The organism is Pseudomonas sp. DR48 (assembly GCF_019823085.1).
Lineage (GTDB): Bacteria > Pseudomonadota > Gammaproteobacteria > Pseudomonadales > Pseudomonadaceae > Aquipseudomonas.
This window is the reverse complement of record NZ_CP081946.1, coordinates 5,186,425-5,647,797: the sequence shown is the minus strand read 5'-3', so window position 1 is coordinate 5,647,797 and position 461,373 is coordinate 5,186,425. Positions and strand designations below refer to the sequence as shown.

At 59.0% G+C, this 461,373-nt stretch carries 384 protein-coding genes, 3 tRNA genes, 6 pseudogenes and 2 riboswitches (1 of these 395 only partly in view); of the genes and pseudogenes, 206 read left to right on the top strand and 187 right to left on the bottom strand.

All coding sequences use genetic code 11. The features are described from left to right. The 4 genes from K5K95_RS25510 to K5K95_RS25495 form a co-directional block, all read right to left on the bottom strand. On the bottom strand, positions 1–1,093 hold the 5' portion of the coding sequence (locus K5K95_RS25510) for an outer membrane beta-barrel protein (RefSeq protein WP_222586668.1). It extends 269 nt beyond the left edge of the window; the window shows 1,093 of its 1,362 coding nt (coding positions 1–1,093); it begins with the start codon at positions 1,091–1,093; its stop codon lies off the left edge, out of view. 114 nt (positions 1,094–1,207) lie between these two features. Beyond that, on the bottom strand, positions 1,208–2,827 hold the full coding sequence (locus K5K95_RS25505) for a bifunctional 3-(3-hydroxy-phenyl)propionate/3-hydroxycinnamic acid hydroxylase (RefSeq protein ID WP_222586667.1): 1,620 nt from the start codon (positions 2,825–2,827) through the stop codon (positions 1,208–1,210). Between the two features lie 114 nt (positions 2,828–2,941). Continuing rightward, positions 2,942–3,874, bottom strand: a complete 933-nt coding sequence (locus K5K95_RS25500) for a VOC family protein (RefSeq protein WP_261398069.1) — start codon at positions 3,872–3,874, stop codon at positions 2,942–2,944. A gap of 64 nt (positions 3,875–3,938) precedes the next feature. Further along, a complete protein-coding gene (locus K5K95_RS25495) occupies positions 3,939–4,772 on the bottom strand; it encodes a fumarylacetoacetate hydrolase family protein (protein ID WP_222586666.1) in 834 nt (277 codons plus the stop codon). A gap of 176 nt (positions 4,773–4,948) precedes the next feature. Between K5K95_RS25495 and K5K95_RS25490 the strand changes: the two genes are divergently transcribed. Further along, positions 4,949–5,650 (top strand): FCD domain-containing protein, encoded by a 702-nt coding sequence (locus K5K95_RS25490; protein ID WP_261398067.1) that lies wholly within the window; start codon positions 4,949–4,951, stop codon positions 5,648–5,650. A gap of 102 nt (positions 5,651–5,752) precedes the next feature. On the opposite strand, the gene K5K95_RS25485 is transcribed toward K5K95_RS25490, so the two are convergent. Next, positions 5,753–6,106 (bottom strand): hypothetical protein, encoded by a 354-nt coding sequence (locus K5K95_RS25485; protein WP_261398066.1) that lies wholly within the window; start codon positions 6,104–6,106, stop codon positions 5,753–5,755. A 168-nt stretch (positions 6,107–6,274) separates the two neighbouring features. After that, positions 6,275–6,703 (bottom strand): annotated as a pseudogene (locus K5K95_RS25480) (helix-turn-helix domain-containing protein); the annotation flags it as partial. Between K5K95_RS25480 and K5K95_RS33270 the strand changes: the two are divergent. Both K5K95_RS33270 and K5K95_RS25475 read left to right on the top strand, forming a co-directional pair. Next, positions 6,694–6,909: pseudogene (locus K5K95_RS33270) on the top strand (FAD-dependent oxidoreductase); the annotation flags it as partial. The pseudogenes K5K95_RS25480 and K5K95_RS33270 sit on opposite strands and share 10 nt — an antisense overlap. Positions 6,910–7,221: 312 nt before the next feature. Next, entirely contained in the window at positions 7,222–7,584 is a 363-nt protein-coding gene (locus K5K95_RS25475) for a histone-like nucleoid-structuring protein, MvaT/MvaU family (protein ID WP_222586665.1), read from the top strand. Between the two features lie 658 nt (positions 7,585–8,242). Here the strand turns inward: K5K95_RS25475 and K5K95_RS25470 are convergent. Next, entirely contained in the window at positions 8,243–8,725 is a 483-nt protein-coding gene (locus tag K5K95_RS25470) for a flavin reductase family protein (protein WP_261398062.1), read from the bottom strand. A 58-nt stretch (positions 8,726–8,783) separates the two neighbouring features. Then, positions 8,784–10,001 carry an acyl-CoA dehydrogenase family protein gene (locus K5K95_RS25465; RefSeq protein WP_222586664.1) on the bottom strand — a complete coding sequence of 406 codons (1,218 nt, stop codon included), beginning with the start codon at positions 9,999–10,001 and terminating at the stop codon, positions 8,784–8,786. A gap of 188 nt (positions 10,002–10,189) precedes the next feature. Here K5K95_RS25465 and K5K95_RS25460 point away from each other — a divergent pair, with 188 nt between their 5' ends. Next, positions 10,190–10,876 (top strand): TetR/AcrR family transcriptional regulator, encoded by a 687-nt coding sequence (locus K5K95_RS25460; RefSeq protein ID WP_222586663.1) that lies wholly within the window; start codon positions 10,190–10,192, stop codon positions 10,874–10,876. Between the two features lie 104 nt (positions 10,877–10,980). Here the strand turns inward: K5K95_RS25460 and K5K95_RS25455 are convergent, their stop codons facing one another. The 4 genes from K5K95_RS25455 to K5K95_RS25440 form a co-directional block, all read right to left on the bottom strand. After that, positions 10,981–11,754, bottom strand: coding sequence for an ABC transporter ATP-binding protein (locus K5K95_RS25455; protein ID WP_222586662.1), 774 nt, complete (start codon positions 11,752–11,754; stop codon positions 10,981–10,983). Between the two features lie 32 nt (positions 11,755–11,786). Continuing rightward, positions 11,787–13,397, bottom strand: coding sequence for a methyl-accepting chemotaxis protein (locus tag K5K95_RS25450; RefSeq protein WP_222590421.1), 1,611 nt, complete (start codon positions 13,395–13,397; stop codon positions 11,787–11,789). 293 nt (positions 13,398–13,690) lie between these two features. After that, entirely contained in the window at positions 13,691–14,935 is a 1,245-nt protein-coding gene (locus K5K95_RS25445; protein ID WP_222586661.1) for an MFS transporter, read from the bottom strand. Positions 14,936–15,643: 708 nt separating this feature from the next. After that, positions 15,644–16,663 carry a site-specific integrase gene (locus tag K5K95_RS25440; protein ID WP_222586660.1) on the bottom strand — a complete coding sequence of 340 codons (1,020 nt, stop codon included), beginning with the start codon at positions 16,661–16,663 and terminating at the stop codon, positions 15,644–15,646. 176 nt (positions 16,664–16,839) lie between these two features. On the opposite strand from K5K95_RS25440, the gene K5K95_RS33265 reads away from it, so the two are divergent. Further along, complete coding sequence (locus K5K95_RS33265; protein WP_261398059.1) at positions 16,840–17,067, top strand: DNA-binding protein; 228 nt, start codon at positions 16,840–16,842, stop codon at positions 17,065–17,067. A 5-nt stretch (positions 17,068–17,072) separates the two neighbouring features. After that, positions 17,073–17,846: an integrase gene (locus tag K5K95_RS25435; protein ID WP_261398057.1), complete on the top strand. Its 774-nt coding sequence runs from the start codon at positions 17,073–17,075 to the stop codon at positions 17,844–17,846. A gap of 483 nt (positions 17,847–18,329) precedes the next feature. On the opposite strand, the gene K5K95_RS25430 is transcribed toward K5K95_RS25435, so the two are convergent. The 3 genes from K5K95_RS25430 to K5K95_RS25420 form a co-directional block, all read right to left on the bottom strand. After that, entirely contained in the window at positions 18,330–18,662 is a 333-nt protein-coding gene (locus tag K5K95_RS25430) for a hypothetical protein (protein WP_074876652.1), read from the bottom strand. A 356-nt stretch (positions 18,663–19,018) separates the two neighbouring features. Next, the gene (locus tag K5K95_RS25425; protein ID WP_222586659.1) at positions 19,019–19,231 is read right to left on the bottom strand and encodes a hypothetical protein; all 213 of its coding nucleotides are present in this window, start codon (positions 19,229–19,231) and stop codon (positions 19,019–19,021) included. A gap of 25 nt (positions 19,232–19,256) precedes the next feature. Then, positions 19,257–19,949 carry a hypothetical protein gene (locus tag K5K95_RS25420; RefSeq protein ID WP_222586658.1) on the bottom strand — a complete coding sequence of 231 codons (693 nt, stop codon included), beginning with the start codon at positions 19,947–19,949 and terminating at the stop codon, positions 19,257–19,259. A 483-nt stretch (positions 19,950–20,432) separates the two neighbouring features. On the opposite strand from K5K95_RS25420, the gene K5K95_RS25415 reads away from it, so the two are divergent. Then, entirely contained in the window at positions 20,433–21,728 is a 1,296-nt protein-coding gene (locus K5K95_RS25415) for a S8 family serine peptidase (protein ID WP_222586657.1), read from the top strand. A gap of 1,040 nt (positions 21,729–22,768) precedes the next feature. Here K5K95_RS25415 and K5K95_RS25410 read toward each other — a convergent pair. Further along, positions 22,769–23,566 carry a TRADD-N-associated membrane domain-containing protein gene (locus tag K5K95_RS25410; RefSeq protein ID WP_222586656.1) on the bottom strand — a complete coding sequence of 266 codons (798 nt, stop codon included), beginning with the start codon at positions 23,564–23,566 and terminating at the stop codon, positions 22,769–22,771. 585 nt (positions 23,567–24,151) lie between these two features. Beyond that, positions 24,152–25,072: a hypothetical protein gene (locus K5K95_RS25405; RefSeq protein WP_222586655.1), complete on the bottom strand. Its 921-nt coding sequence runs from the start codon at positions 25,070–25,072 to the stop codon at positions 24,152–24,154. Positions 25,073–25,946: 874 nt separating this feature from the next. Between K5K95_RS25405 and K5K95_RS25400 the strand changes: the two genes are divergently transcribed. After that, the gene (locus K5K95_RS25400) at positions 25,947–27,329 is read left to right on the top strand and encodes a P-loop NTPase fold protein (protein WP_222586654.1); all 1,383 of its coding nucleotides are present in this window, start codon (positions 25,947–25,949) and stop codon (positions 27,327–27,329) included. A gap of 200 nt (positions 27,330–27,529) precedes the next feature. Here the strand turns inward: K5K95_RS25400 and K5K95_RS25395 are convergent, their stop codons facing one another. Continuing rightward, positions 27,530–27,748, bottom strand: a complete 219-nt coding sequence (locus K5K95_RS25395; RefSeq protein ID WP_222586653.1) for a hypothetical protein — start codon at positions 27,746–27,748, stop codon at positions 27,530–27,532. Between the two features lie 500 nt (positions 27,749–28,248). On the opposite strand from K5K95_RS25395, the gene K5K95_RS25390 reads away from it, so the two are divergent. After that, positions 28,249–28,674, top strand: a complete 426-nt coding sequence (locus K5K95_RS25390; protein ID WP_222586652.1) for a bleomycin resistance protein — start codon at positions 28,249–28,251, stop codon at positions 28,672–28,674. 265 nt (positions 28,675–28,939) lie between these two features. On the opposite strand, the gene K5K95_RS25385 is transcribed toward K5K95_RS25390, so the two are convergent. Beyond that, positions 28,940–30,337 (bottom strand): hypothetical protein, encoded by a 1,398-nt coding sequence (locus tag K5K95_RS25385; protein ID WP_222586651.1) that lies wholly within the window; start codon positions 30,335–30,337, stop codon positions 28,940–28,942. Positions 30,338–30,799: 462 nt separating this feature from the next. Here K5K95_RS25385 and K5K95_RS25380 point away from each other — a divergent pair, with 462 nt between their 5' ends. From K5K95_RS25380 to K5K95_RS25360, 5 genes are all read left to right on the top strand, one after another. Next, positions 30,800–31,021 carry a hypothetical protein gene (locus K5K95_RS25380; protein ID WP_222586650.1) on the top strand — a complete coding sequence of 74 codons (222 nt, stop codon included), beginning with the start codon at positions 30,800–30,802 and terminating at the stop codon, positions 31,019–31,021. Positions 31,022–31,284: 263 nt separating this feature from the next. Continuing rightward, positions 31,285–32,274: a LacI family DNA-binding transcriptional regulator gene (locus K5K95_RS25375; RefSeq protein WP_222586649.1), complete on the top strand. Its 990-nt coding sequence runs from the start codon at positions 31,285–31,287 to the stop codon at positions 32,272–32,274. Positions 32,275–32,424: 150 nt separating this feature from the next. Next, positions 32,425–33,258 (top strand): inositol monophosphatase family protein, encoded by an 834-nt coding sequence (locus K5K95_RS25370; RefSeq protein ID WP_222586648.1) that lies wholly within the window; start codon positions 32,425–32,427, stop codon positions 33,256–33,258. Between the two features lie 60 nt (positions 33,259–33,318). Further along, positions 33,319–34,689 (top strand): MFS transporter, encoded by a 1,371-nt coding sequence (locus K5K95_RS25365; RefSeq protein WP_222586647.1) that lies wholly within the window; start codon positions 33,319–33,321, stop codon positions 34,687–34,689. 76 nt (positions 34,690–34,765) lie between these two features. Further along, positions 34,766–36,070: an OprD family porin gene (locus tag K5K95_RS25360; protein ID WP_222586646.1), complete on the top strand. Its 1,305-nt coding sequence runs from the start codon at positions 34,766–34,768 to the stop codon at positions 36,068–36,070. Between the two features lie 330 nt (positions 36,071–36,400). On the opposite strand, the gene K5K95_RS25355 is transcribed toward K5K95_RS25360, so the two are convergent. Then, a complete protein-coding gene (locus K5K95_RS25355; RefSeq protein WP_261398056.1) occupies positions 36,401–36,748 on the bottom strand; it encodes a hypothetical protein in 348 nt (115 codons plus the stop codon). Between the two features lie 471 nt (positions 36,749–37,219). Between K5K95_RS25355 and K5K95_RS25350 the strand changes: the two are divergent. Together K5K95_RS25350 and K5K95_RS25345 are read left to right on the top strand one after the other, a co-directional pair. After that, positions 37,220–38,050, top strand: a pseudogene (locus K5K95_RS25350) (type 1 glutamine amidotransferase domain-containing protein). A 400-nt stretch (positions 38,051–38,450) separates the two neighbouring features. Continuing rightward, positions 38,451–39,071 carry a tyrosine-type recombinase/integrase gene (locus K5K95_RS25345; protein ID WP_222586645.1) on the top strand — a complete coding sequence of 207 codons (621 nt, stop codon included), beginning with the start codon at positions 38,451–38,453 and terminating at the stop codon, positions 39,069–39,071. Positions 39,072–39,251: 180 nt separating this feature from the next. Here the strand turns inward: K5K95_RS25345 and K5K95_RS25340 are convergent, their stop codons facing one another. From K5K95_RS25340 to K5K95_RS25330, 3 genes are read right to left on the bottom strand one after another with little or no spacing between them, the layout of a single operon-like run. Then, complete coding sequence (locus K5K95_RS25340; RefSeq protein WP_222586644.1) at positions 39,252–40,253, bottom strand: NAD(P)H-quinone oxidoreductase; 1,002 nt, start codon at positions 40,251–40,253, stop codon at positions 39,252–39,254. A 1-nt stretch (position 40,254) separates the two neighbouring features. After that, on the bottom strand, positions 40,255–40,587 hold the full coding sequence (locus tag K5K95_RS25335) for a carboxymuconolactone decarboxylase family protein (RefSeq protein WP_222586643.1): 333 nt from the start codon (positions 40,585–40,587) through the stop codon (positions 40,255–40,257). A 12-nt stretch (positions 40,588–40,599) separates the two neighbouring features. Next, entirely contained in the window at positions 40,600–42,036 is a 1,437-nt protein-coding gene (locus tag K5K95_RS25330; protein ID WP_222586642.1) for an NAD-dependent succinate-semialdehyde dehydrogenase, read from the bottom strand. A gap of 243 nt (positions 42,037–42,279) precedes the next feature. On the opposite strand from K5K95_RS25330, the gene K5K95_RS25325 reads away from it, so the two are divergent. Next, entirely contained in the window at positions 42,280–43,206 is a 927-nt protein-coding gene (locus tag K5K95_RS25325) for a LysR family transcriptional regulator (protein WP_222586641.1), read from the top strand. A 77-nt stretch (positions 43,207–43,283) separates the two neighbouring features. On the opposite strand, the gene K5K95_RS25320 is transcribed toward K5K95_RS25325, so the two are convergent. Then, positions 43,284–43,550, bottom strand: a complete 267-nt coding sequence (locus tag K5K95_RS25320) for a DUF2790 domain-containing protein (RefSeq protein ID WP_222586640.1) — start codon at positions 43,548–43,550, stop codon at positions 43,284–43,286. A 459-nt stretch (positions 43,551–44,009) separates the two neighbouring features. Here K5K95_RS25320 and K5K95_RS25315 point away from each other — a divergent pair, with 459 nt between their 5' ends. The 3 genes from K5K95_RS25315 to K5K95_RS25305 all read left to right on the top strand — a co-directional run bounded on the left by K5K95_RS25315 (position 44,010) and on the right by K5K95_RS25305 (position 47,286). After that, positions 44,010–45,440, top strand: a complete 1,431-nt coding sequence (locus K5K95_RS25315) for an IS1182 family transposase (RefSeq protein ID WP_222586639.1) — start codon at positions 44,010–44,012, stop codon at positions 45,438–45,440. 573 nt (positions 45,441–46,013) lie between these two features. Then, positions 46,014–46,154 carry a hypothetical protein gene (locus tag K5K95_RS25310; RefSeq protein ID WP_222586638.1) on the top strand — a complete coding sequence of 47 codons (141 nt, stop codon included), beginning with the start codon at positions 46,014–46,016 and terminating at the stop codon, positions 46,152–46,154. Between the two features lie 319 nt (positions 46,155–46,473). Next, a complete protein-coding gene (locus K5K95_RS25305) occupies positions 46,474–47,286 on the top strand; it encodes an inositol monophosphatase family protein (RefSeq protein WP_074876658.1) in 813 nt (270 codons plus the stop codon). Positions 47,287–47,451: 165 nt separating this feature from the next. Here the strand turns inward: K5K95_RS25305 and K5K95_RS25300 are convergent, their stop codons facing one another. The 4 genes from K5K95_RS25300 to K5K95_RS25290 all read right to left on the bottom strand — a co-directional run bounded on the left by K5K95_RS25300 (position 47,452) and on the right by K5K95_RS25290 (position 49,379). Continuing rightward, positions 47,452–47,949, bottom strand: coding sequence for an antitoxin Xre/MbcA/ParS toxin-binding domain-containing protein (locus K5K95_RS25300; RefSeq protein ID WP_315903115.1), 498 nt, complete (start codon positions 47,947–47,949; stop codon positions 47,452–47,454). A 55-nt stretch (positions 47,950–48,004) separates the two neighbouring features. Further along, positions 48,005–48,229: a BPSL0761 family protein gene (locus K5K95_RS33260; protein ID WP_305729864.1), complete on the bottom strand. Its 225-nt coding sequence runs from the start codon at positions 48,227–48,229 to the stop codon at positions 48,005–48,007. Between the two features lie 5 nt (positions 48,230–48,234). After that, positions 48,235–48,876 carry a DUF6088 family protein gene (locus K5K95_RS25295; RefSeq protein ID WP_222586637.1) on the bottom strand — a complete coding sequence of 214 codons (642 nt, stop codon included), beginning with the start codon at positions 48,874–48,876 and terminating at the stop codon, positions 48,235–48,237. 68 nt (positions 48,877–48,944) lie between these two features. Continuing rightward, positions 48,945–49,379, bottom strand: a complete 435-nt coding sequence (locus K5K95_RS25290; protein ID WP_218473541.1) for a hypothetical protein — start codon at positions 49,377–49,379, stop codon at positions 48,945–48,947. Between the two features lie 90 nt (positions 49,380–49,469). Between K5K95_RS25290 and K5K95_RS25285 the strand changes: the two genes are divergently transcribed. Further along, a complete protein-coding gene (locus K5K95_RS25285) occupies positions 49,470–49,751 on the top strand; it encodes a helix-turn-helix domain-containing protein (protein WP_074876666.1) in 282 nt (93 codons plus the stop codon). Between the two features lie 524 nt (positions 49,752–50,275). Here K5K95_RS25285 and K5K95_RS25280 read toward each other — a convergent pair. After that, a complete protein-coding gene (locus tag K5K95_RS25280) occupies positions 50,276–51,568 on the bottom strand; it encodes a tyrosine-type recombinase/integrase (RefSeq protein ID WP_222586636.1) in 1,293 nt (430 codons plus the stop codon). Between the two features lie 1,777 nt (positions 51,569–53,345). Between K5K95_RS25280 and K5K95_RS25275 the strand changes: the two genes are divergently transcribed. From K5K95_RS25275 to K5K95_RS25270, 3 genes are all read left to right on the top strand, one after another. Continuing rightward, on the top strand, positions 53,346–58,964 hold the full coding sequence (locus K5K95_RS25275) for a putative Ig domain-containing protein (RefSeq protein WP_222586635.1): 5,619 nt from the start codon (positions 53,346–53,348) through the stop codon (positions 58,962–58,964). A 428-nt stretch (positions 58,965–59,392) separates the two neighbouring features. Continuing rightward, positions 59,393–59,698 carry a transposase gene (locus K5K95_RS33255; protein WP_261398055.1) on the top strand — a complete coding sequence of 102 codons (306 nt, stop codon included), beginning with the start codon at positions 59,393–59,395 and terminating at the stop codon, positions 59,696–59,698. After that, positions 59,695–60,531 (top strand): IS3 family transposase, encoded by an 837-nt coding sequence (locus tag K5K95_RS25270; RefSeq protein WP_261398054.1) that lies wholly within the window; start codon positions 59,695–59,697, stop codon positions 60,529–60,531. The genes K5K95_RS33255 and K5K95_RS25270 overlap by 4 nt, the downstream gene beginning before the upstream one ends. A gap of 234 nt (positions 60,532–60,765) precedes the next feature. Here the strand turns inward: K5K95_RS25270 and K5K95_RS25265 are convergent, their stop codons facing one another. The 10 genes from K5K95_RS25265 to K5K95_RS25220 form a co-directional block, all read right to left on the bottom strand. Next, complete coding sequence (locus tag K5K95_RS25265) at positions 60,766–62,115, bottom strand: TolC family outer membrane protein (RefSeq protein WP_222586634.1); 1,350 nt, start codon at positions 62,113–62,115, stop codon at positions 60,766–60,768. A gap of 2 nt (positions 62,116–62,117) precedes the next feature. After that, positions 62,118–63,488, bottom strand: a complete 1,371-nt coding sequence (locus K5K95_RS25260) for an HlyD family type I secretion periplasmic adaptor subunit (protein WP_222586633.1) — start codon at positions 63,486–63,488, stop codon at positions 62,118–62,120. Then, positions 63,481–65,202 (bottom strand): type I secretion system permease/ATPase, encoded by a 1,722-nt coding sequence (locus K5K95_RS25255; RefSeq protein WP_222586632.1) that lies wholly within the window; start codon positions 65,200–65,202, stop codon positions 63,481–63,483. Before K5K95_RS25255 ends, K5K95_RS25260 begins: the two co-directional genes overlap by 8 nt. A 279-nt stretch (positions 65,203–65,481) precedes the next feature. Further along, positions 65,482–66,393 carry a transporter gene (locus tag K5K95_RS25250; protein WP_222586631.1) on the bottom strand — a complete coding sequence of 304 codons (912 nt, stop codon included), beginning with the start codon at positions 66,391–66,393 and terminating at the stop codon, positions 65,482–65,484. A gap of 92 nt (positions 66,394–66,485) precedes the next feature. Beyond that, the gene (locus K5K95_RS25245) at positions 66,486–67,547 is read right to left on the bottom strand and encodes an NADH:ubiquinone reductase (Na(+)-transporting) subunit F (RefSeq protein ID WP_222586630.1); all 1,062 of its coding nucleotides are present in this window, start codon (positions 67,545–67,547) and stop codon (positions 66,486–66,488) included. 10 nt (positions 67,548–67,557) lie between these two features. Then, on the bottom strand, positions 67,558–67,917 hold the full coding sequence (locus tag K5K95_RS25240; RefSeq protein WP_222586629.1) for a phenol hydroxylase subunit P4: 360 nt from the start codon (positions 67,915–67,917) through the stop codon (positions 67,558–67,560). Between the two features lie 64 nt (positions 67,918–67,981). Next, complete coding sequence (locus tag K5K95_RS25235; protein ID WP_222586628.1) at positions 67,982–69,538, bottom strand: aromatic/alkene/methane monooxygenase hydroxylase/oxygenase subunit alpha; 1,557 nt, start codon at positions 69,536–69,538, stop codon at positions 67,982–67,984. Positions 69,539–69,591: 53 nt separating this feature from the next. Beyond that, the gene (locus K5K95_RS25230) at positions 69,592–69,864 is read right to left on the bottom strand and encodes an MmoB/DmpM family protein (RefSeq protein ID WP_222586627.1); all 273 of its coding nucleotides are present in this window, start codon (positions 69,862–69,864) and stop codon (positions 69,592–69,594) included. Next, positions 69,861–70,856, bottom strand: coding sequence for an aromatic/alkene monooxygenase hydroxylase subunit beta (locus K5K95_RS25225; protein ID WP_222586626.1), 996 nt, complete (start codon positions 70,854–70,856; stop codon positions 69,861–69,863). Before K5K95_RS25225 ends, K5K95_RS25230 begins: the two co-directional genes overlap by 4 nt. A gap of 17 nt (positions 70,857–70,873) precedes the next feature. After that, positions 70,874–71,149, bottom strand: coding sequence for a phenol hydroxylase subunit (locus K5K95_RS25220; RefSeq protein ID WP_222586625.1), 276 nt, complete (start codon positions 71,147–71,149; stop codon positions 70,874–70,876). 455 nt (positions 71,150–71,604) lie between these two features. Between K5K95_RS25220 and K5K95_RS25215 the strand changes: the two genes are divergently transcribed. Then, positions 71,605–73,302 carry a sigma-54-dependent Fis family transcriptional regulator gene (locus tag K5K95_RS25215; protein WP_222586624.1) on the top strand — a complete coding sequence of 566 codons (1,698 nt, stop codon included), beginning with the start codon at positions 71,605–71,607 and terminating at the stop codon, positions 73,300–73,302. 90 nt (positions 73,303–73,392) lie between these two features. On the opposite strand, the gene K5K95_RS25210 is transcribed toward K5K95_RS25215, so the two are convergent. The 7 genes from K5K95_RS25210 to K5K95_RS25180 form a co-directional block, all read right to left on the bottom strand. After that, on the bottom strand, positions 73,393–74,694 hold the full coding sequence (locus tag K5K95_RS25210; RefSeq protein WP_222586623.1) for an MSMEG_0569 family flavin-dependent oxidoreductase: 1,302 nt from the start codon (positions 74,692–74,694) through the stop codon (positions 73,393–73,395). Between the two features lie 52 nt (positions 74,695–74,746). After that, positions 74,747–75,082, bottom strand: a complete 336-nt coding sequence (locus K5K95_RS25205; protein WP_222586622.1) for an MSMEG_0570 family nitrogen starvation response protein — start codon at positions 75,080–75,082, stop codon at positions 74,747–74,749. Between the two features lies 1 nt (position 75,083). Further along, on the bottom strand, positions 75,084–76,115 hold the full coding sequence (locus tag K5K95_RS25200) for a sll0787 family AIR synthase-like protein (protein WP_222586621.1): 1,032 nt from the start codon (positions 76,113–76,115) through the stop codon (positions 75,084–75,086). Next, positions 76,108–76,668: an MSMEG_0567/Sll0786 family nitrogen starvation N-acetyltransferase gene (locus K5K95_RS25195; RefSeq protein WP_222586620.1), complete on the bottom strand. Its 561-nt coding sequence runs from the start codon at positions 76,666–76,668 to the stop codon at positions 76,108–76,110. The genes K5K95_RS25200 and K5K95_RS25195 overlap by 8 nt, the downstream gene beginning before the upstream one ends. Positions 76,669–76,682: 14 nt before the next feature. Then, positions 76,683–77,765, bottom strand: coding sequence for an MSMEG_0568 family radical SAM protein (locus K5K95_RS25190; RefSeq protein ID WP_222586619.1), 1,083 nt, complete (start codon positions 77,763–77,765; stop codon positions 76,683–76,685). Continuing rightward, the gene (locus tag K5K95_RS25185) at positions 77,752–78,729 is read right to left on the bottom strand and encodes a Nit6803 family nitrilase (protein WP_222586618.1); all 978 of its coding nucleotides are present in this window, start codon (positions 78,727–78,729) and stop codon (positions 77,752–77,754) included. The genes K5K95_RS25190 and K5K95_RS25185 overlap by 14 nt, the downstream gene beginning before the upstream one ends. 137 nt (positions 78,730–78,866) lie before the next feature. Further along, positions 78,867–79,349, bottom strand: coding sequence for an MSMEG_0572/Sll0783 family nitrogen starvation response protein (locus K5K95_RS25180; protein WP_007969977.1), 483 nt, complete (start codon positions 79,347–79,349; stop codon positions 78,867–78,869). A 242-nt stretch (positions 79,350–79,591) separates the two neighbouring features. On the opposite strand from K5K95_RS25180, the gene K5K95_RS25175 reads away from it, so the two are divergent. Then, a complete protein-coding gene (locus K5K95_RS25175; protein WP_222586617.1) occupies positions 79,592–81,493 on the top strand; it encodes a sigma 54-interacting transcriptional regulator in 1,902 nt (633 codons plus the stop codon). A gap of 90 nt (positions 81,494–81,583) precedes the next feature. On the opposite strand, the gene K5K95_RS25170 is transcribed toward K5K95_RS25175, so the two are convergent. The 5 genes from K5K95_RS25170 to K5K95_RS25150 form a co-directional block, all read right to left on the bottom strand. Then, positions 81,584–82,612: a chemotaxis protein CheB gene (locus K5K95_RS25170; protein WP_261398053.1), complete on the bottom strand. Its 1,029-nt coding sequence runs from the start codon at positions 82,610–82,612 to the stop codon at positions 81,584–81,586. 70 nt (positions 82,613–82,682) lie between these two features. Beyond that, positions 82,683–83,684, bottom strand: a complete 1,002-nt coding sequence (gene cydB, locus K5K95_RS25165) for a cytochrome d ubiquinol oxidase subunit II (RefSeq protein WP_222586615.1) — start codon at positions 83,682–83,684, stop codon at positions 82,683–82,685. 11 nt (positions 83,685–83,695) lie between these two features. Further along, positions 83,696–85,072 carry a cytochrome ubiquinol oxidase subunit I gene (locus K5K95_RS25160; RefSeq protein WP_222586614.1) on the bottom strand — a complete coding sequence of 459 codons (1,377 nt, stop codon included), beginning with the start codon at positions 85,070–85,072 and terminating at the stop codon, positions 83,696–83,698. A 252-nt stretch (positions 85,073–85,324) separates the two neighbouring features. Next, positions 85,325–86,251, bottom strand: a complete 927-nt coding sequence (locus tag K5K95_RS25155) for a Gfo/Idh/MocA family protein (RefSeq protein ID WP_222586613.1) — start codon at positions 86,249–86,251, stop codon at positions 85,325–85,327. Between the two features lie 44 nt (positions 86,252–86,295). Continuing rightward, positions 86,296–87,099: an AraC family transcriptional regulator gene (locus K5K95_RS25150; protein WP_222586612.1), complete on the bottom strand. Its 804-nt coding sequence runs from the start codon at positions 87,097–87,099 to the stop codon at positions 86,296–86,298. Positions 87,100–87,350: 251 nt separating this feature from the next. On the opposite strand from K5K95_RS25150, the gene K5K95_RS25145 reads away from it, so the two are divergent. From K5K95_RS25145 to K5K95_RS25130, 4 genes are all read left to right on the top strand, one after another. Then, positions 87,351–88,277: a 4-hydroxyproline epimerase gene (locus K5K95_RS25145; RefSeq protein WP_222586611.1), complete on the top strand. Its 927-nt coding sequence runs from the start codon at positions 87,351–87,353 to the stop codon at positions 88,275–88,277. 60 nt (positions 88,278–88,337) lie between these two features. Beyond that, positions 88,338–89,285 carry a dihydrodipicolinate synthase family protein gene (locus K5K95_RS25140; RefSeq protein ID WP_222586610.1) on the top strand — a complete coding sequence of 316 codons (948 nt, stop codon included), beginning with the start codon at positions 88,338–88,340 and terminating at the stop codon, positions 89,283–89,285. 75 nt (positions 89,286–89,360) lie between these two features. Beyond that, entirely contained in the window at positions 89,361–90,698 is a 1,338-nt protein-coding gene (locus tag K5K95_RS25135) for an NAD(P)/FAD-dependent oxidoreductase (RefSeq protein WP_222586609.1), read from the top strand. Positions 90,699–90,844: 146 nt separating this feature from the next. Beyond that, positions 90,845–91,492, top strand: coding sequence for an MliC family protein (locus K5K95_RS25130; RefSeq protein WP_222586608.1), 648 nt, complete (start codon positions 90,845–90,847; stop codon positions 91,490–91,492). 10 nt (positions 91,493–91,502) lie between these two features. On the opposite strand, the gene ppk2 is transcribed toward K5K95_RS25130, so the two are convergent. From ppk2 to K5K95_RS25090, 8 genes are all read right to left on the bottom strand, one after another. Next, positions 91,503–92,324: a polyphosphate kinase 2 gene (gene ppk2 / locus K5K95_RS25125; protein WP_222586607.1), complete on the bottom strand. Its 822-nt coding sequence runs from the start codon at positions 92,322–92,324 to the stop codon at positions 91,503–91,505. 56 nt (positions 92,325–92,380) lie between these two features. Then, positions 92,381–94,045, bottom strand: a complete 1,665-nt coding sequence (locus tag K5K95_RS25120) for a fatty acid--CoA ligase (protein WP_222590420.1) — start codon at positions 94,043–94,045, stop codon at positions 92,381–92,383. Between the two features lie 37 nt (positions 94,046–94,082). Continuing rightward, positions 94,083–95,861, bottom strand: coding sequence for an acyl-CoA dehydrogenase C-terminal domain-containing protein (locus K5K95_RS25115; protein ID WP_222586606.1), 1,779 nt, complete (start codon positions 95,859–95,861; stop codon positions 94,083–94,085). Between the two features lie 66 nt (positions 95,862–95,927). Then, complete coding sequence (locus K5K95_RS25110; RefSeq protein WP_222586605.1) at positions 95,928–98,414, bottom strand: efflux RND transporter permease subunit; 2,487 nt, start codon at positions 98,412–98,414, stop codon at positions 95,928–95,930. A gap of 31 nt (positions 98,415–98,445) precedes the next feature. Then, complete coding sequence (locus K5K95_RS25105) at positions 98,446–99,516, bottom strand: WD40/YVTN/BNR-like repeat-containing protein (protein ID WP_222586604.1); 1,071 nt, start codon at positions 99,514–99,516, stop codon at positions 98,446–98,448. Positions 99,517–99,584: 68 nt separating this feature from the next. Next, positions 99,585–100,943, bottom strand: a complete 1,359-nt coding sequence (locus K5K95_RS25100) for a DUF1329 domain-containing protein (protein WP_222586603.1) — start codon at positions 100,941–100,943, stop codon at positions 99,585–99,587. Between the two features lie 39 nt (positions 100,944–100,982). After that, the gene (locus tag K5K95_RS25095; RefSeq protein ID WP_222586602.1) at positions 100,983–102,998 is read right to left on the bottom strand and encodes a DUF1302 domain-containing protein; all 2,016 of its coding nucleotides are present in this window, start codon (positions 102,996–102,998) and stop codon (positions 100,983–100,985) included. 131 nt (positions 102,999–103,129) lie between these two features. Next, complete coding sequence (locus K5K95_RS25090) at positions 103,130–103,711, bottom strand: RBBP9/YdeN family alpha/beta hydrolase (RefSeq protein ID WP_222586601.1); 582 nt, start codon at positions 103,709–103,711, stop codon at positions 103,130–103,132. Between the two features lie 258 nt (positions 103,712–103,969). Between K5K95_RS25090 and K5K95_RS25085 the strand changes: the two genes are divergently transcribed. Continuing rightward, positions 103,970–104,986 (top strand): AraC family transcriptional regulator, encoded by a 1,017-nt coding sequence (locus K5K95_RS25085; protein WP_222586600.1) that lies wholly within the window; start codon positions 103,970–103,972, stop codon positions 104,984–104,986. Between the two features lie 132 nt (positions 104,987–105,118). On the opposite strand, the gene K5K95_RS25080 is transcribed toward K5K95_RS25085, so the two are convergent. From K5K95_RS25080 to K5K95_RS25005, 16 genes are all read right to left on the bottom strand, one after another. Next, the gene (locus K5K95_RS25080; RefSeq protein WP_222586599.1) at positions 105,119–106,129 is read right to left on the bottom strand and encodes a YeiH family protein; all 1,011 of its coding nucleotides are present in this window, start codon (positions 106,127–106,129) and stop codon (positions 105,119–105,121) included. Next, on the bottom strand, positions 106,126–106,452 hold the full coding sequence (locus K5K95_RS25075) for a Rieske (2Fe-2S) protein (RefSeq protein WP_222586598.1): 327 nt from the start codon (positions 106,450–106,452) through the stop codon (positions 106,126–106,128). Before K5K95_RS25075 ends, K5K95_RS25080 begins: the two co-directional genes overlap by 4 nt. Beyond that, entirely contained in the window at positions 106,449–107,111 is a 663-nt protein-coding gene (locus K5K95_RS25070; protein ID WP_222586597.1) for a DsbA family oxidoreductase, read from the bottom strand. Before K5K95_RS25070 ends, K5K95_RS25075 begins: the two co-directional genes overlap by 4 nt. Then, the gene (locus tag K5K95_RS25065; RefSeq protein ID WP_222586596.1) at positions 107,108–108,436 is read right to left on the bottom strand and encodes an MFS transporter; all 1,329 of its coding nucleotides are present in this window, start codon (positions 108,434–108,436) and stop codon (positions 107,108–107,110) included. The genes K5K95_RS25070 and K5K95_RS25065 overlap by 4 nt, the downstream gene beginning before the upstream one ends. Before the next feature lie 89 nt (positions 108,437–108,525). Then, positions 108,526–109,578, bottom strand: coding sequence for a 3-keto-5-aminohexanoate cleavage protein (locus K5K95_RS25060; RefSeq protein WP_222586595.1), 1,053 nt, complete (start codon positions 109,576–109,578; stop codon positions 108,526–108,528). 86 nt (positions 109,579–109,664) lie between these two features. Continuing rightward, complete coding sequence (locus K5K95_RS25055; RefSeq protein ID WP_222586594.1) at positions 109,665–110,513, bottom strand: TauD/TfdA dioxygenase family protein; 849 nt, start codon at positions 110,511–110,513, stop codon at positions 109,665–109,667. 14 nt (positions 110,514–110,527) lie between these two features. Further along, on the bottom strand, positions 110,528–111,508 hold the full coding sequence (locus K5K95_RS25050) for a quinone oxidoreductase family protein (RefSeq protein WP_222586593.1): 981 nt from the start codon (positions 111,506–111,508) through the stop codon (positions 110,528–110,530). Positions 111,509–112,580: 1,072 nt separating this feature from the next. Further along, positions 112,581–112,958: a nitrite reductase small subunit NirD gene (nirD, locus tag K5K95_RS25045; protein WP_222586592.1), complete on the bottom strand. Its 378-nt coding sequence runs from the start codon at positions 112,956–112,958 to the stop codon at positions 112,581–112,583. Then, entirely contained in the window at positions 112,958–115,519 is a 2,562-nt protein-coding gene (gene nirB / locus K5K95_RS25040) for a nitrite reductase large subunit NirB (protein WP_222586591.1), read from the bottom strand. The genes nirD and nirB overlap by 1 nt, the downstream gene beginning before the upstream one ends. Before the next feature lie 350 nt (positions 115,520–115,869). Further along, a complete protein-coding gene (locus K5K95_RS25035; RefSeq protein WP_409999707.1) occupies positions 115,870–117,210 on the bottom strand; it encodes a glutamine synthetase family protein in 1,341 nt (446 codons plus the stop codon). A 20-nt stretch (positions 117,211–117,230) separates the two neighbouring features. After that, positions 117,231–117,785 (bottom strand): helix-turn-helix domain-containing protein, encoded by a 555-nt coding sequence (locus K5K95_RS25030; RefSeq protein ID WP_222586590.1) that lies wholly within the window; start codon positions 117,783–117,785, stop codon positions 117,231–117,233. 25 nt (positions 117,786–117,810) lie between these two features. Next, on the bottom strand, positions 117,811–119,100 hold the full coding sequence (locus K5K95_RS25025; RefSeq protein WP_222586589.1) for an NAD(P)/FAD-dependent oxidoreductase: 1,290 nt from the start codon (positions 119,098–119,100) through the stop codon (positions 117,811–117,813). A 68-nt stretch (positions 119,101–119,168) separates the two neighbouring features. Further along, entirely contained in the window at positions 119,169–120,353 is a 1,185-nt protein-coding gene (locus K5K95_RS25020; RefSeq protein ID WP_261398052.1) for a patatin-like phospholipase family protein, read from the bottom strand. Between the two features lie 99 nt (positions 120,354–120,452). Next, complete coding sequence (locus tag K5K95_RS25015; RefSeq protein WP_222586588.1) at positions 120,453–121,550, bottom strand: AI-2E family transporter; 1,098 nt, start codon at positions 121,548–121,550, stop codon at positions 120,453–120,455. A gap of 78 nt (positions 121,551–121,628) precedes the next feature. Continuing rightward, positions 121,629–122,264 carry a response regulator transcription factor gene (locus K5K95_RS25010; protein ID WP_222586587.1) on the bottom strand — a complete coding sequence of 212 codons (636 nt, stop codon included), beginning with the start codon at positions 122,262–122,264 and terminating at the stop codon, positions 121,629–121,631. A 4-nt stretch (positions 122,265–122,268) separates the two neighbouring features. Beyond that, positions 122,269–124,542: a PAS domain S-box protein gene (locus tag K5K95_RS25005; RefSeq protein WP_222586586.1), complete on the bottom strand. Its 2,274-nt coding sequence runs from the start codon at positions 124,540–124,542 to the stop codon at positions 122,269–122,271. Positions 124,543–124,771: 229 nt separating this feature from the next. Here K5K95_RS25005 and K5K95_RS25000 point away from each other — a divergent pair, with 229 nt between their 5' ends. The 3 genes from K5K95_RS25000 to phaR all read left to right on the top strand — a co-directional run bounded on the left by K5K95_RS25000 (position 124,772) and on the right by phaR (position 128,934). Next, entirely contained in the window at positions 124,772–126,394 is a 1,623-nt protein-coding gene (locus K5K95_RS25000; protein WP_222586585.1) for an acyl-CoA synthetase, read from the top strand. A gap of 77 nt (positions 126,395–126,471) precedes the next feature. Next, positions 126,472–128,244, top strand: coding sequence for an acyl-CoA dehydrogenase C-terminal domain-containing protein (locus K5K95_RS24995; RefSeq protein ID WP_222586584.1), 1,773 nt, complete (start codon positions 126,472–126,474; stop codon positions 128,242–128,244). A 144-nt stretch (positions 128,245–128,388) separates the two neighbouring features. Then, on the top strand, positions 128,389–128,934 hold the full coding sequence (phaR, locus tag K5K95_RS24990) for a polyhydroxyalkanoate synthesis repressor PhaR (protein WP_208668147.1): 546 nt from the start codon (positions 128,389–128,391) through the stop codon (positions 128,932–128,934). 35 nt (positions 128,935–128,969) lie between these two features. On the opposite strand, the gene phaP is transcribed toward phaR, so the two are convergent. Continuing rightward, on the bottom strand, positions 128,970–129,530 hold the full coding sequence (phaP, locus tag K5K95_RS24985) for a TIGR01841 family phasin (RefSeq protein ID WP_222586583.1): 561 nt from the start codon (positions 129,528–129,530) through the stop codon (positions 128,970–128,972). 243 nt (positions 129,531–129,773) lie between these two features. Here phaP and K5K95_RS24980 point away from each other — a divergent pair, with 243 nt between their 5' ends. Further along, entirely contained in the window at positions 129,774–132,200 is a 2,427-nt protein-coding gene (locus K5K95_RS24980; protein ID WP_222586582.1) for a DUF3141 domain-containing protein, read from the top strand. Positions 132,201–132,225: 25 nt separating this feature from the next. On the opposite strand, the gene K5K95_RS24975 is transcribed toward K5K95_RS24980, so the two are convergent. Next, a complete protein-coding gene (locus K5K95_RS24975) occupies positions 132,226–133,263 on the bottom strand; it encodes an AraC family transcriptional regulator (protein ID WP_222586581.1) in 1,038 nt (345 codons plus the stop codon). A gap of 266 nt (positions 133,264–133,529) precedes the next feature. Between K5K95_RS24975 and phbB the strand changes: the two genes are divergently transcribed. The 3 genes from phbB to phaC all read left to right on the top strand — a co-directional run bounded on the left by phbB (position 133,530) and on the right by phaC (position 137,309). Next, complete coding sequence (gene phbB / locus K5K95_RS24970; RefSeq protein WP_208668143.1) at positions 133,530–134,276, top strand: acetoacetyl-CoA reductase; 747 nt, start codon at positions 133,530–133,532, stop codon at positions 134,274–134,276. Between the two features lie 57 nt (positions 134,277–134,333). Next, a complete protein-coding gene (locus K5K95_RS24965) occupies positions 134,334–135,512 on the top strand; it encodes an acetyl-CoA C-acetyltransferase (RefSeq protein ID WP_222586580.1) in 1,179 nt (392 codons plus the stop codon). Between the two features lie 93 nt (positions 135,513–135,605). Beyond that, on the top strand, positions 135,606–137,309 hold the full coding sequence (gene phaC, locus K5K95_RS24960; protein ID WP_222586579.1) for a class I poly(R)-hydroxyalkanoic acid synthase: 1,704 nt from the start codon (positions 135,606–135,608) through the stop codon (positions 137,307–137,309). Between the two features lie 72 nt (positions 137,310–137,381). Here phaC and K5K95_RS24955 read toward each other — a convergent pair whose 3' ends face one another. Further along, positions 137,382–138,287: a LysR family transcriptional regulator gene (locus K5K95_RS24955; protein WP_222586578.1), complete on the bottom strand. Its 906-nt coding sequence runs from the start codon at positions 138,285–138,287 to the stop codon at positions 137,382–137,384. Positions 138,288–138,415: 128 nt separating this feature from the next. On the opposite strand from K5K95_RS24955, the gene K5K95_RS24950 reads away from it, so the two are divergent. Further along, positions 138,416–139,414 carry a zinc-dependent alcohol dehydrogenase family protein gene (locus K5K95_RS24950; RefSeq protein ID WP_222586577.1) on the top strand — a complete coding sequence of 333 codons (999 nt, stop codon included), beginning with the start codon at positions 138,416–138,418 and terminating at the stop codon, positions 139,412–139,414. Between the two features lie 49 nt (positions 139,415–139,463). Here K5K95_RS24950 and K5K95_RS24945 read toward each other — a convergent pair whose 3' ends face one another. Then, complete coding sequence (locus K5K95_RS24945; protein ID WP_315903114.1) at positions 139,464–140,159, bottom strand: tRNA (adenine(22)-N(1))-methyltransferase; 696 nt, start codon at positions 140,157–140,159, stop codon at positions 139,464–139,466. A gap of 100 nt (positions 140,160–140,259) precedes the next feature. Further along, positions 140,260–141,216: an AraC family transcriptional regulator gene (locus tag K5K95_RS24940; RefSeq protein WP_222586576.1), complete on the bottom strand. Its 957-nt coding sequence runs from the start codon at positions 141,214–141,216 to the stop codon at positions 140,260–140,262. Positions 141,217–141,414: 198 nt separating this feature from the next. On the opposite strand from K5K95_RS24940, the gene K5K95_RS24935 reads away from it, so the two are divergent. Continuing rightward, on the top strand, positions 141,415–142,368 hold the full coding sequence (locus K5K95_RS24935; protein WP_222586575.1) for a diiron oxygenase: 954 nt from the start codon (positions 141,415–141,417) through the stop codon (positions 142,366–142,368). Between the two features lie 68 nt (positions 142,369–142,436). On the opposite strand, the gene K5K95_RS24930 is transcribed toward K5K95_RS24935, so the two are convergent. Beyond that, entirely contained in the window at positions 142,437–145,370 is a 2,934-nt protein-coding gene (locus K5K95_RS24930; protein ID WP_222586574.1) for an EAL domain-containing protein, read from the bottom strand. Positions 145,371–145,749: 379 nt separating this feature from the next. Between K5K95_RS24930 and K5K95_RS24925 the strand changes: the two genes are divergently transcribed. From K5K95_RS24925 to K5K95_RS24915, 3 genes are read left to right on the top strand one after another with little or no spacing between them, the layout of a single operon-like run. After that, a complete protein-coding gene (locus K5K95_RS24925) occupies positions 145,750–146,646 on the top strand; it encodes a peptidyl-prolyl cis-trans isomerase (RefSeq protein ID WP_222586573.1) in 897 nt (298 codons plus the stop codon). Continuing rightward, positions 146,646–147,644: a HupE/UreJ family protein gene (locus K5K95_RS24920; RefSeq protein WP_222586572.1), complete on the top strand. Its 999-nt coding sequence runs from the start codon at positions 146,646–146,648 to the stop codon at positions 147,642–147,644. Before K5K95_RS24925 ends, K5K95_RS24920 begins: the two co-directional genes overlap by 1 nt. A gap of 42 nt (positions 147,645–147,686) precedes the next feature. Beyond that, the gene (locus tag K5K95_RS24915) at positions 147,687–149,909 is read left to right on the top strand and encodes a DUF3604 domain-containing protein (RefSeq protein ID WP_222586571.1); all 2,223 of its coding nucleotides are present in this window, start codon (positions 147,687–147,689) and stop codon (positions 149,907–149,909) included. Between the two features lie 10 nt (positions 149,910–149,919). Here K5K95_RS24915 and K5K95_RS24910 read toward each other — a convergent pair whose 3' ends face one another. The 4 genes from K5K95_RS24910 to K5K95_RS24895 form a co-directional block, all read right to left on the bottom strand. Beyond that, on the bottom strand, positions 149,920–150,705 hold the full coding sequence (locus K5K95_RS24910; protein ID WP_259155167.1) for a transporter: 786 nt from the start codon (positions 150,703–150,705) through the stop codon (positions 149,920–149,922). 75 nt (positions 150,706–150,780) lie between these two features. Then, positions 150,781–152,058 (bottom strand): OmpP1/FadL family transporter, encoded by a 1,278-nt coding sequence (locus tag K5K95_RS24905; RefSeq protein WP_222586569.1) that lies wholly within the window; start codon positions 152,056–152,058, stop codon positions 150,781–150,783. 1,163 nt (positions 152,059–153,221) lie between these two features. After that, positions 153,222–153,422: a YbdD/YjiX family protein gene (locus K5K95_RS24900; RefSeq protein WP_038983272.1), complete on the bottom strand. Its 201-nt coding sequence runs from the start codon at positions 153,420–153,422 to the stop codon at positions 153,222–153,224. A gap of 15 nt (positions 153,423–153,437) precedes the next feature. Beyond that, positions 153,438–155,495 (bottom strand): carbon starvation CstA family protein, encoded by a 2,058-nt coding sequence (locus K5K95_RS24895; protein WP_222586568.1) that lies wholly within the window; start codon positions 155,493–155,495, stop codon positions 153,438–153,440. Between the two features lie 377 nt (positions 155,496–155,872). Between K5K95_RS24895 and K5K95_RS24890 the strand changes: the two genes are divergently transcribed. The 5 genes from K5K95_RS24890 to K5K95_RS24870 all read left to right on the top strand — a co-directional run bounded on the left by K5K95_RS24890 (position 155,873) and on the right by K5K95_RS24870 (position 161,729). Then, a complete protein-coding gene (locus K5K95_RS24890; protein ID WP_222586567.1) occupies positions 155,873–157,240 on the top strand; it encodes a cache domain-containing protein in 1,368 nt (455 codons plus the stop codon). Positions 157,241–157,273: 33 nt separating this feature from the next. Continuing rightward, on the top strand, positions 157,274–157,906 hold the full coding sequence (locus K5K95_RS24885) for a response regulator (protein ID WP_090183693.1): 633 nt from the start codon (positions 157,274–157,276) through the stop codon (positions 157,904–157,906). A gap of 154 nt (positions 157,907–158,060) precedes the next feature. Then, positions 158,061–159,599: an efflux transporter outer membrane subunit gene (locus K5K95_RS24880; RefSeq protein ID WP_222586566.1), complete on the top strand. Its 1,539-nt coding sequence runs from the start codon at positions 158,061–158,063 to the stop codon at positions 159,597–159,599. Further along, positions 159,596–160,714, top strand: coding sequence for an HlyD family secretion protein (locus K5K95_RS24875; protein WP_222586565.1), 1,119 nt, complete (start codon positions 159,596–159,598; stop codon positions 160,712–160,714). The genes K5K95_RS24880 and K5K95_RS24875 overlap by 4 nt, the downstream gene beginning before the upstream one ends. Further along, on the top strand, positions 160,704–161,729 hold the full coding sequence (locus tag K5K95_RS24870) for a DUF2955 domain-containing protein (protein ID WP_222586564.1): 1,026 nt from the start codon (positions 160,704–160,706) through the stop codon (positions 161,727–161,729). The genes K5K95_RS24875 and K5K95_RS24870 overlap by 11 nt, the downstream gene beginning before the upstream one ends. Here the strand turns inward: K5K95_RS24870 and K5K95_RS24865 are convergent. Further along, positions 161,714–162,007, bottom strand: coding sequence for a hypothetical protein (locus tag K5K95_RS24865; protein ID WP_222586563.1), 294 nt, complete (start codon positions 162,005–162,007; stop codon positions 161,714–161,716). The genes K5K95_RS24870 and K5K95_RS24865 overlap by 16 nt on opposite strands. A gap of 222 nt (positions 162,008–162,229) precedes the next feature. On the opposite strand from K5K95_RS24865, the gene K5K95_RS24860 reads away from it, so the two are divergent. Continuing rightward, positions 162,230–164,614, top strand: a complete 2,385-nt coding sequence (locus K5K95_RS24860; RefSeq protein WP_222586562.1) for a DUF3772 domain-containing protein — start codon at positions 162,230–162,232, stop codon at positions 164,612–164,614. 23 nt (positions 164,615–164,637) lie between these two features. On the opposite strand, the gene K5K95_RS24855 is transcribed toward K5K95_RS24860, so the two are convergent. Then, on the bottom strand, positions 164,638–165,558 hold the full coding sequence (locus K5K95_RS24855) for a helix-turn-helix domain-containing protein (RefSeq protein ID WP_222586561.1): 921 nt from the start codon (positions 165,556–165,558) through the stop codon (positions 164,638–164,640). 162 nt (positions 165,559–165,720) lie between these two features. Here K5K95_RS24855 and K5K95_RS24850 point away from each other — a divergent pair, with 162 nt between their 5' ends. From K5K95_RS24850 to K5K95_RS24790, 13 genes are all read left to right on the top strand, one after another. Next, a complete protein-coding gene (locus tag K5K95_RS24850) occupies positions 165,721–167,079 on the top strand; it encodes a glutamine synthetase family protein (protein ID WP_222586560.1) in 1,359 nt (452 codons plus the stop codon). Positions 167,080–167,258: 179 nt separating this feature from the next. Further along, on the top strand, positions 167,259–168,347 hold the full coding sequence (locus K5K95_RS24845) for a polyamine ABC transporter substrate-binding protein (protein ID WP_222586559.1): 1,089 nt from the start codon (positions 167,259–167,261) through the stop codon (positions 168,345–168,347). Then, complete coding sequence (locus K5K95_RS24840) at positions 168,344–169,636, top strand: NAD(P)/FAD-dependent oxidoreductase (protein ID WP_222586558.1); 1,293 nt, start codon at positions 168,344–168,346, stop codon at positions 169,634–169,636. The genes K5K95_RS24845 and K5K95_RS24840 overlap by 4 nt, the downstream gene beginning before the upstream one ends. 218 nt (positions 169,637–169,854) lie before the next feature. Beyond that, positions 169,855–170,451, top strand: a complete 597-nt coding sequence (locus K5K95_RS24835) for a paraquat-inducible protein A (protein WP_222586557.1) — start codon at positions 169,855–169,857, stop codon at positions 170,449–170,451. Then, positions 170,448–171,107, top strand: a complete 660-nt coding sequence (locus tag K5K95_RS24830; protein WP_222586556.1) for a paraquat-inducible protein A — start codon at positions 170,448–170,450, stop codon at positions 171,105–171,107. Before K5K95_RS24835 ends, K5K95_RS24830 begins: the two co-directional genes overlap by 4 nt. Further along, a complete protein-coding gene (locus K5K95_RS24825) occupies positions 171,088–172,743 on the top strand; it encodes an intermembrane transport protein PqiB (RefSeq protein ID WP_222586555.1) in 1,656 nt (551 codons plus the stop codon). The genes K5K95_RS24830 and K5K95_RS24825 overlap by 20 nt, the downstream gene beginning before the upstream one ends. Positions 172,744–172,759: 16 nt before the next feature. Then, entirely contained in the window at positions 172,760–173,320 is a 561-nt protein-coding gene (locus tag K5K95_RS24820; protein WP_222586554.1) for a membrane integrity-associated transporter subunit PqiC, read from the top strand. 218 nt (positions 173,321–173,538) lie between these two features. Next, positions 173,539–174,174 carry a histidine phosphatase family protein gene (locus K5K95_RS24815; protein ID WP_222586553.1) on the top strand — a complete coding sequence of 212 codons (636 nt, stop codon included), beginning with the start codon at positions 173,539–173,541 and terminating at the stop codon, positions 174,172–174,174. Between the two features lie 87 nt (positions 174,175–174,261). Further along, entirely contained in the window at positions 174,262–175,962 is a 1,701-nt protein-coding gene (arnT, locus tag K5K95_RS24810; RefSeq protein ID WP_222586552.1) for a lipid IV(A) 4-amino-4-deoxy-L-arabinosyltransferase, read from the top strand. 43 nt (positions 175,963–176,005) lie between these two features. After that, complete coding sequence (locus K5K95_RS24805; RefSeq protein WP_222586551.1) at positions 176,006–177,532, top strand: ArnT family glycosyltransferase; 1,527 nt, start codon at positions 176,006–176,008, stop codon at positions 177,530–177,532. A gap of 187 nt (positions 177,533–177,719) precedes the next feature. After that, positions 177,720–178,733 (top strand): iron ABC transporter substrate-binding protein, encoded by a 1,014-nt coding sequence (locus K5K95_RS24800; RefSeq protein ID WP_222586550.1) that lies wholly within the window; start codon positions 177,720–177,722, stop codon positions 178,731–178,733. A 3-nt stretch (positions 178,734–178,736) separates the two neighbouring features. Next, positions 178,737–180,335: an ABC transporter permease gene (locus K5K95_RS24795; RefSeq protein ID WP_222590416.1), complete on the top strand. Its 1,599-nt coding sequence runs from the start codon at positions 178,737–178,739 to the stop codon at positions 180,333–180,335. Continuing rightward, positions 180,332–181,402, top strand: a complete 1,071-nt coding sequence (locus K5K95_RS24790; protein WP_222586549.1) for an ABC transporter ATP-binding protein — start codon at positions 180,332–180,334, stop codon at positions 181,400–181,402. The genes K5K95_RS24795 and K5K95_RS24790 overlap by 4 nt, the downstream gene beginning before the upstream one ends. A 10-nt stretch (positions 181,403–181,412) precedes the next feature. Here the strand turns inward: K5K95_RS24790 and xerC are convergent, their stop codons facing one another. Further along, on the bottom strand, positions 181,413–182,303 hold the full coding sequence (gene xerC / locus K5K95_RS24785) for a tyrosine recombinase XerC (RefSeq protein WP_222590415.1): 891 nt from the start codon (positions 182,301–182,303) through the stop codon (positions 181,413–181,415). Positions 182,304–182,738: 435 nt separating this feature from the next. Here xerC and arnB point away from each other — a divergent pair, with 435 nt between their 5' ends. The 9 genes from arnB to K5K95_RS24740 are packed head-to-tail and all read left to right on the top strand — an operon-like array spanning position 182,739 to position 193,146. Then, on the top strand, positions 182,739–183,887 hold the full coding sequence (gene arnB / locus K5K95_RS24780; protein WP_222586548.1) for a UDP-4-amino-4-deoxy-L-arabinose aminotransferase: 1,149 nt from the start codon (positions 182,739–182,741) through the stop codon (positions 183,885–183,887). Next, positions 183,884–184,903 carry an undecaprenyl-phosphate 4-deoxy-4-formamido-L-arabinose transferase gene (gene arnC, locus K5K95_RS24775; protein ID WP_222586547.1) on the top strand — a complete coding sequence of 340 codons (1,020 nt, stop codon included), beginning with the start codon at positions 183,884–183,886 and terminating at the stop codon, positions 184,901–184,903. Before arnB ends, arnC begins: the two co-directional genes overlap by 4 nt. Continuing rightward, entirely contained in the window at positions 184,900–186,906 is a 2,007-nt protein-coding gene (arnA, locus tag K5K95_RS24770; RefSeq protein ID WP_222586546.1) for a bifunctional UDP-4-amino-4-deoxy-L-arabinose formyltransferase/UDP-glucuronic acid oxidase ArnA, read from the top strand. Before arnC ends, arnA begins: the two co-directional genes overlap by 4 nt. Continuing rightward, positions 186,906–187,790 carry a 4-deoxy-4-formamido-L-arabinose-phosphoundecaprenol deformylase gene (gene arnD, locus K5K95_RS24765; protein WP_222586545.1) on the top strand — a complete coding sequence of 295 codons (885 nt, stop codon included), beginning with the start codon at positions 186,906–186,908 and terminating at the stop codon, positions 187,788–187,790. Before arnA ends, arnD begins: the two co-directional genes overlap by 1 nt. Further along, positions 187,787–189,436: a lipid IV(A) 4-amino-4-deoxy-L-arabinosyltransferase gene (gene arnT / locus K5K95_RS24760; RefSeq protein WP_222586544.1), complete on the top strand. Its 1,650-nt coding sequence runs from the start codon at positions 187,787–187,789 to the stop codon at positions 189,434–189,436. The genes arnD and arnT (K5K95_RS24760) overlap by 4 nt, the downstream gene beginning before the upstream one ends. After that, complete coding sequence (gene arnE / locus K5K95_RS24755) at positions 189,433–189,777, top strand: 4-amino-4-deoxy-L-arabinose-phosphoundecaprenol flippase subunit ArnE (protein WP_222586543.1); 345 nt, start codon at positions 189,433–189,435, stop codon at positions 189,775–189,777. The genes arnT (K5K95_RS24760) and arnE overlap by 4 nt, the downstream gene beginning before the upstream one ends. Continuing rightward, complete coding sequence (gene arnF / locus K5K95_RS24750) at positions 189,774–190,175, top strand: 4-amino-4-deoxy-L-arabinose-phosphoundecaprenol flippase subunit ArnF (RefSeq protein WP_222586542.1); 402 nt, start codon at positions 189,774–189,776, stop codon at positions 190,173–190,175. The genes arnE and arnF overlap by 4 nt, the downstream gene beginning before the upstream one ends. Next, the gene (locus K5K95_RS24745) at positions 190,172–191,551 is read left to right on the top strand and encodes a UDP-glucose dehydrogenase family protein (protein ID WP_222586541.1); all 1,380 of its coding nucleotides are present in this window, start codon (positions 190,172–190,174) and stop codon (positions 191,549–191,551) included. The genes arnF and K5K95_RS24745 overlap by 4 nt, the downstream gene beginning before the upstream one ends. After that, positions 191,548–193,146, top strand: a complete 1,599-nt coding sequence (locus K5K95_RS24740) for an ArnT family glycosyltransferase (RefSeq protein WP_222586540.1) — start codon at positions 191,548–191,550, stop codon at positions 193,144–193,146. The genes K5K95_RS24745 and K5K95_RS24740 overlap by 4 nt, the downstream gene beginning before the upstream one ends. 51 nt (positions 193,147–193,197) lie before the next feature. Here K5K95_RS24740 and K5K95_RS24735 read toward each other — a convergent pair whose 3' ends face one another. Next, positions 193,198–194,163, bottom strand: a complete 966-nt coding sequence (locus tag K5K95_RS24735) for a LysR family transcriptional regulator (protein WP_222586539.1) — start codon at positions 194,161–194,163, stop codon at positions 193,198–193,200. A gap of 296 nt (positions 194,164–194,459) precedes the next feature. On the opposite strand from K5K95_RS24735, the gene argH reads away from it, so the two are divergent. From argH to K5K95_RS24670, 13 genes are all read left to right on the top strand, one after another. After that, on the top strand, positions 194,460–195,887 hold the full coding sequence (gene argH / locus K5K95_RS24730; RefSeq protein ID WP_222586538.1) for an argininosuccinate lyase: 1,428 nt from the start codon (positions 194,460–194,462) through the stop codon (positions 195,885–195,887). A gap of 150 nt (positions 195,888–196,037) precedes the next feature. Then, positions 196,038–196,916: an amino acid ABC transporter permease gene (locus K5K95_RS24725; RefSeq protein ID WP_222586537.1), complete on the top strand. Its 879-nt coding sequence runs from the start codon at positions 196,038–196,040 to the stop codon at positions 196,914–196,916. 10 nt (positions 196,917–196,926) lie between these two features. Then, a complete protein-coding gene (locus K5K95_RS24720) occupies positions 196,927–197,691 on the top strand; it encodes an amino acid ABC transporter ATP-binding protein (protein WP_208668100.1) in 765 nt (254 codons plus the stop codon). 38 nt (positions 197,692–197,729) lie between these two features. Next, positions 197,730–198,554, top strand: a complete 825-nt coding sequence (locus K5K95_RS24715) for an ABC transporter substrate-binding protein (RefSeq protein ID WP_222586536.1) — start codon at positions 197,730–197,732, stop codon at positions 198,552–198,554. A gap of 150 nt (positions 198,555–198,704) precedes the next feature. After that, complete coding sequence (locus tag K5K95_RS24710) at positions 198,705–199,553, top strand: polysaccharide deacetylase family protein (RefSeq protein WP_222586535.1); 849 nt, start codon at positions 198,705–198,707, stop codon at positions 199,551–199,553. Next, entirely contained in the window at positions 199,546–200,433 is an 888-nt protein-coding gene (locus tag K5K95_RS24705) for a polysaccharide deacetylase family protein (protein WP_222586534.1), read from the top strand. The genes K5K95_RS24710 and K5K95_RS24705 overlap by 8 nt, the downstream gene beginning before the upstream one ends. Next, on the top strand, positions 200,430–201,779 hold the full coding sequence (locus K5K95_RS24700) for an MmgE/PrpD family protein (RefSeq protein ID WP_222586533.1): 1,350 nt from the start codon (positions 200,430–200,432) through the stop codon (positions 201,777–201,779). The genes K5K95_RS24705 and K5K95_RS24700 overlap by 4 nt, the downstream gene beginning before the upstream one ends. Before the next feature lie 178 nt (positions 201,780–201,957). Continuing rightward, positions 201,958–203,136, top strand: coding sequence for an MFS transporter (locus K5K95_RS24695; protein ID WP_090183632.1), 1,179 nt, complete (start codon positions 201,958–201,960; stop codon positions 203,134–203,136). A gap of 158 nt (positions 203,137–203,294) precedes the next feature. Continuing rightward, a complete protein-coding gene (locus K5K95_RS24690; protein WP_222586532.1) occupies positions 203,295–204,002 on the top strand; it encodes an HPP family protein in 708 nt (235 codons plus the stop codon). 365 nt (positions 204,003–204,367) lie between these two features. Beyond that, positions 204,368–205,990, top strand: a complete 1,623-nt coding sequence (locus tag K5K95_RS24685) for an acyl-CoA dehydrogenase family protein (RefSeq protein WP_222586531.1) — start codon at positions 204,368–204,370, stop codon at positions 205,988–205,990. 2 nt (positions 205,991–205,992) lie between these two features. Then, complete coding sequence (locus tag K5K95_RS24680; RefSeq protein ID WP_222586530.1) at positions 205,993–207,225, top strand: cytochrome P450; 1,233 nt, start codon at positions 205,993–205,995, stop codon at positions 207,223–207,225. Beyond that, positions 207,222–207,620 (top strand): Rid family hydrolase, encoded by a 399-nt coding sequence (locus K5K95_RS24675; protein ID WP_222586529.1) that lies wholly within the window; start codon positions 207,222–207,224, stop codon positions 207,618–207,620. The genes K5K95_RS24680 and K5K95_RS24675 overlap by 4 nt, the downstream gene beginning before the upstream one ends. Next, positions 207,617–208,480 (top strand): alpha/beta hydrolase, encoded by an 864-nt coding sequence (locus K5K95_RS24670; RefSeq protein WP_222586528.1) that lies wholly within the window; start codon positions 207,617–207,619, stop codon positions 208,478–208,480. The genes K5K95_RS24675 and K5K95_RS24670 overlap by 4 nt, the downstream gene beginning before the upstream one ends. 89 nt (positions 208,481–208,569) lie before the next feature. Here the strand turns inward: K5K95_RS24670 and K5K95_RS24665 are convergent, their stop codons facing one another. Beyond that, positions 208,570–208,929 (bottom strand): DUF6124 family protein, encoded by a 360-nt coding sequence (locus K5K95_RS24665; protein WP_222586527.1) that lies wholly within the window; start codon positions 208,927–208,929, stop codon positions 208,570–208,572. Between the two features lie 643 nt (positions 208,930–209,572). On the opposite strand from K5K95_RS24665, the gene K5K95_RS24660 reads away from it, so the two are divergent. Then, positions 209,573–209,905, top strand: coding sequence for a hypothetical protein (locus K5K95_RS24660; protein ID WP_222586526.1), 333 nt, complete (start codon positions 209,573–209,575; stop codon positions 209,903–209,905). Between the two features lie 287 nt (positions 209,906–210,192). Here K5K95_RS24660 and K5K95_RS24655 read toward each other — a convergent pair whose 3' ends face one another. Next, complete coding sequence (locus K5K95_RS24655; protein WP_222586525.1) at positions 210,193–210,582, bottom strand: DUF6124 family protein; 390 nt, start codon at positions 210,580–210,582, stop codon at positions 210,193–210,195. Between the two features lie 687 nt (positions 210,583–211,269). Here K5K95_RS24655 and K5K95_RS24650 point away from each other — a divergent pair. Beyond that, complete coding sequence (locus tag K5K95_RS24650) at positions 211,270–212,376, top strand: enoyl-CoA hydratase/isomerase family protein (RefSeq protein WP_222586524.1); 1,107 nt, start codon at positions 211,270–211,272, stop codon at positions 212,374–212,376. Positions 212,377–212,379: 3 nt separating this feature from the next. After that, positions 212,380–213,531, top strand: coding sequence for an acyl-CoA dehydrogenase family protein (locus K5K95_RS24645; protein ID WP_222586523.1), 1,152 nt, complete (start codon positions 212,380–212,382; stop codon positions 213,529–213,531). Between the two features lie 116 nt (positions 213,532–213,647). Here K5K95_RS24645 and K5K95_RS24640 read toward each other — a convergent pair whose 3' ends face one another. From K5K95_RS24640 to K5K95_RS24615, 6 genes are all read right to left on the bottom strand, one after another. Further along, on the bottom strand, positions 213,648–214,421 hold the full coding sequence (locus K5K95_RS24640; protein WP_218394809.1) for an enoyl-CoA hydratase: 774 nt from the start codon (positions 214,419–214,421) through the stop codon (positions 213,648–213,650). Positions 214,422–214,434: 13 nt separating this feature from the next. After that, a complete protein-coding gene (locus tag K5K95_RS24635) occupies positions 214,435–215,562 on the bottom strand; it encodes an acyl-CoA dehydrogenase (protein WP_109631727.1) in 1,128 nt (375 codons plus the stop codon). A 139-nt stretch (positions 215,563–215,701) separates the two neighbouring features. Next, positions 215,702–216,895: an acetyl-CoA C-acyltransferase gene (locus K5K95_RS24630; RefSeq protein ID WP_222586522.1), complete on the bottom strand. Its 1,194-nt coding sequence runs from the start codon at positions 216,893–216,895 to the stop codon at positions 215,702–215,704. 12 nt (positions 216,896–216,907) lie between these two features. Next, a complete protein-coding gene (locus K5K95_RS24625) occupies positions 216,908–217,669 on the bottom strand; it encodes an SDR family NAD(P)-dependent oxidoreductase (RefSeq protein WP_222590414.1) in 762 nt (253 codons plus the stop codon). A gap of 16 nt (positions 217,670–217,685) precedes the next feature. After that, positions 217,686–219,350, bottom strand: a complete 1,665-nt coding sequence (locus tag K5K95_RS24620; RefSeq protein ID WP_222586521.1) for an AMP-binding protein — start codon at positions 219,348–219,350, stop codon at positions 217,686–217,688. A 249-nt stretch (positions 219,351–219,599) separates the two neighbouring features. Further along, positions 219,600–220,616 carry an AraC family transcriptional regulator gene (locus K5K95_RS24615; RefSeq protein ID WP_222586520.1) on the bottom strand — a complete coding sequence of 339 codons (1,017 nt, stop codon included), beginning with the start codon at positions 220,614–220,616 and terminating at the stop codon, positions 219,600–219,602. Positions 220,617–220,812: 196 nt separating this feature from the next. On the opposite strand from K5K95_RS24615, the gene efeU reads away from it, so the two are divergent. The 4 genes from efeU to efeO (K5K95_RS24595) are packed head-to-tail and all read left to right on the top strand — an operon-like array spanning position 220,813 to position 225,025. Beyond that, positions 220,813–221,652 (top strand): iron uptake transporter permease EfeU, encoded by an 840-nt coding sequence (gene efeU / locus K5K95_RS24610; RefSeq protein ID WP_222586519.1) that lies wholly within the window; start codon positions 220,813–220,815, stop codon positions 221,650–221,652. 8 nt (positions 221,653–221,660) lie between these two features. Beyond that, the gene (efeO, locus tag K5K95_RS24605) at positions 221,661–222,881 is read left to right on the top strand and encodes an iron uptake system protein EfeO (protein ID WP_222586518.1); all 1,221 of its coding nucleotides are present in this window, start codon (positions 221,661–221,663) and stop codon (positions 222,879–222,881) included. After that, positions 222,878–224,176, top strand: a complete 1,299-nt coding sequence (efeB, locus tag K5K95_RS24600; RefSeq protein ID WP_222586517.1) for an iron uptake transporter deferrochelatase/peroxidase subunit — start codon at positions 222,878–222,880, stop codon at positions 224,174–224,176. Before efeO (K5K95_RS24605) ends, efeB begins: the two co-directional genes overlap by 4 nt. Positions 224,177–224,200: 24 nt before the next feature. Continuing rightward, entirely contained in the window at positions 224,201–225,025 is an 825-nt protein-coding gene (gene efeO / locus K5K95_RS24595; protein ID WP_222586516.1) for an iron uptake system protein EfeO, read from the top strand. Between the two features lie 136 nt (positions 225,026–225,161). Here the strand turns inward: efeO (K5K95_RS24595) and pssA are convergent, their stop codons facing one another. Next, positions 225,162–226,505: a CDP-diacylglycerol--serine O-phosphatidyltransferase gene (gene pssA / locus K5K95_RS24590; RefSeq protein ID WP_222586515.1), complete on the bottom strand. Its 1,344-nt coding sequence runs from the start codon at positions 226,503–226,505 to the stop codon at positions 225,162–225,164. 243 nt (positions 226,506–226,748) lie between these two features. Between pssA and K5K95_RS24585 the strand changes: the two genes are divergently transcribed. Continuing rightward, positions 226,749–227,312 (top strand): TetR/AcrR family transcriptional regulator, encoded by a 564-nt coding sequence (locus K5K95_RS24585; protein ID WP_222586514.1) that lies wholly within the window; start codon positions 226,749–226,751, stop codon positions 227,310–227,312. Between the two features lie 55 nt (positions 227,313–227,367). After that, entirely contained in the window at positions 227,368–227,844 is a 477-nt protein-coding gene (locus tag K5K95_RS24580) for a DUF1348 family protein (protein WP_222586513.1), read from the top strand. 131 nt (positions 227,845–227,975) lie between these two features. Here K5K95_RS24580 and sfnG read toward each other — a convergent pair whose 3' ends face one another. Beyond that, positions 227,976–229,070, bottom strand: a complete 1,095-nt coding sequence (gene sfnG / locus K5K95_RS24575) for a dimethylsulfone monooxygenase SfnG (protein WP_222586512.1) — start codon at positions 229,068–229,070, stop codon at positions 227,976–227,978. A gap of 358 nt (positions 229,071–229,428) precedes the next feature. Between sfnG and K5K95_RS24570 the strand changes: the two genes are divergently transcribed. Next, positions 229,429–230,667, top strand: coding sequence for an acyl-CoA dehydrogenase family protein (locus tag K5K95_RS24570; RefSeq protein ID WP_222586511.1), 1,239 nt, complete (start codon positions 229,429–229,431; stop codon positions 230,665–230,667). 194 nt (positions 230,668–230,861) lie between these two features. After that, the gene (locus K5K95_RS24565) at positions 230,862–231,641 is read left to right on the top strand and encodes a TSUP family transporter (RefSeq protein WP_222586510.1); all 780 of its coding nucleotides are present in this window, start codon (positions 230,862–230,864) and stop codon (positions 231,639–231,641) included. Here the strand turns inward: K5K95_RS24565 and nudC are convergent. The 3 genes from nudC to K5K95_RS24550 all read right to left on the bottom strand — a co-directional run bounded on the left by nudC (position 231,609) and on the right by K5K95_RS24550 (position 234,249). Beyond that, positions 231,609–232,439: an NAD(+) diphosphatase gene (gene nudC, locus K5K95_RS24560; RefSeq protein ID WP_222586509.1), complete on the bottom strand. Its 831-nt coding sequence runs from the start codon at positions 232,437–232,439 to the stop codon at positions 231,609–231,611. The two genes, K5K95_RS24565 and nudC, sit on opposite strands and share 33 nt — an antisense overlap. Positions 232,440–232,445: 6 nt before the next feature. Further along, on the bottom strand, positions 232,446–233,258 hold the full coding sequence (locus K5K95_RS24555) for a crotonase/enoyl-CoA hydratase family protein (RefSeq protein ID WP_222586508.1): 813 nt from the start codon (positions 233,256–233,258) through the stop codon (positions 232,446–232,448). A gap of 217 nt (positions 233,259–233,475) precedes the next feature. Continuing rightward, positions 233,476–234,249: a class I SAM-dependent methyltransferase gene (locus K5K95_RS24550; RefSeq protein ID WP_222586507.1), complete on the bottom strand. Its 774-nt coding sequence runs from the start codon at positions 234,247–234,249 to the stop codon at positions 233,476–233,478. 194 nt (positions 234,250–234,443) lie between these two features. Between K5K95_RS24550 and K5K95_RS24545 the strand changes: the two genes are divergently transcribed. The 3 genes from K5K95_RS24545 to K5K95_RS24535 all read left to right on the top strand — a co-directional run bounded on the left by K5K95_RS24545 (position 234,444) and on the right by K5K95_RS24535 (position 236,289). Beyond that, positions 234,444–234,974: a tetratricopeptide repeat protein gene (locus K5K95_RS24545; RefSeq protein WP_222586506.1), complete on the top strand. Its 531-nt coding sequence runs from the start codon at positions 234,444–234,446 to the stop codon at positions 234,972–234,974. Between the two features lie 65 nt (positions 234,975–235,039). Further along, positions 235,040–235,525: an RNA polymerase sigma factor gene (locus tag K5K95_RS24540; protein ID WP_261398048.1), complete on the top strand. Its 486-nt coding sequence runs from the start codon at positions 235,040–235,042 to the stop codon at positions 235,523–235,525. Continuing rightward, on the top strand, positions 235,522–236,289 hold the full coding sequence (locus tag K5K95_RS24535) for an anti-sigma factor family protein (RefSeq protein ID WP_222586505.1): 768 nt from the start codon (positions 235,522–235,524) through the stop codon (positions 236,287–236,289). The genes K5K95_RS24540 and K5K95_RS24535 overlap by 4 nt, the downstream gene beginning before the upstream one ends. A gap of 53 nt (positions 236,290–236,342) precedes the next feature. Here the strand turns inward: K5K95_RS24535 and K5K95_RS24530 are convergent, their stop codons facing one another. Together K5K95_RS24530 and K5K95_RS24525 are read right to left on the bottom strand one after the other, a co-directional pair. Further along, positions 236,343–237,644, bottom strand: coding sequence for an ATP-binding protein (locus K5K95_RS24530; RefSeq protein ID WP_222586504.1), 1,302 nt, complete (start codon positions 237,642–237,644; stop codon positions 236,343–236,345). A 4-nt stretch (positions 237,645–237,648) separates the two neighbouring features. Continuing rightward, on the bottom strand, positions 237,649–238,350 hold the full coding sequence (locus K5K95_RS24525) for a response regulator transcription factor (RefSeq protein WP_109631796.1): 702 nt from the start codon (positions 238,348–238,350) through the stop codon (positions 237,649–237,651). Positions 238,351–238,627: 277 nt separating this feature from the next. On the opposite strand from K5K95_RS24525, the gene K5K95_RS24520 reads away from it, so the two are divergent. The 7 genes from K5K95_RS24520 (at position 238,628) to K5K95_RS24490 (ending at position 246,930) form a co-directional block, all read left to right on the top strand. Beyond that, complete coding sequence (locus K5K95_RS24520) at positions 238,628–239,785, top strand: efflux RND transporter periplasmic adaptor subunit (protein ID WP_222586503.1); 1,158 nt, start codon at positions 238,628–238,630, stop codon at positions 239,783–239,785. Positions 239,786–239,799: 14 nt separating this feature from the next. Further along, positions 239,800–242,895, top strand: a complete 3,096-nt coding sequence (locus K5K95_RS24515) for an efflux RND transporter permease subunit (protein ID WP_222586502.1) — start codon at positions 239,800–239,802, stop codon at positions 242,893–242,895. Between the two features lie 200 nt (positions 242,896–243,095). Continuing rightward, on the top strand, positions 243,096–243,995 hold the full coding sequence (locus tag K5K95_RS24510) for a hypothetical protein (RefSeq protein ID WP_222586501.1): 900 nt from the start codon (positions 243,096–243,098) through the stop codon (positions 243,993–243,995). A gap of 98 nt (positions 243,996–244,093) precedes the next feature. After that, complete coding sequence (locus tag K5K95_RS24505) at positions 244,094–244,735, top strand: DUF1345 domain-containing protein (RefSeq protein ID WP_222586500.1); 642 nt, start codon at positions 244,094–244,096, stop codon at positions 244,733–244,735. 76 nt (positions 244,736–244,811) lie between these two features. Further along, positions 244,812–245,651, top strand: coding sequence for an AraC family transcriptional regulator (locus K5K95_RS24500; RefSeq protein WP_222586499.1), 840 nt, complete (start codon positions 244,812–244,814; stop codon positions 245,649–245,651). A 50-nt stretch (positions 245,652–245,701) separates the two neighbouring features. Continuing rightward, positions 245,702–246,316 (top strand): LysE family translocator, encoded by a 615-nt coding sequence (locus K5K95_RS24495; RefSeq protein WP_222586498.1) that lies wholly within the window; start codon positions 245,702–245,704, stop codon positions 246,314–246,316. Between the two features lie 152 nt (positions 246,317–246,468). Continuing rightward, complete coding sequence (locus tag K5K95_RS24490) at positions 246,469–246,930, top strand: hypothetical protein (RefSeq protein WP_222586497.1); 462 nt, start codon at positions 246,469–246,471, stop codon at positions 246,928–246,930. A 52-nt stretch (positions 246,931–246,982) separates the two neighbouring features. On the opposite strand, the gene K5K95_RS24485 is transcribed toward K5K95_RS24490, so the two are convergent. Both K5K95_RS24485 and K5K95_RS24480 read right to left on the bottom strand, forming a co-directional pair. Further along, positions 246,983–249,391 (bottom strand): autotransporter outer membrane beta-barrel domain-containing protein, encoded by a 2,409-nt coding sequence (locus tag K5K95_RS24485; protein ID WP_261398047.1) that lies wholly within the window; start codon positions 249,389–249,391, stop codon positions 246,983–246,985. Between the two features lie 410 nt (positions 249,392–249,801). After that, positions 249,802–252,900: a hypothetical protein gene (locus K5K95_RS24480; RefSeq protein ID WP_222586495.1), complete on the bottom strand. Its 3,099-nt coding sequence runs from the start codon at positions 252,898–252,900 to the stop codon at positions 249,802–249,804. 236 nt (positions 252,901–253,136) lie between these two features. Between K5K95_RS24480 and K5K95_RS24475 the strand changes: the two genes are divergently transcribed. The 5 genes from K5K95_RS24475 (at position 253,137) to K5K95_RS24455 (ending at position 258,490) form a co-directional block, all read left to right on the top strand. Then, the gene (locus tag K5K95_RS24475; protein ID WP_222586494.1) at positions 253,137–254,162 is read left to right on the top strand and encodes a LacI family DNA-binding transcriptional regulator; all 1,026 of its coding nucleotides are present in this window, start codon (positions 253,137–253,139) and stop codon (positions 254,160–254,162) included. Between the two features lie 169 nt (positions 254,163–254,331). Continuing rightward, positions 254,332–255,114 (top strand): sugar phosphate isomerase/epimerase family protein, encoded by a 783-nt coding sequence (locus K5K95_RS24470; RefSeq protein ID WP_222586493.1) that lies wholly within the window; start codon positions 254,332–254,334, stop codon positions 255,112–255,114. After that, on the top strand, positions 255,107–256,093 hold the full coding sequence (locus K5K95_RS24465) for a sugar kinase (protein WP_222586492.1): 987 nt from the start codon (positions 255,107–255,109) through the stop codon (positions 256,091–256,093). Before K5K95_RS24470 ends, K5K95_RS24465 begins: the two co-directional genes overlap by 8 nt. A gap of 105 nt (positions 256,094–256,198) precedes the next feature. Beyond that, entirely contained in the window at positions 256,199–257,488 is a 1,290-nt protein-coding gene (locus tag K5K95_RS24460; RefSeq protein ID WP_222586491.1) for an MFS transporter, read from the top strand. Positions 257,489–257,509: 21 nt separating this feature from the next. After that, positions 257,510–258,490: an NAD(P)-dependent oxidoreductase gene (locus K5K95_RS24455; protein ID WP_222586490.1), complete on the top strand. Its 981-nt coding sequence runs from the start codon at positions 257,510–257,512 to the stop codon at positions 258,488–258,490. A gap of 208 nt (positions 258,491–258,698) precedes the next feature. Here the strand turns inward: K5K95_RS24455 and K5K95_RS24450 are convergent, their stop codons facing one another. The 4 genes from K5K95_RS24450 to K5K95_RS24435 all read right to left on the bottom strand — a co-directional run bounded on the left by K5K95_RS24450 (position 258,699) and on the right by K5K95_RS24435 (position 264,387). Then, complete coding sequence (locus K5K95_RS24450; RefSeq protein ID WP_222586489.1) at positions 258,699–259,886, bottom strand: pyridoxal phosphate-dependent aminotransferase; 1,188 nt, start codon at positions 259,884–259,886, stop codon at positions 258,699–258,701. Positions 259,887–259,929: 43 nt separating this feature from the next. Next, a complete protein-coding gene (locus K5K95_RS24445) occupies positions 259,930–261,555 on the bottom strand; it encodes a methyl-accepting chemotaxis protein (protein ID WP_222586488.1) in 1,626 nt (541 codons plus the stop codon). A gap of 342 nt (positions 261,556–261,897) precedes the next feature. Next, on the bottom strand, positions 261,898–263,040 hold the full coding sequence (locus K5K95_RS24440) for a glycerate kinase (RefSeq protein WP_222586487.1): 1,143 nt from the start codon (positions 263,038–263,040) through the stop codon (positions 261,898–261,900). Positions 263,041–263,262: 222 nt separating this feature from the next. After that, the gene (locus tag K5K95_RS24435; RefSeq protein ID WP_222586486.1) at positions 263,263–264,387 is read right to left on the bottom strand and encodes a sugar diacid recognition domain-containing protein; all 1,125 of its coding nucleotides are present in this window, start codon (positions 264,385–264,387) and stop codon (positions 263,263–263,265) included. A gap of 168 nt (positions 264,388–264,555) precedes the next feature. On the opposite strand from K5K95_RS24435, the gene K5K95_RS24430 reads away from it, so the two are divergent. Next, positions 264,556–265,866: an MFS transporter gene (locus tag K5K95_RS24430; protein WP_222586485.1), complete on the top strand. Its 1,311-nt coding sequence runs from the start codon at positions 264,556–264,558 to the stop codon at positions 265,864–265,866. A 144-nt stretch (positions 265,867–266,010) separates the two neighbouring features. Here K5K95_RS24430 and K5K95_RS24425 read toward each other — a convergent pair whose 3' ends face one another. Beyond that, positions 266,011–266,370, bottom strand: a complete 360-nt coding sequence (locus K5K95_RS24425; protein ID WP_222586484.1) for a DUF6124 family protein — start codon at positions 266,368–266,370, stop codon at positions 266,011–266,013. 421 nt (positions 266,371–266,791) lie between these two features. On the opposite strand from K5K95_RS24425, the gene K5K95_RS24420 reads away from it, so the two are divergent. The 3 genes from K5K95_RS24420 (at position 266,792) to rarD (ending at position 270,004) form a co-directional block, all read left to right on the top strand. Next, entirely contained in the window at positions 266,792–267,691 is a 900-nt protein-coding gene (locus tag K5K95_RS24420) for a LysR family transcriptional regulator (protein ID WP_222586483.1), read from the top strand. Between the two features lie 70 nt (positions 267,692–267,761). Next, entirely contained in the window at positions 267,762–268,775 is a 1,014-nt protein-coding gene (locus K5K95_RS24415; protein ID WP_222586482.1) for an aldo/keto reductase, read from the top strand. A gap of 347 nt (positions 268,776–269,122) precedes the next feature. Further along, entirely contained in the window at positions 269,123–270,004 is an 882-nt protein-coding gene (rarD, locus tag K5K95_RS24410) for an EamA family transporter RarD (RefSeq protein ID WP_222586481.1), read from the top strand. Positions 270,005–270,131: 127 nt separating this feature from the next. On the opposite strand, the gene hppD is transcribed toward rarD, so the two are convergent. Together hppD and K5K95_RS24400 are read right to left on the bottom strand one after the other, a co-directional pair. After that, entirely contained in the window at positions 270,132–271,208 is a 1,077-nt protein-coding gene (gene hppD / locus K5K95_RS24405; protein ID WP_208668048.1) for a 4-hydroxyphenylpyruvate dioxygenase, read from the bottom strand. 250 nt (positions 271,209–271,458) lie between these two features. After that, the gene (locus K5K95_RS24400; protein WP_222586480.1) at positions 271,459–272,397 is read right to left on the bottom strand and encodes a DMT family transporter; all 939 of its coding nucleotides are present in this window, start codon (positions 272,395–272,397) and stop codon (positions 271,459–271,461) included. A 76-nt stretch (positions 272,398–272,473) separates the two neighbouring features. Between K5K95_RS24400 and K5K95_RS24395 the strand changes: the two genes are divergently transcribed. The 4 genes from K5K95_RS24395 to K5K95_RS24380 all read left to right on the top strand — a co-directional run bounded on the left by K5K95_RS24395 (position 272,474) and on the right by K5K95_RS24380 (position 275,599). Further along, positions 272,474–273,346 (top strand): LysR family transcriptional regulator, encoded by an 873-nt coding sequence (locus K5K95_RS24395; protein ID WP_222586479.1) that lies wholly within the window; start codon positions 272,474–272,476, stop codon positions 273,344–273,346. A gap of 114 nt (positions 273,347–273,460) precedes the next feature. After that, a complete protein-coding gene (locus tag K5K95_RS24390; protein WP_222586478.1) occupies positions 273,461–274,999 on the top strand; it encodes an EAL domain-containing protein in 1,539 nt (512 codons plus the stop codon). A gap of 68 nt (positions 275,000–275,067) precedes the next feature. Beyond that, positions 275,068–275,250: a hypothetical protein gene (locus K5K95_RS24385; protein WP_208668044.1), complete on the top strand. Its 183-nt coding sequence runs from the start codon at positions 275,068–275,070 to the stop codon at positions 275,248–275,250. Next, complete coding sequence (locus tag K5K95_RS24380) at positions 275,234–275,599, top strand: histone-like nucleoid-structuring protein, MvaT/MvaU family (protein WP_222586477.1); 366 nt, start codon at positions 275,234–275,236, stop codon at positions 275,597–275,599. Before K5K95_RS24385 ends, K5K95_RS24380 begins: the two co-directional genes overlap by 17 nt. Positions 275,600–275,775: 176 nt before the next feature. Here the strand turns inward: K5K95_RS24380 and K5K95_RS24375 are convergent, their stop codons facing one another. After that, a complete protein-coding gene (locus tag K5K95_RS24375) occupies positions 275,776–276,300 on the bottom strand; it encodes a DUF4946 domain-containing protein (RefSeq protein ID WP_222590412.1) in 525 nt (174 codons plus the stop codon). A 145-nt stretch (positions 276,301–276,445) separates the two neighbouring features. Between K5K95_RS24375 and gloA the strand changes: the two genes are divergently transcribed. Continuing rightward, positions 276,446–276,967 carry a lactoylglutathione lyase gene (gene gloA, locus K5K95_RS24370; protein ID WP_090183543.1) on the top strand — a complete coding sequence of 174 codons (522 nt, stop codon included), beginning with the start codon at positions 276,446–276,448 and terminating at the stop codon, positions 276,965–276,967. Between the two features lie 196 nt (positions 276,968–277,163). Here the strand turns inward: gloA and ahpF are convergent, their stop codons facing one another. The 3 genes from ahpF to K5K95_RS24355 form a co-directional block, all read right to left on the bottom strand. Beyond that, complete coding sequence (ahpF, locus tag K5K95_RS24365) at positions 277,164–278,726, bottom strand: alkyl hydroperoxide reductase subunit F (RefSeq protein ID WP_222586476.1); 1,563 nt, start codon at positions 278,724–278,726, stop codon at positions 277,164–277,166. Positions 278,727–278,853: 127 nt separating this feature from the next. Beyond that, entirely contained in the window at positions 278,854–279,417 is a 564-nt protein-coding gene (gene ahpC / locus K5K95_RS24360) for an alkyl hydroperoxide reductase subunit C (protein ID WP_222586475.1), read from the bottom strand. Between the two features lie 149 nt (positions 279,418–279,566). Further along, positions 279,567–280,505 carry a site-specific integrase gene (locus K5K95_RS24355; RefSeq protein WP_222586474.1) on the bottom strand — a complete coding sequence of 313 codons (939 nt, stop codon included), beginning with the start codon at positions 280,503–280,505 and terminating at the stop codon, positions 279,567–279,569. A 178-nt stretch (positions 280,506–280,683) separates the two neighbouring features. Between K5K95_RS24355 and K5K95_RS24350 the strand changes: the two genes are divergently transcribed. Further along, a complete protein-coding gene (locus K5K95_RS24350; protein WP_222586473.1) occupies positions 280,684–281,703 on the top strand; it encodes a DNA-binding protein in 1,020 nt (339 codons plus the stop codon). On the opposite strand, the gene gorA is transcribed toward K5K95_RS24350, so the two are convergent. Together gorA and galU are read right to left on the bottom strand one after the other, a co-directional pair. Then, complete coding sequence (gorA, locus tag K5K95_RS24345; protein WP_222586472.1) at positions 281,700–283,058, bottom strand: glutathione-disulfide reductase; 1,359 nt, start codon at positions 283,056–283,058, stop codon at positions 281,700–281,702. The genes K5K95_RS24350 and gorA overlap by 4 nt on opposite strands. Positions 283,059–283,189: 131 nt before the next feature. Further along, positions 283,190–284,029, bottom strand: coding sequence for a UTP--glucose-1-phosphate uridylyltransferase GalU (gene galU, locus K5K95_RS24340; RefSeq protein WP_090183531.1), 840 nt, complete (start codon positions 284,027–284,029; stop codon positions 283,190–283,192). A 270-nt stretch (positions 284,030–284,299) separates the two neighbouring features. On the opposite strand from galU, the gene K5K95_RS33250 reads away from it, so the two are divergent. Together K5K95_RS33250 and K5K95_RS24330 are read left to right on the top strand one after the other, a co-directional pair. Beyond that, positions 284,300–284,485: a hypothetical protein gene (locus tag K5K95_RS33250; protein ID WP_259154957.1), complete on the top strand. Its 186-nt coding sequence runs from the start codon at positions 284,300–284,302 to the stop codon at positions 284,483–284,485. Between the two features lie 141 nt (positions 284,486–284,626). Next, a complete protein-coding gene (locus K5K95_RS24330; protein WP_222586470.1) occupies positions 284,627–284,908 on the top strand; it encodes a hypothetical protein in 282 nt (93 codons plus the stop codon). A gap of 11 nt (positions 284,909–284,919) precedes the next feature. Here K5K95_RS24330 and K5K95_RS24325 read toward each other — a convergent pair whose 3' ends face one another. Together K5K95_RS24325 and K5K95_RS24320 are read right to left on the bottom strand one after the other, a co-directional pair. Next, the gene (locus K5K95_RS24325) at positions 284,920–285,150 is read right to left on the bottom strand and encodes a hypothetical protein (RefSeq protein WP_222586469.1); all 231 of its coding nucleotides are present in this window, start codon (positions 285,148–285,150) and stop codon (positions 284,920–284,922) included. A 72-nt stretch (positions 285,151–285,222) separates the two neighbouring features. Then, the gene (locus K5K95_RS24320) at positions 285,223–285,579 is read right to left on the bottom strand and encodes a hypothetical protein (RefSeq protein ID WP_222590411.1); all 357 of its coding nucleotides are present in this window, start codon (positions 285,577–285,579) and stop codon (positions 285,223–285,225) included. Between the two features lie 212 nt (positions 285,580–285,791). Here K5K95_RS24320 and K5K95_RS24315 point away from each other — a divergent pair, with 212 nt between their 5' ends. The 5 genes and pseudogenes from K5K95_RS24315 (at position 285,792) to ada (ending at position 288,316) form a co-directional block, all read left to right on the top strand. Continuing rightward, on the top strand, positions 285,792–286,094 hold the full coding sequence (locus tag K5K95_RS24315; RefSeq protein WP_007900033.1) for a DUF1883 domain-containing protein: 303 nt from the start codon (positions 285,792–285,794) through the stop codon (positions 286,092–286,094). 35 nt (positions 286,095–286,129) lie between these two features. Continuing rightward, entirely contained in the window at positions 286,130–286,300 is a 171-nt protein-coding gene (locus K5K95_RS24310; RefSeq protein WP_090183523.1) for a hypothetical protein, read from the top strand. 116 nt (positions 286,301–286,416) lie between these two features. Next, a pseudogene (locus tag K5K95_RS24305) lies at positions 286,417–286,494 on the top strand (2OG-Fe(II) oxygenase); the annotation flags it as partial. Then, entirely contained in the window at positions 286,484–287,164 is a 681-nt protein-coding gene (gene alkB / locus K5K95_RS24300; protein WP_222586468.1) for a DNA oxidative demethylase AlkB, read from the top strand. The pseudogene K5K95_RS24305 and the gene alkB, both read left to right, overlap by 11 nt. 87 nt (positions 287,165–287,251) lie before the next feature. Further along, positions 287,252–288,316 (top strand): bifunctional DNA-binding transcriptional regulator/O6-methylguanine-DNA methyltransferase Ada, encoded by a 1,065-nt coding sequence (ada, locus tag K5K95_RS24295; protein ID WP_222586467.1) that lies wholly within the window; start codon positions 287,252–287,254, stop codon positions 288,314–288,316. On the opposite strand, the gene K5K95_RS24290 is transcribed toward ada, so the two are convergent. Then, complete coding sequence (locus K5K95_RS24290; RefSeq protein ID WP_222590410.1) at positions 288,317–289,300, bottom strand: MDR family oxidoreductase; 984 nt, start codon at positions 289,298–289,300, stop codon at positions 288,317–288,319. It abuts the gene before it with no gap. A gap of 242 nt (positions 289,301–289,542) precedes the next feature. Between K5K95_RS24290 and K5K95_RS24285 the strand changes: the two genes are divergently transcribed. The 8 genes from K5K95_RS24285 (at position 289,543) to K5K95_RS24250 (ending at position 295,648) form a co-directional block, all read left to right on the top strand. Further along, entirely contained in the window at positions 289,543–290,607 is a 1,065-nt protein-coding gene (locus K5K95_RS24285) for an NAD(P)H-dependent flavin oxidoreductase (RefSeq protein WP_222586466.1), read from the top strand. Positions 290,608–290,765: 158 nt separating this feature from the next. Next, positions 290,766–291,533 (top strand): molybdate ABC transporter substrate-binding protein, encoded by a 768-nt coding sequence (gene modA / locus K5K95_RS24280; protein ID WP_261398046.1) that lies wholly within the window; start codon positions 290,766–290,768, stop codon positions 291,531–291,533. After that, positions 291,534–292,214 carry a molybdate ABC transporter permease subunit gene (modB, locus tag K5K95_RS24275; RefSeq protein WP_222586465.1) on the top strand — a complete coding sequence of 227 codons (681 nt, stop codon included), beginning with the start codon at positions 291,534–291,536 and terminating at the stop codon, positions 292,212–292,214. A 3-nt stretch (positions 292,215–292,217) separates the two neighbouring features. Further along, positions 292,218–293,297 (top strand): molybdenum ABC transporter ATP-binding protein, encoded by a 1,080-nt coding sequence (gene modC / locus K5K95_RS24270; RefSeq protein WP_222586464.1) that lies wholly within the window; start codon positions 292,218–292,220, stop codon positions 293,295–293,297. A gap of 76 nt (positions 293,298–293,373) precedes the next feature. Continuing rightward, positions 293,374–294,414, top strand: coding sequence for a DNA topoisomerase IB (locus tag K5K95_RS24265; protein ID WP_222586463.1), 1,041 nt, complete (start codon positions 293,374–293,376; stop codon positions 294,412–294,414). 71 nt (positions 294,415–294,485) lie between these two features. Beyond that, positions 294,486–294,707 carry a hypothetical protein gene (locus K5K95_RS24260; RefSeq protein ID WP_090188686.1) on the top strand — a complete coding sequence of 74 codons (222 nt, stop codon included), beginning with the start codon at positions 294,486–294,488 and terminating at the stop codon, positions 294,705–294,707. 113 nt (positions 294,708–294,820) lie between these two features. After that, the gene (locus K5K95_RS24255; RefSeq protein WP_090183510.1) at positions 294,821–295,051 is read left to right on the top strand and encodes a hypothetical protein; all 231 of its coding nucleotides are present in this window, start codon (positions 294,821–294,823) and stop codon (positions 295,049–295,051) included. A gap of 312 nt (positions 295,052–295,363) precedes the next feature. Continuing rightward, a complete protein-coding gene (locus K5K95_RS24250; protein ID WP_222586462.1) occupies positions 295,364–295,648 on the top strand; it encodes a hypothetical protein in 285 nt (94 codons plus the stop codon). A 100-nt stretch (positions 295,649–295,748) separates the two neighbouring features. Here the strand turns inward: K5K95_RS24250 and K5K95_RS24245 are convergent, their stop codons facing one another. From K5K95_RS24245 to K5K95_RS24235, 3 genes are read right to left on the bottom strand one after another with little or no spacing between them, the layout of a single operon-like run. Further along, positions 295,749–297,383: a GMC family oxidoreductase gene (locus tag K5K95_RS24245; RefSeq protein WP_222586461.1), complete on the bottom strand. Its 1,635-nt coding sequence runs from the start codon at positions 297,381–297,383 to the stop codon at positions 295,749–295,751. After that, complete coding sequence (locus K5K95_RS24240) at positions 297,380–297,919, bottom strand: sorbitol dehydrogenase family protein (RefSeq protein ID WP_261398044.1); 540 nt, start codon at positions 297,917–297,919, stop codon at positions 297,380–297,382. The genes K5K95_RS24245 and K5K95_RS24240 overlap by 4 nt, the downstream gene beginning before the upstream one ends. A gap of 15 nt (positions 297,920–297,934) precedes the next feature. Continuing rightward, the gene (locus K5K95_RS24235) at positions 297,935–299,308 is read right to left on the bottom strand and encodes a c-type cytochrome (protein WP_261398043.1); all 1,374 of its coding nucleotides are present in this window, start codon (positions 299,306–299,308) and stop codon (positions 297,935–297,937) included. A 608-nt stretch (positions 299,309–299,916) separates the two neighbouring features. Here K5K95_RS24235 and K5K95_RS33675 point away from each other — a divergent pair. Both K5K95_RS33675 and K5K95_RS33670 read left to right on the top strand, forming a co-directional pair. Next, a pseudogene (locus K5K95_RS33675) lies at positions 299,917–300,651 on the top strand (MCP four helix bundle domain-containing protein); the annotation flags it as partial. 42 nt (positions 300,652–300,693) lie between these two features. Further along, a complete protein-coding gene (locus tag K5K95_RS33670) occupies positions 300,694–301,557 on the top strand; it encodes a methyl-accepting chemotaxis protein (RefSeq protein WP_409999736.1) in 864 nt (287 codons plus the stop codon). A 70-nt stretch (positions 301,558–301,627) separates the two neighbouring features. Here the strand turns inward: K5K95_RS33670 and K5K95_RS24225 are convergent. The 9 genes and pseudogenes from K5K95_RS24225 to K5K95_RS24185 all read right to left on the bottom strand — a co-directional run. Further along, positions 301,628–301,830: pseudogene (locus tag K5K95_RS24225) on the bottom strand (helix-turn-helix domain-containing protein); the annotation flags it as partial. Between the two features lie 482 nt (positions 301,831–302,312). After that, positions 302,313–302,399: transfer RNA gene (locus K5K95_RS24220), tRNA-Leu, on the bottom strand. Between the two features lie 195 nt (positions 302,400–302,594). Continuing rightward, positions 302,595–302,668 (bottom strand) — tRNA-Cys (locus K5K95_RS24215). Positions 302,669–302,714: 46 nt separating this feature from the next. Further along, a tRNA-Gly gene (locus K5K95_RS24210) sits at positions 302,715–302,790 on the bottom strand. A 63-nt stretch (positions 302,791–302,853) separates the two neighbouring features. Next, positions 302,854–303,414: a CDP-diacylglycerol--glycerol-3-phosphate 3-phosphatidyltransferase gene (gene pgsA / locus K5K95_RS24205; RefSeq protein WP_090183490.1), complete on the bottom strand. Its 561-nt coding sequence runs from the start codon at positions 303,412–303,414 to the stop codon at positions 302,854–302,856. 32 nt (positions 303,415–303,446) lie between these two features. Beyond that, complete coding sequence (gene uvrC, locus K5K95_RS24200; protein WP_222586457.1) at positions 303,447–305,270, bottom strand: excinuclease ABC subunit UvrC; 1,824 nt, start codon at positions 305,268–305,270, stop codon at positions 303,447–303,449. A gap of 2 nt (positions 305,271–305,272) precedes the next feature. Further along, positions 305,273–305,914 carry a UvrY/SirA/GacA family response regulator transcription factor gene (uvrY, locus tag K5K95_RS24195; RefSeq protein WP_008015884.1) on the bottom strand — a complete coding sequence of 214 codons (642 nt, stop codon included), beginning with the start codon at positions 305,912–305,914 and terminating at the stop codon, positions 305,273–305,275. 127 nt (positions 305,915–306,041) lie between these two features. Beyond that, a complete protein-coding gene (locus K5K95_RS24190) occupies positions 306,042–306,488 on the bottom strand; it encodes a GNAT family N-acetyltransferase (RefSeq protein WP_222586456.1) in 447 nt (148 codons plus the stop codon). Continuing rightward, the gene (locus K5K95_RS24185; RefSeq protein ID WP_222586455.1) at positions 306,485–307,243 is read right to left on the bottom strand and encodes a carbon-nitrogen hydrolase family protein; all 759 of its coding nucleotides are present in this window, start codon (positions 307,241–307,243) and stop codon (positions 306,485–306,487) included. Before K5K95_RS24185 ends, K5K95_RS24190 begins: the two co-directional genes overlap by 4 nt. A 627-nt stretch (positions 307,244–307,870) precedes the next feature. On the opposite strand from K5K95_RS24185, the gene K5K95_RS24180 reads away from it, so the two are divergent. The 11 genes from K5K95_RS24180 to K5K95_RS24130 all read left to right on the top strand — a co-directional run bounded on the left by K5K95_RS24180 (position 307,871) and on the right by K5K95_RS24130 (position 322,304). Continuing rightward, on the top strand, positions 307,871–308,959 hold the full coding sequence (locus tag K5K95_RS24180) for a 3-deoxy-7-phosphoheptulonate synthase (protein ID WP_222586454.1): 1,089 nt from the start codon (positions 307,871–307,873) through the stop codon (positions 308,957–308,959). Between the two features lie 299 nt (positions 308,960–309,258). Further along, positions 309,259–310,140 (top strand): esterase/lipase family protein, encoded by an 882-nt coding sequence (locus tag K5K95_RS24175; RefSeq protein ID WP_222586453.1) that lies wholly within the window; start codon positions 309,259–309,261, stop codon positions 310,138–310,140. 98 nt (positions 310,141–310,238) lie between these two features. Next, complete coding sequence (locus K5K95_RS24170) at positions 310,239–310,520, top strand: peptidylprolyl isomerase (protein ID WP_008150918.1); 282 nt, start codon at positions 310,239–310,241, stop codon at positions 310,518–310,520. A 134-nt stretch (positions 310,521–310,654) separates the two neighbouring features. Next, positions 310,655–312,523 carry an extracellular solute-binding protein gene (locus tag K5K95_RS24165; protein WP_222586452.1) on the top strand — a complete coding sequence of 623 codons (1,869 nt, stop codon included), beginning with the start codon at positions 310,655–310,657 and terminating at the stop codon, positions 312,521–312,523. After that, positions 312,523–313,584 carry a microcin C ABC transporter permease YejB gene (locus K5K95_RS24160; RefSeq protein WP_222586451.1) on the top strand — a complete coding sequence of 354 codons (1,062 nt, stop codon included), beginning with the start codon at positions 312,523–312,525 and terminating at the stop codon, positions 313,582–313,584. The genes K5K95_RS24165 and K5K95_RS24160 overlap by 1 nt, the downstream gene beginning before the upstream one ends. Further along, a complete protein-coding gene (locus K5K95_RS24155; RefSeq protein ID WP_222586450.1) occupies positions 313,584–314,606 on the top strand; it encodes an ABC transporter permease in 1,023 nt (340 codons plus the stop codon). Before K5K95_RS24160 ends, K5K95_RS24155 begins: the two co-directional genes overlap by 1 nt. Before the next feature lie 12 nt (positions 314,607–314,618). Beyond that, positions 314,619–316,193 carry an ABC transporter ATP-binding protein gene (locus tag K5K95_RS24150; RefSeq protein ID WP_222586449.1) on the top strand — a complete coding sequence of 525 codons (1,575 nt, stop codon included), beginning with the start codon at positions 314,619–314,621 and terminating at the stop codon, positions 316,191–316,193. A 124-nt stretch (positions 316,194–316,317) separates the two neighbouring features. Continuing rightward, positions 316,318–317,733, top strand: coding sequence for a sigma-54 interaction domain-containing protein (locus K5K95_RS24145; RefSeq protein ID WP_222586448.1), 1,416 nt, complete (start codon positions 316,318–316,320; stop codon positions 317,731–317,733). Between the two features lie 287 nt (positions 317,734–318,020). Further along, complete coding sequence (locus K5K95_RS24140) at positions 318,021–319,412, top strand: GntP family permease (protein ID WP_222586447.1); 1,392 nt, start codon at positions 318,021–318,023, stop codon at positions 319,410–319,412. Positions 319,413–319,419: 7 nt separating this feature from the next. Further along, the gene (hbdH, locus tag K5K95_RS24135) at positions 319,420–320,193 is read left to right on the top strand and encodes a 3-hydroxybutyrate dehydrogenase (protein ID WP_222586446.1); all 774 of its coding nucleotides are present in this window, start codon (positions 319,420–319,422) and stop codon (positions 320,191–320,193) included. A 155-nt stretch (positions 320,194–320,348) separates the two neighbouring features. Next, on the top strand, positions 320,349–322,304 hold the full coding sequence (locus K5K95_RS24130) for an acetoacetate--CoA ligase (protein WP_222586445.1): 1,956 nt from the start codon (positions 320,349–320,351) through the stop codon (positions 322,302–322,304). Between the two features lie 19 nt (positions 322,305–322,323). Here K5K95_RS24130 and K5K95_RS24125 read toward each other — a convergent pair whose 3' ends face one another. Further along, positions 322,324–323,433, bottom strand: a complete 1,110-nt coding sequence (locus K5K95_RS24125) for a PilT/PilU family type 4a pilus ATPase (RefSeq protein ID WP_222586444.1) — start codon at positions 323,431–323,433, stop codon at positions 322,324–322,326. A 121-nt stretch (positions 323,434–323,554) separates the two neighbouring features. On the opposite strand from K5K95_RS24125, the gene K5K95_RS24120 reads away from it, so the two are divergent. Both K5K95_RS24120 and K5K95_RS24115 read left to right on the top strand, forming a co-directional pair. Then, complete coding sequence (locus K5K95_RS24120) at positions 323,555–326,092, top strand: PAS domain-containing protein (RefSeq protein ID WP_222586443.1); 2,538 nt, start codon at positions 323,555–323,557, stop codon at positions 326,090–326,092. Between the two features lie 66 nt (positions 326,093–326,158). Beyond that, on the top strand, positions 326,159–326,434 hold the full coding sequence (locus K5K95_RS24115; protein WP_007898282.1) for a peptidylprolyl isomerase: 276 nt from the start codon (positions 326,159–326,161) through the stop codon (positions 326,432–326,434). A 143-nt stretch (positions 326,435–326,577) separates the two neighbouring features. Here K5K95_RS24115 and K5K95_RS24110 read toward each other — a convergent pair whose 3' ends face one another. The 8 genes from K5K95_RS24110 to K5K95_RS24075 form a co-directional block, all read right to left on the bottom strand. Further along, positions 326,578–327,510: a sugar kinase gene (locus tag K5K95_RS24110; RefSeq protein ID WP_222586442.1), complete on the bottom strand. Its 933-nt coding sequence runs from the start codon at positions 327,508–327,510 to the stop codon at positions 326,578–326,580. Between the two features lie 129 nt (positions 327,511–327,639). Further along, positions 327,640–328,857 (bottom strand): amino acid deaminase, encoded by a 1,218-nt coding sequence (locus tag K5K95_RS24105; protein ID WP_222586441.1) that lies wholly within the window; start codon positions 328,855–328,857, stop codon positions 327,640–327,642. Between the two features lie 39 nt (positions 328,858–328,896). Then, a complete protein-coding gene (locus K5K95_RS24100; protein WP_222590408.1) occupies positions 328,897–329,661 on the bottom strand; it encodes an IclR family transcriptional regulator in 765 nt (254 codons plus the stop codon). A 162-nt stretch (positions 329,662–329,823) separates the two neighbouring features. Beyond that, positions 329,824–330,213, bottom strand: a complete 390-nt coding sequence (locus K5K95_RS24095) for a RidA family protein (protein WP_222586440.1) — start codon at positions 330,211–330,213, stop codon at positions 329,824–329,826. 44 nt (positions 330,214–330,257) lie between these two features. Next, the gene (locus K5K95_RS24090; RefSeq protein WP_090183459.1) at positions 330,258–331,064 is read right to left on the bottom strand and encodes an amino acid ABC transporter ATP-binding protein; all 807 of its coding nucleotides are present in this window, start codon (positions 331,062–331,064) and stop codon (positions 330,258–330,260) included. Beyond that, on the bottom strand, positions 331,061–331,723 hold the full coding sequence (locus tag K5K95_RS24085) for an amino acid ABC transporter permease (RefSeq protein ID WP_208668001.1): 663 nt from the start codon (positions 331,721–331,723) through the stop codon (positions 331,061–331,063). The genes K5K95_RS24090 and K5K95_RS24085 overlap by 4 nt, the downstream gene beginning before the upstream one ends. Before the next feature lie 9 nt (positions 331,724–331,732). Further along, positions 331,733–332,395, bottom strand: coding sequence for an amino acid ABC transporter permease (locus tag K5K95_RS24080; RefSeq protein WP_008015908.1), 663 nt, complete (start codon positions 332,393–332,395; stop codon positions 331,733–331,735). A gap of 52 nt (positions 332,396–332,447) precedes the next feature. Then, positions 332,448–333,296, bottom strand: a complete 849-nt coding sequence (locus tag K5K95_RS24075) for a transporter substrate-binding domain-containing protein (RefSeq protein ID WP_222586439.1) — start codon at positions 333,294–333,296, stop codon at positions 332,448–332,450. A gap of 344 nt (positions 333,297–333,640) precedes the next feature. On the opposite strand from K5K95_RS24075, the gene K5K95_RS24070 reads away from it, so the two are divergent. Next, positions 333,641–334,084, top strand: a complete 444-nt coding sequence (locus K5K95_RS24070; protein WP_222586438.1) for a thioredoxin family protein — start codon at positions 333,641–333,643, stop codon at positions 334,082–334,084. Between the two features lie 76 nt (positions 334,085–334,160). On the opposite strand, the gene K5K95_RS24065 is transcribed toward K5K95_RS24070, so the two are convergent. Then, complete coding sequence (locus K5K95_RS24065; protein ID WP_222586437.1) at positions 334,161–335,027, bottom strand: LysR family transcriptional regulator; 867 nt, start codon at positions 335,025–335,027, stop codon at positions 334,161–334,163. A 163-nt stretch (positions 335,028–335,190) separates the two neighbouring features. On the opposite strand from K5K95_RS24065, the gene K5K95_RS24060 reads away from it, so the two are divergent. After that, a complete protein-coding gene (locus tag K5K95_RS24060; protein WP_222586436.1) occupies positions 335,191–336,729 on the top strand; it encodes an MFS transporter in 1,539 nt (512 codons plus the stop codon). Positions 336,730–336,792: 63 nt separating this feature from the next. Next, a complete protein-coding gene (locus K5K95_RS24055; RefSeq protein ID WP_222586435.1) occupies positions 336,793–337,050 on the top strand; it encodes a DUF2790 domain-containing protein in 258 nt (85 codons plus the stop codon). Here K5K95_RS24055 and K5K95_RS24050 read toward each other — a convergent pair. Then, positions 337,047–337,451, bottom strand: coding sequence for a MerR family transcriptional regulator (locus K5K95_RS24050; RefSeq protein ID WP_222586434.1), 405 nt, complete (start codon positions 337,449–337,451; stop codon positions 337,047–337,049). The two genes, K5K95_RS24055 and K5K95_RS24050, sit on opposite strands and share 4 nt — an antisense overlap. Positions 337,452–337,528: 77 nt before the next feature. On the opposite strand from K5K95_RS24050, the gene K5K95_RS24045 reads away from it, so the two are divergent. Both K5K95_RS24045 and poxB read left to right on the top strand, forming a co-directional pair. Continuing rightward, positions 337,529–338,752, top strand: a complete 1,224-nt coding sequence (locus tag K5K95_RS24045) for an NADH:flavin oxidoreductase/NADH oxidase family protein (protein ID WP_222586433.1) — start codon at positions 337,529–337,531, stop codon at positions 338,750–338,752. Between the two features lie 84 nt (positions 338,753–338,836). Next, a complete protein-coding gene (gene poxB, locus K5K95_RS24040; RefSeq protein WP_222586432.1) occupies positions 338,837–340,561 on the top strand; it encodes a ubiquinone-dependent pyruvate dehydrogenase in 1,725 nt (574 codons plus the stop codon). Positions 340,562–340,680: 119 nt separating this feature from the next. Here the strand turns inward: poxB and K5K95_RS24035 are convergent, their stop codons facing one another. The 4 genes from K5K95_RS24035 to cobW form a co-directional block, all read right to left on the bottom strand. Beyond that, positions 340,681–341,226, bottom strand: coding sequence for a vWA domain-containing protein (locus K5K95_RS24035; RefSeq protein WP_222586431.1), 546 nt, complete (start codon positions 341,224–341,226; stop codon positions 340,681–340,683). A gap of 119 nt (positions 341,227–341,345) precedes the next feature. Further along, positions 341,346–342,350, bottom strand: coding sequence for an ATP-binding protein (locus K5K95_RS24030; protein WP_222590407.1), 1,005 nt, complete (start codon positions 342,348–342,350; stop codon positions 341,346–341,348). A gap of 160 nt (positions 342,351–342,510) precedes the next feature. After that, the gene (cobN, locus tag K5K95_RS24025; protein WP_222586430.1) at positions 342,511–346,377 is read right to left on the bottom strand and encodes a cobaltochelatase subunit CobN; all 3,867 of its coding nucleotides are present in this window, start codon (positions 346,375–346,377) and stop codon (positions 342,511–342,513) included. Between the two features lie 3 nt (positions 346,378–346,380). Next, a complete protein-coding gene (cobW, locus tag K5K95_RS24020; RefSeq protein ID WP_090183439.1) occupies positions 346,381–347,442 on the bottom strand; it encodes a cobalamin biosynthesis protein CobW in 1,062 nt (353 codons plus the stop codon). A 99-nt stretch (positions 347,443–347,541) separates the two neighbouring features. Further along, positions 347,542–347,754: riboswitch (cobalamin riboswitch) on the bottom strand. Between the two features lie 199 nt (positions 347,755–347,953). After that, positions 347,954–348,182, top strand: a riboswitch (cobalamin riboswitch). A 118-nt stretch (positions 348,183–348,300) separates the two neighbouring features. Between cobW and K5K95_RS24015 the strand changes: the two genes are divergently transcribed. From K5K95_RS24015 to cobM, 4 genes are all read left to right on the top strand, one after another. Next, positions 348,301–348,504, top strand: a complete 204-nt coding sequence (locus K5K95_RS24015) for a CbtB-domain containing protein (RefSeq protein WP_222586429.1) — start codon at positions 348,301–348,303, stop codon at positions 348,502–348,504. Positions 348,505–348,515: 11 nt separating this feature from the next. Further along, positions 348,516–349,220, top strand: a complete 705-nt coding sequence (locus K5K95_RS24010) for a CbtA family protein (protein WP_222586428.1) — start codon at positions 348,516–348,518, stop codon at positions 349,218–349,220. Further along, a complete protein-coding gene (locus K5K95_RS24005) occupies positions 349,217–349,630 on the top strand; it encodes a cobalamin biosynthesis protein (protein ID WP_222586427.1) in 414 nt (137 codons plus the stop codon). The genes K5K95_RS24010 and K5K95_RS24005 overlap by 4 nt, the downstream gene beginning before the upstream one ends. A gap of 82 nt (positions 349,631–349,712) precedes the next feature. Beyond that, positions 349,713–350,459, top strand: a complete 747-nt coding sequence (gene cobM, locus K5K95_RS24000) for a precorrin-4 C(11)-methyltransferase (protein WP_222586426.1) — start codon at positions 349,713–349,715, stop codon at positions 350,457–350,459. Positions 350,460–350,643: 184 nt separating this feature from the next. Here the strand turns inward: cobM and nfuA are convergent, their stop codons facing one another. The 3 genes from nfuA to K5K95_RS23985 form a co-directional block, all read right to left on the bottom strand. Then, on the bottom strand, positions 350,644–351,228 hold the full coding sequence (nfuA, locus tag K5K95_RS23995) for a Fe-S biogenesis protein NfuA (protein WP_007898222.1): 585 nt from the start codon (positions 351,226–351,228) through the stop codon (positions 350,644–350,646). Between the two features lie 57 nt (positions 351,229–351,285). Beyond that, complete coding sequence (locus K5K95_RS23990) at positions 351,286–352,320, bottom strand: acyltransferase family protein (RefSeq protein WP_222586425.1); 1,035 nt, start codon at positions 352,318–352,320, stop codon at positions 351,286–351,288. Positions 352,321–352,417: 97 nt separating this feature from the next. After that, entirely contained in the window at positions 352,418–354,715 is a 2,298-nt protein-coding gene (locus tag K5K95_RS23985; RefSeq protein ID WP_222586424.1) for a fatty acid cis/trans isomerase, read from the bottom strand. 155 nt (positions 354,716–354,870) lie between these two features. Here K5K95_RS23985 and metH point away from each other — a divergent pair, with 155 nt between their 5' ends. Beyond that, positions 354,871–358,581, top strand: coding sequence for a methionine synthase (gene metH, locus K5K95_RS23980; protein ID WP_222586423.1), 3,711 nt, complete (start codon positions 354,871–354,873; stop codon positions 358,579–358,581). Positions 358,582–358,645: 64 nt separating this feature from the next. Here the strand turns inward: metH and K5K95_RS23975 are convergent, their stop codons facing one another. Then, on the bottom strand, positions 358,646–365,635 hold the full coding sequence (locus tag K5K95_RS23975) for an NEL-type E3 ubiquitin ligase domain-containing protein (protein WP_222586422.1): 6,990 nt from the start codon (positions 365,633–365,635) through the stop codon (positions 358,646–358,648). A gap of 139 nt (positions 365,636–365,774) precedes the next feature. Between K5K95_RS23975 and K5K95_RS23970 the strand changes: the two genes are divergently transcribed. Continuing rightward, positions 365,775–365,993, top strand: coding sequence for a DUF2970 domain-containing protein (locus tag K5K95_RS23970; protein WP_222586421.1), 219 nt, complete (start codon positions 365,775–365,777; stop codon positions 365,991–365,993). On the opposite strand, the gene K5K95_RS23965 is transcribed toward K5K95_RS23970, so the two are convergent. Continuing rightward, entirely contained in the window at positions 365,990–367,063 is a 1,074-nt protein-coding gene (locus K5K95_RS23965; protein ID WP_222586420.1) for an ABC transporter substrate-binding protein, read from the bottom strand. The genes K5K95_RS23970 and K5K95_RS23965 overlap by 4 nt on opposite strands. A gap of 525 nt (positions 367,064–367,588) precedes the next feature. On the opposite strand from K5K95_RS23965, the gene K5K95_RS23960 reads away from it, so the two are divergent. Then, positions 367,589–369,247, top strand: coding sequence for a nitrite/sulfite reductase (locus K5K95_RS23960; protein ID WP_090183424.1), 1,659 nt, complete (start codon positions 367,589–367,591; stop codon positions 369,245–369,247). Beyond that, the gene (locus K5K95_RS23955; protein ID WP_090183422.1) at positions 369,231–369,725 is read left to right on the top strand and encodes a DUF934 domain-containing protein; all 495 of its coding nucleotides are present in this window, start codon (positions 369,231–369,233) and stop codon (positions 369,723–369,725) included. Before K5K95_RS23960 ends, K5K95_RS23955 begins: the two co-directional genes overlap by 17 nt. A gap of 43 nt (positions 369,726–369,768) precedes the next feature. Here K5K95_RS23955 and K5K95_RS23950 read toward each other — a convergent pair whose 3' ends face one another. The 3 genes from K5K95_RS23950 to sohB all read right to left on the bottom strand — a co-directional run bounded on the left by K5K95_RS23950 (position 369,769) and on the right by sohB (position 379,656). Further along, positions 369,769–373,635, bottom strand: coding sequence for a dermonecrotic toxin domain-containing protein (locus K5K95_RS23950; protein WP_222586419.1), 3,867 nt, complete (start codon positions 373,633–373,635; stop codon positions 369,769–369,771). Continuing rightward, complete coding sequence (locus K5K95_RS23945) at positions 373,632–378,500, bottom strand: NEL-type E3 ubiquitin ligase domain-containing protein (RefSeq protein ID WP_222586418.1); 4,869 nt, start codon at positions 378,498–378,500, stop codon at positions 373,632–373,634. The genes K5K95_RS23950 and K5K95_RS23945 overlap by 4 nt, the downstream gene beginning before the upstream one ends. 133 nt (positions 378,501–378,633) lie before the next feature. Further along, positions 378,634–379,656, bottom strand: a complete 1,023-nt coding sequence (sohB, locus tag K5K95_RS23940; protein WP_222586417.1) for a protease SohB — start codon at positions 379,654–379,656, stop codon at positions 378,634–378,636. A gap of 204 nt (positions 379,657–379,860) precedes the next feature. Here sohB and K5K95_RS23935 point away from each other — a divergent pair, with 204 nt between their 5' ends. The 6 genes from K5K95_RS23935 (at position 379,861) to K5K95_RS23910 (ending at position 387,321) form a co-directional block, all read left to right on the top strand. After that, entirely contained in the window at positions 379,861–380,571 is a 711-nt protein-coding gene (locus tag K5K95_RS23935; RefSeq protein ID WP_222586416.1) for a histidine phosphatase family protein, read from the top strand. 77 nt (positions 380,572–380,648) lie between these two features. Beyond that, positions 380,649–380,963, top strand: a complete 315-nt coding sequence (locus K5K95_RS23930) for an SCP2 sterol-binding domain-containing protein (RefSeq protein ID WP_007976511.1) — start codon at positions 380,649–380,651, stop codon at positions 380,961–380,963. 293 nt (positions 380,964–381,256) lie between these two features. Beyond that, the gene (locus K5K95_RS23925) at positions 381,257–383,104 is read left to right on the top strand and encodes an amidohydrolase (RefSeq protein WP_222590406.1); all 1,848 of its coding nucleotides are present in this window, start codon (positions 381,257–381,259) and stop codon (positions 383,102–383,104) included. 1,022 nt (positions 383,105–384,126) lie between these two features. Beyond that, on the top strand, positions 384,127–384,990 hold the full coding sequence (locus K5K95_RS23920) for a LysR family transcriptional regulator (protein ID WP_222586415.1): 864 nt from the start codon (positions 384,127–384,129) through the stop codon (positions 384,988–384,990). Between the two features lie 97 nt (positions 384,991–385,087). Further along, on the top strand, positions 385,088–386,233 hold the full coding sequence (locus tag K5K95_RS23915) for a sterol desaturase/SRPBCC family protein (RefSeq protein ID WP_222586414.1): 1,146 nt from the start codon (positions 385,088–385,090) through the stop codon (positions 386,231–386,233). Further along, entirely contained in the window at positions 386,230–387,321 is a 1,092-nt protein-coding gene (locus K5K95_RS23910; RefSeq protein WP_222586413.1) for an SMP-30/gluconolactonase/LRE family protein, read from the top strand. The genes K5K95_RS23915 and K5K95_RS23910 overlap by 4 nt, the downstream gene beginning before the upstream one ends. Positions 387,322–387,444: 123 nt before the next feature. Here the strand turns inward: K5K95_RS23910 and K5K95_RS23905 are convergent, their stop codons facing one another. Both K5K95_RS23905 and K5K95_RS23900 read right to left on the bottom strand, forming a co-directional pair. After that, positions 387,445–387,687, bottom strand: a complete 243-nt coding sequence (locus K5K95_RS23905; protein WP_222586412.1) for a hypothetical protein — start codon at positions 387,685–387,687, stop codon at positions 387,445–387,447. A gap of 112 nt (positions 387,688–387,799) precedes the next feature. Next, positions 387,800–388,042, bottom strand: coding sequence for a DUF465 domain-containing protein (locus K5K95_RS23900; protein ID WP_222586411.1), 243 nt, complete (start codon positions 388,040–388,042; stop codon positions 387,800–387,802). Positions 388,043–388,257: 215 nt separating this feature from the next. On the opposite strand from K5K95_RS23900, the gene K5K95_RS23895 reads away from it, so the two are divergent. Further along, the gene (locus tag K5K95_RS23895; protein ID WP_222586410.1) at positions 388,258–388,779 is read left to right on the top strand and encodes a DUF4142 domain-containing protein; all 522 of its coding nucleotides are present in this window, start codon (positions 388,258–388,260) and stop codon (positions 388,777–388,779) included. Positions 388,780–388,836: 57 nt separating this feature from the next. Here the strand turns inward: K5K95_RS23895 and K5K95_RS23890 are convergent, their stop codons facing one another. Continuing rightward, entirely contained in the window at positions 388,837–389,127 is a 291-nt protein-coding gene (locus K5K95_RS23890; protein WP_405046062.1) for a hypothetical protein, read from the bottom strand. Between the two features lie 264 nt (positions 389,128–389,391). Between K5K95_RS23890 and K5K95_RS23885 the strand changes: the two genes are divergently transcribed. From K5K95_RS23885 to K5K95_RS23860, 6 genes are read left to right on the top strand one after another with little or no spacing between them, the layout of a single operon-like run. After that, positions 389,392–390,243, top strand: a complete 852-nt coding sequence (locus K5K95_RS23885; protein ID WP_222586409.1) for an STAS domain-containing protein — start codon at positions 389,392–389,394, stop codon at positions 390,241–390,243. Between the two features lie 4 nt (positions 390,244–390,247). After that, the gene (locus K5K95_RS23880) at positions 390,248–390,610 is read left to right on the top strand and encodes an STAS domain-containing protein (protein WP_222586408.1); all 363 of its coding nucleotides are present in this window, start codon (positions 390,248–390,250) and stop codon (positions 390,608–390,610) included. Next, entirely contained in the window at positions 390,607–391,011 is a 405-nt protein-coding gene (locus tag K5K95_RS23875; RefSeq protein ID WP_222586407.1) for an anti-sigma regulatory factor, read from the top strand. The genes K5K95_RS23880 and K5K95_RS23875 overlap by 4 nt, the downstream gene beginning before the upstream one ends. Beyond that, positions 391,008–392,018 (top strand): ATP-binding protein, encoded by a 1,011-nt coding sequence (locus tag K5K95_RS23870; protein WP_222590404.1) that lies wholly within the window; start codon positions 391,008–391,010, stop codon positions 392,016–392,018. Before K5K95_RS23875 ends, K5K95_RS23870 begins: the two co-directional genes overlap by 4 nt. Beyond that, positions 392,011–392,886, top strand: coding sequence for a sensor histidine kinase (locus K5K95_RS23865; protein WP_222586406.1), 876 nt, complete (start codon positions 392,011–392,013; stop codon positions 392,884–392,886). Before K5K95_RS23870 ends, K5K95_RS23865 begins: the two co-directional genes overlap by 8 nt. After that, positions 392,876–394,819, top strand: coding sequence for a response regulator (locus tag K5K95_RS23860; protein ID WP_222586405.1), 1,944 nt, complete (start codon positions 392,876–392,878; stop codon positions 394,817–394,819). Before K5K95_RS23865 ends, K5K95_RS23860 begins: the two co-directional genes overlap by 11 nt. A gap of 120 nt (positions 394,820–394,939) precedes the next feature. Here the strand turns inward: K5K95_RS23860 and K5K95_RS23855 are convergent, their stop codons facing one another. The 3 genes from K5K95_RS23855 to K5K95_RS23845 all read right to left on the bottom strand — a co-directional run bounded on the left by K5K95_RS23855 (position 394,940) and on the right by K5K95_RS23845 (position 400,705). Beyond that, positions 394,940–397,576 carry an excinuclease ABC subunit UvrA gene (locus K5K95_RS23855; protein ID WP_222586404.1) on the bottom strand — a complete coding sequence of 879 codons (2,637 nt, stop codon included), beginning with the start codon at positions 397,574–397,576 and terminating at the stop codon, positions 394,940–394,942. Between the two features lie 189 nt (positions 397,577–397,765). Then, complete coding sequence (locus tag K5K95_RS23850) at positions 397,766–399,877, bottom strand: PAS domain-containing sensor histidine kinase (RefSeq protein ID WP_222586403.1); 2,112 nt, start codon at positions 399,875–399,877, stop codon at positions 397,766–397,768. Between the two features lie 138 nt (positions 399,878–400,015). Continuing rightward, positions 400,016–400,705: a GntR family transcriptional regulator gene (locus tag K5K95_RS23845; RefSeq protein WP_222586402.1), complete on the bottom strand. Its 690-nt coding sequence runs from the start codon at positions 400,703–400,705 to the stop codon at positions 400,016–400,018. Between the two features lie 141 nt (positions 400,706–400,846). Between K5K95_RS23845 and K5K95_RS23840 the strand changes: the two genes are divergently transcribed. From K5K95_RS23840 to K5K95_RS23790, 11 genes are all read left to right on the top strand, one after another. Then, a complete protein-coding gene (locus K5K95_RS23840; protein ID WP_222586401.1) occupies positions 400,847–401,932 on the top strand; it encodes an ABC transporter ATP-binding protein in 1,086 nt (361 codons plus the stop codon). A 1-nt stretch (position 401,933) separates the two neighbouring features. Beyond that, positions 401,934–402,851 carry an ABC transporter permease gene (locus tag K5K95_RS23835; RefSeq protein ID WP_222586400.1) on the top strand — a complete coding sequence of 306 codons (918 nt, stop codon included), beginning with the start codon at positions 401,934–401,936 and terminating at the stop codon, positions 402,849–402,851. After that, positions 402,848–403,636: an ABC transporter permease gene (locus tag K5K95_RS23830; RefSeq protein WP_222586399.1), complete on the top strand. Its 789-nt coding sequence runs from the start codon at positions 402,848–402,850 to the stop codon at positions 403,634–403,636. Before K5K95_RS23835 ends, K5K95_RS23830 begins: the two co-directional genes overlap by 4 nt. Positions 403,637–403,653: 17 nt before the next feature. After that, entirely contained in the window at positions 403,654–404,706 is a 1,053-nt protein-coding gene (locus K5K95_RS23825; protein ID WP_222586398.1) for an extracellular solute-binding protein, read from the top strand. 159 nt (positions 404,707–404,865) lie between these two features. Continuing rightward, positions 404,866–406,062 carry an amidohydrolase family protein gene (locus K5K95_RS23820; RefSeq protein WP_222586397.1) on the top strand — a complete coding sequence of 399 codons (1,197 nt, stop codon included), beginning with the start codon at positions 404,866–404,868 and terminating at the stop codon, positions 406,060–406,062. Continuing rightward, the gene (locus tag K5K95_RS23815; protein ID WP_222586396.1) at positions 406,059–407,546 is read left to right on the top strand and encodes an amidohydrolase family protein; all 1,488 of its coding nucleotides are present in this window, start codon (positions 406,059–406,061) and stop codon (positions 407,544–407,546) included. Before K5K95_RS23820 ends, K5K95_RS23815 begins: the two co-directional genes overlap by 4 nt. A gap of 12 nt (positions 407,547–407,558) precedes the next feature. Then, complete coding sequence (locus tag K5K95_RS23810) at positions 407,559–408,221, top strand: flavin reductase family protein (protein ID WP_222586395.1); 663 nt, start codon at positions 407,559–407,561, stop codon at positions 408,219–408,221. 82 nt (positions 408,222–408,303) lie between these two features. After that, on the top strand, positions 408,304–409,068 hold the full coding sequence (locus tag K5K95_RS23805) for a hypothetical protein (protein WP_222586394.1): 765 nt from the start codon (positions 408,304–408,306) through the stop codon (positions 409,066–409,068). A gap of 28 nt (positions 409,069–409,096) precedes the next feature. Further along, complete coding sequence (locus K5K95_RS23800; protein WP_222586393.1) at positions 409,097–409,528, top strand: hypothetical protein; 432 nt, start codon at positions 409,097–409,099, stop codon at positions 409,526–409,528. A gap of 109 nt (positions 409,529–409,637) precedes the next feature. Further along, a complete protein-coding gene (locus tag K5K95_RS23795) occupies positions 409,638–410,303 on the top strand; it encodes a response regulator (RefSeq protein WP_222586392.1) in 666 nt (221 codons plus the stop codon). Beyond that, complete coding sequence (locus tag K5K95_RS23790; RefSeq protein WP_222586391.1) at positions 410,279–411,631, top strand: ATP-binding protein; 1,353 nt, start codon at positions 410,279–410,281, stop codon at positions 411,629–411,631. Before K5K95_RS23795 ends, K5K95_RS23790 begins: the two co-directional genes overlap by 25 nt. 96 nt (positions 411,632–411,727) lie before the next feature. Here K5K95_RS23790 and K5K95_RS23785 read toward each other — a convergent pair whose 3' ends face one another. The 9 genes from K5K95_RS23785 to K5K95_RS23745 form a co-directional block, all read right to left on the bottom strand. Then, positions 411,728–412,387, bottom strand: coding sequence for a DUF799 domain-containing protein (locus K5K95_RS23785; RefSeq protein WP_222586390.1), 660 nt, complete (start codon positions 412,385–412,387; stop codon positions 411,728–411,730). Next, positions 412,384–412,755, bottom strand: coding sequence for a DUF4810 domain-containing protein (locus tag K5K95_RS23780; protein ID WP_222586389.1), 372 nt, complete (start codon positions 412,753–412,755; stop codon positions 412,384–412,386). The genes K5K95_RS23785 and K5K95_RS23780 overlap by 4 nt, the downstream gene beginning before the upstream one ends. Before the next feature lie 31 nt (positions 412,756–412,786). After that, the gene (locus tag K5K95_RS23775) at positions 412,787–413,461 is read right to left on the bottom strand and encodes a CsgG/HfaB family protein (RefSeq protein WP_222590403.1); all 675 of its coding nucleotides are present in this window, start codon (positions 413,459–413,461) and stop codon (positions 412,787–412,789) included. A 330-nt stretch (positions 413,462–413,791) separates the two neighbouring features. Next, positions 413,792–416,890 carry an error-prone DNA polymerase gene (locus K5K95_RS23770; RefSeq protein ID WP_222586388.1) on the bottom strand — a complete coding sequence of 1,033 codons (3,099 nt, stop codon included), beginning with the start codon at positions 416,888–416,890 and terminating at the stop codon, positions 413,792–413,794. Further along, complete coding sequence (locus K5K95_RS23765; protein ID WP_222586387.1) at positions 416,866–418,281, bottom strand: Y-family DNA polymerase; 1,416 nt, start codon at positions 418,279–418,281, stop codon at positions 416,866–416,868. The genes K5K95_RS23770 and K5K95_RS23765 overlap by 25 nt, the downstream gene beginning before the upstream one ends. Before the next feature lie 7 nt (positions 418,282–418,288). Then, entirely contained in the window at positions 418,289–418,906 is a 618-nt protein-coding gene (imuA, locus tag K5K95_RS23760; protein ID WP_090183365.1) for a translesion DNA synthesis-associated protein ImuA, read from the bottom strand. Further along, entirely contained in the window at positions 418,906–419,523 is a 618-nt protein-coding gene (gene lexA / locus K5K95_RS23755) for a transcriptional repressor LexA (RefSeq protein ID WP_222586386.1), read from the bottom strand. Before lexA ends, imuA begins: the two co-directional genes overlap by 1 nt. A 123-nt stretch (positions 419,524–419,646) precedes the next feature. Then, a complete protein-coding gene (locus K5K95_RS23750; protein ID WP_222586385.1) occupies positions 419,647–420,126 on the bottom strand; it encodes a DUF934 domain-containing protein in 480 nt (159 codons plus the stop codon). Continuing rightward, positions 420,123–421,796, bottom strand: coding sequence for a nitrite/sulfite reductase (locus K5K95_RS23745; RefSeq protein WP_222586384.1), 1,674 nt, complete (start codon positions 421,794–421,796; stop codon positions 420,123–420,125). Before K5K95_RS23745 ends, K5K95_RS23750 begins: the two co-directional genes overlap by 4 nt. 380 nt (positions 421,797–422,176) lie before the next feature. On the opposite strand from K5K95_RS23745, the gene ccoN reads away from it, so the two are divergent. Together ccoN and K5K95_RS23735 are read left to right on the top strand one after the other, a co-directional pair. Then, on the top strand, positions 422,177–423,604 hold the full coding sequence (ccoN, locus tag K5K95_RS23740) for a cytochrome-c oxidase, cbb3-type subunit I (protein WP_222586383.1): 1,428 nt from the start codon (positions 422,177–422,179) through the stop codon (positions 423,602–423,604). A 15-nt stretch (positions 423,605–423,619) separates the two neighbouring features. Then, positions 423,620–423,841, top strand: coding sequence for a cbb3-type cytochrome c oxidase subunit 3 (locus K5K95_RS23735; RefSeq protein ID WP_222586382.1), 222 nt, complete (start codon positions 423,620–423,622; stop codon positions 423,839–423,841). A 130-nt stretch (positions 423,842–423,971) separates the two neighbouring features. On the opposite strand, the gene K5K95_RS23730 is transcribed toward K5K95_RS23735, so the two are convergent. Both K5K95_RS23730 and K5K95_RS23725 read right to left on the bottom strand, forming a co-directional pair. Next, positions 423,972–424,466, bottom strand: a complete 495-nt coding sequence (locus K5K95_RS23730) for a hypothetical protein (RefSeq protein ID WP_222586381.1) — start codon at positions 424,464–424,466, stop codon at positions 423,972–423,974. A gap of 70 nt (positions 424,467–424,536) precedes the next feature. Further along, positions 424,537–425,313: a helix-turn-helix domain-containing protein gene (locus K5K95_RS23725; RefSeq protein WP_222586380.1), complete on the bottom strand. Its 777-nt coding sequence runs from the start codon at positions 425,311–425,313 to the stop codon at positions 424,537–424,539. A gap of 79 nt (positions 425,314–425,392) precedes the next feature. On the opposite strand from K5K95_RS23725, the gene K5K95_RS23720 reads away from it, so the two are divergent. Continuing rightward, entirely contained in the window at positions 425,393–426,085 is a 693-nt protein-coding gene (locus K5K95_RS23720; RefSeq protein WP_222586379.1) for an aspartate/glutamate racemase family protein, read from the top strand. Position 426,086: 1 nt separating this feature from the next. On the opposite strand, the gene K5K95_RS23715 is transcribed toward K5K95_RS23720, so the two are convergent. The 3 genes from K5K95_RS23715 to K5K95_RS23705 all read right to left on the bottom strand — a co-directional run bounded on the left by K5K95_RS23715 (position 426,087) and on the right by K5K95_RS23705 (position 429,019). After that, positions 426,087–426,605 carry a GNAT family N-acetyltransferase gene (locus tag K5K95_RS23715; RefSeq protein ID WP_222586378.1) on the bottom strand — a complete coding sequence of 173 codons (519 nt, stop codon included), beginning with the start codon at positions 426,603–426,605 and terminating at the stop codon, positions 426,087–426,089. Positions 426,606–427,570: 965 nt separating this feature from the next. Beyond that, complete coding sequence (locus K5K95_RS23710; protein ID WP_222586377.1) at positions 427,571–428,491, bottom strand: LysR family transcriptional regulator; 921 nt, start codon at positions 428,489–428,491, stop codon at positions 427,571–427,573. Between the two features lie 87 nt (positions 428,492–428,578). Then, positions 428,579–429,019 (bottom strand): carboxymuconolactone decarboxylase family protein, encoded by a 441-nt coding sequence (locus tag K5K95_RS23705; RefSeq protein WP_222586376.1) that lies wholly within the window; start codon positions 429,017–429,019, stop codon positions 428,579–428,581. A gap of 205 nt (positions 429,020–429,224) precedes the next feature. Here K5K95_RS23705 and K5K95_RS23700 point away from each other — a divergent pair, with 205 nt between their 5' ends. The 4 genes from K5K95_RS23700 (at position 429,225) to K5K95_RS23685 (ending at position 432,614) form a co-directional block, all read left to right on the top strand. Continuing rightward, on the top strand, positions 429,225–430,658 hold the full coding sequence (locus K5K95_RS23700; protein WP_222586375.1) for a PLP-dependent aminotransferase family protein: 1,434 nt from the start codon (positions 429,225–429,227) through the stop codon (positions 430,656–430,658). Positions 430,659–430,781: 123 nt separating this feature from the next. Beyond that, the gene (locus K5K95_RS23695) at positions 430,782–431,075 is read left to right on the top strand and encodes a putative quinol monooxygenase (protein WP_222586374.1); all 294 of its coding nucleotides are present in this window, start codon (positions 430,782–430,784) and stop codon (positions 431,073–431,075) included. A 190-nt stretch (positions 431,076–431,265) separates the two neighbouring features. Continuing rightward, positions 431,266–431,676, top strand: coding sequence for a cupin domain-containing protein (locus K5K95_RS23690; protein WP_222586373.1), 411 nt, complete (start codon positions 431,266–431,268; stop codon positions 431,674–431,676). A 227-nt stretch (positions 431,677–431,903) separates the two neighbouring features. Beyond that, positions 431,904–432,614 (top strand): ATPase, encoded by a 711-nt coding sequence (locus K5K95_RS23685; protein ID WP_222586372.1) that lies wholly within the window; start codon positions 431,904–431,906, stop codon positions 432,612–432,614. A gap of 162 nt (positions 432,615–432,776) precedes the next feature. Here the strand turns inward: K5K95_RS23685 and K5K95_RS23680 are convergent, their stop codons facing one another. Then, the gene (locus K5K95_RS23680) at positions 432,777–437,681 is read right to left on the bottom strand and encodes an NAD-glutamate dehydrogenase (RefSeq protein WP_222586371.1); all 4,905 of its coding nucleotides are present in this window, start codon (positions 437,679–437,681) and stop codon (positions 432,777–432,779) included. 503 nt (positions 437,682–438,184) lie between these two features. Here K5K95_RS23680 and K5K95_RS23675 point away from each other — a divergent pair. From K5K95_RS23675 to K5K95_RS23630, 10 genes are all read left to right on the top strand, one after another. Next, entirely contained in the window at positions 438,185–438,538 is a 354-nt protein-coding gene (locus K5K95_RS23675) for a hypothetical protein (RefSeq protein ID WP_208668626.1), read from the top strand. 295 nt (positions 438,539–438,833) lie between these two features. After that, a complete protein-coding gene (locus K5K95_RS23670; protein ID WP_020800601.1) occupies positions 438,834–439,793 on the top strand; it encodes an AAA family ATPase in 960 nt (319 codons plus the stop codon). A 5-nt stretch (positions 439,794–439,798) separates the two neighbouring features. Beyond that, positions 439,799–440,743 carry a DUF58 domain-containing protein gene (locus tag K5K95_RS23665; protein WP_222586370.1) on the top strand — a complete coding sequence of 315 codons (945 nt, stop codon included), beginning with the start codon at positions 439,799–439,801 and terminating at the stop codon, positions 440,741–440,743. Continuing rightward, positions 440,740–441,234, top strand: a complete 495-nt coding sequence (locus K5K95_RS23660) for a DUF4381 domain-containing protein (protein ID WP_090183285.1) — start codon at positions 440,740–440,742, stop codon at positions 441,232–441,234. The genes K5K95_RS23665 and K5K95_RS23660 overlap by 4 nt, the downstream gene beginning before the upstream one ends. Next, a complete protein-coding gene (locus K5K95_RS23655) occupies positions 441,227–442,306 on the top strand; it encodes a vWA domain-containing protein (protein ID WP_222586369.1) in 1,080 nt (359 codons plus the stop codon). Before K5K95_RS23660 ends, K5K95_RS23655 begins: the two co-directional genes overlap by 8 nt. Next, entirely contained in the window at positions 442,303–444,045 is a 1,743-nt protein-coding gene (locus K5K95_RS23650) for a tetratricopeptide repeat protein (RefSeq protein ID WP_222586368.1), read from the top strand. Before K5K95_RS23655 ends, K5K95_RS23650 begins: the two co-directional genes overlap by 4 nt. Continuing rightward, on the top strand, positions 444,042–445,682 hold the full coding sequence (locus tag K5K95_RS23645; RefSeq protein WP_222586367.1) for a BatD family protein: 1,641 nt from the start codon (positions 444,042–444,044) through the stop codon (positions 445,680–445,682). The genes K5K95_RS23650 and K5K95_RS23645 overlap by 4 nt, the downstream gene beginning before the upstream one ends. Positions 445,683–445,910: 228 nt before the next feature. Further along, positions 445,911–447,155: an exonuclease SbcCD subunit D C-terminal domain-containing protein gene (locus tag K5K95_RS23640; RefSeq protein ID WP_222586366.1), complete on the top strand. Its 1,245-nt coding sequence runs from the start codon at positions 445,911–445,913 to the stop codon at positions 447,153–447,155. Then, positions 447,152–450,793 carry an SbcC/MukB-like Walker B domain-containing protein gene (locus K5K95_RS23635; RefSeq protein WP_222586365.1) on the top strand — a complete coding sequence of 1,214 codons (3,642 nt, stop codon included), beginning with the start codon at positions 447,152–447,154 and terminating at the stop codon, positions 450,791–450,793. Before K5K95_RS23640 ends, K5K95_RS23635 begins: the two co-directional genes overlap by 4 nt. Continuing rightward, on the top strand, positions 450,790–451,386 hold the full coding sequence (locus K5K95_RS23630; protein WP_222586364.1) for a glutathione S-transferase: 597 nt from the start codon (positions 450,790–450,792) through the stop codon (positions 451,384–451,386). Before K5K95_RS23635 ends, K5K95_RS23630 begins: the two co-directional genes overlap by 4 nt. A 7-nt stretch (positions 451,387–451,393) precedes the next feature. Here the strand turns inward: K5K95_RS23630 and K5K95_RS23625 are convergent, their stop codons facing one another. The 9 genes from K5K95_RS23625 to K5K95_RS23590 all read right to left on the bottom strand — a co-directional run bounded on the left by K5K95_RS23625 (position 451,394) and on the right by K5K95_RS23590 (position 458,373). Then, complete coding sequence (locus K5K95_RS23625; protein ID WP_222586363.1) at positions 451,394–451,651, bottom strand: hypothetical protein; 258 nt, start codon at positions 451,649–451,651, stop codon at positions 451,394–451,396. Then, complete coding sequence (locus K5K95_RS23620; RefSeq protein WP_222586362.1) at positions 451,648–451,860, bottom strand: hypothetical protein; 213 nt, start codon at positions 451,858–451,860, stop codon at positions 451,648–451,650. Before K5K95_RS23620 ends, K5K95_RS23625 begins: the two co-directional genes overlap by 4 nt. 115 nt (positions 451,861–451,975) lie before the next feature. Further along, positions 451,976–452,101 (bottom strand): hypothetical protein, encoded by a 126-nt coding sequence (locus tag K5K95_RS33245; RefSeq protein WP_259155151.1) that lies wholly within the window; start codon positions 452,099–452,101, stop codon positions 451,976–451,978. A gap of 210 nt (positions 452,102–452,311) precedes the next feature. Further along, positions 452,312–452,491, bottom strand: coding sequence for a hypothetical protein (locus K5K95_RS23615; protein ID WP_222586361.1), 180 nt, complete (start codon positions 452,489–452,491; stop codon positions 452,312–452,314). A 156-nt stretch (positions 452,492–452,647) separates the two neighbouring features. After that, positions 452,648–453,817, bottom strand: coding sequence for a lactonase family protein (locus K5K95_RS23610; protein WP_222590402.1), 1,170 nt, complete (start codon positions 453,815–453,817; stop codon positions 452,648–452,650). Continuing rightward, positions 453,810–454,106: a DUF5629 family protein gene (locus K5K95_RS23605; RefSeq protein ID WP_222586360.1), complete on the bottom strand. Its 297-nt coding sequence runs from the start codon at positions 454,104–454,106 to the stop codon at positions 453,810–453,812. Before K5K95_RS23605 ends, K5K95_RS23610 begins: the two co-directional genes overlap by 8 nt. 203 nt (positions 454,107–454,309) lie before the next feature. Next, positions 454,310–455,890 carry an aldehyde dehydrogenase (NADP(+)) gene (locus K5K95_RS23600; protein WP_222586359.1) on the bottom strand — a complete coding sequence of 527 codons (1,581 nt, stop codon included), beginning with the start codon at positions 455,888–455,890 and terminating at the stop codon, positions 454,310–454,312. A gap of 10 nt (positions 455,891–455,900) precedes the next feature. Then, positions 455,901–456,893 carry an AraD1 family protein gene (gene araD1 / locus K5K95_RS23595; protein ID WP_222586358.1) on the bottom strand — a complete coding sequence of 331 codons (993 nt, stop codon included), beginning with the start codon at positions 456,891–456,893 and terminating at the stop codon, positions 455,901–455,903. 145 nt (positions 456,894–457,038) lie between these two features. Then, a complete protein-coding gene (locus tag K5K95_RS23590; protein ID WP_222586357.1) occupies positions 457,039–458,373 on the bottom strand; it encodes an MFS transporter in 1,335 nt (444 codons plus the stop codon). A gap of 192 nt (positions 458,374–458,565) precedes the next feature. Between K5K95_RS23590 and K5K95_RS23585 the strand changes: the two genes are divergently transcribed. Both K5K95_RS23585 and K5K95_RS23580 read left to right on the top strand, forming a co-directional pair. After that, positions 458,566–460,302 (top strand): IlvD/Edd family dehydratase, encoded by a 1,737-nt coding sequence (locus K5K95_RS23585; RefSeq protein ID WP_090183261.1) that lies wholly within the window; start codon positions 458,566–458,568, stop codon positions 460,300–460,302. Positions 460,303–460,486: 184 nt separating this feature from the next. Then, positions 460,487–461,215, top strand: a complete 729-nt coding sequence (locus K5K95_RS23580) for a FadR/GntR family transcriptional regulator (protein WP_090183259.1) — start codon at positions 460,487–460,489, stop codon at positions 461,213–461,215. The last annotated feature ends 158 nt before the right edge of the window (positions 461,216–461,373 follow it).

Sequence of the window (461,373 nt, the reverse complement as noted above, 5' to 3'; positions counted from 1 at the left end):
TTATGACCGCGTTGGCGCCGTACCACTTCGCACCATCAAAACCAGGGCCGGTAACAATGTCGACTGTAGTGTTTTTGCCATCGCCACTTTGCCGCCCATATGTGAGTTCAGCGCCCATGGACCATTTATCGTCAAATGCATACCACCCGTTTAGCGAGTGCTGCTGCTTGAGTTGTCCATCAGGTGAAACTATCCGCGCGGAAGGAAATTGGCCTCTGGCGAAACTCTTGTTCTGCTCATTACCAGCCACGAATTCATAATCAACCCAGGCTTTCATGTCACTGCTGCGCCACCGGAGGGCTCCGGTGATTGATTGGTCGTCATTGTTATCCTGCATGTTATTCCAACCACGAACGACACCTAGTTCAACACCCAAAATTCCGTTGTCATTATTCATCACACGAGTACCCGCCATCACCCCTGTAAAAGTTCCCGGGTCACTGGCAAACGCATAGGTCTTCGTTGCGAACTGGTTCCTGGAGGCGCGCACGTTCGGTGGAATTTCGTAGCCGATGGCGGTGCCGAATACGCCAGCGATAACGTTGAATCCTGGGCCATAGGGCACATAGACCTGACCGAACATATTGGTCATTGCTAGATAATTTTTCTTATCGCGCCTCGTCTTATCGAGGTCTTTGTCGTTTGCGGCGTTTGGCCCCCAATTCATGTCCCAGCCAAATGTTCTGCCGAACTGTGGGTTGCGGCCGTAGACCAACTCTGCACTGAAGCCGAAGGAAAACTCTTCCGGCTTTGGGCCGGGCAGCGGAGTGATCCGGGGGATCATTGTTGACTTCAATTTTTTGTCGATGAACAGGTGTGAGGTCGCGAGCTCAAATCCCTCGTCGGAATACCAGAGGACGGGCAGGTTAGAGAACCCGGACTCTCTTTCTTCGTGGGTAGAGGTGTTGTTCCGTGAATAACCCATGTCGATCAGGCTCGATACGGTGATCCCGTAGTTTTTTTCAAGACTGTCTCCGAACAGCGATTTGAACAGTGTTCCTTCTCCATGCTCTGGCTCATTGGCAGCCAGAAGCGGGGAGAGTGGAAATCCGAGCAATACGAAGCCGGCGACGACTACATTGAATGTGCGCACAGGAAGTTACCTTTATTGTTATTGTTTTTAATCGTTCAGCGCATTGGCTGATTGGTCATAGAGCTCGTACGTTGAAATTAGATTCGGGGCGTCCTTGCCCGCGGGTCATAAGTGTTACGCGTGACACGTCACCTCGCTAATAATTGCGTTGCTGGGGCGGGTAACGTTCTGCAGTTGTTCGCGTAGCGAATCCAGTAGGTCAGGAAGTGAAGATAACTTCGCCACGCCACCGAAGCAGTAAAAGTCCGGTCGGACGACGACAGCTTGCAGGCCAGCTTCGGTCATGAATTGCAGGTACTTGCCTGAAACGTCGCGATAGATGCCCTTGGCACTGTCAGCCGTTTTGTCGAGTCGGACAACCTTAAGGTTGTAGTCACGAATGAAACTCAGTTGTTCAGGCGCGAGTGATATCAGAGGATCCTGGCCTCCTCGGACAAGCAGGTGGAAGCCGCCTCCGATAACTTCGTCATAACGGCTGACCTTGCCACCGATTTCGATCGAGCCGTGCACCCCAAGAATGCCGCGCAATTGGCCATCCTTTTGTAATAGACCATCGGTTAATCCCGGAAACGGAGGCAGCGGTGCGACATTGCCACTCAAGTACGCCTCATCGCGTTCAGCTGCTTTGACGGGGTCAGACACACAGACGACTTTGCCCATCGCCATAGAGGCTTCGATCACGGCGCGAATTTGTGGTTTACGCTCCAGCGTATAGCTGTCCAGCAGGCTATCGTCCGCCAGGCCACGCAATAGCAGGTCCAGGCGCCAGGAGAGGTTCCATGCATCACGGATTCCCGAGCACATACCTTGGCCCATGAAGGGTGGCATGACGTGGGCAGCATCACCGGCCAACATCACCCGGCCACTGTGCCAGTTCGAGGCGATGCGTGAGCGGAACTGATAGACCGCGTGGCGGACCAGGTCCGCGGTGTCGGGCGTCACCCAGCGCGACAGCAGCGACCAGACCTTGTTGGTGTCTTGCAGGTCTTCGATGCTTTCGTGTGGCAGGCGCATGAACTCCCAACGGCGATAGCCGGGCCCGCCTGGAACCATGGTCGTCGGCCGTGCGGGATTGCACCACTGGCCGATATCGGGCACATCCAGTTCCACACCAGGCTTGGGTTTCAAATCCACCACCAGCCAATCTTCCTGAAAGCCTAAGTCTTGCCATTCAATGCCCAATGCCTGGCGTACGAAGCTGTTCGCGCCGTCGGCGCCCACCACATAGCGAGCACGAACAGTTTGCTGTTTGTCGCCGAGCGAGAAATGGCCGCCTTCGCGAATGATCTGATTGAGGACCATGTCACAGCCCGTGGCATCTTGCGTGAGCGCCGTCGCTTCCCAGCCTTGGTGGACTTGCACGTTGGAGATAGTTTTGGCTTTACGATCCAGTTCAGCTTCAAGCGCCGGCTGGTTGAACAGGTAGCCGAACGGCCCATCGCTGATCGACTCCGCAGACCAATCAATCTCGACCAGAACCTTCCAGTCGGCGTTGAACCACTGGTAACGCGCTGACGGCTGGGAGATTTTTTCCAGCTCATCAGCTAGGCCCATGGCGAGGAATATTCGACGGATCTCATGATCGTAGAACACTGCTCGTGGAAGAGGGTAAAGCGCGGGCCAGCGCTCGAATACGGCAACTGAATAACCCATTTGACCCAACAGTATGGCCAGGGTCTGGCCCACGGGGCCGTAACCGGCAATGGCGACATCGACTGTGGTGTGCTGATTCATGTTCTTTGCCTCATGTACTTCGCAATGATTTCCGGTCATGGCCGGACCTGTTGCACGATGAAAAGACTCGTGCAATTGAGGGATTTCAGGCACGTTGGGGCGGGGGTGAGCGCCTCAAACGGGGGCAGGGAGTTCCGCTTCCGTATTGAAAATGAAGTTGTCCGGCACTGCTGGCCCCCACAGGTACAGGGAGTTTTCCGGCGGGTAATCTCCGGCAGGCCAATCAACACCTTCGGAGATGTAGTCCATGTCTGCCGAGTATTCGCAGAAAGAGCCCCAGGGATCCTGCACGTAATGGAAATAATTCGAGCCCAGGCAATGGCGGCCTGTCCCCCAACCTTTCACGTGTCCGGCGGCAGCCATTTGGGAAGCACCGGCACCGACTTCATCGATGCTGTCGACTTCCCACGCAGCATGATGCCAACCCTTTGCGCTGCTTTTGGCGAAGGCGACCAAATGATGGTCGCACCCATGAGAGGCGTGGCTGAAGGCGATGATATCCATTGATTTGTCCGACAGCTTCAGGCCCAGGGCTTCTTTGTAGAAATGCAGGGCCGCAAGTACGTCCGGCGTGAACAGCAGAACATGGGACAGGCGGCGAGGGCGAATCAGCTTCAGCGCATCGCGGGTGGTCGCACCGCGGCTGTCAGGTGGTGTGCCACCGATAGTGGGGGAGGTTTTCTGATTGGGCATGGTTTTTTCGCCGACCTTTACGTTCAGCAGATTACCGTCCGGGTCGCGAAACCAGATTCCCGGCTCTTGATGGCTCTCAAAGCGTCCGCCGACGGCTTTGATCTGTTGGTGTAACGCGGCGTAATCCTGCTCGTAACAATTGAAGCTCAGGTAAGCGAGGGACTTGGACGTGGCGGGAAAAATTTTCGCCCAGATATGGCCGTCGGCTGCCCGTAAGACGAGCTGATCTGGCTCACGCTCAACATCAAGGCCGAAACTTTCGAAGAACTGACAGGCTTCATCCAGCGATGGAACGTTCAGCGCGTAATGATCGATTGAATGCACACCATGGGACACGCTCATGATTGCCTCCATTTAATTATTCTTATTGTGAGGTGCATGGCGGTGTTCGCCCTGCACCGAGTTCGAATCGATGTAATCAGGCTTCGTCTACGACTGGATTCACCAGTTTGCCGATGCCTTCGATCGACACTTCCACCACATCGCCTGCTTTCAGGTAGACCTTCGGATTCATGCCAAAACCGACGCCTGCCGGAGTGCCGCTGACAATCACATCGCCTGCTTCCAGTGTCACGGCCTCGCTCAGCGTAGAGATGATCGTCGCGACGTCGAACAGCATGTCGTTGGTGTTGGCGGACTGGACGACTTTGCCGTTCACACGTGTTTCCAGGAGCAGGCCTTTGCCGCCTGCTGGCAACTCATCTGCGGTCACCAGTATCGGCCCGAATGCGCCGGTGTCGTCAAAGTTTTTACCAACGGTCCACTGGGGCGAAATGAATTGGTAATCGCGCACCGAGCCTTCGTTGAACAGTGCATATCCGGCGACATGCTTGAGCGCCTCGTCTTTTTTGATATGGCGACCACCGCTTTTCAAGACCACTGCCATCTCACCTTCATAGTCGAGGGTGTCGGAAGCGCGTGGGCGAACCAGCGGCTTGTTGTGAGCTGTCAGGCTCGAGTTCCAGCGAGGGAACAGGGTTGGGTAGGTCGGTTGAGCGTAAGGCGACTCTTTGGTGTGATCGGCGTAATTCAAACCAACGCAAATGATCTTGGTCGGGCACTGCATCAATGGCAGATAGGCGTTTTCCGCGATCTCGACCAGCGCGCCGTTGGCGCCTTCGGCATGGGTGCTCAGGTCGACACCGCGAGCCAGCAGCGACTCAAGAGATTCGGCACCTAGCACGCGAACGCCTTCGGCAGTGACGACGCCCAAGACGGGTTGACCTTGATTGAGGAAGCGGACGTAACGCATGGCTTGTTTCTCTTGTTGGTTTGGGATGCGTCGGTTGTGAGGAGCAGTACCGACGGTGTGAGAACAAGCTAGAATGAATAAAATATAACGTCAATTAAAAAATATATTTTTTATCGAATGTGAGAAATTATTCGATGTGTGTATGATTTGAGGACGAACGAAAAATGGAGTTGACCGTGAATTTCCCCTTGATCCCGTGGCAATCCGTCGACACCGCCGAGAAGCGGACCATGGCGTCGCAGCTCGAAACTAAAATTCGCCAAGACATCATCAATGGCCATTTGGCGCCAGGCAGCCGCTTGCGCCTTAAGGAATTGGCAGAAGCCTATGAGGTGGGAGTGATTCCGCTGCGCGAGGCGTTATCGCGCTTGGCCAACAGTGGATTCGTTTCGGCAGCAGATCAAAAAGGTTTCAGTGTTGGTCGTATCTCGGCATCGGAGATCGCCGACATTACGGCCGCACGCTTACATATTGAGTGCAAGGCTTTGGCCGATTCGATCGATAAGGGTGATGTGGAGTGGGAGAGTCGTGTGCTGGCCGCCCATCACCGACTGGATCGCCTAACCATCGTCGAAGGGCCTGAACGTCTACTGAAACCTGAGTGGGAAAATGCCCATGAAGTCTTTCATCAGGCGTTGATTTCCAGCTGCAATTCTCCGACGTTGCTACGACTATGTGCAGCCTTGCGGGACCAGACGGCGCGCTATCGTTTTCTGTCGATGCATTACGCTGAAAGTTCCGTGCGAGACGTTCCGCTCGAACATCGACAGTTGATGGATGCAGCCCTGGCTAAGGACGCCGAAAAGGCCTGCGAACTGCTATCGAAACATTACCAAGCGACGACTGACTCGGTGCTGAAGCACAGTTTGTTGACATAACCGTTCGTATCTGTGGCTTGAGCGGCGAGTCACCCGCTTCACGGATAAATCACCGCCACATCAACAGTTTCTGTCACGCTTTCATCGCCCTTGGCGTATTGCCTATTCGGGCTGCGCCACGAGACGAGAGCCTTTATGAGTGACCTGCTGGCCTACTGTGAAGCGAGAATTGGGGGAGCGCACGGTATTGCGGTCCCCTTGGCTGTTTTCTACTTCATAGGCAGTGCCGCTCAGGCCTGATGCTTTCTGTACCGAACTCCCCAGCCAGAAGCCGGCACCAGCACCGGCAATCGCCCCCAACGGGCCGCCTGTAGCGGCACCGACCATCATGCCTGTCAGTGCGCCGTAACCTTTGCCAGCAGTGGTTTCGCGCACTTCTCGAATAACTTGATCCGCCATGCTGAAGGTAGGAAGAAGAAAGCAAAAAGAGAGGCAAAGAGAGATGGGATTTCGCATGTTGATTCCTATAGGCCAGTATTTGACGCTTAGGATGTCTCATAAACCATGCCAACTATAAAAGCCTTAATATTCAAAATGTTAGGATTTCAATAGTCAATATGACCCCAATTCTTGATAGTCATTAGGACTATGAATTGAAGTCAATATGACACCACTCTACATACCTCAACTGATATCCAGGCGTTTAAGTCGAGATGCCAATGTCGTGGGTTTGAGGCCCAGCAGTTCGGCTGCGCCACCTTTGCCAAACAGTTTGCCGTCAGCTGCCTTGAGCGCGGCCTGCATTTTGTTGCGCTCCAACTCGCGAATCTGCGCGTCGGTCATGATCGCGGACGAAGGGGAAGGCTGGTGGATGACGGTGGTCTTAGGTTCGTCGGGCAGGTCGAGGTTCAGGTCGGCACCGTTCGAAGTGATCAGTGCGCGTTCGATTACGTTTTGCAGTTCGCGGATATTTCCCGGCCAGGAGTAGCTCTGCAAACGCTCGATATCGCTATTACGCAGGCGCCGCCCGGGCATGTTCAGACGCTTGCCGGTCTGTTTGAGGAAGTGCGCCGCCAGAGGCGCGATATCCATCGGACGTTCACGAAGCGCCGGTCTTCAACGGTCGCGGTCATCCTGGCCACCAACGTGGGGTGACGACACAGCCTGGTTTGTACTTCCTTGGCTTGCCATGGTTGTACGCATGGGGATCGGGGAGTTTTTCGGGGGTGGCGCAGGATGCGCGGTACCTGGTGGACCATATAAGCGCTCTGCAACGCGAGACTCTGGTCCAGGCAAGACGAGCTATTACAAATCGATAGTTAACAGAGGCTCTGAAACAAGGTTAGAACCACCGCTCCGAGCCCGCGTATCGTTTCGGCAAATGGCGGCAGCCATTCACCGTTAGACGAAAGTGTTTCGTTGAACAGAAGTAGCTAAGTTGCCCCAATATGAGCAATTAAAAAAATTAAGCTGGCAGGTCTCATATTTTGAGCGAGCTTATCGGAAGAGCTTCTGTCAATGTATTGGGCGCCAAGGATGCAAGGCTAGGCGGTAGTTTGAGATGTCCGCCCAGGAAGTGCAGTCTGAAAGCGTTCTATCTTTAGTCACTGAAAACCGGTTAGGAGCTACCAATGTCACGTCTTGCTGAATTCCGCAAACTCGAACAACAACTCGCATCACAGCTTGCGGATCTCGAAGCTATGAAGGGGGATGCAGGTCTCAAGAAAGAAATTGAGTTTGAAAGCAAACTACGTGCATTGCTGGCCGAGTATGGTTTTAGCTTGCCAAACGTCATCGATCTTTTAGATCCGCACTCCGGTCGGCGCTCACCTGTCGCAGCGTCAAAAGGGGTGAGAAAGGCCCGCAGCGTGAAGATCTACAAGAACCCGAAAACGGGTGAGTTGATCGAGACTAAAGGTGGTAATCATCGCCAGTTGAAAGAATGGAAGACTGAATTTGGCGCCGATGTTGTCGAATCGTGGCGTACTCAGTAACCCACGTTTTGCTAAAAAAGGGTCCCGCGCGGACCCTTTTTTGTTGGTGCGCGCGTGTAAAAGCAGGTAAAAAATCTGCAAACTCCGGCGAACTGTTTCATGAGTTTTTGTTCAGAGATGATGCGCGATTGACAGCCTATCTTGCGCAGCGTTGATGCCGAAAACGGCCTGACCCGCGCGAATCGATCATCTTACGGCTTGGGCGCTGCAGTCTGGTCTGCTGAAGCTGTTCGGGCGCGAGCGTAGGCAGGGTGCAGGCAGTCAGGTACGGTCGCGAAATTAATCAACACTTGAAGTTCGCCCCCATACTCCTTTAGCCGGAGCGAACAGGCAGGAATCGGCGTGGGGGCGAGCCGGGGTAAGCCATTGAGGTGATGGCCAAGCCCCATAGCAAACCGGACGGTGTTTTTGATAAACAGGTGCAATTTCTTTAGCCGACGCCGGCTTCTGAAATCCCCCAGTGCTGCTTTTGTTTCGTTCACAGCTGTGTTGAGCTAAGAGGCTATTGCTCGTCAGAAACACCTTGGGCGCTATAACCGGCAGCCTTTAGCGCTGAACCTCTAACCACTCGATCGGTAAGCGCCTGTTCGTAGACACGTCATTGATTAGCCCCCCTATACCAGACCTCACGGTGTTTTGAATACACACTCTCTGATTTTCATGCCGCGTTCAATTTTCCGTATTTTCCAGAAAAGAAAAGTAACGGCCGCGCTTGTTCTGCTTCAACAAGTTCGACCACTTCAGCGATGTACAGTTGGTGATCGCCGGCCGCATGGATTTGGACTACCCGAGCAACAATGTGGGCGAGGCTGCCCTCGATGATTGGAACGCCTTGAACTTTGTTCATGACCACGTCCAAGCCTTCAACGGTGCGCCCGGCGAAGTGACCGCTAAGGTGCTCCTGTTGTTCAGTAAGGAAATTCACCCCATAACAGTCGCCTTGCTTGATGTGTTTACAAAATCGTGACTCGTTTTTGATAGATACCAGGATCAGTTGTGGCTCAAGTGACACCGACAAAAACGCGTTGGCCGTCATACCCGCCGGATGGTTTTCTCGTTCGTAGGTCACCACTGTTACACCTGTGGCAAAGCGACCCATTACACGGCGAAACTTCTCGGCATCATGCTGTGCATTATTCATAGTGATACTCCATTCGGTCGCCGCGGCCAGTGGGTTACGCGGCTACCAGATCGCACATTTACACCAGGGGGGTATTGGCTTCTTTGCCGCAAAGGATTCGCCCAAACAACTCGAGATTGGTGGAGGTACACACCACCCCGTGCAAATTAGCGACTCTTGCGTCACGCCACAGCCGGTTGAAAGAGTTGGAACTACCCGCCAGAGAGCCGCCACTGGCCGTAGCCAGAAGATCAACACCTTCCCAAATCAGCTGGCTGGCATAACCGGTGTCGCGGCGAATTCGCGCGCGGGTTTTCCGGTCCATCACTGATCCACTGGCGGCACAAGCATCGATTTCGTCCACGCAGCGCTCAACCACCAGGCGAGCCGCATCGAGCTTGGCTGAGGCCTCACCCACCTGCAGGTGGGTGACTGCCGCCTCGTCCTGTTGGTTGTACCAGGTGTACTGGATGCCACGACCGGGTAGTTTGGCGAGAAAGGTTTCCAATGCCGCCTTGGCAATGCCCAGAGCCGGGAATACCAAGATGATTGCCAATAGCGGGATAAATGCGCCGCGATAAAGCGCTTCACCTTGCAAATGTGTAGACGCGTACTCGCCGGCGATGGCCTTGGACACCGAGGCGATGCGTTCATTGGGTACGAACAGATTTTTTACCGATACCGAAGTGCTGCCGCTTCCTCGCAGTGCCATGGTGTCCCAGTCGTGAAGCAGAGTGATGTCCTGCGTCGAGACAAGCGCCAGGCCCTGATCGACGGTTTCACCTTGTTCGTTGACGATTGGAATCCCAAGCAGGTCCCACTGCGCGTGGTAAACGCCGCTGTTGAATCCCCACAAGCCTTCCTCAATGAGAATGCCGCCGGGTTGGCGTTTGACCTTGGCTTTGCGTGGAGACAGCACACCGCTGCTTCGTACCTTGCCTCCGCTGGCGAAGATGGGGTCGCTGACCGCTTTGGGATACAGCGCAGCGAGCATCCAGTTACAAATATTGATCAGTGCGCAAGTCCAGCCAGCCGATGCATCGCCACGGCCAATCTCGCTGATCACTTCCATGTAAGTTCTGATGCTGGTTTGCAGGCCGCCATACTGGTGCGGGATCATCAGGTCGAAAGCTCCTATGGCGTCGAGCTCAGCCACAGTGCTTTCAGGCAGACGGGCCAGTTCATCGACCTCACGTGTGCGCAAGCGCAAGGTCTCGACCAAGCCGCTGGCTGCGGCAACAAGGTCGCTACTATCAGATTGGGCATCAATATTTGCGTTACGGATGATGGAGTTCATAGCTTTTCCTATTATTGGCATTATTTGGAGGAGCCTGTGTCACAATAGTGACGAATCCGTCACGGTGACGAATTTGATACTAATTAAATATATTTTTACATTCAAGATATATATTATTTATAGAAGGCGGCATTTGGATGCAAAAAGGAATAATGGGAGCGGACCGACCAGCCTTGGAGGGGGGGGCTATGGAGGCACCTCAGGATCACCGCAGCGTGACTGCTCGACGCAAGCGCGAAGCGATGCGCGCCCGAATACTGACGGCGGCTATGGACTTGCTGGCAGACCCTTCAAAGGTTTCGGTGAGCATCGAGGATGTGGCTCGGGTCGCGCAGATTTCCAGAGGAGCGTTCTATAAGCATTTTGCTTCATTGGATGAGGCATTAGCTGCCATAGGCCAGGAAGCCACTGATGGCATGACCCTGCATATTTTGCCCATCTATGACGTGCTGACTCACCCGTTGGAGCGCATCAGCACGGCAATGCGGTTTTTTCTGCTCCGTGCGCACACCGACCGTCGCTGGGCGGCATTTTTTCTCAGGGCGGAGCTGGTGTCGCATCAGTCAATCTTGCTGGAGTATGTATTCAGCGATCTGGAGGCGGGGCGGCGCGCAGGTTTGCTCGACATACCTTCGATGCAAGCAGGCGTTGATGCGCTGATTGGCGCTACGCTGGAAGGGGTCCGCAGTATGACTCAACGCGAAGTGGACGACTCGCAAGCCTATATTGACGCGGTGATTTTGATGGTATTGCGTGGTTTTGGTGTGGCCACCCCCCAGGCTCATGATGCCGTGGCGTTTTCCAGAGCCTATCTGCAGGAGGGAGTGGCATTCGCCTCGGCCCACCAGCGAGCCACCAAAGTAAATGACCTTTGAAGGCTGCCGTTTGGCGTCGATGATCAGTCTGCGGTAAGCGCGATTATGGGACTCGCTTATCAAGACACGTTAGCGTAGAGCGAGCGTTGATTTGAACCGCAACTTCAGTCGTGCCAGCAGCGATACCAACCGTTTTTTTCGGTGATATTCAGTTTGGTTTGATACAGTTCCGACAAATTTTTGCTGGTTAAAATGTCGGCCTTTAGTCCATCAGCAATAACGCGTCCTTGGTTGATCAGGATCACGCGGTCAATGTCAGGAATCACCTCGTCAAGGCGGTGAGTGGTGACGATCAATGCCCGGCCTTCACCGCAAAAACTGCGCAACAGCGCCAGCATGGTCTGGCTGGCGCCCAGGTCCAGGCCATTGGCGGGCTCGTCAAAAATCAACGCTTCGGGTTGATGAACCAGCGCTCTGGCCAGGAGGAGTCGTCGCCTCTGACCTGTGGAAAGTCGTTGAAACAGGCACGCATCATCCTGCGCAATCCCGACTTTGCGCATCGTTTCCCTTGCCCGCTCGACTTGAATATCCGTCGCTTGTAGGTGTTCATGAGCACCTATGGCACCGAAAAAACCGGAAACGACTACCTCTAATGCCGTAGTGAAGGGTGTGTAGTTCTCTTGCAGGTCATGCGACACAAAACCGATTTTTTCCCGCAACTGCCAAAGATGAATGGTCTCGCTGCCAAAAAGCTTCAGGTAACTGCCTTCCTGCGCAACGGGGTATAGCTCCCGGTTTATCAGTTTGAGCAAGGTGCTTTTACCTGCGCCATTGGGTCCCAGAATGGCGACGCGTTCGTACGGCCCGATCCTCAACGACAGTCGGTCGAAGACACGGGTCTGCTGTTGGTAAGCGGTGACTTGGCGGAATTCGATCATGAAGGAAAACCTTACGCGAAAATGCCGAATACTTAGAGGCGAAATCTGTTGATGTGCCCGCGCAGGCCCGTGGCCAAGAGCGACAGGTCTTGGCTGGTCGATTGAATTTGCACAGCGCTCGCTGAGGTTTGCACCGAAAGATCACGAACGTTGATCAAGCTCCGGTCAATTTCCCGAGAAACTTGGGCTTGCTGCTCGGACGCACTGGCAATGACGATATTCATCTGGCTGATCGTTTCAACGGCGACAGTCACCTGTTGCAACGCTAAATCTGCTTCTTTAGCAATGGCCAGAGTCGTGTGAACACGATCGGTGCTGAGTTGCATCGATGACAACGTATGTGTTGCCACACTGCGCAACTCTCCGACCATGTGCTCGATCTCGCCCGTCGATTGTTGCGTTCTGAACGCCAATGCCCGCACCTCCTCGGCGACGACGGCGAAACCTCGACCTGCTTCGCCAGCACGGGCGGCTTCAATCGCCGCGTTCAGCGCCAGTAGGTTGGTCTGTTCAGCGATCGACCGTATGACTTCAAGTACTCGGTTGATTCCGGATACGCTGCTTGCAAGTAATTCGACTCGATCAGCGGTAATCAAAATACCCTCAGCTAATACAGAGAGTGAGTCGAGTGTCTCGGCGACGCGGGCTTTCCCAGTTTGTGCCGCCACATCGGTGGTTTGAGAAGCTTGCGCAGTTGCCGAGGCGTTTCTCGCCACTTCATCGACCGCCGCGGTCATTTCATTCACGGCTGTGGCGGCTTGCTCAATTTCTCTGTTTTGCTCCTGGAGTCCACTCGTTGCGGTCGCGATCACTGCATGAAACTGTTGGGAGGACGAAGCCAGCAGGGTGGAAGTGTCTGCTATACGTAGCACGGTGTCGTGAAGATTGCCCTGCATGGCTTTCAGTGCCCGAAGCAGTGCAGCGGGTTCATCTTTGCCGGTATCTTCGATTACTGAGGTTAAATCACCTCGTGCAATGTTCTCCGCTACCTTGAGAGCGTTAAACAATGGCCGATTGATACTTTTCGTGTAGAGCGTTGCCAGAAATACCGTCAGTAGCGTGGACAGCGCCATTGCTGTAATGACTCCTGTCACGACACGATCACGGGTCTGCTGTTCGTTTTCAGCGGCCTCGTGATAATGCTTCAGATAAAAATCCAACAGTTGATCCGAGCTAGCACCCAGTGCCATGGCAAATTTATCGATAGGGCCATTGAGTATTTCGGTAGCCGCTTGCAGCTTACCCTCTGCTGCCAGTCGAATCACTTCAAGCTGTTCGTGGCGAAACGCTTTTGAGGCGAGCAAGTAACGTTCGAAAATGTCTATCTCTGATTGTTGGTGCAGGTTTGCGGCAAAACTTTCTTGCTGATGTTGAACACTGTCGAGTACTTGCATCAGCGCCGTGTGATTGGCAGCCAAGGCGACCGGGTCCCGTAAAACGACCATCCGGAAGGTCATTATTCCAGCGCGATCTTCCCCTTTATTCAACGCTGCAAGCCCTATGATTCCGGGAACCCATATTTCTCTAATGGCTTCGGACTGCAAGCTCAGTTGTTTGACCATACTCAATGAGAACAGGCCAAGCATGAGGACGACCAAGCCGATCGATCCAAAGCCAACAATTGAGCGGGGTGCCAGCTTCATTTTTCTGAAAAACAACGGATTATTCCTCAAGGAAGGGGATCGCCGCATGCGCATGGATGGACACGTGGATTTGGCGCACTGTCATGGCGAACATGAAATGAGGCGGCACCGGCTTGTGGCCGGCCCGTTACCTCCATGCATCGCTCTAGGAATAAATCAGCGCCGGGCGATCGTGGCGCCTGACGCTGGCACGCTCATCATGTGCGTGGCACGGAGGGCTCTCTTACAAACAAGCATTCCATTCCGACGTCCTGTCGCTCTCCGGGTGGAGAGTGAATTCTGTTAAACGCGGCCTATGCCTTCGATACCTGAATCAGCCGCTTTGCGGGTGCTGTTTCATGTAAACAGATCGCGACTAGCAGTCCCGCCGCCAAAGTACCAAGAGCCAGACACATGGTGTTTTCGATCCCATGATGCTGTGCGATATAGCCCGCAATCGCCGGGGCGACACCACCGCCAAAAATCTCACCAATGCCCACCACCAACCCGGTGGCGGTGGACGTCAGCGCGACCGGCACGGATTCACTGGTGAGTGGCCCGACCGTCATGCAGATCATGCTGAAGTTGAAGAAAATCGTCAGAAAGAGTAGCGCGAACAACTTATTCGGTTCGGCACCAGTGCCCATCAGCAACCATAGAAAGGTGCCAGTGGCGATGTACGATATGAGCACCACAGGTTTACGACCAATGCGGTCAGATACGGCCGGCATGATCAACTGCCCTAAAAAACCACCAAGGCCAATGGCAGACATGACCACGCCCATCTGCTGTACTTCAAGGTGCAGATAGTCCATCAGGTAGTTGGGCATCATCACGCTGATGACGAACAGGCAGGTCAGCATGCAGAACATGCCCACGATGTTCAGCAATACGTTTCGAGTACGCAGAGCATCCAGCCAACGCGGGTGAGCCACCAGGGCATTGGTTTCGGTTTTTTCTGAACTGGCGGCACGTGTTTCCCGCAAGTGACGGTACATTGCCAATGCCAGCAAAAAACCTGGCAGCGAGACGATCACAAACACCCAGCGCCACGAAGGGACGACAAGCAGCAATTGGGTGGCGAGAATGGGCGCAAGACCTAAACCGAGGATCGGAAAAAAAGCCTGCTGAATGCCGATGTTCAAACCGCGTCGCTGTGGGTGCGATGACTCTGCGGTCGCCGCCAACGCCGTCGGGGTGAAAGCGCCTTCAGATACGCCCATGATCGCGCGGATCAGCATCAACCCACCGATGCCGGTCGCCAGCCCGGATAGGCCGGCCAGCAGTGAGAACACCAACACTGCTGGTATCAGGACTTTGCGCCGACCTATGCGATCGGAAAGCCGCCCCATGAAAATCGACGAGATTCCCCAGGCCAAGCCCAGTATCGCTGTCACGTTGCCCAGGTCCTGATAGTCAAGCCCCAAGTCTTTCATCATCACCGGGAATAGCGGCAAGATGATGAACCTGTCCAGGCCGACGAGGCCGAAGCCAAAAGCCATCAGAGCAACCGCTTTGAATTCGTAACGCACATCCCACGCTTGTTTATTTTTATACATGGTTGTTACTCGGAATGAGGATTAACGGCCGTATAAACGCCCGATCGCCAAAGCTTTAGAAACACAACAGCGCTCCACTCGGTCGGTCCAACGCTGTACGTGGCTGGAAGGCAAGTTACGCGTTAGGCCGACCAAAGCGCGCCGTTGCCACCAGCCACAGTTTTTTTTGTCGAGAGTCGGAACCGCATCGGAGGGCGGCATCGGCTGCGCGTGTGCAAAGCTAGAGGCAATAAAATATATCGTCAACAGATAATATATATTTGTTGATATTTTATTGATTTCAGCCTTGAGAAAAACCTGAGGCGGCGACAGACATCACTGCAGCTTGCGCTGAGCTCGCCTTTGGTCTGCTTTCATCCGCCGGAGATTTGCCATTGCGGGTGCTCTGCATCAATACGCGAGGTGCGTACGGGTTTGGCTGCCCGGAGAGCAAGTATGCGAGCGCTCTTGCGACGGTGCGTTGGCGACTTGGCAATTATGTGTCAGACCTAGGTGGCCAGGGATGGGGACTGAATTTTTGCGGCTAGCCAGGGCGCGATTCCCCGAGGCGAAAGGCGTTTTGTGGAGCTACTTCCCGTGATCAAGCCATCAAATGGGTATCCATCCAGCGAACCAACGAGGCCAAACCTGGCCCGGCGAGGGGAGGGCGATCAGCTTTCTGGCTGGGGCGTTTAATCGGACAAGCGGAAAGCCAGTGGTTTGCCCCGCTCAGGCTGGAGGCTCCGTGTTGACCTTGACATGCGCGTCGCTGATTGTTTCAGTCAGTGCCAAGGCAGGAAGCTGGGGCTGTGCCGAGGGTGGGGGCGATTGCACCATCGCCAACTCTCCGAAAGAGTCTGCCGTGTCGATATAGCGCATGGCGGACTTCATGTCCTTCCAGCCGACGTACGTCATCAGGGCTTTGATATCCCAGCCATTCGCTGCGGCCCAGGTGGCGAAGCCGCGACGCAGTGAGTGACTGGTGTACAGATCGCCAGACATGCCCGCGCGATTAAAAATTCGTCGCAGCAGTGGAATCAGGCTGTTGGCATTCAAGCCATCCTCCGCCAAGTGCCCCCAACGATCAATCTTTCTGAAGATAGGACCATGGGCGATGCCGGCGACGGTAATCCAGTTCACGTAGGCTTGCACGGGGCAGAGTTTCTTCAGCGCCGGTGTACGGTATGTCGTGCCGCGGTGCTGGCGGTCGCCCTTGCTGTGCGGCAGATAGAAACTGATGCCGACCCCGCTCTGCACTTGGGTGTGTTCCACCCGCAAGCGCGACAACTCATCCCCGCGAAAACCGCGCCAGAACCCAATCAGTACCAAAGCGATGTCACGCCGGCTGCGTAGCAGGGCGGCCAGGTCCTGGCGGGCGACGGCTTGCTCCGCGTCTTGCTCCAGCCCCTGAACGGCTTGTTCCAGGTGCTGCAGGAGCAGGGGGGGCGCCTGCTTTTCCTGAGCGGGATGCAACGTCCGGATACCTTTGATCATCTGCCGCACGGCCGGTGTCTTGGTCGGATCGGGAAAGCCCTGGGTGAGGTGCCACTGGGCGAGGGCGGCCAGGCGCTGCTTCAGCGTGCTGATGGCGTGCTGGTCGGCGTACTCAGCCAGGTACCGCACGATGCCGTCCCCAGTCGCCGGGAGAAACCCACCCCAGGTCACTTCGAAGTGCTCCACCGCGGCGCGGTAGCTGCGCCGGGTGTTGTCCCCGGTGCCGGCCTGCAGGTAGCGATCCGCCTTGTTCATGTCAGTCCTACGCCAAACGTACTTTTTCAGGGCCAGAAAAGGCAAAAAATCGATCTATGATGCGATAACGCTCCATTATTTTATCAAAGAATCACCCTTATATTGTTCTTTTATAGCAGGAAAGTGATATGTATATACGTGGTATGTAAAACAGTACGAAATCGTAGGAGAGAAAAATGGCACGCGGCGGAATTAACAAGGCGATTGTCCATAAAGCCCGGGAATCGCTGCTTGCTCGGGGAGAGAATCCGAGCATCGACGCCGTGCGCATCGTGCTGGGAAATACCGGCTCAAAAACCACTATTCACCGTTATTTGAAGGAAATAGAAGATTTTGACCCCCGGCCGCGAGCCTCTAGAGAGCGGCTGAGTGATGAATTAACCGAGCTTGTTGCCGGCCTCTAGAGCGAATGACGGAGGAGGGCGGCGAAGCTCTTGCATACGCTCAGGCGCGCTTCGACGAGCAGCGTAGCGAGCTCGAGCAAAAGCTCGACGGCTTGAGTGCCGAACTCACCTCATTGCAGCGTGAAGTGGATAGTCAGAAAGGGGCGTTAGCGCTTCAAGCGGATGAGTTGCAGATTTGTCAGACAAGCCTGCAAGCCGAGCTCACCTGCAATGCTCGCTTGAGCCAAAGCTGTGCTGACCTAGGGGTACGGGTGCATGAGAAAGACGAGCAGATTCGCTCGCTGGAAGAAAAGCACTCGCATGCTCGTGACGCACTTGAGCACTACCGATCGGCCGTAAAGGATCAGCGCGACCAAGAGCAACGTCGTCACGAAGGGCAGGTGCAGCAAGTTCAGGTTGAGCTGCGACAGCTGCAGCAAACGTTGATGCTCAAGCAGGATGAGCTGACTCGACTGAACAGAGATAATGAGCGCCTACTGAGTGAGGCTCGCCAGCAGAGTAAAGTGGTCGCGACGCAGGAAGACGCGGCGCTTCGATTGACCGGTGAGATTACTGCAATGAAGACAGCTGTTGCCAAGGCAGTCGGAGCGAAGGAAGCGTTTCAAGAGCAGCTCGGTACGTCGCGCGCCGAATCTAAGCGACTAGAGGAGGACCTGGCACAGGCAAGCGCGCAATTGGCCGAAGCCCAAAGACTGTCGGAACAATATTCTGCGGAGCTCACTCAGTTGCGGCAAGCCACGGCTCATCCAAACACTGACAATGAAAGCTCCCCACGATAAGGGAAGAGGAGAGCTAACTTGATCAAGTTTGACATGGTGTATAGCATTTTTGTGGCAAGCCCTTCTGACCTCAAACATGCGCATGAGCGCCTGAACCAGATGGTTACCTCGGGCCATTATTCGGGGCCAGTGAAGCGTGCTGGGCGACTGAAGTCTCCAGCGAAGAAGGTGGCGCCCAAAATGGACACGGGGGAGCCTCATGTGTATCAGGGGTGAAGTAACGCCGCTGTGAGCTTCTAGAGATTGTTTTATGTTGCATACCAAAAACACTTCCGCGTTCGCTTGCACAACGCTGTAGCTGTAAACGATCTTCGGATATCAGCGGCGGCAATCGGGGATAAACTGCCGGCATCGACAGACCGTACTAGGTCGATTCCCATCAATGACATCAGGCCTGGATCCCCCATCCTAAAGAGATCGTTCGAGTCATTCGCCAAGTGAAAAGCGTTCCACACCTTGCCCGCAAGCCTTGGGAAAGTTCTCTTACATTGACTTGATCGAAACCACTTCCACAAATCGGAATTTTTTCTTGGCTGCCCTCGTAGCTTCTTGCTCGGCTAAAATGGTACTTAACGTATCGGCCTCATGAACCATCTCGTGCGTCTCGCCTTCAAATTCATTGCCCACTCGAAGCGTGACTCTCAGCCTGGGTGTAAATGTTTTCGCGACTTTCTTTTTCTCGGCCACTTTTGCTGGTTGTCTGATCACGATATCCGAGACGGGCTTCTGCGCTGGGGATTCACTGGATTGCGGAGCTTGCTCGCTACCACCGAACAGCGCGCGGCGCATTTCTTCTTCAGTTAAATCTGGATTCATGCCAATTCTCAAGAGGGGGAGGTTATGAGCAGCGAGTGCATTCTATCAGCATGGCGAGTTTGTCCAGTCGATAGTCCCACCTACTCAGATCCAATTGGGTAATGACACGGACTTGCCCACCCATTTGCATTCGATTTGACCCGTCATTTGCATCGGATTTGACCAGCACAATTCTTGGACATGACCGGCAGAGAACGGCTGAAGCGGACATTCGCAATATAACCCGCCCCTGACTAGCATCCTTACGCAAGCAAGTTTGCGCAATGACCCAAGCAATTTAACGCTCCGTAGTCTGAGCGAATTTAATGGAATGTAGGCAAATCCCCCGTGACAGTGGCCAAAGGGGATCTGGAGGGTCAATCACCGCTATCTGGGGCAAATCGCTTCTTGAGCGCCTCCTTGGCAATCGGACCAAGTGCATCGGTCACAGCCTTGAGTTCTGCCTTACTTCTAGCATCATCCCCTGACAAAGAGCCTGTTTCAGTTATCGCAAACTTCAAGTAAACGTCGGTGCCTTTTGGATAAATAATTGGCTTCGAACCTTGCATGGAGTTATCTGCTTTCGCCATCCCAACGTCTAAGGGACTTCCACTTTCATTTTCCCCATTCTCCTTTACCGCAACCCCCCCCTACTGTTACTGCCTCTCCAGTGCTTTCCTTTAACTCATCACCATCTAGTGAAGCTTGCGCAACCGCAATTGATAGCCCGACCGCCCCCTGCCCTCCACCATCATCTTTGGTCAGCGCAATACTAGTCTTGGATAGTATGAATAATGGGATAACCTGATATGCCTTGCCTCCTTCAAAACTTTTTAAATGAAGAAGAATTACCATCTGGGGATCCGTAAACTCATTCGAAGATTTTTTATATCTAACCAAAGCAACACACTTAGTTGCTTTCACATCTGCAACACTTACCGCCCATGTCGCAGACCAAGTTTTCATTGACTTAGCCTTTATTTCATCTACCTTGCTATTTGCCGCGTTTACTGCAATGTCCCACGCGGCACCACCGATAGCCGCTACCGCTACTCCTGCACCGGCTGCACCTGCATCACTCCCTTTACACAGCCCAACATATTTTTCTGCCCTTCCATCAAACAACCTTGACCAAACACTAGGTTCACCATGGCCTCCATCGCTGAAGGAAGTCAGAGATAGTGGCACAACCGCATTCCATTCACCCTTTGCGTCTGACGGATCAACTTTAGGGGAGAAAATTATCCCCCAAGTGTTACACCCACTTAACATTACCGCCAAAAAACCTAGCACTATTAGATTTCTCATGACGCGGGAGCTCCTTGTTATTTCATTAGACATTTCCTACAAATAGCCATTTGCTATTAGCCAAATTCGGTATAGCTGATGAATTTCAACGTTGCTAGCCAAAGCTAGAAAACAAATCAATGCAGCCATGAAATTGCATGCGACATATTATTATTCGAACCCGGAAGAAAATGCGATTTAAGGCGCTTTTACATCTTCAAAATCAACCGATCCACAGGTCTCCCTGTAATTTCCCTAATGGCACCGTTTCAGTGGCGTCGGCGGCACCTATCGATGGCACGCAGGGATACCCCCGCGCTCCTGGACAAAAGGAGGCAGCTTTACTAATGTCAAGACGCTATCGATCTTAAAAATTAAAACAACACCACGGTTTAGACTCACAGAACCTGCTTGCATCTTTCGTCGCTAGTGTCTAGGCACGCGATCCATAGCATTAGCTATAGCCAACCTTCGCCATCCGCATAACACACTGAGGTATTAGTCATGCCAAGCATAAAATCAGGTGAAATGGACACGACCGGGAGTTTTATCGTTACATTTCGTACGGGAGCTGCCGAAGAAGGTCTTGCATCACTAAAAAAGATGACTGGAATTACAAAGTCAAAGCTTATGTCTAGCTCTGACTTCGGAGTATTAGGTGTCGATTTAGCTCAAACGCCGGAAACTGGGGGAGTTTTATTCCAAAATCTGGGTGTCGCGGTAGTAAATCTAGAGACCGTGAGCGCGATTTCACTGGCTCGAGAGATATCAGGTGGTGGAAGTTCAATTTTAGCAATTGAACCAGAGGGCATAATGCATGCCATCAGCAACTCCTCGATCTCTTCAGAATATCTCCGAGGCTTTAAAGATGCGGCCACTGCTCTATATGAGCAGGCAATTCTTGATGAGTCGAAAAGTATTAATATTGGAGCATTAGAGTTTTATCAAGACACCCCAGCAGTAGCTTGGGGACTATTGGCAACAAAAGCCGGCTTCTCAAGATATTCAGGGTTAGGTATTAAAGTTGCGGTACTAGACACCGGATTAGACCTTTTACATCCAGATTTCTCTGGAAGGAATGTAACGAGCCAGTCGTTTATCACAGGCGTACCTACAGTCCAAGACGGGCATGGTCATGGCACACACTGCGCTGGGACTGCCTGTGGGCCGATGTCTCCTATCCGAGGTGCTCGATATGGCGTAGCTCACGATGCAGAGCTACTCATTGGTAAAGTACTTTCAGATCAAGGTAGCGGCCGCGATAGCGGAATCCTTGCTGCAATTGATTGGGCTATTAGCAATGGTAGTGAAATAATCTCAATGTCTCTAGGAGCTGACATAACGTCAACCTCTACGGCCTATGAGGCCGTAGGGCAGAGAGCACTGGATGCAGGAACTCTAATAGTCGCAGCTGCGGGAAATAATGCAAGACGACAAGTAGGTGAGTTCGGTTTTGTAGGTCGCCCAGCGAATAGCCGAACATTCATGAGTGTCGGTGCCCTGGCGAATCGGCTTCAGACAGCCAATTTTTCTGCAAGGGATACGGTGCTCGCTCCGGGCACGGCCGTTGACATCACAGGCCCCGGCGTTGACATTTACTCGTCTTGGCCATTGCCTGACCAATTCAATGTGATCTCCGGAACCAGTATGGCCACACCACATGTTGCCGGTGTGGCTGCCCTTTGGGCTGAAGCGACAGGAGATCGAGGAGCAACCTTATGGCAGCGAGTGATATCGAACGCAAGGTCTCTTTCTGATCCAGTTATTGATGTCGGCAGAGGATTGGTTCAAGCTCCTTGAACCAATGCTGGTTAGGCTTTGTCAAAAAAGGATCGTGGCGCCTAAAGTCGTTGCGCCACGACACTTGTGTGATCATCTTGTACGAGGATCCCCCCATGCCCGCTCCAAGCGTTTCAGACATTGAGGTCATAATAACCATTCAGGACGCGGATAGAGCTCATATTCACAATATTGCCTCCGAGCTAGAGACCGCAGGTTTACACCTTGAGGGTGTATTATCGGGGGTTGGTGTAGTGACCGGGACCATTCAACCCGACCTGCTAGCGAAACTTCATAGTGTTGAGGGAGTGCTTGCAATTGAAAAGTCTGGCTTAGTACAAATATAGCTATTACAACCATACTTATAGCTAAAAATTATACACCTCATTTTTAGCCCGATTCAATTTTTGTACCCAGCTTTAGCACTCGCCAAGGTAGTAGATGCCAGTATGATAAGCTTATTGAAATCAGTATTGGATCGATAATTAATCTTAATGGCTGGCAGCTATAGGTCGGCAGCCTATTGGTATCCCACTTGATGTGCGGATGTGCTGATAGGGATTCGAACCCCTTCTAGCGTACCTGTAGGCCGCTTCTGCCCCGTAAATTCAACGTTTCAGCACCTTCCCGATGGTCCCTTCACACAGGCCCGTCACGGGCACTACCGGTTTTTTGTTTATCATCTTGGGACGTCGACCCTCACCTGTAAAAGGGCAGTAGGCCATTCCCGTTTATGTTAACCCACGGGAAACCGGTCGTTTAGGTAAGTTTTTCTTTCCCCCCTCTGAAAGCCGCGTAAATCAAAACTTGTAAAGGGCGATACAAAGGAAATTCTGTCAAATCCTCAGGCTTTTGGAAGTAATGTCCGTGGGTGGGTCGGTGCAATGATCATCAAAGCAGGCACTCCAGCCTGGGAAATCCCCGCTCAAGTTGGCGCCGGAATTCTTACCGCAGCCCTCTCAAAATATTACGGACTTTGAGTTCCAAGCCGGCATCGATGTCACTATGGGCGCCGGCTGTTTTCGACTCTACGACTTGCGAACGCATATTGGGTATTTCTTCTATTTGGCGTCCGATGATTGAGGAAAAATAACACCCTGCGAACTCCGCTGAAGCAATGTCATGATGATCTGAGCTCGCAATTGCATTTGTCGATCCTCGGGTAAAACCTGCTCACAGAGGCGAACGGAGAGCATCGTATCCTGCATGCGCACTAACTGCATGAAGAAAAAATTTAATTGCTCCAAACTCTTCCGATAAACATAAAAATATGCCGCTCCAATAAATTCAGCAAGCACCCCAGCAACCGAAGAAATCGCAGTCAACTGAAAATTTGGTGTTTCTTTAAAATAGAACAACCATACACCCCCAATAATGGAGACCAGACCTGAAACAATAGCGAAAACACTGAAGCCGAAGCTAGTGCGTGCTTGGCTTTTATTTATAACATAATACTCACTTAATTGATTAAGATTTAACTGTATCGTATCAATTACATCTTCTGACTTTGGAGCTTCCGATAGTCGTTCCTGAATCGTATTGCGTTCTTCTCGTATCCTCTCCAATTCAATATTGAAAATATCTCCCCCCTTGAGTTGAAGGTCGCTATAGGAAATCCAGACTAGAACTGACAACAAACCAAAGCCAACCATAAACCCCAAAGAGGTATTTACTGCGGCCTGATTAAGTTCCGGAGTATCAATAAAAAAATCCGGAACAGCAAACAATAATAAGACACGAACCACAGCACCTACGATAGCACCACTGAGTGAAATTATGAGCACCAAAGCTCGAGCTTTGGGACTGCGACGCAACGACTCAATGAAAAAATTTAGTATGTCGATTGTGGTTCCAAACATAGTGGGATCGTACCTTCCTGTTCAGGTGAGATGTTCCTACAAGCATGTGGTATCTATCACTAATGCTACGCTGGAGCCATGCTGTATCTCAGTATAGTTCGTGAATCGTTCTGGACGCTCTTTCAGACCACCATATTTTTGGAATGTTTAAAGAGTTACAGATCATCACTCTACCAGGCCCGCATTGTTTCCACTGCTAGCGAAATTCGTCAGAGATCACATTTTTTTGCAGCCATACCGACCATCGCTGTAATCCGACCTTCTTCTCTTTGAAATAATCATATCGGTCGTAATGCTTTGAGCTTACGTCGCTAAATGCATGCCCTTGGATACGGTCCAGCAGCTGCTTGGTTAGACCTGCAACCCCATTAGTGTTTGCATGTATCACTCCCGCCGACAGTGTCTGTCTTGATTGGCTTCCGAAACCGTGTCTCTCCTATAGCCTCAGTCCAGCGGCTTGCCGGCTGGGCTGAGATGTTGCTGGGTCTTTCCGTGCCACATGATTGCTTTTTTATGCGGTGCTCACCTTTGCTGAGCGCATCAGATTGTGCCTAGCAGGGCTGGTCGTTCAGACGCGTGGCGTGATCAAAACGCATTTCCGCCTATTCGCTGACCGTTCGTCATTGTGCAATAACAAGGTGTCCCCATCGGAACCATTGCTGGAGGAATTTGGCATGCACCAAACTGGGTTTGACAAAACCTGACTGGATTCATTACTGGCCCTGATGGTATCGGCACCGGTACTGATGCGTATTGAGTCTGAGGTCGAGGTGCTCCGTTTTGGATAGCTGCCCATATCGGCGCCGTCACCTGGTCTGCTTTAGCGTTCGCAGCGACTTCATAATCGTGCATATCATGTACATCGAAGCGTCCTGTCTTAAGCACATCGAGGCCGACCTTAAGTACATACTCAGCTAAGTACGTACGCTTTCCTCTTTGCTGACATTGAACTGTATGTTCTATTTCGTGAAGAACATGATTAAGCCAAGCTTGGTCTTCCCACACACTGCCATTACCAGCAAAAAATATTCGATCACAATAGGAAACCGACATCCCAGAACCGGTATCGATATTTGTTGAAACCGTTATGCTATGAAGATCAACGCTATAGTACGGTTGCGCCAAAGCAATAAATTCATTTGAAAACGGGAAAGATCTACCTTCAGATTGCCTATACAATCCGTCGATGTAACCCTGCACAGTCAGCGCCAACGGCGCCGATATAATTTCCACTACGCACTTCTGTGCATCACTCAAACAGTTGTTAATTGATTCTGGTGTATTCTGTACTTCCCGACTAACATTAGCAAGCAGCCTCTTACCCTCATCATTTGCTTGCTGTATAGGCGGTGGCAGATCAATTTTTGGAAAGCACTTACAGTCCCTAGCGGTGCCAACAATTAGATTTACACTCCAGCACTGCTCAAACTCCCTATCTGAGCAACCGAATGATTCACCTGCAAACAAGATCAACAAAGGTGCCAAGGCGAGATATTTTAATTTCATGACATAATCCTTTCTTCAAGGAACAAACGTAAAACTGGCCCCCACCCTGCTTCAGAATACATTTAATCTTCGTATTTTTATTCATTATGGTGTAGCTGATGCCCAAAAAAAGCGAAAATAAATAGACACCAAAATATACTTTTTTTCTGCACACAGAAGTAATCGCGATTAAGTGCTGCCTTACTTATTTCGAACTCGCACGGAGAGAAAATCCACTGTTTGCCGACCTGAAACACTCTTGGGTCAGACTATCAGCATTCTGTATTTGAGCTGCTTACTGTAGGCATCAAGGCTGGCGCTAGTATGTATTTGATGGGTTCCCTGGTCTAACTTAGGAGCGAAAGCGCCCCTCTACGACGGCTCAGTTAAGCGCATGGCTGGGTTTGGGCACTGCTGGGTCCTTTCCTACAAATCTGGATCAGGTAACCCGGCAACCAATATTGGACGGTTTGCACGTCACTTTCAGGAGCTCGCGAACAGGTGCCACTGGTAAAGGGCCAAAACGCCGACGCTCGCTAATCGTTCATAGGCGTAGGGCATGAGCCACCTTCCTGTTCACGTGAAACGGCCCGGACGTCAACCAGACTGTCAGGAAATAGTAGACCAGTCCCCGGCGGCGTGGTTTCCGCGCTGCAACAAAAAGGCCCCCACACCAGGCGCAGGTGAGGGGCCGATTGAACATAGGACGGAATTCAATGTACAGGTCGTCAAAAATCGCAATCGGCCAAAAGCGACCCGATCGCTGCCATTGATCCTGTGTTGAAATTGAATCCGGTTATCTTTTTGTTACCCAAGAAGGGTAATGGTCTCCTATAGTGCATTGGAAATACCTACGGGCTCATGAGAGCATTTAACTTACATAAAGAGGGCAGTCATGAGCAAAATGGCATGGAGCGACGACCTATTAGAACGTAAGGTTCGTGCAGACTTTCTATCTAACTATCTGGATGAAGATATCTGTCGAGTACTGAATCTCGATTCTCCTTGGGGCGCCGGAAAAACATATTTTCTAAAAAATTGGAGATTACAGCTATTACAGGAAAACCGGCGACCTGTTGTTTATTTCAATGCTTGGGAAAATGATTTCTTGGGCGACCCTCTCTTGTCACTAGTATCTGTAATTCGCGATCAACTTTCCACCCAGGGTGGAGCGCCTGCCTCAGTAAAGAAGAAAGTGAAAGAATTTACTAAGAGAGCAGGAGAATTAGCTATCGCTATAGCTCCATCGATTATCAAGGCTGCAGCCAAGAAGCATCTTGGCGACGAGTTTCTAGATGTTTTAGACGGAGAAGCCACTGCTGAAGCAGCGGAAAAATTCGTAGAGAAAATTTTAAACAAAAACCACGAAGCACTAAATGCAGTTGAGCACTTTCGGGATTCACTTACTGAGCTGTTCAAATCGGTAAGCAGTAAGAGCAATGGAAAGCCAGTTTTTATTTTCATCGACGAACTGGATCGTTGCCGTCCTACATATGCAATCGAATTGCTTGAGCGTGTTAAACATTTCTTTGCGATCGAAGGATGCAGATTCGTAATAGCGACCGACACGGACCAGTTGGCGCATTCGATTTGTGCTGTCTACGGCACTGGTTTCGCTTCTAAGCGTTATCTTAAAAGATTTTTTGACTCCACTTTCAAACTAGACAACACTCAGCTTGACAACTGGATCGCCACGCATATCAAAAGCGAAATCTGCCCTCCATTTAATAATTATAGGATTTTTGTAAAGAGTCTTGATACGTCTTCGTATGGATCAAAAAATTTCGTAGACACAAACTCAACAACAATACTTAGCGACAAACTAAACTCGCACCAAGTTGTATTTAAAGCACTGACAATTGCCTTCAACTATCAAATACGAGACTTAGAAGCTATCCTTAAAAGAATTCACACTTTCAATGGGTATTTTAATGAAGGCGGCTGGGACTTTTTCTTTTGTGCGTACTTGTTATTTTTGGTTCACTCAGACATTGGAGCTGTCCAACCATACAACTCATACTACGAAGACTCAGAGTTTTGGAATCAGCTGAACACCAAATATCCAGCAAGTAAAACGTTATACACCGGCTTGTCTAATGTATCGGTCCACGACTTAGCAAAAACTTATTTTAGAGCGCTGAGTTTAACCGGCCGAAAACTTATGGATTTAGCAAACGGGGGAGGTTTGCATGCTTCGGTTGCGCTCGATGTAATTCAGAGGCCTAATCTTTACATTCAGTATTTTGATGTCGCCAAGCTTTCCGCTCAACTAACTTAGAGAGACAGCCTCAAATTATCATTGTTCAAATCTACTCTGAGGTTATAGCGCTTTTAACACGTGTATCAAGAAGCAATTCTCTGCAAAAATAGCTAAGCCGAATGTCCGCTTCTCCTCGGAAGCGGATATTCGTAGTCAACAGAAAACGATCCCTCACGATGAAATGCTAGTGGCTGAGTGATACCTACCAAGGCGACTCCCTAAGACTGCCGTAGTCGAATAATCGCAGCTGTAAGAGCTTTCGCATTGGTGTCCAAAGTTTCCATAGCCGCTGCTGCGTTATCTGCAACAGTCTCTACACCATTCTCTGAAAGCCATTTCGTGAACTCATCTATAGCCGCACAAATGGCATGCTGGTTGTGCAGAAGCAATGTCAGCGCATCTGCAGTGGCAATGTTGGAGGCTGAGTTATCGGCCATGGAATCCATCCTGGACTGAGGGGTTAGGAAAGCCTAGCTCATGCGGCCGCAGTAGAGTGGCTGAGAGGCTCACTCATCAGCCTCCTTTTCCGCACCAGAACAATGCACCAGTCCCATATCAGTCCCATATGGCTATTTTTCAGACACCAAAAACCACAAACCCCCGACTTTCTCTAGGAAATATCAATGGCTTGCGTTTTCAGAATTTGGCGATGAAGGAGAGATTCGAACTCTCAACCCGCATTGTTTTTCGCAGTCAATGCGCGCCGAACGCTCCATATGGTTAGCTGCCTAGGAAGTACGTATTGCCTCAACTACTACTATCCTGACTGACCGGTTCTGGCCGATTTCTGCCTTCCACGACCGGCTGAAAACGACCCATAGCGGACTGTCGCAGGGGGGCGACCAAAAGTAGATATCGTGATACAAACCGTACCGAGTGGAGATGGACAGCCCGCCCCACAGTTTGAAGGTGCGTTGTCAACGACAAGGAGTCAGTTATGAAGATGAACACACTGGTGCCAGAGATGATTGTCTCTGACTTAAAACGAAGCTTGGATTTTTACTGCTTGATCCTGGGCTTCCAAATTGAATACGAACGGCCAGAAGACAAATTCGCCTTCCTTTCCTTTCAAGGGAGCCAATTGATGCTAGAGCAGGATGACTTGGAAGAGTCTCCGTGGCGAGTTGGCCCTTTATTATCTCCATATGGCCGAGGGATGAATCTTTCGATTCAGTGCTCTGATACCAAAACTTTGGCTCGGGCCATCGAAGACGCTGGTTTTAAATTACGTCGATGCATTGAAGAATGCTGGTACCGAGATAATGAACGCCTACACGGCGAGCTTAATTTCTTGGTGCTCGATCCAGATGGCTACCTATTGCGGTTCTCTCAAAGCTTGGGTTTCAGAGCCGTCCAGCATTAACAACCTGCACCAGGGATGCTGCACCCCACTATTTTGAGTATTTCAATGACCGCAATTGGCCGTTTTCTGCCCATCACGACAGGAAAGAGCAGGCTCCAAATCCCACCGCAGATGAAAGTCGCTTTCCACCAAGTGAAGTATCTTGATTGCAGGTACGAAATCCAGGGCGATCATAAGCCCACCCTGAAAGCCAAAAAAATCGGCCAAATTCATTTCCGCAATTACACTTCCACTGAAAGACCTGAGTTCAGATCTCCTGCCCTGATCAACGCCCGGGGCACTCCAAGACTTCACCATGGGCAGCGCCGCAACGGATAACATCCCGGACGGCCGGGTTTTTAAAGTAGTCAACGTGGGCGTTCAGGGGACTCTCCATGATCAGGAGCTTCGGTGCATTCTGCACAAATACGTCCGTCACATTAATCCGCGGCCGCCCTCCCGGCGTTGCCTCGGCGTTAGCGTACCAACGGGGTATGTGCCAAGTGAGCAGGTCATTTGTGTCATTGAAAGAGACTATCTGAAGGCCGTCGGTTTGTTTTCCGCTCTTCTTGTCTACGGCAGATTTTAAATCTGCGAGTTCCAAAAGAACGTTACCGTACACTTTCGGCCCTGATGTCGCTTGCGACGGATTCGAGGGGGCATCAAGATCATTTACGGGAAATAACTTCCAGAAAAAAGGATGTGCAACGCTATCACTGGAGCGGGCTTGTGGCGGTACATTGGCCAAACCCAGCAAAGAAAGCTGATTCGCCATCATGTAAAAAGCAGGAGTGTTCGCGATCATGTTTCCGATGAAGCCCTGTGCGCTGCTACGTTCGCGCTCAGGAAAAGGGTTGGTCTTGCTGTCTTTTGTCTGGTCAAGAAGATGGAGGAACATGTCATAAGTCATGCGACTGCCCAGACTGTGGGTCACGAATAAATTCTTGTGCGGTGTTTTGTCACTTTCCTGCGCAGAGGGCCATATACATTTTTTATTCTTGTCCGTAGAGGTGATGGCATGGCAAATCCCCTCTGCAAGTCCTCGCACCATTGTCTGCCCATAGGTTCCCGTATAGAGAATCGCATCGGACAAGTTCCGGTCAAAAACCTGTTCCTTGATTGTTTCGTCAAGCCAAAGCCTTGGGGGCGCCTGTACCGTTGAAGGAATTTTCGGATCGGGAAGTTCAATGCATTGTGCGCGATCTTTATTTGCGAAAACAGAGGGCGAGTCATATCCAAGCTGATTGCTTTTCAGCCATCGGGTCAGGGGGGACCAGGTAATTTCAATCGCCTCTACGCTCACTGTATTCTTCCTGCCAGGCAGGGCCAGTGAGTAATTTCTTTTGAGGACGCTCACCCCTGAGTGCAGGTCTTTTTCTCCTCCCATATAGACGTTCACATTGATAAAATCAGCAGGTTCGATTTCGCCGGACACGGGTTTCAATCCCATCGCAGCAGCGTTTTTATCATTCAACCAGCCATCAGGACCAAGGGCGTAACCAGGACAGTGATCTCCTACACCATGAACAAAAAACAGCCTCACAGGGGTGTTGTCAGGGAGCAGTTCCTGTAACGGCTTTATCAAGCCTGGAGAGTTATCGCTGGAATTGTAGATAAGAGGGGTGGACGAGCAAGCGCTCAAACTCAAAACGATAATTGCGCAGAGCAAGCGGGGGATGTTCATTTTCAGACTCCTTGCCTATCGATGTAGCTATCCACTCATGGGCATTGAAGTCATGCAGATTTGAAGCTGGCAGAGCGCACACAGATGCCCATGTTGAGGTTAGGTGTAAATCCCCTGGCTGCAACCTGCGTTCTGACAATCGATATCAAGCTCGCGGAGGCGACTTGATGAGTTCGTGCGTGATGGGTAACCCTGGGCTCAAAGGCCGGTTGACCGGCCTTTGAGGGGGGTGCGAAATTGCACTCCACTTGACCACCCGCTTGCATTCGACCTGACCAGTCATTTGCATTCGTTCTGACCAACGATTTGCATCGGATTTGACCAGCAGGCTTTGTCACCATGAGCGGCAGAGAACGGCCAATAGCCGACTGACTCAAGAGACCACGTTGCCAACACATTTGTATCAAAAAAAGGGTGAAGCAGGGGTGAACCTATTTGAGGGCTAGGTACGGAGAAGTAACAGTGCTAACCGATCTACAGGCCCGCGTAGCGATCAAAGAACTGATCGAAAAATACCTCAAGGGAAGAGATCCCGAGTGCGACCGTTTGATCGATATCGTTCAGGATCCATCACGGCAAGTCCCGATCAGAGGTGTGCTTGAGGACATTCGACGGTACAACAAAGTGCAGTACACGCGACAAGAGCTTGAGCTGATCGACGACCTTTTGCACATGTATGCGTGAGACCATGCGTATAGGCATCAAACTAACGCTTTAAGTACGATTTTTTTCGATTGATGTCTGTTCAAGCTCGGCGACCGCAACGCAAGCCGTTTGGCTCATTCTGCACGGCCGATTTATCAGCCAGTGACTCTTGGCAGGAACTCTGCTATTCCCACTGACCCGCCAGCGGCTTCGTTCAACTTGGCGTGTTTGGTCGTCGTTGAATTTGAATGAAGACACCTGACGCTGCCAGAATGGTTGCTCAGCCGAGATGAGTGTTCTAAATGCCGCTACCCGATATTGTGACCGCCGAAGCCGTTGCGCTGCACGCAGGCGTATCCCGTTCTGCGGTGTCGAGAACCTTTACCCCTGGCGCCAGCGTGTCGGCGCGCACACGGGAGAAGGTACTTCGGTCCGCTGAGGCGTTGGGTTATCAGGTCAACTTCATTGCGCGAACGATGAACAAGGGCAGCAGCAATTTCGTTGGCGTGATCACGGCAGGATTCGAGAACCCGTTTCTGGCGAGCCTGCTAGGGCCATTGACTCACCATCTGAATGTCCACGGGCTGATGCCATTGTTGATGAACGCCAACGACCCCGAACAACTTGAGCGCTCGATGCATGACTTGCTTAGCTATCAGGTCGTGGGCGTCATTCTCACTTCTTCGGCGGCCTCGGTGGAACAGGTCGAGCGCTATCTGCATCGGCAAGTGCCACTGACCATGATCAACAGCGCCATCTCGGTCAGTGGCGCCAATGCGGTCACCAGCGATCACGTAGAGGGCGGCCGTCTTGCGGCGAAAGAACTGTTGCGAAGCGGAGCGAAACGTCTGGCATTCATTGGGCAAAGTGAAAGTCATTACAGCTCTCGGCAACGCCTTCTGGGGTTCCGACAGGAGTTGCTTGTGAGCGGCATGGAGGCGTTCGTAGAACATTACGAAAGTGCGGGTGGCTACGAGGGCGGACGTCGGGCGGCACTCGCTTTATGGAGCAGGGCTGCCAGGCCAGACGGCATTTTTTGCGCGACAGACATGCTGGCGCTCGGTGTGTTGGACGTTCTGCGAGTGCATAAGCAAGTTCGCGTTCCTCAAGACGTAGCCGTCGTCGGGTTCGACGATATCCCCCAGGCGGCGCAGGATGCGTATGGCTTGACGACTATTCGCCAAGAACCGGATGCGCTGGCGCGTTTAGCGGTTCGAGCCACTTTGGAAGGATGCGACACCCCTTTGGTGGCGCCAGTCGCGCTGACAAAACGTTCCACCACGATGGAATAAATAGTTTAAAAAACTATTGAAAAGAAAATTTATTTCATGTTTTATGAGGGTGACGTTTTTCCTGAAACTCGTCGAAGTGACCTTGTCACTTTTTTTTAATCACGCTTTGCACACGTGTGCAATGCGCTCCGAAAGCGAGGTAGAGAGGTTATGCAGCCACATCGGCAGGCGTCCTGTTTCCTGGATGACCAAGCGCTGCAAGCGCGCTATGCATGTGCGAAAGCGTTGGCCATGGAGGCGGCGCAACGGGCTCTGGGGCCATACCACCAGCGCGATCAACTTGTTGTCGGTCACAAGGGTGATGAGCTTCAGGATTTGGTCAGCGCTGTAGACAAGGATGTTGAAGCATTCATCAAAACGCGCCTGGCAGAGCTTTTTCCCGAAGATGGTTTTCTGGGCGAAGAAACCGGCGGTGCGGCGCTGAATGCCCGTTGCATCTGGGTCGTGGATCCTGTCGACGGCACAAGTTGCTTCGTCAACGGGCTACACAGCTGGTGCGTCTCCATCGGTCTGTTGGTGGATGGCCAGCCCTGGCTTGGCGCAGTCGCCGACGCGGTGCATGACGAGTTGTTTCATGCCCTTGTCGGGCAGGGTGCCTGGGTCAACGATCAGCGTCTTTGCGTGCACAGTGCGGTGGATGTCCGGCACGGTGTCATGGGCGTCGGTACTTCGCATCGTCGTGGCAAGGAGCATTTCATCCCGTTCGTTTCACAGTTGCTGGAGCAGGGAGGCACCTTCATTCGAAATGGATCAGGGGCATTGATGATTGCCTACGTCGCAGCCGGACGGCTGATCGGTTACTACGAAACGCACATCAATAGCTGGGATTGTCTGGCCGGGTTGGTCCTGGTGAGCGAGGCGGGTGGCGTCGCCAACGATTTCCTGCGCAACGACGGCCTGGTCAATGGCAACTCGCTGTTGGTGGCCGCCCCTCGAATCTACGAGCAGGTGGCCTCAATGATAGGTGTATCGCTGGAAGATTAATTAACCCACCCTCTCACCAAGCACGTACAGCAAGCACAATAACAATAGGAACTGTCGGCTATGAAATCACTACTCAGTCTGCTCAAGGCAGCGCCTGCGCGTGCGCAGGACCCCACTCTGGATTCCAAAGCGTTCAAGCGCTTGCGTCTGCAAACCCTGCTCTCAATGTCGCTGAGCTATGCCCTGTTTTATGTTTGTCGTTTGTCCTTCAACGTTGTCAAACCGGCGCTGGTGTCGCAGGACATCCTTAGTCCCAGCGAACTCGGCGTGATCGGCTCGGCGCTTTTTTTCACCTATGCGGTCGGTAAGCTGGTCAACGGCTTTCTGGCCGACTACGCGAACGTTCGTCGCTGCATGATGCTGGGGCTGGCACTCAGTGCGCTGGTCAACGTTTGCATGGGGCTGACCACCAATGCGGTGGTGCTGACGCTGGCCTGGGGTATCAATGGCTGGGCTCAATCGATGGGGGTGGGGCCTTGTGTGGTCTCGCTGGCCAGGTGGTACAGCGATCGCGAGCGCGGCACTTACTATGGCTTCTGGTCTATCGCTCATAACCTGGGGGAGGCGCTGACCTACATCGCCGTGGCGGCGGTGGTGGTTTCCTGGGGCTGGCAGTACGGCTACTGGCTCGCGACGGCCATGGGCATCCTGGGGATCATCCTGGTATTCGGCTTCATGCGGGATTCTCCTGAGAGCGAGGGTTTTGCGCCGGTCAATTCCAAGCCTCAACTCAAGGCCGCCGAAGGCGTGTCCAGCGTCACCTCCACGCAGTGGCTGCTGCTCAAGAGTCCGGCTCTGTGGCTGCTCGCCCTGGCATCCTGCCTGATGTACATCGGTCGCTATGCCATCAATTCCTGGGGCGTGTTCTTTCTGGAGAACGCCAAGCACTACGACACCCTGAGTGCCTCGACGCTGATATCGATCACCAGTGTCTGCGGGATAGTCGGCACCGGCTTGAGCGGCTTTGTCTCCGACCGCTTTTTCTCGGGTCGCCGCCATGGCATGGCCATTGCCCTTGGCCTCATGAACGCTGCAGGTCTGGCGCTGATCCTGTACGTGCCGGCTGATCATTACTGGCTGGACGTTCTGGGCATGATGATTTTCGGCAGTTCACTCGGGGCCTTGCTGTGCTTTCTCGGAGGGTTGATGGCGGTGGACATCGCGGGCAAGGCAGCCGCAGGCGCAGCGCTGGGCATGATTGGTATCGTCAGTTACACCGGTGCCGCCGCCGGTGAAATGCTGACCGGAATCATCATTCAACACAGCACCACTCTCACAGCCTCAGGCACCAAACTCTACGACTTTCATACCCTCTCGCAGTTCTGGGTAGGTGCATCGCTTGCATCGGTCTTGTTCACCTGCCTGCTCGCAAGAGTTTCTGCAACGCGACGCGGTAACGCTCAGCACTCGCCCCTGCACACACACTCCTGACGCCCTGTAGTTGACGCCTCCCGGCGCCAGTCGCCGGGATGGGCAAACTCATGCCTGAAAAACGAGAACAACAACAATGAAACACACGTTAATCGGGGTTTCCCGTTCCAGTCTGGTTGCAGCATTGAGCACTATCATCCTGCTACCCACCGCTTATGCCGAAGGGTTTGTCGACGATGCAAAGGTTGGGCTTACCTTGCGTAACTTTTACATGAGTCGAGATTTTGTCGACAACGGCGCCTCCAAGGCGCTTCCGGGTCCTACCAAAAGGGGAGCCGCGATCGAATGGACTCAGAGCTTCATCCTCGATGCCCGATCCGGCTTTACTGCCGGTACTGTGGGATTCGGTGTGGATGCGCTGGGCATGTATGCGCTCAAGCTGGATGGGGGGCGTGGCACCTATGGCACCCAACTGCTACCCACTCATGATGGTTATCGACCTGCTGATGATTTCGGCCGCCTGGCGATTGCTGGCAAGGCGCGCTTTTCAAGCACTGAGTTGAAGGTGGGGGAGTGGATGCCCGTGCTGCCCATCTTGCGTGCCGACGATGGCCGGTCCCTGCCACAGACGCTGGAAGGTGCTCAGCTCACCTCAAAGGACATCCCCAACATGACCTTGTATGCGGGACAGTTTCAGGGCAACAGTCAGCGCAACGATGCAAGCATGGAAAAGCTGTCGCAAAACGGTGTGGGCGCATCGCTCCATGGCAAGAACAGCATTGAGTCAGACCATTTCAATTTTGTGGGGGCGGAATACGGATTCAACGAAAAACGCACCATGGTCGGTGCCTGGTATGCCCAACTCGAAGATATCTACCATCAACAATTCTTCCAGCTCATTCACTCTCAACCCGTTGGCGGTGTCGTTCTGGGTGCCAATCTCGTGTATTTCAATGGGCAAGAAGACGGATCGGCGCGGGCCGGGAATCAGGACAATCGCACGATGTCGGGCCTGTTCTCGCTCAAGGCAGGCGCCAATGTGTTTTATGTGGGACTGCAACGACTGACAGGAGACAGTGCCTGGCAGAGGGTGGCCGGCGCCAGTGGTGCCACGGTCGCCAATGACAGCTATGGGTCAAGCTACGACAACGCCGGTGAGCGATCCTGGCAAGTACGGCATGACTATGATTTCGCTGCGCAGGGCGTGCCCGGGCTTACGCTGATGAATCGCTATATCAAGGGCACTCATGCTCATACCGGCAGTGTGACCGATGGCAAGGAGGCCGGTCGAGAATCGGAAGTCGGGTACGTGGTGCAGAGTGGCAGCTTCAAATCGTTGTACGTGCGCTGGCGCAATGCGACGGTGCGTCGGGATTACGGAAACACCAACAGCTTCAACGAGAACCGGTTGATCATTTCCTACCCGTTGTCGATTTTCTAGTACGTCATGGGCCCTTGCCGAGTAGCAACATGGTTGGGACCCGGTAGCGAATGCGACGATTCGGCTGATCGCGGAACGATTTAGCCAATCTGTTGCGTCGACCAGTTGAATCCACAACCCATAGCGGCCCTTCATGAAAAGCAGAGATCGGCCGATTCTGTTGAAAAAGTCGGGTTTTCAGCTCGCCTGAACTCGGGCATGACCACCATCGGAGATCAACCTCAATCAAAGCTGCTTTGATGCGTTGGCGATACGCTGGTACTTACGCAGCTGCCGGTTAACGCTGCGGATATCCAGAAAGAATATCTCTGCGCTGCGCCAGAGCAGCATTCACGCGGTGACGGTAACGACTCCCACGGGGATGGTGCCTTCTATGCCCAGCGCCGTGCCTGCCAGCACCAAGGCTAATGAAAAGCCCAGGAGTGTCAGCGCTACCAGCCGCTGGGTGCGAATGTCCCCTCTGAGTTGTTCGCTCTTTTCCGCAAAGGTATTGCTGATTGCTTGCTGCAGACGTTCTCGCTCACCTTCCGGGCAGCGTATCTGCAGGCTCAGCTCTGGGTGGTACCAGGCACTTTCTGACAGGTAGTCCACTAGCTCGGGGCTTAGCTTGGGGTTGTCCGGCGAGGCAAACGGATTGAGGTAATCGTGGCTGATCGTCAGATCGATTTTTTTAGTCATAACGAACCTTTAGCTGTTTGAGTGGTGGACGGAGGCTTTAATGTTCGAGGTAAAGGCTAGTTGCAAGACAGCTGCTCTGCTTGATCAGTAGTCGCACGCGCTTGTGTAGGAGCGGATTTACCCGCGATGCGATGGCTGAATGTATGCCGCGATCATTTCCATCAGAGCTGATGGTTAACACGCTCTGCGTGGTGGACAGCAGGCAGTTGGCGGCGCATGTGAGGAGAAGGGGTAGAGGCAACTTTTGGCCGATTGGTGTCTGTCGCGAAGGGCAGCGTAAGCAGGGCCTGTGGCAGCTATAGCCCGGAGTTTGCACCGTAAAAATTGTAGCGGCGGGCCAGGCGCTTCAGTGAAAGTAAACCCCGACTATTGATTACTCAATGTAATAAGTGAAATTCAATTAATAGGCTCTATCGCTTTCTGCTCTAGTAATAAGATGGCTCCATCAAACCATCCCTACTGGAGAATCGCGTGAAAAAAACCATTATTGCCGCACTGCTAGCCACTGCCGCTAACTATGCCAACGCCGGCACGGTATTGGTTGTATTGTCGGATCAGGCTCAACTGGACCTGAAAGACGGCAAGGTCATGCAAACAGGTTTCTTCCTGAACGAATTAATGCAACCGGTGCAGACCTTCATCGCGGCGGGTCAAACCGTCGTATTTGCCACCCCTAGCGGCAAGGCGCCAACCGCGGACCAGAAATCCAATGATGTGAGCTTCTGGGGCGGCGATGAAAAGGCCCGTCAGTAAAGTCTCGCGCTGCTGGCCACGCTGAAGCTGACCTCGAAGAGCGGCTCGCCGGCAATCAGCTTCGCGCAGGTTAAGAAAATCGGCTACGACAACTTCGATGCCGTATTCGTGCCTGGCGGTCATATCCCGATGCAGGATCTGCTGAAGGACAAGCAACTGGGCCAACTGCTGACCAACTTCCATGAAAAAGGCAAGATCACCGGCTTCACCTGCCACGGCACCATAGCCATGTTGTCGGCGATCCCGGACGCGCACGGTTTTGTCTCCGCGCTGGAATCGGGCAAACAGCCGGCAGCGCCAGCCAACTGGATTTACAAGGGCTACAAAGTCACCGCCTTCACCGACGCGGAAGAGGAGCAGGCCAAAGGTTTCCTCGGCGGCGGCCATATGAAACTGTTCCCGCAGGATGGCCTGACGGCAGCCGGTGCTAATTTCTCCGAAGCCAAGCCGTGGAGCGAGAACGTGATCGAAGACCGCGAAGTCATTTCCGGCCAGAACCCTCAGTCGGCCAAGGCAGTCGCCGTGGCCATATTGGCGAAACTGAAGTAAACCTGAGCGGCCGTTCCGGCCAAGCCGGGTCGTAGGTGCTGCGGGTCGATCTGCTTTGGCTCCAGCACCACCGTCTATTCCGACACGCTGCAAGCTAATGTGTCGAAAGCTGACACCCGCACATTAAGTCCAAGCCCAAGGGTGGCTTCGTAATTCCCTTGTTTAAAGATTTACCGCCCGATAGTTTTTGTTCCCGCCTTCCAACGCGTTGCTTCAAATTCTTGTGCCAACGACGTTATCTCTAGATAGAGCGCCTTGTACAAAGAACCGGATTGGTCCGAGCCGAAGTCAAGGTGTGATCGATTTCTGCCTGTGCTGACAGGCAGCTTAGGGTCGAGTAGCGACCACCACTCTTTCTGACTGATTCACCCTTGTCCTCCCTCAACGTGGAGGACGAGCCATGAACACTATTGCTAGACACAGCCATCAGCCTTGGAACAAGGGAAAGCTTGTCGGGCAGAAAGCCCCGCTCCGAGTTAGAGATATCTGGGCCATTCGGGTCAGACTCCAGCTCGCGGAGAAGACACGTGATTTGGCGCTCTTCAACTTGGCTATCGACAGCAAGCTGCGTGCTTGTGACTTAACCAAGCTGCGAGTTCGAGACATAGCCCATGGGGAGCATGTCTCGTCACGGGCCATCGTGATGCAGCAGAAAACTCAGCACCCTGTGCAATTCGAAATCACTGAGCAAACTCGAACGGTTTTGGAGGCGTGGATGCATCAGGCGTACCTCCGCAGCGAGGACTTCTTGTTTCCAACTCGATTGCACGCTTCAGACCATCTTTCTACCAGGCAATACGCTCGAATAGTCAAAGCTTGGGTGACAGCCATTGGCCTAGACTCAACCATGTACGGCACTCATACACTACGGCGAACCAAAGCATCGCTGATTTATCGCAGGACGAAGAACCTGAGAGCTGTGCATCTACTGCTTGGGCATACAACGCTTGAAAGCACTGTCAGATACCTGGGAATTGAGGTCGATGATGCCTTGGAAATGGCGGAACAAACGGAGGTCTGACAATCTATAGTGACGGTCGATGTTTGACCGTCGCTATCCGACCCAAAGCGGACGATCAAGAGCCAACGCTTCTGGCCGAAAACTGCCCGTTGAAAACGGCCAACGGAGACGGGTTTCCATTAGCAAAAGGTGCTCCTTGGAGGCACCTTTTCATGTGAATCGACGACGATACGGCCCGACTCAAACCAAGTCTTCTGGCTGCATGGTCAAGATAATTTTCCCAACGTTCTCGGACGACTCCATCCGGCGATGGGCATCGGCAGCACGTGACAGCGGGAAAGTGCTATCAACGACCGGCTCCAGGCTTCCTGCGCCATCGAAGCGATCAAGCCAATGCTCGCGGAAGCGCTTGATCATGTCGTGCTTCTCCGGCTGCGTGCGGGACTTCATGACCGTACCGATGATTTGCAAGTGACGGTAGAGGATGTGCTCCAGCTCCACAGTCACCTTGCCGCCACCGCCAAGGATACCGACCTGGATCATGCGGCCACCGTGAGCAAGAGACGCGACGTTGCGTACGAAATAGGGCTCGCCAACAAAGTCGATAACGACATCGACGCCTCGACCATTGGTTTTATCGGCAATGACTTCGGCGAAATCCTTTTTCTTGTAGTCAATAGCGATATCGGCCCCCAAATGCTCCACACGCGATAACTTGCTGCCTTCGGTTGTCGCATACACCGTGGCGCCTGTGGCGTATGCCAATTGCACTGCGGCAGACCCTACGCCTCCAGCGGCAGCATGAATCAATACCGAGTCGCCGGGCTTCAGCCGAGCCAGGTGCATCATCGCTTCATGGGCGGTGACGAAGACCTCGGGAATTGCCGCCGCGTGCACATAGTCGAGCTGTGCAGGGATGAGCATGGCCATGCGATAGTCGATTCGTGCCAGTTCAGCATAGGCGCCGCCTCCGACAACGCCCATCACTCGATCTCCCACCTCGAACCCCGTAACCGCACTACCTTTCTCAATCACCTCACCAGCGATTTCCAACCCGATAATCAGCGAGTCGCCGAAATTCGGATGGCCGTATCCACCGGTTCGATGCGTCAGATCCGCACGGTTCACGCCCGCTGCATAAACGCGCACCAGCAGGTCGGTAGGGCGCACTTCAGGATTGGGAGCATCTGCGAGTTCCAGGACGTCTGCCGCGCCGAATTCTCTGATGTTGATGGCTTTCATCTTAGCTTTGCTCCGATTCGGTAAACGTTGCATTGGCAATAGCAGACGCTGTGATGGCGCCAGGGAAACCCACGTAAAACGCCAGGTGGGTTATTGCCGCCGCAATTTCGTTATGAGTAACCCCATTGCTAACCGCCCGCCGTAGGTGTGCAGGCAACTCTTCTGAGTGACTACCGGCAATCAATGCGGCCACTGTGATCAGACTGCGGTCACGGGGGGACAACGCGGGATCGCTCCAGATCTCCGGATAGAGAGTTGAGTCGACGAATTGCGACAGTTTCGGTGTAAACGCTCGGGCCGCTTCGCGAGGACTGTTGAAATTGATATTGGACATGGGACAGTTTCCTTAAACTTGGCTGATAAATTTGTTGGTGAGATAGTGCTCAATTCCTTCAATGCCGCCTTCCGAGCCATGACCGCTTTCTTTCATTCCGCCGAAAGGCAGCTCGGTGGCGACGATGCGGTATTGGTTGATCCCGATCATCCCGGCCTCCAAGCCGTCAGCGACGTCAATTGCAGTTCGAGCGCTGGAGGTGAACGCGTAGGCTGAAAGCCCGTAGGGCAACCGGTTGGCTTCTTTCAGGCCATCAGTCAGGTTATCGAAAGGCATCAACACGGCGATGGGCCCGAAGGGTTCTTCGTGCATGACGCGGGCGTTCATGGGGACATCTGCCAGAACGGCGGGTTGGAAGAAGAAGCCTTCACCTGGTAAGGCCTCGCCACCGACTAATACCCGAGCACCTTTCTCGACGGCATCGGCTATCAGCTCTTCCATCTTTGCCAGTTGCCTTGGGTTGGCAAGCGGTCCGACCTGAGTCTGCGGATGCAGGCCATTACCGATTCTCAGGGCTTTGGTTGCTGCGACAAAATGATCGACAAACCTCTGATATGCGCCACGCTGGATCAGAAAACGGGTGGACGAGATACATACCTGGCCAGTCCCTCGAAACCGGTTCGCGACACCCTCTACAGCGGCCTTTTCAATGTCTGCGTCTTCAAATACCAGCACGGGTCCGTGGCCACCCAGTTCAAGGGTGATGGGCTTGACGCCTTCGGCAGCTCGGGCCGAGAGCAGCCGTCCGATTGGCACCGAACCGGTGAAAGTCACTTTGCGAATGATCGATGAGGCAATCAAGTGGCTGGATACCTGATCCGGAACGCCGAAGACCACTTGCAGAACGCCTTTAGGTAATCCGGCATCGTCGAGCGCACGAGCCAGGGCCAACGCCGTGGAGGGGCTTTCTTCGCCTGGCTTGAGAATGACGCTGCAACCGGCGGCCAAGGCTGCCGAAAGTTTTCGAGCGGGAGTAATCGCCGGGAAATTCCAAGGTGTGAATGCCGCTACGGGGCCGATTGCCTGGCGTTTAACCATTTGCAGTACGCCTGGGCGATTGGCCGGTACAACACGGCCATCGATACGACGAGCGCTTTCGGCAAACCACTCGAAGTATTCTGCTGCACGGGTAACTTCATCCATGCTTTCACCCAGCGGCTTGCCTTCTTCCAGTGTCATCTGGGCTGCAATGTGAGTAGCGCGTTCCAGGATCAGATCGGCGGCACGCTTCAGGATTTTCGCGCGCTTGTCGGGTACGGTCTGACGCCATTCTTCGAAGCTCAGTCGAGCCACTTCAAGGGCGTTATCAAGGTCGACTGCGGTGGCGAGGGGAACGAGTCCGATTTCACGTCCGGTTGCCGGGTTAACGACAGCGGCAGTATCGCGCCCTTCGGCACTGATCCATTCACCACCGATAAAAAGATAAAGCGGATCGTAGGAAGTATTCATGATTCAGCCTTCAGTTGGTTGTCAGAGATTCGTATGAAGATCGGCGCCTGAGTGGCTATGCCGCAGGGCCTGTTCAGGCGGCCTGTGCAACCAAGTTTATGGACGGTGAGCCATTTGATTTAGTCGGCCAAAAGAGAATCATTGTTGTGCCCAGAAGTAATATCGAGCACAGGGAGGAGCGTGTAGCATCTGGGACAATCGCTCGTTATCACGGGTAATTGTCAGATCTACAGGAGGGTCGGGATGGATAAACTTTCGAACATGTCGGTGTACGTGAAGGTTGTCGAGATGGGCAGTTTCACGGCCGTGGCAAACCATCTGGACTCCACAGTCGGTAACGTATCGCGCGCTGTGTCGGCGCTTGAAAACGTACTCGACGCCCGCCTGTTGCAACGCTCGACTCGGCGTCTCTCGGTGACCGATGCGGGTCGTCGGTTTTATGAGCGGTGCACGAAAATTCTGGCAGACCTTGAGAGTGCGGAAGCCGAAGCCAGCAATGCGGCCCTGAAGCCCAGAGGAACGCTACGTGTGCATTGCGTACCCGGATTGGCTCGGCAACTGGTCACCGGCGCCGTGCTGGAGTACCGCAAGGAATTTGCGGACGTCACTGTGGATTTAATGCTTTCCCAACGGATGCCTAACCTGCTGGAAGACCAACTGGATATCTCGATTCTGATTGCCCGAACGCTGCCGGATTCGGCGTATGTCAGCCAGAAAATCGGTGTCAGCCATTGTGTCTTGGTAGCGTCTCCAGATTATCTGAAGAGGCATGCGGCCCCAGTGACGCCAGAGGATCTGGGTGATCACCAATGCCTGCTGCTGGGCACTGTGGATTATGTGCGGGATGAGTGGCAGCTGAAGAGCAAGTCTGGTGATACGACTTTCCTTCCCAAGGGGCCAAGCTTCAGCGTCAATGATATGGATGCGATGGCGGTTGCCATACGGGAAGGCGCCGGGATCGGCTTGCTGGCAGGATTTACGGCCATCGACGACTTGCGCTCCGGGAAGCTGGTGCGGGTTTTGCCTGACTATCACACGTACGAGCGCAACGTTTATGCCGTCTATACCTCTCGACAGTTTGTCGACGCAAAGATAACTCGCTTTATTGATGTTTTAAAAGATCAGGTTGGCAGTAAGCTAGCAACCACTGCTAAAGAACTCATCGATTGAAAAGTGACTAGTAATAAAGGTACTTGCGCCTCGGTAAGGAAACTATCGGAGGCGCAATTATTGTAAGAACTGGTTGTTCAACCGTTGCTGCAACCGCTGCCCATGATTTCATATTTCAGTACGTGCTGTTTTCCGTTGGAGTCCTGGTACGTCATGCGCATCGGCACAACACCGCAAATATCCGGTACTGGTTCTTCAGACATGACCTTGGCGACGTCAAGGTGGGTGGCGTATGAATATTGCTCGATAGGGGCCTGTTGCCCTTGAGTTTTGATAGTGCCTTCCTGCGCCATAACCACAGAGCTGAAAGCGAAGAGTGCGAGAATTACCATTGGAGCTTTCATAGGAAGATTTCCTTAAGAAGGTGTTGATATTGTTTATCAAAAAATTTGTTCGACAATGCGCGCAGAATTAATCGCGTTAAACGAAATGTTATTTTTGCGATTAGTTAAAGTAACTAAGTCGTCGATTGGGGAGCTGTCGACTATCAGTCGTCTGCCGTGCTGGCAGGACGAACTTTAGGCTTGAGGCTTTTGCGGAAATACGCGCGAATTTGGTAAAGACTTTTATGAATTCCGGCCTCAATCGTGAGATGGACCGTTGCTGGGCGAGATCGACATGTGCATGGCGGCCTGAAATCTTAAATGGAGTTTTGCAGCCCGCGGCAGTGGCGAGCGATGGCGATTTGATGTGAACATGATCAATTTCAGCCTCAGGACTGTCCGCTTTTGGCCCAGAGTGTGTAAAAACGCTTTCGCAAACCCTTGCTATGATTTCTGAGGATTTCATCGCAGGGATCGCCCATGAAGCGCTTTATCCAAGGTGAACATCGAGGCCAAGGAACCTTCCTTCCGGCGAGCCTCGACGATTACGTCACGGATACCAATCCGGTGCGCGTAGTCGACGTCTTTGTCGACGAGCTCGACCTGGTCAAACTGGGTTTCGAGGGCGCCATACCGGCTGATACTGGCCGGCCGGCTTACCATCCCGCGATCCTGCTGAAGATCTACATCTACGGCTATCTCAACCGCATTCCATCGAGCCGGCGTCTTGAACGAGAAGCCCAACGCAACGTCGAGCTGATGTGGCTGACCGGGCGTTTGATGCCCGATTTCAAGACCATCGCCAACTTCCGAAAAGACAACAGCAAGGCCATCCGAGGTGTCTGCCGCCAGTTCGTGATGCTGTGCCAGCAGCTGGGACTGTTCGGAGAAAATCTGATCGCCATCGACGGCAGCAAATTCAAGGCGGTCAACAACCGCGACCGCAATTTCACCAGCGCCAAACTCAGGCGGCGAATGGAAGAAATTGAATCGGGTATCAATCGGTACCTGACTGCGCTCGACGAAGCCGATCGGCAAGAACCCTTGATCGCCCAGCCTAAGGCTACTCGTCTGCAAGAGAAAATCGACAAGCTCAAAGCTCAGATGAAAGAGTTACAGGTCATTGAAACTCAACTCAACGAATCACCGGATAAACAGGTCTCACTGACCGATCCAGACGCTCGTTCCATGATGACGCGCGGCACTGGAATCGTCGGTTACAACGTGCAGACAGCGGTCGATACCCAGCACCATTTGATCGTTGCACATGAGGTGACCAACGTCGGTTCCGACCGCGATCAACTCAGCTCGATGGCTAAGCAGGCCCGCGAGGCGATGGCGTCAGAAACGTTGTCGGTAGTGGCTGATCGAGGTTACTTCAAAAGCGAAGAGATCCTGGCTTGCCACGATGCAGGCATCACTGCCTATGTGCCCAAGCCGATGACCTCTGGAGCCAAAGCGGACGGGCGTTTCAATAACGATGCCTTTATCTATGACGCGGCGAAAAACGAATACAGTTGCCCGGCTGGAGAAGCACTGATCTGGCGCTATACCAACGTTGAAAAAGGCCTGACGCTGCACCGTTACTGGAGCTCGAAATGCAAGGGCTGCGCAATGAAACCGCAGTGCACACCGAGCACGGAACGGCGGGTTCGACGCTGGGAGCATGAAGCCGTACTGGAGGAAATGCAGAACAGGCTGAGCAACGCGCCGGACATGATGCGAGTCCGCAAGCGTACGGTCGAGCATCCCTTCGGGACACTCAAACAATGGATGGGCGCCACGCATTTCCTGACACGAAAGCTGAACGGAGTAAGTGCGGAGATGAGCTTGAACGTCCTCGCCTACAACTTGAAGCGGGTCATGAAAATTCTCGGTACCAGCGGTTTAATGAAGGCGCTGTCGGCCTGAAGAGGTCTGTATTTTGGCCACCCAGCAAGGTAGAAGCGGCGCTAGGGGCTCCCAGACCCTCGTGATGATCCGCAGGACTTGTTGCGAGCAATTACTCAGCTAACAACCGTCAGCGCTGCGCGCCGACAGTGCATCAGCGCGTTTTTACACACTCTGGGCCGTTCACTGCCGTTCATGTTGGCTAAGCGTGTGGGTCAAGTCAGATCCAAATGGCTGGTCAGGTCGATTGCAAATGAGTGGTCGAGTCAGAGCAGTTGCCCAGATATCAGCAGATTGGAAAAGTCCTCCCTCAACCAGCGGTGATTTGATCTATCTGAAACGATCATCCGAATTCAATGCTAGTTGTCCAACCGCCTACGCGATAACCCGCTTGCCACCAAACACTTCATTGAGCGAGTTCCTAGGATTCTACGCACAACTACAGATTTATCTCGATAGCGCCTGGAAATCCAGGTGTAATCGGCCTGCGAGCGCTGTGTCACCCCCCATGTGTTGGGTGGCGCCGTCAGTGCGCTGAGGTAGCAGAATGGAATAACAGGCTACTCTGTCTAAAATCTGGTCAGGGGATCGGCCATGCGCACCACTTACAGCAATAGCCAAGCTCGCCGCCGTATGCTGGTGCTGGTTGCGCAGGGGCAGACGTTCGTCATCACCCAGAAAGGAAAAGCGGCTTTTCTGCTAGTACAGGTCGAAGCAACAGGGCGTACAGATTGAAAAACCTGACTCGCCAATCCTTAACCCAAAACGGACAGCGTCTTAATGGCAGCGAAATCCCTTCACAGCGCGTAGGTTTATCAACCATCAACCATCAACCATCAACCATCAACCATCAACCATCAACAGTCATTGCGGGCGTAGATTGAGTGCGAAGTCCATCGAATCCTGCGGGAAGAGGCAGAAGGGTAAACACAGATTTTGAAAAGCGATGTTTCCAGTTTGGCTGACAGTTTATTAGACGACTAAGGGGCAATTCGCGTCGCCTTATAGTCGAGACCACTGCATTACCTCACCCAACCATAGGGCGTCCCATTTCGTGCGAACCCCAAACCTTGAAAAGCTGCTCAGTCAGACCCTTGAGGTCGTTATTCGTGCCGGGCAACTACTAATTGCCGAGTGGGCGAGAGTTGACGGACCTCGGGGTCAAGGTGACAAGGCCGCCGTAGACGAAGAAATCGAACAGTTCTTACATCAGCATCTACTGAAGCTGCTTCCTTGCGACTTCTGGGGAGAAGAGACCGGACATCTTCTGACCGGCCATCCGTGGTGCTGGGTAGTTGACCCGAACGACGGGACCGCAGATTTTCTCAAGGGGCTCAAAGGCTCATCCCTTTCCATCGGTCTATTGCACAAACAGTCGCCGGTATTAGGTGTTGTGTATGCCCCCGTCACCGTTGAGGGAACGCCTGATTGCATTGCTTGGGCAGAAGGGATGGCCGAGGTGAACCGCAATGGACAGTCGGTCACGTCACGGCTTACGACCAAAACGCTGTCGAGCGACGAGTTCGTGATGGTCAGTGCCGCCGCAATCAATAAGCCTGAACTTAATAGCGAGCTCTGCAGCCCCAGCACTTTTGTAGCAATGCCATCCATTGCCTACAGGCTCGCCAAAGTCGCCGCCGGGGAGGGGGTCTGTGGCGTCTCTCTTTATCCGGTTTCAGCACATGACGTTGTCGCGGGCCACGCACTCTTGATAGGAGCGGGCGGCGTTTTATTTGATGAGCGAGGCGAAGTGATTACCTACGTTACCGAAGCCAATATGCAAACGGTTTCACAACGGTGCTTCGGTGGTTCAGTGGCCGCGTGCCGGGTCTTGCTGGCTCGTGAATGGGATCTTATTTTCACTTAATACCCAACCAACCCGCTGCCCAACTTATTCGAGCAACTGGTATCGTTTGTATTTGACCGATTCAACTGTACACAGCCCGCAAGAGCCCAACCGAAAACCTCTCTAATGAAATCTCCTAAAACCCAGGCGTCGATTAGCGGAACGCTTACGCTCCGAATTTTGAATCTAGGCAGGACCTCCCCATTCCAGCGCTTGAAGTACCCGACGAACCTGCTTGCCTCCAATCTCAGTGCCACAGAGCAGTACTGGCGTATCTCCGCCGAGGGCTTTGTTTGGCTTCGACATCCAGCACGCGGCCATATTTCTATTTTGGAACACCTGTTCAGCCAAATGGCAGACCACGGCAACACGATCTAGCCGTTCTGAAGCGACGGAGTTGAGGGGCTTTTGCTCACGGCTACGTCGCTTGAACGTGGAGATTGACGTGTTGAGGAGTATCTCTAAGCTATGCCCCTGGAGGTCAAAAGCTATGCAAACCACCTGGAAAAGCTCAGCGGAAAACCCTGCTTTGATCTGGAGCAATCGCTCTGAGTCCTTCAGTAAAACGCGATTGGCGCTGAAATCCGAGAATGCGGCGATAGCGGCATCACGCAATTCGCCTTTCTTGTTTAGCTGACGCCGAGCGGTCGTTGGGGTATTCATTGTTTCAGTATGGATGAGCAACGGGAAACCTGGATGGAGCCTTCCGGGAAGGGGGCGGCGAACCGTCACCAAAAAATCATCGCGCAATTGTAGAGCTGAATACGGGCCCCGAAGCTCCGAAAGGCAAAGTGTCGCTATGTTCCTCTATTCGTCCCGCCAAAGCCACGTCATCTCGAGTTGGAAAGTGCCGTAACAAAAACTTGGCATCACGTCTTACCCGATCTGGAAGCGAATTATCTCGGCATAGCTCAACTAAAAATTCGCGAGTCTGCACCACCGCGCGGGAACGCTCGTCTGGCATCGTCATTATTCATCTCCATGAGGACGGATGCGACGCTCCGCTACAGCCTGCTGAGTTGGCCATGAAATAGCATGACGAAGTGCGGCCTGCATCCAGGTAGGAATCTCACAGTCCGCGATTTTCTTGAATTCAGACGGAGCCATTTTAGCTTTGATACTAGCTATGACCGTATCGCTCACGCCATTTTTGCCTAAGTAGAAGAGGGCGCAAAGCGCTAATCCGACGATCGTGCCAGCATGCTGTAGTTTTTGAGAGGCAACGTGGAGCAAACGTATGCGCTTCGCCCCAACTTTCACCTCGCGGCTAGCGCCACTCGTATAATAAACCGGTCTGATCTGCATCTGAGTGCTCAATCCGAAATACCTGACAGCCTCTGCACCATGTACCTGAATAATTTCACGATTATGACTAGCGATTGCTCCTAGGACTGACTTAGTACTTGGTCGCACATAACCAGTGAAGTGGCTCAGCTTTGGTCGCATGTAAATACCACGACTCAGTCGCTCCAGCTCACCTGATGCAGCAAGGCGAGATAAGGCTTTGGCCACAGCCCCTGGCGAACCTAAATTAGCAAAGCGATTGATACTGAAAGGCTGCGCTTTCGGGGTGTACTTGAGGCGTTTGACGATATTGGCGGTAACAGACATGACACACCAGTCTTGAGCGTTTGAGGCGGTGCTGCGACGATTTAGGCATAGCAGCCTTATGGTCGATGTCAGTCGCGCTTTTTTTTGACTGCTGGGAATAGAACCCTAACGCTTTTTAGGTTCACCTCGGTGTTCACCCCCAAGTGCGTGTAGGTGCGATCAGAAACCTTGAACAGCGGAACCCGTTCCCCCTGTGGATTAATCGCCTCACTTGCCTCAAGGAGCGGCTCCATTTTCCAATGACCGGTTTCATTTACGAAACCAGGGGTGACGTACTGAATGGATCGCACCCGAAATGACTCATGTTGGACCTTGAGAATGTCTTTCAGTGCCTCAAATGAGGACACCATGAGCATTTCCCCAACGAATTCCTTACCATATCGAACGTGTGCTTCAAGGTAAAACCAAGGGATCATTACCGTTTGCCGCATGAACGGACGCCCCAGAAAATCAGCATTGAAAAGGCTGGAAATAATAGTCGGCCCTTCATGATCCGTGTTCATCGCTGGTACCTCAGCATCTCGAATGAACAATATATGTTGTAGTCATATATTGCGCAATGTCGCCTTATCGTTCCTTTTGTGAGAAGCAAAATGGAACTGAAAGAAGCATTTGGGGCGACGCTCCGACAGGCTCGCCTTCGGAAAGGCCTGACTCAGGAGCATTTTTCGTTGGTAAGCAGCCGCACAAATGTGAGTTTGCTTGAGCGTGGAGGGACCAGCCCGACGCTTGTAAAGCTCGAGGAGTTGTGCAGCGTTTTGGGAGTTCATCCCGTCAGCCTGGTAACGGCGTGCTATATGCGAAAGGAAAACATCACGGATCTCAAAGCGTTTCTAGCTCAAGTGCGAAAGGATCTGGAAGCCATCGACTCTTGAAAAGCCATTGATCAAAGGCTCAGTGGCTCACCTGATTTTGGTGAAGCAAGAAAAAGAAAAGGTCAATTTGTTCGTGATGGGAAGCTAGAAGGTGTTAAGCGACTCATCGCAACGAAAGACGCATTGCCTCGATAATCTGGATTTTGCGGATGCAGGCGTAAAGCTGAAATGCGCCGGACCAACAGCCAGTCGCGTTGCACGCAATCAGCCGAGGCGCATCAACTCATACAACGTTCGTAAGGGTGCTGCGGGATCAAGTTTCGCACGCTCTGACCCGAGAGCTGGAGCTCGTACAAATTGCGAAAAGTTTCAGATTTGCAGATTTCTTTGCACGACAGTTTCAAATTTACCTTTCATAAGGGGAGCGTTACCGGCATTTCTGATGGAAAAGCTTCAAATTCATGAAGTCACAAGCCCGATAAACCGGAATTTCAGAGGCAACGCTGAACCTGTAATGCGCCGGTGCCGAATCCAAATCGAAGGAGCAGGGCAGGGATGAGCTCATGAACAAAAAAGCCTTTAGGCTATTTGCGCATTTTGAGCTCTTTGACTGAGCGAGCTCTTTGCTCATCAAGGCTGTTGTAGTAAGTATTTTGTGTGGTGCTAAGGCTGTTATGACGCAAATCCGCTTGTAGGTCTTTCATGTCACGAAGTGGCGCGTCAAACGTAGCCGCGGTATGGCGAAGCCAGTGCAGAGACGCTGAGCGAAGCTGGTCGATTTCATCCTCACTCCAACCTTCACACTGCATACGTTGCAGTGCCCGATCAAACACCGTTTGAAGAAGCGATCGTATGTGTCGATCCGACAGTCCGCCGCGTCCTTTGAGCGTCGCAATCAACGGTGTTTTTTCTTGTGGTGAGGGTAGAGGAGACAGTTCCAATGATCGGCGATAACGCACTAGATACTCCTGGATATACTCGTCCCGGACACTGATCTTGGCCCCTTTGTTGCCTTTGCCGACGACGTGAAACCACCAGTTACCCGTCGTGTCTCGTCGAATGTCTCCCATAGTCGGCCGCCAGTTATCACGGCCGACCAGATCAGACACTCGGAGGTACATTGCGAACAGCGTGGCCAGCACAAACAGCGTGCGCTCGTGGCGAGCGTCTTCGTCAGCCATCTGTTCTGCCGTGTCGATTACAAAACTCCACTGAAGCTCAGTGAGCGATCGGGACGCGACGTCCTGTATGTTCCGCTGTTTGTAAATCGACTTCTGTTTGATGGCCCGGAACGGATTAGCCTCTGTAAGGCCTTCATCCATCGCGTGTTGAAAGAAACTACCGCAGACAGCGAAGACCTGAGCCACCGAGCCTTGGGCCATATGGTAAGGACGTGAGGAGAGTTCACTGATCGCCTCATTCCCAAGCTTGCGTTCCCGTTTTGAAACGGTGTAACAGAAAGGCCTCCAATCAGAATTCACGACGTACTCATCTGACTCAAAACGCTTCCGGCCGCCGACGCGCTTGAACCTGGACTTGACTACAGGACCAACCCAGTCCGCCGGCGGGTTAAGACAAAACTCCATAAATTGCTCCGCATCAGTGCGGCGAAGCTCCAACAGCGGTTTCCGCGCCACAATCAGCGACCAGAGCAACAGGCGCTCGACATGTGTCCTGAAAGAATTGAAGGTGGACTGGTTGCCGGCGTACGATTTCAAAAAACTCCGCACGACCAAGTAGCTGTCAACGGCGTGACAATTATCCTCGAAACTCTTGAGATATTGCTGGACGGCTGCACGCTCATTATTAAGTTGGAGAAAGTTGAGCTCGTGGAAGCACTCGAAGGTATCAAACAGCGGTTGAGGGATGCGTGACATGAATGGACCAATACGGTACTGGAATGGCATTAGCTTGGACGGCTAAGCGGAGTTATGCAATATCCGGGTCTGACAGTTATCGGATATTACACCACACCTAATCCTTCTCTCCGCCTCGGGTATGACGCACACCATGTCCACGATGAAGGTAAGTAGAAGCTGACGACAAATTCAATGTTCTGCGCACATCAGAGATTTTAACACCTATCCGGAGGCATCCTCACTTCGAGTGCGGAAACCGTCGGCAAAACAGGTTCAACGATTCCTCGGACATCAATCGTGACGCCGGGATGTAAGATTATGAGCAGTCAGACAACGGAATGAACCTCAGCTATTGTCTGATTTGATGTAGTCATCGACCGGAAAGATGCAAACCATCGATATTTTTTAGAAGGCGTGTTCATACTGGGGGAAATTATTGAAAGGAGCGCACCTAAAGGGTTCCAGGGGAATAGGCACTGAAATGCATAAGTCTAAATCGCCGGAAAAACGACGGAAATCAGCCGGAAAAACGTATTTGGTCAACCAGAGTTGCATCAGTTGTGTCTAAACCCGAGAAATTTATGGGGCCGTTTCCGGAGAACAAGCCCTGGTTAGGGAATCACGACCTATGCAGAAAACTTTTTTTCTTTTTAAAACAGATAGATAGGACGTAGGAGGAAATTCCGGCTAACCATAGTCGCTGACAGCACAAGCACAGGAAGTTCCGCACAGACACATCATTTAACATAATATACATTACACGTAACTAGATATTTCCAATTGGGCCAGGGTTGCGCGCAGATCTTCCTGTCAAAGCGCTCAGTAATAAATCTGTAGACCGATGGTTTTGTTCCCACCTCAAAAAGTACCTCTGCGTTCTAGCCCGTACGGTTCGCCTGAGTTGACGGTACATCACCCGTTTATTCTTCTAATGTCGCCCATATTGACGTGGGCGTTCACCAACCCCGAGTTCGCCATTTCATTTGCTTGATAGAGATGTTTTGGCGCGTGACTGTTCTTTGTGGCTTTACTAACATTCCAGACCTGCCTCCGCGCACGCTGCTGTGTGAAATCTGCAGCGTTCAACACGGCGTTGGTACAGGGATTTCACGGATAGTCATTTCGCGGCAGCGACGAATATCCCCGTATCGACGAATTCATTATCAGATTCCGCTATGAATGGATTAACGCAAAGAGACAATGCCGCTGCTCAAGAATTGGCCTTGGCTAAATTTCGACTTGTTTAACAGCTCGGAAAACAAATTGCCCGGGATCGACGCCCTTGAAATCTAGACAGCTCTTAGCTGCGAGCTCCATGCCCGTGATGGCGTCTGTTTTAGCAACACCGTTGATTGCAAATCGCTACTTCAAGCCTGTCCAAGGTGCAAATTATTTGCTCGAAAACTACAGCTAAACTAAACGTTCATTTAGTAGAGCTATTACTCTAGATATTTCAAAGTAAACCAACTTCAGGCCTTGTCATCGACTTTTAGCCCGCCTCTAACTCCCAGCAAGAAATTCATCCCCCTCCTCTTAAACGGCCTCACAGCCCCGCCGAACTCAAATCATAGCTCCAGCGATCGTCCGCGTTTTCAGCGCATTTCACTTACAGGAAGAGCGTCAAAATAACGTAAATCCGTAAAAACTCTTCACAACCACTGATCAGTAATATCGGTTTATTGACGTATCTCCGATGCACGGTCAAAACTTTTGCGTGTCTCTGGGTCATAACACAGTGGTCGTCGATGGAATATTGGCACCTTCTGCGATTAAAGCCTGATACGGAGATAAGCTCATGATTTTTAACGTACAAAATTTTGGCGCCAAAGGAGATGGCCTCACCGACGACACGGCGGCAATCCAAAGTGCAATTGATGCGGCCGCCGCTGCAGGCGGTGGACAGGTGTATATGCCGACTGGCACGTATATCGTTTCGGGGGGGGTGGAACCCTCCGATGGCTGCCTAATGCTCAAGAGCAACGTCTACCTGTACGGCGACGGCATGGGTACCACCAACGTCAAGGTGGCTGATGGCTCCGACACCAAGATCACGGGGGTTATCCGCTCCGCCTATGGCGAGGAAACCCACGACTTCGGCATCAGCAACCTCACCATCGATGGCAACCGCGATAGCACCACGGGCAAGATCGACGGTTGGTTCAATGGCTTTATTCCCCGCAAAGAAGGCTACGATTCCAACGTCACCCTCGACAGTGTCGAGATCAAGGATTGCTCCGGGTATGGTTTCGATCCCCACGAGCAGACCGTCAACATGGTCATCAAGAACAGCGTGTCCCACGGCAATGGCCTGGACGGCTTCGTCGCTGATTTCCTGAGTGACAGCACGTTTGAAAACAACGTCGCCTACGACAACGACCGGCATGGTTTCAACGTCGTCACCAGTACCCACGACTTCACCCTGACCAATAACGTCGCCTACAACAACGGCGGCAATGGCATCGTGGTGCAGCGCGGCAGCGAGAACATCCCCTCCCCCAGCAACATCACCATCACCGGTGGCGAGGTGTACGGCAACGGTGCCGAAGGGGTGCTGATCAAACTGTCCAGCGATGTGACCGTCAGCGGCCTCGACATTCATGACAATGCCAGCGCCGGTGTCCGCATCTACGGCAGCAACCACGTCGAGATCATCGACAACACGCTCAACAACAATTCCCTGGGCAATCCCGTACCGGAGATCATTCTCCAGTCCTACGACGACACCCTGGGCGTGTCCGGCAAGTACTTCAACGGCAGCGACAACACCATCCAGGGCAACATCATCAGCGGCAGCAACCTGTCGACCTACGGTGTTGCAGAGCGCAACGAAGACGGCACCGATCGCAACGCCATCATCGGCAACACCATCAGTCACATCAGCAAGAGTGCCACGCTGGTCTATGGCGACGGCAGCTACGTCAGCGACACGGTGCCGATGACTACCGTGCAAGGTACGGCTGGCAACGACATCCTTCTGGGCAGCGCCGACAGCGAGATTTTCTTTGGCGGTTCCGGCAACGACACGATCAATGGCGGGGCTGGTAGCGATATTCTGGTGGGCGGTGCAGGCATCGACAAACTCACCGGTGGTACCGGCGCCGATACGTTCCGTTTTGCCGCTCAGTCCGACAGCTACCGCAACGCAACCGCAAGCTTCGATGACACCGTGACCGACTTCGACGTCACCCAGGACAAGATCGACCTCGCCGGTCTCGGTTTCACCGGCCTGGGCAATGGCCGTGGCGGCACCCTGCAGGTCAGCTACAGCGCCAGCAACGATCGCACCTACATCAAGGACTACGACGCCGACGCCAGCGGCAATCGCTTTGAGTTGATTCTCTCGGGCAACCTCGCCAGCACCCTGACCGCCAGTAATTTCATTTTCAATCGGGTGATCACCGGCACCAGCGCCAGCGAATCATTGCTGGGCAGCGACTCGGCTGACACGTTGCTTGGCCTGGCGGGTAACGACAGCCTCAGTGGCGGCGCGGGCGATGACAAGCTCGACGGCGGTGCCGGCATGGACACCCTTTCCGGTGGCGCCGGCGCGGACACGTTTGTGTTCTCCAGTCGCTTGGACAGTTACCGCAACTACAATACTGGCGGCGCCAACCTTAGCGACGTGATCACTGATTTCGATATCAGCGCCGACAAGATCGACCTCTCGGCCATCGGTTTTACCGGCCTGGGAGATGGCAAGAACAACACGGTGTACCTGGCGCTCAACAGTGCCGGCACCAAGACGTACATCAAGTCGCTGAACGCCGATGCCGATGGCAATCGCTTCGAAGTGACGCTGAGCGGCAACTACCTGGACAAACTGACCAGCGCCAACTTCGTCTTCGCCACCACGCCTGCCACGAACCAGGCGCCCGTGCTGGCCACGCCGCTGCTGGATCAGAATGCTACCGAAAGCACGCCATTCAGCTATGTCGTACCGGCCACCAGCTTCACCGATCCGGATAACGACAGCCTCAGCTACACCGCCAAACTGGCCGATGGCAGCGCCCTGCCCGGCTGGCTGACATTCGATGCAGCCACTCGCACGTTCAGCGGCACACCCAGCGACACCGCGTCGGGCACCTACTCCATCCAGGTCTCTGCGAGCGACGGTAGCAACGCCACCGTCAGCGACAGCTTTACTCTCGCCGTGCAGGACGTGCCCGCCTCTCCCACGGTGATCAATGGCACGCCGAACAACGACACGCTGACCGGCACCGCTGCTAACGAACAGCTGTTCGGTGGCGCCGGTAACGACACGCTTAATGGCGGCGCGGGCAACGACATCCTGGTCGGTGGCGCCGGGGCGGATAAGCTCACCGGCGGCGCGGGTGCCGATGTGTTCCGCTACACCTCAACACTCGACAGTTACCGCACCAGCTCTGCCAGCGTCAGTGACCAGATCCTCGATTTCGACGTGACAGCGGACAAGATCGATGTCTCGACGCTCGGCTACACCGGCCTGGGCAATGGCCTGAATGGCACGCTGCAAGTGACTTACAGCGCATCGAGCAACCGCACCTACATCAAGGACCTCACCGCCGACGCCAATGGCAACCGCTTCGAAGTGTCGATGGCGGGCAACCTGGTGAGCAGCCTGACGGCGAGTCATTTTGTCTTCGACACCCACCAAAACATGCCCAGCAATGTCGCGCCGGTGGTGGCCATTCCCCTCCTCGATCAGAACGCCACCGAAAACACCGCGTTCAATTACACGGTGACCCATGACAGCTTCACCGATGCCGATCAGGATGTGTTGGTCTACACCGCGACCCTTGCCGACGGCAGCGCCCTGCCCGCCTGGCTGAGTTTCAACGCCACCAGCCTGACGTTCACCGGTACGCCAATCAGCACGGCATCGGGTAATTACAGCGTATTGGTCAAGGCCACCGATCCTTCTGGGGAGTCGGTCAGTGACAGTTTCGCCCTGGCGGTGGCCGATGCGCCGGCCAACACCATTGCCGGCACCAGTAACGCCGATACCCTTAACGGCACGGCAGATGCGGACCTGATACTCGGCCTCGGTGGTAACGACACGATCAAGGCTGGCGCTGGCGCGGACATCATCGACGGCGGCGCCGGACGCGATTCGCTGTATGGCGGCGACGGGGCCGATACCTTCCGCTACAGCAACTCGCTCGACAGCTACCGCGACTACGACGCCGGCGGCATCACGGCCACCGACACGATTTACGACTTCACCGCCGGCGTCGACAAGATCGATGTGTCGGGCCTGGGCTTTCTCGGCCTCGGCGATGGCAGCAATCACACGCTGTACATGACCCTCAACGCAGCCGGCGACAAGACCTACGTCAAGTCAGCCGATGCGGATGCCGATGGCAACCGTTTTGAAATCGCCCTCAATGGCAACTACCTCAACACCCTGACCGCCAGCGACTTCGTGTTCGGCGAGCGCGCGCAACAAGACATCCTCTACTTGCCCACCCTCGGCCAATCCAATGCGCGTCTGCTGCGCATGACCGAGGACGATAATCAGTCCGGCACATCGATGCTGGTCAATGACCTGGATCGCTACACCACCTATGACGTACGCAGCCAGTTCACCGATGCCGACGGTAACGGCATCGACATCGCGGTGGGTGGCAGTACGGTCAACGGCCTGTCGACCCTGGGCGCCGAGGAGCTCAGTTTGTGCTGGTGGTTGACCGACACCAACCAACCCGGGCCTGCGCTGTTGCGTGCCGTCGCGTTGCTGGGGGACCAGCTCACCGAACTGAAATCGATCGATAACGTCACCATGGGCATCATCTGGGGCCAGGGCGAGGAAGCCGCCCAGGAGATCGGCCGCGCCACGGACAAAGCAGCGGCAGCCGCAGCCTACAAGGCCGCGACCATGAACGTGTTTGATTACCTGCATGCCCAGTTCGGCAACTTCAGCGTGTACATGATGGAAACCGGTCACTACCAGGAAGATGCGGCGAGTGCCCGGGGTTATTCGGCAGAAAAGATTGCTTCGATCGTCGAAGGGGTTGGCTATGTCCGCGCCGTCCAGGAGGAGATCGCCGCCGAGCGCACCGACGTCAAGCTGGCGGTGGACTACACCGACCTGCCCTTGCGCTATGAAGTCGATCCGCTGGTGTATCCCGATGACGTCTGGCACCTGCACGAGGAATCGGCGGAAATCGTTGGCCAGCGCCTGGCCGACTACATCGCCGGTGACCTTGGTTTTCAAGGCAACGCGAACGACAACAACAGCGTGCAGGACATTTTCGACAACGCTCAGAACCAGGGCGGGATGATCTCCGGCACCGACCAGGCCGATACCCTGGTGGGCAGCTCGGGCAACGACACACTGGATGGCGACCTGGGCGCCGACTCCATGACCGGTGGCGATGGCAACGACATCTATGTGGTCGACAACGCGGCCGACAGCGTGGTGGAAACCAACGCCTCGCCTTCGCAGATCGATACGGTGCAAGCCTCGGTCAGCTGGACCCTGGGTGCCAATCTCGAAAATCTGGTACTCACCGGCGTGTCGGACATCAACGGCACCGGCAATGAGCTGCGCAACTTCATCACCGGCAATGCCGCCGCCAACGTGCTCAATGGTGCCGCGGGGGCCGACAGCATGAGCGGCGGCGATGGCAACGACACCTACTATGTCGATAACGCCAACGACACCGTGATCGAGACCAACAGCAATGCAGTGCCGGGAGGGATCGACAGCGTACACAGCAGCTTGGCGGCCTATACCCTCGGCGCCAACGTCGAGAATCTGTACATCGATAGCGCCGGCGCCGCCAATGGCACGGGCAACGCACTGGACAACACGCTGTTCGCCGGAGCAGGCAACAATGTGCTGGACGGGCGCGAGGGTAATGACACCGTGTCTTTTGAACGCGCCCTGTCCGGCGTCACCGTCAGCCTCTCGACGTCAGCGCAACAAGACACCGTGGGCTCCGGGCTCGACACCTTGAAGTTCTTCGAAAACCTGACGGGAAGTGCCTACGCCGACAGTCTGTCGGGCAACAGCGCCGCGAACGTTCTGAACGGTGGTGCGGGCAACGATACGTTGGTAGGTGGCTCGGGCGATGACCGGTTGATCGGCGGTGCAGGCACCGACACTCTCACCGGCGGCACTGGCGCGGACACCTACGCATTTGGTGCGCTGTCGGACATGGGCATCGGTGCTTCACGCGATGTGATCAACGGTTTCAAGAGCATCGAGGGCGACCATCTGGATTTCACCGGCCTGGACGCCAACCCGCTGACCGCCGCTGTTGACGCCTTCACCTTCATCGGCAGCAACGCCTTCGACCCAGCCAACGCCACCGGCCAACTGCGCTTTGCCGACGGCATTCTCTACGGCAGCGTCAACGCCGACGCCACCCCCGAGTTTGAAATTCAACTGGTAGGCGTCAAGGATCTGCACGCCAGCGATTTCACCGCCTGAGTCAATCCACAACCGGAGGGAGCGAGCCGGCCCGCGATGACGGTGGCCTATCCAGCATGGATGCTGACTGACCCACCGCTATCGCGAACAAGCCCGCTCCCACAGGGGTTTGCAGCGTTCGGGAAATCGAGGACAGCCACAGATCAAAATGTGGGAGCGGGCTTGCCCGCGATGACGGCGGCACATCCAGCATGGATGCTGACTGACCCACCGCTATCGCGAGCAAGCCCGCTCCCACAGGGGTTTGCTGCGCTCGGGAAATCGGAGACAACCACAAATCAAAATGTGGGAGTGAGCCTGCTCGCGATGACGGCGGCACATCCAGCGTGGATGCAAGCTGACCCACCGCTATCGCCAGCAGGCTGAACTGGCCTAATAATTCCGGACACCTCTTAAGGGCGATATGATTTCGCCAATTTGGAGGTTCCATGAAAGAAAGAAGAGTCTTTTCCCGCGAGTTCAAACACCGTGCGGCCAACATGGTGATTGATGACAATTGTTCGGTACAGGAAGTCTGCGCGTCGCTGGACATTAGTGCCACAGCCTTACGACGTTGGGTGGATCAGGTTCGCAAGGAACACAAGGGGCAACCGGTTCAAGGCACCAAGGCCATTACCGAAGATCAGCGCCAGATTCAGGATTTGAAAGCCAAAATCAAACGCATGGAAATGGAGGCCGAGATCTTAAAAAAGGCTACCGCTCTCTTGATGTCGGACCCCGATCGTTTTCGATGATCGCGGAGCTAAGAGAGTCATACCCGACCGCCATCTTGTGTCGCGTTTTCGACGTTAAGCGCAGTAGTTTTTATGAATGGGTTCAGCGGTGCACCAAGCCAAGGATCAGACGCGAAGAACTGAGAGGCAAAGTCGTCGAGTTACACAGCGAAAGCCGGGAAGCCATGGGGTCCAGAGCGATCAGCAAGCATCTTCAGGCCCAAAACATAGCGGTAGGCAGAAGCCTGGCTAAAGCACTGATGAGGGAGGCCAACATTGTCAGTAAACAGCGCCAGCCTCACCCATTCAGATCCAAAGGAGTTGAAGCATTTGTCGCGCCCAATCTGCTGAAGCGCAATTTCAAGCCAGCCGCGGTCAACCAAGTCTGGTGTGGCGACGTTACCAGTTTGATGGTGGGTAAGCGCTGGGTTCACCTGGCCATCGTGATCGACTTGTTTGCGCGCCGTGTCATTGGTTGGGCATTTTCCCTGGTTAATGACGCCAACTTGGTTAGCAAAGCGCTACGGATGGCGACAGAGCTTCGAGTGTGCATACCTGGACTGATGTTCCATTCGGATCAAGGCTGTCAGTACACCAGCCGCAAGTTTCAAGAGGAGCTGACGCGTCATGGCATCTTGCAAAGCATGAGTCATCGCGGGCAGTGCTGGGACAACGCTCCAACAGAACGCTTTTTCGGCACTCTGAAGTCAGAATGGGTGCCGCGTGGCGGCTATGGCACGAGCGAAGAAGCACAAACCGACATGGTCCGTTTTTTCATGTACTACAACCGCACCAGGCTCCACAGCTACAACAAATACTTGTCGCCAATAGCTATGGAGCAAAAAGCGGCATAAACACCGTAACCGGTGTCCGGATTTACTTGACCAGTTCAGGCTCGCTCCCACAGGGGTTTGCTGCGCTCGGGAAATCGAGGACAACCACAGATCAAAATGTGGGAGTGAGCCTGCTCGCGATGACGGCGGCACATCCAGCGTGGATACAAGCTGACCCACCGTCTTCGTGAGTAAGCCCGTTTTCAGAGGATTAGGGTCGCAGACCGGCGTCAATCTCTCCCCCCGCTTCATTCCTCAGAACAGATTTTGCACCTGTTCCAGTACCGCACGGTTCATCTGGCCGGTGTGGGTGTGCAGGCTGACATAGCTTTGCAGCATGTCGAGCTTGGTGTTGAGCAAATCTCGACGCGCCTGGAACACCCGCTGCTGTGCATCAAGAATATCCACCGTTGACCGCACTCCCCCCTGGAAACCCTTTTCCGTCGAGGTCAGCGCTCGCTGATTGGACTCCACCGCCCGCAGCATCGCCTTGCTTTTGGCGAATCCGGCCACCACGCCCAGATAATCGGTCTCGATGTCCTCGGCCAATTGTTGGCGTTGTACGTCATAGTCGGACTGGGCACCGGCCACTTGCGCTTCGGCTTTCGCGACCGAGGCGCGTACCGCACCGCCGCGATACAACGGAATTTCCAGCTGAACCCCCACGTAATACGAATCCTGCCGCGGGTCTTGCTCCTGATACTGACGGGTTTCCTGGCGGCTGAGCTGGGTGGTCAGCGACAACGTCGGATAATGCCCGGCGCGCTGGCTGTCGGCCTGCGCTTCGGCGACTTTCACCGCCGCCAGCCGGGCTGCCAGCTCGGGGTTGGCATCATGGGCAATTGCAGTCCAGTACGGCAAATCCCGCTCCGGCGGAATCGGGTTGCCGGTGGGCAGTTCTTCGCGCATCGACTGGATGTCTTCGATGGCCACACTGGCGCGACCGGACAACGCCCGCAACGCAGCCACGCGGCGAGCCTGGGCTTCAGCCTCTTGGGCTTCGACGAGATCGAGCCGCGCCTGGGCTTCATCAATATCGGTGATTGCGCCCTGCCCGCCCTGGTAAAGCTTTTTGCTTTGCGTCACCAACCCATTGATGGCGGTCTTTTGCTGGGCGATCAACTTGATCTCGTTCTCGGCCCGGGCGACATCGAAATAGCCTTTGGCAACCCTGTCGTACAAGGTCTGGCCGGCAACGTCGAATAGCTGCGTACCCAACTGCCCCCGCGCCTTGCCCTCCTGATATGCGGCCCAGCGCCCTTTGTCGTAGAGCGGTTGTTGCGCCGCCAGGGTGACGTTGTTCGCCTGGTAATCGTTACTGTTGACGTAGCTGGTGTCGCTGCCGCCATCGGTACGACCGCCGTAGCCATAGCGCGACGTCAGCGACACTTGCGGATAGAGGCCGCCGCGGCCAATCGCCTCTTCATGCGTCGACGCATCAAAGGCATGGGCGGCCGATTGCACGGTCGGGTCGTTGATGCGCGAGGCATCGTACGCGGCGGTCAGGCTCAGCGCCTCCTGGGTCGCCCCGGCAGAACTGATCGCCCCCCAACCGGTACACAGACTCAGCAACAGGCGGGCGCTATAACGGAACCGTACGGTCATGCTCATTCCTCTTTGAAGGCTGCGAGCAAGCGTTCGCGTAAGGGTTTCATCAGGTAGTTCATCAAGGTCCGTTCCCCCGTGACCACCGTCACATCAGCCAGCATGCCGGGACGCACCAGCAGGCCAGCGGCCTGTAGCGAGGCCACGGTGTCGGCGGGAATTTCGACCTTGGCGGAAAAGTACGGCTGGTGAGTTTGTTCATTGATCAACTGGTCCGCCGACACTGTGGTCACCGTGCCGGTGACGGTCGGGGTATCCACCCGTTGCAGTGCCGTGAAATGCACATGCACCGGCAGCCCCGGACGCAACTTGTTGGCCATCAACGGCTCGAAACGCGCGGTAATCGCCATCGGCGCATCCAGCGGCACCACCTGCATCAGGGTTTGACCGGCCTGCGCAACGCCGCCGACCGTATGAATGCTTACGTCCATGACCTGTCCGGACGCCGGCGCACGGATCGCGCCGTTGTCGACTTCAAACTGAAAAGCATGGATCTGGTCAGCAAAACCTGACGCCTCGGCAGAGACTTCGCTGAGCTGAACTTCGGCGTCGCGGCGAAACTCCTGTTGCGCCTGCAAGGCTTTGAGCCGACTTTCATTGATCGACTGACGAGTCCTGCCGACATCGCCCACCCCGGAGGCAATCTGCCCGGCCAATTGGGCGGCGTTGCGCTCGGCCTCGAAGAGTTTGTTGCGTGGTACGTAGCCCTCGCGCGCCAAATCACGCAGGCCTTCCAGCTCCTGCTGCTGGAAGCGCATCTGCGTGTCGTAGTTGCGTTTGACGCCTTCGTAGCCGAGCAATTGCTGCTGCAATGCCGCGGCTTCGTGTTCGATGATCTGCAAGCGGCTGCCCAGTTCTGCGCGACGGGTCGCAAACAACTGGCTCTGCAATGCCATGGCGGCCTTGACCCTCGGCTCCTCGGCGTGTTCCAGCAGTTCAGCGGGCCATTGGATCTCGGCTGAGCCCAGGCGCTCGGCAATCAAACGAGCCTCGACGCTGCGATCGTTGAGCAGCTTGCCCCGGGTCACGTCCAGTTGTGACTGCGCTTGCACCGTGTTGAGCTGCACCAGCAACTGCCCTTGGGTAACGCGGTCGCCGTCGCTGACCAGCAGTTTTTCCACCACGCCGCCGACCAACGACTGCACCGCTTTGCGTTCGCCCGCCACCACAACGGTGCCGCTGCCCACAACACCTTGGTCGAGCGGCGCCAGACACGCCCAAAGCAGGAAACCGCCGAGCGCCAGGACCAGGAATCCCACGCCATAACGTGCCGCACTCACCGCGTCGGTATTGGCGCCGGGCGGTGTTGCGTTGCCGCGTACGCTTGGCCTCTGCTCGCTGTACGTTGGTTTCCCGGGGGTCAGATCATGCATCTTCGCCAGTCTCCTTGACCGCTGCCGGTTTTGGCCCCGGGATCAATGCCTTGAGCACCCGGTCCCGTGGACCGAATGCGTGTTGAGTGCCGTCCTTGAGTACCAGGATGTGATCGACCACCGCCAGCACATTCGGCCGATGGGTAATCAGCACCACGGTGCTGCCAGCTGCCTTGAGCGCACTGATGGCCTGAACCAGTGCCACTTCGCCTGCTTCATCGAGATTGGAATTGGGCTCATCGAGCACGATCAGCGACGGGAGTCCATAGAGTGCGCGAGCCAGGCCGAGGCGCTGCTTCTGCCCGCCGGACAATCCAAGCCCGCCGGGGCCGAGCGGCGTGTCGTATCCCTTGGGAAATCTCAGGATCATTTCGTGAATGCCCGCGTGACGGCCGGCGGCGATGATCTTGTCGGCGTCCTGTTCACCGAAGCGGGCAATATTGTCGGCCACACTGCCGTCGAACAGCTCGATGTCCTGCGGCAGGTAGCCGAGGTACGGGCCCAAGGCGTCGTGAGACCATTGACTGATCTCGGCGTCGTCGAGGCGCACCGATCCGCCCATGGCCGGCCAGACCCCGACCAGCGCCCTGGCCAGCGTGGATTTGCCGCTGGCGCTGGGGCCGACGACGGCGAGCACGTCACCTTTGACCAGGCTGAAATTGATTCCCCGCAGGATCGGTTGCACGGCTCCGGGCGGCCCAACATGCACCTGCTCCAGACGCACCGCGCCGGTGGGCGGCGGCAACGGCATGCGCAGACGGTCGCGCGGGTGCTGGGCAAGGAGTTGGCTCAGGCGCTGATAACTCTGGCGGCCAGAGTTGAATTGCTTCCACGAGCCGATGGCGATCTCCACGGGGGCCAGGGCGCGCCCCAACAGCAGCGACATGGCGATCATCATGCCCGCTGACAACTGGCCTTCGAGCACCAGCAACGCGCCCAGGCCCAGGGCCAGCGATTGCCCGGAGATGCGCACGAAACGGGTCGCCGAGGTGATACGTGCGCTACGGTCGCTGGCATGGGCCTGGGCGGCAACGATGCGTTGCTGCAGCAGGCTCCAGCGCTGGCGCAATGGTCCGAGCATGCCCAAGGCCTGGATGACTTCGGCATTCTGGAACGTGCTGTTGACGTAAATCGACGACTGCACGCTCAGTCGATTGGCTTCGCCCAGACGCGTTCGGGTCGCCAGTTCGCCCCACAGTGCCAGACCGATCAGCACCAGGGCTAGCACCAGCGTCAGCACGCCGAACCAGGGATGAAAGATGAACGCCACCAACAGAAAGATCGGCAACCACGGTGCATCGAGCAACGCAATCAGGCCCTGGCCGGTGATCAACTGCCGCAGCGTCGCCAGATCGATCAGCACCTGCGCCGGGTTGGCGTTGTGCTCGCGCAGGCTGCGGGCGAAAGCAGCGTCGAAAATCCGCTCGCCCAAGGCATCGTCCAGCCCCGCGCTCATGCGAATCATCACCTCGCCGCGTACCCACTCGATCAGCGCGCTGAACATGAACAGTCCCAGGGCGATCAAGGTGAGCATGAACAAGGTGGTTTCGTTGCGGCTGGTGAGAACCCGGTCGTACACCTGCATCATGTAGAGCGACGGCACCAGCACCAGCAGGTTGATCACACCGCTGAACAGCGCCAACGACCAGAACACCCGGCGATAGCTGAGTAAAGCGGCATCAATGTCATGACGCGGATCAAGAAGCAAACCCATGGAAACTCGCTCGTAAAAGGATTAGTCGGTCCAGGACGCAATCCATCGCGAGCGCTTTGCCAAAAGAGAAATCACTGAATGCAGTCTGACGTGCGGCTATCAGAGACGATCCTCGTCGCTACAGGCGCCAACAACTGACAACGCATCTACGGGTAAGTGCCGGTTCTACGGGCTGGGTATTCAGGCGGGGTGACGGGCGGGAATACAGACGGTTACCTGTTTCTCGTTCAACAGCTCAAGAGTTTGAGGTACCCAGCCCGGTGGGCTGGGCATACAGGGTTAAAAAGGGACGGTCAATTTCATCCAGTAGGCATTACCTTCCGCGCGGTTACGAACCTGGGTCTCCTGCTCCCACTTGGCGGTTAAGAACCAGCCTTTATCGCTCGTATATTTCACCGACGGACCAATTGCGATAGCCCTGCCCTTGTTGTCTTTGACCGTTTCACCGTTTTGTCGGTCGTCCGTGGTCTGGTAATCCACGTAGCCGCCCACGCCGACCACCCAGCCGTTACCCAAGCCCCAACCGACTGCGTAATCGGCGTGCAGCTCGGAACCGGAAAGGTAGTCGGTCGCGTTGTTGCGCTGGTTGAAGTCATACATGATTTTGGCATCGACGTTGAGCCCGTTCGGGTCGACGTAGGACACGGCTGCCACCGGCTCAACGACCCAGTAATTGCGTCCGATGTTCGCCAGGTCGCCGCGATTGTATTCACCCGACGGCGCGATGAAATCCAGGGCGAAAATACTGTGCAACTTGTCGCTGTAATGGTAGCCGAGCGCCGGCCCGAAGATGATGTCGCCCAATCCCTGTTTACTCTGCGACTGACCGTTGAGTTCAACCTTGAGATCCACCAGCGGCACGATGGCATGAAAGGCCAGGCTTCCTCCCAGCACCTGCTGCTCGGTGACCCAGATCAAGCGGGGTGCCACTGAGTTGGCCCTTACCCTGAAGTCCACCGGCACTTTCTCGCCATGATTGCCGCGCAGTGAATCGGCTTCGTAGTGCCCGACGTAGAACTGTGAATACAAGCCCGGTGGCGGCATGGCGCCGGACATGTAGTTTTCTGCCCCCATCGGGTACGAAGATCCACCGCCTTCGGTGGCTTGCACGCCAGCACTGGCCGCTGCCAGCAGGCTCAATCCAGCACGGCACAGATGATTCGCACGCTTTGTTCGCGATACAGCTTTCATAGGTTTTTGACCTTTTGTTGTTTTTTTAGGCAGCCGACGCCCTGCCGACCGTCGGGAGGTCAGCCAGGGTCGGCAGGGTGTTGCGGGTGAACTCAGATGCGTTTGAACAACGCAGAACGGGTGGTTTCGCTGTCACCATCGGCGGCGCTGTAGAAGCGCTCCATGAAGATGTCGCGCTCAAACAGTCGCCCTTGCATCAGGCACGTGATCGCCGAATCGATCATTATCGGCGGACCACACAAGTAGGCTTTACGACTGCTGAAGCGCCCCTCGAAATGCTGTTTTGCGGCGTCATGCACGTAGCCCTTGAAGCCGGTCCACTCGGCATCCTCCACCGCTTGGCTGAGCGCGGGCACATACGTGAAGTTGGCGTGGTCGCGCGCCAACGCCTCGAACAGCTCATGGTTATAGAGCTCGGCCCGGTTGCGCGCGCCCTGGAACAGCACGATCTGGCGGGTATCGCCCGTCTCCAGCAGGTCGAGAATCATCGATTGCGGGCTCGACAAGCCGGAGCCGCCAGCGATGAACATCAAATCGCCGCTTTGCGAGGTGCGCACGAAGAACTGCCCATACGGACCGGACAGCTCCACCGCGTCACCGACCTTCAAGTCATCGTGAACCTTGCCGGTGGCCAGTCCACCCTCGACCCGGCGCACATGCAATTCGACTTCATCGGCGCGGCTCGGCGGGTTGGCCAGCGAAAATGCCCGCGTGCCTTCAACCCCGGGTAATTGCAGATTGATGTACTGCCCGGCCTGGAACGCCATCGGCCGATCAAGCTTGAGGTGCACGCCCTTGATAGTGGGCGACAAATCCACCAGCGCACTGACCACGGCGCGGTAATCCTCGACCGGATGCCCGAGAAAATCCGGGTCGGCGTCGATATCCGCCTCGATCACCATGTCGCTTTGCGGAATCGCACAGCACGCCAGAACCTTGCCTTCGTCACGCTCGATGTCCATCAGCGCAAAAGACGAGGCCGCGCCCAGATCCGCCTCACCTTCAAGAACCTGGACTTTGCAGGTGGCGCAGGTGCCGTGACCGCAGGCGAAGGGCAGCCAGACGCCTTGGCGCAATGCCGCCTGGAGGATGGTCTGGCCCTCCTCCACTTCAATTTGTTCGCCCGTGGGTTCGATGGTTACTTGGTAGCTCATCGCCGTATCCTCAGTTGAAGCTGCCGGCAATGCCGTTCAAGCCAGGGGTATTGAGATGCAGCAAGCTCTTGTGGTCGATGCCGTTGGCAATCAGGCTCGCGCTGTTGTCTGGAGCAAACGGCTGATCGTTCAGGCGCCACACTGCCTGGTTGAAATCAACCTTCGATGCGTCCGGGTGCTGGGAAATCGAGGGTTTGACCACCTGTTCGATGAAGTCGGCGAACGGCATCGAAGGTGGCAGCGGAAAGGTAAACGGCGCACAAAACATCAGGTGTTTTTCCCAGCACAGGTACACCAGTTGCAGGCCATGAAAGTTTTCCTGGCGATCCAGGGGTTGGGCCTCATAGGCCCCGATGGAAGTCACGGGCATGATGTTGTCCTTCTTGTAATGTGGGGTTGAAGCGGACCCACGGGGCCCGCTTGCGCACAAAGCGTCAGCCGGTCTTGAGCAGGTCCGGGTCAACGGGCGTTGAAGGCGCGCTGTTGCGATCGTTCGGGTGCCAGTCCTGCCAGCGTCGATGCTCGGTGGAGCCCAGGTATTCGAAGTTGTCCTGACCGGGGTTGATGTTGTAGTAGTCGCGCACCACCGACTCCACATCGCCGCCTCCGCAGTTGCCTTGCAGAATCTGGTGCACCGGCAACCAGGCCTGGATGTACTTGGTTGGCTCGTACTCGAAAATGTCGCAGCAACCCTGCGAGCAGAAGTGATAGCGCTCGCCTTCGTGCTCGACACTGCGATGGCTGAGCGTGGTCTGGTCATCCGGCTCGCCGAACGACAGCGGGATCTGGCAGATCTGGCACAGCATCGGCAGGGTCGGGTTGTAGAACCGCTCACCCTTCTCTTGCAGCGCACGCCAATGCTCGAAGCGCGGGCGGTAGATCTTGTCGAAGGTGTCCGGGTATTTTTCCGAAAGCCAGTCCAGCTCCTCGTCGGTCGGCATCCAGGTGTGGAAGTTGGTCGCCTGGCTGTACTGGTAGAAAATCGACCAGGCCTGATGACTGACATGATCCTTGGCGATATTGGCTTCTTCGACATGCTTGGGTGGACGAATGCCGTAGCGCTCCAGGTCTTTGAACAGCGCCCCGCCCGCCTCTTCGAAATACACGCCCCAGGCTTCGGACCAGGACATCACTTTGTTGGGCAGCATGTAGTCCATCATCATCCCGACAAGGGTCAGCAGGCGGTAACCGCGCCAGAACCACTTGTCGATCCAGCGCTGGATGATCGGCACGTTGTCTTCGTGCTGCTCCAGAAGGAACTTGATCACCTCCAGCCCCAGGGTCATGTGCCGGGCCTCGTCGGACTGCGCGGAGAAGCCAAAGGTCACCGTGGCCATATCACCATTGAACGCCGCGCCGGACATGAACGGCACGAACAACAAGTTGGTCAGCACATACTCGAACGAAAACGAGATCGCCGTGAGGAACTCGAATGGGCCGGCCGTACGCGCATCTTCGAAGAACGACTTGGGCACCGAGAGAAACCACACGCGGTCGTGCATATGGGCAAAATCATGCAGGCCGTTGAAGTGCTTGTTGTAGTGACTCATCGCATGAATCTGGGTCTGCACATGGCGCAGTTCATCGATCGCCTGCATCTGGCAGGCGATACGCGCGCCAGCACCGCTGAATTGCCGACCGACCCGGGCGAAGCCCTGATAAGCCTGATATTCCAGCGGCGTAACGCCCGACAGGAACAGCTTCAATGCGTTGACGTAACGGGCGTCCGACAGCGTGGTATGGCCGTTGTTTTGCGAGAACGCATCGAAGATCGCGTAGAGCTTTTTCTCTTTCTCGGCCTGGTATTTCCAGTAGGTGTCCATGGTCAGGCGGAACGGATCTTCCCACTTGTCCCAATCGGTAATCTTGATCCCTTCAAAACGTTCGTGCGGGTAGATGTCCTCGTGGGTCTGGTAGCTCGGCTCCCAGTCCAGGTCACGGGTCATGCAGCGGTATTTTTCTTTGGCATTAAGGCGTTTTTTCACGGCCATGATGGCGCTCCCGAATTCTTGTAGTGGATCAAACCCTGGCTTGAAACCGGCGATCAGTTGTTCCAGTAGAGGGAGAAGCTGTCGTCCTCTTCCACGACGTTGCCACCGAGGGTGATGACGTACATCAGCATTTCCTGGATGTCCCAAGTGCTGCCGGTCAGTTGCTCGACGGTTTCGCGATGAATGTCGAGTCGGCCCTTGGCCTCGATGCGGATCATCGACGGCTGGTGCTGGATCTCCGCATGCGGGTTGTCCTGGACGATCGCGTCGACGATCGAGCGCGCGTAGTCGGTGTCTTGCAGGTTCATGTAAACGAGGGAAGTCATGCGTTGGCTCCTGTCAGGCCGATTTTCTTCAGGCGGGCACTGAATTCGGTGCAGACGGCATCCAGCGCCGACGCATCGAGACTCATTGCCGCCAAGGGCTGCAGCGCCTCCACGGAACGGGCACTCCACTGATCAACCCAACCTTGCACGAGGGCCTTGTTGTCGGGGCTTTCGTTGATCACGGTCTTGAGCAAGGCATCGACCCAGCGCTGGCTTTCGGCAAACCACAGACGCATGAACTCGGTCAACATGCCGACCTGGCCGGCACCGTTGGCCGACAGTTGCTCATCAAGTTTGTGGAACAGCAGCGGGTACACCAGGCCGTCGCTGACCAGGTTCTGCGCGACGGTCAATTCGAACCAGTCGCGTACCACCAGGGTGTCTTCGACGTAGCGGCGCAGGCCTTGCCAAGCCGGGTCGTTCAACCACTGTTGCTTGGCCTGGGCCAGCAGCAAGACATCGCCGTCATCGAGCATCAGACCGATCCGCGACAGGTACTGGGCGATGCCCAGCCGGTCCATGGCATGGAACATGTGCATTTGCGTGACGCTGGTACCAAAGCCGTCGGCGGCAATGTTGCTGTTGTTCATGTTGGCGCCCATCTCGGCGTGGCGCAGCGGCAACAACAGCTTGCTGATCAACTCTACGTTCCGGGCGTCAAGGCCGGCGAGCATGTCGCGCTTTTCGCAGAATGCGTAATCATGCTCGGCGTTTTCCTGCATCTTGGCCCGAGCCTGGACGTAGGCGCCGTAGTAGTACTGGCGCGGGTCGGTGACGGCGTACCAGTCAGCCATGACCACCGCGGTGCGCGTTGCGTCGTTGAGCAGTTTGTCCGGCTGCCAGAGCGGCCGGTAATGGAAATTGGTAGCGGACTCCAGGTCGAAACTGGCTTCCTGATAACGGCTGGCAACCTTGTCGCCAAACCGGCGGCGGGTGTGGCTGAAGGTGTTGCGTATCGTCTCGACGGTCGTCGTCTTGATCTCGACACTCATGGCATGGACTCCTGTAATTATTGTTGGGGGTCTTGTACGGCTTCGGCGCCACGGGTTTCGCCGTAACGCCACTTCTGCGCATCGGCGTCGAGGGCCCGGGACATTTGCGCATCCATGTGCTGGACGTGGTGGGCTTCACAGAACTGCTTGAAGGCTTGATGGGGCATAACCAGCTCGACATACAGCTCGGGATAACCGATGGCGAAATCGAATTCGACAAAGGCATCGTCTGGCTCACTGCGGACTCGCACGTACCGCGGCATTTGATCGAAGGTGCTGCCAGATGAATTCATGCTCGGGTACTCCGCTGTTGTTATGCAGGTGTACAGAGCAACAGGAGTGCCAGCGTCGGACAGACAACTGAATAAATTTTTAAAAACCAATTAAAACAATTGGTTAAAAAAGCCGCCGGCACCAGGAAGTGGCCGGGACAGGCATTTTGCAGAGGGGTCGCTTTCGACGATTTGATCATTTGATTAATCCCGGGCGAGCGAATCACGCAAATGACCAATCAGTCACGCACCGTCCGATGGTTCCCCGAATCTGTCATCAGGGTTTTGCCCGGAATCCAAGGAAGACTCGCTGAATATCCAATTGACTTTCAGGTGAAATTCGGGACGTTCTATATAGGAGCTTTCAACGCAAGCAAGCCCTGCGAGCGTTCTGACACGGTGCCTCGATTACGCCCCAGCCTAGGCGCAAGGCCCCCGTCATCCCCACCAACAAAAAAACATAGGGGTGTGTTTGCATGAGCATGAAATACCGGGCCTCTGAGCACTCCGCGCAGCTCAAGGACCTGACCGACCGCGTTCATTTCCTCGGCAGCGAAGGAAAGATCTGGCTTGATGAGCAACGCATGCTGCTGATGCAGGTGTCGTCGATGGCATCGCTTCGTCGGGAAATGATCGAGATGATCGGCGAAGAGCGTGCCAAGGGCTTTTTCCTTCGGCTGGGCTATCAGTCCGGTTTGAAAGACGCGGAGCTGGCGCGAAAGCTACGACCCAACGCCAGTGACATCGATATGTTTCTGATCGGCCCTCAATTGCACTCGCTCAAGGGCATGGTCAATGTCCGTCCGCTGAAGATGGACATCGATATCGAGGCTGGAAAATTTTACGCCGACATCGAGTGGATCGACTCTTTTGAAGTTGAAAACCATCAGAGTGAACAGCTGCATTCAGATCAGCCGATTTGCTGGATGCTCCTGGGCTACGCGATCAGCTACTCATCGTTTTTCATTGGCCGGCAGATTATTTACAAGGAAGTGAGCTGCCGGGGATGTGGTGACAAAATCTGTCGGATCATCGGCAAACCTGCTGAGGAATGGGAGGATGCCGAAGCGTTCATGCGCTACTTCCAGAGTGATTCGATCCTCGACGAATTGCACACCTTGCAGCTTCAAGTCGAGAACATGAACCAGCGTCTGCAGCTCGATGCTGGCCAGTTTTACGGCATCGGTCGCTCGGCGGTTTACCGCAAGACCTGCGAGCTGATCGACAAGGTTGCCCCTGGAAAAGCCTCGGTGTTGCTGCTGGGTGAAACCGGTGTCGGCAAGGAAGTCATCGCTCGCAGTCTGCACCTGCGAAGCGAGCGCGCTGGCGGCCCGTTCATTGCCCTGAACTGCGCAGCCATCTCTCCAGACCTGATTGAAGCAGAGCTGTTTGGCGTCGAAAAAGGTGCCTACACCGGCGCTCAGCAATCGCGCATGGGGCGTTTTGAACGTGCACACGGCGGCACATTGTTTCTCGATGAGATCATCGAACTGACCCCTCGGGCCCAGGCCAGTCTGCTGCGGGTGTTACAGGAGGGTGAGCTTGAACGCGTCGGTGATAACCAGACACGCACGGTCGATGTGCGCGTCATCGGTGCGACTCACGAAGACCTCGGCCAGGCGGTGAAAGAAGGCCGTTTTCGTGCCGACCTTTACTACCGATTGAACGTCTACCCAGTGCGGGTTCCGGCGCTGCGCGATCGTCGCGAAGACATCCCGCTGTTGATCGAGCACTTCCTTGAAAAGCTGCATCTGAGCTATCAGAAAAAAACCCTCGGCCTTTCCGATCGTGCCCTCGAGGCCTGCTTGCGCTACGACTGGCCAGGCAATATCCGCGAGCTGGAGAATCTGATCGAGCGTGGCGTGATCATTACCGATAACAACCAGAGTATTTCTGTCGAGGCACTGTTCCCGCACCAGTCCGACGAGGCTTATAGCATTGGCCTGTCGAGCGAAGGTGAGTTGATCAGCCAGAAGCTGGAGCCCTCGGATGAGTGGGTGCACCGGTTGCTCGATCTCGGGGTGAGCCTGGAAAACATGGAAGAGCAACTCCTGCACGCTGCCATGGAACGTGCCGGGCAAAATGTCTCGGAAGCAGCGCGACTGCTGGGCATGACTCGACCGGCGCTTGCCTACAGGCTCAAGAAGAAGCCGGAGCAACCGCTTTCTACTTGAATGGAACGGCCCTGGAGAGGTGATGACTTTTATATTAGAAATCGCAACCCACCCACCTGTCAGCGCCAGTGGATGGGTTGGTAGCAACGCTTACCCTGCCGCCACACGTCGTTGCGGCAAGCTGCCTTCAACCGCACTGGCGATGATGTGCTGCACCAGATACTCGGCGTCTCGCGCTACGCCTGAGAAACGTCCCGACCCCCAGGTGTATAACCATGGCAGCCCAAGGAAGTACAAACCAGGTTGCGCGGTTATTCCGCGCTGATGACCAGGGTGACCGCGGCCATTGAAAACCGGGGCTTCGACCCAGGTAAAGTCCGGGCTGAAGCCGATGCACCAGATGATGCTGGTGATCCCTTCCTCCTCAAGATCCAGTTCACTGCGCTCCTGCTCCGGCACCCAAACCGGGTTGTAAGGCGCTCCAGCCGGGGCATCAATCGAGTGCTGTTCGATGTACTTGTCGATCGACGTATTGATCCGGTTGTACACCGCATCGGCGCTATCGAGGTTTTCGCCCAGGTTGTTGGCAAACTGCAAGCGAGTGCCCTGTAACCCGTCCAGGCGACCGAACAATTCCATGCCTTCGCGAGCGAAATGGCGCAGGTCGATGTCACGTCCGCCGTCGCGCCCGGTGACGTAATGGTTGGTGTTATCGCGTACGCCTTCACGTAGCGGATGAGTGTCGACGCCAATCTCGTAGTAGCCCATCTGCGCCAGCCAATCGACCACGTCTTTGCCCCGGTAAAAACGCGCACAACGCGGCGCATCACCCACCGCCAGATAGACCTTGCGACCGGCCAGGTGCAAGTCTTCGGCAATTTGCGCGCCCGACTGCCCGGAACCGACCACCAACACATTACCCGCGGGCAAGGCCTGGGGATTGCGGTATTGCTCGGAGTGAAGCTGATGAATGTCTGTCGGCAAGCGTTCGGCAAGGCGCGGGATGATCGGCGTGTGATAACCGCCCGAGGCGACAATCACTTGATCAGCAGTGAACTCGCCTTGTGAGGTGTGCACCTCGAAACCACCGAGGCTGCGGGGAACCACGCGTTGCACTGTGACCCCTTCACGGGCCGGGGCGTTGACCGATTTGACGAAGCCGGCCAGGTATTGATTGATTTCGTCCTTCTTCATGAACCCGTGGGGATCTTTGCCCTTGAAGTCATCGACGTAGGTGTAGCCTGGCAATGCGCATTGCCAGTTGGGCGTCACCAGGCTGAAGGCGTCCCAGCGCTGGTTGCGCCAGGTGTGGGTCAGGCTGTGTTTTTCCAGGACCAGATGATCGATGCCCTGTTGTTGCAAATAGTAGCTTGCGGATAACCCGGCCTGACCGCCGCCGACGACGATCACGCTGTGGTGTGGGGGTTTGATTGAGGTGAGGTGGCTGGTCATGGTGAACTCCGGTACTCGGTGTCGAAAAAGGTTAAGGGGGAAAACCGATGAATCAGAATGAACTCCAGCCGGTGCCGATCACCTGACCGGCGCCTTCGGTGCGCATGCTGAGGATGTTCACTTGCCCGGCGGCATCGCCTGGCTCGACCAGATAGCTGGCCTGGCCCTTGAGGGAACTCAAGGTGTCCATCGCCGAACTGCAGTAGAACCCTTTGACCTGCTTGACCCGCTCTGAAGCATTGTTCAATGCGTGTTCGATGCGTTGCAGAAAGTCCGCCAGCGTGTAACTGGCGCCCTCCTCCAGGTATTCATAAATCACCGTCGAAGGTGAATAACCGGAAGCTTCGCGGCCATTAGGCCAACGGATTTTGAAGTTGACGGCGGGCATGTCAGTGCTCCTGATGCTTGAGGTTTAAAGGGGTCAGATCGAGAGAGTGATAGTTGAAGCCGGTAAATGGCTGCTCGCGCAGGTTCCAGAATTCGCCGCGCTGTTGACCGGACTGGACATTCAGCAGGCCACTGTCGTTGATCCGGCCAATGCGTTCACAGCGCACACCTTCGAAGGCAAACGCCGTCTGTACTTGCGCCCAGTCACGCTCCTCCAGCGTCATCAAAAAACCGTAGCTGGGGAACACTTGCAGCCAACGCGCGAGATCGGCATTCGGCGGGCACGGCAGCGATGCTAGGTCGACGGTCGCGCCACAGCCGGTTGTTTCCAGCAGCATCAATAGACTGCCGAGCACCCCGGCGTTGCTGATGTCTTTGGCGGCATGCAGCAATGCCGCTTCAGCCAGGCGTGGCAGCACTTCAAGCTTGCTGCGCAGGCGCTCGGCCGGCACGCCTTCGAAGGCTTTCCAATAGGTGCTGTCGGCGTGCCAATTGCCTTCCAGGTCCACGGCCATGGCAATGATCTGGCCGGGGGCGACATGCAGGGTCGACAACAATGTTTGCGCTATGCCGGTAATCGCTACGGCCAGCGCAGCCGGATTAGCCGCCGCAAGGCTGGTGTGCCCCCCGGCCAGTAACAAGCCATAGGCCTCGCAGGCAGCACGAATGCCTGCCAGCAATTGCTGCGCGCCAGCGGTGTCGTGATGCCAATACGCGTTGACCACGGCGGTGGCGCGACCGCCCATGGCGGTGATGTCGCTGACATTGGCCATGACCGCCGACCATCCGGCAAACCACGGCGCCGCCTCGACGAAATCCGGCAACATGCCTTCGATGGCCAGCAACTGAAAATGGTCGCCACAGGCAATCGCTGCCGTGTCATCGCCGGGCAAGGCGTAAAGCTGCTCACGAGTCAGGGCCTGTTCAGCACTGCCGATCACGGCCGCCGGTTGCTGGATCGCCTGTTTTGAACGCATTGCCGGCGTGTTGCGCAAGGTGTCGAGCAGCACTGCCAGATCAGGAGCTTTATTCATGACGAGCCACCTTCAGCGCACGCAATGAAACCTGGCGCGGCATCAATGGATAACTCGGCAAATCCGCCTGCATCAGGCAATGCGGCTGACCGAGCAACTCAAGTTGGTCGAGGGTTTGCCAATGCAGGCCATGAAAATAGGTTTCGTTCTGCGCCTGCACCGTGGCGCGAAACACCTCGCAGCCCAGCTCCTTGGCCCGCGACACCGCCTCGTTGACCAGCGCTTTGCCAATCATGCTGTGTCGCCGATACACCGGGGCCACACACAACCGTCCACCAAACCATAGGCCCGGCTCCGGCTGATAAATGCGCACCGCGCCCACCACCTGATCGCAGATCCCGCAATTGCTGGCCAGGGCGACGATGGCGATTGCCTGGAAATCATGGCTGTCCTTGTCCTGCGCGAGCAGTTGTTGCTCATCGGAGAACACCGAACGTCGCAGGGCGAAATAAGCGTGTTTCTCCCAGGGTTCACTGGCGGGCTTGACCAGCAACTCACCGGCGCGAAACGGTTCGAAAGTGCTGTCGACCAAGGCAAAGGCAAGATTCGGCATGGGCGTTCTCCGGTTTATTCGTAGCTTTTCAGGGCCGAGCACGCGCCGCATTTGGCGCAACCGGCGTTGATCTGATCGGAGTGCAAACCGTGACGACGCAGGCTTGCGCCGATCAGCGGATACAGTCGGGCCATCATCGCGCTGTCCGGTTTAGGGTGATGAGCCAAGGGTGTGCCATCGATAGGCACGAACGGCACCACAAACGGGTACACGCCCATCGCGCACAGACGTTCGCTCATCTCGCTGATGGCGGCTTCGCTGTCACCCAGGCCGGCGAGGATGTAAGTGCTGACCTGACCCCGACCGAAGACTTCGACCGCCGCCTTGAAGGCGTCGAAATAACGGCTCAGCGGCACTTCGGCCTTGCCGGGCATGATCCGTTGGCGAACTTCATCGGTGACCGCTTCCAGGTGCATGCCCAGCGACACCACACCGCTGTCGGCCAGGCGCTGGAACCAGCGATCATCGTCAGGCGGTTCACACTGGGCCTGAATCGGCAGATCGACCGCGGCAGTTACCGCAGCGGCTGACTCACACAAAATCGCCGCGCCACGGTCCGGGGTTTGCGGGGTGCCGGTGGTCATCACCATGTGCTTGACGCCATCAAGTTCCACTGCCGCTTTTGCCACTTCCGCCAGTTGTTGCGGACGTTTGCGGGCGATGGTTTTACCCGCCGCCAGCGACTGGCCGATCGCGCAGAACTGGCAGGAACTGCCACGATCATTGAAGCGAATGCAGTGCTGCAACACGGTGGTCGCGAGCACATCACTGCTGTGCAGGGTGGCGATTTTCCAATAGGGAATGCCGTCGGCGGTGCTCAAACCGTAGAACTTCGGCACACCGGGCATTTGCACCTGACCGACCTGCAGGCCTTCGCGAAAGATCAGCGCCTGGCTGCCGTCGGCGCTGGGTTGGGCTTGATAGGGCGAATCTTGCGAGGCCTGATTGAGGATCGGCACCATCATGGTCCGGCTACCGAAACTTAGAGCCTTGTGGTCCGACGGTCCCGCGCCACCTTGCCGGGACAAGCCGTTCTGCGCCGCAGGCCAGCGAACGCCATGGCATTGCAGCTCGGCCAGCAATTCATTGGTTTGCATGATCAAACTCCTCAGTGACAATCGCCGCCAGGTGCGGGCTGCGTTCATGCACATGCGCCGCGGGTGTGCGGTCGATCAACAGGCTGAGCAGTTCCGGACGGCTGTAATGACCGACCGAATCCATCATCCGCTTGCGCTTGTCGATCAAGGCCAGATCGAGGTCGGCAATCACCACGCCTTCCCCCGAACGCAGCGGTTCGCCGAGCAACTTGCCCTCGGGCGACACGATCGCGCTGAAGCAGCCGCCCGAAATCGGGCCGAGGCCACAACCGGTGTCCTGCATGATCTGGCCCTGCTGATCAGCATCCAGCCACGCTGTGGCGTTGACCACGAAACAGCCGGACTCCAGGGCGTGATGACGGATGGTGACTTCAATCTGCTCGGCAAAGATGTCTCCCACCAGAGAACCGGGAAACATCGCGGCATGAATCTGCTCGCCGTCCGCCATCAAGGCGTAACGGGCCAGCGGGTTGTAGTGTTCCCAGCATGCCAGCGAGCCGATGCGTCCGACCGCGCTGTCGATAGCACGCAGGCCGGAGCCATCGCCCTGCCCCCAGACCATGCGCTCGTGGTAGGTCGGCGTGATTTTGCGTCGATGCTGAATCAGGCTGCCGTCGGCATCGAACAACAACTGAGCGTTGTAGATCGTGCCGCCCTCGCGCTCATTGACGCCAATGGAGACGACCATTCCCGCTTGCTTGCAGGCTTCGCCAATCGCCAGGGTCGCGGCGGACGGAACCGTCACGGATTGATCCAGCAGCCTGAGGTGTTGTGCGCCCATGGCAAAGGCAGGCTGCACAAATGAAAAATAGGGGTAGTAAGGCACCACCGTTTCCGGGAACACGGCGAACTGCACGCCTTGTCGACCGAGGGCGATGATCTGTTGGCAGACCTTGTCCACGGTGCCTTCGCGGCTGTAAAGCACCGGGCTGATCTGTACGGCGGCTGCGCGAATGATGGCCATGAGGGGGTCCTGAAGTAAGTTGTGCTCGGAAGATCGACATCGATCCTGTGGGAGCGGGGCTTGCCTGCGATGCGGACGACGCGGTGCATCATTGACACCGATCGCGAGCAGGCTCGCTCCCACAAGGGTTTGTTCGGTCAGGCAGTCCAGGTGTCGATAATCATCGCGCCCTCACGGCGCATCAGCAGGCGCAGGTCCATCACGTCCAGCGGGTTGATCGGGCGAATGCCTTCGATCAGCGCCTTCTCGGTCTGGCCGTACAGGGCTTGCAGGGCAAAGCGGCAGGCGTAGACCTCACCGCCCTCTTCCATGAACTGGATGAGCTGCTTGTTGACTGCCAGATGGCCGGGGAAGGCTTCGGCACCCAGGGTCGGGAAACCCCGCTGCACGCCCAATTGCACGCCAGGTCCATAGAGCAGGATCTTGGTTTCGAAGCCCTTGCGCAGCAGACGCTTGGCCTGAAGCATATTGACCAGGCCGATAGAGCCCTCGAAGGCGATGGTGTGGAAGGTGATCAGGACTTTCTCGCCAGGCTCGGCTTTGATGTCCTCGAAGACTTTCTCTTCATAATTGACCAGGAAGTCGCCGTCTTTGTAATGGGGGATATCCACGGTTGGCATATCGTCGCTCTCCAGTTTTTTCGTGCGTTAACGGCGGCCTGAGTTGGCTGCCGGGTTGCAGGAGATAGAGCGAACGCCGTGCCAGGCTTTGAAATTATTTTTCTCCAAAAGCTATGTAATTGATTCAATTACAAATACTTTTCTGATCCGGTTTTTTCTGATGCATCTGAGGCTATCGGGGAATCACGCATTCCCGTAGAAGTACGAATATTCGTAGCGGCTAATCACGAGATTTCGTAATCATGAACGACGCAGACTCCCTTAGCGGCTGGGCCGACCTGGCTTACTCGTCACGGCACATGGTGTTCGAGCATTGCGCCGAGGCGATCGCGCTGCTCAATCCGTTTTCCGATCGACTGGGCGACTTGAATATCGCGGCCTGCAAGTTGCTCGGCTACCCGCGCCAGGAGTTGCTGGAGCTGCCGGTAAGCAAGCTGTTCGGCCATCAACTGGCGGACCTGATCGTGTTTACCCAAGCGGTGATGGACAAAGGTCGCGGCTGGACCGAAGAACTGAGCTGCAACTGCAAGACCGGCGAGCGTATCGAGCTGGCCATTTCCGCCACGACCTTGCCGATCAAGGGTGAGCAGCATCTTATTCTGGTGCTGCGCGAGCTGAGCCATGAGAAATACCAGCGCGACCAGGCTCATACCGAGCGCACCATGCGCGGCGGGCTGATCGAATGGCGCAACATTCTTAACCTGTTCCAGGAAACCGAGCGCGACAATCAACTGCTGCTCAGTTCGGTAGGCGACGGCATCTACAGCATCAACAGCGAAGGTCTGGCCACCTTCGTCAACCCGGCCGGGGCGCGCATGCTGGGCTGGGAGCCGCAGGACATGATCGGCAAGAACATCCACCGCATCCACCACCACACCCATGCCAACGGCAGCCACTACCCGGTGGAAGACTGCCCGATCTACAAGGCGGTGCGTGACGGCGTGGTCCATGAGGGGCGCCAGGAAGTGTTCTGGCGGCGCGATGGCAGTTCGTTTCCGGTGGAGTTCACCAGCACGCCGGTGATATCGGACGGCCGTATCGTGGGTGCCGTCGTAGTGTTCCGCGACATCACCGAACGACGCAGCACCGAAACCCAGCTGCAAAATGCGCTCGATGAACTCAAAGTACTCAAGGAACGGCTGGAGGAGCAGAACGCCTACTTGCAGGAAGAGATTCATATCGAACACAACTATCGCGAGATCGTCGGTCAGAGCGAACCGATCCTGAAAATCATCAAGCAGATCGACGTAGTCGCCCCCACCGATGCCAGTGTGCTGATCAATGGTGAATCTGGCACTGGCAAGGAGTTGATCGCCCGCGCGATCCATCAGGCCAGCCGCCGCAACGCCAGTCCGCTGATCCGGGTCAACTGCGCGGCGATTCCGACTGAACTGTTTGAAAGCGAGTTCTTCGGGCATATCCGCGGCGCCTTTACCGGCGCCGTCCGCGACCGGGTCGGCCGCTTCGAGCTGGCCGATGGCGGCACGCTGTTTCTCGACGAAATCGGTGAAATCCCGCTAGAGCTGCAAAGCAAACTGCTGCGGGTGTTGCAGGAGGGCCAGTTCGAGCGGGTCGGAGAAGAACGCACCCGCAAGGTTGATGTGCGGATCATTGCCGCGACCAACCGCGACCTGCGCCAGGAAGTCGCGGCGAAACATTTTCGTGAAGACCTGTATTTCCGTCTCAACGTTTTCCCGATCCAGTCGCCGGCACTGCGTGAACGTCCGATGGATATTGCACCGCTGGCGGCGCACTTTCTCAAACAGACCGGCAAACGCCTGAACATGCCCGGGCGGCGCCTGCGCAACACCGATATCGAACGGCTGCAACGTTACTCCTGGCCGGGGAATATCCGAGAACTGCAAAACGTCATCGAGCGCGCCTTGATCACCTCCAACGGCGCCGACTTGAACCTCGACCTGCCCGATGAACCCAGTCTCAGCGTTATCCCAAAGCCCTCTCCCTCATCCGTGATCATGACGGACGCGCAGATTCGCGAGCTCGAGCGCAACAACATGCAGGCTGCGCTCAAAGCCACCGACGGAAAACTGTTTGGCAAAGGGGGGGCCGCCGAACTGTTGGGCCTCAAACCCACGACATTGGCTTCGAGGTTCAAGCGGCTGGAAATCAAGCTGGAGGACTAATCGAAACGGTCTTCGCAGCCCGTTACTCAAGGCGCCTGACCTTGATGATCGCCCCCGGGACCAGGCCAGACATTGAAAACGCTGCCAGCGCTATTTATCGTCATCGTGACCAAAGAGCTTGGGATCAAGCACCCATTCACGTAGTGGCGCCAGGCGTTTTTCAGCCAGATCAGCTTGTCGAGTGCATTCGGCGGCGTCATTGGCAGCGCCTACGCTTGCCGCCTGTTCCGCCATTTGACGCAGCAGCAGGATCCTTTCCTCCACCGCCCTCAATGTGTCCCACAGTCCTGTGTCGATGGCTTCGTTGACCTCACAAATCAAGGATTTCATCGAAAAGGCATGGCCCGTGTGGCAGCGAAATCTGACGATGGTGCCTTCTTCGATTTGCACAAGGACGCCATGGCAATCAGGACAGGTGAATTGGGAAACCTTACCTAAGCCCATGACACCGGCTTCGAGACCGTTTCCTTTCAAGGAGATCACGCTCTCGATCACATGACGGGTTTTTACCTCGTGTGTCGGCTGATCAGCGATGCGGGTGCCGACCGCTTTGGAAAGTGCGGTGGCGAGCACTGACGTCGGGCCGACAAGATCGATCTCCACATGCGCAATGGCACTGTCGGGCATTGAGCTCAGCATGGCTTCGCCAGGGTCCTGAACGTAGGTCAAGCCGCCGCGATCCTTGATCGCCCACATCCCTGCGGTGCCGTCATCCAATGCACCGGACAGAATGACGCCAATGACCCGAGCGCCATAATTGACCGCGGCTGAGCGGAACAGCACATCGACTGCGGGCCGAACACGACATTCCTTCGGCCCGCGCGTCAGGCGTATCCCGTCCTCCGTGACCATCAGGTGCCGATCCGCAACGGCGACATAGACCGTGCCCGCTTCAATGCGTTGTCCCTCCTGGGCCGCCACGACCCGCATGCTCGTCACCCTCGCAAGAATGCTGTGGAGGACGCTGGGTTCATGAGCCGGGATATGCAGTACGACAAGAAAGGCCGCCGGCAGGTCGGCGGGTAGGTTTTCAAACAAGGCGATCAGCGCCTGAACGCCACCTGCCGACGTGCCGATCACGACAATGTTTCGCACACCTGCATCAAGTTGATCAGTCACAAGGCGCCTCCTGTTAAAAATGAGTCCGTCGAGGCAGTCACCCCTGGGACGCGACCGGCGTACCTGCCAGTCATTCATGATTCACTCGAACCTTTCCGCTAAAGACGCTGAAGCCGTAGGTGTTGTAGATGAGCGTTACCGGGATCAGAACTGCGAAGCCGACCAGCATGAACATCTGGCTGTTGCGACTGGAGGCAGCAGCCTGCAACGTCAGTTGCGGCGGAACGATCATTGGAAAGAGCACCCCGATCATCAAGGCAAACGCCAGTACGAACACGCCCAAGGCGCCGATCAGTGGCAGGGACTGACGATGGCTTCGAAAGCCAAGAGCAAAGCCGATCAGCAACGTCATCAACAGCATGACCGCCGGCATCCACACAATCCGTTCTGCAAGCCGTTGCGCATAGCGAGAGTCAAGGGTCGCCGTCCAGGCAACCAACACGATCAACAGTGCCACGGTCACCAGGCCCAGGGTCTTGGCCTGCAGAGCGGAGCGCCGCTGCAGTTCGCCGACCGTACGCCAATAGAGCCAGCAAGCCCCCAACCAGGTGTAACCCACCACGAGCACTGCGCCGCAAAACAGTGGGAACACGTTGAGCCATACCAGGCCATTTCCGTTGTACTGCCCGGCGTTATTCGGCACACCTTGGACAAGAGTCCCCAACACGATTCCCTGTGTTGCGCCGGCGAGCAGTGAACCGCACAACAACAAGCCATCCACCGCGCGTTTGATGGCATCGGTAGGTGCGTAATCACGAAATTCCAACGTCACCGCTCGAAGAATCAACGCCAGGAACATCAAGATAAAAGGCACGTAAAGCGCCGGTAACAGGATGGCGTAGGCCAACGGAAACAGTGCCAATAGGCCGCCACCGCCGAGCACAAGCCACGTTTCATTGGCATCCCAGATCGGCAGGATCGTCACGGCCATGGCCCGGCGATCCTCGCCGCAACGGGTCAACCCCATCAGCACCCCGACGCCCAGATCAGTGCCATCGAGCAGCACATAATTCATCACCGAGAACGCCAGCGCCGCAGCAGAAAGCAGGACGATCCAATCAGTGTCCAACATCGATCATCTCCTCAGGCCTGTCCTGTCTCGTCCGCCAGCGTCGGTTGCGGCCCGGCCTCATCCTTGTGCGGTGGCTCGCGCAGGATTCGCAATAGCACCCAAAGGCCAATGCCGAAGATCAGCAGGTAAAACACCAGGATCGTCCAGGTTGAGCCGATCACCTGCTCGCGCGACACCGATGACAGGCTGTCGGCTGTGCGCAACAAGCCATAGACGGTAAAAGGCTGGCGGCCGACCTCGGTCACCACCCAGCCGCACAGCATCGCGAGGAATCCCGCCGGGGCCATCAATGCACAGCCTCGCAGCATCCAGCGCGCCTCGTACAAACGCTGTCGCCATCGCAACACCAGGCTGGTCAGCCCCTGGGCCACCATCAACAGCCCCAACCCGACCATGAAGCGAAACGCGAAAAACACGATCGGCACGGGTGGAATGTTTTCGGCAGGGAACTCATCGAGCGCGGCGATGGTGCCGCTCAGGTCATGCCGCAAATACAAAGAGGCAACGCGTGGAATCGCCACTTCCCAATGGTTGCGTCGTTCGGCCATGTCGGGAATGGCAAACAGGCGCAACGGTTCCCCCGCGCCCTCAGGCGGACGTGTCCATGAGCCTTCGATGGCCGCGATCTTCTGTGGCTGGAACTTGAGGCTGTGCTGACCGTGCAGGTCACCCACAAGGATTTGCATTGGTGCCAACACCACAATCAGCCACAGCGCCATGGAGAATTGCAGGCGGGTTCGCGGGTTCTGCGGTGAGCGCAAGAGTTGCCATGCGCTGGTTCCGGCGACCAGGGTCGCCGTGCCTAGAAACGCCGCCAGCGTCATGTGGGCCAGCCGATACGGAAACGACGGGTTGAATATGATCGCCCACCAATTCTCGGCAATGAAACGGCCGTCAGCGCCTATGGCGTAACCTGCGGGTGTCTGCATCCAGGAATTAGCGGAAAGAATCCAGAACGCGCTGATCAACGAGCCGACGGCAACCGCGCAAGTGGCGAAGAAATGCAGACGAGGGCCGACCTTCTTCAGACCGAACAGCATGATGCCCAGAAAGCCTGCTTCTAGAAAAAAGGCAGCCAATACTTCATAGAACATCAATGGACCGAGAATATCGCCAGCCTGGGTCGAGAGTCGCGACCAGTTGAGTCCGAACTGATATTCCAGAATCAGACCTGACGCCGTCCCGACCGCCACGTTGAGGGCAAACACCTTGAGCCAGTAAAGGTAGACATCCAGATAGATTTGTCGGCCACGCCACAGCCACAACCCTTCCAGCACCATCAGAAAATTGGCCAGCCCTATCGTGAGCGCGGCCAGCACGATGTGAAAACTGATGGTGATCGCAAACTGGCTACGCGCAGCCATCAATGCCGAATCGATAGCACTCATGCGCTAAGGCTCTTGGCATTGCGCGCTGGATGGGTTTTTGACCGTCTGAGCGGGAATAGACATGGGACTGTTCCGCAAACGTGATGGTCGGTTGACTCCCTTGGCAATAAAACATTCCAACTGAATCGAGCCGTCTCAGGGTGCCCATCACGTAGACATCGCGGGCGTCTTCAACGTGTCGTTGCTGCTTTTACAGAATGACCGGCCACGAAAACCGGTCGGTGTGTTATCGGCGCTGCCCCTGAGCGACCGCTAATCGTAAAACGGCTCGACCGACGCTCGACTGCCGACAAAAAAGCTGTCAGCAACCAGCCGCAATGGCTGCAAGTCCAGGTCACTGGCTTTATCGCTTATCAGCTGTTGAAAATGTCGATACACCGCGGCGTACTCGCCCTCCTCCGATACGGCTTGAGGCACGCCGTCGATGCTCAACAGTGCGCCACCGTTGTCCAGGCGCAAGGTGCCTTCGGTGCAGCGAACCTCGATACTCCAGAGCTCTTCATGGCCGTGGTCGAAATCGAACTCCGCACGGATATCGAGGTGACGCGCGTCGGACATCTTGATGGACGCGGCAATCGGCGACTGGCAATTACTCGGGACGCGCAGTTCGGCAGACTCGACAAACAGCGGCAGCGCCAGCAGATGGGTTGCGATCGACAAGGCATTGATGCCGGGATCGAAGACACCCAGGCCGCCGGGCTGCCAGATCCATGCCTGGCCTGGGTGCCACTTGCGCACGTCTTCCTTCCAATCGATCTGCACGCTTTGCAGGGTGCGGGTGGCCAGCCAGTCACGGGCGGCTTCGATGCCGGGCGCGTAACGTGAGTGCCAGGCGAACAAACCGCTGACGCCCTGCTCCTGCGCCTGACTCACCAACGCCATCGCTTCCCCCAACGTGGCGCACGGCGGTTTTTCTACCAGCACGTGTTTGCCGGCCGCCAGGGCTTGTTGCACCAGCGCGAATCGACCTTGCGGTGGGGTGCAAAAGGCGATCGCATCGACCTGCGGGCCATTTGCAAGCAGCTCACTCAAGGACCGGAAATTCTCGACCCCGGCGCAGGGCTGCCCTTGGGTTGCGACAGACACCAACTGGAACGCGGGGTTGGCGTTGATGGCGGGAACGTGTTGGTCCTGGGCAATCTTGCCATAGCCCACCAGACCGAGACGGATCGGTTGCATCAATGACTCCTGATTTTTCTTGTAGGGGACGCGGATTGGGAAGATTACGTTTGTACAGCGGGGAAGTCATTGCTGACGTGCCGGGTTGCCTGCCGATACTGGCGCGGCGTGAACCCGGTGGATGCCTTGAACTGCCGGGTAAACGCGCTGTGATCGGTGTAGCCGCACTGCAAAGCCACGTCGGTGATGGGAATATCGGTGTGCAACAGACGATGCGCGTGCTCCAGGCGAACCTTTTGGATCATCTGTCGCGGCGTCAGGTGGAACACTCGCCTGCAGTACCTTTCCAGTTGCGCCACTGAAATCCCGGCGATGCGCGTCAGTTCGCCCAAGGTGACACGGCGATTGAAATGCGCGCGGATGTATTGATCGACCGCTGCCAGTCGCTGGTACGCCGGGTGGGTATCGCTGGTGGACTGCAGGTCGACCGAAATCCCTGCCAGGCCAATGATTTCACCGTCGCGGTTGTATAACGGTCGTTTATGCGTCAGGCACCAACCGGGTTCCCGACTGCCGTACAAGTGCAATTCCAGCTGGTCCTCCAGGACAAAGCCTTGCTCCAGTACCCGACGATCCTGTTCGGTATAACCAGGCCCCAATTGTGCAGGAAACACCTCGGCGCTGGTTTTCCCCAGCAACGGTTGCAACTGCTTCAATCCACAGCGCTGGACCAGCGTGCGGTTGGCCATGACATAGCGCGCCTGACGGTCCTTGATAAAGATCGCGGCGTTAGGGATCACATCCAGCATCGGTAACAGAAACGCCACGCCCGCCAGCAATTCATCGAGGGTGTCGGGCCGATTCAGCTCGTTCCCCTGGCACAGGACCGCTAAGGCGTGCTGCGTCATGAATCCTGTTCTCCCTTTCTCTGAATAGACAAAAGCCTTCTTCGCGCAGATTGACCCAAGGCGGGAGCCGTGTCGAGGTGCCCGCGATGTGGTCGTCTTGTGCACGCGCATTGTGCCGATTTCGTCATCCGTGCCCACGCAAAACATCAATCGCAAATGCCCTGACACGCTCACGCTGTGGCCATTGCATGCACACCTGCCGATCCAACAACCCACAAAAAGGCGACGCTATGTCAGGCGAAGGCACGTTCATGAAACGCATCCACGTCATCGATTCCCACACCGGCGGCGAACCGACCCGCCTGGTGATGAAAGGCTTTGCTCAATTGCCCGGCCAGACCATGGCCGAGAAGCGTGATGCCCTGCGCGATCACCACGATCAATGGCGTCGGGCCTGCCTGCTGGAGCCCCGTGGCAACGATGTGTTGGTCGGCGCCCTGTATTGTGAACCGGTCTCGCCGGATGCCACGTGTGGCGTGATTTTCTTCAACAACGCCGGCTACCTCGGCATGTGCGGTCACGGCACCATCGGCCTGGTCAACTCATTGCACTACCTGGGCCACATTGCGCCCGGTGTGCACAAGATCGACACGCCGGTCGGCCCGGTCGACGCCACGCTGCATGAAGACGGCACGGTGACTTTGCGCAACGTGCTCGCCTACCGCTACCGCAAACAAGTCCCGGTCGATGTTCCCGGATACGGCCGCGTGTTCGGCGACATCGCCTGGGGTGGCAACTGGTTCTACCTGGTGTCCGACCACGGCCAGGCGTTGCAACTGGACAATGTCGAAGCCCTCACCGAATACACCTGGGCGATGCTCAAGGCGCTGGAGGCCCAAGGTGTCCATGGCGAAGGCGGCGCGCTGATCGACCATGTCGAACTGTTTGCCGACGATGAGCACGCCGACAGCCGCAACTTCGTCATGTGCCCCGGAAAAGCCTACGACCGCTCGGCCTGCGGCACCGGCACCAGCGCCAAACTGGCGTGCCTGGCCGCCGATGGGAAACTCGCCGCCGGCGAGCGCTGGGTCCAGGCCAGCATCACCGGCAGCCAGTTCGTCGGCAGTTACGAATGGGAAGGCGAGCGCATCCGCCCGTTCATTACCGGCAAGGCGTTCATGACCGCCGACAGCACACTGCTGATCGACGAACAGGATCCCTTCGCGTGGGGCATTTGAAAAACCACGCGGCACTTCACCTTCAAGTCATTTGAATAAACGCGTCAAGGAGCTGAACAAATGAGCGATAGCATTTTCACTGGCTGCATTCCTGCGCTGATGACCCCCTGCACCGCCGAACGCAAACCGGATTTTGATGCGTTGGTGGCCAAGGGTCGCGAACTGGTCGATATCGGCATGAGTGCGGTGGTGTATTGCGGGTCCATGGGTGATTGGCCGCTGTTGACCGAAGCCGAGCGCCAGGAAGGCGTGGCACGTCTGGTCGCCGCAGGTGTTCCGACCATCGTTGGCACCGGCGCCGTCAACAGCCGCGAAGCGATTTCCCACGCGGCCCATGCCGCCAGCGTCGGCGCCCATGGCCTGATGGTGATCCCCCGCGTTCTCTCCCGTGGGGCCTCACCCGCCGCGCAAAAAGCGCACTTTTCAGCGATTTTGCAGGCGGCCCCGCAGTTGCCGTCGGTGATCTACAACAGCCCTTACTATGGCTTTGCCACCCGTGCAGACCTGTTCTTCGAGTTGCGCCGCGCACACCCGAACCTGATCGGCTTCAAAGAGTTTGGCGGTGCTGCCGACCTGCGTTACGCCGCCGAGAACATCACCTCCGCGGACGATAACGTCACCCTGATGGTCGGTGTCGACACCCAAGTGGTCCATGGTTTCGTCAACTGCAACGCCACTGGCGCGATCACTGGCATCGGCAATGCGCTGCCGCGTGAAGTGCTGCAACTGGTGACGCTGAGCAAGCAAGCGGCCAAGGGCGACGCCAAGGCCCGCCGCCTGGCCACCGAACTGGAATCGGCGCTAGCGGTGCTGTCGTCCTTCGACGAGGGCTGTGACCTGGTGCTCTATTACAAGCACCTGATGGTGCTCAATGGCGACAAGGAATACACCCTGCATTTCAACGAAACCGATGTGTTGAGCGATGCCCAACGGCATTATGCCGAGAACCAGTACACGTTGTTCCGCCAGTGGTACAAGCACTGGTCGGCAGAACACAACGTCGCCTGAGTTCAACCTGACCGAGCCCACTGCGTCAGCACCCGGTTTCGCCGCCGGGTCCACCCTTATCGCCAGGAAAGCGCCATGACTGTGACAGGCCAAACGTTGATCGGTGAGCACGCCAACTCCGCTCGCCACCAAGCGAACCGGACGAGCGGCCCCGGCACAGAGCCCCCGGACATTGCCGTGGTTGGCGCCGGCATCATCGGCGTCGCCTGTGCCGTTCGGCTGGCACGCCAAGGTCTGCGAGTGGTGGTCATCGACCAGCAAGACCCTGGCCGGGGCGCCTCGTTCGGCAATGCCGGGCACCTGGCGACCGAACAGGTGTTTCCCATCGCCGACCTGTCCATCCTCAAACGCCTGCCCGGCATGCTCATCGACCCGATGGGCCCGCTGCGTCTGGACTGGAGATACCTGCCGCACGCCCTGCCCTGGTTCACGCGCCTGCTGTTGAATCTGCGCGCAGCGCCTTTCCAACGGACCGTGTCCGGCCTGCGCGCACTTAACGAAAGCAGCCTTGGCGCCTGGCACCGATTGCTGAAGGATATTGCCCACCCCGATCTGCTACGTCAGGACGGTTCATTACTGGTATTCGAACGTCCCGACTCGCGCCAGGCCATCGAAGCGCTGCAGGCGCGGATGCAGCATCAACAGGTGCCGGTCGATTACTGGTCCGCCACCTCGGTGCGCGAGACGGCACCTCAACTCAGCGAGCGTATTCAGGGCGGACTGTTTTTTCCGCAAACGGGTCATTTTCTCGACCCCTACCGGGTTGTCTGTGAACTGGTAGAGGCTGCCAAAACCAGCGGCGTGCATTTCCTCAAGCAACAGGTCCTGAGCGCCCGTCTCCAAGCGGACGGTGTCTCGCTGATCACCGATCAAGGCCTTCTGATGGCGCGCCGGGTACTGATCGCCTGCGGCGCCCACTCGGCAAAGCTGACGGCAGCGCTGACCGGCAAGCAGGTGCCGCTGGACACCGAGCGCGGGTATCACCTGATGTTGCCTCATGAGCAGGAGCGATTACCTTTCGCCGTCACCTCGCTGGAGCGCAAGTTCATCATGACCCCGATGACAGATGGACTGAGACTGGCCGGCACCGTCGAGTTCGCCGGCCTCGAGCGGCCGGCGGCCATGGAGCGCGCCTGGCAATTGCACCGGTTGAGTGCCGGCTTGTTCACCCGGGACTTGAATGCGCAGGCGGCCACGCCCTGGATGGGCTTTCGCCCGTCCTTGCCCGACTCCCTGCCGATCATCGACCGAGTGTGCGACGGCAAGGTGCTGCTGGCTTTCGGTCACCAGCACCTTGGGCTGACGCAGGCGGCGGTGACCGCCGAACTGATCGCGCAACTCGCCTTGCCTGCGAAGCTCCCCCTTACCCATGGGTTGCCGGCCATTGAATCCTACCGACTGGATCGATTCTAAAAAAAAGCACCCGCTGGCGGGCGGGAGTGGCAAGTTTCGAGCACTGACTTACACTGCGATACACCCTATGCAAACGAATGATCGTTCACCGGACAGAGAGGCCCACAGCAATCCGCGCATCACGCAATGATTCGGGTGAAGCCAACATGAAAACGGTCGCGACCCTTTTCACCTGCCTGCTCGCTGCCAGCTTGTGCGCGGCGACGAGCACCTGTGCCAACGCGGCGTCCTTCAAAACCAGTTTCGATTGCGCCACGGCAAAGGCAACCGTCGAAAAGCTGATCTGTCGCGACCCGCTACTGGCGCAGATGGACGTTGAATTGATGCGTCTCTATCGACTGGCGCTCACGGATGAGCGTTCAGTACCGCCGCCAGATAACGTCATCATCGACCAGCAGTTCTGGGTCGACACCCGCAATCGGTGTGCCTCCGACCCAGTGCCCAAATCGTGCGTCATCCGCAGTTATGCCGAGCGTGCGTACCAGTTGCGCCAGGGTTCGGCCATTGTGCGGACCAAGGACCCGGATAGACTGACTGAAGGCCCAGTGGCATTTCGATGTACCGGGTTGAACGTGTTGGTTGCCGCCACCTTTTTCATCACCCAGCCCGGTGTTGTGTACCTGAAATGGGCCAACACCTCGATCACCCTGAACCAGGTGCAGAGTGATGTGGGAATCCGTTACATCGGCAAGGATGCGCTGGGAAGCTACAGCTTCTGGCAAACCGACAATACTGCAGTTTTCCAGAAGCCTGGCTCAGTGGCGATGAGTTGTACGGCCGAACCGGCCGGCTGATTGCACACCCTCAGAACTTCTCGGGCACATGCCGCAACGGATGATCCGGCTCGCGATAGTTGCCGGGTTTCTGCCGTGGGGGCAGCGTCACTTTCTCTCGCGGCACCTTCTTGTAAGGGATACGACTGAGCAAGTCGGTAATGATGTTCAGGCGCGCCCGGCGCTTGTCGTTGGAATTGGCCACAAGCCAGGGGGCGTGTTCGGTGTCGCTCGCCTTGAACATGTCGTCCCGGGCACGCGAATAGTCGTACCAACGGCTGTACGACTTCAGGTCCATGGGTGTCAGCTTCCAGATTTTGCGTCCGTCGTTGATGCGCTCTTCGAGCCGACGGGTTTGTTCCTCGGGACTCACTTCCAGCCAATACTTGAGCAGGATCACCCCCGAATCGACGATCGCGCGCTCCACCAGGGGAATGGCCTTGAGGAAACTTTCAGCCTGCTCCTTGGTGCAAAATCCCATGACTCGCTCGACGCCGGCGCGGTTGTACCAACTGCGGTCGAAAATCACTATTTCGCCCGCCGCAGGCAGATGCGGCAGGTAACGCTGCACATACATCTGGCTTTTTTCGCGGTCGGTCGGTGCAGGCAACGCCACGACCCGAAAGACGCGCGGGCTGACCCGTTCGGTCAGTGCCTTGATGGTCCCGCCCTTGCCCGCGCCATCGCGGCCCTCAAAGACAATACAAACCTTGATGCCTTTGTCCTGCACCCATTCCTGCAACTTCACAAGCTCGACGTGCAGTCGTCGCAGCTCACCCAGGTACTGCTTGTTAGTCATCTTCGGGTGTTCGTCGGCATCACTTTTTTTGCTGCGCTTTTTTTCCTTTGCCATGTCCAAGGCCTCACGCGAGTAAGTCACTGAGCTAACTCGCATGAGTCTAGTCCAGATCAGCCAATTTCCAGTGCTTGCTGGCGCAGTTCGAGTTCCCGGATCAAGCGCTTGTTGATTTTCCCCACACTGGTTTTCGGAATATCGGTCACGACCCTGATCTGCTTGGGAATGGCCCACTTGTTGATATGGCCGCGCTCAACGTACTGATGCAGATGCGCCACCAGCATGTCCGGGGTAATACGCTCTCCCGCCGCACACACCACCAGCGCCATTGGCCGTTCACCCCACTGGACATCAGGAATGCCGACAACCGCCACCGAGGTCACGGCGGGATGCTCGCTGAGAAGGTTTTCCAGTTCCAGTGAGCTGACCCACTCCCCGCCGGTCTTGATGACGTCCTTGATTCGGTCCTTGATCTCGATCACGCCCAAGGCATCGATGGAGGCAATGTCACCGGTATGCATCCAGCCCTCCTCCCACAGTTGCGCACCCTGGTCCGGATCCTTGAGGTAGCCCTGGGTCAGCCAAGGGGCCCGCACCACGATTTCCCCCAGCGCTTCGCCATCCTGAGGCGCGTCATTGCCGCAGGCATCGATGATTTTCAGGTCGACCATCGGCACCGCCACGCCAGTCTTGATGCGTGACGCTACCTGCGCTTGCGCTGGCTGTTCAATCTCGGCGTCACGCAGGTGGGTCACGCACAGCAACGGACAGGTTTCCGACATCCCGTAACCGCTATGCACACGCATGCCCCGCGCTGTGGCCTGGGACGCCAGCCCGTGGGTCAAGGCGCTGCCGCCCAGGAGCATTTTCCAGCCGTTGAAGTCGGTCCGGGTCGCTTCGTCGCACCCCAGGATCATTTGCAGGATCGTGGGCACGCAATGGGAAAAACTGACCTTTTCTTCGCGGTACAGCCTGACCAGTTGATTGGGCTCGTAGCGTCCCGGATACACCTGCTTGATGCCCATCAGCGTCGCGACATAAGGCACGCCCCAGGCATGCACATGAAACATCGGTGTGATGGGCATGTAGACATCGTCGGAACGTAACAGCGGCGCGCCTTGATACACCCCCAACGTGCCGACGGCATTGAGCGTATGCAGCACCAACTGGCGATGACTGAAGTAAACGCCCTTGGGATTTCCGGTGGTGCCAGTGGTGTAGAAGAGAGTCGCCACCGAGTGTTCATCGAAGTCCGGAAAGTCGAAGTGCGGCTCCACCTGCGCCAACAGGTTTTCGTACTCCCCCAGCACCGGCAGCGTGGTCGTTGGCGCGTCGGCGTCGCTGAGCTGAAGGTAGCCGTTGACCGTCGTCAGCTGATCGTGAATCCGCTCCATCAACGGCAGGAAATCATCATGAACCAGCACCAGGTCATCCTCGGCATGGTTCATGGTGTAGAGAATCTGCTCGTCCGAAAGGCGGATATTGACCGTATGCAACACCGCGCCAAGCATCGGCACGGCAAAAAAACACTCCAGGTACCGATGGCTGTCCCAATCGAGCAGCGCCACCGTATCCCCGGCCTTGACGCCCGCCTGGGTCAGCGCGTTGGCCAATTGCTGGATGCGCTGATTCAGCGTTCGGTAGCTGTAGCGCAGCTTGTCCGCGTAGACGATCTCCTGATCGGGCGAGTACCGCGCCCCCGAGAGCAGCAGGCTCTTGATCAGCAACGGATAGGCGTAGGCGCCCGGCGCGGGAGCGATTATTTTTGTCGTTACCACTGTGAGGTCTTCCTGAGTCTGTTGAGTGGCGGTCACGTCAGAATTGCGTTGCATCGAGCAGGTAAAGCGAATCGCTGCCCGCCTTGACCGACGCCGCCAATGACTGGACGCGTGGCAACAGGCGCGCGAAATAGAAACGCGCGGTGCCCATCTTGCTCGCGTAAAAATCGTCCTGTGCTTCCTTGCCGATGGCGGCTTTGGCCATCCGCGCCCACATGTAGGCATAAGCGGTGTAGCCGAAGGCGTGCAGATATTCGACTGACGCCGCGCCGATCTCATTGGGGTTGGATGTGCAGCGGTCCAGCACCCAGGCGGTCAATTCGTCGAGGTTGTCCAGGGCGGCATTGAGTGGTCCGGTGAACGGTGCGAGGTCGGCACAGGCGTTTGCGCTGAAGTGGCGGATCTCGTCGGCAAACAGTTTGTAGAGCGCCCCGCCACTGCCGACGATCTTGCGTCCGACGAGGTCCAGCGCCTGAATGCCGTTGGTGCCTTCGTAGATCTGGGTGATCCGCACATCGCGCACCAGTTGTTCCTGGCCCCATTCGCGAATGTAGCCGTGGCCGCCAAACACCTGCTGGCCATGCACGGTGGATTCCAGCCCCAGATCGGTCAGAAACGCCTTGGCCACTGGCGTCAGCAACGCCACCAGCGCCTCGGCGCGTTTGCGCTTGTCCGGGTTGTCACTGAATTTGGCGATGTCGAGTTGCATCGCCACGTATGTGGAGAACGCACGGCCGCCTTCATTGCAGGCTTTCATGGTCAGCAGCATGCGCCGCACGTCCGGGTGAACGATGATCGGATCGGCCACCTTGTCGCTGACTTGCGGACCGCTCGGCGAACGACTTTGCAAACGATCACGGGCGTAGGCCAGCGCATTTTGATAAGAGCGCTCAGCGGTGGCCAGGCCCTGAATACCGACGCCCAGCCGCTCGTAGTTCATCATGGTGAACATCGCCGCCAGGCCCTTGTTCGGCGCATCGACGATCCAGCCCGTGGCGCCATCGAAGTTCATCACGCAGGTGGCCGAGGCCTTGATCCCCATCTTGTGTTCAATGGAACCACAGGACAGCGCATTTTTCTGCCCGAGGCTGCCATCGGCGTTGACCATGACTTTGGGCACCAGGAACAACGAAATACCCTTGGGACCAGCAGGCGCATCGGGCAGCCTGGCCAGGACCAAGTGGATGATGTTCTCGGTCAGGTCATGCTCGCCGCCGGTGATGAAAATCTTCGTGCCGCTGACCTTGTAGGAACCATCGGCCTGGGGTTCGGCCTTGGTGCGAATGAGCCCAAGGTCGGTGCCGGCATGCGGCTCGGTCAGGCACATGGAACCGGTCCAGAGCCCGGCGTACAGGTTGGGCAAGTACGTGGCTTTCAGCTCGTCACTGGCGTGGGCGTTGATCGCCAGGCAGGCGCCGGCGGTCAACATCGGGTACAGGCCGAACGACAGGTTGGCGCCATTGACCATCTCCTCGACCTGAGCGCCGATTACCTTGGGCATGCCCATGCCGCCATAGTCTGGATCACCACCCACGCCAACCCAGCCCCCTTCCGCAAAGGCCCGATAGGCGACGCCGAAACCGTCTGGGGTAATCACCTCCCCGTCGTTCCAGGAACAGCCCTGCTCGTCGCCGCTGCGATTGAGCGGTGCGATCAGCTCGGCGCTGATCTTGCCCGCTTCCTCCAGGACCGCATTGGCGGTGTCTTCATCCACTACGTCGGCCAGGCGCGGCATGGCAGACCACAATCGGGAAACGTTGAACACTTCATTGAGTACGAAGCGCATGTCACGCAAGGGTGCTTTGTAATCAGACATGATTGAAATCCTCAGGCAAATGCCAGGGCATTGAACCTGCCCTGGTCAATGGAAGTGGCCCCTGGTTCAGGGAGTGCCGATCAGTTCCGCCGTACGTTCGGTGGACATCGTTGGAATGGGGAGAATGTTGCGCAGCAGGAAATGCGACAGCGCCGGGATCAGGATCAGCGCACCGAGCATGTTCCAGAGGAACATGAAGGTCAGCAGGATGCCCATGTCCGCCTGGAACTTGATCGGCGACCAGGCCCAGCACACCACGCCCGCCGCCAGGGTGATGCCGACCAGCCCCACCACGCGGCCGGTGAAGGACACCGCGTTGCGGTAAGCCTGGGCCAATGGCAGGCCCTGGCGCTGGTAGTGCAATTGCACGCTGAGCAAATACAAGGCGTAATCGACGCCGATCCCCACCCCCAGTGCGATCACCGGCAACGTCGCCACCTTCACGCCAATCCCCATGATCACCATCAACGCCTCGCACAGGATCGAGGTCAGCACCAGCGGCAGCAGCGCCACCAGCGTGGCACGCCAGCTGCGGAAGGTAATCAGGCAAAACAGCGTCACCGCCGCGTACACGTAAAGCAGCATCGTGTGGTTGGCTTCACGCACCACGATGTTGGTGGCGGCTTCAATGCCGGCGGTGCCAGCGGCCAGCAGAAACTGGCGATCGGCCGTGCTGTTGTCCTTGGCGAACTTGTCCGCGATGGCCACCACGGCGTCCAGCGTCTGGGCTTTGTGGTCCTTGAGAAAGGCAATGACCGGCATCACCGAACAGTCGGTGTTGAACAGCTCCGGCGCGTTGACCGAGGCCTGTTGTGCCGCGTAGTTCAGCACGTTCTGATTGCGCTGGATGCTGTTGAGCTTGGGGTTGCCTTCGAACGAACCGGCGGTGATCTGGCGCACGGCATTGACCAGCGATGAAGTCGCTTGCACCCCAGGATACTGCTGCAGTTCCCAGGCCAGACGGTCGGCGAGGATCAGGGTCTGGTAGTTGAGGCAGCCTTCGGGCGGCGTCTTGATCATCACCGCGAACAGGTCGCTGGACAGCGCATAGTGGCTGGTGATGTAGGCGTTATCACGGTTGTAACGCGAGTCCGCGCGCAGCTCCGGGGCGCCACTGTCGAGGTCACCGATTTGCAGGTGCTGGCTGACCATGAAGCCCGCGATGCCCAACGCCACGGCCCCGACCACGATGCCCGTGGCCCACTTACGCGTGGTGAAGCGGTCGAGCAAATCCCAGAGCTTGCCGAAGCCTCGGCTCTGCGCCGCGCGGTTGTCGATCTTCAGCGCCCGTTCAGCTGCTTTCGCCCCGACGCCGATGTACGACAGCGCCACCGGCATCAGCAACAATGAGGTGAAGATCAATACGGCGACGCCGATGCTGGCGGTGATCGCCAGGTCCTGGATCACCGGAATGTCGATCAGCATCAACACCGCAAAGCCCACCGCATCCGCCAGCAAGGCAGTGACACCTGCAATAAACAGACGCCGGAAGGTGTACCGCGCCGCCACCAGTTTATGGGTGCCACGGGCGATGTCCTGCATAATGCCGTTCATTTTTTGTGCCGCGTGGGACACACCGATCGCGAAGATCAGGAACGGCACCAGCACCGAATACGGATCGATGGCATACCCCAGCCAGGCGACGATGCCCAGTTGCCAGACCACTGCAGTCAGCGAACAGACAATCACCAGCAGCGTGCTGCGCAGGCAACGGGTGTAGAGGTAAATGATGACGAACGAGGTGACCACTGCCAGGCCGAAAAACATCATCACCTGGATCAGGCCATCGATCAGGTCGCCGATCAGCTTGGCGAAACCGATCACACGGACCTTGTACTTGCCCTTGCCCTCCTCCCCGGCCTTGCGTGCCTGGCTGTCACCGGCAAACTCGATCTTGTCGCGCAGTTGCGTTTCGAGCCGCTGCGCGAAGGCGTAGTAATCGATGCCTTGACCGGTGGCCGAAGCCTTGTCCAGCAACGGCACAATCAACATGCTCGATTTGAAATCGCTGGCCACCAGGCTGCCGACGATGCCGGCGCGATTGATATTCTGGCGCAACTGGTCGATGTCTTCGGGCGAGCCGTGGTACGCGTCGGGCATCACCGGGCCACCCTGGAAGCCCTCCTCGGTCACCTCGTTCCAGCGCACCGCCGGGCTCCACAACGACTTCATCCAGGTCCGGTCAACGCCTTCGGAGAGAAACAAGTCGTCGTTGACCTGTTTGAGCACGGTCAGGTAATCGGGGTCGAAAATATCGCCCTGGGTGTTTTCCACCACCACCCGTACCGAACTACCCAGGCCGCGCAACGATTTGCGGTTCTCCAGAAAATTCTGGATGTAGGGCTGGCTCTGCGGAATCATCTTCTCGAAGCTGGGGCGCAGCTCCAGGCGGGTGGCCGCCATATAGCCCAACAGCAGCGTGACCAGGGTCATGCACAGCATGAACAGCGGACGGTAATTGAAGACCCAGCGCTCCAGCCGGTTGCCCGAGCGCCGATCGAAGTCACGCATGTGGCGGATCACCGGCATGGTGTCTTGCTTGAGGTTGCCCATGTCAGGGTACTCGCTCTAATGAATCCAGTTCTTATTTGACGTTCAGTGCCCGGGCACCACGGCTGCCGACCAACACCAGCGTGCCGTCGGGGGTGCTGATGGCGCCGGCTGACGGGGCCGGATTTTGCTGAGGTATTGACGTCAGTCGCGAATCGCCTGCATCGACCAGCATTTGTCCTGCCTGGCTAAACAGCAGGTAGCGACCCTTGGCGTCCACCGTGGCAGCGGTGATGCTGACTTGCAGGCCGGTGTTGAGCGCGGCCCAGTTCGCGCCACCGTCGACGCTGCGGAACACATGCCCGCGCAGGCCGTAGACCAACACTTCGCCAGGCTTGCCGATCACCCCGAAAAAACTGCCCTGATAAGGCGATTCAAGCGCCACGAAACGCTGCGCGGATTCATTCCATTTGAGCAGCAGGCCTTGTTCGCCAACGATGTAAAGCGCATCGCCGGTGGACGCGATGGCATTGAGGTGCAGGCTTTGCGGGTTATCGGTGCGGTCCTGGAAGGGTGTCCAGTGCTGGCCGCCATCGTCGGTGCGCAGAATCAGGTTGAATGCACCCACCACGTAACCGGTTTTTTCATTGGCGAACCACACGTCGAGCAGCGGCTTATCGGCGCCCTCTTCGATCAGTCGCTGGCCTTCCTCGACGCGGGTGGCCCATTGTTCATTGGCCGGTTCGGCACTGGCCAACGCACCGTAGTGTTTGACCAGCAAGGCGCCGATCTGGCGACCGTCCAGTTGTTTGTTCCATGTCTGGCCGGCATCACTGGTGTGCAACACCACACCGTCATTGCCGACCGCCCAACCTTGCGCCGCCGTGGGAAAACTCACGGCATTCAGGTCGGCACTGACCGGCACGGCAGCCTGCTGCCAGTCTTTGCCGCCATCATCGGAATAGAGAATGTGGCCACGCTGTCCGACAGCAACCAGACGTGCCCCGGCGCGAGCCACGCCCAGCAACGGACTGCGCACTGCCAGGGCGCTGGTCTTGGCCGGCAAGTCCAGCACGTCGATGTAGCTGGCTGCCTGGGTGAAGCCGTGCAACAGGGCAAGGGCCATGCCCAGCGCCAACTGCCGGTACTTTTTGTACGAACACATACGGCGTCCTCATGAAAAAGCTGCGCCGGGAGCACATCGTGTGCAACCCGGCGTTGAAACACGGCGCTTTAGCGAATGCCGGCCCCCGCCAGGGACTCCGGCGACCATTGCGCCTTGGACAGGGAGTCGATGTAACGGATGCCGCCGTACGGGCCCACCACACCGTTGATGTTGTAGGAGCCGCCGACCAGGTCGTAGATCATGAACGGCGTGGAGTCCGGCACCTGCTTGTCATAGCTCTGGCTGAGGAACGCGAAGGAACCACGGTAGAGCTGACCACGGGCGTCATATTGGTCGGAGGCCAGCGCGGCCCAGCTGTCTTCATCGAGGTAGAAGCGACGTTTCTGGTAGACGTGGCGCGCACCCGGCTTGAGGTTGCCCTCCACTACCCACACGCGGTGTTTCTCCCAACGCACGAAGTCCGGCGACAGGTGATTGGGGGTGGTCAGGCTTTTCGGATCCTGGGCGTAGGTCAGTTTGTAGGTGTTGTACGGCACGATCATTTCTTGCTTGCCGACCAGCTTCCAGTCGTAGCGATCCAGTGCGCCGTTGAACACGAACACATCATCGTAAGTGCCCGCACCGGCGGTTCCCGGATTTGGCGTGTCGTAGGCCAGGTTCGGCGCCAGTTTGACGCGACGCTGGCCCGGCAAGTATTGCCAGGCGCGGCGTGGCTGCGCCAGCGGGTTGGCGGCGTCCTTGAGCATGATCGACTCGCCGGCCCGGCGCGCGGGACCGGTGTAATACAGCTTCATCTGGTAGTACACATCGGCGCTGCTGATGGGCTGCGCCATGTTTTCGTAGATCGGGTAGGTGATGAACGCCTGCCCCGTGGTGGCCAGGCTTGGCACGCCGGCCGAGTCAACGTTCCAGGAATCGTACTTGGAGTTGATGTTGACGCCCTGGTAACGCAGCAGGAAATTCCACATCGCCTCGCTGCCCGATTGCGGAATCGGAAACGGCACGCCGGGCAAGACGTTGTCGATGGCCAATCCGCCTTCAAGGGATTTGGCGCCATTGGCGTTCTTCAGGCTGTTGTCCAATACCGGTTGCGGCAAAGCCACGGTGCGATGGGTCGGATAGACATCGACGCGGTAGCTGGGGAAACGCTTGGCCAGTTCTACCGTGGTAGCGCTGAGCAGGTTCTTGTACTGATCAACGTTTTTGCCATTGATGACCAGCAGCGGTTTTTCACTGGCAAAAGGGTCCGGGCGCATGCTGTCGCCCGCTTTGAAGCTGGCCGGAGCCGTGGTCAGTCCGCCAGCGTAGGCGGGAATTGAACCGTCGGCGTTGGCGGCTTTTTCAGCGCCGATCAGGGTCAGGCTGCTCCCGAGCTTGGCCGCGTCCTGCGCCGACACGGCGGCTTGAACTTGAGCGGCAACGGCCAGGGCCAATGAAGCGGCGAGCAGAGTTTGCACGAATTTCATGGGATCAATCTCCTGCTTAGTGTTTAAGCATTGGGTGAATCAGAAGGTGGTTTTCAGCGTCAGGTACAGGGCGCCACGGTCTTCGGTGGTCGCACCGCCACCGGAGAAGGCTGAATAGCCACCGGCGAAGCACGCATAGTTTTCGTTACCGCTGAAGGCGTTCGGCGTGGAGCCGTCGCCACTGCCGGCGTTGGCCGCGCCGGTGCTGTTGCCGCTGACGTTGCACTTGTCAGCCTTGCCGAAAGAGTCGACGTACTTGAGGTCGACGAAGTACTTGTTGTAGATCGCCGCACCGACGCCCAACGCATAGTTGCCGGTGTCTTTCGCGCCACCGCCCGAGACCGGAGAAACACCGTCGAGGCCGACGTTGACGGACATCGGCATGCTCATGTCGACGCCGGGAAACACCTGGTACCAGGTCGGCGTGAAGTTGACCGCGATGCCCCAGTTGTCGCGGGTCGGCGCATCGACACCGCGGTAAGTGCTCTTGCCCTTGTAGAGCGCGGCGTTCTTGTCATCGAGCTTGAGCAGGTTGCTGTAATACAGCTCACCGAGCAGGACGGCCGAGTCGAACACCGGCGTCTTGGGCAAGGTCATCAGGCCGTTGAGCGTCCAGTGCAAGGTTTCGCCGGTGGCGCTCATGCTGTCGCCATCGTGCGGGGTGTCGTAGATGACGCCGGTGGCCGCCGTGCGCGGTGGCAGCAAGCCAAGGCCTTGACCGAGTCCCAGTGGGCTGTTGCTGCTGACGATCGCCGGGATACTGGCCAATGGCATGTTGTGGCGGATGTTCAGGTCGCTGCCGACGCTGACGCCGCCGATGTCCTTGGACAGGCTCAAGCCGAAGATGTCGATCTTGTCCGAATAAGCCAATTGATAAGTGGCGGTGCTCAACGAGTTCAGGGTGTTGACCACCGCTGGCACCTGGCCCGCCGGCCGCGTGCCGTTGGGGTTGGCCGAGGTCAGCCCACGGGCGTCGAGCCAGGCTTGCGGCAAGATGTCCGAGGTCTGGCGGTAGTAGACACCAAGCGTGCCGTCCAGCCAGGCGGGCGACCACTTGGCCATGACGCCCCAATCGCCTGAATTGCGCGGGGTCAGGTCATCGCCACGGCGCACGTTGGTCAGCGCGTTGCAGGGCGCCAGGCCACACCCCAAGGGGCTGCCAGGGGTGATCGAGTTGGTGTTGCCGAGCAGGAACGACTGCGCGCCGAAGCCCACGAGGTCGGAACCGCCGTAATAAGTACCTGCCTCCGGCAGGCGTGCAGCGTCCCAATCAAGGAAATACTGGGCCCCGACGGTCAACTCTGGGTTGATGGTGAAGGTCATCGACACCTGGTTGCGCGGGACGAACAGCTCCTTGGCCTCGGTGCCGGGGGACGCTGCCAGCTTGGCCAGGTCCAGGCCGGACTGGCCGTAGCTGATCGAATGCACCGGGTTGAGGATGGTCTCCCCCCAGAACACGTTGTGTTGCCCGGCCTTGACGCTGAACAGTGACTCCTCCCCTACTTCGGTGCTGTAGAACACGAAGGCATCGAGGATTTCCCCGGAAGGACCGTTGTAGTAGCGCTGGGCGTAGTGGCTTAGATGCGGGCTGCCATTGCCGACATTGTCGCCAGTCACCGCCGCCAGGCGCGGGTCATTGGCGACCAGCCCGGAGGTGTCGCCATTGCCGTTGACGAACGGGTTGGAATTGGAACCGGTGTTCTCATAGGCCTTGTCGTACCAGCTGGCGGCACTGACGCGAGCGCCCATGTGGTCCTTGTAGACCACGTCCATCTCGGTCAGCAGGTCGACCCGGTTGGTGATGTTGGTGCCGGCCCTGCGAAAGTTGTAGTCACCGTCATTGTTGTTCGGCGTCCCGAGCATGCGCTTGTCGGCGTTCTCGGTGCGCACCCCGTAGTTGTACTTGACGGTGTTATCAAAACGCACGGCCCAGTCGGGATTGCCGGTGTCCAGCTCGACGGCGTGGGCGACTGGCATCGATGCCGCCAGAATTGCTAGCGTCAGCAGACTGCGACGTGAAGGAAGTGTGTGGCCGTGACTCTTATTGTTATGCATTACGGTGTCTCCGCCATGTTGTACTTGTTTTTAAGCGCAGCTTTCCTTGCACAGGCCCAGGTGAAAGGGCTTGCGTTGTGTTCACGCGTTAGAGCAATTGCCGGACGTGTGCCGACCGGCCAGGTGCCTGACTAACGATCCAGTTCCAGAATGAGTGCCTCGGCTTGCGGCCAATGGCCGAAACCCGATGCAGGATTGAGGTGGCCGACCTCGCCGAGATTGACCACTTCGCTGCCCCAGTTGCGGGCCATGCAGGTAACGGCTTCGAGGCTGGCCAGGTGATCATTGCTGCTGGCCGCGACGATGCTGGGAAAAGGCAGCGCGCCGGCAGGCAGTGGAGCCCAGCCATGGGTTCGCAGGGTTTCAGGGGATGGATAACCCGACGGCCAGGTGGCATCGAGATCAGGTGGCGCGGCCAGCAGCGCGCCTTTGATTGGAGCGCTGTGCCGAGCCGTGCCATGCAGAGCAGCCCAATGCGCGACCATCAACACACCGGCGCTGTGGGCGACGAGAATCACCGGCCCGTCGATCTGCGCAAGTTCATGCTGGATCGCCCGGACCCGGGCCGCGCAGTCGAGCTTGTCGGTTTCCAGTGGCGGGACGCTGCGTACATTGCTCAGCCGGGCCTCCAGCAGCGTTTGCCAGTGCTCGGCAACATGGTCGCGCAGACCCGGTACGATCAGAACGGTTGCGGCAGTTTGCAGTTTGTCCACTTCAACACCTTCGCCTTCACGATGACTCGACTGGCTGTTTCGCCAGAATCTTTTTGTTGGTCCGACATTAAAGAGCCCGCCACCCGCGCGCTTTTCATTTGACGACAGCGACTTTTCTTTTGATGACAGCGAAACGCCCCCGGATTGACGGTCGTGGGGAAGGCAAAAAGGCGGCTTCAAAAACTTTTCATTTCGTGGTGTGCTGGCTATAGTCGCCCCGCTGATTTCCACCGGGACCACGCCAGGAAAGACCTTTGCATGCCAAAGCTTGTTCGCGCCGCCGTCTTGACCAACTACCTGGAAGTGGCCCACTACCTGGGGCTCAACCCGCACGATTTATTGGCGAACGTCGGCCTGAGCAAGGCCCGACTGCAAGCCCCCGAGCAACGTATCCCGATCGATTCGGCCGTACGTCTGCTGGAGGATTCGGCCGCCGCCACTGGCTGTCAGACCTTCGGCCTGAGCATGGCCGAGTCGCGCCAGCTTTCGGATTTTGGCGTCGTCAGTCTGTTGCTCACCCATCAGCGCACGCTGCGTGATGCGTTGCAGGTGCTGGTGCATTACCGGCACCTGATGAACGACTCGCTGGCGATCTTCGTTGAGGAAGCCGGCAAGATGGTGATCATTCGCGAGGAAGTGGTGACCGAGTCGCCAATGCCCTGTCGCCAGGCAAACGAACTGGCGATCGGCGTGATGTTCCGGCTTTGCGCCGCCCTGCTCGGCGCGCACTGGCACCCTTACAGCGTCAACTTCACGCACCAGCCTCCCGACAACCTGCAACTGCATCGCCGCCTGTTCGGCTGCAACCTGGAGTTCGGCAGCGAGTTCAATGGCATTGTCTGTCCCGATGCCAGCCTCGACATGACCAATCCGCATGCCGACCCGGCCATGGCGCGTTACGCCCAGCGCTATCTCGATTCGCTGCAGAACCACGAAGGGCCGTCGATCCTGTTCGAAGTGCGCAAGGCCATTTACCTGCTGCTGCCCATGGGCCGCGCCACCATCGAACAGATCGCCCAGACCCAGGGCATGAACGTGCGCACCCTGCAACGCCGCCTGAAAGACGATGGCTGCGCTTTCAACGATTTGATCAACGAAGTGCGCCGTGACCTGGTGCTGCGTTACCTGGAGAACCCGAATTACTCGCTGGGCCGCATCGCCGACATGCTCGGCTATTCCATGGCGAGCTCCTTCACCCGCTGGTTCATCTCCCAGTTCGGCATGCCGCCGGCCACCTGGCGCAGCACGCAAAAAACCGACCCCACCAAACGCTGAACACCTGTAGGAGCTGTCGAGTGAAACGAGGCTGCGATCTTTTGACTTTGCTTCTTTAAAAACAAGATCAACAGATCGCAGCCTCGTTTCACTCGACAGCTCCTACAAGGTCTGTTCCGACGATGGGCTGTGTTACATCCCCCAACGCAGCAACAGCAGCACCAGGACAACCAGGAACACGGTCTCCCCCACCATCAACAGAATGGGTTTGATGCCCACGGAAGCAAGCTCCTTGAGCCGGGTTTTCATGCCCAAGGCACTGATGGAAACCACCAGGCACCAGCGCGACAGTTCATTGACCGAACCCTGCACCACCGGGGCGATCCAGCCTGTGCTGTTGATACAGGCCAGTAGCAGAAAACCGACCGCGAACCACGGCAACAGCGGCGGCCGTTTGCCTGTGGGGTCGGCGCCTTGCAGGCGGGTGATCATGGCGGCGCTGACAATCACCGGCAGCAACATGGCCACGCGCATCAACTTGACCACCGTCGCCGTATCGCCCGTTTCGGTGGACATGCTGTAGCCGGCGCCCACGACCTGTGCGACATCGTGGATGGTCGCCCCGAGGAACACGCCGGCCACTTGAGGCGACAACGACAGCCAGTTGGCAATCATCGGATAGACAATCATTGCCAGGGTCGAGAGCGCCGACACCCCAATCACGGTGAACAGCGTGGCCCGCTCTTTCTGCGGATGATTGGGCAACGCAGCGGCCAGCGCCAACGCCGCTGAAGCGCCGCAAATCGCCGTGGCGCCGCCAGTGAGCATGCCGAACAGACGCTGAAACCCCAGCGCCTTGGCCGCGATCACCGAGACGCCAATGGTCACGACCACCAGAATCACCACCAGTGCCACTGGCTTCCAGCCCAGCGCCACCATTTGCTCCAGGGTAATGCGCATGCCCAACAGCGCCACGCCAATGCGCAATACGCTACGGGCAGTGAATTCAATGCCGGCCTTGCACGCGCCATCCGCCGCCAGGAAGTTGAGCGCCATGCCCAGCAACAAGGCGAACAGCATCACTGGCGCACCGTAATGCTCGGACAAAAAGGAAGCGGCCGCCGCGACGATCAGGCTGACGATGAAGCCTGGTGCCAACTCGCGTGTTCGGCTGTGGATTCGGGTGAGAGCAATGGCGCTCATGGCGCGGACTCCTCGGGAGCGATGACGATAAAGACCTGGCCGTCGACCACCTCGACCGGGTAGTTGGCGACCTTGAGTGTGTTGGAATTGAGCAAGTAGCCGCTGGCCAGATCAAAGCGCAATCCATGGGCGCAGCACTGAATCAGTCGTCCATCGAGGCGCCCGCCACAGAGCGAGGCGCCCTGGTGCGGGCAACTGTCGTCGATGGCGAACAACTGCCCGTCGACGTTGAACAACGCCAGACTTTTTTCTTCGAATTCGAACAGCGCACGGGCGCCGACCTGCGGGTGTTTGCCGGCAGGAACGGGAATACGCCTGATCATGCCGGTTGCCGCTCGCGATCACGTTCCTTGAGCGCTTCGTTCATGGCCCCGAGCAGCACCTGAGCGGGTTGTGCACCAACCACGGTCACGCGTCCGTCGAACTGAAAGCCCGGCACGCCACTGGTGGCGCCGGGGGATCCGTCGAAGGGCGTGCCGTCACCCTTCAGGCACTCGAGCACCCTGTCCGTATCGATACCGCACGAACGGGCAATGGCGAGCAACGTTTCACGGCAACCGAGGTTTTCGCCTTTGCGGAAATAGGCGGCAAACAGCCGTTCGAGCAACATTTCACGCTGAATGGCATTGCCCAGCGCACTGGCTCGCTCGAACAAACGATGAGCATCAGCGGTGTTTGGCATCGTCGTGATGCGGCCGAGGTCGATAGTCAGCCCAACTTCACGGGCGGCCTGCTGTACCTGAGCCTGACGCGTGGTTACGGCCTGGGCATTACCCAGACGTTTGCGATAGAAGTCAGCGAAGGGCTCACCCTCTACCGGCAACTGGGGCAGTAACTGCACCCCATGCCACGCGGTGGTGATCTGCACATCCGGATGGCGATTGCGAAACTGTACCTGCGCATGCTCCAGTTGGCGCTTGCCGATCAGGCACCAGGGGCAGATCAAATCGAAAAACACATCAATCTGTAAACGACGACTCACAACTTCACCTCGCACGCCGCTGTACCGGGCACGTCATTGACGCGCTCATCCCTCAAACGAGCGATGTCTTTGTGGTAATGGCACATGGCATAAAAGAACACGCCCGCCGCCAGCACACTGACGAGAGGCACCATTTGGAAAGCGGCGTGCAGACCGATCACATCGGACACGCGACCGGTGATGAACGGCCCCGGCGCCAGCCCCAGCATGTTGTTGGCCAGGGTCAAGGTCGCGAACGCCGTGCCGTGGACCGAGTAATGGGTCAGGTTGGCAACCATTGCCCCGGCGGGACCGGTAGTGCCTGCAGCAATCAACATGCCCAGACAGATCAGCGACAATTGCACGAGGCCAGGCGGCAGCGCGAACGCCACCGACAACAGCATGCAACTGCCCAGGCAATAAGCGATGGCCAGGCCCACCTTGCGCTCCGGGGAATGGCGACACAGGCGGTCACTGAGCATGCCGCACAGGATCATCCCCACCCCGCTGCACAGCACGATGATTGCCGCCATGCCTCCGGCTTTGTCCGTGCCCATGTCGTAGTAACGGTTCAGGTAACTGGGCATCCACACAATCACCGTGCCGCCGACGAATAACTGCAAGCCGCTGCCAACATACGTGGCGATCACCGAGCGGCTGGAAAACAATGTGCGCAACGGGTGTTTGATCTTGGCCGAGGCCTGATTGATCGCGTTGGTCGCACGCTGCGGCGCGATGCGCGCTTCTTTGACGATGATCGGGTAAAGCACCGCCAGCAGCAGACCGAACAGCGACATGCCGGCAAACGACCAGCGCCAGCCCAGCTTGGCCGCTATTGCACCGCCCAGGGCCATGCCCAGGACCGATCCAAACATGCCACCCGCCATGAACGCACTGCTCAACGTTGCGCGCATGTGTTTGGGAAAGACCGAAATCACCACCGCGATGCCAACGCTGCCATACGCAGCCTCGCCGACGCCCACCATGAAACGGGCAATGAACATCTGCGGGTAGTCCTGCGCCAACGCACAGCCCAGTGTGGCCAGGCTCCACAGCAGCGCCATCAGCGCCAGGCTTCTGACCCGACCGAAGCGATCAGCCATCAACGACAGCGGAAACGTCAGCAGCCCGACCATCAACGCTACGATGCCGCTGAGCAAGCCGAGCTGGCCGTCGCTCAGGGCCCACTCGCCCTTGAGCATCGGGAACACCGCGTTCAGTACCTGGCGCGACATGTAATCGGAAATCAACAGGCCGAACGTCAGGGCGAAGACGATCCAGGCGTATGGCCGCGCAACGCTGACAGCAACGTCATCATCGTCTGCGGCGATTGGGTGAAAGGCCATGAAGCCTCCTCGAAACGTTGTTTTTGTTGTTATCGAGCGTTGTGCAATGCAATGGACGGGAGGCCATCGCCCCCCGCCTTTGCTGCCGGTCAACCGCGTTGCGGAACACCTTTTTGCCCAGCCTTGCGGTTGGGGGCCATGCCATTGGCCAACAGGGTTGCTTCGATGCTCGGGTACTGCACGCCGATGCGGTAAATCTCACGGGCTTCTTTGCCGGTGGCGATCTCGCGCCCCAGTTCATGGGCGATGCGCACGGTTTGTTCGATTTGCTGCACCGAGCTGAAGCGCTTGCCCTTGTGATCAATAATAGTGTCTTCAATGCCCACACGCGGGTGCAGCCCCATGGCCAGGGCCATGGTGTTGAACGGCAGCACGTTCTTTAGCAGCGATTCGGCGGTCAGCGTGCAGCCATCCGGCGCCCGATGAATGAAGTTGAAGAAGTTGAACGGGTTGGGACCATCGAAACCACCGCCGATGCCGATCCAGGTCAGGTTCAGCGGGCCCATGTAGACACCTTTGCGCACCAGGCGCTCAAGGGTCTCCATGGCGTGCATGCCGGTCAGCTGGAAGTGCGGCTGAATGCCGTTATCCATCAGGCGCTTGAGGTGCTCGGCAACCCAGGCCGGGCCGGCCGGCACGGTCATCTCGCTGTAGGCCGCCTGATAGGCCGGGTTGGCCAGGGACGTGCCTTCCAGGTATTCCGGGTACAGCAATTCCATGATGTTCATTTGGGTGGTGTTGATCGCCACCGTGACCTGATCCGGCTTGGGCGTCAGCTCCGCCAGCATGTGGCGGGTATCGTCGGACAACCATTTGGCCGCTTCGCCGTCGCTTTCCGGAGCGAAGGAAATCGAGCCACCGACCTGAATGATCATGTCCGGCACGGCTTCACGCACACCGGCGATCAGCTCGTTGAATTTGGACAGGCGCTTGGAGCCTTTGCCATCCAGTTCACGGACGTGCAGGTGCAACACGGTGGCGCCCGCCTCGTAGCAATCGACCGCCTTCTGCACTTGCTCATCCATGGTCAGCGGGATGTCTTCGGGAAAGTCTTCGGGCATCCATTCCGGGCCGTACGGGGCCACGGTGATGACCACCTTTTCCATGTTTTCCGGGTGCAGGGAATCGTCGAAGAATTGCATGAGTTACTCCTGTTTTTATGATTGTCCGCCCAGCCGGAATCGGGCCCGGTGGGCGCAGTGATGAGTGCGAATGCAGTGACGGTCGATCAGTAAGTCTTGTCGCCGATGATCCCGGCGCGTTCCATCTTGCGATGGCACGGCGGGTAATCCATGACGGCGTAATGTTGCGTGCTGCGGTTGTCCCAGATGGCAATGCTGTTGGGCTTCCAGCGCCAGCGCACTTGATACTCGGGGATGTACGCCTGGCTGATCAGGTAGCGCAGCAGCTCGCTGGCGCCGGGGTTGGCGTCCTGGCCGAAACGCACCCTGTCGGGCGTGTGGTAGTTGCTGAAATGGGTGGTGAAGGCGTTGACGAACAGCACCTTCTCGCCGGTTTCCGGGTGGGTGCGCACCACCGGGTGTTCGGCATCCGGATAAAGGGCCTTGAGCGCCAGGCGTTTTTCGATCGGCATGGCCGCGCCGAAACTGGCCTCGATGCTGTGCCGGGCACGCAGGTCGGCAATTTTTGTCTTCACCTCGTCAGGTAACTGCGCGTAGGCCTCGACCATATTCGCCCACATGGTGTCGCCTCCCACCGGCGGGCATTCCACGCAACGCAGCACACAGCCCATGGGCGGCGCGTCGCGCCAGGTGGCGTCGGTGTGCCAGGCGTTTTCGTAGCGGTCCATCGGTTGGTCGGGCTTTTTATAGATCTGCACCAGCCCCGGATGATCCGGGTCACTGCCGGCCACCGGATGGTCCTCCAGTTCGCCGAAGCGACGGGCGAATGCCACGTGCTCGGCACGGCTGATGTCCTGATCGCGCAAGAACACCACCCGGTGCGTCAGCAACTGGGCGCGGATCTCGGCAAAAAGACCGTCGTCATGGATGGCGTCGGCAAGGTTGACGCCAATCAGTTCCGCGCCAATGTTGCTGGTCAGTTGTTCGACTTTCATGGCAGCAGGCTCCCTTAAATGACGAAAATCGACGAGCCGGTGGTCTTGCGTGATTCCAGATCACGGTGCGCCTGTACGGCATCCTGCAAGGCGTAATGCTGGTTGATCTCGATCTTGATTCGACCGTTGCCGACGTGGTCGAACAGCTCACCTGCCAAGGCTGCTTTTTCCGCAGGATCGGCGATGTAGTCGGCCAGCGCCGGACGCGTCAGAAACAGCGAGCCTTTCATGGCCAGCAGGACCGGGTCGAAAGGCGGGATCGGGCCGGAGGCGGTGCCGACGCAGACCATCAGGCCCCGGCGTTTGAGCGAATCGAGCGAGCCCATGAAGGTGTTCTTGCCAACGCTGTCGAACACCACGTTGACGCCGACACCGTCAGTCAGTTCGCGAACGCGTCCGGCAACGTCCTCGTGGCTGTAGTTGATGACGTGGTCACAGCCATGCGCCTTGGCGATTTCAGCTTTGGCTTGGGTGGACACCGTGCCAATGACCGTCAGCCCCAGTAGTTTGGCCCACTGCGAAACGATCAGGCCGACGCCCCCGGCGGCGGCGTGCAGCAGGACCGTGTCGCCGGCCTTGAAGGCGTGAATGCGTCGCATCAGATAGGCCGAGGTCAGCCCGCGCATGGTCATGGCGGCGGCGGTTTCGAAACTGATGGTTTCGGGCAATTTGATCAATGCCGAGGCTGGGATCAGGCGCTCGGTGCTGTAGGCGCCCAGGGTGTTGAGGAATCCGGTATAGGTGACGCGATCGCCGACTTCAAACTGGGTCACGCCTTCGCCGACCGCCTGGACCACACCGGAGGCTTCGACGCCCATGCCGTTTGCCAGCGGGATCGGGTAGGTGCCATTGCGGAAGTAGGTGTCGGCGTAGTTGAGTCCGACAGCCACTTGCCGGAGACGAACCTGGCCCGGGCCTGGGTCGCCGACCTCGATGTCTTCATAACGCAGGACTTCGGGACCACCTGTTTCGTAGAAGCGTACGGCTTTGGCCATGCCTTTTATTCTCCAATCTGCATTTTTATTGGCGTAATGCGCCGATTTGCGTTGATTGGACTGTAGGCCGCGGGCTTATGAATCGCTTCTCATCAGACGACAATGACTTTTCATTTCATGACAAAGGGGGGCTGCTTTCAGGCTGACGCTATTGGGGTTTGGGTTGGGTACATATCCGTTTTTGCGGTAACGGCGGCTATTGGTTCCGCTTTTACAGCGGGTCACTTGGAAGAGCGCCAAGTAACCAAGCGCTTTTGCCCCTGACGTTCGGTGCCTCGCTAAGGCTCGGCATGCCCTCGCTCCGGTCCTGCTCCGTGGGCCCGCCGCCATCGGCCATCCGTGGCCGGGGGCGGCTACCGCGGCATCCCTGCCGCGGTGCCCACTGCGCAGAACCTGCGCTCGGCCTCACGAGGGGGCGTGCAGTGCCAAAGCAAAGCGAGGCGGCCTACGGGCCGACCTGGTTCTTCAACGCTTGCGCGTGGTGATCCTGACCCTGATCGTTCCCACGCTCTGCGTGGGAATGCATCCCGTGACGCTCCGCGTCACCTTGCGCAAGACTCTAGCCTGGTGTCGGCAGCGGAACGCAGAGCGTCCCCGGCGGCATTCCCACGCGGAGCATGGGAACGATCAACACAGCAATAGCAATAGCAACAGCATCGCGAGCAGGCTCACTCCCACATAAAGCAGAGCAGGCCGGCGCAGAGCTTTTGCTTCTCACCACTCATCAGGTCGAGCGTTAGCTCGCCTTGCGCTTTTGATCTTGATCTTGATCTGCCCCATCGGAAGGCCGAACGCAGGTTCTGCGTAGTGGGCAACCCGGCATGGATGCCGGGTTAGCCGCCCCCGGCCATGGATGGCCGATGGCGGCGGGCCCACGGAGCAGGACCGGAGTGAGGGAATGCCGAGCCTAGGCGAGGCACCGTACGTCAGGGGCGCAAGCGCTTGGTTACTTGGCGTCGGGCCGCGCAGGCTTCTCCAAGTAACCCGCCGTCAGGGCGGAACCAATAGCCGCCATGACCGCAGAAACGGATATGCCCCCATCCCAAAACATTCTTAAGTGAACAGCATTACCTCAGGCAACCCCAACTTCCACCAAGCTACCATTCAACCGCACCGGCCAGACACGCAAACGCTGTTGCGGATACTCCAGGCAGCTGCCGTCCTCCAAACGGAAATGCTGCTTGTAGATCGGCGATGCGACAACCATCTCGCCCTTGATATTGCCCACCAGCCCGCGACCGATGACGTTCGCACCGGATTGCGGATCATGGTTGTCAATGGCGTAAAGAGTCCGCCCCTCAGCGCCCGGCAGGTAGAACAGTGCCACCTGCGCCCCGTCGAGCCAAACAACCACACCGGAGTGACTGACCAGATCCCGGTGCTCGCACACGGATTGCCAAACCTCGGCACTTTCCAGCGACGCTAAACGTTGTGCTGTGGACTGGCTCATCAGACGGTTTCCTCAATGACAGGGATAAGGTTGAGTTCGGCCGCCATGATCGGGCGGCGTTGACCGCGTTCCTGGACAAAGTGGATGTCCGGGTCCGGCCGTTTATCGTTGACGAAGGTGCGGAAGCGCTTGAGTTTTTCCGGGTCCTTGAGGGCGTTGGCCCATTCGCATTCATAGCGATTGACCACCAACTGCATCTGCGATTCGAGCTCTTCGCCCAGCCCAAGGCTGTCGTTGATGATCACGTCCTTGAGGTAATCGAGGCCGCCTTCCAGGCTTTCGCGCCACACCGAGGTGCGCTGCAATTTGTCGGCGGTGCGGATGTAGAACATCAGGAAACGGTCGATGTAACGGATCAGGGTTTCATCGTCCAGGTCGGTGGCGAACAGCTCGGCGTGGCGTGGGCGCATGCCGCCGTTGCCGGCGATGTACAGGTTCCAGCCTTTCTCGGTGGCGATGACGCCGACGTCTTTGCTCTGGGCTTCGGCGCACTCGCGGGTGCAACCGGACACCGCGAACTTGAGCTTGTGCGGAGAGCGCAAACCCTTGTAGCGATCCTCGATGGCCAAGGCCATCTTGACGCTGTCCTGTACGCCGTAACGGCACCAGGTGCTGCCCACGCACGACTTCACGGTGCGGGTCGATTTGCCATAGGCATGCCCGGTTTCGAAACCGGCTTCAATCAGCTCGGCCCAGATGTCCGGCAACTCGTGCAATTGCGCGCCGAACAGGTCGATGCGCTGGCCGCCGGTGATCTTGGTGTAGAGGTCGTATTTCTTCGCGACCACGCCAATGGCGATCAACTTGTCAGCGGTAATTTCGCCACCGGGGATGCGAGGCACCACCGAATAGGTGCCGTTTTTCTGCATGTTGGCCATGAAAGTATCGTTGGTGTCCTGCAACGGCACCAGGGAGGCGTCCATGATCGGCTGGTTCCAGCACGAGGCCAGAATCGAGCCCACTGCCGGTTTGCAAACGTCGCAACCGGTGTGGCCACGGCCATGTTTGGCCAACAGTTCTTCGAAGGTGATCACCCCTTCCACCCGCACCAGCGCATAGAGTTCCTGGCGGGTGTAGGCAAAGTGTTCGCACAGGCTCTTGTCGACGCTGACGCCACGGGCAATCAACTCATGCTCGAACACTTGCTTGAGCAGCCCGGCGCAACCGCCACACCCGGTGCAGGCCTTGGTTTGCGCCTTGAGCAGGCCGAGGTCGGTACAACCGCTGTCGATGGCCGAGCAGATGGAACCCTTGGTGACGTTGTGGCAGGAACACACCGTGGCCGACTCGGGCAACGCGCCCGGGCCCAGGGTCGGTGCGCCTGTGGACGACGGTAGAATCAGGCTGGCCGGTTCGGCCGGCAGCGCGATGGCGTTCTGCATGTATTGCAGCAGCGTGTCGTAATAGCTGTTGTCACCGACCAGCACCGCGCCGAGCACGTGTTTGCCGCTGGCGTCCACCACCAGCCGGCGGTAGCTGGCGCTGGTTTCGTCGATGAACTGATAACTGCGCGAGCCCGGTGTGTTGCCGTGAGCGTCGCCGATGGAGCCGACATCGACGCCCAGCAGCTTGAGCTTGGTCGACATGTCCGCGCCCACGAACGGCTCGGTGGATTCATTGCACAACTGCGCGGCCACCGCGCGGGCCATCTGGTAACCGGGCGCGACCAGGCCAAAGACAGTGCCATTCCAAGCAGCGCACTCGCCGATGGCGTAGATGTGCGGGTCGCTACTCTGGCAGTGGTCGTCTATCACGATGCCGCCGCGCGGCCCGACTTCCAGCGAACATTGGCGGGCCAGCGCGTCCTGGGCGCGGATGCCGGCGGAGAACACGATCAGGTCGGTTTCGAGGAACTCGTCATTGGCGAAATTCATCCGGTAGCGGTAGTCCTCACCGGCGCTGATCGATTGGGTGCCACGGGACAAATGCACACCGACGCCGAGCCGCTCGATCTGCGCCTTGAGCGCACGGCCACCCTGCTCGTCCAGTTGCACCGGCATCAGGCGCGGGGCGAATTCCACCACATGCGCTTCCAAGCCCAGGCTTTTCAGGGCATTGGCGGCTTCCAGACCGAGCAAGCCACCGCCGACCACCACGCCGCGTCTGGCGTTGGTCGCAGCGGCACGGATGGCATCGAGGTCTTCGAGGGTGCGATACACCAGGCGCGAATCACCCTCGGCGCCTTCAATCGGCGGCACGAACGGGTAAGAGCCGGTGGCCAGGACCAATGTGTCGTAGGCAACACAACCTTGCGCAGTGATCACCTGACGTCGGACTCGGTCGATTTCCAGCACCGGCACGCCCAAATGCAGGGTCACGCCCGGGGTCTGGTACAGCGCGGCATCACTGAGGGCCAGGGACTCGGCATCACGTCCGGTGAAATACTCGGAAAGGTGCACGCGGTCATAGGCGCGCATCGGCTCCTCGCTGAAGACGTGCAGTCGATAGTGATCAAGGGCGCCGCGCTCGATCAGCTGCTCGACACAATGATGTCCGACCATGCCATTGCCGATCACGATCAGCGTTTGCTGCTTGTTCAACGCGGCCACATTGGTATTCATAAGAAGCACCCGGCTAAAGCCCATCACGATTCAAAAAGCAAAAAAAAACGCCTGAAACCTTACGGTTCCAGGCGTCTTTGCCTGTTCTTTTGCGGTGTTGAAACCAGACGTCTATGCCTGACTCACCGATGTTGCTCACGGATCGATCGTCGTTGACCGAGGGAGCTGCCCCCGACTGCATTCACGGTGGGCCTTGATCGATGTAATGCAGCGTTTGTGCCAAACCCGGATTATCCGGGTCCAGCGGCTTGAACCGGTGCTCACATCCTGCGGTGCGCAGCGCTTTGTGCCTTGGCTTAGTGCATGCCGAAAGGCCCGGGCTTTATAAAAGTGCATTTCCCCCGCCTGGCCTACAGATACCAGCGATACTCCCGGGCACTGATTTCCTGCATGAACGCCAGATGATCCTGACGCTTGTTCTCGCAATACACATCGACGAACTCCGCGCCCAGTCCTTCCCGCAGTTGCGGTTGATGCTGCATGGCGCGCACCGCTTCGAGCATTTCCAGCGGGAAGTCGACCCCACTGCTGCGGTTTTCGTTGAGCGGCGCGATGGGCTCGTTGCCTGATTCCAGGCCATGTTCAAGTCCCACCAGAATCGCCGCCAGCACCAGGTACGGGTTGGCGTCGGCACCGGCCAGGCGATGTTCGATGCGCAGGTTTTTCGCATCCGACTCAGGAATGCGCAGGCACGCGTCGCGATCCTCAAAACCCCAACTCGCCCGCGTGGCGATGTTCGTCGTGCCGCCCAGGCGGCGATAAGCGTTCTGGTTCGGCGCGAAGATCGGCATGCAATGCGGCAGCAGTTCCAGGCAGCCCGCCACGGCATGGCGCAGTGATCGCTGTTGGTTTGCCGCCAGGATGTTGTTGCCTGCCGCGTCGTACAGACTGACGTGCACGTGCATGCCGCTGCCTGGGTGCTGCAAGTAAGGCTTGGCCATGAAGCTGGCGCGGTAGCCGTGTTTCAGGGCCACGCCTCGGCTGCTACGACAGAACAACGCCGCCCAGTCGGCCGCACGCAAGCCATCATCGAGGTGACCGAAATTGATCTCGAACTGCCCCGGGCCGAGTTCGGCGGTGATCACCGTGGTGTCGATGCCTTGCGCCTGCGACGCGGCGACCATGTCATCGAGGACCGGCGCAAAGCGTGACAGGCGCTCGATGTGCATGTTGGGTTGATCATCGGCATCGTCCGTCAGGCCATCCCGAGGAAACTGCGGCAGCCCGTCGCGCAGATTTTTATCGAACAGATAGAACTCCAGCTCGAACGCCACCACCGGATGAATGCCTTTTGCCGCGAGCCTGTCGAGCACCTGCGCCAGTACTTGGCGAGGTTCGAACACGATCGGTTTCTCGGTGCCGTCGGAGGTGATCAGCATCTGCCCCAACGGCTGCGCTTCCCAGGTCACCGGCTTCAGTGTGCCCGGCACCAGCCGGCGCAGCGCGTCCGGGTCACCGTCGTTGAAGCAGTAATCGCCGATCTTGAACAATCCGCCTTGCACACCCAGCAATACGCAGTTTTGCGGCAACTTCAGGGCGCTGCCGGCGGCGACCTTTTCGAGCATTTCCACGGGGTAGCGCTTGCCGTAAAAGTGCCCCGGTATGTCCAGGGAAATCAGGTCGACGTAACGTACGTCAGGGTGGCGTTGGCGAAAGGCACGCACTTCGGCCAGCAGATCAGCGTCCATCATGGTTGGTCCTATTGTGGTTATCAGGTATAGACCCAGAGCACTCGCGTGAGATGCCCGGTCAGGTTGCCGTAACGGCAACGGGTGTGACTGTCGAACTGAAAGCTGTCGCCGGCGAACAAGGTGACCGGGTCGTCATCGCCCAGCCACAGCGTCAACTCGCCCTCGAGCACGTAACCGCCCTGCTCCGAGCTGTCACTCAAGTGCCGGTCGCCACTGCTGGCGCCAGCCTCGAGATGACTTTCGAGCATGGAAAACGAGGCCCGCATCTTCGGCGACACCAGAATGTCGGTAATGCCATTGGCGTAGTACAACGTGCGGCGCTCGTCCGGGCGGGTGACCCATGGCAGCTCCTTGGGTTTGGGCAGGCTGTAGAAATAAGTCGTCGGCACGCCCAGGGTTTCGCTGATCGCGGTCAGGTCGGCAACGGTGGGCCGAGACAAGCCGCGCTCGACCTGTGAGAGAAAGCCGACGGAGCGGCCGATTTTGTCGGCCAGGTCCTTCAGGGTGTATTTCTTGTGCTTGCGCAGATCGTGGATAAGGATCGCCAGCGCGGCGATTTCTTCTTGCTTGTTCATGCCTGCCATTCCGCCAAGTGATTCATCAGATGCTGTCGCGCAGTCGATACCACGCCTTGCCGATGGCTTCCAGCGGTGCCGCCAGGTATTTACCGCCGGGAAAGCTGGCGTTGCTCAAGCCTTGATACAACGCCAGTTCATCCGGCTGACCAAGAATGGCGTCAGCCACGGCGCGGGCGGCGGCCAGTGTCGGCAGCACGCCATGTCCTGAGTAGCCCTGAAGCCAGTAGCGATCACCGTGGCGCCCGATGTCCGGTGTGCGTTTGAGCGTCAGGTCAATGTGCCCGCCCCAGGCGAACTCAAGCTTCACGCCTTTGAGTTGCGGGAATACCCGCTCCAGAAACGGCCGCGTGGCGCCGGCAATGTCCTTGGGCAGTCCGCCCAGATACGTACAGCCTCCGCCAAACAGCAGGCGGTTGTCCGGGGTGCGACGGAAATAGTCGAGGACGAATTGGTTATCGGTGACACAGACGTTGCTCGGCAGCAGTAAGCTGGCCTGCTCGGCGGTCAGCGGCGTCGTGGCGACTTGATACGTCCCCACCGGCAACACGCAACTGGCCAGTTTCGGATCGAGCCGATCTAGGTAGGCATTGCAGGCCAGCACCAGCACATCCGCACGGATCGATCCGCGCTCGGTGTTGACCCGGAACCGACCGCCCTCCTCTTGATAACTCAATGCCTTGCTTTGTTCATGGATGCGCCCGCCGGCCTGCTCTATCGCGGCGGCCAGGCCGAGTGCCAGTTTCAACGGGTTGAGATGCCCGCCCTCAGGGTCATAAAGGCCAGCCTGATAACGCTCGCTGGCGACCCATTGCGGTAACTGCTCACGGCTGATGAACCGCAAGTCATGGTGGCCCCATTTGTGGCTGGCTTCGCGCTGCCACTCGGTGAGCAGACCGACGCGACGGGGCATGACCGAAGTCCACAAATGCCCGGCCCGGTAGTCGCAGTCGAAACCATGGCGAGCCGGTAATTCACGCAGCTCCTGCGCTGCCCAGCGCATGCCATCCCACAACCGTCGCGCGCGTTCGTAGCCCAGCGCTGCTTCCAGCGGCGGCATGTCACACGACCAGCCGAGAATGGCCTGACCACCATTGCGTCCCGAGGCTGCCCACGCCACGCGGCTGGCTTCCAGCAGTGTCACGCGCTTGCCGGCCAAAGCCAGGCGCAGCGCGGTGTGCAAGCCGCTGAAGCCGGCGCCGATGATCACGATCTCGGTGTCTTGTTCGCCGCTCAGTGCAGGTCGGGTGGTCAGGCGATCAGCGCAACTGTGGGCGTAATAGCTGGCGACATGCTGCGTGGACTGCTGAAACATACAAGCCTCATGAAATTATCTTTTTATAATTTCATGAAAAACTACAGCATAAATTTCATTCAGACAACTCACCTGTTCGGCGATTTATGCCACGGATAACCTTTCGCACTGAGTTCGAAGGCGTAATCGAACAGACGCTTCATGTATGCGCCGTCGAATTTCTGATTGCGCGGATGAAGGAAATCGGCGCCGATGTACGCCAGATTGAAGTCCGCCCCGTCCTGCTGGGCGATGCGGTAAATCCGATCGAGGTCACTGATCCCCTGGGTCTGGATCAAGGTGCTGATGGCGCGGCCGCCGATGCTCAAGGTACGGCGCTTGGTGCCGGCCCATTGCGGTTCCAGCTTGCCGTTGCGAATGACATAGAAATGCCGGTCGCGGCGGATACGCGCGCCGCTCACGCTGTTCAGCGCCATCACCGTGCCCGGCGGGTAAAGGAACACCTGCGTGAGCACGCCACCATCGACGTGCATCTCCTGAAACGGTTTTCCGTCCACTTCCACATCGATCATGACCGGTGAGACGGCACCGGGAATGCTCATCGAGGCGACCATGATGTTGCGAAACAGGTCGAGCGCTCCCGGCGCTCCGCTGGCGGCAATGGCGCCCATGTTCCAGGTAACGGGCCGCCCGGCATCGAGGTCGGTGGTCCCGATCATCAGTAGCCGGCCTTTGGCGTACTGCGCAGCGATGGCTGCCAGCACCTCGGCGGTGATGTATTTGGCAATCAGTCGCGCCAGGGGTTTGCTGTCCGCGATGCCATCGCTGGTCAGGCGGGTCAGCACACTTCGCGCATGGAAAACGTCTTTGGGGCCGATTGCGCTGCAGATCCCCAGAATGATCTCGTCGTACTCAGGCCCCAGGTAAGCGAACGGGGCAACCAGTGCGCCTGCGCTGATCCCGGTGACGACCTTGAACGTCGGTCGCGATCCATGCAGGGTCCATCCGGCAATGATGCCTGCGGCGAAGGTGCCGGCGTCGCCGCCCCCTGAAATGGCCAGGTAATAGCCCCGCGGCAACGTGTCGTCGGGCAGTTCTTCGTCGGCGTGCGCCTGGGCCTCGCGATCGTTGGCCAGGGTCGCGTCCGCGATGAACGTCGACAGGTCCCGATCCAGCCAGTAACGCGCATTCGGGATACCTGGGATGACGGCGTGTTCCGTCAGCGCTTGCGGCACAGCCTCGCGGCGTTGCAGGCAGCCTTCGCGCAACATGTTCATCGTCGAGGCGCTGGGCCTGGGCAGAAATGGTTTCAAAACGCCTCCTCCGGTCCCCGCCATCAACAGAGCACGCGCTCGACTCACTGGGCAAGTTGGCCTCGGCGGTCATGCTCGCGGTCAATGCCCATGGCCCCCTCAAACGGGCGGCGGCCTTCCACCTTCCTGCGATGGGTCACGTACCCATTGCCAGAATAATTGATAGCCGACCGCAAGGACCACCGGCCCGATGAACAGCCCGATGATGCCGCTGGTGACCATGCCACCCAGCGCGCCGATCAGCACCACCGGCATCGGTACGTTGACACCGCGCCCCAGCAACAAAGGTTTGAGTACGTTATCTACCAGGCCGGCAACGAACACATAGATGGAGAACACGATGACGGCGGTGGTGGCCCCCTCATTGGCAAACACATAGACAATCACCGGAATGGTGACCAGCGTTGCCGGCAGCTGCATGATGCCCAGCAGCAGGACCGCGATAGCCAGCAAACCAGCGCCGGGAACCCCTTTGACGACAAAACCCAGGCCGACCAGCAGCATCTGGATGAAGGCGATGCCGACCACCCCCAACGCGACCGCACGGATCGTGGCGGTGCACAGGTCGGCGATTGACGGCCCCCGGTCCGGGCCGCTGATGCGCGAGGCGATCTGCACCGCGCTGCGCCTGCCGCTTTCGCCGTAGGCCATGAAGATACCGGCGATGATCAAGGCGAAAATGAAGGTGAGAAACCCCATGCCGACGCCGGCCAGCTTACTCAGCAGGCCCAGGCTTACCTGTTTTATCTGCGGGAGGTACGTTGCCGTCAGCTCGGGGAGATTGGTCGAGGCCTGTAGCCAGAGCGCCGAAACCCTCTTGCCCACGACTGGCCAACTGGCGACCGATTCGCTGGGCGGTGGAATCTGGAAGCCGCCGCCTTTTACCAGTGCCACGGCCTGCGTGACCGAGTCGGCAATCGAGATGCCCAGCAGATAGACCGGCACCATCAGGATGACGATGGAAAACAGGATGATCAGGGTCGCGATTCGTCCCTCTTTCTGCCCCAACGGCCCCTTGAGTCGTTCTTGCAGGGGGTAAAGGGTGATCGCCAGGATCACCGACCACAGCAACAGGTCGCGGAACGGACTGAAGATGTTGAAGCAAAACAGCACCAGGACGGTGATCAGCCCGGCACGAATCAGGACATCGAGCAAAGTATGAGAAAGGGCTTTTTCGGAAATCGGCGCGGGCAACATGCTGCCTCCTTGCAGATTCACTGCACAGGAATGGGGTCGATTAGCCCAGCATAGACGCACAATTACCGACGTGAGAGATCAGCGTAAATTCAGTGGATCGACCATCCCCGCCGCAATGGCCATGCCCACCAGGTCCGGCAAGGTATTAGCCTGCATGCGCTTCATCACCCGCGAGCGATACAGATCGACGGTTTTGGCGCTGACGCCCAATTGCTCGGCGATTTCACGGGTGGTGTAACCCTGCACCAGCGGCAGCAACACATCGCGCTCGCGCGGGGTAAGTGTCAGCAGCCGTGCCTGCAAGGCTTCGTGGCCGCGGTTATCCGTGCGGCTCGCTGCGCATTTGCTGAGCGCCTGTTGCACGCTGTCGAGCAACAATTGCTCGTTGTAGGGTTTCTCGATGAAGTCATGGGCGCCGGCCTTGAACGCGCGAACCACGATAGGTACATCGGCGTGCCCGCTGACGAAAATGATCGGCAGGTTCAACTCACGGGCGCGCATTTCTTCCTGCACGTTCAACCCTCCCATGCCGGGCATGCGCACATCGAGCAGCACACAAGCATAGAGCGTTGCATCACAGGCATTGAGAAACTCGACGCCGCTGGTAAACGGCAATGCCTTGAGCCCGACCGACTCAAGTAACCAGACCGTTGAATCGAGCATGCCCTGGTCATCATCGACCACATACACCACGTGCTCCGTCGCACCTGCCATTACGTCATTCCTGTTGTTGTTTTGTTGGGCCGGCCAGCGGCAATTGGCAGCACATCAGCAGCCCGACCGGTTGACGCCGGGCCTGCAACTCGCCACCGAAGCCTTCAATGATGCTGCGGCTCATGGACAAGCCAAGGCCCAGGCCATCGGCCTTGCTGGTATAGAACGGGGTAAATATCTGCTCCAGTTCGGGCTCGCTGACGCCCGGCCCCTGGTCTTGCACATCGATTTGCACGGTGGCGCCACTGCCCTGCCCGACCGTCATCACGATCAACGAAGGCTGCCCGGGGTGTTGTTCGCGATTGGCGTCGATGGCGTTGCGCAACAGATTGAGCAGCACCTGCTCCAGCAGCACCCGGTCGGCATAAACGGGCGGCAGATTATCCGGCAGGCGATCCTCGATTGTCACTTGGCAATTGCTCGCTTCCCAGGCACACAAACGCACGGCCTCGCGGGCGACATCGGTAAAATTCAGCGCCTGCATGCGCCGCTGGCCTTTGCGCAGAAACCCCCGTAGACGCCTGATCACCTCTGACGCATGCGTGGCGTGATGGGTAATGCGTTCCAGCCCTTGTGCCACTCGGGTAGCGGCCTGAGGATTGGAATCCAGCGTCTGTAAATAGCGCTGGCTCGCGTTGGCATAATTGACCACGGCGGCCAATGGCTGATTGATTTCGTGGGCGATGCCCGAGGCCAGTTCACCCAGGGTGACCAGCCGTGCGGTGTGCGCCAGTTCGTCCTGATGGCGACGCTGTTGCGCTTCACGCAATTCGCGTTCGGTCATGTCCCGCGCCACCAATGAATAGTAGCGCTCGCCACCGGCCGAACGGTGCGCCAACAGCACCAGCGACACAGGGACGGAAGTCCCGCCGGGTGCCTGTAACCGTGCATCGGTGCTCCACACACCCTCGCGTTCGGCGCTGCTCCAGCCGTCATGCTGCAGGCGTGTCAGGTCGGCACTGGCGAACAGTTGCGCCAGCGTCGGCATCGGTTGAGTCTCGCCGATCCCCAGAATGCGTCGTGCGGCCGGGTTGAGGTACGTCACGTGCCCGTCCGGGTCGAGAAACAACACGGGATCGATGTTGGCTTCAACCACTTCGGCCAGGCGCCGCTTGTTCTCTTCCACCTGCACTCGGGCGGTGATGTCCCGCGATACGCTGACCACCTCGACCACTGCGCCGGTGTAGGTTTCACGAATCGCCCGGCAAGCGGTTTCGAACCACAGGTAATGCCCGGCTCGATGACGGATGCGGTAGGTCATCGTGTGATAGCCGTCCTGCTCCAAAGCGTCCTTCGCACGCTGCACCAGGCTGGCGAGGTCCTGACCATGGAACAAACCCTGGGCCATTTGCCCACGCAGCTCTTCAGGCCAGTAGCCGAGCAATGTCCAGGACGCCGGCGAGGCATCGAGAAAACGCCCGTCTGGCGTATGGCGTGAAATCAGGTCTGTGGTGTTCTCGATGATCAGCCGGTACAAGCGGCGTGCCGTGGCCGCTTCACGCTCAGCCAGCACTTGCGTGGTGGCGTCGCGGCAACGGGCGAGCACACGGTTTTCCTGAGGGTCGGGGATAAACGTCCAGATCAGAATCTGCTCCTGGAACTGCGCTTCGACCCCTTCGATAGCCCGTTGCTGATCAAGGCAGGCGCGTACCAGCAACCGGTAATTGCCCGGCAAAAAGCCCGGCACATCGGTCAACGGTTTCTCTGCGAGCAAGGCCAGCAGCGCGGCGTTGAATTCCAGCGGCCGTCCCTGCGCATCCAGCAAGAGACTCGGTTGCGGATCGTGACCCAACAACGGTGAGCCGCGCAGCATTCCGTTAACGCTGCTGAGCAAGGTTGTCAGCAAGTCCTGCACCCAACCCAGCCAGTCAAGACTGATGCCTTCGCACACTTCCACCAGCAATAACCCAGGCTGCCCCGAAGTCAGCGCCAGATCAAACACCTGGCCGTGGCTGATAGCGGCGCGGCGCAATCGACCGGACAACCAGCAATCGAGTTGCCGTACTTGCGCCAGGTCCAGGCGCCCGGCCTCCACCAGTCGATCAAATAGCAACTGATCGCTGGCCAGCGATGGATCACCCAATCCCGGCGGGAAGTGCTGTGCGGCACCCTCATGGCTGTAAATCCCTGCCTGTGGCTGCCAGCTCAGATACACCGCCCGGCGCACCTCTGGACAGTCCTGTAACGCATGGCACAACGCATCGGCCCGGGCGGCCAGAGACACCCCCTCACGTTGCAGGCGCAACCAGCTGTGCAATCGAACGGGCGTCAGGGTCATCACAGGTCCGCTTTGTCGGGGGCGCCAGAATATACCGGCGTTGGCGGCAGGGCCGCATTCATTTAGAAGCAATGGAATCAAATATAGTATAACTACTATACTGCGTAGGTTGTACTTCCATATCCGTGGCGGATTGTTATATAAAGTTGGCCGGACATAAAGGGTGACCGCAACGGCTACGCTGAACAGGTCATCCATAGAGCTAACAATCAGCCACCGAGTACCCGTCATGTCGATTTATGAACAAGGGCTAGCCCCTTCGGCTGTCAATCACATTGCATTGTCGCCTCTGAGCTTCATCGAGCGCACCGCCAGCGTTTACCCTCACTACCCCGCCGTCATCCACGGTTCGATTCGCCGCACCTGGGCGCAGACCTACACCCGGTGCCGACGCCTGGCCTCGGCACTGGCCGGTCGCGGGATCGGTAAGAACGACACGGTGGCCGTGATGCTGCCCAACATTCCCGAGATGCTTGAAGTGCATTTCGGCGTGCCGATGATCGGTGCCGTGCTCAACCCGCTCAACGTACGCCTGGATGCCGAAGCCATTGCGTTCATGCTCCAGCACGGCGAAGCCAAGGTGCTGATTACCGACCGCGAATTCCATGACGTGATTCGCGCGGCCGTCGGCATGCTCGATCACCCACCGCTGGTGATCGACGTCAATGATCCGGAATACGGCGAAGGTCAGGCCGTCAGCGACCTGGACTATGAAGCGTTGCTGGCCGAAGGCGATCCGGCATTCGCCTGGCAATGGCCGGAAAGCGAATGGCAAGCCATCTCGTTGAACTACACCTCAGGCACCACCGGCAACCCCAAAGGCGTGGTTTACCACCATCGCGGCGCGTACCTGAACTCGCTGGGCAACCAGATGACCTGGGCGATGGGCAACCATCCGGTGTACCTCTGGACGCTGCCGATGTTCCACTGCAACGGCTGGTGCTACCCGTGGGTTATCACGGCCATGGCCGGCGTGCATGTGTTCTTGCGCCGGGTCGACCCGCAGAAAATCCTCACCCTGATCCGCGAGCACCAGGTGACGCACTTGTGTGCGGCGCCCATTGTGCTCAATGCTCTGGTCAACATGCCGGAATCGGCAAAAGCGGCCATCGACCACCCGGTCAATGCAATGGTCGCGGGTGCTGCACCGCCGGCCAAAGTGATCGGTGCCGTGGAAGAAATGGGCATCAAGGTCACTCACGTCTACGGCCTGACCGAAACCTATGGCCCCGTGACCCTGTGCGCCTGGCATGCCGAGTGGGACGAGCTGCCGCTCGATGATCGGGCACAGATCAAGTCCCGCCAAGGGGTGCGCTACCCGACGCTGGAAGGCGTGATGGTCGGCGACTCGAAGACCCTGGAACCGACCCCGCGCGACGGCCAGACCATCGGCGAGATCTTCATGCGCGGCAACACCGTGATGAAGGGCTACCTGAAGAATCCGACCGCCACCGCCGAAGCCTTTGAGGGTGGCTGGTTCCATACCGGTGACCTGGCGGTGTGTCATCCCGACGGTTATGTCGAGATCAAGGACCGACTCAAGGACATCATCATTTCTGGTGGCGAGAACATTTCCACCATCGAACTCGAAGGCGTGCTCTATCGCCATCCGGGCGTGATGGAAGCCGCCGTGGTCGCCCGTCCGGATGAAAAATGGGGCGAAACGCCTTGTGCATTCGTCACCTTGAAGGCTGACCATCAGGACGTGCGCGAAGCTGACATCATCAGTTTCTGCCGCGAGCACCTGGCCGGGTACAAAGTGCCGCGCACGGTGATCTTTACGCTGTTGCCGAAAACGTCTACCGGCAAGATCCAGAAATACGTGCTGCGCGACAGGGCCAAAGCGCTCTAGTCCGAACCGATGTTACCGGCACGGTCTGCCGTTGCGGCACCGTGCCCACTGCACAATGTCCTTTTGAGGTTCACCTGATGCCCCAATTCAACGCTCCGCTGCGCGACATGCGCTTTGTGCTGCATGAAGTGTTCGATGCGCCAGCCTTGTGGGCGCGCCTGCCAGCCCTGGCCGACAGCGTCGACGCCGCCACCGCTGATGCCATTCTCGAGGAGGCGGCGAAAGTCACCTCACAGTTGATTGCCCCCTTGAACCGCAGCGGCGACGAGGAAGGCGCGCAGTGGCTGGATGGCCAGGTCAGCACGCCCGCCGGTTTCAAACAGGCTTATGCCACCTACATCGAAGGCGGTTGGGTCGGCCTGTCCGGCAACGCCGAGTTCGGCGGCATGGGCATGCCGAAGATGCTCGCCGTGCAGTTTGAAGAAATGCTCTACGGCGCCAACTCAAGCTTCGCCCTGTATTCGGCATTGAGTTCCGGCGCCTGTCTGGCACTGGATGCCCACGCCAGCGACACCCTGAAAAACCTCTACCTGCCGCCGATGTATGAAGGCCGCTGGGCCGGCTCGATGTGCCTGACCGAAGCCCACGCCGGCACCGACCTGGGGATCATCCGTACCCGCGCCGAACCTCAGGCCGACGGCAGTTACGCCCTCACCGGCAGCAAGATTTTCATCACGGGCGGCGATCAGGACCTGACCGAGAACATCGTGCATCTGGTACTGGCCAAACTGCCGGATGCACCGGCCGGGCCCAAAGGCATCTCGTTGTTTGTCGTGCCTAAAGTGCTGGTCCATGCCGACGGCTCCCTGGGCAATGCCAACGCAGTGAGTTGCGGCTCGATCGAACACAAGATGGGCATCAAGGCCTCGGCCACTTGCGTGATGAACTTCGACGGTGCCAGCGGCTGGCTGGTCGGTGAGGCCAACAAAGGCCTGGCGGCGATGTTCACCATGATGAATTACGAACGCTTGTCCATCGGCATCCAGGGCATCGGGTGCGCTGAAGCGTCCTATCAAAGCGCCGTCGCTTACGCCCGCGAACGTATTCAGAGCCGTGCCCCGACTGGCGTCGTCGCCCCGGACAAAGTGGCCGACCCGATCATCGTTCACCCTGACGTGCGCCGCATGCTGCTCGGCATGAAAGCCATGACCGAAGGTGGCCGTGCCTTTGCCAGTTACGTCGGGCAGCAGCTCGATCTGGCGAAGTTTTCCGATGACGCCCAGGAGCGCGACAATGCGCAAAACCTGGTCGCGCTGCTGACCCCGGTGGCCAAGGCGTTCTTCACCGACACTGGCCTGGAAAGCTGCATCAACGGCCAGCAAGTGTTCGGCGGCCATGGCTACATCCGTGAATGGGGCCAGGAACAATTGGTCCGTGATGTGCGCATTGCGCAGATTTACGAAGGCACCAATGGCATTCAGGCGCTGGACCTTCTCGGTCGCAAAGTGCTGGCCGACAACGGTGTCGCCTTGCGTCAATTCACTGCCCAGATTCGCCACTTCGCCCATCAGCCAGACGCGCCGTACGCCGGGCAGCTGTTCGATGCCGTGCAGCGTCTCGAAAGCCTCAGTGACTGGCTGCAGGACCAGGCCGCGTCCAACCGCAATGAAATCGGCGCGGCGTCGGTCGAGTATCTGCACTTGTTCGGTTACGTCGCCTACGCCTGGCTCTGGGCGCGCATGGCCCAGGTCGCCCGGGCAAAACTTGGCGAAGACGAAGGGTTTTATGGCGCGAAGATCGCCACTGCCGACTTCTACATTCACCGGCTTCTGCCGCGCATCCTGAGTCTGGAGCAATCCATTCGCGCGGGCAGCGCCTCGTTGTACGGCCTGAGCGCCGAGCAGTTCTAACGATTGAACCGTGCGCGAGCGCCCCGCTCCGGAATGCATCAATGGACGCTCTGCGTCCGGTCTTGGGACGCGGAGCGTCCCGGGCTGCATTCCCACGCGGAGCATGGGAACGATCACCCGCGGCAGTGACGATAGTAGGTTAAGATGCCTGCAAACCAGGCTCGCCACGAGACACCCCGCATGCCAGATACGCCCCGTCTGATCAAGAAATACCCCAATCGCCGACTCTATGACACCCACACCAGCAGTCATTTGACGCTGGCGGACATCCGTCAGTTGGTCGTCGATAAAGTGGCGTTTCAGGTGGTCGATGCCAAGAGCGGCGAGGACCTGACGCGCAGCATCCTGCTGCAAGTGATCCTGGAAGCCGAAAGCGGTGGCGAGCCGATTTTCACCAGCGAGATGCTGATGGGGATTATCCAGTTCTACGGCCCCTATCAAGGCGTGCTCGGCAGCTACCTGGATAAAAGCATCCAGACCGTCATCGACATTCAGTCCCAGACCGGTGCGCAATCGTCCGAAGCCTGGAGCGCCTTCATGCATCAACAGGCCCCGGTCATGCAGGATCTGATGCGTCAGTATGTCGACCAGTCCAAGGCGTTGTACCTCAATACCCAGAACCTGTTCGGCATGTTTGGCGCTAAACCCGGCACCGATAACGGGCCGAAAAAAAATGGCGATGGGGAATAATCCCATCGCCATCGGTGCCGCTGGCCTGATTTGACTTACTTGCTAGCCTTGGCGCCCGCTTCTGGAGCGGCCTTGGAAGCTGCAGCAGTCGCTGCGTCGAAATTGCTCTGAGCCACATCGGACGCCTGTTTCACGGCTTTCTGTGCACTTTCAAACGCTGTACCGGCATTCGCCAGGCCCGACTTGAACGCCGCTACCACAGGCTCGGAGCCGGCCGGTGCATTCTTGCTGATCGTTTCAACGAACTCATTCACTTGTTGGGTACCCGCCTCGACCTGACTCGACGTCAGTTTGGCGATGTCCGACTGCGTGCCCACGATCAGCGCTTGAACCTGACGATTGAACTCGGCCAGACGTTCGGTCTGGGCGTTCGGCTGGGTGAAAGATGCCTGCAACTCGGCAAAACCTTGTGGGTCACGCACGGCCAACAGCTTGCGAACGCCTTCAAAGTGCTCTTCGGTGGAGTCGCGCAATGCCTTGAACTGCAACTGGCTCAGCTGTTCAACGCTGGCGAAGACTTTGCCGCTGATTTGCTGCAAGAGGTCGAGGTTGGCTTTCTGTGCGGTTTGCAGTTTTTCCGAATTGAAAAAAGACATGCTTGTATCTCCTGGTACTGAAAGGCCCTGATGGACCTGAGGACGCGACAGCGATCCAGCCAGTTATCGCGTTAGCCTTGATATTGCAGCGCACAAAACTATTTGGCAACGGCTATTTTGTGCAGCGCACAACAAAGTTCACTGCTCCTGCCGTTATTCCCTATACACTCCTGCCAATTGGATGACTGGCCTGGCTTCTATTTATCAGGACAACATTCCCACACATCGCGTCAGGAGTTCACGATGGGTCAGGAAGAAAATATTGCGCTGCAAGACGAAGGGCTGTCGCCGTCGTCCGGTTTGTTCGAGCACCTGAACCATCTTCAGCGCCTCAACACGCGCAACGTCCTCGACGCCCTTCAAGCGCGACAGGCAAACACCTACGCTGCTTCAAGCCTTGGGCAACTCAGGCTGCCGACGCCCACTGACTGGCAGGAATACCTCACCGACCTTGGCCAACGCAGCGTGTTGTTCTGGGACACCTTGCGCCAGCGCGGCGACAACACCCTGGCGCACGAACGCGCCGGGTATCCGCTGCTGCTCAAGTTCAATCATGAAACCCTGGTGGCCGGTGAAGACCTGCCGCGCCCGGTCAACTACTCGCTGCTGCAGATTCTTGCGGGCCCCGGGCAACAACTCGACAGCAAAAAACAGCCGGTCATCATCATTGACCCGCGCGGTGGCCACGGTTCGGGGATTGGCGGTTTCAAGCAGGACTCGGTCATTGGCGAAAGCCTAAGGGCGGGTCACCCGACCTATTTCATCTCGTTCAGCCATTCACCGTGCCCGGGCCAAACCCTCGACGACATCGTTGAAGCCCAGGCACGATTTATCGAAGTGGTCAGCGCCCGACATCACGGCAGCGCCAAACCCGTGGTGATCGGCAATTGCCAAGCAGGTTGGGCATTGATGGGGCTGGCGGCTACACGGCCGGAACTGCCAGGGCTGATCATCGTCAATGGCGCGCCACTGTCGTATTGGGCCGGTGTCAACGGACGCAATCCGATGCGCTACACCGGCGGTTTGCTGGGCGGCGGCTGGATGGCGCGCCTGGGTAGCGACCTGGGCAATGACCGTTTCGACGGCACCTGGCTGGTCAGTAACTTCGAAAGCCTCGACCCGGCCAATACTTACTGGGGCAAGTACTATCACCTGTTCAGTGAAGTCGACAGCGAGGCGGCGCGGTTTCTGGATTTCGAGCGCTGGTGGGGCAGCCCGACCTTGCTCAACGGTGAAGAGATCGAAATGATTGTCGACGACCTGTTCATCGGCAATCAGCTGTCCGGGGGCCTGGGGCGCAAGAGCAGTGGACTTGATCTCAAACGCATCGAAGTGCCGGTGGTGGTGTTCTGTTCCTATGGCGACAACATCACCTCCCCACAACAGGCACTGGACTGGATCGCTGACGTCTATCCCAGCGATCTCGCCCTGCAAGAGGCCGGTCGCACTATCGTTTACTTGCGCCACGCGAGCATCGGTCACTTGGGCATCTTTGTGTCCGGCGATGTCGCCCGGCGAGAGCACCGTGAGTTGCTGGGTGCGGTCGATGCGATCAACCAACTGCCAGGCGGGCTGTATGAAATGCTCATCGATGACCTGCCTGAGAACGCAGACACGGCCTACTCGGTACGTTTCGAGCCACGGCGTATCGCCGACATCCACGGTGAGGCCCCGCCACCCCGTGATGATGATCGCGAATTTGCCCTGGTCGAGCGCGCATCGGTCATCAACAACAGCCTTTACGATGTCTTTGTACGGCCGTGGCTGCGTCAGTTGATCAACGAACCGGCTGCCGAACTGATGCGCAAGACCCATCCGTTCCATCAGCAGCAAGTCATGTGGAACAGTTTGAACCCGGCATTGTGGTGGCTGGCAGGCAGCGCTGCGCAAGTGCGCAAGGATCGCCACCCCACGAGCCCGGACAATCCGTTACTGGCCTGGCAGGCGTTGTTTTCAAACCAGATTCAGGACGCCTTGAACGGCTACCGCGACCTGCGTGATGCCGCTCAGGAAATGTGTTTTTACGGCGTATATGGCGTACTCGACAGCCTCGCCGGCACTGCGCCCGGACGCAATCTCCAGGCGCATGCCGAGCAGCACGATAAGGTCCTGATCGAACGCCTGCAGGACGCCCTGCCCCTGGGTGGTTTGATGGAAGCCCTGGTGCGCATTCTGTTTCTGCTGGAACGCGACAGCGACGAACCCGGCAAGCAAGGCGTCGACAAGTTGATCCAGCAATTGCAGGTGCTGCTCCAGGACCACAGCGCCAAGCCGCTGGACTTGCGCGACACCCTGAATCTGCAAAAGCTGCTGGTTGCTACCCACCCGCAAGCCAGTCTGCTGAGCTTGCCCTTGTTGCTGACCGAGGTCGAAGAGCGCCAGCAAGTGCTGGCGGCCGTCGCTAATTTGCTGCCACACCTGCTGACCAGCGGCGCGAGCCATCCGGTGTGGTGCGAGCTGCACTCGCTGCTCGACGTATCGATGCCCGGTTTCAACCTGGCCCAATCTCCCGGCGCAACCGACATCAAGGAGCAAGTGCCCGTTGTGGCACCGGAGCCGGTCAAACAAAAAGTCGCTGAAGCGCCCCCCGCGCCCATCGTCAGAAATACGGGTCCCGTTCGCAAACCAGCCAAGGACAAAAAAGGCGCGAACAAACCGCCGGTGAAGTAACGCTCAACCACTGACGGACACCGCGTCACACCGGCGCGGTTTCCTCCAGTTGAAACGATTCATCGGACCGATACTGGCCAGGCGTCATGCCGAACCAGCGGCTACAGGCCTTGTTGAAACTGCTGTGGTCATGGAAACCAAGGAGGTACGCCACGTGCTTCATGTTGAAATGAGAATGGCGCAGATAGAAATCGGCCAACTGCCGGCGCACGGCGTTTTGCACGTCCTTGAACTGGGTTCCCTCCTTTTCCAGCGCGCGTTGCAGCGTGCGCTTGCTGATGTTCAATGCCGCCGCAATCGACTCCATGTCGCACTGCCCGTGGCCCTGGCTCAAACGCTCGGTCAGCAGCGCGCGAATCCTGCCGATGATGCAAAACCCGAACAGCAAGTCCAGTTGCGCCTCGGCAAAACTGTCATGCAACACGGCCAAGTCTTCGTTGGCCATGCTCAACGGTCGCATCAGTTCCTGCCCGTCAAACAAAATGCTGTCGTAAGCCGCGCCAAAATGCAGATCGTCGCCAAACAGCCGTCGATGCTCGCGGGTATCTGCGGGCTCCGGATAAGTGAACTCGACGCTCAAGGGGTGGGGTAAGGTCCCGCCCGCCAGCTTGCGGCAGAAACCCAGCAATGAAGCCAGCCCGGCATCGGTGTACTGACGGGGTTTAACCGAGCCGACTTGTTGATGATCGAGCCCGGACAGGCGGTAATTCTGCTGCTCCGATGTAAAGAAAAGGCTGAATCCGGTGCCAATCAACGGACTGAAACGAACCAGCCGTTCAAGGGCTTTTTTCAGGTTCAGGCTGGACATCATCGTGTAGCCGACGATTTGAAAGCTGCCAGGATGGAAACTGCCATAGGCCTTCAGGCCAATGTCCGGATCGTCCGAGGCCTGTGCGGCCAGATCCCATAATCGATAGATCGCCCTTCGCTCGCAAAACGCTCCTGGTTTGTTCGCCAACTCAATATCCAGTCCAGCCTCCTGACACAGACTGGCGACTTCCAGTCCTTGAGCCGAGAGCGTATTTACCAGCACGCTGGCATAGCCTGAACTCATTCTATACATGGCGTCCTCAATGACCTGTGGAACCGAACGTCCTGTCCGGAGCCATAACTGATCTGCTGTGAATCAAAGTCTGACGGGTTTCTCAGTTGGCAATGTTGATCCCAGTATAGGTACTCCTCACTTTTTGCCACCATTCGTCATCCAGATAGCATCAGCCCTTGGCACCGTTGGACACCAGAGCGTCACCTCCCAACACTTCCGCATCCCCCGCCAATACCGAACAATCCTCCCATCTTGCAGCGCAATAATTAAAAGGGAAGAAGTCTATGAAGTCGCTTGGTCGTATTGCGTTAGTCACCGGCGGTATGGGTGGGATCGGCACGGCGATAAGCCAGCGCCTCTACAAGGAAGGATTCAAGGTCATCGTCGGCTGCAGCTCGGATTCGGCGCGCAAGAATGACTGGATTGCCGGCCAGCTGGCGGCGGGTTATCAATTCGAATGCATTTACGGCGACATCACCGATTGGGAGTCAACGCGCAAGGCGTTCGAAATGGCGCGGGAGCAGTTCGGTCCGGTCGATGTGCTGGTCAACAACGCTGGCATCACCCGTGATGCCTCGTTTCGCAAGCTTCAGCCCGAAGACTGGAATGCGGTCATCGGCACCAATCTGACGGGCCTGTTCAACACCACCAAACAGGTGATTGAAGGCATGTTGGCCAAGGGTTGGGGACGGGTGATCAATATCTCGTCGATCAACGGTCAGCGCGGTCAGTTCGGGCAAACCAACTACAGCGCGGCCAAGGCCGGCATCCACGGCTTCACCATGGCCCTGGCGCGGGAAGTGTCCGGCAAGGGCGTGACCGTCAATACCGTTTCTCCCGGCTACATCCAGACCAGTATGACCGCGGCCATCCGCCAGGACATCCTCGACACGATGATCGCCGCGACTCCGGTCGGGCGTCTGGGTCAACCTGAAGAAATCGCCTCGATCGTTGCCTGGCTGGCCTCCGATGAGTCGGGCTACAGCACCGGTGCCGACTTCTCGGTCAACGGCGGCATGAACATGCAGTAGGCCTGTCAGGGCATGGACGCCCTGCTCCCGCTCGACAACATCCTAATGAGGTCTCGCATGAACGAAGTCGTAATCGTTGCCGCAACACGTACCGCCATCGGCAGTTTCCAAGGTGCCCTGTCGGCGATTCCCGCCACCGAGCTGGGGGCGGCGGTGATTCGCAGCCTGCTCGAACAGGCCGGAGTCGACGCCGCCCAGATTGATGAAGTGATCCTCGGCCAGGTCCTCACCGCAGGCTCGGGGCAAAATCCGGCACGCCAGAGCGCTATCAAGGCCGGCCTGCCCTTTACCACCCCTGCCCTGACCCTGAACAAGGTCTGCGGCTCGGGCCTCAAGGCGGTGCAACTGGCCGTCCAGGCGATCCGTTGCGGCGACGCCGAACTGGTGATTGCCGGCGGTCAGGAAAACATGAGCCTGGCGCCCTATGTGCTGCCCAAGGCGCGCGCCGGTTTGCGTCTGGGTCATGCGCAACTGCAAGACAGCGTGATTCAGGACGGTTTGTGGGACGCCTTCAACGACTACCACATGGGCATTACCGCAGAGAACCTGGCCACACAATACAGCCTCAGCCGCGAAGATCAGGACGCCTTCGCCGCCACCTCGCAACAGAAAGCCGCAGCAGCCATCGAAGCAGGTTATTTCAAGCGGGAAATCACCCCGATCCTGATTCCCCAGCGCAAGGGCGAACCGCTGGCGTTCGACACCGATGAACAGCCGCGTCCGGGCAGCACGCTGCAAGCGTTGAGCAATCTCAAACCCGCTTTCCAGAAAGACGGCAGCGTCACCGCCGGCAATTCGTCGACCCTCAACGACGGTGCCGCGGTATTGCTGTTGGCCAGTGCCGCCAAGGCGCTGGAGCTGGGTTTACCGGTGCTGGCGCGTATCAAGGCTTACGCCGGTGCGGGCGTGGACCCATCGATCATGGGCATCGGTCCGGTACCGGCCACCCGCCGGGCATTGACCAAAGCCGGCTGGAGCCTGGACGACCTTGACCTGATCGAAGCCAATGAAGCATTCGCCGCGCAGTCACTGGCGGTTGGCAAGGAACTGGGCTGGGACACCCGCAAGGTCAACGTCAACGGTGGCGCCATTGCACTGGGTCATCCGATCGGCGCATCGGGTGCGCGGATTCTGGTGTCGCTGGTGCATGAGCTGATTCGTCGTGACGGCAAAAAAGGCCTGGCCACGTTGTGCATCGGCGGCGGCCAAGGCGTCAGCCTGCTCATCGAACGATAAAAATAAAAAAGGCTTGGCTGACTACTGACGCGGTGCCGAATGGCGGCACCGCGGTTTTTTCTGCCCGGATTTCCGATGTGGGCAAGGAGCTCCATGGACAATAACGCGCACACTTTCAACACCTTCTGGTCAGGACAGGTCCCGTTCATTGCCTCCTTTGCAGTGCAACAATTACGGTTATGGGTCAGTACCAATCCGTGGTTTACCGGCCAGGACCATAACGAGTGGTTCGAGTTGCCCCGTGCAACCCTGGACAACCTTCAAGCCGATTATCAAGTGCAATGGGGCGATCTGGGCCAGCGGCTGTTGACCGGCCAGCCGTTCAGCTTTGAAGATCGACGTTTCGCCAGCGGCAACTGGAACACTCCGCTGTTCGGTTCGCTGGCCGCGTTCTACCTGCTCAACGCCGGTTTCCTGCTCAAGCTGCTCGACAAGCTGCCCATCAAGGACAAGAAACCACGCCAGCGCCTGCTCTATCTGGTGGAACAAGCCATTGCCGCCGGTGCGCCCAGCAACTTCCTCGCCAGTAACCCGGACGCCTTGCAACGGGTTGTCGATACTCAAGGCGCCAGCCTGCTCACCGGCATGCTGCACCTGGCCAGCGACCTGCAAGAAGGCAAGATGCGCCAATGCGACAGCGGAGCCTTCACGGTCGGCGTCGACCTGGCCAACACGCCCGGCGAAGTGGTGTTCGAGAACGAGCTGTTCCAGTTGATCCAGTACTACCCGCAGAGTGAAACCCAGTACAAGCGCCCGGTATTCATCGTCCCGCCGTCGATCAACAAGTTCTACATCCTCGACCTGCGCCCGGACAACTCGATGGTTCGCCACTTGTTGCAGCAAGGTCACCCGGTGTTCCTGATGTCGTGGCGCAACTTTGATGCGGCGCACGCCGGCACCACCTGGGATGACTTGATCGAAACCGGCATCATCAAAGGCCTGCAAGTCACCCGCGAAATCAGTGGCGAACAGCGTCCCAATTGTGTGGGGTTCTGTATCGGCGGCACGTTGCTGAGCACGGCGCTGGCGGTATTGGCGGCGCGCGGCGACAAAAACATCGCCAGTGTGAGCCTGCTCACCACTTTCCTCGATTACCTGGACACCGGCCCCATCGACATCTTTGTCGACGAGCAATTGGTTGCCTACCGCGAGCGCACCATCGGCGGTCAGGATGGCCCCGTTGGCCTGTTCAAGGGCGAGGACATGGGCAACACTTTCTCGCTGCTGCGCCCTAACGACTTGTGGTGGAACTACAACGTCGACAAATACCTCAAGGGCCAGAAACCCAATGCCCTCGACCTGCTGTTCTGGAACAACGACAGCACCAACTTGCCCGGCCCGATGTATTGCTGGTATCTGCGCCATACCTATTTGCAGAACGACCTGAAATCCGGCGACCTGGACTGCTGCGGGGTCAAGCTGGACCTGCGCGCCATCGACGCGCCGGCCTACATCCTCGCCACCCATGACGATCACATCGTGCCGTGGCGCAGCGCTTACGCCAGTACCCGACTGCTAAGCGGTCCCACGCGTTTCGTGCTCGGTGCCTCAGGGCATATCGCCGGGGTAATCAACCCGCCGGCCAGGGAAAAACGTCATTACTGGACCAACAAGCGGGTCACCAAAAACCCTGAAACCTGGTTCATGAATGCCCAGCAACACCCTGGCAGTTGGTGGAATGACTGGTTCGTCTGGCTGGCCGAACAGGCTGGGGAGCGCCTGCCCTCCGCTCTGCACACCGGCAATGCGCAATTCCCGGCGCTGGAGTCGGCCCCCGGGCGTTACGTAATGCAATGATTGAAAGCCCCGCGCAGGCATCCGACTTGCGTGGGGTCAGCGCGCTGTCTGTTTCATCCAGCCTGCTGTCATTCAATCAATACAAACATCGATATCGATTGCAAAAGCGTCTCTCAAATAATCAGTGAACGCTCGCACCCGCGCTGACCGCCTGCGGTCCGCTGGAGAAACCGCGTGAATAGGCATCGACGACGGTGTGTACCCCTCAAGCAACGCCACCACTCGCCCTGCCTGCACATCCTCACGAAACAACCATGAGGCAGACAGCGAAATGCCCAGGCCACTCAAGACCATTTGCCGAATCGACTCACTGTTGTTGCTGCGCACATTGCCCTTGACCTGCACCTCACTCCATTGGCCGTTGTGCTCGAAACGCCAGGTGTCGGAATGCTTGAGCTGATTGAACACAAGGCAATTGTGGTTGCCCAGTTCATCCGGCGTCGCCGGGACACCGAGTTGTTCGAGATAACCAGGGGCTGCAAATACTCGACGTCGTGTCAGGCCTATCCGTCTGGCGATCAGGCCACTGTCTTTCAACTCGCCAATGCGCACCGCGACATCGATCCCCTCGCTGACCAGGTCAACGTTCTCGTCGCTCAGTTGCAAGTCAATCGACACCTCGGGGTATTGCTGAAGAAAGCCGTGCAATCGAGGCGCAATCTGTATGCGTCCGAAGCTGCCTGAAGAGGCAATGCGCAGCGGGCCCGCCACGCGCTCTTGTCCGGTCTGAAAACTGTGCTCGGCGCTGTCCACCGCGGCCAGAATCTGCCGACAATGTTCGTAGTAGCGTTGCCCCTCATCCGTCAGGCTCAGGTTGCGCGTACTGCGGGCGAACAGCCGGCCGCCAAGCCTTTGCTCCAAGGCGCCAATCTGTTTACTGATGGTTGGCTGACTGAGGCCGGTTTCACGGGCCACCGCTGAAAAGCTGCCTCGCTCCACCACCCGCATAAGAATGGCCATCGCTTCCAACGTGTCCATCGCGACCTCATTTAGCGATCAATTGGCATGAATACTATAGGCATTTGCCCTCTTATCGGAATTCATCGACTGCAGGAAACTGTTGTCATCGCCCAGCGCGAACTGATCCATTTCAAGAGGAATTTCCCATGAACCACAACACCATGAACGCAGCTGTCGCTTTGCAGGCTGGCGCCGCTTTAGAAATTCAGCAGATGCCAGTGCCTGAGGTTGCCGCCGGACAAGTACTGGTCAAGGTCACCGCCAGTGGCGTGAATCCTTTGGATACCAAGATCAGCAAGGGTCAGGGATCGCATGCCCGCCAACCGTTGCCGGCGGTTTTAGGGATGGACCTGGCCGGTGTCGTCGAAGCGGTCGGGACCGGCGTCACTCAGTTCGCCGTCGGTGACGAAGTCTTCGGTATGGCCGGGGGTATCGGTGGTGACCAAGGCTCGCTGGCACAATACATCGCAGTTGACGCCGACCTGCTGGCACGCAAGCCGCAAAACCTGAGCATGCGTGAAGCCGCCGCGCTGCCACTGATCTTCATCACTGCGTGGGAGGGATTGGTCGACCGAGCCAATGTCCGGGCCGGGCAGCGCGTTCTGGTGCACGGCGGTGCCGGTGGTGTCGGACAGATGTCGGTGCAGATCGCCAAGGCGCGCGGGGCAAACGTCTTTGCCACCGGGAGCGCCGCTAGCCTTGAAGCAATCAAAAGCCTGGGGGCGATCGCCATTGATTATCGCGCCCAAAGCCCTGCGGATTATCTTGAGCAATACACCGGCGGCGAAGGTTTTGACATCGTGTATGACACCGTCGGCGGCGCGACACTGGATGCCTCATTCGCCGTAGCAAAAGTGTACACAGGCCACGTCGTCAGTTGCCTCGGCTGGGGTGAGCACTCACTCGCGCCACTATCGTTTCGCGGTGCCACCTATTCCGGTGTGTTTACCTTGCTGCCATTGATTACCGGCAAAGGTCGCAAGCACCACGGCGAAATACTCGCTAAAGCCAGCGCCATGGCTGAAGCAGGACAGTTGCGGGTGCTGCTGGACGAACGACGCTTTACCCTCGGCACTGTCAACGAGGCTCATGCACTGGTTGCTGCAGGCAAGGCTTCGGGCAAAGTAATCGTCGACATTGAATGAATGCCGTCAACGGTCGAAGTGTTTCATGACGGTCATGGCGGGCCCGGATTCAGGCCAGCAGTTCGGTGATCCAGCGGGCCTGCCGTGCGACGTCCTGCACCTTCTCTTCAGGCACGGCCTGCCCCGCACGGGCGAACTCGCTCAGGGTCTTTTGCTTCTGGTGCAGCCGGCGCTGCCACTTGACCAAAAACGCCGGACTACGGGCCTGCATCTGCAACGGGCCGAAGTACAGTTCCTGTTCGCTGTACACCACCGGCCCATCACGCTCAGCGACGATGATTTCATAGTCAAAACGGTTTTCCCGCAGCACTTCCTCGCAGAGAATGCGGTAGCCATTGTCCATCAGCCATTGGCGCAAGGGTTGCTCGCCGCCGTTGGGCTGCAGGATCAAGCGCTCCTGGCCGCTGAGGTGCGCCTTGCCGCGCTCGAGAATGTCACGGATCGTCTCACCCCCCATGCCACAGAGGCTGATCGCGCTGATTGCGTCTTCTGGCTGGATCGCCGCGAGGCCATCGGCAAGGCGCACGGTGATCCGCAGGTCCTGACCGCTCTCGCTGACGGTGCGTTCGGCCGAGAGGAACGGCGTCAATGCAACCTCGCCGGCGACCGCCGCTGTGATGGTTCCACGGCGCATCAACGCGACCGGCAAATAGGCGTGATCCGAGCCAATATCGGCCAGGCGCGCGCCGGCGGGCACATGCGCCGCCACCCGCTCCAGGCGCATGGATAATGTGTGTTCGTTCAACTGCTGGTCCTTTTCACCACGAATGTCCGCCACCTTTGGCAGGAAGTGCGGGCCGCCATGATGCTTGGTGAGGGCGCAAGGGTAAAGCGCCCGCGCCCTCTCATGCTGATTGTTTGCGCCAAGTGCCGGGGGATGTGCCGAACTGGCGCTTGAAGGCGCGACTGAACGCGGCTTCGGATTCGTAGCCCACGGAAAAACCGATCTGCGCCACGTTACCTCGACCTTCGCGCAACTGTTGAGCCGCCACATGCATTCGCCACAGCGTCAGGTATTGCATCGGTGGCTGGCCGACCAATGCGGTGAATCGCTCCGCGAACACCGAGCGCGACATGCCCACTTCCTGCGCCAGGGCTTCTGCCGTCCAGCCTTCGGTTGGACGCGCATGCAGCAGCGCCAGTGCGCGCCCGATATGCGGATCACGCAATCCTGCCAGCCAGCCGCGTCGTTCAGCCGGGAGGCTGGCGACATACTGGCTGACGGCTTCGACGAAGAGCAATTCGGAGAGCTTGGTGATGACCGTTGTCGAGCCCACGCGCCCCGCCGCGATCTCACTCACCGCGAACCGGAATGAGCTTTCGATCCAGGCGCCCAATGCTGTCGAGCGAACGTCCAGTTTCAATAAGGATGGCAACGATGAAAGCAACGGGCTGAAGGGGGTTTCAGACCCGAGGAATCCGCACAACAAATGCGTTGCCTCGCCGCCCCCGCCGCACTTGATTCGTGAAATGCCGCCCACTTCAGGCGGTTGGATAACGTCGCTCGCCGACAGGGGCGCAATGCCCAGGTCGCTGCCAAAGCAATGAAGGTCATTGCGGGGAAGCAGAATGAGTTCGCCCGCCCGCACATCGATGGTCGCCTCCCCGTCGATGCGTAATTGCATGTGCCCCGAGGCGACAAAATGCGACGCAATGATGTGCCTGGGTGCCGCCACGAACGGCTTGCAATCGTCGGCGGAGATTCTTCCGTTGAGGCACCAGGGCGCAGTGAACTCCGCCTCGAGAAAAACCCCTCCCGACAGCCGAATCACACGCAAGACATCAGAAAGCGCATCCAACACTTGCCCGCCCTCTCTTCCGGAGCCTGGAGCATGCAATCAGGCGCCCCGGGCATTCTTCGCCAGAACGGCGAGGCCTAGATTAGCACCAACGCGGACCCGGTGATCAGGCCAGCCCTGAGAGGCTTCACCAACGGTCATGGGCTCCGATGTTGGCTGAAACGCCCCTTTGCTACTTGATCCGGGAAGCAGGAGATCGATATGAACAGCGTCGCAACCGTACCCCGCGCAGATTCGGGCAACGCCGCCCGTTATGCTCAACTCGTCAGATCATCGAAGAAGGCGGAATGGCAGATTGATCGCGATTTGCTGCAAGACCGTCGTTTCGACTTCTCGCGCAAATTCTTGCCCGACGGACTTTCGCAGGTCGACCGCCTGACCTTTCTCGCCCCAGACGAGGCCCGCCTGCTCAGTCAGATTCAGGGCCGGACCTATGCGTATCTCTTTGGCCTGGTGGAGCGTTTCATCAGTGCCAAAATGCTCGATCAAGGTCGGGGCCATGTGTTTGACGATCAACTCGCCCTCGAAGCGCTGGTGCGTTTTTCCAATGACGAGATCAAGCATCAGGAGCTGTTTCGGCGCATGGAGACGATGCTGGGTGCGCATTTGCCCGCCGGATACCGTCAAGTGGCCGACCCAAACGAGGTGGCGCGCTCGGTCCTTGCGGCCAGCACCTGGTCAGTGTTGGCGCTGACCTGTCATATCGAGCTGTTTGTTCAGGCGCATTACGCGCACAGCATCGCCCCGCACGAGGAGTTGTGCCCGCTGTTCAAGGATGTCTTCAAATTCCACTGGAAGGATGAAAGTCGCCACGTCGTGCTCGATGAACTGGAGTGGAAGGCCGAACACGCGAAACTCTCGCCCGTCGAGCGTGACCAGGCAGTGAACGATCTGATTGCGCTGGTGGCCGCCGTCGACGCCATCCTGCAGGCACAAGCGGCGGCCGATGCCGACTACTTCCTGCGCAATGTTTCGCCCTCGTTCAGTGTCGCGCAGACAGCAGAAATCAAGACCTGCCTCTTGAGCGCCTACCGCTGGCAATACATTGTCTCGGGGGTCCGGCATCCACACTTTGGCCGGCTACTGACGGGGATGACAACACCGGCCCAGATGTCGAGGATTCAGGCGGCACTGGCCCCCATCATGGGCGATTGATCGATAACGCGCGACCGACCACGTGTTGGCCGTGCAGCTGTAGAACGATTGAGGATGACGGGAGGAGTTCAGGCTTGGTCGCCGGCGATAGCAGCCTCAACTGCGCTGCCCGGATCAAGCCCCCAAGCCAGTAACGCCTCCAGCCCCATCGGCTTGGCAAAATAATAACCCTGGGCCTGCCCGGCACCCATTTCGCGCAGCAGCGCCAGCGTCTCGGCGTCCTCGACGCCTTCGGCGACCACGCTCAGGTCCAGCGATTCGGCCATCCGCACAATCGCCCGTACGATCGCGCGGCTGCGGGGGCTGGTGGTCAGTTCGAGAATGAACGACTTGTCGATCTTCAAACCGCTGAAGCGGTATTGATGCACATAACTCAGGGAGGAAAACCCGGCGCCGAAGTCATCGAGCACCACCGACATGCCGTTGTCGGCCAATTGCTGCATGGTCAGCCGGGCAATTGCCGGCTCGGCCACCAGTGCTCCTTCGGTCAATTCCAGGCAAATGCGCGACGGCGCGACCCCGTACCGGGCCAACAGCGCAAGCACATCGTTGGCGAAATCCGGGCGTGTCATGCTGTAGCTGGAGCAATTGACGTGCACCGCAGGCCAGTTGGCGTGCTCAGGCTGGGCGAGGATCACTGCAATGCTGGTGAGCATGTACAGGTCCAGCCGGCCGATCAGGCGCAACCCCTCGACATCCGGCAAAAATTCGCCCGGGCCCATCACCCGCCCGCCCGGCTGATGCCAGCGGATCAGCGCTTCAAGGGCCAACAGCTCGCCGGTTTCGACGCTGACAATCGGCTGGAAATACGGCAGCAGTTCGTCGGTGCGTTTGAGCGCATTGCGCAAGGCCCCTTCACGCTCGACCTGATCCGAGACTTCCCGGCGCACTTCCTGGTTGAACACCGCGTAACTGTCGCGACCGGCACTCTTGACCCGATACATCGCGGCATCGGCATCGCGCAGCAAGTCCGCTGGTTCCTGATGGAACTGATGGTCGGCGCTGACAATGCCGATACTGCAGGACGAAAAAACCTCATGGCCATTGATGAAAAACGGCAGATCGAACGCCAGCAGAATCCGTTCGGCGATTTCGATCAAGACGTCCAGCGGCGCCTCGGGTGCGAGCACCGAAAACTCATCGCCCCCCAAGCGCGCCAACATGTCGGTGTCGCGCAGGCAACCGCGCAATCGGTGGGCGGCCTGCATCAACAACAGATCGCCAAAATGGTGGCCGAGGCTGTCGTTGACCAGCTTGAACCGGTCCAGGTCGATGAACATCACCGCCAGGTGCCCGCCTTCACTGCCGAACTGCGACCAGGCCAGATTGAGGCGCTGTTGCAGGTAGGTTCGATTCGGCAGCCCGGTCAGTGCGTCGTGGGAGTTTTCGTGTTGCAACTTGGCATTGGCGTGATCGAGTTCGCGGGTGCGGTTCTGCACCCGCGCTTCCAGCTTGAGGTTGGCGGCATGGATCGCTTCGGCGGCCGTGCGGCGCGACAACGCGGTGTCGATGTGCCGCGACACGAACGTCAGCAGTTCCTGATCCCGCAGGGAATAGCGCACGTGCGAGGTATAGCTTTGCACCGCCAGCACGCCACGCACCACATCGCCATCGAACAAGGGAATGCCCAGCCAGGAATAGGATCGGACATATTCATCGGCCTGCTCGACTTCGCCGTTCGCCGACAAGCGTTCAGCTTCATCGACGTCAATCAGGCACGGTCGACGCTGGCGGATAACGTACTCGGTCAAGCCCCGGCGTCCACGCCGAGCCTGCGGACAGGTCGTCTGCCGCTCATCGACATAATAGGGAAAGGTCACTTCGGTGGTCGCGTCATCGAACAGCGCAATGTAGAAGTTTTGCGCGAACAGCAGATCACCGACGATGCCATGCAAGGTTTGAAACAACTCAGCCATGTCGCCCGGCTGGCTCGACAGTTCAGCAATCTGGAACAGCGCGCTTTGCAGATGTTCGGCGCGCTCGCGTTCTGCGACTTCCTGCCTCAACGCATCGTTGAGCGCCGAAAGCTCCAGGGTGCGGCGCAGCACCGTCTGTTCCAGGTCCTCGCGGTGCAGAATCCGGTCCAGCGCCATGGCCACGTGACGAGCCACCACCAGAAACAGCGCGCGGTCTTCGGCGCTGTAGGCACGGGAAACGTCGTAGACCTGCATCGCCAACATGCCAAACACGTCATCCGAGGCATTTTTCAACGGTGCGCCCATCCAGAATTCCGGACGATCACCCACACAGTAGAAGCGGCCCTCGGCCTCAGCCGCACGAATGCCGGCGGCATCGATCAGCAACGGCTGGCCAGACGTCAGCACTTGGCCGGTCAACGACAAGTGCGATGCGTCAAGGTATTCGTATTGCTCGGACTCCAGGGCATCAACGTCGATGATGTCGACGTAATAGGGGTAGTCAATTTTGCCGGTGTGCGGATCGTACAGCGCGAGATAGAAGTTCTCGGCGTCGATCAGGCTGGCCAGCAGCCGATGAACACCCACCAGAAACACTGAGCGATCGCGGGTCGAGCTGGCCAGGTAAGTAATTTCATACAACACCCGCTGAGTAATCTGTGCCCGGGCAAGGGTATTGGTCTGGACCTCGATGCCCAGGCGCCGGGCAAACTCGGCGAGCGCCGGTTCTCCGGCCTCGGTGACGGGCGCGAGCAGCCAGCCCAGCACACTTTCGCCTTTGCCAGTCGGCCAGCGATGCAAGCGCCGGGTCAGGCAAAAGGCTTCGAAGTCTTCATTGTCGACGCTTGACGGCCACGGCAAGGCTGGATCGCCCTGCCCGATCAAATGCAGTTGTTCGCCGGCACGGTAAACCACCCACGCAGTGGTGTGGGCCCAGTGACGCGCCGAGTCGAGCAATTGTTCGATCGTGTTCTCAATACCCGCGTAAGCCATGCCGACCGTATCCGAATTCCCTGTCAGTTGAGGTGCGACAACGTCGCAGTCGCTTGATTGCTGCGGGGAGTCGGTCAATGGACGAACACTCATCAGCACTCCCTGAGCCAAAACTGGCGAAATTCACCTGCTGATTATTAGCAATGTGCCCGTGTGCCTCCCGTTTAAAGCTTATGCAAGTTTTTATCAATAGCTTTATTCGGTTTAATGCCAACCGCGGCACGAACAACCTGTCATTCAGCCTGTTTAGCCCAGTCAAGTGCTTGGTCGCCATGGCGGTTTTAGCTGGATCCTCGTCAATGTACATCGCCTCAGGCCCCCACGTCGCCGGACTCAAAGGGCTGCGTATTTAATACGATTGCGAATAGAGCTTAGTGCCTATCGTGATTAGCTTCGCTGGAAAGTTTTTAGGCAACGGCAATACTCCAATTCGCACCGCACATTATTCGATTGACGCGTGGGGCAATAAGTCATGAACTTAAAAGTCTCCGATGTAAAACCGGCGAGAGGCTCGTTGATCACGCGTTGCCTTCGTGAGCCATTACTGCACTTTCTGATCGCTGGTTTTGCACTCTTTGCTTTGTACGGTGGTTTGCACCGTTCTACCGTCAATCAAGATCCGCAACGAATCGAAATCACCCCGGACGCTATTCTGCGCATCAAGATTTCCTGGCTCGCGCGATGGCAACGGCCGCCTTCCGACCAGCAACTTCAAGGGCTGCTTGATGAATATGTGAAGGAGGAAATTCTCTATCGCGAAGCACTGAAACTTGGCCTGGATAAAGACGACACGATTATTCGCCGCCGACTGGCGCAAAAAATGGACTTTCTGGCAGAGGATGTCGCCGCACTTCGCGAACCGGCCCCAGGTGTACTTCAAGCCTGGTACAGCGCCCATCAGCAATACTATGCCCCACCGCCACTGGTAACTTTTCATCACCTGTTCTTCGCATCGGACAAACGCGGTACGAATGCCCAGGCACAAGCCCAAGCCGCGCTGGCCACCCTCACCGACAAAAACAGCGGCGAAGGCGATACCTTCGTGTTTAAAAACGCTTATGCCGAGCAATCCCGGGATCAAGTGGCGAAGGACTTCGGTTCAAAGTTCGCCATTACAGTGTTTCAACAAACCCCGGGGCGTTGGGTCGGCCCGATCGAGTCAGGGTTTGGCTGGCATCTGGTGTGGATTGATGAGCTGGCCAAACCAACAGCGCCACCCTTTGAAACCATTGCCCAGCAAGTCAAGTCCGACTGGCTTTCCGAACAGCGTACTGAGTCAAAACGTGCGAATTTCGCAGCGTTGAAGGCCCGCTATCAAGTGATGGTGATGATGCCGGCTATTGCGGCCACTGAAACGGAGCAGCCGTGATGCGCCGTTCGATCTGGCTTGTATTGTGCGTTTTGCTCATGGGGCAAGCGGCCCTGGCTCATGAATCCCGCCCGGCCTACATGGAAATCAACGAAATCACCGCCGGGCGCTACGACGTACTGTGGCGCACGCCAGTGCTTTCAGGGATGCGATTGCCGATCGCACTGAAATTCGCCGAAGGCGTGCAAACGGTGGTTGAACCGGTGGAAAGCCAGCTCAACGACTCGCTGATCGAGCGCCGGGTGATCGATGCCGGCCCCGCAGGACTGGTGGGCAAGCGCATTGAATTTGTCGGCCTGCAAGCCAGCATCACCGATGTGTTGGTCCGCGTCTCGCGCCTGGACGGCACGCTCTCGACAACCCTCGTGCAACCCGCGCAACCCTGGATTGAAATCGCCGCCACACCCGGAGCGTTCTCGGTGGCCGGTGCCTTTCTGGTCCATGGCATCGAGCACATAGTGGGTGGCTTCGATCACTTGATGTTTGTCTTCGGCCTTCTGTTATTGGTGGGTAACGGGTGGATGCTGGTGAAGACCATCACCGCGTTCACCCTCGCCCACTCCATCACCCTGGCACTCGCCACGCTGGGCGCAGTGCACCTGCCCGGCCCTCCGGTGGAAGCGACGATTGCGCTGAGCATCCTGTTGCTGGCAGTGGAAATCGCTCGCAAGAATCGCGGCCAGGCAAGCTTTACCGCCCAATGGCCGTGGGTCGTGGCCTTCTGTTTTGGCTTGTTGCACGGCTTTGGTTTTGCCGGCGCGCTGGCAGAGATCGGCCTGCCACAACGGGACCTGCCCCTGGCGCTGTTTACCTTCAATGTCGGCGTCGAAATCGGCCAGTTGATGTTCGTCGCCTTGGTTTTGAGCCTGCGGGCGCTGCTTCTGCGTTGTCGACTGCCCCAGCCTGCGCACTTGTATGCCCGACCGATGGCATCCTATGGGCTGGGGACGCTGGCGGCCTTCTGGTTTTTCGAACGGATCTCAAGCTTTTGGTCCTGAACTGCACCGTCCTGTCACTGCTGTGTTCCGGAGACGTGGAATATGAAAACCAACACTTGCCTCGGCACATCGTTCTTGTTCAGCTACGCCGCCTTGACCGTGGCTATCAGCACGCTGGTCATGGCGGATGGCAATCCGGACCGCGAGGTCTACTTTGGCCAGACGCACTCGCACACCTCGTGGTCGATCGATGCCTATCTGGTGGGTAACCACGTGGTCGATCCGGAACAGGCTTACAAATTCTCGCTTGGCATGCCGGTGATGCACCCGATGGGCTTTGAAGTGCAGCTCAAGGGCCGTCCGCTGGATTTTCACGGCGTCACCGATCACTCGGAATACGTGGGCGTTATCGCGCTGGCCAACGATCCGAAATCGGACTTCAGCAAAACGCCCATCGCGCAAAAGCTGATCGTCAAATCGCCGGAGGACTTCAATCGGGTCTTCAAATGGATCGCGGGCAGCATGAACCACCCGATCAAGGAACTGATCGATCCGAAGGTTGCCGGTAACATCTGGCAGCAAAACATCGCCATCGCTGACAAGTATTACAAGCCCGGCAAGTTCACCACGTTCGTGGCGTATGAATGGACCTCGGCACCCAACAATCAGAACATGCACCGCAATGTGTTCTTCCGCGATTCGAAAAAGGCACCCGAACTGCCCTTTACCGCTCTCGACTCCAGCAAACCCGAGGACTTATGGGCCTGGATGGACGATCAGCGCAAAAAGGGCAATGAGGTACTGGCGATCTCGCACAACGCCAACCTCAGTAACGGCATGATGTTTCCGGTCGATGTCGATGACCGGGGGCGCCCTATCGATGCCGCGTGGGCCGAGACGCGGATGCGTAACGAGTCCCTCACGGAAATCCATCAGGTCAAGGGCACCTCGGAAACCCACCCCGAGTTGTCACCCACCGATGAATTCGCCAACTACGAAATCATGAGTTTCCTGCTGGGCATGGACAACAGCACCTCAAAACCTAACGGCAGCTACATCCGCCAAGCCTGGCAAAACGGCATGGCCTTGCAGGAGGCTCGTGGCTTTAACCCTTATAAAATGGGCGTGGTCGGTGCCAGCGACTCGCACAATGGGGTAATTCCTTACACGCAGAGCGACAACTTCGGCTCCCACGGCTTTACCGACAGCACACCTCAGGCGCGTATTTCCGGCAAACAGAACTCGGGCATGATAGCCCTGCAAACCAGCACCTCCGGCCTGGCGGGTGTCTGGGCGGAAGAAAACACCCGTGAGTCCATCTTCGATGCGATGAAGCGCAAAGAAGTCTATGGCACCAGCGGCGTGCGGATTCCCGTGCGGTTGTTTGGTGGCTGGGGTTTCGACAGCAACTTGTGGAACGAAAAAGACTGGGTGCACGCCGCCTACGCCAAGGGCGTGCCCATGGGCGGCGACTTGCCGGCAAAACCGGGCAAGGAGGCGCCGAGCTTCGTGGTGTGGGCAGTCAAGGATGCCGATGATGGCAACCTCGACCGGATCCAGATCATCAAGGGCTGGACCAAAAACGGTCAGACCTTCGAGAAGATCTACGACGTCGCCTGGTCCGGTGACCGCACGCCCGACCCCGCCACTGGCAAAATCCCACTGGTGGGTTCCACGGTCGATATTTCCAAGGCCACGTACACCAACACCATTGGCGCCACCGAACTGAAGAAAGTCTGGGTCGACCCGGACTTCGACCCGGCCCAGCATGCGTTTTACTACGCCCGCGTGTTGCAGATCCCGACACCACGCTGGAGTACCTACGACGCCGCCAAGCTGCAGGTGCCGCCACCGGCCAGCGTCTCGGCCGTCGTCCAGGAACGCGCCTGGACGTCACCGATCTGGTACTCGCCGAACGCCGAAGACAGCCAGTCGATGGTGCGGGGCAAAACCGTTGACCAGCTGAAATCCGAAGGCGCCAAGGCGTTGACCAACGAGCAGCTGCAAACCCTGGTGGTGGGCAAAACCGTCAAGGTGCGCAACACGGTCACCGGCCAGACCTTTGAAATTGTCTACGGCACTGATGGCCAGCGCTCTATTACCAGCGTCGACGGCAAACCGGCTGCGCAAGGCGAGTACCTGAACATGTTGCACGGTGGGCAATTCGGCGTGCCGGCCAAATATGAAATCAAGGATGGGCAACTGGTGACCACCCTTGGCGGTTCGCCCTTCGAGGCCACGGTGTTTGAGCAAAACGGCAAATACGTGGCGGCTCGCAGCAATGAGTTCGGCTATGTGAATTATGAGGTGGAAGATGTGAAGTAGCGGGCGCCTTTCATTTAGGAAAGAGCAGCGTGTAGGCCACGCGAAAGCCCCACCCTTGGGCGCCGTCTTTCGGACTGTCGGCCCAATAGCGTGGCCCGACCTGCAGGCTCATGGGCTGCTTGCCGACCTTGAACAGCTGCGTCACGAACAGGTTGATCGGCACGTTCCACTCCTTGGTCTCCCAGTCGTAAGTGGATTCGGTGTTGATGCCAAAACTGGTGTAAGTCGCCGTGGTGTACACCAGGAAGGGTTGCAGAAAGGTTTGATTCACTTTTTCCTTGTCGTCGGCCGGGCTGCTTTCCAGCGACCAGATGTGGTTGGCGAGAATGCCCGTGGTCCAGCCGTGCTCCTGCTTTAGCGCCACGGCCGTCGGTCCCAACCCCCACTGTTCGCTGCTGAGCAAGGTGTTGCTGCCGGTCGGCAACAGCAATGCCGGCCCTACGCCCCAGATCCAGCCACTCTCGGTGGGTTTTTTCGGAGAGAAGAAAAAGCTCTGCGTCGTGTCGCCTACCCCGCTTTTGTCGGCCACACCATCCGGTGCCAGACCGTGCTGATCGATGATTGGCAGGATCGTGCGCGAGATCAGGTTCCAGTCCTCATTCAGACTGAACGGTAATACCGGCTGGATATTGGTCACACTCTGGATGCCGTCACCGGAGGGCCCCATTTTCTGGTTCCAGTTGTACTGGATGGGCAAGCTGTAGAGCGCCGCAACCGGGTTCAATGATTGCTTGGCCAGCTCGGCCTGACTGTCCGTGTCCGCAAAACTGCAGACGGGGACTGCAAGCGTCATCATTGAGAGCGCAGGCAGTTTGATGTACCTGTTCATATCGAACGCTCTCCTTTGCAGTGATCCGGATGGACAGACCCGTCAGTAACGCCAGGTCATGTTGGCCGACAGGGCTTGAAGCCAGGCGTTGTCGAACTCGCCGGACACGCGATTGCCCGACAGGGATTTGGTCTGGTCGACCGGCATGTCACCCATCCAGACCGTGACCCAGCTGAAGTTCAGGTCGGTCTCCTTGTTCAGCGAATACGTGAGGCCGGCGGCGAACCGCCAGGCTGCGCCCATGGGCACGGTGAACGTGCGATTGCCGTCGGAAACCGCCGAGGTGTCGTAGGCGATACCGAAGTCCCAGAGCAAATCGGGGTTCATCTGATACTGCGCGCCCAGAGCCAATTGATAGGTGTCTTTGTAATGCGCATTGATGGTGGTCGCCCGTGCCCCGCCAGCATTGGTATCGACGTCGATGCCGATGTCACCGAACTTGGACCAGTCCTGCCAATTGACCGAGGCCAGAAACGCCCATTGCGGGTCCAGTTGCTGGTACAGGCTGAGGGTGGCGGTTTGCGGGACTTTCAGATCGAGCTTGAGGTTGGTGCCGTCCAGTCGACTGACCAGCGGACCGCTGTTCTTGATATCCAGGCCATCCTCGAAGTTCAGGTCCACTTGGCTGGTGTAGGCCAAGCCGATACGCGTGCCTGCTTGTGGGGCATAGATCACGCCGACATTGGCGCCAAAGCCCCAATCGGTGTCCCTGTATTTGTACTGCCCGTCCGCGCGGTTCGTCAGGCCGAGGGGCGACTGATCGATGGCGGCCTCGGATTTGAGCATGCCGTACATGGCTTTAACGCCAAGCCCCACCGACCACTGATCGTTGAAGCGATACGCCACGCTGGGCACCAGTGACAAACCGGCGATGCTGGCGTTCTGCACGAAATAGCGCCCGGACCAGTCGTTGTCGTAGTTTTCCGCCAGGCCAAAATCGCCATAGGAGCCGAAGCCGACGGACCAATGGTCGTCGAGTTGATGGCTGATAAAAAAACTGCCTCCCGGTATGGGGTCGAGAATATTGCCGCTGCCATTGCCCGGGGTATTGGTCTGTTCGTCCCGATCGAACGACAAATGACCAAAGAGGATCTGCGCACCGGCAGTGATTTGCGTGCCGCTCAAATAGCTCAAGCCAGCGGGGTTACTGGCGATAGTTGAAGGGCCTTGTGCCCTGGCGGCGGCCCCGGCATTGGCCAGGCCGATGTTGTCCGTGCCGATTTCATACAACATCAGGCCACCGGCTGCGCTGCGCTCGCTGGCTAAAAGAGAGAGCGCTCCAAGAACGGAAATACACAATGCACTTTTATTCGACTGCATGATGTCCCTCTCAAATAATGTTTATCACTATTGAACGGATAACAGCGCAGGGCGAACTGAAGTATTGCTGATGATTTGGCATTGTCCATTTGCGGGCACTTAATTGTTCGGCGTGATCGAAGTTCTAACCCAGCTTGGTCAGCCTGATGCTATTTGTTTGAGAAAGTTTTGAGGTTGGGGTTGGGGTTGGGGTTGGGTACATATCCGTTACTTGGGTAACGGCGGATATTGGTTCCGCCCTGACGGCGGGTTACTTGGAGAAGCCTGCGCGGCCCGACGCCAAGTAACCAAGCGCCTGCGCCCCTGACGTACGGTGCCTCGCTAAGGCTCGGCATTCCCTCACTCCGGTCCCGCTCCGTGGGCCCGCCGCCATCGGCCATCCATGGCCGGGGGCGGCTAACCCGGCATCCATGCCGGGTTGCCCACTGCGCAGAACCTGCGTTCGGCCTTCCGATGGGGCAGATCAAGATCAAGATCAAAAGCGCAAGGCGAGCTAACGCTCGACCTGAAGAGTGGTGAGAAGCAAAAGCTCTGCGCCGGTCTGCTCTGCTTTATGTGGGAGTGAGCCTGCTCGCGATGCTGTTGCTGTTGATCGTTCCCACGCTCCGCGTGGGAATGCCGCCGGGGACGCTCTGCGTTCCGCTGTCGACACCAGGCTTGAGTCTTGCGCAAGGTGACGCGGAGCGTCACGGGATGCATTCCCACGCGGAGCGTGGGAACGATCAGGGTCAGGATCAGGACGCGTAAGCGTTGAGCAAACAGGTCGGCCCGCAGGCCGCCTCGCTTTGGCTTTGGCGGTGCACGCCCCCTCGTGAGGCCGAGCGGAGGTTCTGCGCAGTGGGCACCGCGGCAAGGATGCCGCGGTAGCCGCCCCCGGCCATGAATGGCCGATGGCGGCGGGCCCACGGAGCAGGACCGGAGCGAGGGCATGCCGAGCCTTAGCGAGGCACCGAACGTCAGGGGCAAGAGCCCTTTGGTTACTTTGGGGCTTTTCCAAAGTGACCCGCCGTCAGGGCGGAACCAATAGCCGCCGTGACCGCAGCAACGGATATGCCCCCAATCCCCAAACAATCTTAAGTAAACAACATCAGCCAAATCATCCGGCTTTTCTGTTCACTCTATTGCGGTATCAAAGCAACTTCAGCAAAGGCTTCCCCATTCACTCAACAACACCGAGTCTGCCCATTGCCACCGCCGTATCGAGCCTCCTGACGCTCCCGAAAGAACACCTCATAGCTCATCACCGGCTTGTCCGGGTGTTTGGTCTGCATATGCTCGACGTAAGTATCGTAGTCCGGCATGCCCACCATCAAACGCGCAGCCTGACCAAGGTATTTACCAAGACGACTCAAGTCATTGAACATGCTCGCCCTCCTCCATCACACCTGCGGGATCGCCTGATACGGCGCTTCTTTATCCGTACGCTCTTTGCTGCCCCAGGCCGCGATACCGACCTTGAGCGCAAAGAACAGGATACTGAAGACCACGAACAGGAACAGCGCCGTCAACGTGGCGTTGGTATAGGCGTTGTAAATCACGTGCTGCATCTGGTCGATGCTTTTAGCCGGGGCAAGGATCTGACCATTGGCCAGCGCATCGCTGTATTTTTTCGCCAGTGACAGGAAGCCGATCGCCGGGTTGGCGTCGAACAGCTTGATGAAGCCGGCGGTGACGGTACAGATCAGCAGCCACACGGCGGGCAGCATGGTCACCCACACGTAGCGTTGGCGTTTCATTTTGATCAGCACAACGGTGGCCAACATCAGCGCGATACCGGCCAGCATCTGATTCGAGATACCGAACAACGGCCACAAGGTGTTGATGCCGCCCAGTGGATCGATCACGCCCTGATACAGCAAATAGCCCCACATCGCCACGCAACCGGCCGTGGCGATCAGGTTCGCGGGCCAGGAGTCTGTGCGTTTCAGCGATGGCACGAAGGAGCCGAGCAAGTCCTGCAGCATGAAGCGTCCGGCACGGGTCCCGGCGTCCACGGCGGTCAGGATGAACAGCGCTTCGAACAGGATCGCGAAGTGGTACCAGAACGCCATGGTGTTTTCACCTGGCAGGACGTGGTGCAGGATCTGCGCGATACCGACCGCCAGGGTCGGCGCACCACCAGCACGGGCCAGGATGGTGGTTTCACCGATGTCCTTGGCCACCGCTTGCAACGCGTCAGGAGTAATCGCAAAGCCCCAGCTGCTGACAGTTTGAGCCACCGAAACCACATCCGCGCCGACCAGTGCCGCCGGGCTGTTCATGGCGAAATACACGCCTGGCTCGATCACCGAAGCGGCAACCATGGCCATGATGGCGACGAAGGATTCCATCAGCATGCCGCCGTAACCGATGTAACGGGCATGGCCTTCACTGGCGAGCAACTTCGGTGTCGTCCCGGAAGCGATCAGCGCGTGGAAACCCGAGACCGCGCCACAGGCGATGGTGATGAACAGGAACGGGAACAGACCGCCTTTCCACACCGGCCCGGTGCCGTCGATGAACTGGGTCAGGGCCGGCATCTTGAGGTCGGGCATGGTGATCAGGATGCCGATCGCCAGCGCCACGATGGTGCCGATTTTGAGGAAGGTCGACAGGTAGTCGCGCGGCGCGAGGATCAGCCATACCGGCAATACCGCAGCGACAAAGCCGTAGCCAATCAGCATCCAGGTGATCTGAATGCCCGTGAAGGTGAAGGCTTTGGCCCAGACCGGGTCGGCAGCAATCTGCCCGCCCAGCCAGATCGAACCCAGCAGCAACAGCACGCCGACCACGGAGATTTCACCGATGCGGCCCGGGCGGATGTAGCGCATGTAAACGCCCATGAACATCGCGATCGGGATGGTTGCCATCACCGTGAACATGCCCCATGGGCTATCGGCCAGGGCCTTGACCACGATCAGCGCCAGCACCGCGAGGATGATGATCATGATCAGGAAGCAGCCAAACAGCGCGATGGTCCCGGGGATGCGGCCCATTTCTTCACGGACCATGTCGCCCAAAGAGCGGCCGTTGCGGCGGGTGGACATGAACAGGACCATGAAGTCCTGAACCGCGCCGGCCAGCACCACGCCGGCAATCAGCCACAGCGTGCCGGGCAAGTAGCCCATCTGTGCGGCCAATACCGGACCGACTAAAGGCCCCGCGCCGGCGATGGCGGCGAAGTGGTGACCGAAAAGTACGTGTTTGTTGGTCGGCACGTAGTCCAGGCCATCGTTATTGATGACCGCGGGCGTGGCACGATTGGGATCGAGTTGCATCACCTTGGTGGCGATGAAAAGGCTGTAGTAGCGGTATGCGACGAGGTAAATAGCGACTGCTGCGACTACGATCCAGAGGGCGTTGATCGCTTCGCCGCGGCGCAGGGCCACGACACTCAGCGCAAACGCTCCCAGGACAGCCACGGCAAACCAGGCAAGGTGTTTAGCCAGACGGGGCATAGCGTGTCTCCTGCCGACAGCCAGTGACTGCGGCGGTAATTTTTATAATTGTGTCCGCGGTGCGGAGCTGGCCCAATATCTGCGCATGTCGTCTACAAATAAATCCGCGTTACTACGTACGCGGCGTCTACGTAGTTCTACGTAGACAGCGCAGATCCCCTGTAGGAGTGAGCCTGCTCGCGATAGCGGACTGACATTCACCATCAATGTCATCTGACATACCGCTATCGCGAGCAGGCTCGCTCCCACAGGGTTTTGTATTCCAGTTGGCTAACACTAAAGCCGCAGGTCATTCCGTCCTGCCGCGCTACAGGACGCGCGTATCTTTGGCATATGATGCCGGCCTTCGCCTACCCTCCGCCCGGTCAGGAGCCAAGATGCAGCTCAAACACAAAATCGTCGCGCTCGGGATTCTGCCGCTGGTCCTGGCGATTGCGGTGATCTGCGCGCTGGTGATTTCCCTGAACCGTCAACTCGGCGACCAACAGGCGCAACTGATCGAAGACAGCATTCTGGCGAGCAAGCGTGCCGAACTTAAAAACTACGTGGAAATGGCGCAAAGCCTGATCGCGCCGCTGTACGACGACGGCCACGGTGACGAACACGCCCAGCAACAAGTGCTGGAAGAATTGCGCAAGCTCAGCTTCGGCATCAATGGTTACTTCTTCGTCTACGACCGCGAAGGCCGCAGCCTGATGCACGCTCGCCAGTCGGATCTGGTGGGCAAATACCTGTGGGACATGAAGGATCCGCACGGTTTGCCGGTGATCCAGGCGTTGCTCAAAAGTGCGCAATCAGGCGAAGGCTTTCAGCGCTATGCGTGGAAAAAACCCTCCTCCGGCCAGGTGACCGACAAGCTCGCCTACGTGGTGATGCTGGATCGCTGGGGCTGGATGCTCGGCACCGGCATCTACCTTGAGGACGTTGAACGCGCCACCCAGCAAGCGCGCGACGAAGTGGCCCAGGGCATCCGCAAAACCATGCTGGCGATTGCTGTCGTCGCCCTTGTCGCGGTGCTGTTTGTCTTTGCCAGCGGCATGACGCTGAACGTCAGTGAGCATCGACTGGCGGACAAAAAGCTTCAGCGCCTGACCCAGCGGATCGTCAGCCTGCAGGAGGAAGAGCGATCACGGGTGTCCCGTGAACTGCACGACGGCATCAGTCAGCTGCTCGTCTCCATCAAGTTTCAATTCGAACTGGCCAGCCTGCTGCTGGAGAACGGCCCGGCACAAGACAAAGGGTTGAGCACACTCAAAGAGGCCACACAGCGCCTTGGGGATGCGATTGGCGAGGTTCGCAGCCTTTCTCATGATTTGCGTTCCTCGTTGCTTGACACCCTGGGCCTGCCGGCCGCCATCGGCCAACTCGCCACAGAGTTCGAGCAACGCAGCGGTCTGAAAGTGACCTACGACGATAACGAATTCGACTGTGATCTGGTCGATGGCGCGGCGGTTTCGCTGTTTCGGATCGTGCAAGAAGGCCTGACCAATATCGAACGCCACGCCCAGGCTAAACACGTTTCCATTACCCTGCACGGGTCACCGGAATCCGTGCGGCTGACGGTGGTCGATGACGGCGTCGGTTTCAACGTGGCTCAGGTCGAGCGTCGCCACGCGGGCATCGGTTTGCGTAATATCCGTGAGCGCGTCGAACATTTTGGCGGGCGTTTCGACCTGGTATCGATACCCGGAAGAAGTGAGCTGGACGTGCTGCTGCCAATGAAAGCGCCCGGCTCAAACCGCTGACATACACCACTACAACAAGAGTGAATGACCGCAATGAACCTGCCCTGCCCGATCCGCGTCGCCCTGGTCGACGATCACGCCCTGGTCCGCGACGGCATCAAAGCCCTGCTCGCGGTCATGGCGCCGCTGGAGGTGGTGGGCGAAGCCGAAAGTGGCGCAGATGCCATCGAGATGGTCGGACGTTGCCAGCCAGACCTGTTGCTGGTCGACATCAGCCTGCGCGACATGAACGGGCTTGAGCTGACGCGCCTGTTACGCAGTCAGTACCCGTCGCTCAAAGTGCTGGTGCTGAGCATGTACGACAATTATGAATACGTGAGTGAGTCCGTTCGTGCCGGGGCCAGCGGCTATGTGCTGAAGAACTCACCGTCGCGGGAAATCATTGCCGCGATCGAAGCCATTGCCAGTGGCGGTACGTTCTACAGCGCCGAAATCGCCCAGCGGCTGATTGCCGATAAAAGCACCGACAACGAGCTGACGCCGCGCGAGAGCCAGGTGCTGTACAAAATGGCCCAGGGCCTGAACAACAAGGAAATGGCCCGTGAACTGGACATCAGCGTGCGCACGGTGGAAACCCACCGCCTGAGCATCCGGCGCAAACTCAACATCGACAAGCCTGCGGCCCTGGTCAAATACGCCATCGATCACGGGATTATTTCGCCTTAGAGCTTCCTGTATTCAACATGACCTAGGAGGCTGCTTTTTATCGTCGTGCCGTTCAGTGATCGGCGAAGGTTCGAGGGTGCTTGAAAAGCTTGGCAGCCGATGGCCCGATTGGGCGGCTATGCTCCAGTGATCGTCCCTGGCTGGAACCTATGGAATGCCTCCACGTCGATCCCTGCTGATGAGACCGGGCCACCTCATATTGCTGGGTTTTGTGGGGCTGAGCGGCTGCGTGCGGCTGGGACCGGACTTCCAGTCCCCCGCAGAGGCGTGGATCAAACACTGGGACACCCCTGCCCTTACCCACGCCAGCCAGCGCGCACTGACGCCGGACTTGCGGCAATGGTGGAGCGTCTTCAACGACCCGGTCCTTGATCGTCTGATCGCTGAGGCCGATGCGCACAACTCGGACCTGAAAATCGCCGGCCTGCGGGTGATCGAAGCGCGCGCCCAACTGGGCATCGCTCAAAGCACCTTGTACCCGCAGTTGCAACAAGTCAGCGCCGACAGTTTGTACGTCAACCGCCGACAATCGGGCGGCAACAATCCGCAGGACAGCCATTTCTGGCAATACAGTGCCGGGTTCGACATTGGCTGGGAGCTGGATTTCTGGGGGCGCTTCAGTCGAGCCATCGAGTCATCGGATGCCAGCTATTTTGCCGCACAAGCCAACTATGAAGACGTGCTCGTGTTGCTGCGCGCCCAGGTTGCGGACAGCTATTTTTCGTTGCGCACCTCAGAGGCGCGGCTGCGCGTCGCCCGGGAGAACGCCAAACAGCAACTGCGCAACGTCGACATCACCGAAAAACTGTTCAAAAGTGGCCAGAGTGCCGAGCTGGACCTGCAACAGGCCAAGACCCAATACCTGGGCACCCTCAGCACCGTGCCGACGCTCGAAGACCAGATTCAGCGAACCCGCAACGCCTTGTCCGTATTGCTCGGTCAACCGCCCGGTGCCTTGCCGCAACTGGCGGAGAATCCAGGCTTGATCCCGCTGGTCGACCGCGCCGTCCTGCAGGACATACCGGCCAATCTGCTGCTGCGTCGGCCCGACGTGCGCGCCGCCGAGCTGAACGTCGCCGCACAGTCGGCGCTGATCGGTGTCGCCGAAAGCGACTTTTATCCATCGCTGACCTTGCTGGGCAGCATCGTCTGGTCGGCCGATACGCTCAACGGGACGTCCAGGAGCCTGGACTTGATCGGCGGCCCCAGTCTGCGCTGGAACGTGTTCGATTACGGCAGGATCAGCAACAACGTGCGCGTTCAGGATGCACGCTTGCAGCAGCTGATCGAGGCCTATCGCGACAAAGTCCGTCAAGCCGCGCGGGAGGCAGACGATGCCGCCTATGGGGTGATCAAGTCGCTGGAACGCGAGCAAATCCTCGGCCAAGCCGAAGTGACGGCCAAGCGCTCGCTGGTGCTCGCGAGCATCCAATACCGCGAAGGTTATTCGGATTTCCAGCGGGTCCTCGACGCGCAACGCGCGCTGCTCGACCAGCAGGACAACTACCTCGTCGCTCGCAGCAACGCCGTGAGCAATCTGATTGCCCTCTACAAATCCCTGGGCGGCGGTTGGTACAGCGCCCAGCCAATCATCGATCCGGCCACCCGCCAGCAGATGGAACAACGCACCGATTGGGGCGACCTGTTGCACGAAGCCGCCTCCCCTCTGCCCGACAAGGTAAAACAACCATGAGCGAAGCCGCGCAGACCGTACCCGAAACGCCCGCGCCTGATCCGGCGAAAAAAGGCATCAAATGGGTGTTGTTGCTGATTGTCCTGAGCCTGACGTGGTACCTGTTGGCCGACCGCTTCACGCCCTACACGCAACAAGCGCGAGTGGGAGCCTTCGTCATTCCGGTCGCCTCTGAAGTCGCCGGGCGGGTGATCCGCGTCAACGTGCGCAACAATCAGGACGTCAAGGCCGGTGACGTGCTCTTCGAAGTCGATCCGCAGCCGTATCAGATTGCCGTCGACCGGGCTCGCGCAGACCTGGAGTCGACACGTCGGCAGGTAGGCGCCAGCACCGCCGGCATTGCCTCGGCACAAGCCAATTTGCGCGCCGCCCAGGCCAACGAACTCAAGGCCAGGCAAGACAATCAGCGTCTTGAAGGCTTGTATCGCGAAGACCCCGGCACCATTTCCGTACGCGTGCTTGAAGTGTCCCGCGCCAACCGCGAACAGGCCGTCAGCCAGGTCGCTGCCGCCCGTGCCGAAGTCCAGCGTGCGCGCGAGCAGGAAGGCGGCAGCGAGGAAACCAACGCCCTGCTGCGCAGCGCTGCCACGGCGCTGTCGAAAGCCGAACTGGATTTGTCCAACACGCAGATCCGTGCGCGCTCGGCGGGGCTGATCACCGACCTGCGCACCGACGCCGGGCAATTCGCTGCGGCCGGTAGCCCGGTCATGACCTTGATTGCCATCCACGATGTATGGATCAGCGCGGACATGACCGAAAACAACCTGGGCCTGATCAAGCCCGAGACGCCGGTCGCCATCGTGCTGGACGCGCTGCCGGGTGAAATTTTCGAAGGCCAGGTACGCAGTATCGGCTACGGCGTCAGCGTCGGGCAGCCAACCCAGCCGGGGACGTTGCCCAGCGTGCAAAACAGCCGCGACTGGTTGCGGCCGGCACAGCGCTTTCCGGTGATCATCCAGTTCTCCCCGGATTCACTCGCCACGCTGCGTGACAACCGAGCCATCCGTGCCGGTGGGCAGGCGGAAGTCATGGCCTTCCCCACCGAGGGCAATCCGTTGAACCTGCTTGGCCGGTTGTTTGTGGGGTTCATGAGCTGGCTGAGCTATGCCTACTAAGCGCACACCGCGCGAACAACGCGCGCTGCGCCTGGCCACGGGCACTGCGTTGTGCCTGGCCGCCAGTTTCGGCCTGGCCTTGCCGATTCCCTTTTTGGCGCCGGTGTTGTGCCTGATCCTGCTGGCGTCGGTCAATCGGCCGCTGCCGTTGAAGGCGGCCGTGGTGCTCGCCTTCGTCGCGATGCTGACCACCAGTGTCGGCCTGCTATTGATTCCGATACTGCGTTACTACCCCGTCACCGGGGTGCTGGTGATCGGTGTGAGTCTGTTCCTGGTCTTCCGTTTTGGGCTGCGCGGCGGCAATCCGCTGATCGTGACCTTTCTGGTCATCGGCCTGACCATGATCTCCTCGGCAGGCGTTGCCGAATTCGACCTGGCGGCGATGGTCATCGGGGCTCTGGTCAAGGGCTTGCTCCTTGCGGTGTTGGTCGTGGCGATCAGTCACGGATTATTCCCGGACCCGCCCAATGCCCCCTCGCCGCCGCCCGCCGCGCCCCTGCCTGACGAAGAAGTCAGTCGGGTTGCGTTACGCGCCACCCTGATCGTGCTACCGGCGTTCCTCATGGCGCTGATCGACCCGGCAGGTTACTTGCCCATCATCCTCAAGGCCGTCAGCCTCAGCCAGCAAAGCTCCACGACAAACGCCCGCAACGCCGGCCGTGAACTCATAGGTTCAACCTTTTGTGCGGGCCTGCTGGCGATCCTGTTCTGGAGCGCCCTGAGTCTGTTTGTGCACCTGTGGATGTTCTTTCTGTGGATGCTGCTGTTCGGCCTGGTGCTGGCGCGCAAACTGTATGCCCTGAGCCCGACGCGGTTTACCCCCGGGTTCTGGCTCAACACCCTGATCACGCTGATTATCCTGTTGGGCCAGTCGGTGCAGCACAGTATCGCCGGGAAAGACGTGTACACGGCGTTTGCCGTGCGCATGGGGTTGTTCCTGCTCGTGACGCTGTATGCCTGCCTGATGGTTCATCTGCTCGAGGCGCGGCGGGAAAAAACTCAAGGATTGACCTGATAACCCCTCGCCTGCAGGCAATTGACATAGGCCATCTTCGCTTCGTCCTGATCGCCTTCATAAAACTCATCATGCTGACGCCCGTGGGTCTCCGGCGCAACGGTGCCCGAGGGCGGCGGCGTCGGGCTCTGACTGAGCGCCACGTCATGGCAATCATCGATATCGAGCTGGGTTTGTTGCGAGTCCTGTCCCTTCATCGGCACGACGGTTTCGGCCCAGGCCTGGGGGCATGTAACGGCCAATACAGCACACAGACTGATAAACCACACCTTACTCATATAGACCTCCAACGCAGTCCGTTACCCTGCAAGTACACCGGGTGGTTTGGCAGTTCAAGACAGATCACCGACTTATTGAGCAAAAAGGAGTGTAGATCACACACTGTTCGTTCCCCACGCGCAATGGCCCCGAGGGCGCCTGTCCATGATTCTTTTCGATCGTTTTGGCGTGATGGCCTAACCTCATAGGTTAAGCGACCAACAACAGAGCCGGGCACTCCTATGCGCAAGGCATTGAAGTCAATGATTTTCGTCGTGCTCACGCTGCTTGGACCGATTGCCACTGTGCTGTCGGCCGCTGAGCTGTCGCCACCATCGGCTGTTTCAACCACTTCGTCCGTTGCCGTCTCCCAGAGTGATCTGCAAGCGCTACAAGCTCGCCTTGACCGGATCAAGCAGCAGATTTCGCAGGCCAATAACCTCACGCAGATGGTCGGCCTGCAAGATTCCTTGCAGCTGTTTATCAGTGATGTGGACGCCCTGCAGTCTTCCTTGCTGCCCGAACACAAGCAACTGCAAGCCCAACTTGATGTGTTGGGTCCAGTGTCACTCAGCGATATCGCGCCAGAGAAGTCGGAGATTGCGACGCAAAGAGACTATCTGTCCGAGCAAAAGGCCAAAGTCGATTTTAATTTGAAAACCCTGGCGGCGCTGAGAAGCAACGCTGCTGACCTGATCATTCAAATTGCCGGCATTCGACGCAGCCTTCTGGAAACCGAAGTCACGCTGCGCAGCGGCAGTATCCTCTCGCCAGGGTTCTGGGCACCGTTGTTCAATCCGCTGCCGGAGGACCGCCAGCGCTTAGCAGAATTCATCCAGCAGGCCAGCAGTGCGCTCCAGGCTGCCTGGCAGCCCGGCAATCGGCTGTCTGGCGTCACCCTGGTTTTGCTGGCGGCGGCCATTTGGTCCTGGGGCCGAAGAATCGCCGATCGCGGGCTGACCTGGATGTGCATTCATCGAATGCCGGAAGGTCGCTTGCGCCGAAGTTCGCTCGCGCTGGCTTCGGTCGTGGCCACGCTGTTGACCACTGCCTGTGCGATGCAACTGCTGTTTTATGCGCTCACGCGAGGACTGCCTCTGTCGCCCATGATGCAGAGCTTTGCCGATGAATTCGAAAAAGTCATCTATGTCTGCGTCCTGATCACCGGTTTGAGCCGGGCACTGCTGTCGACCCGACATCCGTCCTGGCGCCTGCCCGCCATCGCAGACCCGGTTGCGCTGGCGATCCAGCCGTACCCCAGACTGTTGTCTGTCACGCTGCTGATTCTGGTGGGCCTGGCACAAATCACCAATGTCACCGGCATGAGCGCACCGGCCATCCTCTTTGGCCGGGGACTGATTTCGCTCGTGGTCACATTGATTGTCGGAGCCTTGTTCCGCCGTGCCAGCCAAGTCCGAAGAGCCGTGGTGAACAGTGGTGAGGCGCCCGAATCGAGCACCACCCTGGCCGGCCTGATTTACTCATTCGTCGCCGTTGTAATTGTGGTGGCGCTGCTTGCGCTGCTGATTGGCTATGTCTCCCTGGCAAGGTTCATCACCTATCAACTGGTCTGGGGATTCATCATCCTGTGCGGCTTCTACTTGCTGACGCAGGTGTTCAGGGACAGCTGCGAGTATCTGTTTTCACCCAAGAGCCCCAGCGGCAAGGCGTTCAAGCAGTTGCTCGGGATCGGCGATGTGCGCCTTGAGCAGGTCTCGGTCATTTTGTCTGGCGTGGGGCGTGCCACGTTAATTCTATTGGCGGTCATTTCACTGTTTGTGGGTGGGGTCGGGACCACACTCGGGCAACTGTTCACCCAAATGTTCGCCATCCTCGGCGGCGACGGCTTGCGCAAACTGAACATCATCCCCGACCACCTGCTGAAAGCCGTGCTGGCCCTGTTGATCGGTATCTACCTGATTCGCTCACTGCTCCGATGGCTGGATAACGAGTTCCTGCCCAAGACCGACATGGACCCCGGCATGTGTGCCTCACTGAGCACACTGTCTGCCAACATCGGCTACGCCCTGGTGATCCTGTTGACCTTGTCGTCTTTGGGCATCAAATGGACCAACCTGGCGTGGATCGTCAGCGCATTGTCCGTGGGCATCGGTTTCGGCTTGCAGGAAATCGTCAAGAATTTCGTCTCCGGCCTTATTCTCCTGACCGAGCGCCCGGTCAAGGTGGGCGACCTGATCAGCATCAGCGGCGTCGAAGGCGACATCCGGCGCATCAACGTCAGGGCCACCGAAATACAACTCAGTGACCGCTCGATCGTCATCGTCCCCAACTCGCAACTGATTTCGCAGAACCTGCGCAACGTCACCCTCGGCGGCAGTGCCCAAGGGGTCGCGACACTCGAACTGGTGTTCCCGCTGGACATTGACCCTGAACAAGTGAAAGACCTGCTATACGACACCTATCAAGAACACGAAACCATCCTTGAGAAACCGGCGCCGTTTGTGCGCTTCAGCAAACTGTCTCCCGACGGCATCACGTTGACGGTCACCGGTTACGTCAGCAGCCCGAGAATCGTCGGCACGACCAAAAGCGATCTGTTGTTCGAGATTTTGAAGCGATTGGGGGCGGCGGGTATTCAGCTGGCGAAACCGCCGCCAGCGACCTGACTGAATGCCAACAAACGCCGACGTTAAACCGGGATCCTTTTTGGCGCTGCGCGTTTCAGCGTTTCGCTCGGCAGCTCCTTGAACAGCGCCCGGTAACTGCTGGAAAACCGACCCAAATGCCAGAACGACCAGTTCATCGCCACTTCGGCGACGGTCGTCTCATTCGGTGTTCGGGCCAGCAGTTCGCGGTGTGCGCTGTTGAGTCGGCGCAGGCGCAGCCAATGGGTCGGGGTCATGGCGGTGAACGCCTTGAACGCATGCTGCAATTGACGCAGGGAAACCCCGGCAACCTGGGACAGCTCCAGCAGGTTGAGGGTATCTTCCGGTGAATCAGCCGCCCACTCACCGATGCGTTTCATGATCGCGCGCTCTTCGGTGCGCCGCTGCAGGCCACCGCGGTCCAGGCACACACAGGCGTTATCGAGGATGTAGAGACAATCCTCCAGTAACTGCTGGGTCAGCGCTTCCTTGCTCGGTGGATCGAGCGTCTCTGCCAGCCGGGTCAAGGTGCCGCTCAACCAGCGGCTGAACAAGGCGTTCTGCCCGCAGTTGAGCGGCGACATGAACAAGCCTTCCAGCCGCGCAACGTTCAAACCGTGGCGCTGGACGAACTCGGGGCCGAACACCACGGCGATTTCCTGGTAGTTCTCCGGGGTGATCCAGATGTTGCGGCTTTCGCCATTCAACACGTACAGCGCGTTGTCGCTGCGATCGAAACAAAACGCCAACGCCCCCTGCGGCGCGCTGAAATTCTGCTCGACCCGGGTGTTCATCTGTTCTTCGTAAATCTCCACGCCCTGCAGGTCGAGGTAGCGCACACGCCCGGCGAAATGCCCCGGTGACATCTGTTGATAGTGCTGCACCCAACCCGGTGTGGCACGGATCTGCGCGGCGACATCATCGGTATTGAACGCTTGAACCTGTAACGGACTGGACGCTGACATGGGATGACCTTACGCACTCGTTTGGTGCGTTTTGGTGCTGCTTAAAGTGGATAGATGGAACGACAAGGCTCGCCCAAGATAGTCGTCAACGCGTCACAGGGGAAGTGTGTGGTGGATGAAACCACCCTCCCCGACGTTAATAAAACCAATAACGAGGTCTTTATGAATGTCCCCTTCGATCAGCTGTTCACGTGGCTGAAAGATCACAAGATTACCGAAGTCGAGTGTGTGGTCAGTGACTTGACCGGCATTGCACGCGGCAAAATCGCACCCACCAACAAGTTCCTGCATGAGCGAGGCATGCGCCTGCCGGAAAGTGTGCTGTTGCAAACGGTAACCGGGGACTTTGTCGACGACGACATCTACTACGACCTGCTGGATCCGGCGGACATCGACATGGTCTGCAAGCCGGACGCCGACGCGGTGTACGTGATTCCATGGGCCATCGAACCGACGGCAATCGTGATCCACGACACCTTCGACAAATTCGGCAACCCGATCGAACTGTCGCCGCGCAACGTGTTGAAGAAGGTGTTGCAGCTGTACACCGACAAAGGCTGGCGGCCGATTGTCGCGCCGGAAATGGAGTTCTACCTGACCCAGCGCTGCGAAGACCCGGACTTGCCGCTCAAAGCACCGATGGGCCGTTCGGGGCGCGCTGAAAGTGGTCGCCAGTCGTTTTCCATCGATGCCGCCAACGAATTCGATCCGCTGTTCGAAGACGTCTACGACTGGTGCGAACTGCAAGGCCTGGACCTCGACACGCTGATCCACGAAGACGGCCCGGCGCAGATGGAAATCAACTTCCGTCATGGCAACGCGCTGGACCTGGCCGACCAGATCACCGTGTTCAAGCGGACCATGCGTGAGGCGGCGCTCAAGCACAACGTCGCGGCGACGTTCATGGCCAAACCGATTGGCGATGAACCCGGCAGCGCCATGCACATTCACCAGAGTGTGGTCGACATTGCCACGGGCCAGCCGATCTTCGTCGATGCCGACGGCAACATGAGCGAACTGTTTCTGCACCACATTGGCGGACTGCAAAAATACATCCCCAAAGTGCTGCCGATGTTTGCGCCGAACGTGAACTCGTTCCGCCGCTTCCTGCCGGACACTTCGGCGCCGGTGAACGTCGAATGGGGCGAAGAGAACCGCACCGTCGGCCTGCGCGTGCCGACTTCAAGCCCCGAAGCCATGCGTGTCGAGAACCGATTGCCGGGCGCGGATGCCAACCCTTATCTGGCGATTGCTGCCAGCCTGCTGTGCGGTTACATCGGCATGGTCGAAGGCATCGAACCGAGCGCGGCGGTACAGGGTAGAGCCTACGAGCGGCGCAACCTGCGCTTGCCGATCACCATCGAAGACGCGCTGACGCAAATGGAAGAAAGCGAAACCATCGAACGTTATCTGGGCAACAAATTCGTCAGGGGTTACGTCGCGGTCAAGCGTGCCGAGCACGAAAACTTCAAGCGCGTGATCAGCTCCTGGGAGCGTGAGTTCCTGCTGTTCAGCGTCTAGAAACCTCGTCCCCCCATAGCATCACACATCTCTGTGGGAGCGGGCTTGCCCGCGAAAAGGCCGGCACATTCAACATCTCGGTTGACTGAACGGCCGTCATCGCGAGCAAGCCCGCTCCCACAGGGATAGAGAACACCACCGAAACGCCTGAAAAATTCAAAAACTCAAAGAGGTGTCGAATGCGTCTATTGAAATCCATGGTTCCGGTCGCGCTGACCTTGTTGTTCAGCGCAGTTGCGCAGGCTCAGCCTACCGTCAGCGTCTACAACTGGACCGATTACATCGGCGACACCACCCTGGTCGACTTCCAGGCCAAAACCGGCATCAAAGTGATCTACGACGTATTCGACTCCAACGAAACCCTTGAGGGCAAACTGCTCGCCGGCCGCACCGGGTATGACGTGGTGGTGCCGTCCAACCACTTCCTCGCGCGCCAGGTGAAGGCCGGTGCGTTCCTCAAGCTGGATCGCACGCAGCTGCCCAACTTCAAGAACCTCGACCCGAAACTGCTGGCGCTGCTGGAGAAAAACGATCCGGGTAACGAGCATTCCGTGCCGTACCTGTGGGGCACCAACGGCATCGGCTACAACGTCGACAAGATCAAGCAAGTGCTGGGCGTCGATCACATCGACTCCTGGGCCGTGCTGTTCGAACCGGAAAACATCAAGAAACTCAGCCAGTGCGGTGTGTCGATGATGGATTCGGCCGATGAAGTGTTCCCGGCGATCCTCAATTACATGGGCATGGACCCGCGTAGCGAGAACCCCGAAGACTACAAAAAAGCTGAAGCCAAGCTGCTGAGCATCCGGCCTTACATCACCTATTTCCATTCGTCCAAGTACGTGTCGGACCTGGCCAACGGCGACATCTGCGTAGCCTTTGGTTATTCGGGTGACGTGTTCCAGGCGGCCAACCGCGCCAAGGAAGCCAAGAACGGCGTGAACATCGCCTATGCCATTCCAAAGGAAGGCAGTAATTTGTGGTTTGACCTGCTGGCGATTCCGGCCGATGCCAGCAATCCGAAACAAGCCCATGCCTTCATCAACTACCTGCTGGACCCGCCGGTGATTGCCAAGGTCAGTGCCTCGGTCGGCTACGCCAACCCCAACCCGTCCGCGAAGGCCTTCATGGACGCTGAGTTGGTAAACAACCCTGAGGTGTATCCACCGCAGGCTGTCCTCGACAAGCTCTACATTTCGACCACCCCGCCCCAGGCGATCATGCGTTTGATGACCCGTTCCTGGAGCAAAGTGAAGTCCAACAAATGAACAACGAACACGCACAGTCCTATTACGCCGCGACGGCGCATCACCTGACGCCCTTCCCTGCGTTGACCGAGGATCTGTTCGCCGATGTCTGCGTGATCGGCGGCGGTTTTACCGGGATCAACACCGCCATCGAGCTGGCTCAGCGCGGGCTCTCGGTGATTGTGCTGGAAGGCCGGCGCATCGGCTGGGGCGCCAGTGGGCGCAACGGCGGACAATTGATTCGCGGCATCGGGCATGACGTCAGTGGTTTCAGTCGTTATGTCGGCGAAGAAGGCGTGCGTTATCTGGAGCGTGCGGGCGTCGAGTCGGTGGAATTGGTGGGCAAGCGCATTCGCGATCACGGCATCGATTGCGACTTGCGCTGGGGCTTTTGCGAACTGGCCAACACCCCGGCGCAGTTCGCCGCCTTCAAAGCGGAACAGGCAGGTTTGATCGAGTCGGGTTACGCCCACGAGACGCGATTGGTCGGCCCGGAACAGATCCGTCAGCAGGTGGTGAATTCCGGTGTGTATGCCGGCGGGCTGGTCGACATGGGTTCCGGTCATTTGCATCCACTCAACCTGGTGCTTGGCGAAGCACGGCTGGCGCAATCGCTGGGTGTGCAGATCTTCGAGCAAAGCCCGGTGCTCGAGGTGATTCATGGCAGTACTGTGCAGGTTCGTTGCGCCGCTGGCACGGTGCGCGCCGGCAGCCTGGTGCTGGCGTGCAACGCGCACCTTGAAGACCTCGAACCGACACTCAGCGGCAAGGTGCTCCCGGCGGGCAGCTACATCATTGCCACTGAGCCGTTGACGCCCGAGGTGGCGGCGCAATTGATACCGCAGAATCTGGCGTTGTGCGACCAGAAAGTCGGGCTCGACTACTACCGGCTCTCGGCGGATCGACGCTTGCTGTTCGGCGGCGCCTGCCATTATTCCGGGCGCGATCCAGCGGACATCACCGCCTACATGCGCCCGCAGATGCTCAAGGTTTTTCCGCAACTGGCCGATGTGCGCATTGATTACCAATGGGGCGGCAAGATCGGTATCTCGGCCAATCGCTTCCCGCAGGTCGGGCGCTTGAAACTGCACCCGAACGTGTTCTATGCCCAGGGATATTCCGGGCATGGGCTGAACGTGACCCACTGGTGCGCGAAGCTGTTGGGCGAAGCCATCCATGCCGGACACAGCCAAGGCTTCGACGTGTTCAGCGCCATACCGCACATGACTTTTCCCGGTGGGCCGATGCTGCGTTCACCACTGCTGGCGCTTGGCATGTTCTGGTATCGCCTGCGCGAATTGCTTGGCTGAAGGTCATGATCCTTCCCACGCTCTGCGTGGGAATGCCTCATCGGGCGCTCTGCGCCCGCTTTTGGGACGCAGAGCGTCCCGGGCTGCATTCCCACGCAGAGCGTGGGAACGATCAACACGGTTAATCAGGTGTTTGCGCCTTTCGATTTGCTCTATCGCTAGGCACTTCTATATTGAGGGGGTGCTCTGACTTTCCTGTGTCCTGGCGAATGCGGTCTATGGCTACGACAAACCACCTGATCATCTGCGAGCACTGCGACTGTGTGTACGAAAAAGTCACGCTCGCCAAACATCAAAAAACCCTGTGCATGCGCTGCGGCGGTGTGCTCCAGCGTTACAACGGCTTGACGGTGGAGCAGCGCCTGGCGCTGACTTTCACCGCGCTGATGTTGTGGATTTTCGCCAATTTTTACCCGGTCATGAGCATCAGCCTCAAGGGCCTGAAAAACAGCGCAACCCTCTGGGATTCGGTGCTGGCGCTGAGCCTTGGTCCCATCACCTTCATCGCCCTGGTGGCGGCGATTGCGATGATCATCGCGCCGATTTTTCAACTGGTGCTGCTGATCTGGGTGCTCAGTTACGCCCTCGCCTCCCGGCGCGCGCCGGGTTTCAGGTTTTGCATGCGCTGGCTGGAATCCCTCAGGCCCTGGAGCATGCTGGAGGTCTGCCTCTTGGGCGCGATGGTGGCGGTCATCAAGCTGGCCGGGTTGCTCGACGTGCTGCCCGGCATCGGCCTGTTTGCCCTCGCCATACTCAGCCTGATGATGATCCGCATCGCCGGTCGCGATATCCGTGAGCTGTGGGACGTCTTATGAAAATGCCCCCGGTCGCCAGCGAACTCAACCTGTGCTTGTGCCACAGCTGCGGCTTGGCCTGCGACATGACCCACGAGCCCCACGAATGCGAGCGTTGCGGCGCGCCACTGCACCGGCGCAAAACCAACTCGCTGGCCCGGACCTGGGCCTACATGTTCACGGCCCTGGCTTTTTACGTGCCGGCCAATCTGTTGCCGGTGATGAACACCAAGATGGTCGGTAACGGCGCAGACAGCACGATCATGGGCGGGGTGCTGGATTTCTGGCAACACGGCGCCTGGGACATCGCCCTGATCATTTTCATTGCCAGTATTGCGGTGCCGGGCATCAAGTTCGTCGCCCTGACGCTGCTGCTGGTCACGGTGCATCGCGACAGCGACTGGGCACGCAAGGAGCGCTCAAAACTGTACCGATTCGTCGAGGTCATCGGTTATTGGTCAATGCTCGACGTGATTGTGGTGGCGCTGGTGGCCTCTCTGGTCAAGTTCCAAGCCCTGGCCGATATCGAGCCGCGCCCGGGCATTCTGTTTTTTGGCCTGGTGGTGGTGTTCACCATGCTGTCGGCGATGAGTTTCGACCCTCGACTGATCTGGGATAGCGAGCGGTCGGACACCCCCCAGAATGAGGAGGACATGGATGAAGTCGCAAGCCACTGACGGGCCGCAAGCCCCCGGGCAAGCCCCGGTAAAAACGCGTCGTTTCAGCGTTTCACTGGTCTGGATCGTGCCCATTGTCGCGGTGCTGGTGGGGATTTCCCTGGTGGTCCACAGCCTGATGCAGGAAGGCCCGACCATTACCGTCACCTTCAAAACCGGTGACGGCCTGACCGCGAACAAGACCGAAGTCAAATACCGCAACGTGGTGATCGGCCAAGTCTCGGACGTCGAACTGAGCGACGATCAGAAAAGCGTGAATGCGACGATCAAGCTGGCCAAACAAGCGGAAAGCTTTACCCGCGAAGACTCGAAGTTCTGGGTGGTACGTCCGCGAATCGGGGCCGGTGGGGTATCGGGCATCGATACGCTGTTCTCAGGTGATTACATCGGTGCCGACATTGGCCAGGCCAACGCCCGCTCGAAGCATTTCAAGGGCATTGAAAACCCGCCCGCCATTACGTATGGCGAGCCAGGCAAGCGTTTCACCTTGCACACCGAGGACCTCGGTTCACTGGACATCGGCTCCCCGGTGTACTACCGAAAAATCCCGGTAGGCCAGGTCGTCGCCTACGGCCTGGATCCTGACGGCAAAGGCGTAAACATCGACATCTTCATCCACGCGCCCAACGACGCTTATGTCACCGAAAACACCCGGTTCTGGAACGCCAGCGGCTTTGATGTCAGCGTCGGTGCCAATGGTCTTGCGGTGAAGACCGAGTCGTTGTCCTCGATCCTGGTGGGTGGCATCGCGTTTCGCGCACCCGATTACAGTCCCGATGACAAGTCCGCGCCGGAAGAATATGCCTATGAATTGTTCGAGGACCAGCAGACTGCCCTCGCGCCTCCCAATGGCAAGGCGCAATTCCTTTCCCTGCGTTTCGACCAGGCCCTGCGAGGGTTGAAAGTCGATGCACCGGTGGAGTTTCTCGGGGTGGAAATCGGCAAAGTGGTCTCAGTCAATCTGGATTTTGACGAGAAGAAAAAGAGTTTTCCGGTCAATGTCGGCATCGTGATCTACCCGCAACGTCTGGGCAGGGCTTATCCGAAATTGCTCAAAGCCTACAATCATGATCCTCGCGATGAAGCAGGTGGGGTGCGGCTTATCGGCACCTTTATCGAGAACGGTCTGCGCGCACAGGCACGCAGCGGCAACCTGTTGACCGGTCAGTTGTACATCGCGCTGGATTTCTATCCGAAAGCTGAAAAAGTCGTGTTCGATCCAAGTGTTCGCCCAGTCAGCATTCCGACCGTTCCCGGCAGCCTTGAAGAGCTCCAGGGAAAACTGGAAGCCATCGTCGACAAGCTCAACAAACTGCCGATGGAACGCATCGCCGGCAACCTGGACAGCAACCTCGTCGAATTGCGTAAAGGCCTGGCGCAGTTCAATGCCAAGACCCTGCCCGGTGTGCAGACAACCCTGGCCGATGTCAGTAAGACGTTGCAATCAGCCAGTTCGACCTTGGCCGAGGATTCACCACAACGAGAACAGTTGACCCAGACCCTGGACGAACTGGGACGCATGTCGCGCTCCTTGCGTGAGCTCTCGGATTACCTGGGGCGGCATCCGGAATCGCTGATTCGCGGGCGCCCTAACAACGCCGCGCCGATGGACCTGAAAGCGCCGCCGCGCAACTGACCACAGGAGCAATACCATGGCTTTGAAGCTGAAAATCACCTTGGTCACCGCGCTGTTGCTGCTTGCCGCATGCCGCAGTGATCCGATTCATTTCCACACCCTGATTCCGGCACAGCCAGGAGGAACAGCCAGGGGCAACGCTGCGGATGTCGTGATTGAAAGCATTACCGTGCCGCCGCAAGTCGATCGCCCGCAGATCGTTATCCGTCAGGGCAGCAGTGGGCTGGTCATACTTGAAACCGAATGGTGGGGTGCGAGCCTGTCGGATGAATTGAGCAGCGCGCTGGTGGATCAACTGATCAACAGCAATCTGCAGCACAAAGTGTCCTTGCGCGTGGATGTACAACGCTTTGATTCGATACCCGGCCAATACGCGCTGATCGACGTTAAATGGCGTCTGCGCAATCCCGGCGATACCGACAACACACTGGTGACATGCCGCAGCACCTTTCAGACACCTTCAGGCCTAAGCATCGATGATTTGGTGGTAGCCCATCAGAACAACGTGAAACACCTGATCGCGCTCATCAGCCAAGCGGCCAAAGGCCCCTCGCGGGGTTGCCCTGCTTCACCCTGAACCGACCGCTGCAAGTGAAGCACTCTCAAACTCGACGGTGCGCAAGTTTGTGCGCCTCCGTTTTACGTAAACAACGTAGAAGATAACAGTTTGCAACAATTAATTAATGACGCTGCGGCAACATCTCTGCAATTTTTTCACATTCGTTTCACTCCTCCGCTACCTGGACAGATTTAATTTTAGGCGCATCGTTCCCCACCTTTGATAACGAAGAACTCATGACTTCTCGGTTAATAAAACTGGTGTCTCTCAGCGCAGCCCTCGTCGTGGTTGCACTGGTTTCAGGCTTTGCCTATTGGTCAAGATCGCCAGTCAATCTGGGCGGTGCCAACGCCGAAGACCGATCTCAATTGTTGCGACAATGGCAAGCCGGCGAAGTCGTTGCGCTGGTTCGTCATGCCGAGCGCTGTGACCGTTCCAGCAACCCGTGCTTCGGCCCGGCGGATGGCATAACCAAAGTGGGTAACGATGCCGCCATCGCTGTGGGCCAAGGTTTCATACGGCTGGGCATGGAGCAGGCCGATGTGATAAGCAGCCCGGCCACTCGTACGGCGCAAACGGCGCATGCCATGTTCAGCAAAGATGCGATCGCTCAGGACTGGCTCGCCAGTTGTGGCAAACCCTTGCGTAACGATGTCGTGGCCCATAAACGTGCTCACCATAATCTGGTGCTGGTCACTCACAGTGGCTGCATCAGCGATTTTGAAGCACAGACAGGCTACCCTCATGCGGCAACAAGCGAATATGGCAGTTCCTTGCTCGTCCACATCGACGAGAAAGGGGAACTAAAAATACTTGGGATCGTGAAGGCCGATGACTGGAAATCCTTGCTGCAAGGCAGCAGCGTCCAGTAACGAACTGAAGCGACTACAGCAGCCTCACGCTTTTGATTATTTTCAATATTAAAGTTGCGCTCTCGCGTATAGCGCCAAGGACGAAAAATGACGTCTCGTAACCCCCTGCCCAACACTATTTCCCGTGCGTCCACCCCGCTCGACCGCTGGCTATTGCCCGGCTTGCTGTTGGCATTCGTGATGTTCTACCTGTTACCGATGCTGACCCACGGCCTGTGGATCCCCGACGAAACCCGCTATGCCCAGATCAGTCAGGAAATGCTCCTCAGTGGCAACTGGATTTCTCCGCACTTCATGGGCATTCGCTACTTCGAAAAACCCATCGCCGGTTACTGGATGATCGCCATCGGCCAGGCCGTGTTTGGCGACAACCTGTTCGGCGTGCGTATTGCCTCGGCGGTGAGCACCGGACTGAGTATCTGGCTGACGTATCTGATTGCCCAGCGATTCTGGAACGATCCGCGTAAAAGTTTCGCCTGCGCAATGCTCTACATGAGTTTCGGCCTGATCGCAGGGCAAGCCGGGTACGCCAACCTCGATCCGCAATTCACGCTCTGGGTCAACTTGAGCCTTGTAGCCTTGTGGTTTGCCCTCGATAGCCGGTCTTCACGGGGTAAATTGGGGGCTTGGGCATTGTTGGGCGTTGCCTGTGGCATGGGCTTCATGACCAAAGGCTTTCTTGCCTGGCTGCTGCCTGTGTTGATCGCCCTGCCCTACATGATCTGGCAGCGCCGGATGGGTGAACTGTTGCGTTACGGCCCACTGGCGGTCGTCGTGGCGGCGCTGGTGAGTCTGCCGTGGGTGCTCGCCATTCACCATCAGGAACCTGATTTCTGGCGGTTCTTCTTCTGGAACGAACACGTGCGCCGGTTCTCCGCCGACGATGCCCAGCACGCTCGACCATGGTGGTTTTACTTGCCGTTGCTGCTTGCTTCGAGCCTGCCTTGGGCGGTATTGCTGCCCAATACACTGATTGACGGCTGGAAAAACAAGCGTCAACCGGTCATTGGCTTCCTGCTGCTCTGGATGCTCCTGCCACTGGCCTTCTTCAGTACCAGCAGCGGAAAACTGCCGACCTACATCATGCCGTGCCTCTTGCCTCTGGCCTTGCTGATGGGCCACGCAATCATGGACATGCTGAACCAGGAGCGAGGCAAGCTGATTCGCATCAACGGCGTGGTCAATGTCGTTATCGCTACCGTGACACTGATCGCGCTGCTGTATCTGCAGACCACCAAAGAGATTTACGCAAACACCGAGATGTTCAGTCTGTCACTGATGTTCTTCGCCCTGATCGGCTGGATCATCGCCAACGCCTTGCAAGTTCTGCGTCCCCTGTTGTTCTGGGCCATGCCGGCCCTTGGACTCTGGTTGCTGGTGGCGTTGCTACCGGCAGCGATGCCTTCCCAGATCGTCAATAGCAAGATGCCCGACCAGTTCATCGCCGAGCATCTGGAGGCGCTAAGCCAGACATCCTCCCTGCTCAGTAACGACCTGGGCGCGGCATCGGCCTTGTCCTGGCGGCTGAAGCGGCCGCAGGTCGACCTCTACAACACCATCGGCGAGCTGAAATACGGTCTTGAAGACCCCGCCATGGCATCGCGCAAGGTGACGATGGACACTGTGGGGCAATGGATGACCGAAGCTCGCAAGAAAGGTGCGGTCGGTGTAGTGATGCGGGTCAACAGCGTCCAGGAAGTGCAAGAGGTCGAACTGTTGCCCATCGATGGCAAACGCTATCAACGCGGCAACCTGGAGATTCTGATCTTCCCGCAAAGCCAACCTTGACCAGCTAACGCCACATCAGCGCTTCACCTAAAGGAAACCCTTCATGAAGTTTTGGGCAAGTGACAGGGGCGCATTGGCGCTCCTGCTGGGCGCGTGCGCGCTGATGCTGTTACTGGGGTTGGGGGGGCGGGAGTTGTGGGGGGCTGAAACCCGTTGGGCCAACATCGCGTTGCAGATGCTGCAGAGCGGTGACTATTTCGATCCATACCTCAAGGGCGGTCCGTATTACGACAAACCACTGCCCTCCTACTGGCTGATCACGGCGACCGCATGGCTGATCGGTGGCTTGAACCACTGGTCATTGCGCCTGACCTCGGTCATTGCCGCGTGGCTCACCGTCTGGCTGGTGTACTTGATCGGCGAGCAGCTCTTTCGCAAAGGCACCGGCCTGATTGCCGGCTGGATGCTGGCGACCACCTTCTATTTCATCTTCTGGGCACGCGTCGCCACGGCGGACATCCTCACCGTGTGCGGTGTCGTGGCTGCAGTCTGGTGGTATTGGCGCGGGCCGGATGACACGCGTTTCAGTCGCTACCTGGGCTTTTTCCTGTTGCTGTCCCTGACCTCACTGCTCAAAGGCTTGATCGGGTTCATTCTGCCGGGCCTGGTGTTATTGCCGCATGTCGTGCAGGACGGTCGCTGGAAACGTCACCTCAATCTGCGGATGTGCGCAGCCTTGGTCATCGCCGGGGCGTTCTACATGACGCCGTTCATGTTGTCGCATATCTATGGCGCACCGACTTATGGCGAAAGCGGCCTGGGCCTGGTGTTGCGCGAAAACGTCGTACGGTTTTTCCAGCCGTTCGACAATATCGGACCGATTTACACCTACCTGATTTACCTCCCGGTCTACACCTTGCCGTGGGCGCCTTGCTGGCTGCTGGGGTTGTGGGTAGCGCTGCGCAATTGGCGCAGCATCGAACCCCATACCCGCTGGCTGGTGTGGGGCTTGGGTCTGTTGATGCTGTTTTTCACCGCCAGTGGCAGTCGACGCAGTTATTACGTACTGCCCCTGGTGCCCTTCGCCCAGTTGCTGGGTGCGTGGTGGATCACTCGGCGAATGGCTGAGCGCAACGAGACCGGCAGGTTCAGTCGCAAATTGAAAATCGGTTTCGGCGTGGCCACCGTGTTTTTGGTGTTGGTGGTCGGTGTCGTCTATCCGTGGACCAACGGTGGCGGTGGCGTGATTACATTCGCCGAAACGGTCAAGCTTGAAGCCAGCAAACGTGCGCCTCTGGATAAATGGAACATGGTGATGATCGAGGTGGACAACAAATTGCCGATGTACCTGCAAACCGGCGGCGCTCCCTTCTATTACGTACAGGAAAGCCAGGACTTTCCCCGCAACGGCAATACTGAGGCGCTGATGTCCTGGCTGGACCGCACCAGCGGCAAACACTGGGATCCGCAGCGCACCATTGTCATCGCGCAGTTCCGCAATGGCGATGCGTTACCGTTGAACTACCTGAGTCCAGATCATCAGGTCATCACCACCACACCCACCAACGGCGAACGCATGTTTCATGCCCGTGAGGACCAGAGCGTTGCCTATATCCCTGGCATTCAGTAGCTAATTCACCGGACAATGGTCAGCGGCGCTGCTAATCTGAATGGAAATGACATGTATTAACGGTTTTTTTAACGTTTTTTTCTCATTTGCCCCTCTACATTCGCAGCCATTCAAAAATTGCAAATGATTCGCATTGATACACACGCGAGTCGTTTGCATGACGACCATTACCAGGAGCTGCTACCGAATGACCGCCCGAGTCCCCGCGTTTCTGAAAAAAGCATTATTGGCCACCGCGCTGATCAGCGCCGCCCACGTGTATGCCGCCGATACCGACGGCATCGTGGTTTATAACGCTCAGCACGAGAGCCTGACCAAAGCCTGGATTGACGGCTTTACCAAGGAAACCGGGATCAAGGTTACCGTGCGCAATGGCGACGATACCGAGATGGGTAATCAGATCGTGCAGGAAGGCGCCGCGTCCCCAGCCGACGTGTTCCTGACGGAAAACTCCCCGGCGATGGTGCTGGTCGACAACGCAGGGCTTTTTGCACCGGTTGCACCGGCCACCCTCGAGCAGGTCGGCGAAGCTTATCGTCCGGCTCATGGCAAATGGGTCGGTATCGCCGCACGCTCCACGGTGTTTGTCTATAACCCGAGCAAACTGCCCGAAGCCGAGCTGCCAAAATCGCTGATGGACCTTGCCGGCCCGAACTGGAAAGGCCGCTGGGGAGCATCGCCCGCCGGTGCCGACTTCCAGGCTATCGTCGCGGCAGTGCTGGAACTCAAGGGCGAAGCGGCTACGCTTGAATGGCTCAAAGCGATGAAAACCAATTTCACCGCCTACCGCGGCAACAGCGCCGTGCTCAAGGCGGTCAACGCCGGGCAGGTCGACAGCGGCGTGATCTATCACTACTACAGCTTCGGCGACCAGGCCAAAACGGGCGAGAACAGCAAGAACACCGCCCTGCACTACTTCAAGCACAAGGATCCGGGCGCCTTCGTCAGCGTTTCGGGTGGCGGCGTCCTGGCCTCCAGCCAGCACAAGGAACAGGCTCAAGCGTTCCTGAAATGGGTGACGGGCAAAGACGGCCAGAACATCCTGAAAACCGGCAATTCGTTTGAATACGCCGTAGGCAAAAACGCGCAATCCAATCCAAAACTGGTGCCATTGCAACAGCTCGATGCGCCAGCGGTCGATGCTTCAAAACTCGACAGCAAAAAAGCCGTGGAGCTGATGACTCAAGCGGGGCTGCTCTAATTGATACCTGAAACACTGCCCGCGAACGTACCTGCGTCGATTCCCGACAACCTGCGCAGACGCTCCCGCGGCCTCTTCGCGGGTCGCGGTGGCGCGTGGGTCATCGGTTTGTCGGTGCTGGTTTCGCTGCTGGCACTGATGCCGATTGCCTTTGTCATCGGGGTCTCGATCCAGACCGGCTGGGCAACGCTCGTGCCGCTGGTGTTTCGGCCACGGGTCGGCGAATTGCTGATCAACACCGTGTTGCTGGTGGTGATCACGATTCCCCTGTGCATTGCGCTTGGCCTGGCCCTGGCCTGGCTGACGGAACGCACCAACCTGCCGGGGCGACGTGCCTGGTCGTTACTGGCGACCGCCCCGCTGGCAGTGCCGGCCTTCGTGCACAGTTATGCATGGGTCAGCCTGGTGCCGCCGATACACGGGCTGTTCGCCGGGGTGCTGGTCTCGGTGATTGCCTACTTCCCGTTTCTGTACTTGCCTGTCGCCGCAACGTTGCGGCGGCTCGACCCGGCCATCGAAGACGTGGCCGAATCGATGGGGCTCAAGCCTTGGGCGATCTTTATCCGCGTGGTGCTGCCGCAGCTGCGTCTGGCCATCTGTGGCGGCGCCCTGCTGGTGGGCCTGCACCTGCTGGCCGAATACGGCCTGTACGCGATGATCCGCTTCGACACCTTCACCACGGCGATCTTCGATCAATTCAAATCGACCTTCAACGGGCCCGCTGCGCACATGCTGGCCAGTGTGCTCGCCCTGTGTTGCCTGGCGATGCTGACTGCCGAATCGGCTGCTCGCGGCTCGGCGCGTTACGCCCGGGTCGGTTCCGGCAGCGCGCGTGAGCAACGGGTTGTGCGCCTGGGCGCTGGATCGACCGTACTCGCACTGACCCTGCAAATCAGCACCTGCTTGCTGGCGCTCGGTGTTCCATTGATTACGCTGGGCAAATGGCTGATAGCCGGTGGCGCAGAGGTCTGGGACATGGCCCAGCTGATGCCCGCGCTTGAACAAACGCTGCTGCTGGGGGCCGCTGGCGCGGTGCTCACCACTTGCGCGGCCATCCCGATTGCGTGGCTGTCGATTCGTTCTCCGGGTCGTTTGCAACGCCTGCTGGAAAGCTGCAACTACATCACCAGCTCGTTGCCTGGCATCGTCGTGGCCCTGGCCCTGGTGACTGTGACCATTCATTTCGCCCGACCGATCTACCAGACCACCATCACGGTCCTGCTGGCGTACCTGCTGATGTTCTTGCCGCGCGCCCTGGTCAGTTTGCGCGCAGGAATCGCGCAAGCACCTGTAGAACTGGAAAACATAGCGCGCAGCCTCGGCCGCTCGCCTGCGCAAGCCTTGTGGCTGGTCACCCTGCGCCTGGCTGCCCCCGGTGCAGCCGCCGGCGCCGCGCTGGTGTTTCTGGCGATCACCAACGAGCTGACCGCGACCCTGTTGCTCGCGCCCAATGGCACCCGCACCCTGGCCACCGGCTTCTGGGCGCTGACCAGTGAAATCGACTACGTCGCCGCAGCACCCTATGCCTTGCTGATGATCCTGCTGTCGCTCCCGTTGACCGGACTCCTCTATCACCAATCCAAACGAACGGCTGGCCGATGAACGCTCTTGAACTCCACTCGATCTCCAAGTTCTACGGCTCCCAGCGGGCCTTGGAAAACGTCAGTCTGTCGGTGCCGACTGGCAGCCGAACGGTGATTGTCGGACCCTCTGGCTCGGGCAAAACCACGCTGTTGCGGATGATCGCCGGCTTCGAGTTCCCGGACACCGGCAGCCTCTCGCTGAACGGCCAGACATTGGTCGATGAGACCCACGAGGTCCCGGCGCATCAGCGTTTGATTGGCTACGTCCCCCAGGATGGCGCCCTGTTTCCACACATGACCGTGGCGGCCAACATCGGTTTTGGGCTGTCCACCAAAGGTGAGACAAAGCAGCAACGCATCGCCGAATTGATGGACAGCGTGGCCCTGGACGCAAACATGGCCAATCGTTGGCCCCATGAGCTGTCCGGCGGCCAACAACAGCGAGTGGCGCTGGCACGGGCCCTGGCGCAGCAGCCGCGCCTGATGCTGCTCGACGAGCCATTCTCGGCACTCGATACCGGCCTTCGCGGCGCCATGCGCAAAATGGTTGCGAGATTGCTGAGCGATGCGGGCGTGACCACCATTCTGGTCACCCACGACCAGAGTGAAGCGTTGTCGTTCGCCGATCAGTTGGCCGTCATGCGCGATGGTCGCCTGGTTCAGTCAGGCCATCCGCTGGACCTCTACCGTTATCCCGACGATGAACAGACGGCGCTGTTTCTCGGAGATGCCGTGGTCATGCCCGCCAGAATCGAAGCCGGATGGGCCCATTGCGATCTGGGCCGCATACCGGTCAACAACCACAGGAACAACAACTCGGCGCAGATCATGTTGCGCCCCGAGCAACTGCAACTGATCAGCATACAGCCCAGCCCTGCCGAAGGTCCCGGGTGTCGCGCCGTGGTGACCGACCGGGATTTCAGCGGCAACACCTGCACCTTGACCGTGGAATTGCAGTCTTCAACTGCTGGGGAGCAGCCAGGCCGGTCCCTGATGGTACGCAGCTCCGGCATGTATGCACCGCCTGCCGGCAGTGCAGTTCACGTCTCGACGATTGGCCACGCCCACGTTTTGGGTGAGTCCTGATTTCACCCCGTCAAAGATCGAACCGGTCCACCGCCCGCCGCCGCTCGTTGTCGTCACGCACATCGTAGTTGGCGGTGGTCTGGATGTTGCTGTGGTGCGCAAGTTTCTGCGCGATCGACAGGTCGAACTCTTCAATCACCCGGGTAATGAACGAACGGCGGAAATCATGCGGCATGATTTTCACGCCGACCTGCGCACCGCGTTGCCGGGCGATGTAATAGATCGCATGTTTGGTGATGCGCTCGCGGGTGATGTGACTGCCACGGCGGATTCGGTTGAACAGGAACGGATCGTCCACTTCACCTTCCTTGAGCAGCGAACGGCGCAGCTCCAGCCAGTCCTGCAGCTTGGCAAAGGCCCAGGCCGGTGCGTATTTGATCAATTGCTTGTTGCCCTTGGCCGTGACCCGCAAGCTGCGTTCGGCGAAATCCACCTGTGACAGGTCGAGGTCCACCGACTCGGACTTGCGCATCCCCGAACCATACAAAATCCCGATGATCGCCGCGTCTCTCAACCCTTGTGGACGCGGATCCGCCGCGCAAACCGCCATGAGCTCTTGAATCAGCGAGCGCCTCAAGTTGCGGCCCTGGGACAACCGCGTGCCGGCAATCCCCTTCACCGAACGCATTTTCAGCAAGTGTTCCTGGCTGATAAGGCTCATGCGCCACGCTTCGTTCATCACCCCACGCACTGCGTTGACGTAGAGCGAGGAAGTGTTCGGCGCGTAACCGTCCGCGCGCAATGCCGCCACCAATGCAATGACATTGTCAGGTTGAAGCTGATGCCAGGGAATCTCCTCGACATTCATGTCCTCGAACCCCAAACGGTCGGCTGCATCCTGCAAAACATAGCGCATGGTCAACTGACTGGACGGTGCCAGTCGGGCCAGGTAGACGGTCATCGGGTTGGTTTTTGAAGCGACGGGATCGGTAATAGGTAAGTCAGTCAAACGTAACGGCCTTGATTGGAAACACTTGAATAAAACAACTAAGAGTTGCAACAATATTTATGTAACGCGAGACACTTGCGCAGGTATGGACTTCGAAGAAGCAGGGTGAGCGGTGCAAGCCTGAACAGTGCCTGTATGACTTCCAGATAAACGATTACTCGACTGGCTTTTCATGTTCCTTTCACAAAATCTGGCATACCCTTGGTTGATCTGAAAAAAGTCTGCTCCTCGCCCAAACTGCCGACACAAACGACAAAAGTCAATTGAGGTCGCGCATCGCGATGCTGAGTCAAGTAATTGATGCAGCGCTGATTTTTAGTCTAAGCTTTCGTTGGATCCAACGAATCAGCGCTGAACGTCCGTATTTTTTTCAACCCCGAGGTGCCAATGAGTCAGGCTTTTCTCCCCTTCTCCCGCCCGAGTATCGGCGATGAAGAAATTGCCGCCGTAGAGCAAGTATTGCGCTCTGGCTGGATCACGACCGGGCCGAAAAACCAGGAACTGGAAGAGCAATTTGCCCATTATGTGGGCTGCCGTCATGCCGTGGCACTTTCCTCGGCCACTGGCGCAATGCATATCACGTTGCTGGCGCTGGGAATCGGTCCAGGGGATGAAGTGATCACACCCTCCCAGACTTGGGTGTCCACCGCAAACATGATTTGCCTGCTGGGCGCCACACCCGTATTCGTCGACGTTGACCGCGACACGCTGATGAGCGACGTGGCCAGCATCGAAGCGGCCATCACCCCGCGCACCAAGGCAATCATTCCGGTGCACTACGCCGGCGCCGCATTTGATCTGGACCCGCTTTACGCGCTGGCCGACAAGCACGGCATTCCGGTTATCGAAGACGCTGCTCATGCCGCCGGCACCTTGTATAAAGGCCGCCACGTCGGCGCCCAAGGCACGGCAATTTTCTCGTTCCACGCGATCAAGAACATGACCTGCGCCGAAGGCGCGATGTTCGTCAGTGACGACGAAGCCCTCGCCAATCGAGTGCGCATGCTCAAGTTTCACGGCCTCGGCGTTGATGCCTACGACCGCCTGACCCATGGCAGAAAACCTCAAGCCCAAGTGATTGAGCCGGGTTTCAAATACAACCTGGCCGATATCAACGCTGCCATTGCGCTGGTGCAACTCAAGCGCCTTGACGAGATCAATGCCAAGCGTACCGAACTGGCCCAGACCTACCTGAAGCGTCTGGAAGGCTCGAAGGCACTACCGTTGGTCATGCCGACGTACCCGCAGCAACATGCCTGGCACCTGTTCATCCTGCGCATTGACGCCGAGCGCTGCGGTCTGGATCGCGAAGCCTTCATGAAGGCCTTGCAGGAGCAGAACATCGGCACCGGTATTCATTTCATCGCAACGCACTTGCATACCTACTACCGTCAGCGCTTTCCTGACATCTATCTCCCCAACACCGAATGGAACTCTGCACGCCTGTGCTCGATTCCGTTATTCCCCGACATGACCACCGACGATGTCAATCGTGTCGTCGATGCCATTGAAAACACTCTGGACACACGCCTGTGAAACCGTATCCGATCCATTGCGTGTCGATCGTCATCCCGGTCTACAACGAGCAAGACAGCCTGCCGGAGTTGCTCCGACGCACCGAAGCGGCATGCGAGCAACTGAACCACGACTATGAAATTGTCCTGGTCGATGACGGCAGCCGCGACGACTCCGCGCAAATCCTTGAAGAAGCTGCCCAGCGTGAGTCCAGCAAGGTGGTCGCGGTCATTCTCAACCGCAACTACGGCCAGCACGCCGCAATCATGGCCGGTTTCGAACAGTGCAAAGGCGACGTGATCATCACGCTCGACGCCGACCTACAGAATCCTCCGGAAGAAATTCCGCGCCTGGTCGCCCAGGCCGAACTCGGTTACGACGTCGTCGCCACGGTCCGCAGCAATCGCCAGGACTCGGCCCTGCGCCGCTGGCCTTCGAAGCTGATCAACCTCGCGGTGCAGCGCTCCACCGGCGTTGCCATGAGCGACTACGGCTGCATGCTGCGGGCCTATCGACGGACCATCGTCGACGCCATGCTCGCCTGCCGTGAGCGCAGCACGTTCATCCCGATTCTGGCCAACAGTTTCGCCCGGCACACCACGGAAATCCTGGTGATGCACGCCGAGCGCGAGCACGGCGAGTCCAAGTACAGCCCGATGCGTCTGATCAACCTGATGTTTGACCTGATCACGTGCATGACCACCACGCCGTTGCGGCTGCTGAGCATTGTCGGCTTCGCCATGGCGGCACTCGGCGTGCTGTTTGCCACCGCGCTGATAGTCCTGCGCCTGGCGTTCGGCGCCAGCTGGGCCGGCCACGGCACGTTCGTGCTGTTCGCCGTGTTGTTCGTATTCACCGGCGGGCAATTTATCGGCATGGGACTGTTGGGTGAATACCTGGGCCGCATGTACAGCGATGTCCGCGCGCGCCCACGTTTCTTCATCGAAAAAGTTCTGCGTAGCCAACCCGCCACGCCAGTTTCCGTTGTCACTGTTGACGGCCTCACTTCCACTTCTTCAGATCAGGTTCTCTCATGAGCGCAAAAGCTGTTGTCTTCGCCTATCACGATATTGGCTGTGCCGGCATCGAATCCTTGCTCGACTCGGGTTTCGACATCGCCGCGGTGTTTACCCATGCCGATGATCCGAAGGAAAACGCCTTTTACGGCTCTGTAGCGCAACTGTGCGCGCGCAAAGGCATCCCGGTGCATGCTCCGGAAGACGCCAACCATCCACTGTGGATCGAGCGCATCAGCAAACTCAATCCTGAGTACCTGTTTTCCTTCTACTACCGCAACCTGTTGAGCGAACCGCTGTTGGCCACAGCCAGCAAAGGCGCATTCAACCTGCACGGTTCGTTGCTGCCGCGCTATCGCGGTCGCGCACCGGCCAACTGGGTGCTGGTCAATGGTGAAACCGAAACCGGTGTGACCCTGCACCGCATGGTCAAGCGCGCCGACGCTGGCGCAATCCTGGCCCAGAAAAAAGTTGCGATTGAGCGCAGCGACACCGCACTGACCCTGCACGGCAAATTGCGCCAGGCCGCTTCCGACCTGCTGCACGACACCCTGCCTCAGCTGCTTGCCGGCAAAGCCGTCGAAACGCCGCAGGACGAATCCAAAGCCACCGTTTTCGGTCGCCGCACCCCTGCCGACGGCAAGCTTGAGTGGAAGCGCCCGGCAGAAGAACTGTTCAACCTGGTCCGCGCTGTCACCCAGCCTTACCCGGGCGCATTCTGCGACGTGGGCGAACACAAACTGATCGTCTGGAGCGCAGAAGTCGCCAAGGGCAATGAAGGTCAGAAACCTGGTCGAGTCATCAGCGTCGATCCACTGCGCATCGCTTGTGGCGAAGACTCGCTGGTCATCACCTCCGGCCAGCGCAACGAAACCGGCTTGTACCTGAGCGGCCCGCAACTGGCCAACGAGCTGGGTCTGGTCGACGGCTCCATGCTGCGCGGCGCCGAGTCCGGCCGTGGCCCGCGTCGCACACGAGTGCTGATCCTTGGTGTGAACGGCTTCATCGGCAATCACTTGTCCGAGCGTCTGCTGCGTGACGACCGCTACGAAGTGTACGGCCTGGACATCGGTTCGGACGCCATCGAGCGTCTGCGTAAACACCCGCGCTTCCACTTCGTCGAAGGCGACATCAGCATTCACTCCGAGTGGATCGAATACCACATCAAGAAGTGCGACGTGGTTCTGCCGCTGGTGGCCATTGCCACCCCGATCGAATACACCCGTAACCCGTTGCGCGTGTTCGAGCTCGACTTCGAAGAGAACCTGAAGCTGGTTCGTTACTGCGTCAAGTACAACAAGCGCGTGATCTTCCCGTCGACTTCCGAAGTCTATGGCATGTGCCAGGATCAGAACTTCGACGAAGACACCTCCAACCTCATCGTTGGTCCGATCAACAAGCAGCGCTGGATCTACTCGGTCTCCAAGCAACTGCTGGACCGGGTCATCTGGGCCTATGGCCAGAAAGGCCTGAACTTCACCCTGTTCCGTCCGTTCAACTGGATGGGGCCACGTCTGGACCGTCTGGACTCGGCACGTATCGGCAGCTCGCGTGCGATCACTCAATTGATCCTGAACCTGGTGGAAGGCACGCCGATCCGCTTGTTCGACGGTGGTGAACAAAAACGCTGCTTTACTGACATCGCCGACGGCGTTGAAGCACTGGCGCGGATCATCGACAACGATAACGATGCCTGCAACGGCCAGATCATCAACATCGGTAACCCGGACAACGAAGCCAGCATTCGTCAGTTGGGCGAAGAGCTTCTGCGTCAGTTCGAAGCTCACCCGTTGCGCGACAACTTCCCTCCGTTCGCCGGCTTCCGCGACGTAGAAAGCAAAGCGTTCTACGGCACCGGCTATCAGGACGTGTCCCACCGCAAACCGAGCGTCGCCAACGCCAAGCGCCTGCTGGGCTGGACGCCGACCGTAGAGATGACCGAAACCATCGGCAATACACTGGACTTCTTCCTGCGTGAGGCCATGCTTGAAATCTCGGAGTCCTCCAAAGAAGAATCACGCTGATGCAGGCTGGCCTTCGAATCGATGTCGACACTTACCGAGGCACCCGTGAGGGGGTGCCTCGTCTGCTTGAAATCCTCGATGAAGCGCAGGTCAAGGCAACGTTTTTCTTCAGTGTCGGACCGGACAACATGGGGCGCCATTTATGGCGCCTCATCCGCCCGCAATTCCTCTGGAAAATGTTGCGCTCCAACGCCGCGGGCCTGTATGGCTGGGACATCTTGCTGGCCGGTACGGCCTGGCCTGGCAAACCGATTGGCCGTGATCTCGGCCACTTGATGCGCCAGGCCCAGGCAGCCGGGCATGAAGTTGGCCTGCACGCCTGGGATCACCATGGCTGGCAGGCCAATGCCGGACGCTGGAGCGACGCGCAGCTGATCGAACAGATCCGCCTGGGCGTGGATACCCTCAGCGATATCCTCGGGAAAAAAGTCGAGTGTTCGGCGTCTGCCGGTTGGCGTGCGGATGAACGGGTGATCGAGGCCAAAGAGGCGTTCGGCTTTCGCTATAACAGCGACTGTCGTGGCCAGAGCCTGTTTCGGCCGATCCTGGCCAAGGGTGGTTTGGCTGCCCCGCAAATCCCGGTCGACCTGCCGACTTTCGATGAAGTGGTGGGCCCAATGGTGGCCGCCAAGGATTTCAACGCGTTCATTCTCGATCGATTCAAACCAGAGAACCTCAACGTCTACACTATTCACGCCGAAGTAGAAGGGATTCTGATGGCTAACGATTTCCGTCAATTGCTGGCCGATGCACGCCAGCGTGACATTCGTTTTACTCCCTTGGGCGATCTTTTGCCCGAGACCCTTGCCACCTTGCCAACGGGACGTGTCGTGCGCGGCAACCTTGACGGCCGAGAAGGCTGGCTCGGAGTGCAACACGCATGAGTAACCGCTTTGCATTACCGCTGTTGCTGGGGATTTTCCTGCTGGCCTACTTGTTGCCATTGGGCAGCCACGGTTTATGGATTCCCGATGAAACCCGCTACGCCCAGATCAGTCAGGACATGCTCCTGAGTGGCAACTGGGTGTCGCCGCATTTCATGAGCCTGCGCTATTTCGAAAAACCGGTAGCGGGTTACTGGATGATTGCCGCAAGCCAGGCATTGTTTGGTCAGAACCTGTTCGGCGTGCGCTTCGCCTCGGCCCTGAGCATGGGCCTTAGCGTATTGCTGTGCTTCCTGGTCGCCCGTCGCCTGTGGAACGATCCGCGCAAGAGCTTTGCCTGTGCGCTGCTGTACATGAGTCTGACGGTGATCGCCGCTCAGGCCGGTTACGCCAATCTCGACCCTCAATTCACCTTTTGGGTCAACCTGAGTCTGGTCGCGTTGTGGTTTGCGCTGGACAGCACTGACCGCACCCGGCGCCTGATCGGCTGGGCGGTGTTGGGGCTCGCCTGCGGCATGGGTTTCATGACCAAGGGGTTTCTCGCCTGGTTGCTGCCGGTGCTCGTCGCCCTGCCCTGGATGATCTGGCAAAAACGTTGGCGTGAACTGCTGGTCTACGGTCCGTTGGGGATTGTCGTGGCCATTGCGGTCAGCTTGCCGTGGGTCCTGGCGGTGCACGCGCAAGAACCCGATTACTGGCGCTTCTTCTTCTGGCATGAACACATTCGCCGCTTTGCCGGTGACGATGCCCAGCATGACGCGCCGTGGTGGTTTTATCTGCCGTTGCTGGTTGGCTTCAGTTTGCCATGGGTGGCGTTACTGCCTCCCGCACTGAAGCAGGCGTGGCAAAGCCGCAAGCAGGCCCACATTGGTTTCCTGTTGCTGTGGTTGCTGATGCCGCTGCTGTTTTTCAGCCTGAGCAAAGGCAAATTGCCGAGTTATATCCTGCCGTGCCTGCTGCCATTGGCGTTGCTGCTGGGCAATGCGCTGGCTGACCGGCTCAAGCTGGAACAGGGTCGGGTGATTGGGCTCAACGGTCTGCTCAACCTGATCCTGGGCGTGACCCTCCTGCTCGCATTGGTCTACCTGCAACTGAAAAAGCCGCTGTACGACCATGAATTGCACAATCTGGTATTGGTGTTCATCGGCCTGATCGGCTGGATCATGGCGAACCTGCTGCAAGCTTTCCGCCCCCTGCAATGCTGGGCTGCGCCGGCATTCGGCAGTCTGCTGCTGATCGGACTGTTGCCCGCCGGGCTACCCAATTCGGTGGTGTCGAACAAGACGCCTGACCAGTTCATCCTGCATCACGTCGACGAACTGGCGCAGACCGGCAAATTGTTGAGCAATGACCTGGGCGCTGCTTCGGCCCTGGCCTGGCGCCTGAAACGCCCCGATGTTGCGTTGTACAACACGGTAGGCGAACTCAAATACGGACTTGCCTATCCTGATAGCTCGAAGCAGCGGGTGGACACCGACAGCGTACAAGAATGGATGCGCGAAGCCCGTCGCAACGGTTCTGTCGGCGTGGTGATGCGGGTCAAGGGTGACGATGAATTGCAAGAAATCGAGCTCTTGCCCAAAGACGGCAAACGTTACGAACAAGGCAACCTGGTCATTCTGATCTTCCCTCAAGGTGCGTCATGAGCCTGCTACTGCTCCTGGTCGCGTGCCTGCTGACCTGTCTGGGCCAGATCGCCCAGAAGTACGCCGTCGAGAGTTGGCGCGACAAGCCATCAAGCTGGGGTGAAAAACTGTGTTCGCCCTGGCTTTGGCTGGCACTCGCCTCGTTGGGATCGGGCCTGCTCGTCTGGTTGCTGGTGCTGCAGCACCTTGAAGTCGGCATTGCCTATCCAATGCTGAGTATCAATTTCGTGCTGATCACCCTGGTTGCACGTTTTTTCTTTCACGAAACCATCGACCGTCGCCACTGGCTGGGTGTAGCCCTGGTGATCGGTGGTGTCGTTCTGCTGGGGCAACACGCATGAGCCGGCGCCGTGGAATCACCTTCGCCATGGGCAGTGTGCTGCTCGTGAGCGCGGCCCAGCTGGGCATGCGCTGGAGCATGACGCACCTGCCGTCACCCGATGCCTGGCTCAGCGCCCCCCTTGATAAACTGGCCATCGCCGTGGTGTTTACCGCGATTCTGGCCTACGCGATGTCGATGCTTTGCTGGCTCGCCGCCCTGCGTGATCTGCCGCTGGGCCGGGCCTATTCACTGCTGAGCATCAGCTACGCGCTGGTCTACCTGTTGGCTGCCAGCCTGCCGTTTTTCAACGAAACATTCAGTCTTTCCAAGACACTCGGGGTGGCCTTGGTCATGCTCGGGGTCATCACCATCAACACACGTCCAGTTAGCGCGCCCGAACTCAGGAGTGCATCATGAAAATCAGTGTATTTGGAAGCGGTTATGTAGGTCTGGTGCAGGCAGCCGTTCTGGCTGAGGTTGGCCACGACGTGGTCTGCATGGACATCGACGCAAAGAAAGTCGAACTGCTGAAACAAGGCCATGTAAGCATTTTCGAACCTGGGCTTGCTGCCCTCGTGCGCGAAAGCCTGGAAGCCAAACGCTTGCACTTCACCACCGACGAAAAACTCGCGGTGCAGCATGGACAGGTACTGTTTATCGCGGTCGGTACACCGTCCCAAGAGGACGGGTCGGCGGACTTGAGCTATGTGTTCTCGGTAGGCGAAGCGGTAGCGCGCCATCGTGAGCAACCGGTGATTCTGGTGGAAAAATCCACCGTGCCAGTGGGCACTGGCGACGCCTTGCGGGCACACATCGACAAGTGCCTGGTCAAAATCGACCGCAAGCTGCAGTTCGATATCGTCTCCAACCCCGAGTTTCTGAAAGAAGGCTCGGCAGTCGCCGATTGCCGCCGGCCAGACCGGATCATCGTAGGCTGTGAACGTGATGAAGTGCGCGACGTAATGCGCGACCTGTACTCGCCATTCAACCGCAACCACGACCGCATCATGTTCATGGACCTGCGCAGCGCCGAGCTGACCAAGTACGCCGCCAACTGCATGCTGGCGACCAAGATCAGCTTCATCAACCAGATCGCCGAGCTGGCCGAGCACCTCGGTGCCGACATCGAATCGGTGCGCCTGGGCATCGGCGCCGACTCGCGCATCGGTTACCACTTCATCTACCCCGGCTGCGGTTATGGCGGCTCGTGTTTCCCCAAAGACATGCGCGCGTTGATCCATAGCGCCAAAGAGGCGCATTGCTCCAGCGACCTGCTGCAAGCGGTGGAGGCCATCAACCAACGGCAAAAGAACAAGCTGTTCGATCGCATCAACGCTTTTTACAAAGGCGACCTGGCCGGCAAGACCTTCGCCGTGTGGGGCCTGGCGTTCAAACCGAACACCGACGACATGCGTGATGCGCCGAGCCGGGTTCTTCTGGAATCGCTGTGGGCCGCTGGCGCCAGCGTACGGGCATTCGACCCGGAAGCCATGCAGGAAACCCAGCATCTTTACCCGAACGAGCCGAAGCTGATGCTGATGGGCACTCCGGAATCGGTGCTGTCCGGTGCTGACGCGCTGGTCATCTGTACCGAGTGGCAACAGTTCAAGGCTCCGGATTTCGATCTGATTCAGGAGCGGTTGAATGCGCCGGTCATCTTTGACGGACGCAATCTCTACGATGCCGAACGCCTGGCACGCAGTGGTTTCCTGTACTTCCCGATGGGCCGTGGCGAGTCGCGCAAACTGCCGATTCCTCTGCAGCAGTGGCCCGCTAACCAAGGCGGCGCTTGATCGCCCTATCGCCTCCTGTTCGTCGGCAGTCGCTGGTTCTAGGGCTGCTGGCGCTGCTGTTGTTCATTGCAGGGGTGTATCAGCAGACAGTCATCGGCTTTGATTCGCGGTTCGTCTTGTTTGCCCAAGAGATGCTGCGTCATGGGCCAACGGTTTTTCCGACGTCCTATGGCCAGCCCTACGCAGACTATTCGGCGGTCTCGACGCTCTTCATCTGGCTGCTGTCGTTGCCCTTCGGGCAGATCAATAGCCTCACAGCCTGGTTGCCGAGCGCGATAGCGGCGGCGGTAATTGTCGCGCTGATGTACCGTTTGCTGGCGCCCTACTCCCCTCGTTGGGCGCTGCTAAGCATCGCAATGCTGCTGTTGACGAGTACCTTCATCACCGAAACCCGTGCGGTGTCTCAGGACCTGATCCTCGCCGCCGTGGCTTTTGCCGTTTTTTATCTGGGTTACGCCGCCGATCATTTCGGCGCGCGACGTCGCTGGCTGCTGATCTTTGTACTGTTGCTCCTGGGCTTTGGCGTTCGCGGACCGATCGGCCTGGTGGTGCCAACCGGCATGTTGTGCAGCTATTTCCTGCTCAATCGGCAATGGCAGCGCCTGTTCGGATTCGGCCTGTTAGCGGCGCTTCTGCTGACGGTGTGCGTCGGTGCCGTGTTGTGGCTGGCGGAAGCCATCGGCGGCCCGGACTTCATGCATGAGGTGGTGCGCATGCAGTTCCTGGGGCGTATGGACGGTAGCGAAGGCGTCAGCGGTTCGCTGTATTACTTCACCAGTTCGCTCGGCAACTATGCGATCGCCTATCCAATGGCCCTCCTGGCATTGGCGGCGGTCTGGCTGACGAATCCGCGTCAGGCTGGCCCCGAGTTGCGCTTGTTGCAGTACTGCACGGCAGCGGCGCTGATCGTGATAGTCGGGCTGTCGATCCCCCAGGCGAAGAAAGCCCGCTACCTGCTGCCGATGGTGCCTATGGCGGCGATCATTGCGGCGTATCCCTTCCAGGTGGCACAGGGTCGGATGTTTGCGTGGTTGCGCGGACTGATGCAAGCCGTCTGGTTGCTGATGCCGGTGCTGTTGGGCGTTCTGTTGCTGGTCGCCCATCGGCGTTTCCCCGCGGAACTGCCTTCGATTACCGGCATTTTGATCTTTCTCGCTGCGCTGCAAGCGATTGCCGTGGCGGCATTTTTCAGGCCCCGGTGGCGGGCACAGGTGTTGGCGTTGTGTGCGGTGCTGGCGTTGTGGACGGTTTACATTGTGGTATTCGAACCGGTCGAACGCAGGCTTTATGACACCCAATCCTTTAGCCTTGCAGCCTTAGCGCTCGTACAGAAAGATCCAGCGCCACTGGTGATGCACGGCATGGGCAAGGATGCGAAAGCGATCAAGTTCATGGTCAATATCGACCAGGACCTGCAACCGGTGTTTACCGAGTCGGCACAGGAACTGGAGAGTATTCAGGGACCCGCGTGGCTAATGATGGACAGCCACTATTACAAGGCCTTGAAAGGCACTCCGTTGGGCAACTTGGAACCGGCATTAAGTGGGCGTTTCGATAAAAACGACTTCGTATTGCTGCACTTGCTCAAACCATAAACCCGTCAGCATAAGCACTGGTAGTCGTTGTCCGCTCATCAGTGCTTATCATCAAACCGGCGCCTTCAAATCAACCCCCAATGCCTGCGCAAACGCTTTGACCAGCGGACTGCGCACGGTGTTGTGGCGCAGGATCAGATTGAACGGCGTGACGAGGCTTATCAAGTCCGGACGCACCGCCCGAAGCTGCCCTTGAGCCACCATTGAGGCGGCGTAATGCTGCGGCAGAAAACCAACGAATCGCCCGGTCTTGATCAACAGCGCCACGGCTTCCACCTGAGTGGCTGACGCCGAAAAACTGTCGTAGTGAGCAAAATTCAGCTTGTCGCGATGAATCGCGTAGCGGTGGTTCACACACTCGTGATCCTTGAGCACCTGGCTGCCGATTTCTGCGTCCGGCACCGAAAACAACGGGTGACCGACCGCGCAGTAAACCTCCGAACGTTCTTCATACAGCGCGTAGTAATCAAACTCTTCGCGCTTCTGATAAACCGGTACGATACCGGCCACTAACCTACCTTCTACAACGCCTCGCTCCACTTCATCCAGTTGAGAGGCCTGAAGTTGAAACCTTACTTTCGGCGACGTTTCATTAATGTATCTAAGCGCTGCAACTAAAGGTGAATTAGGATCGGAAATTGTATTGTCGATAACCCCCACACCCAAGTCACCAATAAGTTCATTCTGTGCTGAACTAAGCCGATCGCGAAAGTTGTCGACCGAGGCAAATAAATCGATGGACGCCTGGTACACAAGGCGCCCTTCTTCGGTCAGGTGAAAGCCTTCCCGCCCTCGGGTGCACAAGCGCATGCCAATGCGAATTTCAAGGTCGGAGATCTGTTTGCTGATGGCTGCCAGCCCCACATTCAGCTCGTTCTGAGCCGCACTAAAGCCCCCGGCTTCGACCACGGCCTTGAATACTTTGAGCAATTTGAAATCCAGCCCGCTGAGGGCCAACGGCGCCCGATGTACCGTTTTCGGTGGCGGGTTTCCGGAATTGGAAAGTGGGGTTTCCATAATGCTTATTTACCTCTGGCGCGCTATTCAACAACCTATGTCCAACAACAAAAACATAGCTGGCCAATAATAATGAACACAGAAAACCAGGCTTGGCAACCGCTAATAATTTCCGAACTTCAGTGCCAACTCACTGATTTCGAACCATTAAAAGCTGACACTTCGATCAGCTCTCGCCCTTTCGCAACTGCCCCTTTTGAAACCTGCTTTGGCCCCACCACGCCCGATTGATTCGTGGCGCGATTTCAGGCCCTGGCACACCGATTTCAGTTCGCTTACCGACGAGGAAAACAACAATGTCTCAAACCACCGACCGTCTCTGGGGTGCTCGCTTCAGAAGCGGCCCGTCCGAAGCCCTGGCGGCCCTGTCCCGTTGCCCCGAGCGCTACTTTCGCCTCACCCCTTACGACCTCGCCGGTTCCAAGGCGCATGCCCGTGAACTGCAACGCGCCGGGCTGTTGAGCGAACAGGAAACCCTGACCATGCTCGACGCCCTGCAACGTATCGGCGATGACTTCCGCGCCGGCAGCATCGCGCCGACCCTCGATGACGAAGACGTCCACACGTTTATCGAGCGCCTGCTGACTGAACGCCTCGGCCCACTGGGCGGCAAACTGCGCGCCGGCCGCTCGCGTAACGATCAGACCGCCAACGACCTGCGCCTGTTCCTGCGCGATCACGTACGCACCCTGGCCGTTGAAGTGCTGGCCTTGCAGCAAGCCCTGGTGGAGCAGGCCGAGCAACACATCGAAAGCATCTGCCCCGGCTTCACTCACCTGCAGCAAGCACAGCCGATCGTCTTCGCTCACCATTTGCTGGCTCACGCCCAATCAATGCTGCGTGACGTGCAACGCCTGGTCGACTGGGACGTGCGCACTTCCTTGTCGCCATTGGGTGCCGCAGCCATGGCCGGCTCCGCCATCGCACGCTTGCCGCAGCAGTCGGCCAAGGAAATGGGTTACAGCGGCGTCTGCGAAAACTCCATCGACGCCGTGGCCAGCCGCGATCACGTCGCCGAGTTCCTGTTTATCGCCAGCATGCTGGGGATCAATATTTCCCGCCTTGCCGAAGAGTTTTGCCTGTGGTCGTCGCGCCAGTTCCGCTGGGTCGCGCTGGATGACGCCTATGCCACGGGCAGTTCGATCATGCCGCAGAAGAAAAACCCGGACATCGCCGAACTGGCCCGGGGCAAGGCCGGTCGCCTGATTGGCAACCTGACCGGTTTGCTGTCCACCCTCAAATCCCTGCCGCTGTCGTACAACCGCGACCTGAGCGAAGACAAGAACGGCGTGCTCGACAGCGTCGATACCCTGCTGCTGGTGCTGCCAGCGATGGCCGGGATGGTCGCGACCATGAAGGTCAATGTCGAAGAACTGCGGCGCCAGGCGCCATTGGGCTTCACCCTCGCCACCGAAGTCGCCGACTGGCTGGCCATGCGCGGCGTGCCGTTCAAGGAAGCTCACGAAATCACCGGTGCGCTGGTCCAGGCCTGCGAGAAACACGACCTCGAATTGTGGGAAGCGTCCCCGGCGCTGCTGGCCGAGATCGATCCGCGCCTCACCGCCGAGGTGCGCGACAGCCTGACCCTGGAAGCCGCCATTGCCGCTCGAAGTGGTTGGGGCGGCACGGCGCCGCAACAGGTTCGCGAACAGATCGGCCGCTTGAAAACCGCCCTCGCCGCCCAGCAGGCGTGGACCGAAAACTATCAGGGCTTCCGCCTCTAAAGCAGTACGCAAAACCTGTGGGAGCGGGCTTGCTCGCGATAGCGGTATTACATTCAACATAGATGTCGACTGACCCGCCGCCATCGCGAGCAGGCTCACTCCCACAAGGGAATGTGCTTGACCTGAAATACCAGTGTACGGAGAAACAACATGAGCCAGACTCAGGCAGAACGACTCCAGTCGGAGCGCAAACTGGCGGAAAACCAGTTCGATATCACCCAGTACGATCATGTGCCACGGCGTTACTACGGGCGGATCTTTTTCGCCACGTTGATCGTCATCGCGATCATCGGCCTGGTGCGCGCCTTCGCCGAAGGCAAGATCGAATGGTCGTACATCGGCCAGTTCCTCACCTCCCAGGCCATCATGTGGGGCTTGCTCAACACCATCGTCATGGCGGTGCTGGCGATGGCGCTGGGCATTGTCTTCGGGGTCATTACCGCGATCATGCGCATGTCGGCCAACCCGATCCTGCGCTACGTGGCCGTGACCTACACCTGGCTGTTTCGCGGTACGCCGCTGATCCTGCAACTGCTGTTGTGGTTCAACCTGGCGCTGATCTTTCCCACCATCGGCATCCCCGGCCTGTTCGAGATGGACACCGTGAGCCTGATGACGCCATTCGTGGCCGCCCTCCTCGGCTTGAGCATCAACCAGGGCGCCTACACCGCCGAAGTGGTGCGGGCCGGCCTGCTCTCGGTCGACACCGGTCAGTACGAAGCAGCCAAGTCGATCGGCATGCCGCGCCTGCAAGCGCTGCGTCGGATCATCTTGCCGCAAGCCATGCGGATCATCATTCCGCCGGTCGGTAACGAGTTCATCGGCATGGTGAAAATGACCTCCCTGGCGAGCGTCATCCAGTACTCGGAACTGCTCTACAACGCGCAAAACATCTACTACGCCAACGCCCGGGTCATGGAGTTGCTGATCGTCGCCGGTATCTGGTACCTGGCCACCGTCACCGTGCTGTCCTTTGGTCAAAGTCGTCTGGAGCGTCGTTTCGCTCGTGGCGCCGGCAAGCGTTCTTGAGGAGCCCAACATGAGAAGCATCGTCAAGGCCGTGAGCCTGAACAAGTATTACGACCAGTTCCACGCGCTCAAGGACATCAACATCGAAGTCGAGCAAGGCGAAGTGCTGTGCATCATCGGCCCGTCCGGTTCCGGCAAAAGCACCTTGCTGCGTTGCGTCAACCAACTGGAAAAGATCGACAAGGGCGGCCTCTGGGTCGACGGCGAACTGGTCGGTTACCGCATCGCCGGCAACAAGCTGCATGAACTTAATGAATCGCAAATTGCCCGTCAGCGCCTGGCCACCGGGATGGTGTTCCAGCGTTTCAACCTGTTCCCGCACATGACGGTGCTGCAAAACATCATCGAAGGGCCGTGCCAGGTGCTCAAGCGTTCGCCCAAAGAGGCGACCGAAGAAGCCGTGGAACTGCTCGCTCGCGTCGGCCTGGCCGACAAGCGCAACAGCTACCCGATCGAGCTCTCGGGTGGTCAGCAACAACGTGTCGCCATTGCTCGCGCATTGGCCATGCGACCCAAGCTGATGCTGTTCGATGAACCCACTTCGGCACTCGACCCGGAACTGGTCGGTGAGGTGCTGTCGGTGATGCGCGATCTGGCGCAAACCGGCATGACCATGATCGTCGTCACCCATGAACTGGGCTTCGCCCGTGAAGTTTCCAACCGCATGGTGTTCATGGACGGCGGGCAGATCGTGGAGGCTGGAAGCCCCGAAGAAATACTAATAAGTCCGCAAAACCCACGCACCCAAAGCTTCATTTCTGCCGTTCGAACCTAAGCGCCGGTTGGCGTAACAACACTCATAAGAGAACGACCATGAAGAACTTCGTTATCCCCGCTGTACTCGCAGGCCTGATGGCTTCCAGCTTCACCTTTGCCGCCGAATTGCCGGCCAGCATCAAGGCCAAGGGCGAGATCGTCGTCGCGATCATGCCGAACTACCCGCCGATGGACTTCAAGGACCCGGCCACCAACACCCTCACCGGCCTCGACTATGACCTGGGCAATGCCCTGGCCGAGCGTCTGGGCGTGAAGATCAAATGGCAGGAAACCGGCTTCGAGCAAATGATCAATGCGTTGACCACCGACCGCGTGGACATGGTGCTGTCGGGCATGACCGACACCGCCGAGCGTCAGGCCAGCGTGACCTTCGTCGACTACTTCACCAGCGGTCCGCAGTTCTACACCCTGCAAAAGAACAAGGACTTCAACGAGATCACTGACCTGTGCGGCAAGAAAGTCGGCACCAGCCGTCGCACCACCTTCCCGGCGGAAATCGCCGAGTGGAGCAAGGCCAACTGCGAAGCCGCCGGCAAGCCTGCGATCAACGTGATCGGCACCGAAGGTTCGGCCGATGCCCGTGCGCAACTGCGTCAGAGCCGTATCGATGCCGCGATGCAGGGCAGCGAAACCCTGCCGTACCTCAAGACCCAGGAAAAGGACATGTACAAAACCGTTGGCCTGCCGATCTCGCAGCAGTTCTCCGGCCTTGGCGTGAGCAAGAAAAAGCCTGAGTTGAGCGAAGCCGTGAAGGTCGCGCTGCAAAGCATGATCGACGACGGTACGTACCAGACCATCCTGAAGAAATGGGACCTGGAACTGGGCGCGATCAAAACCGTGACCGTTAACGCCGGCAAATAAGTTAGCAGGCAACCTGGACCAAATGTGGGAGCGGGCTTGCTCGCGAAGGGGCCGTGTCAGTCAGCACTGATGTGAATGACACTGCGCTTTCGCGAGCAAGCCCGCTCCCACAGGGTTGCGTTCTACCGACGAATGAATGGAGCACCACTGATGTCCTCCTCGCCACAACCCACCTGGCCCGACCAGCACAAAGCCTGTCTCGCCCTGGCCTTCGACCTCGACGGCCCCACCGGCGATGCCATGCTCAATGGCTCGATCTGGCGCAAGCCCGAGTATTTCGGCTTCGGCGGTTACGGCCCCTATCGGGCGTTGCCGCGCCTGCTTGATCTGCTCGACGAGTTCCGCATTCCGACGACGTTTTTCGTCCCGGCCTGGGTCGTGGAGAACTGGCCGAAACAATGCCAGGCGATAGTCGAACGCGGGCATGAGGTGGCGTACCACGGCTACAAACACGAATCCTTTTACGCCCTGACGCTGGAACAGCAAAAGGACGTGATGAAACTGTCCCGCGACGTGTTCTGGAAGCACCTGAACATCCGCGCCGAAGGCTTTCGCACGCCATCCGGCGATTGGCGGGCAGAAACTCCGGCCATGCTGGTGGAAGCCGGCGTGACCTATTCAAGCAGCATGCGCGGCGACGACCGACCGTATCTGGTCAACGTCCCGGGCTTCGACACACCGCTGGTGGAAATCCCCGGGCGCTGGGAAATGGACGACTACGCCTCCCTCGCCTACACCCGCGCACCGGACTTCCCTTCGGGCCTGGACCGCACCGCCAGCTACGCGCTGACCCTGGACAACTGGTGCCGCGAGTACGACGGCGCGATGAATGAAGGGCTGTGCCTGACCACCCTGTTCCACCCCAAGATCACCGGCAAGCCGGGGCGCATCCTGCTGCTGGAAAAACTCTTCGAACACATGCGCCAGTGCGATGACGTGTGGTTCGCCACCTGCCGCGATGTCGCCCAGTGGTGGCTGAAGGAGCATCACCATGACTGATTCCACTGTCTGGCCCAAAGGCTACCGCTGCGCCGTGGTCCTGACCGTCGATTACAACGACATCCACGGCATTCTGACCCAGGCGCCGGAAGTCGCCGGGCGCGACAAGACGCTGTCGGTCTGGCGCTACGGCACCCAGCGCGGGGTCGAGCGTTTGCTCGATCTGTTCGCGGAACTCGGGGTGCGCAGCAGCTGGTGCATTCCCGGCATCGTCGCCGAGGAAAATCCACAGCACCTTCAGTCCATTCAAGCCGGCGGACATGAGATCGCCTGCGCAGGCTATCGCCACCAAAACTACGACACACTCAGTCTCGCCGAGCAAAGCGCCGAGATCGCCAAAGGCTGCGACGCCTTGCAAGCGCTGACCGGCGTGCGTCCCACCGGGTTTCGCATCCCGGCCGGCAACGGCGCACCGGGTTTCATCGAGGTCCTGAGGGATCAAGGCATTCGCTGGTCGTCGTCGTGGCGTGGCGATGATTTGCCCTTCGCGCATCCCACGGCTGGGGAAGTGATCGAGTTGCCGCTGCACTATGAACTGGAAGACGAACCCTATTTCGCCTTCAACCTCAGCCCCGCCGTGCCGCCGGCGCAATCGCGAATCGCCTCTTACAGCCACACCTTGGGCAACCTGCAAATGGACTTTGCCGGGTTTCACCGGTTCGGCCTGTGCTACGTGCTGCGCCTGCACCCGGAAATCATTGCCACGCCAGGGCGGATTGGCGTGTTGCGCGAGTTGCTGCAAGGCATCCAGCAATACGATGACGTCTGGATCGCCACGGCCGGTGAGGTCGCGCAATGGTGGGCGGATTCGGCGGCGCCTGTCGCCGACGATCACCCGGCATCCGTGTATGAGCGCCATTATCGGGATTACCTGCTATGACCGAACGCATGCAGCGACTGGCGCAGTTTTGCGTCGATACGCAATTTGAAGACCTGCCACCGGCGCTGGTGGCGCAAGCCAAACGGCACATCCTCGACACCTTCGGCGCGACGCTGGCCGGGGCCGAGAGCGAAGTGGCGCAATTGGCCCGCGAGGTATTTGCCGGTGAGACCGGTAACACCCTGGTCTGGGGCACGGATCTGAAAATGGGTGCCGCGCAGGCGGCGATACTCAACGGCGTCGCCGCCCATGCGCTGGAACTGGACGATACCGGTGGCTGCGACCATTCCGGCGCGGTGGTGCTGCCGGCGGTCATGGCTGCGGTGTCGATGTGTGAGCGGCCGGTGAATGGCCGCGAGCTGATCACGGCCGTCGTTATCGGCTATGACATCGGCCGTCGCGTGCTCGAAGCGTGCGGCAGCTATTCGGCCCACAACGGCGCCGGCTGGCATTCGACCGCCACCTGTGGCGTATTCGGTGCCGCCGCCGCGTGTGCGCGGATTCTTGGTCTGGATGCCACACAAACCGTATCGGCGCTGGGCATTGCCGGCAGCTTCAGCGGCGGTCTGTGGGCCTTCATTCATGACGGTTCGCAAAGCAAGAAACTGCACACGGGCCGTGCCGCGGAAGGCGGATTGCTGGCGGCGCGGTTTGCCCGCCAAGGCATCACCGGGCCGTCAAAATTGTTCGATGATGTCTGGGGCGGTTTTCTCAAGACCCTGGCCGGTGACGCGGCCGTGCCCGAAGCGCTGGACGCCGACCTGGGCGTGGTATGGAAACTCGCCCGCTGCTCGATCAAGCCCTATGCCGCGTGTCGCGGAACCCACTCGGCGATCGATGCATTGGGCCTGTTGCTGGATCAATTGCAGGTGGATGCCAGCCAAGTCGAAGACGTGCAGGTGTCGCTGTGCGGGTTTCTGCAGGACATGTGTGGCGGCCAGAATGTCAGCACGCTGGCGGCGGCGCAGATGAGCCTGCCCTATGCCCTCGCCGCCCGGCTGGTGCATGGCCATTGCCGGCTGCAAGCCTATGACGATCAGCAACGTGGCGATCCGCGCATCGCTCACTGGATGTCGCGCATTCACCTTGAAGTGGACCCGCAACTGTCAGAGGATGGCGAGCCCGTTGTCAGCCTGCGGACCGTGGACGGTCGGCAGGCGAGCCTGTGTGTCGACCCGCCATTGGGTGCGCCGGGGAATCCGTTGAGTGATGCGGCAGTGGAGGAGAAGTTTTTCAGTTTGGCCGGGCGGGTCATGCCGCGGGAGCAAGCTGGGGAGTTGCTCAAACAATTGTGGCGGTTGGATGAGCAGAGATCGATTCGCTCACTGGATCGGTGGCTGACTTGAACATCGCATTGCCGGATCCGGCCTCTTCGCGAGCAAGCCCGCTCCCACAGTTGATCCGGGTGTTCACAGACAGTGTGTCTACATACGATCCAATGTGGGAGCGGGCTTGCTCGCGAATGGCCGCGACTCGGTTCCACGTCGAACACAATAAAATCTGAATAAGGACATTTGCCCCACCGTGGTCACCTACTCGCTTGTTATCCGCCGCCTGATGATCGTTTCGCTGACCATCGTCGTCAGCCGCGCCATCACCAGCCCGCTGCTGACGTTGTTCCTGAGCAACAAACTGGGCCTGAACCAACAGGACGTTGGTTTGCTGCTGGGCATCGCGGTGTTCATCGCCACGCTGCTCGCGCTCTACGGTGGCTATATCATCGACCGGCTCGAAAAGCGCCGGTTGTTGATTCTTGCGATGCTCTCCAGCGCCATCGGTTTTGTCCTGCTGACCTTCGCCGAAAACCTCTACCTGACCACGGCCACGCTGGTCATCACCGAAACCGCCTCGGCGCTGTTCCTCATCGGCTCCAAGGCGATCCTCAGCGAAAACCTGCCCATGGGCCAACGCGCCAAGGCCTTTTCGCTGCGCTACACCCTGACCAACATCGGCTACGCCACCGGCCCGATGCTCGGCGTGGTGATTGCCGGTGTGTACCCGATTGCGCCGTTCCTGATCGCCGGCGGCATCGCGTTTTTCAGCATCTTCCTGATGATCGGGATTCCCAAGGACGCCGCCCCGACACCCGCAATCGGCCAACCGCAAAGTTTTCTGAAAACCCTGGTCACCCTGAAGAACGACCGCACGCTGATCATGTTCACCTGCGGTTGCCTGCTCAGCACCGTGGTGCACGGGCGTTTCACCCTGTACCTGTCGCAATACCTGCTGGTGACCCACGATTCCAAACGTGCCCTGCAAACCATGGCCGCCCTGCTCGCCTGCAATGCCATTAGCGTGATTCTGCTGCAATACCAGATCGGCCGTTTCCTCAACCGCGAACAGCTACGCTACTGGATCGCCGGCGGCACCAGCCTGTTCATTGTTGGCCTGATCGGTTTCAGCCTCGCCGACAGCCTGGTGTCGTGGTGCATTGCCATGTTCATCTTCACCCTTGGCGAAATGATCATTTACCCCGCCGAATTCCTCTTCGTCGACACCCTGGCCCCCGAAGAGCTGCGCGGCAGCTATTACGGCGCGCAGAACCTGGCCGCACTGGGCGGCGCCTTGAGCCCGGTGATCTGCGGTTTCCTGCTGATGCACACGCCAGCGCCCACCATGTTCTATGCCCTGAGCGCACTGACCGCGATGGGCGGATTCCTGTGTTTCATGAGCGGACGTCGCGTCGCTATGCAGCAAAAATAATGCACTGAAGCTGCATTAATATGAATTTGTCAGCATCGGCGATCATCGGCACACTGTGCCCCGTTCCTCCCCCAATAGTTGGAACACCTTCAAGGGCTTTCTGGATATCCCAGCTAAGCCTTTTTTTTTCCTGAGATTTTCATTGGATCGTTAGCCCCATGCTCGCTCGCTGGTTACCCGCCGCCGTCAACACCCGCCCTTCCGAATGGAGCCGTGCCGCCATCGGCATGTCCCTGGGCACGCTGTTCAGCGTCTGGCTTTGCAGCCAGGTGTTCGGCATGGAAGTGGCACAGCATTTAATCGGCCCGCTGGGCGCCTCGGCAGTGTTGCTGTTCGCGGTGTCCTCCGGCGCTCTTGCGCAGCCGTGGTCGATTGTTGGTGGTTACTTGAGCGCCAGCGTCGTGGCGCTGCTGGTTGCTCACGTCCTCGGGCGAACCCTGGGCAGCGCGTGTCTGGCGGCCGGCATGGCGCTGATTCTGATGTGCTGGCTACGTTGCCTGCACCCGCCCGCCGGGGCGTTGGCGCTGTTGTTGGTGCTGGCAGACCCGGCGACCATCGCGATGGACTGGAAAGCCCTCGGCCCGGTCATGCTCAGCGCAATGACCATGCTGGCAAGCGCCCTGGCCTACAACAACCTGACGCGCATTCGCTACCCCAAACGTGCCAGCGAACCGGTGGCGATGGTGCCTGCCGATCATCCCCCGACCGACAGCCAGGCGATCACCGCCCAGGACCTGAAACTCGCGCTGGCGGACATGGAAGCGTTCTTCGACGTCACCCCCGAAGACCTTGAACAACTGATCCATATCAGTGAGTTGCATGCCAAACGTCGCAGTATTGGTGAAGTGTTGTCGCGCCGCGTGTAGCGCGAAGGGAGCGACCAATGGTCAAGGCATCGCCTTGCCAGTCACCGTTCTGTTGCTACAGTCAAAAACGTACCGCATAGAGTTGTCTGCCTTTCACTACGAAGTCTGGCTCGCCGTAACGTCCAGTAGCGATGACACAGAAGTCTGGCTATGGAGAAACACTCACGGTTGTTGAGTGGCGACGCTGCCTTCGCGCTTTGACAGAACCGCACCTCCCCAGGAAAACACTACGCAACCGTCGTGACCGCTGCCATTGGCAAACGCGTGGGTCATGGCGAGTCGATTGTGCTGTTGTCTGCCGCGCCGGCCCTCTGGCTCTGGTGGTTTCGAAACCATTTTTTCGAAATCCAAGAGAGGGATCTTCCATGAGCAATCCACTGCTGGACCTGCTGCGAACTCCCGCGTTCGACGCACGAGCCCGCCACAGCCTGACCTTGCTCGACTACATGGAGCTGACCATCAGCCGCATGCGCCAGATCGTGCAGCCCGGGCTGATCACCAATGACATGTGGTTGGGCCAGCCGCGTCAGTCCGATATGCGCCAGATGTGCAATCACATCGCAATCCTGGGCGCGTACGACTACGCGCTGATGTCCTCGACCGTCGACCACATGATTGCCGGCAACGCGTTGTTCGCCCAAGGCGACGCTCTGCAAGTCGCGCGCTGCCGTCAGGAAGTGATCGAGATGAGTCAGGTCTATGCCTTTGGCTGCACGGAAATCCACAGCGGCTCCGACGTCGCCAACCTGCAAACCACCGTCACCTACGATCGACTCAATGCCTGCCTGATCCTACACACGCCCGCGCCGGACGCCTGCAAATGCTGGATCGGCAACGCGCTGTACGCGGCGCAAGTGGTCATGGTGTTGGCGCGCTTGATCGTCGATGGCAAGGACGAAAGCCTGCACTGGTTCCGGGTACAGATCCGCGAGCAGGAAAACGGTCCACTGTTACCCGGCGTCAAGGTCATTGCCTGCGACCCGAAAGGCGGAATCCATGCCAATCAAGTGGCCGGCCTGCGCTTTTGCGACATGCAGTTGCCGCTGGACGCGATGATGCAGCGCCATGCACGGTTCAGCGATGAAGGCCGATTTATCAGCGATGTGCCCAAGGACAAGCGCGTAACGTGCGCCATGCAGACGTTCATTCAGGAGCGCGTGTTACTGCTGGCAGCGTCCCGGGGTGCAGCGGGCCTTTGCGCTCATCTGGCGTATCGGTTTGTCGGCCATCGACAGGTGAAAAGCGCCGTTGGGCGCGAGCCGCTATTGGCCAAACCGCTCATTCGGCAACGGCTGTACGTCGAGCAGCTGAAGGCCCTCGCCCTGAAACTTCTGGAACAGGCAGTGCTGTCGCGCTTCGAGGCCATGTGGGATCAGCCCGACAAACGCAAGGAGCTGCACATTCTCGCAGCCATCGCCAAGAGCGTTGGCACCTGGGTCGGGCTGGACGTGATGCGCAAGTGCCGCGAGCTGTGTGGTTCCCAGGGTTTTCACCATCACAACCAGATCGTCACGTTGTGCATGGATTGCGAGATCAGCATCACGTTTGCTGGCGACAACAGCGTCATGGCCTACCAAGTGGCCAGGGATGCCGTGACCCGGCCAAGGTTTGCCTCACGTCCCACGGATAACGTTGCTCAGCGGGTTGAAAAGACCATTGTCGAGCGCTGTAACAGCCCCGCTGATGTCTCACATGCCCAGGCGCTGGCCTTGACCCATGCCCGGGCGCTCGACTTGATCATCAGCGAAGTGCAGAGCTCTCACGTGATTTCACCGGAGCTGCTGCATGACGTCATCAACGTGTTCGCCGTGTTCCTGAGCGAAGGCGGTGTCAGTGTTGACCAGGCCGAATTGAACGGCCACACCACCGAAGGCCGGATTTCGCTGCTGGGCGCCTTGCTGCAGCCGCCGCCGGAACTCATCACTGCGCCTATCAATGATCCGGACTACATCCGTCAGTTCACTGCTGCCTTGTACGAGGAGCAATGAACATGGACAGTGAAACGCTGCTCGACTTCACCCATCGTCAAACGGTTCTTGATCCCTACCCCGCCTATGCCTGGCTGCGTGAGCATCAACCGGTGTATTGGTGCCCCCACTTCAAGGCCTGGTTCTTGACCCGGTACAGCGATGTCTTTGCCGCGCAGGCAGACACTGAACGCTATTCCTCGAACCGCATGCAGCAACTGGTCGATGCCCAGGTGCCCCCTGACAAACGCGCGCAACTGGCGACGTTCGTGAAGCTGGCGTCCGAGTGGATGTACTCCAAGGATGGCAAGGCTCACAAGGACTGTCGCCACCTGCTGGGCAAAGCCTTCAACCCTCGTGTCATCGAATCGTTGCGCCAAGACATCGAACAGATCACCGAGGGCGAACTGGACGCGCTCGAACCCCAGACAGACTTGATGACCAAGCTGTTCAATCGCGTTCCGGCGCTGATCCTGGCCAACCTCTATGGCATCCCCCGCGAAGACGCGCTGAAACTCAGGCGCTGGACCGATGACATTCTGATCTTTCTGGTCGGCAGCCTGGACCCGGACAAAGGGCCTGAGCAAGCGCTTAAAGGCGTCGAGGAAATGTACGCGTATTTCGCCGACGTCATCGAGCAGCGGCGAAAACACCCCGCAGATGATCTCGTCAGCCGGGTGCTGGAGGCCTGCAAGGGTGGCGACTCGAGCCTTGACAAGGTGCTCGCGCAGATCGTCTTCATTCTGGTCGCGGGCTACACCACCAGCGCCGACCAGTTATGTATCGGGCTCCTTCATTTGCTCGAGCACCCCGAGCAACATCAGGCCCTCTTGGCCAATCCGGATCGGATCAAAGCAGCCATCGAAGAGATGCTGCGCTTCGACTCCGCCGGCTCCTTCAGCCATCGGGTGCTCAAAGAGGACGTCACGATCGACGGCGTGACAATGAAACAAGGCGACCTGGTCTACCTGATGCGCGGCTCGGCCAATCGCGATCCGGCGAAATTTCCCGACCCCGATCGTTTCGACATTGAGCGCAAACACAACGACCACCTGGCGTTTGGTCGCGGCGAGCATTTCTGCATGGGCACGGCGCTGTTCAGGCTGGAAGCCGAAGTGGTGTTCACCGCGCTGTTCAAGCGCTTTCCCGATCTGCGCCTGATTGCCGACAACCCGGCGATCTGGCGCACCAACAACCTGCAATTTCGTGGACTGAAATCACTGCCCATTGATCTGGGCAAGGGAGTTGAGCAATGAAAATCCAGCGCGTTTACTCGCAAGCTATCTGGGAAAAAATGGCTGGATATTGCCGGGCAATCCGTGTCGGCAAACGCATTTTGATGGGCGGCACCGTGGCGTTTGATGACAAGGGCAAGCCATTCAAGCCCGGAAATGCATACAAACAGACCCTGCGTTGCCTGGAAATCATAGAGACCTCCATCAAGCAGCTTGGCGTAGATCGGCGAAGCATCATCGGGATTCGCATTTATACGACAAGCATGAAGTTCTGGCCGGACATCGCGAGGGCGCACAAGAAATTTTTCAAGGGCCACCCACCGACATTGATGTGTCTGGCGATCAGCGAATTGATCAGCAAAGAATATGTGGTTGAGATGACCACCGAAGCAATCTCCCGCAAGGTGAAATCATGACCGCCAATCAACAGGACTTTGGACCTACCGTAGAAGGCACCAGAACAGCACTTCGCGATTTGCTCGTCGTCAGCGTTCGCGACCTGTCGATCCAAAGTCACGGCCGGCCCCTGCCACTACGGCTTTACACCCCCGCCGGACCCGGGCCCTTTGCGGTGCTGATGTTTTTCCATGGCGGCGGCTGGGTCACCGGCGATCTGGACACCCATGACGGTTTTTGCCGGGTGATGTGTGAATGGGCCGGTTGCGCCGTGGTGGCGGTCGACTACGCGCGGCCGCCCGAGCATGAGTTCCCTGCGGCGGTGGACGATTGCTGCGCGGCGACGCAGTGGGTTGCCGAACAAGGGCAGTCTCTGGGGCTGGATTCTTCGCGGATGGCGGTAGCCGGCGGCGGCTCAGGCGGTGGGCTGGCGGCTGTTATTTGCCAATGGGCTCGAGAGCAAACCCGGCCGCCGATCAGCTTCCAGCTGTTGCTTTACCCCTTGCTGGACTGTCTGGCTCAAAATCCTTCGCACCGAGAATTTGCCGAAGGCTTCGGGCTGACCGGCAAAATGCTTGAGTGGTACATCAATCACTACGTGCCCAATGGCGTCTCGCGCGACGATCCACGCCTTTCTCCCCTGCGCCACCAACACCTGCGTGGCTTGCCGCCTGCGTTGATCATCACCTCTGAACGGGATGTATTGCGCGACGAAGGCCGGGAGTATGTGCGCCGACTGACGGAGGCCGACGTACCGGTTCAACACAAAGAATATTCGGGCATGCTCCACGGTTTTATCAATTACCCGGCGAACTCTGATGATGCCAAGCAGGCACTGCTGCTCTGCGCACAGTCGCTGCAGAAGCACTTTCGCCAATGAAAAATTGATAGGGCCCCGTTGCGAAGCGGCCCCAAAAATGGGGCCGCCGCGCATCTCAACGAACTACCTGCTCACCATGCAGGCCGCACCTACTGGGGCAGATCAATTTTATCCAGCACACGATTAGCGGTGATCTCCGCCATCATGATGCTGTTCGAAATCCCCAAAAGCGCGTAACGCGATTCCCCCTCCAGATGATCCACCAACTGATGGACCATCACATCGACCGAGGCCAGCGTCTCGACCAGATAAACCGCCAGGGTTTCGGCCGTGGCGTCAGGGTCTATGGAAAACAGGGTACTGGGTGTGCGCGGGATGGCTTTGATGTCGGCGTTCGACGGGAAGTGGAAGTCGAGGGCTCGCTCGGCGGCTTCGTTGAATTTTTTGGAATCGGTGGATTCGTAGGGGGAAACGTCGTCTTCGGGTGGGTTGGGTGTTGGTTTGAACATAGGTGAAACTCCTCTCATCGTATATGGGAGCCATCACCCTCGCTACCAAACGACGGGTGGTGACCATGCACAGGTTGGTAGACCGGGATGTGAGGAGACCGGCGCGCCCGAAGACGCCCTGTACATGACCACCATAAAACAGAGACGAAAAAACGCCGCAAATGGTGATGCTTTGCACCTCACATAAAACCCGGGGCTACCAAACCCCCATCGCTGTTCTTCAGCGACGGGGAAACGATAAAACCCAGGCCCAAGGCGCACAAGCCGGCGGATTCTGGCGCAGTCGTAGGTAACGGCGCAAGGATGTGTAGCCTGAGAGAGTTTCTGGAAGTGTCTATTAAACAGAGCCGTTTAATTATCGTAGGGACGGCGCCATCAAGGCTGGACAAAAAACATCATATTGGTTCCCTTTTCGAGTTCATCGGATTGTTGCTTACTATCTTCCATATGCCTGTAGGATCTATCGCCAATTCTTCTGAAAAACTGTTATTTCTTACAGGCGCTCGTTTGTCTGTATGGCTCTATCCTTAGCTGTGTAACAAAGGCAAGGGAGCCTTGTATTAGCAATTTTTTTTGCTTCGTTCTTTTTTCACAAGAGCAACACTTGCCACTTGTTCCATATCCACAATTGGAGATCTCTATCATGCACGATAAAAACATGTGGTCTGATTATAGCTCCTCAGAGGAAGTGTCTTTTGAGGCCCTAGAACCAGAATACATTTTCGAAGGCGACAGCGGGATTGATGAGGCACCATCAAATTCGCTAGCATCAGCTTCAAGCCTGCCCGAACTTTCAAAGGTGGACTATATACTTAGCCAAAGAAACAGCAACCCCGGCCAGGGATATTATTTCCCTCCCGGAATGACAACCGCCGAGGACAGACAGCACGCCGAAGGTATCGCAGACAATATAGGCAATAGCGAACTCTTTCTAAGCAAATTTAATGCTTATAAGAGCGCAAATGGATATCGATAACTAAAAGGGAGACAAAGAAATACAGAGCCATGGATATATCTAGCCCTTAAATAGTTTCACACCTGTTTCATTCCAGCGGCCTGATGTATTTCATAGAGCGTCTTGCATTTAAAAAGACAATAATCAGGGGGCAGGCCTATAACTTCGTTTAGATCTGCCCCCTGATGATGCAGCACGAATTCCCGGACAGAAAATAGATACGCCCCCTTTTTCCCCTGTGGTGAGGGCGCTAGCCCCGTTAGGCTGCGAAGCGGCCCAAAAATGGGACCGCTACACAGCTCAACGAATTACCTGCTCACCATGCAGGCCGCACCTACTGGGGGCAGATCAATTTTATCCAGCACACGATTAGCGGTGATCTCCGCCATCATGATGCTGTTCGAAATCCCCAAAAGCGCGTAACGCGATTCCCCCTCCAGATGATCCACCAACTGATGGACCATCACATCGACCGAGGCCAGCGTCTCGACCAGATAAACCGCCAGGGTTTCGGCCGTGGCGTCAGGGTCTATGGAAAACAGGGTACTGGGTGTGCGCGGGATGGCTTTGATGTCGGCGTTCGACGGGAAGTGGAAGTCGAGGGCTCGCTCGGCGGCTTCGTTGAATTTTTTGGAATCGGTGGATTCGTAGGGGGAAACGTCGTCGGTTTCGGGTGGGTTGGGTGTTGGTTTGAACATAGGTGAAACTCCTCGTGCTACCAAAAAAGGAGCCCTCACCCTCGCTACCAAACGAAAGGTGGTGGCCATACGCAGGTTGGTAGACCGGGCACAAGGAAACCGGCGCATCCGAAGACGCCCTGTGCATGACCACCATAAAAGTCGAGACGAAAAAACGCCTCAATTTATGGTGCTTTGCACCCTTGTGAAAAAACCGGGCTACCAAACCCCATCGCTGTTCTTCAGCGACGGGGAAACGATAAAACCCAGGCCCAAGGCGCACAAGCCGGCGGATTCTGGCGCAGTCGTAGGCAACGACGCAAGGTTGTGTAGTCTGAGAGAGTTTCTGGAGATGTCGATTAAACATCTCCGTTTAATCTCCCCTGGCTAAAACAGAAACGTTCTTCGATGTCGCGCCTGAATAACTCTAACAATTGTTTAATATCAGTATGTTACACGACATACATCACAGTATAGGTGAAGTCTAAGCCAAAGTTTCTGACGTCACACATCCCTGTAGGGACGTGCTTGGTGGTGTGCCAGCAATTCCCTTATTGCTGCGCCCCTGCTAATCCTCATCAGGCATGCAAATGTGCAAATTGCACCTGCACATATCCCGGTTGTACAACACAAATTTGCACTGTTACGATCCGGCATCGCTCGCGCGCGAGCTTGTCTATAAAGAACAATAAAAGCAGGGAGTTACTGATGACTGCTCAGGTTTCATCGAAGGGTATTTCGCCCGTGGATGCCACACAAAACGAAGTGCTGGCCGAGGTTCGCAACCACATCGGTCACTTGACCCTCAACCGCCCTGCCGGCCTCAACGCCCTGACCCTGGACATGGTCCGTCACCTGCACCGTCAGCTCGATGCCTGGGGTCAGGATCCGCAAGTGCACGCGGTGGTTTTGCGCGGTGCCGGCGAAAAAGCCTTCTGTGCTGGCGGCGATATTCGCTCGTTGTATGACAGTTTTAAAAACGGCGAGACCCTGCACGAAGATTTCTTCGTCGAGGAATACGCCCTCGACCTCGCTATTCATCACTACTGCAAACCGGTGCTGGCCCTGATGGACGGTTTTGTCCTCGGCGGCGGCATGGGTCTGGTGCAAGGCGCTGATTTGCGGGTGGTCACCGAGAAAAGCCGTCTGGCGATGCCCGAAGTCGGCATCGGTTATTTCCCGGATGTCGGCGGCAGTTACTTCCTGCCGCGCATCCCCGGTGAACTCGGAATCTACCTGGGCGTCAGCGGCGTGCAGATCCGTGCGGCGGATTCGCTGTATTGCGGGCTGGCCGACTGGTTCCTGGAAAGCGAAAAACTGGCCAAGCTCGATGAGCAGCTTGATCAGCTCCAATGGCACGGGACACCGCTCAAGGACCTGCAAGGCCTGCTGGCCGGTCTCGCGGTGCAACAACTGGCCGATGCGCCATTGGAAGCGCTACGCCCGGCCATCGACCATTTCTTCGCCCTGCCCGATGTGCCGAGTATTGTTGAGCAACTGCGTGAAGTCACGGTCGCCGACAGCCATGAGTGGGCCACGACCACCGCCGACCTGCTGCAAAGCCGTTCGCCGCTGGCAATGGCCGTGACGTTGGAAATGCTGCGTCGTGGTCGCCACTTGAGTATCGAAGACTGCTTCGCCCTTGAGCTGCACCTGGACCGTCAGTGGTTCGAGCGCGGTGACCTGATCGAGGGCGTGCGCGCCTTGCTGATCGACAAAGACAAGACCCCGCGCTGGAACCCGCCGACCTTGCAGGCGCTGGACGCGGCACACGTTGCGAGTTTCTTCACAGGCTTTGACCGGACTGGGAGCTGAGCCATGCACGATATCGAATTGAGCGAAGAACAAGTCATGATCCGCGACATGGCCCGGGACTTTGCCCGCGGCGAAATCGCGCCCCACGCGCAGGCCTGGGAAAAGGCTGGCTGGATCGATGACGGTCTGGTGGCGAAGATGGGTGAACTGGGTTTGCTGGGCATGGTGGTGCCGGAAGAATGGGGAGGCACTTATGTCGACTACGTCGCCTACGCCCTGGCGGTGGAAGAAATCTCCGCAGGTGACGGCGCCACGGGTGCGTTGATGAGCATCCACAACTCCGTGGGCTGCGGGCCGGTGCTCAACTATGGCACTGAAGAACAGAAACAGACCTGGTTGCCGGACCTGGCGAGCGGCCAGGCAATCGGCTGCTTCTGCCTGACCGAGCCGCAAGCCGGCTCCGAAGCCCACAACCTGCGCACCCGCGCCGAACTGCGCGATGGCCAATGGGTAATCAACGGCGCCAAGCAGTTCGTCAGCAACGGTAAACGAGCGAAGCTGGCGATTGTCTTTGCCGTGACCGATCCGGACCTGGGCAAACGCGGCATCTCGGCGTTCCTGGTGCCGACCGATACCGCCGGTTTCATCGTCGATCGCACCGAACACAAAATGGGCATTCGTGCTTCCGACACCTGCGCGGTGACGCTGAACAACTGCACGATTCCCGAGGCGAATCTGCTGGGTGAGCGTGGCAAAGGTCTGGCCATTGCCCTGTCCAACCTCGAAGGCGGCCGCATCGGCATCGCGGCGCAGGCATTGGGCATCGCTCGTGCGGCGTTCGAAGCGGCGTTGGCCTATTCCCGTGATCGGGTGCAGTTCGACAAACCGATCATCGAGCACCAGAGCATCGCCAACATGCTGGCCGACATGCACACCCGGCTCAACGCGGCGCGCTTGTTGATCCTGCACGCAGCGCGGTTACGCAGCGCTGGCAAGCCATGTCTGTCGGAAGCGTCACAGGCCAAGCTGTTTGCATCGGAGATGGCCGAGAAGGTCTGTTCTTCGGCGATGCAGATTCATGGTGGGTATGGGTATCTGGAGGATTACCCGGTGGAGCGTTACTACCGGGATGCGCGGATCACGCAGATTTACGAGGGGTCGAGCGAGATACAGCGGATGGTGATTGCCCGGGAACTGAAAAACTACCAGGTTTAAAACCCTGAAAGCTTCGCGAGCAAGCCCGCTCCCACACTTGACCGCATTTCTCCTGAAGGAACACGGTCGAATGTGGGAGCGAGCTTGCTCGCGATGACGTCAGCTCAGACGCTAAATCACTTCCCCTGGAACTCGGCTTCACGCTTGGCAATAAACGCCGCCATCCCTTCCTTCTGATCCTGCGTCGCAAACGCCGCATGGAACACCCGGCGCTCGAAGCGCACGCCTTCGGACAGGCTCACTTCAAAGGCGCGGTTGACGCTTTCCTTGACCATCATCGCAATCGGCAATGACTTCTTGGCAATCAACGCCGCGACTTTCAGCGCTTCTTCCAACAACTCATCCGCTGGAACGATCCGCGCGACAATCCCGCAACGCTCTGCTTCCACCGCGTCGATCAAGCGCCCGCTCAGGCACATTTCCATGGCCTTGGCCTTGCCCACGGCGCGGGTCAGGCGCTGGGTGCCGCCCATGCCCGGCAGCACGCCGAGGTTGATTTCCGGTTGACCGAATTTTGCATTGTCACCGGCCAGGATGAAGTCGCACATCAGCGCCAGCTCACAACCACCGCCCAAGGCAAAACCGTTGACCGCCGCGATGATCGGCTTACGACGGTTGGCCACGCGATCACTGTCGCTGAACAGGTCGTCGAGGTAGATCTGCGGGTAGGTCAGCTCGGCCATTTCCTTGATGTCGGCACCGGCGGCGAAGGCTTTTTTCGAGCCGGTCAGCACGATGCAACCGATGTTCGAATCGGCTTCCAGGCCATCAAGGGCGTGGTTCAGCTCGCTGACGATCTGCGCGTTCAACGCGTTCAGCGCTTGCGGACGGTTGAGGGTAATCAGGCCGACACGGCCGTGGGTTTCCAACAAAATAGTTTCGTAGTTCACAGGGGACTCCTTCTCAAAGATTGCGCGAAATAACCATGCGTTGAATATCGCTGGTGCCTTCATAGATCTGGCAAACCCGAACGTCGCGGTAGATGCGCTCCAGCGGGAAGTCGTTCAGGTAACCGTAACCGCCGAGGGTTTGCAACGCCGAGGAACAGACCTTCTCGGCCATTTCCGAGGCGAACAGCTTGGCCATGGACGCTTCGACCAGGGCCGGTTTGCCGCTGTCTCTCAAGGCCGCCGCGTAATGCACCATCTGCCGGGCGACGGCAATCTGGGTGGCCATGTCGGCCAGGCGGAACGCTACGGCCTGGTGTTCGATGATCGGCTTGCCGAAGCTCTCGCGCTCACGCGCATAGTCACGGGCCGCTTCAAACGCGGCACGGGCCATGCCCACCGATTGCGAAGCGATGCCGACACGGCCGCCTTCCAGGTTGGCCAGGGCGATCCGGTAACCTTCGCCCTCCTCACCCAGTCGATTGGCGACCGGCACCTTTACGTCTTCAAAGAGAATCTGGCAGGTGTCAGAGGCGTGCTGACCGAGCTTGTCTTCGACCCGGGCGACTTTGTAGCCCGGCGAATCGGTCGGCACGATCAACGCCGTGATGCCACGCTTGCCAGCACTCGGGTCGGTCACCGCGAATACGATCACCACCCCGGCGTTCTGCCCGGAAGTGATGAACTGCTTGCAGCCGTTGAGCACATAGTGATCGCCTTCCAGGCGCGCGCGGGTTTTCAGGCCGCTGGCGTCGGAACCGGCCTGGGGTTCGGTCAGGGCAAACGCCCCGAGCATCGCGCCGCTGGCCAGTGGCTTGAGGAAGCGTTCTTTCTGGTCGTCGTTGCCATACTTGAGGATCGGCACGCAACCCACCGAGTTGTGCACGCTCATGATGGTCGAGCACGCGCCATCGCCGGCAGCGATTTCTTCCAGGGCCATGGCGTAGGCCAGGTAGCCGGTATCACAACCGCCCCACTCTTCCGGCACCAGCATGCCGAAAAAGCCCAGTTCGGCCATTTCGCCGATGGCTTCCTTGGGGAAGCGGTGTTCGCGGTCCCACTCGGCGGCGAACGGTTTCAGCCGTTCCTGGGCGAATTGCCGGGCCGCGTCGCTGATCTGAAGTTGTTCGTCATTGGGAATCATGACCAGTCCTTAACATGGTTGAAATACGGACCCTGTGGGAGCGGGCTTGCCCGCGATAGCGGTGTGTCATCCAACATGTATGTCTATTGACAGGGCCTCATCGCGGGCAAGCCCGCTCCCACAGTAATCGGTGGCGGCTTCAGTAGAGGCATTCCACGGCCATGGCCGTGGCTTCACCGCCGCCGATGCAAATAGCGGCGACTCCGCGTTTCAGGCCTTTCTGGCGCAGGGCCGAGAGCAAGGTCACGAGGATCCGCGCACCAGACGCGCCAATCGGGTGGCCCAAGGCGCACGCGCCGCCGTGAACGTTGATCTTTTCGTGGGGGATTTCCAGTTTGGTCATGGTCACCAGGCTGACGACGGCGAAGGCCTCGTTGACTTCCACCAGATCGACTTCATCCAGCGACCAACCGGTTTTCTTCATCAGCTTCTTGATCGCACCGACCGGGGCCACCGGGAACAGGCCCGGGGTGTCGGCGAATGTCGCGTGGCCGTGAATCACCGCCAGCGGTTTCAGGCCTTGTTTCTCTGCATCGGAACGGCGCATCAGCACCAGCGCCGCCGCACCGTCGGAGATCGAACTGGAGTTCGCCGCCGTCACCGTGCCGCCCTCGCGGAACGCCGGTTTCAGCGAAGCGATCTTGTCCAGCTTGGCCTTCGGCGGCTGTTCGTCGTTGCTGATCAGCACCTGCTCTTTGCCGACCGTCACCGTCAACGGCACGATTTCATCCTTGAAGCTGCCGTCCTTGATCGCCTGCTGCGCGCGGGTGGTCGAGGCAATGGCAAACGCGTCCTGAGCCTCACGGGTAAAGCCGTTGGATTCAGCGCAATCCTCGGCGAAAGTGCCCATCAGGCGGCCCTTGTCGTAGGCGTCTTCCAGACCATCGAGGAACATGTGATCGAGCACACGGCCATGGCCCATGCGGTAACCGCTGCGGGCGCGATCCAGCAGATAGGGCGCGTTGGACATGCTTTCCATGCCCCCCGCGACGACCACGTCGGCGCTACCGGCTACCAGCATGTCGTGGGCCAGAATCGCAGCCTCCATGCCCGAACCGCACATCTTGTTCAGGGTGGTGCAGCGGGTCGATTTATCCAGCCCGGCGCCTAACGCGGCCTGACGCGCCGGGGCCTGGCCGAGGCCTGCGGAGAGCACGCAGCCAAACAGCACTTCTTCGACGGACTCCGGCGCGATACCGGCGCGCTCTACGGCGGCACGAATCGCGGCAGCGCCCAGTTGCGGCGCGGTCAGGCTTTTCAGTTCGCCCTGGAATCCACCCATGGGGGTGCGGACGGCACTGACGATAACGATTGGATCGTTGGCAATAGTCATGACAAATCCTCCTTATTTGGCGGCCATGCGCAAGGCACCGTCGAGACGGATTACCTCGCCATTCAGCATGCTGTTTTCAATGATATGCCTGACCAGCGCGGCATACTCGGCTGGTTTGCCCAGACGCGGCGGAAACGGTACGCCAGCGGCCAGGGATGCGCGGACTTCCGGGGTCATGCCGGCCATCATCGGGGTTTCGAAAATCCCCGGGGCGATGGTCATCACACGGATGCCAAAGCGCGCCAGTTCACGGGCGGCGGGCAAGGTCAGGCTGACGATTGCGCCTTTGGACGCGGCGTAGGCGGCCTGGCCGATCTGGCCGTCATAGGCGGCGGCCGAGGCGGTGTTGATGATCACGCCACGCTCGCCGTCGGCATCCGGTTCGGTTTCGGCGATGGCCGCCGACGCCAGACGCAACATGTTGAAGCTGCCGATCAGGTTGACGTTGATCACCTGGCTGAAACTGGCCAGCGCGTGCGGGCCGTTCTTGCCGAGGATCTTCTCGCCGCGCACGATGCCGGCGCAGTTGACCAGGCCATTGAGGCCACCAAAGGCCTTGACCGTCGCCTGCACCGCCGCTTCCGCCGCCGCTTCGTCACTGATGTCGGCCACCACGCTTTGGGAGCCGAGGCGCTGGGCCTGGGCCGCAACGGCTTCGGCGTTCATGTCCACCAGCATCACCTTGGCACCGGCCGCGACCAGCATTTCAGCGGTCGCCGCACCGAGACCCGATGCACCGCCGGTCACGAGAAAAACCTTGTTTTCGATCTGCATCATTGTTTCCTTCGATTCAAGCAGAAGCTTTGTGAGCCGCGGCCTCTTGAGCCTTGGCGATTTCCTGGTTGCGCAAGATAAAGCGCTGCAATTTGCCGCTTGGGGTTTTCGGCAATTCGCTGACAAATTCGATTTCACGCGGGTATGAATGCGCGGCCAGACGTTTGCGCACGTGCTGGCGCAGTTCTTCTGCCAGCTCCGGCGTCGGGCGGTAATGCTCGCAAATCACCACGAAGGCTTTCACCAGTTCGGTGCGCTCCGGGTCCGGTTTGCCGACGACAGCGGCTTCGGTCACGGCCGGGTGTTCGATCAACGCACTTTCCACGTCGAACGGGCCGACGCGGTAGCCGGAGGTGGTGATCACGTCGTCGCTACGGCCGACAAAACTGATGCTGCCGTCCGGGTTCCACTCGACGGTGTCGCCGCTCAGGTAATAGTTGCCGACGAAGGCCTTGGTCGGCGCGCCTTCGTAACCGTTGAACCAGCACATCGGCGATTGGCTGCGGTCGATGGCCAGGATGCCGGGCTGGCCGACGCCCAGTTCCTTGTATTCATCGTCGAGCACCACGATGCGGTGGCCCGGCGAGGCGAACCCGGCGGCGCCCATGTGGATCGGGTGTTCCAGGCCATGATGATTGCACAGGACCATGCCCAGTTCGGTCTGGCCGTAATGGTCGTGAATGACCACGCCGAGGTTGTCGGCAAACCAGCGGATCACTTCCGGGTTCAGCGGCTCGCCGGCGCTGCTGACGATGCGCAGCTTGCCCTTGATCGACTTGGCAAAATCATCGCCGCCAGCGATCAGCAGGCGATAGGCGGTCGGTGAACCGGTGAGGTTGGTGATCCCGTATTTGTTGATGACCCGGCAGGTGCTTTCGAGGGTGAACGGGCCATCGTAGAAGGTGATCGGATGCCCCATCGACATCGGCCCGGTGACGCCGAAATAGATGCCATAGGCCCAACCCGGATCGGCCAGGTTCCAAAATGCGTCTTCCGGGCGCAAATCCACGGCGTCGCAGGTGTAGCCCTTGAAGGCGACGATGGCCTTGAGTGGCACGTACAGGGCTTTCGACGGGCCGGTGGTGCCCGAGGTGAACATCAGCAGGAACGGGTCTTCGCCGGTCAACAACACCGGTTCACACTTGGCGGAATAATTGGCCAGTTCGGCCCAGAAGCTGTAGTCGCCACGGACGATGCCTTGGCCTTTCGGTCCACCGACGGTAACGGTGGTCGGGCAGTCGGCGACATCAGCGAGTTTCGGTCGATTGACCGCGTCAGTCACCACCACTTTGGCGCCGGAGTTGCTCAAGCGGTGCTCGATGGCTTTCGGGCCGAACGCGGTGAACAGTGGCTGATAGACCGCACCGATGCGCCAGGTGGCGAACACGGTGATCAACAATTCGATATTGCGTGGCAGGAGGCCGGCGACCTTGTCGCCTTTCTTTACGCCTTGGGCCAGGAGGAAGTTGGCGAAACGTGCCGCTTTGTCCTGCAAGTCGCTGAAGGTATACGTCGCGCTGGAGCCATCGCGGCCTTCCCAGAACAGCGCAATGCGCCCCGGCAATGCATGCCGGTCGCAACACTCGACACAGGCGTTGAGGGCTTGCAGATTGCCGGCCAGAGAAGTGTCGACGGTGTGCTGATAGTTGAACTGTGAAGAGGCAGACAAGTAATCGCGCATTGCCAGAATCCCGCTGTTTTTTTATTGGGTTGGGGGAACCGTAAGTAACAGGGAAATACTCGCTCTGGGCGGGGAAAGGGACAATGGTCAAAGCTATCAAGTTGTCTGACTGGTTTGGCCAAAATTTGAATGGTGTGGCGCCTTTGCGGGCCTCATCGCGAGCAGGCTCACTCCCACATTTGGAATGCGTTCCCCTGTGGGAGCGAGCCTGCTCGCGATGGCGTCGGTCCTGTCGACACAGAATCCGGATCAGACAGCTTCGTTAAGAATCAAACTCCGGTAATGCCCCGGATTGGACCCCGACCACTTGCGAAACGCCTTGTAGAACGAGCTGGCATCAGCGAACCCCAGGCGCGCGGCGATTTCGGCGAAACTGATCTGCGGCTCGGCCAGCCAGACGATGGCCAATTCCTTGCGCACGCTGTCCTTGAGCCCTTGATACGTCTGCCCTTCTTCCGCCAGTCGCCGACGCAGGGTCGAAGCCGACATGCACAGTTGTTGCGCCAACGGTTCGGTCTCCGGCCACTGCTCAGCGGGCAACTGGCGCAAATCGTGTTTGATCCGGCTGGCCAGGCTCTGCGGATCACGGTATTTGACCAGGATATTGGCCGGCGCATGGGCCAGGAAACGCTTGAGTTCCTCAGCGCTGCGCTTGATCGGCAGGTCGAGGCACTCGGCCGAGAAAATCATCCGCGTGCGCGGTCGGTCAAAGCGCAGGTTCTCGGAGAACATCACCTGATAGTCATCGCAGAAATCCGGCTCCGCGCAGCGCAGTTCGATGGCCAGAATCGGTATCCGCCGTCCCGCCAGCCAACAGGCGACGCCGTGCACGATCATCCAGTAGGTGAAATAGGTGAAGGCGCGGCGCGGCTCCTGGTCGTCTTCGAGCAGCACGATCTCGGCCAGACTTTGCTGGCGCACCAGTTGCGCGGGCAGGTTTTCGAGCATCAACGACAGGAAATTCAGGCCCGTGGTGAGTCCAGCGGCCAGGCTCGGCTGAACCATCGAACTACGGCACAGAAACGCCAGGCTGCCGGACTTGAGCTTGCGCGGGTCCATGCCAAAGAACTCATCGTCGCCACGCCGGGCCAGCAGACGCCACAAGCGTGCATAGGCGGTGGCCGGGACGCGGGCGTCGTTGCAATGCAGCAGCGCCGGCTCGATGCCGACTTTGTTCAACACCTCATCGGTGGCAGCGCCCGGGGCACAGCTTTGCAGCAGTGCTTCGCGCACCAGTTGAATGGAGATGGTGTCTTTTTCCGACATTGAGCGAGGTGTGCCTTGTTCTTGTTGGGTGCCGGCATCTTAGCGCAGCCTTCAGCTCAATGCAGATCCCACAGGCTCCAGTGTGTTGTTTAAGGTTGTTCAGCTTAGGTTCAGGTAAATGGCAATCAGTTCTATTTGGTAATGAGTGTCATTATGTTACAAATTAGCACCCTATCTAGCTTCGTAACGGTGCTGAATGCTTGTCCCCTTTCTGATCATGCTGCGCGAAGGCATTGAAGCCGCGTTGATCGTTGGCATCATCGCCAGCTACCTGCAGCAGACCGGCCGCGGTCAGTGGATGCCGGCCGTGTGGATTGGCGTGTGCCTCGCCGTTGCGCTGGCATTACTGGTGGGCGGCGGGCTGGAACTGGTCAGTGCCGAATTTCCGCAGAAACAGCAGGAGCTGTTTGAAGGCGTGGTCGGCCTGATCGCCGTCGGCATCCTCAGTTCGATGGTGTTCTGGATGCGCAAAGTGGCGCGTTCGATCAAGCATTCGCTGCACGTCTCCCTCGATCAGGCTTTGACCGGCTCCAGGCACCAGGTCACGGCGCTGATCGCCATGGTGTTTTTCGCCGTGGCTCGCGAAGGCCTGGAAACGGTGTTCTTCCTGCTGGCGGTGTTCCAGCAAAGCGAAGGCCCGGCGGCACCGATTGGCGCCCTGCTCGGCCTGATCCTGGCGATCATCGTCGGTTTCCTGATCTACACCGGCAGCATGCGCCTGAACCTCAGTGCGTTCTTCCGCTGGACCGGGCTGTTCATCCTCGTCGTGGCGGCCGGAATTCTCGCCAACTCGGTGCAAGCGCTGCACGAAGCCGGGGTCTGGAATCACCTGCAAACGGTGCTGTTCGACTTCAGCGCCACGCTGCCCATGGACGGCCCGCTGGGCTCGGTGCTGGCCGGGATGTTCGGTTATCAGGATGCGCCGACCATCAGCACCCTCGGGGCTTATCTGATCTATCTGCTGGTGGCGCTGGTGATGTTTTTTCTCCCCGCGCCGACGCCCGCCATACACCCGTCTTCCGTTTCCAGTCAGTAAGGGCACCCATGCCAAACCAAACCTCTCCCCAGGCCTCCCCTCCCCGCGCCTTGCGCTGGGCGGTGGCCGGTTCGGTGATCGTGATGATCGCCGCCGGTGGCCTGTTCTACTACGCCTCGCAACGGGCCGCAGCCAAGCGTCAGACCCAGCATGACGAAGTGGTCGTGACCATCCACCCGCACAGTTGCGAGCCGAACGCACTGACGGTGCCGGCCGGTCGAGCCAGTTTCCGCATCGTCAACCGCTCGGACCGTGCGGTGGAATGGGAAATCCTCGACGGCGTGCTGGTACTCGAAGAACGGGAAAACATTGCACCCGGCTTGAGCCAGGTGATCAACGCCAACCTGTTGCCCGGCGATTACGCGATCACCTGCGGCCTGCTGAGCAATCCGCGCGGCACCTTGCACGTCACCCCGACGGCCGCGTCAGAAGCTGCCGCCCAGGCCAAACCGTCGATGGTTGCGTTCATCGGGCCATTGTCGGAGTTTCGTGTGTACCTGAGCAGCCAAAGCACGACGCTGATCAAAGCCGTCGGCGCGCTTGAACAAGCCATCGCCGCTGGCGACCTGAGCCAGGCGCAGGCGCTGTATGCACCGGCCCGCGCCGCTTATCAACGGATCGCGCCGGCCGCCCAGCGTCTGGCCGAACTGGACAATGCGATCAACGCCCGCGCCGATTATTTCGAAAAACGCGAGCAGGATCCTGCCTTTGCCGGATTCCACCGCATCGAATACGCGCTGTTCCAGCAACGCACGCTCGTCGATCTGGCGCCGGTTGCCCAGCGGCTAACCCGCGATGTCACCACGCTCAAACAGCAATTGCTCGCGCAGTCGCTGCCACCGGAGCAACTGGTGAGCATCGTCGTGCGCAATCTCAACAGCCTCGCCGAGGTGCGCGCCAGCAGCGGTGAAGAAGAACGCTACAGCCACACCGACCTGAACGGTTTCGCGGCCAACCTCAATGCGACGCGCAAAGTCGTCGACCTGTTACGCCCGCTGCTGAACAAGTCCGCCGTCGAATTGCTGCAGAAAGTCGACAGCGCGATCACCGCCCTCGACGCCGACCTCAACGGCTTCAAGCTCAAGGAAGGCTACGCGAGCTACGACACGGTCAGTGCCGAGCAGCGCAAACAGATCGCCGATAAGGCCAGGACACTGGCCAACGCACTCGATGGCATCGATCCCGCCCTTGGCCTTTCCGGCCTGTCCGCAGAAGACTCAAACCGATGAACGACTCAGAACACTTCAATCTCCAGCGCCGTCGCGTGCTGATGGGCATGGGCGCTGCCGGTGTGGCCCTGGCCGGCACGGCACTCAGTTGCCCGGCGATGGCCGCAAGCCCCGCGCAAGTGACCGAAGCACCGAGCAGCGACAAGACCGAAGACCGCCATGCCTTCCACGGCCAGCACCAGACCGGCATCGTCACCCCGCGTCCGGCGTCCGGCATGCTGGTGTCGTTTGATGTGCTGGCCAGTGACCGCCAGGATCTGGAACGGTTGTTCCGCACCCTCAACGAACGCATCGCGTTCCTGATGAAGGGTGGCCCGGTGACTCAGGTGGACCCGAAACTACCGCCCGTGGATTCAGGGATTCTGGGCCCGGTGGTGACACCCGATAACCTGACCATCACTGTCTCTGTCGGCGAGTCGCTGTTCGATGAGCGCTTCGGTCTGGCCGAGGTCAAGCCCAAGCGGCTGATCCGCATGGTCGGTTTTCCCAACGATGCGCTGGAAGCCGATTGCTGCCACGGCGACCTGAGTTTGCAGTTCTGCGCCAACACCACCGACACCAATATCCACGCCCTGCGCGACATCGTGAAAAACCTGCCGGACCTGCTGCTGGTGCGCTGGAAACAGGAAGGCAGCGTGCCGCCACAGGCCCCGGCGAAACCCGGCGTGCCGGCACAGAGCGCACGCAACTTCCTGGGCTTTCGCGACGGCTCGGCCAATCCCAACTCCAACGACGCCAAGGCCATGGACCGCATCGTCTGGGTCCAGCCGGGCAGCGACGAACCTGCCTGGGCGGCGAATGGCAGTTATCAGGCGGTGCGGATCATCCGCAACTTCGTCGAGCGCTGGGACCGCACGCCGTTGCAGGAACAGGAAAGCATTCTCGGTCGGGTCAAAAGTTCCGGCGCGCCTATGGGCGGCGCCCATGAAACCGAGGTCCCGGACTATGCCAAGGACCCGCAAGGCAAGCTGACCAGGCTCGACGCGCACATCCGTCTGGCCAACCCGCGCACTGCCGCGAGCCAGGCCAACCTGATCCTGCGTCGGCCGTTCAACTACTCCAACGGGGTGAACAAGAACGGTCAGCTGGACATGGGCCTGTTGTTCATCTGCTACCAGGCCGATCTGCAAAAAGGCTTCATCACCGTGCAAACCCGACTCAACGGCGAGCCGCTCGAGGAATACCTCAAACCCGTCGGCGGCGGCTACTTCTTCACCCTGCCGGGTGTGACCGGCGATCAGGACTTCATCGGTCGCTCACTGCTTGACGCCGCTTCTGCAAAAACAACCGCATAAATACTCCCCACACGGAACCGTCCCATGAAAAAGTCACCACTCGCGTTATTGCTGACCCTAGGCTTGCTCAACACTCCGCTTTCGGCTTTCGCAGCGACGGCGCCGATGGATCTGGTGGGGCCGGTTTCGGACTACAAGATCTATGTCACCGAGCAACTGGACGAACTGGCCAGCCACACTAGGCAGTTCACCGAGGCGGTGAAAAAAAGCGACCTGGCCACCGCGCAAAAGCTCTACGCGCCGACCCGGGTTTACTACGAGTCCATCGAGCCGATTGCCGAGCTGTTCAGTGACCTCGACGCCTCCATCGACTCCCGTGTCGACGACCACGAAAAAGGTGTGAAGGCTGAAGATTTCACCGGTTTTCACCGCATCGAATATTCGTTGTTTTCCGAGAAGAGCACCCAGGGCCTGGGCGAACTCGCCGATGGCCTGGACAAGGACGTGAAAGACCTGCAATCCCGCGTAGCCGGCCTGACCTTCCCGCCTGAGAAAGTCGTCGGCGGCGCGGCGGCGTTGCTGGAGGAAGTGGCAGCGACCAAGATCTCCGGCGAAGAAGATCGCTACAGCCACACCGACCTGTATGACTTCCAGGGCAACATCGACGGCGCGAAGAAAATCGTCGACCTGTTCCGTCCGCAGATCGAGAAACAGGACGCAGCGTTTATCGCCAAAGTCGACAAGAACTTCGCCAGCGTGAACAAGGTGCTGGCCAAGTACAAAACCACGGACGGTGGTTTTGAGACCTACGACAAAGTCAAAGAAAACGACCGCAAGGCGCTGGTCGGGCCGGTGAATACGCTGGCTGAGGATTTGTCGACGTTGCGTGGGAAATTGGGTTTGAACTGATTTTTGCAGTGTTTTAGCGGGCCCCTTCGCGGGCAAGCCCGCTCCCACAGGGAATTTGGGTTGGAACCCGATCCAGTGTGGGAGCGGGCTTGCCCGCGAAGGCATTTTTGCAGGCTACACAGATGCCTGCTAATGCTTACAACATCCGGTACAGCAACCGCTCAATCCGCACCCGACTGACACGCTTCAAGAACTTGGCCACCGCCGGCGGATATTCCAGCAAAGTTTCCAGATCCTGATAGCGCTCGATGCGCGTGGTGTTCTGGAAAATCTCTCCCAGCTCCTTGCTGCGCGGCTCCAGCAGTTCACCTTTCGGATCATCGATCAGCAGCGCGTTTTCCAGGTCGAGGCGGAAGGCGCGCGGGTTGAGGTTGTTGCCGGTCAACAAGGTGTAGCGCTTGTCGATCCACATGCCTTTGAGGTGGTAGGTGTTGTCGCCGTCCTTCCACAAATGCAGGTTGAGCTTGCCGCTGTCGATGCTTTCCTGATGCCGTTTGGCAAAGCGTCGCAGGCTGATCTCGTAAAGATACGGCAGCGCCGCGATCACCTTGAACGGCTCGCTCGGCGGGATGTAGAAGTCGTTGGCGGTCTTGTCGCCGACAATGATGTCGATCTTCACACCGCGTGCCAGGGCCCGGTTGATCTCCCGGGTCACCGCCAGCGGCAGGTTGAAGTAAGGCGTGCAGATGGTCAGCTGATGCTGGGCGCTGGCGATCAGCTCGCAAATCACCCGGCTCAACGGATTGTTCTTGCCGACACCGAGCAACGGGCTCACCGACAACCCGGCTTTCTCCGTGGTGCCTGCCGTGGTGTCGTATGTGGCGTGCTTGAGGCGGCTGCGCAAATCGCCGATGTCGTTGCGCAGGCTGCGGGTGGTCGGCAGGTTCGGCAGATCGAGACGATGCACCGCTTTGGAAGCGATCAAACCGTGCTGGATCAGGTGCTGCATCGAGTCGGCCAGCGCTTGATTGTGCAGCAGGTGATAGCGGTCGTAGCGGTACTTGTCGAATTTGTGCAGGTAAACGTTGTTCAGGCTCGCGCCGCTGTAGATCACACAGTCGTCGATCACAAAGCCCTTCAAATGCAACACGCCGAACAGCTCGCGGGTCTGCACCGGCACGCCGTACACCGGCACCTCGCTTTCGTGGGTGCGGGTCGCTTCCTGATACCAGGCCGAGTTGCCCGGTTGCTTGCCAGCACCGATCAAGCCGCGCTGGGCGCGCAGCCAATCAACCACCACGACCACGTCCAGTTGCGGACGTGCCAGTTTGGCGGCGTGCAAGGCATCGAGGATTTCCTGACCGGCTTCGTCCTGTTGCAAATACAGCGCGACGATATAGATGCGCTGAGTGGCACTGGCGATTTTTTCCAGCAGGCAACGTCGAAACTCGGCGGCGCCGGAAAGGATGGTGACGGCATCGGCGGTCAGCGGAAAACTGCGCAGTTTAGGCAGCAGAGAGCGTTTGAAAAGCGACGGCATAGGGCTCGCAAAGGGTCAATTCCGAATAGCCAGAGAGCTTACACCATGGATCCGCCGGGGTCTTGTTACTGCACCGATCGACCGATCGTTCCCACGCTCTGCGTGGGAATGCCGCCATGGACGCTCTGCGTCCGCTTTGAGAGGCGACGCGGAGCGTCGCGGGATGCATTCCCACGCAGAGCGTGGGAACGATCTTCATAAAACCTGTTGACCAAGAAGAACGATCGTTCTACTGTTTGCCACATGAACGAAATCACTAGCAACGACACACGCGACATCATTCTGGATGTCACCGAAAAGTTGATCTACAAAAGTGGCATCGCCGCCACTGGCATGGATCTTCTGGTGAAAACCGCCGGCGTCTCCAGAAAAAGTATCTACCGCTACTTCGCCAACAAGGAGGAGCTGACCGTCGCCGCTTTGCAACGCCGCGATATACGCTGGATGAACTGGTTCAGAACCGCGGTCGATCGGGCTCAAACCCCGGCCGAGCGCCTGCTCAACCTGTTTACCGTACTCAAAGACTGGTTCGACTCGGAAGGTTTTCGCGGCTGCGCATTCATTAATACCAGCGGCGAGACCGGTGATCCGCAAGACCCGGTTCGCCTGGTCGCCAAAGACCACAAACAAAAGCTGCTCGACTACGTGCGCGAGCTCTGCACCGAATATGGCGCAGCCGACCCGGAGATGCTGGCCAGACAGCTGCTGATCCTGATCGACGGTGCCATTACCGTAGCGCTTGTGATGGGTGATCACAGTGCCGCCGATAATGCGCAATGCATGGCGCGAAAGTTATTGGACCTGTAACACTTAAATAAGCCCGACAACTTGCTTGAACTTTAATTTGAAAGGGAGACTTTAAATGTCTAACGCTGAAGTTCGTCCGCCATTGCCGCCGTTTACCCGTGAATCGGCGATCGAAAAAGTTCGCCTGGCCGAAGACGGCTGGAATTCCCGCGACCCGGAACGCGTATCGCTGGCCTACACCCTGGACACCAAATGGCGTAACCGCGCCGAGTTTGCCTACAACCGCGAAGAAGCCAAGGGTTTCCTGACCCGCAAATGGGCCAAGGAACTGGATTACCGCCTGATCAAGGAACTCTGGGCCTTCACCGGCAACCGCATCGCCGTGCGTTACGCCTATGAATGGCACGACGACTCGGGCAACTGGTTCCGTTCCTACGGCAACGAAAACTGGGAGTTCGATGAAAACGGCTTGATGGCCAACCGGTTTGCCTGCATCAACGACCTGCCGATCAAGGAAAGCGAGCGCAAGTTCCACTGGCCGCTGGGTCGCCGTCCTGACGACCACCCGGGCCTGTCCGACCTGGGCCTGTAAACACTGATCCCTGACTGATCGTTCCCACGCTCTGCGTGGGAATGCCTCACCGGACGCTCCGCGTCCGCTTCAGGGACGCGGAGCGTCCCGGGCTGCATGCCCACGCAGAGCGTGGGAACGATCATGGGTGTTCAGGCAACTGCGGTCTGGGGCTTGGCTGCTGCTTTGGCCTCCAACTCACGCACCAACGGCAACACCCGCTTGCCGAAGTACTCCACTTCTTCCTGAAAATGCAGAAAGCCCGCCAGCACCAGGTCCACGCCCACCGCCTTCAACGCCACGATGCGCTCGGCAATCTGTTGCGGCGTGCCGATCAGGTTGGTCTTGAAGCCATCGTTGTACTGCACCAGATCCTCGAAGGTCGACTTGGCCCAGTTGCCCTCACCCTCTGGCGATGCCCTGCCCGCTTGCTTCGCCGCGTCACCAAACGCATTCACCGCTTCCGGATCGGCCTGATCGATGATCTGCGCCAGTACCGCTCGCGCCTCTTCTTCGGTGTCGCGGGCGATGACAAACGCGTTGACGCCGACTTTCACCGAATGGTTGTTGGCCGCCGCCTTGATGCGAATATCGTCGACCTGGGCCTTGATTCCTTCCGGGGTGTTGCCGTTGGTGAAGTACCAGTCCGAAACCCGCGCCGCCATGTCCCGTGCCGCGCGCGAGCTGCCGCCCTGGAAGATTTCCGGCTGGCCCAGAGGCTTGGGCTTGAGGCTGTAATTGTCGAAGCGGTAGAAGTCACCACGGAACGTGAAGTTGTCCTGGCTCCAGACGCCTTTGAGTGTGCGGATGAACTCTTCGGAGCGACGATAACGCTCATCGTGTTCCAGCCAGTGTTCGCCAATCGCTTGAAACTCACCCTTGAACCAGCCACTGACAATGTTCACCGCGATCCGGCCATTGGTCAGTTGATCGATGGTCGCCAGTTGCTTGGCCGCCAACGCCGGTTGCCAAGGGCCTGGCAGGATCGCGGCGATGACTTTGAGCTTGGTGGTCGCGGCCAGCAACGCATGGCTGAAGGCGACGGATTCATGCTGGAACTCGGCGCCATAACCGGCAGTGAAGCGAATCTGCGTCAGGGCATATTCGAAGCCGGCCTCTTCAGCCAGTTGCGCCAGTTTGCGGTTGTAGTCGATGCCCCAGTGGGTACGTTGTTCGATCTTGCTGACCACCAGTCCGCCGCTGACGTTCGGCACCCAGTAGGCAAATTTGACGGCTTGCTGACTCATTGGTTTGTCCTCGGGACTTTGGGGAAGTCCTTGGGTCAGAGCAGCAACCGTGCCAGCGCTGAATCGCAACTGGAGACACGACCGTCTTGAGCCCAGCGAAATCCCTGTGGGAGCGGGCTTGCCCGCGAATGCGGTGTATCAGCTAACGAAGATGTTGAATGTCAGATCGCTTTCGCGAGCAAGCCCGCTCCCACAGGGATCCGCGTGTTTGTCCGGGCAATTTGCTGATGGACTGTTGCTGCGGCAACAGTTGCGATGGCTCAAAACCCGTGCAAGCCCGCAAAGACAGGGCCTTTGAAGTCGGCATGGACCCTGCAATCCCCCCTTGGCACTCACTGCCGTTCCAAGGAGCCGACCCATGACCGAACACCAGATCATCAATCCTCTGTCCATTGGCACTGACTATGAGGCGCTGGCCTCGAGATTCCGGCCGATATTCCAGCGCATCGCCGCTGGCGCCATTGAACGCGAACAATCGCGCAGCCTGCCGCACGAGCCGATCAAATGGCTGAAGGACGCCGGTTTCGGCGCCGTACGGGTGCCGGTTGAATATGGCGGCGGCGGCGCGTCCCTGCCCCAGTTGTTCGAGTTATTGATCGAATTGGCCGAAGCTGACTCAAACGTACCCCAGGCCCTGCGTGGGCATTTCGCCTTTGCCGAGGACCGCTTGAACGCACCGCCGGGACCGGGCCGGGACCTGTGGTTCAAACGCTTTGTCGACGGAGACCTGGTCGGCAACGCCTGGACTGAGATCGGCAGCGTGGCGATTGGCGACGTCATCACCAAAGTCTCGCCCCACGGTGATCAGTGGCGGCTCAACGGCGAGAAGTTCTACAGCACCGGCAGCCTGTTTTCCGACTGGATCGACGTCTATGCCCAGCGCAGCGACACCGGCGGCGACGTGATTGCGGCGGTGTGCACTCGTCAGCCGGGAATCACCCAAAGCGATGACTGGGACGGGTTTGGCCAGCGCACCACCGGTAGCGGAACGTCGCGGTTTATCGACGCGGAAGTGCACTCCGAGAACCTCATCGATTTCGCCACCCGGTTCAAATACCAGACCGCGTTTTATCAGTTGGTGCTGCTCGCCACCCAGGCCGGCATTGGCCGCGCGGCATTGCGCGACGTGGCTCATCAGGTGCGCGAGCGCAAACGCATCTACAGCCATGGCAATGCGGCGCACGTCAGCCAGGACGCGCAGGTGCAGCAGGTGGTCGGTGAAATCGCCGCCCTGGTGTATGCCGCCGAAGCAACAGCCTTGAAGGCCGCACAACCGGCGCAACGAGCGTATCTGGCGCGGTTCTCGGGTGATGAAGTGCTGGAGCAGGCGGCGAATGTCGCGGCGGAAATCGAATCGGCCAAGGCGCAGGTGGTGGTCTCGGAGTTGATCCTGCGGGCCACCACGCAACTGTTCAATGCGCTGGGGGCATCGGATGTGCGGGCAGGTAAATCCCTGGACCGGCATTGGCGCAACGCGCGGACGGTCTCGTCGCACAATCCGCTGATCTACAAGGCGCGGATTGTCGGGGATTGGGCGATCAACGGGACAGAGCCGCCGTTTGTGTGGCAGATCGGGAATGGGCCGCAACCTAAGTGATGTAGCGCCGGCATCGCGAGCAAGCCCGCTCCCACAGGGATCTCTACAACACTGGAGATCCCTGTGGGAGCGGGCTTGCTCCGGGCGGCGTTCCGACGATGAGGCCAGACGGGTCGCAGCAGAAGTTGGATCTAGGTAAGATATCGGCCCTTCCCCGCAGCCCCTTGCTGCACCCCGCCGAATAAGCCGATTCCATGCCTTTCGAACTCAGCGTTGACCTCACCACCCTGGCCATTTTGGCCATCGTTGCCTTCATTGCCGGTTTCATCGACGCCATCGCTGGCGGTGGCGGTCTGCTGACCACCCCGGCCCTGCTGACCGCCGGCCTGCCGCCGCACCTGGTGTTGGGCACCAACAAACTGAGTTCGACCTTCGGTTCGGCCACCGCCAGCTTCACCTTTTACCGGCGTAAATTGTTCCACCCCAGACAATGGATGCACGCCATCGTCGGCACGCTGGTCGGAGCCCTGACGGGGGCCGTGGTCGCGCATTATCTGCCGGCGGAATGGCTGAACAAGATGCTCCCGGTGATCGTTTTCGCCTGCGGTCTGTACCTGTTGTTTGGCGGCACGCCGAAAGCGCCGCTGGACAGCGACGCACCGATCAAGAAAAAGTGGCAGTCGACCCAAGGCTTCAGCCTCGGCTTCTACGATGGCGTGGCAGGTCCCGGCACTGGCGCGTTCTGGACCGTCAGCAGCCTGCTGCTTTACCCGATCGACCTGGTGAAGGCTAGTGGCGTGGCGCGCAGCATGAACTTCGTCAGCAACATCGCGGCGCTGTCGGTGTTTGTGTTTTCCGGGCAAGTGGACTGGATCATCGGCCTGAGCATGGGCCTGTCGGTGATGGTCGGTGCATTCTTCGGCGCTCGCACCGCCATCAGTGGCGGTGCGAAGTTCATCCGTCCGGTGTTCATCACCGTGGTGCTGGGCTTGACCGTGCGGTTAGCCTGGCAACACTGGTTCAGCATGGCCTAAACGCCGCGCCACGTAGACGTCGATGAGGTAGCGGGCAATCGAGCGAGACGCCGGCAACGGCGGCAAGTCGTGTACGTTGAACCACTGGGCGTCTTCGATTTCGTCTTCCTGACAGACGATCTCGCCGCCGGCGTACTCGGCATGAAAACCGAGCATCATCGAATGCGGGAACGGCCAGCACTGGCTGCCCATGTACTGGATGTTCTTGACCTCGATCTGCACCTCTTCGCGCACCTCGCGAATCAGGCAGTCTTCGGCCGACTCACCCGGCTCGGCAAACCCGGCCAACGTGCTGTAGACCCCGGCCACAAAGCGGGGCGAACGGGCCAGCAGCACTTCATCACCCCGGGTCACCAGCACAATCATGCTCGGCGAAATCCGTGGGTAATAGCGCAGGTCGCACGATTGGCAGTACATCGCCCGCTCTCGGGGAACCTGGGTCGCCGCCTGGCCACAGTTGCCGCAAAAGCGGTGCTCGCGATACCAGGTGCCAATCTGCGCGGCATAACCGAGCACTTTGTACACCGTGTGATCACCGTCAAGCATGAAAGCCCGCAGGCCCTTCCAGTTGCAACCCGGCACTTCGCTGTGACTGCTCAATTCCAGCAGATAAACAGGCTCGCCATCCAGATGACCGATGCCATGCTCGGCGAGGATCGACAGGTCCTGGCGCTTGAGCCATTCGCGCGGGAACAGCGCGCCATTGTCATCGAACATAAAGCCTTCGGGACTGCGGGCCACGGCCCAGCCGCCGGGTTGATCGGTGTCCAGTACTGCGGTGGTCCAGCGTGAAGTCATTTTTAATCAATCCAGAAATTCGGGTTTCTGTTTGCTCATATGGGCGGCCATGGCCACGCGCAAATCGGTGGATTGCAGCATGGCGGCGTTCCAGGTGGCGACGTATTCGAGGCCGTCATCGATGCGATGGTCACGCATGTAGCTGATCATCTCCTTGGTGCCGGTGATCGCAATCGGCGACTTGGCGGCGATCTCGCGGGCAATGCCCATCACGCCGTCCAGCAGGCTGGCATGGTCGCTGTAGACGCGATTGACCAGTCCCATCGTGCGCGATTCATCGGCACCAAAGGTGCGACCAGTGTAAGCCAGTTCACGCAGCATGCCGTCACCGATGATCCGCGGCAAGCGCTGTAAGGTGCCGACGTCGGCGGCCATGCCGATATCAATTTCCTTGATAGAGAATTGCGCGTCTTCAGCGGCGTAACGCATGTCGCACGCGGCAATCAGGTCGATGGCGCCACCCAGGCAATAGCCTTGAATCGCCGCCAGGACGGGCTTGCGGCAATGATCAACGGCATTGAACGAGGCTTGCAGGGCGAGAATCTTGCGCCGCAGCAGGCGCGCGTTACGGCCGACGTCCTTCCCCAGTTCATTGGCCACGCCAGCGAGCATCATCAAGTCGATACCCGATGAAAAATGCTTGCCGGCACCGCTCAAGACCACCACACGAACCTCGTCGGTGTCATCGATCCACTGGAAAATCTCAATGATTTCGCTCCAGAACGCGGCGTTCATCGAGTTGATCTTTTCCGGGCGGTTAATCTGCACATGGGCGATTTTATCGGCCAGTTCGACGGTGAACGCGGTGTACTGAGACATGGCAGTGATCCTTTTACCGGGCAAAAAATGAGGTCCGGACTATAACAAGGCATTGCCTGGGGGAGTAAGGCAGTGGTTCGGCCAAAAGCGGGACTGGTCGGGGTTCTGTAGTGTCTGGACTGGCCTCTTCGCGGGCAAGCCCGCTCCCACAGGGATCTCTGCAACCCTGAAGATCCCTGTGGGAGCGAGCCTGCTCGCGATTGGCCGCACCACCCATCTACCTGCCCTTCACCGCCACAAACGCCAAGGTTTCATAAGGCACCGTCACCACATCTTTCCCACGCAACGCCGGCTCCCCGGCAACCAATGCGCGCAACTGCTCATCAACCTTCGCTTGCTGCTCCTGAGGCAGCGCCGCGATATAACTGATGGAGCGCACCCGGTTGAAAATCACGTCCTCCGGCGTCCCCGTATGCGAATGATTGAAATGCTGCGCCTGCAATGGCCCGAACGCTTTGTGTGGAAAGGCCTGGCGCCAGGCACCGGTGTGAAAGCGCGGCGTATCACCTTCCAGCGCATTGACGATCGCATCCAGCTTCGGCATCCAGCTCACGCTGGTATCTCGCAGGTTCCACACCAGCCCCAGTTTGCCGCCCGGTTTCAGTACCCGGGCGATTTCAGTCAGCGCCTCGGTGCTGGCAAACCAGTGAAAGGACTGGGCGCAGACCACCACGTCCACCGAGGCATCGGGCAGCGGCAGATCCGTCGCCGTGCCGCTGACCGCCAACACATGAGGGAAGGCCAGCGACAGCTTCTCCAGCATCTGCGCCACCGGCTCCACGGCAATCACCTGCGCCCCGGTCGCCACCAGCCGCCCCGTGAACTTGCCGGTTCCGGCACCGAGGTCGATCACAGTTTTGTGGGCGTTCAATCCAAGGGTGCCCGTCAACCAGTCAGCCACCTGCGGCGGATAGTCCGGGCGACCGCGAACATAAGTGTCGGCTGCGGTCTTATAGCCCGCGGCCGCGGCATGATGGACCTGATCTTTCATGGCAGTTCTCCCGATGGACACCGAATGTTGTCGAGCATAGCGCCTGGACTTGAGCTTTCCTTGTAATGATCGACACGCAGAAATGAATAATTGTTCACTCACAGGTGTTCTCTTTATGACGCCCATGAGAATGCCGCCGGATGCTGGCGGGCACGCGGCTCAACTGAAACGAAACTACTTCCGGAGCACCCTTCATGACTCTGCGTTTTGCGGTTTTCACCACCCCGCTGCTGCTCACCGCCGTCTTGTCCGGCTCGTTGGCCTGGGCGCATGGCGATGTAGAAGAACCGGCCAAACCCAATTGCCCCAAAGGCCAGGTCTGGGACAGCAAGCAACAGAAATGCCTGAGGCAAACCAGCAACCTGGTGCCGGACGCCGACCGCACCGACTATGCGTTCCGCCTGGCCAAGGACGGACGCTATGAGGAAGCCCTGGCCCTGCTCGATACCCTGAAGGAGCCCAACACTGCAAAAGCCCTTAACTACCGAGGCTACGCCACGCGTAAACTTGGCCGTACAGATGAAGGCATCGGTTACTACCTGCAATCGGTCAAACTCGACCCGCAGTATGCGCAAGTGCGCGAATACCTCGGCGAGGCTTATGTGATCAAAGGTCGACTGGACCTGGCTCAGGAGCAGTTGCAGCACATCAAATCGATCTGCGGCAGCACCTGCGAGGAGTACCAGGACCTGGCCGAAGCCATCAACGATTCATCGAAAACCTGACATCGAGACAAACGGAGGTCGCCATCGCCAGCGATCAGGCAATACGGGCAGAACTGGGCCAGCATTTGACGCGGTTATGGCGTTACGGCCTGCTGCTGTCCCGGCAACGGCATGTCGCCGAAGACCTGGTGCAAGCCACCTGTGTTCGGGCACTTGAGCGTGCCGGGCAATTTGTCCCGGGCACGCGCATGGACCGCTGGCTGCTGAGCATTTTGCATTCGATCTGGCTCAACGAAGTGCGCTCCCGGCGGGTGCGCCAGGGCCAGGGTCTGGTGGATGCCGAAAGCCAGCTGTCGTTTGACGGTGAGGCGGCAGCGCAGACCCATGTGCTCGCCGCCCAGGTGATCCGCCGCGTCGACGCCCTGCCCGAGGCCCAGCGCGAAACGGTGTACCTGGCCTACGTCGAGGGCTTGTCCTATCGCGAAGTGGCCGAAGTGCTGCAATTGCCCATCGGCACGGTCATGAGCCGACTCGCTGCCGCCCGCGTGAAACTGGCCGAATACCCGCCACTGCACGCGGTACCGAATCCTTCAACTGGAGAACGTCGATGAACGATCGCGCGACACCTTCGGATGAGCAGTTGGTGGCCTACCTGGACAACCAACTCGACGTCGAACAGCGCACGCGTATCGACGCCGCCATCGCAGAAGACTCCGTGCTCAATCTGCGCCTGCAATGGCTGGCACGCAGCAGCCTGCCGTTTCGCCAGGCCTATGACGAACTGGCCCAACAGGCGCCTGTCGATCGTCTGCAGTCCATGCTCGACACCTTGCCATCGCCTGAACGCCCGGCCGTCAGTCGCCGCTGGTTCCTCGCGGCGGCTGCCGGTCTGGTGGTCAGCGGCGTGTTGGCCGATCGCTTGTTCCTTGGCTGGCAACTGAGCCAGCAAAAGAGCAACTGGCGCGGGCTGGTGGCCGACTATATGGCGCTCTACGTGCCGCAGACCCTGGAGCATTTGCCCAGCGACGAAGCCACCGAGCGCGCGCAATTGCGCACCATTGATGCCCGGCTGGGTCTGAACCTGTCGCCGGCACAACTGGCCCTGCCCCGGTCCGAATTCAAGCGCGCGCAAATCCTCGAATACGAAGGCGTGCCCATCGCGCAGATTACCTACCTCGACCCGGCACATGGCCCGATTGCATTGTGCGCAACCCGATCCAACAGCGGCAGCCGACACTTCGCCCATGAACGCCGGCACGGCATGAATGTGGTGTATTGGGCCGACATGGAACACGCCTGGATGCTGATCGGGCACAACCCGGCGACGGAACTGGAGGACATGGCGAAGGTGTTGAGGGGTCGGCTTGGCGCTTGACCCAGGCAGTTGCCGGCCCCCGCGGTTCGGCAGCTTCTACTACCAAGCGCCCATCAGGCCTGAGCGGGCAACCACAACCGAAACCGCGCGCCGCCCAATGGCGACGGCTCGACAGTCAGCGTACCGCCCTGCGCTTCCAGCGCGCGACGACTGATCGCCAGTCCCAGGCCAAACCCGCCCGTTGCCCGATCCCGACTACGGTCCAGTCGATAGAACGGCTCGAAAACCCGCTCGCGCTCCTCATCCGGAATGCCGATGCCATCGTCGTCAACCCAAATCTCACATCCTTTCGGGCAAACCTTGACGCCGATCTGAATGCGCTTTTCGCAGTAGCGCATGGCATTGCGCAGCAGGTTCTGAATGGCGCGCGCCGTCAATCGCGGGTCCAGCACGAAGCGTTCAAGTTGGCCATGCAGCAACACGTCGATGACGATCTCCGGTGACTCCAGCTCTTCATCGACGCTGCCCAGAATGCTGTCGATGAATTCATCCAGAGACACTTCGACCCGCTCGGGCAGCCGCGCCGGGTTTTGCAGGCGGCTGTAGGACAGCAACTCCAACACCAACTCGTCCAGCTCACGAATGTGCGCGACCAGCCCTTGCAGGCGTTCGAGGCTGGCGGGCGGCAAATCGTCGGACAGCGCCAGGGCCAGGCCGAAGTCCAGGCGCGTCAGCGGTGTGCGCAATTCGTGGGACACGGCGTTGAGCAGGTCGCGTTGCTGGTTGAGCAGGTTTTCGATATCGCCGGCCATAGTGTCGAAGACGTTGGCCAGGCTGCCGATGTTGGAATGGGGAGATATCTGTGTACGCTCGCCAAGGTGGCCTTTGCCGAAGCGCTCGGCGGTGCCCTTGAGACGTTCCAGATCGCGCCAGTGCGGGCGTAGCCACAGCAACAGGCAAGCAAGCATGGTCGCACCGATCAGGACGTTGATGCTCCAGTACAACAGGCTGACGTCCATCGGGTCCGGTGGCACGACCATTTGCACGACGGTCTGCTTGTTCAACGGCGCCACCGCCAAGGTGCGCCAGCCCCAGTCGCCAATGCGCACGACATTCTCGCCACGCTGTAAACGCTCGCGCTCATCGAGGGTGAAGTCGGCGTCATCGGGGCGGCTCAGGACGATGTGCAGCGGCGCAAAGTCCTTGTCCATCCCGGTCGCCAGTGCCGGCCATTGGGTTTCGGGTACGGCGTGGAATTGCTTGACGATGAGGGTTTGCAGGCCGCGCGAATAATCGAGGTTGTAGGTGACAAAGCGCTCATGGAAGACCTTGATCACCAGGTCCGGCACCAGATAAATCGCCGCGCTGTACGAGACGATCATCACCAGATAGAGGCGAAAGAGAATCCTGAACATCGTCTCAGCATTCCCACTCGGAACGGCTGAACAGGTAGCCCTTGCCCCACACGGTCTTGATCTTGCGCGCCTCGCCTGCGTGGTCGTCGAACTTGCGCCGCAACTTGGAAATCGCCACGTCCACCGAACGGTCGGTGCCATTGAATTCAATGCCGCGCAGGCGTTGCAGGATCTGATCGCGGCTCAGCACTTCACCGGCATGCCGGGCCAGCACCACCAGCAGGTTGTATTCACCGCTGGACAGCTCGACGAGTTGTTCGCGCCAGGTCACGGTGCGTTCGGACAGGTCGATGCACAGGTTGCCCATGAGGATTCGATCGTTGGCGGTCTGCGGTTCGCTGAGGCTGCTGCGGCGCAACAGGGTGCGCACGCGGGCGAGCAAGACCCGGGGTTCACACGGTTTGGTGACGTAGTCATCGGCGCCCATTTCCAGGCCCAGTACTTGATCGTGACTGTCGTCGCGGGCGGTCAGCATCAAAATCGGCAGCGTGGCCGAGTCCGCCCGCAGCAAGCGGCAGACTTGCAGACCATCGAGCCCCGGCAGCATCAGGTCGAGAATCACCAGGTCCGGCGGATTGACCCGCGCCCGTTCGCGCACGTGGTCGCCACGGCTGATCACGCTAACGCAATAGCCGTTGCGTTCCAGGTAGCTGGCAATCAGCTCGGAGAGCGCGGTGTCGTCTTCGACCAGGAGGATGTTGGGCATGGGGTGTTTCCAGAAAGTGCAGTGGCGACGGGGCCGGCCCCTTCGCGAGCAAGCCCGCTCCCACATTTGATTTGTGCATGACGCAGATCAGTGTGGGAGCGGGCTTGCTCGCGAAGGCGGCCTCGGAGTCGCAAAAAGTATCAAGCCGCCAAGGATATACGCCCACACCCGCCCGTGAGTAAAACCCTTACACAATTTCACACAGCACCAACAAAGCTTCACCGCTACCCTCGTCGCCTCGCCGTAGGATGCGCGCAGTCATTATTGGGGTATTTACATGTCAAACAACCTGCTTGCCAGGCTCAGCCTGATGGCTCTGGCGTTAACGCTGAGCGCGTGTGACAAGTCCTCGAACGCCCAAGAGCAGGCGCCGCTGGCCACGGTACGGATCGAAACGGTCGAAGCCCGGCCCCTGTCGATCACCAGCGAATTGAGCGGTCGGATTGCCGCGCCACGGATTGCCGAAGTCCGCGCCCGGGTCGCCGGCGTCGTGTTGCAACGCGCTTTTCGCGAAGGCAGCGACGTGAAACAGGGCGACGTGCTGTTCCGCATAGACCCGGCGCCGTTCAAGGCCGATCTGGACAGTGCCGAAGCGTCCTTGCGCAAGGCCGAGGCCAACGCCTTCCAGGCCAGGCTGCAGGAACAGCGCTACGCCCAGTTGATCGAAGGCAACGCCATCAGCGGCCAGGATTACGACAACGCCCGGGCCAGCGTCCGGCAAACCGCCGCTGACGTCGCCGCCAACAAAGCCGCCGTGGACCGCGCAAAACTCAATCTCGGTTACGCCACCGTCACTGCACCTATTTCCGGGCGTATCGGCCGTGCGCTGGTGACCGAAGGTGCATTGGTGGGGCAGAACGAAACCACCCCGCTGGCGCTGATTCAGCAGTTGAACCCGATCCATGCCGACCTGACCCAATCGACCCGCGAACTCAACGATCTGCGCCGCGCCTTCCGTTCCGGCCAGTTGAAGGAAGTGGGCCAGGGCCAGGCCAAAGCCACGTTGATCCAGGACGACGGCAGCCTCTACCCGTTGCCGGGCAAGTTGCTGTTCACCGACATCACCGTCGACCCGGGCACCGGCCAGATCATTCTGCGCAGCGAATTTCCCAACCCGGACCTCGACTTGCTGCCGGGCAGCTTCGTGCGTGTGCGCCTGGAGCAAGCGGTGAATCAGCAAGGCATCAGCGTGCCGCAACGGGCCATCCAGCGTGACAGCGCCGGGATTGCCCACGTGTTGTTGATTGACGCCGAGCAGCGTGTCGGCCAGCAACCGGTGGAGCTGGGCGCCGTGCAGAACGATCGCTGGATCGTCACCGGCGGCCTCAAGTCCGGCGACCGCATCGTCACCGAAGGCCTGCAACATGCCAAGCCCGGTGAGAAAGTCCAGATCGACAACACCCCTCTTCCACTTGCCCAGGTTTCTGGTCAGTAAGCAGGACGCTTTTTATGCCGCAGTTCTTTATCGATCGCCCAGTGTTCGCCTGGGTGGTTGCCCTGTTCATCCTGCTGGCCGGCGCCTTGGCCATTCCACAGCTGCCGGTGGCGCAATACCCCAACGTCGCGCCGCCGCAAGTCGAAATCTATGCCGTGTACCCCGGCGCTTCGGCGCAGACCATCGACGAAAGCGTGGTCAGCCTGATCGAGGAAGAGCTCAACGGTGCCGATCACCTGTTGTATTTCGAATCCCAGAGCAGCCTCGGCAGCGCCACCATCAAGGCCACTTTTCAGCCCGGCACCAACCCGGAAATGGCACAGGTCGATGTGCAAAACCGCCTGAAAGTGGTGGAGTCGCGCCTGCCGCAAGCGGTGAACCAGCAAGGCTTGCAGGTGGAGAAAGTCTCCGCCGGTTTCCTGCTGCTGATCACCCTGACTTCCAGTGACGGCAAGCTCGACGACGTGGCGCTCAGCGATTACCTGGCGCGCAACGTGATGAACGAGATCAAGCGTCTGGACGGCGTCGGCAAGGCCCAGCTGTACGGCGCCGAACGGGCCATGCGGATCTGGATCGACCCGCAGAAGCTGATCGGTTTCAACCTGACCCCGGCCGACGTCAACGCCGCCATCGTGGCGCAGAACGCCCAGGTTTCGGCCGGCAGCATTGGCGATTTGCCGACCCGCACGACACAGGAAATCACCGCGACCATTCTGGTCAAAGGTCAATTGTCGACGCCTGAAGAGTTCGCCGACATTGTCCTCAAAGCCAATCCCGACGGCTCCACCGTGCGCATCAAGGATGTGGCGCGGGTCGAAATCGGCAGCCAGGAATATCAATTCGGCACGCGCTTGAACGGCAAACCCTCGACCGCCGTCAGCGTGCAGCTGTCTCCCGGCGCCAACGCCCTGAGCACCGCGAATCTGGTGCGGGCGAAGATGGACGACCTGGCGCGTTACTTCCCGGCGGGCGTCGAATACAAGATTCCGTACGACACCTCGCCATTCGTCAAAGTCTCGATCACCAAAGTGATCTACACCCTCGGCGAAGCCATGCTGCTGGTGTTTGCAGTGATGTTCCTGTTCCTGCAGAACATCCGCTACACACTGATCCCGACACTGGTGGTGCCCGTTGCGTTGATGGGTACATTCGCGACCATGCTCGCGCTGGGCTTCTCGATCAACGTGCTGACCATGTTCGGCATGGTGCTGGCCATCGGCATTCTGGTGGACGATGCCATCGTGGTGGTGGAGAACGTCGAGCGCATCATGGCCACCGAAGGCCTGTCGCCCAAGGAAGCGACGCGCAAGGCCATGAAGCAGATCACCGGCGCGATCATCGGCATCACCCTGGTGCTGGTGGCGGTGTTCATTCCGATGGCCTTCATGCAGGGTTCGGTGGGGGTGATTTACCAGCAGTTCTCGCTGTCGATGGCCACCTCGATCCTGTTCTCGGCGTTCCTTGCACTGACCTTGACCCCGGCGCTCTGCGCGACGCTGCTCAAGCCGATTGCCAAGGGCGAGCATCACGAAAAGAGCGGTTTCTTTGGCTGGTTCAACCGGGGCTTCGAACGTTTGACCGAACGTTATCAAGGCTGGGTCGCCTACGCGCTGAAACGCACGGGCCGTTACCTGCTGATCTACGGCGTGCTGCTGATCGGTCTGGGGCTGTGTTTCAGTCGTCTGCCCTCCTCGTTCCTGCCGGTTGAGGATCAGGGCTACACCATCACCGACATTCAACTGCCGCCAGGCGCGAGCAAAAACCGCACGGTGCAGGTGGTTGAGCAAATCGAAGCGCACAACGCCACCGAACCCGGTGTTGGCGACAGCACGGTGATTCTTGGTTTCAGTTTTTCCGGCAGCGGGCAGAACGCCGCGTTGGCGTTTACCACGCTCAAGGACTGGTCGGATCGGGGCAGTGACGACTCGGCAAGTTCGATTGCCGACCGCGCCAACATCGTCCTGAGCCAGATCAAGGACGCCGTGGCCTTCTCGGTATTGCCACCGCCGGTTGACGGTCTCGGCACCTCCAGCGGTTTCGAGTTCCGCTTGCAGGATCGCGGCGGCCTCGGCCACGCCACATTGATGCAGGCGCGCACCGCATTACTCGCTGCCGCCGAGAAAAGCCCGATCCTGATGAACGTGCGCGAAAGTGCCTTGGCCGAAGCACCGCAAGTGCAGCTGGAAGTCGACCGCAAACAGGCCAACGCGCTGGGCGTGTCCTTTGCCGACGTTGGCAACGTGCTGTCCACGGCGGTCGGTTCGGCCTACATCAACGACTTTCCCAATCAGGGACGGATGCAACGGGTGGTGGTGCAGGCGCAAGGCGATCAGCGCAGTCAGGTCGCCGATGTGTTGAAGATCCACGTACGTAACGATGCAGGAAAAATGGTGCCACTGTCGGCCTTCGTTCAGGCGAAATGGATTCAAGGCCCGGCGCAGTTGACCCGCTACAACGGCTACCCGGCGATAGCCATTTCCGGCGAACCGGCACCCGGCCACAGCACCGGTGAAGCCATGGCGGAAATCGAACGGCTGGTGGCGCAAGGCCCGGCGGGGTTGGGTCAGGAGTGGACCGGTTTGTCGTTGCAGGAACGCTTGTCCGGGAGTCAGGCGCCGATTCTGCTCGGGCTATCGCTGCTGATCGTGTTCCTGTGTCTGGCGGCGCTGTATGAGAGCTGGTCGATTCCGACCTCGGTGTTGCTGGTGGTGCCGCTCGGCGTGCTCGGCGCCGTACTGGCCGTGACCTTTCGTGGAATGCCCAACGACGTGTTCTTCAAGGTCGGGTTGATCACCATCATCGGTCTGTCAGCGAAGAACGCGATCCTGATCATCGAGTTCGCCAAGAGTCTTTATGACGAAGGCCACGACTTGGTCGACGCGACCTTGCAAGCCGCCCGGTTGCGCTTGCGGCCGATTGTGATGACTTCACTGGCGTTTATCCTCGGCGTGGTACCGCTGGCGATTGCCACCGGAGCCAGTTCGGCGAGCCAGCAAGCCATCGGCACCGGGGTGATTGGCGGGATGATCACGGCGACATTGGCAGTGGTGTTTGTGCCGGTATTTTTTGTGGTGGTGATGAAATGGGTGAAGCGTATGAATAAAGGGTGAATACCGCCCTCGCGGGTGACGACAATAGTTTTCACCCGCCGAACACAAATCTGGTCTCAGCCGGAAAAAAACCACTTCAGTTATAAAAAACAGGACGCTTACACCTGTTATATCTGACAGTTACTGAGGAACGATCAAACACATAAGCTGTTTCCTGTCGTGCGGCAATTAAATAATCCCCTACCGGTTCAGGAGCGCATATGGAAATCACCACTACGGGCACTATCACAGCGAGGTTGAATGACGAGGTTGACTTTAAGGGAGACAAGAAACCGAATCTCTACCTTGACCCTAAGTACAATTTTTTGGTCGCGAGTTCAGCCGATGTAAAAGACGACGGTCGAAGCTTCTTGATAGAGCTTTGGATACCCAATGAGGGAGGTGTAACGAACAAGGACTATTCCATTGACAGTGACTATTCAAACCTTGCTACCGCCAAGGCAAACTGGTTTGAGTTTCAGGATTCTAACTGGAGGCCTTTTCTAGCTAAATCGGGCAAAGTAAAAGTAACCATCGATACCGAGCAACAAACTGTAACAGGCACTTTCAATTTCACCGCTACCCTTCCAGAAAACAAGGAACTTGTCGTCAGCAACGGCTCGTTGAATATGAAAGACTTTGAAGTCCGGACAATTTCAAAGGCGGATGCTACCGGCACTTTCACCGCTACGCTTGAGGGTGGAGCGTATAAAAAATATTCCGCCAATCAATTTCTGCTCGAGGCACGCCCCGGGAATCCGGTGGTAGGCCTGAAGGTTCCGCATTGGCTAGCATGGTCCCAGAACTATTCCGATGGTGTACCCAACCGTCCACTGGATATAGTCACTATCTCATTTGCACGCGACCTCGGACCTGGCACTTATGACCTGGCCACATTCAAGGATAAAATCCTCGTCAGTTACTACGAGGTTTATCCTGGAGCAGGAGGCTATCCGGCACAAAGCGGCATATTGGTGGTCGAGGAAGTGCCCGCGAATGGTTCATCGCATGGTTTGTTCACGGGCCGCCTGGAATTCATCAGTGAAGAAGCCTCCAACGGGACGCAGATTACGTTCAAAAACGGAGTGTTCACTTTCGACAGTAATCCTCAAACCCCTTGACGCTTTTGACCTGCCCTTTGATTGACGTGAAAGGCAGCGCTTGATGCACCACTCACGGCAAGGCTATGGTGCTGCAAAGCCCCTGACCGTGAGTCTCCATGCCCTTCCTCGCCCGCACCCACCCTCGCCTGTCCGTCGCCGCCACCCTTGGCGTCGCGGCAGGCATTTTGGCTCCGGCTGATTCGATCATCAGCAAAATCCTCATTGGCTGGAATGTCGGGGTCTGGACCTACCTGATGCTGATGTTCTGGCTCGCCACGCGCGCCAAGGCCCCGGACGTGAAGCGCATTGCCGAGGTCGAAGATGAAAACGCCGGGCTGGTGTTGTTCGTGGTGTGCATCGCCGCCATTGCCAGCCTCGCGACCATCACCTTCGAACTCGCCGGTAGCAAAGAGCTGGAAACCACCAGCAAGCTCCTGCATTACGGCTTTACCGCGATGACGGTGCTCGGTTCATGGTTGTTGATCGGGGTGATTTTCAGCGTGCACTACGCTCGCCTGTTCTACACCTGGGACGGCAAGGACCAGGCCCTGCGTTTCGCTGAAGGGCTGGAAACCCCCAATTACTGGGACTTCCTCTATTTCTCCTTCACCATCAGCGTGGCGGTGCAGACTTCGGATGTGGGCGTGGCAACACGGGGCATGCGCAAGATTGTGCTCGCGCAATCGCTGATCGGTTTTTTGTTCAACACGGCGATCCTCGGCTTCTCGATCAACATCGCGGCAGGACTGTTCAACTGATGCGTGCACAAACGTTCTAGGTGTCGACCTCGACATCGGCGTTAAATAAGCCGGTCATCCGTCTCACAGGTGCAGCATGTCCCCTGACAACTGGATCGAACTGGCCCAGGACGCCGATACCGGCATCGAGACCCTGCGCGCGCATTTCCAAGGCCACGCCTACGACCCGCACTGGCACGACAGCTACCTGGTGGGCGTGACCGAACAAGGCGTCCAGCAATTCAATTGCCGTCGGGCGAAACATCAGAGCACACCGGGCAAGGTGTTTTTACTCGAACCCGGCGATATCCATGATGGTGATGCACCGACTGAAGACGGCTTCACTTACCGCATGCTGTACCTCGACCCGCTGTGGTTGCAGCGTGAACTGAGTGCGGTTTTCGATAACGCTCCCGATAACAGTCAATTGTGTTTCGCTCACACGCTGGCCAGCGACCCGCGACTGGCCCACGCCACCAGCCTGGCGTTTCAGACCCTGCATCACGGCGAGCTGAAGATCGTCCGCCAGACCGCTCTCGACAGTTTGCTCGAACGCCTGACCAGTCACTTACACTGGCGCACTCGGTACGGCGAAGACCCGCGTCTGCCGCTGGTGGCGCAGAAGGCTCGGGATTATCTGCACGCCAACGCCCGATTCGACATCGGTCTTGATCAGGTTGCCGCCGCAGCGGGTGTAGACAGATTCCGTCTCACCCGGGCCTTCAAGGCTGCCTATGGCATGGCGCCACACGCGTATCTGGTGCAATTGCGCTTGTCGAAAGCACGGCGAATGCTCTCCAGTGGCGCGCAACCGGCGACGGTTGCCATGGAATTGGGGTTTGCCGACCAGAGTCATCTTGGCCGCTGGTTCGTCCGGGCTTACGGGCTGACGCCAGCGATGTACCGCAAGCGCTGCTCAAATCTTCCAGACGTTTGAGTCAGGCTTTGTGAGGATTGGCTCCTGAGTTCATCTACGGAGTCCCTGTCATGTTGGCCACTTTCCCCACGCTGCTGCCTTTTTTGTTGTTCGCTTTCGTAGCCTCTATCACGCCGGGGCCGACCAATATTCTCGTATTGAGCACCAGTGCCCGACATGGCTTCAAGGCGGCCCTGCCGATTGTATTCGGTGCCTGTGTGAGCGCGGCGCTGATGGTGCTGCTGCTCGGTAGTGGTCTGGGCCCGACGTTGCATGCACACCCACTTATTCAAGAAACGGTGTACTGGGCGGGCATTGCCTGGCTTAACTATCTGGGATGGAGAATATTTTGGTCACCGTCCGTTGAGTTAAATTCGCAATCTTTGCCCTCAGGCCCACGGCTTGGATTCTGGAGCTCGGCGGGCCTCCAGTGGATCAACCCGAAGAGCTGGATGATGGCGTTGGCCGTGATCAGTGTGTTCACCGCCGGTGGTGGTGACAAGGCTGCGAAGGTGCAGCAACTGTCACTGCTGTTCTTTTTGATCGCACTCCCTTGCCTGGGCGCTTGGGCGGCGCTGGGGAGCGGTACGGGACACTTGCTACGGTCAGACCGCGCGCGAAGCTGTTTCAACAGGACCATGGGCGTATTGCTGATAGCCGCCGCCTGGCTACCTGCACTGGTTTAGTTTTGCCGCTATGCCGCTATAAAAAGCCCTTTGTAAACTGTCAACTATGACAGTTTACAAAGTGTTCTAAAGCGGGCTCTCATAGCACATCCAGGATTAGGGCCTACCACGGCCTTTGGATACCTTACTCAAAGTAACGGGAGACCCAATCCATGAATGCTGTTATCAAACGTACCGGTTTTGCCGCAGGTAATTATGTGATTGCCAAAGCGTTCGCCAATACCGAACTAACCTTTGTCGATTTCAACGCTACCTCTCGGCTGATCGGCAAGGTCAAAACGGGAGCCAAGAAACTCGACGCCCTCTGTATTACCGCTATCGAACGAAGTGATAAACGTACCCGCGCGTCACAAACGACTGTTCGTGAACTGACTATCCTGCTTCCCGACAGCCTGGATGTTGGTGAATACGAAGTAAAAGGCCGTGACGATGTAGGATTCAGTTTAAAAAACGATGACGGTACTGTTTATGAAGGTATCTCCGGCAACATTTCGATCACGCCGGCGAGCGAAGGAAACGTCAAGGGCAGCTTCAATGTCAATATTGAAATGCCCAACACCGAAGAGCAAACGTTTATTCTCAAGGGCGACTTCCAGGTGTTAAAAGCAGGTTAACCCTGCCACATAATAAAAAAGGGAAGCCTCGGCTTCCCTTTTTTATTCAAGATCAGAACTTGTAATGAGCCCCCATATTGATACCGAAGTCCTTGGTGACGTTGTCGCCCTTGCTGGTGTCCAGTTCAGTGTGCAACTGCCACCGGTCATTCAATGTCCAGGCCACGCCAGTGCCGACTTCCAAACGGTTACCTCGCAGGTCATTTTCGAAGGAGTTCTGATTGACCCGCACTTCATTGCTTTTCACAAACTCACGAACGACGGCTGCACGGATGTGCGGTTGCAGAACGCTGCCGTTGGCCAACGTCATGCCACGGCCCAGTGTTACACCCGCCTTGCCAAGCATGGAGCGCGTGGTATCGGCATCCACCTTCAAACCGTTATCCAGGCTGAAGTCCTTGCCTTGCACCGAAGCCATCTGCCACTGAGTGAAGGGTTCAATGTAATACCCATCCTTGAACTCGATGTGCTTGCCGAACTCCACCGACGCACTGGCCCCTAGATTGTTGTAGCTGCCCTTGGTCAGGGTGTCATCGCTCAATGACACCTTGGCTTTATTGCGAAAATGATTGAGCTTGGCCACGGTATCCAGGTAGTAGCCGCTGTCGCCCAACCAAGTACCGTAGACCCCAAGCGAAGTACTGCCGATTTCACCGGAACTGCCGCGACTCAGATCAAGGTCCGACTGGCTGTAACCGATAAAAGCCCCCAACAACACCTGTTCACCGGCAATCTGGACCGGCGTATCGACCCCCATGGACAACCCGGCCTGGCGCTGACTGTATCCATCACCGTAAGCGTTATTGCTGATGCTGTAGCGATTGCCATACGAGCGAATCCAGCCCCCCGTCGGAGTGCCGTTGCCCCGCAACTCGCCCATGCGGTTGGTCAGCGAAGCCATTTCACCGTAGATCACAGTAGGCGCGGTACCGAAGATCGCCATGACCGCGCGGGTGGGCGTGCTCACGACTTCCGTGTCGGGTCGCAGATACCAATCCTCACCCTCCTTGACCAGTTGATAGGTAAAGGCCCCGGAGTCCACCCTCCCGGTGGGTAGAGCAAACAAGGCACTAGTGCCGCCGACCGACTGCACCACTTTGATTTGAGAATCATTGACCGGATCCGAACCGCTGCTGGACACCCGCAATTGATGATTGCCGGCGGCGCTTCCGGTGAGGTTCAACAGATCGGTCTGGTGGGTACGGAAATCAGTGCCAATTTCAAAGGTACCGTTGCCGCTCAGGTTGGCCACGTTGAGCTGAAAGTACTCCTGATTGCCTCCCAGCCGGACAATGCCGCCATTGTTGAGATTGAGATTGTTCACGGACTGGCTTTGCGTCATTTGCCAGAGCGCCTGGTTATTGATGGAAAAATTGCTCACATTGTTGACCTGCCCGGTCAGGCTCGCTCCATTATCCAGAGTCAGACTGGACAGACTCTCCACAGCCGCTGTGACACTACCCTTCATCTGGCTCTGGTTATTGATCGAAACAGTGGAGACATCCTGCAAGTCACCCGTGAACGTGGACGCGTTATCGATCGTTACTCCCGACGCGCGCAATACATTACCTGTCACCACGCTCTGATGATTGACCGAGACATTGGCGGTATCTTGCAGATTGCCGCTGAGCGACGACCCGTTGTCGATCAATACGCTCGAAGCGCCCAGCACATTGCCGGTCATGTGCGCCTGATTGTTGAGGGTCGCATTGGTGACATTCTGCATATCACCAGTCAGTACCGCTTTATTTTGTAAGGTGACGTTTGCCGAACCTCCCGCCCCCACTACCACATTGCCGGCCACGTTACTGTCGTCAACCAGCAGGTTGGCCAAAGCGCCGGTGCGCACATCAAGTACGATGCCGTTGCCACCTTTGAGGCTCGAGCCGTTACTGACTTGAATGTCGGCAATGGTCGGGAAGTTCGGCGCATTGATACCGACAACGATGGCCGAGCCGGTTATCCCTTCGACATGGGTGTTGTTCAGCACAATCTTCGAATGAATCAGCGCTGAAGCCAAGGTATCAGTACCCACGGTCACACCATTGAGCCCCCCTGTAACCGTGCTGCTTGTAGCGGACAGCGAGCCTTCGAGCAGACGAATCCCGAAGCTGTTGGCCCCGGTGCCCTCTACGATGGAGTTCTGCATATTCAGCTCGCTGAAACGATTGCCGGCAATGCCCCCTTGCAGGCCTCTGACGACACTGTTGTTGCTCAGGTTCACCGTGGAGCCGCCAACGCTGGTAATGCTGCGAACAGCTGATATTCCGATCCCGTTAATGCTGGTGACCGTTGAATTGTTCAGCGTGGCCGTCGCATTCGTCAGGGCAATGCCGTTTTGAAGCCCGCCAGCACCCGTCGAATTGGTCGTGGAATTGCGCAGATCAACCAGCCCGCCTGTCGTACTGGCGATGCCCAGCGTTGTAGCACTCGAGCCAATGAGTGTGGCGTTGTTCAGCACTTGCCATGTATCCAGGGATGTACTGGAATCTATGTTTTGAGTGGTACCTACCGGTATGGTGGCCGCCTGAACAGCAGAAATGCTAAGCAGGCCCGGCATGAAGGACAACATCCATACGCTGAGTGATGTTTTGGAAAAGGTGAGTACTGGCTTTGGCGACATAGTTGAGTCCTACTCGATTACATTCCTTCAGGAACGAGTGACCGACTCGGGAAAATCGCAAGCCGGACTAATAACGGCCGCCAGACTACGGATGAATCCTTGAACGATATGTAGGATAAGTCGCTCGTGAAGTAGGACTTATCCTTTTTTATACGTATGAACTTCCGTATCCGAACGTAAAAAACTCCTTGCTGATGAGGAAGAAAATTCTCTCCCTCATCAGCAAGCAGTAGTACTTGACGTGTTTATTACGGTGAAACTTCCGGACGCTCTTGCTCGCAATACACAAGGCTGGCGTTCAATAGTTGGACTGCAACGGTAACCTCCGCCGTAATACCGTTAACCGTGTAAGCGATACGCGCATAACGGGCCGCCGGGCGAGTGGTGCCGTTGGGACTCGGCAACTGAATCGTTCTGATTTGCGGGTCATACTCTGTCAGAGTGAATTCCAGTGGACCTGTCGCCGGCATGGGCGCCGAACGGGTAATCAGCGTACCGGGAATCGGCGCTGCACCCACGGCATTGGTGACCCGTCCTTCGACACTCAGATTCACCGGTGCCCCGTTAGGGATGTTGGCATCGCGCTCGATACGAATCCGCAGGCTACGCGGCTGATACGGTGGCATCGGACCGTTTGCCACGACTGGGTGATTAAAGGCGGGGCAACTGATACTGGTGATGGAGCGCTCAGGTATCAAAGTGCCGGTTGTCCCTCTGAAGGCAGATACAACGATTTTAGGCACAGGCAGGTTGATCACGATTGCCGTCACATCGACTTTGGTCGTGACCAGTTGTTTCATCCTATTGGCACTGCCAGGGAGCTCGATTATGATATAGGCCTCTCTGGCATTTGCACCAGTACCATTGCCCTCGGCAAGGACCGTAGCCCATGATAATGCAGTGCGGACCGACGTATCGCCGATGCGTACTGGCACAGGGTTTCCGACCTGTTTGCCCTGGTAAAAGAACGTGACAATTTCCCGTCCGCTCACCGGCCGGGCAGGGTCATTCCAGATCGGCCAGATCATTTCTGCAGCAATACCGGCTTGCGCTGGAGTGAGGGTATTGGGATTCGGAACGGGCGTTCCTGCCCCTTGCACGACTACCGGAACAATATTGGGGTTTTCCAGATCCGGCAGGTTTGGCTGCTCAGGCCCTGCGTATGCGAAGTCAATAGTAAAGAAAGCGGAAGGTGAAACCGGATTGGGAGAAATGGTTGGCCGGCTGAGTTCAAAGAAGCACTCGCACTCCACTTCATCCAGGCTGTTGGCGTCGCCAAAGAGCTCGGCCAAAAAGGCGAAGTCCATCTCGAATTCCAGAGGACCCTCCGTACCGGCTGGTGGGATGCTTTGTTCCGGCAACGAATATATTCCCGCTGCGGACAAGAAAGTCGGGATGATCCGGTCCCCTGCAAGAGCATTGACCGGAAAATCGACTAACATTTTGGCTTTTGACGGTGGAGGATTTACCGTCGTCAAGTCAATCGCAATGGCACCTGTGGGGCCAGTGACAGGAATGCGTGGCGGGCTGAGTATCGGCGCTGGTGTTACAACCCGTTGAAACAGGGTTGTAATAGCTGCGTTATTACTGATATTCCCTGGCAGGTCCGTCAGGTTGTAGGAGTAATAGTAAGTCCCTTCTGCCAGGTTCTGCAGAAAACTCCGCGGGATGTTGATAATCCCGTCGGCACGGAGTGGCCCACTGAACGCGGGTGTTTCCCCCTGCATCAACGTGAAGGTCGTCAACTGCGAAATGTAGAAGTTGACGACGTCGTTGTCTGCTTCAAACTTCTGATAGGCGTGGGGAATGACAAGACTCAGACCACCGGCATTGGCAGGATCGTTCAACCAGGCATCATTAATGATTGCGGGCACGGTCGTCCCTAGTGTCAGCAGTGTCGGCCGATTCCCGGTGCCGTTGGGACCACCTGGCTGACGCTGATAAGGGGCGGTCAGATCGACTAATGCTAAAGCGTACGGGCTGGAAGTATCGACGTTGCCGGGCATATCAATAATGACGAAAGCAAATTCGTACTCCGTGTAGTCACCCGCCGCATGGAATTTTTCGACAAGGGTATCGACAGGTACATCAAATGTAACCGGGAACGTCCAGTCGCCTCCTGATTGATCGTCCTTTAACTTCGTCGCCACAATAAACGTCGGATCGAACTCATTAATAACTGTTCCTTTCGGAAAAACATGAAGATCGATCCGGGCTGCACCCTCATCACTTTTGTCAGCAACATCCGACAACTCAACTTTTATCAGTCTATCTTCCCTTAGTTGCTTGTGAGTGAGCCTGCCGTCCGGCAACCGATCAACAATAGTGGGTTCCACGGCGAGCACACCGCCGACATTTTTAAAGGGCATATTCATTTTTGAAAACTCCATCGGTGAGTGATTCATTGAACAATCAACGTCAATACCCAATAAACAATCGTGCGACGACAGGCTGCAGGCTTTTGGCACTAACGCTTTACCACTTTTGATATCATCTAACGCATCATTATCTACAACTATTGAACCCAATCCTCCGGCAAAAACCGGACCGCAGGGCGGTTTCCCTGGAATAGTCCTGTCAATTTTCAACAAGCCAACTGCCGAGCCCCCCAGCGCAATACCGTTTCTAAAAAGCGTGTATCGGGCCAGTGCCGATCCATATTCAATGGGTTTTATATATTGCTCATACTTATCGTTCCCTAGAACAAAGAGGGGACCTTCGTCGACGTCTGTTTTTGTCAATGTTTTACTGACTTGCAACGCTGTTCCCGGGATAGGTCTCACCCCGTTGAGGCTGGCGAACCCCTCCCAACCCAGAACACACTCATCGTCCAGACGGAAACGCCCCGGCTGTGCAGGAACCTTTATGTGTACTGCCTCCCACACCTTCGGAGAAGAACTGCAATTGAGGTATCCCCACAGTGTGGTGTTGGGAAACGTCGGCTCTTCGAGATTCACCGGGACAGGACGTCTGACAATGAAAGTTTGGGGCAATGAAGTATCTTCATTGTCGCTGTCCCCCTGCGTGACCCGGTACCTCAAAACGATGTTTCCGTTACGCTGCAGGTACTGCGCCGGTAATAAAAAAAACGGTGGGATGGTAACCGGAACTGGAAATGGGGTGCTGTAGAACAACGTTTCTGTGCTCGCCCCTGACTCCGTCACCCAGATTTCCAGCAAATCGCTCTTGCCAATGATGACGGAAGGGTTGGGCCACTTTGGAATCAACAATCTGGCGCCATCTGTGGAGGCTGCTGGCGGAAGCACACCATCGGCACCCACACCCTCGATTTCCAAGGGCACGGCAAACAATCCGATGGACGCTTCGTTGCTAGTGAGTGACGACATATTTTGATCTCTTTAAAGGCTGCCACTTCAGCCTTGGTGGAATTAGACCCACTTGCTCCTTGCCTGCCTACTGTCATATCTGACAGGTTTTTGCACCGTTCGTCGGTAAAACTGCGCTCCTCAGACTAGCTGCCGGTTAGAAAAACTTGACGACCCCTTGGCAAATGTTGTTTTCTGAAACCGGTTTCATTGTCAAACAATGGAATGACCTGAATGACTAATAAGAAGATCGCCCGATGAACGATTTCTCCGCCGCCCAGCGCAGCCGCGTCACCATGCTCGACGTCGCCGAACACGCCGGCGTCTCCAAGGCCAGCGTCTCGCGCTTCATCGGCGATGACCGCGCCCTGCTCTCCGACGCCACGGCCTCGCGCATCGAGCAGGCGATTGCCGAACTCGGCTATCGCCCCAACCAGATGGCCCGCGGCCTGAAGCGCGGGCGCACTCGCCTGATCGGCATGCTGGTGGCCGATATCCGTAACCCTTATTCGATTGCCGTGATGCACGGGGTGGAAACCGCCTGCCGTCAGCACGGCTACAGCCTGGTGGTGTGCAACACCGATCGCGATGACGAGCAGGAACGCCAGCATCTGGCGTTGCTGCGCTCGTACAACATCGAAGGCTTGATCGTGAACACCCTCGGCCATCACCGCGATGAGTTGCGCGAGTTGCACCGGGAAATGCCGATGGTGTTGGTGGATCGCAAGGTGGAACAGCTTGAGAGTGATCTGGTCGGGCTGGACAATCCGGCCGCCGTTGAAATGGCCCTCGCCCACCTTGAAGAGCGCGGTTATCGCGATGTGCTGATGGTGACGGAACCGTTTGATGGCACCAGTTCGCGGATCGAGCGCGTCGGCAGTTTCAAGTCGCAGATCGAGCAACGCGCGGCGATGACCGGCGCGGTGGTGGAAACCGGCAGCGAGCTGACCTCGCACCTGAAAACCTTCCTGAACACACCCGGCATTGGCCCGAAAGCGTTGTTTTGTGCCAACGGCATTGCGGCGTTGGCGACCACTCATGCGTTGCGGGACTTGCAGTGCAATCTGTTTGAAGACGTGGGGCTGATCGCCCTGGATGACCTGGATTGGTATCCGTTGGTGGGCAGCGGGATTACCGCCCTTGCGCAGCCAACGGTGGAGATTGGCGCTAGCGCGTTTGAGTGTTTGCTCAAGCGGTTGCGCGGGGATGACGGGCCGGTGCGGACGCTGGATTTTTCGGCTCGGCTGATTGTTAGAGGGTCGACCCTTGGGAATCTTCGGTGAATGTCATGGCCCTATCGCGAGCAGGCTCGCTCCCACATTGGTTTTGTGCACGCCACAGATCCCCTGTAGGAGTGAGCCTGCTCGCGATGAGGCCCTAAAGGACAGGACAAAACTCAAGACAACCCCTTTTTTTGAACAAAAATGAAACCGGTTTCAGAGGTAGAAAACAATGAATAAACCACCCGTTTCCATCAGCCTTTCCAGCTACGGCGCTGACCTTGTCCGCCAACGCGGCCAAGGCAGCTTTATCGAGGTACTGGCCGCCGCCGGCGCGACGCGCATCGAATGGCGTGAAGAATTGCTGACCGATGAAGACCCACGGCAACTGGCCGAGGACACACAATCCCAGGGCCTGGAAAGCATCTACTCCTCGCCGATGGAACTGTGGCTGGCCGGTCAGTCGAAACCCAATCCTGGCCTGCGCGCGACCCTTGAACGCGCCCAGGCGTTCGGCGCCAAATGGTTGAAAGTGTCGCTGGGCTATTTCACCGACAACAATGACCTGCAGGCCCTGAACCGCGTGCTGGAGCAAAGCCCGGTGCAACTGCTGGTGGAAAACGACCAGACCTTGCACGGCGGGCGCATCGAACCGTTCCAGCGCTTTTTCGGCGAAGTGGAACAACACAACCTGCCGATCAAAATGACCTTCGACATTGGTAACTGGCACTGGCAGGACCAATCCGCCGCCAGCGCCGCCCGGTTGCTTGGCCGGCACGTCGGATATGTGCATTGCAAGGCTGTGATGCGCCGTGCTGACGGCAAACTGGTCGCCATCCCGCCCACCGTCAGCGATGTGCATTTATGGGAACAACTGCTGCGGCACATGGCCCAAGGTGTCATGCGGGCGGCGGAATATCCGCTGCAAGGCGATGATCTGATCCGGCTCACCACCGAACATGTCGCCACCCTCGCCCACCTCGGTCAATCCCGTTTGGAGAGCGCTCATGCCTGAGTTCGATATTCTGTCATTCGGCGAAACCATGGCGATGTTCGTCGCCGAGCAGAACGGTGATCTCGCCGATGTAAGCCAGTTCCACAAGCGTATTGCCGGGGCCGACAGCAACGTTGCGATTGGCCTGTCACGGCTGGGTTTCAACGTGGCGTGGTTGAGCCGGGTTGGCGCTGATTCATTGGGCCGTTTTGTCATCGACACCCTGAAAAAAGAAGGCCTGGATTGCAGCCACGTTGCCATCGACCCTGCACACCCGACTGGCTTTCAACTCAAATCCCGCGCCGACGACGGCAGCGATCCGGTGGTCGAGTATTTCCGTCGCGGTTCGGCGGCCAGTCACTTGTCGGTGCAATCGATCTCCGAGCAGTTGCTCACCGCTCGCCACTTGCACGCCACCGGCATTCCGGCGGCGCTGTCCGTGTCGACCCGGGAGATGTCATTCGAACTGATGACGCGCATGCGCCAGGCCGGGCGCAGTGTCTCCTTCGACCCAAACCTGCGCTCGAGCCTGTGGGCCAGCGAACAACTGATGATCACTGAAATAAACCGCCTCGCCGCCCTCGCCCATTGGGTGCTGCCGGGGTTGAGTGAAGGACGTCTGCTGACCGGGTTCGAAGACCCGGCCGACATTGCGGCCTTCTACCTCGGCCTGGGCGTTGAAGCGGTGGCGATCAAGCTCGGGCCGCATGGCGCGTATTACCGCACGCAGCTGGACGAGGGATTTGTCGCTGGCGTGCCGGTAGAAACGGTGGTCGACACCGTCGGCGCTGGCGATGGCTTTGCGGTCGGGATGATCAGCGCCTTGCTCGAAAACCACAGCTTTGCCGATGCCGTGGGGCGCGCCAACTGGATTGGTAGTCGCGCGGTTCAGAGTCGGGGGGACATGGAAGGGTTGCCGACCCGAGCCGAACTGTCCGGCGAGTTTGAGGCCGACATCGCGGGCAAGCCCGCTCCCACAGGGGGTTTCTGTTTCACCTAGATCCAATGTGGGAGCGAGCCTGCTCGCGATGAGGCCTGCACAGTCACTGAAGATTTTTGACCCGTTACCTGCTGCGACAAAAACAACAAGCTCAGGAGCACCACTATGAAAACCGCAACACTCGCCGCCCGCCGTTGGTGGTACATCATGCCCATCGTTTTCATCACCTACAGCCTGGCGTATCTGGACCGCGCCAACTACGGATTCGCCGCCGCCTCCGGCATGGCCGCCGACCTGATGATCACGCCGGGCCTGTCGTCGATGCTCGGCGCACTGTTCTTCCTCGGCTACTTTTTCTTCCAGGTGCCGGGCGCAATCTATGCCCAGAAACACAGCGTGAAGAAGCTGATTTTCGTCAGCCTGATCCTCTGGGGTGGCCTGGCCACGTTGACCGGGATCGTTTCCAACGCCTACTGGCTGGTGGTGATTCGCTTCATGCTCGGCGTGGTCGAAGCCGCCGTGATGCCGGCGATGCTGGTGTACCTGTGCCACTGGTTCACCCGTGCCGAACGCTCGCGCGCCAACACCTTCCTGATCCTCGGCAACCCGGTAACCATGCTCTGGATGTCGGTGGTCTCGGGTTATCTGGTGCAGCATTTCAGCTGGCGCTGGATGTTCATCATCGAAGGGTTGCCGGCGGTGCTATGGGCGTTTATCTGGTGGCGTCTGGCCGATGAACGGCCAGCCCAGGCCAAATGGCTGAGCGAACAAGAGAAGCACGATCTGCAAAGCGCCCTCGCCGCCGAACAAGTCGGCATCAAAGCCGTGAAGAACTACGCCGAAGCCTTTCGCTCGCCGAAAGTGATCATCCTGGCCTTGCAGTTTTTCTGCTGGAGCATTGGTGTCTACGGTTTCGTGTTGTGGCTGCCGTCGATCCTCAAGGCCGGTGCGCAGATGGACATGATTGAAGCCGGCTGGCTTTCGGCGCTGCCGTATCTGGCGGCCGTGATCGGCATGCTGCTGGTGTCCTGGGGCTCGGACAAACTGCAGAAGCGCAAACGTTTTGTCTGGCCGCCGCTGTTGATTGCCTCGATTGCGTTCTACGGTTCCTACGCCTTGGGCGCCGAACATTTCTGGTGGTCCTACACGCTGCTGGTCATCGCCGGCGCCTGCATGTACGCGCCTTACGGACCGTTCTTCGCCATCGTTCCCGAAATCCTTCCGGCCAACGTCGCCGGTGGCGCCATGGCGCTGATCAACAGCATGGGCGCGCTGGGTTCGTTCGGCGGTTCGTACCTGGTGGGTTACCTGAACAGCTCCACGGGATCTCCGGGTGCTTCTTATCTGTTGATGAGCGGCGCGTTGATGCTCTCGGTGGTGCTGACGATTTTCCTCAAGCCCGGTGCCAGTGACCGGGTCGTGGCTGCGCAACGGCCCGTGACGGCCCACCCTTGAATTGAAGTTGAGACGATAACGATGAAAAAGCAGGTTGTGCTGTACAAGAAACTTTCTCCGCTGCTGATGGCGCGCCTGCATGAGCACGCCGACGTCACGCTGATCGACAACCTCAACCCGGAGGGCATCGCGCAACTGCGCGACGCCCTGCCCCGGGCCCAGGGTCTACTCGGTGCGAGCCTGAAACTGGATGCGCAATTGCTGGACCTGGCGCCGAATCTGCAGGCCATCGCCAGCGTTTCCGTCGGTGTCGACAACTACGACATCGATTACCTGACCGAGCGCCGGATCCTGCTCAGCAACACCCCCGATGTGCTGACCGAAACCACCGCTGACACTGGTTTCGCGCTGATCCTGGCGGCGGCCCGGCGCGTGGTGGAACTGGCGAACATGGTTCGCGCCGGCCAATGGCAGCGCAACATCGGCCCGGAGCATTTCGGCACGGATGTGCATGGCAAAACGTTGGGCATCATCGGCATGGGTCGCATTGGCGAGGCGTTGGCCCAGCGCGGGCATTTCGGCTTTGGCATGCCGGTGATCTATCACAGTCACTCACCGAAACCCGCCGTTGAGCAGCGATTTAATGCTCAATACCGTAGCCTGACGGAGTTGTTGCAGCAGGCCGATTTCATTTGCCTGACCTTGCCGTTGACGGCTGAAACCGAAGGATTGATCGGCGCCAAGGAATTCGCCCTGATGCGGCCCGAAAGCATTTTCATCAATATTTCCCGGGGCAAGGTGGTGGACGAAACAGCGCTGATTGAAGCGCTGCGCACCGGGCAGATTCGTGCCGCGGGGCTGGATGTGTTTGAGCGTGAACCGCTGCAGACGGATTCGCCGTTGTTGACGTTGAACAACGTGGTGGCGACGCCGCACATGGGTTCGGCAACCCATGAAACGCGCGAGGCAATGGCCAAGTGCGCGGTGGACAATCTGCTGATGGCGTTGGCGGGTGAGCGACCGAAGAATCTGGTGAATGCCGGGGCGTGGTCCGAAGCGTAAGAATTTCTGCGTCTGTCAGTCAGCCATCGCGGGCAAGCCCGCTCCCACAGGGATTAGTGAATGACAACCAGGGCAGCCTTTAGATGATAAAAGGCTGTCAGGCAGCCATCGCGAGCAGGCTCACTCCCACAGGAGTCTGTGGCGTCCACAAATCCCCTGTGGGAGCGAGCCTGCTCGCGATGAGGCCGGCATGGCCAACGCACAATCGTCAGGCTCGCCGCGCCTCCAGCAGTTGCTCTGCGCACGATGCAATCCGCTGGCACGCATCCGCCAGCTTCATTTGATCCACCACCAACCCGATGCGAATATGCCCCGCCGCACTCGGTCCGAACGCCTCGCCGGCCAACACCGACACGCCGTACCCCTCCAGCAGTCGCTCGGCAAATCGCTGGGCGCACAGCCCGGTCGGGCGCACGTCGACCATCACAAACATTCCGCCATCAGGTTTGATCGCACGAATCCCGGCACTGCCGTCCAACATCGAACACACCAAGTCGCGACGCTGACGGTATTCCTCGCGCATCTGCGCCACCTCCGGCAAGTCTTCATCCAACGCCAGCTGCGCCGCGTTCTGAATAAAATCCGGGATGCCGAACAGCATGCACAACGACAAATTCACCAGATGCTCGGCCAAGGTTTTAGGACCAATCGACCACCCCACCCGCCAGCCGCTCATGGCATGGGATTTGGACAGGCTATTAATGGTCGCGGTGCGCTCGGCCATGCCCGGCAAACTGGCGGGGCTGGTGTGCTCGCCCTCGAACAACAGATCGCTGTAGACCTCATCGCTGATCAGCCACAGATCATGGCGCACGCACAACGCGGCCAGCACGCGCCACGTCTCGAGCGGCAAGCTGGCGCCAGATGGATTGTTTGGACTGTTGAGCAGGATGACGCGGGTTTTCGGCGTGATCAGTGCCGCGATATCCGCCGGGTCGACCCGAAAGCCGTTCTGCGGACGCACCGCCACCGGCACCACCTTGGCCCCGCAGGCGCCGAACACACCTTCATAGGTCACGTACATCGGTTCGGCAACGATCACTTCATCACCCGGATCGAGCAGGCATTGCGCAACCGAATACACGGCGCACTGGGCGCCCGGAAACACGATCACATGATCGGCGTCCACCGCCTGGCCACTGCGCTGACGATGGCGCCGGGCGATGCTGCTGCGCAGTCCACGACTGCCACGCACCTCCGGGTAGTGGGTGTGGCCGGCGTGCAGGCTGTCGATGGCCGCCTGGACAATGGGTGGCGGCGTGTCGAAATCCGGGTCGCCGATCGACAGCAGCAATACATCGATTCCTTGTTCGCGCATTTCCAGCGCTCGGTCATGAATCTGCCAGGCTGCCGCTCCGTCGCCGGCGATTCGTTGGGTCAAGGCTGAATAGCGCATGTCATTCTCCTGTAGCGCGCGGACTCCAAGCCTCAACCCTACCTCAAATCACAAAACGCGCCACCATCGCATTCAAATTCACCGCAAGCCGCGACAGTTCATGGGTGGCGGCGCTGGTCTGGTTGGCGCCGGCGGCGGACTGGGTGGCGAGGTCGCGGATGTTCACCAGGTTGCGGTCGACTTCGCGGGACACCTGGGCCTGTTCTTCCGAGGCGCTGGCGATCACCAGGTTGCGCTCGTTGATCAAGTGGATCGACTGGGTGATCTGCTCCAGCGCGACACCGGCGGCGCGGGCCATTTCCAGGGTGCTTTGGGTGCGCTGATTGCTTTGCGCCATCGACGAGACCGCTTCACCTGTACCGTTCTGAATACCGGCGACCATTTTTTCGATTTCCTGGGTCGACTGCGCGGTGCGATGGGCCAGCGCCCGGACTTCGTCCGCCACCACGGCAAAACCGCGCCCGGCTTCACCGGCACGGGCGGCTTCGATGGCGGCGTTGAGTGCCAGCAGGTTGGTCTGTTCGGCGATGGCGCGGATCACGTCCAGCACTTTGCCGATGTCGCGGCCCTGAGTGGCCAGGCCTTCGATCATCAACGAGGTGTTTTGCACGTCGTGGGTCATGGTCTGGATGGCGTTGACGGTTTCCACCACGCGGTCACGGCCTTCGCGTGCAGCCTGGGTCGACTGGTTCGAGGCTTCGGACGTCGACACCGCATTGCGTGCTACTTCTTCCACGGCGGCGGTCATTTCGTTGACCGCCGTGGCCGCTTGTTCGATTTCGTTGTTCTGTTGCTGCATGCCCCGTGACGCTTCCTGGGTCACGGTGCTGAGTTCTTCGGCGGCGGCGCCCAATTGGGTCGCGGAACCGGCGATCTGTTCAATGGTTTTGCGCAGGTTGGCCTGCATCTCGGACAAGGCGCCAAGCAAACGGGCCGATTCGTCTTTGCCATCGATTTCGATGGCGGTGGTCAGGTTGCCACCGGCAATGGTCTGGGCCACCTGCAACGCGCGGTTCAGCGGCGTGACGATGCTGCGGGTCAGCAGCCAGGCGAGCAACACGGTGAGCAGCGCAGCAATCACCGCTACCACGACGATGCCGGTAATCGCGCTGCTGTAATGCTCGCCCGCGACGACGGAAGCCGCTTTGGCGTCGCTGTTGTTCAGGGCGATCAGTTTGTTCAGCTGCTCGCCCATCTGATCGGTGCCGTCCTTGATCCGTGTATTGATCAGCGCACGCAGCTCATCGAGCTTGTCCTGGCGCGACAGCTCCAGCATCTGACTCTGGGCTTGCATGTAGTTGTCCAGCGTCGTCGAGAAGGTCTTGTACAGCGCGGCTTCTTCAGGGGTGGCGGGCAAGGCGGCATAACTGGATTGCGCGGTACGCACCTTGTCGATCAGTGCACCGATACGGGTTTGCGCTTCCTGCAACGCGCTCGCGTCACGGTTGACCAACACCCGGAAGGAAAGAATGCGCAGGCGCAGAACGTTTTCGGTCAGGTTGCCGAGATAGCCGACGCTGGGCAGCTGTGTGCTTTCCATGTCGACGGACGCCTGGCGAATGATCGACATGCGGCTCACGGCAAACACACCCAGCCCGATGACGAGCAAGGCAATGAAGGCAAAACCCAGGAAAGCTCGAGGCGCGATATTCAGGTTACGCAGTGACATAGCAAGATACTCGGTGATTGAGGCTTCGAGCATCCATGCCGTGATTACTGAAGGACGCGTGGTGGCAAGCGTTTTCAGTTTGGCGGCGCTGTTGTAATTGGTTTTTGCGCGCCTATCAGGGTTATCGGCCGGGGATGAGGTTTTTTGCAGGGGGTTGGAGAAAAATATTTCCAGACGTTTCACGTGTTTCGTCCGTGAAACACTTAATAGTCAAATTGCAAAACCTGTGGGAGCGGGCTTGCCCGCGAAAGCGGTGTGTCAGGCACCGTTGATGTCACTGACGCGCCCTCTTCGCGGGCAAGCCCGCTCCCACAGGAATTGCACTTGCCCGACAGATATTCGTCAGGCCTGGCGCGTCGCCATTCGCCAGACCCGCGCGATATCGCTGGCACGATCGCGCAACAAGCGTGGCGCCTCGGCACACGCCTGCTCCAGCGTCATCGGCCCACTGGCCAAGGCAAACGCGGCATCGATGCCATGTTCGTACAGGTCCTGGTAACCCTCGCCCAAGGTTCCGGCGATGACAATCACCGGCACGCCCTGCTCCCGGGCAATACGCGCCACCCCGAACGGAGTCTTGCCGCGCAGCGTCTGGGCATCGAATCGCCCTTCGCCGGTGATCACCAAGTCGGCGCCCTTTACGGCTTCGGCCAGCCCGACCAGTTCGGCGACGACTTCCACGCCGGCCTTGAATTGCGCATTCAGAAACGCCTTGGCCGCGAAGCCCAACCCCCCTGCCGCGCCGCTGCCCGGTTCGTCCTTGACGTCTTTGCCCAACGCCTGGGCGCACAACCGGGCGAAGTGTCCAAGGGCTGCATCCAGTTGCTGCACCTGTTCGGGCGATGCCCCTTTTTGCGGACCGAAAATCGCTGAAGCGCCGTGGGGGCCGCACAGGGGATTGTTGACGTCGGCCGCAATGTCGAATCGCACCTTGGTCAATCGCGGATCGATTTCACTCAGGTCGATGTGGGCCAGCTGCGCCAGCGCCAAACCACCCGGCGCCAGCGTCTGCCCTTGAGCGTCCAGCAACTTCACGCCCAATGCCTGCATCGCCCCGGCACCGCCGTCGTTGGTGGCGCTGCCGCCAATCGCCAGGATCACCCGTTGTGCCCCGGCGTCGAGTGCGGCGCGAATCAGTTCACCGGTGCCGAACGTGCTGCTGGTGCAAGCATCACGTTTGCCCGGCGCGACCAATTGCAGGCCGCTGGCTTCGGCCATTTCGATGATCGCGGTGTGGCTCTGAGGCAACCAGCCCCACGCGGCATCGACGGCCACACCGAGCGGGCCACGCACCGTGGTGCGGCGCAATTGACCTTCGCACGCCGCCAGAATCGACTCGACCGTGCCTTCGCCGCCATCGGCCATCGGGCACTTGATCAGTTGCGCATCGGGCCAGACCTCAGCCAGCCCGAGCGCAATGGCGTCGGCCACACCCTGGGCACTGAGGCTGTCCTTGAACGAATCGGGGGCGATGACGATTTTCATGCGAATTCTCCAGTTCCAATGCGCTCCATGCTGCCAGCAGCCTCGAACAATAACGCCAGTCCGCTGCACAAGCGGGCATGACGATTATTGTTCATTTCCACAAAACAAGAATCCCCACATCCCCTTGTAGGAGCTGTCGAGTGAAACGAGGCTGCGATCTTTTGATCTTGTTTTTAAAAGATCAAAGTCAAAAGATCGCAGCCTCGTTTCACTCGACAGCTCCTACATAGGATTTGCGTCGGTTTGTGGCAAGAGCTGCACGCCCAGGTAAAGCGCGAGCATGCCATCGAGGCGCAATGGATCAACCCCGCTCAGCTCGGCGATCCGCTCCATCCGGTAACGCAGACTGTTGCGATGAATCCCCAGCGCATCGGCACATGCCTGGCTCTGCCCATCGTGTTCACACCAACTGCGCAAGGTCGTCAGCAACTGACCGTTACCGTCCTTGGCGATGACCTGGCGCAGCGGTTTGAGCAGTTCATCCAGCGCATCATCATTGCGGTGACGCCACAGCATCACCGGCAGCCGATAACGGTTGAGCGTGAGCAAGCGCGAATGCGGCAACACGTCGCGACCATAGGCCAACAAGTCGCCAACGCGCCGATAGCAACGGCGCAACCCCGACAGCCCATCCGCCTGCCCGCCCACCGCAATGCGCAAAATGTTCCAGCCCAGGCCATCGAGTTTTTCCAGCAGTCGATCGTTCTCGATCGTCTGGGTCGCCGGGCGGCACCACAGCAACGAAGACTTGGCCGAACTCACGCACCAACTGTCCGGGTAACGCGAAGTCAGCCAGGCGCTGAGCGCCTCGACGGTCTGTCCCGGCCCGTGTTCCATGCCCAACTCGAACAGATAAGGCACCCGCGTCAATTGCGGCTTGAGCCCCAATTGCTGCGCCTCGTCCAGCAAGCGCGGCGAATCCCCCGCCTCGCTCAACAGCAGCGCCAGCAAATCATCGCAACGCTGACGCCGCCATTGCTGCTCGGCCTGCTGATTGCGCTGGCCGACCAACATCTCGGCGGTCATGCGCACAAGCTCGGCGTACGTGCGCAGTTGCTCGGGTTCGCCGGTGATGCCCAGCACGCCGATCAAGCGCTGATCGAGCAACAGCGGCAGGTTGATCCCCGGTTGCACGCCTTTGAGATGAATCGCCGTTTGCGCGTCGATTTCCACCACTCGCCCATTGGCCAGCACCAGTTGCGCGCCTTCATGACGAGTGTTGATACGCTCCGGTTCGCCGCTACCGAGAATCAACCCCTGACTGTCCATGACGTTGACGTTGTACGGCAGAATGGCCATCGCCCGGTCGACGATGTCCTGGGCCAGGTCGTGATCGAGTTCGAACATAATGGGATCCTTGAAAACGCTGGTAGGACGGTTGTTCAGCCGCACAGGGCTTGCTGATAAACCCTGTGCTCAGGCACAAAGACAACAACCATCAGGGTGGCCGAGACTCTCTGGGCGATCAACTTACCCGTTGCATCACAAAAAATCATAATAATGAGAGAGCCCGCCATGTCACAGAGCGCCGCCGCTACCCAGGCCATCGTTGACGAAAAAAACGCCGTCTACAAACGCATTACCCTGCGTTTGATCCCCTTCATTTTCATCTGCTACCTGTTCAACTACCTCGACCGGGTTAACGTTGGATTCGCCAAACTGCAGATGCTCGACGCGCTGAAATTCAGCGAAACCGTGTACGGCCTCGGCGCCGGGATCTTCTTCATCGGCTACGTGCTGTGCGGCGTGCCGAGCAACCTGGCACTGACCAAATTCGGCCCACGACGCTGGATCGCGCTGATGATGATGGTCTGGGGCTCGCTGTCGACCTGCCTGCTGTTCGTCACCACCCCGACCGAGTTCTACACCTTGCGCCTGTTCACCGGCGCGGCTGAAGCCGGGTTCTTCCCGGGCGTGGTGCTTTACCTCTCGCAGTGGTTCCCGACCTTCCGCCGTGGCCGCATCATGGCGCTGTTCATGTCGGCGATCCCGGTGTCCGGCCTGCTCGGTAGCCCGTTCTCCGGCTGGATCCTCAACCACTTCGGCGCAGGCCAGGCCGGTTTGGCCGGCTGGCAGTGGATGTTCCTGTTGCAAGGCATCCCGACGGTGATCCTCGGTGCCCTCGCCTACTTCCTGCTCAGCGACAGCTACGCCAACGCCAAATGGCTCACGCCGTTCGAGCGTTCGGTGCTGGAAGCCGACCACGCCGAAGACCTGGCCAACAAACCAAAAACCACCACCGACTCGCTGCTGGCCGTCTTCAAGAACCCGGCGATCTGGGCCTTTGGCTTGATCTACTTCTGCATCCAGAGCGGCGTCTACGCGATCAACTTCTGGCTGCCGTCGATCATCAAGAACCTCGGTTTCAGCGACAACCTGGTGATTGGCTGGTTGAGTGCAATTCCGTACCTGCTGGCGGCGGTGTTCATGTTGTTGGTCGGTCGCTCGGCAGACCTGCGCAAAGAACGTCGCTGGCATTTGGTGGTGCCGATGCTGATGGGCGCGGTGGGTCTGTTGATCGCCGTGAACTTCGCGACCACGCCGGCCATCGCGATTCTCGGCCTGACCATCGCCACCATGGGCGCCCTGACCGGCTTGCCGATGTTCTGGCCGGTGCCGACGGCGCTGCTGAGCGCGGGTGCGGCCGCTGGTGGTTTGGCGTTGATCAACTCCATGGGGCAGATGGCGGGTTTCCTGAGCCCGTATCTGGTGGGTTGGGTCAAGGACAGCACCGGTTCGACTGATGCGGCGTTGTATCTGCTGGCGGGTGTGATTGTGTGTGGCAGCTTGTTGGCGCTGCGCATGACCCGGACGCTGCGGGTGTAATGATCGTACTAATAATCGTTCCCACGCTCCGCGTGGGAATGCATCCCGGGACGCTCCGCGTCCCTATCGAGAGCTGGAACGCGGAGCGTCCCTAGAGGCGTTCCCACGCGGACGGTTCGACGCCTCGACGTGGGAACGATCTAGTCAGGCGTTTAGCGGATCGACGTTATCCAGCGCCCGGTTCACCGCCAGTTCGCCCAGCATGATGATCTGCTGCAGCGCCAGCATCTTGTGGCGCTGCGGCCCTTGCAACTCCCCGGCAAAATCACTCGCCATCACACTCGCCGAGGCCATGGACTCACAGGCGTGAGCCAACAGGCTTTCCGAATCGATATCGGGCGCGATGAGAAACATCGTGCTGGGTTTTCTTGCGGCCAGTGCCTTGGCGGGATTGAGGTAATGGTCGAGGGCACGGTCGGCGGCTTCGTTGAATTTTTTGGAATCGGCGGATTCGTAGGGGGAAACGTCGTCGGGGGCTGGTGGGTTGGGTGTTGGTTTGATCATGGATGAAACTCCTAAAGCGCTTATAAAAGGAGCCACCACTCTCGCTACCAAACGAGGGGTGGTGGCCATACGCAGGTTGGTAGACCGGGCTCTAGGAAAACGGCGCATCCGAAGATGCCCTGCGCATGACCACCATAAAGACGAGACGAAAAATCTCGGCAAAAGGCAGTGCTTTGCGACTAGAAACCCGGGCTACCAAACCCCATCGCTGTTCTTCAGCGACGGGGGAAACGATAAGACCCAGGCCCAAGGCGCACAAGCCGGCGGATTCTGGCGCAGTCGTAGGTAACGGCGCAAGGATGTGTAGTCTGAGAGAGTGTCTGAAGGTGTCAGTTAAACATTGCTGTTTATTACTCGTCTTTGCTTGCTAATCAGTAAAAATCCCCGGTAAAAAAGACGGATCTTTAAAGGATTTTTACCAATGAGCTCGATCCTCGACCTGGAGATCTTCGTGCGCACCGCCGACTCCGGGAACATTTCCGCTGCCGCCCGCGACCTGTCACTCACGCCTGCCGCTGCCAGCATCGCCCTTAAACGTCTGGAAACCCGCCTCGGCATCCGTCTGTTTGCACGCTCCACGCGCAGCATGCGCCTGACCGAGGAAGGCCAGAGTTATCTGGACAGTGTGCGGGTGGCGCTGGCCGCGCTGGCGGAAGGTGAACAGGCGCTCAGGCATCAGACCCAGGGGTTGAGCGGCACCTTGCAACTGGCCGCGCCGTCGGATTTCGGGCGCAATGTGTTGCTGCCGTGGCTGGATGATTTCAAACGCCAGCACCCCAATATTCAGCTTCAGTTGCTGCTCAACGACCGCCATTCAGACCTGTTTCGCGAAACCGTCGACGTTGCATTGCGCTTCGGCGTACCCGGCGACTCGACGCTGGTGGCGCTGCCGATTCTTCCCGAGCATCGTCGCGTGGCCTGCGCCAGTCCCGACTATCTAAACCGTTGCGGTACGCCGCAAACACCCGCCGATCTCGGCGAGCACAGCGCCCTGCTCTACCTGCGCAATGGCCGGCCCTATAACAGTTGGTGTTTCAGCCGTGGTGATGAAGTGCTCGAGGTTCAGGTGCGGGGCGATTACCTCACCGACGACGGTGAAGTCGCCCGTCGTTGGGCGCTGGCCGGACATGGCATCGTTTATAAGGCTTGGCTCGATGTCGCTGCAGATGTTCAGGCCGGGCGATTGCTGACGTTGTTCGATGACTGGCAAGGGGAACGCGTGCCTTTCAATCTGTTGTGCCCGCATCGGGTTCAAGTGTCGGAACGGGTCAAGGTGCTGCAAGCGTTCTTGCAAGAGCGCTGTCAGGCCCTTCGTCGATAATTCAGTTTGCTCCACACGGCCGTTCTGGTATTTGATTGAGGCTTTCTCCCACCGGTAAAAGGATTTCGTCATGAGTTATCGCACGCTGGGTCATTCGGGTTTACAGGTGTCGACCCTGACCTTGGGCACCATGATGTTCGGCGAACAGACCAGCACCGAAGATTCCCTGCGGATCATCGACAAGGCCTGGGACCAGGGCGTCAATTTCATCGACACCGCGGACGTTTACACCAACGGCCGTTCCGAAGAGATCGTCGGCGAAGCGATCGCCGGCAACCGCCACGAATGGGTGCTGGCAACCAAGGTCGGTTTTGGCCCGGTGGACGGCGTGCCGAACCGCAGCGGTTTGAGCCGCAAGCATATTTTCAATGGCCTCGACGCCAGCCTGACGCGCCTGGGCACTGACTATCTCGACATCTATTACCTGCACCGTGAAGACCACAACACGCCGCTGGAAGTGACGGTGTCGGCGATTGGCGATTTGATTCGTCAGGGCAAGATTCGTTATTGGGGCTTGTCGAACTACCGTGGCTGGCGCATCGCCGAGGTGATTCGTGTGGCGGATCAACTGGGCGTCGACCGGCCGGTGATCAGCCAGCCGCTGTACAACATCGTCAACCGTCAGGTGGAAACCGAGCAGATCACCGCCGCGCAAAATTATGGCCTTGGCGTGGTGCCTTACAGCCCGCTGGCGCGCGGCGTGCTCAGCGGCAAATATGCGCCGGACGTGAAACCCGATTCCAACAGCCGTGCCGGCCGCGCCGACAAGCGCATTCTGGAAACCGAATGGCGGGTCGAGTCGCTGCGCATTGCCCAGCAGATTCAGCGCTACACGCAGGAGCGTGGCGTGGGCATTGTTGAATTCGCCATTGCCTGGGTGTTGAACAACAGCGCCGTCACCTCGGCCATCGTGGGGCCGCGAACTGAAGAACAATGGGATGCCTACACGAAAGCGCTGGCGGTGAGGATCACGGCCGAGGACGAGGCGTTCATTGATTCGCTGGTGGTGCCAGGGCATTCCTCGACGCCGGGGTTCAATGATGTGAGCCATTTTGTGTCGGGGCGCAAACCGCGTACGACGTGAGATTTATCGCGAGCAGGCTCGCTCCCACAGGGGGAATTGTGTGGGACACAGGTTTTGTGTTCGACGCAAAGCTAATGTGGGAGCGGGCTTGCCCGCGAAGACGGTGTGCCAGCCACCATTAATGTTGAATGTAAAACCGCTTTCGCGAGCAAGCCCGCTCCCACAGGGGGCTTTGTGCAGGACACAGATGGTGTGTTCGACGCAAAGCTAATGTGGGAGTGAGCCTGCTCGCGATAGCGGTCTCACATTGACTGTGATGTTGGAAATATCGATCACCCGGCCAATATTCAGCACAAAAAACACGTATCCTCTGCGCCCCGTTTCACGTTCAACTTCGCGAGGGCAGTTTGTCTAAAGGTATCGCTTTATCGGTGTCGGCCTCTGTGCTGTTTGCCGTCATGTATTACTACACATCGTTGCTCACTCCCCTGAGCGGCGTGGAAATTTTCGGCTGGCGCATGCTGCTGACCGTACCCTGCATGACCGTGTTCATGGTGGTGTCCGGGGAATGGAAGCGCGTGATCGACATTTTTCGGCGCATTGCCGGCACGCCAAAACTAATGGCCGGCCTGATCGTCTCGGCGGCCCTGCTCGGTGTGCAGCTCTGGTTGTTCATGTGGGCGCCGCTCAACGGCTACAGCCTGGATGTGTCGCTGGGTTATTTCCTGTTGCCGCTGACCATGGTGCTGACCGGGCGGATCGCCTATGGCGATCGCCTCTCCTATTTGCAAAAGATCGCGGTGGTGCTGGCCTGCCTCGGGGTGATCAACGAGGTGTATCAGGTCGGTGGATTCTCCTGGGCCACCTTGCTGGTGTGCATCGGTTATCCCCTGTATTTCATCGTGCGCAAGCGCCTGGCCGCGGACAACCTCGGCGGTCTATGGCTGGACATGGCGTTGATGCTGCCGGTGGCGTTCTGGTTCGTGCAGAGTGGTGAGCAGGGTTTTGGTGTATTTGACCAACACCCGTGGCTGTCGCTGCTGATCCCGATACTCGGCGTGATCAGCGCGTCGGCGCTGGTGGTGTACATCATTGCCAGCCGCTTGCTGCCGTTCAGCCTCTTCGGGCTGTTGAGCTATGTCGAACCGGTATTGCTGCTGGGCGTGGCGTTGCTGCTGGGGGAAAGCATCAAGCCCGGAGAATGGCTGACCTATATTCCGATCTGGTTGGCCGTGGTGGTGTTGATGTTTGAAGGGTTCAAGCATTTGATGCGCCAGCGCAGGCCTTAAGCCCCACACAAAACCAAATGTGGGAGCGGGCTTGCTCGCGAAGGCGTCGTATCAGTCAACTCAGATGTTGAATGAACAATTGCATTCGCGAGCAAGCCCGCTCCCACAGGTTTAGCGGTGCAGCGGCTTACTCGGTAGCGAGCACGCCACGACGTACCTGATCACGTTCGATCGATTCGAACAGCGCCTTGAAGTTGCCTTCGCCGAAACCATCGTCGCCTTTACGCTGGATGAATTCGAAGAACACCGGGCCCATCAGGGTCTCCGAGAAGATCTGCAGCAGCAGGCGCTTGTCGCCCGACTCGGACGAACCGTCCAGCAGAATCCCGCGCGATTGCAGCTGATCAACCGGCTCACCATGGTTTGGCAAGCGGCCTTCGAGCATCTCGTAATACGTTTCCGGCGGCGCGGTCATGAAGCGCATGCCGATGCTTTTCAGATGATCCCAGGTCTTGATCAAGTCATCGCTAAGGAAGGCGACGTGCTGGATGCCCTCACCGTTGAACTGCATCAGGAACTCTTCGATCTGCCCCGCGCCCTTGGACGACTCTTCGTTCAGCGGGATGCGGATCATGCCGTCCGGCGCGGTCATCGCCTTGGACGTCAGGCCGGTGTACTCGCCCTTGATGTCGAAGTAACGGATTTCGCGGAAGTTGAACAGTTTCTCGTAGAAGTTGGCCCAGTAAGCCATGCGACCGCGATACACGTTGTGAGTCAGGTGGTCGATGATTTTCAGACCGGCGCCGACCGGGTTGCGGTCCACGCCTTCGATGAACACGAAGTCGATGTCATAGATCGAGCTGCCTTCACCGAAACGGTCGATCAGGTACAGCGGCGCGCCGCCGATGCCTTTGATCGCTGGCAAGTTCAGCTCCATCGGGCCGGTTTCGATGTGAATCGGCTGGGCGCCGAGTTCCAGTGCGCGCTTGTAGGCCAGCTGCGAATCCTTGACCCGGAACGCCATGCCGCATACGGACGGGCCGTGCTCAGCCGCGAAGTAGGAAGCGACGCTGTGGGGTTCGTTGTTGAGGATCAGGTTGATCTGGCCCTGGCGATACAGGTGCACATTTTTGGAGCGGTGGGTCGCGACCTTGGTGAAGCCCATGATCTCGAAGATCGGCTCCAGGGTGTTCGGGGTCGGCGATGCGAACTCGATGAATTCAAAGCCCATCAGGCCCATTGGGTTTTCGTATAAATCTGCCATTTTGGCGCCTCATCATTTTTTAGAATTAACGGAACGTTAGTCGCTAAGAATGCTGAAGCCGGCGGGTGGCGCGCAGGAGATGCCCCGCACACTGCGCGCGAGGAAGTCACCGTAGATCAATTGAAACCCAAAACTCTTCATTGTCGACCCAAGGCTCTTGCGGGCGAGGCTTCTGCTGCCAGAAGACGATTTATTATTGTATGCGTAACCAGATTCTACACAGCGTAATCAGGTTTGTCCGCCTTCTGTATCAAATCCCCTTTTTCCTCACTCGCGCAAGGGGTTTGTTGCACAGGAAAATCCCCGCCAGGATCAGCCCTCCTCCCAGGCACATCGCCAGCGTCAGTTGCTCGTCCAACAGCAGCGCACCGAGGATGACCGCCGTCAGCGGGTTCAAGGCGATGAACACCCCCGAACGCGTCGCGCCGATTTGGCGGATGCCGTCGTAATAGCCGATGTAGGCCAGCGCCGAACCCAAAACGCCCAGGTACATCAGGCTCAACCATTGTTGCGGGCCGAGGTTCAGCAGCACGTCGAGACTCAGCTCTCCGCGCACGGCACTGGTCACCCACAGCATCGCCGTGCCCAGCAGAATCGAATACGTCACGGTCTGCACCGGCCCCAGCGACTGGTTCAGCTCTTTGGAGCACAGCGAATAAACGCCCCAGCCAAGCACGCAGCCGAAAATCAGCAAATCACCGATCCAGGCATCGGCATTACCGGCCAATAACTGCGGGTTTCGGCTAACGATCACCAGGCTCGCCCCGGCAATACAGATCGCAATGCCGGCGACTTTGACTCGGTTCAAGCGTTCCTTGAACACCAGCCATGATGCGAGTGCGATCACCGCCGGGTTCAGCGCGACGATCAATGACGCCCTTGAAGCGTTGATGTAATGCAGTCCATAAAAGAAGCACAGGTTGTAGAAGAAGATCCCGAAAAACCCCAGCAATGCCAATTGCAGCCACTGCTTGAGGCTCGGTTTGGCCAACGGCACGCGGGCCAGCAGTAAAAACACCAGCATTGCCATGCTGGCCAGCAGGAATCTCAGGCTGGCCGCGAATAGCGGGGAAAGGCTGTCGGCGAGAAACCGTCCGGCGACAAAGGTCCCGCCCCAGATCATCGTGACGGCAGCGAGCTTCAGGTAAACCGGCACGTCCGAAGACATCGTTTGTGCGCAGGTATTCATTGGGCGTGGAACCTTGATCGGGCAGATGACGTATCATTCGCCTAATGCACGATCATCGTAAAATGAGTAAAAACTCATGACCCTGACCCAACTCGAGATTTTCTCGCTCGTCGCCGAACTGCGCGGTTTCACGGCGGCGGCCAATCGCGTGGGGATTTCCCAATCGGCGGTCTCCCATGCCTTGAAGTCGCTGGAACAGGAATTGGGCGTCGAGTTATTCAGACGTCACCAGTCCCAGGTCGAATTGAGCGACATCGGCCAACAGCTTTTATTGCGCGCCCGGGCGATGCTCGGCCTGGCCAACACCTTGCGTCAGGAAGCCGCCGATGCCCGTGGCATGAAAAGCGGCACCTTGCGCATCGGTTCATTTGGCCCGACCTCATCGATCAAACTGTTACCGACGATCCTGCAGCACTATCGCAGTGCCCACCCAGGCATCGAAGTGCACATTGACGAAGGTCCAGACCGCCAGGTGATTCAATGGCTCGAAGAGCGGCGAATCGATGTCGGTTTCGTGGTGTTGCCCGAAGACCGTTTCGACACCTTTATGTTGATCGAGGATCAATTGGTCGCGTTGCTGCCCCATGATCACCCGTTGGCCGGCCGCGACGGCCTGAGCTTGAGCGACTTGTGTCATGACCCGTTCGTGCTGACCGAAGCCGGGTCTTCGGAGCTGGTCTCACGCTTGTTCAGTGCGGCCCGACTCACTCCGAATATCCGTTATCGCTGCTCGCAGTTGCTCAGCACACTGGACACGGTGAGCCGTGGCGATGCCTTGACCGTGGTCGCCGAAGGTTCATTGCCCGACAACAGCAACGACCGCTACGTGAAAAAACCGTTGTCGCCCGCTGTCACTCGCCGGGTCGGGCTGGCGGTGCTCGACCAGCGCCAGTCGTCGCCCGCCACATTGGCGTTTATCAAACTGGCTTCAGGCCTGAACTACCGTTGAGCGGCATAACCGCCGACGGCCATCTATCATGGCCGTTACCAGAACTCTTTTGGGAGGCGTGTCGTCGTCCTGCCAGCATTTGAGAGCCACACTTCACCGTCACAGGCTTCGCAAATGCCCCTGAACGTCATAACCCGCCGCAAACGCAGCAAACGTATCGCTGCTGTCACCCTGCTGAGCGCGCTGCTCCCGATGGGGTTGGGCTTCGCCATCCTGTCCATGCAGGCGGAACGTGCGCTCAAGCATAGTTCCGGGGTGACGGCCGAAGAAGCCATTCGCCAATTCGACCTGATGCTCGACAACACGGCCCAGGCGGCGCAGGTCTTGCTGCCGCTGGCTGGCCAACCGTGCAATGACGTCAAGCTGGCCTTGCGCGAGCAGGTCACGCGCCGTCCGTTCGTGCGCTCGACCAACCTGGTGTGGGACGACACTATCTATTGCAGTTCGTTGTTCGGTGATTATCAGGAAAAGGTTAATCCGGGCGACTACACCCAAGGCAAGTTGTGGCTGATGAACGGCAACCAGGTCACGCCCGACACCGCGTTATTGGTCTATCGGCTCAACGACGGTAACCGGGGCGCGCTGACGACCCTGGACGGTTATCACTTGAGCAATGTCTTGCGTTTGATTGGTCGCAAGACACAGCTGTTGCTGCAAGTCGGCCCCGACTGGTTATCCGCCGACGGCAAAGTCCACGAAGCGGCCCTGCCCGCCTTGCCAGTGGCCGAAAGCAAACTGACATCTTCGCGTTATGCATTCACCGTCGCCGCCGGCTTCCCCGCTGGAGAAACCTGGCGTTACATGAAAAGCGAATATCCGCCGCTGTTCAGTTTGCTGATCTTCTTCGGCGTGGTGTTCGGTTCAATCGGGCATTTTCTGCAAAAGCGCTCATCATCCCCCAGCCACGAAATGCAGCGCGCTCTGGAAGCGCAGGAGTTCGTTCCCTATTTTCAGCCGGTGGTGCATGGCGATACTAAGAAATGGTCTGGCGCCGAAGTCTTGATGCGCTGGCATCATCCCAAGGAAGGCCTGGTGCGCCCGGACCTGTTCATCCCGTTTGCCGAGCATTCGGGATTGATCGTGCCGATGACCCGCTCGTTGATGCGACAGACCGCGGCGTTGCTGGCGCCAGTCGCTGGATCGCTCGGCGCACCATTCCACATCGGCATCAACATCACCGCCAGTCATTGCAAGGATCTGGAGCTGGTTGACGACTGCCGGGAATTTCTCGGTGCTTTTGCGCCAGGCGCGGTCAGCCTGGTGCTGGAGTTGACCGAGAGGGAACTGATCGAACCGATGCCCATCACGCTCCAGTTGTTCGAGCAGCTCCAGGCCTTGGGCGTGTTGATTGCGATCGATGACTTTGGCACCGGTCACTCAAGTCTCGGGTATCTGCGCCAGTTCAATGTCGATTTCCTGAAAATCGATCAAAGTTTTGTCGCGATGATTGGTGCTGATGCACTGTCACGGCACATTTTGGACAGCATTATCGAGCTCTCGGCCAAGCTTGACCTGGGGATCGTCGCCGAGGGCGTGGAAACCGAGGAGCAAAGTGATTATCTGACGGCTCATGGTGTGAACTTCTTACAAGGTTATCTGTTCGACCGGCCGATGCCCGCCGCGCAATTCATTAATGCATTAAGCCACCGTTAACTAGCGTGGTGACGCGCTGAGGCCACGACTCGACGCACCAAATTGAATCAAAAGAATAGTGTTGTTACATGAAGAAAAAGACAGGATTTACTCTTGGGCATTTAACTACTACAATTTTTCATGCCTGCTCAACATTGGCAGGTGAGCCACTTATCACCGAGTCGCTTCAAGGCTCTTGGCTTATAGCTTTGTTTGCGGTTGGTATCAGCCAAACACACTATTGGAGTAAAGATATTGTCCAGACTCGCTGAATTCCGCGCCGCCGAAAAGGCCCTTCAAGAACAGCTCAAGCAGCTGGAATCGCTGAAGAATGATGCCGGGCTCAAGAAAGAAATCGAATTCGAAGAAAAGCTCCAGGGGCTGATGAAAACCTACGGCAAAAACCTGCGGGACATCATCGCCATTCTCGATCCGAACCCGTCAAAAACCGGTCTACAACAGGCAAAAACGCCTAAAACCCGCCGCGCTCGCGTGGTCAAGGTTTATCACAATCCGCATACCGGCGAGCTGATTGAAACCAAGGGTGGTAATCACCGCGGCCTGAAAGCCTGGAAGGAACAATACGGTGCCGCTACCGTTGATTCCTGGCTGCGCGGCTAAACACTCGCGCCGACACAAAGCCCTGCCAAGTGCAGGGCTTTTTTTATGGATAGCCTCTAAAAGCAGCGACTAGAATGGCTTAACTCGCTACTTGGCCACCAACTTTTTGCTTAATCCCTTTGGGTATCTAAAAATTTCGGCTCACTCCAAAATCTGCAGTCTCGCAACACCTGTAACTAAAGTTTCAAGCTGTTACGAGTCGCCTCTATTTCATCCTGACTTGCCTTATAAGCGTCCGCCTGCCCCGCATAGGAAAGAACATAGGCCTTATCGGCATCCAGCGCGGCAACCAAAGTTTGCGACAGCACATGTCGACCGTTCTGGGTAATCGTGCAGGTAGTCTCCAACGCCGACAGCCGGCTCAAGGTTGCCGGATGAATTTTGTTGCAGACACTTTGATAGCCACCTTGAAAGAAGTCTTTCTGCACTGATTTGCGCATTTCCAGCAATACGCCTTGCAGATTGACCTGATGACCGCGCTCGACCTGAGTCATGGTCAACTCCATCACCAACACCGGGGTGCCACCCTGGTCATTTTTTACCGCGCGTTGGCGTGACACCGTAGTGTTGGCCTCGTCATGCGCGACGGCCTCAACCTCCCAGCCGGTTGGCCAGCTCACTACAGGCGCCTCTGCCTGAGCGCTGGTAACCACTGACAGCAGGCAAAACAGGGCGCAGGTCGATTGACAGAATCGGATCATCGCAATGAACACTCACAAAATGAACCGTAAAGTCTGAGCCTCGTCCACCCGTCAGGCAATAGCAGACTGTTTGGGTTTGGTGATGTCACAGCCCTTGCGTATCATTGTCGCCATTCTTTAGCCCCACTTATTTTCCGGAGGGCCCATGAGCCTGCACGAATTGAACACACTCCCAGGCGTGACTGCCCAACCTGACACCGCCACTCAGCAGTTCGTCTTCAACCACACCATGCTGCGCGTCAAGGACATCACCAAGTCCCTGGACTTCTACACCCGCGTGCTGGGTTTCTCTCTGGTGGAAAAACGCGATTTCCCGGAAGCCGAATTCAGCCTGTACTTCCTGGCACTGGTCGATAAAAACCAGATTCCGGCAGACGCGGCGGCGCGCACTGAATGGATGAAATCGATCCCTGGCATTCTGGAGCTGACCCACAACCACGGCACCGAGAATGACGCGGATTTCGCCTATCACAACGGCAACACCGACCCGCGCGGTTTCGGCCATATCTGTATCTCCGTGCCGGACATTCGTGCAGCTTGCGAGCGCTTCGAAGCACTGGGTTGCGATTTCCAGAAACGCCTGAATGACGGACGCATGAAGAGCCTGGCCTTTATCAAAGACCCGGATGCGTACTGGGTCGAGATTATTCAGCCAGCGCCGCTGTAAAAAAGCTCGCCGCCACTGATCTCCACTGATCGTTCCCACGCTCTGCGTGGTAACGCCTCCTGTGACGCTCTGCGTCACGCTTTTTGGGACGCGGAGCGTCCCCGGGCTGCATTCCCACGCAGAGCGTGGGAACGATCAGTCAGTACAAAAAAACCCCATGATCGCTCATGGGGTTTTGTGTTTTCAGCGTCGGCTTTTACGCCGGAGCCGAGGTGCGGATCAGGTGATCGAATGCGCTCAGGGAGGCTTTGGCGCCCTCGCCTACCGCAATCACGATCTGCTTGTACGGCACGGTGGTGACGTCACCCGCAGCGAACACACCGGGCATCGACGTTTCACCGCGAGCGTCGACAATGATCTCGCCGCGAGGCGACAACTCGATGGTGCCTTTTAGCCAATCGGTGTTGGGCAGCAAACCGATTTGCACGAAGATCCCTTCCAGTTCGACGTTGCGCAACTCGTCCGACTGACGATCCTTGTAGCGCAGGCCGTTGACCTTCTGACCGTCGCCCAACACTTCAGTGGTTTGCGCACTGGTGATCACGGTGACGTTCGACAGGCTGTGCAACTTGCGCTGCAAGACGGCGTCGGCGCGTAACTGAACGTCGAACTCCAGCAGGGTCACATGCGACACGATACCGGCGAGGTCGATGGCCGCTTCGACGCCGGAGTTACCGCCGCCAATCACCGCCACACGCTTGCCTTTGAACAGCGGACCGTCACAGTGCGGGCAGTACGCCACGCCCTTGTTGCGGTATTGCTGCTCGCCCGGCACGTTCATTTCACGCCAGCGCGCACCGGTCGCCAGAATCACGGTCTTGGCTTTCAGGGTCGCGCCACTGGCGAAGTGGACTTCGTGCAGCTCGCCGTTCTTGCCAGGCAACAACTTGTCGGCGCGTTGCAGGTTCATGATGTCGACGTCGTATTGCTTGACGTGTTCTTCCAGGGCCACGGCCAGTTTCGGCCCCTCGGTTTCCTGCACGGAGATGAAGTTCTCGATGGCCATGGTGTCGAGTACCTGCCCACCAAAACGCTCCGCCGCCACACCGGTGCGAATGCCTTTGCGAGCCGCGTAGATCGCAGCCGACGCACCTGCTGGACCACCGCCCACGACCAGCACGTCAAAGGCTTCCTTGGCGCTGATCTTCTCGGCCTGGCGTTCGATGCCGCTGGTGTCGATCTTGGCGAGGATTTCCTCCAGGCCCATGCGGCCCTGACCGAAGTTCACGCCGTTGAGGTAAATGCTAGGCACGGCCATGATCTGACGATCATCGACTTCAGCCTGGAACAGCGCGCCGTCGATGGCGACGTGGCGGATGTTCGGGTTCAGCACTGCCATCAGGTTCAACGCCTGGACTACGTCCGGGCAGTTCTGGCAGGACAGCGAGAAGTAAGTCTCGAAGCTGAACTCGCCTTTGAGCGAGCGGATCTGTTCGATCACTTCAGCGCTGGCTTTCGAGGGGTGGCCGCCGACTTGCAGCAAGGCCAGCACCAACGAGGTGAATTCGTGGCCCATAGGGATGCCGGCGAAACGCAGGCTGATATCGGCACCCGGGCGATTGATCGAGAACGATGGTTTACGTGCATCGTCACCGTTGTCGAGCAAGGTAATTTGAGTCGAAAGGCTGGCAACGTCTTTCAACAGTTCAAGCATTTCCTGGGATTTCGCACCGTCGTCGAGGGAGGCAACGATCTCGATCGGCTGGGTGACCCGTTCCAGGTACGATTTCAACTGGGCTTTTAGATTGGCGTCCAACATACGGGCGATTTCCTTTCTTTTTCGGAGACATAAAAAAACGCCCGAGCGAATCTCGCCCGGGCGTTTTATAGGGCGGTTGCAGCTTACTTAGGTGCGGAAACCCGCCCTGATGATGCGATCCACAGACTTAGATCTTGCCGACCAGGTCCAGGGACGGAGCCAGAGTGGCCTCGCCTTCTTTCCACTTGGCAGGGCAAACCTGGCCTGGGTGAGCAGCGACGTACTGGGCAGCCTTGATTTTGCGCAGCAGCTCGGAAGCGTCACGGCCAACGCCGCCATCGTTGAGTTCAACGATCTTGATCTGGCCTTCAGGGTTGATCACGAAGGTGCCACGGTCAGCCAGACCGGCGTCTTCGATCAGCACGTCGAAGTTGCGGGAGATGGCATGAGTCGGGTCGCCGATCATGGTGTACTGGATTTTGCCGATGGCTGGCGAGGTGTTGTGCCAGGCAGCGTGGGCAAAGTGGGTGTCGGTGGAAACGCTGTAGATCTCGACGCCCAGTTTCTGGAACGCGTCGTAGTTGTCAGCCAGGTCTTCCAGTTCGGTCGGGCAAACAAAGGTGAAGTCGGCTGGGTAGAAGAACACGACAGACCACTTGCCTTTCAGGTCAGCGTCCGACACTTGTACGAAGTCGCCATTTTTGTAGGCGTTAGCTTTGAACGGTTTAACTTGGCTGTTGATGATAGGCATCGATGACTCTCCGTCAGGGTTGAAAAGCTGGTTAAGAAGTTGATGGGGTGAATCCTACCCACTCGATCATCGCCTGGCTCATTGGCAAAGCTCATGCTGCTGATTGGTTTTCGCTATTAGCGGACAGTATTAATAGAAGAAAACGGAATCTATGGCGTCAACGGCTTTTCAGTGAGTCTGGCCATCCCGAGAAACGGGCTCGCTTCAACATAGCGCATGGCCGACTTCATATCCTTCCAGCCCACGTAACTCATCAACGATTTCAGATCCCAACCGCTTTGGTGCGCCCAACTGGCAAAGCCGCGACGCAAAGAATGGCTGGTGTAGTGCTCAGCGGGGATGCCGGCGCGCTCCAGCGCCTGACGCAGTAACGGTATGACGCTGTTGGCGTGCAAGCCCTCCTCGCTCAAGTGCCCCCAGCGGTCGATGCCGCGAAACACTGGGCCACGCACCAGCGCCGCTTCGGTAATCCATTGGATATAGGCGTTCACTGGACAGAGGCGCTGCAGCGCTGGGGTCTGGTAAGTCTTGCCGAGGTTCTCGCGATCGCCTTTGCTGCGTGGCAGGTAGAGGGTGATGCCGGAACCGGCACTGGCCTGCACGTGTTCGATGTGTACTCGGCATAACTCATCGCTGCGAAAGCCGCGCCAGAAGCCCAGCAGGATCAGCGCCGCGTCGCGTCTGGCGCGAAGCAAACCTGGCCGATCGTTTTGCGCCCTGGCGGTTTGCGCCTCCTGCTCCAGCCAGGCGACCACTTGCTCCAGATGCTGAAGCTGCAAGGGCTCGGCCTGTTTCTCCTGGGCCGGGTGCAACGCGCGGATGCCCTTGAAGACTTTGCGCACTACCGGGGATTTGGTGGGATCGGGAAAACCCTGACTGCTATGCCACTGCGCCAGCGCCGACAAACGTAGCTTCAACGTGTTGATCGACAGCACGCCCGCATGAGCCACGAGGTAGCGCGCCACGTTATCGCTGGTGGCCGGCAGAAAACCACCCCAACTGACTTCGAAGTGTTCGATAGCCGCCCGATAGCTGCGACGGGTGTTGTCGCGGGTGGCGGCTTGCAGGTAGCGATCCAGCTCGGTCATGGGGCTCAATTCTCGAAAACGTACCGCTTTGGCGGGGTCAAACGGACAAATGGTGTATCACACGGGGTAATACCAGTATATCCCGTATGATCAAGTTACATTTTTAATCTTTTTCAATTGAATGGTACACTGCCAACTTTAGTGTTACGTACCACAGTACGAAATCGTAGGAGAACACATGGCTCGTGGCGGCGTTAATAAAGCAGTGGTACAAGCGGCACGCTTGGCGATCCTTGCACGCGGTGAAAATCCCAGCATCGACGCAGTACGGATCGAGATGGGAAACACCGGCTCAAAAACCACCATCCACCGTTATTTGAAGGAGCTGGACGACGGCAGCGAACGCGTCGAGACACCTTCGGAACCCATCGACGATGAGCTGGCAGGACTCGTTTCACGCTTGGCACAACGGCTGAAGGAAAAGGCGCAAGAACCCATCGACGAGGCACGCGCCCAGTTCGATCAGCAGCGTAAAGAGCTGGATATCCAGCTGACTGAAGCGCAACGGGCCAACACCGAATTGCATCAGCAATACGAGATTCAAAGCCTGGCGCTGACTCAGGAATCCGAGTCGCTGCAAGAAACCCGCGCCCTGCTGCAGACCGAGCAAACCCGCAACGCCGGCTTGAATCAGGCGCTGGCGGACTTCGAGTTGCGCCTTAAAGACAAGGATGAGCAGATCCGCTCACTGGAAGAAAAGCACCTGCACGCGCGCGAGGCGCTTGAGCATTACCGCAACGCCGTCAAGGAACAGCGCGAGCAAGAGCACAGTCGCCACGAAGGCCAGGTGCAGCAGATTCAGATGGAGTTACGCCAGGCCCAGCAAAGCGCCATGGTGCGCCAGGACGAAATCACCCAACTGCATCGCGACAACGAGCGCCTGCTCACCGAGAACCGTGGCACGCTGCGGGAGCTGGGACTGCTGCAGGATCAACTCAAGCAAACCAACAGTCGGCAGGATCAACTGCTGGAGCAGGTCAATCGCATCGACAGCGAACGCACCCTCCTCCAGGAACGCTTGCGCGCCGCCCTGCTGGAAAGCCAATCACTGAAGCAGAACGTTGATGAGCAGTCGCAGATAAACAAAGGATTGGAAATCGAATTGCTCAAGACCCAGGCGAGTCTCGATGAAAGCCTGCGCCTGGCGGCTGTCGTTGCAACAGCGCCAGACGCTTCAGAGCCTCAAAAGAAAGATTAAGCGTTAACCGGTGTGCGCATGGTGACGAACTCTTCGGCGGCCGTTGGGTGCACACCAATGGTTTCGTCGAAGTCGCGCTTTGTCGCACCCGCCTTCAAGGCAATCGCCAGGCCCTGGATGATCTCGCCGGCATCCGGCCCGACCATGTGGCAGCCCAGGACCTTATCGGTCTTGGCATCCACCACCAGCTTCATCAGCGTGCGCTCCTGGCAGTCGGTCAGGGTCAGCTTCATTGGACGGAAACGGCTTTCGAAGATCTGTACTTCGTGGCCGGCTTCCCGCGCCTCTTCCTCGCTCAGACCCACCGTGCCGATGTTCGGCAGACTGAACACGGCCGTCGGGATCATCTTGTAATCCACTGGACGATACTGCTCCGGCTTGAACAAACGACGCGCCACGGCCATGCCTTCAGCCAGGGCAACCGGCGTCAGTTGCACACGACCGATCACATCGCCGAGGGCCAGGATCGACGGATCTGCAGTCTGATACTGCTCGTCGACTTCGATGAAGCCTTTCTTGTCGAGCTTGACGCCCGTGTTCTCCAACCCCAGGTTATCCAGCATCGGACGTCGGCCGGTAGCGTAGAACACGCAGTCAGCCTCCAGCTCGCGACCATCCTTGAGCGTCACCTTCAGGCTGCCGTCGGATTGTTTATCGATACGCTCGATATCGGAATTGAATTGCAGGTTCATGCCCCGCTTGGTCAGCTCTTCCTGCAAATGCTTGCGCACCGAACCGTCGAATCCACGCAGGAACAGCTCACCGCGGTACAACAACGTGGTCTCGGCGCCCAGCCCGTGGAAAATCCCGGCAAATTCCACCGCGATATACCCTCCCCCGACCACCACGACACGCTTGGGCAGCTCTTTGAGGAAGAAGGCTTGATTGGAACTGATCGCATGTTCGTGCCCGGGAATCTCCGGAATCTGCGGCCAGCCACCGGTAGCAATGAGGATGTTTTTGGCGGTGTAGCGCTCGCCATTGATCTCGACCGTGTTCGGGTCGACGATCCGGGCATGGCCTTCATGCAAGGTGACGCCACTATTGACCAGCAGGTTGCGGTAAATCCCGTTCAGGCGATTGATCTCGCGATCCTTGTTGGCGATCAGCGTTGCCCAATCGAACTTCGCTTCGCCCGGCGTCCAGCCAAAACCTGAGGACTGCTCGAAATCTTCGGCAAAGTGCGCGCCGTAGACCAGCAACTTCTTCGGCACGCAGCCGACGTTTACACAGGTGCCACCCAGGTAGCGGCTCTCGGCCACAGCCACTTTCGCACCAAAACCAGCGGCAAAACGCGCAGCTCGTACACCGCCGGAACCGGCGCCAATCACATACAGGTCAAAATCGTAGGCCATTTTCAATCTCCTCGGCAGGCAACCAGCATACCCGCAGACGTCCGTTGGGCAAGCGCTGCAAGCGTTATGGGGGCGGAAAATGAAAAAGCCACCCGAAGGTGGCTTTTCAATACAAGCAGGTCAGGCGCTAATCAGTAAGCCTTGCCAGTCTTGTAGAAGTTCTCGAAGCAGAAGTTGGTCGCGTCGATGTAGCCTTCAGCGCCACCGCAGTCGAACCGCTTGCCTTTGAACTTGTAAGCCATGACGCAGCCGTTTTGGGCCTGCTTCATCAGGGCGTCGGTGATCTGGATTTCACCACCCTTGCCTGGCTCGGTCTGTTCGATCAGATCGAAGATGTCCGGCGTCAGGATGTAACGACCGATGATCGCCAGGTTCGACGGCGCGTCTTCCGGCTTTGGTTTTTCAACCATGCTGTGAACGCGATAGATGTCGTCGCGGATCATCTCACCGGAGATCACACCGTATTTGTGAGTTTCTTGCGGGTCGACTTCCTGGATCGCGACGATCGAGCAGCGGAACTGCTTGTACAGCTTGACCATCTGGGTCAGAACGCCGTCACCATCGAGGTTGACGCACAAGTCATCCGCCAGTACCACGGCGAAGGGTTCATCACCGATCAGTGGACGACCAGTCAGGATCGCGTGGCCCAGGCCTTTCATTTCTGTCTGGCGGGTGTAGGAGAACGAGCAGTTGTCGAGCAGCTTGCGGATACCGACCAGGTATTTCTCTTTGTCGGTGCCCTTGATCTGGTTTTCCAGCTCGTAGCTGATGTCGAAGTGGTCTTCCAGAGCGCGTTTGCCGCGACCGGTGACGATGGAGATTTCAGTCAACCCAGCGTCCAGTGCTTCTTCGACGCCGTACTGGATCAGTGGCTTGTTTACCACCGGCAGCATTTCTTTGGGCATGGCTTTAGTCGCTGGCAGGAAGCGAGTACCGTAACCGGCTGCTGGGAACAAGCATTTCTTGATCATATAAGTCCTTGAAAGGGCTGTGTGTACGAGTTTCGGCGCAGTCTAATCAGGCGGCGTGCACCTTACAATGCCCCGCACTGGCTAACCGATGCCAACATAGAGAAATATTATCGCGGATAGTTCCGCAGATCTGATGGCCGACCCTAATAGATAGCAGAGATCAGCAGACCTGCACGGGCGATTCAATCGCACCACCATACGCCCATCGGCACCGCCTGAGTGCATTTGGCGCTATCATTGCGCAACAGAACCAGCCAACGAGGCAGATAGATGTCGGATGCAAAAAGCGTCAACGGGTACTTGATCAGTAAGGCGAAAGACGGCCAGTGGTGGCTGCAAAGCGCCACGGGTGAAAAAATCGGTCCCTTGCCGACCGAAGCAATGGCAACTGAGGTGGCATCCGTAATGGAACTGGAACACCCAACCACCAACCGTCGCGGCAAAGACAAGGCTTGATCTGAACCCGGTTTTTTGACGAAGCCCTGCTCATGCAGGGCTTTTTTTGTGATTGCCTGCAAAGAAGTGGCCATTCGCTATAACCTTTTGACATCAGCGATGTCACAGCCATAGCCCCATCATCCTGACGACGACAACAACATGAAAAGATTTTTGCCACTGATTGCGATATTGGCCCTGAACGGCTGCGCCACTTCCGAAACGACTTACCTGAACAATGGCGAGCAAGGGCTGACCATCGAATGCCCTGGAGAAGCCAACTCCTGGGCCACTTGCTATGAAAAAGCCGACGCCTCGTGCGCTGGTACCGGCTACCGGATCGTCGGTACCGACGGCTCACCTTCGACCAAGGAAAGCGACAAGACACTGGGTGTCGATGTCGGCAACTTCAAAAACCGCAGTGTCGTGGTGGTCTGCAAGTAAAGCCTGCGGTTCTACATGTGAATTTCGGCGAATTTGAGCCCGAGGCCGCGTACGGTCTCGATCAAATCGTCGAGGCGAGCGAAGGATTCAACTTCGTCGTTCTCATCCACCAGGAAATAACTGCGCCCGGCGCTTTTCTTGAAAAAAACGATCCATTCACCCGGGGTCGCCGGGTTCTGAATCACGTGGGTGGCAGAGATCAGACCCTCTGCATGGCACTCCCGCACCTGCTCTCGCTTCATGCTCGACTCCAAAAATGACAATGCCGTCAAAGTGCGACCTTGACGGCATTGGTGCTGAAGCTCGCCATTCTATCAGCCGGAAATACAGATATTGGCGGCTTTCTGTACATCCTTTGGACGTATCGGCACATTGGACATCCGCTCATGCAGCTTGATACTGCTGCCGCTCGAGCGTTCTTCGATATCGAAGACAGCGGCCGGGGCCGAAGAAAACTTGGCTGGCACGATCACCCGCACACCGTCCTTGTGCGACTCCAGTTGCAAGGCGCCACGACTCTTCGCCAGATTTTCTACCAGGCACTGCGCATACTCATGGGGCTTCTTGCCTGAGATCACATTCATCGTGGGCAGCGTTTCACTAATTTCCGCGACATTTGCGCAACCGCTCACTACTAAAGCCAGCGGCAGGACCAATACACCCCACTTCATACTAAACCTCCGATAAAGACCCTCCGACAGCACAAATGCTGATTTTCTCCGAGGCTCATTGCTTTTATCGCTCATAGAATTCCGAATAACTGTTTTTAATTGTCAAAGCGGACCCCGGCGACCGGATAATAACCCGTTCGGGCTGATAAACTGCGCCAATCGCCCATGCTATCGATTTGATTTTGTAGAAAAAGCCCTTCTGGAGGCGCCTCATGAAATTTATCCACCAGCGCGAGCACCTCAACGAAGACGACATCGTCGTCATCCAGTGCTCGCAAATGTGCAACATCCGCTTGATGAACGACGCCAACTTCCGCAGCTTCAAGAATGGCGGCCGTCACACTTACCACGGCGGTGCGTTCGACACCTTCCCGGCCCGGATTACAGCGCCGAGCACCGGTTTCTGGAACATCACCATCGACACGGTCAACCGTCGCCCGATCAGCGTGACCCGTAAACCGACCCTGACGCACTCGATCAAGATCATCCGTCGTTCCAGCTCGAAACTGAGCTGAAAAACGCTCTCACACGCACACAGGCAGGAATCACCGTGGCCCAAACGACCAAGTACGTCATCAAATACAAACTCAACGGTGAACGCCGCTTCGAATTTGCCCAACTGGTAAACGGCACTGAAGAAGAAGCCAAAGCCGCGCTGGACGCCATCCATGGTTCGAGCGAAGACGTCATCAGCGATATCAGCGTCAGCAAGGCACTGTAACGCGCCTCGGCCCCCGGAGCGACAACAAGGACGTCATCCTCCGCGCCCGCCCGAGTCTGGCCCCAAGTGCCAGAGTGTTCACACTCTTATCGCTTCAGACCAAGCAGCGCCAGAGGACGATGCGCCACGGCGTGAGTCGCCTTCACAGTGGAAAACGGCATACTCTTGGAATCATCTTTCACGATGCGCTATGACCCCATGAGCCCGACCACCCTCGATATGTTTGCTGATGCCGAGCCCGAGCAACTGCCCCGGCGCGAGCAGATCGGTGAACAGTCCTACGTCCTGCGAGGCTTTGCCCTGCCCTGGCTGGAGCAATTGCTGCCTGAGCTGGAAGCGGTTCTGGCGGCAGCGCCGTTTCGGCAAATGGTCACGCCGGGCGGTTTCACCATGTCGGTCGCCTTGAGCAGTTGCGGCACCTGGGGTTGGACCACCGACCGCAGTGGTTACCGCTACACGCGTCACGACCCGCAAACCGGACAACCCTGGCCCAAGATGCCCGAGGTGTTTTTCGAACTGGCACAAGCGGCGGCACGGGAAGCGGGATTTGCGGACTTCGTACCCGACTCCTGCCTGATCAACCGCTATATCCCTGGAGCCAAGATGTCATTGCATCAGGACAAAGACGAAGGTTCCTACGCGGCGCCCATAGTGTCCGTGTCACTGGGATTGCCGGCTACGTTTCTGTTCGGTGGCTTTGAACGTGGGGACAAAAGCCAGCGCATAGGGCTGCTGCATGGCGATATCGTGGTCTGGGGTGGCGTCGACCGCTTGCGCTATCACGGCGTCCTGCCGATCAAGGAGGGTTATCACCCGCGACTGGGCGAGCAACGGATCAACTTCACTTTTCGAACCGCCGGTTGAAACCCTCGAATTCGACCGCAAGACTCGGAGTGTCGCGATCCTGCTGGCTGGATAGTCTGAATGAAACGGGCCAACGGACATAACACCATGACCACTCATTCAAAAAAAATTGCCACCAAGGACGACCCCCGTTGGGCGGCTGTCGTCGCGCGCGATCCAGAAGCGGACGGGGAATTTGTCTATGCCGTGAAAACCACCGGGATCTACTGCCGCCCCAGCAGTCTGGCGCGCTTGCCGAATCCGCAGAATGTCGAGTTTTTCGACACCGCCGAACAAGCCCGGGCGGCCGGCTATCGTCCGAGCAAGCGGGCCGCAAAGGATCAAAGCGACGTTGCCGCACAACATGCAGCGATCGTGGCCGCCGCGTGCCGTCACATCGAATCCGCCGAACATCTGCCCGCCCTGAATGAATTGGCGCAAGCTGCCGGCCTGAGCAGTTTCCACTTTCATCGCGTGTTCAAAGCCGTGACCGGGTTGACACCCAAGGGTTACGCCACGGCCCATCGCTCACGCAAGGTTCGCGATCATCTGGCACATGGCGGTTCGGTCACCGATGCCCTTTATGAGGCAGGCTTCAATTCCAATAGCCGCTTCTATGAGTCAGCCGATCAGGTGTTGGGCATGAAACCTGGGGATTACCGTGCGGCCGGTAAGAATACCGACATCCGCTTCGCCGTCGGCCAGTGCTCCTTGGGGGCGATTCTGGTGGCGCAAAGTGAGCGCGGCGTCTGCGCGATTTTACTGGGGGACGATCCGCACCAACTGGTCTGCGACCTGCAGGACAAGTTTCGACGTGCCAACCTGATTGGTGCTGATCACGAATTTGAGCAATTGATCGCCAAGGTTGTCGGTTTTATCGAAGCACCGGCCATGGGCCTGGACTTGCCACTGGACGTACGCGGGACAGCATTCCAGGAGCGGGTCTGGCAGGCGCTGCGAGAGATTCCTGCCGGCAGCACCGCCAGCTACGCCGATATCGCGCAACGGATCGGTGCGCCGAAAGCCGTACGTGCCGTGGCCCAGGCCTGTGGCGCGAACAGCATCGCAGTGGCCATTCCCTGCCACCGCGTAGTGCGTAGCGACGGCAACCTGTCGGGCTATCGCTGGGGTGTCGAGCGCAAACGTCAGTTGCTGGAACGCGAAACCGTGTAATCAGCGATTCACATCAACTACCACCCGACCGCGCAATTGCCCGGCCAGCAAGCGCGGTGCGGCGTCGATGGCTTCGCTCAAGCCGATCTCATGACTGATCAGCGGCAACAGGGCAAAATCCAGGTCTTTCGCCAGGCGGTTCCAGGCCTCTATCCGCTTGGCTTTGGGTTGGGTCACGCTGTTGATCCCGGCCAGGGTCACGCCGCGCAAAATGAATGGCGCGACTGACGCCGGAAAGTCCATGCCTTGGGCCAGACCGCACGCGGCCACGGTGCCATTGGCCTTGGTGCTGGCACAGGCGTTGGCCAGGGTGTGACTGCCGACCGAGTCGATCACCGCCGCCCAACGCTCTTTGGCCAATGGTTTACCGGGCTCGGAAAGCGTGGCGCGATCGATGATTTCGCTGGCCCCCAGCTGCTTGAGGTAATCGTGTTCGGAGGTGCGGCCGGTAGATGCCACGACCCGATAGCCGAGTTTGCTCAGCAGCGCGATGGCGAAGCTGCCGACGCCACCATTGGCCCCGGTGACCAGGACCTCGCCCTGCTCAGGTGTCACGCCGTTATGTTCCAGCGCCAGGATGCTCAGCATCGCCGTGTACCCGGCAGTACCGATCGCCATGGCCTGGGCTGCAGTGAATTCCTTGGGCAGTGGGATCAGCCAGTCGCCCTTCAGGCGAGCCTTTTGCGCCAGTCCGCCCCAGTGCCCTTCGCCCACGCCCCAGCCATTGAGCAGGACCTGGTCACCGACTTTGTAGTCCGGATGCTGACTGGCCTCGACGCTGCCGGCCAGATCGATCCCGGGCACCATCGGGAATTTCCTCACCACCGGGCTGCTGCCGGTAATTGCCAGGCCATCCTTGAAGTTCAGTGTGCTGTACGCCACGCGCACGGTCACATCACCCTCGGGCAGTTGATCGTCATTGATCTCTTGCAGTGTGGCCCGGTAACCGCTGTCGTCTTTGTCGATCAAAATACCTTTGAACATCATGACCTCTCAATGGAATTAATCAGGTTGTGGGCCTATTGAAATACCACAAAGAAACATTTCGCCGTACAAGACTTTCATCTTAGCCGCACCCTTGCCTACACATGAAACAGGCGTTTTTTGGGGTGCGTGGCGGGCGGCATCATCGAGGTATCCGGCTTCTTGTGCGGGACAATTAAAAGTCGACTGGCACCACTGACTGCTGGTAAAAAACCGGTTCGACCTGTCGGAGAATCATTCAAATGAGCCAATGGCCAGACACCCGCATTCTTGACCTGCTTGGCATCGAGCTGCCGATCATCCAGGCGCCCATGGCTGGCGCCACCGGATCGGCCATGGTAATTGCGGCGAGCAACGCGGGCGGCCTGGGTTCTATGCCCGCTGCCATGCTGAGCATCGATCAATTGCGCGAGGAGCTGAAGACGATCCGTCAACACAGCCAGCGTCCGTTCAACATCAACTACTTTTGCCATCAAATGCCGGCCGCCGACGAGCAACGCGCGCGCGACTGGAAGAATCTGCTGGAACCGTACTATCGAGAGTTGGGCGTCGATTTCGAAGCACCGACACCGGTCTCCAATCGTGCACCTTTCGATAACGCGGCCTGCGAGGTGCTCGAAGAGTTTCGCCCCGAAGTCGTGAGCTTCCACTTTGGCCTTCCCGAAAAATCCCTGCTGGATCGGGTCAAAGCCACTGGGGCAAAAATCCTCTCATCGGCGACCACGGTCGAAGAAGCCATCTGGTTGGAACAACATGGCTGCGACGCGATCATCGCCATGGGTTACGAGGCCGGAGGCCATCGCGGGATGTTTCTCAGCGATGACCTGAGCAGCCAGGTCGGAACATTCGCCTTGGTGCCGCAAATCGTCGACGCGGTGAAAGTGCCGGTGATTGCAGCCGGCGGGATCAGCGATGCGCGTGGCGTGGCGGCAGCGTTTGTGCTGGGCGCTTCGGCGGTGCAGGTGGGTACGGCTTACTTGTTCACACCGGAAGCCAAGGTCAGCGCGTCTCACCACAAAGCGTTGCGCACCGCCAAGGAAAGCGAGACCGCGGTGACCAACCTTTTCACCGGCCGCCCGGCACGCGGGATTCTCAACCGGGTCATGCGCGAACTCGGCCCCATGAGCGATAAAGCCCCCGCCTTCCCTCTGGCCGGTGGTGCGTTGATGCCGTTGCGCGCCAAAGATGAAGCGGATTTCAGCAACCTCTGGGCTGGGCAAGCGTTCACGTTGTGCACTGAAACGACGACCGCCGAGCTGACCAAGCGATTGGCCGACGAAGGCTTGGCCAAGTTGATGCGTCGGTAACACGCGGTCTCCTGTAGCAGCTGACGAAGGCTGCTGCAGGCCATCGATTACTTCAAGGTCCTGAATTCCACGCATTCCGTTTGCCGGCATTTCGCTATATATTCCGCTATATAGCGTTTTAATCCCCTCGTTGCATTCGCCTATAACGGAGCCGTTTCATGTCCATTCGTGCCTCACGTTTTGCCCCAACCTGTCTCGCAGGCCTTGTCGCCGTATTGGCTTTCGGCTCCGCTCAGGCGGACGAAGTCCAGGTGGCGGTTGCCGCCAACTTCACCGCGCCGATCCAGGCCATCGCTGCTGATTTCGAGAAAGACACCGGGCACAAACTGGTCACCTCCTTTGGCGCAACGGGCCAGTTCTACACCCAGATCAAGAATGGCGCGCCGTTCGAAGTGTTCCTCTCGGCAGACGACACCACCCCGCAAAAACTCGAAGCCGAAGGCGATACCGTCAAGGGTTCACGCTTCACTTACGCCGTCGGCACGTTGGCGCTTTGGTCGGCAAAAGACGGATACGTCGATGCCAAAGGCAAAGTACTCGGCGACAATCAGTATCAGCATTTGTCGATTGCCAACCCAAAGGCCGCTCCCTATGGCCTGGCTGCCACACAGGTGCTGGCCAAGCTGGGCCTGACTGACAAGGTCAAAGACAAGATCGTTGAAGGCCAGAACATCACCCAGGCCTACCAGTTCGTTTCCACCGGCAACGCTGAACTGGGTTTTGTGGCCTTGTCGCAGATCTATAAAGACGGCAAAGTCACCAGCGGTTCAGCCTGGATCGTTCCGGCCGCCATGCACGACCCGATCAAACAAGACGCCGTGATCCTCAATAAGGGCAAGGACAACCCGGCTGCCAAAGCGTTGGTTGACTACCTCAAGGGTCCGAAAGCCGCCGCTGTCATCAAGTCCTACGGTTACCAACTCTAAATGACCCTGACGAGTGCCGATTTTTCCGCCATCTGGTTGACCCTGAAACTGGCGTCCCTGACCACGGTGATCCTGTTGATCATCGGTACTCCGATTGCGTTATGGCTTTCGCGCACTCAGTCCTGGCTGCGCGGCCCGGTCGGGGCCGTTGTCGCCCTGCCCCTGGTGCTGCCGCCCACGGTGATTGGTTTTTATCTGTTGCTGGCGCTGGGCCCCAATGGCTTCGTCGGTCATTTCACCCAATCGCTGGGGTTCGGCACGCTGACCTTCAGTTTTGCCGGCTTGGTCATCGGCTCAGTGCTTTACTCGATGCCATTCGTGGTCCAGCCGCTGCAAAACGCGTTTTCCGCCATTGGCACTCGCCCATTGGAAGTGGCCGCGACCTTGCGCGCCAATCCTTGGGACACTTTTTTCAGCGTGATTCTGCCACTGGCACGCCCGGGATTTATCACCGCGACCATTCTCGGTTTCGCCCACACCGTCGGCGAATTCGGTGTGGTGCTGATGATCGGCGGCAACATCCCCGACAAGACCCGCGTGGTCTCAGTGCAGATCTACGATCACGTCGAAGCGATGGAATACGCCCAGGCCCATTGGCTGGCCGGGGCGATGCTGGTGTTCTCGTTTGCCGTGTTGCTGGCGCTCTACTCCAGCCGCAAAACCAAAGCGGGCTGGAGCTGATCGATGATTCATACGCGACTGAAACTGAATTACTCGGGGTTCGCCCTGGACGTGGATCTGCATTTGCCGGGCCGTGGGGTGACCGCGCTATACGGTCCTTCCGGCTCGGGCAAGACGACGTGCCTGCGCTGCATCGCCGGTCTGGAACGGGCCGAAAACGGCTTCATTCAGGTCAACGATGAAGTCTGGCAGGACAGCGACAAGAAGATTTTCGTCCCGCCACATAAACGCGCACTGGGCTACGTTTTCCAGGAAGCCAGCCTGTTTCCCCATCTGTCGGTGCTGGCCAATCTGGAATTCGGTCTCAAACGTATTCCGAAACCGCAGCGCCGCGTCGACATGGCGCATGCCACTGAACTGCTGGGTATCGGTCATCTGCTGGACCGTCATCCGCAACATCTGTCCGGCGGAGAACGGCAACGTATCGGCATCGCTCGTGCGCTGCTCACCAGCCCGAAACTGTTGCTGATGGACGAACCGCTGGCGGCGCTGGATAGCCAGCGTAAGAACGAGATCCTGCCGTACCTGCAACGCTTGCACGATGAACTGGACATCCCGGTGCTGTACGTCAGTCACTCGCAGGATGAAGTTGCGCGGCTGGCCGATCACCTCGTATTGCTCAGCGATGGCAAGGCGCTTGCCAGTGGGCATATCGGTGAAACCCTGGCGCGTCTCGATCTGCCTTTGGCGCTGGGCGACGATGCTGGCGTTGTGGTTGAAGGTCATGTCAGCGCTTATGACCCGCACTATCAATTGCTCACGCTGCAATTGCCCGGCTCCGATCTAAGCATTCGGGTGGCACACGCGCCCATGAGCCAGGGGCAGGCATTGCGCTGCAAGGTCCAGGCACGAGATGTCAGCCTGAGCCTGCAAAGCGTCGAGCAAAGCAGCATCCTCAATCGCTTGCCCGTTACGGTGATCAGTGAAATCGGCGCCGACAATGCCGCTCACGTACTGATCCGCCTGAATGCAGGCGGTACGCCGCTGCTTGCACGCATCACGCGCTACTCCCGGGATCAACTCGGCGTGCACCCCGGCCAACAGCTTTGGGCGCAAATCAAAGCGGTGGCCGTCCTGGCTTAAATCCGCTGGCACCACGGCGAACGGGCGCGGTCAATGGCTTTACAGGCCCCTGATTCGTCGCCGAGGATTGCCCGCCATGCCCGATAACGCGCTGCCCGATGTGCTGCCACCGGACCTGCACTATGTCGATGACACGCAGCCCGGAATCACCCGCAAACTGTTGCGCGGGAAATTCTGCTATTTCGATCCTGCGGGCCAGCGCATCAAAGACCCCGACGAAATCAAACGCATCAACGCCCTCGCCGTGCCACCGGCCTACACCAAGGTGTGGATCTGCGCCGACCCGCGCGGCCATCTGCAAGCCACCGGCCGTGATGCCCGCGGCCGCAAACAATACCGCTATCACCCGCGCTGGCGCGAAGTGCGCGACGCCGACAAATACTCGCGCCTGAGGGATTTCGGCCAGGCATTGCCCAAGTTGCGCAAACGTCTGGAAGCATTGCTCGACGCGCCCGGGTTCAGTCGGGACAAAGTCATGGCGACTGTTATTACCCTGCTCGATGCGACGTTGATCCGGGTCGGCAACACCCAATACGCCCGGGAAAATCGGTCCTATGGACTGACCACCCTGCGTAGCCGCCACGTCGAGGTGAACGGCAGCGCGATCCTGTTCCAGTTCCGCGGCAAAAGTGGCGTCGAACACCAGATCACCGTGAAAGACCGACGCCTGGCGCGAATCATCAAGCGCTGCCTGGAGATCCCCGGACAAGACCTGTTTCAATACCTGGACGAACAAGGCGAGCGGCACACCGTCAGTTCATCCGACGTCAATGCCTACCTGCAAACCCTCACCGGCGCCGACTTCACGGCCAAGGATTACCGCACCTGGGCGGGCAGCGCGCTGGCATTGTCCGTGTTGAGAGAGCTGCAGTGGGAGCCCGAATCGGATGCAAAACGGCATGTTGTGGCGATGGTAAAAGACGTCGCCAAACAGTTGGGCAACACCCCGGCAGTCTGCCGCAAATGCTACATCCACCCGGCAGTGCTCGAAGGATTCATGCTCGGTGCATTGGCCGAACTGCCTCGGCCGAGGACGCGTAAAGGGCTGCGGGCTGAGGAAGTCGGGCTGGCCATGTTTCTGGACAAAATGATCGCCGCAACGAAACCGACGAACTGAGCCATCCTTTTTTGCACCTTCGCAAAGAACTTCTATAGTTGATGTGGACACAAATAAGCTGCGGTGACGCCATGGAAGACATTTTCGTTGTGAAGCGTTGCAACAAGATCATCATTCATGGTCGCCGAGCCGGAGAAACCAGCCACCTGCCACCCGACGCCGCCGTCTGGTATCGCATCGCCGATACTCGAACCCATGGTTTCATCGGTGACGGTTTCGATCTTGAAGAAGACGCCCGACGTGAATGCCGACAGCTCAATGCCAGGTCTCAAGTGAAGGTCCGACAAGGCTGAAGCCCGGGTCTATACTTAAACAGCTGATGGACCAGCGACCCCAATGGCAGAAAGCTCGCACTCGCGGGCTTTTTGCTGCCGCTTACCAGGTTTCTTGAACGGAGGTGTTTGCCATGTCCGAAAAAGAGTCCATCACCACCCTGCTCACCCTGCTTGACTCTCGTCAGGCCAGACTTGCTGCCGCGTGCAAGGAAATTGCCGACTGGGTGGATCATCAAGGGGGGCACCCGACAGCCCTCAGAATCCGTGATCGTCTGAACGATATCGAAAAAGACGAGCCGCTGATTCAAAACACCTTGTCTTCGCTAAAACCTGTCGAGCCACCGCTGCCAAGGTTCAGATGATTTGATCCGGATTCTTCCTTCGAGAAAGGGCATGATTCAGCACGCACGAACGGCGACTTAATCGTCACTGCGTGCGTGCCTGCTTGATTATTTCCTGTGATACCCCAACCCGGCCTGGCGCCGGGCTTTTTTATTTACGACTTTTCTTTCACGTTATGTTCACACCGCGCGCCCTAAAGTCAGCTCACTCCTTTGATGAACTCCCCCTTGGCCTGCCCGCATGCAGGCCATTTTTTTTGTCTGTTGTCCGGGCTGTCGAACGCCTGCAACCACGGGGTGTCAAATGACTACACGTCACGAAGGAGGCGTCTGATGGTCACTCACTTCAAAGTCGGCGGGCACTTGGCCTGCGGTCACAAAGGTAGCAACCTCACCTCAACCAACGTGCTGACCCGCGTCAAATGCAGAAGCTGCCGGAATACCGACGCATTCAAGGATGCGCGCAAGGCCGAGCGCAACGCGGCACGCCGCGCCGCCCGCAAAGCCAAAGCTACTCATACCGCCAATGACTGGCGCGCCGCCTGGACGGAACGGCTAACTGCCATGACCGGGCTGCAAAGATTACCTCGTGGTTTTACTGGCCAGCCATTTGTATAGAAGTTCCATTCGGTAACTGGCCGCGAAAATTGCGGAGCAAAAACGACAAAGGCCTGCATGAGCTTCCTCATGCAGGCCTTCAATCCAAGGTATTGGCGACCTAGACCTCGCCCACTAACACATCAGCAATGCGGATGCTCAGGGCCGCGCCGGTCAGCGTCGGGTTGACACAGGATGACGACGGCATGACGCTGGTGCCAGCGATGAACAGGTTGGCGTGATCGTGGCTGCGGCAATCGCGGTCCACTACCGAGTCCTTCGGGTCGTCGCCCATGATGGTCGTTCCCATGATGTGCTGGCGGTTCTGGAAATTGACATCGGTGCTGAGGATATCGGCGTCCAGCAGTTCCGCGAACTTTTTGAAGTCCTCCAGCGCTTTCTCTTTGCCTGCATGCCAGTAGTCAGGAACGCTGTAGTAGATCTCCGGCACTGGCAGTCCAATGGCGTCGAACCTGGTCTTGCTCGGCGTCACGCGGTTTTCCGGCAGCGGCAGCGTTTCGAAGTCCACTGCCCAGTTGAGGGACCGTGCCGACTGCAAACGAATCTGCTCATCCAGTCTGGAGCCCAACACACCTTTGGCGATCAGGTTAGTGGTGATCTGCGAGGTCGGAACGGTGTTGCGGACCTTGATCTTGTAACCCGGGTAATCCTTGCGGAAGGCACCGTCGCGGCTGTTCAGATACACCAGCAGTTGCGTCGGTCCTTCACCGGGCCACATGTCTTCCTTGGTCATGACGTTCATGCTGATACCCGTGTGGTCCATCAGATTACGGCCCACCTGATCGGAAGAGTTGGCAATGCCGTTCGGGTACTTGTCGGAGGTCGACATCAGTAGCAGCTTCGGCGATTCGATTCCATACGCCGCGAGTACGAAATAGCGAGCCGTCAGCCTGTGGGTCGACTTGTCGGGGCGCATGTACCAGATGGCGTTAATCTGGCCGTCATCTCCGGCTTCGATTTTGTAGACAACTGAATTTTCCAGGACCTTGGCGCCGTTGCGCTCCGCTTCGTCGATGTGCATCGAGCCGTCGTACTTGGCGGCAATCGGGCACACCGGGTTGCAGTTGTTGTTACCGGCGCAAGGTGGTCGCTTGCCGTACGGGCGGGTGGCGCGGCCATTGGGTTCGAGTATCGGATTGTATCCGCCCTTGCCGAGCATTTCCGAGAGTCGGGTGAACATGTAGCTGGGCTTTAGCCCTTCCATCGGATACGGAATCGAGCGTGGCGGAAAAGCGTCGCCGCCCTGCCCGCTTTCATCCTGGCCATCGACGCCGGACACCCCCAGCTCAGTCTCGGCCCGGGCATAGAACGGTTCCAGTTCGTCGTAGCTGATCGGCCAGTCACGACCGCGACCGTACAAGGACTTCAGCCGGAAGTCGTTAGGCAGCATGCGCCATAGCGACGAGCCGAAGTGCCAAGTGGTGCCGCCGACAACTCGCAAGTAGGACGTGTTGTATTTGACCGGCCCGACCTGTTGCAAGTAATCACCGTACGTCGACGGCGCGTGCGGCAAGCTCGGGTACGGCGATCCGGCCCCCTGCAACTTGGCGTTGGCCAGAGACAGTTTGACGGGCGCGTTACGGAAAGTCTCGACCACATCCCGCCGATTGACCCGCGGACCAGCCTCGAGAACGATCACCGACTTGTTCGCTTTGGCCAGACCGGTTGCAATCAGGCCGCCCATGACACCGGAGCCGATGATGACTACGTCGGCGTCGAAATCACCGTTTCTCATAGTTTGAAATCCTGAGTAGCTGCTGGTTTGGGACCCCAGGTATTCGGGCCGCCACCATAAGTAGGGATGATGAGAATGCCGTGGGTCGGGCGGTACATCATGGCTAGCGAATAGCTGATCATTTCCGCGTCGGCCGGCTCACCGACAACGCCGAGGTACCAGGCCGAAATGATGCTGGTCGCGGTCGCCTTCAACGAAGGATCGGCATCGGTCAATGCCAGGTATTCATCGACGTGTTTGAAGCCCCGCTCGCCCACCAGTTGTTTGAGGGCAATCACGTTGGTAATGAAGTTCGGCGCTCGCTTGGCCAGGGCTGCGTAATAGCGTGCTGCCAGAACCGGGCTGACCGGGCGGCTTACCAGAAACTGCGACAGGGCGATGAAGTCAGCGTCTGACTGCGCAGCCGCCATGACCGATTGCCAGGGCATCAGGCCACTGACCAGCGCGGTCACTCCCGCGGTGACGGAGGCGCGCAGCAGGCTGCGACGCGAGAGTACCGCAGAGGCGGAGTGAATCGGTGTAGGTTTGTCAGTCATCGAATTATCCATTGCTCAGGCCTCCCGGCGTCTACGGCGCGAGATCAACATCATTGCCATCAGACCGATCAGCACACCGGCAAGGACGATGACTGGAATGGTGAATTTCGCCATTACCGCCAGCGGTGCCTTCGGCCCGCCCTCCCGCACCTGCGTCACATCGGCGGCAGTCACTTTCAGGGCGGCGTTGCCGTAACGAGACAGCACGTAGTTGCTGACATCGGCAATCTGTTGATCGTTGAGGCGGTCGGTGAACAGTGCGTCCGGACCGAATGCGGGCATGTCGATTTCCACGCCGTTCACTTCGCGATGCACGCCATAGACAATCGCGGCGATCAGGTTGTCGCTGCCACTGGTGGCGGTGTTGTGGAACAGCGAAGGGTATTCACGGGTGCCCTGGCCGTTGGCCTGGTGACAGTTGGCGCATGTCCCACTGAAGATGTGCCAGCCCGGATTGTCCTCGGGTTTGCCGCCGCGCAGGATCAGCTCATCGGTCGAGGCTTGGCCGAATTCGTGCCGGGCCTTGGTCTCCCCGGTGTTGATCGGTTGCGTTTGCAGCAGGTAGGCCGCGATGGCCTTGAGGTCCGCGCCATCCAGGTGTTGCAGGCTGTGCTCGACCGCCTCGGCCATCGGTCCGGCGGCTTGCGCTTTGTCATCGGCGTGACCGGTGCGCAGGTAAGCGACCAGTTCATCGCTGGACCACGCGCCGATGCCACTGCTTTTGTCAGACGTGATGTTAGGCGCATACCAACTGCCGAGCGAACCACCGGCAAGCGGCTTGCTGGTATCGGCGGCCATCAGGATGTTGCGCGGGGTATGGCAGGTATCGCAATGGGCCAGTGCGTTGACCAGATAGTCACCACGATTCACCTCGGCGGATTTGCGCGGATCCGGAGTAAAGCGCTTCTGGCTGTGGAACAGCGCGTTCCATCCGAGCATCGAGGAGCGGATATTGAACGGGAAATCGAGGTCGGTTTTCTGCGTCGTCGCATCGACAGGCTCTACTTCGTGCATGAAATAGTCGTAGAGCTCACCCACATCAGCGTCGGTCATCTTCGCGTAAGAGGTATACGGCATTGCCGGGTAGAGTCGCGTGCCATCCGGCGTTACCCCGTCTCGTACTGCCCGGGCAAACTGCTCGCTCGTATAGCCGCCGATGCCAGCGGTTTTGGAGGGGGTGATGTTGGTCGAATAAATGACGCCCATCGGTGAGCCGAGCGGATAACCACCCGCAAATGGCTTGCCCCCTGCCACGGTGTGACACGCCACGCAATCCGCCGCGACCGCCAGGCGCTTACCCGGAGACGCCGAGGCATCCAGTGCTTGACCGTTAGCACCGCCAGCGGCGCAAACCAACAGTGTCAGTAATCCGTTAAAAGCAGTTCTCATGCCTTTTCCCTTACCCGTTTTACGCGGCATGTCTTCTACCCTGAGCAACTGCATTCATGACTTTCAAGATTCGGCCACCACTGACAAATTCGCACTGTCGTACGATGTCATATGTTTGCGGAAAGAGAATATTTCACGCCCAGAAACATTTGGCAATACGCCATCATGCAAAAAATTATTCTTCAACAAATGCGTCTATTACGGCCTTTTTAGCGATATTGAAGACCTGTGAATCGTCACATTAATTTGGATTTAAGCGCGGACGAGTGGATTTTTTTCATTTTTGATCATGCTTGCACGCTTGTGCTTTTATTTTTGATTGTCGCCACCAACAAAAAATCGTCTATATATATGTTTTATATAGCTTTATTTCGTAAATAACGACGTATACAGATCGTCTGACATTTCCTGAAAAATGCGCTGCAAATGCACGAATCAGGTGAATTTATGCGTCAAAACACCCGTTCTAGAGGGGTTTGTCAGGTATTCGCATTCAGTGACGCTTTAGCCTTTTACGAATCTGTCGATAGACATACGACGACCGATCACATCAGTGACGTCGGTCCACTTCATAGACTGTTCAGTCAAACCCTTTTCAGGACAAACCGATGAGCTGGCTTAACGACGCAAAACTTTCGACTAAATTAATCACTTCATTCGCGCTCTGTGCGCTGATCACCCTCGGCGTTGGCGTACTGGGAAGTCGGGGCGTGGCCGCGCTGTCGGAGAGTCTGAAGTCCGTGTTCAACAACAACCTGGTCGCCATCGCGAACACCGCTCAAACCAAAACCAAGGCCGTTGGGCAAAGCCGCGATCTTTATCGGCTATACATCGCCCACGCCTCCAACGCGCCGCAGAATGTGAAAGACGAGTTCATCGCCTCGATGAAGGCCAACCAACTGGCGAGCGAGCAAGCGTTTGCCGAATACCGCAAGCGTCCCCTGGCTGACGATGAGCGGGCGGCAGGTGACAAGATGTTGCGCGACTGGCCGGTGTATCAGGCAAAGGTCCAGCAATACGTTGCTTTGCTGAACGCCAATGATTTGGAACAAGCCCGTGCCCTGCTCCTCGGCGACCTGCAAAAGACTTATCGCGTAGTCATGGATGAACTGACCGTGATGGTCGACTCCAATGACCGTCAGGTCGCAGAAAGTGCGGCGGACGCCACCGTTCAAGAGTCGTCTGCCAAAAATACCCTGTACTCGGGCATCGTCTTGGCGTTCATCGCTGCGATTCTGCTGGGGTTGTTCATCAGCCGCCTGATCAGCCGTCCCATCGCCACCGCAGTAGCCAGCGCCCAGCGCATTGCCGAGGGTAATTTGACTGAGGCTATCGTCAGCACCGGGCGCGATGAAACCGGCCAGTTACTGACCGCCCTCGGCGACATGCAACTCAGCTTGAAGGAAACGATCCAGCAAATTGCCAGCGCCTCTGACCAACTGGCCTCGGCAGCGGAAGAACTGACCGCTGTCACCGATAACGGCAGTCGAGGACTGGTCCGCCAGAACGACGAAATTCAGCAAGCCGCTACAGCGGTAACCGAAATGACCTCGGCGGTGGAAGAAGTGGCGCGCAATGCTGTGTCCACATCCGAAGCCTCACGCTCGACAAGCGAGCAGGCCAGTAATGGCCGCGACAAGGCCCGGGACGCCGTCTCTGCAATCAATAGCGCGACCTCTGAAATTGCCTCATCGACCATCATAGTCAAGGATCTCGCGGTGCGAGTCCGTGACATTGGCAAAGTACTGGACGTGATTCGCGGTATCGCCGAACAGACCAATCTGTTGGCCCTCAACGCCGCCATTGAGGCCGCCAGGGCCGGCGAGCAGGGTCGCGGCTTCGCCGTGGTCGCCGACGAAGTTCGCGCACTCGCCGCACGCACCCAGGCGTCGACCGGCGAAATCGAAGGCATGATCAATGCCGTGCAAACCAGCGCCGATCAGGCCGTGTCCGCTATGGGCAAAAGCCAGGCACTGGTCAACGATACCCAGTCACTCGCTCATGCCACTGGCGAGGCGCTGGAACTGATCGCAGAAGGCATTTCGCAGATTAACGAGCGCAATATAGTCATCGCAACGGCCTCGGAGGAGCAGGCCAACGTTGCCCGTGAAGTCGACCGCAACTTGGTCAATATTCAGGACCTGTCGACGCAAACAGCGGCGGGTGCGCATCAGACCAATGCGTCAACCCAAGAGCTTTCGAATTTGGCAATCTCGTTCAACACCCTGGTCAACCGCTTCCGTTTGTAAACACCGAAACAGGACGTGCGGCTCTGCTTGAGCAGCACGTCCACCGTTACAACAACCTCTTCTCAATCGATCACGTGCTGGAGGGTGATTGCGGAGTATCGGGATTGAGTTGCTGACGTCGGAATTGCCCTGGAGGCTGGCCGTGGATCTGGCGGAAGCGCCGTGAAAATACGCCTCGTCAGCGAAACCGCACAACCTCGCCACCTCCCCCACCGACCGTGTTCCATTGAGCAAATAATTGCGTGCTGAGTGCATCAGGAGTTCGAGTACCAACCAGTTGCAGCAACTAGCCCTGAGCATTTCGCGGATGCCAAACTGACGGTTCTCATCCAGGACTCGCAAGCATCGACGGTTAGACAGCGAAATGTGTACCTTCCGAAAACTCTTATCTGATGCCACATTGCCTATGACAAATTTGAATCTGTACGAACAGGCACTGAATCATATGGAGCGCACAGTTAATGTATTTTCACTGCGCGTCCCTGCACCAAGACGTGTCCAGTTTAGGGATTCGTTTGTTTATCGGCATGTGGAGAAGACGATACATCAAGCGTTGGTGCAGAAGCTCGCTCGGATGGTAAGCAACAAGGACGACTACCAGTCTAATGAGTGGCCACAGGATTAATCCCCCCGACCAGAGACGATAAGGCCTGCATCGCAGCAAGCCCTTGTGCCTAACAGACACGCTATAGACACGAAAACCACACGTCCAACAAAAAAGGCTTACGCCGTTAAGCGTAAGCCTTTGTTTTGAATGGTGCCCGAAGCCGGAATCGAACCGGCACGCCCTTACGAGCGGGGGATTTTAAGTCCCATGCGTCTACCAGTTTCGCCATTCGGGCGGTAGCGCGGTGTAGCAGTCTGAAGACTGACAAATAACCATCTGGCAGCTCTGACGCTTGTGCAACAGAGGACGAAATATATACATCCCGTCCCGGTGAAGCAAGTTCGCAGATCCCGTTTTCAAGACAAAATCTTGCAGGACTGCTTAAATAAAAAAGCTCCGTAAATCATAGATCTACGGAGCTTATTTATAGTGGAGGCCGAGGTCGGAATCGAACCGGCGTAGGTGGATTTGCAATCCACTGCATAACCATTTTGCTACTCGGCCACTTACATTTGCTGTCATGTTGCTCAACATCAAATGCGTACAAACTTGGAGCGGGAAACGAGACTCGAACTCGCGACCCCGACCTTGGCAAGGTCGTGCTCTACCAACTGAGCTATTCCCGCGTCTTGGTGTGGCGCATTCTATAGAATCCAGAAGCCCCGTCAACCCTTTGATTCAAAAAAGTTTTATTTCTTTTCCACGTCGGTCTTCAGATGTGGCCAGGCCGCCCGCAGGTATTGGACCATGGACCATAAAGTCAGGCCCGCAGACACCAGCAGCAAGGCATAACCGACCAAGACCCAAAAGGAGAAGTCGGATGGATTGGCCAGCAGGATCACCAGCGCGAGCATTTGCGCGGCGGTTTTCCATTTGCCCAGGTTTGACACGGCGACGTGAGCGCGAGCGCCGAGTTCGGCCATCCACTCACGCAGCGCCGAGACGACAATTTCGCGACCAATGATGACGGCGGCTGGCAGCGTAAGCCACAGGTTGCCGTGCTCTTGCACCAGCAACACCAGCGCAACGGCCACCATCAGCTTGTCAGCCACCGGATCAAGGAACGCCCCGAACGGCGTGCTCTGCTCCAGACGCCGCGCCAGATAACCGTCCAGCCAGTCTGTGGCGGCGGCGAATGCGAACACCGAGGCGGAGGCCAGGTAGCTCCATTGATAAGGCAGGTAGAACAGTAAAATGAAGATCGGGATGAGCAGGACGCGTAGAACGGTAATCAGATTAGGGATATTCATCGGCACAACTGGCTACGAGGTGAGGTGGCATTCTACTCGCTGTGCAGATTTGCATAAATCAACTCTGCGAGCTTTTTACTGATTCCGGGTGCTTTGGCGATCTCTTCGATGCTGGCACGAGACAGCTCCTGCAATCCACCAAAATGTTTCAACAAATCGCGACGACGCGTCGGTCCGACCCCTGCAACGCCCTCGAGCGTCGACGTACGCCGGGTTTTGCCTCGGCGAGCGCGGTGCCCGGTAATCGCGAAACGGTGAGCTTCGTCGCGTATCTGCTGAATCAAATGCAGCGCGGGGGAATCGCCGCGCAAGGTAAATTCGTGTGCTGCGTCGTTGAGGTACAGGGTTTCGAAACCGGCCTTGCGAGTCGCGCCCTTGGCCACGCCCAGCAAAATCAGGTCAGGCACCGCCAGCTCATTGAGCACGTCGCGAGCCATGGACAGTTGGCCCTTGCCGCCGTCCACCAACAGAATGTCCGGCAGCTTGCCCTCCCCGTCCTTGAGTTTGCTGAAGCGCCGGGTCAGGGCCTGGTGCATGGCTGCATAGTCATCGCCCGGGGTGACGCCTTCAATGTTGTAACGACGATAGTCGGACTTGATCGGGCCTTCCGGGCCAAACACCACGCAAGACGCCACGGTCGCTTCGCCGCTGGAGTGGCTGATGTCATAGCACTCGAGACGCTGCGGCGGCTCGTCCAGGTTCAACACTTCGGCCAAGGCATCGAAACGCGCGGCGACGTGCTGTCGGTTGGCCAGACGTGCGCTTAGCGCCTGCTCGGCATTGGTAACCGCCAATTGTTGCCAGCGTGCCCGGGTGCCACGCACTCGATGGCTGATGGTCAGCTCGCGACCGCGCAGCTCTTCGATGGCCGTTATCAGCGTCGGAAAATCTTCGTGAACCACGTTGACGATCAGTTCGCTCGGCAAGTCGCGTTCTGGACTGGTGATGAAGTACTGGCCCAGAAACGCGGCCATGACCTCGGAAACGTCCTCGTCGATACCGACCTGCGGGAAAAAGTTCTTGCTGCCCAGCACTCGACCACCACGCACGCTGATCAAGTGCACACAGGCGCCGCCCGGATTGACGAACGCGGCGATCACATCGATATCGCCTGTGCCGCCCTCCATGCTCTGTTGATCCTGAACCCGGCGCAGCAGGGAGATCTGATCGCGCAGTTCGGCGGCGCGCTCGAATTCGAGATTGATCGCCGCCTCCTCCATGCCCGCGGACAACTCGTCCGTCAGCGCATTGCTGCGGCCTTCAAGGAACATCACCGAGTGACGAACGTCTTCGGCGTACACCTCTGGCTCAACCAGCCCGACACACGGCGCCTTGCAGCGCTTGATCTGGTATTGCAGGCAAGGACGCGTACGGTTCTTGTAATAGCTGTCTTCGCACTGGCGAACGAAAAAAGTCTTTTGCAACAGACTCAGGCTTTCGCGAATCGCACCCGCGCTGGGATAAGGACCGAAATACTTGCCCTTGGCCTTTTTCGCCCCGCGATGGATGCTCAAGCGAGGAAACTGGCCATCCGAAAGAAAAACGTAGGGATACGATTTGTCGTCGCGCAGCAGGATGTTGTACGGCGGACGCCACTCCTTAATCAGCGTTTGCTCAAGCAGCAACGCCTCGGTTTCGTTGGCCGTAATGGTTGTTTCGACCTGAGCGATACGGGCAACCAGCGCCGCCGTCTTGGGCGCAAGACCGGACTTTCGAAAGTAGCTCGACAGGCGATTCTTAAGGTTCTTGGCCTTGCCGACATACAGCAGGCGCGCATCGCTGTCGAACATGCGATAGACGCCGGGACGCCCACTGACCGTCGACAGAAAGGCGCTGGGATCGAAGACTTCAGTCATTTTCAGAGGCTGGCATCGACCATTCCGTGACGAACCGCCAACAGCGTCAGCTCGACATCACTGCTGATCGAAAGCTTTTCAAAGATGCGGTAACGATAAGTATTGACCGTTTTTGGCGACAGGCAGAGCTTGTCGGAAATGATCTGTACTTTCTGGCAGCCGACAATCATCAATGCGATCTGGATTTCGCGCTCCGACAATGCATCGAATGGCGAATCGTTAGTCGGCTGAAAGGATTTGATCGCCAATTGCTGGGCAATCTGCGGGCTGATATAGCGTTGGCCGGCGAACACCAGGCGGATCGCCTGGACCATTTCCGGCAAACCTGCGCCTTTGGTCAGGTAACCGGCGGCACCCGCCTGCAACAGGCGCGTAGGAAACGGATCTTCCTCGCACACGGTGACCGCTACGACTTTGATGTCCGGGTGGCTGCGCAATAATTTGCGCGTGGCTTCAAGACCGCCGATCCCGGGCATCTTGACGTCCATCAGCACCACATCGGGTTTCAACTCACGCGCCTTGAGCAGGGATTCTTCCCCGGACTCAGCCTGGCCGACTACTTGCAGGCCATCGATGTCAGCCAGCATTCGTGTAATGCCTGTACGAACGAGATCATGGTCATCGACTACTAGCACCCTAATCAAGCAGACACCTCGCGATATGGTCTTATTGGGTTGCCGGACACCTTAGCAAAAAGCAACTGGCAGACCTAGCGGCAAGCGTCATATAAAAAGTTTCAATACATCTTGAAAGGCTTGTCACAAGTGCGTTTCAGCGATGAAGGTCATCGACATCGCGCTGCATTCTCAGGAAACACTCGTCTTGACCGACCACCTTCAGCCCTTTTCGTTCGTAAAGCGCTTTGGCCGGATTCGTTTCAAAAACTGTCAGGCGTAATGCCGGACGCCGTTCCTTGCTTGCCATGGCGAATACCTGATCGATCGCCCAGGAACCGCTTCCTTGCCCCTGAAACGCTTCGAGCACGTGCAATTCGCGGATATACAGGGCTTTAGCATCACGACTCAGGCTCACATAGCCCAGCAGGACATCGTCACGGACGATCAACCAGTTCTCGCGCCCGGCCCAAGCCACATCGAACGCCTCGTCCAGCCAGAGCAAATCATTCTGAATGTAATAACGCAGCATGTTGCGACAGGTCAGGCCACGCGCGAATGCCAGATCCCCAGAGGTTGCCGGACGCAACTGGAACCCCGTCACGCTTGCGCAACCGGGACGATATGCCCTTCCCAGCCCGTAGCGTCGCGGCGGGCGACCACCAACAGGTTCCCGGTACCTGGCGCCGCTGCAATCAGCGAACCATCCTGCGCCCAGATGGCACTGCGCCCTGCTGACTCCCATCCACCTGTTGCACCAGCGTGGTTTGCCATGAGCACGGCCATCGAATGGGCGCTCGCATAACCTTGCAACATGGCACTGTCCGTCGCGTAGCCATTTTCGGTGATCAGCACGCCCGCGGCATATAAGTTGGCGCTTTGTTCCGCTGCTGCCGCGGCATGGCTGGCGTGGGAAAAATCGGCGCACACCGCCAACGCGACCGTGTCAGCACCGATCGTCAACGTCGAACCGCCCGTTCCCGGCGCAAACGCCAACTCTTCGCCCGGATGCAGATGCTGCTTGCTGTAGACCCCGAACGAACCGTCGGCGCCGAGGACCAACGCACCGATCAATACCGGTGAATCGTCCGACAGGCGAATCGGCATTCCGACCACACTCGTCACACCGACTTCCCTCGCGAAATCGCGTAGCGGTTGCAGCACCTCGGCATCGGGTGCAATCGCCAATTGCGCTGCCAGTCCACGCTCGTATCCGGTCAGCGACAATTCAGGAAAGACCAGCAACTGGACGCCCTGCTCCGCCGCCACCTGCATGAAGCGTTGATGCCAGGCAATATTGGCGGCGAGGTCGCCGGCAATGGAGATGGACTGGGCGGCGGCAATGGTCAGTGTCGTCATGGTTCGTCCTGGAAACGCTGCAAGTTGGGCTGAAGGCAAAGTGTGTCATAAACCCTGACGCACTCAAGCGATAGAAAATGCCGTCAGCAATCGATAGCATTTTCTGATTGAAACCGCGCACCGGCCTCTAGTAAGCTCGGCGCATCCATCGGAGACAGACCATGTTCAACGCCCTCTCACCGCTTCGTACTGCCAGCGCCCCGCGCTCGGTTGCGGCTGCCCGGGTGAACGACGTTTGTGCTCCGGTCAGCTTTTATTTTGGGTATTGGTTTAGCCACTGGCGCGCCTGATACCCACACGGCGCCCACTTTAAACGGGTCGCCACCAGAGAATTTTCAACCCCCGGTCGGCTTCCCGACCGGGGGTTTTGTTTTTTCAGCCCCACCATTTTTCAGCAACACATCAGACACCTTGAGGATTCAGAAAATGAACTACGCCACTTATTACCGTCACGACAGTTTTACCGCCTGGCGATTTACCAGCCTCCGCTCGGGACAGCCTGCCGCCTCCGATCGGTCACCCACAGGTGGCAAGCACACACACGCAGCCAATCCGGCTAATTGTCGAACACCCCAGTAGGGCCGAGCGCGCGGGAACGAACCCGCCGCCCGCCCAGGAAGCCTGAATATGAACTCGTCCGTCTCTGCTCTGCCGCTGTCCACCTTGAGCCCTGCCAATGAAGCGCTGACCCTGCGCCTGCCCAGCTCATTGCAACTCAAACAGCAACTGCCCCTCACTAACGCACTGACCCAGCAAGTCGCCGCGCACCGCCAGGCTGTTCGCGCGATTCTCAACGGTGAAGACTCCCGTTTGCTGATCATCGTCGGTCCCTGCTCGATTCACGATCCGCACTCTGCGCTCGAATACGCGGCCAATCTCGCCCGCCTCGCCGCCGACGTCAGCGATCAAATGCTGCTGGTGATGCGCGCCTATGTCGAAAAGCCCCGCACCACGGTCGGCTGGAAAGGCCTGGCCTACGACCCGCACCTGGATGGCAGTGACGACATGGCCGGTGGCCTGACTTTGTCCCGCGAACTGATGCGCGAAATGCTTCAACTCGGCTTGCCGGTTGCTACCGAGTTGCTGCAACCGATGGCGGCTGGCTACTTCGACGACCTGCTGAGCTGGGTCGCTATCGGCGCCCGCACGACCGAATCGCAGATCCACCGGGAAATGGCCAGCGGCCTCGGCATGCCGGTCGGCTTCAAGAACGGCACCGATGGCGGCGTCACGGTTGCCAGCGACGCCATGCGTTCGGCCGCCCACCCGCATCGTCATTTCGGTGTCGACAGCCAGGGGCACCCTGCGATTGTTCAAACCCCAGGTAATCCCGACACCCACCTGGTGTTGCGCGGTGGTCATCGCGGGCCGAACTACGATCGCGACAACGTTGCGCAGATACGCAGTGACTTGACCCGACTCAAGATCCCGGCGCGGATCATGGTCGACTGCAGCCATGCCAACAGTGGCAAAGACCCGGCTCGTCAGCCTGCCGTGTTCAACGACGTGCTGGAGCAACGCCTGCAAGGCGACCAGTCGCTGATAGGCATGATGATCGAGAGTCATCTGTTCGAAGGCTGCCAGCCCTTGAGCCCGACGCTGCGTTACGGGGTTTCGGTCACCGATGGCTGCCTCGGCTGGGACACGACTGAACAATTACTGCGACAAGCCGCCGACCGGCTCCGGGCTCGGGACAGCGTCCAACTCCCGGCATAGCCCTTCCCATGCAACCAGCCCTCGACAGAGGGCTGGCATCTGAAAAGCGAATCCTCTGACCGGCAAATGACCTACGGGAAGTAGGCCGTTGCTGCGATGTGTCTCGCCTGGTGCATAAAGATGTCCAGATATTCCGAACAGGACCTCAGGGTATTTCGAGTTTTCCTACACTTTCTATAACTTTTTCATCAGGTTACAGCGGACTCTTCATACATCGCAGAGCTGCCAGTGTGCATTAGAGTGAGCCCATATCCACCCCTCTGAGCCACCCCTCTAAACACCGAGAAAAAGGAATGAACATGCTACGGAATGCAACCACTCAGTACCCGATCCTGCTGATCCACGGACTCTTCGGCTTCGATCGCATCGGCAATGTCGAACTCTTTCACGGCGTCAAGCAGGCCCTTAGAAGTGCCGGTGCAAGAGTCTTTATCCCCCACCTCTCGGCTACCCATAGCAATGAGGCCCGTGGTGACCAACTGTTGGCACAGATCGAACGGGTCCTGGAAGGCACCGGTGCCAGCCAGGTCAACCTTATCGGCCACAGCCAGGGCGCACTCGCTGCCCGTTACGCGGCAGCAGTCGCACCCGAGGTTATCGCTTCGGTAACCTCCGTCAGCGGGCCGAACCACGGCTCGGAACTGGCCGACTTCCTGCGCAAGGCGCTAACGCCCGGCCGCCTGCCGGAGCATGTCGCCGCCACGGTTGCCACATTGTTCGCCGATTTCCTCTCGTTGCTCAGCGGCAATCATCAAATGCCGCAAAACGCCATCGCCGCACTCAACTCACTGACCACCGAGGGCGTGGGAGTTTTCAACGACAAATACCCGCAAGGGCTGCCAAAGACGTGGGGCGGCAAGGGCCGCGACCAGGTTAATGGGGTTCGCTACTACTCCTGGAGCGGCACGCTGCAGGGCACCATTCTCGACGAAGGACTTAACGCACTCGATCCGCTGCACGGGTTTCTGCGCGCCTTTTCCGGTTATTTCACCACTGAAGCCGAGCAGAATGACGGCATGGTCGGTCGCTACAGCTCCCACCTGGGGAAAGTGATCCGCTCCGATTACCCGATGGATCATCTGGACAGCCTTAACCAGACGACCGGACTGGTCCGCAAAGGCATTGATCCTGCGGCCCTGTATGTTCAGCACGCCGAACGCTTGAGAAATGCCGGTCTGTAACCGGGCGCCGGACGGCCGAGCGGAACTTTGGGGGAGAATTAGCCCACTGAATCCGGTAGGCTCAACACTTTACTGAATATTGAAAGGAGTATTTCCCCATGGCCAAAGCCACTGCCCGTCACATCCTGGTTGCCTCCGAAGCCAAGTGCAACGAACTCAAAGCCCAGATCGAGGGCGGCGCTGATTTCGCCGAAGTAGCCAAAGCCAACTCCACGTGCCCGTCCAGCCGTCAAGGCGGTGACCTGGGTTCGTTCGGTCCAGGCCAGATGGTCAAGGAATTCGACACCGTGGTTTTCAGCGCCCCGATCAACGTGGTGCAAGGCCCGGTCAAGACCCAGTTCGGTTACCACCTGCTGGAAGTGACCAGCCGTCAGGACTGACGCCTGCGAAGTTTTGCGCACAACGGCCCGCCTTTTGGTGGGCCGTTGTGTTTGTGTGACGCGATACGGCTGGCGAGGCACGCGCCGGTAGCGTACAAATTGTGGTTATCGACCACCCGGCTTTAAGGCTGACAATGCGACTGGCTTTCCCCACATTATTGTTCACTGCCGTGGCCCTGTTATTGGCTGCCACCGGTGTGAATGCCGCACCGCAACATGCGTTGACCGTGTACGGCGAACCGGCGAAGTATCCCGCCGACTTCAGTCATTTTGCCTACACCAACCCGCAAGCCCCCAAAGGCGGCACGATGCGTCGTTCCGCCATCGAAATCGGCCATTTCGACCATATCCTGCCGTACATCGACAAGGGCATTGGTGTCACACAGATCGACGGCTTGATCTACTCACCGCTGGCCCAGCGTTCGCTGGACGAGCCCTACACCGTGTACGGCCTCGTGGCGCAAAAGATGGAACGCCCGGACGACGGCTCGTACCTGCGCTTCTACCTGAATCCGAAGGCGCGTTTCGCCGACGGCACACCGATCACCGCCGAAGACGTGCGCTATACCTTCGACCTGCTGATGACCCAGGGCAGCCTGCGCTATCGCACGCAATTCGCCGACGTCAAAGGCGTCGAAGTGGAATCGCCCCTGACGGTTCGGTTCGACTTCAAAAGCAACGAAAACCGTACCCTGCCCCTCGACATCGCGACCTTGCCAGTGTTTCCCGAACACTGGTGGAAGACCCGCGATTTCGCCAATGGCGGCGGGTACGAAGCCCCGCTGGGCAGTGGCCCTTACAAGGTGAGCAAGGTCGACTCCGGTCGCAGCATCACCTTCGAACGCAACGCCGACTGGTGGGGCAAGGACTTGCCGGTCAGCCGCGGCCTCTACAACTTCGATCGTTTCAGCATCGAGTACTTCGGCGATACCGACGTCGCGCGCCAGGTGCTGCGTGGCGGCGCCTATGATTACAACCGCGAATTCTCCGCCACCGGTTATTCCATCGGCTACGACAGCCCGGCCCTGAGCGACGGTCGCCTGCAGAAGGCGCATCTGGCCACGCAAGCGCCGCAACCGGCCCAAGGCTTTGTGTTCAACCTGCAAAACCCGATATTCCAGGACCGCCGCGTGCGTCAGGCCCTGGCCATGCTGTGGGATTTCGAGTGGAGCAATCGGCAGATGATGCGCGACATGTACATCCGCCAGCAGAGCTTCTTTTCCAACACCGACCTCGCCGCCCGCAAATTGCCGGATGCCGGCGAACTGGCGATTCTCGAACCGTTGCGTGGGCAAATCCCCGACGAGGTTTTCACCCAGGTCTTCGAAGCACCGAAGACCGATGGCAGCGGCTTGATTCGCGACAAACAACTGCAAGCCCTGGACCTGCTCGAACAGGCCGGTTGGAAACCCGATGGCGATGAGTTGGTCAATGCCGAAGGCACGCCGTTGAGCTTTACCTTCCTGGTCAGCCAGAACGGCATGGACCGACTCCTGCTGCCTTACAAGCGCACGCTGAAGCAGATCGGCATCGACATGAACATCCGTCGCATCGACTCCTCGCAGTACGTGAACCGGCTGATGAGCCGCGACTACGACATGATCGTCACCGGTTATCCGGTCACCACCTCACCCGGGAGCGAACTGTTCAACTACTTTGGATCGATCTCGGCCACCGACCCCGGCGCCAATAACTACATGGTGCTGAAGAACCCGGCGGTGGATACGCTGATCACCGGCCTGGTCCGCGCCACCACCCAGCCCGAGATGTTGCGCTACGCCCACGCACTGGACCGGGTGCTGCAATGGAACTACTACTGGATTCCCAACTATTACCCGCCGGGCACCTCCACCGTGTGGTGGAACCGTTTCGGCATGCCCGACGAGCAAGCCAGCAATGACGAGGCCATCGAGACCTGGTGGGAAACCAGCACCACGCCGCTGACCAACCAGCAGATGACCGCCGAGAAAATCAGCCGTGGCAAACCCGGAGGGCCGCATTGATGTGGGCTTATATACTGCGGCGCCTGCTGCTGATCATTCCGACCTTGGTGATCATTCTTTTGGTCAACTTCATCATCGTCCAGGCGGCGCCGGGTGGTCCGGTGGAACAGGCTATCGCACACCTGCAAGGCATCGGTGGCGCGACGGTCGGCGGCGGTTCCGGCGAGACCATGTCCGGCACCTCCCGCGCCAGTCGCGGCCTCGATCCGCAACTGATCAAGGACATCGAAAAACAATACGGCTTTGACAAGCCGGCCCCGCAACGCCTGTGGCTGATGCTCACCAGTTACGCGCGCCTGGACTTCGGCAAAAGCTTCTTCCGTGGCGCGACCGTTACCGACCTGATCCTTGAAAAGATGCCGGTGACCATTTCCCTCGGGCTCTGGGCCACGCTGATCACCTATCTGGTGTCGATTCCTTTGGGCATCCGCAAGGCTGTGCACCACGGCAGTCATTTCGACATCTGGAGCAGCACCGCGATCATCATCGGTTATGCGATGCCGGCGTTCCTGTTCGCGATGTTCCTGATCGTGGTCTTTGCCGGTGGCACCTCGCTGAACTGGTTCCCGGTGCGCGGGCTGGTGTCGGACAACTTCGATTCGCTGTCGACCGTGGGCAAGATCGCCGACTATTTCTGGCATCTGGTATTGCCCGTGACGTCGCTGGTGATCGGCGGCTTCGCGACACTGACGATCCTCACCAAGAACTCGTTCCTCAATGAAATCACCCGCCAATACGTCATCACTGCCCGCGCCAAAGGCATGAGCGAACGACGTGTGCTTTACGGTCATGTGTTCCGCAATGCGATGTTGCTGGTGGTGTCGGGGATTCCCCAGGCATTCATCAGCGTGTTCTTTGCCGGCTCACTGCTGATCGAGGTGATTTTCTCCCTCGACGGCCTCGGACGCATGAGTTACGAAGCCGCCGTGTCGCGGGATTATCCGGTGGTGTTCGGCTCGCTGTTCATCTTCACGCTGTTCGGTCTTTTGATAAAACTCATCGGCGATCTTTGCTACACCCTGGTCGACCCGCGTATCGACTTCGCCGCGAGGAATGCCTGATGTTCAAGCTCTCGCCGTTAGGCCGTCGTCGCTTTGAACGCTTCAAGAAGAACCGCCGGGGCTGGTGGTCGCTGTGGTTGTTTGTCGGCTTGTTCCTGTTGACTCTGGGCGGTGAATTGATCGCCAACGACAAACCGCTGGTGGTCAGTTACCAGGGTCAATGGTATTTCCCGGTGTTCAAGCGTCACACTGAGCAGGAGTTCGGCGGGCAATTGCCGTTCCAGGCTGACTATCGCAGTGACTACGTGCAGAAGCTGATTAAAAAGGATGGCGGCTGGATGCTGTTTCCACCGATTCAGTTCAGTGACGACACGCCGAACTACGACCTCGACAAACCTGCGCCGAGCCCGCCTTCCAGCGTCAACTGGCTGGGCACCGACGACCAGGCCCGGGACGTCATGGCCAGGGTGATTTTCGGCGCGCGAGTCTCGATCCTGTTTGCGCTGATGCTGACCTTTGTCAGCGCACTGATCGGCATCGCCGCCGGTGCGTTGCAGGGCTACTACGGCGGCTGGGTCGATTTGATCGGTCAGCGTTTGCTGGAGGTCTGGTCCGGGTTGCCGGTGCTGTACTTGCTGATCATTCTGTCGGGGTTCGTCGAGCCTAATTTCTGGTGGCTGCTGGGAATCATGGCGCTGTTCTCCTGGCTCGCGCTGGTCGATGTAGTGCGCGCCGAGTTCCTGCGCGGGCGCAACCTGGAATACGTCAAGGCCGCCCGTGCGCTGGGCCTCACCGACCGCAAAGTCATCGTGCGGCACATTTTGCCCAATGCGATGAACGCGACGTTGAGCTACCTGCCGTTCATTCTCACCGGCGCGATTTCCACCCTCACGGCCCTGGATTTCCTCGGTTTCGGCATGCCCGCCGGCAGCGCGTCGCTGGGCGAGTTGATTGGCCAGGGCAAGCAGAACCTGCAGGCGCCGTGGCTGGGATTGACGGCGTTTTTTACCCTGGCGCTGATTCTTTCCTTGCTGGTGTTCATTGGCGAAGCGCTGCGTGATGCGTTTGATCCACGATCTTGAGACGGACCATTTATGAGTATCAACCTGATCGAAATCCGTGACCTCAGCGTGGCCTTCAGCGGCCAGACGGTGGTGCGCAACCTGAGCCTGGACATTCGCCCCGGTGAATGCCTGGCGCTGGTGGGCGAGTCGGGCTCCGGCAAGTCGGTGACGGCGCATTCGGTTCTGCAATTGCTGCCCGAGACCGGCACCGAAACCACCGGCAGCATCCGCTATCGCGGCAGGGAACTGCTCGGAGCCCCGGCCAAGGTGCTGCGTGAGCTACGCGGCAACCGCATCGCGATGATTTTTCAAGAACCGATGACGTCGCTCAATCCGTTGCACAGCATCGAAAAGCAGATCGGCGAAACCCTGCTGTTGCACAAAGGCCTGGTCGGCAAACCTGCCCAGGCGCGAATTCTCGAGCTGCTACACCTGGTGGGCATCCAGAATCCCAAAGAGCGGCTCAAGGCCTATCCTCATCAACTGTCCGGCGGTCAGCGTCAACGCGTGATGATCGCCATGGCGCTGGCCTGCGAGCCGGAACTGCTGATTGCCGACGAGCCCACCACCGCGCTCGACGTGACGGTACAGCGCAAGATCCTGATCCTGCTCAAGTCCCTGCAGCAGCGGCTCGGCATGTCGTTGTTGCTGATCAGCCACGACCTCAATCTGGTGCGCAGCATCGCCCAGCGGGTGTGCGTGATGAAGGCCGGCGAGATCGTCGAGCAGGCCCCCTGCGAGACGCTGTTTACCGAACCCAAACATCCTTATAGCTGTGTGCTGCTCAACGCCGAGCCGGAAGGCGAAGCCCTGCCCCGTGACGAGCGCGAAAACGTGCTGGAAGTGGACGACCTACGCGTGCAGTTCGCCCTCGGTGGCGGGCTGTTCCAGCGCAAGACGTACCTCAAGGCCGTGGACGGCATCAGCCTCAACATTCAGCGTGGCAAAACCCTGGGCATCGTCGGTGAGTCCGGCTCGGGCAAGTCGACGCTGGGCCAGGCGATCCTGCGCTTGCTCGACTCCGAAGGCAGCATTCGCTTTCAGGGCGAAGCGCTGGACGGCCTGACGCAAACGCAGCTGCGGCCTTGGCGCAAGAAGATGCAGGTGGTGTTCCAGGATCCTTATGGCAGCCTCAGCCCGCGAATGTCCGTGGCGCAGATCATCAGCGAAGGGCTGGAAGTCCACAGTCAGTTGACGCCTGGCGAGTGCAAGGCCGAGGTGATTCGCGCACTGGAGGAAGTGGGCCTGGACCCGCAAAGCCGCCATCGTTACCCGCATGAGTTTTCCGGCGGCCAACGCCAACGTATCGCCATCGCCCGGGCCCTGGTGTTGAAACCGGCGTTGATATTGCTCGACGAGCCGACGTCGGCGCTGGATCGCACGGTACAAAAACAAGTGGTCGCCCTGCTCCGCCAGCTTCAGGAACGGCACGGCCTGACCTACCTGTTCATCAGTCATGACCTGGCGGTGGTACGCGCCCTGGCCCACGACATGATCGTGATCAAGGACGGCAAAGTGGTGGAAAGCGGTGCCAGCCATGACGTATTCGATTCACCGCAGCACCCGTACACCAAAGAGCTGTTGGCGCCGGCGCATCAGCGCTAAACCACAGGACCGCGTCGCGCCAATCGCGAGCAGGCTCGCTCCCACAGTTGAACGCAATCCAATGTGGGAGCGGGCTTGCCCGCGAAGAGGCCCGTACAAGCAACACACAATCAGGATCTGCGCCATGAACACCACCGAAAGCCTCAAGGATTATCAACGCGTTCGCTTGCTGGCGATCCGTTCGTTGTTCGAGATCATCGAGCAGTCCAGCGAAGGCACGGTGATTGTCGATCGTGACGCCAACATCGTCTGGATGAACGAGCGTTACGCCCGGCGTTTTGGCCTGGAGTCGGCCGAGGTAGCGATTGGCAAGGCCTGCGAAAGCGTGATCCCCGGCAGTTTGCTGCGCAAGGTGGTGAGCACCGGGCAACCGATCTTGCTGGACATGCAGGACACCCCCAAGGAACCGCTGGTGGTGATGCGCCTGCCGATCCATGACGATGCCGGCGCCGTGATCGGCGCGATTGGATTTGCCCTGTTCGATGAATTGCACAGCCTCTCGCCGATGCTCAAGCGCTACCTGAGCATGCAGGAAGAACTGGCCTCGACCCGCTCGCTGCTGCGCGCGCGGCAGACCAAATACAACTTCGCCCATTTCATCGGCACCAGCGCCGCCAGCCTGGAAGTCAAACGCCGCGCCCGCCGCAGTGCCAGCGCCGAGTCACCGGTGCTGTTGCTCGGCGAAACCGGCACCGGCAAGGAGCTGCTGGCCCAGGCGATCCACGGTGCTTCACCCCGGGCGCACAAGGCCTTTGTCAGCATCAACAGCGCGGCGATTCCCGAGTCGTTGCTGGAAGCCGAGTTTTTCGGCACCGCGCCGGGCGCATTTACCGGCGCGGATCGCAAGGGCCGGGCCGGCAAGTTGCAGATCGCTCAGGGCGGCACGCTGTTCCTCGATGAAATCGGTGACATGCCACTGCCGCTGCAAAGCAAACTGCTGCGCGTATTGCAGGAAAAAGAGTTCGAGCCCGTCGGTTCCAATGAAGTGATCCAGAGCGATGTGCGCGTCATCGCGGCCACCTCTACGGACCTGGAAGCGGCCATCAAGCGCGGCGAGTTCCGTGCCGACCTGTATTACCGACTCAACGTGCTGCCCATCAACGTTCCGCCGTTGCGAGATCGTCTCGACGATTTGCCCGCACTCAGCGAAGCGATTCTTGAGGAGTTGCGCAGCCAGCATGAGTTGAACCCCGAGGCGCTGGAACTGCTGGGGCAACACGCCTGGCCGGGGAACATTCGCGAACTGCGTAATGTGCTGGAACGCGCGGCATTGCTCAGCGATGACCTGGTGTTGAACGCCGGAGACATCCGTGCGGCGATTGGCACGTTTACGCCGGTGGAGCGTGCGACGCCGCTGACCATGGAGCCAGTGGCGCACGAGACTTTCAGTGAAGCCCGGGAGCGGTTTGACCGGCAGTTGATTGAATCTGCCCTCGCGCAATGCGGGGGGAAGGTGATTGAAGCGGCAGCGCGGTTGGGGCTGGGGCGGTCTACTTTGTATAAGAAGATGGTGGCATTGGGGATTGCCGAGTCTCTATAACAAGACATAAATCTCCATTTGTAGACAGAGCATCGCGAGCAAGCTCGCTCCCACATTCGACCGCATTCTTCCGAACGGCGCGGTCAACCTGTGGGAGCGAGCTTGCTCGCGATGAGGACGACATGACCCACAGAAGTCTCAAACTAGAGACACACAACTAAAATCCAACTCAAACAATCCATGTATATCCTTATATTTCAACAGCTTGCGTGTCTGGCACGAATCTCGCTAAAGCCCTCTCCCACAAAAGATCCACCCTACAAAAATAACAATCCAGGAGACACACCATGAGTGTGATCATTGCCTTGGCAGCCCTAGCGCTGCTGATGCTGGCTGCTTACCGTGGCTACAGCGTTATCCTCTTCGCCCCGATTGCCGCCCTCGGCGCCGTTCTGCTTACCGACCCTTCCGCCGTCGCTCCCGCCTTCACCGGGGTGTTCATGGAAAAAATGGTCGGCTTCATCAAATTGTATTTCCCGGTGTTCCTGCTCGGTGCCGTGTTCGGCAAGCTGATCGAGTTGTCGGGCTTCTCGCGCTCCATCGTCGCCGCCGCCATTCGCTTGCTCGGCACTCGCCAGGCAATGCTGGTGATCGTGCTGGTCTGCGCCCTGCTCACTTACGGCGGCGTGTCGTTGTTCGTCGTGGTGTTTGCGGTCTACCCGTTTGCCGCTGAAATGTTTCGCCAGAGCAATATTCCCAAGCGCCTGATCCCGGCGACCATCGCCCTGGGCGCATTCTCGTTCACCATGGACGCCCTGCCCGGCACCCCGCAGATCCAGAACATCATCCCCAGCACCTTCTTCAACACCACCGCCTGGGCGGCACCGTGGCTGGGGGTGATCGGTGCGATTTTCGTGTTCTGCGCCGGCATGCTGTTTCTTCAACGCCAGCGCAACAAGGCTCAGGCTGCGGGTGAAGGCTATGGCACCGAACTGCGCAACGAACCGGAAACCGCGGCCGACATCAAGCTGCCAAATCCATGGATCGCGCTGTCGCCGCTGCTGGCCGTGGGCATTATGAACCTGCTGTTCACCCAGTGGATTCCGCTGTGGTACGGCAAGACCCACAGCCTCGCGCTGCCGGGTATGGCCACGCCGGTGACCACCGACATCGCCAAACTGACCGCAATCTGGGCAGTTCAGGCGGCCTTGCTGGTCGGCATCATCATGGTGCTGGTGTTTGGCTTCCAGGCGATTCGCGGCAAATTGGCCGAGGGCAGTCGCGCGGCGGTCAGCGGGTCGTTGCTGGCAGCAATGAACACCGCGTCGGAATACGGTTTTGGCGCGGTGATCGCCTCCTTGCCGGGCTTCCTGGTGCTGGCCGACTGGCTCAAAAGCATCCCTAACCCGCTGGTCAATGAAGCCGTGACCGTGACCTTGCTGGCCGGCATCACCGGTTCCGCATCGGGCGGCATGAGCATCGCGCTGGCGGCCATGGCCAATGACTTCATCGCTGCGGCCCACGCCGCCAACATCCCGCTGGAGGTATTGCACCGGGTGGCCGCGATGGCCAGCGGTGGCATGGACACCTTGCCGCACAACGGCGCGGTGATCACCTTGCTGGCGGTCACCGGCCTGACCCACCGCGAGGCCTACAAAGACATTTTCTGTATTACGCTGATCAAGACCCTGGCGGTTTTTGTGGTGATCGGCACTTTCTACGCCACTGGCATTGTGTGAGGTATTCATGACGACTCTTTCGGGCAAGACCGCACTGGTTACCGGTTCCACCAGCGGCATCGGCTTGGGGATCGCCCTCAGCCTGGCCAAGGCTGGCGCCAACGTGGTCCTCAACGGTTTCGGCGATGCCTCTGCGGTCATCGCCGAAGTCCAGCAATACGGCGGCAAAGTCGGCCATCACCCGGCCGATGTCAGCGACCCGGCGCAGATTGCCGACATGGTCAGCTACGCCGAACGCGAGTTCGGCGGCATCGACATCCTGGTCAACAATGCCGGTATCCAGCACGTGGCTTCGGTGGAAGAATTTCCCGTGGAGCGCTGGGACTCGATCATCGCGATCAACCTGTCCTCGGTGTTTCACAGCACCCGCCTGTGCCTGCCGCGCATGCGGGCCAAGAACTGGGGCCGGATCATCAACATCGCCTCGGTGCATGGCCAGGTCGGCTCGGTCGGCAAGGCGGCGTACGTGGCCGCCAAGCATGGCGTGATCGGCTTGACCAAGGTGGTCGGGCTGGAAACGGCCACCACGCATGTCACCTGCAATGCCATTTGCCCTGGCTGGGTGTTGACGCCATTGGTGCAGAAGCAGATTGATGATCGGATCGCCACGGGGATCGATCCGCAACAGGCGCAGCATGATTTGCTGGCCGAGAAACAGCCGTCGCTGGAGTTCGTCACCCCGCCGCAACTGGGTGAGCTGGTGCTGTTCCTGTGCAGCGAAGCGGGAAGCCAGGTGCGGGGCGCGGCGTGGAATATTGATGGTGGGTGGTTGGCGCAGTAAGCAACCGCTGGACCGCGTTATCGTTCATCGCGGGCAAGCCACGCTCCCACAGGTTTTGCGTCGAACCACACATTCGGCGACACCCACAAAACCTGTGGGAGCGTGGCTTGCCCGCGATCGAGTGCGAAGCACTCGTCAACAAGAAGAGGCAAACCATGTCCGACATCCTCTGGCAACCCAGCGCCCAGCGCATCAGCAAAACCCGCATGGAAGCCTTTCGGCGCTTCGTCATCGCGCGCCACCACATCCACCTCGACGATTACGCCGCCCTGCACCAATGGTCCATCGACCAGCGCGAAGCGTTCTGGCAGGCGATCGTCGACTTTTTCGACATCCGCTTCCACGATCAGCCCGACGCAGTGCTGGTCGAGGGCGCGCAGATGCCCAGCGCCCAGTGGTTCCCCGGCGCAACCCTGAACTTCGCCGAACACCTGTTGCGCCGTCGCGACGATGCCGTGGCGGTGATTGCGATTGGCGAGAACGGCCAGCGTGAACACCTGACCTGGGCCGAACTGGCCGAGCATGTCGCCGGTTTTCAACACAGTTTGATCGCCGCCGGCGTCGGCCTCGGCGACCGTGTCGCCGCGTGCATGCCCAACACCTGGCAAACCCTGGTGGCGATGCTTGCCACCACCAGCCTGGGGGCGATTTGGTCCTGCTCGTCACCGGACTTCGGCACCCAGGGCGTGATTGACCGATTCGGCCAGATCGAGCCAAAGGTGCTGATCACCTGCGCCGGTTATCGCTACGCCGGAAAAGACATCGACCAGCGTGCCAAGGTCAATGAAATCCTCGAACGCCTGCCATCCTTGCAGCAGTTGATCGTGGTGCCTTACGCCCTCCCGCAAGCACGCATCGAACACTTCCACACCCGGGCCAATGTAACGTTGTGGGACGATTTCTACGATGTCGGCGGCGAGCCAGATTTCGTGCCCGTGCCCTTCTCGCACCCGCTGTACATCCTCTATTCCAGCGGCACCACCGGCGTGCCGAAATGCATCATCCACAGCACCGGCGGCGTCTTGCTGCAGCACGTCAAGGAGCATGGCCTGCATTGCGACCTCGGCCCCGGCGACCGCTTGTTCTACTACACCACCTGCGGCTGGATGATGTGGAACTGGCTGGTCTCGGCCCTGGCCGTGGGCAGCGCCGTGGTGCTGTACGACGGGTCGCCGTTTCATCCGAACCCGGAGCGTTTGATCGACCTGATCGACGATGAACGCATCAGCGTTTTTGGCACCAGCCCGAAATACCTGGCGACCCTGGAAAGCAACGGCGTCAAGCCGCGCGAAAGCCATGACCTGAGCAGCCTGAAAACCCTGCTCTGCACCGGCTCCGCGCTGTCACCGCAGAGCTACGATTACGTCTACCGCGACTTCAAGTCCGACCTGTGCCTGGCGTCGATGTCCGGCGGCACCGACATCGTTTCGTGTTTTGTGAACAGCAACCCGTTCGAGCCTGTGCGTCGCGGCGAAATTCAGGGCAAGAGTCTGGGCATGGCAGTCGAAGTCTGGAACGACGACAGCCGCCCGGTCATTGGCGAAAAAGGTGAGCTGGTCTGCACCCGGCACTTCCCGGCCATGCCCATCGGCTTCTGGAATGATCCGCAACAGGAAAAACTGCACGCGTCCTATTTCAGTCAGTTCCCCGGCGTCTGGGCTCAGGGCGACTACGCCGAGCAACTGCCCCATGGCGCGATGATGATCCACGGGCGTTCAGACGCCGTACTTAACCCCGGTGGGGTTCGTATCGGCACCGCGGAAATCTACCGCCAAGTGGAGAAAGTCCCGCAGGTGCTGGACAGCGTGGCCATCGGTCAGCAATGGCAGGATGACGTGCGGGTGGTGCTGTTCGTGCGATTGCGCGACGGTGTCGAGCTCGACGACGCGCTGCAACAACAGATCCGCGACGTCATCCGCGCCAACACCACGCCACGGCATGTGCCGGCAAAGATTGTCGCAGTGACGGACATCCCGCGAACCATCAGCGGCAAGGTGGTCGAGTTGGCGGTGCGCAATGTGGTGCATGGGCAAAAGGTGAAAAATACCGACGCGCTGGCCAATCCCGAAGCGCTCGAACAATTCCGCAACCGCCCGGAACTCCAAACCTGAATCTCCTGTGAAAGCGGTGTCAGTCCATGAGGCCCCATTCCCCGGAGGCTGGCTGAGTGGATGGAGCCGCGTCGGCATGCAACTTCAGCCGCAGGCGAAGGTTGTTCACCGAATCCGCATGCTTGAGCGCTTCTTCCTCGCTGATCGCCCCTTCGACCACCAACCCATACAATGCGGCGTCAAACGTCTGCATGCCCAGTTCCACCGACTTCTCCATGATCCCCTTGAGATCGGCAAACTCGTTGCTACGAATCAGGTCGGCAATGGTTGGTGTGCCCAGCATCACTTCCACCGCTGCCCGACGCTGACCGTCGCGGGTGCGCACCAGCCGTTGGGAGACGAACGCCTTGAGGTTGTTGCCCAGGTCATGCAGCAGTTGCGCGCGGCGCTCTTCGGGGAAAAAATTGATAATGCGGTCCAGCGCCTGATGGGCGTTGTGCGCATGCAAGGTGGAAATCACCAGATGGCCAGTGTCGGCGAACGCCAGTGCGTGCTCCATTGTTTCCCGGTCACGGATTTCGCCGATCAGCACCACATCCGGGGCCTGGCGCAGGGTATTTTTCAAGGCAGCATGAAAACTGCGGGTATCGACCCCGACTTCACGCTGGTTGATGATCGAACGCTTGTGGCGATGGATGTATTCGATCGGGTCTTCGATGGTGACGATATGGCCACTGCTGTGACGGTTGCGGTAATCGATCAGCGCCGCCAGCGACGTAGACTTGCCCGAGGCCGTAGCCCCGACGAACAGCATCAGGCCTTGCTTGAGCATCACGGTTTCGAGCAGCACCGCCGGCAGCTTGAGGTCCTCGAAGCGTGGAATGTCGAGCTTGATATTGCGCGCCACGATTGACACATCGTTGCGCTGCTTGAAGATGTTGACCCGAAAGCGGCCGATGCCCGCCAGCGAAATCGCCAGGTTCATTTCTAGTTCACGATCGAACTCCAGACGCTGTTCGGCGTCCATGATGGACTCGGCAATGGCCGCGACCTCCCCCGGTTTGAACGGTTGATCGGCCAGCGGCTTGAGCACGCCGTCGAACCGCGCGCTGGGAGGCGCACCGGTGGACAGGTAAAGATCGGATCCGTCCTGATGGGCCAGTATCCGTAACAACACATCGATTTCCATGGCAAAAAGCACCCGCGAAGCATTCAATGAAAAAATAATGACCTGAAGCGGGTCATCCAGCGTCTATCGCCCTGCAAGGATAGTAGACGCCGCCACACCGACTTAAGTGCAGGACAATTAGATGAACGCATCACCGACGGGCAGCGATGCCCAGGCCTTGATTGCCAGACTGGACTGGGCAAGCACCCCGCTGGGCGCTGCCAGTACCTGGCCACAGAGCCTGCGCACCGCCGTGGACATCGTGATTCATTCGCCGATGCCGATGTTGTTGCTGTGGGGCCCGCAGCTGACGCAGATCTATAACGACGGCTTCGCACTGCTCGCAGGCAGCAAGCATCCACACGCTTTCGGACAACCGACGCACCAGATCTGGCCAGAACTCGAAGACTTTACCGACCCTATTTACAGCGCCGTCCTACAAGGCCAGGTGCGAACCTACAGCGAACAACGCTTTACCCTGCAACGCGATGGGCGGGATTCGGACTTCTGGCTCGACCTGACCTACAGCCCGATCCGCGATGAAAGCGCCGAGGTTGCCGGAATTCTGGTCACGGCCATCGAAACCAACGAACGCCGACGCATCGCCCTGGAGCTCGAACAACGCTCGGCCGCCAGCCTCAAGGCCCAGCAGGAAACCGAACAGCGCCTGCAATTGGCGCTGGCCGCGACCGACGCCGTGGGCACCTGGGACTGGGACATTGGCGAGGACCGCTTCATAGCCGACGCGCATTTTGCCCAGTTGCATGGCGTCGATCCGGCGCTGGCCGGTCAATTGCCGATCACTGAATACCTTCAGGGTGTGCACCCGGAGGACCGGGGGATGATTGCCCGTAGCATCAAGCACTGCATCACCCAAGGCACCGAGTACGCCGAAGAATATCGCTTGTTGCAGCCCGATGGGCAGCAGCGCTGGGTGTTTGCCCGGGGTCGTTGCTACAAGGACCACCATGGCCGGCCGATCCGTTTTCTCGGCGCCGCACTGGACTTGACCGAGCGCAAACACACCGAACAGGCCTTGCGTCAGAGCCAGACCGAGCTGCAATTGATCATCAACGCCATGCCGATCCTGATCAGCTACGTGGACAGCGAGGAACGCTTTCGCCTCAACAACGCTGCCTACCTCGACTGGTACGGCCTGACGCCTCAGGAGCTGTATGGCAAAACCATCCGTGAAGTGCTGGGCGAAGAAGCCTATGCCTTGCGCGCCGACTACATTGCCCAGGCACTGTCCGGCATAACTTGCTGTTTCAGCATCAGTACGCCGCACCGCGACGGAAGTCTGCGCCACGCGCTGATGAATTACCTGCCGCGCCATGGTCCGGACGGCGCCGTGAACGGTTTCTACATTTTTGTGATCGATGAAACCGAGCGCAAACAAACCGAAGAAGCCCTGCGCAACCTCAACGAAACCCTTGAGGAGCGGGTCGCCGCGCGTACCCGGCAACTGGCCGAAGCCAACCAGAAGCTGCAAAACGAAATGGTCGAACGCGAGCGCGCTGAAGAGGCGTTGCGCCACGCACAGAAGATGGAGGCGGTCGGCCAGCTCACGGGTGGCATCGCCCATGACTTCAACAACATGCTCACCGGGATCATCGGCAGCCTCGACCTGATGCAGCGCTACATCGCTGACGGGCGCGCCGCCGAAATCGGCCGTTTCACCGAAGCTGCGGTATCTTCGGCCAATCGCGCGGCCGCATTGACCCATCGTCTGCTGGCGTTCTCCCGGCGCCAGTCGCTGGATCGCAAGCCGCTGAACGCCAACGAACTGGTGCATTCGCTGGAAGATCTGCTCAGTCGCACCAAAGGCGATCACATTGAACTCAAGCTGCAATTGGCCGACGAGGTGTGGCCGATCAGCACCGACGTCAGCCAACTGGAAAACGCCTTGCTCAACCTGGTCATCAACGCCCGGGACGCCATGCCCGATGGCGGCGAATTGCTGATTGAAACCGCCAACATTTACCTCGACGGCACTGACATCACCACCCTGGAACCGGTCAAGGCCGGGGATTACGTGATGATTGCCGTCAGCGATAACGGCACCGGAATGACGCCTTCGGTGCTGGCCAAGGCCTTCGACCCGTTCTTCACCACCAAACCCATCGGCCAGGGCACGGGCCTGGGGTTGTCGATGATCTATGGTTTCGTCCAGCAATCAGGCGGTCACGTCAGCCTGTTCAGCGTGCCGGGAGAGGGCACCAGCGTGCGGTTGTACTTGCCACGGTTGCACGTCCTGGAACCGCAAAACGTCCTGATGCCATCGCCTGGCGAGACGCCGCCAGCGATTGCCGGCGAAACCGTGTTGTTGGTGGAGGACGACCCGGCGGTGCGCATGCTGGTGCTCAATCTACTCAACGAGTTGGGTTATCACGCCCACGAAGCCGAAGATGCGAAGGCCGCCCTGCCCTTGCTTGAGTCCGACCTGCGGGTCGATCTGCTGGTGACCGATGTCGGCCTGCCGGGAATGAACGGTCGACAACTGGCGGAAATCGCTCGCCAGCATCGGCCGGCCCTCAAAGTGCTGTTCATGACCGGTTATGCGCAGAAGGCGGCGGAACGCCAGGGGTTCCTGGAAGAAGGCATGGACATGGTCGCCAAGCCCTTTTCCATCGATCTGCTGGCCAACAAGATTCGCACGATGATCGGCCAACCGGAGTGAGTTGAGGCATAATCGCGCGCCCCACGCTGGCACCAACATAGCCATCACCGTTGCAAGGTACCGCCAATGAAAGCTCAAGCCCGCCATATTCTGGTGAAAACCTCGGAAGAAGCCGAGCAGCTCAAACAACGCATCGCCAAGGGCGAAGCCTTCGATGTGCTGGCCAAGAAGTACTCCACCTGCCCATCCGGCAAACGCGGCGGCGACCTGGGCGAAGTGCGCCCCGGGCAAATGGTCGGTGTGATCGATGCGGTGATCTTCAAAAAACCGTTGCGGGTGGTGCATGGGCCGATCAAGAGCAAGTTTGGGTATCACCTGGTGCAGGTGTTTTACCGGGATTGATGGGGTTGGCTTTAGGGCCCAATCGCGAGCAGGCTCGCTCCCACAAGGTTTGTTGTGTGGCTGCAATCTTTGGCAACTCACAAAACCCCTGTGGGAGCGAGCCTGCTCGCGATCCGACTGCGAAGCAGACGGCCATTAATCCCTTACTTAGGGATCAACGCCCCCGGCACCTGAATCACCCGACTCGCCAATCGATGCCCGGCCTCGGCCGCTTCCACCGGGCTCCCGCCCTTGAGCCGACAGGCCAGATACGCCGCACTGAACGAATCTCCCGCCGCCGTAGTGTCGACCACTCGCTCGACCTTCTGCGCAGGCACCTCGAACGACTCGCCATCACACTGAATCAAACAGGCCTCGGCGCCGCGCTTGAGCACCACTTCCGGCGTGCCGATCTGCTCGTAAGCGGCAAACACCGCCGCGCAATCGGAAAAGTGAAACAACGCCTGCTCATCATCAACGGTCAACAATGCCAGGTCGATATAAGGCAGGACGCTGCGATACGCCGCTCGCGCCTCTTCGACCGAGGTCCACAAACGTGGCCGGTAGTTGTTGTCGAACACGATCCGCGCATCGCGCTGTCGGGCTTCGATCAGGGTTTCCAGCAACCTCTCTCGGCCTTGCGCACCGAGCACCGCCAGGGTGATGCCGCTGAAGTACAGCACGTCGTAATCCGGCAATGCCGCCAGGATCGGTGCGGCGGCCGGGGTGGTGAAGCAATCGCGCACCGCCGCTTCATTGCGCCAATACAGGAAACGCCGTTCGCCAGCGGCATCGGTCTGGATGCAGTACAAACCGGGCAATCGCCCGGGCAGGCGCTGGACCATGCCCAGTCCGACGTTTTCGCTCGCCCAGCTCTGGCACATGGCATCGCTGAAACTGTCATCGCCCAGGGCGGTGACGTAATCGACGACACCGCTTGAGCCCAGTTCCCGGGATAAGTAGACCGCGGTGTTCAAGGTATCGCCGCCGAAGCTTTGTTGCAGGCTGCCGTCGGCGCGCTGTTGCAGTTCGATCATGCACTCGCCGATCAGGGCGATGCGCGGCGTGTGGGGGCCGAGGGTGCTGATGCTGGTCATTGTCATGGGTCTCTGGTGTTGCGATGTTGTCTGGTAGGCCGCCATCGCGAGCAGGCTCACTCCCACAGGGAAATGCATTCCAATGTGGGAGCGAGCCTGCTCGCGATGGCCGCACCTCGGTCTAGAGGCTTAGAAACAGGTTTCCATGGTTTCGATGACATTCAGCTGCTCATCCACCAGACACCCGGTGCGCCATTTGTCGAACGTCAGGCACGGGTGGGAGGTACCAAACGAAATGATGTCGCCCACACGCAACTCAATCCCCGGGGCCACGGTCATGAACGCGTGCTGGTCCATCACTGCCGTCACCTTGCACGCGCTGACATCGTCGCCGCTTGCCGGCACGACACCGGCCTTGTAACGCAGCAACGGCACCGGCAACCCTGCGTCGTAGGCGACGTCACGTTTACCCAGGGCAATCACCGCAAAACCCGGCTCAGGCAATGACTGCACATGGGCCCAGACTTCCAGTGCCGGGCGCAGCCCCTCGTGCAGATCACTGCGACGATCGAGCACGCAGCATTGCGCTTCTTTGTAGATGCCATGGTCGTGCGCGACATAGCTGCCAGGGCGCAACACGCTGAGGAAGCGTCCGCTGGCGTTCTGCGCTTCGAACTCTTCGGCAATCAAGTCATACCAGGCCGACCCGGATGCCGTGATGATCGGTTTGGGAATCGCAAAAGCGCCACTGTCCTGCAACTGCACGGCCAGACGCACCAGCGACCCGGCGAAGGCGCGGATGCCCGAGACTGCATGATCACCGTGGATCACGCCTTCATAACCTTCGATACCGGTCAATGCCAACGCTGGCTGGGCGCCGATGGCTTTGGCCAGCTCGACCACTTCCTCTTCGGTGCGGCAACCGCAACGTCCACCGACCACGCCGTACTCGATCATCACGTTCAAGCGCACACCGCGAGACGCGAAATACGCCCCGAGGTCAGCGACGTTGTCCGGGTGATCGACCATGCAGTGGAACTCGAATGTCGGGTCGACCAGCAGGTCGGCGATCAGCGCCATGTTTGGTGTGCCGACCAGTTGGTTGGCCATCAGCACCCGGCGCACGCCGTGGGCATAGGCGGCACGGGTCTGTGTGGCGCTGGCCAGGGTGATGCCCCAGGCGCCGGCGTCGAGTTGGCGGCGGAACAATGCCGGCGTCATGCTGGTTTTGCCGTGAGGCGCGAGTTCGGCGCCGCTGTTGCTGACAAACGCCTGCATCCAGCGAATGTTGTGCTCCAGCGCATCGCGATGCAGCACCAATGCAGGCAGGCTGACATCGCGTACCAGGTTGGCGCCGGTCTGGGCAAAGCCCTTTTCCACAGCGGCAGTATTTTGGGCAGTAGACATGGTCGAACTCCTCACATTCGCGGCCGCAGGCAGCCGCGGTTATTCGTTGATGCGCCGGGCGAGGCTATTGGCGCTGTCGATCAGCACCCGGCGATAGTCGTTGTAATTGTTTTTTGCATCGGCGCGCGGGGCGACGATGCACAGGGTCGCAATGGCCACGCCGCTCGGGTCTTTGACCGGGGCAGCGAAGCAATGGGTGAAGGTGTCGGCGACGCTATCGAAGGAGAAAAAACCATCGATATGCGCCTGACGGATTTCACCGAGAAATTGCTCCAGCGGCAGGCGTTCGCCGTTGGGCAGGATGAAGTCGTCGTGATCGATCAAGTTGATGATTTCCTGATCGCTCAAGTGCGCCAGTAACAGGCGCCCGGAAGCGGTCCAGGGAATCGGCGCGTTCTCGCCGATGTCGGAGGAAATGCGGAAATGCCGCTCGCCCTCCTTCATCAACGCCACCGTGTATTTACGCCCGTTGAGCAGGCACATCTGCGCGGTTTCATGGGTCTGGCTGACGATTTCCTGCAAGGCGTGATCGGCCTCGCGGGTCAGGTCGAAATGACGCAAGTGCGCCTGCCCGAGGAAGTACAGCTGGCGGCCGAGGTAAACATGACCGTCCTTGCCCACAGGTTCCAGAATCCGTCGTTCCAGCAGCGAGGCGACCAGTTCGTAGACCGTGGATTTCGGGCTGCCAATGCCGCTGGCGATTTCGTTCGGGCGCAGCGGTTTGCCGACTTCCTTGAGGAAATCGAGGATATCGAACGCCCGGTCCAGACCGCGTGCCCGGCGCTTGATGGTGTCTTCGGTCATTTCTGTGGTTCCCATACAAATTCGCCGGGGAGTTTACCGCTATTGATCGTTCCCACGCTCTGCGTGGGAATGCAGCCAGGGACGCTCTGCGTCCCAGAAGCGGACGCAGAGCGTCCGGTGAGGCATTCCCACGCGGAGCGTGGGAACGATCAGTATTCAGCTTCAGGCCTTTTTCTTGTAAGCGATGCAGTCGATCTCGACCTTGCAATCGACCATCATGTTCGCCTGCACGCAGGCCCGGGCCGGGGCGTGTTCGGGTTTGAAATACTCGGAGAAGACCTTGTTGAAACTGGTGAAATCCCTTGGGTCCTCCAGCCACACGCCAGCACGCACCACGTCTTCCAGGCCATAACCGGCCTCTTCGAGAATCGCGATCAGGTTCTTCATGGTCTGGTGGGTCTGCTCGACGATGCCACCGATGATGATCTCGCCATCCAATGCCGGCACCTGCCCGGACACGTGCAGCCAGCCATCGGCTTCAACGGCGCGGGCGAAAGGGCGAGGTTGACCGCCAGCGGCGGTGCTGCCGGTGCCGTAACGAGTGATGCTCATGAGTGTTTCTCCTGATTGAATCGTGAAAATGCTTTTGAAAAAAATCAGAACCGCGTGTTCTTGAGAAACTCTGCCAGACGCGGTGATTGCGGGCGTTCGAACAGTTCCTTGGGAGGCCCCTGCTCTTCGATCCGCCCCTGATTCATGAAAACAATCTTGTCCGAGACCTCAAACGCGAAGCGCATCTCGTGGGTCACCAGCAGCATGGTCATGCCATCTTCGGCCAATCCCTTGATCACGTTCAGCACTTCGCCAACCAGTTCCGGGTCGAGGGCCGAGGTGACTTCGTCGAACAGCATCAGGCTGGGGTTCATCGCAATCGCCCGGGCAATCGCCACGCGCTGTTGCTGGCCGCCGGACAGCTGGCCCGGGTAGTGATCGCGCCGCTCCAGCAGGCCGACGCGTTCCAGCCACTTTTCTGCCAGGGCAACGGCCTCGTCCTTGTGCAGCTTCTTGACCTTGAGCAAGCCCAGGGTGACGTTCTGCAACGCGGTGAGGTGCGGGAACAGGTTGAATTGCTGAAACGCCATGCCGGTCATCGCGCGATGCCGGGCAATGACCTTTTCCGGGTGCCGCACGCGTTTGCCGTTGACCTCGTCATAGCCGATGGACTCGCCGTCGAGCATGATCTGCCCGCCCTGAAACTCTTCGAGCATGTTCACGCAGCGCAGCAGCGTGGTCTTGCCCGAGCCACTGGAACCGATCAGCGTGACCACGTTGCCGCGCTGCATGGTCAGGTCGACGCCCTTGAGCACTTCGAGCTTGCCGTATTGTTTGTGCAGGCCGCGAATGTCCAGCAGGGCCTGACCGTTTTGAGGATCTTTTGCGTTAGAGAGCGAAGGTTGAGTCATGGCAAGGCCACCCGCTTTTCAATGTGCCGGCCGAGTAATTCGATGGCGTAGTTGATGACGAAAAACAGAAATCCGGCGAACAGGTAAAACTCCAGGGTCATGAACGTGCGGGCAATGATCTGCTGCGTGCTGAGCAGCAACTCGGCCACACCAATCACCGATAGCAAGGTTGAGGCCTTGACGATCTCGGTCGATGAGTTGACCCACGTCGGCAGGATCTGCCGCAGCGCCTGGGGCAACAGCACGTAACCGAGCGACTGATAAAACGTCAGGCCGATGGCTTTGCTCGCTTCCATCTGGCCGCTGGGCAATGCCTGCAATGCGCCGCGCACGATCTCGGCGACGTGAGAGCCGCAAAACAATGTCAGCCCCAAGGCACCGGCCTGAAACGCACTGATCTGCCAGCCCAGCGCCGGCGCCATATAGAAGCAGGCCAGCACCAGCACAAACACCGGCGTGCCACGAATGATGTCGACATAAAAACGAAACGGCGCGCGCATCCAGACATTGCCGTAGGTCAGCACCAGACCGGCGACAATGCCGACCAGCGTGCCCAGCAATATCGCCAGCGCCGAGACCTGCACACTGGTCAAAAAGCCTTGCCACAGCACTTCGCGGGCAACCCATAACTCATGCAGCCAACTGGGTGATTCGTACATGAGGGCCTCCTATCGGCGGATCGCCAGACGCTGCTCGAGGTAACGCAGCATCATGGCAATGAGGTAACAGGCCGCAACATAGAGCGCTGTGGTCACCAGCCAGGTTTCAATCACCCGGTAGCTTTCGACATTGATCTTGCGCGCGTAATAGGTCAGCTCCGGCACGGCGATCGCCGCCGCCAGCGAGGTGTCCTTGAACAGCGAAATGAAGTTGTTCGACAAGGCCGGCAGCACATTACGCAGCATCACCGGGACCGTGACGTACGCCTTGACCTGCCATTCACCGAGCCCGATGGCGAGTCCGGCTTCACGCTGCCCCTTGGGAATACTCAACAAGCCACCCCGGAACACTTCGGTCAGGTACGCCCCGGCATACAGCGACAGGGTGATGATGAACGACGGAATCTTGTCCAGGCGGATGCCCAGGCTCGGCAAGGCAAAGTAGATCAACAGAATCAACACCAGAATCGGCGTATTACGGATCACCGTCACATACACCGACGCCAACACCCGCAATGCGCGGTGCTTTGAAAGCAAAGCAAACGCCATCATCAGGCCGATCACGCAGCCGATGGCGATCGACACCAGTGCCAGTTCAAGACCCAGACCGAGCCCCGCCAGCAAGGTGTCGAAATCGCGCCATACGGCGGCAAAGTTCAACTGATAGTTCATGGTCAGCAGTACCTTGAGCGGGGCGATTGAGCATCGCCCTGCTCTCACGGGATCATTTGAATTCGACAGGGAAACCGATGGCCGGGGTAGGCAGCTCGACGCCGAACCACTGTTTGAAGGACGCCGCGTAAGTCGGGAACTCAACGCCGGTCATGGCTTCATGCAGGGTGGTGTTGACGAAATTCAGCCAGTCCTGATCGCCGCGTTTAACCGCGCAGGCGTAGGTTTGCGGGCTCCAGGCGTAGGCCGGGCTGCGATAGCGGCCTGGGTTCTGCACCATCAGGTATTTCACCGACGACTGATCGGTGGCCGCTGCGTCGGCACGGCCGGAGTTCACGGCCTGGTACATCAAATCGACGCTGTCGTACTGATCGACCTTGGCCTTGGGCAGCGCCTGGTGCACCAGCTCCTCGGCGTACACGTTCTGCAACACGGCCACGGTCACGCTGTCGTTGGCGGCCTTGAGGTCTTCGATTTCCTTGTACTTGCTGTTGGCCGGCAACAACAGGCCGACGCCTTCGCGGTAGTACGGCAGCGTGAACGCCACTTGCTGGGCGCGGCTGGCGGTGACGGTGATGAACTGGCAACTGATGTCGACCTTGTCGGTCAGCAGGTTGGGAATCCGCGCATCGGAAGACTGCACCACGAACTCGACCTTGGTCGGATCGTTGAACAACCCCTTCGCGATCATGCGCCCGATGTCGATATCAAACCCCTGCAACTTGCCATCCGCTCCCTGGAAATGCCACGGCGCATTGGTACTGCCCGTGCCCACAATCAATTTGCCGCGGGCCAGCACGCTATCGAGCTTGCTGTCCGCCGCCTGGGCCATACCCATGGCAGCGGCAGAAGCCGCGAGAACAAAAACACACGCTTTTAACAAGGAAGGTCGGCGATGCATGGCAAGCACTCCAGGGTGATGTGTATTCCGTTATACCGGACATTGGTGTGTAACAACGGAATAGACAGCAGAAAGTGTGCCACAGGTTGCGGGGGGAATGTAGGGGGGATTGAAAAGTGTTTTGAATCAAAAGGATGGGTTCAAGGTTCGAATCGACGTTACCAATCGCAACCTTCAAAAAACGCTACCGTTGGCCACAACGCACGGGTACTTGCACCACAATCAGGGCATAGCGATTCAAAATGATGCAGATCACTACCTGTAATTTCTGACAGTAGACCCACCCCCGCACACTCCTTTACCGTCTACGAACACTCGATGTCGTTGTGAAAAGGAGATTTTCAATGAGCTCGAATCTCAGCCAACCCCCTCTGGCCCCGGTCTATCGCAAGGCCCTGAGAACCTGGCGTCCGGTGATTCTTTATTTCAGCAGTCAATATTGTCCCGCCTGCGAAATGGCCGGGCCGATCTTTCGCAGGATCGCCGAGGCATATCGGCATTTCGCGCACATTTATATGCTCGACATAGGCGAGTCGCCTCGGCATCCGTGCGTCACCGGTTCACCGACCGTGCTGTTTTATAAAGAGGGGAAGTTGGTAAAAAAGCTCAAGGGGATCGGCACCGAGGACACCTTGGCGCAAGATTTCGCCTTGCACATCGGCAAGGTGAGACCGACAGCGGTGAAGCGCGAACAGATTCACGACTTGATGTGGTTGCGCCAGACGTTGCGCCGGGTGTGTACTGTGCCTCGCGCCACGTCGCGTTTGAGCCGTGGGAGCTGGCGGTAATCTGTGGCATTTGTTGTGATTGGAGAGATCGCTATCGCGAGCAGGCTCGCTCCCACATGTTGGTGAAGCTTTGCTCTCAAGGCTTCCTGGACTGCTCGATGTACCTGGCCACCGCCGCCGATTTCTCGAACCGCCGATAAATCAGCGACAACCACGACGTCGCCGCGCAGCCTTTGATGGTCCGGTACACCACGCCGGGCAATCCGACATGCCCGACCACCGACTCCGGCACCACCGCCACGCCCTGCCCCAATGACACCAGGGCAATCACCGCCACCAGCCCGCCCGGCTGCGCCCCCAGTTTCGGCGCGAATCCGCCCTCAGCGGCGACTTGCAAGGTGCCGCTGATTTGTTCCGGCAGGATGAACGTCTCGCTCTGCAAATGCTCGGGAGCGATCTCCGGCAGTCGACACAGCCAGGACTCGGTAGAAAGCGCCAGCACAAAGCCTTCTGCGTCCAGGCGAATGGCTTCCAGGCTATCCGGCAGGGTCATGGGTGAGCGGACATACCCAATATCGAATCGTCCCTCCGCCACCATTGCCGGCAACGAGACCATGGGACTTTCCCGAACGTTCAGGCTCACGTCGGGACACTCGCGACTGAAGGCCTGCACCTGTTTTTGCAGCAGCCCGGAGTACACCGCCGACGCTACGTAACCCAGTTCGATATGGCCAATATCTCCACGTCCTGCCCGTTGGGCGTTGTGCTGGGCGTATTCGAATTGCCGCACCGTCGCCTCGGCTTCGATCACCAGGGCGGCGCCGGCTTCGGTCAGGCTGACTTCACGGGTCTGGCGCACGAACAGCCGCGTGCCGAGTTCGCGCTCCATGTCCTGGATCTGTCGAGTCAAGGTGGGCGGCGCGATGCCCAGTTGTTCGGCGGCGCGGGTAAAGTTGCCATGCCGGGCAACGGCCAGAAAGTAGCGGAAATGCCGTATGTCCATGGGTGCATTTGCTCAAAGGTAATGAAGTCCCGATGCCAGGCTAATAAAGCCGACAATCGACCGCGATAAGCTCGTTGCAAGCACAGTAGAGAGCCAACGCCATGTATGTCAAACCCCTCGCCGCTATTGCCGTCGACAGCCTTGCCCAACAGGCAATCGCACTATGAGCCGGGTCAGCCCCCGCCTGACACTGCTGACGGCTTCCGGCGTCTGCTCGCTGATCGTCCTCGACACCAACATCGTCGCCGTCACCCTGCCGACCATCGCGCGCGACCTGGGCGCCAACTTTGCCGACATCGAATGGGTGGTCAGCGCCTACATGCTGGCCTTCGCCGCGCTGTTGCTACCGGCGGGCAGCCTCGCCGATCGTTTTGGCCGGCAGAAAACCCTGCTCTGTGGCCTGGGCATTTTCATCCTCGCCTCCATCGGTTGCGGCGCGGCGCCCACTGCCTTGTTCCTCGACATCGCGCGGGCGATCAAGGGTGTCGGCGCGGCATTGTTGCTGACCTCGGCCCTCGCTTCGATCGGTCATACCTTTCACGATGAAGTGGAACGGGCCAAGGCCTGGGCGTTCTGGGGCGCGTGCATGGGCCTGGCGATGACCGCCGCGCCGACAATCGGCGGGCTGATCACCGAATACGTGGGTTGGCGCTGGATCTTCTTCCTCAACCTGCCGGTGGGCGTGTTGTTGATGGTCATGGTCTGGCGCGCGGTGCCGGAGTCTCGCGACCCGCAGTCAGCGCGACTCGATCCTTGGGGCAGTCTGGCGTTCAGTGCGAGTTTGCTGTGCCTGATCTGGGGCTTGATCGAGGCCAACCGGATCGGCTGGAGCAACCCGACCACCTACGCCCGGCTGTTGGGCGGCGCGGTGCTGATGGGAGTGTTTGTGCTGATTGAACGGATGCAGGCGCGGCCGATGGTTGACCTGCAATTGTTCAGGCATCCGCGTTTCATCGGCGCCCTGCTCGGCATGTTCGCCTACGCCGGTTGCGCCCAAGTGATGATGACGCTGCTGCCGTTCTACCTGCAAAACGGACTGGGTTTCTCGGCCATCGCGTCGGGGCTAGGGATGTTGCCGTTTGCCGCGACGATGCTGTTGTGCCCGCGAATCGGCGCTCGGCTCGCCCATCACTATGAGCCCGCGACATTGATGGCGGCCGGTTTGACCCTGGTGGGCAGCGGCAACCTGCTCAGCGCCTGGGCCGTCAGCAGTGGCGGCTACTTGCCCTTCGCACTGGCGATTGCGGTGACAGGGGCTGGTGCCGGCCTTTTAAACGGCGACACGCAAAAAAACATCATGGCCTGCGTGCCCCGCGAACGCACAGGGATGGCGTCGGGCATGAGCACCACCATGCGTTTCAGCGCGATCGTGTTGGCCATCGGTGTGTTCGGCGCGCTGCTGTCCAGCCATACCGAATTGTTGCTGCGCACCAGCCTGTCGACGCAGGGCGCGCAATGGCTCAGTCAAACACAAGGCATTGCCTCGCGGGTGGTCGCCGGGGACATGAGCGCCGCCCTGAACATGCTGCCGCAAGCGGCACGTCCACTGGTCGAGCCGTTGGCGCGCCAGGCGTTCGTCGGCGGTTTCAGCCTGCTGCTTCTGGTCGCCGGTTTGCTCGCGTTACTGGGCGCGGTGGTGGTGGGCACGTTGATGCGTAACCCGATTCCGGCACAGAAAAATACTGCCCTGAGCCTGGAATAAACCAAAACGGGGCTCGTCGTACTGCCACTGAAATCGTTCAGTAGCCACCACGAGAGCCCCATCATGAAAAGCCTTCTGCCCGCCCTGTTCCTGATGACCCTGAGTGGCGTTGCGGCCGCTGCTTCCGTCGACAACGCCAGCACGTCGAACGTCGAGGACTACACGTATTCGACGCCCCTGAAGATCGCCAAAGTCCTCAACATGACCAATGGCGATTATTGCGGCATCGGCACCCGGGAGATGACCTACATCGACACCAGTAACGTCACCCACACCTTGCGTTACCAAGCCTATGGCGACAGCTGCATCGACCAGAACTAATGCTTGAGCGACGCCAACACTCGCTTGGCATTCGCATCGCAGGCCATCCCTTCAGGTTTCGCCTGGATGTTTTCGATCAACCCCAGCAACTGCGCCTTGCTTTGGGCCAGGTGCAGTTGCATCGCTTCAATCTGTTCGACTTTGCGTCCCAGGCTCGCCACCAGTTCATCGTGATCAAACGCGCCCGTCACCCTGTCCGGCAACAGCAGCTTCAGCTCATCGAGGCTGAACCCGGCCTGCTGCGCGCACTGAATGATCTTCAGGGTTTGCAACACTTGCGGTGGGTAACGCCGATATCCGTTGGGCAGGCGCTCCACTTGGGGAATCAAGCCCTGAACCTCGTAGAACCGAATGCGCGATGCGTTCAAGCCACTCAACCGCGCCAATTCACCAATCTTCATCACGGCCTCATTTGACTGCTTGACATTAAAGTTAACTTTAAGCTTAGCCTCTTCGCTTTACTGATGAGGAGTCAAGCATGTCGCCCTTCCAAGCGTTGAATCTGCCCAACGGCCAGACCCTCGTTAATCGCATCGCCAAAGCCGCGATGGAAGAGAACCTCGCCGATGCCCGTCAAGCGCCGTCCAAGGCGCTGTTTCAGCTGTATCAGGCCTGGGCAGAGGGCGAAGCGGGTCTGTTGCTGACAGGCAACGTGATGATCGACCGCCGCGCCATGACCGGCCCCGGTGGTGTGGTGCTGGAGGACGAACGCGATTTGGGGCGGTTCCGTGAGTGGGCATCCATCGGCCGCTCCGGTGGCGCGCAGTTCTGGATGCAGCTCAATCACCCCGGGCGCCAGACCATGGCCAACCTGGGACAACAAGCGTTGGCGCCATCGGCGGTGGCGCTCGACCTGGGTTCGTTTTCCAAGATGTTCGCCGAGCCCAGACCGATGTCTGAAAGTGACATTGCCGAGGTCATCCAACGCTTTGCCACCAGCGCTGCCCTGGCAGAAAAGGCCGGGTTCACCGGGGTGCAGATCCATGCGGCGCACGGTTACCTGATCAGCCAGTTCCTCTCCCCCTTGACCAACCGCCGCACTGACCGCTGGGGTGGCACCCTGGAAAATCGTGCGCGCCTGTTGCTGGCGGTGGTCAGCGCCGTGCGCCAAACCGTGTCGCCGCAGTTTTGCGTGGCGGTCAAACTCAATTCCGCGGACTTCCAGCGTGGCGGTTTCGATGCCGACGATGCCCGCCAAGTGATCCAGTGGCTCAACGATCAACCCATCGATTTGCTGGAGCTTTCAGGCGGCAGCTACGAAGCCCCGGCCATGCAGGGCGAAGCCCGTGACGGCAGGACGTTGGCGCGAGAAGCTTACTTTCTGGAGATGGCCGGTGAACTGGCCAGCGTGGCGCGGATGCCGGTCATGGTCACCGGCGGCATCCGGCGCCTGGCCATCGTCGAACAGGTGCTCGACAGCGGCATCGCCATGGCCGGGATCGGCACCGCGCTGGCCCTCGAACCGCAGTTGGTCAAACACTGGCGCACAGGTCAAAACAGCCATCCGCAATTGCCGCCAATCCGCTGGAAACGCAAACCGTTGGCCGCACTGGCGAGCATGGCCGTGGTGAAGTTCCAGCTGCAACGCCTGAGCCGTGGACGCAAGCCTCGACCTGACGTTTCGGCAGTCTGGGCACTGATCCTCGATCGCGTGTACATCGCCCGGCGCACGCGCCAGTACCGGCAGGCGATGGCCAAGTAAAAGCAAATCAGGGTGAGTCATGGTTGCCGTTGGGTTGTCCTCTTCTTATTCCGAGGACAATTCATCTGATCACTGGAGCACCCCATGGCGAAAATCACCATTGCCCAGCAACTGGCAACCACCCTTGAACAGGCCGGCGTCAAACGCATCTGGGGCCTGACAGGCGACAGCCTCAATGGCCTGACTGAAGCCCTGCGCACCATGGACAGCATCGAGTGGATGCACGTGCGTCACGAAGAAGTCGCGGCGTTCGCCGCCGGTGCCGACGCGGCAGTCACCGGGCAACTGGCGGTGTGCGCCGGCAGTTGCGGGCCGGGCAATTTGCATTTGATCAATGGGCTGTTCGATTGCCACAAGAACCATGTGCCGGTGTTGGCCATCGCAGCGCAGATTCCTTCATCAGAAGTCGGCCTGAATTACTTTCAGGAAACTCATCCGCAGGAACTGTTCAAGGAGTGCAGCCACTTCGTTGAACTGGTGAGCAACCCGGCGCAGATGCCCCAGGTGCTGCACCGTGCGATGCGCAGCGCGATTCTCAATCGCGGCGTCGCGGTGGTGGTGATTCCCGGTGACGTCGCCCTGCAAGAAGTCGAAGACAATCTCAAGCCCTGGCCAGCGCTTTCCAAACCGCGCACCTTGCCTGCGCCTCAGGACCTCGATCGGCTGGTCGAATTGTTGAGCCAGAGCAAAGCCGTGACGCTGATGTGCGGCGCAGGTTGCGCGGGCGCTCACGATCAAGTGGTGGCGTTGGCCGATGCGCTGGGTGCGCCTGTGGTGCACGCATTGCGCGGCAAGGAGCACGTGGAGTGGGACAATCCGTTCGACGTCGGCATGACCGGATTGATCGGTTTCAGCTCCGGCTATCACGCGATGCTCAACTGCGACACGTTGGTGATGCTCGGCACTGACTTTCCCTATCGCCAGTTCTACCCGACAGACGCGACCATCATTCAGATCGATCACGCCCCGCAGGCCCTGGGGCGCCGCACGGCACTGGATTTGGGCATCGTCGCGGATGTCAGCGAAACCCTTGCGGCGCTTCTGCCTCGCTTGCCTTATCAGGGTGACCGGAGCTTTCTCGAGTCCTCGCTCAAGCACTATGAAAAGGCCCGCCAGGGTCTTGATGACCTGGCTCAACCCTCATCGCCGGGTCGGCCGATTCATCCGCAATACCTCACGCGTTTGCTCAGCGAACTGGCTGATGACGATGCGATCTTCACCGCCGACGTCGGCACGCCGACTGTCTGGGCCGCGCGCTATCTGAAAATGAATGGCAAGCGCCGACTGCTGGGCTCGTTCAATCACGGCTCGATGGCCAACGCCATGCCCCAGGCGATCGGTGCACAAGCGGCGTTCCCGGACCGGCAGGTCATTTCACTGTCCGGCGATGGCGGTTTCAGTATGCTGATGGGTGACTTCATCTCGTTGGCGCAGTTGAAGCTGCCGGTGAAAATCATCGTCTACGACAATGCCTCACTGGGCTTCGTCGCCATGGAAATGAAATCCAGCGGGCTGCTCGATACCGGCACGGACCTGCACAATCCAGACTTCGCCGCGATGGCCAACGCCATGGGCATTCTCGGGATTCGTGTCGAAGATTCCGAGGCGCTGGAACCGGCGTTGCGCCGTGCGCTGGCCCATGACGGCCCGGTGTTGGTCGATGTGGTGACGGCGACTCAGGAACTGGCGATGCCCCCGACCATCAAGCTGGAACAGGCCAAGGGCTTCAGTTTGTACATGCTCAAAGCGGTCATGAGCGGGCGTGGGGATGAGGTGATAGAGCTGGCGCGGACTAATTGGTTTCGCTGAATAATGCGTCGACCCCATCGCGAGCAGGCTCGCTCCCACACTGGATCTCTGGCGGTCACAAAATCCTGTGGGAGCGGCGCTTCGAGTTGCCCGCGATGGGACCTTAAGCGGCATAACAGTCAGACCGAAATCAGCTCATCAATGTGCCGATAATCCGCTGCCAGCGCCGCGGCCAGCTGTTTTGCCCGACCGAGCCGAATCGGACCTCGCTCAATATCAATCAGCAGCCCCGGACACTCCAGCACCGACAGCACGGGCCATTCTTTGACCCGTCCATCGGTCACCAGCACCAGCCTTTGCTGCTCCGCCGGGAAGCGCTTCTGCCGTGTCGCCAACCAACGGCCCGCCTCCCCCAGCGCCGCCAGCAACGGCGTACCGCCGCCCGCGCCCAAGCCATCCAGCCAGGCGCGCAGGCTCATCGAGGCTTTCAAACCTTGCACCTGCCATGTCGGTACGTTGCCACTGGCGGTGAGCAACGCCAGACGTGCGCGTTGTCGGTAAGCGTCGTCGAACAGTTGCGCGAGCAAGCCCTTGGCATCGCTCAACGCTTGATGGCGTCGGGTCGAGGCCGAGGCATCGACAATCACCAGCCACAGTTCATGGGGGAACCGGGTGCGCTGGTGGAACAGCAGATCTTCATGCTGACGCGGACGCCCCTTGAGCAAGGTGCCAGGCCAATCGATCGTGCCGCTGCGCGCGGCGTGACGCCTGCCCTGTTTACCGTTGGCGAGGCGTCCTGCGCGGGGTCTGGCATTCGCCCCCGCGTCAGATCGAGGGCGAATGCCTAGGGCTTTTTTGGCCAGCTCGGCACTTCACGTCGTGCGCCGACCGGCAGCGCCTGGGCGGGCATTTCGCCCCATTGGCCCTGGCCTTCGCTGGGGCTGGGGTTGGACGCTTGTGCGAAGGGAGGCTGATTGTTTTGCGGTGCCGGAGCTGAATGCTCGCGACGGCGATGGCGCAAGGCAAACTCGGCGACGGCGTCGATGTCTTCCTCGGCGATGGAGTTTGCCCCGCGCCATGCGGCATGGGCCCGGGCGGCGCGCAACCAGACCAGATCGGCGCGCAAACCATCGACGCCAGCGGCAAAGCAGCGCTCGGTAATCTGCGCCAGCGCTTCGTCATCCAGTGGGATGCTCATCAGCGTGTCACGCGCCGTCTGGCAACGTTCGCGCAGCGATTGCTGCTGGCTTTCCCACTGCGCGCAGAACGCTTGCGGATCGCTGTCGAAATCCAGCCGTCGACGGATGATCTGGCCACGTTCTGCCGGTGCGGTGTGGCCGCTTAGGGCGACGTTCAAGCCGAAACGGTCGAGCAATTGTGGACGCAGTTCACCCTCTTCCGGGTTCATGGTGCCGATCAGGACGAACTTCGCCGAATGCCGATGGGAAATGCCATCGCGCTCGATCAGGTTGGTGCCGCTGGCAGCCACGTCGAGCAATAGGTCCACGAGGTGATCGGGCAGCAAGTTGACTTCATCGACGTACAGCACGCCGCCATCGGCCTTGGCCAATACGCCGGGGGAAAATTGCGCCCGTCCTTCGCTCAACGCGGCGTCGAGGTCGAGGGTGCCGACCAGCCGTTCTTCGGTGGCGCCCAAGGGCAAGGTGACAAATTGACCGCTGGCGAGCAGGTCCGCGAGGCCGCGAGCCAAGGTCGACTTGGCCATGCCACGCGGGCCCTCGATCAGCACGCCGCCGATTTTCGGGTCGATGGCGGTCAGGCACAAGGCGAGCTTCAAGTCATCGGCGCCGACCACGGCACAGAGCGGGAAATGCGGGGTGTCGGTCATCATTAAATCTCGGTCATGGTCGCTGATCCATCATCAAAATGTCAGAGGCACTTGTACCCCTGTGGGAGCGGGCTTGCCCGCGATAGCGATATTTCATTCACATGGATGGCGACTGACACGGCCTCTTCGCGGGCAAGCCCGCTCCCACAGTTCAAGCGCGTCAGCTGTCTTCTTCTATATCCAGCAATAAATTCTCCAGCGCCTCGCGGTACTCGCCCGGCGCCTTCCACATCCCCCGCTGCTGCGCCTCGAGCATGCGCTCGGTCATGTCGCGCAATGCAGCCGGATTATGCTCACGCACAAAGTCCCGAGTCGCCGGATCGAGCAAATAGGCGTCCGCCAGCAACGCATATTGATGATCGTCGATCAGTTGCGTCGTCGCATCGAAGGCGAACAGGTTATCGACCGTCGCCGCCAGTTCAAAGGCCCCTTTGTAGCCGTGACGCTTCACGCCGTCGATCCACTTGGGGTTGGCCGCACGGGAGCGGATCACCCGGTTCAGCTCTTCTTTGAGCGTGCGAATCTTCGGCAAGTCCGGCTGGCTGTGATCGCCGTGATAACTGGCGGCCGCTTCGCCGCTAAGGCTTTCCACGGCGGCGAGCATGCCGCCCTGGAACTGGTAATAGTCGTTGGAGTCGAGCAAGTCGTGCTCACGATTGTCCTGGTTCTGCAGCACGGCCTGAACCTGACTCAGGCGCTGGGCGAATTGTGTCCGGGCGGCGGTGCCTTCATCGGAGCCACCATAAGCGTAGCCACCCCAATTGAGGTAAACCTCGGCCAGGTCCTCGCGGCTTTGCCACAACCGACCGTCGATGGCACCCTGCACGCCGGCGCCATAAGCACCGGGTTTGGCGCCGAAGATGCGCCAACCGGCCTGCCGTTTGGCCGCCTCTTCATCCAGCCCCGAGTGCATCAACGCTTCACGCTCGGCACGCACTTTGGCGGCCAGCGGGTTGAGGTCGTCCGGCTCATCAAGGGCGGCGACCGCTTGCACCGCCGCGTCAAACAGACGAATCAGGTTGGCAAAGGCATCGCGAAAAAATCCCGAGACGCGCAAGGTCACGTCCACGCGCGGGCGATCGAGCAGGCTCAATGGCAGGATTTCGAAATCATCGACCCGCTGGCTGCCCGTGGCCCAGACCGGGCGCACACCCATCAGCGCCATCGCCTGGGCAATGTCGTCACCGCCGGTGCGCATGGTCGCGGTGCCCCAGACCGACAGGCCGAGCTGGCGCAAGTGATCGCCGTGGTCTTGCAAATGCCGCTCGAGAATCAGGTTGGCAGACTGGAAACCGATGCGCCACGCGGTGGTGGTCGGCAGGTTGCGCACGTCCACCGAATAGAAATTGCGCCCGGTCGGCAGCACGTCCAGGCGACCGCGACTGGGTGCGCCACTGGGGCCGGCCGGGACGAAACGACCGCTCAGGGCATCGAGCAAGCCGCGCATTTCCGCCGGGCCGCAAGCGTCCAGGCGCGGGGCGACGACGTCTCGCAGGCTGTCGATGATGGCGCTGACGTCCGACAAACCGGCCTTTTGTGGGAGCGGGCTTGCTCGCGAAAGCGGTGAGTCAGGTAAATCAATATCGACTGACACTCCGCTTTCGCGAGCAAGCCCGCTCCCACAGGGTATCGGGGTGGCTTGAGGCTGGTTTAATGTCTGCGAGATCAGTTGGGCGGCGAACAGTTCGAGGCGTTCGCGGGTGTCACCCGCCGTACGCCAGGCTTCATCGTTAAGTGATTGCAGTTCAACGGGACGCGGTCCGGTCCAGGGTTCGGCCAGCGTACAGTCCAGCGGATCGAAGCCCAGCGCGAAGTCCTTGGCCAACGCCCGCAACAAACTTGATTGCGCGCCACGGCCATCGCCACGGGGAATACGCAGCAACGCCAGCAACGTATCGATGCGCAAGCGTCCGGTCGGCGATTCGCCAAAGATGTGCAGGCCATCGCGGATCTGCGACTCTTTCAAGTCACACAAGTACGTATCCAGTCGCGGCAGCCAGATCGCCGCATCGGCATCGCTGTCGAGCTTCTCGTCCAGCTGCAGCTCGCGATCGATGTGGGTGTCGCGCACCAGTTGCAGGATGTCGCGCTGCAATTCACGGGCACGGCGCGGATCGAGCATTTGCGCTTCGTAATACTCGTCGGCCAGCAGTTCGAGGTTGCGCAGCGGACCGTAGGTTTCGGCGCGGGTCAGCGGCGGCATCAAGTGATCGATGATCACCGCTTGTGTTCGGCGCTTGGCCTGGGCGCCCTCGCCCGGGTCGTTGACGATAAACGGATAGATATTCGGCAGTGGCCCGAGCAATGCATCAGGCCAGCAGTTTTCCGACAGACCGACGCCTTTGCCCGGCAGCCATTCGAGGTTGCCGTGCTTGCCGACGTGAATGACGCCGTGCGCGCCGTAGGTATTGCGCAGCCAGAAATAGAACGCCAGGTAGCCGTGGGGCGGCGCCAGGTCCGGGTCGTGGTACACCGCGCTCGGATCAACCTGATAACCGCGCGCCGGCTGGATGCCGACGAAGGTCAGGCCGAAACGCAGTCCGGCGATCATCATCCGCCCGCCACGGAACATCGGGTCATTGTCGGGCGAACCCCAGCGTTCCAGCACCGCTTGCCGATTGGTCTCGGGCAAGGCGTTGAACATCCGGTTGTAATCGTCCAGCGCCAGGCTCTGATGACACGGACGCTGGTCGAGGGTATCGAGGTCGTTGCTGACGCCGCCGAGTAATAGCTGGATCAGCGCGGTGCCGCTTTCGGGCAAGTCGGCCGGCAGCGGATAACCTTCTTGATGCAGCGCGCGAAGGATGTTCAGCGCGGCGGCCGGGGTGTCGAGACCGACGCCATTGCCAATGCGCCCATCGCGAGTCGGGTAGTTGGCGAGGATCAGCGCAATGCGTTTTTCGCTGTTTGGCAGGCGTGCCAGATCGATCCAGCGCCGCGCCAGTTCAGCGACAAAATCCATGCGTTCAGGCTGCGCGCGATAGCAGACCACGTCCGACTGACTGCGCTCACTGCGCCATGCGAGGTCCTTGAAGCTGATCGGCCGGCTGATGATCCGGCCATCCAGCTCCGGCAGCGCGATGTGCATGGCCAAGTCACGCGGGCCGAGGCCTTGTTCACTGGCACGCCAACCCGGCTCGTTGTCCTGAGCGCAGATCGCCTGAATCACCGGGATGTTGCGACGAAACGGTCGCAGGTGCGGGGCTTCGGGGCTGGACTGGGCGAAACCGGTGGTGTTGAGAATCACCGAAGCCGAGACGTGGTCCAGCAGGTCCTCGACCACTGTCAGGCAGCCGGGCTCTTTCAAACTGGCCACGGCAATGGGCAACGGGTTCAACCCCGCTGCCTGCAAACGCTGGCAGAACACATCGATAAACGCAGTGTTCGCTGCCTGTAAATGCGAGCGGTAAAACAGCACCGCCGTCACCGGCTGATCGGCTCGCCAGTCGGCTTGCCAGTCTTCAAGGTCGGCGGGGCTTTTTTGCGGGTGGTAAATCGCCGTGCGCGGCAGGGTTTGCGGCTCGGCCCAAACATAATCGCGGGCCAGCCAGCGATTGGCCAGGCAGCGGAAAAAATCCAGGGCATTGTTCATGCCGCCCTGACGCAAAAACTGCCAGAGACGATCGCGGTCTTCCGCGGGGACGGTGCTCAGGTCGCTGAGTTCCGGGTCCGGGCGATCATCGCCCGGCACCAGAATCAGCTGCACACCCTGCTCCGCAAGTTGCACCAGCCGTTCGACGCCGTAGCGCCAATAGGCGATGCCACCGTGCAGCGAAATCAGAATCACCTTGGCGTGGCGCAGCACTTCGTCGACGTACAGATCGACCGAGGCATGGTTCTGCACCTGCATCGGGTTGGCCAGGCGCACGCTGGGGTAATCGTCCGGCAGCTGCTGCGCCGCTTCGGCGAGCAGCGCGAGGCTGGAATCGCCGCTGCACAGGATCACCAGCTCGGCGGGGGTTTGTCCAAGGTCGGCAATATTGTCATCCGACACGAAACCGCCGGGCTGGGTCCTGAGCAGGTGCATGGCTTACACGCTGAGCGCGGCGCGCAATTGCGCTTCAAGCAGGACAGCGTCCAGTTCCTGGCCGATCAGCACCAGACGCGTGGTGCGCGCTTCGGCGGCGCCCCACTGACGGTCGAAATGCTTGTCGAAACGCGTCCCCACGCCCTGGATCAGCAGGCGCATCGGTTTGTTCGGGATGGCAGCGAAACCTTTGACCCGCAGGATGCCGTGCTGGACCACCAGTTGAGTCAGCGCGTCCAGCAGCAGGCTTTCGTCGGCTTGCGGCAGTTCGATGGAGATCGAATCGAACGCATCGTGGTCGTGATCGTCTTCGCCTTCATGGTGGTGGTCGTGATGGCTGTGACGGCTGTCGATGTGTTCTTCGGAGCCGGCGCCAAGGCCGATCAGCACGTCCAGTGGCACGCGGCCGCTGCTGGCTTCGATGACTTTGACGGCTGGCGGCAATTCTTCGGCGACTTCCAGGCGCACCCGGGCCAGGTCTTCAGGGCTGATCAGGTCGGCCTTGTTGAGGATCACCAGGTCGGCGCTGGCCAGTTGGTCGGCGAACAGCTCGTGCAATGGCGATTCGTGATCCAGGTTCGGGTCGAGTTTGCGTTGGGCATCGACCTGGTCCGGGAAGGCAGCAAAGGTGCCGGCAGCGACGGCCGGGCTGTCGACCACGGTGATCACCGCGTCAACGGTGCAGGCGCTGCGAATTTCCGGCCACTGGAAGGCTTGAACCAGAGGCTTTGGCAGCGCCAGGCCAGAGGTTTCGATGAGGATGTGGTCGAGGTCGCCGCGACGCGCCACCAATTCGCGCATCACCGGGAAGAACTCTTCCTGGACGGTGCAGCACAGGCAGCCGTTGGCCAGTTCGTAGACGCGGCCGTTGGCTTCTTCTTCAGTGCAGCCAATGGAACACTGCTTGAGGATTTCGCCGTCGATGCCCAGTTCGCCGAACTCGTTGACGATCACCGCGATGCGGCGACCCTGAGCGTTGTCGAGCATGTGCCGCAGCAAGGTGGTTTTGCCCGAGCCGAGGAAGCCGGTAACGATGGTGACGGGAAGTTTGGCCAGTGTTTTCATCGGATGCCCTTTGGCAAGGTGGCGGGCATACGGGACGACAATCGCTGCGACGGATGCGCGCGCGGAAGAGTTCGCCACCGGATCACCCCGCCCGGTTGTAGTGAGAATCTGTGTCGAGGCAGGTCTCCTGGCTGACGGTGTGCCAATGGCAGACTGGCATTCGCTGCGCCTTCCCGCGAACCCGTTGTGCAGGGTTTGCAGTGGCGTGGCAGCGAACATCACCGTTCACAGTTGCGGGGGCAGCCGCGGCATCGACCGCGTTCCCTTCTTAGCTTCGGCAAACGCCGAAGAACCTCGAAAGCGCAAGGCTACGCATCGTGTGGGGGCGGGTCAATCGTTGACCTGCCCAATGATCGTTCCCACGCTCTGCGTGGGAATGCAGCCCGGGACGCTCTGCGTCCCTTCGCAGCCGAACGCGGAGCGTCCGTTGAGGCATTCCCACGCAGAGCGTGGGAACGATCAACCAAACGAGAAACCATGCCAATTGACTACCCCGCCCCGCCCATGCTCTCCTACACGCCTTGTTACGGGTGCCCTTCACAGGGTGAAACGGGAAACCGGTAAATCATGTGCTTTACTCAAAGCCATGTCAGTCCGGTGCTGCCCCCGCAACGGTAAGCGAGCGGAGCGTCAGATCCACTGTGCCAGCAGTTCGGCATGGGAAGGTGACGCTTGCAGGTTCAGGCGCAAGCCTTGACCCCTCGTGAGCCCGGAGACCGGCCCGCAACACAAAGTGACCATTACGATCACTGAATAACAAACCCGCGGTGGGCGGGCGCTGTTTGAACCTCTGCGTGCCCGTTCGCAGGGGTCTTCCATGCGCTCTATTCACCCACTGACAGACCAGAGGGATGCGCCATGTCGATCATCAGCAGCACCGGCAGCCACGCCGACAAGAGCACCGCCAGCACCACCACGACCCTGTCTCAACGCCTGACCGCCGCCGTGTTTGCGTCGATCCTGGGTGCGAGCCTGGTCTATTTCGCCGGCTTTTCGCACATTGAAGCGGTGCACAACGCCGCGCACGATACCCGACACAGCTCCGCGTTCCCGTGCCATTGAGGCCAGCCGAGATGATCAAGCGTATTGCGCAAACCGCGGGTTTCACCGGGTTGCTGGCCGCGTTGCTGCTGACCCTGCTGCAAAGCTTCTGGGTGGCACCGCTGATTTTGCAGGCCGAGACATACGAAAAATCCGAACCGGCTGCGGTTGAAGTCCACGAACATGCCGCCGGCACCGCTGCTCACACCCACGATGCCGAAGCCTGGGAACCAAAAGACGGCTGGCAGCGCGTGCTGTCGACCACCGGCGGCAATCTGGTGGTGGCCGTCGGTTTCGCCCTGATGCTGGCCGGTCTCTACACCTTGCGTGCACCGACCAAAACCGCTCAAGGCCTGCTCTGGGGCCTGGCAGGTTACGCGACGTTCGTGCTGGCGCCGGCCCTCGGCCTGCCGCCTGAACTGCCAGGCACCGCCGCGGCCGATCTGGCGCAACGGCAAATCTGGTGGATCGGCACGGCCGCCTCTACCGCTGTTGGCATCGCGCTGATCGTGTTCAGCCGCCACTGGCTGATGAAGATCCTCGGCGTGGCCATTCTGGTGGTTCCGCATGTCATCGGCGCGCCACAACCGGAGGTGCATTCGATGCTCGCTCCGCAAGCCCTGGAAACCCAGTTCAAAATCGCTTCGCAGCTGACCAACCTGGGATTCTGGCTGGCCTTGGGCCTGATCAGCGCCTGGTTGTTCCGTCGCAAAAGCGATGGCCAATACCACGCATGACGGATACCAGCACAGCGCCGACTTTAGTGGTCGGCCTGGGCTGCCAGCGCGGCTGCCCCGTCAGCACGCTGCGGGCGTTGCTCGATCAGGCATTACAGGCGCATAACATCGCACTTCACCAGATCAAGGCCCTGGCCAGCATTGACCTGAAGCGCGAAGAACCTGGCCTGCTCGAACTCGCCGAACAACTCGCGTTACCGCTGATGTATTTCAGCAGTGAAGAACTGGACGTTTATAAAGCGCAACTCAGCCATCATTCGGACATCGCCTTCGAACGCACCGGCTGTTATGGCGTAGCGGAAAGTGCCGCACTGGCCCTGGCCGAACAACTGGCCCAGGCCCCGGCAAAGTTGCTCATTTCGCGACAAAAATACGCCCAGGCAACCCTGGCATTAGCCTGCGCTGCGTAAAATCCCCGATAATCCCTGCCCTCGATCATGAGCAATCTTCATCTGAAGCCTTGCCCAGCCCCTTTTTTGACAGGAACCGACGATGACCGTCTATTTCATTGGCGCAGGTCCCGGCGACCCGGAACTGATCACCGTCAAAGGCCAACGACTGATTCGCAGTTGCCCGGTGATCATCTACGCCGGCTCTCTGGTGCCCGCCGCCGTCCTCGAAGGCCATTGCGCCGAACAAGTGGTCAACAGCGCCGAACTGCACCTGGAACAGATCATCGAACTGATCAAGACCGCCCATGCCAACGGCCAGGACGTGGCGCGGGTGCATTCGGGTGATCCGAGCCTGTATGGCGCGATTGGCGAGCAGATCCGTTACCTGCGCGAGCTCGACATTGCATTTGAAATCATTCCTGGTGTCACGGCGACCGCTGCCTGCGCGGCGCTGCTGGGGGCGGAGCTGACGTTACCGGATATCTCGCAAAGCGTGATCCTGACCCGCTACGCCGACAAGACGGCGATGCCGGCGGGTGAGGAGCTGGGCAGTCTGGCGCAGCACGGGGCCACGATGGCGATTCATCTGGGGGTCAATCACCTGGAGAAAATCCTCGTCGAATTGCTGCCGCATTACGGCGCAGACTGCCCGATCGCGGTGATTCACCGGGCGACCTGGCCGGATCAGGATTGGGTGGTGGGGACGCTGGCGGACATTGCAGAGAAAGTCCACGCCAAGGGATTTCGCCGCACGGCGTTGATTCTGGTGGGTCGGGTGTTGGGCAGTGATCACTTCAGTGAGTCATCGCTGTACCGCGCCGGGCATGCGCATTTGTATCGGCCCTGAAGTGATCGTTCCCACGCTCTGCGTGGGAATGCAGCCCGGGACGCTCCGCGTCCCAACAGCGGACGCAGAGCGTCCATTGAGGCATCCCCACGCAGAGCGTGGGAACGATCATGAACACATCGATCACCCATAAAAAAACGGCGCTCACGGGGCGCCGTTTTTTTGTCTGCAGCGAACACCTTACTCAGTAGTAGGCGTTTTCTTTCTGCGTGTGGTCGGTCACGTCGCGCACACCCTTGAGCTCGGGAATGCGCTCGAGCAAGGTGCGCTCGATGCCTTCACGAAGGGTGACGTCGGCCTGGCCACAGCCTTGGCAACCGCCGCCGAACTTCAGAACGGCGATGCCGTCTTCGACCACATCGATCAGGCTGACCTGACCGCCGTGGCTCGCGAGCCCCGGGTTGATCTCGGTTTGCAGGTAGTAGTTGATGCGCTCGTTGACCGGGCTGTCAGCGTTGACCATCGGGACTTTGGCGTTTGGCGCCTTGATGGTCAGCTGGCCGCCCATGCGGTCGGTGGCGTAGTCGACTACCGCGTCGTCCAGGAAGGCTTCGCTGAACGAATCGATGTAGGCAGTGAAGCTTTTCAGCCCCAGCGCCGTGTCTTCAGGTTTTTCTTCGCCCGGCTTGCAGTAGGCAATGCAGGTTTCGGCGTACTGGGTGCCAGGCTGGGTGATAAAGACGCGGATGCCGATGCCCGGGGTGTTCTGCTTGGAGAGCAGATCAGCCAGATAATCGTGGGCGGCGTCGGTAATGGTAATAGCGGTCATGGAAACTCCTCGCAGGCTTGGGCGCAGTTTACGCCAATCATCGCGCCGTACAAAGTCCTAGTATTTTTGTCGGGAAAGAGCCGGCACCGCTTCAACCGCCGGTTCGCCGTCAATCCACTCTTTAAGCCACCGATAGCTGCGTTTTTCCACCCATTCGAAACTTGCCCAAGATGCCAGACCGATAGTCGCCACGCAAACGACGAACATCACGTAGGGATTTACCCCATAACGCTGTGCGACAAATCCACCGGCAGACAGCACCAACACGTGCATCAGGTACACCGAGTAGGAACAATTACCCAGCAGTTCAAACACCCGGTTGTTCTCGACGTAACGCTCCAGCGAGATGCACGCCATCACCAACACCGCACTCGGCACGCCCCAGGCCAGGAAACGCGGCGCTGGCGCCCAGTGATAAATGGCCAGCAGCGCGCCACCAATGCCCAGCAGCGGCAGCCACAAACCCGGCTTGATCCAGCCACGACGGTAAATCATGCCGATGGCGATCCCCAGCAGGAACTCATAAACGATGTCTGATCGGTAGAACTCGCTGACCCAGCCATAACCGGTCCAGGCCTGGCATACCGCAAACAGCAGTGCCGCGACAATCAATAGCCGCAGGTGCAAGCGGAACAACAACGCCCAGCCGAACAGCAGGTAGAAGAGCATTTCGTAGTTGAGGGTCCAGCCGACGTTGAGGGTCGGATAAATCCCGTAGCCGCCGGGATTCTGCGTAGGAATGAACAACAACGACAGCAGGAAATGCGACCAGTCGACGCTTTGATCCGGCAATACCGGGCGGGCAAACACCACCACCAGCGCCATCAGCGCGGTGTACAGCCAATACGCCGGGACGATCCGAAACAGTCGATACAACAGAAATCGCGTCGGCGGCAGCGACTTGCCTTCGGTCGAGAGGAAGATCACCAGCCCACTGATGACGAAGAAAACGTCGACACCCGCCGCGCCCTTGTCGATGAACATCTGCCCCACCGGGCCACGGGCCTGGAAGTCGAAGAAAATCTGCATGAAATGGTGGCAGACCACCGCCCAGGCGGCGATGGCGCGCAGGGCTTGTACTGAAATCAACATGGATGGCCCTCTGATCGCAATCCGCAACCCACCGCAGATCCCACAAGGGATGGGTGGCGCCTATGAAATCCGACACCAGCCCATCCTCAAAGGTCGATCAAAGATTCTCGTAGCGGTTCATGTCCAGTACGCCCTCTTCCACCGGATCGGTCTCGTGGATGTAGAGACTCAGGTCATGGAAGTAAAACCAGAACTGCGGATGACTGCGGCGAATGCCCCAACGCTTGACGATGCTCTCGAAACTGCTCGCATCCCTGGCATTTTCCATCGCGTCCACGAACGCCGGCACCTGCTCCGCCGGAATATTGAACATGAAGTTCGGATAGCTGCTGAGCACGCCCGGGAAAATGGTCAGGGTGTCGAGGCCAGGCTGATAGCGCAGCGATTCGCCGAGCAGGAACGCCACATTGCTGTGGGCGCGGTTGCGCAACAGGCTGTACATCTCACGTTTGCCGCTCGCGGTTTCAATGCGCAGCATCGTCGCTTCCGGCAACTGATCGATGACCTTCAAACCCGCCGCCGGGCGCGACGCCAGGCGGCTCAAGGCTTGTTCGGCATTTTGCAGCGCCGGGTCGATGTTCGGCCGCGAACAGTAAGCGCCGTCGCACCGGTTGATCGGATCGGGCTTGGCATTGAGCTCGCCGTAACGGGCCAGCAGTTGCATCGCAAAGTCGCGTTTCGGGTCTTTCTTGTCGAGTTTGAGTGCCGTCGGCTTGTCGTTGTCGATGGCCTCGTAATCGAGCCACATCTTGAATTTTCCGCTGGTCTGGTACCAATCGTCGAGATACCCGTTGCGCGAGTCAGCGGGCATCAGGCGCAGGAAGTTCTGCTCGGCACCGTTGCGGATGAGGTCGAAATACAGCCGCGTTTGCGCCTGATGGGACACATTGCCGAATACATCGAAGTTGACCGCCAGTTGATAATAGGTGCGTTCCAGCAGCGGAAAGTCGAACAGCCAGATGGTTTGCGGCACATCGCCGATCAGGCCCTTGTTCACCGACGCACTGTCGAAGTGCCGAAAGATACTCAGCAGCGCGTTGTCGTTGCCAGCCCACAACGTCGACCAGCTCGGTGCCGGCGCATCGGCATAACTGTCCCGGCGCAGTGCCTCGTACTCGTTGCGTTTGTTGCGGTAGTCGTGCCACAGGCTCAGGACACTGCCGACGTCGTCGTTCTGGCCCGGCATTGCCAGCAACGGCGTGGCCTGGCCGCGGTAGTTCGGATCGGTGATGTACAGATCGTGCTCTGGCGCCTGGAACAGCGCCCAGAAGTTGTCGCGAATCACATCCGTGGCGATCTGCCCGCGGCAGACCGGACCGCGGATGAAGGTGCGCACAAAGTATTCGGCGTTATCGAGCATGAACTGGTAACGCGCCTGCGCCGGGATCGCCTCAAAGGTGGTAAACGGATTGGCTCGACGCTCCGGGCCATAACCCGGCAAGGCGTTGACCTGCCAGTTGCCGTTGTAAAACAGGCTTTTGATCCGCGCCATCTTCGCCGCGCTCAGCGGATAGGTGATGTGGGTCTTGTGCACGATCACCCCCTGCACCGGCCACAAGCGGTAATACACTTGGGTGCCGGGGTCGTCGTTCGGGCGACGGGTGTTGATCAGGTCGATCGGCTGGCCGGTCGGAGTTCGCGAACGCACCCACTGGAAGAAGTGCCCCGGTTCACCGTCCTTGAAGTACAGATGCGCGAGAAACCAATGCTCGAACAGCCAACGCCCCACCAGGCTTTGCCGGGCGCCCGGTGAGTTGAGCAGGTTTTCCCACTGCACCACCTGCATGGCCTCGTTGGCGCTCGGGACCAGACCCTGTTCATCGATTGGCGCACCGGAGGCCAGCCAGCGTTGCAACGTCTGGTACTGCTGATCGGTCAGGCCAGTGACCGCCAGCGGCATGCCTTCTTTGGGATGTGTCCCGGCATAGCCTTCGAATTCGGCCGGCATGGCGCAGGTGTTTTCCCGGTTAAGGCCGAGGACGATCTCGTCAGGCAACCTGGCGTTGGGTTGCAGCGGGGTTTTATGGCCCAGCTCAAGCATCCGCGCCATCAACGCCGCTTGACTGCCCTGGGCATCGAGCACCGAATAAAAGCCCTTTTGCTGCCAGGCACGTTTACCGAATGCATCGTAAAACAGGCGCGTCGGCGCGCTAGCCTGGCTGCGATCGCCGTCATAGACCGGGACCTTGGTCGCGCCACGCGCCGCCCCTTCGCTGCTGCCCAGATTGAGCTGACAGGCGGAGTCGTAGCAGGCATGGCAGGCCACGCACTTTTCGGTGAAGATCGGCTGGATGTCGCGGGTATAGGAAAGCGCCGTAGAAGTCGCCGGACCTTGCGCAGTCGCGTCCCAGCTTAAAAGCAGCAAAATAATGCTGGTGATGACGCGATACGACATGTCCCTGGTCCTGATCGTGAAAAAACGCCGCGATTCTACCGGCCCGGCACCTGCACCAACATGAACGATATTCATGCAAAACCGGGGCATGCTCCAAAACCGCACAGGTTTGCTATCATCGCGCCCCTTCGTCATGGTCTTTCCGAGTAGTCCAAATGTCCGATCGCAGTGTTCGCCTTCAAGCTCTCAAGCACGCCCTCAAAGAGCGCATCCTGATTCTCGATGGCGGCATGGGCACGATGATCCAGAGCTATAAGCTTGAGGAGCAGGATTACCGCGGCAAACGTTTTGCCGACTGGCCGAGCGACGTCAAGGGCAACAACGACCTGTTGGTGCTGACCCGCCCGGACGTGATTGGCGGCATCGAGAAAGCCTATCTGGATGCCGGCGCCGACATTCTGGAAACCAACACCTTCAACGCCACCCAGATATCCCTGGCCGACTACGGCATGCAGGGCCTGGCGTACGAGTTAAACGTAGAAGGCGCGCGCCTGGCCCGCAAGGTGGCCGACGCCAAGACCCTGGAAACCCCGGACAAGCCGCGTTTCGTCGCTGGCGTGCTCGGCCCTACAAGTCGCACCTGCTCGCTGTCCCCGGACGTGAACAACCCCGGCTACCGCAACGTGACCTTCGATGAACTGGTGGAAAACTACACCGAGTCCACCAAAGGCCTGATCGAAGGCGGCGCCGACCTGATCCTGATCGAAACCATTTTCGACACCTTGAACGCCAAAGCCGCGATCTTCGCCGTACAAGGCGTGTTCGAAGAGCTGGGCGTTGAACTGCCGATCATGATTTCCGGCACCATCACCGATGCTTCCGGCCGTACGCTGTCGGGCCAGACCACCGAAGCCTTCTGGAACTCCGTGGCCCACGCCAAGCCGATTTCGGTCGGCCTGAACTGCGCCCTCGGCGCCAGCGAGTTGCGCCCGTACCTGGAAGAGCTGTCGAACAAGGCCGGCACCCACGTATCGGCTCACCCGAACGCCGGCCTGCCGAACGAATTCGGCGAGTACGACGAACTGCCGTCGCAAACCGCCAAGGTCATTGAAGAATTCGCGCAAAGCGGCTTCCTGAACATCGTCGGCGGCTGCTGCGGCACCACCCCGGGCCACATCGAAGCCATTGCCAAAGCCGTGGCCGGTTACGCGCCGCGTCAAATCCCGGAGATCCCGAAGGCTTGCCGCCTGTCCGGCCTGGAACCGTTCACCATCGATCGCAACTCGTTGTTCGTCAACGTCGGTGAGCGCACCAACATCACCGGTTCGGCCAAGTTTGCGCGCCTGATCCGTGAAGACAACTACACCGAAGCCCTGGAAGTCGCCCTGCAGCAGGTCGAAGCCGGTGCCCAGGTGATCGACATCAACATGGACGAAGGGATGCTCGATTCGAAGAAGGCCATGGTGACCTTCCTCAATCTGATTGCCGGCGAACCGGACATCTCCCGGGTGCCGATCATGATCGACTCCTCCAAGTGGGAAGTGATCGAAGCCGGCCTCAAGTGCATCCAGGGCAAGGGCATCGTCAACTCGATCAGCATGAAAGAAGGCGTCGAGCAGTTCATACACCACGCCAAGCTGTGCAAACGCTATGGCGCCGCCGTGGTGGTGATGGCGTTCGACGAAGCCGGCCAGGCCGACACCGAAGCGCGCAAGAAAGAAATCTGCAAACGCTCCTACGACATTCTGGTCAACGAAGTCGGCTTCCCGCCGGAAGACATCATCTTCGACCCGAACATCTTCGCCGTCGCGACCGGTATTGAAGAACACAACAACTATGCCGTCGACTTCATCAATGCCTGCGCCTACATCCGGGACGAGCTGCCGTACGCGCTGACCTCGGGCGGCGTGTCCAACGTGTCGTTCTCGTTCCGTGGCAACAACCCGGTGCGTGAGGCGATTCACTCGGTGTTCCTGCTGTATGCGATCCGCAACGGCCTGACCATGGGTATCGTCAACGCCGGTCAGCTGGAGATCTACGACCAGATCCCGACCGAACTGCGCGACGCTGTCGAAGACGTAATCCTCAACCGCACTCCGGAAGGCACCGACGCCCTCCTCGCCATTGCCGACAAATACAAAGGTGACGGCAGCGTCAAGGAAGCCGAGACCGAAGAATGGCGTGGCTGGCCGGTCAACAAGCGTCTGGAGCATGCGCTGGTCAAGGGCATCACCACGCACATCGTTGAAGACACCGAAGAATCTCGCCAGTCCTTCGCGCGCCCGATCGAAGTGATCGAAGGCCCGCTGATGTCCGGCATGAACATCGTCGGCGACCTGTTCGGCGCCGGCAAAATGTTCCTGCCGCAGGTGGTGAAATCCGCCCGCGTGATGAAACAGGCAGTAGCCCACTTGATCCCGTTCATCGAACTGGAAAAAGGCGACAAACCGGAAGCCAAGGGCAAGATCCTGATGGCGACGGTCAAAGGCGACGTGCACGACATCGGCAAGAACATCGTCGGCGTGGTGCTGGGTTGCAACGGCTACGACATCGTCGACCTTGGCGTGATGGTCCCGGCCGAGAAAATCCTGCAAGTGGCCAAGGAACAGAAGTGCGACATCATCGGCCTGTCCGGCCTGATCACCCCTTCGCTGGATGAAATGGTCCACGTGGCCCGCGAGATGCAGCGCCAGGACTTCCACCTGCCGTTGATGATCGGTGGCGCGACCACTTCCAAGGCTCACACGGCGGTGAAGATCGAACCCAAGTACAGCAACGACGCGGTGATCTACGTGACGGACGCCTCCCGCGCCGTGGGTGTGGCGACGCAGTTGCTGTCCAAGGAATTGAAACCGGCGTTCGTCGAGAAGACCCGCCTGGAATACATCGACGTTCGCGAGCGCACCGCCAACCGCAGCGCCCGCACCGAACGCTTGAGCTATCCAGCCGCCATCGCCAAGAAGCCGCAGTTCGACTGGAGCACCTACGCACCGGTCAAACCGACCTTCACCGGTTCGAAGGTGCTGGACAACATTGACCTCAAGGTTCTGGCCGAATACATCGACTGGACGCCGTTCTTTATCTCCTGGGACCTGGCCGGCAAGTTCCCGCGCATCCTTCAGGACGAAGTGGTCGGTGAAGCCGCTACCGCGTTGTACGCCGATGCCCAGGAAATGCTCGCCAAACTGATCGACGAAAAACTCATCAGCGCCCGTGCAGTGTTCGGCTTCTGGCCGGCCAACCAGGTGCGCGACGACGACATCGAAGTCTACGGCGACGATGGCAAGCCGATTGCCAAACTGCATCACTTGCGCCAGCAGATCATCAAGACCGACGGCAAGCCGAATTTCTCCCTGGCCGACTTCGTCGCGCCCAAGGACAGCGAAGTCACCGACTACGTGGGCGGCTTCATCACCACCGCGGGGATCGGCGCCGAAGAAGTGGCCAAGGCGTATCAGGACGCTGGCGACGATTACAACTCGATCATGGTCAAGGCCCTCGCCGACCGTTTGGCCGAGGCCTGCGCCGAGTGGCTGCACCAGCAAGTGCGTAAAGAGTACTGGGGTTACGCCAAGGACGAGACGCTGGACAACGAGGCGCTGATCAAAGAGCAATACACCGGCATCCGCCCGGCGCCGGGCTACCCGGCCTGCCCGGATCACACCGAGAAGAGCACCCTGTTCACCTTGCTCGATCCTGAAGCCAGCGAAATGAAGGCCGGACGCAGCGGCGTGTTCCTCACCGAACACTACGCGATGTTCCCGGCAGCGGCGGTCAGCGGCTGGTACTTCGCGCACCCGCAGGCGCAGTACTTTGCCGTGGGCAAGATCGACAAGGATCAAGTGCAGAGCTACACGTCGCGCAAAGGCCAGGAATTGAGCGTGACCGAGCGCTGGCTCGCACCGAACCTCGGCTACGACAACTGATTGATCCGAGGCCCCTGGGCTCTGGAGGCAGATGTGCTGACTCCAGAGCGTTGCCGGCTGACGATCAGGCCTGTGCGCCCAACACGGCTATCTCACGCTCGCTGAGTGTGGTCAGCAATTGCAGGCGATTGGCTTTATTCACGGTATCCAGGGCGTCCATCTCCTGTAGGTAGGCCGTATTGAGCTCCGGGTACTTGTCCTCCAGCTTACCGACCTTGTCCTGGAAACCCTGCTGCACCCTGGTAAATTCCCCAGGGTATTTCTCCTCCAGATAGTCTCGCCAGTATTTACGCGCGGTCAGTTGTTCGATGAACACGGGCGTCTTTTCCTTGGCGATGATCTTTGCGTACGCTTCGTCCAGATCCGCTGGCGTCACCTGCGCCAAGCTCTCGTACACCATGCCTTTGGGCTGGCTGGGCAATTCAAGACGCTGAGCCAGACTGATTCGATAGGCCAGGCGAATCTCGGCAGGATCGATAGCGGGCCTGAGCTTGATACGCGTTTTGGCTACCTCTTCGACTTGCGCCAGGCGGAACAGGTTTCTCGACAGTTTCAGTAGCTCGCGACCTTTGTGTTCGGGGGCAATGGCCTTCAAGGCATTGAACTCATAGACCTCGATTTCCAGCTCGTTGAACAACAATATCCGACCGTCACCACAGGTCGCGCGATTCCTCAATGCCTTCGACAAAACCATCAACCGTTCGCTCAGCGCTTGATCGCCATAAGCGGCTTCAAGGACACGCCAGACGCGCTGCGTGAGATCCAGTCGATCGGCGACAAAGTCCCGGGTGTGCTGAAGTTGCGAGAGAATGTATGAAAAGTCCTGGGTGGTGTCCTGCTCCATCAAGGCATTCCACATCAGGTGTTTTTCCGAGTCTGCCGCCACGCCGGAAAACCACCGCGCTTTTTCTACCTCCGGCGTCTCAAGGTCGGGATGATCCTCCAAGTCAGAGCTCTCGGAACCGTCGACCGATGCAGGCCCGTAACCCTCGAGCAGTCGTTCAATCTCTTGTGCGGTGAACCCCAAGCCACGGCCAGTATCCTCCAGGTACGCCTGCAGTCGTAACATGTCCTCCAGTTCCAGATCGACGTTGTCGGTCAAGTTGGTCCCGGCCATCAAGGTGGCGTGCTCAGGCAGCAAGGCAGCGGGAGGAATTGCCTCTATATGGTTGCGACTCAGGTTGAGGGTCGTCAGCGCCGGCGCTTCCAGTACGCCCTGGGGCCATTCCCAAAGATTGTTGTTGCACAAATTCAGCCCTTGCAACTGCTCAAGACCGGTGACATCAAAGCTGGCAATGCGGTTTTCGCTCAAGTCCAGCCATTGCAGATGCCTCAGCGAGCGCAACTGGCGCGACAACTCATCACTGGCACGCAGACCGTTATACGTGGCGCTCAACCGGGTGAGGTGTTCACATTGCCCCACAGCCTCGGGCAAGGTGCCCAGGCCGTTGCGATTGAGCGTCAGGCTACGCAACCGCGGAAACGAACGCAGGAACGCATCCGAACTTTCCGTGAGCCCGACACCGCTAAGGTCCAATGAACCGATCTGCTCGAACGTGACCGGCAAGGACGGCAAGTCGCCGATGATCAGGCCGGTAAAATCAAGCACAGCGTCGGTCGGTGCTCCCTCGGCCGCGGGAACATCTCGCAAGTTGGCTCGCCAGCACTCCAGAAGCTGGTCAGCCGCCCGGCGGCGGTCTACCGCGTTGACCCAACCCTGGCGACTGCGAACGGCCGGAACATCGATCCAGTCATTCAAGTGCTTGATCAATTGCGTCTGCTGTTGCTGCCACTGGATCAGTCGGGCTTCAATTTCCAGAGCCGTCATGCCCTGGGCAAGCCATGCGTCGATCCGTTCAACGGCTTGCGCATCACCCAGCTGAGGATCAAGACGCTGCAGCCTGGCGGCGGAGGTCTGGGGCAAATCACCTTCGCCAGGTTCCAGGTGCAACGGCAATAAAAGGTCCGGGTGTTCCGATACTTCATCCGGAAAGAACTCCGGATCGCCGCCGGTTCGTCCGGCGGACAGGTGCGCTGATGCAATATCCATCGGGTTGCGGGAGGCCGTGCGTTGCGCGTATGCCCGCACCGCCGTCACCGCTTGCGGGCTCAGCCGGCAACCTTGCAGCGAGGTCCCCGCCAACAGCTGATCATGCCCGGTCAGGGCCGCTGCCGGGATGTCCGTAATGGCGCTGTGATTCAAGGCCAGACGGCGCAGGTTGGGCAACGACAACACGCCTTCGGGCCAACTGCTGATATGGGTATGACTCAAATCCAGGCTCTGCAGGCTGGTCATCGAACCAACCTCAAGAGCGTCGACGCGGTTGTACGCCAGGTTCAGCGTTTTCAAGTGGGTCAAACGGTTCAACCGTGCTTGCGCTGACGCCGTGACTCTCATCTGATTGAATGAGAGGTTCAATTCGCTGAGTTCCCCGAGCGAAGCAATGGCCTGCGGCAGTCCGGTCAGTTGGTTGGAGCTGAGGTTGAGGGACCGCAGTTGGGGAAATCCTTTCAGAAACTCATTGACCTGCACGGTCGAAAGCCCGCTGCCAGTGAGGACCAGGCTGCGCACATGAGGAAAGACCGTATCGCCAAGTACGGGTAAATCACCCAGCGGCCCAAACCCTGTGAGGTCCAGCACTTCGTTCACTGCGTCGCCTTGCCACCATGACGGACCCGCCACAGGCTCCGCGGGGAAGTACCGGGCACGCAGCCCCTTGCGAGCGCATTTGCCAATTCTTTCAGCAATCAGCTCACGGTGCGCGACCTCCATTTGCCGGCCATCGACCCGCACAACCCTGCCCTTCCAGGCGTCCAATGACTCAGTCAATGCCAGATGCTGCTCGTGCAGTGCATCAACCTTTTCCAGTAATGCCCGACCCGATAGCCCGTCGCGACTGAAACGCGCCATTGCGTCTGATGCAAAGGTGTAATCATTGGGTGCCAGCTTCCACAAACGTCCTGCACAGTACTGGGCAATCATTTGCGGCTCGTTGACCAGATGCGCCGGGTTTTCATGCACATAATCATAGGCCTTCAAGAAAGCTTGCGGTTCCAGGGCCGCCCAATCCAGCTGCAGGCAACGCCATATCGACTCCCGCCCACTGAACAGCTCGTCAGGCAGCGATTTGATCGGCATTCGCTGTAGATCGAGGGTTTCCAGCCTGTTCAGGCCCGACACCCCGGTTGGCCACTCGGCCAAATCCCCCGCGAGCCTCAAAGACCGCAAATTCGTCAGCGTGCCGAAGTCCATTACGCCCATATCGCCCCTGAGCGACAGCTGCTCCAGTTGAGTCATGCCCTGTAACGCCTGCACCAACTGCGGCGCAAAGGTCTGCGATGCGCCATCAACGGTGAGCTCGGTAATCTCGGCCAATTCAGGCAGTTTTTCCGCCAGAGCCGACATACCCTGCACATCCACGGTGAGATCCAGCTTTTTGATCTTTGGAAACCGCTGAAGCAGTTCATTGCCCGAGTCACCGATTAGCTGCCCAGTGTCCAGTTGCACATTACGCACATGGGTGAAGTCGGCATCCCACTCGGGCAACGTGTCAGTACCGCTTAAATTCAGATCAAAAGCCGGCTCCAGTCCTCGGTAAAGTCCATAGCGCCAACACTGGATCAACCGATCGGCGATCACTCGGCGAGACTGCCCACCAGCTGGGGCCGGCACGACAGCGTCGACCCAGTTGTTCAATGCGGTTTCCAATGCGTCGAATTCCCGTTGACGGTTGTTCAACAGATTGAACACTTGCTGATCGGTGTCCCCCGCGCTCAGGCGGTTTCTGACGAACTGGCTGGCTTGCGCATCGGAAATGTTCGGGTAAAGGTCGCGGACCCTGGAGACCAATGCAGCATCATGAAAACCGACGCCACGACCACTGGCCAGGTAACCCAGGCGGCCATTGGGCAAACGCAGCGATGGCCCGGCGCCATTCAACGGGCGCTGTTTCAAGATCAACGCCATGTCGTTGCGATGAGTGCTGGCATGGTTCGCCAGTTTTCTTTGCAAGGCCTGGCCCTGATGACCTTCCAGGGTTGCCTTTGTCACGTTGGGCAAGAACTCCAGCAGCGATTCATAGAAATTGCGGCCATGGGCGGGGATGTTGTTGAGAGGCCTGCCCTGGGCATCGTATGCGCGAAAATAGCCGTCGCCCTTGACCAGGTAATTGCGAATCGTCGCACTGCCGCCGCCAACGCTGTCCAGTAATGGGCCCTTGATCGAGCCGGAACGCAGCTCCACGCGCATATCCATCGACCAACCGGGCAATTGCTCCAGGCTGTGCAACGCCAGGCGATCGCTGGCCACGGACGCCATGCTCTCCAGGTGCAAACCGCAGAGCGCCCGGTTTAGAGCGCCCTGCTGTAAATGGACACGAATTTCTTGCGCCTGGCGCAAGGGTATTTTTGTGCTGTTGCGCAATTGGGCCAGCTCGGCGGCACTGGCATTGCCCAGCACCTGTCGCGCACCCTCCGGCGACAATGTAGGGAAACTGCGTTGCAGTCGTTGAAGATCGGCATTCGTCGTCTGCTGGCCAGCGAGCAATCGGTCGACCAGCGACTTTTTGCTATCCAGGGCGCGGTTGGCCAGGCTGTCCCTGAACATCTGCACGCGGTTCGCGCCTTGTTGCGCGCTGCGTGCGCCGAGTAACCGGGTGATTTGTGGCTCGTCAAGCGCCCCTAATATACGTTCCGGCAATTTTCTGGCCTGCACTTCGGATCGAGTGATCTTGATCGTGGGCTTTACATTGTTGCTTGCCGACACTGAACCGAAGCGCTGCGACGCCCCCCAGGGTTCCGGTCCCTCGAAGACTTCCAGAACCTCATCGACGGGCCAGTCCGGCAGCCCGACAGCCAGCGGTACGACAGCCTCGCCAGCACCACCCAGGTCACCGCCGTTGCGGATCTGATCAATCAACTGCTGCACTTGTTGATCAGCCTTGAACGATCTGATGGTCTCGGCCAATTGCGGCGGCGGTGGCTGGAGATCGATGTGCATCTGGCGCAACGCATCATCGCTGACCCCGCTGGCCTCGGCAATTTGCTGTAGCTGCGCATCAGAAAAAACGTCCATCTGCGGCCCGATTCTGCGCAACAACGTTGGGCGATCCCACTCCAGCGGCCGTTCAAGGGTGTGGTGCCAGGCGCCGAGCTGGTTATGCCGCAAGATCGGTTGATAGGCCTGGGGATCGCTGGGGTGCTGGATCCGCCATTTTTTCAGCGCAGGGTCGAAGCTTTTTTCGTAGACGTTCCCCTCGTATCGAATACAGGTCTTGTCCCCGACCTTGTACTGCCCCAATGCATTCGGCTCGAGCCCCTCCACAGACACACTGCTCTTGTAGGGGGCAAGGTCGGGACTCCACAAACGCGGCTCACCAAAAGGCGTGGTGATCCTGGTCATCCTGCTGACAAACCGCGAGTTGATGATCGGCGGCGCCTTGCTGGCTACCGCGCCCAACACGGCCATGAAGGCTACGTTTTGCGCCACTGACGTGAGATGGCTCCAGGCCTCCTCGGCGTCACCCTCTTTCCACGCCTCCACCCCCTGGTAAACCTCGCAGGTCAGTTGCACGGCGGCGACGGCGAGCATGACCTCACCCAGTCCCGGCACGAAAAAGGCTGCCACGTTCAAGACGTTCAACCCCCCTTCGGCATAGTGCTGGAGTCGCGTCATCCAGGCTTCGTGGTCAACCTCGGCGGTGGGTATGGCCAACAACCTGGCATTGGACTTCATCCTGGCCAGATGAAACTCATAACGGGCTGCAAACACTTCGCCATCAATGAAGGTTTCATCCATGCCCAGGTCGACATTCTCGTTCCACACCTCGACATACATGCCATTGAGGAATGCGCCCGGCGCATAGGGTGGGCCGGGATAAACCGGAGCCGGGTCCCATTTCTGGACCTTGAGCTGGCGCTTGAGCCGGTGGAAAAAACGACCGGCCTCATCTTGCGCGACAAAGCCGGCAAAGAACCGCTGGTAACTGACGGAACGCAGCTTGATCGCCAGGTCACGGGCAAACTCGCGGCCGGAGGCATACGCCTTGAGGGGGCTGATGGGATCGCCTGGAATGTAGACGATGACTCGTGAATCAGGCACCAGTTTGGCCAGTTCGGGTGTGAACGGCAGAAGAAAGAGCCAGGGATTTTGCAGGGTCGCTCTGACTTTGCGCGATGCAGCGCCAATAATCAGCACGTCATTCAATTTCGAGCCAAACACCTCCACCCGACTGTGGAGGACTGACTCGCCGTCGAGTCGTTCCTGCGAGGCACCGTCGAGCATTGCCAACACCGTGACATGGTCTGCGGTGTCAATGTCCGACCTCATCAGAGCGATATGCGCCTGCACGCGCATCCGTTGCTTGTCCGCCGCAATCGTCTGCTGGCGTACCGTCGCAGCCTTGTCGGGCGCATCGAATACCGCAGTCAGATGGTCCTGATACTGCTTGCCCACGTCCAGTTCCCGGCACAGGCTGGCGAACGCCGCGGGCTTGATCGACAACTTGTCACGGAGGCTGTAGCGCACCTTCGCAAACGGATACTGGGTGCGTTCGTCGTAAAGATGCTGCTCCAGTGCCCCCACCGGCGCCAGCGCGCTGGTCTCCTGCAGGGCAACGCCGTCGAAAGGCTCATTTTCTTCGAAGTTTCGCAGCGCCGCTTGCAACAATGACTGCTCTTCGGCCAGGTTGGGCGAACGCATATGAAACAGCGCCGTGTTGACGACATCTGGCGCCTGACCGAATTTTTTCTGCAACGCATCCGTCAGCAATGGCTTGGCGAATTCGGTGATGCCTTTGAAATCCTTGAGAGTCGTGGCCAGCGCCTGGTTGGAAGCGTTGCTCTGTGCCTGACTGTCGAGCAAGGCCTGGCGCAATGCCTGCGACGCCTTGGCATACAGCTCAGGGTAAGTGCCGATGAATCGCTGGGCGGGATTGCGCGCCTGCGTCATGGCCTGGAGATGGGAGGTCGTCAGGTGACGCGTCCAGTCGGGAAGGCGGCTCTTGATAAATGGGACGTGAATCCCGGGTTCTGTGGGCGTCGAAGGGTCCGGCATGATGTTGCTCCTGAAGCTCGATTGAGAGTGCATCAGGACATCACAGCCATCCGGCGGTATGGCGGTACATATTTATAGGGGGGAAATGGGCAGGTTGTTTGGCTATGCTTATAGCTCACACAGGCATGGCGAGGGATTTATGGACGACCCGGTCGACAACAAGCCACCAACGTTCTGGCAGATGCTGCACAGTGTCATGGCCGCGGCGTTCGGGGTGCAGAGCGGAAAGAATCGGGCCCGGGACTTTACCCATGGCAAGCCCAGTCATTTCGTGATTTTGGGGATATTGTTCACGGCGGTGTTTGCGCTGACGCTGTACGGCATCGTGCAGTTGGTGTTGCACCTGGCCGGGGTTTAGCGCATCAGGGTTTGCAGGCTGAACGGGTATCGATAAGACGACGGCCTTCCTTTGGCGGACAATCGGCGGAAATCCACGCCGTAGTTTGGCGATGCTCCCATGTCCAGCATTCGCCGGGCCTGTGCCTTGTCGATAATCTGCAGCAACGGGATTCGCCGGTCTCGGCCACCGTAACGACTCAGATCCACGCCCTGATCCATATCGTGCAACTCCACCAGCGCCCAGCCACCCAAGGTGAAGTGCCCGCCCAGCAAAACGCTCAGGCGCCCGTCGACCTTCGCCTGCAGTGCGGCCGGCGAGGTGTTGATCGCGCTGAACAATGCATCCTTGCCGGGCACGCCGCCCGTTTCCGAATACGCCTGCATGGCGCCGAAAGCCATTTCATCATTGGCCGACCACACCAGCGACACCTTCGGATAACGTCGCAACAGCAACTTCGCCTGCTCATAGGCCCGTTCCCGGGTCCAGCCGCCGTACACCAGTTGACGCAAGCGCACTTCAGGATGTTCGGCCAGGGCGCGCATCATGCCTTGCTCGCGCAGTTGCGATGACGGGGTGATTTTCAGGCCGGAGAACGCCAGCAACTCGATGACCTGGCCGGGCGCCACGGGCGGATGCTGGCGAATCAGCTCCTTGAGCATCAGGTAACCGCCCTCCTCGTCGTTCGGCACCAGGCTGCCCAATCGATCAGCGCGCTCGCCCAGCAGGCTCATTTGATTGGCCGTCAACGACGCGTTGACCATAAACAGCTTCACGCCACTGCCTTCGGCCAGACGCAGGATTTGCGGGGCGACGTACTGTTCGTTGACGAAAACCAGATAGTCCGGGCGATCCGGGCCCTGCAGCGCCAGGCGAGCTTGCGCCACCGTGAGTTCCGGCATGCGCTGGGCATAGAGAATCCGCAGGTCAATGCCCAGATCCTTGGCGGCCGCCTGCATGAATTGCGAATAGCTGATCCAGAAAGCTTCCTCAGTCGTTCCGGGATTGAGGAACAACACCGATTCCCCACGCGCGACAGGGCCGTAAACCGCGCCCATCAGCAGCAGGAAGGTGTAGAAAAACTTCAACATTGATCGCCCGAGCCCCCGGAAATTGCGCCGCGCATTATAGCCAGCGAAATTCCGGAAAACGGCGTTTATTGCGCTAATTGTCCGACAATCGTCGGAACAGGGCCCGGGCGAGGTCGATTATTGATGACTGACCCAGAATACCGCGGTGCCCACGACCAGAATGATCAAAAACAGAATCGCCCAAGCATCGACCGTGCTATCGGGTTTTGTCGCTTTCGTTGGGTTGCTCATTGCATCGCCTCTTGTCGGTTTTATCGGTGATTGCATAAAGACTCGATCACAGTAAAGACGACGATTGCCCGCACGACAAATACGGGTTTACCCATAACAATTCTCGTTAGTCGTTTTGGTTCTTTACATATACTCAAACATCACTTTTGCGCATAACTGCAAACTGGTATCTTGCCCCGGCTCCGTAGGGAGTGCGCGGCCGTGCGCGCAGAATTGCCGAGGCACTATCGGATACTTCAGCAAGCGAAAAACGCAACTGGATCCGACCGGCCCAAGCCTGAGAACAGGACTTATATGTACGTATACGACGAGTACGATCAGCGGATCATCGAGGACCGCGTCAAGCAGTTCCGTGATCAGACCCGACGCTATCTGGCAGGCGAGCTGAGTGAAGAAGAATTCCGCCCTCTGCGCCTGCAAAACGGGCTTTATATCCAACGCTTCGCGCCGATGTTGCGAGTGGCGGTGCCTTACGGCCAACTGACTTCGCGCCAGACGCGAATGATGGCCAAGATTGCCCGTGACTACGACAAGGGCTATGCCCACATCAGTACCCGGCAGAACGTGCAGTTCAACTGGCCGGCGCTGGAAGACATTCCGGACATCCTCGCCGAGCTGGCGACCGTGCAGATGCACGCGATCCAGACCAGCGGCAACTGCCTGCGCAACGTCACCACCGACCAGTTCGCCGGTGTCGCTGCCGATGAGCTGATCGATCCGCGCCCATGGTGCGAGATCGTTCGTCAGTGGACGACGTTCCACCCGGAATTCGCCTACCTGCCGCGCAAGTTCAAGATCGCCATCAACGGTTCGACCTCCGACCGTGCCGCCATCGAAGTCCATGACATCGGCCTTGAGCCGGTGCACAACGCCGCTGGCGAACTGGGCTTCCGGGTGCTGGTCGGTGGTGGCCTGGGCCGTACGCCGGTGGTCGGCGCGTTCATCAATGAATTCCTGCCGTGGCAAGACCTGTTGAGTTACCTCGACGCCATCCTGCGTGTCTATAACCGCTATGGCCGTCGCGACAACAAGTACAAGGCGCGGATCAAGATTCTGGTCAAGGCCCTGACGCCTGAAGTCTTCGCGCAAAAAGTCGATGCGGAAATGGAACACCTTCGCGGTGGCCAGACAACGTTGACCGAATCCGAAGTGCATCGCGTCGCCAAACACTTCGTCGATCCGGACTATAAGGCGCTGGACAACCAGACCGCCGAACTGGCCGAGCTCGACAAGCAACACCCGGGCTTCGCGCGCTGGCGCACCCGCAACACCCTGGCGCACAAAAAGCCGGGTTATGTGGCGGTGACCCTGTCCCTGAAGCCGACCGGCGTTGCACCGGGCGACATCACCGACAAGCAGCTCGACGCGGTAGCCGACCTGGCCGACCGTTACAGCTTCGGTCAACTGCGCACCTCCCACGAGCAGAACATCATTCTGGCCGACGTCGAGCAGTCCCAACTGTTCGCGATGTGGGGCGAGTTGCGCGAGCAAGGTTTCGCCACGCCGAACATCGGCTTGCTGACTGACATCATCTGCTGCCCTGGTGGTGATTTCTGCTCGCTGGCCAACGCCAAATCGATCCCGATTGCCGAATCGATCCAGCGCCGCTTCGAAGACCTGGACTACCTGTTCGACATCGGCGAGCTGGACCTGAACATCTCCGGTTGCATGAACGCTTGCGGTCACCACCACGTGGGCCACATCGGCATCCTCGGGGTGGACAAGAAAGGCGAAGAGTTCTACCAGGTCTCCCTGGGCGGCAGCGCAAGTCGCGACGCCAGCCTGGGCAAGATCCTCGGCCCGTCTTTCGCCCAGGAAGCCATGCCTGACGTGATCGAGAAACTGATCGACGTGTACATCGAACAACGTACCGAAGACGAGCGTTTCATCGACACCTATCAGCGTATTGGCATCGACCTCTTCAAGGAGCGCGTCTATGCAGCGAATAATTAAAAACAACGAGGTCGTCGACGAAACCTGGCACCTGTTGCCCAAGGACTTCAACATCGACGAGATCAGCAACTGCGACGACCTGATCGTCCCGCTGAGCCTGTGGCGCGAACACGGCCGTATGCTCAAGGCTCGCGATGGCGGCCTGGGTGTGTGGCTGGATGCCGACGAAGAAGCGGAAGAAATCGGTGAAGACGTGGCGAATTTCCAGGTCATCGCCTTGAATTTTCCGGCCTTCACCGATGGCCGCAACTACTCCAACGCCCGCCTGCTGCGTGACCGTTATGGTTTCAAAGGCGAACTGCGGGCAATTGGCGACGTGCTGCGCGACCAGCTGTTCTACATGCACCGTTGCGGCTTCGACGCGTTTGCCATTCGTGCCGATAAAGACCCGTATGAAGCCCTCGAAGGTCTCAAGGACTTCTCGGTGACCTATCAGGCCGCCACTGACGAACCGCTGCCGCTGTTCCGTCGCCGCTGATCGTCAAACCTTGAACCCCTTTCGGGGTTCAAGGCTCCCCTTACTATGAGCCGATCGGAAACGGTCGCCCCATGGCCTGCCAGTTCCGATAAAACACAGCCTGTGCCTCAAGCTCTGTAAACAGCGTGAAAGGGTTGTCATCATCAACCTGCGCCGCTTCCACGTCCTGCACCAGTCGAGTCCACAGAACCTCTGAGGCGTCGGCATCGCCGAGCAGCCGCCACACCCTCGCCTGCAAGGTCAGGTAGTCGACCCGAAAGTCGGCCGTCAGGGCCATGCCATCCATGACCCGCAAGAACCGAATCCCCATTGGCCTGGTTGCCAACCGCTGCCAGATCAATCGCCGCGTCTCCCGCAGCGTCTCATCGCCTTCACGCAACCACTCGATACCATTGCCATCGTCGGCGTGAGCCTCACTCAACCACAGGTTGATGCCCGTTCGCCGGCGATGCTCGACGATGCGAAACAGCGTGTCCTCATCCGTCAACGGATTGCCTTGCAGCCTGACACGGTCCCTGGCGATGGCCTGGTTGAGCACCGTCTGTGGGACACGGGTGATACGGTTATTACGCAAGTCCAGGGACGTCATGTAGGGCTGTTCCATGATCCCGACCGGGCATGTGGTGATCTGCGTATTGCTCAAATTGAGCTGGCGCAAGTCATTCATCCCCAGCAGCAGCGGCGGGACCTCCAGCGGGTTGTTGCTCAAGTCCAGCGTGTGCAGGCGCGTCAGCTCCGTGAGCTGCGAAGCACCGCGCTGACTGAACGTCAGGTTGGTCGAACGCAGATTCAGCGTCGTCAATTGACGCATCTGGCTGATCGCATGAGGCAGGGCGCGTCCAGCCTCGCCGTCGGCGCTGAAGTGACTCAGATCGACACTTTCCAGGTTCAGGGTTTCAAGGTTGGGAAAGCTCTCAAGAAAGCCATTCAGGCTATCCTCTTCTGTCACGTGGAATCCGCGCATCGATAATTCCAGAACCGTGTTGAGCCGCACATTCAATACGGGTAAGCGGTGGTAATCCTCGAAGTCGAGATCAAGCCTGTCGCCGCGCACGTGTTCGCCGGCCAGGAGAATGTCCTGTCGGGGCCAACGCTGTTGCCAGATGGCGACCAGCTCCTCGGCCAGTTCCTGGCGGGTGACTCGCTCATAATGCATCTCTGTCAGCATCAGTTGGACGTTATGGGCCTGGAGCTGCACAGCGTTGAGCCCTGCCGCCTCGGGATCGCCGGCGGTCAGCTGGGGAACCCCCATGTCACGGATGTCATCCGTCACCTGATCAATCCAGCCGAAGAGGTCTGTGTTGAGTTGCTGCAATTGTTGCTTGAGTCCATCGATGTGCGCCTGTGCCGCTGCGCCTTCGCGCCGCAGCAATGCATCGGCTTGGGCATCGGTGAAATCCGGATAGATGTCTTTGAGCTGCAATCTCATCATCTGATGCGTCAGCGCTTCGGCCTGCGGCGTGCCCGGAAAACCGCCGCCTCTGAGCCCCGAAGCCTCGAAAGGCAAACCGGCATCCATTCGCTGAAGCCCGAGCATCAACTCGGGACGAGGTAACGCCTGACGGCCGATGTTCAGCCGCAACTGACCTGCCGGATCAACTGAATCGAGGTGCAGCGCTAAACGCTCGTCGTCTGATAGCAGGCCCACAAGCGCTGTATAGAAATCCGTTTGCCGGTCCTGATGCCGGTAACCCTGTTCCTCCTTGATCAGGCGCCGGACATCGCTCGCGTCGAGTGGACCGCTGCGGTCCAGTACCCGACCGACTGCAGTCTGATCCAGCACATCGATGCGAATGTGCCTGGGCCAACCTTGCTGCCGGGCAAGCGAGTGCAAGGCCAGTGCGTCCGACTCGGGGTTAACCATCGAGCGCAGGAACAGACCTTCATAGGCTCGATTGAGCCTTACATGTTGCTGGTATTGCCGCGCCTTGCTGTCCAGGCGCGCAAGCACCTGGCTGGTCTCGGTAGCGTCGGGCAACGCCTGGAGGTCGACGCCAGAGCGCTCGAGCATTTGCTCGATGGCGCTTTTGGGCAAACCAGGATATTCGCGTTGAAACAGTTGAACCCATGCATGCTCCGAGTGCTGAAGCGCCTGGTAATGCTGGTTGAAGAGCGTAAGGTCCCCAGCCGGACCAAGGTCCTGATCGATCTTGAAGCGACTGATCGTGTCCGCCAATAACGGAGTCGGCGCTCGGCCCGCCTGTATCAGCCGCAGCATGTCGTCGTCCACCGCGCTGACGGTGCCGATCTGCGCCAGCACTTCATCGCTGAAGGAAGCCACGGAGGGACCGACTCCGCGCAGAAGCGCAATCCGGTTGAGCGCAGGACCGGGCATCGGCGCAACGGTCGGTGCCGTCCGCACCTCCACCGCTTGCGGATTAACCTCGGGCTCCGGGCCGGGCTCCGCCACGTGCTCGGCTTGCGCGGCTTCACCCTTGAGTACCGACGCGCCACCGATCATCGGCAACGCGTTCAGCAAGCCAAACACCGTGCGCGTCAGGCCTTCGGAGCGCTGGCTGGACGTTTTGCCGTTGACCGCCTGATTCATGCCATAACCGGCGTCAATCAGCCCGGCCAGCGCCAGCAAACCCTCGCCTCCGGGGAAGAACACGGCGAGCGGGCCAAAGCGGTTGATCCATTGCACCACCGGTTCGACCACGGCGCTCAACTGATCCCGGCTGACCTGCGCATCGTCGCGAATGGTCTTGATGCCTGCCATTGCAGCTTGCTTCATCGTCAACACCAATCGGGCGAAGGAATCGGTGGCGAGCAGCGGATCGTCAAAGCCGATGTACTCGGCAGGGTCCCAGTAGCCATCGTCGTTGAAGAAGCCGGCGTTGGAGTTCAGCCGGTGCTTGGCAGGATAAAGCGTCATGCCGTCCAACGCCGTCAGTACGCCAGCGTGGAAGGTACCGTCCTCGCGATCGTCTTCAGCGAAATGCGCGGCCAACGCCTCTTTTGTCGCGATGGACCGGCCCTGCGCGACCACCCATTGCTGCAATTGCGTGGCATCGGCGAATTCGTGCAATGGGGAAGAATTACCGGGGATGTACAGCAGCACGCGAGGACTGGAAGTATCACGCCAGGCCCAGATATCCGTCGCGGTGTAGCGGTACAGTTTCAGCAAGCCGCACCTGACCGTTGAAGGCATGCGAGCGGGTGTTTGCAACTGCTCGATAGTCAAGGTTTCCCAGGATTGATCGGCTGGCAGGCCAGCGACCTGCATCGCAAGTTCCAGGCCCTTTTTAGTCAGGCGCTGCTCCTGCAACTGCAACCAGGCCGCCATGACAAACGCTGCTTTGACCGACGTTCTCAAGGCGTAGGGACTGGGTGCAAGGAGCACGTGATCGGACGGCCACGCCTGATCGAGATACGTTTTGTACAAGCCCTTCAGATCCAATTCCCAGACCCACTTCTTGAAGTCCGCGGGTCTCAGGGCAATCTGCGTCAGCGGTCCATACGTTTGCGGTGAGGTTTGCCGATAAATGCCTTCATACGTGTGGTGGTTGCCGCTGCCGTGATCGGCGAATTCGTCGACGTTATCGATTATCCGCACCGTTGGCCCGACATCCGGCGGCGTGTACAGACCAAACGCGGTTTCCGCAAAGCGCCCGTCGCCAACTGTCTGGTAGTTGGACAGCAGCGTTTGAAGCAACGAACGACTGCTCGCCACCCGCCCCTGCTCGACACCGTCCTGTGCAGGATGGCCTTTATAGCTGTAATCGAGCGTGACCAGAATCGCGGTCTGTGGGTCAATGCCCTGCCCCCATTTTTCCTTGATCAAATGCTCGCCAAACTGGCCGGGGGTTTGCGGCAGCGCGATGTCCACCAGCGTTTTCAGTTTTTCGTGCATTTTTGGCACTGGTGACGGAACCGGCCCGGCGACATCATCGTGAGAATATTCGTTCATCGGGACACTCCCGAGCTCGAACTGGTACTCGGAACTTCAGGTGCGCGATGGCGCGCCAGTGCCGCGGCAGTCAGCTGCCTGAGTAAATCCCGACGTTCATTCTTGAAGTTGTCGACGAGGGCGTTCATTCGTTCGCTGGCGACTTCGCGGGTGAGTTCGAACTGTCCCTCGAGTTGGGCAAACGCCTGCGCTGACCGATCCGAGATAGCGAAGAACTGGTCTTGATGGGCCGACTCCAGATACTCCACCCAAAACCTTTGACCGATGATCCACTCCAGCAATGCACTGCTGCGTTCGGTCATCAGGACCGCCTGATATACCCGTCCCAGCATCGCGGGCGTGACCTCGACATTCCAGGGCGATGTCATGGTCCGTGGTTGGGATGGCAAGCCTAGGCGCTCTGACAGCCCGACACGATAGGCCAGACTGATCTCCAATGCATGCTCGTAGCTTTTTTGTTGGGAACCGCTACGGGTGTTGATGTCAGCCAACGCAAAGCGCTCGACCTCCTGCAGGCGGAACAAGCCCCTGAGCAGCACGATGAATTGCTGTTCCAGAGACGCAGCTCCGGTGGTGGCGGCGGTATTGGCCCGGTAGCACAACACCAGCACTTCCATCTCACTGAATGAGGCCGAATAGCCATCGGCGCTGACCCGCCCGAGACGAGCCAGCCGAAACAATGCACGTCGCAAGCGATCATCTTCGCCCGCGGCCTCCAGAACGTTCCAGATTCGCTGACTGAAGTCGGAATACAGTTGTTTGTAATCGGCGATGTCGGACAATCGCGCGATCACATTGAAAAAATCCCTCGAATCCGGACAAGCCTGCAAAGACTCCCACAACCCCCGCCGGTTCTGAGCCTTGGCGACGTCGAGCCCGGCCAGCCAAGGTGCGACCTGATTTGCGTCAGTAGCAGAACGCGCGTTTAGCCGACGATACTCTGAGGCGATGATGCCAAGACTGACGCCGGTTCTTTGCTGATAAGAAGAGATCCCCTTGATGGTGTCGGGTGATAACGGGTTGCCATGAAGATTGGTTCCCTTGTTAGGCAATGGATTGCCCTTGAGCACCTCATCTGGAAGTGTATCGATTCGATTGTCACGCAAATCAAGCTCACGCAACCTTGGCAGATCCACCGCGCCCGCAGGCCATTGATTTATCCCCGCGCCCTGCAGGCTCAACCTTTCCAGGTGCTGCATCCGGCTGACATCGGGAGCCCGAGTCAGGCTCGGATTGAAAGCCAGGTTCATCGATTGCAAACCGGTCATTTCGGCCAACTGAGACTGCGAGGCGGGGGTCAGCTGAATCAGGTTGTTGCTCAGGTCCAGATCAACCAATCGGGACAGGGTGGTCAATGCCTGCGGCAACCTTGTCAGGTGGTTGCCTCGCAGAGACAGGGTTCGAAGATTATCGAAATTTTTCAGAAAGTGGTTCAACCCTGCGCTGGCACCCACGCCGTCCATCACCAGCCTGCCTATATGGCTGAAATCTCCGATAATGACCGGTAACTCTCCCAAAGGCTGCGCGGAAAACGTGAGTGTGCCAAGAAGGTGCTCGTCTGATTGAATGACCTCGGGTTCCTTGCGCCAGCTGCGAATGATCGCCTGAGCCGCGCTGGCCTTGCTGAGTTGCGGCACCTCCAGCCTTGGTCCGTCGGGTGCCTGATGCCAGGTCTGACGGTTCACCCAGCGACTCAGGTCTTCCCTGATTGCCATGAACTCCAGCCTCATTGCCTCCAGCTTCTTCAGCGACAAAATCACGTTCGTCCCCGTAGCGTTAAGCAGGGCGTGGATTTGCCTGGGAGAATGCAATGGATATAGCTCCCGCGCACGACGCATCAGCACGTCATGGCTGTTGGTGATCGCGAGGCTGTTGGAGTGCCCCGTCGAAGGTGTCGCCAATGGCCTGTCTGCCAACCTCATGGGCGAGGTGTAGCCCGGCCGCGATGGCTGGTCATCCATGAGTTGCGCTACAGCCGGTCGTCGCTGCAGGGCACGCTCCGTGATTTTCTCTCGCAACGCAGCCCCGGCATCGTCCGCATGTACGCCCAGCAAGGTCTTGCGCCTCGCCGAGAGACCATGCCAAAGGGCCTGAAAATAATGATCGCGTGTTCGCTGGGAAAAGGTGCTCGAGGGGGTTGTGGTGTCGACAAACACGCTGTATCGATCGGCGTGAACGTTGACTTGTACTTTCTCCGCAGCGTTCGCCATTCCGATGCTGGTCGATGTGTTGTGGTGACCTGACGACTCCCCTATCTGAACCCGCACATCGCCGGTCCAGCCTGGCAGTTGCTCAAGGGTGTCGAGTACCAAACGGTCCGTATAGGAACCTCCCGCGGCACTGAGATACAACCCTTCGTATGCCCGGCTGACACGCACCTGCTGCACAAAACGACTGGCCTCCTCCGCCAGCCTCAGGGGGATTTTGTCATCATCGAGTTCGTCCCCTTCCCCCGATTCGGCATGCCTGACCAACTCGTCGGCGACAGCCGCAGGCAAACCGTCAAACCTTTTCATCAATACGGCAACACGGGCATTGTTCGGGGCTTCGGTGCGTTGATAGATCCGCGTAAACAGCCCAGGCCTGTCGCGTTCGGCCTGTTCGGCAATGATCGTTGTCAGGGCCTTGCCCTGAGCGGCCGCATCCGTGGTTTTCGTGTTCAACAGGTGCTCACGCCGACCACTGCTCAAGGCTGACAATAGCGAGGCATGCAACAGCCCTTTATCCAGCGTGTCCTGATTGAGGCTGAGGGTTTCCCCGGCCTGCGCGTTCGTTGCACCATGGAAACTGACGCGCCCACCCAAAGCATTGACAACCTTGATGGCGGCGCCGCCCGGCCACCTTTCAGAGGTTGTCAGCAGATGCAATTGCAGGTCTGGGTCGGCCAAGGAAGCTGTCGAGGGTTCCTTCATCTGCTCGATAAAACGCGTGACCGCCGCGTCTGCCCGAAACCGATGCACCGTATCGACCAGCAACGCCGGTGGATGGCTTCGGGAAATGTGAGCCTGGCGCATCACCGCGTCTTCGATCCCGCAGACGGCAATAATCTGCGCAGCCGTGTTATCAGGCACGTCATCACGGGAATAACCGAACCGACGAAACAGTTTCAGCCGATCCCATTCCTGTAGCAACTCCGAGTCGTGGCGCCAGGCCCCGACATCGTTGGTTTCAAGCACGGGGTTGTAGGTCTCCCCGGCACCCTGTGGCGCAAGCACCTCCCACAGATCCGTTCCGGTTTTGGGCCGCACCGCATAAACTGCCGCGTCGATCGGAAGATATGCTTGCCCGTCAGCCCAATGCAGCCCTCTGGTATCAGGCGCTGACCCTTGCGGCAACGTCCGACGCTGGTGATAAGGCGACAGATCAGGCTTCCACAAGCGGCTTTGCGAGTCAGCGCACGTGACCTTTCTCAGCCCCTCGATAAACAGGGACGCCCGGATGGTTTTGTACGCACTTGCGGCAGCGGCCGTACCTGTCGCAAATGCCGCCATCAAAATCAGGTTCTCGACGGTATCGAACAGGTAATCCGTGGCCTCCTCCAGCTCGCCCCTCGACCAGCTGGCAATACCTTCATACACCTGCGACAGCAGTTGTACGGCGGTCACCGCCAACAGAACCTCGCCTACAACAGGCAAAAAAGACGCGCCAAACAGCACCAGGTTGATGCCGATGGACGTATAGGTCTGAAGCCTGTCGAGACGGGACTTTTCGTCTTCATCATCCGTTGGTACAACCAGAATTCTGGCATTCGCCATGACCTGGTCCGAATACTGACGAAAAGTCTGCTGGAAGATATCGCCTACAATGTCGTCACCGGATAACGACACATACACCGTATGACGAGGAAGCGGCGAGGTGTTTGACGACAGTAACTTTTCATCAAGGTTTTTCAGGAAAGCCGAACGCTCGGCAAGCTTGATGTAGCGCATGAACCATCGACGATAATCGTCGTGTCGCAATCGCCGACTCAATTCCACTTCGAAATCGGTGAACGATGCGAATTCTTTCAGCGGATGCAGCGGGTCACCCGGCAGATACACGACACACCGGTTATCGTCATCGTCATGCTCTTTGACGGGGCCGATGAACATCGCGCCATTGAGCGTCATACCAAACAGCTTCAATGCCTGATATCCCAGCGTGTTATTACCCAGCCTCACAGGTTGCCGGCTCGTCACCGCCTTCAACGCTTGATGAACTTGCGCACTGATATGTTTCTGCATCAACGCCGCATGCCTGCTGACTTCAAAACTGTTACGGGCATGTGCAATGTATTTGTCGCGTAGTGGGTGACGCTCGGATACCGGTTCAATCAGGTTCTTGAGATGAGTCTGGTATTGCTTTCCTAAATCCAGTGTCCGGCACAATCCGGCAAACTCATGGGGCTTTATCGACAGTGTTTTAGCCGCATGCCCGGTGATTTTTTCAGGAATGTATAGCAACGAAGTGTCGTTGTAGTTGCCCGGCAACGTTTCGTTGAGTTCAAAATTTTCACAGGCAGCGGACAGTAAATCCCGGTCAATCGGCAACACCAGTTTTCGACGAAGGCCCAGCAGGCTTGAGGTTGACCGTACGTGCTGAAAGACCACACCTGCCACTTCCAGCGGCGCGCCCAGCTTGTCGGTCATGGCTTTGGCCAGTAACGGGGTACAGAAATCTTCAGGGGATTGAAGGGTTTTAAGGAGGCTTGCCACCTCACCGCGTGAGCGATGGCTGGCATTGAGGCTTTCATACAGCTCAGCTCGCAATGGGCCTGATGCAGCCAGAAGCCAGGCGGGGGTATTACTTTTAACCAGATCAAAAAAAAGGCTCTGTTGCTCTGGCGTCAAGGCAGGAATGGGTTGATGGGTGGGCTGAAGAGACATGGCTGATCACTCGTAACTGACTAGAGCCACCAGCCTATCGAGCCGCTTTTTTTTCAGGTGGTACCTATATACCGCCACAAAAAAAAGCCCCTCCATCGCCAGGCAATGAAAGGGCTCGCTTTTTAAAGAATACTTACCAGAAGCGTTGCTGAGTCAACCGGCTCCACCAGCTCAGCAATACGCGATCAACCGAAATACTGGCCGCCATGCCGATGCGCTCTTGCAGGCTTTTGCGTTCGGCGTAATGCAAGTGGTACAGCTCGGACTTCTTCGCCCGTTCAGCCAGGTATTCGTCGCTGGTCTTGAGTTCGTCGACCAGCTGTTTGTCCAGCGCTGCGATGCCTAGCCAGATCTCGCCGGTGGCGACCTCGTCGATGGCCAGTTGCGGGCGATAACGCGAGACGAAGTTCTTGAACAACTGATGGGTGATGTCCAGGTCTTCCTGAAACTTCTCGCGGCCTTTCTCGGTGTTTTCGCCAAACACGGTCAGGGTGCGTTTGTATTCGCCGGCGGTCAGGACTTCGAAATCGATGTCGTGCTTTTTCAGCAAGCGGTTGACGTTCGGCAACTGAGCCACCACCCCGATCGAACCGAGGATCGCGAACGGCGCACTGATGATCTTCTCGCCGATGCAGGCCATCATGTAGCCGCCACTGGCCGCAACCTTGTCGATACAAACGGTCAGCGGCACGCCGGCATCGCGAATGCGCGCCAGTTGCGAGGACGCCAGGCCGTAGCTGTGAACCATGCCGCCACCGCTTTCCAGGCGCAGCACGACTTCATCCCTGGGCGTGGCCAGTGTCAGCAACGCGGTAATCTCGTGACGCAGGCTTTCAGTGGCCGATGCCTTGATGTCGCCATCGAAATCCAGCACGAACACCCGGGGTTTGGTCTCGGACGCCTTCTTTTGCTTTTTCTCGGATTTAGCCTGGGACTTGCGCAGGGCCTTGAGCTGGTCCTTGTCGAGCAAGGTTTGCTCCAGGCGTTCGCGCAGGCCTTTGTAGAAATCATTCAATTTGCTGACTTGCAACTGGCCGGACGCCTTGCGCCGACCTTTGCTGCGCAGCGCCGCGATACTGGCCAGGACCACCAGAATGGCGATCACCAGTGTCACGGTCTTGGCCAGAAAACTGGCGTACTCGGACAAAAACTCCACAGTGACTCCTTCAATACAAAGCGCGGATTGAAACACGCGCGGGATGACTCCAGCATACCCATGCGCTGCGTCGACGACCAGTCGGGAAACCTCTGGCAACAAGCCTGTAACGGGCATTTCAAACAAGCGTATGTTTTTTCATTGACAGCTCACCGCCATCCTCATAACCTCGCCAAACCTTCAACGTACCGGGATGACGCGGACGTGGGCAGTATCTATTTGATTCGACATGGCCAGGCCTCCTTTGGTGCAGACGACTATGACGTCCTGTCGCCGACCGGTATCCGTCAGGCAGAAGTCCTGGGCCAGCACCTCGCCGAACTCGGTGTCTGCTTTGATCGCTGCCTGTCGGGCGACCTGCGCCGCCAGCAGCACACGGCCAACAGCGCGCTGGAACAGTTCACTGCCGTGGGCCTGCCGGTGCCGCCCCTGGAAATCGACAGCGCTTTCAACGAATTCGATGCCGACGCAGTGATCCGCGCGTTGCTGCCGGCCATGCTGCAGGACGAGCCGCATGCACTGGACATCCTGCGCAACGCCGCGCAAAACCGTGGCGAATTCCAACGCATCTTTGCCCTGATCATCGAACGCTGGCTCGCTGGCACTTATGACACTCCGGGCCTTGAAAGCTGGCTGGGCTTTGTCGAGCGCGTGCAGGCCGGTCTTCACCGCCTCCTCGAAAACGCCGACCCCACCCAGAAAATCGCCGTGTTCACCTCCGGCGGCACCATCACTGCCCTGCTCCATCTGATTACCCAAATGCCTGCAAGGCAGGCGTTTGAGCTGAACTGGCAAATCGTCAACACCTCGCTCAACCTCCTGAAGTTTCGGGGACGCGAGGTGGCTCTGGCTTCCTTCAACAGTCATGCGCACTTGCAGCTGCTGAAGGCCCCGGAACTCATTACGTTTCGTTGAGTCCGGACTATTGTGACCCTGGCTGTAATCACCGGCTGTAATTACTCTGCTCTTATTACCCAAGAAAGGATCAAACCATGACCTCCGTAGCTGATGCCGTACAAGCAATGAAAGCCAAGTTCAACCCAGCCGCTGCTGCCGGTCTGGACCTGGTATTCGGTTTCCGCATCGACGACACCAAGAACTTCTCGCTGATCGTCAAAAACAGCACCTGCGAGCTGCAAGAAGGCGAAAACCCTGACGCCCAGGTCACGCTGGTCATGGACGGCGAAACCCTGGAAGGCATCGTTGACGGTTCGACCGATGGCATGCAGGCGTTCATGGGCGGCAAACTGCGCGCTGAAGGCGACATGATGCTGGCCATGAAACTGTCCGAGCTGTTCCCAAGCTAAGACGGCGGCTCCCGACCTTCGGGAGCACCTCTTGCTGCAAACGAATCCCGCCCCCCGAGGCGGGATTCGTCGTTTTTACCCTCTGGAAACGGCCGCCCGTGGATTTGCGGTCTATATTCCTTCTGGCCGCTTGCGCCAGGCATCGGCCATTTGCCCCCGATCAATTGACGGAGCGCGCCGCCATGAGCCCACCTGACGTCCACAACGGCTTCAATCACCGACGTGTATTGCAAGGCCTTTCGGCAGCGACCATCGAAACCTGGATCAGTCCGCAAAGCGCTGGGAGTAAAACCATGCCCGACACCCCCGCCGACCTCATTCTGTACAACGGACGCCTGCACACCGTCGACCGCAAGAAACCCCAAGCCAGTGCCGTTGCCATCAAGGACGGGCGCTTCGTGGTGGTCGGCAGCGACGCTCAAGCCATGGCGCTGCAAGGCCCCGCCACGAAAATCATCGACCTGCACGGCCGCACGGTGATTCCCGGCCTCAACGACTCGCACCTGCACCTGATCCGCGGCGGCCTCAATTACAACCTCGAACTGCGTTGGGAAGGCGTGCCGTCACTGGTCGACGCCTTGCGCATGCTCAAGGACCAGGCGGATCGCACGCCAACCCCGCAATGGGTGCGCGTGGTCGGTGGCTGGAGTGAATTCCAGTTCGCCGAAAAACGCCTGCCAACCCTTGATGAACTGAACAAGGCAGCGCCCGACACACCGGTGTTCGTGCTGCACCTCTACGACCGCGCCCTGCTCAACCGCGCGGCGCTGAAAGTGGTCGGCTACACCCGCGACACGCCAAACCCGCCGGGCGGGGAAATCCAGCGGGATGCCAACGGCGACCCCACAGGCATGCTGATCGCCCGCCCGAACGCGATGATTCTGTACTCGACGCTGGCCAAGGGACCGAAGCTGCCTCTGGAATATCAAGTCAATTCCACTCGCCAGTTCATGCGTGAACTCAATCGCCTGGGCGTCACCAGCGCCATCGACGCCGGCGGTGGTTACCAGAATTACCCGGACGACTATCAGGTCATCCAGCAACTGGCCAAAGACCAACAACTGACCGTGCGCATCGCCTATAACCTGTTCACGCAGAAGCCGAAAGAAGAGCTGACCGATTTCAAGAATTGGACCAGCACGTCCCAATACGGCCAAGGCGACGACTTCCTGCGGCACAACGGCGCCGGGGAAATGCTGGTTTTTTCGGCGGCGGACTTCGAAGACTTCCTCGAACCGCGCCCGGACTTGCCGCAAACCATGGAGCAGGAACTGGAGCCGGTAGTCCGCCATCTGGTGGAACATCGCTGGCCGTTTCGCCTGCATGCTACGTACAACCAATCCATCAGCCGTATGCTCGACGTGTTCGAGAAGGTCAATCGCGACATTCCATTCGATGGTTTGCCGTGGTTTTTCGACCACGCCGAAACCATCACCCCGCAGAATATCGAGCGGGTCAAAGCCCTGGGTGGCGGCATTGCGATCCAGGATCGCATGGCGTTTCAGGGTGAGTACTTTGTCGACCGCTATGGCGCCAAAGCCGCCGAACACACGCCACCGATCGCGCGCATGCTGGCCGAAGGCATTCCGGTGGGCGCCGGCACCGACGCTACGCGCGTGTCCAGCTACAACCCCTGGACTTCGTTGTATTGGCTGGTCAGCGGCCGAACCGTCGGTGGTCTGGAGCTGTATCCGCAAGGCTTGAGCCGCGACACGGCGCTGGAGCTCTATACCCACGGCAGTGCCTGGTTTTCTTCCGAACAGGGCAAGAAAGGTCAGATCAAGGTTGGGCAACTGGCTGATTTGATTGCACTGTCGGCGGATTACTTTCACATCGAGGATGAGGCGATCAAATGGATCGAGTCGGTGTTGACCATTGTCGATGGCAGGATTGTCTATGGTAGCCATGAGTTCGAAAAACTAGGGCCGCCGCCGATTCCTGTGGTGCCCGAGTGGTCGCCCGTCGCTACTGTGCCGGGGCACTGGAAACCCATGGCGCCATTGACCTCGCAGGCTCATCAGTGCGCGGGGGCTTGTGCGGTGCATGCGCACAGTCATGAGCGGGCGCGGTTGTCTTCGGCGCCGGTCAGTGACTTTCAAGGGTTTTGGGGGGCGTTTGGTTGTTCGTGTTTTGCGTTTTGAATAGGGACTTTGCTGACACCTTGATGCCTGTTCGCTTGAGAAAGTTTTGGAGTTGGGGTTGGGTACATATCCGTTTTTGCGGTAACGGCGGCTTAGGGTTCCGCCCTGACGGCGGGTCACTTGGAGAAGCGCCAAGTAACCAAGCGCTTTTGCCCCTGACGTTCGGTGCCTCGCTAAGGCTCGGCATGCCCTCGCTCCGGTCCTGCTCCGTGGGCCCGCCGCCATCGGCCATCCATGGCCGGGGGCGGCTAACCCGGCATCCTTGCCGGGTTGCCCACTGCGCAGAACCTGCGCTCGGCCTCTCGAGGGGGCGTGCAGTGCCAAAGCCAAGCGAGGCGGCCTACGGGCCGACCTGTTTGCTCAACGCTTGCGCGTAGTGGTTACTGATCGTTCCCATGCTCTGCGTGGGAATGCATCCCGTGACGCTCCGCGTCACCCTTGCGCAAGACTCAAGCCTGGTGTCGACAGCGGAACGCAGAGCGTCCCCGGCGGCATTCCCACGCGGAGCGTGGGAACGATCAACAGCAACAGCAACAGCAAACAACATCGCGAGCAGGCTCACTCCCACCTAAAGCAGATCGGCGCGCAGCTTTTGCTTCTCACCACTCATCAGGTCGAGCGTTAGCTCGCCTTCCGCTTTTGATTTTGATCTTGATCTGCCCCGTCGGAAGGCCGAACGCAGGTTCTGCGCAGTGGGCAACCCGGCATGGATGCCGGGTTAGCCGCCCCCGGCCATGGATGGCCGATGGCGGCGGGCCCACGGAGCAGGACCGGAGTGAGGGAATGCCGAGCCACAGCGAGGCACCGTACGTCAGGGGCGCAGGCGCTTGGTTACTTGGCGCTCTTCCAAGTAACCCGCCGTCAGGGCGGAACCAATAGCCGCCGTGACCGCAGAAACGGATATACCCCCCAACCCCATGAACGAAATTACACCAACTCCCACAGGCGACTCGGCAGCAGCTATATAAACGAGATTCGCAGGATCCGTTTACAATCCCCACACTTCCCGCACCGGCCCCCCCATGGACATCGATCTCGCGCGCACCTTTCTGGAAATCGTCCGCCACGGCAGCCTCGCCGCCGCGGCTGAAAAACTCCACGTCACCCAGACCGCGATCACCGCGCGCGTGCAGAAACTCGAAAGCCAGCTCGGCAGCACACTGTTTGTGCGCAACCGCGCCGGCGCGCGCCTGACGCCCAATGGCGAAGCTTTTGTCGTGTACGCCAACCAACTGGTCCAGACCTGGGAAGCCGCGCGGCGGGATCTGCCGTTGCCAGAAGGCTACCGCGACGTGCTGCACATCGGCGGCGAAGTCAGCTTGTGCAACCCGCTGATGCTCAGCTGGGCCGGCGAACTGCGCGAGAAGATTCCCAGCCACGCCCTGCGCATGGAAATCCGCGATGGCGAAAACCTGCTGCGACAACTGGAACTGGGAGTGCTGGACGCAGCGCTGGTCTATCAGCCCGAGTACTGGCCGCGCCTGCAAGTCGAACAGGTCCTCGAAGAAAAGCTCATCCTGGTACGCCTCGCCGGGCGCCCCGATCCATACGTGTATATCGACTGGGGACCGGACTTCCGCCGCCAGCACGATGCCGCCCTGCCCGAAAAAGCCAAGGCTGCCTTGACCTTCAACCTCGGCCCCCTGGCCCTGCAGTACATTCTGGAAAATGGCGGCAGCGGCTACTTTCGCACGCGCGTGGTCCAGAGTTACCTGGAAAGCGGCGTGCTGGAACCTGTGCCCAAGGCGCCCGAATTCAGCTACCCGACCTACCTGGTCTATTCCCGTGATCGCGACTCGGCGACCCTGCAACGGGCCTTCGATTTGCTGCGCGAAGTCATCAAGACCGATGACGACTGGTCCCAGCGCTGGAATCCGCTGACCTGACACACCGGATCATGGCGCTTGTGTCCTTGAGGTTGTTCCAGCCTTGACGGGCAGATCAGCTAATCTGCGGTTATAACAATAACCACAGGTGAGCGCAGTGAGGCAAACCACCCAGGCATTCCGTGACCGCTATCGGGCCGCCATCCATCCGCGCTACAACCCTTGGCTGCACGGCGCTTTCGTGTTGCTGTTCGGGTTACTGGCCATCGGCGGATTCTGGAGCACCGTGCATCAGGTCCAGCCGCTGGAATGGCTGGCGGTGCCGCTGACGCTGCTGTTCTTCAACTTCGGCGTGTACGTGGTGCATCGACATCTGGGGCATCACAAAAAGAGCTTCGCGCGGATGTTCTATGCTCGTCATGCAGGCGATCACCACAGTTTTTTTGCCCCCGGCCACATGACCTACGACAGCGCCCGTGACTGGCGGGTGATTCTGTTTCCTGCCTGGCTGATCGTGCTGCACACCGTCGTCATCACCCTGCCCCTCTGGTGGCTGATGGGGCGCTTTGATAGCAACGTCGCCGGATTGTCGGCGGGCTGTATGGTGCTCGGCTACCTGACCTATGAGGTGTTTCATGCCTGCGAGCACCTGCCACCGAGCAACCCGCTCACACGGCTGCCGTGGATTCGCCAGATGCGTCGCCTGCATGAACTGCATCACCGACGCGAGCTGATGCAGGAACGCAATTTCAATATCGTGTTTCCGCTGATGGATTACCTGTTTGGCACCCTGTATTGGGAGCCGGAGCACGACACCCAGCCACTGACGAGAACGGCTATGACCCGCATGCAGCACCAGATCGCTATCGCCGGCAATCCAATGGATGTGCTCGCCTACGCCAGCACCGTGACCCGTTGGCCAGAGTGGCATCCGTCCTCCCTCAAGGTCGAGGGGAAAAGTGGCCCGTTGCATGCCGGCGCGCGGTTCGAAGAAGACATCCGCGCTGGCGGGCGTGACGGCCACTTGAGTTGGGAGGTCAACGAATACCTGCCCGGCCGGCGCTGGAGCGCCTGGGCGCGGGGCGATCACGGGCTGTCGCTGGTGGTGACGTACGAGTGCGAGGCTGATGGCGATCACACTCGCTTTATCCGTACACTGGACTACCAGTTCGCCGGCCTGGCAATGCGTATCGCCAATCGAATGCTGCTCAAGCGGCGCATCGAGCGCGAATCCTCGGCGTCGATGCTGGCGTTGCGGGAAATGGCGCAAAAACACTTGACCCAGGCAGGAGCCACCGCGTGAGAAGAGCCTTAAGGTTTCGCAATCTACTGCTGTTATTGATCATTGCCCTTGGCGTCTTTTTACTGTTATTTCCGACCAAAGTCCGGCCGGTAGCCTGGACTCCCGCACCGGCCCCCTCTCTCACCGTCGGCGTGTATGCCGACAATCAACGTCTAAAAGGCGTGCAGCGTATCGGCCCCACGGGCATTGAAGGGCCAGAGGCGCTGTTGCTGGAGGAAAACGTGCTGATCACCGGCCTGCACAACGGACGCGTGATTCGTACCAGCCTCGACGGCAAGAACACCCAGATTCTGGCCGTTACCGGCGGCCGGCCCTTGGGCATGGCGCGGCACCCCAGTGGGCTATTGGTGATTGCCGATGGTGTCAAAGGCTTGCTGTCGCTGGATGCTCATGGCCGATTGTCAGCGTTGACCACCGAGGCTGGCGGCGTACCCTTCGGCTTTACCGACGACGTGGTCATCGATAAATCGGGGCATTACGCCTATTTCAGCGACGCTTCCAGTCGTTGGGGCTTGGGCAAGGATGGCGAGGCGATCATCGAGCATGGCGGGGACGGTCGGTTGTTGCGCTATGACTTTCAGTCCGGAAAAACCACGGTGCTGCTCGATAAACTGGAGTTTGCCAACGGCGTGACCCTGGGGCCTGATGAGAGCTTTGTACTGGTCAACGAAACCGGCGCCTATCGCATCAGCCGTTATTGGCTGAGCGGACCGAAGGCCGGCACCCACGACCTGTTCATCGACAATTTGCCGGGGCTGCCGGACAACCTCGCATTCAATGGTCGCGACCGGTTCTGGGTGGCGCTCTATGCTCCGCGCAATGCGCTGCTCGACGCCACGGCGCCACACCCCTTTGTGCGCAAATTGATCGTGCGGGCGTTGATGCTGCTGCCCAAACCGGTGGAAAAACGCGGGTTCGCGCTGGGACTGGACCTGGATGGCAAGGTGATTGCCAACTTGCAGGATGCGAGCGACGGCAATTACTCGCCGATTACCACGGTGCGTGAGTACGGGGACTGGCTGTATCTGGGGTCGTTGAAGGCCAACAACATGGTCCGGTTGCCGCTGAGTACCGCCCTACAGAAATAACCCCCAATCAAACTGTGAGAGCGGGCTTGCTCGCGAAAGCGGTGTACCAGTCGATATCTGCCTGGACTGATACACCGCTTTCGCGAGCAAGCCCGCTCCCACAAGGGATTTGTACAGACTCGACTACCGCGGATCACTTTCGTTATCGCGCACGGCATTGTCCGTTTCTTCCAGCACCCGTTCAGGGTCCATCGCCGTGGAGTCGTCCTCATTCAACGGGCGCATGCCTTCGTTGTTCGGCAGTTCGTCGATGCCAGGCTCGTCTTCAGGGTTGACCGCTGTACGGCCGGGGCTGAGAGGCTCGGGACGGGTGGGAATCGGGTCGTATCCACCCTGCTCTTCACTGGGGAATTTTGGATCGGGCATTTGGCACCTCGCAGGGAGTCGAAAAAGGTCGGACTCTGATCTTTCGAGGTGCCGGTATTTACCCCCGTTCCAATTTTTCGGTCACCGGTCGTCGGTGGCTTGACGTGGAGGGTCAGGAAGAAGACTGGAGTTGTTTGACGATCTTGTCCTTGACCAGCACACGCGCCTCCTTGAGCTTTTTCAATACGTCATCGCTGGGCGCATCTGATTTTGCGGTCTCAGCCTTGACCACCTCGGCGTCCGCTTGCGAATACTTGTTGATCAGCGAATCCAGTACTGGATCCTTGGAGCGTTTTTGCTGGATATCTTCCTTTGAAATTTTCAGGTCCTGATAAAGGTCGTGTGGCACCGGCATGGAACACCTCCGTTATTGATCGGCAGCAAACGCGATTTATTGCGTTTACCAACTATCAGAATGGCCTCGGATACCCTGTTCTGTCGACCGTCTATCAGACCAGCGGTGTCCGTTCGTCGTCCTGTCGCAAACGCGATAAAACCTTTCTCCAAGCGCCGACCTCCATTGAATAACGATCACCCGGATCGCCTTCAAAACTGTGTGGAGAATAACCAATGGACGGACTTACCCTGCGCCACCTCGCCCTGGCCGTAGCCTTGAGCTCCAGCATGGGCGTTGCCTTAGCCGCGACTTCCAATGACTTCGTCGATGACGCCGCTGCCGGTGGCATCGCAGAAGTCGAGACCAGCAAACTGGCCCTGGAAAAAAGCTCATCGGCCGACGTCAAGGCATTCGCCAACATGATGATCACCGATCACACCAAGGCCAATGAAGAATTGACGGCGCTGGCGAAGAAGCACGACATCAAGGTGCCCGACGACACCACGCTGGTGAAGCAAGCCAAGGAAAAAATTCTCGATTTGCGCGATGAGTCGTTCGACGCCGCCTACGCCACCAACCAGGTGAAGGCACACGAAGAAACCATCGAACGCTTCAAAAAAGAAGCCAACACCGTGACCGACGATAAGGTCAAGGGCGCCACAGAACTCAAAGCGTTCGCGCAAAAAATGTTGCCGGCGCTGGAAAAACATCTGGCGATGGCGAAAAAACTCCAGGCCGCTCACCCCAACAAATAAACACACCCAAAAAGAAGGCCGCATCGATGGAGGCGGCCTTCTTCATGGTTGATTGAACTAGCCGCCGTCGGTGTCGATGTCGGCGTCGGTTTCATCGCTGGGCTTTGGCCGGTCGGGGTTCGGTTTGAAACCCGGGCTGAACTCATTGTCGTTGTCGGTGTTGCGGTTTTTCTGATCGACCACCGCATCAGCGCTTTGCGCAGAACCGGTGGATGAGTGTTGACGTTGAGCACCTGCCGCGTCTTCGCCCGGTGTTTGCGGATCAATCGCCGGGTCATTGCGATCGATCGGTGCACCCGATTGATCCTGTCGTTGTGTCGATTCGTCTTTCATACGTACCTCGCTCATATAGGCAAGCCCGCACCTCGAAACACCGAGGGCCTGAAAGTTCGAAGCCACACGGAGTCAGGGGTTCCATCCAATAAAACAGCGCCAGAGCAGGTAATCGTCATAGAATCGCCGCGCGTGTGTAACGACTAGAGTTACGGGCGACTGTCGCGGCGATTAAATAATCCTCGCGCATGACAAACTATTGCGAATGCCAATTGTCACTGATTCACGCCGGTGTTTTTTCGGGGAATCGGCACAGAATTTTTTCAGGAGCTCAGACACATGGCAGCACTGCATATCGGCACTCTCGATGCGATGAAAAGCAACCAGGCACAACTGGTTGGCGACTGGATGACCAGTCAGGAAGCCACTGGCGCTACCCGCAACTTGAAAGAACACGACCTTAAACAGCAGACATCGGAATTCCTGCAACTGCTGATCGCCGGCCTGGAAAACGGCAATGGCCCGAACGTCAACGCGCCGGGCTGGGATGACATTCGTCAATTCCTCGAAAAGCTCTCCCACAGCCGCGCCTTGTCAGGCCAGGATTCACACCAGACCGCCAGCTTCATTTTCTCGCTCAAAGGCCCGATGTTCGGTCTGTTGCAACGCCACTACGAAGCCAATCCAGCCATGCTCGCCGAGCAACTCTGGGAGGTTTCCGAATTGGTCGACGCGTTGGGCATGCACACCATCCGCACCTTCCAGAAATCGCGTGAAGCGGTGATCAAGCGCCAACAGGAAGAACTGCTGGAACTCTCGACCCCTGTGGTCAAGCTCTGGGACGGCGTGCTGGCGCTGCCGATGATCGGCACCCTCGATTCGCAACGTACCCAAGTGGTCATGGAGTCCTTGCTGCAACGGATCGTCGATACCGGTTCGGAAATCGCCATCATCGACATCACTGGCGTGCCGACTGTCGACACCCTCGTGGCTCAACATTTGCTGAAAACCGTGACCGCCATTCGCCTGATGGGTGCCGATTGCATCATCAGCGGCGTGCGTCCACAAATCGCCCAGACGATCGTGCACCTTGGCCTGGACCTGCAAGGCGTAGTCACCAAAGCCAACCTGGCCGACGCCCTGAAACTTGCCCTCACCCGTCTGGGAATCACCGTCAGCAAGTCGGTATAAGCCGATGGAACGCATTCCAATTCTGAAAATGGGCGATTTTTTGCTGGTGACCATTCAGGTCGACATGCATGACCAGCTTGCGATGACCCTTCAGGACGATCTGTCCGAACGCATCAGTAACACCTCGGCGCGGGGTGTGCTGATCGACATCTCCGCGCTGGACATGGTCGATTCGTTTATCGGCCGGATGATCGGGACGATCTCCGGCCTGTCGAAAATCATGGACGCACAAACCGTTCTGGTGGGCATGCAGCCTGCCGTGGCGATCACCCTGGTGGAGCTGGGGCTGACCCTGCCCGGCGTGAGCACTGCGCTCAATGTCGAGCGTGGCATGAAGCTGCTTCAGGACCGGGTGCGTGAGCAATGAACGTCCGTAGCAGCGGTACGCAAGCGATTAATATCGAGCAGGATGTGGTCCTGGCACGACAGACCGCGCGCAAGCTCGCTACGGAGTGCGGCATGCGCCTGATCGACTTGACCAAGATGGTCACCGCCGTCAGCGAGCTGGCGCGTAATACGATGGTGTATGGCGGCGGTGGCGACATGGATTGGCAGATCCTCGACGAAAATTCCAGAGTCGGTTTGCGCCTGACCTTTCGCGATGATGGTCCGGGCATCCCGGACATCAAATTGGCAATGACCGATGGCTGGACCTCCGGCAGCGGTCTGGGCCTGGGCTTGACCGGGGCAAAACGTCTGGTGGAAGAGTTCGAACTGGACACCGCGCCCGGCAAGGGCACACGCATAACGATTACCCGATGGACATGAAGATAAAGGGGTCACTGACCCAGGTTCTGTTGATCGAGGACCTGAGTCAGATCGGCCATGCCCGGCGCACGGCGCAAAGGCTCGCCGAAGACAATGGCTTCGATGCCACTGACGCCGGACGCGTGGCACTGGTGATTACGGAGCTGGCGAGCAATGTGCTCAAGCACGCCACCCGTGGTGAATTGCACCTGCGGATCCTGCCCGGCAAAAAAGCCAATGGCATCGAGATCATCGCCGTGGATCGTGCGCAGGGTTTTGACTTGCAGGCTTGCCTGACTGACGGATTTTCCACTGGCGGCACTCAGGGCATTGGCCTGGGCGCGGTGTCACGCCAGACGGAGGTGTTTGATGTCTACGCCGATTCCCGAGGTGCGGTGATCCTGGCCCGTCTGTATTCCCGTCGTGACAAAGACTCGGATCTGCGCTGGGGCGTCAGTCAGCATTCGTTACACCATGACCCGGCGTGTGGCGATGTCTGGCACCTGGCGATTGACGGTCCCCACCTCAGTGCCTTGGTGATCGACGGCCTGGGCCATGGCGAAGAAGCCGAGCACGCCGCCCGCGCCGGTGAGCAAGCCTTCGCGCTGGCGCCATTCGCCTCGCCGCTGTTGCTGCTTGAAGACATTCATCAGGCCATGATGGGCACCCGTGGCGGTGCATTGGCAATCGCTCAGTTCAACGGTCACCTCGACAAACTCACCTTCACCGGTATCGGCAACATCGGCGCCAATCTGGTTGCTCCGGGCAAGTCCCGTGGCATGGCGTCCCATCCGGGCATCGTCGGCGGGCAATACCGCAAAGCCCAACCCTTTGAATATGCTCACGTGAACGGACAACTATTGATCATGTACAGCGACGGCCTGCAGTCCCGTTGGAACCTGCAAGATTACCCTGGCCTGGTGCACCGCCATCCGGCGGTCATCGCCGCTGTCCTGCACCGCGATTTCTGCCGAGGCCGGGATGACGCGACGGTCCTGGTCGTTGCCCTGGAGGTTGGCCATGACTGAATTGACCGCCCTTTCGAGCGACGAACAAGCGGCGCTCATCGAACGCTTGCAGAGTGAGGCCGCCTCCCTGCGCGAAGAGCTCGAAGAAACCAATCAGGGCGTGCTCGCGCTGTACGCCGAGCTCGATACCCAGGCCGAAGAGCTGCGCCAGGCATCGGACCTCAAAAGCCGCTTTCTCTCGTACATGAGCCATGAGTTTCGCACGCCGCTGGGTTCGATCCTGAGCATCGCCAGCCTGTTGATCGATGAGCTTGATGGCCCGTTGAGCCCCGAACAACACAAGCAAGTCACGTTCGTCAGCACCGCCGCGCGAGAGCTGAGCAACATGGTCGACGACCTGCTCGACCTGGCAAAAATCGAGGCCGGGCGCATCACCATCTCGCCCGCCTGGTTCGACATGCTCGATTTGTTCGCCGCCCTGCGCGGTATGTTTCGCCCGATCGTCGACGCTACGGCGGTGGACCTGATCTTTGAAGAACCGGTCGGACTGCCGCGTCTGTACACCGATGACAAGAAGCTGGCGCAGATCCTGCGCAACTTCATTTCCAATTCGCTGAAGTTCACCGCGCGCGGCGAAGTGAGGATCTCGGCGTCGCTGGAGGGCGAAAACCAGGTGCGTTTTGCCGTCAGCGATACAGGAATAGGTATCGCTGCCGAGCTACATGGCGCATTGTTCGAGGACTTTTCCCAGGTAGACTCCCCGCTGCAAAAACGCTTGCGCGGTACCGGCCTGGGCCTGTCTTTATGTAAACGCTTCGCTGCATTGCTGGGTGGCGAAGTCGGGGTCGAGAGTACGCCAGGGGTCGGTTCGACCTTCTTCGTGATCATCCCGCTGGCCATCGCCATGGAGCCTGCCGATGAAACGTGACATTCGCCTGTTGATCGTCGATGACAATGCCGCCACGCGCTACGCCCTGCGTCGACGCCTGGAGCCGCATGGCTACAGCGTTCTGGAGGCCGGAACTGGCGGCGATGGTCTGGCAATAATCGACAGTGAGCAGATCGACGCATTGATTCTGGACGTCAACCTGCCCGACATGAGTGGGTTCGACATTGTCCGTAAACTGCGCTCGGAACCTGCCACGGCCTTGTTGCCGGTGATTCACGTGTCGGCTGCCTCGATACAGACCGGTGACATCATCACCGGCCTCGACGCCGGGGCCGATGCCTACCTGATCCATCCCGTGGACCCGGACGTCTTGTTGGCGACCTTGCGCACCCTGCTGCGGGTGCGTGAAACCGAAAACGCCCTGCGCGAAAGCGAGGCGCGATTTCGCGAGATCTTCGTCAACGTCTCGGCGCCCATCGCCGTGCTGGACGCCCAATTCAACGTCCACGAATGCAACCACGCGTTCGCCCGGCTGATCCAGGACAACCGCGATCCGCAGACCTTGCGCGAATGCTTCGCCGAACAACAAGAGGCGATCCTCGACGAACTGCGTGTGCGCCTGACGGCGGGCGAGCGCTGGAAAGGCACCTTGAACATCCGGGTGGAGGGCGAACTGCGGGAAACCGAGTGGCAGATTTCGCCGTATCGCACCCCTGAGTTGAGCCTGGTGTTCGTCGAGGATGTCACCGAGCATCGCCACCGCGAACGCTCGCACCTGGCCCAGCTCGACGACGCTACCTCGCAGCTGGAACATGAGATTGCCGTGCGCGTGCGCACCGAGGCCCAGCTGCTGCAAGTGCAGAAGATGGACGCCTTGGGCAAGCTGACCGGCGGCATCGCCCATGACTTCAACAACCTGCTGACCGGCATCATCACCAGCCTGGAATTGATCCAGAAACGCGTGGCCAACAACCGTACCGACAAGGTCCAGTTATACGCAGAAGCGGCGTTGAACTCGGCCATGAGCGCTGCCTCGTTGACTCATCGCTTGCTGGCCTTTGCCCGCCAGCAGCCGCTTGATACACGACCGGTGGACATCAACGAGCACATCCGCTCCCTCGAAGAGTTGCTGGTGCGTACCATCGGTGAACACATTGCGCTGAAACTCGAACTGACCTCCAAAGCCGCGATCGCGTTGGTCGACCCGATCCAGCTGGAAAGCGCCATGCTCAACCTGGTGATCAACGCCCGCGATGCCTTGCCGCAGGGCGGCAATATCTGGGTCAGCACTTATGCCGCGTATTCCCACGGTGACATGAAGCTGGCGGATGGCGCCTACGTTGCGTTGTCGGTGCGTGACGACGGGACCGGTATCGAACACAGCGTGATCGACAAGGTGTTCGATCCGTTTTTCACCACCAAGCCGCTGGGCCAGGGCACCGGGCTGGGGTTGTCGAGTATTTACGGCTTCGCCCGTCAGTCAGGTGGCGATGCGCACATTCGCAGCGTGGCCCGCCGGGGCACGGAAGTGACCATCATGCTGCCCGCCAGCACGGATTCGACCACGACTGAATCGGTGCGGGTAGCCGTTGATAACCAGGGTTCGGGCGAGCATGTACTGATTGTCGAAGACATGCCGTCGGTGCGCATGTTTGTTGCCGAAGTGCTGGCGGACGCCGGTTATCGCTGCACCCAGGTCGGCGACATCGACAGTGCACTGGAGCGCCTGCAAAACGACCCCTCGATCGATCTGATGCTGACCGACGTGGGGCTGCCGCGCATGAATGGTCGGGAACTGGCGGATGTCGCCCGTGGCTGGCGCGAGAGTCTGCCGATCCTGTTCATGACCGGTTATGCGGAAAACGCGATCAACCGCCAGGTGTTCCTCGGCGATGGCATGGAGATGTTGATCAAACCGTTTCAGATCAACGAGCTGCTGGACAAGGTACGGCTAACCCTCGGCTACGCCTGATATTCGCCTTTCCAGGATCGTTCCCACGCTCCGCGTGGGAATCCAGTCCGGGACGCTCCGCGTCCCAGAGTCGGACGCAAAGCGTCCGGTAAGGCATTCCCACGCGGAGCGTGGGAACGATCATAGGCCCCCAAGCACCCGGGCCAGAAACGGGGCCGTGCGGCTCTTCTTGCTCTTCGCCACTTTCTGCGGCGTGCCGGCCACCACAATCTTGCCGCCCTGATCCCCTGCCCCCGGTCCGATATCGATCACCCAGTCACTCTGCGCCACCACGCGCATTTCATGCTCCACCACAATCACCGTATGCCCCGCCACCACCAGCGTATTCAATTGCTCCAGCAGCCGATCCACGTCCCGGGGATGCAAACCGGTCGTAGGCTCATCGAGCACATACAACGTCGCTCCGCGTTGATTACGTTGCAGCTCGGTGGCCAGTTTAATGCGCTGGGCCTCGCCGCCCGAGAGCTCGGTCGCCGGTTGCCCGAGGCGCAAATACCCCAGGCCGATATCGCGCAAGACCTCCAGAGAGCGGCGGATACCCGCTTGCTCGGCAAACACTTCGACCGCTTCATCCACCGTCAGCTGCAACACTTGGGCGATGTTCAAGTCTTGCCAGGTGACCGCCAGCGTCTGGGGGTTGTAGCGTGCGCCGTGGCACGTCGGGCATGGCGCATAGACGCTGGGCATGAACAGCAATTCGACGCTGACAAACCCTTCGCCTTCGCAGGTCGGGCAACGGCCCTTGGCAACGTTGAAGGAGAACTGCCCGGCGTCGTAGCCCTCGGCTTGCGCCTCAGGGGTAGCGGCATACAGTTTGCGCACGTTGTCGAACAGCCCGGTGTACGTCGCCAGGTTTGAGCGCGGCGTGCGGCCGATGGGTTTCTGATCGACTTGCACCAGGCGCTTGATCGACTCCAGCCCCGCCGCAACCTGACCGCCGCTGACTTGCGGCGCATCGTCCTCAAGGCTCAATGCCTCGGGCTCGCTGTCGCTGGAATTACGCCCCAGATGCGCGCCCACCAGTTCCAGCAGCGCCTGGCTGACCAGGCTTGATTTACCCGAACCTGAAACCCCGGTCACCGCAGTAAAACAGCCCAGCGGAAACTCGACGCTGAGGTCGTCCAGGTTATTGCGCGTGATGCCTTCGAGCCTTAGCCAGTCCGTCGCCTTGCGGCTCGTTCTGGTTTCGCTGACCTGCTCGGCGAACAGGTAGGCGCGGGTTTGGGAATCCTTGACCTCGGCCAATCCCTGCGGCGGTCCGCTGTACAGAATCCGGCCGCCGTGCTCGCCAGCCGCCGGGCCGACATCGATCAGCCAGTCCGAGCGGCGCATGGTTTCCAGATCGTGCTCGACCACGAACAGCGTGTTGCCGGCCGCCTTCAAGCGTTGCAGCGCTTCGAACAACGCTTCGCCATCCGCCGGGTGCAGACCGGCCGACGGTTCATCCAATACGTAGATCACGCCAAATAGCTGCGAACCCAATTGAGTCGCCAGGCGCAAGCGCTGCAACTCGCCGGAGGACAACGTCGGCGTGCTGCGATCCAGGGCCAGGTAACCCAGCCCCAGGTCGGTCAAGGTGCTGACCCGCTCGAGCAAGTCCTGTGCGATCCGTTGCGCCGCCAGGCGTTTTTCCACCGACAGGTTCGGCGTATGCCGCACGTCCGGCGCACTGGCATGCCCGCTGGCACCGTGGGCCACGCGCTGTTCACGGGCCTCGCGGGTCTGGACATGGGTCAATACCTCGCCCGCTTCATCGGCCTGTTCGAGGTAGCTATGCGCCGCTACCGGCTTGAGCACTTCGGCCACTTGCAGCAACGGCATCTGCGATAACTCACCGATGTCGTAGCCGGCGAACGTTACCGACAACGCCTCGCGCTTGAGGCGTTTGCCGTCACACAAAGGGCAAGGGCTGCCGAGCATGAATTGCGAAACACGCTTCTTCATCAGCGCACTTTGCGAATGGCTGAAGGTGTGCAGGATGTAGCGTCGGGCGCCGGTGAACGTGCCCTGATAGCTGGGCTCCATTTTGCGTTTGAGCGCGACTCTGGTTTCGTCAGGCGTCAGCCCGGCATACACCGGCACGGTCGGTGTTTCTTCGGTGAAGAGGATCCAGTCACGCTGTTTTTTCGGCAGGTCGCGCCACGGTTTGTCGACGTCATAGCCCATGGTCACGAGGATGTCTCGCAGGTTTTGCCCCTGCCACGCCGTGGGCCAGGACGCGACCGCGCGTTGGCGGATGGTCAGGCTCGGGTCCGGGACCATCAGCGCTTCGGTGACGTCATACACCCGGCCCAGGCCATGACATTCGGCGCACGCCCCTTGGGGGGTGTTGGGCGAGAAGTCCTCGGCATACAGCATCGGCTGTCCCGGCGGGTAACTGCCGGCGCGGGAATAGAGCATGCGGATCAGGCTCGACAGCGTGGTCACGCTGCCCACCGAAGACCGCGTGCTCGGCGTACCGCGCTGCTGTTGCAGGGCCACGGCCGGTGGCAGGCCTTCGATGGAGTCAACGTCCGGCACGCCGACCTGATCGATCAGACGCCGCGCATACGGCGCCACGGATTCGAAATAGCGGCGTTGCGCTTCGGCGTAGAGGGTCGAAAACGCCAGTGACGACTTGCCCGAACCCGAGACCCCGGTGAACACCACCAGCGCATCCCGGGGGATGTCGACGTCGACGTTCTTGAGGTTGTGCTCACGGGCACCGCGCACCCTGACCATGCCGGAAGGAGGAGTTGAAGTGCGCTTGGAAGTCATCGATTGGCCTTAAATAAATTACAGAAAAATCTTAGAACCCCATGTGGGATCCCCGCACCGCTTCTCCACACTGATCGTTCCCACGCTCCGCGTGGGAATGTCTCTCGTGACGCTCTGCGTTACGCTTCTGGGACGCGGAGCGTCCCGGGCTGCATTCCCACGCAGAGCGTGGGAAAGATCTGTCCACAGTCAGCCGCTAAGGACTGTGCGGATCATTCGGGTCAGTGCTTGCGGTCCATAAGGTTTGGTCAGCAAAAACGTATCGGGGCTGAGCTGGTGATTGCGCGAAATGATGTCGCGTGTGTGGCCGGAAGTGAACAGCACCGTCACAGGCGGATTCTGCACTTTGGCCCACGCCGCCAGGTCCGAGCTTTTGATCAGGCCGGGCATGACTACGTCGGTGAAGATCAGGTCGACCGTTATGCCCTCCAGCAACATCTGCATCGCCTGGTCGCCGTTGGCCGCGGTCAGGACCTGATAGCCCTCTTCGCGCAGCAGTTCCACCGCCGTGCTGCGCACCGCCTCGTTGTCCTCGACCACCAGAATGGTTTCGTGCCCGCCCCGGCCGACTGAATCTCGCTGCGTTGATTCACCGGTCAAGGCACGCAAGCAGCGTGGAAAGTGAAGAAGCACCCGAGTGCCCTGCCCCACCTCGCTGGAGATATCGATATGCCCGCCGCTCTGCTTGACGAAACCGAACACCATGCTCAGCCCAAGCCCTGTGCCCTGACCGTCGGCCTTGGTGGTGAAAAAAGGTTCGAATGCCTGCTCGAGCACTTCGGGCGTCATACCGGCGCCAGTATCGGCCACCCCGACGCGGACAAAGTCGCCGGGGATAAGGCCTTTGCCGGCACAGAATCTACGGTCGAGTGTCACATTCTCGGCGCTCAACACGATGGTGCCTTCGCCCTGCATGGCGTCACGGGCGTTGATTGCCAGGTTGAGAATGGCGTTCTCCAGCTGGTTACGGTCGACGTTGATGTTCCAGGAATCCTCAGGCACGTCCACTTCGATCTGAATGGTTTCCCCTAGCGCCCGTTGCAACAGCTCGCCGACCCCTTCAAAGATCTGCTGTGGATTGCACACCGCTGGCGACAACGGTTGACGACGGGCAAACGCAAGCAATTGCGAGGACAGTTTGGCGCCGCGCTCGACCGCCGCAATCGATGCCGTGACCCGGCGCTGCACATTGGCATTGTCCGGCTCATGGCGTGCCAGCAAATGCAGATTGCCAGCGATCACTTGCAACAGATTGTTGAAGTCATGGGCCACGCCACCGGTGAGGCCGCCGATGGCTTCGAGTTTCTGCGACTGGCGCAGTTGTTCTTCAGCCGCCAGCCGCGCTTCGACTTCGTCGGCCACACGCTGCTCCAGGTTACGGGTGAACTTGAGCAAGGACTCTTCGGCCATCTTGCGTTCGTGAATGTCGATCAACACGCCAGGAAATCGAAAGGGCTCGCCTTGCTCATTGAACTCGCAGCACCCGCTGGCCTGAACCCACAGATAACTGCCGTCGGGACGCAACACCCGGTATTCGGCGTTAAAGGGCACGCCAGTGGCGACTGACTTGTCGAACTGCTCGTTGACCCAGTTGAGGTCGTCGGGATGTATCCGTGACGCGGCAAGATCCGCCGGCAAGTCGGCCAGGTTCGACTCCGCCGGAAAGGAAAAGGTGCGGGCGAAGCGTTCATCACCGGACAGCACGTTGGCTTTGACATCCCAGACGAAGGAGCCCAGCAAGGCCCCGGCATTGAGTGCCAGGCGCACGCGTTCGTTGTCCGCGCGATAGGCATCTTCCGCTTCCTGGCGTCGGCGTTCGGAAATCACTCGCTCAGTCGTTTCCACCACCATCGCCATGACGCCGGCCGGACGCCCGTCATCGTCGGCGACCGGGCTGTAAAAGAGGTCCAGCCAGACCTCTTCGGGGATGCCATCACGCAGGAGTACGAGGTCTTTGTTACGGTAGGACAACGTGCCGCCGGCCAGGCAGGTATCGACCACGTGGCGATTGAAGTCGGCCACCTCCGGCCAGCCCATTTCCACCGGGGCACCCAACAGATAGGGATGGCGACCACCGGCGAAGACCGAATAGGCATCGTTATAAATCATGTAGCCCGCACGGCCCCAGAGCATCACCATCGGCAACGGCGAAGCGAGCAATAACTGCACGGCGCTGCACAAGCTCCTGGGCCAGGTCTCGATGTTTCCAAGTTCGGTAAGGCTCCAGTCGAACACACGAATACGGGCGGCCATTTCACCGTCCCAGCCTGCGCATCCGTGGCTATCAGATAGAAACTGCATCGACTGCTCAATATCCCTGAAAGTGGCTGACTCGCGGGATCGAAACCGCATGAAGACGGTGTGGGCCCGTTTGTTTCGAGCTTAACCGACGCCAATCGTTTCATTAGAGGTATAGCTGATTTTGTTTCTGCGCAGACCTCACACCTCGATCAGGTGCTTGAGCGGGTGATAGCCGGTTTTGAGCGTGGCTGCGACGTCGAGAATCGCCTTCTCGATGCCGTTCAAGTGCATGCAGGTCAGCTCGATGGCGGCGCTCTGATTCCCGGCCTCGATGTACTCGATCAACCGCAAGTGTTCGTCGTCACGGCACGCCTCGTGGCTGTCGTCGTCAAGCGCGGCGGCGTACAGCGATGCGCGGGAAATCAGCTTCTGGAACCAGTCCAGCAACACCGGGTTGTTCAGGCTTCGCGCAAGTTTGATGTGGAACTCGCCAAGCAGGTGAATCAGCCGCTCGTGGTCGCCACTGCGGTGCGCCTCGTCCTCCAGCAACAGGTGATCACGCAGGTCCTGTGTCACCGCGGTGTCCCGTCGGCGGCACAGTTCGCTGACGATGCCGATCTCGATCAGGCGCCGGGTTTCGAACAGCGAGCGGATCTCTTCGTCACTCGGCAACGACACCGAAGCACCTTTATTGGGCTCGGTGGTGACCAGTCCGTCCGCTTCCAGTTGCTTGAGCGCGGCACGAACCGACGTGCGGCTGACGTTGAAAAGTTCGGCCAGTGACGCCTCGCCCAGCTTCATGCCGGGCCGCAACGAACGTTTGCTGATCGCCTCGTAAACCCCTTGGTAGACGCGATCGACCGTGGTCTCGAGTTTCTTCTCGGTCATTGGAAACACTCCTTTAGCGCTAAACAACCGGCCCCAGGCGATGAACAGCCTTTGAAAAAGGGGGTTGCACGAGCAGATTAATCCGGCTATTTGTAGATTGCATCCAGATATTGCATACAATAATTAGAGGATTGCACCATTATGGGTCAACCAATAGCAATCGAAGTGCGTAACGTCTCCAAACGGTATACCGACGATCCGGGGCAAGCTCCCGCGCTCGACAACGTGTCGGTCGACATTGCCGACAACGAGTTCTTCACCCTGCTCGGCCCCTCCGGCTGCGGCAAAACCACCTTGCTGCGCACCATCGCCGGCTTCGAGCATGTCAGCGAAGGACAGATTCGCCTCGCGGGCGAACCGGTCAACGATTTGCCCCCGTTCAAGCGTCGGGTCAACACGGTATTCCAGAGTTACGCGCTGTTTCCGCACATGAGTGTTGCGCAGAATATCGCCTTCGGCCTTGAGATGCAGGGTCTTGATCGCGAGCAAACTGCCCAGCGTGTCAATGAGATGCTGGCGCTGGTGCAAATGCAACACCTGGCCAAGCGCAAACCGGCTGAGCTGTCCGGCGGCCAACAGCAACGCGTAGCGCTGGCCCGGGCCTTGGCGCCCAAACCCAAAGTGCTGTTGCTGGATGAACCGCTGTCGGCGCTGGACCTCAAGCTGCGCAAGGAAATGCAGGTCGAACTCAAGCGCGTGCAGAAGGAAGCCGGGATCACCTTTATTTTTGTGACCCATGATCAGGAAGAAGCCCTGACCCTGTCCGATCGCATCGCCGTGATGTCCGCCGGCAAGATCCTGCAGATCGGCACGCCGAACGATATCTATGAACGTCCGCAACATCGCTTCGTTGCCCAGTTCATCGGCGACATCAACTTCCTCCCCGGCCACCTCAAGCGCGGCCAGCACAACGAAAAGCTCTTCGTGCCCAGCGGCATGCCGGTGGAAATCCCCTGCCCGGCCCAAGGGTTCGACGGTGCCGCGGTGCAATTGGCATTTCGTCCTGAGCGTTCGCAACTGGTTGACCTTGAACAACCGCATCACCTGCGCGGGGTGATCGAGGCGGTGTTGTACGTCGGCACCGCGACGCTTTACCAATGCCGGTTGAACAACGACATCAAGGTCATGCTGCGCGAGAACAACGAAGGCCTGAACCGCGGCCGTGGGGTCGGTGATCGCGTCGCGGTCCACCTGCCGCCCCACGCCTGCCTGTTGATGGAGGCCTGATATGAGCGTCAGCAGCACTTCTCCCGCCCTTAACCGTGCGTTGCTACTGAGCCCGGTGGTCCTGACGTTGCTGGCCCTGATCGCGATTCCGCTGGGGATCATGGGCTACATCAGCCTGTTGCCGCGCAATGTGTACGGCGGTGTCGACTGGCAAGCCAACTGGCAATTGCAAAGCTACGTGCAGCTGTTTTTCCAGGAAGGTTTTGACGGTGAGCTGGAACTGAACTGGGTCTACGCCCAGGCGCTGTTGCGCTCGGTGTTCCAGGCCGGTGGCACGACGTTGTTGTGCTTCCTGTTCGGCTTTCCGGTGGCCTTGTGGATGTCGAGCCTGACGCCACGGCGGCGCAACCTGATGGTCTTGCTGATCACCATTCCGTTCTGGACCAACCTGCTGATCCGCAACTACGCGTGGCTGATCATCCTGCGCGAACAAGGCTGGGTCGCCCAGAGCCTCAATGCGCTGTTTCCCCAGGCCGGTGGCATCACCCTGCTCTACAACGACTTCGCGGTCAGCGTCGGGCTGGTCTACAGCTTTTTGCCGTTCATGATTCTGCCGATCTACTCGACCCTGGAAAAACTCGACTGGCGCCTGGTGGAAGCCGCCTACGACCTGGGCGCCAATCGCTGGCACGCGCTGAAGCGGATCATCCTGCCGCTGTCGATGCCCGGGGTGATTGCCGGCGCGCTGCTGGTGTTTGTGCCGAGCCTCGGTGCCTTCATCACCCCGGCGATCCTCGGCGGCGGCAAGACGCTGATGATCGGCAACCTGATCCAGCAACAGTTCGGCACCGCGCGCAACTGGCCGCTGGGCAGTTCGCTGTCGTTCCTGTTGCTGGGGATTCTGCTGCTGTCGCTGGTGCTTTACGCGCTCTATAGCCGCAACGCCGCCAAAACTCTACGTCGGGGAGCCACCGCATGATCGCCCTGCACCTGAAAAAACTGCCCCTGACCCGGGAAGTCAGCCTGTTGATCCTGGCCTATCTGTACGTGCCGATCTTTGTCCTGATCGCCTACAGCTTCAACGCCAACCGCTCGGCGACGGTATGGACCGAGTTCTCCTTCGCCTGGTACGGGCGGATTCTGGCCAACCCGTCGATCCAGACGGCTGCGCTGAACTCGATCATTGTCGCCAGCATTGCCACGGTGTGCGCCACGGCCATTGCGCTGCTCGCGGCGCTGGCGACTTACCGGCCGTTCTACGGACAGAAAATGGTCGAAGGCGGGATCAACCTGCCGCTGATCCTGCCGGAGATCGTCACCGCCGTGGCCACCCTGCTGCTGTTCATGGCGCTGGGAATCAAGCTCGGTTTGCTGACGGTCATCGTCGCGCATGTCGGCTTCTGCATTCCCTTCGCGTACTTGCCGATTCGTGCGCGGCTCAACGACCTCGACAAGAGCCTGCTGGAGGCGGCGAACGATTTGTACGCCAACCCGTGGCAGGTGTTTTGCCGGGTGACGCTGCCGCTGCTGTGGCCGGCGGTGTTGTCCGGTTCGGTGCTCGCGTTCGTGGTCAGCCTCGACGATTTCATCATGACCTTCTTCGTCGCCGGTCCCGGTTCGACGACGTTGCCGGTGTACATCTTCTCCGCAATCAAGGCTGGCGTGACGCCAGAAATCAATGCGATCTCGACCCTGATGCTGGTGATTTCCATCGTGCTGGTGGTGCTGGCCTTCTGGCTGGGACAGCGCGGCAAACAACAATGAGTTTGGAGCGTCCTCGAATGAAAACAATAAAAATGCGTTTCGCCGTCGCCGGCCTTGCCCTCAGCTGCTTCAGCGTTTTTTCCGCGCAGGCAGCCGAGCCCAAGGAGCTGTTTTTCTACAACTGGACCGATTATTACCCGGTCGACTTGTTGGCCAAGTTCGAAAAGGAGACCGGGATCAAGGTCACCATGGATGGCTACGACAGCAATGAAACCTTGCTGGCCAAATTGCAGGCCGGCGGCGCGGCGTATGACGTGATCGTGCCGTCGCAATCGATCATGCGCACCTTGATCAATCAGAATTTGCTGATGGAAATCGATGCGCCCACCCTGCCGAACTTCCAGTACGTAAAACCGGCGTTTCGCGACCCGGTATTCGACCCCGGTCGCAAGTTCTCGGCGCCCTATTTGTGGGGCACTACCGGGTTTTCCTATGACAGCGCACGGGTTCCCGGCGGCAAGCTCGACGATTCGTGGAAAGAGTTCTTCGAGCCGCGCAAGGAACTGCAAGGCCAGCTCGCCGCGCTCGACACTTCAAGCAGCGTGATCAACGCCGCCAGCCATTACCTGGGCGTCGACGAATGCAGCGAAAACCCGCAGGACGCCAAGCGCATCCTTGAACTGCTGCAAAAACAGAAGCCCTTCCTGAAGATGTACAGCTCGGACAACACCGTTGATCGCATGGCCTCCGGTGAAGTGATCATGATGCAGAACTGGAACGGCTCGACCGCACGCGCCACGCTGCAGAAGAGCACCATCAAATACGTGTACCCGCGCGAAGGCCTGGCGATGTTCCAGGACAACTTCGCCGTCCCGAAAAGCGCGCCGCACCCCGAAAACGCGAAAATCTTCATCGACTGGATGATGAAGCCGGAAAACGCCGCCGCCGTGTCCAACGCCATCGCCTACGCCAACGGCATCCAGAGCGACAAGCTGCTCGACGCCAAATGGAAAGTCATGGACGCCATCAACATGCCCGACGAATTCGCCTCGCGCCTGCGCCCGGAGAAAGAGTGCAGCAACAAGGCGCGTGAGCTGCAGGATCGGGTCTGGTCGAAGCTCAAGGGCTGATGATCTGGTTTTGAGACCGCGGCGCGGCCATCGCAGGCAAGCCAGCTCCCACAGGTTTTGTGTCGTTCACAAGATTTGGCACCACCCCAAATCCTGTGGGAGCCGGGCTTGCCCGCGATGAGGCCGGCCCTGACACCCTAGAACTCAATGAGGTTTGCAATGACCCAACCCCATTGGCTGCGCAACGTGCGGCCCTACGGCGCACCCGCCGAAGACCTGCTGATCGAAAACGGGCTGATCAAACAACGCCGCCCGGCATCGACTGCGGCCCTCACCGCCACCGACATCGATGGCCAGAATCAATTGCTCACCCCGGCCCTGGTGGAAAGCCACGTCCACCTCGACAAAACCCTCTGGGGCCAACCCTGGCGCCCGAACAGCGCCGGGCCGACGCTCAAGGATTACATCGCCAACGAGCGCCGCGTCCTGCGGGAAGTCGACGCCCCCATCGCTCAACGCGCCGGCGCGCTGCTGGAAAACTGCATCGCCCGTGGTTCGCTGACGATGCGCTGCCATGTCGACATCGATCCTGAGTTTGGCCTGCGCCACGTCGAAGCCATGCAGCAACTGCGCGAAACCTATCGCGACCTGATCGATCTGCAACTGGTGGTGTTTCCGCAAACCGGCCTGATCAGCCGCCCCGGCACCGCCGAATTGATGCGTGAAGCCATGGCGTTGGGCGTGGAAAACGTCGGTGGACTCGACCCGTGTGGCATCGACAACGATCCGGTCGCGCAGCTCGATTTCGTCTTCAAGCTGGCCAGCGAATTCGAGCGTGGCGTCGACATTCACCTGCACGACAAAGGTGAGCTGGGCCTGTGGCAAATCGCGCTGATCGCCGACTACACCGAGCGTTTCGGGTGTCAGGGTCGGGTGATGATCAGTCACGCTTACTGCCTCGGGATGCTGCCGTGGAGTCAGGTCAAACCGGTGTCCGAGCGTCTGGCGGCGCTGCGCATTTCGCTGATGAGCTCGGCGCCGGCCGATTGTGCGGCGCCGCCGTTCCTGGCTTTGCGCGAGACCGGCGTGAATGTCTGCCTGGGCTCGGACGGTATTCGTGATGCCTGGTCGCCGATGGGCAACGGCGACATGCTCGAACGGGCGATGTTGCTGGCGTTCCGTTTCGACTTGAACAAGGACGATGAACTGGCCGCTGCATTCGAGGCCGCGACGGTGAATGGTGCGCGAGCGCTGGGCTGTGAGGGTTATGGGCTGGAGATCGGTCGGGCGGCGGATTTTCTGCTGATGCCAGTGCAGACATTGGGCGAGGCGGTGGTTTCACGCCCTGTGCGGCAGGTCTTTCGCCGCGGTGAGTTGATTGCCTCTGGCGGTCGTTTGCTGGACAGCCGTCTGTGAAACGCATAGGCCTTAAAAGCAGCTGCGTGGTCGGTTTCGACGGCGCGCAACATGTGCTGTGGCGCGACGGCGAAGTGGTGTTCGAAGGGTCACGCATCGTGTTTGTCGGGCGTGATTATGCAGGGCCGGTGGATCAGTGGATCGACTACGGCAACGCGTTGATCGGCCCCGGCTTCATCGATCTGGATGCACTGGGGGATCTAGATTCCACGGTGCTGACGCTCGACAACGGCGATGAGCGCGACATGGGCCGCATGTGGTCCGAGGATTCTCTGGCGGCCGGTCCACGGGAGAGTTACACCGAGGCTGAAGAAGTTTTCAAATACCGCTACGCCTTCACTCAGTTGATCCGCAACGGCATCACCACGGCCATGCCGATCACCTCGATGTATTACCGCGAGTGGGCCGAGACTTACGCCGAATTTGCGGCAGTGGCGGGTGTGGCCGCCGAGTTGGGGCTGCGGACGTATCTTGGGCCCTGCTACATGAGCGGCATGAGTTATTGGCGGGCCGATGGCACCTTGGGGCATCACTGGGATGAAGCGCGAGGATTGGCCGGACTTGAGGCTACTTGCGATTTTTTCAAAGATTTCGACGGTGCCCATGGCGACTTGATTCGCGGCGCGTTGTTGCCCGACCGGATTCAAACCTGCACCCCGGCGCTGCTGCAACGCACCGCCGCCCTGAGCCGCGAACTGAACGCTCCGATGCGTTTGCATTGCTGCCAGGGGCTGGGCGAAGTGGCGATGGTCGAGCAACTGCGCGGCGCTTCACCGCTGGGCTGGTTGCAGCAACTGGACCTGCTGACGCCGCGCAGTCTGCTGCCCCATGGCATCTACACCGCCGGCGATGAAGACTTGCAGCGGGTGGTGGATGGCGGCGCCAGCCTGGTGCATTGCCCAGTGGTATTTGCTCGCGATGGCGAGGCGCTGAATTCGTTTGGCCGCTATCGGGCCAAAGGCATCAACTTTGCCCTGGGCACCGACACCTGGCCGGCGGATCTACTGGAAAACATGCGCCAGGGTTTAAACATCGCTCGGTTGATGGAGGGCGGCACCTCGTTGACCAGTACCCTGGACCTGTACAACGCCGCCACCCTCGGCGGCGCCAAGGCCCTGGGCCGCGACGATCTGGGTCGTCTGGCGCCAGGAGCCAAGGCCGATATCACCGTGTTCAATCTTCGCGGCCTGCACCTGGGGCCGCTGTTCGATCCGCTGAAAAACCTGGTACTGGCCGGGCGCGGCGACGACTGCATCGCCAGCTACATCGACGGCCGTTGCGTGATGCAGGACGGTCAGGTCCAGGGCGTCGACTACCCCGCCCTGCAACGCCAGGCCCAACGACAATTCGAAAAACTGATGCGCAGCCACAGCGACCGGGCCTTGGGCCAACCGGACTGGAAAACCCTGTTCAAACCGGCCATCCCGTTCGCCGACGACTACAGCGCACACGCGCCGCTGAGCGCAATCGATCCCCTTCTTTAGAGACGTCTGCCTATGCAAAGCTTCGACTTCAGCACACTGAGTGCGCGAGACAAATACAAGATCCTGATCGGCAGCGTGGTGCCACGCCCCATCGCGCTGGTCACCACGATCGATGGCGAAGGCCGGATCAATGCCGCGCCGTTCAGCTTTTTCAATGCATTGTCCGCCGACCCGCCGATCCTCGCGCTGGGCGTGGAAAACTACGGCGATCAAAGTCCCAAGGACACCACGCGCAACATCCAGCTCAACCAGGAATTCACCGTCAACATCGTCAGTGACGCGCTGGTCGAGGCGATGAATGTCTGCGCCGTGCCCTTCGCGCCCGGCTTCGATGAATTGACAGCGGCCGGGCTGACGGCGATTCCCGGCACCACGGTCAAATGCCCGCGTATCGGTGAAGCGCCGGTGGCACTGGAATGCCGACGCATGATGGCGCTGTCCATCGGCCAGTCGCGGGAAATCATCTTCGGGGAAGTGTTGATGGCCCATGTGCGCGACGAATTGATCGACCCGAAAACCTTGTATATCGATCAACTTGGGCTGGATGCGATCGGGCGCATGGGTGGCCATGGTTATGCACGAACCCGCGATTATTTTGATCTGCCGACGCGTTCGTTGCAGGCGTGGACGGAGGCGCCGGGCGGTGGGGAGCGGTTTTGGCCGGCCAGCAAATAGAGCTCCTCAGTCTCAGCTAAGTCTGGCGACGTATCTTCTCCCCTACGCAAGTTCAGCGCAGATCAGGAGAGGCGACCCGCCCATGACTTTCGATAAAGCCGGATGGCTCAACAAAGTGCCCGAGGTGACGCTGTCATTCTGGGTGATCAAGATTCTTTCGACGACGGTAGGTGAAACCGGCGCGGACTTTCTGGCCGTGGATGCCGGTTTTGGCGCAGGCTTGACGAGCATCGGCATGGCCGTGCTGCTGGCGCTCGCGTTGTTCTTTCAACTGCGTACCAAGGCCTATACACCCTGGATCTACTGGTTGACCGTGGTGCTGGTCAGCATCGTCGGGACACAGATCACCGACATCATGACTGACATGCTCGACATCAGCCTTTACACCAGCACGGCGGTTTTTGCCGTTCTGCTGGCGGTCAACTTTCTGGTCTGGTATTGGGTGGAGCACAACCTGTCGATCCGCGAAATCGTCACCCCGCGACGGGAGCTTTTCTACTGGGCCACGGTGCTGTGTACCTTTGCCCTCGGGACCGCAGCGGGCGACCTGGCCACCGAAGCACTGGGCCTGGGCTTCACCCTTGGCGTGATGATTTTCGGTGCACTTATCGCCGCGACGCTGGTGGCCTGGCGCCTGGGCGGTAATGTGGTGCTGACCTTTTGGCTGGCCTACATCCTGACCCGTCCATTTGGTGCTTCTCTCGGCGATTTGCTGACCCAGGCTAAAACCTATGGTGGCCTGGGCATGGGCGCGACCTGGACGAGCGCCATCTTCCTGTGCGTCATTTTTCTTCTGGTCGCGGTTGCGCAATTCAACGTGGTCAACCGCAGAACCGTCACTCAGTAACCTTTCAAACCCCCTTTAAGGATTTGTCATGTGCCCATTTCAAAATGCCCTTCGCCACGCCGTCATCGTTTCATCGATCGTGTTACTCGGCGTCACCGCTGGTTGCTCGAAACATGCCGACAAGCCCGTTGCGGCCACACCGGCCACTTCGGTAAGCGCCTCTGCCCAGACCGGTTCAAAGCTGGGTGATTTGTCTGAGTTCCGGGCCATCGCTGCGGATGTTGCTGCGCTTGTCGACAAAAACGACCTGCCCGGCGCGAAAACCCGCATCAAGGATCTGGAAACGTCTTGGGACTCCGCCGAAGCCGGCATCAAACCCCGTGCCGCCAGTGACTGGCATGTGGTGGACAAAGCCATCGACCGGTCACTTGACGCCCTGCGCGCCAGCACGCCAAAGCAGAGCGATTGCAAGGCATCGATGGATGATCTGTTGAAAGCCTTCGATTCGATGAAAGGCTAATAATCACCAACAACTCGCCGGGGTAATCCGGTGGCGGACAAACATCCGCTCAGGTGCTTCAATACAGGCGCGACGGTCATGACCGTCGCGCTTTTTTTCGGAGCCATTTATGCGAATCCTGCTGGTCGAAGATGACTCAATGATTGGTGATGCCATTCAGGGCGCGCTGAACGATGCGAGCTACGCCACCGATTGGGTCAAAAACGGACTCATCGCCCTGGCGGCCCTGGAAACCCACGTCTACGACCTGGTGTTGCTGGATCTCGGATTGCCCGGCAAAGACGGCCTCGATGTGCTCGATGGCATACGCGGGCGCAACAATCCGGTGCCGCTCCTGATCATTACCGCCAGGGACAGTCTCGATGATCGCCTGCGCGGGCTCGACGGCGGTGCTGACGATTACTTGCTCAAACCCTTCGCCATGGCGGAGTTGCTGGCCCGTATCCGCGCGGTCTTGCGCCGTAAAGGCGGCAGCGCCCATTCACGGCTCGATAACGGCGAGGTATCGCTGGATCTTCTCTCCAAACAAGCCAGCACCGCCGAAATTCCTGACGTTCAGCTTTCCAACCGTGAGTTCGCCCTGCTGCAGGCGCTGTTGATCCGGCCGGGCACCATTCTCTCGCGCAGCGAACTTGAAGAGCGGATTTACGGCTGGGGCAATGAGGTGGAAAGCAACGCCGTGGAGTTTCTGATTCATGCGCTGCGGCGAAAACTGGGAAACCACATCATCAAGAATGTCAGGGGTATGGGATGGATGGTTTCAAAGAACGCTTGAATGACTCGGTGCAGGTTCGTTTGTCTGTAACGCTGTCACTGGCCATCCTGATCGTCGCGGCACTGGCTGGTTTTTTCGCTTTTTTTTCGGCGATCAACGAGACACACGAAATGCAGGACGAGACCCTGCGTCAAGTGGCCATTCTGTTTGATCGGCAAAAGATGACCTTGCACTACCCTGTGGTGGAGCAGGTAGCCGGCGACGACGAAGAGTCCCGGGTGATCGTCCAATACCTGGCCGACAGCACCAAAGCGAGCGGCAGTGATGACGCCACAACGCCGCTGCCCTTCCCGACCGGCCTGGCCGATGGCTTCTCGACGTTGAGCGTTGCCGGCGAAAATTTCCGCGTGCTGGTGAGAACAATAGCCAGTGGCGAACGCATCGTTGTCGCTCAAGAAGCAGACGTACGCGAAAAAGAGGCGCGAAAGAGCGCCTGGCGGAGTCTTTTGCCGTTTCTCATTCTGTTTCCGGTGCTGTTGCTGGTGGTGAGCGATCTGGTGCGCAAACTCTTCCGCCCCATAGCGACCCTTTCGGAGGAAATCGATCAGCGCGACGAGCAGGCGCTGCACCCTATCGACGAGAACCACCTGCCAACCGAGATCCGGCCTTTCGTGGTGGCCATCAATCGATTGTTGACGCGTGTCGCGCAATCCATGGAAACCCAACGCCGCTTCATTGCCGATGCAGCCCACGAACTGCGTTCGCCGATGACCGCCCTGTCGCTACAAGCCGAGCGACTGTCGGCCATAGAAATGTCGGCAGCGGCCCATCAACGTTTGTTGCCATTGACCCAGGGCATTGAACGCAGCAGAAAGTTGATAGATCAATTGCTGGCCCTGGCGACCGCACAATCGAGCGCCGAGCGATCACAGGGATCCGTATCGGTCCATGACATCTATCGGCGGGTACTGGAAGACTTGCTGCCGCTGGCGGAGCGCCGTCACATCGATATCGGTGTCGAAAGCTTCGAAGATGTACAGGTCGTGGGCAACGAGGTGGACCTCCTGATCCTGGTCAGGAATCTGGTGGACAACGCGATCCGTTATACCCCCGTGGGCGGGCGAGTTGACCTGGCGGTCGAATTGGCGGGTGAATCCGTGATCCTTGAAGTCAAGGACTCGGGCCCGGGGATCAGCGCAGAAGAGCAATTGCTGGTGTTCGATCCGTTTTACCGCAGTCTGGGCACCGATGAATCAGGCTCAGGGCTGGGGCTGGCGATCGTCAAAGCCATCGCTGACCGCATGGGAGCACGCCTGCGATTGAGTTTTTCGGATGAAAAGAACAAGAGCGGACTGTGTGTTTCGGTCTGGTTGAAAAGAGCCAGCTGATTCGCTGAAGGTGGCTTGGTCCGCCCCTTGTCGAGCGCGGACGGGCCAACGCCAGCAAGCTCCCTTGCCACGGGAGCTTGCTTGGAGCGACAGGTATCAGTCAGTGCCGTATTTCGGCGAACGCGGACCGTACAGCAACCCTGCCGGTTGACCTGCGGACAACAGCCGCGCACTGGTCACACCGGCAATCGGGTAACCGGCATCGGTGGAACTGTTGATCACCTGCTTGACCGCCGCAGTAATCAGCGCGCCGATCAAGCCACCGCCGCTGTTGTTATTGCCCTCTTCACTCGACGCCCGGGCCGAGCCGGTCCACAGGGTGGTGCCGGTCTTGAGGTCAACCAGTTTCGCGGTGGCGGTCACCACGGTTTCGCTGCGGATGATCAAGTAGCGCGTACCGTAATCCGTCACGGTGATGTAGAGCGCCGCATCGGCACCGAAAATTTCCTGCAGTTTGTTGGCCGGTGCCTGATGGATGTCTGCTGGCGTGGTCAGACCGTTCTGGCGAAATGTCTCATCGACCAGCGTGATCGGCAGCACGTAATAACCGGCTTCGGCCAATGGGAACGTGACTTGCGACAGCATGCTGTAGGACGCCTTGACGTCCGGTGAGTTGTTCAGCGGCGGCAGCACCAGAATGGTTTTCGGACGAGCCTGCTTATACGCCGCATAGTCGACGGTCTTGGGGCTGACACAACCGCCAAGCAGTGCCAGCGCCAGCAGCCCGGCCATCAGTTTCATTGAGCGCGCGATCATTGAGTCACTCCGGCCTTGGCGTTTTTAAGCAGAAAGTCCATGTACGGCGTCGACTCAGGGAACAGCGTTTTCTCGGTCCTGAATTGCTGCACCATCTGATCGTCCTTGCCCATGCTCAGGTACAACAGGCCCAAGTGAGCGTGGTAGCCAGGGGGTGGGGTCTTGCCGGTGGAGCGGATTTTCTGCAGATCGCGCTCCAGTGCTTCGGCCTGCGCTTCCTTGGGTTGTTCACCCTTGAAGTACTCATAGACCTCAGGCTGGTAGCTTTCCCACTGGTAAAGGGTTTTCGGGGTGCTGCAACCGGCCAACAGACCGCTGGCCAGTAATGTCGACGCCATCAGCGCCCATTTCGCATACATCTTGAACATGCGTGTACCGCTCCTTGTCATCAAACCTTGATCAGTTACCCGGTTTCCATGCACCGGCGTTCATGCCGTCCACAAGACGATTGATCGCCTCGCGCATGGCCAGGTCGAGCACTTTGCCGTTGAGGGTCGAATCGTAGGCAGCGGTGCCGCCAAAGCCGATGATTTCCCGGTTGGACAAGGCGTATTCACCCGCGCCCTGGGTCGAATACACCACTTCGGACGTGCTGATATTGACGATGTTCAGATTGACCTTGGCGTAGGCCACCTGGGTCTTGCCGCGACCGAGAATGCCGAACAACTGGTGATCACCGGTCTCTTTGCGGCCAAACTCGGTGACGTCGCCGGTCACCACAAAATCAGCGCCCTTGAGTCGCTGGGATTGGCCCTTGATCGCGGCCTCCTGCTGGATCTCGCCCATGTTGTCGCGGTCCAGCACGCTGAAGCGATTGGTCTGCTGCAAGTGGGTGATCAGGATGGTCTTGGCCTGACCGCCGAGGCGATCGACGCCGTCGGAGAAGATCCCGCGCATGTAGCTCGAGCGGTTATCGAACTTGCCGACAGCCATCGGCACACGAACACCGGCATACGCCACGCTGGCGCTTTCGACTTTGGCAATCGGCAAGGCTTGCGAGCTTTCGGTCGCGCAGCCGGCAATGCTACCCAAGAGGGCAATCGCTGCCGTCGATACCAACATTCGAGAGATCATTCTCACTGCACATTCCTTTTGAAAAAAACGGTTTATCCCGGCGCGACAATAGCCAGCCACTGCGGGTTGCAGCGGCGAAAAAAGCGAGGGGAAATCAAATCGATGATCGACGTGCGGGACGTCGGCGGCCGGCATTATGCCAAAGTGCCATCATTGAGAACAATGTTTAATTTTTATTGGCGCCAATGTATTGGCCGCACCGTGATGATCGTTCCCATGCTCCGCGTGGGAATGCCTCCCGTGACGCTCTGCGTCACAGCGGGGGGACGCGGAGCGTCCATGGCTGCATTCCCACGCAGAGCGTGGGAACGATCATCGTCAGTGTGGAGATCAGCGGAAATCGCGGCTGCGCACGCTGATGCCGTCGAGCAAAGGACTCAGGTCGCTCAGGCGCCCGGCGATCAGGTGGCGCACCTCGCCTTCCTTTTCCCAGCGGCCATCGACCTTGAGCAGTTGCGAGCCGACCAGCACCTTGCGCTGCCGCTCTGCCAAGTCACGCCAGACAATCACGTTGACGTTGCCGAATTCATCTTCAAGGGTGACGAACGTCACGCCGCTGGCGGTGCCCGGCCGTTGTCGCCCGGTGACCAGGCCGGCGACGCTGACCGGACGCCCGTGCTCGACCTCCATCAATTCTTTCGAACTGCGGCAACGTCGGGCTTTCAATTCACCGCGCAGCAAGGCCAGCGGATGCGGGCCGAGGGTGGTGCCGACACTGTTGTAGTCGGCCAACAGGTCCTCGCCCACGGTGGGTTTGGGCAGCAACACCGCGTCCTCTTCCTGACTCGGCAGACCGGCGAACAAGCCCAGTTGCTTGTGCACCCCCGCCACTTCCCAGCGCGCCCGATGGCGGTCACCGGCCAGGCCGCGCAGCGCACCGGCATCGGCCAGTTGCTCCTGGGCGCGAGCATCGAGCTGCGCCCGTTCGCCCAGGTCGGCGATGTCGACAAATACCCCCTTCGCCCTCGCCGTTTCGATGCGTCGGGCATCGTCCTCGCGAAAGCCCTTGATCATCCGCAGCCCCATGCGAATCGCCGGTTGCGCGCCGCTGATCGGTTCCAGGCTGCAATCCCAGTCACTGGCGCGCACGTCCACCGGGCGGATCTGCAAATGATGCCGGCGCGCGTCCTGCAGGATCTGGTCCGGGCTGTAGAACCCCATGGGCCAGCTGTTGATCAGCGCACAGGCGAAAGCCGCCGGTTCGTGGCATTTCAGCCAGCAACTGGCGTAGGTCAGCAACGCGAAACTGGCGGCGTGGGACTCAGGAAATCCGTAGCTGCCAAAACCTTTGATCTGTTCGAAGATCTGCGCGGCAAACTCGGCCGTGTAGCCGTTTTTCTTCATGCCGGCGGCCAGTCGGTCCTTGTGCGGCTCCAATCCACCGTGACGCTTCCAGGCCGCCATGGAGCGGCGTAACTGATCGGCCTCGCCGGGGCTGTAGTCGGCGGCGACAATGGCAATCTGCATCACCTGTTCCTGGAACAGCGGCACGCCCAGGGTGCGCTTGAGCACGACTTCCAGGGCTGGAGACGGGTAAACCTCGGGCTCTTGCTTGTTTCGCCGACGCAGGTACGGATGCACCATTCCGCCCTGAATCGGCCCCGGGCGGACGATGGCCACCTCGATCACCAGATCGTAAAACGTACGCGGCTTGAGTCTGGGCAGCATCGACATCTGCGCCCGGGATTCGATCTGGAACACGCCGATGGTGTCGGCACGGCCGATCATGTCGTAGGTATCCGGGTCTTCGGACGGAATCGTTGCCAGGCTCAGGTCGAGATGGCGATGACGGCGCAGCAGATCAAAGCACCGACGAATCGCGCTGAGCATGCCCAGTGCCAGAATATCCACCTTGAGCAGTCCCACCGCATCCAGGTCGTCCTTGTCCCACTGAATGATCGTGCGTTCGGCCATGGCGGCGTTTTCCACCGGCACCAGGCTGTCCAGCGGCTGCTCGGAAATCACGAAGCCACCGGGGTGCTGGGACAGGTGCCGGGGAAAACCGATCAGTTGCCCGGTCAGGCTCAGCACCCGACGCAGCACTGGGCTCTCGGGGTCGAAACCGCCCTCGACCAGGCGCTCCACCGGCGGCGTTGCATCGCTCCAGTGACCGCAGCAATCGGCCAGCGCATTGATCTGGTCCGGCGGCAACCCCAGGGCCTTGGCCACGTCACGCACCGCGCCGGCCGCGTGATACGTGCTGACCACTGCCGTCAGCGCCGCACGGGTCCGGCCATAGCGCTGGAACACGTACTGCAAGACTTCCTCGCGGCGTTCATGTTCGAAATCGACGTCGATGTCCGGCGGCTCGTTGCGCTCTTTGGAGAGAAAACGTTCGAACAGCAGCGTGGTGCGATCCGGATCGATTTCCGTGATGCCCAAGGCAAAACACACCGCCGAGTTGGCTGCTGAACCACGGCCCTGACACAGGATGTGTTGCTCACGGGCGAATCGCACAATGTCATGCACGGTCAGGAAGTAGCTTTCATAACCCAGTTCGGCGATCAGTTGCAGTTCCTTGTCGATCTGCACCAGCACCTTGGCTTGCGGGCCTTTTGGCCAGCGCCACGCAACGCCCTCTTCGGTCAGATGGCGCAGCCAGGACGTCGCCGTCTGGCCTTGGGGTACCAGTTCGCGGGGATATTGATAACGCAACTGGCCGAGGTCGAACGTGCAGCGTCGGGCGATGGTCAAGGTTTCAGCGAGCAGCGTTGGCGGATAGATCGATTGCAACGCCTCAAGGCTGCGCACATGCCGCTCGCCATTGGGGTGAAGACGCAGCCCGGCCTCGGCCACCGGCAAGTGATGACGGATCGCGGTCATGGTGTCCTGCAAGGCGCGTCGACCACGGGTATGCATGTGCACATCGCTGCTGGCCACTGCCGGAATGCGCAGTTCCCTGGCCAGGGTCAGCAAGGCGTCCAGTCGCCCGCGGTCGTCCTGGCCGCAATGCAACTGCACCGCCAGCCACAAACGCTCGGCGAATGCCTGTTTCAACCAGTGGCCGCTGGCAAAATCATCGACAGCGTCCGGCACCCACAACGCCAGCAGTCCTGGCATGGGTTCGTTGAAGTCTTCGCGCAGGACCTGATAGTGGCCTTTTTGCGTGCGCCGCCGCGCTCGGGTTATCAGCCGACACAGGGTCTGGTAACCCTCGAGGTTCTCCACCAGCAGCACCAGTTTCGGACCGTCCTCGATGCGTATTTCGCTGCCGATGATCAGTGGCAGCTCCACCGACTTTGCGGCTTGCCAGGCGCGGACGATGCCGGCCAGGGTGCATTCATCGGTGATCGCCAGCGCCTGATAGTCGTGCTTTTTTGCCCGTTGAAACAGTTCCAGGGCACTGGAAGCACCGCGCTGGAAACTGAAGTTCGACAGGCAGTGCAACTCGGCATATCCGATGCTCATGCGAACCAGCCTTGCAGCCACAACGGACCGCCCTCACCCACCGCACGATAGGCCCAGCCCTGCTGGCCGGAACGGGTTTCGATCAGGTAGTAGTCGCGACGCACATCATCGCCGTCCCACCAACCGGATTCGATGCGCTCCGGCCCCATGAGAATGCGCGCCGACCCTTCGTGGATCCCCAGTGGCTGCGTCAGCAACCAGCCCGGACGCTGCCCGCCCGCCACCCCCGCACAGAGTTGATTGTCGACCCGCGCCTGCCACGCGCACTCGGGGCGGTGGTCGGCCTGGAAGCGCAAGCCATGCACCGCGTCATCCCCGAGCCGCGCGCGCAAGCGTTCGCGCAGTTGCTCCCAGGGCAAGGACTGTTGCGGACGGTCGTCGAACAGTTCCTGACGCTGCGGGACAAAGCTTGGCAGGTCTTCGGCGCGCAGCCGAAAACCGCGTACAGGGGCTTCGACTTGAACCTGCTCCAGTCGACCCCGGGCCAGCTCGAAGAGCATCGCCGGGTCACGCTCGGCGCTGAGCAGGCCGACCTTGATCACCGTGTCCGGCAAGCCTGCGTGTTCAAGGTGCAGGTCGAACCGCTGCACGCCGCTGTCCCGGCCGCACAGAAACGCCGACAGATCGCCGGTCAACCGGCGTAATGGAAACAGCAACGCCTGATGCGATTGCACGTCAAAGTTGAGTTCGATGCGCACATCGAAGCGATCAGGCGGCAGGTAGAACGCCAGCGCCAGCTGACGTTCACCGGACAAGGCGTCGAGGTGCTTGAGCACCTGAGCCTCGAAACGCCGCGCCAGACTATTACGCGGCAGCGCCTGCACCTGGCCCAGGGTGCGCAGCCCCATGCGCGACAACGCCGTGGCCACCGCCGGTTCCAGAGCGATCCGGTCGACCGGCAACTGCCCGAGATGGTGTTGCAAGGCCTCGTTGTCCGGCACCACCAGACCGTCATAAACGTTGGCCAATACCCGCGCAGCCACCGGGTTGGGCGCGGCGACGATCCGATGACGAAAGCCCAGATCGCCAAGTTCGGTCCGCAACCGCGCCTCGAACTGCGACCAGGGCCCGAACAGTCCCAGGCTGGATTCGATTTCAAACACTACGGCACGCGGGTAATGGACGCTGACCTGTGAGCTGAAACGATAGGCCCACGCCGCCAGAAACTGTTGCCAGTGCTCGATCTCGGCGACGTCGTATTCAGCCGTGGCAAAGGCTTTGCTCAAGGCTTGCGCGGCGGTCATCGATTGCCCGGCACGCAAGCCCAGCGCCCGCGCCGAAGCGTTCACCGCTTGCAACACCCGACGCTGGGCCGGGCCGGTCAGCAGCGCCAATGGTTCATCAGGATCGGGACGCTGACGCAGCACCGCGTCCAGCGCCAATTGCGGAAAAAGAATGCACACCCAGCGCATGGCAACCTCAATGCCCCACGGGGAAGGCAATCGGTGCCGAACGCGCCAATCCGCCCCGGCACTTGAGCACGCGCAATTGCGCGGGCCTGGCATCGATGGCGATGCGCAGCGCGGCCGGTGACGGGTTGATCGCTTCATGGATCGAGCGGTAGGCGAACGCCAGGGTCGAACCGGTTTCCGCCGCCACCTGCAAACGGCGCAAGGCCCGGTCATCGGCCTTGTGCGGCCAGCACAGCACCGCGCCGCAACTGCCTGAACGCAGGCATTGTTCCGCCGCCCACAGGGCATCGCGCTCGCTGGCCTGAATGATCGACAACTGGCGCAGATCGACCCCGGCGTTCTGCCAGGCCTGCGGATACGGTACGTAAGGCGGCGCCACCAGCACGATGCGTTCACCCGCTGCCGACAGCCGCGCCAGCGCTGGCCACACCAGTTGCAGCTCGCCAACGCCCTGCCCGGCCAGGAGGATTTCAGTCAGCGCCGCTTCCGGCCATCCACCGGTGGGCAACGCGGCGTCCAGCGCGGCATGCCCGGTGGGTTGCGGGCTGACCGCCGGTGGCGCAGGCCGGCCCTTCCAGACCTGGCCGCCATTGAACAGCGTATCCAACGCAACGACGGCGCCCATCACCCTTGCCTCACCAGACCGCAGAACACCCCTTCGATGGCCAGGTCCTGATCAGCCTCGACGATGATCGGCTTGTAGGCCGGGTTGCGTGGCAGCAACCGGACCTCGTCGCCGTTGCGCTCGAAACGCTTGATGGTGACTTCGCCGTCGAGCCGCGCCACGACGATCTGGCCGTTGAGCGCCTCCGGATTGCGGTGCACGCCCACCAGGTCGCCGTCGAGAATGCCGTCCTCGATCATCGAGTCGCCCTGCACCCGTAACATGTAATCGGGCACACGCGAGAAGATCGACGGGTCCAGCAGCAAGCGGCTGTGCACCTCGGCATCGGCACCGATCGGTGCACCCGCCGCCACCCGACCGAGAACCGGGACGTCCAGCAGCTCGGGCCGCGCGGGCTGTCCGAGCAAACGGATGCCCCGGGCCTGATGCGCACTGACCTCGATATAACCGGCCTCGGTCAGCGCCAGCACATGCTTGCGTGCCACGCTTCGGGAGGCAAAACCGAACGCCTCGCTGATTTCAGCGAGGCTGGGGGACTGACCGTGCTCCGCGATTCGATCGCGGATAAAAGTCAGGATGGCGGTACGGCGGGGAGTTAAAGTCGTCATGGAGTACATTTGTACTCTTTCGGTTTTTTCCTGACAAGGACTTGTGTGCAGGAACTGACGAACGAGGCCCGAATGACATCGACACAAGCGAGCCTGCTCGCGATGAGGCGCCCAGGCCAAAGATCCTGGGGCTTATCGCCGCCGAAACAATGGCCTGGGCTCAATCACCGAGCGTCCATACAACACGCTCATCCCTGCCAACCCCTTCAGCGCGTCCTCAGCGGATTTGTCCTTGCGCACGGCAAAACTGTCGAAACCGCATTGGCGCATATGGCTGAGTTGATCGCGCAATACATCGCCCACCGCGCGCAATTCACCGGCCCAGCCCAGGCGTGTGCGCAGCAAGTACGCCTGGCTGTAGCCGCGACCGTCACGAAAACTCGGAAAATCCAGGGCGATCAATGGCAATTGCTCAAACCACGACTTGAGGCTTTCCACCTCATCGTCCGGCCCGAGCCATACCGCGTGTTGCCCGGGATTTTGCAGCCAGCGGGTCAGCGGCAAAATCAATGGACCGGCGGGCAGCTCACCTTCCAGTTCCCGAACCAGCACCCACGGATCGTCAGCGACAATCCGCGCTACACCGTCCTCCAGTCGCAGCAGATTGTTCATGCCGGCACCTCCAGCAGCTTGGGATAAACCTGCTCCTTGAATGGCTCAAGACCGATGCGCTGCAGGGTGTCGACGAACAGTTCTTCGCTCTCGCGGTAACTGACAAATGTGGCGATGAGGCGCTCGATGACTTCGGGTACTTCGCCAGCGCTGAAGGACGGACCGATGACCTTGCCCAGCGCACTGTTCTTGCCCTGGCTGCCACCGAGGGTGATCTGGTACCACTCGCTGCCGTTTTTATCGACGCCCAGGATGCCGATGTTGCCGATGTGGTGGTGGCCGCAGGCGTTCATGCAGCCGGAGATGTTCAGGCTGATATCACCCAGGTCATGGAGGTAATCGAGATCGTCGAAGCGCGCCTGGATCGCTTGGGCAATCGGGATCGATTTGGCGTTGGCCAGCGCGCAGAAGTCGCCGCCGGGGCACGCGATGATGTCGGTCAGCAAACCAATGTTGGCGCAGCCCAGCCCCTGCTCGCAGGCCAGGCACCAGAGTGTGTAAAGATTGGCCTTAGGCACATCCGGCAGCACGATATTCTGCTCGTGGGCGATGCGAATTTCGCCGAAACCGAACTGCTCCGACCATTCGGCCACGGCTTGCATCTGCTCGGTCGTGACGTCTCCCGGCGGCGAGGCGATGCCCGGTTTGGTCGACAGCACCACGCTGGTGTAACCCGCGACCTTGTGCGGCTGGACATTGCGAGACACCCAGCGGGCGAACGCCGGGTTGTCGGCCAGGCGGGTGCCGAATTCCAGGTCGGTATCAGACAGCGAACGGTAATCGGGCGCCACGAAGGCACTGGCGACACGCTCATATTCGGCGTCGGTCAACTGCGCCGGACCGTCCTTGAGGTACTGCCACTCCTCTTCCACTTCCTTGGCGAACGCTTCGATGCCCAGGGCCTTGACCAGAATCTTGATCCGCGCCTTGTACTTGTTGTCGCGCCGACCGTGGCGGTTATAAACCCGCAGCACCGCCTCGACATAGGACAGCAGATGCTGCCACGGCAAACCCTCGCGAATCTGCAAACCAAGGATCGGCGTGCGCCCCAATCCGCCGCCCACGATGACACGCAGCAACATTTGTCCGCTTTCATCGCGATAAAGATACAGGCCGATGTCATGCATCATAATCGCCGCGCGGTCCTGCTCCGCCGAGCAGATGGCGATCTTGAACTTGCGCGGCAGGAACAGGAACTCGGGGTTGATGGTCGACCACTGGCGCAGGATTTCCGCCAGCGGACGCGGGTCCATCAGCTCGTCCGCCGCCACCCCGGCAAAGGCTTCGGTGGTGATGTTGCGCACGCAATTGCCAGAGGTCTGGATCGCGTGCATCTCGACCTGCGCCAGGCGCTCGAGAATGTCCGGCACCTGAGCCAGTTCGATCCAGTTGAACTGCATGTTCTGCCGGGTGGTGAAGTGGCCATAACCGCGATCGTAGTCGCGGGCGATGCTCGCCAGCGTGCGCATCTGCCCGGCATTGAGCGTGCCGTAGGGAATCGCCACGCGCAGCATGTAGGCGTGTTTCTGCATGTACAGGCCGTTCTGCAAACGCAATGGCAGGAATTCTTCTTCGCTCAACTCGCCGGCCATGAAACGTTCGACTTGATCGCGAAACTGCGCAACCCGCTCGAAGACCAGGGCCCGGTCATAGTCGTCGTACTGATACATGTGGCTACCTCATCAGGGTCTGGCATAGAACCTGTGGGAGCGGGCTTGCCCGCGAATGCGGTGTCTCAGGCGACATCACTGTTGGCTGTGCCGCCGCCTTCGCGGGCAAGCCCGCTCCCACAGGGATTGTGGTGGCGGATCGGGCTCTTCGGCTCGTTTTAAGGCAGTGACTATGAACCCACGGCGCAGCGCATTACAGATTCACCTGAACACGAAAAAACCGTATCAGGCTGCGTCAGATGACCGCAGGCATGGCTTGCATCTGATCCGCACAAACTCGCTTTTTCTGAGCCTGTTTTGTTTTCGGCAGGGTTTCTACAGTTGACGGCATGCCAGTCCGGGTGGGCTGGCAAGACTTTGCAACCGTGGAAGCATTGACCATGAGCACAGCAACACTCACACAGGCCTACAACTACAAGGTCGTGCGCCAATTCGTCGTGGCAACCATCGTCTGGGGTGTCGTGGGGATGGCGATGGGCGTGTGGATCGCCTCGCAACTGGTGTGGCCCGAGATGAACCTCGACCTGCCGTGGACCACCTTCGGCCGCCTGCGTCCGCTGCACACCAGCCTGGTGATTTTCGGCTTTGCCGGCAGCGCGCAATTCGCCGCCAGTTACTACGCGGTGCAGCGCACCTGTCAGGTGCGGCTGTACTCGGACACACTGGCCGCGTTCACGTTTTGGGGCTGGCAATCGGTGATCGTGGTGATGCTGGTCACCCTGCCGCTGGGCTACACCACCACCAAGGAATACGCCGAGATCGAGTTCTCCGGCGCGGTGTGGATGACCGTGGTCTGGGTCGCGTACGCCATTGTCTTCTTCACCACCGTGGTGCAACGCAAGACCAAACATATCTACGTCGGCAATTGGTTCTTCGGCGCGTTCATCGTGGTAATCGCCATGCTGCACGTGGTCAATCACCTGTCGATTCCGGTGGACTGGTTCAAGTCCTACCCGGTGTATTCCGGGGCCACCGACGCCATGGTGCAGTGGTGGTACGGGCACAACGCCGTGGGCTTTTTCCTGACCACCGGGTTTCTGGGGATGATGTATTACTTCGTGCCCAAACAGGTGGGGCGGCCGGTGTATTCCTATCGGTTGTCGATCGTGCATTTCTGGGCGTTGATCACCCTGTACATCTGGGCCGGTCCGCACCATTTGCACTACACCGCGTTGCCGGACTGGGCACAGTCGCTGGGCATGGCAATGTCGCTGATCCTGCTGGCACCGAGCTGGGGCGGGATGATCAACGGCATGATGACGCTCTCGGGCGCCTGGCATAAGTTACGCACCGACCCGATCCTGCGCTTTCTGGTGCTATCGCTGGCGTTCTACGGCATGTCGACCTTCGAAGGACCGATGATGGCGATCAAGACCGTCAATGCCCTCTCCCACTACACCGACTGGACCATCGGCCACGTCCACGCCGGCGCCCTCGGCTGGGTGGCAATGATCACCTTCGGCGCCATTTACCACATGGTGCCGAAAGTCTTTGGACGAGAGCAGATGTTCAGCACGCCGCTGATCAACGCGCACTTCTGGCTGGCGACCATCGGCACCGTGCTGTACATCGCGTCGATGTGGGTCAACGGCATTACCCAAGGCTTGATGTGGCGGGCAATCAACGACGACGGCACGCTGACCTATTCATTCGTCGAAGCGTTGCAGGCCAGCCATCCGGGTTACGTAGTGCGCTTTGTCGGCGGCCTGTTCTTCCTCAGCGGAATGTTGCTGATGGCTTACAACGTGTGGCGCACCGTGCGGGTGTCGGACGTGGCCTTGGCGGAACGTGACGCGCAGATTGCGTGAGGCAAGGAGCCTGGAATGTTTGAAGTGTTATTGAATGTGATGGCGGTGCTGGGGCTTTGGCTCGGAGTCGAGTATTGCCTGAAGCGGGAGACGACGCAGAGTCTGGAGGATGCCAGTCTGATTCCGTTTGCGGATGATCCCGAGGTAGCGCGGCGAGTGGAATTGGCCACCGGGAAAACGGTGAAGGCAGTGGCGCCGGAAGTGCTGAAACCTGGCTGGGGAAACCTGGAAATCTAACCCACCACAAATCCACTGTGGGAGCGAGCCTGCTCGCGATGGCGGTTGATCAGCCAACATACATGTTGATTGATAAATTGCTATCGCGAGCAGGCTCGCTCCCACAGGGTTATGTGTCAGGTCAGAAGATTCAGCCGCGTTCGCGGGGAATCAGGCTCTGCAGTTGCTGCGCCAGGAAATTCGCATCGAAGGCAAAGGTATCCGGGTCTTTCAGGCCGTTGGTCTTGCGCCACTGCCAATGGGTCGCGGGTGGCAGGCACACCAGCGAAATGCTGCCATAGCGCGCTGCCGTCAAGCCCATCACCGCCAATGAAATCTGACCACCCACGCCCATAACGTCCGGCACGAACTCCACCGGTTTGCCGGCGATCACGATACTCAGCTTTTCAGTCTTGAACGTGGACGTCTCGACCGGAACGCTCGGCCCTGACGCGACGCACGCCTCGCGGTTCACTTCCAGCAGATTCGGTGCCTGGACCGGTTCCAGCCACAGCTGGATCTGATCGAACAGTTCACCAATGCGCGTCGCCCACATGGCCGATTGCGACTCAAACAGTTGCTTCTTGTGCGCTTCGCTTTCTGCATAGTGGCGAAGCATCTCGCCCAGTTGCTGTACGTCGTCCATCGCGGTGTTCCTTTGGTTGAAGCGGTGCTGCGGACATTGAGCATGGCAGATGCGAGCTGGCGGCGTACGACTAAAAGCGCGAACGGTACTGGCTGGGGGTCATGGCGAGGTATTTGCGAAAGGCGCTGCCCATGTGGGACTGATGGGCGAACCCCGCATCCAGAGCGATGCTGGCCAGGTTCAGGTCGCTGCGTTCGATCATCCGGCGAGCCGCCTGAAGCCGCACTTCAACCAGATAGGCGTGGGGCGTCAGGCCAATGGCCTGGGTGAAATCACGCAGAAAACGCAGCGCGTTGTGCCCGTAGGTGGCGGCCAGTTGTTCCAGCGTCAGGGGTTGGTGGAACTGCTCGGCGATCTGATCCAGGACCCGGGCAAAGGATGCTGGTGCGACCTTGTCTGGCGCTCCAATTGTCGGCCGGGTCAGGCCAATAAAACCCAGGGCGCATTGCTCGAGCGCCATCTGGTCGGGTTGCGCGGCCAGCAACAGCCGCCGCATTTCGCGCGCGAGGGTCAGCGCGCGGCGATTGCCTGAAGATTGCACACGATGGTTGACGGCGGGTAACTGTTCACTGGCAAACGCTTCGTCGAGGCGCATCAGCAGGTATTCACCGCCGCTGGCTGACTCTGAGAACACCTCGACACCAATCGGTGTATAGGCCAGGACGCCCGGCCAGGTATCAAAATCCACACGGCGGTCGGAGTCGATCGCGTGCACGCCGTGCTGACGTTCCAGCGTCACCCCGAGGGTTTGTGACTGCGCCGCATCACGCGCGCTGTAGGCGGCACGGGGCAAGAGTTGCAGGCAAACACTGCCACCGAACAATTGCTGGCTCATGACGTCAGGCATGTGAAATTTCCTGATAGATCAAAACCGGGATCCACTGGACACTCTCTCGCAAAGGGTAGCCAACAAACAGGAGCACGCCATGCGCACCATCGGCCTAATCGGCGGCATGAGCTGGGAGTCCAGCGCCGAGTATTACCGTCTCATCAATCAACAGGTACGCGACCGGCTCGGACCGTTGCGTTCGGCGAGATTGCTAATGTACAGCGTCGACTTCGGGCCTGTCGAACAGGCTCAGCATGCCGGGCGTTGGGACGATGCCGCAGCGATCCTGGTGGACGCGGCGCAGCGCTTGGAAGCTGGCGGCGCGGAGTGCGTGGTGCTGTGTACCAACACCATGCACAAAGTGGCCGGGCAGATTCAGGCTGCGATCAGCATTCCGTTTTTGCACATTGCCGATCCGGCGGGTCAGGCAGCAGTCGATGCCGGGACACTGACGGTCGGCTTGCTGGGCACGGCGTTTACCATGGAACAGGACTTTCTCAAGGATCGGCTGAACGCAAAAGGCCTGAAGGTGCTGGTGCCGGAAGCCGAAGAGCGTAATGCCGTGCACCGGATCATTTATGACGAGTTGTGCGTCGGCGTGATCAACGAGGCGTCACGCAAGGTGTATCAAGAGGTCATCGAGTCACTGACCCGACGCGGCGCCCAGGCGATCATTCTCGGCTGCACCGAAATCGGCCTGCTGATCAAACCCGAGCACAGCGCCCTGCCCCTGCTCGACACCACCGAACTGCATGCGCAGGCGGCGGTGGCGTTTGCGTTGGGCGACTGACTCAATCGGCCGGCGCGCGACGCAGGCGCGCCATGCTCAAGGTGTCGACCAGTCGGCCGTCGCGCACGGCGTAGTCACGGAACAGACCTTCGGTCTCGAAACCGAACTTGCGGTAGAGCCCGATGGCCGCTTCGTTGTCGGCATACACGGACAGTTCGACCCGTTGCAGATTCATCCAGTTGTCGGCAACGTCCAGCACGGCCGCCAGCAGTTTCGAGCCCACGCCTTTGCCCTGCCATGCCACCGCGACGCCCATGCCGAGGTTGCCGGCGTGGCTGCGGCGAATCCGCGAGAACTGCTCAAGGCCAATGTTGCCGATCACCGTGCCTTGATGCAGCGCCACCAGTTGCACTATGCGTTCGTTATCCGGTGCCAGGCGTTTGCGCCAGACTTCGGTGGATTGAAACGGCATTTGCAAAACCTGGCGGGTGATGGCCGGGTCGTTGTAGAGCGCGGTGACGCCGTCGATGTGGGATTCGTTGAAGCGTTCGAGGGTGATGATCGGGTCGGTGGCGGGCATGGGTGATTCATCCTTGATGCAGACATGGCTGATTACTTTACAACGCTATCTCTCGGTATGGCGACATCCTCCCCCTGTAGGAGTGCGATGCTGGTTGGGTACATATCCGTTTTTGTGGTAACGGCGGCTATTGGTTCCGCCCTGACGGCGGGTCACTTGGAAAAGCCCCAAGTAACCAAGGGCTCTTGCCCCTGACGTTCGGTGCCTCGCTAAGGCTCGGCATGCCCTCGCTCCGGTCCTGCTCCGTGGGCCCGCCGCCATCGGCCATCCATGGCCGGGGGCGGCTAACCCGGCATCCATGCCGGGTTGCCCACTGCGCAGAACCTGCGCTCGGCCTCTCGATGGGGCGTGCACCGCCAAAGCCAAGCGAGGCGGCCTACGGGCCGACCTGATTCTTCAACGCTGACGCGTCCTGATCGTTCCCATGCTCCGCGTGGGAATGCCGCCGGGGACGCTCTGCGTTCCGCTGTCGACACCAGGCTTGAGTCTTGCGCGATGGTGACGCGGAGCGTCACGGGATGCATTCCCACGCGGAGCGTGGGAACGATCAACGGCAACAGCATCGCGAGCAAGCTCGCTCCCACATAAAGCAGATCGGCGCACAGCTGTGGCTCCTCACCACTCTTCAGGTCGAGCGTTAGCTCGCCTTGCGCTTTTGATCTTGATCTTGATCTGCCCCATCGGGAGGCCGAACGCAGGTTCTGCGCAGTGGGCAACCCGGCATGAATGCCGGGTTAGCCGCCCCCGGCCATGGATGGCCGATGGCGGCGGGCCCACGGAGCAGGACCGGAGTGAGGGAATGCCGAGCCTAGGCGAGGCACCGGACGTCAGGGGCGCAAGCGCTTGGTTACTTGGCGCTCTTCCAAGTGACCCGCCGTCAGGGCGGAACCAATATCCGCCATCACCAAAAAAACGGATATGCACCCAACCCCAACCCCAACCCCAACCCTAACAGGCGATCGAGGTCAGCTTTGGAACCACTCCCGACGCTCATTGAAGGTGTTTTGGATCAGCTCCACGATAACCTGCACATCAGCCTGCCGCTGAGACTCGGCATTGACCGCCATCCACACCTGGCGCTGCATCGGTTGCTCGAACAACCCGGGCAACGCGATCAAGCTACGGTCAAACTGGCTCATGTACTGCGGCAACAGGCCGATGCAGGCGCTGCAGCGGATCATCTCCAGCATCAACTCATAAGAATGCAACTGCACCACGCCGGCCAGGCGCTGATCCACCACGCTGTTCCATGGGCGGAAACTCTCGATCTGCCGATCATGCTGCCATTGCACCAACAAGAAATCGGCCAGGTCATCAAGGCTGTCCGGCCGTGCGGTGACTCGCGAATAGCGTTTGGCGATGTGCGGCAAATACTCCAGGCGCGCCAGTGGCTGGGGTTCGCTGATGGCGAAACTGGGCCCCGGCAGCGGTGAATCGGTGCCGGCCAGCCACAGCACCACATCGGCACTGATCGCTTGCAGGGCCAGTTCACTGTCCAGCGTAATGATGTCCAGGCGAACGCTGGCGTTGCGGCGTAGCAGCGACACCAGATCACGGCCAAGGATGTCATGCAGGATCGACTCGGCCACGGCCAGTCTAATCAGCGGCTGTTCGATCACCGGCACGTCGTGCTCATGGGCCAGGGCGATCAATTGCGCCTGAAGCTGCAACCCTTCACGGCTCAACGCCACGCCAGCGTCCTGATGATGGAACAGCGAACACTGCAATTGCGCTTCAAGCTGCGCCAGGTGTTTGCGCAACTGAGTTGATTTGATATTGAGGCTGCGCGCCGCTTGCATGAAGCAACCGCAACGGGCGCTCACCCGGAAGGATTGCGCGAGCACCGGATCGATACCGGAGGCGCGAGCGGATTCCATGAATGCCATCTATGACTCCCTGTCGATCTGTCCTGTAAAACCTCATCCTGCGCAGCGTTTATGAACCTGACGTGACACCCCCGATGGAAAATCGATTCAGCCACTGGGGGTTTGCCGAAAGCTCACCGCCAGACGATTCCAGCTATTGATGGTAGTGACGGCGATGGTCAAGTCGACCATTTCGGTTTCACTGAACTGCTCCCGGGCCAATGCATACACGTCATCCGGCACATGGCTTTCAGACAGCAACGTCACCGTTTCGGTCCAGGCCAGCGCCGCCCGTTCACGGGGGTTGAAGAAGCCGCTGTCGCGCCATACCACGATCGAATACAAGCGCCGGTCCGTCTCGCCCAGACGCCGCGCATCCACCGAGTGCATATCGGTACAGAAGGCGCAGCCGTTGATTTGCGAGGCGCGGATCTTGATCAGGTGCAACAGCGCCGGCTCGATGCTGAGGTTGCTGGTCAAGGCTTCCATGGCGATCATCGCTTTCATCGCCTTGGGCGAGGCGCTGTAGTAATCAAGGCGGGAACTCATGGTGGCAGCCTCTTGGTTTGAAGGGTTGCTTCCACGGTAGGCGCTGACGCCGGCACGTTACAGATCCAATTGAGCGAAAAAGCCGTGGACCGCCCGGCAGCAGACCAATCGCCGCTTTTTTGCCCGCGCAACTTCTGCACCGCGGCCCTTGCGGGTAATCTGGCGCGACGCACACGCGCCTCTATCGCCCAGGAGCCTCGCCGGTATGGAACTTCATGTTGTCATCAACGGCCGCAAGGACCTGGCAGGCCAGTTGTACAACCAACTGCGCAGCGCCATTGAAACCGGCCGTCTGGCAGCCGGCACGCAGCTGCCGCCCAGTCGCTTGCTGGCCGAGCAGTTGGGCATTTCGCGCAAGACCATTTCCGACACCTATGCGCAGCTGACGTATGAAAACTTCCTGACCGGTGTCATTGGCAAAGGCACTTACGTCAACGCCCGGGCGGCGAAACCCGTGCCCAAGCAGAGCCATTCGGCGCTGGCGAGTTTTGAGGTGATCGAATCCTGGCGCAACCTGCCGGTGTTTCTGCGGCATCCGAACCTGGAAGGCTCGCTGCGCTACGATTTCATCGGCGGCGCCACCAGCAAAGGGCAGTTTCCCCAGGACGATTGGCGCCGCTGCACCTCCCATGCATTGCGCCAGATCACAGCGTCCAAGGGTTTCTACAGCTTGCCCGAAGGCCTGCCGGCGCTGCGTAACGCCATCGCACGGCATATCGCGTTTTCTCGCGGGGTCAATTGCCAGGACGAAGACGTGGTGGTCTGCAACGGCGCGCAACAGGCGCTGGACCTGATTTCCCGGGTACTGAACCGGCCGGGTAGCATCGTCGCGATGGAAGACCCCGGTTATCCGCCGGCGCGCTTGTTGTTCGGCACTCACGGCGCCACGGTGATCGGCGTGCCAGTGGATGCCGAAGGCATTCAAGTGGACAAGATTCCGTTGGGCACCCGGCTGATTTACGTCACGCCTTCCCACCAGTTCCCGTTGGGCATGCCCATGAGTCAGGCGCGCCGGTTAGCACTGCTGGAGCGCGCGTACGAGCTGGGCGCGATCATCATCGAGGACGATTACGACAGCGAATTCCGCTACGAAGGCCGGCCCACCGATTCGCTGCAAAGCATGGACGAGCGCGGCATCGTTGCCTATGTCGGCACGTTTTCGAAAACCATGCTGCCGGAACTGCGCCTCGGTTATGCGATTTTGCCACCGGCAATTCTCGACGCCGTGATCCGCGCCAAACAGCTCACCGACCTGCACACCTCGACCCTGCCCCAATGGGCGCTGGCCAAATTCATCGCCGAAGGCTGCCTGCTCAAGCACATCCGGCGCTGCCATACGATCTATGCCGGGCGCCGCGAGCGGATCCTGACGCGCATGGCCGGTGATCTTTCACCGTGGCTTGCGCCGGTGCCCACCACTGCCGGGTTTCACATGGTGGTGATGTGCAAGGTGCCTATCGATATTCCATTGGTGATCGAGTTGGCCAAGAAGGTCGAAGTCGGGCTCTATGCAATCGACAGCTTTTACTACCAGCAAGCGCCAAAAGCCGGGTTTTTCCTGGGGTTTGGCGCCATCGAGACCCTGGACATCGACACCGCCCTGGACCGTCTGCGCGACATTTTGCAGCAGGTTGCCTGACCGATTGGTCTGCGACTTTATCCGGCGATTGGCTATTGGCGGTCCCCAGGTGCAGGCCTATCCTGCATAGGCGTTATCCCTCAATGAGCAGGATTCGTCCGGCCTGATTCAGGAGTGTGAGCAATGTCCAACGAAGTGATCAATACCGTAAAGGTGAAGGCCGCCGCCGGCCGCTCGGAAGAACTGGGTAAGCAACTGCAAAAGATTGTCGAAACCCTGCGTCAGCAACCGGGCTGTGAATCCTATATGGTCGACCGCTGCCCCGAGGACAGCAACCGCTGGAACGTCAGCGCCCGCTGGCAATCGGAAGCGGCCATGCAGATGCATTTCAACTGCCCTGAAGTACAAGGCTTCATTGGCCTGATCGACAGCCAGCTGGCCAACTCCGTCGACTTCAACAGCTTTCCGATTCGCTAACCTTTCCGTAGCAACTGCCGAACAATGCAAGGCTGCGTTCATACCGAACGCAGCCTTGTGCTGCCTGGCATTTGCTATCGCGAATGCATTGATGGATTGGTCCCCTCACCTTCCCCAATATTGGCTGTTTGATTGCCCCGACCCGGGGACTATCGTGGGTCCTGACGATAACCACCGCAGGTAAAGAACCATGAAAGCGTTGCGTTTCCTTGCTGCCCCGCTCGCCGCCCTCGCCCTGACCGTATCAGCCTCGGCCTTTGCCCACGATCCTTCGGAAAAGGTCACGGTCCTGCAGGACCAAATGCTGCAAAACGTGCCTGGGAAAAAGGCATTGATGATCGAAGTCGATTACAAGCCGGGACAATCCTCTATCGCCCACAAGCATGAAGGCACCGCCATGGCCTACGTGCTTTCGGGATCGATCACCTCGCAAGTGAAGGGTGAAAAGGCAATCACCTACAAGGCCGGTGAGTTCTGGTACGAACCGGCAGGCTCGGAGCATCTGGTCTCGAAAAATGCCAGCAAGACCAAACCTGCGAAGTTGCTGGTGTTCATGGTGCTGTCCCCGGACGAAAAAGTGTTAATCCCTTTGGAAAACTGATGGCTGAACGCGCAGCCATAAATAAACGGGCCCGAACTGGATGTTCGGGCCTTTTTATTTCCCCGCGGCATTAACTGAAAACTTTTAAACCAAATAAAACTAGGGACCAACCAACAAGTTGAGTGCTGGCTATTTCAATCAGTCGCGACAGGTTTAGTCTGGAATCACCGAGATTATCTCCGGCAACTAAGATGCTTAAACCCAAGTTGTTTCACTGGAGAAACACCATGAAACTTGCGCTTGTCAGTACCTTAACGATGACGGTTGTATTAACGGGCTGCTCGATCCCCACCGCACCCACGGCAGTGTCTTCGCTGGACGGCCTCTCGATGCCACCGGTCGGTCGCAGCAATGCCACGCGCATCACCAATGGCAGCCATGTTTCGCTGGGCGTTATCTACAGCCGCAATACCCAGGTCAACCGGGCCTACCTTCAGGACTACCAGGCCAATGCCGGCACCGGTTTCGGCCAGAGCCTGCTGGTGCAGTCGATTCACGATGCCTACGTTGCCACCTCCAGGCCCGATCTCGCCGTGGACTGGGTCAAGGCCTCCCTGCAGCGTCAGTTCGGTTCGGTCACGGTGTACCCGGACCTGCAAAGTCTTAAAGCGGCGAAACCCGATGTGGTGGCGATTATCGACAGCCGCAGTCAGTTGATTACCTCGCGCAGTTCGGACATTCAGGCTGATGTCAGTGCGGACTTTTATGATGCCCACTTTAATTACATCGGTACTGCACAGGGGCATGACGCTAAAGAATTGAGTCCTGTATGGGCGGACTTCAAACGCAGCGAAGAGATCGTCGCGGACATTAATGAACAACAGAATGTGCAAGTTCGCGCGCTGCAAAAGTTTGACCAGTCGCTCAATAATTTATTGACCAGCCCGACAGATAAAGTGTCGATGATTGATAACACAATGGGCCGGAAGTTGTATTAAGGCTAATGACCCTATCGCGGGCAAGCCCGCTCCCACAGTTGACAGCGCCCCCCTGTGGGAGCGAGCTTGCTCGCGATAGGGCCTGACCGGGCAACACAAAACCGCGAGATAAAAAAAGCCCCGCATCTCTCAATGCGGGGCTTTTTCATTCAGCGGCTGATATCAGGCCGCAGGCTCCAGCTCTTCAGCGCTGACAGCCGCGGCGGCTGTCACCACTGCTTGCCCGCTCAACGCCAGGTCCAGCAGCTCACGGTTGGCGACCGCGTACATGGCGTAGTCAGTGCCGCTGGCGGCACGGATTTCCACCAGCATGGCACGCCAGCGTTCGATCATGCCTTCGTGCTCTTCCATCCACAGCGCCAGACGGGTTTCCACGTCGTGAGTGCCGTCGCCCTGTTGCAGGACGGAGATGGTGATCGCACGTTGTTGCCAGTCGACGTCATCGCGGAACGCTTCACGGGCCAGGGCTTGCCAGTTGTTTTCAACCGGCAGTGCACTGATCTGTTGCAGGTACCAGGTGATGTCCAGCGCGCTGCCCACGGCGAAGTAAGCCTTCGCCACGTCTGCAGGGTTCTGGCCAGTCACGTCGGAGGCCTCGATGATCGGCAGCAAGGTGTACAGGTGCGAAGTGCCAGCCACCATGCGTGCGAGCAACTCCGGCACACCGGCTTCGACGTACGCCTCATAACGAGCCTGCCAGTTTTCGTGGATCTCGCCACTCAGCAGTTCGTCGAGCTTGAGACCCAACTCCTTCAGATGCGGACCGAAGTGCGCAACGTCACGGGCAGCGTTCTGCTCGTTGCGACGGGCACGCAGGAACCAGCGCGTAGCACGGCGGCCCAAGCGCATCAGCTCGTCCATCAGCTCCAGTTGCACGTCGGCCGAAACCTGATAATCCAGGGCTTCAATCTGACGGAACCAGTGCGGGAGGTGGAAGATGTCACGCACGATCACGTAGGCACCGGCCACGTTCGCCGGGCTCATGCCGGTCGACTCTTTGAGTCGTTGAACGAAGGTGATGCCCATGTGGTTCACCAGATCGTTGGCGATCTGGGTGCTGACGATTTCACGCTTCAGACGGTGACGGCGCATGGCGTCGGAGAACTTGCTCACCAGGCTCGGTGGGAAAGCGGTTTCCATGTCGCGCGTCAGGTAGTGGTCGTCCGGCACCTGGGAGTTGAGCAACTGCTCCTTGAGGTCGATCTTGCTGTAGGAGATCAACACCGACAGCTCGGCACGGGTCAGACCGTGGCCTGCTGCAACGCGCTCGTTGATCGCGTCTTCGGCCGGCAGGAACTCGATCGCACGATCCAGCTTGCCGCGGCCTTCCAGGTCGTTCATCAGACGCTTGTATTCGGCAATACGCGGCAAGGCACGACGGGCAGCCAGCGACAGCGCCTGGGTCTGCTTGTAGTTGTTGCCGAGCACCAGGTTGCCCACTTCGTCGGTCATGCTCGCCAGCAACTGGTTACGTTGCTTGTCGGTCATGTCGCCGGCGTGAACCACTTCGTTCAGCAGGATCTTGATGTTCACTTCGTGGTCGGAGCAGTCCACGCCACCGGCGTTGTCGATGAAGTCGGTGTTGGAACCGCCGCCATTGAGGCCGAATTCGACACGACCCAGTTGGGTCATACCGAGGTTACCGCCCTCGCCCACGACTTTGCAGCGCAGTTCGTTGCCGTTCACGCGCAGCGCATCGTTGGCCTTGTCGCCGACATCGGCGTGGCTTTCGGTGCTGGCCTTGACGTAAGTGCCGATACCGCCGTTCCACAACAGGTCCACTGGCGCCTTGAGCAAGGCGTTCAGCAGTTCGGTCGGGGTCAGCTTGTCGGCCTGAATGTCGAAACGCTCTTTCATCTGCGGGGAAATCGCGATGCTTTTCGCGCTACGGGAGAAGATCCCGCCGCCTTCGGACATGATGCTGGTGTCGTAATCCGACCAGGCCGAACGCGGCAGGTCGAACAGGCGCTGACGCTCGGCGAAGCTGTTGGCAGGCTCCGGGTTCGGGTCGATGAAGATGTGCAGGTGGTTGAAGGCTGCGACCAGTTGCAGCTTGTCGGACATCAACAAACCGTTACCGAACACGTCACCGGCCATGTCGCCGACGCCAACTACCGTGATGCTGTCTTTCTGGACATTGATGCCGCGTTCACGGAAGTGGCGCTGAACGCCGACCCACGCGCCCTTGGCGGTGATGCCCATCTTCTTGTGGTCGTAACCGGCCGAACCACCGGACGCGAACGCGTCACCCAGCCAGAAGCCGTAGTCGATGGCGATGCCGTTGGCGATGTCGGAGAAGGTTGCAGTGCCCTTGTCCGCCGCCACCACCAGGTACGGGTCATCGTCGTCATGACGCACGACGTTGGCCGGCGGCACCAGTGCGCCGTCTTTCAGGTTGTCGGTGATGTCCAACAGGCCCGAAATGAAGATGCGGTAGCAGGCGATGCCCTCGGCCGCGATCTCGTCACGGCTGCCGCCCAGTGGCAGGCGACGCGGCAGGAAGCCGCCCTTCGCGCCGACGGGCACGATGACCGAGTTCTTCACTTGCTGGGCTTTTACCAGGCCCAGGACTTCGGTACGGAAGTCTTCTTCACGATCGGACCAGCGCAGACCACCGCGAGCAACGTTGCCGAAGCGCAGGTGCACGCCTTCGACGCGAGGCGAGTAAACGAAGATTTCAAACTTCGGTACTGGCTTCGGCAGCTCAGGGATCTGGTGCGGGTTGAACTTGAAGCTGAAGTAGGACTTGTTCTGACCGTGGGAGTCGGTCTGGTAGAAGTTGGTGCGCAGGGTCGCCTTGATCAGGTCCAGGTAGCGACGCAGGATGCGGTCTTCGTTCAACACCTGAACATCGTCCAGTGCCGTCAGAATCGCGTGTTCCAGACGTTGCTGCTTGTCTTCCAGATCGTCGCTGGTCAGCTTGCGCGCCAGGTAGAAACGGGTTTTGAACAACCGGGTCAGCTCACGAGCGATGTCGGTGTGGTTGTTCAGCGTGCTGGCGATATAACCCAGGTCGAAGCCCAGGCGGATCTGCTTCATGTAACGCGCATAAGCACGCAGCAACGCCACGTCGCGCCATGGCAGGCCAGCGGTCAGTACCAGACGGTTGAATGCATCGTTCTCGGCATCGCCACGCACGATGTGGACGAAAGCGTCCTGCAAGGTGTCGTTGAGTTGCTGGATGTCGAGTTCCAGGCCTTCGGCAGCGGTAAACGCGAAATCGTGAATCCAGAACTCGCGGCCGTTGTTGTGGCGCAGGCGGTACGGGAATTCACCCAGAACGCGCAGACCGAGGTTTTCCAGGATCGGCAACACGTCGGACAATGCCAGCGGGGTATCGGCGTGATACAGCTTGCAATGCAGTTCGCGTTGGCCCGAGACCTGACCCAGTGGCTGATAGAAACTCATGACCAGTGGATTTTTTTCGCTCAGGCTCAGCAGGTGCTGCATGTCGACCACAGCCGAGTGGGCAGCGAAACGCTCGCGGTAACCGGCCGGGAAGCCTTTCGGGAAGTCTGCCAGCACATTGGTGCCGTGGGCTTCGCCGAAGCTCTCGACAACCAGGCTCGCGTAGTCGTCCTGCCAGCTGCGGCAGGCTTGCACCACTTCTTTTTCCAGCAGAACCGGGTCGATGTCCAGGCGGTTCTTCGGATCGACGCGCAGAATCAGCTGCACGCGCGCCAGCACGGACTCGGAGAAGAAGGTCCAGAACTCGCAGTCCGAGGCTTTCAGGCGATCCATCAGCACTTGCTGGATCTTCTGACGCACTTCGGTGGAGTAGATGTCGCGTGGCACGTAGGCCAGGCAGTAGCAGAAGCGGCCGTACGGGTCTTTGCGCAGGAACACGCGGATCTTGTTGCGCTCCTGGATCTGCACGATCGACATCACGGTGCTGAACAGCTCGTCGACCGGAGTCTGGAACAGGTCATCACGCGGCAGCACTTCGACCACTTGCGCCAGTTCCTTGCCCAGGTGAGCCTTGGGCTGGAAGCCGGAGCGGCGCTCGATTTCTTCGACCTTGCGGCGGATGTACGGGATGACCCGCACGCTCTCGCCATACACCGAGGAGGTGTACAGGCCCATGAAACGGCATTCCTTGATGACGTTGCCGTCGGCATCGATTTCACGGATCGATACGTAGTCCGGGTAAGCCGGACGGTGCACACGGCTCGGATGCGCGGCCTTGGCGAACGACAGCAGGGTCGGTTCGCGCAGGTAGTTCACGGCGTAGTCTTCGATGCGCAGGTCATCGTAGGTCAGGCCGGTGCGCAGCAGCTTGGTCAGGCCGAGGAACGAATCCTGGTCATAGACGATGTGGCCGCCGTCGGCTTCGTCGCGAACCACGAATTCTTCATAGCCGAGGAAGGTGAAGTGGTTGCCCACCAGCCATTCCAGGAAGCTCTTGATCTCGGCTTTTTCTTGCGGATCGACCGCGAATTTGCTGTTGTCCAGGCCGGTCAGGATTTCCTGGACCTTGTCTTTCATCGGCTCGAAATCGGCGACCGCGACGCGGACTTCGCCGAGAACCTGTTCCAGTTCCTTGCTCAGGACATTCATTTCGGCCGTGTTGGCACAACGGTCGATTTCCAGGTACATCAGGGATTCTTGCAGGATCCCTTCGCCCTGGGTGCCTTTTGGCAGGATTTCCAGCAACTCGCCCTTGCTGCCGCGACGCACGCTCAGCACCGTGGTTTGCAAGGTATGGATGCTGTAGCCGCGGCGATTCAGCTCGGTGCGCACCGAGTCCACCAGGAATGGCAGGTCGTGGTGCAGCACTTCGACCGCGGTGTGGGTCGACTGCCAGCCGTGGCGCTCGTAATCAGGGTTGTAGACGCGCACTTGTGGTTGCGCGTGATCGAAGCGCTCAAGCAGGCGCCACGCAGAAAGGGTGCAGCCGGCGAGGTCGGACAACCGACGCTGGGTCAGCTCGTCCAGGGAAATGATGCCGAAGAATTGTTCAGCGAACAGCGCCACTTGTGGCAGTGCCTGTTCACTGATGTGCTGCGCCAGTGCCGCTTGCAGTTGGTGCTGGAAGTCGGCTTTGCTGGCTGCGGTGAAGAACGCCATCTGTGGTACTCCGCTTGGGCTTGTTATTGATGGAAGCGTCGCGTGCAAAACCCCTTTCGGGGCGATCCGTCACCCTGTTCCTGATTCTCGGGCAGAGGAAACAGGGTGACAGGTGGATGAAGCTGGACGAGACACTCAGGTCACATTCACCTTCCAAGAATGGGCATCTGCAAAAACGACTCTGCGATCAATTGCACAATGTCTTTACAGGTATCCATTCGATGCGCAGCTTAACGAGTGCGGCAAGGCCTGTGCTTGCGGTGCTGCGACATATTCGGTCATCGGTACGCAGCTCTCGGCATGCGCCTCGAACAACACTAGCAGTCGCGCAAGAAAACGGGGGTTTTATGCCCGTTTTTACAGCACCTCCGTACTCGAAATGACCAGCAACACTTCAAGTGTTCACGACACTTCCTCTGACACTCAGACGAGCAGAAATTCCCCCAGGCTGGCAGAATCGGGTTTTATTGCGTTCATAACGCTCGCCGAGCCAGGAATTCCCCATGCAAATCACCACCGAACAGTTGATCGTCAACCCGTGCGATGACGAAGAAGACAACCTGGCCATGCTCTGCTGCACCAGCGATGATGGCGAGATGTTCCTGATGAGCCGCTTCCCCGATGAGGAGGAGCTGGAAATCATCTTCCAGGACACGCCTTCAACGCTGGATGGCGTGAAAGTCACCCTCAGTCCTACCCGCCTGCTGATCGAAATCGCAGCAGCCGACGCCGATGCGCTCAACGGCGAAGATTCCCTGGAAATCATCCACAACACCGATGCCAGCGACCTGCCGGAAGTGGAAGAGACCTTGCAGAATATTCTTGATGGCATCGGCACTTATATAAGCGAGCTCTAAGCCTTGGATTCTTGAGTGTCTGAACTGGCCCCATCGCGAGCAAGCTCGCTCCCACATTTGATCGCATTTTCATGAAACAACTCGGTCTCCTGTGGGAGCGGGCTTGCTCGCGATGAGGCCCGAAAGCACACCGCCTACCTTCGAACCTCACAAATCTCCAACACTTTCTCCAATCAATTCCCGCACTTTGCACAAAATGCCGTTAGTCGCCGCCCCCCGCGATGGATTAAAGTAACGCCCCCAGCCCTGGCGTTATTCGAACGTCTTCGGTCACCCTTTCCAGGAACAGTCATCGATGGAACATCGTGAAGCGCTGCTAGCGCTGCGAACCTTTCTTTCAACGCAGATTCTCGGCCAGGAAAAACTCATCGAGCGCTTGCTCATCGCCCTGCTTGCCGACGGCCACATGCTGGTCGAAGGCGCCCCTGGCCTGGCCAAGACCAAGGCCATCAAAGAACTCGCCGAAGGCATCGAAGCCCAGTTCCACCGCATCCAGTTCACCCCTGACCTGCTGCCGGCCGACATCACCGGTACGGAAATCTATCGCCCGGAAACCGGAAGTTTCGTGTTCCAGCAAGGCCCGATCTTTCACAACCTGGTGCTGGCGGACGAAATCAACCGTGCCCCGGCCAAGGTGCAATCGGCGCTGCTGGAGGCCATGGCCGAGCGTCAGGTCAGTGTCGGGCGCAGCACTTATGAGCTGTCGCCGCTGTTTCTGGTCATGGCCACGCAAAACCCGATTGAGCAGGAAGGCACCTACCCGCTGCCCGAAGCCCAGCTCGACCGCTTCCTGATGCACGTGAAAATCGGTTTCCCGGACGCTGCCGTCGAACGCCGGATCCTGCAACAGGCCCGTGGCGAAGCGCTGAACGGCGAAACCAAACCCGAACGCCGGGTCAGCCAGCAGGCGATCTTCGCCGCCCGCAAGGAAATCCTTGGCCTGTACATGGCCGACGCCGTGGAGGAATACCTGGTGCAACTGGTCATGGCCACGCGCACGCCCGGCAAGTTCGACCCGGAAATGGCCGAGTGGATCGCCTACGGCGCCAGTCCACGCGGCTCGATCGCCCTCGACCGCTGCGCCCGGGCTCACGCCTGGCTGGCCGGTCGCGACTTCGTCAGCCCGGAAGACATCCAGGCCGTGTTGTTCGACGTGCTGCGCCATCGCATCATTCTTTCCTTTGAAGCCGAAGCTGCTGGCATCGACCAGGACCGGGTGGTCCAGCGGATTCTCGACGTCGTAGCCGTCGCTTGACCCCGATGAACGCCCTCCTGCCGCCCGAGCCGGGCATCCGCGTCAGCCTCACCGAACTGATCGAGATGCGCCATCGCGTGCGCGAAGTGCAGCTGTTTTCCACGCCGAGCCAGCGCAGCCCGCTGATCGGCCTGCACCACTCCAAGCTGCGCGGGCGCGGCGTGGACTTCGATCAGGTGCGGGTCTATCAGGCCGGCGACGATGTGCGCACCATCGATTGGCGCGTCACCGCCCGGACCCAGGAACCGCACACCAAACTGTTCCACGAAGAACGTGAGCGGCCGATTTTCATCATGGTCGAGCAAAGCCGCCGGCTGTTTTTCGGCTCCGGACTGATGTTCAAATCGGTGCTTGCGGCCCAGGCGGCGAGCTTGATTGGCTGGGCGGCCCTGGGCCATAACGACCGTGTCGGCGGGTTGGTGTTCGGCGACAACGAGCACTACGAAATCAAACCCCGGCGCAGCAAACAGAGCCTGCTGCAGTTGCTCAACCGTCTGGTGCGGGTCAACCAGTCGCTGCACACCGAGACCGAGCAGCACCGCGATTCGCTCAACCTGGCCCTGCGCCGCGCACGGGAAGTGCTGCGCCCTGGCAGTCTGGTGATCTTGATCTGCGATGAACGCGCCTTGACCGAAGGTTCCGAGCAGCAGCTGAGTTTGTTGTCACGCCATTGCGACCTGTTGCTGCTGCCGCTGTCCGATCCGCTGGACCACGCCCTGCCCGCCGCCGGACTTTTGCGATTTGCCGAGCGTGGCGCGCAGCTGGAACTCGACACGCTCAATTTCGACCTGCGCCAGACCTACCGCGCCCAGGCCGAAGCGCGCATTGCCCGCTGGGAATTGCTTGCGCAGAAGTTGCGGGTGTTGCTAATGCCGCTGAGCACCCAGAGCGAGATGGTCGAGCAGCTGCGCGAGTACTTGAACCCACAGAAGCCGGGGAAAGGTCGATGAGCAGCCTCGATCAATTGCAACCGCTGATCACCCCGCCACCCATCGATTTCTGGCCACCCGCGCCCGGCTGGTGGCTGCTGCTGTTGTTGCTGCCGCTGATCGGTTTCGGACTGTGGAAGGCGCGGCGCTTCATTCCGAACAAACGCCCTGTCGTGCGTGCCGAACAACCGCTGGATCCGGTGCGTATCGCTGCGCTGGCCGAACTGGCGCGGATGCCCAAGCCCTATGACGGCGCACCGGCCGGCGCCTGGCTGCAGCAGCTTAATGGCTTGCTCAAGCGCCTGTGCCGCAACCATTACCCCTACAGCCAGAGCCACACCCTCAACGGGCGCAAATGGCTGGCGTTCCTCGACAACCGCTGCCCGGCCGCCGGCCTGACCCGCTGGATGGTGCTGGTCGAAGGCGCCTACAAACCCGAATGCAAACTCGACGACAAGGCCATCGCCGGCCTGACACAAGCCGTCGACACCTGGATTCGCAAACATGTTTGAGTTCACCTGGCCGTGGATCTTTGCCCTGTTGCCGCTGCCCTGGCTGATGCGCATCCTGCTGCCGGTGGCCGACAGCGGCGAACCGGCGCTCAAGGTCAGCTTCCTCAACGACCTCGAGGGACTGGCCCGTCGCCGCGCCCGGGCCAACCTGCCGGCATGGCGCCAGCAAGCGCCGTTCATCCTGCTGTGGCTGTTGTTGCTGATGGCTGCCGCTCGCCCGCAATGGCTGGGCGAACCGCTGCCGATCGCGGCCAGTGGTCGTGATTTGCTGGTGGCGGTGGACGTGTCCGGCTCCATGGATTTTCCCGACATGCAGTGGCAGGACGAAGACGTCAGCCGCCTGTCGCTGGTGAAGCATTTGCTCGGCGATTTCCTTGAAAGCCGCGAAGGCGACCGCGTCGGCCTGATCCTGTTCGGCAGTCAGGCATACCTGCAAGCACCGCTGACGTTCGACCGCCACACCGTGCGCGTGTGGCTCGACGAAGCGCGTATCGGCATTGCCGGCAAGAACACCGCCATCGGCGATGCCATCGGCCTCGCGCTCAAGCGTCTGCGCCTGCGTCCGGCACAAAGCCGCGTGCTGATCCTGGTGACCGACGGCGCCAACAATGGCGGCGAAATCGATCCACTCACCGCGGCGCGCCTGGCGGCCAGCGAAGGCGTGAAAATCTACCCGATCGGCATCGGCGCCGACCCGGAGCAAAGCGGTACGTTGGGATTTCTTGGGGTCAACCCGAGCCTGGACCTCGACGAGCCGGCCTTGAAGGCCATCGCCCAAGCCACGGGCGGCCAGTATTTCCGCGCCCATGACGGCAAGGAACTGCAGGCGATCAAGGACACCCTCGACAAACTCGAACCGGTGACCCAGCAACCGACCCAGGCCCGCCCGGCTCAAGCGTTGTATCACTGGCCCCTGGCGCTGGCGTTGCTGCTGAGCATGTTGCTGGTGGTGCGCGAGCTTTGGCCGGATAACCCGCTGCAGCGACTGTTCACCAAGGATCTGTTTTTGCAAACGCAATTGCCTGACTGGCGCCAGCGGCTCAACCGCCTGCGCCTGCGGAGGCGCCGATGAGTGCGCTGTGGCCGTACTGGTTCCGTCCCTGGTGGCTGCTGTTGTTGCCGGTCTTGGGCTGGTTGATTTGGCAGCTCTGGCATCGACAGAAACGTGCCGGACGCTGGCAGATGATTCTGCCACCGGCCTTTCACGCCGCGTTGCTGAGCGGTGGCGGCGGTCGCGACAGCAAATTGCCGTGGATCACCCTGGCCATTGCCTGGGTGCTTACCGTTCTGGCTTTGTTGGGACCGAGCTGGCAGCGGGTTGAACAAATCAGCCAGAAACCCGCCGACCCGGTGGTCGTCGTGTTTGAACTGACCCCGGAAATGCTCGCCACCGATGTCGCCCCCAATCGATTGGAGCAAGCCCGACGCAAGCTGCTGGACCTGCTGCAAAACCGCAGCGATGCCCAAACGGCCATTGTCGTCTATGCCGGCAGCGCCCACACCTTGGTGCCGTTGTCGGACGACCTCTCCACCAGCCGCAACCTGCTGGACGCGCTCAAGCCTTCGCTGATGCCCGTGGCCGGCCATCGTGCCGATCTCGCGGTGACCAAGGCCCTGTCCCTGCTCCATCAGGCTGATTTGGGCGAAGGCCGGATCCTGCTGATCGGTTCAACCCTGACCGAGCTGGAACGCGAGGGCATTCAACAAGCGTTGGACGGCAAATCGACGCAGTTTCTGATGCTAGGCATCGGCACCGCTGAAGGGGCGCCGGTGGCCCAGGAGGACGGCAGTTTCCTTAAAGACGACCAGGGCGCGATTCTGGTGCCGCGCCTGGACAGCCCAAGCCTGAAAGCCTTTGCCAATGACCTTGGCGGGCGTTATCACCAGGCGCGCCTTGACGATTCCGACCTGCGCGGCCTCGGCCTGCTCGACGGTCCACGCAACCTGCGCAACGACGGCCAGACCCTGCGCCTCGACACCTGGGCCGATCAGGGTTTCTGGCTGCTGCTACCGTTATTGCTGCTGGCGGCCTGCGCCGGTCGCCGCGGCTGGTTGTTCTGCCTGCTGCCGCTGATGCTGGCGCTGCCGCAACCGAGCTATGCCTTCGATTTTCAAGACCTGTGGCTGCGCCCCGATCAACGCGGTTTGCACCTGCTCAAGCAAGGCCATCCGGCGAAGGCCGCGCAGCATTTTGAAGATCCGCAGTGGCAAGGCGTGGCGCTCTATGAAGCCGGCGACTACGCCGGTGCCGCCCAGCGGTTCGCCGAAGGCAACGATGCCCACGCCCACTACAATCGTGGCAACGCCCTGGCCCGAAGCGGCGATCTGGAAGCGGCGCTGGATGCTTACGATCAAGCGTTGGAGCGCCAGCCGGATTTGCGCCCGGCACAGACCAACAAGGCGCTGGTGGAAAGTCTGCTCAAGCAGAAAAACACTCCGACGCCGGTCGAACCAGACAAAAACCCAGGCGAGCAAACCGACACCGCCGCGCAAGAGCCACCACCGGGCGCCGCCACGCAACCATCGGACAATGGCGAACCGCAAACCGACGCCCAGCAGGCTGCCTTGGAGGCCAATCAGTCGCCCGCCACACCAGCAAAACCGGGCACCAATGAAGTCCCGGGCAGTGAACTGGGGGATGAACAGACCACCACGCCGCCGCTGCACCCGGCCAACGACAACATCGATGGCGAACAGCGTCAGGCGCTTGAGCAATGGCTACGTAAAATCCCCGACGACCCGGGTGAATTGCTAAGACGCAAATTCTGGTACGAACAGCAACAACATCAGGATCAGGGAAAAACTCGATGACCCGCTTCACCCTTTTCATCCTCGCACTGCTGTTCTGTGCCGTTCAGGCCCAGGCGGTGGAACTGGTCGCCAGTGTCGACCGCAGTCGCCTGAACTCCGGCGAGACGGTCGAACTGACCCTGGAATCCAACGACGTGACGCAGTTCGGCAAGCCTGATCTGGCGCCACTGGAGCCGCAGTTCGAAGTGCGCGGCACCCGCCAGGTCAACCAACTGACGACTCTCAACGGCGACAACCGCGCCACCACACGCTGGATCATCACCTTGCTGCCCAAGGAAAACGGCAGCGTGACGATTCCTTCGTTGCAGTTGGGCGAGGCCCACAGCCAGCCGATCATCGTGCAAGTGGTCGAAAGTGAAACCCAGGACACCACAAATAAACTGGCGCCGGTGTTCATCGACGCCAGCCTCGACCAGACCAGTGTGTACGTACAGGCCCAGGCCATCCTGACCTTGCGCATCTACCATTCGGTGTCGCTGTACGACGACAGCAGCCTGACCCCGTTGCAGATTCCAGACGCGCGCATTGAACAGTTGGGCGAGACACGCACCTACGAAAAAGCCATCAACGGTCTGCGCCATGGCGTGATCGAAATGCGCTATGCGATTTATCCGCAACAAAGCGGTGAGTTGACCATCCCGGCGCAGATGTTCAGTGCCACGCTGGTGGACACCCAGCCCCCCCAGGACCCTGCGGCCCAAGGGGCAAAAACCGGAAAATTGATGCGCGTCAGCTCTGCGCCGATTCTGCTGACAGTGAAGGCCAAACCCATTACGTACCCGGCTGACATGCCGTGGCTACCGGCACGCAGCCTGGAACTGAGCGAAAGCTGGAACCCGGAACCGGACCACACGCAGGTCGGTGACTCGCTGACCCGCAGCCTGACCTTGAAGGCCGAAGGCCTGGCCAGTTCGCAATTGCCACCGTTGCCCGCCACGGACGTCAACGGCCTGCGCCGCTACCCGGATCAACCGGTGTTGAGCAACCAAAGCACCGAACGCGGTTTGGTCGGTCACCGTGAAGAACGCGAGGCCCTGGTGCCTGGCCGCAGTGGCGCCATCGAGCTGCCATCGGTGGAAGTAGTCTGGTGGAACACCTTCGAAGACCACCTGGAACACAGCAGCCTGCCCGCCCGAACCCTGCAAGTGGCGAACAACCCAAGCCTCGTGGTCGACACCCCGGCCAGCGGCGCCCAACCCACCTCCACGGCCGACAGCGAAGCCCTTTGGCGCTGGAAACTCAGCACCCTGATCCTCGCCTGCACCACCCTGCTGGGCTTCGGCCTCTGGTGGCGAGCGCGCTGGCAACCGGCAATATCGCGCGCCGCGCAGGCCGGCCCGAGCCCACGCACAGTGCTCGACGAACTCAAACGCGCCTGCCAGGCCAACGACCCACACGCCACCCGCCAGGCCCTCGACGCCTGGGCCCGGCAACAACCGGAAACCCTGGCCGACATGGCCGCCCGCTTCGTGCCACTGTCCGACGCACTGGACGGCCTGAACGGCGCGCTCTACAGCGAAACCGGCCAGTATTGGCAAGGCGAAGATTTGTGGCGTGCGATCAAGGCAATCCCGATTGCCGAACGGGTTCATGATCCGGTGGGTGACAGTGGGTTGCCGCCGTTATATCCGAAGTAAGATCGCGTCATCGTTCATCGCGAGCAGGCTCGCTCCCACATTTGGAATGCATTCCCCTGTGGGAGCGGGCTTGCCCGCGATGACGACCTGAAAATCACCACACACCTCAAGTCAGGGCAAAAATAACGCCCCTGATGCGCCCAATCGACGGTTTGCCAGTAAACTCTCTCCCTTTTCGCCGCCATCATTTTCCTCGCGGCCATTACCTTATTTCCTACGGAGTTCGCCTTGCGTCTGTTTCACACCTCCGACTGGCACCTTGGGCAGAACCTGCACGGCCAGGACCGCGATTTCGAGCACGGTTGTTTCCTTGAGTGGCTGTTGCGCCAGCTGAAGCTGGACCAGCCCGACGCGCTGTTGATCGCTGGCGATATCTTTGACACGGTCAATCCGCCGGTCAAAGCCCAGGAACGCCTCTACGAATTCATCGTCAGCGCTCACGAGCAGCAGCCGCTGCTGACCATTGTGATCATCGCCGGCAACCACGACTCAGGCTCGCGGATCGAGCTGCCAGCGCCGTTGATGCGCCGTTTGCGCACTCACGCGCTCGGTCGGGTGTTGTGGCTGGATGACGGCCAGCTGGATGCCGAACGGCTGTTGCTGCCGTTGCCGGATGCCAGCGGCGAGATTGCCGGCTGGTGCCTGGCGCTGCCGTTTCTGCGCCCGGCCGAAGTGACGGGTGCGCACTTGGGCGATAACTACCTGCGCGGTATCGGCCAGGTTCATGAATGGCTGATCGAAGCCGCCAACGCCAAACGCAAGCCGGGGCAGGCGCTGATTGCTATCAGCCATGCGCACATGGCGGGCGGTTCGGTGTCGGAAGATTCCGAGCGCAGCCTGATCATCGGCAACGCCGAGGCCCTGCCCGCCAGCCTGTTCGGACCGAGCATCAGCTACGTCGCCCTCGGGCATTTGCACAAACCGCAGAAAGTGAACGGTGAAGAGCGGATTCGCTACAGCGGCTCGCCGATTCCGCTGTCGTTCTCGGAAATCGGTTATCAGCATCAGATTCTCGACGTGAAGCTCGACGGCGAAACCCTGGTCAGCGTCGAACCGAAGCTGATCCCCCGCGCCGTGAACCTGCAACGCATTGGGCCGGCGCCATTGGCGGAGATCCTGCTGCAACTGGCCGACCTGCCGAACATCGATTTGCTCGCCGATATCCAGCGCCAACCGTGGCTGGAAGTGCGCGTGCGTCTGGACGAACCGCAACCCGATTTGCGCCATCAAGTGGAAAGCGCCCTGCAAGGCAAAGCCGTGCGTCTGGTGCGCATCGCCGCCGAATATGCTGGCAACGGCAGTCGCGAGGGTGTCGATGAGGGCACTGCGTTGATCGAACTGGATCAACTGACGCCTCAGGAATTGTTCAGCCGCGCCTGGCAGGACAACTACGGCAGCGAGGTCGATGAGCAAACGCTGAAGGACTTTGCCGAGCTGTTGCAAGACGTGCAGACGGAGAGCGAACAACCATGAAGATCCTCGCGATCCGCCTGAAAAACCTGGCCTCGCTGGCCGGGCCTTTTGAAATCGATTTCACTGCAGAGCCGCTGGCCAGCGCCGGCCTGTTCGCGATCACCGGGCCGACCGGCGCGGGTAAAAGTACGCTGCTCGACGCCTTGTGCCTGGCGCTGTTCGGCGCCGTGCCACGCTTGAGCAATGCCCAGGTGTCTGCCAAAGCGCCGGACGCCGATGGCGAAATCAGCACCGGCGACCCACGCACATTACTGCGTCGTGGCACCGGTGAAGGTTATGCCGAAGTGGATTTCGTCGGCATCGACGGCCGCCGCTACCGCGCGCGCTGGGAAGCCAATCGCGCTCGGGAAAAGGCCGGCGGCAAGCTGCAAGCCAGCCGTCAGAGTCTGCGCGACATCGATCAGGATCAGCTGCTGGCCAGCCAGAAAGTCGAATTCAAGACCCAGCTCGAAGCCGTGCTGGGCCTCAACTTCGAACAGTTCACCCGTGCCGTGCTGCTGGCCCAGAGCGAGTTCAGTGCCTTCCTCAAGGCCAACGACAACGAGCGTAGCGAACTGCTGGAAAAGCTCACCGACACCGCGCTCTATACCCGCCTCGGTCGGCGCGCCTTCGACAAAACCAAGGAAGCCCGTGAAGCGCACAAGCTGTTGCAGGATCAAGCCACAGGCGTGACGCCGCTTTCTCCCGAAGCGCGGGCCGAGCTCGATGAACGTTTCAACGAAGCGCAGCAGCAGCTCAAGACCCAGCAGGCGCAGCTCAAGCAGCTGGAGTTGCAGCACACCTGGCTCAAGGAGCTGCGTCAGTTACAGGATGAGCAACAGAGCGCCACCGAGCAGTTGACCGGTGCCCGGCAACATTGGGAAAGCCTCGCTGGCGAACGCTTGAAGCTGACGCGACTGGAACAACTGGCCCCGCAACGGCACCAGTTCGCCCGCAAGACCGAGCTCACGGCTCAGCTCACGCCGCTGGCGGCGCAGATTCAGCAGCACACTCAACAGCAGAGCGAGCTGAACGCACGTCAGGCGCAACTCGAACAGAGCCTGAGCGCTGCGCAGACAGCACTGATCGAAGCCCAACGCCAACACACATCCAGCGCGCCGTTGCTGCGTCAGGCGTTTGAAGCACAAAGCGCCCTCGCCCGTCTGGTCAAAGATGTCAGTGTCAGCGCCGACCTCAAGCAGCAAGCGGAACAGGCCTGCACGCGGGGGCAAACCACGATTCAAGGCTTGCTGGAGCAACAACAGCAAGTGGCCGCACGTCTGCAGCGGATTGCCGGGGAGCTTGAGCAAAGCGCGCATCTGGCGCCATTGAGCGATGCGTGGAACGCCTACCGTGATCGCCTGCAACAGCTGATGTTGATCGGCAATCGCTTGAACAAGGGTCAGGCTGAGCTAGCCGCCCTGGAGCAAAGTGCCGCCCGCGCCAGCGAAGAACTGGCCACGCAAAAACAGAATCTGGAAGTGCTCTACAAAGAGGCCGGCGCCGAGCCCGAGGCCGTGGCGGAACAGATCCAGCTGTTGGGCAACCTGTTGCAGGACAACCGCAAACAATTGCGTGCGTTCGAAGAGCTGACGCGACTGTGGGCCAGTCAGCAGGAGATCGACAAGCGCAGCGCAGAACTTCAGCAGCGCCAGCTCACGGCTCAGCAGGAACGTGATCGTCTGACACAGGACGGCGTGAAGACCAAGAACGAACTGGTCGTCGCCGAACAGACTTTGAGCGTCACTCGCGAACTGCTGGAACGTCAGCGTCTGGCCCGCAGCGCCAGCGTCGAAGAACTGCGCGAACAGTTGCAGGATGATCAGCCATGCCCGGTCTGCGGCAGCACTGAGCATCCTTATCATCAACCCGAAGCGTTGCTGCAAAGCCTCGGGCGCCATGATGAAAGCGAGCAGGCCAACGCGCAAAAAGCGGTTGATCTGCTGAAAGAAAAACTCACCGACCTGCGCGCCGAAGTCGGCGGCCTGATCGCGCAACAAAAAGAGCTGTTGCAGCAGCAAGACCAACTCGCCACCCAGCAACAAGGCCTGACGCCGAGCCTGGAAGCGCATCCATTATCGGCGCAGTTGCTGGCGCAGGACGCGATCAAACGCGATGCCTGGTTGCATCAGCAAAGCAGCCAGCTGAACCAGAGCATCGCCCAGGACGAACAACGCCAAACCGCCCTGCTCACTCTGCAGCAGGACGCTGCTCGCCTTGCGCAGCAACTGCGCAGCGCCGAAGCGGCCAGTCAGCAAGCGAGCCAATACCTGAGCAATCAGCAGCGCGAGTTGAGCAGTGATCGCCAGCGTCTGGATGAAGAACTCAGCGCCTTCAGCACCCTGCTCCCGGCCGACACCCTGGAGGCCTTGCGTCACGAACCTGCCGCTACGTTCATGCAGCTCGACCGGCAGATCGCCCAGCGCCTGGAGCAACTCGAGCAGCAACGCGATGAACTCGGCGAACAGCAACAACGTCAGCAGACGCTGGAAAAGGAACAGGACCGCCAACTGGCCCGCGCCGAGGCACTGGACGCGGCGCAACAGCAGTTCAGCGTCCTCGCCGAGCAACAACACGCGTGCCAGCAGCAACTGGCACAACTGCTCGGCGAACACAGCAGCGCCGAACTCTGGCAGCAGCAACTCGATCAAGCGGTCGATCAGGCACGCAACGCCGAAGCCACGGCCAGTCAAGAACTGCAAACCGTGCGCACGCGCCTGGTCGAACTGGCCGCCGAGCTTAAAGCCAAGCAAGAGCACCTGCTGGCCCTGGAAACCGAAGACCGCGAGCTGAGCGCGAAGATCGCCGACTGGCGAGCTTTGCACCCGGAACTGGATGATGGCGGTCTGGAGGCGCTGCTGAGCGTCGACGACCAGCAGGTCAGCGAACTGCGCCAGCAATTGCAGCACAGCGAAAAAGCCATCGAACAAGCCAATGTGCGCGTACAGGAGCGCGACCAGCGCCTGCTCAAACATCAGGCGCAGCACAACGGCAATCTCGATGCCGAGCAATTGGCGACGGCACTGACCGAGTTGCAAAACCTGTCCGCCGCGAGCGAACACCGCTGCGCCGAACTGCGCGCGGAACAGGCCGAGGATCAGCGTCGACAGAACGCCAATCAGGCCCTGGCGCAACAAATCGCCGACGCCTACGCCGAGTACCAGCGCTGGGCGCGTTTGAATGCGTTGATCGGCTCGGCCACTGGCGACACCTTCCGCAAGATTGCCCAAGCCTACAACCTCGACTTGCTGGTGCATCACGCCAACGTGCAGTTGCGCCAACTGGTGCGGCGCTACCGCCTGAAACGCGGCGGCAGCATGCTCGGATTGCTGGTGATGGACACCGAGATGGGCGACGAACTGCGTTCGGTGCATTCGTTGTCAGGTGGCGAGACGTTCCTGGTGTCGTTGGCCCTGGCGCTCGGTTTGGCGTCGATGGCTTCCAGCACGTTGAAAATCGAGTCGCTGTTCATCGACGAAGGTTTCGGCAGCCTCGATCCGGAATCCCTGCAACTGGCCATGGACGCCCTCGACGGCTTGCAGGCGCAGGGCCGCAAGGTCGCGGTGATTTCCCACGTGCAGGAAATGCACGAGCGGATTCCGGTGCAGATTCAAGTCCAGCGCCAAGGCAATGGCCTGAGTACCCTGGAGGTGAAATGAATACGCTGTATTCATTCCGCCGCTGCCCTTATGCCATGCGCGCGCGCATGGCCCTGCGCTACTCGGGTGTGGCGGTGGACATTATCGAAGTCAGCCTCAAGGCCAAACCGGCCGAGATGCTCGCGCTATCGCCCAAGGGCACGGTGCCGGTGTTGAGTGTCGACGGCCAGGTCATCGATGAAAGCCTGGCGATCATGCGCTGGGCCTTGGCGCAGAACGATCCGCAAGACTGGTTGCTCAAGGATGATCCTGCCGGGCAAGTGCTGACTGCTGCGCTAATCGAGGAGAACGATCAGGCGTTCAAGGTGCACCTCAATCGCTACAAATACGCTGAGCGTTATCCCGAGCAGCCGATGACGTTTTATCGGGCTGAGGGCGAGGTGTTCTTGCGCAAGCTGGATGAGTTGCTTGATGGACGCGATTACTTGCTGGCCGGGCATCCGACGCTGGCGGATGCGGCCCTGATGCCGTTCATACGGCAATTCGCCCATGTCGATCGCGAGTGGTTTGCACAAACGCCTTACGTGCGGTTGCAGGCGTGGTTGCAGCGGTTTCTGGAGTCAGAGTTGTTCACCACCGTGATGCAGAAATAACTCCGGTTTACGCGAACACATCACACATCCGCAGCACCGAGCAATCGACGTGGAACGGCCCGAAGAAATCGACCTGGCGTTTCATCGGTGGATTGCCGGCCTGCAGCCCAAAGGCTTTGGCCGTTTCAATGTCACGCGCGAGGTTGTGATTGGCTTCGATCGAGCGAGCTACGGAACCTGCCGAACCTTGCCCGAACCCCAGCAGCGAAGCGCCATTGGTCATGAATGCCAGAAAGGCGATGACCCAGAGTTTGCCCCCTTTCATGCCCCTGCCACTCCCGCCAGTTCTGTCTGATCGATCATCACGTTTTGAGCGCGGTGTTCAAACTGGATGGCGGGATATGCGACCTGAATCGGCGCTTCGAAGGTGTGTTGCGACTGCGCTGCAATGCTGACCACCAGCACCATGGTCACATAGAGACCTATGGCCAGGTAGGCGCCGTATTTGGCAGAAGTGATGATTGAGCTGGCCATGGTGTTCTCCGTGGGCATGTTTCAGAGCCCACAGAATCGATCAAAAAAGCTGTGATAACCACTCAGCGTTATCCATAGTCACCATCAGCTTCGTTGATCATTAAGCCAGTCTATTTCAGTCTTCAATAAAACTCATCAAGCGCTCACGCGCCGCATCCGGCTCGTCTTGAACGGGCTGGGCAGCCGAAAGAATGGGGGTGGAATAGAGAAACAGAAGAACCACTGCCAGACGCATCGCCATGCTGCCGATCCTTGTTATTAGAGTTTGAGTCAAAAAAACAACGTCAAATCTAAACGCATGGCCATGTGATATCAAGCTATGCATTGATGGCTATGTGATGCTGTCGTAAACGCGTTATGCAGGAGCGACATCACTCATCGTCTTTCGAAGCATTCAGTTCGATCGGCGCAAGTGACTTCGCTCCTGCATAAAAGGTGCAGGGCTGGAATTTCAGGCTTGGGTCTTGTGATCCAGTGCCGCGTAGAAGTTGGCGCTTTGTTGCAGGTATTTTGGGGTGTAGCTCTGGGTGTGGGCTTTTTTGTCGTTGATTTCAACGTTGGCGCTGGCTGGCAGAGCAACGGTGGCAGAGATAGCGGAAGCAGCGATGATGGAGAAGAGATTGAAGTTCATGTCGGTATTCCTCGGAGTCAGTTGGCTTGCATGCCCGGTGGGGCCGTGAAGCAAACTTAACCTCCGAGGAACGACGCCTTGAAATGCTTTGTAGCATTACCAAATATCAGCGTCGTTGATACAACGACGCAGGCCCCATCAATCGGGGCCTGCGGCCTATTGACGCACCAGGAATTTTAGGTCGCTTGGCGCATCCATCGGCAGCTTTTGTACGGTTTTACCCAGCAGACCGGTCTTGGCATCACGTTCGATGACGACAATCTGGTTGCTCTTCTGGTTGGCAATCAGCAAGAACTTGCCGCTGGGATCAAGACTGAACTCCCGTGGGTGGTCACCTTCGACCGAACGACGCTGCAGCTCTTTGAGATGGCCGGTCGCAGGATCGATGGCGAACACCAGCAACTGATTGGCGGTGCCACGGTTGCTGACGTACAGGAACTTGCCATCGGATGAGGCGTGAAGTGCCGCCGCGGCCTTGTCCGATGTAGGCTGGCCGGATGCGAGGTCGACCATCTGCGTTTGTTCAAGCTTGCCGTCCCGGTAATCGAACACAGCCACTTGAGCACTCATTTCCATGGTCAGCCAGGCATGTTTGCCATCCGCGCTGAACAGCAAATGACGCGGCCCACTGCCGGCCGGCAACTGCACGGACGCCGGCGTGGCAGCCGTCAACGGCAGCTGCGGGTTGGCCTTGGGGTCGAAACGATAGACAAAGATCTTGTCTGCGCCCAGGTCATTGGAAAACACGTAATGGCCGTCGGGCGATGAGACGGTCGAATGCACGTGCGCCGACATCTGCCGCTCGGGGTTGACCCGACTCGAGGGATGACTGCTCATCTGCACCACGGGTTTGAGCGTCCCATCGGCGCCCACCGGCAACACCGCCAGCGTGCCACCCGGGTCCTCAACCACCGAATAGTTGCTGACGAACAAATGACTGGCATCCACGCTGAGGCTTGAATGAGTCGGCTCGTTACCCAGGCTTTGAACCTGATTGATCAGGCTTAACGCGTGGGTCTTGGGATCGATCGCATAACTGCTGACGCGCCCGACCGGGTCTTTCTGTCCCGGGCCGTTTTCGTTGACCGCGAACAGATGACGCTGGTCCTTGGACACGGTCAGCCAGGACGGATTGTCGCTCTTGACTACTTGCAGTGGCTTGGGGTCAATCTGCCCGGTGGCGCTGTCGAATTTCAGGCGATAGATGCCCTGACTCTGCCCCGCCGTATAGGAGCCGACCAGCAATTGATAGTCTTCGGCCAATGCCGCCTGAGCGCCCATTGCGCCAATGCTGCCGGCCATCAACAGCGGCCAGAGATTACGCATCCTCATTCGCTTCTTCCTCGTCGTCATCACCGCGAAATGCGGTCATGCACACCAACCGGTGCTCGCCGGAAGTACCGGTGATCAGCCAGCTTTGCAGGGTGGGATCGAAGGTCGCGGCCTCGACCTCGGCCGGGGTGAACTCCCAGTGTTTTGACACGCGGCCGTCGAGGCATTCGATGTGCAAATTGTCGTCTTCATCGAGGGAAAATTCGAAGGCGTGAAGCCCATCGATTTCCACCATATCGCAATGTTCGAGGGTGGCGAGCAAGGTGTCGGTTGCGGCAGTCATGGCAGTCAATCTTTGAATGGGAAAGACGCAATGATAGCTCAATGTGAGGGCGGCCCCGTGCCTGGCACAAAACCTGGCCACGACCGGAACAAATGTGGGAGCGGGCTTGCTCGCGAAAGCGGTGTATCAGGCAATACATGTGTCGACTGACACTCCGCTTTCGCGAGCAAGCCCGCTCCCACAGGGGCTTGTATGCGAGGCTGTTAGAGGGCGTCGCGGGATGGCTTGCCGTCCACCAGGCGCTGGATTCGCAGAGGGTTAGCGTTCTTCAACGCCTCCGGCAGCAGACTGTCCGGATAGTTCTGGAAGCACACTGGACGCAAGAAACGGTCGATCGCCAGCGTGCCTACCGACGTGCCGCGCGCATCGGAAGTGGCCGGATACGGCCCGCCGTGGACCATCGAATCGCAGACTTCCACCCCGGTCGGATAACCATTGAGCAAGATCCGTCCGACCTTTTGCTCGAGCAATGCCGTCAGCTCGCCAAACTGCTCGAAGTCAGAAGGTTCGCCAATGATCGTCGCCGTCAGCTGCCCATGCAGACCGTTCAACGCAGCACTGAGTTGCGCTTGATCGGCGACTTCGACGAACACCGTAGTCGGGCCGAAGACTTCTTCCTGCAAAACCTCATCACCATTGATCAACAGGCTCACATCCGCCTTGAACAGTTGCGGCTGGGCCTGATTGCCTTGTTGCGTGCTACCGGCCAGATGCGTGATGCCCGGATGAGCGAGGAGTTTTTGCAGGCCTTTGCCGTAGCTGCTTAACGTCCCGGCGTTGAGCATGGTTTGCGCAGGTTGATCATTGATCAGCCCGGCGACCTGTTGCACGAACGCACTGAACTGCGGCGAGGCAATACCAATCACCAATCCCGGGTTGGTACAGAACTGGCCACACCCCTGAACCACGGAGGCCGTGAGGTCGCGGGCGACGGTTTCAGCCCGAGTTGCCAGGGCCTGCGGCAAGACGATCACCGGGTTGATGCTCGACATTTCGGCGAACACCGGAATCGGTTGTGGGCGCGCAGCGGCCATGTCGCACAATGCGCGACCACCCTTGAGCGAACCGGTAAAGCCGACTGCTTGAATCGCCGGGTGCTTGACCAACGCTTCACCAACACCGCCGCCGTAGATCATGTTGAACACGCCAGCCGGCATGCCGGTTTTTTCCGCGGCGCGGATGATCGCGTCGGCGACTCGTTCAGCGGTGGCCATATGACCGCTGTGGGCCTTGAACACCACCGGGCAACCGGCGGCCAATGCCGAGGCGGTGTCGCCACCGGCCGTGGAAAATGCCAAGGGGAAGTTACTGGCGCCGAACACGGCGACCGGCCCCAGGGCAATGCGATATTGGCGCAGGTCCGGACGCGGCAGCGGTTGGCGATCGGGCAATGCCTGGTCGATCCGCGCACCGTAGAAATCACCACGGCGCAGCACTTTGGCGAACAAACGCATCTGGCCGCTGGTGCGACCACGCTCGCCTTGAATGCGCCCGGCGGGCAGCGCGGTTTCACGGCAGACCAGCGCGACAAACTCATCACCCAAGGCGTCGAGCTCATCGGCCACGGCATCGAGAAATTGTGCACGACGTTCGGCGCTCAGGCTGCGATAGGCCGGATACGCGGCGGCGGCAGCCTTGGCGGCGGCATCGACTTCTTCGGGTGTGGCCTGGAAGAAATCGTGTGGCAACGCTTCGCCGGTGCTGGCATCAACGCTCTGCAGTTTGAGCGAGCCGGCGGCGCTGCGCTGGCCGCCAATGAAGTTGTGACCAAGAATCTGGGGCATGCCTGTCTCCTTAAAGGGTGCCGATGGTGCCGGGCTCGAACGCCGCTTCAACCGGTGCAATCCCGTTGATCAATGGCGCGCCGAACTCGGCCTGACTGATCTCGAACACGTCACCCGGTTGGGTGCGAATGCCGTCGGCAAAGGACAGGGTCGCGGTGCCGAAGAAATGGATGTGTACGTCCCCCGGACGCAGGAACTGGCTGTACTTGAAATGGTGATACTCGAGGTTTTCCAGGCTGTGGCACATGTTGGCCTCGCCGCTGAGAAACTCGTTCTGCCAGAGCACTTCACCGTCGCGCAGGATGCGGCTGGTGCCGGCCAGATGTTGCGGCAGATCGCCGACGCGAAGTTCCGGGCCGTAGCTGCAACTGCGCAATTTGGAGTGCGCCAGGTACAGGTAGTTCTTGCGCTCCATCACATGGTCGGAAAACTCGTTGCCCACCGCAAAACCGAGGCGATACGGTTTGCCGTCGTGGCCGATGACATACAGACCGCTGATTTCCGGCTCTTCACCGGCATCTTCGGCAAAGGGCGGCAGCGGGAAAGGTTTCCCCGGACGCACGACGATGCTGCCATCGCCCTTGTAGAACCATTCCGGTTGTACGCCGGCCTGACCGGCCGCCGGTTTGCCGCCCTCCACGCCCCATTTGAAGATGCGCATGGTATCGGTCAGCGCGGCTTCGTCGCCGGCCTGCTGATGCATTTTGTCCCGCGCCGAGGCACTGCCCAAATGGGTCAGACCGGTGCCGCTGACCAGCATGTGCGCCGGGTCCGGGTGATCCAGTGGCGGCAGGATCTGCAGGTTGGCCAGCAGTTGTGCATAGTCATGGCTGATGCCCAGGCCCAGGGTTTTCACCTGTTGTTCAAGATTCACGCCCGCTTCGATCGCCGCCAACGCCAGGTCGCGCACCGTGCGCGCATCCTGCACTTCGCGCACCTGCCCTTCCTCGACGACGCCTACGCGGCGCTCGCCGTTACTCAATTCGAACTGAACTAAACGCATGAATTTTCTCCTGTAAACAAAACTAGGAAACACCATAAGGCTAATGTGGGAGCGGGCTTGCTCGCGAATGCGATTGGACATTCAACTTTGATGTTGCCTGACACACCGCTTTCGCGAGCAAGCCCGCTCCCACAGTTGATTGGGGTCAGGCCTCAGGCTGGGTACGGCTCGCACCTCGTGCACTCGCTGCGAATTGGTCCGAAGGCAGCACATGCTTGCGCTCCAGCAGGCGATAAACCACGCCGGTCAACACCAGCCCGAACACCATCACCCCCGACAGGAAATAAAGCCCCGACGCCAGGTTGCCGGTGTATTCCTTCAGCGCACCAATCACGAACGGACCGATATAGCCGCCGAGGTTGCCCACCGAGTTGATCAAGGCGATCCCGGCCGCCGCACTGGCGCCGGCAAAGAAGCGTCCCGGCAAGGTCCAGAACACCGCCGTGCAGGAAAACAGCGCGAACGCCACCAGGCATAACGCCGCCAGTTGCAGCACCGGCAACGTCAGCCAGGCGCTGAGGAACAAGCCGATGGCGCCCAACACGTAAAGCACCGCCAAGTGGCCGTAGCGGTCATTCAGACGGTCGGAACTGCGCGGAATGATCAGCAAGCCAATGATCCCGAAGATGTACGGCACCGAAGACACGAAACCGGTCACCAGATCAGTCCCGCCGAACTGTTTGATCAGCGTCGGCAGCCACAGGCCCAAGCCATAGATGCTCAACGTCACCGGTAGATAAAACAGCGCCAGCAACAACACGCGTTTGTCTTTCAGGGCGTGCAGCGGATTGCCGTGGCGAGTCTGGCCGTAAGTCTCAAGGTCTTTTTTCAGTTCGCCGGTCAGCCAGTCCTTCTCGGTCTGGTCCATCCATTTCACCTGTTGCGGGCCATCCGGCAGGTAACGCAGCACCGGCCAGGTCAGCAGGATCGCCGGTGTGCCGATGACGATGAACAACCACTGCCAGCCGTGCAGGCCAAGGGTGCCGTCCATGCCAAGCAGGCCGCCGGACACGGGGCCGGTGATCATCATCGCGATGGGTTGGGACAGGATGAACAGCCCGAGGATCTTGCCGCGATGGCGAATCGGGAACCATTGGGTGATGTAGTACAGAACGCCCGGGAAGAACCCGGCTTCGGCGGCACCGAGCAGAAAGCGCATCACATAGAAGCTGTGCGGTCCCTGGACGAAGGCCATGCCGATGGTGATCGCGCCCCAGGTGACCATGATCCGTGCAAACCAACGGCGGGCACCGAAACGTTCGAGCATCAGGTTGCTGGGGATTTCCAGCAGGAAATAGCCAATGAAGAACAGCCCGGCACCGAGGCCGTAGGCCGCATCACCGATGCCGATGTCCGCGCCCATGTGCAGCTTGGCGAAGCCGACCGCAGAGCGATCCACGTAGGCGATCAGGTACAGCAGGATCAGGAAGGGAATCAGTTTCAACGTGATGCGACGAATAAGCCGCAGTTCCTGGCTCATGAGATCGGTCTCCGATTGTTGTTGTTATAGAACCTCGGGGGACGCCTCTCGCCAAAACTGCCAGGGCCATCCCTCCGCTGAAAACGACTATATAGTAATACTAATTACCCAACAACACTTCCAAATTGCCGAATTTGAGCTTATGTTACGCCTTAGCTCGAACAATATAGTCATACAATAAGAGAATCGACCATGTCTGATAAGAAACCCACCCTGCGCTCCGCCCAATGGTTTGGCACTGCCGACAAGAACGGCTTCATGTACCGCAGCTGGATGAAGAATCAGGGCATCGCTGACCACCAGTTCCACGGCAAGCCGATCATCGGCATCTGCAACACATGGTCGGAACTGACCCCATGCAACGCGCATTTCCGTCAGATCGCGGAGCACGTCAAACGCGGGGTGATCGAGGCCGGTGGTTTTCCTGTGGAATTCCCGGTGTTCTCCAACGGCGAATCGAACCTGCGTCCCACCGCCATGCTGACGCGCAACCTGGCGAGCATGGACGTTGAAGAAGCCATTCGCGGCAACCCGATTGACGGCGTGGTGCTGCTCACCGGTTGCGACAAAACCACCCCGGCGCTGCTGATGGGCGCGGCCAGTTGTGACGTGCCGGCCATCGTCGTGACCGGTGGACCGATGCTCAACGGCAAGCACAAAGGCAAGGACATTGGCTCCGGCACCGTGGTCTGGCAGCTCAGCGAGCAAGTGAAAGCCGGCACCATCACCATTGACGACTTCCTTGCAGCCGAGGGCGGCATGTCCCGTTCGGCAGGCACCTGCAACACCATGGGCACCGCGTCGACCATGGCTTGCATGGCCGAAGCACTGGGCACTTCCCTGCCCCATAACGCGGCGATTCCAGCCGTGGATGCGCGCCGTTATGTGTTGGCGCACATGTCCGGCATGCGCGCCGTGGAAATGGTGCGCGAGGACTTGCGACTCTCGAAAATCCTCACCAAGGAAGCCTTCGAAAACGCCATCCGCGTCAACGCCGCCATCGGTGGTTCGACCAACGCCGTGATCCACCTGAAGGCGATTGCCGGACGCATTGGCGTCGAGCTGGACCTGGACGACTGGACCCGTATCGGTCGCGGCATGCCGACCATCGTCGACCTGCAACCGTCCGGGCGCTTCCTGATGGAAGAGTTCTACTACGCCGGTGGCCTGCCAGCCGTGCTGCGCCGCCTCGGCGAAGCCAACCTGATCCCGAACCCGAACGCCTTGACCGTCAACGGCAAGACGCTGGGCGAGAACACCAAGGACGCGCCGATCTACGGCGAGGACGAAGTGATCCGCACGCTCGACAACCCGATTCGCGCCGACGGCGGGATCTGTGTCTTGCGCGGCAACCTGGCGCCACTCGGTGCGGTGCTCAAACCGTCCGCCGCCAGTGCCGAGCTGATGCAACATCGCGGCCGTGCGGTGGTGTTCGAGAACTTCGACATGTACAAGGCGCGCATCAACGATCCGGAACTGGACGTGGATGCCAATTCGATCCTGGTGATGAAGAACTGCGGGCCGAAAGGTTATCCAGGCATGGCCGAAGTGGGCAACATGGGTTTGCCGGCGAAATTGCTGGCCCAAGGCATAACGGACATGGTGCGCATTTCCGATGCGCGCATGAGCGGCACCGCGTATGGCACGGTGGTGTTGCATGTGGCACCGGAAGCGGCAGCCGGCGGACCTTTGGCGACAGTGAAGGAAGGTGACTGGATCGAGCTCGATTGCGCCAACGGACGCCTGCACCTGGACATTTCGGACGCGGAACTGGCCGCGCGCATGGCCGACCTGCAACCGCCACAGCAATTGATCGTGGGCGGTTATCGTCAGCTGTACATCGACCATGTGCTGCAGGCGGATCAGGGTTGCGATTTCGACTTCCTGGTCGGCTGCCGCGGCTCCGAAGTACCGCGCCACTCTCACTAACCTCCGTGCCCTGTGGGAGCGGGCTTGCTCGCGAAGAGCGGTCGATCATCCAACATTGATGTTGAATGTGCGGCCCTCTTCGCGAGCAAGCCCGCTCCCACATTTGATCTATCCCCGCCTCAAGATTGCACCGCGCCTGCTATCATGCGCGACATCTCCATCGCACAGGATCGCGCCGTTCCCCATGGATTACCGCAAACCCTCCGACCGCAAAAGCATGCACTCGCGCATCGTCCAGGAATTGGGCATGCAGATCGTTTCCGGGCGCTTCAAACCGGACGACAAACTGCCCGCCGAAGCCCTGCTGTGTGAAGAGTACGCGGTCAGCCGCCCGGTACTGCGCGAAGCCACCCGTGTGTTGGTCGCCAAGGGGCTGGTGTATTCCCGTCCGCGGGTCGGCACCGTGGTCAAGCAGCGCAAGGAATGGCACATGCTCGACCCGGACGTGCTGCACTGGTTGATGCAAAGCAGCCCGCAGAATGAATTTTTCGATTTGCTGACCAGTGTGCGCAGCATCATCGAACCGGCCGCGGCCGCCCTCGCTGCGCAATTCGCGACCGACGCCGACATCGCCTCCATCGGTGAAGCCTACCAACGCATGGAAGCGGCGCCGACCCCTGAAGCGCTGTTGCAACCAGACCTGGATTTCCACAGCCGCATCGCCGATGCGACCCACAACGACCTGTTGGCCAACCTGTGCAACATGTTGGCGGTGGCGATAGCCGAAGCGTTGAAGCATTCCAACCAGCGGCCGAACCTGCATGAGCTGGCGTTGCCACGACACAAGGCGATTCTGACCGCGATCGAGAACCGTGATGCGCTGGGCGCACGGCATGCAACGCTGGTGCAGCTCGATGACGCGCGCAGTGCGCTGAATGTGGTGCTGGGCAGCGATCCTGCGAACCAACACTGAACCCTGTGGGAGTGAGCCTGCTCGCGATAGCGGCCTAACATTCAACATCTATGTTGAATGACACTCCGTCATCGCGAGCAGGCTCACTCCTACAAGGGTTTGGTGTGAAATTTGAGACATAAAAAAGCCGCAACCTCAGGTTGCGGCTTTTCTGTTTC

Excerpts from the sequence above, each read along its gene's own strand:
- K5K95_RS25505 (WP_222586667.1), bottom strand. The coding sequence starts at position 2,827 with ATGAATCAGCACACCACAGTCGATGTCGCCATTGCCGGTTACGGCCCC.
- K5K95_RS25500 (WP_261398069.1), bottom strand. The coding sequence starts at position 3,874 with ATGGAGGCAATCATGAGCGTGTCCCATGGTGTGCATTCAATCGATCAT.
- K5K95_RS25495 (WP_222586666.1), bottom strand. The coding sequence starts at position 4,772 with ATGCGTTACGTCCGCTTCCTCAATCAAGGTCAACCCGTCTTGGGCGTC.
- K5K95_RS25485 (WP_261398066.1), bottom strand. The coding sequence starts at position 6,106 with ATGCGAAATCCCATCTCTCTTTGCCTCTCTTTTTGCTTTCTTCTTCCT.
- K5K95_RS25475 (WP_222586665.1), top strand. The coding sequence starts at position 7,222 with ATGTCACGTCTTGCTGAATTCCGCAAACTCGAACAACAACTCGCATCA.
- K5K95_RS25470 (WP_261398062.1), bottom strand. The coding sequence starts at position 8,725 with ATGAATAATGCACAGCATGATGCCGAGAAGTTTCGCCGTGTAATGGGT.
- K5K95_RS25465 (WP_222586664.1), bottom strand. The coding sequence starts at position 10,001 with ATGAACTCCATCATCCGTAACGCAAATATTGATGCCCAATCTGATAGT.
- K5K95_RS25460 (WP_222586663.1), top strand. The coding sequence starts at position 10,190 with ATGGAGGCACCTCAGGATCACCGCAGCGTGACTGCTCGACGCAAGCGC.
- K5K95_RS25455 (WP_222586662.1), bottom strand. The coding sequence starts at position 11,754 with ATGATCGAATTCCGCCAAGTCACCGCTTACCAACAGCAGACCCGTGTC.
- K5K95_RS25450 (WP_222590421.1), bottom strand. The coding sequence starts at position 13,397 with ATGAAGCTGGCACCCCGCTCAATTGTTGGCTTTGGATCGATCGGCTTG.
- K5K95_RS25445 (WP_222586661.1), bottom strand. The coding sequence starts at position 14,935 with ATGTATAAAAATAAACAAGCGTGGGATGTGCGTTACGAATTCAAAGCG.
- K5K95_RS25440 (WP_222586660.1), bottom strand. The coding sequence starts at position 16,663 with ATGAACAAGGCGGATCGCTACCTGCAGGCCGGCACCGGGGACAACACC.
- K5K95_RS33265 (WP_261398059.1), top strand. The coding sequence starts at position 16,840 with ATGGCACGCGGCGGAATTAACAAGGCGATTGTCCATAAAGCCCGGGAA.
- K5K95_RS25435 (WP_261398057.1), top strand. The coding sequence starts at position 17,073 with ATGACGGAGGAGGGCGGCGAAGCTCTTGCATACGCTCAGGCGCGCTTC.
- K5K95_RS25430 (WP_074876652.1), bottom strand. The coding sequence starts at position 18,662 with ATGAATCCAGATTTAACTGAAGAAGAAATGCGCCGCGCGCTGTTCGGT.
- K5K95_RS25425 (WP_222586659.1), bottom strand. The coding sequence starts at position 19,231 with ATGGCGAAAGCAGATAACTCCATGCAAGGTTCGAAGCCAATTATTTAT.
- K5K95_RS25420 (WP_222586658.1), bottom strand. The coding sequence starts at position 19,949 with ATGAGAAATCTAATAGTGCTAGGTTTTTTGGCGGTAATGTTAAGTGGG.
- K5K95_RS25415 (WP_222586657.1), top strand. The coding sequence starts at position 20,433 with ATGCCAAGCATAAAATCAGGTGAAATGGACACGACCGGGAGTTTTATC.
- K5K95_RS25410 (WP_222586656.1), bottom strand. The coding sequence starts at position 23,566 with ATGTTTGGAACCACAATCGACATACTAAATTTTTTCATTGAGTCGTTG.
- K5K95_RS25405 (WP_222586655.1), bottom strand. The coding sequence starts at position 25,072 with ATGAAATTAAAATATCTCGCCTTGGCACCTTTGTTGATCTTGTTTGCA.
- K5K95_RS25400 (WP_222586654.1), top strand. The coding sequence starts at position 25,947 with ATGAGCAAAATGGCATGGAGCGACGACCTATTAGAACGTAAGGTTCGT.
- K5K95_RS25395 (WP_222586653.1), bottom strand. The coding sequence starts at position 27,748 with ATGGCCGATAACTCAGCCTCCAACATTGCCACTGCAGATGCGCTGACA.
- K5K95_RS25390 (WP_222586652.1), top strand. The coding sequence starts at position 28,249 with ATGAAGATGAACACACTGGTGCCAGAGATGATTGTCTCTGACTTAAAA.
- K5K95_RS25385 (WP_222586651.1), bottom strand. The coding sequence starts at position 30,337 with ATGAACATCCCCCGCTTGCTCTGCGCAATTATCGTTTTGAGTTTGAGC.
- K5K95_RS25375 (WP_222586649.1), top strand. The coding sequence starts at position 31,285 with ATGCCGCTACCCGATATTGTGACCGCCGAAGCCGTTGCGCTGCACGCA.
- K5K95_RS25370 (WP_222586648.1), top strand. The coding sequence starts at position 32,425 with ATGCAGCCACATCGGCAGGCGTCCTGTTTCCTGGATGACCAAGCGCTG.
- K5K95_RS25365 (WP_222586647.1), top strand. The coding sequence starts at position 33,319 with ATGAAATCACTACTCAGTCTGCTCAAGGCAGCGCCTGCGCGTGCGCAG.
- K5K95_RS25360 (WP_222586646.1), top strand. The coding sequence starts at position 34,766 with ATGAAACACACGTTAATCGGGGTTTCCCGTTCCAGTCTGGTTGCAGCA.
- K5K95_RS25355 (WP_261398056.1), bottom strand. The coding sequence starts at position 36,748 with ATGACTAAAAAAATCGATCTGACGATCAGCCACGATTACCTCAATCCG.
- K5K95_RS25345 (WP_222586645.1), top strand. The coding sequence starts at position 38,451 with ATGAACACTATTGCTAGACACAGCCATCAGCCTTGGAACAAGGGAAAG.
- K5K95_RS25340 (WP_222586644.1), bottom strand. The coding sequence starts at position 40,253 with ATGAAAGCCATCAACATCAGAGAATTCGGCGCGGCAGACGTCCTGGAA.
- K5K95_RS25335 (WP_222586643.1), bottom strand. The coding sequence starts at position 40,587 with ATGTCCAATATCAATTTCAACAGTCCTCGCGAAGCGGCCCGAGCGTTT.
- K5K95_RS25330 (WP_222586642.1), bottom strand. The coding sequence starts at position 42,036 with ATGAATACTTCCTACGATCCGCTTTATCTTTTTATCGGTGGTGAATGG.
- K5K95_RS25325 (WP_222586641.1), top strand. The coding sequence starts at position 42,280 with ATGGATAAACTTTCGAACATGTCGGTGTACGTGAAGGTTGTCGAGATG.
- K5K95_RS25320 (WP_222586640.1), bottom strand. The coding sequence starts at position 43,550 with ATGAAAGCTCCAATGGTAATTCTCGCACTCTTCGCTTTCAGCTCTGTG.
- K5K95_RS25315 (WP_222586639.1), top strand. The coding sequence starts at position 44,010 with ATGAAGCGCTTTATCCAAGGTGAACATCGAGGCCAAGGAACCTTCCTT.
- K5K95_RS25310 (WP_222586638.1), top strand. The coding sequence starts at position 46,014 with ATGCGCACCACTTACAGCAATAGCCAAGCTCGCCGCCGTATGCTGGTG.
- K5K95_RS33260 (WP_305729864.1), bottom strand. The coding sequence starts at position 48,229 with ATGCCAGACGAGCGTTCCCGCGCGGTGGTGCAGACTCGCGAATTTTTA.
- K5K95_RS25295 (WP_222586637.1), bottom strand. The coding sequence starts at position 48,876 with ATGTCTGTTACCGCCAATATCGTCAAACGCCTCAAGTACACCCCGAAA.
- K5K95_RS25290 (WP_218473541.1), bottom strand. The coding sequence starts at position 49,379 with ATGAACACGGATCATGAAGGGCCGACTATTATTTCCAGCCTTTTCAAT.
- K5K95_RS25285 (WP_074876666.1), top strand. The coding sequence starts at position 49,470 with ATGGAACTGAAAGAAGCATTTGGGGCGACGCTCCGACAGGCTCGCCTT.
- K5K95_RS25280 (WP_222586636.1), bottom strand. The coding sequence starts at position 51,568 with ATGTCACGCATCCCTCAACCGCTGTTTGATACCTTCGAGTGCTTCCAC.
- K5K95_RS25275 (WP_222586635.1), top strand. The coding sequence starts at position 53,346 with ATGATTTTTAACGTACAAAATTTTGGCGCCAAAGGAGATGGCCTCACC.
- K5K95_RS33255 (WP_261398055.1), top strand. The coding sequence starts at position 59,393 with ATGAAAGAAAGAAGAGTCTTTTCCCGCGAGTTCAAACACCGTGCGGCC.
- K5K95_RS25270 (WP_261398054.1), top strand. The coding sequence starts at position 59,695 with ATGATCGCGGAGCTAAGAGAGTCATACCCGACCGCCATCTTGTGTCGC.
- K5K95_RS25265 (WP_222586634.1), bottom strand. The coding sequence starts at position 62,115 with ATGACCGTACGGTTCCGTTATAGCGCCCGCCTGTTGCTGAGTCTGTGT.
- K5K95_RS25260 (WP_222586633.1), bottom strand. The coding sequence starts at position 63,488 with ATGCATGATCTGACCCCCGGGAAACCAACGTACAGCGAGCAGAGGCCA.
- K5K95_RS25255 (WP_222586632.1), bottom strand. The coding sequence starts at position 65,202 with ATGGGTTTGCTTCTTGATCCGCGTCATGACATTGATGCCGCTTTACTC.
- K5K95_RS25250 (WP_222586631.1), bottom strand. The coding sequence starts at position 66,393 with ATGAAAGCTGTATCGCGAACAAAGCGTGCGAATCATCTGTGCCGTGCT.
- K5K95_RS25245 (WP_222586630.1), bottom strand. The coding sequence starts at position 67,547 with ATGAGCTACCAAGTAACCATCGAACCCACGGGCGAACAAATTGAAGTG.
- K5K95_RS25240 (WP_222586629.1), bottom strand. The coding sequence starts at position 67,917 with ATGCCCGTGACTTCCATCGGGGCCTATGAGGCCCAACCCCTGGATCGC.
- K5K95_RS25235 (WP_222586628.1), bottom strand. The coding sequence starts at position 69,538 with ATGGCCGTGAAAAAACGCCTTAATGCCAAAGAAAAATACCGCTGCATG.
- K5K95_RS25230 (WP_222586627.1), bottom strand. The coding sequence starts at position 69,864 with ATGACTTCCCTCGTTTACATGAACCTGCAAGACACCGACTACGCGCGC.
- K5K95_RS25225 (WP_222586626.1), bottom strand. The coding sequence starts at position 70,856 with ATGAGTGTCGAGATCAAGACGACGACCGTCGAGACGATACGCAACACC.
- K5K95_RS25220 (WP_222586625.1), bottom strand. The coding sequence starts at position 71,149 with ATGAATTCATCTGGCAGCACCTTCGATCAAATGCCGCGGTACGTGCGA.
- K5K95_RS25215 (WP_222586624.1), top strand. The coding sequence starts at position 71,605 with ATGAGCATGAAATACCGGGCCTCTGAGCACTCCGCGCAGCTCAAGGAC.
- K5K95_RS25210 (WP_222586623.1), bottom strand. The coding sequence starts at position 74,694 with ATGACCAGCCACCTCACCTCAATCAAACCCCCACACCACAGCGTGATC.
- K5K95_RS25205 (WP_222586622.1), bottom strand. The coding sequence starts at position 75,082 with ATGCCCGCCGTCAACTTCAAAATCCGTTGGCCTAATGGCCGCGAAGCT.
- K5K95_RS25200 (WP_222586621.1), bottom strand. The coding sequence starts at position 76,115 with ATGAATAAAGCTCCTGATCTGGCAGTGCTGCTCGACACCTTGCGCAAC.
- K5K95_RS25195 (WP_222586620.1), bottom strand. The coding sequence starts at position 76,668 with ATGCCGAATCTTGCCTTTGCCTTGGTCGACAGCACTTTCGAACCGTTT.
- K5K95_RS25190 (WP_222586619.1), bottom strand. The coding sequence starts at position 77,765 with ATGCAAACCAATGAATTGCTGGCCGAGCTGCAATGCCATGGCGTTCGC.
- K5K95_RS25185 (WP_222586618.1), bottom strand. The coding sequence starts at position 78,729 with ATGGCCATCATTCGCGCAGCCGCCGTACAGATCAGCCCGGTGCTTTAC.
- K5K95_RS25180 (WP_007969977.1), bottom strand. The coding sequence starts at position 79,349 with ATGCCAACCGTGGATATCCCCCATTACAAAGACGGCGACTTCCTGGTC.
- K5K95_RS25175 (WP_222586617.1), top strand. The coding sequence starts at position 79,592 with ATGAACGACGCAGACTCCCTTAGCGGCTGGGCCGACCTGGCTTACTCG.
- cydB (WP_222586615.1), bottom strand. The coding sequence starts at position 83,684 with ATGTTGGACACTGATTGGATCGTCCTGCTTTCTGCTGCGGCGCTGGCG.
- K5K95_RS25160 (WP_222586614.1), bottom strand. The coding sequence starts at position 85,072 with ATGAGTGCTATCGATTCGGCATTGATGGCTGCGCGTAGCCAGTTTGCG.
- K5K95_RS25155 (WP_222586613.1), bottom strand. The coding sequence starts at position 86,251 with ATGCAACCGATCCGTCTCGGTCTGGTGGGCTATGGCAAGATTGCCCAG.
- K5K95_RS25150 (WP_222586612.1), bottom strand. The coding sequence starts at position 87,099 with ATGACGCAGCACGCCTTAGCGGTCCTGTGCCAGGGGAACGAGCTGAAT.
- K5K95_RS25145 (WP_222586611.1), top strand. The coding sequence starts at position 87,351 with ATGAAACGCATCCACGTCATCGATTCCCACACCGGCGGCGAACCGACC.
- K5K95_RS25140 (WP_222586610.1), top strand. The coding sequence starts at position 88,338 with ATGAGCGATAGCATTTTCACTGGCTGCATTCCTGCGCTGATGACCCCC.
- K5K95_RS25135 (WP_222586609.1), top strand. The coding sequence starts at position 89,361 with ATGACTGTGACAGGCCAAACGTTGATCGGTGAGCACGCCAACTCCGCT.
- K5K95_RS25130 (WP_222586608.1), top strand. The coding sequence starts at position 90,845 with ATGAAAACGGTCGCGACCCTTTTCACCTGCCTGCTCGCTGCCAGCTTG.
- ppk2 (WP_222586607.1), bottom strand. The coding sequence starts at position 92,324 with ATGGCAAAGGAAAAAAAGCGCAGCAAAAAAAGTGATGCCGACGAACAC.
- K5K95_RS25115 (WP_222586606.1), bottom strand. The coding sequence starts at position 95,861 with ATGTCTGATTACAAAGCACCCTTGCGTGACATGCGCTTCGTACTCAAT.
- K5K95_RS25110 (WP_222586605.1), bottom strand. The coding sequence starts at position 98,414 with ATGGGCAACCTCAAGCAAGACACCATGCCGGTGATCCGCCACATGCGT.
- K5K95_RS25105 (WP_222586604.1), bottom strand. The coding sequence starts at position 99,516 with ATGTGTTCGTACAAAAAGTACCGGCAGTTGGCGCTGGGCATGGCCCTT.
- K5K95_RS25100 (WP_222586603.1), bottom strand. The coding sequence starts at position 100,943 with ATGAAATTCGTGCAAACTCTGCTCGCCGCTTCATTGGCCCTGGCCGTT.
- K5K95_RS25095 (WP_222586602.1), bottom strand. The coding sequence starts at position 102,998 with ATGCATAACAATAAGAGTCACGGCCACACACTTCCTTCACGTCGCAGT.
- K5K95_RS25085 (WP_222586600.1), top strand. The coding sequence starts at position 103,970 with ATGCCAAAGCTTGTTCGCGCCGCCGTCTTGACCAACTACCTGGAAGTG.
- K5K95_RS25080 (WP_222586599.1), bottom strand. The coding sequence starts at position 106,129 with ATGAGCGCCATTGCTCTCACCCGAATCCACAGCCGAACACGCGAGTTG.
- K5K95_RS25075 (WP_222586598.1), bottom strand. The coding sequence starts at position 106,452 with ATGATCAGGCGTATTCCCGTTCCTGCCGGCAAACACCCGCAGGTCGGC.
- K5K95_RS25065 (WP_222586596.1), bottom strand. The coding sequence starts at position 108,436 with ATGGCCTTTCACCCAATCGCCGCAGACGATGATGACGTTGCTGTCAGC.
- K5K95_RS25060 (WP_222586595.1), bottom strand. The coding sequence starts at position 109,578 with ATGCAATTCTTCGACGATTCCCTGCACCCGGAAAACATGGAAAAGGTG.
- K5K95_RS25055 (WP_222586594.1), bottom strand. The coding sequence starts at position 110,513 with ATGAAAGTCGAACAACTGACCAGCAACATTGGCGCGGAACTGATTGGC.
- K5K95_RS25050 (WP_222586593.1), bottom strand. The coding sequence starts at position 111,508 with ATGGCCAAAGCCGTACGCTTCTACGAAACAGGTGGTCCCGAAGTCCTG.
- nirD (WP_222586592.1), bottom strand. The coding sequence starts at position 112,958 with ATGAGCCAGTCCACAGCACAACGTTTAGCGTCGCTGGAAAGTGCCGAG.
- nirB (WP_222586591.1), bottom strand. The coding sequence starts at position 115,519 with ATGAATACCAATGTGGCCGCGTTGAACAAGCAGCAAACGCTGATCGTG.
- K5K95_RS25035 (WP_409999707.1), bottom strand. The coding sequence starts at position 117,210 with ATGATGGACGCTGATCTGCTGGCCGAAGTGCGTGCCTTTCGCCAACGC.
- K5K95_RS25030 (WP_222586590.1), bottom strand. The coding sequence starts at position 117,785 with ATGAACAAGCAAGAAGAAATCGCCGCGCTGGCGATCCTTATCCACGAT.
- K5K95_RS25025 (WP_222586589.1), bottom strand. The coding sequence starts at position 119,100 with ATGTTTCAGCAGTCCACGCAGCATGTCGCCAGCTATTACGCCCACAGT.
- K5K95_RS25015 (WP_222586588.1), bottom strand. The coding sequence starts at position 121,550 with ATGTTGCCCGCGCCGATTTCCGAAAAAGCCCTTTCTCATACTTTGCTC.
- K5K95_RS25010 (WP_222586587.1), bottom strand. The coding sequence starts at position 122,264 with ATGGCAGGTGCGACGGAGCACGTGGTGTATGTGGTCGATGATGACCAG.
- K5K95_RS25005 (WP_222586586.1), bottom strand. The coding sequence starts at position 124,542 with ATGACCCTGACGCCCGTTCGATTGCACAGCTGGTTGCGCCTGCAACGT.
- K5K95_RS25000 (WP_222586585.1), top strand. The coding sequence starts at position 124,772 with ATGTCGATTTATGAACAAGGGCTAGCCCCTTCGGCTGTCAATCACATT.
- K5K95_RS24995 (WP_222586584.1), top strand. The coding sequence starts at position 126,472 with ATGCCCCAATTCAACGCTCCGCTGCGCGACATGCGCTTTGTGCTGCAT.
- phaR (WP_208668147.1), top strand. The coding sequence starts at position 128,389 with ATGCCTGCAAACCAGGCTCGCCACGAGACACCCCGCATGCCAGATACG.
- phaP (WP_222586583.1), bottom strand. The coding sequence starts at position 129,530 with ATGTCTTTTTTCAATTCGGAAAAACTGCAAACCGCACAGAAAGCCAAC.
- K5K95_RS24980 (WP_222586582.1), top strand. The coding sequence starts at position 129,774 with ATGGGTCAGGAAGAAAATATTGCGCTGCAAGACGAAGGGCTGTCGCCG.
- K5K95_RS24975 (WP_222586581.1), bottom strand. The coding sequence starts at position 133,263 with ATGTATAGAATGAGTTCAGGCTATGCCAGCGTGCTGGTAAATACGCTC.
- phbB (WP_208668143.1), top strand. The coding sequence starts at position 133,530 with ATGAAGTCGCTTGGTCGTATTGCGTTAGTCACCGGCGGTATGGGTGGG.
- K5K95_RS24965 (WP_222586580.1), top strand. The coding sequence starts at position 134,334 with ATGAACGAAGTCGTAATCGTTGCCGCAACACGTACCGCCATCGGCAGT.
- phaC (WP_222586579.1), top strand. The coding sequence starts at position 135,606 with ATGGACAATAACGCGCACACTTTCAACACCTTCTGGTCAGGACAGGTC.
- K5K95_RS24955 (WP_222586578.1), bottom strand. The coding sequence starts at position 138,287 with ATGGACACGTTGGAAGCGATGGCCATTCTTATGCGGGTGGTGGAGCGA.
- K5K95_RS24950 (WP_222586577.1), top strand. The coding sequence starts at position 138,416 with ATGAACCACAACACCATGAACGCAGCTGTCGCTTTGCAGGCTGGCGCC.
- K5K95_RS24935 (WP_222586575.1), top strand. The coding sequence starts at position 141,415 with ATGAACAGCGTCGCAACCGTACCCCGCGCAGATTCGGGCAACGCCGCC.
- K5K95_RS24930 (WP_222586574.1), bottom strand. The coding sequence starts at position 145,370 with ATGAGTGTTCGTCCATTGACCGACTCCCCGCAGCAATCAAGCGACTGC.
- K5K95_RS24925 (WP_222586573.1), top strand. The coding sequence starts at position 145,750 with ATGAACTTAAAAGTCTCCGATGTAAAACCGGCGAGAGGCTCGTTGATC.
- K5K95_RS24920 (WP_222586572.1), top strand. The coding sequence starts at position 146,646 with ATGCGCCGTTCGATCTGGCTTGTATTGTGCGTTTTGCTCATGGGGCAA.
- K5K95_RS24915 (WP_222586571.1), top strand. The coding sequence starts at position 147,687 with ATGAAAACCAACACTTGCCTCGGCACATCGTTCTTGTTCAGCTACGCC.
- K5K95_RS24910 (WP_259155167.1), bottom strand. The coding sequence starts at position 150,705 with ATGATGACGCTTGCAGTCCCCGTCTGCAGTTTTGCGGACACGGACAGT.
- K5K95_RS24905 (WP_222586569.1), bottom strand. The coding sequence starts at position 152,058 with ATGCAGTCGAATAAAAGTGCATTGTGTATTTCCGTTCTTGGAGCGCTC.
- K5K95_RS24900 (WP_038983272.1), bottom strand. The coding sequence starts at position 153,422 with ATGTTCAATGACTTGAGTCGTCTTGGTAAATACCTTGGTCAGGCTGCG.
- K5K95_RS24895 (WP_222586568.1), bottom strand. The coding sequence starts at position 155,495 with ATGCCCCGTCTGGCTAAACACCTTGCCTGGTTTGCCGTGGCTGTCCTG.
- K5K95_RS24890 (WP_222586567.1), top strand. The coding sequence starts at position 155,873 with ATGCAGCTCAAACACAAAATCGTCGCGCTCGGGATTCTGCCGCTGGTC.
- K5K95_RS24885 (WP_090183693.1), top strand. The coding sequence starts at position 157,274 with ATGAACCTGCCCTGCCCGATCCGCGTCGCCCTGGTCGACGATCACGCC.
- K5K95_RS24880 (WP_222586566.1), top strand. The coding sequence starts at position 158,061 with ATGCCTCCACGTCGATCCCTGCTGATGAGACCGGGCCACCTCATATTG.
- K5K95_RS24875 (WP_222586565.1), top strand. The coding sequence starts at position 159,596 with ATGAGCGAAGCCGCGCAGACCGTACCCGAAACGCCCGCGCCTGATCCG.
- K5K95_RS24870 (WP_222586564.1), top strand. The coding sequence starts at position 160,704 with ATGCCTACTAAGCGCACACCGCGCGAACAACGCGCGCTGCGCCTGGCC.
- K5K95_RS24865 (WP_222586563.1), bottom strand. The coding sequence starts at position 162,007 with ATGAGTAAGGTGTGGTTTATCAGTCTGTGTGCTGTATTGGCCGTTACA.
- K5K95_RS24860 (WP_222586562.1), top strand. The coding sequence starts at position 162,230 with ATGCGCAAGGCATTGAAGTCAATGATTTTCGTCGTGCTCACGCTGCTT.
- K5K95_RS24855 (WP_222586561.1), bottom strand. The coding sequence starts at position 165,558 with ATGTCAGCGTCCAGTCCGTTACAGGTTCAAGCGTTCAATACCGATGAT.
- K5K95_RS24850 (WP_222586560.1), top strand. The coding sequence starts at position 165,721 with ATGAATGTCCCCTTCGATCAGCTGTTCACGTGGCTGAAAGATCACAAG.
- K5K95_RS24845 (WP_222586559.1), top strand. The coding sequence starts at position 167,259 with ATGCGTCTATTGAAATCCATGGTTCCGGTCGCGCTGACCTTGTTGTTC.
- K5K95_RS24840 (WP_222586558.1), top strand. The coding sequence starts at position 168,344 with ATGAACAACGAACACGCACAGTCCTATTACGCCGCGACGGCGCATCAC.
- K5K95_RS24835 (WP_222586557.1), top strand. The coding sequence starts at position 169,855 with ATGGCTACGACAAACCACCTGATCATCTGCGAGCACTGCGACTGTGTG.
- K5K95_RS24830 (WP_222586556.1), top strand. The coding sequence starts at position 170,448 with ATGAAAATGCCCCCGGTCGCCAGCGAACTCAACCTGTGCTTGTGCCAC.
- K5K95_RS24825 (WP_222586555.1), top strand. The coding sequence starts at position 171,088 with ATGAAGTCGCAAGCCACTGACGGGCCGCAAGCCCCCGGGCAAGCCCCG.
- K5K95_RS24820 (WP_222586554.1), top strand. The coding sequence starts at position 172,760 with ATGGCTTTGAAGCTGAAAATCACCTTGGTCACCGCGCTGTTGCTGCTT.
- K5K95_RS24815 (WP_222586553.1), top strand. The coding sequence starts at position 173,539 with ATGACTTCTCGGTTAATAAAACTGGTGTCTCTCAGCGCAGCCCTCGTC.
- arnT (WP_222586552.1), top strand. The coding sequence starts at position 174,262 with ATGACGTCTCGTAACCCCCTGCCCAACACTATTTCCCGTGCGTCCACC.
- K5K95_RS24805 (WP_222586551.1), top strand. The coding sequence starts at position 176,006 with ATGAAGTTTTGGGCAAGTGACAGGGGCGCATTGGCGCTCCTGCTGGGC.
- K5K95_RS24800 (WP_222586550.1), top strand. The coding sequence starts at position 177,720 with ATGACCGCCCGAGTCCCCGCGTTTCTGAAAAAAGCATTATTGGCCACC.
- K5K95_RS24790 (WP_222586549.1), top strand. The coding sequence starts at position 180,332 with ATGAACGCTCTTGAACTCCACTCGATCTCCAAGTTCTACGGCTCCCAG.
- xerC (WP_222590415.1), bottom strand. The coding sequence starts at position 182,303 with ATGACCGTCTACCTGGCCCGACTGGCACCGTCCAGTCAGTTGACCATG.
- arnB (WP_222586548.1), top strand. The coding sequence starts at position 182,739 with ATGAGTCAGGCTTTTCTCCCCTTCTCCCGCCCGAGTATCGGCGATGAA.
- arnA (WP_222586546.1), top strand. The coding sequence starts at position 184,900 with ATGAGCGCAAAAGCTGTTGTCTTCGCCTATCACGATATTGGCTGTGCC.
- arnD (WP_222586545.1), top strand. The coding sequence starts at position 186,906 with ATGCAGGCTGGCCTTCGAATCGATGTCGACACTTACCGAGGCACCCGT.
- arnT (WP_222586544.1), top strand. The coding sequence starts at position 187,787 with ATGAGTAACCGCTTTGCATTACCGCTGTTGCTGGGGATTTTCCTGCTG.
- arnE (WP_222586543.1), top strand. The coding sequence starts at position 189,433 with ATGAGCCTGCTACTGCTCCTGGTCGCGTGCCTGCTGACCTGTCTGGGC.
- arnF (WP_222586542.1), top strand. The coding sequence starts at position 189,774 with ATGAGCCGGCGCCGTGGAATCACCTTCGCCATGGGCAGTGTGCTGCTC.
- K5K95_RS24745 (WP_222586541.1), top strand. The coding sequence starts at position 190,172 with ATGAAAATCAGTGTATTTGGAAGCGGTTATGTAGGTCTGGTGCAGGCA.
- K5K95_RS24735 (WP_222586539.1), bottom strand. The coding sequence starts at position 194,163 with ATGGAAACCCCACTTTCCAATTCCGGAAACCCGCCACCGAAAACGGTA.
- argH (WP_222586538.1), top strand. The coding sequence starts at position 194,460 with ATGTCTCAAACCACCGACCGTCTCTGGGGTGCTCGCTTCAGAAGCGGC.
- K5K95_RS24725 (WP_222586537.1), top strand. The coding sequence starts at position 196,038 with ATGAGCCAGACTCAGGCAGAACGACTCCAGTCGGAGCGCAAACTGGCG.
- K5K95_RS24720 (WP_208668100.1), top strand. The coding sequence starts at position 196,927 with ATGAGAAGCATCGTCAAGGCCGTGAGCCTGAACAAGTATTACGACCAG.
- K5K95_RS24715 (WP_222586536.1), top strand. The coding sequence starts at position 197,730 with ATGAAGAACTTCGTTATCCCCGCTGTACTCGCAGGCCTGATGGCTTCC.
- K5K95_RS24710 (WP_222586535.1), top strand. The coding sequence starts at position 198,705 with ATGTCCTCCTCGCCACAACCCACCTGGCCCGACCAGCACAAAGCCTGT.
- K5K95_RS24705 (WP_222586534.1), top strand. The coding sequence starts at position 199,546 with ATGACTGATTCCACTGTCTGGCCCAAAGGCTACCGCTGCGCCGTGGTC.
- K5K95_RS24700 (WP_222586533.1), top strand. The coding sequence starts at position 200,430 with ATGACCGAACGCATGCAGCGACTGGCGCAGTTTTGCGTCGATACGCAA.
- K5K95_RS24690 (WP_222586532.1), top strand. The coding sequence starts at position 203,295 with ATGCTCGCTCGCTGGTTACCCGCCGCCGTCAACACCCGCCCTTCCGAA.
- K5K95_RS24685 (WP_222586531.1), top strand. The coding sequence starts at position 204,368 with ATGAGCAATCCACTGCTGGACCTGCTGCGAACTCCCGCGTTCGACGCA.
- K5K95_RS24680 (WP_222586530.1), top strand. The coding sequence starts at position 205,993 with ATGGACAGTGAAACGCTGCTCGACTTCACCCATCGTCAAACGGTTCTT.
- K5K95_RS24675 (WP_222586529.1), top strand. The coding sequence starts at position 207,222 with ATGAAAATCCAGCGCGTTTACTCGCAAGCTATCTGGGAAAAAATGGCT.
- K5K95_RS24670 (WP_222586528.1), top strand. The coding sequence starts at position 207,617 with ATGACCGCCAATCAACAGGACTTTGGACCTACCGTAGAAGGCACCAGA.
- K5K95_RS24665 (WP_222586527.1), bottom strand. The coding sequence starts at position 208,929 with ATGTTCAAACCAACACCCAACCCACCCGAAGACGACGTTTCCCCCTAC.
- K5K95_RS24660 (WP_222586526.1), top strand. The coding sequence starts at position 209,573 with ATGCACGATAAAAACATGTGGTCTGATTATAGCTCCTCAGAGGAAGTG.
- K5K95_RS24655 (WP_222586525.1), bottom strand. The coding sequence starts at position 210,582 with ATGTTCAAACCAACACCCAACCCACCCGAAACCGACGACGTTTCCCCC.
- K5K95_RS24650 (WP_222586524.1), top strand. The coding sequence starts at position 211,270 with ATGACTGCTCAGGTTTCATCGAAGGGTATTTCGCCCGTGGATGCCACA.
- K5K95_RS24645 (WP_222586523.1), top strand. The coding sequence starts at position 212,380 with ATGCACGATATCGAATTGAGCGAAGAACAAGTCATGATCCGCGACATG.
- K5K95_RS24635 (WP_109631727.1), bottom strand. The coding sequence starts at position 215,562 with ATGATTCCCAATGACGAACAACTTCAGATCAGCGACGCGGCCCGGCAA.
- K5K95_RS24630 (WP_222586522.1), bottom strand. The coding sequence starts at position 216,895 with ATGACTATTGCCAACGATCCAATCGTTATCGTCAGTGCCGTCCGCACC.
- K5K95_RS24625 (WP_222590414.1), bottom strand. The coding sequence starts at position 217,669 with ATGCAGATCGAAAACAAGGTTTTTCTCGTGACCGGCGGTGCATCGGGT.
- K5K95_RS24620 (WP_222586521.1), bottom strand. The coding sequence starts at position 219,350 with ATGCGCGATTACTTGTCTGCCTCTTCACAGTTCAACTATCAGCACACC.
- K5K95_RS24615 (WP_222586520.1), bottom strand. The coding sequence starts at position 220,616 with ATGTCGGAAAAAGACACCATCTCCATTCAACTGGTGCGCGAAGCACTG.
- efeU (WP_222586519.1), top strand. The coding sequence starts at position 220,813 with ATGCTTGTCCCCTTTCTGATCATGCTGCGCGAAGGCATTGAAGCCGCG.
- efeO (WP_222586518.1), top strand. The coding sequence starts at position 221,661 with ATGCCAAACCAAACCTCTCCCCAGGCCTCCCCTCCCCGCGCCTTGCGC.
- efeB (WP_222586517.1), top strand. The coding sequence starts at position 222,878 with ATGAACGACTCAGAACACTTCAATCTCCAGCGCCGTCGCGTGCTGATG.
- efeO (WP_222586516.1), top strand. The coding sequence starts at position 224,201 with ATGAAAAAGTCACCACTCGCGTTATTGCTGACCCTAGGCTTGCTCAAC.
- pssA (WP_222586515.1), bottom strand. The coding sequence starts at position 226,505 with ATGCCGTCGCTTTTCAAACGCTCTCTGCTGCCTAAACTGCGCAGTTTT.
- K5K95_RS24585 (WP_222586514.1), top strand. The coding sequence starts at position 226,749 with ATGAACGAAATCACTAGCAACGACACACGCGACATCATTCTGGATGTC.
- K5K95_RS24580 (WP_222586513.1), top strand. The coding sequence starts at position 227,368 with ATGTCTAACGCTGAAGTTCGTCCGCCATTGCCGCCGTTTACCCGTGAA.
- sfnG (WP_222586512.1), bottom strand. The coding sequence starts at position 229,070 with ATGAGTCAGCAAGCCGTCAAATTTGCCTACTGGGTGCCGAACGTCAGC.
- K5K95_RS24570 (WP_222586511.1), top strand. The coding sequence starts at position 229,429 with ATGACCGAACACCAGATCATCAATCCTCTGTCCATTGGCACTGACTAT.
- K5K95_RS24565 (WP_222586510.1), top strand. The coding sequence starts at position 230,862 with ATGCCTTTCGAACTCAGCGTTGACCTCACCACCCTGGCCATTTTGGCC.
- nudC (WP_222586509.1), bottom strand. The coding sequence starts at position 232,439 with ATGACTTCACGCTGGACCACCGCAGTACTGGACACCGATCAACCCGGC.
- K5K95_RS24555 (WP_222586508.1), bottom strand. The coding sequence starts at position 233,258 with ATGTCTCAGTACACCGCGTTCACCGTCGAACTGGCCGATAAAATCGCC.
- K5K95_RS24550 (WP_222586507.1), bottom strand. The coding sequence starts at position 234,249 with ATGAAAGATCAGGTCCATCATGCCGCGGCCGCGGGCTATAAGACCGCA.
- K5K95_RS24545 (WP_222586506.1), top strand. The coding sequence starts at position 234,444 with ATGACTCTGCGTTTTGCGGTTTTCACCACCCCGCTGCTGCTCACCGCC.
- K5K95_RS24535 (WP_222586505.1), top strand. The coding sequence starts at position 235,522 with ATGAACGATCGCGCGACACCTTCGGATGAGCAGTTGGTGGCCTACCTG.
- K5K95_RS24530 (WP_222586504.1), bottom strand. The coding sequence starts at position 237,644 with ATGTTCAGGATTCTCTTTCGCCTCTATCTGGTGATGATCGTCTCGTAC.
- K5K95_RS24525 (WP_109631796.1), bottom strand. The coding sequence starts at position 238,350 with ATGCCCAACATCCTCCTGGTCGAAGACGACACCGCGCTCTCCGAGCTG.
- K5K95_RS24520 (WP_222586503.1), top strand. The coding sequence starts at position 238,628 with ATGTCAAACAACCTGCTTGCCAGGCTCAGCCTGATGGCTCTGGCGTTA.
- K5K95_RS24515 (WP_222586502.1), top strand. The coding sequence starts at position 239,800 with ATGCCGCAGTTCTTTATCGATCGCCCAGTGTTCGCCTGGGTGGTTGCC.
- K5K95_RS24510 (WP_222586501.1), top strand. The coding sequence starts at position 243,096 with ATGGAAATCACCACTACGGGCACTATCACAGCGAGGTTGAATGACGAG.
- K5K95_RS24505 (WP_222586500.1), top strand. The coding sequence starts at position 244,094 with ATGCCCTTCCTCGCCCGCACCCACCCTCGCCTGTCCGTCGCCGCCACC.
- K5K95_RS24500 (WP_222586499.1), top strand. The coding sequence starts at position 244,812 with ATGTCCCCTGACAACTGGATCGAACTGGCCCAGGACGCCGATACCGGC.
- K5K95_RS24495 (WP_222586498.1), top strand. The coding sequence starts at position 245,702 with ATGTTGGCCACTTTCCCCACGCTGCTGCCTTTTTTGTTGTTCGCTTTC.
- K5K95_RS24490 (WP_222586497.1), top strand. The coding sequence starts at position 246,469 with ATGAATGCTGTTATCAAACGTACCGGTTTTGCCGCAGGTAATTATGTG.
- K5K95_RS24480 (WP_222586495.1), bottom strand. The coding sequence starts at position 252,900 with ATGTCGTCACTCACTAGCAACGAAGCGTCCATCGGATTGTTTGCCGTG.
- K5K95_RS24475 (WP_222586494.1), top strand. The coding sequence starts at position 253,137 with ATGAACGATTTCTCCGCCGCCCAGCGCAGCCGCGTCACCATGCTCGAC.
- K5K95_RS24470 (WP_222586493.1), top strand. The coding sequence starts at position 254,332 with ATGAATAAACCACCCGTTTCCATCAGCCTTTCCAGCTACGGCGCTGAC.
- K5K95_RS24465 (WP_222586492.1), top strand. The coding sequence starts at position 255,107 with ATGCCTGAGTTCGATATTCTGTCATTCGGCGAAACCATGGCGATGTTC.
- K5K95_RS24460 (WP_222586491.1), top strand. The coding sequence starts at position 256,199 with ATGAAAACCGCAACACTCGCCGCCCGCCGTTGGTGGTACATCATGCCC.
- K5K95_RS24455 (WP_222586490.1), top strand. The coding sequence starts at position 257,510 with ATGAAAAAGCAGGTTGTGCTGTACAAGAAACTTTCTCCGCTGCTGATG.
- K5K95_RS24450 (WP_222586489.1), bottom strand. The coding sequence starts at position 259,886 with ATGCGCTATTCAGCCTTGACCCAACGAATCGCCGGCGACGGAGCGGCA.
- K5K95_RS24445 (WP_222586488.1), bottom strand. The coding sequence starts at position 261,555 with ATGTCACTGCGTAACCTGAATATCGCGCCTCGAGCTTTCCTGGGTTTT.
- K5K95_RS24440 (WP_222586487.1), bottom strand. The coding sequence starts at position 263,040 with ATGAAAATCGTCATCGCCCCCGATTCGTTCAAGGACAGCCTCAGTGCC.
- K5K95_RS24435 (WP_222586486.1), bottom strand. The coding sequence starts at position 264,387 with ATGTTCGAACTCGATCACGACCTGGCCCAGGACATCGTCGACCGGGCG.
- K5K95_RS24430 (WP_222586485.1), top strand. The coding sequence starts at position 264,556 with ATGTCACAGAGCGCCGCCGCTACCCAGGCCATCGTTGACGAAAAAAAC.
- K5K95_RS24425 (WP_222586484.1), bottom strand. The coding sequence starts at position 266,370 with ATGATCAAACCAACACCCAACCCACCAGCCCCCGACGACGTTTCCCCC.
- K5K95_RS24420 (WP_222586483.1), top strand. The coding sequence starts at position 266,792 with ATGAGCTCGATCCTCGACCTGGAGATCTTCGTGCGCACCGCCGACTCC.
- K5K95_RS24415 (WP_222586482.1), top strand. The coding sequence starts at position 267,762 with ATGAGTTATCGCACGCTGGGTCATTCGGGTTTACAGGTGTCGACCCTG.
- hppD (WP_208668048.1), bottom strand. The coding sequence starts at position 271,208 with ATGGCAGATTTATACGAAAACCCAATGGGCCTGATGGGCTTTGAATTC.
- K5K95_RS24400 (WP_222586480.1), bottom strand. The coding sequence starts at position 272,397 with ATGAATACCTGCGCACAAACGATGTCTTCGGACGTGCCGGTTTACCTG.
- K5K95_RS24395 (WP_222586479.1), top strand. The coding sequence starts at position 272,474 with ATGACCCTGACCCAACTCGAGATTTTCTCGCTCGTCGCCGAACTGCGC.
- K5K95_RS24390 (WP_222586478.1), top strand. The coding sequence starts at position 273,461 with ATGCCCCTGAACGTCATAACCCGCCGCAAACGCAGCAAACGTATCGCT.
- K5K95_RS24385 (WP_208668044.1), top strand. The coding sequence starts at position 275,068 with ATGAAGAAAAAGACAGGATTTACTCTTGGGCATTTAACTACTACAATT.
- K5K95_RS24375 (WP_222590412.1), bottom strand. The coding sequence starts at position 276,300 with ATGATCCGATTCTGTCAATCGACCTGCGCCCTGTTTTGCCTGCTGTCA.
- gloA (WP_090183543.1), top strand. The coding sequence starts at position 276,446 with ATGAGCCTGCACGAATTGAACACACTCCCAGGCGTGACTGCCCAACCT.
- ahpF (WP_222586476.1), bottom strand. The coding sequence starts at position 278,726 with ATGTTGGACGCCAATCTAAAAGCCCAGTTGAAATCGTACCTGGAACGG.
- ahpC (WP_222586475.1), bottom strand. The coding sequence starts at position 279,417 with ATGCCTATCATCAACAGCCAAGTTAAACCGTTCAAAGCTAACGCCTAC.
- K5K95_RS24355 (WP_222586474.1), bottom strand. The coding sequence starts at position 280,505 with ATGACCGAGCTGGATCGCTACCTGCAAGCCGCCACCCGCGACAACACC.
- K5K95_RS24350 (WP_222586473.1), top strand. The coding sequence starts at position 280,684 with ATGGCTCGTGGCGGCGTTAATAAAGCAGTGGTACAAGCGGCACGCTTG.
- gorA (WP_222586472.1), bottom strand. The coding sequence starts at position 283,058 with ATGGCCTACGATTTTGACCTGTATGTGATTGGCGCCGGTTCCGGCGGT.
- galU (WP_090183531.1), bottom strand. The coding sequence starts at position 284,029 with ATGATCAAGAAATGCTTGTTCCCAGCAGCCGGTTACGGTACTCGCTTC.
- K5K95_RS33250 (WP_259154957.1), top strand. The coding sequence starts at position 284,300 with ATGTCGGATGCAAAAAGCGTCAACGGGTACTTGATCAGTAAGGCGAAA.
- K5K95_RS24330 (WP_222586470.1), top strand. The coding sequence starts at position 284,627 with ATGAAAAGATTTTTGCCACTGATTGCGATATTGGCCCTGAACGGCTGC.
- K5K95_RS24325 (WP_222586469.1), bottom strand. The coding sequence starts at position 285,150 with ATGAAGCGAGAGCAGGTGCGGGAGTGCCATGCAGAGGGTCTGATCTCT.
- K5K95_RS24320 (WP_222590411.1), bottom strand. The coding sequence starts at position 285,579 with ATGAAGTGGGGTGTATTGGTCCTGCCGCTGGCTTTAGTAGTGAGCGGT.
- K5K95_RS24315 (WP_007900033.1), top strand. The coding sequence starts at position 285,792 with ATGAAATTTATCCACCAGCGCGAGCACCTCAACGAAGACGACATCGTC.
- alkB (WP_222586468.1), top strand. The coding sequence starts at position 286,484 with ATGCGCTATGACCCCATGAGCCCGACCACCCTCGATATGTTTGCTGAT.
- ada (WP_222586467.1), top strand. The coding sequence starts at position 287,252 with ATGACCACTCATTCAAAAAAAATTGCCACCAAGGACGACCCCCGTTGG.
- K5K95_RS24290 (WP_222590410.1), bottom strand. The coding sequence starts at position 289,300 with ATGTTCAAAGGTATTTTGATCGACAAAGACGACAGCGGTTACCGGGCC.
- K5K95_RS24285 (WP_222586466.1), top strand. The coding sequence starts at position 289,543 with ATGAGCCAATGGCCAGACACCCGCATTCTTGACCTGCTTGGCATCGAG.
- modA (WP_261398046.1), top strand. The coding sequence starts at position 290,766 with ATGTCCATTCGTGCCTCACGTTTTGCCCCAACCTGTCTCGCAGGCCTT.
- modB (WP_222586465.1), top strand. The coding sequence starts at position 291,534 with ATGACCCTGACGAGTGCCGATTTTTCCGCCATCTGGTTGACCCTGAAA.
- modC (WP_222586464.1), top strand. The coding sequence starts at position 292,218 with ATGATTCATACGCGACTGAAACTGAATTACTCGGGGTTCGCCCTGGAC.
- K5K95_RS24265 (WP_222586463.1), top strand. The coding sequence starts at position 293,374 with ATGCCCGATAACGCGCTGCCCGATGTGCTGCCACCGGACCTGCACTAT.
- K5K95_RS24260 (WP_090188686.1), top strand. The coding sequence starts at position 294,486 with ATGGAAGACATTTTCGTTGTGAAGCGTTGCAACAAGATCATCATTCAT.
- K5K95_RS24255 (WP_090183510.1), top strand. The coding sequence starts at position 294,821 with ATGTCCGAAAAAGAGTCCATCACCACCCTGCTCACCCTGCTTGACTCT.
- K5K95_RS24250 (WP_222586462.1), top strand. The coding sequence starts at position 295,364 with ATGGTCACTCACTTCAAAGTCGGCGGGCACTTGGCCTGCGGTCACAAA.
- K5K95_RS24245 (WP_222586461.1), bottom strand. The coding sequence starts at position 297,383 with ATGAGAAACGGTGATTTCGACGCCGACGTAGTCATCATCGGCTCCGGT.
- K5K95_RS24240 (WP_261398044.1), bottom strand. The coding sequence starts at position 297,919 with ATGACTGACAAACCTACACCGATTCACTCCGCCTCTGCGGTACTCTCG.
- K5K95_RS24235 (WP_261398043.1), bottom strand. The coding sequence starts at position 299,308 with ATGAGAACTGCTTTTAACGGATTACTGACACTGTTGGTTTGCGCCGCT.
- K5K95_RS33670 (WP_409999736.1), top strand. The coding sequence starts at position 300,694 with ATGCAACTCAGCTTGAAGGAAACGATCCAGCAAATTGCCAGCGCCTCT.
- pgsA (WP_090183490.1), bottom strand. The coding sequence starts at position 303,414 with ATGAATATCCCTAATCTGATTACCGTTCTACGCGTCCTGCTCATCCCG.
- uvrC (WP_222586457.1), bottom strand. The coding sequence starts at position 305,270 with ATGACTGAAGTCTTCGATCCCAGCGCCTTTCTGTCGACGGTCAGTGGG.
- K5K95_RS24185 (WP_222586455.1), bottom strand. The coding sequence starts at position 307,243 with ATGACGACACTGACCATTGCCGCCGCCCAGTCCATCTCCATTGCCGGC.
- K5K95_RS24180 (WP_222586454.1), top strand. The coding sequence starts at position 307,871 with ATGAACTCGTCCGTCTCTGCTCTGCCGCTGTCCACCTTGAGCCCTGCC.
- K5K95_RS24175 (WP_222586453.1), top strand. The coding sequence starts at position 309,259 with ATGCTACGGAATGCAACCACTCAGTACCCGATCCTGCTGATCCACGGA.
- K5K95_RS24170 (WP_008150918.1), top strand. The coding sequence starts at position 310,239 with ATGGCCAAAGCCACTGCCCGTCACATCCTGGTTGCCTCCGAAGCCAAG.
- K5K95_RS24165 (WP_222586452.1), top strand. The coding sequence starts at position 310,655 with ATGCGACTGGCTTTCCCCACATTATTGTTCACTGCCGTGGCCCTGTTA.
- K5K95_RS24160 (WP_222586451.1), top strand. The coding sequence starts at position 312,523 with ATGTGGGCTTATATACTGCGGCGCCTGCTGCTGATCATTCCGACCTTG.
- K5K95_RS24155 (WP_222586450.1), top strand. The coding sequence starts at position 313,584 with ATGTTCAAGCTCTCGCCGTTAGGCCGTCGTCGCTTTGAACGCTTCAAG.
- K5K95_RS24150 (WP_222586449.1), top strand. The coding sequence starts at position 314,619 with ATGAGTATCAACCTGATCGAAATCCGTGACCTCAGCGTGGCCTTCAGC.
- K5K95_RS24145 (WP_222586448.1), top strand. The coding sequence starts at position 316,318 with ATGAACACCACCGAAAGCCTCAAGGATTATCAACGCGTTCGCTTGCTG.
- K5K95_RS24140 (WP_222586447.1), top strand. The coding sequence starts at position 318,021 with ATGAGTGTGATCATTGCCTTGGCAGCCCTAGCGCTGCTGATGCTGGCT.
- hbdH (WP_222586446.1), top strand. The coding sequence starts at position 319,420 with ATGACGACTCTTTCGGGCAAGACCGCACTGGTTACCGGTTCCACCAGC.
- K5K95_RS24130 (WP_222586445.1), top strand. The coding sequence starts at position 320,349 with ATGTCCGACATCCTCTGGCAACCCAGCGCCCAGCGCATCAGCAAAACC.
- K5K95_RS24125 (WP_222586444.1), bottom strand. The coding sequence starts at position 323,433 with ATGGAAATCGATGTGTTGTTACGGATACTGGCCCATCAGGACGGATCC.
- K5K95_RS24120 (WP_222586443.1), top strand. The coding sequence starts at position 323,555 with ATGAACGCATCACCGACGGGCAGCGATGCCCAGGCCTTGATTGCCAGA.
- K5K95_RS24115 (WP_007898282.1), top strand. The coding sequence starts at position 326,159 with ATGAAAGCTCAAGCCCGCCATATTCTGGTGAAAACCTCGGAAGAAGCC.
- K5K95_RS24110 (WP_222586442.1), bottom strand. The coding sequence starts at position 327,510 with ATGACCAGCATCAGCACCCTCGGCCCCCACACGCCGCGCATCGCCCTG.
- K5K95_RS24105 (WP_222586441.1), bottom strand. The coding sequence starts at position 328,857 with ATGTCTACTGCCCAAAATACTGCCGCTGTGGAAAAGGGCTTTGCCCAG.
- K5K95_RS24100 (WP_222590408.1), bottom strand. The coding sequence starts at position 329,661 with ATGACCGAAGACACCATCAAGCGCCGGGCACGCGGTCTGGACCGGGCG.
- K5K95_RS24095 (WP_222586440.1), bottom strand. The coding sequence starts at position 330,213 with ATGAGCATCACTCGTTACGGCACCGGCAGCACCGCCGCTGGCGGTCAA.
- K5K95_RS24090 (WP_090183459.1), bottom strand. The coding sequence starts at position 331,064 with ATGACTCAACCTTCGCTCTCTAACGCAAAAGATCCTCAAAACGGTCAG.
- K5K95_RS24085 (WP_208668001.1), bottom strand. The coding sequence starts at position 331,723 with ATGTACGAATCACCCAGTTGGCTGCATGAGTTATGGGTTGCCCGCGAA.
- K5K95_RS24080 (WP_008015908.1), bottom strand. The coding sequence starts at position 332,395 with ATGAACTATCAGTTGAACTTTGCCGCCGTATGGCGCGATTTCGACACC.
- K5K95_RS24075 (WP_222586439.1), bottom strand. The coding sequence starts at position 333,296 with ATGCATCGCCGACCTTCCTTGTTAAAAGCGTGTGTTTTTGTTCTCGCG.
- K5K95_RS24070 (WP_222586438.1), top strand. The coding sequence starts at position 333,641 with ATGAGCTCGAATCTCAGCCAACCCCCTCTGGCCCCGGTCTATCGCAAG.
- K5K95_RS24065 (WP_222586437.1), bottom strand. The coding sequence starts at position 335,027 with ATGGACATACGGCATTTCCGCTACTTTCTGGCCGTTGCCCGGCATGGC.
- K5K95_RS24060 (WP_222586436.1), top strand. The coding sequence starts at position 335,191 with ATGAGCCGGGTCAGCCCCCGCCTGACACTGCTGACGGCTTCCGGCGTC.
- K5K95_RS24055 (WP_222586435.1), top strand. The coding sequence starts at position 336,793 with ATGAAAAGCCTTCTGCCCGCCCTGTTCCTGATGACCCTGAGTGGCGTT.
- K5K95_RS24050 (WP_222586434.1), bottom strand. The coding sequence starts at position 337,451 with ATGAAGATTGGTGAATTGGCGCGGTTGAGTGGCTTGAACGCATCGCGC.
- K5K95_RS24045 (WP_222586433.1), top strand. The coding sequence starts at position 337,529 with ATGTCGCCCTTCCAAGCGTTGAATCTGCCCAACGGCCAGACCCTCGTT.
- poxB (WP_222586432.1), top strand. The coding sequence starts at position 338,837 with ATGGCGAAAATCACCATTGCCCAGCAACTGGCAACCACCCTTGAACAG.
- K5K95_RS24030 (WP_222590407.1), bottom strand. The coding sequence starts at position 342,350 with ATGACCGACACCCCGCATTTCCCGCTCTGTGCCGTGGTCGGCGCCGAT.
- cobN (WP_222586430.1), bottom strand. The coding sequence starts at position 346,377 with ATGCACCTGCTCAGGACCCAGCCCGGCGGTTTCGTGTCGGATGACAAT.
- cobW (WP_090183439.1), bottom strand. The coding sequence starts at position 347,442 with ATGAAAACACTGGCCAAACTTCCCGTCACCATCGTTACCGGCTTCCTC.
- K5K95_RS24015 (WP_222586429.1), top strand. The coding sequence starts at position 348,301 with ATGTCGATCATCAGCAGCACCGGCAGCCACGCCGACAAGAGCACCGCC.
- K5K95_RS24010 (WP_222586428.1), top strand. The coding sequence starts at position 348,516 with ATGATCAAGCGTATTGCGCAAACCGCGGGTTTCACCGGGTTGCTGGCC.
- K5K95_RS24005 (WP_222586427.1), top strand. The coding sequence starts at position 349,217 with ATGACGGATACCAGCACAGCGCCGACTTTAGTGGTCGGCCTGGGCTGC.
- cobM (WP_222586426.1), top strand. The coding sequence starts at position 349,713 with ATGACCGTCTATTTCATTGGCGCAGGTCCCGGCGACCCGGAACTGATC.
- nfuA (WP_007898222.1), bottom strand. The coding sequence starts at position 351,228 with ATGACCGCTATTACCATTACCGACGCCGCCCACGATTATCTGGCTGAT.
- K5K95_RS23990 (WP_222586425.1), bottom strand. The coding sequence starts at position 352,320 with ATGTTGATTTCAGTACAAGCCCTGCGCGCCATCGCCGCCTGGGCGGTG.
- K5K95_RS23985 (WP_222586424.1), bottom strand. The coding sequence starts at position 354,715 with ATGTCGTATCGCGTCATCACCAGCATTATTTTGCTGCTTTTAAGCTGG.
- metH (WP_222586423.1), top strand. The coding sequence starts at position 354,871 with ATGTCCGATCGCAGTGTTCGCCTTCAAGCTCTCAAGCACGCCCTCAAA.
- K5K95_RS23975 (WP_222586422.1), bottom strand. The coding sequence starts at position 365,635 with ATGCCGGACCCTTCGACGCCCACAGAACCCGGGATTCACGTCCCATTT.
- K5K95_RS23970 (WP_222586421.1), top strand. The coding sequence starts at position 365,775 with ATGGACGACCCGGTCGACAACAAGCCACCAACGTTCTGGCAGATGCTG.
- K5K95_RS23965 (WP_222586420.1), bottom strand. The coding sequence starts at position 367,063 with ATGTTGAAGTTTTTCTACACCTTCCTGCTGCTGATGGGCGCGGTTTAC.
- K5K95_RS23960 (WP_090183424.1), top strand. The coding sequence starts at position 367,589 with ATGTACGTATACGACGAGTACGATCAGCGGATCATCGAGGACCGCGTC.
- K5K95_RS23955 (WP_090183422.1), top strand. The coding sequence starts at position 369,231 with ATGCAGCGAATAATTAAAAACAACGAGGTCGTCGACGAAACCTGGCAC.
- K5K95_RS23950 (WP_222586419.1), bottom strand. The coding sequence starts at position 373,635 with ATGAACGAATATTCTCACGATGATGTCGCCGGGCCGGTTCCGTCACCA.
- K5K95_RS23945 (WP_222586418.1), bottom strand. The coding sequence starts at position 378,500 with ATGTCTCTTCAGCCCACCCATCAACCCATTCCTGCCTTGACGCCAGAG.
- K5K95_RS23930 (WP_007976511.1), top strand. The coding sequence starts at position 380,649 with ATGACCTCCGTAGCTGATGCCGTACAAGCAATGAAAGCCAAGTTCAAC.
- K5K95_RS23925 (WP_222590406.1), top strand. The coding sequence starts at position 381,257 with ATGCCCGACACCCCCGCCGACCTCATTCTGTACAACGGACGCCTGCAC.
- K5K95_RS23920 (WP_222586415.1), top strand. The coding sequence starts at position 384,127 with ATGGACATCGATCTCGCGCGCACCTTTCTGGAAATCGTCCGCCACGGC.
- K5K95_RS23905 (WP_222586412.1), bottom strand. The coding sequence starts at position 387,687 with ATGCCCGATCCAAAATTCCCCAGTGAAGAGCAGGGTGGATACGACCCG.
- K5K95_RS23900 (WP_222586411.1), bottom strand. The coding sequence starts at position 388,042 with ATGCCGGTGCCACACGACCTTTATCAGGACCTGAAAATTTCAAAGGAA.
- K5K95_RS23895 (WP_222586410.1), top strand. The coding sequence starts at position 388,258 with ATGGACGGACTTACCCTGCGCCACCTCGCCCTGGCCGTAGCCTTGAGC.
- K5K95_RS23890 (WP_405046062.1), bottom strand. The coding sequence starts at position 389,127 with ATGAGCGAGGTACGTATGAAAGACGAATCGACACAACGACAGGATCAA.
- K5K95_RS23885 (WP_222586409.1), top strand. The coding sequence starts at position 389,392 with ATGGCAGCACTGCATATCGGCACTCTCGATGCGATGAAAAGCAACCAG.
- K5K95_RS23880 (WP_222586408.1), top strand. The coding sequence starts at position 390,248 with ATGGAACGCATTCCAATTCTGAAAATGGGCGATTTTTTGCTGGTGACC.
- K5K95_RS23875 (WP_222586407.1), top strand. The coding sequence starts at position 390,607 with ATGAACGTCCGTAGCAGCGGTACGCAAGCGATTAATATCGAGCAGGAT.
- K5K95_RS23870 (WP_222590404.1), top strand. The coding sequence starts at position 391,008 with ATGAAGATAAAGGGGTCACTGACCCAGGTTCTGTTGATCGAGGACCTG.
- K5K95_RS23865 (WP_222586406.1), top strand. The coding sequence starts at position 392,011 with ATGACTGAATTGACCGCCCTTTCGAGCGACGAACAAGCGGCGCTCATC.
- K5K95_RS23860 (WP_222586405.1), top strand. The coding sequence starts at position 392,876 with ATGAAACGTGACATTCGCCTGTTGATCGTCGATGACAATGCCGCCACG.
- K5K95_RS23855 (WP_222586404.1), bottom strand. The coding sequence starts at position 397,576 with ATGACTTCCAAGCGCACTTCAACTCCTCCTTCCGGCATGGTCAGGGTG.
- K5K95_RS23850 (WP_222586403.1), bottom strand. The coding sequence starts at position 399,877 with ATGCAGTTTCTATCTGATAGCCACGGATGCGCAGGCTGGGACGGTGAA.
- K5K95_RS23845 (WP_222586402.1), bottom strand. The coding sequence starts at position 400,705 with ATGACCGAGAAGAAACTCGAGACCACGGTCGATCGCGTCTACCAAGGG.
- K5K95_RS23840 (WP_222586401.1), top strand. The coding sequence starts at position 400,847 with ATGGGTCAACCAATAGCAATCGAAGTGCGTAACGTCTCCAAACGGTAT.
- K5K95_RS23835 (WP_222586400.1), top strand. The coding sequence starts at position 401,934 with ATGAGCGTCAGCAGCACTTCTCCCGCCCTTAACCGTGCGTTGCTACTG.
- K5K95_RS23830 (WP_222586399.1), top strand. The coding sequence starts at position 402,848 with ATGATCGCCCTGCACCTGAAAAAACTGCCCCTGACCCGGGAAGTCAGC.
- K5K95_RS23825 (WP_222586398.1), top strand. The coding sequence starts at position 403,654 with ATGAAAACAATAAAAATGCGTTTCGCCGTCGCCGGCCTTGCCCTCAGC.
- K5K95_RS23820 (WP_222586397.1), top strand. The coding sequence starts at position 404,866 with ATGACCCAACCCCATTGGCTGCGCAACGTGCGGCCCTACGGCGCACCC.
- K5K95_RS23810 (WP_222586395.1), top strand. The coding sequence starts at position 407,559 with ATGCAAAGCTTCGACTTCAGCACACTGAGTGCGCGAGACAAATACAAG.
- K5K95_RS23805 (WP_222586394.1), top strand. The coding sequence starts at position 408,304 with ATGACTTTCGATAAAGCCGGATGGCTCAACAAAGTGCCCGAGGTGACG.
- K5K95_RS23800 (WP_222586393.1), top strand. The coding sequence starts at position 409,097 with ATGTGCCCATTTCAAAATGCCCTTCGCCACGCCGTCATCGTTTCATCG.
- K5K95_RS23795 (WP_222586392.1), top strand. The coding sequence starts at position 409,638 with ATGCGAATCCTGCTGGTCGAAGATGACTCAATGATTGGTGATGCCATT.
- K5K95_RS23790 (WP_222586391.1), top strand. The coding sequence starts at position 410,279 with ATGGATGGTTTCAAAGAACGCTTGAATGACTCGGTGCAGGTTCGTTTG.
- K5K95_RS23785 (WP_222586390.1), bottom strand. The coding sequence starts at position 412,387 with ATGATCGCGCGCTCAATGAAACTGATGGCCGGGCTGCTGGCGCTGGCA.
- K5K95_RS23780 (WP_222586389.1), bottom strand. The coding sequence starts at position 412,755 with ATGTTCAAGATGTATGCGAAATGGGCGCTGATGGCGTCGACATTACTG.
- K5K95_RS23775 (WP_222590403.1), bottom strand. The coding sequence starts at position 413,461 with ATGATCTCTCGAATGTTGGTATCGACGGCAGCGATTGCCCTCTTGGGT.
- K5K95_RS23765 (WP_222586387.1), bottom strand. The coding sequence starts at position 418,281 with ATGCGCTGGGTGTGCATTCTTTTTCCGCAATTGGCGCTGGACGCGGTG.
- imuA (WP_090183365.1), bottom strand. The coding sequence starts at position 418,906 with ATGGGCGCCGTCGTTGCGTTGGATACGCTGTTCAATGGCGGCCAGGTC.
- lexA (WP_222586386.1), bottom strand. The coding sequence starts at position 419,523 with ATGTACTCCATGACGACTTTAACTCCCCGCCGTACCGCCATCCTGACT.
- K5K95_RS23750 (WP_222586385.1), bottom strand. The coding sequence starts at position 420,126 with ATGAACAATCTGCTGCGACTGGAGGACGGTGTAGCGCGGATTGTCGCT.
- K5K95_RS23745 (WP_222586384.1), bottom strand. The coding sequence starts at position 421,796 with ATGTATCAGTACGACGACTATGACCGGGCCCTGGTCTTCGAGCGGGTT.
- ccoN (WP_222586383.1), top strand. The coding sequence starts at position 422,177 with ATGAGCACAGCAACACTCACACAGGCCTACAACTACAAGGTCGTGCGC.
- K5K95_RS23735 (WP_222586382.1), top strand. The coding sequence starts at position 423,620 with ATGTTTGAAGTGTTATTGAATGTGATGGCGGTGCTGGGGCTTTGGCTC.
- K5K95_RS23730 (WP_222586381.1), bottom strand. The coding sequence starts at position 424,466 with ATGGACGACGTACAGCAACTGGGCGAGATGCTTCGCCACTATGCAGAA.
- K5K95_RS23725 (WP_222586380.1), bottom strand. The coding sequence starts at position 425,313 with ATGCCTGACGTCATGAGCCAGCAATTGTTCGGTGGCAGTGTTTGCCTG.
- K5K95_RS23720 (WP_222586379.1), top strand. The coding sequence starts at position 425,393 with ATGCGCACCATCGGCCTAATCGGCGGCATGAGCTGGGAGTCCAGCGCC.
- K5K95_RS23715 (WP_222586378.1), bottom strand. The coding sequence starts at position 426,605 with ATGCCCGCCACCGACCCGATCATCACCCTCGAACGCTTCAACGAATCC.
- K5K95_RS23710 (WP_222586377.1), bottom strand. The coding sequence starts at position 428,491 with ATGGCATTCATGGAATCCGCTCGCGCCTCCGGTATCGATCCGGTGCTC.
- K5K95_RS23705 (WP_222586376.1), bottom strand. The coding sequence starts at position 429,019 with ATGAGTTCCCGCCTTGATTACTACAGCGCCTCGCCCAAGGCGATGAAA.
- K5K95_RS23700 (WP_222586375.1), top strand. The coding sequence starts at position 429,225 with ATGGAACTTCATGTTGTCATCAACGGCCGCAAGGACCTGGCAGGCCAG.
- K5K95_RS23695 (WP_222586374.1), top strand. The coding sequence starts at position 430,782 with ATGTCCAACGAAGTGATCAATACCGTAAAGGTGAAGGCCGCCGCCGGC.
- K5K95_RS23690 (WP_222586373.1), top strand. The coding sequence starts at position 431,266 with ATGAAAGCGTTGCGTTTCCTTGCTGCCCCGCTCGCCGCCCTCGCCCTG.
- K5K95_RS23685 (WP_222586372.1), top strand. The coding sequence starts at position 431,904 with ATGAAACTTGCGCTTGTCAGTACCTTAACGATGACGGTTGTATTAACG.
- K5K95_RS23680 (WP_222586371.1), bottom strand. The coding sequence starts at position 437,681 with ATGGCGTTCTTCACCGCAGCCAGCAAAGCCGACTTCCAGCACCAACTG.
- K5K95_RS23675 (WP_208668626.1), top strand. The coding sequence starts at position 438,185 with ATGCAAATCACCACCGAACAGTTGATCGTCAACCCGTGCGATGACGAA.
- K5K95_RS23670 (WP_020800601.1), top strand. The coding sequence starts at position 438,834 with ATGGAACATCGTGAAGCGCTGCTAGCGCTGCGAACCTTTCTTTCAACG.
- K5K95_RS23665 (WP_222586370.1), top strand. The coding sequence starts at position 439,799 with ATGAACGCCCTCCTGCCGCCCGAGCCGGGCATCCGCGTCAGCCTCACC.
- K5K95_RS23660 (WP_090183285.1), top strand. The coding sequence starts at position 440,740 with ATGAGCAGCCTCGATCAATTGCAACCGCTGATCACCCCGCCACCCATC.
- K5K95_RS23655 (WP_222586369.1), top strand. The coding sequence starts at position 441,227 with ATGTTTGAGTTCACCTGGCCGTGGATCTTTGCCCTGTTGCCGCTGCCC.
- K5K95_RS23650 (WP_222586368.1), top strand. The coding sequence starts at position 442,303 with ATGAGTGCGCTGTGGCCGTACTGGTTCCGTCCCTGGTGGCTGCTGTTG.
- K5K95_RS23645 (WP_222586367.1), top strand. The coding sequence starts at position 444,042 with ATGACCCGCTTCACCCTTTTCATCCTCGCACTGCTGTTCTGTGCCGTT.
- K5K95_RS23635 (WP_222586365.1), top strand. The coding sequence starts at position 447,152 with ATGAAGATCCTCGCGATCCGCCTGAAAAACCTGGCCTCGCTGGCCGGG.
- K5K95_RS23630 (WP_222586364.1), top strand. The coding sequence starts at position 450,790 with ATGAATACGCTGTATTCATTCCGCCGCTGCCCTTATGCCATGCGCGCG.
- K5K95_RS23625 (WP_222586363.1), bottom strand. The coding sequence starts at position 451,651 with ATGAAAGGGGGCAAACTCTGGGTCATCGCCTTTCTGGCATTCATGACC.
- K5K95_RS23620 (WP_222586362.1), bottom strand. The coding sequence starts at position 451,860 with ATGGCCAGCTCAATCATCACTTCTGCCAAATACGGCGCCTACCTGGCC.
- K5K95_RS33245 (WP_259155151.1), bottom strand. The coding sequence starts at position 452,101 with ATGGCGATGCGTCTGGCAGTGGTTCTTCTGTTTCTCTATTCCACCCCC.
- K5K95_RS23615 (WP_222586361.1), bottom strand. The coding sequence starts at position 452,491 with ATGAACTTCAATCTCTTCTCCATCATCGCTGCTTCCGCTATCTCTGCC.
- K5K95_RS23610 (WP_222590402.1), bottom strand. The coding sequence starts at position 453,817 with ATGCGTAATCTCTGGCCGCTGTTGATGGCCGGCAGCATTGGCGCAATG.
- K5K95_RS23605 (WP_222586360.1), bottom strand. The coding sequence starts at position 454,106 with ATGACTGCCGCAACCGACACCTTGCTCGCCACCCTCGAACATTGCGAT.
- K5K95_RS23600 (WP_222586359.1), bottom strand. The coding sequence starts at position 455,890 with ATGCCCCAGATTCTTGGTCACAACTTCATTGGCGGCCAGCGCAGCGCC.
- araD1 (WP_222586358.1), bottom strand. The coding sequence starts at position 456,893 with ATGCGTTTAGTTCAGTTCGAATTGAGTAACGGCGAGCGCCGCGTAGGC.
- K5K95_RS23590 (WP_222586357.1), bottom strand. The coding sequence starts at position 458,373 with ATGAGCCAGGAACTGCGGCTTATTCGTCGCATCACGTTGAAACTGATT.
- K5K95_RS23585 (WP_090183261.1), top strand. The coding sequence starts at position 458,566 with ATGTCTGATAAGAAACCCACCCTGCGCTCCGCCCAATGGTTTGGCACT.
- K5K95_RS23580 (WP_090183259.1), top strand. The coding sequence starts at position 460,487 with ATGGATTACCGCAAACCCTCCGACCGCAAAAGCATGCACTCGCGCATC.